365 protein-coding genes, 7 pseudogenes and 2 riboswitches (1 of these 374 only partly in view) are annotated in these 422,351 nt (G+C 45.1%); of the genes and pseudogenes, 248 read left to right on the top strand and 124 right to left on the bottom strand.

What is annotated here, in order from left to right:
- Positions 1-203: 203 nt before the first annotated feature.
- From P5G61_RS14685 to P5G61_RS14675, 3 genes are all read left to right on the top strand, one after another.
- Positions 204-533, top strand: coding sequence for an antibiotic biosynthesis monooxygenase (locus P5G61_RS14685; protein ID WP_024631801.1), 330 nt, complete (start codon positions 204-206; stop codon positions 531-533).
- 139 nt (positions 534-672) lie between these two features.
- Positions 673-1,023: an MmcQ/YjbR family DNA-binding protein gene (locus P5G61_RS14680; RefSeq protein ID WP_301247219.1), complete on the top strand. Its 351-nt coding sequence runs from the start codon at positions 673-675 to the stop codon at positions 1,021-1,023.
- Positions 1,024-1,142: 119 nt separating this feature from the next.
- Positions 1,143-1,613: a GNAT family N-acetyltransferase gene (locus P5G61_RS14675; protein ID WP_301247218.1), complete on the top strand. Its 471-nt coding sequence runs from the start codon at positions 1,143-1,145 to the stop codon at positions 1,611-1,613.
- Between the two features lie 91 nt (positions 1,614-1,704).
- Here P5G61_RS14675 and P5G61_RS14670 read toward each other — a convergent pair whose 3' ends face one another.
- Positions 1,705-2,301 carry a TetR/AcrR family transcriptional regulator gene (locus P5G61_RS14670; RefSeq protein WP_285077154.1) on the bottom strand — a complete coding sequence of 199 codons (597 nt, stop codon included), beginning with the start codon at positions 2,299-2,301 and terminating at the stop codon, positions 1,705-1,707.
- A 360-nt stretch (positions 2,302-2,661) separates the two neighbouring features.
- Here P5G61_RS14670 and P5G61_RS14665 point away from each other — a divergent pair, with 360 nt between their 5' ends.
- The 8 genes from P5G61_RS14665 (at position 2,662) to P5G61_RS14630 (ending at position 13,060) form a co-directional block, all read left to right on the top strand.
- The gene (locus P5G61_RS14665; protein ID WP_301247217.1) at positions 2,662-3,924 is read left to right on the top strand and encodes a cytochrome P450 family protein; all 1,263 of its coding nucleotides are present in this window, start codon (positions 2,662-2,664) and stop codon (positions 3,922-3,924) included.
- A 256-nt stretch (positions 3,925-4,180) separates the two neighbouring features.
- Complete coding sequence (locus P5G61_RS14660; RefSeq protein WP_301247216.1) at positions 4,181-5,110, top strand: ArsR/SmtB family transcription factor; 930 nt, start codon at positions 4,181-4,183, stop codon at positions 5,108-5,110.
- A gap of 198 nt (positions 5,111-5,308) precedes the next feature.
- Positions 5,309-6,601 (top strand): ABC transporter substrate-binding protein, encoded by a 1,293-nt coding sequence (locus P5G61_RS14655; protein WP_301247215.1) that lies wholly within the window; start codon positions 5,309-5,311, stop codon positions 6,599-6,601.
- A gap of 88 nt (positions 6,602-6,689) precedes the next feature.
- Positions 6,690-7,580, top strand: coding sequence for a carbohydrate ABC transporter permease (locus tag P5G61_RS14650; protein WP_301247214.1), 891 nt, complete (start codon positions 6,690-6,692; stop codon positions 7,578-7,580).
- The gene (locus P5G61_RS14645) at positions 7,580-8,386 is read left to right on the top strand and encodes a carbohydrate ABC transporter permease (RefSeq protein WP_301247213.1); all 807 of its coding nucleotides are present in this window, start codon (positions 7,580-7,582) and stop codon (positions 8,384-8,386) included. Before P5G61_RS14650 ends, P5G61_RS14645 begins: the two co-directional genes overlap by 1 nt.
- Positions 8,387-8,436: 50 nt before the next feature.
- On the top strand, positions 8,437-10,203 hold the full coding sequence (locus P5G61_RS14640; protein ID WP_301247212.1) for a glycoside hydrolase family 2 protein: 1,767 nt from the start codon (positions 8,437-8,439) through the stop codon (positions 10,201-10,203).
- 49 nt (positions 10,204-10,252) lie between these two features.
- On the top strand, positions 10,253-12,037 hold the full coding sequence (locus P5G61_RS14635) for a glycoside hydrolase family 2 protein (RefSeq protein WP_301247211.1): 1,785 nt from the start codon (positions 10,253-10,255) through the stop codon (positions 12,035-12,037).
- A gap of 12 nt (positions 12,038-12,049) precedes the next feature.
- A complete protein-coding gene (locus P5G61_RS14630; RefSeq protein WP_301247210.1) occupies positions 12,050-13,060 on the top strand; it encodes an aldose 1-epimerase in 1,011 nt (336 codons plus the stop codon).
- A 145-nt stretch (positions 13,061-13,205) separates the two neighbouring features.
- Here P5G61_RS14630 and P5G61_RS14625 read toward each other — a convergent pair whose 3' ends face one another.
- Genes P5G61_RS14625 through P5G61_RS14615 form a run of 3 tightly spaced genes read right to left on the bottom strand, consistent with a single transcriptional unit; the run spans position 13,206 to position 15,944 of the window.
- Positions 13,206-13,736 (bottom strand): chromate transporter, encoded by a 531-nt coding sequence (locus P5G61_RS14625; RefSeq protein ID WP_301247209.1) that lies wholly within the window; start codon positions 13,734-13,736, stop codon positions 13,206-13,208.
- 24 nt (positions 13,737-13,760) lie between these two features.
- On the bottom strand, positions 13,761-14,363 hold the full coding sequence (locus P5G61_RS14620) for a chromate transporter (RefSeq protein WP_301247208.1): 603 nt from the start codon (positions 14,361-14,363) through the stop codon (positions 13,761-13,763).
- Between the two features lie 42 nt (positions 14,364-14,405).
- Positions 14,406-15,944: a sulfatase family protein gene (locus tag P5G61_RS14615; protein WP_301247207.1), complete on the bottom strand. Its 1,539-nt coding sequence runs from the start codon at positions 15,942-15,944 to the stop codon at positions 14,406-14,408.
- A 122-nt stretch (positions 15,945-16,066) separates the two neighbouring features.
- Here P5G61_RS14615 and P5G61_RS14610 point away from each other — a divergent pair, with 122 nt between their 5' ends.
- The 7 genes from P5G61_RS14610 (at position 16,067) to P5G61_RS14580 (ending at position 26,183) form a co-directional block, all read left to right on the top strand.
- A complete protein-coding gene (locus P5G61_RS14610) occupies positions 16,067-16,921 on the top strand; it encodes an AraC family transcriptional regulator (RefSeq protein WP_301247206.1) in 855 nt (284 codons plus the stop codon).
- A gap of 75 nt (positions 16,922-16,996) precedes the next feature.
- On the top strand, positions 16,997-18,796 hold the full coding sequence (locus tag P5G61_RS14605; RefSeq protein ID WP_301247205.1) for a sensor histidine kinase: 1,800 nt from the start codon (positions 16,997-16,999) through the stop codon (positions 18,794-18,796).
- Positions 18,797-18,799: 3 nt separating this feature from the next.
- Positions 18,800-20,533, top strand: coding sequence for a response regulator (locus P5G61_RS14600; protein ID WP_301247204.1), 1,734 nt, complete (start codon positions 18,800-18,802; stop codon positions 20,531-20,533).
- 126 nt (positions 20,534-20,659) lie between these two features.
- Entirely contained in the window at positions 20,660-22,228 is a 1,569-nt protein-coding gene (locus tag P5G61_RS14595; protein WP_301247203.1) for an extracellular solute-binding protein, read from the top strand.
- Positions 22,229-22,261: 33 nt separating this feature from the next.
- Positions 22,262-23,224: an ABC transporter permease gene (locus P5G61_RS14590; RefSeq protein WP_301247202.1), complete on the top strand. Its 963-nt coding sequence runs from the start codon at positions 22,262-22,264 to the stop codon at positions 23,222-23,224.
- 16 nt (positions 23,225-23,240) lie between these two features.
- Positions 23,241-24,134 carry a carbohydrate ABC transporter permease gene (locus P5G61_RS14585; protein ID WP_301247201.1) on the top strand — a complete coding sequence of 298 codons (894 nt, stop codon included), beginning with the start codon at positions 23,241-23,243 and terminating at the stop codon, positions 24,132-24,134.
- Positions 24,135-24,167: 33 nt separating this feature from the next.
- Positions 24,168-26,183 carry an alpha-L-arabinofuranosidase C-terminal domain-containing protein gene (locus P5G61_RS14580; RefSeq protein ID WP_301247236.1) on the top strand — a complete coding sequence of 672 codons (2,016 nt, stop codon included), beginning with the start codon at positions 24,168-24,170 and terminating at the stop codon, positions 26,181-26,183.
- A 137-nt stretch (positions 26,184-26,320) separates the two neighbouring features.
- On the opposite strand, the gene P5G61_RS14575 is transcribed toward P5G61_RS14580, so the two are convergent.
- A complete protein-coding gene (locus P5G61_RS14575; RefSeq protein ID WP_301247200.1) occupies positions 26,321-27,586 on the bottom strand; it encodes an MFS transporter in 1,266 nt (421 codons plus the stop codon).
- Positions 27,587-27,741: 155 nt separating this feature from the next.
- On the bottom strand, positions 27,742-28,215 hold the full coding sequence (locus tag P5G61_RS14570) for a MarR family winged helix-turn-helix transcriptional regulator (RefSeq protein WP_301247199.1): 474 nt from the start codon (positions 28,213-28,215) through the stop codon (positions 27,742-27,744).
- 151 nt (positions 28,216-28,366) lie between these two features.
- Between P5G61_RS14570 and P5G61_RS14565 the strand changes: the two genes are divergently transcribed.
- The 8 genes from P5G61_RS14565 (at position 28,367) to P5G61_RS14530 (ending at position 36,399) form a co-directional block, all read left to right on the top strand.
- On the top strand, positions 28,367-29,713 hold the full coding sequence (locus P5G61_RS14565) for a spore germination protein (RefSeq protein ID WP_301247198.1): 1,347 nt from the start codon (positions 28,367-28,369) through the stop codon (positions 29,711-29,713).
- Entirely contained in the window at positions 29,706-30,776 is a 1,071-nt protein-coding gene (locus P5G61_RS14560) for a GerAB/ArcD/ProY family transporter (protein ID WP_301247197.1), read from the top strand. Before P5G61_RS14565 ends, P5G61_RS14560 begins: the two co-directional genes overlap by 8 nt.
- Positions 30,773-31,867, top strand: a complete 1,095-nt coding sequence (locus tag P5G61_RS14555; RefSeq protein ID WP_301247196.1) for a Ger(x)C family spore germination protein — start codon at positions 30,773-30,775, stop codon at positions 31,865-31,867. The genes P5G61_RS14560 and P5G61_RS14555 overlap by 4 nt, the downstream gene beginning before the upstream one ends.
- 230 nt (positions 31,868-32,097) lie before the next feature.
- Complete coding sequence (locus tag P5G61_RS14550; protein ID WP_301247195.1) at positions 32,098-32,847, top strand: methyltransferase domain-containing protein; 750 nt, start codon at positions 32,098-32,100, stop codon at positions 32,845-32,847.
- Positions 32,823-33,974 carry an NAD(P)/FAD-dependent oxidoreductase gene (locus tag P5G61_RS14545; protein ID WP_301247194.1) on the top strand — a complete coding sequence of 384 codons (1,152 nt, stop codon included), beginning with the start codon at positions 32,823-32,825 and terminating at the stop codon, positions 33,972-33,974. Before P5G61_RS14550 ends, P5G61_RS14545 begins: the two co-directional genes overlap by 25 nt.
- Positions 33,975-34,163: 189 nt before the next feature.
- Positions 34,164-35,348 carry an aminotransferase-like domain-containing protein gene (locus P5G61_RS14540; RefSeq protein ID WP_301247193.1) on the top strand — a complete coding sequence of 395 codons (1,185 nt, stop codon included), beginning with the start codon at positions 34,164-34,166 and terminating at the stop codon, positions 35,346-35,348.
- Positions 35,349-35,363: 15 nt separating this feature from the next.
- Complete coding sequence (locus P5G61_RS14535; RefSeq protein ID WP_301247192.1) at positions 35,364-35,672, top strand: hypothetical protein; 309 nt, start codon at positions 35,364-35,366, stop codon at positions 35,670-35,672.
- Between the two features lie 226 nt (positions 35,673-35,898).
- Positions 35,899-36,399, top strand: coding sequence for a GNAT family N-acetyltransferase (locus P5G61_RS14530; protein WP_301247191.1), 501 nt, complete (start codon positions 35,899-35,901; stop codon positions 36,397-36,399).
- Positions 36,400-36,509: 110 nt separating this feature from the next.
- Here the strand turns inward: P5G61_RS14530 and P5G61_RS14525 are convergent, their stop codons facing one another.
- On the bottom strand, positions 36,510-37,784 hold the full coding sequence (locus P5G61_RS14525) for a stalk domain-containing protein (RefSeq protein WP_301247190.1): 1,275 nt from the start codon (positions 37,782-37,784) through the stop codon (positions 36,510-36,512).
- A 245-nt stretch (positions 37,785-38,029) separates the two neighbouring features.
- Here P5G61_RS14525 and P5G61_RS14520 point away from each other — a divergent pair, with 245 nt between their 5' ends.
- From P5G61_RS14520 to P5G61_RS14460, 13 genes are all read left to right on the top strand, one after another.
- A complete protein-coding gene (locus tag P5G61_RS14520; RefSeq protein ID WP_301247189.1) occupies positions 38,030-38,686 on the top strand; it encodes a TetR/AcrR family transcriptional regulator in 657 nt (218 codons plus the stop codon).
- A 183-nt stretch (positions 38,687-38,869) separates the two neighbouring features.
- Positions 38,870-39,646, top strand: coding sequence for an ABC transporter ATP-binding protein (locus P5G61_RS14515; protein ID WP_301247188.1), 777 nt, complete (start codon positions 38,870-38,872; stop codon positions 39,644-39,646).
- Positions 39,647-39,699: 53 nt separating this feature from the next.
- Complete coding sequence (locus tag P5G61_RS14510; RefSeq protein ID WP_301247187.1) at positions 39,700-40,710, top strand: aliphatic sulfonate ABC transporter substrate-binding protein; 1,011 nt, start codon at positions 39,700-39,702, stop codon at positions 40,708-40,710.
- Positions 40,711-40,750: 40 nt separating this feature from the next.
- Entirely contained in the window at positions 40,751-41,596 is an 846-nt protein-coding gene (locus tag P5G61_RS14505; RefSeq protein ID WP_301247235.1) for an ABC transporter permease, read from the top strand.
- The gene (locus tag P5G61_RS14500) at positions 41,593-42,405 is read left to right on the top strand and encodes an ABC transporter permease (protein ID WP_301247186.1); all 813 of its coding nucleotides are present in this window, start codon (positions 41,593-41,595) and stop codon (positions 42,403-42,405) included. Before P5G61_RS14505 ends, P5G61_RS14500 begins: the two co-directional genes overlap by 4 nt.
- Positions 42,406-42,439: 34 nt before the next feature.
- Positions 42,440-43,801 carry an LLM class flavin-dependent oxidoreductase gene (locus tag P5G61_RS14495; protein WP_301247185.1) on the top strand — a complete coding sequence of 454 codons (1,362 nt, stop codon included), beginning with the start codon at positions 42,440-42,442 and terminating at the stop codon, positions 43,799-43,801.
- 277 nt (positions 43,802-44,078) lie between these two features.
- Positions 44,079-44,585: a sigma-70 family RNA polymerase sigma factor gene (locus P5G61_RS14490; protein ID WP_328285965.1), complete on the top strand. Its 507-nt coding sequence runs from the start codon at positions 44,079-44,081 to the stop codon at positions 44,583-44,585.
- Positions 44,582-45,433: a hypothetical protein gene (locus tag P5G61_RS14485; RefSeq protein ID WP_301247184.1), complete on the top strand. Its 852-nt coding sequence runs from the start codon at positions 44,582-44,584 to the stop codon at positions 45,431-45,433. The genes P5G61_RS14490 and P5G61_RS14485 overlap by 4 nt, the downstream gene beginning before the upstream one ends.
- A 317-nt stretch (positions 45,434-45,750) precedes the next feature.
- A complete protein-coding gene (gene alr / locus P5G61_RS14480) occupies positions 45,751-46,905 on the top strand; it encodes an alanine racemase (protein WP_301247183.1) in 1,155 nt (384 codons plus the stop codon).
- Positions 46,871-47,677, top strand: a complete 807-nt coding sequence (locus tag P5G61_RS14475) for a D-alanyl-D-alanine carboxypeptidase family protein (RefSeq protein WP_301247182.1) — start codon at positions 46,871-46,873, stop codon at positions 47,675-47,677. Before alr ends, P5G61_RS14475 begins: the two co-directional genes overlap by 35 nt.
- 52 nt (positions 47,678-47,729) lie before the next feature.
- Entirely contained in the window at positions 47,730-48,782 is a 1,053-nt protein-coding gene (gene vanG / locus P5G61_RS14470) for a D-alanine--D-serine ligase VanG (RefSeq protein ID WP_301247181.1), read from the top strand.
- A gap of 138 nt (positions 48,783-48,920) precedes the next feature.
- Positions 48,921-49,535, top strand: a complete 615-nt coding sequence (locus tag P5G61_RS14465; RefSeq protein ID WP_301247234.1) for a TetR/AcrR family transcriptional regulator — start codon at positions 48,921-48,923, stop codon at positions 49,533-49,535.
- Positions 49,536-49,568: 33 nt separating this feature from the next.
- Positions 49,569-50,555 (top strand): alpha/beta hydrolase, encoded by a 987-nt coding sequence (locus tag P5G61_RS14460; protein WP_301247180.1) that lies wholly within the window; start codon positions 49,569-49,571, stop codon positions 50,553-50,555.
- Between the two features lie 78 nt (positions 50,556-50,633).
- Here the strand turns inward: P5G61_RS14460 and metE are convergent, their stop codons facing one another.
- Complete coding sequence (gene metE / locus P5G61_RS14455; protein ID WP_301247179.1) at positions 50,634-52,925, bottom strand: 5-methyltetrahydropteroyltriglutamate--homocysteine S-methyltransferase; 2,292 nt, start codon at positions 52,923-52,925, stop codon at positions 50,634-50,636.
- 232 nt (positions 52,926-53,157) lie between these two features.
- Here metE and P5G61_RS14450 point away from each other — a divergent pair, with 232 nt between their 5' ends.
- The 13 genes from P5G61_RS14450 to P5G61_RS14390 all read left to right on the top strand — a co-directional run bounded on the left by P5G61_RS14450 (position 53,158) and on the right by P5G61_RS14390 (position 66,429).
- Positions 53,158-53,478, top strand: coding sequence for a DMT family transporter (locus P5G61_RS14450; protein ID WP_053782246.1), 321 nt, complete (start codon positions 53,158-53,160; stop codon positions 53,476-53,478).
- Positions 53,479-53,498: 20 nt separating this feature from the next.
- Positions 53,499-53,849 carry a DMT family transporter gene (locus tag P5G61_RS14445; protein ID WP_301247178.1) on the top strand — a complete coding sequence of 117 codons (351 nt, stop codon included), beginning with the start codon at positions 53,499-53,501 and terminating at the stop codon, positions 53,847-53,849.
- A 27-nt stretch (positions 53,850-53,876) separates the two neighbouring features.
- On the top strand, positions 53,877-54,419 hold the full coding sequence (locus P5G61_RS14440) for a TetR/AcrR family transcriptional regulator (RefSeq protein WP_301247177.1): 543 nt from the start codon (positions 53,877-53,879) through the stop codon (positions 54,417-54,419).
- A 179-nt stretch (positions 54,420-54,598) separates the two neighbouring features.
- Positions 54,599-55,477, top strand: coding sequence for an AraC family transcriptional regulator (locus P5G61_RS14435; RefSeq protein ID WP_301247176.1), 879 nt, complete (start codon positions 54,599-54,601; stop codon positions 55,475-55,477).
- An 85-nt stretch (positions 55,478-55,562) separates the two neighbouring features.
- Positions 55,563-56,837: an ABC transporter substrate-binding protein gene (locus P5G61_RS14430; protein ID WP_301247175.1), complete on the top strand. Its 1,275-nt coding sequence runs from the start codon at positions 55,563-55,565 to the stop codon at positions 56,835-56,837.
- Positions 56,838-56,889: 52 nt separating this feature from the next.
- Positions 56,890-57,780 carry a carbohydrate ABC transporter permease gene (locus P5G61_RS14425; protein ID WP_301247174.1) on the top strand — a complete coding sequence of 297 codons (891 nt, stop codon included), beginning with the start codon at positions 56,890-56,892 and terminating at the stop codon, positions 57,778-57,780.
- 16 nt (positions 57,781-57,796) lie between these two features.
- Entirely contained in the window at positions 57,797-58,678 is an 882-nt protein-coding gene (locus tag P5G61_RS14420) for a carbohydrate ABC transporter permease (protein ID WP_301247173.1), read from the top strand.
- 254 nt (positions 58,679-58,932) lie between these two features.
- Positions 58,933-59,685, top strand: coding sequence for a response regulator transcription factor (locus P5G61_RS14415; RefSeq protein WP_301247172.1), 753 nt, complete (start codon positions 58,933-58,935; stop codon positions 59,683-59,685).
- Positions 59,654-61,306 (top strand): sensor histidine kinase, encoded by a 1,653-nt coding sequence (locus P5G61_RS14410; RefSeq protein WP_301247171.1) that lies wholly within the window; start codon positions 59,654-59,656, stop codon positions 61,304-61,306. The genes P5G61_RS14415 and P5G61_RS14410 overlap by 32 nt, the downstream gene beginning before the upstream one ends.
- 217 nt (positions 61,307-61,523) lie before the next feature.
- Positions 61,524-63,161, top strand: a complete 1,638-nt coding sequence (locus tag P5G61_RS14405) for an extracellular solute-binding protein (RefSeq protein WP_301247170.1) — start codon at positions 61,524-61,526, stop codon at positions 63,159-63,161.
- Between the two features lie 108 nt (positions 63,162-63,269).
- Positions 63,270-64,220 carry an ABC transporter permease gene (locus P5G61_RS14400; protein ID WP_435874170.1) on the top strand — a complete coding sequence of 317 codons (951 nt, stop codon included), beginning with the start codon at positions 63,270-63,272 and terminating at the stop codon, positions 64,218-64,220.
- A gap of 10 nt (positions 64,221-64,230) precedes the next feature.
- Positions 64,231-65,118: a carbohydrate ABC transporter permease gene (locus P5G61_RS14395; protein ID WP_301247169.1), complete on the top strand. Its 888-nt coding sequence runs from the start codon at positions 64,231-64,233 to the stop codon at positions 65,116-65,118.
- Between the two features lie 171 nt (positions 65,119-65,289).
- The gene (locus P5G61_RS14390; protein ID WP_301247168.1) at positions 65,290-66,429 is read left to right on the top strand and encodes a glycoside hydrolase family 76 protein; all 1,140 of its coding nucleotides are present in this window, start codon (positions 65,290-65,292) and stop codon (positions 66,427-66,429) included.
- 207 nt (positions 66,430-66,636) lie between these two features.
- Here the strand turns inward: P5G61_RS14390 and P5G61_RS14385 are convergent, their stop codons facing one another.
- A complete protein-coding gene (locus tag P5G61_RS14385) occupies positions 66,637-68,691 on the bottom strand; it encodes a GxGYxYP domain-containing protein (protein WP_301247167.1) in 2,055 nt (684 codons plus the stop codon).
- Between the two features lie 307 nt (positions 68,692-68,998).
- On the opposite strand from P5G61_RS14385, the gene P5G61_RS14380 reads away from it, so the two are divergent.
- The 10 genes from P5G61_RS14380 to P5G61_RS14335 all read left to right on the top strand — a co-directional run bounded on the left by P5G61_RS14380 (position 68,999) and on the right by P5G61_RS14335 (position 87,222).
- On the top strand, positions 68,999-70,147 hold the full coding sequence (locus P5G61_RS14380; protein WP_301247166.1) for a GntR family transcriptional regulator: 1,149 nt from the start codon (positions 68,999-69,001) through the stop codon (positions 70,145-70,147).
- 163 nt (positions 70,148-70,310) lie between these two features.
- The gene (locus P5G61_RS14375) at positions 70,311-72,515 is read left to right on the top strand and encodes a hypothetical protein (RefSeq protein WP_301247165.1); all 2,205 of its coding nucleotides are present in this window, start codon (positions 70,311-70,313) and stop codon (positions 72,513-72,515) included.
- Positions 72,516-72,558: 43 nt separating this feature from the next.
- Positions 72,559-75,642, top strand: coding sequence for an alpha-mannosidase (locus P5G61_RS14370; protein ID WP_301247164.1), 3,084 nt, complete (start codon positions 72,559-72,561; stop codon positions 75,640-75,642).
- 44 nt (positions 75,643-75,686) lie between these two features.
- The gene (locus tag P5G61_RS14365) at positions 75,687-76,613 is read left to right on the top strand and encodes an ABC transporter permease (RefSeq protein ID WP_024631735.1); all 927 of its coding nucleotides are present in this window, start codon (positions 75,687-75,689) and stop codon (positions 76,611-76,613) included.
- A 12-nt stretch (positions 76,614-76,625) separates the two neighbouring features.
- The gene (locus P5G61_RS14360; protein WP_024631734.1) at positions 76,626-77,522 is read left to right on the top strand and encodes a carbohydrate ABC transporter permease; all 897 of its coding nucleotides are present in this window, start codon (positions 76,626-76,628) and stop codon (positions 77,520-77,522) included.
- A 61-nt stretch (positions 77,523-77,583) separates the two neighbouring features.
- The gene (locus P5G61_RS14355) at positions 77,584-79,236 is read left to right on the top strand and encodes an extracellular solute-binding protein (protein ID WP_301247163.1); all 1,653 of its coding nucleotides are present in this window, start codon (positions 77,584-77,586) and stop codon (positions 79,234-79,236) included.
- 142 nt (positions 79,237-79,378) lie between these two features.
- Positions 79,379-81,400 (top strand): glutaminase family protein, encoded by a 2,022-nt coding sequence (locus P5G61_RS14350; protein WP_301247162.1) that lies wholly within the window; start codon positions 79,379-79,381, stop codon positions 81,398-81,400.
- Positions 81,400-84,669, top strand: a complete 3,270-nt coding sequence (locus P5G61_RS14345) for a glycosyl hydrolase (RefSeq protein WP_301247161.1) — start codon at positions 81,400-81,402, stop codon at positions 84,667-84,669. The genes P5G61_RS14350 and P5G61_RS14345 overlap by 1 nt, the downstream gene beginning before the upstream one ends.
- Positions 84,670-84,925: 256 nt before the next feature.
- Positions 84,926-86,500 (top strand): glucose-specific PTS transporter subunit IIBC, encoded by a 1,575-nt coding sequence (gene ptsG, locus P5G61_RS14340; protein WP_094936586.1) that lies wholly within the window; start codon positions 84,926-84,928, stop codon positions 86,498-86,500.
- Between the two features lie 5 nt (positions 86,501-86,505).
- Positions 86,506-87,222 carry an N-acetylmannosamine-6-phosphate 2-epimerase gene (locus P5G61_RS14335; RefSeq protein WP_301247160.1) on the top strand — a complete coding sequence of 239 codons (717 nt, stop codon included), beginning with the start codon at positions 86,506-86,508 and terminating at the stop codon, positions 87,220-87,222.
- Positions 87,223-87,268: 46 nt separating this feature from the next.
- On the opposite strand, the gene P5G61_RS14330 is transcribed toward P5G61_RS14335, so the two are convergent.
- Positions 87,269-88,072, bottom strand: coding sequence for a MurR/RpiR family transcriptional regulator (locus P5G61_RS14330; RefSeq protein WP_301247159.1), 804 nt, complete (start codon positions 88,070-88,072; stop codon positions 87,269-87,271).
- A 295-nt stretch (positions 88,073-88,367) separates the two neighbouring features.
- Between P5G61_RS14330 and P5G61_RS14325 the strand changes: the two genes are divergently transcribed.
- The 3 genes from P5G61_RS14325 to P5G61_RS14315 all read left to right on the top strand — a co-directional run bounded on the left by P5G61_RS14325 (position 88,368) and on the right by P5G61_RS14315 (position 94,645).
- Positions 88,368-92,432, top strand: a complete 4,065-nt coding sequence (locus P5G61_RS14325; protein WP_301247158.1) for an S-layer homology domain-containing protein — start codon at positions 88,368-88,370, stop codon at positions 92,430-92,432.
- Positions 92,433-92,622: 190 nt separating this feature from the next.
- Positions 92,623-93,696 carry an AraC family transcriptional regulator gene (locus P5G61_RS14320; RefSeq protein ID WP_301247157.1) on the top strand — a complete coding sequence of 358 codons (1,074 nt, stop codon included), beginning with the start codon at positions 92,623-92,625 and terminating at the stop codon, positions 93,694-93,696.
- A gap of 154 nt (positions 93,697-93,850) precedes the next feature.
- A complete protein-coding gene (locus tag P5G61_RS14315) occupies positions 93,851-94,645 on the top strand; it encodes an SDR family NAD(P)-dependent oxidoreductase (RefSeq protein ID WP_301247156.1) in 795 nt (264 codons plus the stop codon).
- 96 nt (positions 94,646-94,741) lie between these two features.
- On the opposite strand, the gene P5G61_RS14310 is transcribed toward P5G61_RS14315, so the two are convergent.
- Positions 94,742-95,638 carry a LysR family transcriptional regulator gene (locus tag P5G61_RS14310; protein ID WP_301247155.1) on the bottom strand — a complete coding sequence of 299 codons (897 nt, stop codon included), beginning with the start codon at positions 95,636-95,638 and terminating at the stop codon, positions 94,742-94,744.
- Positions 95,639-95,777: 139 nt separating this feature from the next.
- On the opposite strand from P5G61_RS14310, the gene P5G61_RS14305 reads away from it, so the two are divergent.
- Positions 95,778-96,929: an epoxide hydrolase family protein gene (locus P5G61_RS14305; RefSeq protein ID WP_301247154.1), complete on the top strand. Its 1,152-nt coding sequence runs from the start codon at positions 95,778-95,780 to the stop codon at positions 96,927-96,929.
- 107 nt (positions 96,930-97,036) lie between these two features.
- On the opposite strand, the gene P5G61_RS14300 is transcribed toward P5G61_RS14305, so the two are convergent.
- Positions 97,037-97,693, bottom strand: a complete 657-nt coding sequence (locus P5G61_RS14300; RefSeq protein WP_301247153.1) for a helix-turn-helix transcriptional regulator — start codon at positions 97,691-97,693, stop codon at positions 97,037-97,039.
- A gap of 273 nt (positions 97,694-97,966) precedes the next feature.
- On the opposite strand from P5G61_RS14300, the gene P5G61_RS14295 reads away from it, so the two are divergent.
- The 6 genes from P5G61_RS14295 (at position 97,967) to P5G61_RS14270 (ending at position 101,725) form a co-directional block, all read left to right on the top strand.
- Positions 97,967-98,305 carry a hypothetical protein gene (locus P5G61_RS14295; RefSeq protein ID WP_301247152.1) on the top strand — a complete coding sequence of 113 codons (339 nt, stop codon included), beginning with the start codon at positions 97,967-97,969 and terminating at the stop codon, positions 98,303-98,305.
- 45 nt (positions 98,306-98,350) lie between these two features.
- On the top strand, positions 98,351-98,707 hold the full coding sequence (locus P5G61_RS14290; protein ID WP_301247151.1) for a HesB/IscA family protein: 357 nt from the start codon (positions 98,351-98,353) through the stop codon (positions 98,705-98,707).
- A gap of 114 nt (positions 98,708-98,821) precedes the next feature.
- Positions 98,822-99,712: a UDP-N-acetylmuramate dehydrogenase gene (gene murB, locus P5G61_RS14285; RefSeq protein ID WP_301247150.1), complete on the top strand. Its 891-nt coding sequence runs from the start codon at positions 98,822-98,824 to the stop codon at positions 99,710-99,712.
- A 44-nt stretch (positions 99,713-99,756) separates the two neighbouring features.
- Positions 99,757-100,311, top strand: a complete 555-nt coding sequence (locus tag P5G61_RS14280) for an NADPH-dependent FMN reductase (protein WP_301247149.1) — start codon at positions 99,757-99,759, stop codon at positions 100,309-100,311.
- Positions 100,312-100,501: 190 nt separating this feature from the next.
- A complete protein-coding gene (locus P5G61_RS14275; protein ID WP_301247148.1) occupies positions 100,502-101,446 on the top strand; it encodes an RNA polymerase sigma factor in 945 nt (314 codons plus the stop codon).
- 12 nt (positions 101,447-101,458) lie between these two features.
- Positions 101,459-101,725, top strand: coding sequence for a hypothetical protein (locus P5G61_RS14270; RefSeq protein WP_301247147.1), 267 nt, complete (start codon positions 101,459-101,461; stop codon positions 101,723-101,725).
- A gap of 210 nt (positions 101,726-101,935) precedes the next feature.
- On the opposite strand, the gene P5G61_RS14265 is transcribed toward P5G61_RS14270, so the two are convergent.
- Both P5G61_RS14265 and P5G61_RS14260 read right to left on the bottom strand, forming a co-directional pair.
- Positions 101,936-102,331, bottom strand: a complete 396-nt coding sequence (locus tag P5G61_RS14265) for a cupin domain-containing protein (RefSeq protein ID WP_079344511.1) — start codon at positions 102,329-102,331, stop codon at positions 101,936-101,938.
- 19 nt (positions 102,332-102,350) lie between these two features.
- A complete protein-coding gene (locus tag P5G61_RS14260; protein WP_079344512.1) occupies positions 102,351-102,671 on the bottom strand; it encodes a carboxymuconolactone decarboxylase family protein in 321 nt (106 codons plus the stop codon).
- A gap of 152 nt (positions 102,672-102,823) precedes the next feature.
- Between P5G61_RS14260 and P5G61_RS14255 the strand changes: the two genes are divergently transcribed.
- The 8 genes from P5G61_RS14255 to P5G61_RS14220 all read left to right on the top strand — a co-directional run bounded on the left by P5G61_RS14255 (position 102,824) and on the right by P5G61_RS14220 (position 110,894).
- Positions 102,824-103,243, top strand: a complete 420-nt coding sequence (locus P5G61_RS14255) for a MerR family transcriptional regulator (RefSeq protein ID WP_301247146.1) — start codon at positions 102,824-102,826, stop codon at positions 103,241-103,243.
- A 21-nt stretch (positions 103,244-103,264) separates the two neighbouring features.
- Entirely contained in the window at positions 103,265-104,179 is a 915-nt protein-coding gene (locus P5G61_RS14250) for a poly(ethylene terephthalate) hydrolase family protein (RefSeq protein WP_301247145.1), read from the top strand.
- A 345-nt stretch (positions 104,180-104,524) separates the two neighbouring features.
- Positions 104,525-106,993, top strand: coding sequence for a family 43 glycosylhydrolase (locus P5G61_RS14245; RefSeq protein ID WP_301247144.1), 2,469 nt, complete (start codon positions 104,525-104,527; stop codon positions 106,991-106,993).
- 183 nt (positions 106,994-107,176) lie between these two features.
- A complete protein-coding gene (locus tag P5G61_RS14240) occupies positions 107,177-108,094 on the top strand; it encodes a deoxyribonuclease IV (protein ID WP_301247143.1) in 918 nt (305 codons plus the stop codon).
- 100 nt (positions 108,095-108,194) lie between these two features.
- Positions 108,195-108,539, top strand: a complete 345-nt coding sequence (locus tag P5G61_RS14235) for a YojF family protein (RefSeq protein ID WP_079344516.1) — start codon at positions 108,195-108,197, stop codon at positions 108,537-108,539.
- Between the two features lie 23 nt (positions 108,540-108,562).
- On the top strand, positions 108,563-109,237 hold the full coding sequence (bshB2, locus tag P5G61_RS14230) for a bacillithiol biosynthesis deacetylase BshB2 (RefSeq protein WP_029881110.1): 675 nt from the start codon (positions 108,563-108,565) through the stop codon (positions 109,235-109,237).
- A gap of 286 nt (positions 109,238-109,523) precedes the next feature.
- Complete coding sequence (locus P5G61_RS14225) at positions 109,524-110,156, top strand: hypothetical protein (protein WP_301247142.1); 633 nt, start codon at positions 109,524-109,526, stop codon at positions 110,154-110,156.
- A 33-nt stretch (positions 110,157-110,189) separates the two neighbouring features.
- On the top strand, positions 110,190-110,894 hold the full coding sequence (locus tag P5G61_RS14220) for a hypothetical protein (RefSeq protein WP_301247141.1): 705 nt from the start codon (positions 110,190-110,192) through the stop codon (positions 110,892-110,894).
- An 84-nt stretch (positions 110,895-110,978) separates the two neighbouring features.
- Here the strand turns inward: P5G61_RS14220 and P5G61_RS14215 are convergent, their stop codons facing one another.
- The 4 genes from P5G61_RS14215 to P5G61_RS14200 form a co-directional block, all read right to left on the bottom strand.
- Positions 110,979-111,791, bottom strand: coding sequence for an undecaprenyl-diphosphate phosphatase (locus P5G61_RS14215; RefSeq protein WP_301247140.1), 813 nt, complete (start codon positions 111,789-111,791; stop codon positions 110,979-110,981).
- Positions 111,792-111,807: 16 nt separating this feature from the next.
- Complete coding sequence (locus P5G61_RS14210; protein ID WP_301247139.1) at positions 111,808-112,572, bottom strand: DUF817 domain-containing protein; 765 nt, start codon at positions 112,570-112,572, stop codon at positions 111,808-111,810.
- Positions 112,573-112,741: 169 nt separating this feature from the next.
- A complete protein-coding gene (locus P5G61_RS14205; RefSeq protein WP_301247138.1) occupies positions 112,742-113,593 on the bottom strand; it encodes a bifunctional 5,10-methylenetetrahydrofolate dehydrogenase/5,10-methenyltetrahydrofolate cyclohydrolase in 852 nt (283 codons plus the stop codon).
- 51 nt (positions 113,594-113,644) lie between these two features.
- Positions 113,645-113,725: riboswitch (ZMP/ZTP riboswitch) on the bottom strand.
- 81 nt (positions 113,726-113,806) lie between these two features.
- Positions 113,807-114,619: a stalk domain-containing protein gene (locus tag P5G61_RS14200; protein ID WP_301247137.1), complete on the bottom strand. Its 813-nt coding sequence runs from the start codon at positions 114,617-114,619 to the stop codon at positions 113,807-113,809.
- 280 nt (positions 114,620-114,899) lie between these two features.
- On the opposite strand from P5G61_RS14200, the gene P5G61_RS14195 reads away from it, so the two are divergent.
- From P5G61_RS14195 to P5G61_RS14185, 3 genes are read left to right on the top strand one after another with little or no spacing between them, the layout of a single operon-like run.
- Positions 114,900-115,382, top strand: coding sequence for a MarR family transcriptional regulator (locus P5G61_RS14195; RefSeq protein WP_301247136.1), 483 nt, complete (start codon positions 114,900-114,902; stop codon positions 115,380-115,382).
- A 20-nt stretch (positions 115,383-115,402) separates the two neighbouring features.
- On the top strand, positions 115,403-115,978 hold the full coding sequence (locus tag P5G61_RS14190; protein WP_301247135.1) for a nitroreductase family protein: 576 nt from the start codon (positions 115,403-115,405) through the stop codon (positions 115,976-115,978).
- Between the two features lie 17 nt (positions 115,979-115,995).
- Positions 115,996-116,481, top strand: coding sequence for a nitroreductase family protein (locus tag P5G61_RS14185; protein WP_301247134.1), 486 nt, complete (start codon positions 115,996-115,998; stop codon positions 116,479-116,481).
- A 169-nt stretch (positions 116,482-116,650) separates the two neighbouring features.
- Here P5G61_RS14185 and P5G61_RS14180 read toward each other — a convergent pair whose 3' ends face one another.
- From P5G61_RS14180 to P5G61_RS14170, 3 genes are all read right to left on the bottom strand, one after another.
- A complete protein-coding gene (locus P5G61_RS14180) occupies positions 116,651-117,913 on the bottom strand; it encodes an MFS transporter (RefSeq protein ID WP_301247133.1) in 1,263 nt (420 codons plus the stop codon).
- Positions 117,914-117,952: 39 nt separating this feature from the next.
- Complete coding sequence (locus P5G61_RS14175) at positions 117,953-118,858, bottom strand: ArsR/SmtB family transcription factor (RefSeq protein WP_301247132.1); 906 nt, start codon at positions 118,856-118,858, stop codon at positions 117,953-117,955.
- A 248-nt stretch (positions 118,859-119,106) separates the two neighbouring features.
- Positions 119,107-119,769, bottom strand: coding sequence for an MBL fold metallo-hydrolase (locus P5G61_RS14170; protein ID WP_301247131.1), 663 nt, complete (start codon positions 119,767-119,769; stop codon positions 119,107-119,109).
- A 188-nt stretch (positions 119,770-119,957) separates the two neighbouring features.
- On the opposite strand from P5G61_RS14170, the gene P5G61_RS14165 reads away from it, so the two are divergent.
- From P5G61_RS14165 to P5G61_RS14150, 4 genes are all read left to right on the top strand, one after another.
- Positions 119,958-120,485, top strand: coding sequence for a sigma-70 family RNA polymerase sigma factor (locus P5G61_RS14165; protein ID WP_301247130.1), 528 nt, complete (start codon positions 119,958-119,960; stop codon positions 120,483-120,485).
- The gene (locus tag P5G61_RS14160; RefSeq protein WP_301247129.1) at positions 120,472-121,944 is read left to right on the top strand and encodes a DUF4179 domain-containing protein; all 1,473 of its coding nucleotides are present in this window, start codon (positions 120,472-120,474) and stop codon (positions 121,942-121,944) included. Before P5G61_RS14165 ends, P5G61_RS14160 begins: the two co-directional genes overlap by 14 nt.
- 308 nt (positions 121,945-122,252) lie before the next feature.
- A complete protein-coding gene (locus P5G61_RS14155; protein ID WP_301247128.1) occupies positions 122,253-122,888 on the top strand; it encodes a glycoside hydrolase family 11 protein in 636 nt (211 codons plus the stop codon).
- Between the two features lie 206 nt (positions 122,889-123,094).
- On the top strand, positions 123,095-123,934 hold the full coding sequence (locus tag P5G61_RS14150) for a formylglycine-generating enzyme family protein (protein ID WP_301247127.1): 840 nt from the start codon (positions 123,095-123,097) through the stop codon (positions 123,932-123,934).
- Between the two features lie 196 nt (positions 123,935-124,130).
- Here the strand turns inward: P5G61_RS14150 and P5G61_RS14145 are convergent, their stop codons facing one another.
- Positions 124,131-124,790 carry a TetR/AcrR family transcriptional regulator gene (locus P5G61_RS14145; RefSeq protein ID WP_301247126.1) on the bottom strand — a complete coding sequence of 220 codons (660 nt, stop codon included), beginning with the start codon at positions 124,788-124,790 and terminating at the stop codon, positions 124,131-124,133.
- 121 nt (positions 124,791-124,911) lie between these two features.
- On the opposite strand from P5G61_RS14145, the gene P5G61_RS14140 reads away from it, so the two are divergent.
- Positions 124,912-126,486 carry an FAD-dependent monooxygenase gene (locus tag P5G61_RS14140; RefSeq protein WP_301247125.1) on the top strand — a complete coding sequence of 525 codons (1,575 nt, stop codon included), beginning with the start codon at positions 124,912-124,914 and terminating at the stop codon, positions 126,484-126,486.
- A gap of 220 nt (positions 126,487-126,706) precedes the next feature.
- Here P5G61_RS14140 and P5G61_RS14135 read toward each other — a convergent pair whose 3' ends face one another.
- The gene (locus P5G61_RS14135) at positions 126,707-127,069 is read right to left on the bottom strand and encodes a winged helix-turn-helix transcriptional regulator (protein WP_301247124.1); all 363 of its coding nucleotides are present in this window, start codon (positions 127,067-127,069) and stop codon (positions 126,707-126,709) included.
- 105 nt (positions 127,070-127,174) lie between these two features.
- Here P5G61_RS14135 and P5G61_RS14130 point away from each other — a divergent pair, with 105 nt between their 5' ends.
- The gene (locus tag P5G61_RS14130) at positions 127,175-128,092 is read left to right on the top strand and encodes an arginase family protein (RefSeq protein ID WP_301247123.1); all 918 of its coding nucleotides are present in this window, start codon (positions 127,175-127,177) and stop codon (positions 128,090-128,092) included.
- Positions 128,093-128,255: 163 nt separating this feature from the next.
- Positions 128,256-128,711, top strand: coding sequence for a hypothetical protein (locus P5G61_RS14125; protein ID WP_363325745.1), 456 nt, complete (start codon positions 128,256-128,258; stop codon positions 128,709-128,711).
- 112 nt (positions 128,712-128,823) lie between these two features.
- Here the strand turns inward: P5G61_RS14125 and P5G61_RS14120 are convergent, their stop codons facing one another.
- Together P5G61_RS14120 and P5G61_RS14115 are read right to left on the bottom strand one after the other, a co-directional pair.
- On the bottom strand, positions 128,824-129,675 hold the full coding sequence (locus tag P5G61_RS14120; protein ID WP_301247122.1) for an aldo/keto reductase: 852 nt from the start codon (positions 129,673-129,675) through the stop codon (positions 128,824-128,826).
- 224 nt (positions 129,676-129,899) lie between these two features.
- Positions 129,900-130,943 carry an SIS domain-containing protein gene (locus P5G61_RS14115; protein ID WP_301247121.1) on the bottom strand — a complete coding sequence of 348 codons (1,044 nt, stop codon included), beginning with the start codon at positions 130,941-130,943 and terminating at the stop codon, positions 129,900-129,902.
- A gap of 326 nt (positions 130,944-131,269) precedes the next feature.
- Here P5G61_RS14115 and fba point away from each other — a divergent pair, with 326 nt between their 5' ends.
- From fba to P5G61_RS14060, 11 genes are all read left to right on the top strand, one after another.
- Positions 131,270-132,136, top strand: coding sequence for a class II fructose-1,6-bisphosphate aldolase (gene fba / locus P5G61_RS14110; protein WP_301247120.1), 867 nt, complete (start codon positions 131,270-131,272; stop codon positions 132,134-132,136).
- Positions 132,100-133,062 (top strand): 1-phosphofructokinase, encoded by a 963-nt coding sequence (gene pfkB / locus P5G61_RS14105; protein WP_301247119.1) that lies wholly within the window; start codon positions 132,100-132,102, stop codon positions 133,060-133,062. The genes fba and pfkB overlap by 37 nt, the downstream gene beginning before the upstream one ends.
- Before the next feature lie 184 nt (positions 133,063-133,246).
- The gene (locus P5G61_RS14100) at positions 133,247-134,047 is read left to right on the top strand and encodes a DeoR/GlpR family DNA-binding transcription regulator (RefSeq protein ID WP_301247118.1); all 801 of its coding nucleotides are present in this window, start codon (positions 133,247-133,249) and stop codon (positions 134,045-134,047) included.
- 70 nt (positions 134,048-134,117) lie between these two features.
- Positions 134,118-135,410 (top strand): ABC transporter substrate-binding protein, encoded by a 1,293-nt coding sequence (locus P5G61_RS14095; protein ID WP_301247117.1) that lies wholly within the window; start codon positions 134,118-134,120, stop codon positions 135,408-135,410.
- Positions 135,411-135,425: 15 nt separating this feature from the next.
- Positions 135,426-136,361 (top strand): carbohydrate ABC transporter permease, encoded by a 936-nt coding sequence (locus P5G61_RS14090; RefSeq protein ID WP_301247116.1) that lies wholly within the window; start codon positions 135,426-135,428, stop codon positions 136,359-136,361.
- A 21-nt stretch (positions 136,362-136,382) separates the two neighbouring features.
- On the top strand, positions 136,383-137,207 hold the full coding sequence (locus tag P5G61_RS14085) for a carbohydrate ABC transporter permease (RefSeq protein WP_301247115.1): 825 nt from the start codon (positions 136,383-136,385) through the stop codon (positions 137,205-137,207).
- A gap of 18 nt (positions 137,208-137,225) precedes the next feature.
- Positions 137,226-138,530 (top strand): alpha-galactosidase, encoded by a 1,305-nt coding sequence (melA, locus tag P5G61_RS14080; RefSeq protein ID WP_301247114.1) that lies wholly within the window; start codon positions 137,226-137,228, stop codon positions 138,528-138,530.
- Positions 138,527-139,480, top strand: coding sequence for a carbohydrate kinase family protein (locus P5G61_RS14075; protein ID WP_301247113.1), 954 nt, complete (start codon positions 138,527-138,529; stop codon positions 139,478-139,480). The genes melA and P5G61_RS14075 overlap by 4 nt, the downstream gene beginning before the upstream one ends.
- 51 nt (positions 139,481-139,531) lie before the next feature.
- The gene (locus P5G61_RS14070; RefSeq protein WP_301247112.1) at positions 139,532-141,079 is read left to right on the top strand and encodes a right-handed parallel beta-helix repeat-containing protein; all 1,548 of its coding nucleotides are present in this window, start codon (positions 139,532-139,534) and stop codon (positions 141,077-141,079) included.
- Between the two features lie 501 nt (positions 141,080-141,580).
- Positions 141,581-142,234: a hypothetical protein gene (locus P5G61_RS14065; protein ID WP_301247111.1), complete on the top strand. Its 654-nt coding sequence runs from the start codon at positions 141,581-141,583 to the stop codon at positions 142,232-142,234.
- Between the two features lie 331 nt (positions 142,235-142,565).
- A complete protein-coding gene (locus P5G61_RS14060) occupies positions 142,566-143,693 on the top strand; it encodes a phosphotransferase enzyme family protein (protein WP_301247110.1) in 1,128 nt (375 codons plus the stop codon).
- A gap of 234 nt (positions 143,694-143,927) precedes the next feature.
- Here the strand turns inward: P5G61_RS14060 and P5G61_RS14055 are convergent, their stop codons facing one another.
- Positions 143,928-144,830, bottom strand: coding sequence for a LysR family transcriptional regulator (locus P5G61_RS14055; RefSeq protein WP_301247109.1), 903 nt, complete (start codon positions 144,828-144,830; stop codon positions 143,928-143,930).
- A gap of 189 nt (positions 144,831-145,019) precedes the next feature.
- Here P5G61_RS14055 and P5G61_RS14050 point away from each other — a divergent pair, with 189 nt between their 5' ends.
- Together P5G61_RS14050 and P5G61_RS14045 are read left to right on the top strand one after the other, a co-directional pair.
- The gene (locus P5G61_RS14050; RefSeq protein ID WP_301247108.1) at positions 145,020-145,766 is read left to right on the top strand and encodes an acetoacetate decarboxylase; all 747 of its coding nucleotides are present in this window, start codon (positions 145,020-145,022) and stop codon (positions 145,764-145,766) included.
- 13 nt (positions 145,767-145,779) lie between these two features.
- Complete coding sequence (locus P5G61_RS14045; RefSeq protein WP_301247107.1) at positions 145,780-146,817, top strand: ketopantoate reductase family protein; 1,038 nt, start codon at positions 145,780-145,782, stop codon at positions 146,815-146,817.
- Positions 146,818-147,068: 251 nt separating this feature from the next.
- Here the strand turns inward: P5G61_RS14045 and P5G61_RS14040 are convergent, their stop codons facing one another.
- Complete coding sequence (locus tag P5G61_RS14040) at positions 147,069-147,326, bottom strand: GlsB/YeaQ/YmgE family stress response membrane protein (protein WP_301247106.1); 258 nt, start codon at positions 147,324-147,326, stop codon at positions 147,069-147,071.
- 199 nt (positions 147,327-147,525) lie between these two features.
- Between P5G61_RS14040 and P5G61_RS14035 the strand changes: the two genes are divergently transcribed.
- From P5G61_RS14035 to P5G61_RS14020, 4 genes are all read left to right on the top strand, one after another.
- The gene (locus P5G61_RS14035) at positions 147,526-149,184 is read left to right on the top strand and encodes an extracellular solute-binding protein (RefSeq protein ID WP_301247105.1); all 1,659 of its coding nucleotides are present in this window, start codon (positions 147,526-147,528) and stop codon (positions 149,182-149,184) included.
- A gap of 75 nt (positions 149,185-149,259) precedes the next feature.
- Positions 149,260-151,098 (top strand): sensor histidine kinase, encoded by a 1,839-nt coding sequence (locus P5G61_RS14030; protein ID WP_301247104.1) that lies wholly within the window; start codon positions 149,260-149,262, stop codon positions 151,096-151,098.
- Between the two features lie 3 nt (positions 151,099-151,101).
- Positions 151,102-152,673: a response regulator gene (locus P5G61_RS14025; protein WP_301247103.1), complete on the top strand. Its 1,572-nt coding sequence runs from the start codon at positions 151,102-151,104 to the stop codon at positions 152,671-152,673.
- A 200-nt stretch (positions 152,674-152,873) separates the two neighbouring features.
- Positions 152,874-154,922 carry a glycoside hydrolase family 16 protein gene (locus P5G61_RS14020; protein WP_301247102.1) on the top strand — a complete coding sequence of 683 codons (2,049 nt, stop codon included), beginning with the start codon at positions 152,874-152,876 and terminating at the stop codon, positions 154,920-154,922.
- 197 nt (positions 154,923-155,119) lie between these two features.
- On the opposite strand, the gene P5G61_RS14015 is transcribed toward P5G61_RS14020, so the two are convergent.
- A complete protein-coding gene (locus tag P5G61_RS14015; RefSeq protein WP_301247101.1) occupies positions 155,120-156,472 on the bottom strand; it encodes a M56 family metallopeptidase in 1,353 nt (450 codons plus the stop codon).
- A gap of 9 nt (positions 156,473-156,481) precedes the next feature.
- Positions 156,482-156,856: a BlaI/MecI/CopY family transcriptional regulator gene (locus tag P5G61_RS14010; protein ID WP_079344546.1), complete on the bottom strand. Its 375-nt coding sequence runs from the start codon at positions 156,854-156,856 to the stop codon at positions 156,482-156,484.
- 375 nt (positions 156,857-157,231) lie between these two features.
- On the opposite strand from P5G61_RS14010, the gene P5G61_RS14005 reads away from it, so the two are divergent.
- The 3 genes from P5G61_RS14005 (at position 157,232) to P5G61_RS13995 (ending at position 159,171) form a co-directional block, all read left to right on the top strand.
- The gene (locus P5G61_RS14005) at positions 157,232-157,858 is read left to right on the top strand and encodes a hypothetical protein (RefSeq protein ID WP_301247100.1); all 627 of its coding nucleotides are present in this window, start codon (positions 157,232-157,234) and stop codon (positions 157,856-157,858) included.
- A 240-nt stretch (positions 157,859-158,098) separates the two neighbouring features.
- Positions 158,099-158,692: a YdeI/OmpD-associated family protein gene (locus P5G61_RS14000; protein WP_301247099.1), complete on the top strand. Its 594-nt coding sequence runs from the start codon at positions 158,099-158,101 to the stop codon at positions 158,690-158,692.
- Between the two features lie 107 nt (positions 158,693-158,799).
- Positions 158,800-159,171, top strand: coding sequence for an iron chaperone (locus P5G61_RS13995; protein WP_301247231.1), 372 nt, complete (start codon positions 158,800-158,802; stop codon positions 159,169-159,171).
- Positions 159,172-159,241: 70 nt separating this feature from the next.
- On the opposite strand, the gene P5G61_RS13990 is transcribed toward P5G61_RS13995, so the two are convergent.
- Positions 159,242-160,132, bottom strand: a complete 891-nt coding sequence (locus P5G61_RS13990; protein WP_301247098.1) for a LysR family transcriptional regulator — start codon at positions 160,130-160,132, stop codon at positions 159,242-159,244.
- Between the two features lie 109 nt (positions 160,133-160,241).
- Here P5G61_RS13990 and P5G61_RS13985 point away from each other — a divergent pair, with 109 nt between their 5' ends.
- Entirely contained in the window at positions 160,242-161,627 is a 1,386-nt protein-coding gene (locus tag P5G61_RS13985) for an MFS transporter (protein ID WP_301247097.1), read from the top strand.
- Between the two features lie 30 nt (positions 161,628-161,657).
- On the opposite strand, the gene P5G61_RS13980 is transcribed toward P5G61_RS13985, so the two are convergent.
- On the bottom strand, positions 161,658-162,521 hold the full coding sequence (locus P5G61_RS13980; RefSeq protein ID WP_301247096.1) for a helix-turn-helix domain-containing protein: 864 nt from the start codon (positions 162,519-162,521) through the stop codon (positions 161,658-161,660).
- A gap of 125 nt (positions 162,522-162,646) precedes the next feature.
- Here P5G61_RS13980 and P5G61_RS13975 point away from each other — a divergent pair.
- The 4 genes and pseudogenes from P5G61_RS13975 (at position 162,647) to P5G61_RS13960 (ending at position 169,591) form a co-directional block, all read left to right on the top strand.
- Positions 162,647-164,590: pseudogene (locus P5G61_RS13975) on the top strand (glycoside hydrolase family 127 protein).
- A gap of 243 nt (positions 164,591-164,833) precedes the next feature.
- The gene (locus P5G61_RS13970) at positions 164,834-167,071 is read left to right on the top strand and encodes a M1 family metallopeptidase (RefSeq protein ID WP_301247095.1); all 2,238 of its coding nucleotides are present in this window, start codon (positions 164,834-164,836) and stop codon (positions 167,069-167,071) included.
- A gap of 353 nt (positions 167,072-167,424) precedes the next feature.
- A complete protein-coding gene (locus tag P5G61_RS13965) occupies positions 167,425-168,870 on the top strand; it encodes an amino acid ABC transporter substrate-binding protein/permease (RefSeq protein WP_301247094.1) in 1,446 nt (481 codons plus the stop codon).
- 4 nt (positions 168,871-168,874) lie between these two features.
- Positions 168,875-169,591 carry an amino acid ABC transporter ATP-binding protein gene (locus P5G61_RS13960; protein ID WP_373456367.1) on the top strand — a complete coding sequence of 239 codons (717 nt, stop codon included), beginning with the start codon at positions 168,875-168,877 and terminating at the stop codon, positions 169,589-169,591.
- A gap of 101 nt (positions 169,592-169,692) precedes the next feature.
- On the opposite strand, the gene P5G61_RS13955 is transcribed toward P5G61_RS13960, so the two are convergent.
- The 3 genes from P5G61_RS13955 to P5G61_RS13945 all read right to left on the bottom strand — a co-directional run bounded on the left by P5G61_RS13955 (position 169,693) and on the right by P5G61_RS13945 (position 172,592).
- Positions 169,693-170,973, bottom strand: coding sequence for an MFS transporter (locus P5G61_RS13955; protein WP_301247093.1), 1,281 nt, complete (start codon positions 170,971-170,973; stop codon positions 169,693-169,695).
- Positions 170,974-170,990: 17 nt separating this feature from the next.
- Positions 170,991-171,623 (bottom strand): TetR/AcrR family transcriptional regulator, encoded by a 633-nt coding sequence (locus P5G61_RS13950; protein WP_301247092.1) that lies wholly within the window; start codon positions 171,621-171,623, stop codon positions 170,991-170,993.
- Between the two features lie 117 nt (positions 171,624-171,740).
- Positions 171,741-172,592, bottom strand: coding sequence for a MurR/RpiR family transcriptional regulator (locus P5G61_RS13945; protein WP_301247230.1), 852 nt, complete (start codon positions 172,590-172,592; stop codon positions 171,741-171,743).
- Positions 172,593-172,859: 267 nt separating this feature from the next.
- Between P5G61_RS13945 and P5G61_RS13940 the strand changes: the two genes are divergently transcribed.
- From P5G61_RS13940 to P5G61_RS13900, 9 genes and pseudogenes are all read left to right on the top strand, one after another.
- The gene (locus P5G61_RS13940) at positions 172,860-173,846 is read left to right on the top strand and encodes a Gfo/Idh/MocA family protein (RefSeq protein ID WP_301247091.1); all 987 of its coding nucleotides are present in this window, start codon (positions 172,860-172,862) and stop codon (positions 173,844-173,846) included.
- A gap of 128 nt (positions 173,847-173,974) precedes the next feature.
- Positions 173,975-174,976, top strand: coding sequence for a LacI family DNA-binding transcriptional regulator (locus tag P5G61_RS13935; RefSeq protein ID WP_301247090.1), 1,002 nt, complete (start codon positions 173,975-173,977; stop codon positions 174,974-174,976).
- Positions 174,977-174,992: 16 nt separating this feature from the next.
- A complete protein-coding gene (locus tag P5G61_RS13930) occupies positions 174,993-175,901 on the top strand; it encodes a helix-turn-helix domain-containing protein (RefSeq protein WP_301247089.1) in 909 nt (302 codons plus the stop codon).
- A 238-nt stretch (positions 175,902-176,139) separates the two neighbouring features.
- Complete coding sequence (locus P5G61_RS13925; RefSeq protein ID WP_301247088.1) at positions 176,140-177,132, top strand: aldo/keto reductase; 993 nt, start codon at positions 176,140-176,142, stop codon at positions 177,130-177,132.
- Positions 177,133-177,173: 41 nt separating this feature from the next.
- A pseudogene (locus tag P5G61_RS13920) lies at positions 177,174-177,293 on the top strand (tRNA-binding protein); the annotation flags it as partial.
- Between the two features lie 43 nt (positions 177,294-177,336).
- Entirely contained in the window at positions 177,337-177,549 is a 213-nt protein-coding gene (locus tag P5G61_RS13915) for a hypothetical protein (RefSeq protein ID WP_301247087.1), read from the top strand.
- Positions 177,488-178,678, top strand: a complete 1,191-nt coding sequence (locus P5G61_RS13910; RefSeq protein ID WP_301247086.1) for a glycoside hydrolase family 5 protein — start codon at positions 177,488-177,490, stop codon at positions 178,676-178,678. The genes P5G61_RS13915 and P5G61_RS13910 overlap by 62 nt, the downstream gene beginning before the upstream one ends.
- A 140-nt stretch (positions 178,679-178,818) precedes the next feature.
- A complete protein-coding gene (locus tag P5G61_RS13905; RefSeq protein ID WP_301247085.1) occupies positions 178,819-179,826 on the top strand; it encodes an ABC transporter substrate-binding protein in 1,008 nt (335 codons plus the stop codon).
- A 338-nt stretch (positions 179,827-180,164) separates the two neighbouring features.
- Positions 180,165-181,010 (top strand): AraC family transcriptional regulator, encoded by an 846-nt coding sequence (locus P5G61_RS13900; protein ID WP_301247084.1) that lies wholly within the window; start codon positions 180,165-180,167, stop codon positions 181,008-181,010.
- An 80-nt stretch (positions 181,011-181,090) separates the two neighbouring features.
- Here P5G61_RS13900 and P5G61_RS13895 read toward each other — a convergent pair whose 3' ends face one another.
- The gene (locus P5G61_RS13895) at positions 181,091-181,894 is read right to left on the bottom strand and encodes an AraC family transcriptional regulator (RefSeq protein ID WP_301247083.1); all 804 of its coding nucleotides are present in this window, start codon (positions 181,892-181,894) and stop codon (positions 181,091-181,093) included.
- Between the two features lie 137 nt (positions 181,895-182,031).
- On the opposite strand from P5G61_RS13895, the gene P5G61_RS13890 reads away from it, so the two are divergent.
- The 5 genes from P5G61_RS13890 to P5G61_RS13870 all read left to right on the top strand — a co-directional run bounded on the left by P5G61_RS13890 (position 182,032) and on the right by P5G61_RS13870 (position 190,893).
- On the top strand, positions 182,032-183,471 hold the full coding sequence (locus P5G61_RS13890) for an MFS transporter (RefSeq protein WP_301247082.1): 1,440 nt from the start codon (positions 182,032-182,034) through the stop codon (positions 183,469-183,471).
- A 258-nt stretch (positions 183,472-183,729) separates the two neighbouring features.
- Positions 183,730-186,159, top strand: coding sequence for an RNA polymerase recycling motor HelD (helD, locus tag P5G61_RS13885; RefSeq protein WP_301247081.1), 2,430 nt, complete (start codon positions 183,730-183,732; stop codon positions 186,157-186,159).
- A gap of 281 nt (positions 186,160-186,440) precedes the next feature.
- Positions 186,441-187,058 (top strand): hypothetical protein, encoded by a 618-nt coding sequence (locus P5G61_RS13880; RefSeq protein WP_301247080.1) that lies wholly within the window; start codon positions 186,441-186,443, stop codon positions 187,056-187,058.
- A 38-nt stretch (positions 187,059-187,096) separates the two neighbouring features.
- Complete coding sequence (locus P5G61_RS13875; protein ID WP_301247079.1) at positions 187,097-189,289, top strand: glycoside hydrolase family 2 TIM barrel-domain containing protein; 2,193 nt, start codon at positions 187,097-187,099, stop codon at positions 189,287-189,289.
- Between the two features lie 272 nt (positions 189,290-189,561).
- Positions 189,562-190,893: an amino acid permease gene (locus P5G61_RS13870; RefSeq protein ID WP_301247078.1), complete on the top strand. Its 1,332-nt coding sequence runs from the start codon at positions 189,562-189,564 to the stop codon at positions 190,891-190,893.
- Positions 190,894-190,997: 104 nt separating this feature from the next.
- Here the strand turns inward: P5G61_RS13870 and P5G61_RS13865 are convergent, their stop codons facing one another.
- The 6 genes from P5G61_RS13865 to P5G61_RS13840 form a co-directional block, all read right to left on the bottom strand.
- Positions 190,998-191,759 carry a YqcI/YcgG family protein gene (locus P5G61_RS13865; protein WP_301247077.1) on the bottom strand — a complete coding sequence of 254 codons (762 nt, stop codon included), beginning with the start codon at positions 191,757-191,759 and terminating at the stop codon, positions 190,998-191,000.
- A gap of 83 nt (positions 191,760-191,842) precedes the next feature.
- Positions 191,843-192,469 (bottom strand): LysE family translocator, encoded by a 627-nt coding sequence (locus tag P5G61_RS13860; protein ID WP_079344564.1) that lies wholly within the window; start codon positions 192,467-192,469, stop codon positions 191,843-191,845.
- A 127-nt stretch (positions 192,470-192,596) separates the two neighbouring features.
- Positions 192,597-193,214, bottom strand: coding sequence for a DUF1989 domain-containing protein (locus P5G61_RS13855; RefSeq protein WP_301247076.1), 618 nt, complete (start codon positions 193,212-193,214; stop codon positions 192,597-192,599).
- A gap of 142 nt (positions 193,215-193,356) precedes the next feature.
- Entirely contained in the window at positions 193,357-194,862 is a 1,506-nt protein-coding gene (locus P5G61_RS13850) for an amidase (RefSeq protein ID WP_301247075.1), read from the bottom strand.
- Between the two features lie 138 nt (positions 194,863-195,000).
- Positions 195,001-195,981 (bottom strand): DMT family transporter, encoded by a 981-nt coding sequence (locus tag P5G61_RS13845; protein WP_301247074.1) that lies wholly within the window; start codon positions 195,979-195,981, stop codon positions 195,001-195,003.
- A gap of 144 nt (positions 195,982-196,125) precedes the next feature.
- Positions 196,126-196,278: riboswitch (FMN riboswitch) on the bottom strand.
- 82 nt (positions 196,279-196,360) lie between these two features.
- Entirely contained in the window at positions 196,361-196,858 is a 498-nt protein-coding gene (locus tag P5G61_RS13840; RefSeq protein WP_301247073.1) for a DinB family protein, read from the bottom strand.
- 136 nt (positions 196,859-196,994) lie between these two features.
- Between P5G61_RS13840 and P5G61_RS13835 the strand changes: the two genes are divergently transcribed.
- From P5G61_RS13835 to P5G61_RS13815, 5 genes are all read left to right on the top strand, one after another.
- Positions 196,995-197,555, top strand: coding sequence for a CGNR zinc finger domain-containing protein (locus tag P5G61_RS13835; RefSeq protein ID WP_301247072.1), 561 nt, complete (start codon positions 196,995-196,997; stop codon positions 197,553-197,555).
- Positions 197,556-197,781: 226 nt separating this feature from the next.
- Complete coding sequence (locus P5G61_RS13830; RefSeq protein WP_301247071.1) at positions 197,782-199,149, top strand: amidohydrolase family protein; 1,368 nt, start codon at positions 197,782-197,784, stop codon at positions 199,147-199,149.
- Between the two features lie 543 nt (positions 199,150-199,692).
- Positions 199,693-201,132: a branched-chain amino acid transporter BcaP gene (gene bcaP, locus P5G61_RS13825; RefSeq protein WP_435874163.1), complete on the top strand. Its 1,440-nt coding sequence runs from the start codon at positions 199,693-199,695 to the stop codon at positions 201,130-201,132.
- Between the two features lie 324 nt (positions 201,133-201,456).
- Positions 201,457-202,530 (top strand): hypothetical protein, encoded by a 1,074-nt coding sequence (locus P5G61_RS13820; RefSeq protein ID WP_301247070.1) that lies wholly within the window; start codon positions 201,457-201,459, stop codon positions 202,528-202,530.
- A gap of 27 nt (positions 202,531-202,557) precedes the next feature.
- Positions 202,558-203,490 (top strand): tyrosine-type recombinase/integrase, encoded by a 933-nt coding sequence (locus tag P5G61_RS13815; protein ID WP_301247069.1) that lies wholly within the window; start codon positions 202,558-202,560, stop codon positions 203,488-203,490.
- A gap of 309 nt (positions 203,491-203,799) precedes the next feature.
- Here the strand turns inward: P5G61_RS13815 and P5G61_RS13810 are convergent, their stop codons facing one another.
- A complete protein-coding gene (locus P5G61_RS13810) occupies positions 203,800-204,729 on the bottom strand; it encodes an L-lactate dehydrogenase (protein ID WP_301247228.1) in 930 nt (309 codons plus the stop codon).
- A gap of 312 nt (positions 204,730-205,041) precedes the next feature.
- On the opposite strand from P5G61_RS13810, the gene P5G61_RS13805 reads away from it, so the two are divergent.
- The 9 genes from P5G61_RS13805 to P5G61_RS13765 all read left to right on the top strand — a co-directional run bounded on the left by P5G61_RS13805 (position 205,042) and on the right by P5G61_RS13765 (position 214,527).
- Complete coding sequence (locus tag P5G61_RS13805) at positions 205,042-206,319, top strand: VPS10 domain-containing protein (protein WP_301247068.1); 1,278 nt, start codon at positions 205,042-205,044, stop codon at positions 206,317-206,319.
- Positions 206,320-206,453: 134 nt separating this feature from the next.
- On the top strand, positions 206,454-206,663 hold the full coding sequence (locus P5G61_RS13800) for a hypothetical protein (protein WP_301247067.1): 210 nt from the start codon (positions 206,454-206,456) through the stop codon (positions 206,661-206,663).
- A 276-nt stretch (positions 206,664-206,939) separates the two neighbouring features.
- Positions 206,940-208,079 (top strand): collagen-like protein, encoded by a 1,140-nt coding sequence (locus tag P5G61_RS13795; RefSeq protein ID WP_301247066.1) that lies wholly within the window; start codon positions 206,940-206,942, stop codon positions 208,077-208,079.
- Between the two features lie 323 nt (positions 208,080-208,402).
- A complete protein-coding gene (locus P5G61_RS13790) occupies positions 208,403-208,795 on the top strand; it encodes a DUF2500 domain-containing protein (RefSeq protein WP_024632039.1) in 393 nt (130 codons plus the stop codon).
- Positions 208,796-208,979: 184 nt separating this feature from the next.
- Positions 208,980-209,729: an SDR family NAD(P)-dependent oxidoreductase gene (locus P5G61_RS13785; protein WP_301247065.1), complete on the top strand. Its 750-nt coding sequence runs from the start codon at positions 208,980-208,982 to the stop codon at positions 209,727-209,729.
- A gap of 204 nt (positions 209,730-209,933) precedes the next feature.
- Positions 209,934-211,619 carry a hypothetical protein gene (locus tag P5G61_RS13780; protein ID WP_301247064.1) on the top strand — a complete coding sequence of 562 codons (1,686 nt, stop codon included), beginning with the start codon at positions 209,934-209,936 and terminating at the stop codon, positions 211,617-211,619.
- A gap of 158 nt (positions 211,620-211,777) precedes the next feature.
- Positions 211,778-212,200 (top strand): cell wall hydrolase, encoded by a 423-nt coding sequence (locus tag P5G61_RS13775; RefSeq protein WP_301247063.1) that lies wholly within the window; start codon positions 211,778-211,780, stop codon positions 212,198-212,200.
- A gap of 18 nt (positions 212,201-212,218) precedes the next feature.
- The gene (gene gerQ, locus P5G61_RS13770; RefSeq protein ID WP_435874160.1) at positions 212,219-212,740 is read left to right on the top strand and encodes a spore coat protein GerQ; all 522 of its coding nucleotides are present in this window, start codon (positions 212,219-212,221) and stop codon (positions 212,738-212,740) included.
- Between the two features lie 215 nt (positions 212,741-212,955).
- Positions 212,956-214,527: a sigma-70 family RNA polymerase sigma factor gene (locus P5G61_RS13765; RefSeq protein ID WP_301247062.1), complete on the top strand. Its 1,572-nt coding sequence runs from the start codon at positions 212,956-212,958 to the stop codon at positions 214,525-214,527.
- Positions 214,528-214,695: 168 nt separating this feature from the next.
- Here P5G61_RS13765 and P5G61_RS13760 read toward each other — a convergent pair whose 3' ends face one another.
- Complete coding sequence (locus P5G61_RS13760) at positions 214,696-216,552, bottom strand: alkaline phosphatase (RefSeq protein WP_293017137.1); 1,857 nt, start codon at positions 216,550-216,552, stop codon at positions 214,696-214,698.
- A gap of 379 nt (positions 216,553-216,931) precedes the next feature.
- Between P5G61_RS13760 and P5G61_RS13755 the strand changes: the two genes are divergently transcribed.
- From P5G61_RS13755 to P5G61_RS13720, 8 genes are all read left to right on the top strand, one after another.
- Positions 216,932-218,248 carry a hemolysin family protein gene (locus P5G61_RS13755; RefSeq protein WP_094939715.1) on the top strand — a complete coding sequence of 439 codons (1,317 nt, stop codon included), beginning with the start codon at positions 216,932-216,934 and terminating at the stop codon, positions 218,246-218,248.
- Positions 218,249-218,407: 159 nt separating this feature from the next.
- Entirely contained in the window at positions 218,408-219,316 is a 909-nt protein-coding gene (locus tag P5G61_RS13750) for an ArsR/SmtB family transcription factor (RefSeq protein ID WP_301247061.1), read from the top strand.
- Positions 219,317-219,637: 321 nt separating this feature from the next.
- Positions 219,638-221,362, top strand: a complete 1,725-nt coding sequence (locus P5G61_RS13745) for an ABC transporter substrate-binding protein (protein WP_301247060.1) — start codon at positions 219,638-219,640, stop codon at positions 221,360-221,362.
- 100 nt (positions 221,363-221,462) lie between these two features.
- Positions 221,463-222,419, top strand: a complete 957-nt coding sequence (locus P5G61_RS13740) for an ABC transporter permease (protein WP_024632030.1) — start codon at positions 221,463-221,465, stop codon at positions 222,417-222,419.
- A gap of 12 nt (positions 222,420-222,431) precedes the next feature.
- Complete coding sequence (gene opp4C, locus P5G61_RS13735; RefSeq protein ID WP_024632029.1) at positions 222,432-223,373, top strand: oligopeptide ABC transporter permease; 942 nt, start codon at positions 222,432-222,434, stop codon at positions 223,371-223,373.
- 9 nt (positions 223,374-223,382) lie between these two features.
- Complete coding sequence (locus P5G61_RS13730; RefSeq protein WP_024632028.1) at positions 223,383-224,366, top strand: ABC transporter ATP-binding protein; 984 nt, start codon at positions 223,383-223,385, stop codon at positions 224,364-224,366.
- Positions 224,359-225,324 (top strand): ABC transporter ATP-binding protein, encoded by a 966-nt coding sequence (locus tag P5G61_RS13725; RefSeq protein ID WP_301247059.1) that lies wholly within the window; start codon positions 224,359-224,361, stop codon positions 225,322-225,324. The genes P5G61_RS13730 and P5G61_RS13725 overlap by 8 nt, the downstream gene beginning before the upstream one ends.
- 270 nt (positions 225,325-225,594) lie before the next feature.
- Positions 225,595-226,089 (top strand): hypothetical protein, encoded by a 495-nt coding sequence (locus tag P5G61_RS13720; RefSeq protein ID WP_301247058.1) that lies wholly within the window; start codon positions 225,595-225,597, stop codon positions 226,087-226,089.
- Position 226,090: 1 nt separating this feature from the next.
- Here P5G61_RS13720 and P5G61_RS13715 read toward each other — a convergent pair whose 3' ends face one another.
- The 4 genes from P5G61_RS13715 to P5G61_RS13700 all read right to left on the bottom strand — a co-directional run bounded on the left by P5G61_RS13715 (position 226,091) and on the right by P5G61_RS13700 (position 230,394).
- A complete protein-coding gene (locus tag P5G61_RS13715; protein ID WP_301247057.1) occupies positions 226,091-227,056 on the bottom strand; it encodes a hypothetical protein in 966 nt (321 codons plus the stop codon).
- Entirely contained in the window at positions 227,034-227,624 is a 591-nt protein-coding gene (locus P5G61_RS13710) for an RNA polymerase sigma factor (protein WP_024632024.1), read from the bottom strand. Before P5G61_RS13710 ends, P5G61_RS13715 begins: the two co-directional genes overlap by 23 nt.
- 209 nt (positions 227,625-227,833) lie before the next feature.
- Positions 227,834-229,066 carry an aminopeptidase gene (locus tag P5G61_RS13705; RefSeq protein ID WP_301247056.1) on the bottom strand — a complete coding sequence of 411 codons (1,233 nt, stop codon included), beginning with the start codon at positions 229,064-229,066 and terminating at the stop codon, positions 227,834-227,836.
- Positions 229,067-229,161: 95 nt separating this feature from the next.
- Positions 229,162-230,394 carry an aminopeptidase gene (locus tag P5G61_RS13700; protein ID WP_301247055.1) on the bottom strand — a complete coding sequence of 411 codons (1,233 nt, stop codon included), beginning with the start codon at positions 230,392-230,394 and terminating at the stop codon, positions 229,162-229,164.
- A gap of 215 nt (positions 230,395-230,609) precedes the next feature.
- On the opposite strand from P5G61_RS13700, the gene P5G61_RS13695 reads away from it, so the two are divergent.
- From P5G61_RS13695 to P5G61_RS13605, 19 genes are all read left to right on the top strand, one after another.
- Complete coding sequence (locus tag P5G61_RS13695) at positions 230,610-230,876, top strand: hypothetical protein (protein ID WP_024632021.1); 267 nt, start codon at positions 230,610-230,612, stop codon at positions 230,874-230,876.
- Between the two features lie 184 nt (positions 230,877-231,060).
- Entirely contained in the window at positions 231,061-231,870 is an 810-nt protein-coding gene (locus tag P5G61_RS13690; protein WP_301247054.1) for an MBL fold metallo-hydrolase, read from the top strand.
- Positions 231,860-231,988 (top strand): hypothetical protein, encoded by a 129-nt coding sequence (locus P5G61_RS13685; protein ID WP_301247053.1) that lies wholly within the window; start codon positions 231,860-231,862, stop codon positions 231,986-231,988. Before P5G61_RS13690 ends, P5G61_RS13685 begins: the two co-directional genes overlap by 11 nt.
- A gap of 94 nt (positions 231,989-232,082) precedes the next feature.
- Positions 232,083-233,087: an aldose 1-epimerase gene (locus P5G61_RS13680; protein ID WP_301247052.1), complete on the top strand. Its 1,005-nt coding sequence runs from the start codon at positions 232,083-232,085 to the stop codon at positions 233,085-233,087.
- A 231-nt stretch (positions 233,088-233,318) separates the two neighbouring features.
- Positions 233,319-234,707, top strand: a complete 1,389-nt coding sequence (fumC, locus tag P5G61_RS13675) for a class II fumarate hydratase (RefSeq protein WP_024632018.1) — start codon at positions 233,319-233,321, stop codon at positions 234,705-234,707.
- 176 nt (positions 234,708-234,883) lie between these two features.
- The gene (locus P5G61_RS13670; RefSeq protein ID WP_301247051.1) at positions 234,884-237,631 is read left to right on the top strand and encodes a CHASE3 domain-containing protein; all 2,748 of its coding nucleotides are present in this window, start codon (positions 234,884-234,886) and stop codon (positions 237,629-237,631) included.
- Positions 237,632-237,886: 255 nt separating this feature from the next.
- Positions 237,887-239,509: a PucR family transcriptional regulator gene (locus P5G61_RS13665; protein ID WP_301247050.1), complete on the top strand. Its 1,623-nt coding sequence runs from the start codon at positions 237,887-237,889 to the stop codon at positions 239,507-239,509.
- Between the two features lie 292 nt (positions 239,510-239,801).
- The gene (pucL, locus tag P5G61_RS13660; protein WP_301247049.1) at positions 239,802-241,307 is read left to right on the top strand and encodes a factor-independent urate hydroxylase; all 1,506 of its coding nucleotides are present in this window, start codon (positions 239,802-239,804) and stop codon (positions 241,305-241,307) included.
- A complete protein-coding gene (uraH, locus tag P5G61_RS13655) occupies positions 241,304-241,684 on the top strand; it encodes a hydroxyisourate hydrolase (RefSeq protein WP_301247048.1) in 381 nt (126 codons plus the stop codon). The genes pucL and uraH overlap by 4 nt, the downstream gene beginning before the upstream one ends.
- Positions 241,685-241,724: 40 nt before the next feature.
- Positions 241,725-243,140 carry an allantoinase AllB gene (allB, locus tag P5G61_RS13650; RefSeq protein WP_301247047.1) on the top strand — a complete coding sequence of 472 codons (1,416 nt, stop codon included), beginning with the start codon at positions 241,725-241,727 and terminating at the stop codon, positions 243,138-243,140.
- Positions 243,127-244,428 carry a Zn-dependent hydrolase gene (locus tag P5G61_RS13645; protein WP_301247046.1) on the top strand — a complete coding sequence of 434 codons (1,302 nt, stop codon included), beginning with the start codon at positions 243,127-243,129 and terminating at the stop codon, positions 244,426-244,428. Before allB ends, P5G61_RS13645 begins: the two co-directional genes overlap by 14 nt.
- Positions 244,429-244,434: 6 nt before the next feature.
- On the top strand, positions 244,435-245,676 hold the full coding sequence (locus tag P5G61_RS13640; protein WP_301247045.1) for a pyridoxal-phosphate-dependent aminotransferase family protein: 1,242 nt from the start codon (positions 244,435-244,437) through the stop codon (positions 245,674-245,676).
- Complete coding sequence (gene ggt / locus P5G61_RS13635; RefSeq protein WP_301247044.1) at positions 245,670-247,265, top strand: gamma-glutamyltransferase; 1,596 nt, start codon at positions 245,670-245,672, stop codon at positions 247,263-247,265. Before P5G61_RS13640 ends, ggt begins: the two co-directional genes overlap by 7 nt.
- A 106-nt stretch (positions 247,266-247,371) precedes the next feature.
- Complete coding sequence (locus tag P5G61_RS13630) at positions 247,372-248,694, top strand: 5'-deoxyadenosine deaminase (protein WP_301247043.1); 1,323 nt, start codon at positions 247,372-247,374, stop codon at positions 248,692-248,694.
- Positions 248,695-248,721: 27 nt separating this feature from the next.
- Positions 248,722-249,828, top strand: a complete 1,107-nt coding sequence (locus P5G61_RS13625; protein WP_301247042.1) for an XdhC family protein — start codon at positions 248,722-248,724, stop codon at positions 249,826-249,828.
- Positions 249,794-250,438 carry a nucleotidyltransferase family protein gene (locus tag P5G61_RS13620; RefSeq protein WP_301247041.1) on the top strand — a complete coding sequence of 215 codons (645 nt, stop codon included), beginning with the start codon at positions 249,794-249,796 and terminating at the stop codon, positions 250,436-250,438. The genes P5G61_RS13625 and P5G61_RS13620 overlap by 35 nt, the downstream gene beginning before the upstream one ends.
- A 307-nt stretch (positions 250,439-250,745) precedes the next feature.
- Positions 250,746-251,660 (top strand): FAD binding domain-containing protein, encoded by a 915-nt coding sequence (locus P5G61_RS13615; RefSeq protein ID WP_301247040.1) that lies wholly within the window; start codon positions 250,746-250,748, stop codon positions 251,658-251,660.
- A gap of 35 nt (positions 251,661-251,695) precedes the next feature.
- Complete coding sequence (gene pucD / locus P5G61_RS13610) at positions 251,696-254,029, top strand: xanthine dehydrogenase subunit D (protein WP_301247039.1); 2,334 nt, start codon at positions 251,696-251,698, stop codon at positions 254,027-254,029.
- A complete protein-coding gene (locus P5G61_RS13605) occupies positions 254,026-254,556 on the top strand; it encodes a (2Fe-2S)-binding protein (protein WP_301247038.1) in 531 nt (176 codons plus the stop codon). Before pucD ends, P5G61_RS13605 begins: the two co-directional genes overlap by 4 nt.
- Before the next feature lie 75 nt (positions 254,557-254,631).
- On the opposite strand, the gene P5G61_RS13600 is transcribed toward P5G61_RS13605, so the two are convergent.
- Positions 254,632-255,135 carry a hypothetical protein gene (locus P5G61_RS13600; protein ID WP_301247037.1) on the bottom strand — a complete coding sequence of 168 codons (504 nt, stop codon included), beginning with the start codon at positions 255,133-255,135 and terminating at the stop codon, positions 254,632-254,634.
- Here P5G61_RS13600 and P5G61_RS13595 point away from each other — a divergent pair.
- The 9 genes from P5G61_RS13595 (at position 255,129) to P5G61_RS13555 (ending at position 264,400) form a co-directional block, all read left to right on the top strand.
- Positions 255,129-255,485 (top strand): hypothetical protein, encoded by a 357-nt coding sequence (locus tag P5G61_RS13595; RefSeq protein ID WP_301247036.1) that lies wholly within the window; start codon positions 255,129-255,131, stop codon positions 255,483-255,485. The genes P5G61_RS13600 and P5G61_RS13595 overlap by 7 nt on opposite strands.
- Before the next feature lie 267 nt (positions 255,486-255,752).
- A complete protein-coding gene (locus tag P5G61_RS13590) occupies positions 255,753-256,700 on the top strand; it encodes a helix-turn-helix transcriptional regulator (protein WP_301247035.1) in 948 nt (315 codons plus the stop codon).
- Positions 256,701-256,766: 66 nt separating this feature from the next.
- A complete protein-coding gene (locus tag P5G61_RS13585; RefSeq protein WP_301247034.1) occupies positions 256,767-257,339 on the top strand; it encodes a DinB family protein in 573 nt (190 codons plus the stop codon).
- Positions 257,332-257,874, top strand: coding sequence for an EVE domain-containing protein (locus P5G61_RS13580; protein ID WP_301247033.1), 543 nt, complete (start codon positions 257,332-257,334; stop codon positions 257,872-257,874). Before P5G61_RS13585 ends, P5G61_RS13580 begins: the two co-directional genes overlap by 8 nt.
- 676 nt (positions 257,875-258,550) lie before the next feature.
- Positions 258,551-259,627 carry a class II fructose-bisphosphatase gene (gene glpX / locus P5G61_RS13575; RefSeq protein WP_024631999.1) on the top strand — a complete coding sequence of 359 codons (1,077 nt, stop codon included), beginning with the start codon at positions 258,551-258,553 and terminating at the stop codon, positions 259,625-259,627.
- Positions 259,628-259,847: 220 nt separating this feature from the next.
- Entirely contained in the window at positions 259,848-260,894 is a 1,047-nt protein-coding gene (locus P5G61_RS13570) for a LacI family DNA-binding transcriptional regulator (protein WP_301247032.1), read from the top strand.
- Positions 260,895-261,120: 226 nt separating this feature from the next.
- Positions 261,121-262,293, top strand: coding sequence for a Gfo/Idh/MocA family protein (locus tag P5G61_RS13565; protein WP_301247031.1), 1,173 nt, complete (start codon positions 261,121-261,123; stop codon positions 262,291-262,293).
- Between the two features lie 162 nt (positions 262,294-262,455).
- Complete coding sequence (locus P5G61_RS13560) at positions 262,456-263,184, top strand: ThuA domain-containing protein (protein WP_024631996.1); 729 nt, start codon at positions 262,456-262,458, stop codon at positions 263,182-263,184.
- Positions 263,185-263,293: 109 nt separating this feature from the next.
- Positions 263,294-264,400, top strand: coding sequence for a Gfo/Idh/MocA family protein (locus tag P5G61_RS13555; RefSeq protein ID WP_301247030.1), 1,107 nt, complete (start codon positions 263,294-263,296; stop codon positions 264,398-264,400).
- 78 nt (positions 264,401-264,478) lie between these two features.
- Here P5G61_RS13555 and P5G61_RS13550 read toward each other — a convergent pair whose 3' ends face one another.
- Together P5G61_RS13550 and P5G61_RS13545 are read right to left on the bottom strand one after the other, a co-directional pair.
- A complete protein-coding gene (locus P5G61_RS13550) occupies positions 264,479-265,297 on the bottom strand; it encodes an SPL family radical SAM protein (protein WP_301247029.1) in 819 nt (272 codons plus the stop codon).
- On the bottom strand, positions 265,294-265,881 hold the full coding sequence (locus P5G61_RS13545) for a bifunctional transcriptional activator/DNA repair enzyme AdaA (protein WP_301247028.1): 588 nt from the start codon (positions 265,879-265,881) through the stop codon (positions 265,294-265,296). The genes P5G61_RS13550 and P5G61_RS13545 overlap by 4 nt, the downstream gene beginning before the upstream one ends.
- A 184-nt stretch (positions 265,882-266,065) precedes the next feature.
- On the opposite strand from P5G61_RS13545, the gene P5G61_RS13540 reads away from it, so the two are divergent.
- From P5G61_RS13540 to P5G61_RS13530, 3 genes are all read left to right on the top strand, one after another.
- Positions 266,066-267,046 carry a Gfo/Idh/MocA family protein gene (locus P5G61_RS13540; protein WP_301247027.1) on the top strand — a complete coding sequence of 327 codons (981 nt, stop codon included), beginning with the start codon at positions 266,066-266,068 and terminating at the stop codon, positions 267,044-267,046.
- Positions 267,047-267,070: 24 nt separating this feature from the next.
- Positions 267,071-267,787: a class I SAM-dependent methyltransferase gene (locus P5G61_RS13535; protein ID WP_301247026.1), complete on the top strand. Its 717-nt coding sequence runs from the start codon at positions 267,071-267,073 to the stop codon at positions 267,785-267,787.
- A 93-nt stretch (positions 267,788-267,880) separates the two neighbouring features.
- Entirely contained in the window at positions 267,881-268,774 is an 894-nt protein-coding gene (locus P5G61_RS13530; protein WP_301247025.1) for an NAD-dependent epimerase/dehydratase family protein, read from the top strand.
- A gap of 144 nt (positions 268,775-268,918) precedes the next feature.
- On the opposite strand, the gene P5G61_RS13525 is transcribed toward P5G61_RS13530, so the two are convergent.
- Positions 268,919-269,929 carry a LacI family DNA-binding transcriptional regulator gene (locus tag P5G61_RS13525; RefSeq protein WP_301247024.1) on the bottom strand — a complete coding sequence of 337 codons (1,011 nt, stop codon included), beginning with the start codon at positions 269,927-269,929 and terminating at the stop codon, positions 268,919-268,921.
- A gap of 411 nt (positions 269,930-270,340) precedes the next feature.
- Here P5G61_RS13525 and P5G61_RS13520 point away from each other — a divergent pair, with 411 nt between their 5' ends.
- The 4 genes from P5G61_RS13520 (at position 270,341) to P5G61_RS13505 (ending at position 274,950) form a co-directional block, all read left to right on the top strand.
- Positions 270,341-272,131, top strand: coding sequence for an L-fucose isomerase (locus P5G61_RS13520; protein WP_301247023.1), 1,791 nt, complete (start codon positions 270,341-270,343; stop codon positions 272,129-272,131).
- A 41-nt stretch (positions 272,132-272,172) separates the two neighbouring features.
- Positions 272,173-273,675, top strand: a complete 1,503-nt coding sequence (locus tag P5G61_RS13515) for a rhamnulokinase (RefSeq protein ID WP_301247022.1) — start codon at positions 272,173-272,175, stop codon at positions 273,673-273,675.
- Positions 273,676-273,754: 79 nt separating this feature from the next.
- Positions 273,755-274,417 carry a class II aldolase/adducin family protein gene (locus P5G61_RS13510; RefSeq protein WP_024631986.1) on the top strand — a complete coding sequence of 221 codons (663 nt, stop codon included), beginning with the start codon at positions 273,755-273,757 and terminating at the stop codon, positions 274,415-274,417.
- Positions 274,418-274,599: 182 nt separating this feature from the next.
- Positions 274,600-274,950 (top strand): hypothetical protein, encoded by a 351-nt coding sequence (locus P5G61_RS13505; RefSeq protein WP_301247021.1) that lies wholly within the window; start codon positions 274,600-274,602, stop codon positions 274,948-274,950.
- Between the two features lie 113 nt (positions 274,951-275,063).
- On the opposite strand, the gene P5G61_RS13500 is transcribed toward P5G61_RS13505, so the two are convergent.
- Entirely contained in the window at positions 275,064-275,690 is a 627-nt protein-coding gene (locus P5G61_RS13500; RefSeq protein ID WP_301247020.1) for an FMN-dependent NADH-azoreductase, read from the bottom strand.
- Between the two features lie 183 nt (positions 275,691-275,873).
- Here P5G61_RS13500 and deoR point away from each other — a divergent pair, with 183 nt between their 5' ends.
- From deoR to P5G61_RS13470, 6 genes are all read left to right on the top strand, one after another.
- Entirely contained in the window at positions 275,874-276,812 is a 939-nt protein-coding gene (gene deoR, locus P5G61_RS13495; protein ID WP_024631983.1) for a DNA-binding transcriptional repressor DeoR, read from the top strand.
- A 228-nt stretch (positions 276,813-277,040) separates the two neighbouring features.
- Positions 277,041-277,715: a deoxyribose-phosphate aldolase gene (gene deoC, locus P5G61_RS13490; protein WP_079344641.1), complete on the top strand. Its 675-nt coding sequence runs from the start codon at positions 277,041-277,043 to the stop codon at positions 277,713-277,715.
- A 279-nt stretch (positions 277,716-277,994) separates the two neighbouring features.
- Positions 277,995-279,185, top strand: coding sequence for a NupC/NupG family nucleoside CNT transporter (locus P5G61_RS13485; RefSeq protein WP_024631981.1), 1,191 nt, complete (start codon positions 277,995-277,997; stop codon positions 279,183-279,185).
- A gap of 30 nt (positions 279,186-279,215) precedes the next feature.
- Positions 279,216-280,394: a phosphopentomutase gene (deoB, locus tag P5G61_RS13480; RefSeq protein WP_079344643.1), complete on the top strand. Its 1,179-nt coding sequence runs from the start codon at positions 279,216-279,218 to the stop codon at positions 280,392-280,394.
- A gap of 145 nt (positions 280,395-280,539) precedes the next feature.
- The gene (gene deoD / locus P5G61_RS13475) at positions 280,540-281,247 is read left to right on the top strand and encodes a purine-nucleoside phosphorylase (protein ID WP_024631979.1); all 708 of its coding nucleotides are present in this window, start codon (positions 280,540-280,542) and stop codon (positions 281,245-281,247) included.
- Positions 281,248-281,565: 318 nt separating this feature from the next.
- Entirely contained in the window at positions 281,566-282,867 is a 1,302-nt protein-coding gene (locus P5G61_RS13470) for a pyrimidine-nucleoside phosphorylase (RefSeq protein ID WP_024631978.1), read from the top strand.
- 85 nt (positions 282,868-282,952) lie between these two features.
- On the opposite strand, the gene P5G61_RS13465 is transcribed toward P5G61_RS13470, so the two are convergent.
- Positions 282,953-283,936: a TIGR03943 family putative permease subunit gene (locus P5G61_RS13465; protein ID WP_301247019.1), complete on the bottom strand. Its 984-nt coding sequence runs from the start codon at positions 283,934-283,936 to the stop codon at positions 282,953-282,955.
- Positions 283,937-284,018: 82 nt separating this feature from the next.
- A complete protein-coding gene (locus tag P5G61_RS13460; protein WP_301247018.1) occupies positions 284,019-285,062 on the bottom strand; it encodes a permease in 1,044 nt (347 codons plus the stop codon).
- Positions 285,063-285,333: 271 nt separating this feature from the next.
- Here P5G61_RS13460 and P5G61_RS13455 point away from each other — a divergent pair, with 271 nt between their 5' ends.
- A complete protein-coding gene (locus P5G61_RS13455; RefSeq protein ID WP_301247017.1) occupies positions 285,334-286,533 on the top strand; it encodes a GTP-binding protein in 1,200 nt (399 codons plus the stop codon).
- 67 nt (positions 286,534-286,600) lie between these two features.
- Here P5G61_RS13455 and P5G61_RS13450 read toward each other — a convergent pair whose 3' ends face one another.
- The gene (locus P5G61_RS13450; RefSeq protein WP_301247016.1) at positions 286,601-287,449 is read right to left on the bottom strand and encodes a stalk domain-containing protein; all 849 of its coding nucleotides are present in this window, start codon (positions 287,447-287,449) and stop codon (positions 286,601-286,603) included.
- A gap of 174 nt (positions 287,450-287,623) precedes the next feature.
- Here P5G61_RS13450 and rpmG point away from each other — a divergent pair, with 174 nt between their 5' ends.
- The 6 genes from rpmG (at position 287,624) to P5G61_RS13420 (ending at position 291,855) form a co-directional block, all read left to right on the top strand.
- Positions 287,624-287,773, top strand: a complete 150-nt coding sequence (rpmG, locus tag P5G61_RS13445) for a 50S ribosomal protein L33 (protein WP_024631975.1) — start codon at positions 287,624-287,626, stop codon at positions 287,771-287,773.
- Between the two features lie 49 nt (positions 287,774-287,822).
- Positions 287,823-288,530 (top strand): metal ABC transporter ATP-binding protein, encoded by a 708-nt coding sequence (locus P5G61_RS13440; protein ID WP_024631974.1) that lies wholly within the window; start codon positions 287,823-287,825, stop codon positions 288,528-288,530.
- Positions 288,476-289,366, top strand: a complete 891-nt coding sequence (locus P5G61_RS13435) for a metal ABC transporter permease (protein WP_301247010.1) — start codon at positions 288,476-288,478, stop codon at positions 289,364-289,366. The genes P5G61_RS13440 and P5G61_RS13435 overlap by 55 nt, the downstream gene beginning before the upstream one ends.
- A complete protein-coding gene (locus P5G61_RS13430) occupies positions 289,356-290,423 on the top strand; it encodes a metal ABC transporter substrate-binding protein (RefSeq protein WP_301247008.1) in 1,068 nt (355 codons plus the stop codon). Before P5G61_RS13435 ends, P5G61_RS13430 begins: the two co-directional genes overlap by 11 nt.
- Positions 290,424-290,623: 200 nt before the next feature.
- A complete protein-coding gene (locus P5G61_RS13425) occupies positions 290,624-291,100 on the top strand; it encodes a hypothetical protein (RefSeq protein WP_301247006.1) in 477 nt (158 codons plus the stop codon).
- A gap of 47 nt (positions 291,101-291,147) precedes the next feature.
- On the top strand, positions 291,148-291,855 hold the full coding sequence (locus P5G61_RS13420) for a M50 family metallopeptidase (protein ID WP_301247005.1): 708 nt from the start codon (positions 291,148-291,150) through the stop codon (positions 291,853-291,855).
- A gap of 62 nt (positions 291,856-291,917) precedes the next feature.
- On the opposite strand, the gene P5G61_RS13415 is transcribed toward P5G61_RS13420, so the two are convergent.
- The 5 genes from P5G61_RS13415 to P5G61_RS13395 all read right to left on the bottom strand — a co-directional run bounded on the left by P5G61_RS13415 (position 291,918) and on the right by P5G61_RS13395 (position 295,984).
- The gene (locus P5G61_RS13415) at positions 291,918-292,289 is read right to left on the bottom strand and encodes a DUF4363 family protein (protein WP_301247003.1); all 372 of its coding nucleotides are present in this window, start codon (positions 292,287-292,289) and stop codon (positions 291,918-291,920) included.
- Positions 292,290-292,318: 29 nt separating this feature from the next.
- The gene (locus P5G61_RS13410) at positions 292,319-293,047 is read right to left on the bottom strand and encodes a DUF421 domain-containing protein (RefSeq protein ID WP_301247001.1); all 729 of its coding nucleotides are present in this window, start codon (positions 293,045-293,047) and stop codon (positions 292,319-292,321) included.
- A 230-nt stretch (positions 293,048-293,277) separates the two neighbouring features.
- Positions 293,278-294,141 (bottom strand): SDR family oxidoreductase, encoded by an 864-nt coding sequence (locus tag P5G61_RS13405; RefSeq protein WP_301246999.1) that lies wholly within the window; start codon positions 294,139-294,141, stop codon positions 293,278-293,280.
- Positions 294,138-295,205 (bottom strand): mannonate dehydratase, encoded by a 1,068-nt coding sequence (gene uxuA / locus P5G61_RS13400; RefSeq protein WP_301246997.1) that lies wholly within the window; start codon positions 295,203-295,205, stop codon positions 294,138-294,140. The genes P5G61_RS13405 and uxuA overlap by 4 nt, the downstream gene beginning before the upstream one ends.
- A gap of 47 nt (positions 295,206-295,252) precedes the next feature.
- Positions 295,253-295,984, bottom strand: a complete 732-nt coding sequence (locus P5G61_RS13395; protein WP_301246995.1) for a GntR family transcriptional regulator — start codon at positions 295,982-295,984, stop codon at positions 295,253-295,255.
- Between the two features lie 198 nt (positions 295,985-296,182).
- Here P5G61_RS13395 and P5G61_RS13390 point away from each other — a divergent pair, with 198 nt between their 5' ends.
- Both P5G61_RS13390 and P5G61_RS13385 read left to right on the top strand, forming a co-directional pair.
- Positions 296,183-296,485 carry an ArsR/SmtB family transcription factor gene (locus P5G61_RS13390; protein ID WP_301246993.1) on the top strand — a complete coding sequence of 101 codons (303 nt, stop codon included), beginning with the start codon at positions 296,183-296,185 and terminating at the stop codon, positions 296,483-296,485.
- Positions 296,486-296,582: 97 nt separating this feature from the next.
- Positions 296,583-297,974: an aldehyde dehydrogenase gene (locus P5G61_RS13385; protein ID WP_301247226.1), complete on the top strand. Its 1,392-nt coding sequence runs from the start codon at positions 296,583-296,585 to the stop codon at positions 297,972-297,974.
- Positions 297,975-298,039: 65 nt separating this feature from the next.
- Here the strand turns inward: P5G61_RS13385 and P5G61_RS13380 are convergent, their stop codons facing one another.
- Positions 298,040-298,951, bottom strand: coding sequence for a helix-turn-helix domain-containing protein (locus P5G61_RS13380; RefSeq protein WP_301246992.1), 912 nt, complete (start codon positions 298,949-298,951; stop codon positions 298,040-298,042).
- Between the two features lie 226 nt (positions 298,952-299,177).
- Here P5G61_RS13380 and P5G61_RS13375 point away from each other — a divergent pair, with 226 nt between their 5' ends.
- From P5G61_RS13375 to poxB, 8 genes are all read left to right on the top strand, one after another.
- Entirely contained in the window at positions 299,178-301,409 is a 2,232-nt protein-coding gene (locus tag P5G61_RS13375) for a glycoside hydrolase family 52 protein (RefSeq protein ID WP_301246990.1), read from the top strand.
- The gene (locus P5G61_RS13370) at positions 301,406-303,556 is read left to right on the top strand and encodes an alpha-glucuronidase family glycosyl hydrolase (RefSeq protein WP_301246989.1); all 2,151 of its coding nucleotides are present in this window, start codon (positions 301,406-301,408) and stop codon (positions 303,554-303,556) included. Before P5G61_RS13375 ends, P5G61_RS13370 begins: the two co-directional genes overlap by 4 nt.
- Positions 303,557-303,696: 140 nt before the next feature.
- The gene (locus P5G61_RS13365) at positions 303,697-304,764 is read left to right on the top strand and encodes an NAD(P)-dependent alcohol dehydrogenase (protein WP_301246987.1); all 1,068 of its coding nucleotides are present in this window, start codon (positions 303,697-303,699) and stop codon (positions 304,762-304,764) included.
- A gap of 167 nt (positions 304,765-304,931) precedes the next feature.
- A complete protein-coding gene (locus P5G61_RS13360) occupies positions 304,932-305,198 on the top strand; it encodes an HPr family phosphocarrier protein (RefSeq protein WP_301246985.1) in 267 nt (88 codons plus the stop codon).
- Between the two features lie 144 nt (positions 305,199-305,342).
- The gene (locus tag P5G61_RS13355; protein ID WP_024631957.1) at positions 305,343-305,594 is read left to right on the top strand and encodes a type B 50S ribosomal protein L31; all 252 of its coding nucleotides are present in this window, start codon (positions 305,343-305,345) and stop codon (positions 305,592-305,594) included.
- Between the two features lie 160 nt (positions 305,595-305,754).
- The gene (locus P5G61_RS13350) at positions 305,755-306,060 is read left to right on the top strand and encodes a Dabb family protein (RefSeq protein WP_301246983.1); all 306 of its coding nucleotides are present in this window, start codon (positions 305,755-305,757) and stop codon (positions 306,058-306,060) included.
- Positions 306,061-306,183: 123 nt separating this feature from the next.
- On the top strand, positions 306,184-306,945 hold the full coding sequence (locus P5G61_RS13345; protein ID WP_301246981.1) for an SDR family NAD(P)-dependent oxidoreductase: 762 nt from the start codon (positions 306,184-306,186) through the stop codon (positions 306,943-306,945).
- 227 nt (positions 306,946-307,172) lie between these two features.
- Positions 307,173-308,900, top strand: coding sequence for a ubiquinone-dependent pyruvate dehydrogenase (gene poxB / locus P5G61_RS13340; protein WP_301246980.1), 1,728 nt, complete (start codon positions 307,173-307,175; stop codon positions 308,898-308,900).
- A 151-nt stretch (positions 308,901-309,051) separates the two neighbouring features.
- On the opposite strand, the gene P5G61_RS13335 is transcribed toward poxB, so the two are convergent.
- The 4 genes from P5G61_RS13335 to P5G61_RS13320 form a co-directional block, all read right to left on the bottom strand.
- The gene (locus P5G61_RS13335) at positions 309,052-310,233 is read right to left on the bottom strand and encodes an MFS transporter (protein ID WP_301246978.1); all 1,182 of its coding nucleotides are present in this window, start codon (positions 310,231-310,233) and stop codon (positions 309,052-309,054) included.
- A gap of 253 nt (positions 310,234-310,486) precedes the next feature.
- A complete protein-coding gene (locus tag P5G61_RS13330; RefSeq protein WP_024631952.1) occupies positions 310,487-310,768 on the bottom strand; it encodes an ArsR/SmtB family transcription factor in 282 nt (93 codons plus the stop codon).
- A gap of 173 nt (positions 310,769-310,941) precedes the next feature.
- Positions 310,942-311,286 (bottom strand): hypothetical protein, encoded by a 345-nt coding sequence (locus tag P5G61_RS13325; protein WP_301246975.1) that lies wholly within the window; start codon positions 311,284-311,286, stop codon positions 310,942-310,944.
- A 37-nt stretch (positions 311,287-311,323) separates the two neighbouring features.
- Positions 311,324-312,514, bottom strand: coding sequence for a cytochrome P450 family protein (locus tag P5G61_RS13320; RefSeq protein WP_301246974.1), 1,191 nt, complete (start codon positions 312,512-312,514; stop codon positions 311,324-311,326).
- 300 nt (positions 312,515-312,814) lie between these two features.
- Here P5G61_RS13320 and P5G61_RS13315 point away from each other — a divergent pair, with 300 nt between their 5' ends.
- The 13 genes from P5G61_RS13315 (at position 312,815) to P5G61_RS13255 (ending at position 332,855) form a co-directional block, all read left to right on the top strand.
- Entirely contained in the window at positions 312,815-315,328 is a 2,514-nt protein-coding gene (locus tag P5G61_RS13315) for a WG repeat-containing protein (protein WP_301246972.1), read from the top strand.
- A 241-nt stretch (positions 315,329-315,569) separates the two neighbouring features.
- Positions 315,570-315,875 (top strand): hypothetical protein, encoded by a 306-nt coding sequence (locus P5G61_RS13310; RefSeq protein WP_301246970.1) that lies wholly within the window; start codon positions 315,570-315,572, stop codon positions 315,873-315,875.
- On the top strand, positions 315,772-317,358 hold the full coding sequence (locus P5G61_RS13305; RefSeq protein ID WP_301246968.1) for an ABC transporter ATP-binding protein: 1,587 nt from the start codon (positions 315,772-315,774) through the stop codon (positions 317,356-317,358). Before P5G61_RS13310 ends, P5G61_RS13305 begins: the two co-directional genes overlap by 104 nt.
- On the top strand, positions 317,355-319,097 hold the full coding sequence (locus P5G61_RS13300) for an ABC transporter ATP-binding protein (protein WP_301246967.1): 1,743 nt from the start codon (positions 317,355-317,357) through the stop codon (positions 319,095-319,097). Before P5G61_RS13305 ends, P5G61_RS13300 begins: the two co-directional genes overlap by 4 nt.
- Before the next feature lie 88 nt (positions 319,098-319,185).
- The gene (locus P5G61_RS13295) at positions 319,186-320,148 is read left to right on the top strand and encodes an ABC transporter substrate-binding protein (RefSeq protein ID WP_301246966.1); all 963 of its coding nucleotides are present in this window, start codon (positions 319,186-319,188) and stop codon (positions 320,146-320,148) included.
- A 191-nt stretch (positions 320,149-320,339) separates the two neighbouring features.
- On the top strand, positions 320,340-320,738 hold the full coding sequence (locus P5G61_RS13290; protein WP_435874156.1) for an RDD family protein: 399 nt from the start codon (positions 320,340-320,342) through the stop codon (positions 320,736-320,738).
- 318 nt (positions 320,739-321,056) lie between these two features.
- On the top strand, positions 321,057-322,682 hold the full coding sequence (locus tag P5G61_RS13285) for an extracellular solute-binding protein (RefSeq protein WP_301246965.1): 1,626 nt from the start codon (positions 321,057-321,059) through the stop codon (positions 322,680-322,682).
- A gap of 56 nt (positions 322,683-322,738) precedes the next feature.
- Positions 322,739-323,662, top strand: coding sequence for an ABC transporter permease (locus P5G61_RS13280; protein ID WP_024631937.1), 924 nt, complete (start codon positions 322,739-322,741; stop codon positions 323,660-323,662).
- Between the two features lie 10 nt (positions 323,663-323,672).
- Positions 323,673-324,554: a carbohydrate ABC transporter permease gene (locus P5G61_RS13275; protein WP_024631936.1), complete on the top strand. Its 882-nt coding sequence runs from the start codon at positions 323,673-323,675 to the stop codon at positions 324,552-324,554.
- A 70-nt stretch (positions 324,555-324,624) separates the two neighbouring features.
- Positions 324,625-325,716, top strand: a complete 1,092-nt coding sequence (locus tag P5G61_RS13270; protein ID WP_435874177.1) for a glycoside hydrolase family 88 protein — start codon at positions 324,625-324,627, stop codon at positions 325,714-325,716.
- A gap of 280 nt (positions 325,717-325,996) precedes the next feature.
- On the top strand, positions 325,997-328,324 hold the full coding sequence (locus tag P5G61_RS13265) for a helix-turn-helix domain-containing protein (RefSeq protein ID WP_301246959.1): 2,328 nt from the start codon (positions 325,997-325,999) through the stop codon (positions 328,322-328,324).
- A 19-nt stretch (positions 328,325-328,343) separates the two neighbouring features.
- Positions 328,344-329,993: an extracellular solute-binding protein gene (locus P5G61_RS13260; RefSeq protein WP_301246957.1), complete on the top strand. Its 1,650-nt coding sequence runs from the start codon at positions 328,344-328,346 to the stop codon at positions 329,991-329,993.
- A gap of 195 nt (positions 329,994-330,188) precedes the next feature.
- The gene (locus tag P5G61_RS13255; RefSeq protein ID WP_301246955.1) at positions 330,189-332,855 is read left to right on the top strand and encodes a discoidin domain-containing protein; all 2,667 of its coding nucleotides are present in this window, start codon (positions 330,189-330,191) and stop codon (positions 332,853-332,855) included.
- A gap of 468 nt (positions 332,856-333,323) precedes the next feature.
- Here P5G61_RS13255 and P5G61_RS13250 read toward each other — a convergent pair.
- The 12 genes and pseudogenes from P5G61_RS13250 to P5G61_RS13195 form a co-directional block, all read right to left on the bottom strand.
- Positions 333,324-333,455, bottom strand: a pseudogene (locus tag P5G61_RS13250) (helix-turn-helix domain-containing protein); the annotation flags it as partial.
- A 101-nt stretch (positions 333,456-333,556) separates the two neighbouring features.
- Positions 333,557-333,892, bottom strand: a complete 336-nt coding sequence (locus P5G61_RS13245; RefSeq protein ID WP_301246954.1) for a hypothetical protein — start codon at positions 333,890-333,892, stop codon at positions 333,557-333,559.
- Between the two features lie 165 nt (positions 333,893-334,057).
- The gene (locus P5G61_RS13240; protein WP_053783034.1) at positions 334,058-334,501 is read right to left on the bottom strand and encodes an ASCH domain-containing protein; all 444 of its coding nucleotides are present in this window, start codon (positions 334,499-334,501) and stop codon (positions 334,058-334,060) included.
- 443 nt (positions 334,502-334,944) lie between these two features.
- Positions 334,945-335,241, bottom strand: a complete 297-nt coding sequence (locus tag P5G61_RS13235; RefSeq protein WP_301246951.1) for a hypothetical protein — start codon at positions 335,239-335,241, stop codon at positions 334,945-334,947.
- A 199-nt stretch (positions 335,242-335,440) separates the two neighbouring features.
- Entirely contained in the window at positions 335,441-337,132 is a 1,692-nt protein-coding gene (gene ilvD, locus P5G61_RS13230; protein ID WP_301246950.1) for a dihydroxy-acid dehydratase, read from the bottom strand.
- Between the two features lie 20 nt (positions 337,133-337,152).
- Complete coding sequence (locus P5G61_RS13225) at positions 337,153-337,818, bottom strand: GntR family transcriptional regulator (RefSeq protein ID WP_301246949.1); 666 nt, start codon at positions 337,816-337,818, stop codon at positions 337,153-337,155.
- Positions 337,819-337,999: 181 nt separating this feature from the next.
- On the bottom strand, positions 338,000-338,308 hold the full coding sequence (locus P5G61_RS13220) for a ClbS/DfsB family four-helix bundle protein (RefSeq protein WP_301246947.1): 309 nt from the start codon (positions 338,306-338,308) through the stop codon (positions 338,000-338,002).
- Positions 338,309-338,380: 72 nt separating this feature from the next.
- A complete protein-coding gene (locus P5G61_RS13215; RefSeq protein ID WP_301246945.1) occupies positions 338,381-338,755 on the bottom strand; it encodes a DUF2750 domain-containing protein in 375 nt (124 codons plus the stop codon).
- 191 nt (positions 338,756-338,946) lie between these two features.
- On the bottom strand, positions 338,947-339,678 hold the full coding sequence (locus P5G61_RS13210) for a hypothetical protein (RefSeq protein WP_301246943.1): 732 nt from the start codon (positions 339,676-339,678) through the stop codon (positions 338,947-338,949).
- A gap of 17 nt (positions 339,679-339,695) precedes the next feature.
- Complete coding sequence (locus tag P5G61_RS13205; protein ID WP_301246942.1) at positions 339,696-340,025, bottom strand: hypothetical protein; 330 nt, start codon at positions 340,023-340,025, stop codon at positions 339,696-339,698.
- A gap of 9 nt (positions 340,026-340,034) precedes the next feature.
- Positions 340,035-340,265 (bottom strand): hypothetical protein, encoded by a 231-nt coding sequence (locus tag P5G61_RS13200; protein WP_301246940.1) that lies wholly within the window; start codon positions 340,263-340,265, stop codon positions 340,035-340,037.
- A complete protein-coding gene (locus P5G61_RS13195) occupies positions 340,256-340,513 on the bottom strand; it encodes a Y-family DNA polymerase (RefSeq protein WP_301246938.1) in 258 nt (85 codons plus the stop codon). The genes P5G61_RS13200 and P5G61_RS13195 overlap by 10 nt, the downstream gene beginning before the upstream one ends.
- A gap of 64 nt (positions 340,514-340,577) precedes the next feature.
- Between P5G61_RS13195 and P5G61_RS13190 the strand changes: the two genes are divergently transcribed.
- From P5G61_RS13190 to P5G61_RS13175, 4 genes are all read left to right on the top strand, one after another.
- A complete protein-coding gene (locus P5G61_RS13190) occupies positions 340,578-341,330 on the top strand; it encodes a YheC/YheD family protein (protein WP_301246937.1) in 753 nt (250 codons plus the stop codon).
- A gap of 414 nt (positions 341,331-341,744) precedes the next feature.
- On the top strand, positions 341,745-342,539 hold the full coding sequence (locus P5G61_RS13185) for a DUF6492 family protein (RefSeq protein WP_301246935.1): 795 nt from the start codon (positions 341,745-341,747) through the stop codon (positions 342,537-342,539).
- A complete protein-coding gene (locus P5G61_RS13180; RefSeq protein WP_301246933.1) occupies positions 342,536-343,645 on the top strand; it encodes a glycosyltransferase family 4 protein in 1,110 nt (369 codons plus the stop codon). Before P5G61_RS13185 ends, P5G61_RS13180 begins: the two co-directional genes overlap by 4 nt.
- 37 nt (positions 343,646-343,682) lie before the next feature.
- Positions 343,683-345,023, top strand: a complete 1,341-nt coding sequence (locus P5G61_RS13175; protein WP_301246931.1) for a sugar phosphate nucleotidyltransferase — start codon at positions 343,683-343,685, stop codon at positions 345,021-345,023.
- 761 nt (positions 345,024-345,784) lie between these two features.
- Here P5G61_RS13175 and P5G61_RS13170 read toward each other — a convergent pair.
- From P5G61_RS13170 to P5G61_RS13110, 13 genes and pseudogenes are all read right to left on the bottom strand, one after another.
- A complete protein-coding gene (locus P5G61_RS13170; RefSeq protein ID WP_301246929.1) occupies positions 345,785-346,222 on the bottom strand; it encodes an Imm26 family immunity protein in 438 nt (145 codons plus the stop codon).
- Positions 346,219-351,174 (bottom strand): DNRLRE domain-containing protein, encoded by a 4,956-nt coding sequence (locus P5G61_RS13165; RefSeq protein WP_301246927.1) that lies wholly within the window; start codon positions 351,172-351,174, stop codon positions 346,219-346,221. Before P5G61_RS13165 ends, P5G61_RS13170 begins: the two co-directional genes overlap by 4 nt.
- Before the next feature lie 360 nt (positions 351,175-351,534).
- Complete coding sequence (locus P5G61_RS13160; protein WP_301246925.1) at positions 351,535-352,125, bottom strand: alpha-L-rhamnosidase-related protein; 591 nt, start codon at positions 352,123-352,125, stop codon at positions 351,535-351,537.
- Complete coding sequence (locus P5G61_RS13155; RefSeq protein WP_301246923.1) at positions 352,022-354,184, bottom strand: family 78 glycoside hydrolase catalytic domain; 2,163 nt, start codon at positions 354,182-354,184, stop codon at positions 352,022-352,024. Before P5G61_RS13155 ends, P5G61_RS13160 begins: the two co-directional genes overlap by 104 nt.
- 22 nt (positions 354,185-354,206) lie before the next feature.
- Positions 354,207-357,365 carry a glycosyl hydrolase gene (locus tag P5G61_RS13150; RefSeq protein ID WP_301246921.1) on the bottom strand — a complete coding sequence of 1,053 codons (3,159 nt, stop codon included), beginning with the start codon at positions 357,363-357,365 and terminating at the stop codon, positions 354,207-354,209.
- A gap of 32 nt (positions 357,366-357,397) precedes the next feature.
- Positions 357,398-358,281, bottom strand: a pseudogene (locus P5G61_RS13145) (carbohydrate ABC transporter permease).
- Between the two features lie 56 nt (positions 358,282-358,337).
- Positions 358,338-359,249 (bottom strand): ABC transporter permease, encoded by a 912-nt coding sequence (locus P5G61_RS13140; RefSeq protein ID WP_301246920.1) that lies wholly within the window; start codon positions 359,247-359,249, stop codon positions 358,338-358,340.
- Between the two features lie 63 nt (positions 359,250-359,312).
- Positions 359,313-360,989 carry a type 2 periplasmic-binding domain-containing protein gene (locus P5G61_RS13135; RefSeq protein ID WP_301246918.1) on the bottom strand — a complete coding sequence of 559 codons (1,677 nt, stop codon included), beginning with the start codon at positions 360,987-360,989 and terminating at the stop codon, positions 359,313-359,315.
- A gap of 125 nt (positions 360,990-361,114) precedes the next feature.
- Positions 361,115-362,437: an AraC family transcriptional regulator gene (locus tag P5G61_RS13130; protein WP_301246916.1), complete on the bottom strand. Its 1,323-nt coding sequence runs from the start codon at positions 362,435-362,437 to the stop codon at positions 361,115-361,117.
- 39 nt (positions 362,438-362,476) lie between these two features.
- Positions 362,477-362,746, bottom strand: a complete 270-nt coding sequence (locus tag P5G61_RS13125) for a response regulator (protein WP_301246915.1) — start codon at positions 362,744-362,746, stop codon at positions 362,477-362,479.
- The gene (locus P5G61_RS13120; protein WP_301246914.1) at positions 362,721-363,965 is read right to left on the bottom strand and encodes a sensor histidine kinase; all 1,245 of its coding nucleotides are present in this window, start codon (positions 363,963-363,965) and stop codon (positions 362,721-362,723) included. The genes P5G61_RS13125 and P5G61_RS13120 overlap by 26 nt, the downstream gene beginning before the upstream one ends.
- On the bottom strand, positions 363,943-364,479 hold the full coding sequence (locus tag P5G61_RS13115; RefSeq protein ID WP_301246913.1) for a hypothetical protein: 537 nt from the start codon (positions 364,477-364,479) through the stop codon (positions 363,943-363,945). The genes P5G61_RS13120 and P5G61_RS13115 overlap by 23 nt, the downstream gene beginning before the upstream one ends.
- 792 nt (positions 364,480-365,271) lie before the next feature.
- Positions 365,272-366,723, bottom strand: a complete 1,452-nt coding sequence (locus P5G61_RS13110; protein ID WP_301246912.1) for an amidohydrolase family protein — start codon at positions 366,721-366,723, stop codon at positions 365,272-365,274.
- A 168-nt stretch (positions 366,724-366,891) separates the two neighbouring features.
- Between P5G61_RS13110 and P5G61_RS13105 the strand changes: the two are divergent.
- Positions 366,892-367,388, top strand: a pseudogene (locus tag P5G61_RS13105) (type I methionyl aminopeptidase); the annotation flags it as partial.
- A gap of 602 nt (positions 367,389-367,990) precedes the next feature.
- Here P5G61_RS13105 and P5G61_RS13100 read toward each other — a convergent pair.
- Positions 367,991-368,260: a hypothetical protein gene (locus P5G61_RS13100; RefSeq protein ID WP_301246910.1), complete on the bottom strand. Its 270-nt coding sequence runs from the start codon at positions 368,258-368,260 to the stop codon at positions 367,991-367,993.
- Positions 368,261-368,609: 349 nt separating this feature from the next.
- Between P5G61_RS13100 and P5G61_RS13095 the strand changes: the two genes are divergently transcribed.
- The 3 genes from P5G61_RS13095 (at position 368,610) to P5G61_RS13085 (ending at position 372,180) form a co-directional block, all read left to right on the top strand.
- Positions 368,610-369,575 carry an NAD(P)-dependent oxidoreductase gene (locus P5G61_RS13095; RefSeq protein WP_301246909.1) on the top strand — a complete coding sequence of 322 codons (966 nt, stop codon included), beginning with the start codon at positions 368,610-368,612 and terminating at the stop codon, positions 369,573-369,575.
- 691 nt (positions 369,576-370,266) lie between these two features.
- Positions 370,267-370,926 carry a TetR/AcrR family transcriptional regulator gene (locus P5G61_RS13090; protein WP_301246907.1) on the top strand — a complete coding sequence of 220 codons (660 nt, stop codon included), beginning with the start codon at positions 370,267-370,269 and terminating at the stop codon, positions 370,924-370,926.
- 117 nt (positions 370,927-371,043) lie between these two features.
- Positions 371,044-372,180, top strand: coding sequence for an alpha/beta hydrolase (locus P5G61_RS13085; RefSeq protein WP_301246905.1), 1,137 nt, complete (start codon positions 371,044-371,046; stop codon positions 372,178-372,180).
- A gap of 129 nt (positions 372,181-372,309) precedes the next feature.
- On the opposite strand, the gene P5G61_RS13080 is transcribed toward P5G61_RS13085, so the two are convergent.
- The 6 genes from P5G61_RS13080 to P5G61_RS13055 all read right to left on the bottom strand — a co-directional run bounded on the left by P5G61_RS13080 (position 372,310) and on the right by P5G61_RS13055 (position 378,149).
- Complete coding sequence (locus P5G61_RS13080; protein ID WP_301246903.1) at positions 372,310-372,873, bottom strand: GNAT family N-acetyltransferase; 564 nt, start codon at positions 372,871-372,873, stop codon at positions 372,310-372,312.
- A gap of 71 nt (positions 372,874-372,944) precedes the next feature.
- On the bottom strand, positions 372,945-373,919 hold the full coding sequence (locus tag P5G61_RS13075; RefSeq protein WP_301246901.1) for a phosphotransferase enzyme family protein: 975 nt from the start codon (positions 373,917-373,919) through the stop codon (positions 372,945-372,947).
- A 125-nt stretch (positions 373,920-374,044) separates the two neighbouring features.
- A complete protein-coding gene (locus tag P5G61_RS13070; RefSeq protein ID WP_301246899.1) occupies positions 374,045-374,311 on the bottom strand; it encodes a CD3324 family protein in 267 nt (88 codons plus the stop codon).
- A gap of 650 nt (positions 374,312-374,961) precedes the next feature.
- Positions 374,962-376,002 (bottom strand): NADH:flavin oxidoreductase, encoded by a 1,041-nt coding sequence (locus P5G61_RS13065; RefSeq protein WP_301246898.1) that lies wholly within the window; start codon positions 376,000-376,002, stop codon positions 374,962-374,964.
- Positions 376,003-376,205: 203 nt separating this feature from the next.
- A complete protein-coding gene (locus P5G61_RS13060) occupies positions 376,206-376,781 on the bottom strand; it encodes a TetR/AcrR family transcriptional regulator (protein ID WP_301246896.1) in 576 nt (191 codons plus the stop codon).
- A gap of 768 nt (positions 376,782-377,549) precedes the next feature.
- The gene (locus P5G61_RS13055; RefSeq protein WP_079345354.1) at positions 377,550-378,149 is read right to left on the bottom strand and encodes a TetR/AcrR family transcriptional regulator; all 600 of its coding nucleotides are present in this window, start codon (positions 378,147-378,149) and stop codon (positions 377,550-377,552) included.
- A 222-nt stretch (positions 378,150-378,371) separates the two neighbouring features.
- Here P5G61_RS13055 and gap point away from each other — a divergent pair, with 222 nt between their 5' ends.
- The 3 genes from gap (at position 378,372) to P5G61_RS13040 (ending at position 380,919) form a co-directional block, all read left to right on the top strand.
- Positions 378,372-379,382: a type I glyceraldehyde-3-phosphate dehydrogenase gene (gene gap / locus P5G61_RS13050; protein WP_301246894.1), complete on the top strand. Its 1,011-nt coding sequence runs from the start codon at positions 378,372-378,374 to the stop codon at positions 379,380-379,382.
- 102 nt (positions 379,383-379,484) lie between these two features.
- Entirely contained in the window at positions 379,485-379,796 is a 312-nt protein-coding gene (locus P5G61_RS13045) for a hypothetical protein (RefSeq protein ID WP_218671850.1), read from the top strand.
- A 142-nt stretch (positions 379,797-379,938) separates the two neighbouring features.
- The gene (locus P5G61_RS13040) at positions 379,939-380,919 is read left to right on the top strand and encodes an NAD-dependent epimerase/dehydratase family protein (RefSeq protein WP_301246891.1); all 981 of its coding nucleotides are present in this window, start codon (positions 379,939-379,941) and stop codon (positions 380,917-380,919) included.
- Positions 380,920-381,440: 521 nt separating this feature from the next.
- Here P5G61_RS13040 and P5G61_RS13035 read toward each other — a convergent pair.
- The 4 genes from P5G61_RS13035 to P5G61_RS13020 all read right to left on the bottom strand — a co-directional run bounded on the left by P5G61_RS13035 (position 381,441) and on the right by P5G61_RS13020 (position 383,869).
- Positions 381,441-382,457: a phosphotransferase enzyme family protein gene (locus P5G61_RS13035; protein ID WP_301246889.1), complete on the bottom strand. Its 1,017-nt coding sequence runs from the start codon at positions 382,455-382,457 to the stop codon at positions 381,441-381,443.
- A gap of 145 nt (positions 382,458-382,602) precedes the next feature.
- Positions 382,603-382,734, bottom strand: a complete 132-nt coding sequence (locus tag P5G61_RS13030) for a hypothetical protein (RefSeq protein WP_301246888.1) — start codon at positions 382,732-382,734, stop codon at positions 382,603-382,605.
- A 70-nt stretch (positions 382,735-382,804) separates the two neighbouring features.
- Complete coding sequence (locus P5G61_RS13025; RefSeq protein ID WP_301246887.1) at positions 382,805-382,951, bottom strand: hypothetical protein; 147 nt, start codon at positions 382,949-382,951, stop codon at positions 382,805-382,807.
- 501 nt (positions 382,952-383,452) lie between these two features.
- Complete coding sequence (locus P5G61_RS13020; protein ID WP_301246886.1) at positions 383,453-383,869, bottom strand: winged helix-turn-helix transcriptional regulator; 417 nt, start codon at positions 383,867-383,869, stop codon at positions 383,453-383,455.
- A gap of 224 nt (positions 383,870-384,093) precedes the next feature.
- Between P5G61_RS13020 and ahlS the strand changes: the two genes are divergently transcribed.
- Positions 384,094-384,942, top strand: coding sequence for an AhlS family quorum-quenching N-acyl homoserine lactonase (ahlS, locus tag P5G61_RS13015; RefSeq protein ID WP_301246885.1), 849 nt, complete (start codon positions 384,094-384,096; stop codon positions 384,940-384,942).
- A gap of 159 nt (positions 384,943-385,101) precedes the next feature.
- Here ahlS and P5G61_RS13010 read toward each other — a convergent pair whose 3' ends face one another.
- The 7 genes from P5G61_RS13010 to P5G61_RS12980 all read right to left on the bottom strand — a co-directional run bounded on the left by P5G61_RS13010 (position 385,102) and on the right by P5G61_RS12980 (position 391,696).
- The gene (locus tag P5G61_RS13010; protein WP_301246883.1) at positions 385,102-387,033 is read right to left on the bottom strand and encodes a fructose-1,6-bisphosphatase; all 1,932 of its coding nucleotides are present in this window, start codon (positions 387,031-387,033) and stop codon (positions 385,102-385,104) included.
- Positions 387,034-387,271: 238 nt separating this feature from the next.
- On the bottom strand, positions 387,272-387,457 hold the full coding sequence (locus P5G61_RS13005; protein WP_301246881.1) for a hypothetical protein: 186 nt from the start codon (positions 387,455-387,457) through the stop codon (positions 387,272-387,274).
- Between the two features lie 418 nt (positions 387,458-387,875).
- Entirely contained in the window at positions 387,876-389,105 is a 1,230-nt protein-coding gene (locus P5G61_RS13000; protein ID WP_301246880.1) for an MFS transporter, read from the bottom strand.
- A gap of 571 nt (positions 389,106-389,676) precedes the next feature.
- Positions 389,677-389,913 (bottom strand): hypothetical protein, encoded by a 237-nt coding sequence (locus tag P5G61_RS12995; RefSeq protein WP_285075593.1) that lies wholly within the window; start codon positions 389,911-389,913, stop codon positions 389,677-389,679.
- Between the two features lie 253 nt (positions 389,914-390,166).
- A complete protein-coding gene (locus P5G61_RS12990) occupies positions 390,167-390,799 on the bottom strand; it encodes a LysE family translocator (protein WP_301246878.1) in 633 nt (210 codons plus the stop codon).
- 263 nt (positions 390,800-391,062) lie between these two features.
- Positions 391,063-391,365, bottom strand: coding sequence for a hypothetical protein (locus P5G61_RS12985; RefSeq protein ID WP_301246876.1), 303 nt, complete (start codon positions 391,363-391,365; stop codon positions 391,063-391,065).
- The gene (locus P5G61_RS12980) at positions 391,358-391,696 is read right to left on the bottom strand and encodes a TetR/AcrR family transcriptional regulator (protein WP_301246874.1); all 339 of its coding nucleotides are present in this window, start codon (positions 391,694-391,696) and stop codon (positions 391,358-391,360) included. The genes P5G61_RS12985 and P5G61_RS12980 overlap by 8 nt, the downstream gene beginning before the upstream one ends.
- 159 nt (positions 391,697-391,855) lie before the next feature.
- Between P5G61_RS12980 and P5G61_RS12975 the strand changes: the two genes are divergently transcribed.
- Together P5G61_RS12975 and P5G61_RS12970 are read left to right on the top strand one after the other, a co-directional pair.
- The gene (locus tag P5G61_RS12975; protein WP_301246873.1) at positions 391,856-392,731 is read left to right on the top strand and encodes a 2-dehydropantoate 2-reductase N-terminal domain-containing protein; all 876 of its coding nucleotides are present in this window, start codon (positions 391,856-391,858) and stop codon (positions 392,729-392,731) included.
- A 264-nt stretch (positions 392,732-392,995) separates the two neighbouring features.
- Complete coding sequence (locus P5G61_RS12970) at positions 392,996-394,066, top strand: SDR family oxidoreductase (protein ID WP_301246871.1); 1,071 nt, start codon at positions 392,996-392,998, stop codon at positions 394,064-394,066.
- 60 nt (positions 394,067-394,126) lie between these two features.
- Here P5G61_RS12970 and P5G61_RS12965 read toward each other — a convergent pair whose 3' ends face one another.
- Entirely contained in the window at positions 394,127-394,498 is a 372-nt protein-coding gene (locus tag P5G61_RS12965) for a winged helix-turn-helix transcriptional regulator (RefSeq protein WP_024629997.1), read from the bottom strand.
- 417 nt (positions 394,499-394,915) lie between these two features.
- Here P5G61_RS12965 and P5G61_RS12960 point away from each other — a divergent pair, with 417 nt between their 5' ends.
- Positions 394,916-395,545: a LysE family translocator gene (locus P5G61_RS12960; protein ID WP_301246869.1), complete on the top strand. Its 630-nt coding sequence runs from the start codon at positions 394,916-394,918 to the stop codon at positions 395,543-395,545.
- A 695-nt stretch (positions 395,546-396,240) separates the two neighbouring features.
- On the opposite strand, the gene P5G61_RS12955 is transcribed toward P5G61_RS12960, so the two are convergent.
- Entirely contained in the window at positions 396,241-396,510 is a 270-nt protein-coding gene (locus tag P5G61_RS12955) for a WGxxGxxG family protein (RefSeq protein ID WP_024629995.1), read from the bottom strand.
- Positions 396,511-396,716: 206 nt separating this feature from the next.
- Here P5G61_RS12955 and P5G61_RS12950 point away from each other — a divergent pair.
- Positions 396,717-397,369 (top strand): annotated as a pseudogene (locus tag P5G61_RS12950) (MBL fold metallo-hydrolase); the annotation flags it as partial.
- A gap of 207 nt (positions 397,370-397,576) precedes the next feature.
- Here P5G61_RS12950 and P5G61_RS12945 read toward each other — a convergent pair.
- The 3 genes from P5G61_RS12945 to P5G61_RS12935 all read right to left on the bottom strand — a co-directional run bounded on the left by P5G61_RS12945 (position 397,577) and on the right by P5G61_RS12935 (position 399,830).
- Positions 397,577-398,416: a manganese catalase gene (locus P5G61_RS12945; protein WP_079345330.1), complete on the bottom strand. Its 840-nt coding sequence runs from the start codon at positions 398,414-398,416 to the stop codon at positions 397,577-397,579.
- A 162-nt stretch (positions 398,417-398,578) separates the two neighbouring features.
- Positions 398,579-399,103, bottom strand: a complete 525-nt coding sequence (locus tag P5G61_RS12940) for a DUF3231 family protein (protein WP_301246867.1) — start codon at positions 399,101-399,103, stop codon at positions 398,579-398,581.
- 181 nt (positions 399,104-399,284) lie between these two features.
- Entirely contained in the window at positions 399,285-399,830 is a 546-nt protein-coding gene (locus P5G61_RS12935; RefSeq protein WP_301246866.1) for a helix-turn-helix domain-containing protein, read from the bottom strand.
- A gap of 254 nt (positions 399,831-400,084) precedes the next feature.
- On the opposite strand from P5G61_RS12935, the gene P5G61_RS12930 reads away from it, so the two are divergent.
- Positions 400,085-400,978, top strand: coding sequence for an MBL fold metallo-hydrolase (locus P5G61_RS12930; protein WP_301246864.1), 894 nt, complete (start codon positions 400,085-400,087; stop codon positions 400,976-400,978).
- A gap of 25 nt (positions 400,979-401,003) precedes the next feature.
- A complete protein-coding gene (locus P5G61_RS12925) occupies positions 401,004-402,005 on the top strand; it encodes an alpha/beta hydrolase (protein ID WP_301246862.1) in 1,002 nt (333 codons plus the stop codon).
- Positions 402,006-402,201: 196 nt separating this feature from the next.
- Here P5G61_RS12925 and P5G61_RS12920 read toward each other — a convergent pair whose 3' ends face one another.
- From P5G61_RS12920 to P5G61_RS12900, 5 genes are all read right to left on the bottom strand, one after another.
- Positions 402,202-403,290, bottom strand: coding sequence for a DUF418 domain-containing protein (locus tag P5G61_RS12920; RefSeq protein WP_301246860.1), 1,089 nt, complete (start codon positions 403,288-403,290; stop codon positions 402,202-402,204).
- Positions 403,291-403,325: 35 nt separating this feature from the next.
- Positions 403,326-404,354, bottom strand: coding sequence for an alpha/beta hydrolase family protein (locus tag P5G61_RS12915; RefSeq protein WP_301246858.1), 1,029 nt, complete (start codon positions 404,352-404,354; stop codon positions 403,326-403,328).
- An 83-nt stretch (positions 404,355-404,437) separates the two neighbouring features.
- Positions 404,438-405,238 carry a helix-turn-helix domain-containing protein gene (locus P5G61_RS12910; protein WP_301246856.1) on the bottom strand — a complete coding sequence of 267 codons (801 nt, stop codon included), beginning with the start codon at positions 405,236-405,238 and terminating at the stop codon, positions 404,438-404,440.
- 447 nt (positions 405,239-405,685) lie between these two features.
- Entirely contained in the window at positions 405,686-406,525 is an 840-nt protein-coding gene (locus P5G61_RS12905; protein ID WP_301246854.1) for a methyl-accepting chemotaxis protein, read from the bottom strand.
- A 365-nt stretch (positions 406,526-406,890) separates the two neighbouring features.
- The gene (locus tag P5G61_RS12900; protein ID WP_301247224.1) at positions 406,891-408,630 is read right to left on the bottom strand and encodes an ABC-F family ATP-binding cassette domain-containing protein; all 1,740 of its coding nucleotides are present in this window, start codon (positions 408,628-408,630) and stop codon (positions 406,891-406,893) included.
- 240 nt (positions 408,631-408,870) lie between these two features.
- On the opposite strand from P5G61_RS12900, the gene P5G61_RS12895 reads away from it, so the two are divergent.
- Both P5G61_RS12895 and P5G61_RS12890 read left to right on the top strand, forming a co-directional pair.
- Complete coding sequence (locus tag P5G61_RS12895) at positions 408,871-409,110, top strand: Rossmann-fold NAD(P)-binding domain-containing protein (RefSeq protein ID WP_301246852.1); 240 nt, start codon at positions 408,871-408,873, stop codon at positions 409,108-409,110.
- 239 nt (positions 409,111-409,349) lie between these two features.
- On the top strand, positions 409,350-409,553 hold the full coding sequence (locus tag P5G61_RS12890) for a hypothetical protein (protein WP_301246850.1): 204 nt from the start codon (positions 409,350-409,352) through the stop codon (positions 409,551-409,553).
- A gap of 74 nt (positions 409,554-409,627) precedes the next feature.
- On the opposite strand, the gene P5G61_RS12885 is transcribed toward P5G61_RS12890, so the two are convergent.
- Positions 409,628-410,386, bottom strand: a complete 759-nt coding sequence (locus P5G61_RS12885; protein WP_435874149.1) for a CAP domain-containing protein — start codon at positions 410,384-410,386, stop codon at positions 409,628-409,630.
- A 619-nt stretch (positions 410,387-411,005) separates the two neighbouring features.
- On the opposite strand from P5G61_RS12885, the gene P5G61_RS12880 reads away from it, so the two are divergent.
- The 6 genes from P5G61_RS12880 to P5G61_RS12855 all read left to right on the top strand — a co-directional run bounded on the left by P5G61_RS12880 (position 411,006) and on the right by P5G61_RS12855 (position 417,988).
- Entirely contained in the window at positions 411,006-411,329 is a 324-nt protein-coding gene (locus P5G61_RS12880) for an ArsR/SmtB family transcription factor (protein WP_301247223.1), read from the top strand.
- Positions 411,330-411,349: 20 nt separating this feature from the next.
- A complete protein-coding gene (locus tag P5G61_RS12875; RefSeq protein WP_301246848.1) occupies positions 411,350-412,321 on the top strand; it encodes a TIGR03571 family LLM class oxidoreductase in 972 nt (323 codons plus the stop codon).
- Between the two features lie 32 nt (positions 412,322-412,353).
- A complete protein-coding gene (locus tag P5G61_RS12870) occupies positions 412,354-413,361 on the top strand; it encodes an LLM class flavin-dependent oxidoreductase (RefSeq protein ID WP_301246846.1) in 1,008 nt (335 codons plus the stop codon).
- Positions 413,362-413,458: 97 nt separating this feature from the next.
- Entirely contained in the window at positions 413,459-414,496 is a 1,038-nt protein-coding gene (locus P5G61_RS12865) for an LLM class flavin-dependent oxidoreductase (RefSeq protein WP_301246845.1), read from the top strand.
- Positions 414,497-414,514: 18 nt separating this feature from the next.
- Positions 414,515-415,636: an NADH-dependent flavin oxidoreductase gene (locus tag P5G61_RS12860; RefSeq protein WP_301246844.1), complete on the top strand. Its 1,122-nt coding sequence runs from the start codon at positions 414,515-414,517 to the stop codon at positions 415,634-415,636.
- A 588-nt stretch (positions 415,637-416,224) separates the two neighbouring features.
- Entirely contained in the window at positions 416,225-417,988 is a 1,764-nt protein-coding gene (locus P5G61_RS12855) for a methyl-accepting chemotaxis protein (RefSeq protein WP_301246842.1), read from the top strand.
- A 533-nt stretch (positions 417,989-418,521) separates the two neighbouring features.
- On the opposite strand, the pseudogene P5G61_RS12850 reads toward P5G61_RS12855, so the two are convergent.
- The 5 genes and pseudogenes from P5G61_RS12850 to P5G61_RS12830 all read right to left on the bottom strand — a co-directional run.
- Positions 418,522-419,275 (bottom strand): annotated as a pseudogene (locus P5G61_RS12850) (alpha/beta hydrolase family protein); the annotation flags it as partial.
- Between the two features lie 359 nt (positions 419,276-419,634).
- Positions 419,635-420,207: a hypothetical protein gene (locus P5G61_RS12845; protein WP_301246841.1), complete on the bottom strand. Its 573-nt coding sequence runs from the start codon at positions 420,205-420,207 to the stop codon at positions 419,635-419,637.
- Positions 420,208-420,470: 263 nt separating this feature from the next.
- Positions 420,471-421,031 (bottom strand): class I SAM-dependent methyltransferase, encoded by a 561-nt coding sequence (locus P5G61_RS12840; protein ID WP_301246839.1) that lies wholly within the window; start codon positions 421,029-421,031, stop codon positions 420,471-420,473.
- A gap of 179 nt (positions 421,032-421,210) precedes the next feature.
- Entirely contained in the window at positions 421,211-422,188 is a 978-nt protein-coding gene (locus P5G61_RS12835; RefSeq protein WP_301246838.1) for an aldo/keto reductase, read from the bottom strand.
- Between the two features lie 43 nt (positions 422,189-422,231).
- Positions 422,232-422,351, bottom strand: partial view of an aldo/keto reductase gene (locus tag P5G61_RS12830; RefSeq protein WP_301246837.1) — the 3' portion only. 864 nt of this gene lie beyond the right edge of the window; only the last 120 of its 984 coding nucleotides appear in the window; the start codon falls outside the window, past its right edge — the gene reads right to left on this strand; it ends in the stop codon at positions 422,232-422,234.

Raw genomic sequence — 422,351 nt, 5'->3', positions numbered from 1 at the left:
AGCGTCTTTAGGCGCAGTTTGGCAACAGGGGGTTATACCCCAAGAGCAAACCACCCGTTGGACGGGTGGTCATGATTTGTATACAAAAATGGATGCGATATTGATAATCATTTTCAATAAGAATAGAATAATAGAGTGAAAGTTAAAAAAAGTCACAAGTCTTGTATGCTACAGTGACTTGAGGCAATCAGGAGGCGTAATATATGTTCATTCAAACTCGCGTTATGGTAGTCGAAAAAGGTCATAGTCATAAACTGGTGGAACGTTTTAGTGCCCCTAGCCCTGTAGAGGAAATGCCGGGACTGATTGATTTCAGTGTGATGGTTAACAAAAAGAGTAAAGAACATGAAGAAGTAATGGTGCTGATTCGTTGGGAATCGGAAGATGCATGGAAGAATTGGGAGAAGAGTGATGTGCATATTAAGGGTCACCGCGAGAAAAGAGGACAGGAGAAACCAGAATATTTAATTAGCACTACCGTGAATATGTACGAGGTCCAGAAAGTGAAGACAGCCAGGGTATCTAATACTTAATTTGAATGATGTAAAGCCTATCACATGATTTATCATGAGTTAGGTACATTCAACATGCTGGTTTACATGCAAACGTACATTCGGTATCATTGGATTGGGCAGGGAAAGTTGGTCTTCCGCGCAAAGGAGAGGTACTGAATTGAAGAATAAGATCATTGATTACTGTTTGAAGAAAAAAGGTGCCATCAAGGATTATCCCTTCGGAGCCGATACGGTTGTGATCAAAATTGGAGGGAAAATGTTTGCACTCATTTTTGAGGGCAAGGCGGATAACGTTCGCTTGAACCTAAAATGTGATCCGATCATTGCAGAAAACCTGAGAGAGCAGCATGAATCCGTTCAACCGGGGTATCATATGAACAAAAAGCATTGGAATACCATTATTCTTGATGGTTCCTTGTCGGAGCAGGATATTTATGTCATGATTGACCATTCGTACGATATGGTTGTCAAAACCCTGTCCAAGAGTCTTTTGGAAACCATCTCGTAAGTAGGCCACATGAAAAGAGATGATCATCACCTCAAGTGAATAAGGCATTTCGTTCTTAATCGTAGTATAATTTATATCGTTAAGAGCGTCGGTTATTTCATGATGTGGAGGCTTACTGCATGTTCATTAGAGAAATAGAGGAAAAAGATAATCAAGAAGTAGAGTCTCTGATTCGAAGTTGTCTGATTGAATTTGAGGCCAATAAGACAGGAACGGCGTGGGCTGATCCAAATTTGGGCGATTTTTATCACCTTTATCAACGGGAAGGCTCCAGATATTGGGTGGTTGAGGATAACTCAACCATTGTAGCTGGTTGCGGGATCGGACCCGTGGATGGATTTCCTCATATTTGTGAATTGCAGAAGATGTATGCATTGAAAGAAGCACGAGGAACCGGGATTTCATATGATTTGCTTCAGATTTCCCTTGATTTTGCCAAAGACTACTATGAACAATGTTATCTTGAAACGCTTAGCAACATGGTCGCGGCTAACAAGTTCTATATCAAGAACGGTTTTATTCCGTTAGAGGCACCGTTAAATGCAACGGAACATTTTGCTTGTGATGCATGGTATATGAAAGCATTATAAAATCAGATCTCAAGTTAAAAACAGCCTAGTTCAAGCGGCAGATTGCCGACGATGAATTAGGCTTTTTGGTATTTTCATATACCCATATACGTTAAAGAAACGTTAAACAGAGCTGCTCCACAATGCGGTCGGGAGAGTTGCCGCGCACGTTTTTTTGAAACAGATAGGAATCATTGCTCATGGCGGTCAGGAGCATGTCTGTTTTGAACAAGCTAATGGCCTGTGATTCGTCGGTCTCTGTTGCTATTTCTTCGAATAACTCGAATAGCTGCTGGTGCAATTGGTCATATAGGGGACTTGAGGTTCTGGAGTCTGATCCCTGATATACCGCATTCTCGATGCCCGAGAGCAGCTCCGCATTTTTCTCTCTGAACTGGATAAATAACGTCAGCAGACCACGCAACCGCTCAGATGGGGGATGCAATGCGTTCTCCTGAAGGTATGTCTCTACATCCTCGAAGAACAACGCTGCGTTATCTTTAATCAAATCCATACATAACTCACTCTTATTGCGGTATCTGCGGTATAAGGTGCCCGCTCCAATCTGCGCTTCGGAAGCGATCTGATTCATGCTGACCCGCTCGACGCCGTGCAGCTCAAATAATCTGAAAGCCACGTTCAGAATACGTTGGCGGTTCTCGGCTGCATCCCGTCGTTCCGAACGAGAGGTTGTGTTGGTTTTATCCACTGTCTGTCACTTCCTATCCTTCAACCTCCAAAATTTGACAAGGGGAGAACTCTCCGTTTAATATCAAGAAGAGGATAAGCGGAGAGTTCTCCCCTTAATCTTAATCAAAACGAGAGGGATGTGCAACCCATGGAGAGTCATCATAACAACGCTGCACTTCTGGTCATGGATATGCAGAACATCATTGTATCGTAGTATGCGAGCACGAGGATGCACTGTTCCCGTTTCAGAAAGCGGTAGAAGCAGCTCTCGCAGACATAACGTTCCCGTGATTTTTGTGAAGGTTGGTCATCGCCAGAAGTCCCTCCAATATGCAATAGTTTAACCTAATAAAATTGTCGAAGCGAAAGGGTGGTTATAATGAGTGAGTTAGATCTTAATGCTTCACAACAAGCAGCGCTAAGTCTGTTTAGTGGGGATAGTGGTGAAAACCCGTTTTCACTTATCAAGCAGTTGCGTGAAACAGGTCCTGTTATTCCAGTGTCTTTGCCAATGGGTGGCACAGATCGCGGGCAGTGGTTGATTACACGAATGGAAGAAGCTTCTCAGGTACTGAAAGATCATGCCCACTTCACAGTAGACCCGCAATCCATCGACGGTAATGAGAATGCCCTGAAAGCCTATGTAGGCAATATAGATCCAGATGCCCCTCCGACGTTCTTCACCGGAAAATCGATGCTCTCCGTGGATGAGCCTGATCATCGGCGATTACGTCGACTGGTCTCCAAAGCCTTTACGCCCAAATATATGGAAAGTCTTCGCCCGCGTGTACAGCAGATTGCTGATGAATTACTGGATCAGGTTCAAGCCCAGGGCGAGATGGATTTGGTCAAGGACTATGCCTATCCCTTACCGATCCATGTGATATCCGATATGCTGGGAGTCCCTAAATCAGATCGCCCGCAGATTCAGAACTGGTCCTCCGCGATTGCACACGGTCTGGGCCTCGGAGTGCGTGAACCGGGAGTGGAGGAACATCTCAAAGCTTTCGGTGACTATACCGCACAGCTGGTAGCTGAGAAACGAAAACATCCTGCGGATGATTTGATTAGTCAATTGATTGCTATAGAAGAAGAGGGCGATCGACTCAGTGAACCGGAACTGTTATCCATGATTACGTTATTGATCTTTGCTGGCCATGAGACGACATCCAATCTGATCGCTACAGGTGCAATGATGTTATTGGATCATCCTGAACAATTGGAGAAGCTCAAGGCTGATCTCAGTCTGGTCCCGTCTGCCGTCGAGGAATTGCTGCGTTTTAATGGACCTGCAACCATTGCTGGACCTCGGTTTGCGACTCAGGATATCGAGCTGGCAGGACAACAGATTAAAAAGGGAGATATGGTCATCCCCGTGTTGAAATCTGCCAATCGGGATGAGCTTCAGTTTGAACAGCCTGAGGATCTGGATGTTACACGTCATATTAATCGTCATCTGGCTTTTGGTCATGGCATTCATTCCTGCTTGGGGGCTCCACTTGCTCGTGTGGAGGGAGATATCGCCTTTTCAACATTGTTAAGACGTATGCCTAATCTGCGACTTAATATTCCTCGGGAAAACATTGAGTGGCATTTGGCGCTAAGTTCACAGAGCTTGGCTGCCTTGCCTGTCGCATTTTAGCACAAAGAGTTGGAGCTTTTTTTGGCATGAGGAACATATACACCCAAAAAATCCGCCATATTTGGGGGATTTTTTGGTTTGGAGCTATGGTTTCATTCCGATAGGAAACACTACAGAAATTGTATGAAAACGAAGATTAATGATGAAGAAAAATGCAATTTGATACAAAATAAATGTTTTGTTACAATATTATCGACTGAATTAAACTATTCGATTAAATTTTCTGTTCCATAAATACATAAGAGGTGGTGAATGAATGCTTGAATTGAGTTTTGATAATCCGGATGAGCTGGTCACGGTCACGCATGCTTTATCGACCCGCTCACGAGTGGATATCCTGAGACTATTGATTTCCCAAAACCTGAATATAGTAGAAATCGCGGAAGCTCTCAAACTTCCGGTATCGACAGTAGCCAGTAATATCAAGGTTTTGGAAGCGGCGAGGCTGATTAATACGGAACTGCTGCCCGCCTCTCGAGGGGCAATGAAGGTATGCAGCCGCAATTACGATGATATTCATATTGCTCTTAATCTGGAGAAAGCAATTCCCAAAGGCGATATTCAGGTATACGAAGTGGATATACCTATTGGTCACTATAGTGACTGTGAAGTGTCACCAACCTGCGGCATGGCAAATGGTGAGGGCATGATCATTCGAGAGGATGAACCTGCCAGCTTTTTTCATCCAAAGCATGTTGGCGCGCAGATTATGTGGTTTCGCAAAGGATATGTCGAATATTTGATGCCGCTGGAAATCCCGGGAGAAGCGGTAATCGAATCACTGGAACTGTCCATGGAGATGTGTTCTGAAGCACCAAACTATGATCATAATTGGCCTTCCGATATCTCCGTATGGATTAACGGTGTGGAAATTGGTATGTGGACCTGTCCTGGTGACTTTGGAGATCGGCGCGGAAAGCTCAACCCGGCTTGGTGGTTTGAATGGTCAACACAGTATGGGTTATTAAAGACATGGCGAGTGGACAAAAATAAAACGACACTGGATATGGAGAAAATCTCAGCAGTTGATCTGGCTCAGCTTAACCTGCAGAACAGCCACAAGTTAAGGGTACGGATTGGCATTAAACCGGATGCCGTTCATCAAGGAGGCGTAAATCTCTTTGGGAGACAATTTGGAGATTATGACCAAAATATCAAAATGACTGTACATTATGCTATTCATTAGAATGCGATAAGGGAGAAAGGCCTTGGTTGCAGATATTATGTAACTAAGGCCTTTTTTTAATTAATAATTACATTAAATATGTTTGAAAGCGTTGACACGATCGAAATACCCTTATATAATCCCCTATAGATACAGTAATAATGTAACAAAACAATTATATCGTTTGTATCTACAAATTAGAGTAAAGGGGATACTCGCATGAAAAAGAAGATCGGAAGGTTAGCACTGACATTATTGCTCTCATTCTCTACCGTTTTAAGTGCATGTAGCGGAGGCAGTAACGAGGCTGGGAATAGTGGCTCCGGTGATGGAAAAGTGACATTGTCCTTCTGGACACTGTTCGATGGTGGGGATGGCGCCAATATGCAGACATTGGTCGATGAATTCAACAAAACCCATCCGGACATTGAAGTCAAGAATACCAAATTGGCCTGGGGCGAGTACTATACGAAGCTTGTCACTGCTGTTGGTAATGGTAATGGACCGGATATCGGGATTTCCCATTCTTCCAGACTGCCTGACCTGATCAATCAGGGGGTCGTCACAGAGCTGGATACTCCGGCTACGGATGCAGGTGTGGATTGGAGCACGTATAACCAAAATCTCTTGGATGCGGTCACCGTAGAAGGCCAACATTATGCCGTACCCATTGACACACATCCCTTTATCATGTTCTACAACAAAAAACTTTTAAAAGATGCAGGCTTGCTTGGGGAAGACGGGAAACCGATTCTGGAGCAATCTGCTGACGGATTTGTAAGTTTCCTTCAAACGTTAAAAGAGAAGCTGCCTGCCAAAACTACTCCGTTTGCATTGTCCAATAATAATGATGACCCTTACCGCTTGTGGTGGTCACTGTACTCCCAGTTGGGTGGCAACGACGTCGTATCGGATGATCTGAAATCCGCAGCCATTGATAAGGAGAAAGGCATCAAAGCCGCAGACTATATCCAGAAGCTCTATACCGAAGGTTATATCAAGAAAAATGATCCGGACTTCTATAAAAATTTCCAAAGTGGCACAGCCGCCATTATCATGACAGGGGTCTGGACGACTGGAACCTGGGAATCCACCAAAGGACTTGAGTTTGGAGCCATGCCAATTCCGAAATTCTACGATCAGGAAGCAACGTGGGGAGATTCTCACACGATTGTTCTGCCGCTGACTAAGGATGAAGACTCGGCTAAACGCAAAGCAGCGATGATCTTTGCCGACTGGGTTGCTGACAATGGTCAGGTCTGGGCGAAAGCCGGACATATTCCATCCAAGCCATCCGTCCTGGAAAAACAGGAATTCAAGGATCTGCCATACCGCAGCGATTATTCCGAAGTGGCAAGTGTAGTTAAATTCAGCAAACATTCCACCAAGAATGCACAAATCCGTGATGAAGCTGCCTTTAAATTTTTGAATGAGGTATGGATGAACAAAATGACCCCTGCGGATGCCATGAACAACATGGAGACAGCCATTCAGAAAATTCTAAGCGAATAGAAGTAAGACGGGTCACGCAAGCCGTGCGTAGTCATCATCTGTAGACAAGAAATCGCCGGCTTGTGTGCCAATCAAAGGGGAGACGCATATGAAGATCAAAAAAATGAGAGCGGATTTGCAGGCACTGGTATTTCTGCTTCCATTCTTAATTGTTTATGGTTTATTTACGATCTGGCCCATGATTAAAGGCGTGGAGATGACCTTCTACAAATGGACATTGATTAAGAAAATGGATTTTGTTGGCCTGGATAACTTCCGAAAAGTTCTTCAGGACAGAGAGGTTTGGGAAGCGATCTGGCATTCTACCTTTTTTGTTTTCTTGAGTACACCGACCATGATTATACTTGCGATTTTGCTGGCTATGATTGCCAACCGTAAATCGTCTTTGCAGAAGTTCTACCGCATCATCTTCTTTATACCAAGCGTACTCTCCGTCGCCGTCGCAGCTTATCTGGGTTTATTCGTATTTCAGCCTTATACGGGATTCGTCAATTCCGTCCTGCATCTTGTCCAATTATTGCCTCAAAATTCTGAGATTTTCTGGCTGACGGAAACCGGGCTCGCTTGGGTTGTTATTACCGTAATTACCTTGTGGTGGACAGTCGGATTTAACTTTATTTTGTATCTTTCCGCCATGCAGGAAATACCGGATGAAATTTATGAAGCGGCAAGATTGGATGGTGCGAGTGATGCTCAAATATTCTGGAGAATTACTCTTCCTTATCTGAATCCATTGACCAAGACCATAACGATGCTGCAGATCATTGCTTCCTACAAAGTCTTTATGCAAATTTATGTCATTACGGGCGGGGGACCGCTGGATCAGACACGTCCGATTATTCAGTTAATCTATCAGACCGGATTCAAGAATAACAACCTGGGTTATGCCGCAACGATGTCCTATATTTTATTCGTAATCCTGCTGGTGTTATCGGCGCTGCAATACTGGATGACTAACCGGAAAGGGGCGGAAAACTGATGAAATGGCTGTATCGCATAGGTTCTGCGTTGATGGCGGTAATGTTTGCGGCCCCACTTGTGTGGATGCTGATGGTCTCCATTAAAGAAGAAGGCATGAAGATTATTACCGTCCTGGACTGGTTTAAACCTCCATACTCGCTTGCCGTCTATAACGAGATTCTGACGACGACAAAGCTGTCACAGTGGGTGGTTAACAGTTTGTTTGTCGCGGTGATTGTGACCGTATTGACTGTTATTTTCGCCGCCATGGCCGGATTTGCCCTGTCCAAAGTACCGTTTCGTTTCCGTACATTTATTTTCTTTTTCATTCTTGGCGGGCTGCTGATTCCTGGTGAGGCTACGATTATTCCACTCTATCAGGTGGCCAAGGATCTTCATTTGCTGAATTCATACAGTGGATTAATTATTCCTGCGTTGGCTTCGCCTGTAGCAGTCATAGTACTCAAAAGCTTCTTCGACGGTATTCCCAATGATCTGTTGGAGAGCGTGCAAATTGACGGCGGGGGCTTTTGGAGGATTTTCACCAGCATTGTACTGCCGCTGACCCGGCCAGCGATGGCTTCCATGGCCATCCTGACGTTTATTGGTTCATGGAACAATTTTCTCTGGCCTTTTCTTTCGATCACGGATGACAATCTGTTTACACTGCCAATGGGAATTCCCACGCTGATGGGGCAGTATTCAGAGGATTATGTTAAACCAATGGTTATCAATGCCGTCGCTTCTGTTCCTATCATTATATTATTTATCATCTTTGAGAAGCAGATTGTCAAAGGTATCAGCATGTCTGGTATTAAAGGTTAACACTTTTTCAGGCCAACGCGCCAAATATAGAGGAGATCGGGGAGAACAATATGACTACCAAATCTTATAGCAAACATTATCCAAGACCACAATTTGTCCGCAAGGAGTGGCTAGATCTGAACGGGGAATGGGATTTTTCCTTCGATGATGGCAAAGTAGGCGAAAGCGAGCATTGGTATGATGAAGAACAATTTCCGAAAGGGACCCAAATCATTGTTCCTTTCACCTATGAAACCAAAGCAAGCGGAATCGGGATCGAGACATTTCATCCACGGGTCTGGTATCGAAGAAATGTGCTGATCCCGCAGGAGGCTCAAGGGAAAAGAACGATTCTTCATTTTCAGGGTGTAGACTACAAGGCAAAATGCTGGGTGAACGGGACAGTTGTCGGAGAGCATGAAGGAGGTTATGCGGCCTTTTCCTTCGACATCACGCCATACATTACGTACGGTTCAGAGAATAATATCGTGCTTGAGATAGAGGACAGTCAGAGTGCAGTGCAGCCTCGCGGAAAACAACGCTGGGTGGATCAAAATTTTGAATGCTTTTATGTACAGAGCACCGGGATTTGGAAAAGTGTATGGCTGGAATATGTGAATGAGGCAAGAATTGATGCAGTCAAAATGACACCGGATATTGATCGACATATGATTCGATTGGACTTTCAGCTGCATGGAATTGAAGGCAGAAACAACTTGCGTCTGGAGACGCGCATAGAGCTTAATGGGCAGCATGTACAAACTATCAGCCTGTCTCCAGACAGACCTTGGATGACGATAGAGGCCAGTGTAAAACATGAGGCTGGTGGTCCGTGGAAACAGTCGTTGTGGTCACCGGCATCACCGAACCTGTACGATATTGAGTTTGTTCTGTACGAGGACGAGAAAGAAAGCGACCGGGTTCAGTCCTATTTTGGCATGCGAAAGATATCGATTGAAAACGGGCAGATTCTGCTGAATAACGCTCCACTCTATCAAAGGCTGATTCTGGATCAGGGCTATTGGCCAGAGACTCATCTAACACCTCCTTCCGAGGAAGCACTGATTGAGGATATCGATTACATTGCGGCAATGGGATACAACGGAATCCGTAAACATATGAAGCTGGAGGACCCGCTCTTCTTATATTGGTGTGATGTGAAAGGCATGCTGGTCTGGTCAGAAATGGCGGCGACCTTCGAATTCAATGACGAGGCTGTGACCCGTTTCACCAAAGAGTGGCTGGAAATTGTACCTCAACAATATAATCATCCTTGCGTAATTACCTGGGTTCCTTTCAATGAATCTTGGGGTGTACAGACCATTGCCCATGATGTAAGGCAGCAGCAGTTCACTCAAACCATCTATCATCTGACAAAAGCGATTGATCCGTATCGTCCGGTGGTTACCAACGATGGCTGGGAGCATACGGTATCAGACATTCTGAGTCTCCATGATTATGTGGAGACGGGAGACGCTTTTCTGGAGCGTTATCAGGATAAGGATCTGATTGTAACGAACCAGATCGCATCCAACAGATGGAAATTTGCTTTTGCGGAAGGATATACGTACAAGGGCCAACCTATCATCATTAGTGAATTCGGCGGAATCGCTTTTCAATCGGATAAAGGCTGGGGGTACGGTAACCAAGTGGATTCGGTAGAGGCTTTTCTCGAACGTTTCAGATCCATCACCGGGGCAATTCAATCCATTCCCTATATCTCTGGCTATTGTTACACACAGCTTACGGATGTGCAGCAAGAGATCAACGGACTGCTGACGGAAGACCGCAAACCGAAGGTTCCACTGGAAGAGATTCGAAAAATCAATCTGGGATGAAGCCTGACTGTATGCTAGAGATCAACTTAGAACAGGAGAGCTGAACATCATGCTGCGACAGGATTATCCAAGGCCGCAATTTGTGCGGAAGGATTGGATGAGTTTGAACGGGGAATGGGAATTTGAATTTGATGATCATAACAAGGGACGTTCGGAAAACTGGAATGAAGGCAAACAAGCATTCAGCCGCCGAATCCAGGTGCCGTTTGCTTTTCAAAGTCAGCTCAGCGGGATAGCAGATCCGGATTTTCACGATAATGTCTGGTACAAACGGACTTTTGACATTTCAGAGAACTTCATCGGCAAACGGCTGCTGCTGCACTTCGGAGCCGTGGACTATGAAGCCTCTGTATGGGTGAACGGGAAACTGGTGGTTCGGCATGAGGGCGGGCATACGCCATTTCATGCCGATATTACGGATGCTTTGTTGGAAGGAAGCAATGTGCTGACCGTGCAAGCGATTGATTATAGCAGGGATGTAACGCTGCCGCGCGGGAAGCAGTTCTGGCAGGAGCAATCTGCCCAAATTTTCTATACGCGCACGACTGGAATATGGCAATCGGTGTGGCTTGAAGCTGTTGCCCCCGTTCATCTGAAGAAGGTGCGCCTGACTCCCGATGTCGATCGCAACGAAATTGAAGTTACGGCTCATCTTCAAAGGGAACAAACTGATCCAAGGGATTGGGACGCTCAGGATGTCAGATTGCGTGTACAGATTGCTTATCAGGGAGAGCAGCTGTCTGAGGACGAATATCGAATCAGTGGCAAAACAGAAACCCGTACCATTGGGCTTCATACCTTTAACGAGCATGGTCTTGGCAGGCTGTGGTCCCCAGATCATCCTAATCTGTATGACATTCATTTCACTGTGTTGGTGGATGGTGTGCCAGTCGATGAGGTCGACAGTTACTTCGGCATGCGCAAGATTTCCATTGAACAAGGCAAACTGTTTCTGAATAACCGTCCATATTATATGAAGCTTGTTCTGGATCAAGGGTACTTTCCGGATGGCAATCTGACTCCGCCGAGTGATGAGGCTATCCGGCGTGATGTGGAATTAACGAAGGAAATGGGATTTAACGGCGCCAGAAAACACCAGAAGATTGAAGATCCAAGATACCTGTACTGGTGTGATCAGCTGGGACTGCTGGTATGGGGAGAGATGGCGAATGCTTACGATTTCTCCGAACAGTATGTTGCCCAGATAACACGCGAGTGGCAGGAGGCGCTGGAAAGGGACTATAACCATCCCTGTGTTGTGGTCTGGGTACCTCTTAATGAAAGCTGGGGCGTTCCCAATATCCTGACCAGCAAAGAGCAGCAGTATCACGCCTTGTCGATGTATTATTTGACCAAATCGCTGGATTCCACTCGTCCTGTCATTTCCAATGACGGCTGGGAGATGGTACAGACCGACTTGTATAACATTCATGATTATGAATGGAGAAGGGAAGTTCTGGAGGAAAGGTACCGTACTCGTGAAAACGCGGTAAGCGCCCTTCCGGGCAGTCGGAATCTGAGCGTGGGTGGCTACCGTTATGAAGGACAGCCTATATTAATTACCGAATTCGGTGGAATCGGGTATAAGAAAAGTGAATGGGAAGGCTGGGGTTACTCCGGAGCGGAAAATGACGAGGATTTTGCCCAGCGGCTGCATGCCGTAGTACAGCCGTTATTGGATTCACCAGTTGTCGAAGGATTTTGTTACACACAGCTGACGGATGTAGAACAGGAGATTAACGGTCTGTTGACGTATGATCGACAGCCCAAGATGCCGATGGAACAGATAAGAGCCATTATTGAAGGGCGTTATCCATCGTCTGCTGGCGAATAAGGAGGGGAACGCATGTTGAACACAAGGGAGACAAGTAATTCCTGGGAAGGCGATTTTCAAGGGGAAAAGGCCATTTACCTTCGTTTCGGTTCCAGTGAGGCTGTGATGCTGCCGGAGATAGGTGGTAATCTGGTCGCGTTTCGTGATCTTGAGAGAGGGCTTCGCTTCCTTCATGAGCCGTCACCCGAAGAAATGGAATCGTTCAAGGCAAAACCGATGATTCATGGGATCCCCGTCCTTTTTCCGCCAAATCGCTATGAGGATGGGCGGTTTGCCTGGAACGGGCAGACACTTCAGCTCCCGGTGAATGAGGAAGCAACAGGAAATCATTTGCACGGATTTTTGTATAATACGCCCTGGGTTGTGGATGAGTATGGACATACCGAGAAGGAAAGCTATGTCTCGGTGTCCATTACCATTGATGAAACTCATCCGGTGTATGTGACCTTTCCTTTTCAATTCAGGATCACATTGCGCTACTCGCTGAGCAGTGATGGACTTATGCAGCATGTGAGGATTCGCAATTATGGAGAATCCTGCATGCCATGCCTAATCGCTTTTCATACCTCCATCAACGCACCGTTTAATACGGGAGGATCGGCTTCTGATTACAAGCTCAAGCTGACCATCGGAGACAGATGGGAATTGGATCAACGTATGCTGCCAACGACACGTTTTCAGCCCCTGGTTCAGGAAGAAGAGCTAATGCGTGACTCCGGGGTATATCCGTTCTTTGCAGAAATGGATAACCATTACACTGCTGTACCGCAGAACGGAAGAAACCGGATGGAGCTTCAGGATACGAAGCATGGAATGACGCTGATCTACGATGTGGGAACCTCCTATAAACAATGGATGATCTGGAACAACAATGCGGAAGAAGGCTTTTTCTGTCCTGAACCCCAGATCAATCTTGTGAATGCACCTAATCTGGATATGCAGGCCGAAGAAGCTGGATTATTTAGTCTGGAGCCCGGAGAGATCTGGGAGGAAACGAGCAGATTATACCTGCGTCAATCGTAAAAAAAATGAAGGGGAGCAGCCAGGACAGCTATTGCTGTGATCGCGCTGCTCCTTTTAAAACCATTGAAGGGAATAACCTGTTTGAAAAAAAGGGTAGCAACCTACATTTGTCGGCGGAGAATCTTCCTCGGTCGCCATGCTGGCTTTAGAATAAAATAATGCCAGCGGCTCCGGCAACAATAAGAACCAGCAGGGGATGAAGCTTGTACTTGAACAGGAGAAACAAACATACTCCGCTAATGAGCAGTGTTGCAATCCATTCCCAGCCTATGCCTGTGTCTTCACCTGGATAACCAAAATGAATGGCAGCATAGATGATGAGTCCCGTCGTTACTGGACGCAAGCCGTATAAAGATGACTTGACCCATGAATTGTCATGCACCCGATAAAATAGGGCAGAGAGTAACACAATTACAACTAATGAAGGCAAAATCATACCCGCCGTTGAGACCGCGGCTCCGATATAACCTGCCGTTTTATAGCCAATCAACGTTGCCGCATTGGTTGCAATCGAGCCGGGCGCCATGCCGGCCAGCGCTACGGTTTGCTGGAATTCTGAACTTGTCAGCCAACCTTTTTCCGTGACCTCGTGCTGAATGATCGGGATCACCGCATAACCGCCACCAAATGAAACGAGGCCTACACGTATAAACATCATGAACAGGTCCCAGTACATGTCGATCGCTCCGATTCGTCTTTCTTAAATGTAATATTCCAGTTCCGGGTAGCTTCCTGCTACAGATTCTTTTTCCATTTTCACTTGAAGCCCTAACCGCTTTTTGATCCGAATTACGGCCATACCGCTTATCAATCCCGAAACAATAAGATAGAGGGGATGGATACCTGCAAACAAAAGCACAGCTACGGTCACAATAGCAGCTATCGTTGTTGTTGTATCTAAGATGGAATACCTGGCCGTCCGATAAGCTGCCATACTGATTAGGGCAATAATGCCACCGTTCATTCCTTTTAAAGCGGCGTCAACTTTGGGTTGGTTACGAAATATGATGGCGAACACGCTAATCAGAATCACAATCAAAAACGTGGGACATGTCACGCCGATGACGGCCGAAACAGCTCCCGCGATGCCTGCCTGGCGATGTCCGATCATCGCAGCGGCATTTACACCAACACCTCCAGGAGCCGAGCCGGCAAGCGATATAAGCTCACCGATCTCGTCCTCTTGCATCCATTTTTTCTTGTTCACCACTTCACGTTCAATAATGGGCAGCATTGCATATCCGCCTCCAAAGGTGGAAGGACCGATGCGGAAGAAAATCCAAAAAAGCTGTACCAGTACCATACATTGTTCGTTCAGGTTTTTGATACTACCCTCATCCTTTCATCAGGCATGATGAATTCGAGGCATCGGCATGGACTCTTTGCCAAGCTCAGCCCAGATATATTTGAGCAGCAGCTCTGTCTTGAGATGGGTGTATTCTGGTTCATTCCATAGGTTGAATCGTTCATCGGGGTCCTTTTCAAGATCGAAAAGTTCACCATAGGTTTGATTGTAATAAACGGTGATCTTGTAACGCTCTTCAATATATGTTTTTTGATGAATCGTCGTGGGCTCGTGTCGAAATTCACAGAGAGCGTGATTCCGAACGGCTTCCCCGATGCCAAGCCACACGTTCTTTTGATCCAATCCCGTCATGGCGTGGGGAATTGCAATGTTGCACAGGGACAGAAAGGTGGGAGCCAGATCGACCAGCGATTGTATGGCATTTGATTTTCTCGCAGCAGGCACCTCACCTGGATATCTTACGATAAATGGGATTTTGATGAGATCCTCGTAATGAAATCCACCCTTGGCCTGAAGACCATGCTGCCCGAAGAAATGACCGTGATCGGTTGTGAAAACGACGATAGTCTCATCTGCAATGCCCAACTCATCCAGCTTATCGAGAATTTGGCCAATATATTTATCCATCATGCTGATCATCCCGTAATACACGCCGACCAATTTTTTCTTGTCATACTCTGTTAAGCGGGACTTGTCGCCATATTCATAATAATGATGCGAACGGTAGCCGTGAATGCCGAAGCCGGTTTCAACCCAATCTTCAAAATTCGGATTTTCTTCTTGGGTCAATTGAAAATGGGGCGGATTACGATCATGCTCCCCGGGTGTTATGGAGGGGATCGTAAGATCATCCGGGTCATACATCGAATCCCACGGTTCCGGTACGAGATATTCCGGATGCGGGTCGAAGAAGCTGGCCCACAGAAAGAAGGGATCATCGGCATCGGTATATTGCTGCAGCAGGGAATTGGTTCGCTCGGCGATCCAGGTGTTGTAGTGATATTTCTCAGGAATGGGCCACGTATACGTTACGGAAGGATCCATCGTTCCTGTTGGGGGAAGGAAGTAATCCCTCCAGTTGGTACATCCCCGTTCTTCTAGCCACAGTGCGTAATGCTGACCGATATGCGCTTCATTCGTATGATTACGGGTCAGCTCAACGTGGTCAAAACCGTAAAACGGTCCATGGAAATGTCTCCAGTACTCCAAATCCTGCAGGATGGGATACGCTTCTACCGACGGGTAGACTTCTGTGGATTTTAAAGGCTGAAAATGAGCTTTACCCACCAGTGCGGTGCGGTAGCCTGCTTCACTGAAACTTTCCCCGACGGTATGACGGTCTTCAAGCAATTTTGTGCCCAACGTCCAGGCCCCGTGCTGACTGGGATACATGCCCGTAATGATGGAAGCACGGCTAGGAGTGCAGGTAGGGTTCGGGCAATATGCCCGCTCGAACGTTGTTCCTTCTCGGGCGAGCCGATCCAGATTGGGTGTGGAAATTTCAGACTGAAAAGCTCCAATCGTGTTCCAGTGCTGCTGGTCGCTGGTGATTAGCAAAATGTTAGGTGTTCTCGACAAATGAAATCGCCTCCTAGGATGATGATATTGAAAAAAACGAGTTATAAAAATAGCCCGGTGTTATATTTTTGTTGTCATTTTGTTATTATCAAACAAAAAAGAGAAGGAGGGGACTCGCCAAAATGCAGGAATATGAGTACGAGTATGCAGAATTCATCTACTATAAGCCGGGTTATTTGGATAAAGAGGAGCACATTTGGCCAGTCCGGGCAGGACGAAGTGTAGCCAAATCCAATTACCGGGTTGGCCCCAAGCGTATTGAGTGTTACAGTCTTCATTTTGTGCATGAAGGCATGGTCAGGTTTGAGTTTGATGGCAAGCGAGTGGACCTGCAGAAGAATGATCTGTTTTGTCTGTTTCCCGGCAGAACCTATTACTATCACATGCTTCCCTCGGAATCTCCGCTGCGAATGAACTGGCTGGCATTGGATGGGGCTAAAGTCAAACCATTATTGGAGCTGGCTGGCTTGACTCCGGAAAGCCCGTTCGGCAAACAGATGTTTACTTCTCGGGTCCAAGAAACGTCTGATCGTCTGATTCATGCATTGGCATGTGTGGAACGGTGGAAGCCTGCAGTATCACTGGAGTTGCACGGGTTGGTATACGGATTGTTGGCTAGTATTGTTCCCGACACCAACTATACACAGCCTACAGAACTGGCGAGCTGGATTCATGAATGCATGGATTACATGGAATTGCATGCAACAGAGGGCATTTCCGTGCAGCAGGTCGCCGACTTTGCGGGGGTGCATCGTTCGTACTTCTCCAACATGTTCACCAGTCAGGTCGGTCTGCCTCCGTTAAAATTCATGCAGCGAATACGAATGGATAAGGCCAAACAGCTTCTAAAAGATACCGATGCAACCATTACGGAGATTGCTTTGTCGCTGGGTTACCCGAATTTATATTCATTTACAAGAGCATTCAAAATCTATTATAAAGTTCCTCCAATCATGATGCGGAGAACCTCAAGCTGATCCCGAACATACTGATGTTCAGTTTGGAGAACGCTTACTTTTTTTGAATGGATCTTGAAAAAGGAGACTCCGACAATGAAGCTCTCTACAATGCAGAGATGGATTTCACCGAAACGCAGCATTCAGGGGAAAATTTTTATCGCTTTTATTGCCGTTACGCTTGTATCCATCGTTTCGATTACGGTCATTGTTTATATGAGCATGCGTGAGACGATCATGCAAAATGCAATCACGTCAGTTTCGGACAGCATAAGGCAGGCGGATGAATCATTGAACATGATGCTGGAAGAGATTGATCGTCTGAATACCGTCGTGGTGACTAACAAAAACACGGTCATTGACACTTTGCTTAGTCCGAATGAGGAGATCAGTTATGAGTGGTTTCAGGAGCAGAAGCGGATGGATGAATTTCTATCGTCCCTGATTGATTATAAGGCTTACATTTCACGGATCGCCGTTGTGGGCCTGAACGGGAAGGTGTTCTTCTCGGGTGGGCCTTGGCTGGACAGAACGATTTTGGGTACGCCAGTGATGGACTATATGCTGCAAAATGGATCAAGGCACGCATATTTCAAACAGACAGGGGTATCAGATGCTGTCACTATTGGTCGGGAGATTCGTTATGACCGTGCCCCCATTGGGGTTGTCATGGTTGACGTGAATTATGAATTTATCCAGAAAACATATGACGTGAGGCCGACTACAGATAGCATGATCTATGTACTGGACAAGGAAAATCGCTTCGTCTATGAAACCCGAGCTACCGCATCTCTTGCTCCTTCATACGAGGAAATTAAGGACATTAATCAGCAATTCGGAAGGAATGGTGACGCGGTCAGGAAATATATGGATGGAAAAGAATACATCGTTCTTTGTCGTCAATCCGACTATACTGGGTGGAGCACTATAGCTTTAACTCCAATAGATTCTCTTTTGACCGAATCTGTAAGGCTGCGCAAACTGCTGGCAGAGGTGTCCATGATCGTATTTGTCGTTGTGCTGATCGTTTCACTGCAAGTCTCTTCCCGAATTACCCTGAATATTCGAAAACTAAAATCGCTGATGATGTTTGTGAAGGATGGCAATTTTACGCTACCCCAAAAAGAGATCAAAAGCGAAGACGAGACAGGGCAACTGTATCTTGTCTTTATCAGTATGATGGAAGAATTGAAAAGACTGCTCGAAGGAATCCGCCTCAGCGAGAAAGAAAAGCGGGAAGCTGAACTGACCGCGCTTCAAGCACAAATCCATCCTCATTTTTTGTACAACTCGCTCAATACAATCAAGTATTTGGCCAGATTGAACGGAGTGCCGAACATTGAAGAGGTGTCGGGATCGTTGATTGAGCTCATGCGGAGTGTCCTCGGAAATTCAAGCGAATTTCTTACACTGCGGGAGGAATTAGCATATGTTGAGCACTATGTCTCCATCATGAAGTACAGATATATGAAGCCGATTCGACTGATTACCGAGATTGAGGATGACGCATTACTGGATTGCCGGGTATTGAAGTTGATGCTGCAGCCTCTAGTTGAAAACGCAATTATTCATGGTATTGGACCACTCGAACAGGATGGATTCGTGTTGATACGGGTGTATGAGGATGCAAACCATCTCCATATTGATGTGGTGGACAACGGCAAGGGGATCACGGAGGAGCAACAGAAGAATTTACTGGAAGGTACGGGCACAAAAGGCGAAACATCACGTTTTAGTGGAATGGGTGTACGTAATGTACACGAACGAATTGTTCGCATGTATGGCGACTCTTATGGCGTCCATTTGTGCAGTGAACCGGGGTTTTACACCAAAGCCGAGATTCGGCTGCCCAAACTCGAGAAACGTATGGAAAATACCAAACGAGAGGTGACATAAGCCATGTTTCAGGTACTACTCGTCGATGATGAACCGTTGGTACGCCATAATCTATGGACGTTATTGGACTGGGCAAACTATGGATTCGAATTATGCGGTCAGGCGCATAATGGGTTAATTGCTTTAACGATGATTGAGCAGTCGCCACCGCATATTGTGATTATTGATGTAGATATGCCTGAAATGAATGGTGTAGAGCTCAATCGGACCATTAAGGAACGTTTTCCGTGGATAAAGACCATTATGCTCAGCAGTTATGATGATTATGACTACGTGCGGGATTGCCTGAACAATGGCTCCATTGATTATTTGCTCAAGCATCGGTTGGACGATTCAACGCTGCTCCACATTTTGAATAAAGCCGTATCGGAATTGCAGCAGGCAGATCGGTTGCGTGAGAAACACGTCGCTGAGAAGGCAGAAGCAGAGAAAGGGAATTCCGAAGTTATGCGCGATTATTTGCTGTATTTGCTCAAAAGACAGACGAAAGCAACGTATGGGTTTGAGGATTTTCCCCGGAAATACAATCTGTATCCGCATGCGTCCAGATATGCAGCAGCAGCTTTACAGCTTGTTCCGTTCCTGCTGCTGACAGAGTCATACAGTGACGTGCAGACCAATGGTCTGATTCAGCAGGTCGTCGATATGATGCAGCAGAGCCTGGGTGATATCCATGAACGGACAGCGGTGTACGTAGAGGAAGGGCGATTTGTTATCGTGTTTTTTTTCAAGGAACGAAGCGAGCACATCATACAGCTTGAGGTAGATGGACAACTGCGGAAGATTCAGCATGCATTGGAACTGTTCCTGAATCTGCAATGTGTTACCGCTGTGGGACATGTATGCACCAGTCTGTCCCAGTTGGCATCCAGCTACTGCTCAGCCGAAAGTACACTCGATGGATCTTCGTCGAAAACGTTCAGTAGTCCTATCATCCACGAAGAAAGCCCATGTTCGGACAAACATCCATCGGACAAGCGTTCAGATGAATTCCATCAACGCCAGCGTGTTTCACTGACCATTGAGGAGCACAAACAGCTTCTGTTATCCATAGAAAGGTTTGACAAGCAAGGCGTACACCAATTGATTTCCTCTATTTTTGCTTCGATAGACCACCTGCCTATCCACTCACATACGGTTCAGATGATGGTCAGCGAGCTCATGCAAATGGGTGATAAAGCATGGAAGAGCTACTTGCCTTCCACAGATCCAGCGGTAGCTAAGCTGCCTTCAAGAAGCGAGCTTGGTCGAATGAAAAACATAAGAGAGCTGGAGCAAGGCCTGCAATCCTTCTTCTCCAGCCTGTTTCATTTGCTGAATCAGCATCGTATAGTGGGCTCCTATTCTCGGCATGTCACGCAGGCCATTCATATCATCCTGGAGAAGTATCCAGGTTATGTCACATTAGAGCTTGCTGCAAATGTCATTGGGCTGAATGCCTCCTACTTAAGCAGAATATTCAAGGAGGAGACGCAGCGGACTTTCTCGGAATATCTGAATCAGGTTCGGATTGATGTCGGATGTAAGCTGCTGGACAGTGGCCGATATTCGATCAAAGAAATAAGCATTCAAGTCGGTTTTACGACGCACAACTATTTTTTTAAAGTGTTCAAAGAAATAACGGGTTTGACACCGCAAGCGTATTTGAGCAATCCGGGAAAAAGAAAGAACGATATAAAGCACCCTGACATACTCACGGGGAACGATGCCGATCAGAGCAAAACTCAAAACTTGTAAAATATGTGGAGTAAAGGGTCATATTATTGTAATTGCCTTCCATGCCTGGTGAATTATAATGAGCACACACCAATAGCAAACGCTTACAAATTACATTTGGTGATAAAGAATCGGGGGGCGCAACTTATGCGTAAACGCTGGGGAAGAAATGTGATTATGACAATGATCGCTTCCAGTTTGATGCTGGCAGGATGCAGTTCCGGTGGGACCGCTAACGAATCTGCATCAGAGGTATCGAAAAACGACGTTCATACGACCGGGTTTCCAATTGTGGACCAACCGGTAAATCTCAAGATGTTTACCCGAATTGCACCCGTAAATGGCCCTTTCAAGGAGATGCCGGTTTTCCAGGATTACGAGAAATTGAGCAACGTGAAAGTGGAATTCATTGAAGCGCCGACAGATGGTTTTCAAGAGAAAAAAAATCTGCTGTTTGCATCGAATGAGCTGCCTGATGCCTTGTTCCGTTCAGGTCTTTCCCCGCTCGAAGCCATTCGCTACGGTTCTGCAGGCCAGTTAATTCCGTTGGAAGAACTTATCGATGAGTACGCTCCGAATTTGAAGAAATTAATGGAGGAATACCCCGAGATTCGCGCAGGCATCACTACACCGGAAGGTCACATTTATACGATTCCGGGGATTGTTACGCTGAGTGCGGCCCGGACGGATAAGAAATGGATTAATCAGATGTGGCTTGACAAACTGAATCTGGAAGTGCCGGAGACGACCGAAGAACTGTACAACGTTCTGCTTGCCTTCCGTGATGGTGACCCGAATGGGAACGGTAAACAGGATGAACTACCGATGACTGCCCGTGTGGGATTGGCTGTCGTGAGCGCGATGAGCGGATCCTTCGGTTTGGATTCACAGCTTGGATATAACATTAATATTGAAAATGACAAAGTAAGCATCTGGATGGGCAGTGACCAAAATAAAGAAATGCTGATGTATTTAAACAAGCTGTATAAGGAGAAGCTTCTGGATCAGGAAATATTCACACACACGGAAGCACAGTATCTGGCCAAGCAGGGTTCAGGAAATACAGGCTTTTTCTTTGACCAGACAAACAATAACTTTTTGTCGATCAAAGACCAATATACCGGTATCGCCCCACTGGAAGGTCCGCAGGGTGATCGATTGCAGAGCCAGGCTTTGCCCATTGCCAGGGATTTTGGAGCCTTTGCGATCACATCCGTCAATAAATATCCGGAAGTCACGATGCGTTGGATTGATTATTTCTACAGTGATGAGGGTTCTACGCTGTTGAGATTCGGAAGAGAAGGCGAGCATTATGAAATTAAAGATGGTATTCCCTACTATACAGAGGACTTTTTGAAGGATATCAGCAATCAGGCCAAAATTACGCCTTATGCCGGAGGAGGCGCGCCACATCTCATCAGCGAACAGGTTGCTTCTTTTATCAATCCACCGCAGGTGCAGGAGGCGCAGCAAAAGCTTGATCCGTTCATGCCAAAAGTCCGCTATGCAGCTCCAATGTTTGATGAGCAAACCGCCCAGGAAGTCAACATTCTGAGAAATGATATCGACAAATATTACGAAGAACAAAGTACAAAATTTATCGTAGGTGCGCTTGGCTTCGACAAATGGGAGCAGTTCCAGTCCACGCTCAAAAAGATGAGAATCGAGGAGCTGGAGAAGATATATCAGGATGCTTATGACAAGATGCAGAAGTAATGCTGAAACATCATGGATGAGGAGCAGATGCCCATGAAAAGCGCCAAAACGGATACAACGATTACGATGCCACAAAGTCATTCGAAAAAGAGTTCAGGTCTTTTAAGGCAAATGGGCAAAAGATTGGATCTATACCTTATGCTGCTTCTTCCAGTCACTTGGTATGTGGTATTTCACTATGCTCCGTTGTATGGACTGCAAATAGCATTCAAAAATTTCAATCCGGCCAGAGGGATTTTGGGCAGTAGCTGGGAAGGCTTCGGTCACTTCGAACGATTTTTCAATTCATATTATTTCTGGAGATTACTATGGAATACACTGTCCATTAACCTGTTTTCCTTATTAATTGCCTTTCCGATTCCCATCCTGCTGGCACTGATTATCAATGAAATTCGCAATAAAACCTTCAGCAAGTGGCTGCAAAATATTACGTATATTCCCCACTTTATTTCAGTGGTTGTTATCGTTGGCATATTGAATGTGTTTCTCTCGCCCCATACAGGTCCGGTCAATCTGCTGATTGAGGCATTCGGAGGTACGCCGATCCGTTTTCTAGAGGAAGCTGGTTGGTTCAAGACCATTTTTATCAGCTCGAATATATGGCAGAACATGGGCTGGCAATCCATTATCTATATTGCAGCCTTGAGCGGTGTGAACCCGCATCTGTATGAAGCAGCCAAGATGGATGGAGCGTCAAGACTGCGGCGTATTTGGCATATATCGCTGCCCGGTATTGCTCCAGTTGTTATCATTTTGCTCATTTTGGATATTGGTCATTTCATGAACGTGGGGTTTGAGAAAATTTTGCTGATGCAAAACAATCTTAATCTGGAATCGAGTGATGTCATTTCAACGTTTGTCTATACGACAGGGATCTTAAAGGGAGAATACAGCTATACAGCTGCTATCGGACTCTTTAATTCAATCATCAATCTGGTGTTGCTTTTACTGGTCAATCGGATTGCGCGCAAGACGTCTGAGACGAGTTTATGGTAAAGGAGGGCAAGGCAGCATGTCCAAGCAGGCGACACTACAAGCCAGTTCCAATGAACGAATTTTCGATGTAATTATATACATCATCGCTTCAATTATTATCATCGCTGTACTGTATCCGTTGATTTTTATCGTCAGCGCTTCGTTCAGTGATCCCACGAAAGTATTGAATGGAGAAGTGTGGTTGCTGCCTAAAGGACTGACTTTGGACGCTTACACGAACATTTTGCAAAACGAGAAGATTTGGATGGGGTATCGCAATACGATAATTTATACCGTTGTGGGCACCGTGATTAACATTATCATGACCGTGTTGGCCGCATATCCCCTTTCGAGACCTGATCTTCCCGGGCGTAATATAATCATGGTGTTTATCACGCTAACAATGTTTTTCAGTGGCGGATTAATTCCAACGTATCTATTGATCAAAAATTTGGGCATGGTGGATACGATGTGGGCTCTGATTGTACCCGGCGCGATCGCCACATACAATCTGATCGTGATGAGAACGTATTTCCAGTCGAGTATCCCCTGGGAACTGCAGGAAGCTGCCCACATGGACGGGTGCTCCAATTGGCGGCTGCTTCTGAGCATTATTCTGCCCCTGTCCAAGCCGATTCTTGCTGTGATGGTGCTGTTCTATGCTGTAGGACACTGGAATTCATTTTTTAACGCACTCATCTATATTCGCAACGAAAATCTGCATCCGCTTCAACTGGTACTACGCGAAATTCTGCTGATCAGCCAATCCGATGCCGTAGACGGTAACATTGGACTGGAGGACAAAATCCTGCTCGCGGAGAGCATCAAGTATGCGGTGATTATCGTTTCCAGTTTGCCTGTACTGTTGATGTATCCTTTTGTGCAGCGGCATTTTGTTAAAGGGGTCATGATTGGATCGATTAAAGGTTAAATCCATATCAATCACAATGATGGAGGAGCTATGTTGAAATCTAACGCAAGGATCAGTATCAATTGTAATAGCTTAAGCGAGCACACGGTCAACCCTTATTTGTTTGGACATTTTGTGGAAGACATTCGGGACCATATGGAGGCGATGCTTGCATTTCCATTGAAGGATATGGACTTTGAAAGCGAAGCTGAATCAAGAATTTCTGTATCGGGGAGCTGGCAGGCTTACACCAACGGAAGAAATACTCAATATGCGATGGAACCCCCGGCTCTCAGACATTCGGGTCGCGCTCAGCGTATTCGAATCTTAAGTGATGATGAAGCGTACGCGGGAATTGTACAGAGGTCCGCATTGAAAGGGCCGATGGATTACACCGTCCATATTGTTGCGCGTGCTTCCATCGAACTACAATATTTGATGGTCGAAGCAGTCGATAGACGAACGGAAGAAGTACTGGGTCAGTTAAAAGTCGAATTGGACAGCCATAACTGGCGGGATTATGAAGGACGGATGACGATCATGCGCGCTTGCCCCGATGCAGAAATTCGGGTGTATATTCCGGCCGAGCATCCAAGATGGATTGATCACGTCTCTACTGGAATGCTCTGGCTGGATCATGTGTCTCTATTGCCTATCGATCATATTGCGCTGGTGAAACGTGAAGTGATAGAGATGACGAGAGCACTAAACGCAGGCATGATGAGACTCGCAGGTAACTACATTAGTGCTTATCACTGGGAGCATGGCATCGGCCCGGTTCTGGAGAGACCCGTCATGTTCAATGAGGCATGGGGAGGGTGGACCAGCAAATATTTCGGAACGGATGAATTTATCCGCTTTTGCCACGAGCTGCAGGTAGAACCTCTGATTTGCGTGAACGATGGCTCAGGTACACCTGAAGAAGCGGCCCAATGGATCGAATATTGTAATGGAAGTGTGGATACGCCGATGGGGGCTCTTCGGGCGAAGAATGGATCGCCGGAGCCTTATCACGTCAAGTACTGGGAGATTGGCAACGAGGTTTGGGGGCAATGGCAAGTGGGTGCATGCTCTGCGGAACAATTTGCAGAGCGGACCGTTCAGTTTGCAAAGGCGATGAAGGAAGTGGATGATTCCATTGTGTTACTGGCCTGTGGACATTATGAGCAGGATTGGAATAAAACCGTGCTTGCTCTGGCAGGAGAGCATATCGATTATCTAACGTTACATCTGTATCATGGCTACGGTCCCTTTGGCATGAATCAGGATACGCCGGCTGAGGAGCGGTACAAAGCAATGGCGAGTTATCCCGAGTGGACCCGGCACTATATCCGCCAGACAACGGAGGTCATCCATTCCGATGTCAAACATCAACATGTGAAGCTGGCGATCACCGAGTATAACACGATGTATTATCCTAACACTGTGCGAAAAGGACTGCCAGACGAACACACCCTTGGCGCTGCCGTGGCGAATGCGGCTAATCTGAATGAAATGATTCGTTGTAGTGATAGCGTGCACATCGGAAGTTTCTCCGATCTGGTTAATGGTTGGCTAGGGGGATGCATTCGCGTCGGGGATTTCTATGCGGATCAATATCGGGGCAAGCAGGCTGGATGGAGTGGACGCCAGCTCACGATCTACGGAACTCCGACCTATGAAGTGTTAAAGCTTTACGCGAATCGGGATATTCATCATCTTCTACCCGTGAAGACCGAATGTGGAACATTCTCTGTAGCTTCAAACAAAAAAACGCCTATAGAGCTGGACGCTCTTCCCGATCTGGACATTGTAGCCGGGACGAATGATGATCGCAGCATGGTCACCCTGTTTATTGTGAACCGAAGCTTGGAGGAGATACGGTGTGAGCTGGATTTGCAAGCTTTCGATGGATGCGAAGAGGCGACCTTATATGAGATAACCAGCGAATCACACAATCATATCAACTCCGTGTTTCAACCAGATCATATCAAGTGCACAGAGCGTAGTGTTTTGACCGAGGATTGGCAGCGTGGTTACTTATTACGTCCGTCATCCATCTATGTACTGGAGTTTGGAAAGGCAGACTAACTGATGAAAGGATGTCCAGGATTGTAGACAAATAGGGTTTCAGAACTGGTACCCAAGTTCTGAAACCCTATGTTATGTTCTAGATGGTTTCTCGACCACCAGATCAATAAGTTACTTGCCTAATGAAAATAGGCATTTTAAATATTTACAAGCGTTCTTTTATACAAAACAGGTATTGCTGCTGCTATAAGGATCACACCCATGACAGCGGGTGCGGCATGACCAAGGGATACATAGATTTGACCTCCGATGATAGGACCAATCATTCTTGCTAAAGCCTGTATGGATTGGCTACCTCCCTGAACCCTTCCTTGTTCACTGGAATCAACAGACTTCGAGAGCATCCCGTTGAATGAAGGCCCAAAGATTGAATCGCCAAAACCAAATATAAACATGCCAGCGATAAACAGAGGATAGAAGGAGAACAAAGTTGACAGCGCAATAAAACCGTAGCCTATAATCTCCGCGGTCATGCCAAGAATGGCTATCTGTTTATCACCAAGTTTTTTCAAAAGCTTTGGCATGATGAGACTTTGTGAGATGATGTCCTGAACACCCATAATCGAGAACATAAGTCCAATGAGTGCTGGCTTCCAACTGAAAGTATCTATTGTTAATTGTGAAAAAACGGCCTGTAATGATCCGTTGGGTATCCACAGTAAGAATGCTGAGATAAGTAACCTGTTTAAATTTTTCATGGAAAGCAGGTTTGCAAGCTGTATGAATGGATTAAGTCTTGCAAAAGTAATTTCTTTCAGTCTATTTTTCTTGTCCAGGCTCTCAGGCATAAAAAAGAATCCATATATAACATTCACTAAAGTGATGACTGCTCCAAAATACATGGGTGCAGCATAATCAATCTTCGCCAGTAATCCACCTACAGTCGGACCGATGACGGTACCTACACCTACAACTGCGCTCACCCATCCAAAGTATTTGGTTCTCTGTTCTGGAGGAATGATGTCTGCAAAATAGGCGAAGATCGTGCCTATGCTCCCGCCTGTTATCCCCTCAATGATGCGCCCCGCAAATAGTACCCATAGAGCACCTCCTATGCCAAAAATCAGGTACCCGATTGCAGAACCCAAAAGGCATACTAAGAGCAATGGACGACGGCCATATTTGTCGCTCAGAGCGCCAAGTACGGGGGATGCAAAAAACACGCAGAAGGCATACACAGAGGTCAACAGCGTAACAACAATAGCTTGTTCTCCCGGACTGCTTGTATAAGGCTGCACTAAGAACGGGACGACAGGTGCTATGATACTGAAGCCTATTCCGCAAAGAAACACAGAGATAAGACCGAATAATAAAGCATGTTTATCTATGGTTGGTTCAGTTTTCTGTTCGATGTTCTGTTCGATGCTCTGTTTATGGTGTGATCGTGATCGAAATTTAAACATTAAATTCTCCTCTCAAGAATAGTGGTTTTATTTCCTTGGAAACATTAATAGCGTACAACCTCTTTGTTTCCTTGTCAACAAAATAATAACGATAAAAAAGGCAGCCTGCGCTCCATAGAGCCCGGCTGCGTTTAGTTTACTTTCATGATTCGGATTTATTCCGACTTGATATCTGCACCCAGTTTCTTGATCTCTGCATCCAAATGCCGATTATACTTGTCCACGAAGTGAAGCATGCTGTCGAATTGTTCCTCGGTTACCTGCTCAAATACAGCTTTATCTCGCTCTTGAAACTCGTTATGCAGATCCTCATGAATTTGATAAATGGCCTTTCCTTGCTCCGTCAGCCTAAAGTAGATTTCTTTCTTGTTATCCGACTTCTGGTAGCTTTCGATAAGGCCTTTTTGTATGAGCTTTTTCGTTAATTTACTTATGGCACCGCGAGTCATATAAAAGGACTCCGCAAGTTTGGTCACATTGGAATCTACATTTTTTTCAATGTATTCGATGCAATGCACTTCAGAGGGCTTATAACCCTTAAGACTGGCTTCCATCTTATCCTTATTAAGCCGAACGATCTTGTTATATAAGTCCCTAAAACCCACTAAGACCTGTTCTTCTTTGTTCATGGCTTATCCTCCCACCCGTTGGTGCATTATAACATTATATTAAATTTTGGTTTCCAGTACAAAAGCCTTTCTGACTACTGCATAAATCAAGATGCCTTTCTGAATAAACTTTTTTCTGAACGACATACTACTTCAAAAGAGGTGGTAAAATTTGCAGCGGTTCCATGAAAAAGATCTTCACGATATAGAAAAGCAGCTCTCCGAACATTTCAAAAAGAGCTCGGATTTCTTAAGCAAGAACGTGGTTATCGCCGATCAGGAATTCAGAGCGTATTACATGGAGAGCCTTGTCGATTTTCCAACAACATTGTCAGCAATGAACCAGGCGGCGAGTAGCGATGAGAACGGATCATTTCAAAATATGTTCAGTCCATTTGAAGAAGAGGCCTCCATGTCAATGGAGGAGATATCCGACCATATTTTGCATGGAAAGCTTGTTCTGTTCAGCACAGAAGGGATGGCAGCTGTTATGGAACCGGAGCATACTGACATTTCGCGATCTGTCAGTGCACCGGAGAGTGAGAATCCCCTTCAATCTGCGTACGATGCGTTTACAGAAGATATTAATAAAAACATCGGTTTGCTGCGGAAAAAGATGATCTCCGATGATTTGGTTATTGAACGACGAGAAACAGGAACTCGGTCTACCAAGAAAATTGCCATGGTATACCTAGAGGGTGTTGCTCAAGCCAAGGTCATTGCGTCTATCCGGGATAAGCTGGAACAAAATAAGGACAAGGAATTGACTACGGTAAGGGACCTGATGAGTATATTGGGGCATCCGAGATTCTCATTAACACCAACGTACGTCTCGTCGGAGTTGCCAGGAGAGATGGTACAGAATTTGATGAACGGAAAAGTGGTCATATTGATTGACCAGTTTTCGTTTGCTTTTGCTTTCCCGGTGATCATAACGGATTTGTGGTCAACAACGCTGGACGTTAACTATCCATATCTGTTTCAGGTGTTCTTACGAACCGTACGGGCGATTGGTGCACTTTTGGCTGTCACGCTTCCGGGTCTATATATTGTGCTCAATTCGGTGAATCCGGAATTGCTGCGAATACAACTCGCCATAACTGTAGCCAAGAGCAGAGAAGGGGTTCCGTATCCCTCGTTGATCGAAATGCTCCTGGTTATGCTGCTGCTGGAGATGATTATTGAGGCTACGATTCGACTTCCCAAAAACATTGGTCCGACGATAACGATGATTGGCGGTATTCTGTTAGGACAAGCGATTGTTCAGGCTAAACTCGTCAGTAATCTATTGATTATTATCCTTGTGGCCTCTGCGATTGCTAATTTTGTGCTGGCAGGTTACATGAATACGACGGGTATACGAATGTATAAATACATTGTCATGCTCATCAGTTCCTTTTTTGGGATATGGGGTCTTGAGGCGGCAATGATTTGGATTATACTGTATTTTGCCTCGTTGAGCACTTGCTCTGTTCCTTACTTAAGTTTAAGTGTGAAAGGAAAAGCTTCAGATGAATAAAGCTCAGATTTTGACTCTGTTTGTTCTGCTTCATCTCGCGTCGATCTTTGCTATCTTCCCCGAACGCATCATCTCTGCGACTTCAAAAGGGCACTGGATTCCCATAACAATTCTTTTTCTGGCTGAGCTGCTGGTTCTGTGGCTCTACTTAAAAGCGTTGTCCCAGTTCCCAGGAAAAACAGTGGTCGACATCTGTAATGAGTCAGTGGGCAAATGGGGAACGAGGCTAATCGTCCTACCTTTGCTCATCTTTCTATATATCGAGTTGTTTTTGCTTATGTATTTCCAGTCAGGTGAGATTAAAGCTGTACTTCTACAAAGAACACCGCCAGCAGCGACAGGGGCTCTATTCATCGTGCTTTGTTTCTATGCTGTTTGGAAAGGACTTCATATAATCATCCGAGCGAGCATCGGTTTGTGTATCCTTTTGATGCCATTCATTTTTTTCTCCATGATGATTAGCATCCAGAATTTCAGAATCAGCTACATATTTCCGATTTGGGATAGCGAAATGTCGTTTTTCTCCAATTCGGATTACTATGTATGCACGGTTATTTCAGCCGGGTTTTTATTCCTGGGCATGATTCCCTCCAAGAAACGCATTAGCTTTGGAAAAGTTGCTGCTGCGGTCGGCATTATATTTGTGTTTGCCTTGGGGTCTGTATATGTTCCACTGCTTGTATTCGGGCAGGAAACGGTAGTGCACTTGCAGTATCCGATGCTTATGGCATCAGATACCATTGATTTGGAGTGGGTTGTATTTGATTGGCTCCCGAGCTTTTACGTGGTGGCCTCAAGTGCGCTGGGCGTGTTGAAGGTTTCGGTTTTGCTCTGGATTCTGGTCTCCCTAGTACAACAGCTGTTTATGCCGAAGATCAACAGATTATGGATTATCTCTCTGGCATGTGTCTCCTTGTACCTGATTAGTCTGTGGATACCGGATATGAACGCATTGAATACATATCTGTATCTGAATTCTTACTTTTGTGTTTACAGCGTGATCGGTTTTCCGATCATTGTATTCCTGGCGGCGCAATGGCGGCGAAAGAAGGTGGGTACATGAACATGCGTATTGCAAGCACATTAATTGTAACCCTAGCTATGCTCTTGCTGCTTCCGGGATGTTGGGATACAAAGGATATTAACAAACAATATCTGCCTGTTGTCATGGGTGTGGGTAAAGGCGCTACCGAAAAATACAAGGTCATTCTCCAAATACCGGATGCATCAGGTAAAACCCAAATTCTTGAGAAAGAGGCAAAATCCATAAGTAAAGCCATCGATTTAATGCGAACCGATTCTGAAAAAAGCATTGAATTGGTACATCTGAGGTTGATGTTAATCGACAGACGGGTCGCAGAGCAGGGGATTGAGAACATCATCAATTTTGCGGTGAGAGCGAACGATATATCGATTAAGGGGTTGGTAGGGGTAATTGATGGTGATTTTGAGAAGACGATGTATCATCAGATCTCACCAACACCTGAAATTTCTTCCTACGACTTTTTTAGCCAAGATGCAGGATGGACACCCAATCAATCGATCGTCCGAATATGGGAAGCCTATCAAAACCAAAACTCATATACGGAAGATATGGCCATTCCAATGCTCAAAAACGGCGAGCGAACCTTGTTTACCTTTATGGGCACAGCTGTCATGCGGGAGGACCGTATGGTAGGAACGCTGAGTAAGGAAGAGACGCTTTTGTTTAATTTGTTCAAAGGGAAATATACAGGGGGAACCATTGAAGTGGCACAGAACACAAGTGTTCTTATTCAGGATGCGCATATCAAACATCAGACCCGGTGGTCGGAGAAAGGCCCGTCAATTCAGACCAATGTTGTTCTCGATGTAGACATTACGGAAAGTCCTGAAGGGAAAGGCAATGGCGTAATTGAAAAAGAAATGCAGGAGCAGCTGAGCGAACAGTTCAATAAAACCGTGAGAAAGATTCAATCCTACAAATCGGATGTACTGGGCATAGGAATGATATTCCGTCCCCAACTTTCGGAGAAAAGGTTAAAGGAATGGAAGACCAAATGGTTTCCGATGCTGGAGCAGAAGATTACCGTCCGTGTGAACATTCTAAACGAGATCTATTTTAAAGAAAACGCCAACGATAATGAGGATCAGGGAAAATTAATCAAGAAATAACGCTAACACCACAAGGTCGCCTATATTGGCGACTTTTTTCATGTTTGCATCCGGTGATGCAGCATCCAATGGATTTGTTCTACAGGGTCATGGAATTAAGGAGTCTGAGATCTGGGATATCTTAGTAAAATAACATATCGTCGTTCTTACGAGTATAAGGATTGGTTAGAGGGGATAATTGTTAATTAGAGAAAATCACTCCCAATGTATAGCTGTAAAGGAGCGGGATCATGTCTTTCTTTAGAACACTATCGGTACGGGCAAGAGAAGACGAGTTGATGGACGATTTTTCCATGGGTGGAGAAGAATTGAGCGAAGCGCTCAAACATTTGAGACGGCTGAACAAAATATTTGCTGCTCCCGGTCCAACCCGTGCAGGGGTGGAGAAGTTATGGAGAGCGATTGGCAGTCCAACTACGCTAACCCTTCTTGATGTGGGAGCAGGTTCAGGTGATGTAAACCAGAAGTTATTGCATTGGGCAGACCAAAAGGGAATTAAGCTGGAGATCACTCTGGTCGATCTGACTGAGGAGGCATGTGAGGAAGCGAGAAACCTCTTCCGGAATGAACCCAGAATCAAGGTTCGGCGTGTCGATGTCAGGGAATTGCCAGATGCCTCAGCAGATATCGTGACTGGCTCGCAATTTGTCCATCATTTCGAGGGAAAGCAACTGGTTGATATGGTCTCGCATATGCTGCGCGCCTCCAAATATGGCGTTGTCATTAACGATATCCATCGGCATCCCGTATCCTATGCGGCCGTCTGGATTACCACTCGAATGATCTCTCGCAATCGGTATATTCGTCATGATGGACCACTGTCTGTTGCAAAAGGCTTCACGGGCAGGGATTGGCGGGATTTGAAACATCAGTTGAATCATGACACGATGACCTATGAATGGAAGCCTTTGTTCCGCTATTCCGTTGTGATTCCCCGAAAGGCGGGTGTTGTTACGTGTCTAAACCAATGGATGCCATAGTCATCGGAGCGGGAATTGCCGGCAGTACCTTTGCGCTGCAGCTTGCCAGGCAAGGGCATCAGACACTGCTGCTGGATCGGCAGGAATTTCCACGTCACAAAACCTGCGGTGAATTTATGTCGCCTGAAACAACGGAGATGCTGAATTATCTGGGTATCCACCTTGGCAAACAAGAGTTAAAACCGAGTACCATGGATCATGCCAAGATCATTATGCCTCAAGGCGGGGAAATTGAAGCGCCTTTGCCGGGATTGGCCTATGGCATCAGCCGATATGAGCTGGATCGAATTTTACACGAGCAGGCCGCAGATGCAGGCGTTGAAATTGTTACGAGAGCAACGATAACCAACATTCATCGGTTTGATGATGATAGCTATGAAGTTGAAGTCAAACAAGGAAATGACCAGATTCAATATAGAGCAAGAACCGTTATCGGAGCCCATGGTTCGAAGAAGCCGCCCGGGATGACCTCGCCAGCCGAGCTACGGGATAAAACAGCATATGTTGGCGTCAAATCGCACTTTCAGGGAATCACCATTCCGTCACGGGTAGAGTTGTATTTTTGCAAAGGAGGGTACGTCGGCATTTCACCAATTGAAGATGGGATTGCCAATGTAGCTGCATTGCTGACACTCGATACGGTGCGGGGGAGCGGCAAGTCTGTGAAGGATATTTTGCAGGCGGCATCCTTGACCAACGAAAGATTGGCAGTGAGGCTTGCCGAGGGAATCCCGGTCCAAGGGACGCAGGTCTCGATTGCACCACTCCATCTATCCAATGTTCCTGAACCCTGGTCCCAATATCCTCATATTGGTGATGCCATGCTAATGATACCTCCCCTGTGTGGTGATGGAATGTCCATTGCCCTTCGCTCCGCGCTGCTGTGTGCTGAATGGACTGACCAGTATCTTCAAGGGAAGATCAGCTTCGAGCAGTGGCAGTACGAATATTCGAAGGAAGCCAATCGCGAATTCACACGCCTGCTCCGGAGGGCACGGAGAATCCAGAAGCTGGCCTTTGCCAAGGCGAACAAATTCTATCCCGGTTTAGCCCGGATGGTCCCAGGATTGGCAACTTATTTGGTGAAGGCAACACGGTTATCGGAGATTAATCTGATCCATCGATAATACATGGAAGGAATGTGAGTTCCATAGAAAAAAGGGGCGGCGTATGTCAGGCGTACGTCGGCCTCTTTTTGTTGTTCTCTGTCAATTTTGACGAGACCGTTTAGAAATCTGCCAAATACTCGTATAATAGAATCTAATTGTAGTTATTGAGACAACATTCAGATTTGAATTCGGGAGGATTATTCTAAGATGAACTATTCATTTTCCAACCGGATTGCTGCATTGCAGCCATCCATTATTCGTGAGATCCTGAAGGCTTCTTCGGGTCAAAATGTAATTCCTTTCTCTGCGGGTAATCCCGCTCCGGAAACTTTCCCTATTGAGGCGATTCGGGCATTCACCCAATCGATTTTGGAACAGGACCCGGTAACAGCACTGCAATATGGAGTTACCGAAGGTTATGCCCCGCTGCGGGATACATTGACTACACACCTGAGTTCAGGCTTTGACACGGGCAAAGCGTCGGATGAACTGTTCATCGTATCTGGAGCACAGCAGGGAATTGAACTCGCTTGTAAAGTATTCTGTAATGAAGGGGATACAATTATTTGTGAAAGCCCAAGCTTTATCGGTTCACTGAACTCTTTCCGGGCTTCAGGCGCCAATCTTGTTGGTGTTCCGATGGAGACAGACGGTATGGATATCGGAAAGTTGGAGCATGCTCTGCAAACCGAGCAGAATGTAAAGCTGATCTATGTGATTCCGAGTTTTCAAAACCCCACAGGTATTACCACAAGCCTGGAGAAGCGCAAAGCGATCTATGATCTTGCTAAGAAATATGGTGTCATGATCCTGGAAGATAACCCGTACGGAGAACTTCGGTTTCAAGGAGAAGATGTAGCGACGATCAAATCGATGGATGATGAAGGTCTGGTTATTTACGTAGGCTCTTTCTCCAAGATTCTGTCCGCTGGTCTGCGTGTTGGTTATGTTCTGGCTCCTTCCGAGGTTGTTCAGAAGATGGTTGTTGCCAAACAGGGAGAGGATGTACATACAGCCATGCTGCCGCAAATTCTGGCATACAAGTTCATGACTGAGTATAACTATGCAGAGCATATCAGCAGCATCCGTGCGATTTATCGCAGGAAGTCTGCCTTGATGATTGACACACTGCAGGAGCATGTCGGTGAGTCCATCACCTTTACTCATCCGGATGGAGGGCTGTTCCTCTGGTGTGATCTGCCGGCTCATATCCCGATGCTGGATTATGCCAAAATAGCTGCTGCAGAAGGCGTGGCGGTCGTTCCGGGTACTGCTTTCCTCGTTGATGAGAACGAACCTTGTAATGCGATCAGACTTAATTTCTCAACACCTTCTGATGAGCAGATTGTGAAGGGCATCGAAATTTTGGGGCAGGTTCTGCACAAATTCTAATTGGAGGCATATTTCATGAATCAACGTTTTCGGATCACTCGATCCATGCAAGAAAATAACTTAGAGCAGTCCATCTCCTTGGAAGAATGCAAACAGTATTTTTCATCCAAGCCCGACTTTGCCTACTCACCCGTCCTTACCTTCCAAGGACCTGAGAGCGTCATGTCCATCGATGGGGATTTCTTCATGTGGACGTATGAGAACCTGCAGATTCCATTTCGTTTGTATATGGGAGATCTGTATGTTGCCATTGTCAATGAAGCTGTCGTTCCGCAAATGATTGAGGTTGCAACGGATTTGCGAGCCGATGTGGTTGAAGGGTAAGCTGAGTTGTGGAATGAAATGAACTGCCAAATGCATTCGTCTAATTGTAACCATATAAGTGTCGGGGAAGTCGCCAATCTGGCGGCTTTTTTGCCGTAAACCTATTCGTTAATATGCTTATTGAAATATTCAATCGATAGGGGAATTGACGCTTAGGACCTGTTCGTGATAATTTATATAAATCACAAAAGCCTATAAATCCAATGAGGGAGAGGGGTTTTACGCAATGTCGTCAATCGTGCTTGCTGCCGCTGAAGATATACGAAGCAAGGATTCGGAACGTTTAATCAAGGAGCTAAGCGAAGAACTGGGATTGTTATATGGCGGCGATGGGACGGCGGGATTTCAGCCATCTGACGTGGAGACTCCTCGAGCGGCCTTTATTGTCGCGCGTTTGGATGGATATCCAGTAGGCTGCGGAGCCATCAGACCCCTTGATGATACTTCCGTGGAGGTTAAGCGCATGTACACACGTTCGGATTTCCGTCGCAAAGGTGTGGCTCAGGCCATTCTGACGGAAGCGGAGCGTCTTGCGCTCGAATTCGGGTACACCAATCTGAAGCTGCAGACTGGCCCGAAACAGCCTGAGGCGGCGGCCCTTTATGAAAGAGTTGGGTACTATCGGATACCGATTTTTCACGGGGACTGGGATCAGGTACTCGCCTATCAAAAAGATCTGGTGCTAAGTGCAACCCACGGAAACGAGCATTCCTCATTGAACGCATAGATTATATCCTTGTATAACAAACGAACCGAAATCTCTTGTCAATTATCAGAGATTCCGGTTCGTTTTTTTTGGTGTGTAGAAAGTCTTGTGAGTCCAGAATATTTAAATCTTTACTCTTTTATAACGGAGGCATTTACAGCGTCTTCCATCTGATTGCTGTAGGTACGGAATAATCCAAGGCGCCAGAAGGCAGCTCCTTTGAGATCATAACGCTTGGCAAGACCCAGTTTATCATCTATGGAAGAGGAGGTTTCACTATTTAAGCTTATCCCGAGCAAAAGCTTTTGCTTGGAGACGCCAGCATCTAACGCAAGCTGAATGGCCTTATCCACAAGAGTGTTCGGCTCAGGGACCTGCGATTTGGTACCGACAGGATTATATTGGTATGCCATAATGATAATGTCGTCTGCCAACGAAGCGAGCGTTTTGTAATCATAACCTTTATACGCACTATTTAGTGGGGGGACGGCCAAGGATAGAGCGATGTCTTTAGGCAAGGATTCCTTCAATTGCTTGACGTAATTGTTAAGCAGCTTCTGTTGCTCTACAGCGTCCAGCTTGAAACCCAGTCCTTCAAAATCAAGAACAACGCCGCCAAAACCATTTTCAGCTATCGCAGCCGTTATACCCTCAATGGACTTCTGACGCATGCTGCTATCACTCAGCACCTTGGTCAGTTCTCCATTTCCATCCAAAGCATACACCATGAGATACGGTCTAATGCTCTGATTTGCTGTATTAGCAACGATGGATTGAGGTGTAACGTCGCCGTCAGCAGCAGGGAGCTGATACTCCTTACCCTGAAGCGTAAATTGACCTTCACGATCGATGCGACTCCAACCAAAAGCGATGGAGTTCATGGATGACACCAAATCGATTTCCTTATAGGATTGCAGCGCATAGAAAGCTCTCAAATGCATTTCTCGTTGAGGTGAAACCAGGGAAACGGTACGAGTTGACTGGTTCCAGCTCACATCAACACCGAACTGACTACTGAACGAACTGAGTGGAATGAGCACACGGCCTTCCCGCTGAACCGGTGGAGCTGCAAGCTTGACTTTTTCTCCATTGACGGTTGCTGTGGTGCTTCCCACTTGAAGCAGGACCTCCGTCGCCTGACCATTCACATTTCCATTCGCTTTTACGGTTTGCGTCTTGCTGTTCCATGTAATGCTGATTCCTAGGGCTTCGCCAACTGTTCGGAACGGAACATAGGTAACGCCTTTGTCGATCCGAGGTTCTGCATCGAATTTCAACGGAACGTCATCCAGCATGACTGAAATGGCGGGTGCGGCATAGGCATCATGAAGGTTTGGAGTGGTGCCAAGCAAAGATAGGGCAAGAATAGTGGCAGCAGCTGTCTTTCCTATTCGTGTATGTAACATGTTATGCGTTCCTCCAACTCATTAAATATAGTAGAATTGCAGTTCATCTGAACGGTAATCTATCACGAAATAGTATAGCAAAATTTTCATAGAATTCCAATTATAAGAGTTGTTGTACGTTCGAACAGGAACCTTTGTTTTTCTAGGCTGGAGTTATAGCGAATGATATTATGAAGAGTAATAATTACCTGGTTGTATTAATTTTGGTTAGTAAAAGGAGGATGTTTATGTCACCCAGAAACCTTTTGAAGGATCAACAGATGAGGAAGGAACGCATTGAACACATATTGAATTCGGCATTACAAACGATGGCTAAACGTGGGATTGATTCGACCAATATCAAGGATATTGCCAAGGAAGCAAATCTAAGCGTGGGCAATATCTATACTTACTTTACCTCGAAAGACGAAATTTTCAGTGAAGTTCTACTACGAGGGCAGACGATGTACGGTAGGACCATTGCACAAATTGCTGATCTGGATATCGACCCTCGAGAAAAATTATTCGAGATTGCGAAAGGGTGGTTATCCAACGAGAGTAACTGGGCGTTCACTATCATGCTTCAAAGCATACGAACAAATCAAGCCGTAAGCACCGAAATCAAACAAGCTGCAACCCAGAGATTCACCGACAATCTGGAGCCTTTAGCAGAGATCTTTCGCCAAGGACAGACGTCGGGAGGGATTATCCAAGGAGACACAAGGCAACTCGCATTTTATTTTGTGAGTCTGATTCAAGGCTTGACCTTACAGCTTGCACCGGGTTATGAAATACCAGTCGATATAGATCCCCAAAAAGTGGTTCGACTTTTTATGGAACCAGAAACAGAACATTCAACCGCTGGTCTATTCGAGGGGAGAAATGATTTAAGTCACATCAATAAAAAAATGTTTGACAGGTAAGAAATGGTATTGATAATATATCGTATAACAAAACGAATCGAAATTCACTTTGTTGATTTGGTAAGGTCGAGATTTACACTGCACCGCTATACATACGCTGTGGGAATGGGTAAATCTCTTTTTTTGCCCAAAAACCAAGTAAACATGTAAGTATTATCGATTAAATGCGAAAGGGTGTCTTTAATGTCTGGGGAAATGCTTCTGATCAGCGACTTGAATAAAACGTTTGTCGCCCCTGTAGGTGAGATCATTGCGTTAAACAACATTCAGCTCAAAGTTCGAAAAGGTGAATTGGTAACCATCATTGGTCCGAGCGGATGCGGGAAAAGTACTTTGCTTAAAATTGTTGCTGGTTTAGATACACAGTATACGGGAACCGTCTTGCTCAACGGAAAACCAATTGCAGGCCCCAGTATAGAGAAAGGCTTCATTTTTCAGGAGCCTCGGCTATTCCCATGGTTAACGGTAGAGAAAAACATTGCTGCAAATCTCTCTCTAAGAGATCCGGTGGTTCGCCGAAAGGTAGATGAGTTAATTGAGCTGGTCCGTTTAAAAGGATTTGAACATGCTTATCCTCGTGAACTATCGGGAGGAATGGCACAGCGTGTTTCCATTGCTAGAGCATTGCTGCGTAATCCGGACGTATTGCTGCTGGATGAGCCATTCGGAGCGCTCGATGCATTTACTCGATCTCATCTGCAGGAAGTGCTGCTTGATATTTGGCAACGTAATGGAACAACGATGCTGTTTGTAACCCACGATCTGGATGAAGCCGTTTTTCTTGGGGAACGAGTTGTTATTATGAATCCTCGTCCGGGGCATATTCGAAGCATTCTTTCGGTTGATTTACCTTTTCCCCGAAAAAGATCAGGTAGCTCATTTCAGGAGATGCGCAGATTGGTATTGCATGAGTTCGAAAAGGTGGATGAGCCACTATATGATGTAGGCGGCGGTATATAGATTGTTCATGGGCTAAGAAGGAAGTACAGCATATTAAAGGGGGAGCGGTTTATATGAAAAAATCTCATCTGGTTCTTGTTATGGTACTCGCGTTGTCTCTGTTGACAATGGCTTGTGCATCGAAAAACTCAAGTGATAACGCAGGTGGTTCAGACACGAGCCAAAATGTAACCGTCAAAATCGGAATTCAGGGTAGCGGTGGCTTATTCGGTAAAGCACGCGAAGAAAAATGGTTTGAACAAGAATTTGAAAAAACAGGAGCCAAAGTGGAATGGATCGAGTTTCAGAGCGGACCGCCAATGACAGAGGCTATTGCTTCCAATAAGCTGGATATCGCCAGCCTGGGTAACATGCCAATTATTGCAGCACAAGCTGCGAATATTCCTTTCAAAATCGTATCGCAAGTTCTGGACGGAAAAAATAACGTTGCAATTATTGTGCCTGCTGACAGCACCGCGAAGTCACTTAGTGACCTAAAAGGAAAGAAAATTGCCGTTACGAAAGGAAGCAATGCGTATAACTTTCTATACCGTGGCTTGGAGAAATCCGGTTTAACAGATACAGATTTTGAAATCATACAGCTACAGCCTGACGAGACACAGTCTGCGTTTGAAACTGGCAGTGTGGATGCCTGGGCGACATGGGACCCGTATATTACACTCAATACCTTAACGGGAAAAGGAAAAGTGCTATCAGACGGAGAGCAGCTTGGCGTATTGTCCCCTTCGTTTACGATCGCGGGATCTGATTTTGCAGAGAAGCATCCTGAACTCGTTACTCTATACTTGAAGGTAGTTAATAAAGCATTGAAATGGGAAAGTGAGCATGAAACCGAAGCGATCGACAGATACGCTGCTGAACGTAATGTTCCTGCCAGTGTTATTAGTGGGACGTTTGAACGATCCCGAATGATTAACACGCCAGTTAATGAAGATATCGTAGAAGAAATGCAGCAAACAGCGGATTTTCAATATGAAGTGAAGAACATTCGAAATCAAGTTGTCATCAAAACCATAACGGACAATCAATATATCGACGCTGCTCTCAAGGATCCACTGAAATAAATAATGACCCCAATAGAAGAGAGGCGCTCACTACATGCAAATGCGTGCGGAAAAGGCTGTTATCCCGCCTTTAATTCAAAAAAAGAAATTGGTAAACAAGCGAAGACTTTACTTAAAGGCCAGCAATGTGGTGCTTGGACTTATCTTTCCTGTGAGTCTGTTAATCGTGTGGGAGATAGCAGGGGCAATGGGATTTTTGAACCCGGTTCTGCTTCCGACACCAAGCAGCATATGGAAAGAGCTGGTCAGCATGACAGAATCGGGTGAGCTCGTGAGGCATTTGGGAATATCGACGTGGAGAGCTCTGCTTGGTTTTTTAATTGGAGGTGGTCTTGGACTAACGATGGGGTTATGGGTCGGATTTTCCTACAAAACAGAGCGATTGCTGGACCCTTCCTTTCAAATGTTGCGAACGCTGCCTCACTTGGCTATCGCTCCCTTGTTCATTTTGTGGTTCGGTTTCGGGGAAACTTCGAAATTGCTGCTGATTGCTAAAGGCTCCTTTTTTCCATTGTACGTTAATACATTCCTGGGCATTCGATCCGTTGACAGCAAGTTATTTGATGTAGGAAAGGTACTGCAATTCACCAAATGGCAGATGATCACGAAGTTAATTCTTCCAGCCTCTCTGCCGAATATCTTTCTGGGAATACGTTTATCCGTCAGTGTCGCCTGGCTGGGTCTGGTCGTTGCCGAAATGATGGGTTCAAGTGCAGGCTTGGGATATTTAATCAATGATGCCAGATCGTTCTCGCTCACCACTGTAGTATTTGTGGGAATCATTGTTTTTGCTGTCGTGGGGAAATTGTCAGATTCCATCATTAAGCTTCTGGAAGCGAGAGCGCTACGATGGCAAGACGGTTATAAAGGAGAAGAAGCAAGATGAGTGAGCAGGAGATCAGTAAACAAACCGAACGAACGGGAGACTGGTTGAACAGGATTCCTGGACGTCTTCACGGATGGATTATACCTTTGGCTGTCGTCCTGATCTGGGAATTGGCTTCTGCTCTCCAGCTGGTTTCAGCGACGATGCTTCCTGCTCCTTCCCAGATTGCAGCGCAGTTCTTCCGTCTAATGGTTAACGGTGAGCTGCTGAAGCATCTGGGTATCAGTTTCTATCGTGCCGGCATGGGATTTCTGCTCGGTTCAGCTGCAGGGCTCATGCTCGGTCTATCCACGGGGCTTGGAAAACTGGCGGAGCGCACACTTGACCCCTCATTACAGATGCTGCGGATGATTCCGCTTCTCTCTCTCATTCCTTTATTCATTTTATGGTTTGGTGTAGGGGAGTTTTCAAAAATTTTAATGATCTCGCTAGGCGCGTTTTTCCCTGTATATGTGAATACATTTCTCGGTATACGAAACGTTGACATGAAGCTGATTGAAGTCTCCCGAATTTATCAATATTCAAGATGGCAGCTACTGGGCAAGCTCATCATTCCTGCGGCACTTCCTAATATTTTGCTTGGAGTCAGACTGTCATTGGGTGTGGCTTGGCTTGTACTTGTCGTTGCTGAAATGATGGGAACCAGTGCAGGAGTCGGCTACATGATTCAAGATGCTCGTGCGTACTCGCAAACGGATATTGTATTTGTTGGTATTTTAGTCTTTGCAGCAGTAGGCAAGCTCTCGGACTCGGCTGTCCGTTTGCTTGAGAAACGATGGCTCCGTTGGCAAGACACATTTAAGGGATAACCAGAAAATTGTTGTATGAGGGGAAGAGTTTAATATGAGTACTAGACAAGACCAACTTCATTTAGGAGCATTCATATATTATACAGGTCACCATCACTACGGCTGGCGCCGTTCGGATTCAGGAGCTGAACAGATTTTTGATTATAAGTTTTACCGCTCCATCGCACAGACGGCTGAACGAGGAAAATTTGATATGATGTTTCTGGCTGACCTTCTATACGTGATGGGTGCTGATCAATCTGCCGCAGGTATGCTGGACCCGCTAACGCTCCTGTCTGCTTTGGCAACGGATACGGAAAAGCTTGGTTTGACTGCTACGGTGTCCACTACCTATAACGAGCCGTATAACGTGGCTAGGAAATTTGCTACATTGGACCATATCAGCGAGGGACGTGCAGGATGGAATATCGTTACGTCCCAGCTGGATGTTGAGGCTTATAACTATGGAAGACCAGAACATCCCGAGCATGGGCTTCGGTATAAGATGGCACGTGAGTTTGTCGAAGTTGCCACTCTTCTTTGGGATAGTTGGGAAGATCATTCTTTAATCGTGGATCGGGAGACTGGGCAATTTGCGGATCCATCTAAATTAAAGGAAGTGTCCTATCAAGGGCAGTGGTATTCCACCAAAGGTACGATCAATGTGCCACGTTCACCGCAAGGTTACCCTGTGCTCATTCAAGCTGGATCATCCGGCCCTGGACAGGATTTTGCTGCCAGTTACGGGGAAGTGATTTTCACAGCCCAGCAGTCTCTTCAAGCTGCGAAAGAGTTCTACATTAGTGTCAAATCGAAGCTTGCGCAGTATGGACGTAAACAAGACAGCATGAAAATTATGCCGGGTTTATCACCTATTTTGGGTAAGACGGAAGAGGAAGCCCGGCGAAAATATAAAGAGTTGCAGGAGTTGATCCCTCCAGCAGCCGTAGTAGGCATGTTATCGGGGATGTTGAAGTTTGACCTTTCCGAATATCCTGTAGATGGACAGCTTCCTGACATTCCAGATCCCGTGGAAGCCTCCAATGGAATGAAAAGCCGGGTACAACTGATTATGGACATGGCCCGGAAAGATAAATTATCTATACTTGATCTGGGTCGGCGGCTGATAGGGGCAAGAGGTCACATGCAGTTTGTTGGTACCTATGAGCAATTGGCTGATTTGATGCAACAATGGTTTGAAGAGTATGGCTGCGACGGATTTAACATCATGCCTCCAGTTCTGCCGGCAGATTTAAATGAATTTGTTGAGCATGTGATTCCGATCCTTCAAGCACGGGGACTCTTCCGAACAGAATATACGGGCAGCACGCTTCGTGACCATCTTGGGCTGGAGCGTCCAGGCATAGGCCATTTTCAAAAAGAGTACACGGTAGGTAAGAGCTCCGTAACAATATGAACAAATAAAATTGTTTGCGGGAGAGAGCCACATCGTTGAGGTGCGAGCCTTAGCCATACCGTTTCAAAAGTAAAAGTAAAGAAGTCGCCTATGGGCGGCTTTTTTTGATTTAGGACGATATGTGTTTTTGTTTCCAGATAAAAAAAATTCATTGTTTTAAAACTTTTTTAGACTTTCCGCTGTCTAACATGCGAAACAACATTCAAAGTAAGCTTTACTAAAAATGCGGCAATAATCAAACTATACAGTCGCAACGGGGGTGGACCAACTGAGCAAGGTGAGTACAGCACTAACTGAACAGCAGTTCAGTGAACGTCTGGAGGCATGTAAAGAAAAGCTTTATCGCTTCGCGTTCTCTTATGTAAAAAATGAACAAGAAGCATTGGAAATTATATCCGAGGCATCTTATAAAGGTTTTCTATCTTATGAAAAAGTGAACAGTCCAGATTATTTTGAAACCTGGATGACCCGGATCGTCATCAACTGTTCCCTTGACCACATCAGACGGAAGAAGAAATACACATATATGGAAGACAGTACAATACCTTTTGCGGCACAGGAGAGTTCCATGGGGCTTGAAGAGCAATGGGATCTATACGAAGCACTTGATCACCTGCATCCCGAAGACAAGGCATTTATCGTTCTGAAATTTTTCCAAGATCAGCGATTCAAGGACATGGCGGAGATACTGTCCCTGCCGGAAAGCACGGTGAAGACCAGGTTTTATAAGATCTTGAACAAACTCAAAAAACATCTAACCAAGGAAGAGGTTGATTTCACATGACAGGGAAAGAACGATATGAACAGATAGAGATTCCAGCCGACCTTTCCGGAGTAATTCAGCAAGCTCGTCAGCGAGCACGAAACCAGAAGCGAAGAAAAATGGTAATCTGGCGTAGTTCCTCCTTGGTGGCTGCTTGTGCTGCGGTAATGATAACAGCTAACGTACCCGGTGTAGCCAAGGCATTATCCGATGTGCCTGTTATCGGTTCTGTCGTCAAGATTCTGCAAGTGGGTAGCGGTGGAGAGCGGACAGATGGTGTCTCGGTTACCACAAGCCAAGAATCGGATACGCTGAACATCCATTTTCAAATGGATGGAGAACAGATCAGCTCGGCTCCATCGTACACTGTTGATCATAAAGAAGGACCAAACCGCTTGATTTTCACCTTCAACGGGGTGCGTAATCTGGATTTTGCCAAGTTGGAGAATGATATTAAAGCACTTAAAAATGTAAAAGATGTCTATCAAAATATCATTTTGGATGATTCCGCTATGAGCTTTGTCGTGGAGCTGAAGGATCACGTGGATTATTCAGTATCTGAGTATCAGCAACCAGGGTTTATTCAATTGCAGCTTTCTTCCGCAGGAGAGTCAACACCATCGCATGAACTTTTCTTCGTCCGGAGCGAAGATATGGAGCAGGGCGAAGCACTGGCCATGTTGGCTGAACAATATTCTGCCGACGGCAGTAGTGTTGTGCAAACCAAGAATGGACAATTCACCGTCGTGATGGGTGCCTTTGAGAATCGAGCAGATGCAGAGAAACAGCTGAAAGATTTTACTGACCGGGAGGACTATAGTGGACCCCTGCATGTCGACAGCTGGATGAGTAATGAGAATCCACAATAATGAAAGAAGCCTGCCGTAGCGCAGGCTTCTTCTTGTTGACTTTATTATCTGAAGTCCATTTCCGTTATCTTTTACGAGTCGCCCTATTGGGGGCTTTTTTTGTTGTAACTATGAGATGTGCAACTGTAATCTTACATCGTTGTCAGTTTTGTGTAAGTTTGATCGATAGGAGCTGAAGTGGCCTTAATTTACACTTAAATCAATTCAACGCACTACATTCACACCTTTAGGAGGCCAAACAATGAAAAGTGCATATGCGGATCTACTGAAAATAGGAAGTAAAAACAAGCCATCTATTCGGTTGAGGAGATCATCGGATGTACCGAGATACTTGGACTGAAATAAATTTAACGCAAATTCGCGAGAATGTCATAGAGATCCGCAAATTTCTACCCCGTTCGACCAAATTAATGGCAGTTGTTAAAGCAAATGCATACGGGCATGGAGATATCGAGATAGCCAAAGAAGCAGTAGAGGCAGGCGCGGACTATTTAGCGTGTGCCTTCATTGAAGAAGCCATCCGCATTAGAAATGCCGGCTTAAAACAACCGATTCTCATTTTGACTCCGATTCGTCCCGAACTTGTACCTCTGGCTCTAGAACATGAGTTGATGCTTACCGTTACTCAGGCTTCATGGTTTCATGAGATGAGAAAATACAAGCCTATTCATACCCCGCATAAGTTATTTGTGCATGTGAAAATGGATACTGGACTTGGGCGAATCGGTATACGCAAGCAAGAAGAGTGGCTTGAAATGGTTCCGTGGCTCAGAGCGCCAGATGTAGTAGTCGACGGGTTCTATACCCACTTCGCGACAGCTGGTGAGGCAGACAACCGTTATCTACAGCTTCAGATTCAACGCTTCCTGGAAATGAAAGAATGGAGCAGTATGTCACGGATTCCAATCAATCATTATCACTGTGCGGGAAGTGTAGCAGCACTTCGATTCCCGGAATTGTGTATGGATATGGCTCGAATAGGAGCTGCAATCTATGGCTTTTATCCGGAAAAACTAGTACCTAACATCCAACTAAAGCCGGCATTCAGTATGCACAGTAGATTATTACAAACGAAAAAATTAAAAAAAGGCGAATATGTGGGCTACAACAATGCTTATCAAACAGACTCAGATCAATGGATCGGAACAGTGCCTATCGGCTATGCCGATGGATGGTCGCAGAGAATGCAAAATTCGGAGGTGTTGGTGGAAGGGTATCGTGCAGAAATTATAGGGAAAATCTCTATGGATCAATTGATGGTCAAGCTTCCGATGTATTTTCCGGAAGGATCAAAGGTGACCTTCATTGGCTATTCAGGTGAGCAGGAAATTCCGATTCAGGAACTGGCCAATCATATCGGTGGTGTCTCTCAAGAAATAACGAGTTCCATCACGGACAGAGTATTACGAATTTATAAAGAAGGTGGGGAGTTTCAACATGAAATCACGGGAAGTCGTACAAAAACATATTGAAATCAGCGTAAGTAACGAAGAATTATTTCAAGGGCACTTAGTGTTAATAAATGATCAAAACCCAATTAGAAGGCAAGTACAAGTCCATCAACTAGAGTCATTGGATTCTTTACCTTCAATAAAGAAGTTAAATAACGAGATGCTTCTGGAGAAGCAGTGTTTCAAACAATTTCATGCTCTGCTTAAAGCTTGTGGGGGGACGGATGAAATTGTCGCCGTCAGCGCATATCGAACAAAAGAAGATCAAGTCCAGATCTATCAAGATTGTTTGATAGAACAGGGTTCCGAATATACTTCCAAATACGTAGCCTTGCCTGACCATAGTGAACACCAAACGGGGTTGGCTATCGATGTGGGTAAATTGAAATCGAATATCGATTTTATTGCTCCTTCCTTTCCGGATACGGGCATTTACAAGTCCTTCAGACAACATGCCATACAATTCGGTTTTATTCTTCGATATAAACAAGAAAAAGAATCAATCACTCGTATTGCTTATGAGCCTTGGCATTTTAGATATGTAGGATATCCCCATTCCAAAATCATGGAAGAAAACAATCTATGTTTAGAGGAATACATCGATTTTGTACAGCAATATCGGTACTTTGGAGAGCAGCTTACGATTAAAGAAAAGGACATGAAAATCCAGATATATTATGTTCCCGCGGATAAAGGGACATCCAGCCATATCCCGATCTTGAGTTGTGATTCTTATCGGATATCAGGAACGAATCTTGAAGGATTCATTGTTACGACATTCTCTAAAAATTAAGTTATAGCAATAAGGATTATTTAGACATATCACATTTTAGGAGGCTTTTACGATGCAGAAGAAGTCGATTGCGGTATTGTTTGGCGGATGTTCAGGTGAGTATAACGTATCTTTGAGCTCGGCCGCTTCAGTGATTGAAAATTTGGATACCGAAAAATACAATCTTGTGTTAATTGGAATTACACAGCAAGGTTCTTGGCTCAGATATAGTGGAACGGTTGAGGATATTCGCAATGATCGATGGCATTTGCATCCGAGTTGTATCCCATCCTTTTTCTCGCCGAGTAGAGAAGTCAGAGGACTCATTGAGCTTGTGCATACGGAATATCATGTAACACCGATTGATGTTGTGTTTCCAGTGCTTCACGGCAAATACGGTGAGGATGGAACCTTGCAAGGATTATTGGAACTGTCGGGTATACCGTTTGTTGGATGTGGCATGTTATCCTCTGCGTTATGTATGGACAAGGAACTGGCTCATAAACTGGTGCAGGCAGCGGGCATAGATACGCCGTGTTCCCTTACAATACATAGGAGTGAACGGATGGAAGAAGTGTTATCAGCAATAGAAGCACTGGGCTTCCCACTCTTTGTTAAGCCGGCTAGATCAGGATCGTCATTAGGCATATCGAAGGTGAACAACATGCAAGAGTTGATTACCGGAATAGAACACGCCTTCATACACGACAGCAAAGTAGTCATTGAGCAAAATATTAACGGTTTTGAAGTGGGTTGTGCTGTATTGGGCAATTCTGATCCCATAATCGGCATGATTGATGAGATTGAGCTACAGGGGCACTTTTTTGACTTCTCGGAAAAGTACTCCTTGATCAGTTCGAAGATTCATTTGCCAGCCCGCATTGATGAGGACACTGCCAGGAAGGTTAGAGAGAGCGCTCTGACTATTTATAAAACGCTTGGATGCAGAGGGTTTGCCCGAGTAGATATGTTCCTGACCGCTGACGGAAGAATTGTGTTCAATGAAGTCAACACGATACCTGGTTTCACATCGAATTCCCGCTATCCCAACATGCTCCAAGCTAGCGGCATGACTTATGCAAATATTCTTAACCAGCTCATCGAGCTCGCCATTGATGAGAACTAAGAGCGGTTGAAGGGAACATAAAACTGAAAAAGAAAATTTTGATTACCCATTGTGTAATAATACACAATGGGTAATAATATTATTATGAAGGAATGAAGACATAATCTATTGTTAGAGAAGGGAGGGCGTCATTTAGTGATGAATAAACCAAGCTTGCGTGATATCAAAAGAGAGGCAACTACAAAAGCGCTGGCCGGCGCAGCGTTTGAACTTGCGGTTGAGCGTGGACTGGACGGATTCATTATCGATGATCTCGTGCAAAGGGCTGGCTACTCCAGAAAAACGTTCGCAAACCACTTCTCCTGTAAAGAGGAAGCGATAGCCATGGCGGCTATACTTACAACAGACAATTACGAAGACCAGCCATTTAATGAAATTACGCTAGAAAACATGCTGCCGTTAGATGCTTTATATATATTGATAAAGAGATCACTCACCGCAGAGTATGTTTCTAAAATGCGTCAGCTCGTAGCGCTATCCAAACAGTATCCAACGCTTGACCCATATCTCCTCAGCGTTCTTTCTCGTTTGCAAGCTACGGCTCAGGAAACTTTAACCGATCTATCTCATGGACGGTATCCCCAAGGATACGCTCATCTTCTCTCGGGTGCTGTATATGGAGCTGTTCTGGCTATATTCGACGGAAGTATTAACGTGCTACTTCCAGGCCAATCAACAAACGATTTTCCTGGGGAAATGACGTTGGATCAATATTTGGACGACATGTTCAGCTACTTGCGGACCGGCTTTTAGACGTTTTGAATTAACTCCTGAAAGGATGGGAAAATGTTGAAAGTTACAACGAAAATGATTGATAAGCAATTAAGAATAAAAGGCAAACTTATTGATTTGTTAATGAAATCCTCCCATGAAGAAAAATGGCTTGCATCGATGAGGAAAATTAAAAAAAGATCGGATGCGTCAGCGGGAAAAGACATCGAGGGATTACAGTGCAGTGAAGAGTGGATACCGCGTAAAAGGGGTGGATCCAAAATACGCATTCGGATCTATAAACCTTTACATCCCACAGGAAATGCGCCCGGGGTTCTTTGGATACATGGTGGAGGATATGCCATGGGAAACCCCGAGCAATTCGGGGAAAACTACAAAAAATTAATTGATGCAAGTCATTGTGTAGTCGTTGCCCCTGATTATCAATTATCCATTGACGCTCCTTATCCAGCAGCTTTGGATGATTGTTATGACACACTTTTATGGATGAAAAGCCATGCAAAAGAACTTGGGATCAGAGAGGATCAGCTCATGGTAGGCGGAGAAAGCGCTGGAGGAGGTTTAACCGCTGCAATTACTCTTTACGCCAGAGATCAGGGAGAAGTGAACATTGCATTCCAAATGCCACTGTATCCAATGATCGACGACAGAATGATTACGGAATCCGCAAAGGACAATAATGCTCCTATATGGAACTCTAATTATAATCTTTGGGCTTGGAAATTGTATCTTGGGAAATTGGCAGGGGAGGATGTACCTCCGTATGCAGCTGCTGCCAGAGCTACCGACTATAGTAATCTCCCTCCGACGGTAACTTTTGTTGGTGATTTGGAACCGTTTCGAGATGAAACCATTCAGTATGTCGAAAATTTAAGAAAAGCAGGTGTCCCTGTCGATTTCGAACTCTACAAAGGCTGCTTCCATGGCTTTGATATCATTCAACCCCATGCAGAAGTAAGCAAAAAGGCCATTTCAGCTTTTATTCATTCATTTAAATATGCAGTAGATCATTATTTTGCTGAGCAGACAGCGAAAGGGTGATATTAAAAGGCGGACATTCCTAAGCATAGGAATGTCCGCCTTTTACAAACGAATTATTGAATTCTTAATTTACTCCACTTAAACCGTTGTTGCCACGTGCTTTTCACGGGCAATCTTGGTTGCATCAACCATATTGCGCAAGGAAGCAACAGTTTCTTCGAGGCCACGTGTTTTGAGACCGCAATCCGGATTAATCCAGAACAGTTTAGGGTCCAATACACGCAAGGCGCGTTCGATCATGCTCGTCATTTCATCTACACTTGGAACACGTGGGCTATGGATATCGTACACGCCAAGTCCAATGCCCAGTTTATAAGTGTTCAACTCAAAACTATGAATGAGTTCCCCGTGACTGCGGGATGTTTCGATCGAAATAACATCGGCATCCATCGCTTCGATGGAATCAATCATGTCATGGAATTCGCAATAGCACATATGAGTGTGAATTTGAGTGGTATCCTGAACCGTGCAAGTGGAAATACGGAAAGCTTTAACGGCCCAAGCCAGATAATCGGCTTGCTCGTTTTCCTTCAACGGCAGTCCTTCGCGAACCGCTGGCTCGTCGACTTGGATCATGCCAATACCTGCTTGCTCCAGTGCTTCAACTTCTTGTCTCAGTGCGTACGCCAATTGATAGGCGATGTGCTCGCGCGGGATGTCCTCACGTACAAACGACCAGTTCATGATGGTAATTGGTCCAGTGAGCATTCCTTTTACAGGACTCTGTGTCTGGGACTGTGCATATTTGGTTTCTTCTACGGTCATTTCCCCCGTAAATGCTACGTCTCCAAAGATAATTGGTGGTTTGACACAACGGGAACCGTATGATTGTACCCATCCGTATTGGGTAAAGGCAAATCCTGCAAGTTTTTCGCCAAAGAACTCTACCATGTCGGTACGCTCAAACTCACCATGTACAAGAACATCGATCTCGATCTCTTCCTGAATTTTGATCCAGATATCAATTTGATCCCGGATAAAGGCAGCATACTGCTCATTGTTCAACTCACCCTTACGCCACAATTGACGTGCTTTACGCACTTCAGCGGATTGTGGGAAGCTGCCAATGGTTGTTGTCGGGAAAAGTGGCAATTTCCATTTTTCCTGCTGCGCGATATGACGCTCGGCAAACGGACGGGAACGTTCCGGCTGTTGAACGCTGAGTGATGCCACGGCCTCTTGAACAGCAACACGATTACGCTCTTCGGACTGCTGGAGAGCCTGAATCGTACGATCGGAATTTTCAATTTCAGCGATAATTTCAGTGCTTCTTGAAGACAATGCTTTCGTCAACAGAACAATCTCGTCCAACTTTTCATCTGCAAATGCCAGAGCATTCTTAAGTTCAGATGTGAGTTTAGTTTCACGTGCTGTAGTTACCGGAACATGAAGCAAGCTGCATGAGGATTGAACGATTAAGCGCTCAGGTGTTACGAGTTCAGCCAGTTCATCCAACAGCTCCAGTTTTCCTGGTAATGAGGCTTTCCAGATCCCACGGCCGTCAATAACCCCAGCACCCAAAACTTTATCCGCTGGGAAACCGGACGCCTGAATGGATTGAATGTTGCCCGTCGCCCCGTGTACAAAATCAAGTCCGATACCTTGAACTGGTAGGGCAACAATGTTGTTATAGTTCTCTACGGATTCAAAGTAGGTTTGCAGCATAATGTTCAGACCTGGTACAGCAGCTGCAAACGTCTCATAAATTTTTTTCAGCAACTGCAGGTCAGCATCACTTGTTTTGGTAACAAGGATTGGCTCGTCAATCTGTACCCACTGAACGCCTTCATTTGCAAGCTCCTGAAGCACTTGTACATAGAGCGGAAGCAGGCGGTCCAGCCAAGCGTTCGTTTCGGATTTATCGTATCCTTTGGACAGCTTCAGGAAAGTCAAAGGTCCGACAAGAACCGGTTTGCCTTCAATACCGAGCTTCTCTTTGGCTTCACGATAAGCAATAAGGGGCTTATTCTCCGTAAGTGCAGGGGAGGCTCCGTCCAGTTCAGGCACGATATAGTGATAGTTGGTGTTAAACCATTTTGTCATTTCACTTGCTGCTGCATCTTTCGTTCCCCGGGCAATTCCGTAGTAGACAGACAAAGGTACAGCGCCACCATTATATGCAAACCGTTTTGGTACAATTCCGAACATAACGGCTGTATCTAGAATGTGATCGTAATAACTGAAATCATTGACAGGAATAAGATCGATTCCTTTTTCTTGTTGCTTGCGCAAGTGATCTAAGCGGATTTCCTGTAATCTTGCTTGAAACTCTGTTTCTTTCAGCTTGCCTGACCAGAATGCCTCCAAAGCTTTCTTCCATTCCCGATCGGCACCAATTCGTGGATATCCCAATACACTGCTTCTCACCATTAAGTAAAACTCCTCTACAATATGTTACCAAAAAGTTATCACATATCTGGGGTTATAAAGTAATTCCATTAAGTTATATCTAGCTATAGCCTATAGCTATACCAAAGTTGCATGAGATCATCAATAATGTCAAGTATGAAGATGTTATAAAAAACTTTGCAAAAAAACCGTCCAGACGGTATAGTTAAATAGGGGTTAAATTACGCTACTTTGCGTTAGGAGGAATGAATGCATGGCTGCATATTTTTTATTGGGTTTGGCGATCGTATCCGAAGTTTTTGGGAGTTCCATGATGAAATTATCAAACGGCTTCCAAAAGAAACTTCCGATATTAGGACTGATTTTGGGTATGGGTACAGCGTTTTTTTGTCTTTCTTTAGCTTTAAAGACCATTCCGCTAGGTACCGCATATGCAACGTGGTCGGGTGTGGGGACTGCTCTTACGGCACTCGTTGGAATTGTATTTTATAAAGAGAGTGTGAACATCAGAAAAATCTCAGCTTTAATTTTAATCATTGCTGGGGTCGTGATTATGAAATTAGCTCATAGCTGATCAAGAGAGGGGGATGAACAATGAAAGTTTATTTTGCACTGGGCATTGCCATCATTACTGAGGTTTTCGGTACAACCATGTTAAAATTGTCGGAAGGATTCACGAATCTGCTACCTTCGATTGGACTTGTTGTGGGCATGACGTTGTCGTTTTATTTTTTGACGATGTGTTTGAAGACAATTCCGTTGAGCACGGCATACGCCATATGGGCAGGTGCAGGGACAGCATTAACCGCCTTGCTTGGCGTCATTTTATGGCACGATCCTTTTAACATTCTGTCGGGAATTGGACTCATTTTGGTCATTGGGGGAGTAGTGCTTTTAAACTTATCCAAAAGTCCCGTCAAATCATCAAACGCAAGTCAGTCATAAATAAACGTATATGAAGGAGGTTATCTTTTGAGAAGTAATTCAAGGCGTCATGAGCTTTTGGCATCAGCTTCATATATTGTCGAACATCTGGGTATGGAAAAATTAACGTTGGAAGCTGTAGCTAAACATGCGGGAGTAAGCAAGGGAGGATTGCTTCATCATTTTCCCAATAAAGAAGCAATCGTTACAGCCATGATCGAGGAATTTGGGGATACGTTTTTCTCGGAACTACAGCAAAAATCAAGGGAAAGCATAAACGAAGCCGGGAAATGGAGCAGGGCATATATCGAAACGACCTTCCATGATTCGAAAACGACGGCAGCTTTGAGCACAGCGCTTTTGGCCGTGTTATTCTCGAAGCCGGAATTACTTGCAGCATACAATAAAAAAAATAACATTCTTCAAGAAGATATTTTAAATGATGGCATTGATCCCGTGAATGCTGCTATTATCAAATTAGCCACAGATGGGCTATGGTTTTCAGAGATTTTTGGAGTCGGAATTTTGGATCAGGATATTCGAAATCAAGTAGAAGAAAGACTAATAAAAATGTCTTTCGAAGCGAAATGACAATATCTGCATCAACTCCTTTTTAAGAAGTCGCCATTTCAGGCGACTTTATTTTTTTGGTTTTGATCCATTACAATTTTGACTATTTTTTAAGCTCAATTAGAAGGGACAGCTATACATGATGCATAATAAGGTTACTTAGATGTTTTTTTAGCTGGAAATGAGGAAAGGGTGATTCGATGGGTGTACCTACTTTTCTTGAAACAGGTCATATGACGGAAGGTTTTCCAATCCGTGTAATTCATACGGATGAGCAATTTAACTTTGCCGCACACTGGCATGAAGAGGTTGAATTGGTTGTAGTCAATGGGAAAAGCGCGAGAATTGGCGTCAACAGCCATGTGTTTGACCTCGAACATGGAGACGTGCTGCTTATTAAGCCGGGGGACGTTCACTGCTTCTTGCCGGGTACAGATCATTTAACCATTATACTGTTTCGGCTGGAATTGTTAACGGGAAGCTTCACAACGGAAAGAGAAACCCAGGAACTGGGGGAGCTTTTCAACAAAACCATGGTCATCTCATCCAAGCTCTCCATGGAGAAAAATCTGGGGAAATATATAAGCGCCTTAGCCAATGAAGAGAAGGATCAACAGCTAGGCTATCGCTGGTTAATGGTTGCCAGATTATATGATCTGATCGTTCACATGTTACGTACAAAGGAACCCATTACAGAACCATTAACTTCAGGATGGCCCTGTACTCCTTCCAAAAAGTTTGAATTTCTGGAATCCGTCTGTGAATATCTTGAGGAGCATTATGCAGAGCCGGTCAAGCTGAATCAGGTCGCGGAGCACATTAAATTCAGCAAGTTTCACGTATGTAAACTGTTTAAAGAGGTTAAAGGAATCACGCTGATGGAATACCTGAATCATTTTCGAATCATCAAATCGGAATGGGCGTTATTGTTTCGCGAAGAATCCATTCTGGACATTGCAATCGGACATGGATTCAACAATGTGAACTCATACAATCGTCTTTTCAAAAAATATAATGGTTGCACCCCGTCTGAATTTCGCAAGAAGCATCGCAAGAATATCACAACATATGAAGGATGATTCGCAATATTTGGTGAGAAAGCCCTCTAAAAAATCCATATACTCAAATAAATTGTAAGCGTTTCCTTTTTGAAGGAGGGGGCCTATGAAGAACTTTAAGCTTAAATATATCTCCATGATTGCACTCGTAAGCGCAGTGATGATGGTATCCGGTTGCCAGCCGGGTGGAGCGAATCAACCCAAGCAGGAGGAGATTACGGTATGGAGTTTTACGGATGAAGCGGGTTATGCCATTGAGAAATTCGAGGAGAAGTATCCAGACATCAAGGTGAACTTTGTTAATATTCCGGGCAATTTCTATATCACCAAGCTAAAGTCGGCGCTTCAGACAACGTCCAAGGCTCCAGATGTGTTTATGATCGAGAATGGAAATATAAGAGAACTGATTGATGTACCTTATCTGGAGAATTTGTCGGCAGCACCGTATAACGCCAATGAGCTGATTCCAGAGCAGTATGCTTTTGTGCAGGCCAATGAGAAGGATAGCGAAGGAAATATTAGAGCAATCGGTTATCAGGGAACGCCAGGAGGCATTTATTATCGAAGAGATCTGGCCAAAGAATATTTGGGTACGGACGATCCCGAGAAGGTTGCACCGCAGATTGATTCTTGGGAGAAGATATTTGAGATCGGAGAGAGGGTCGAACAGGAAAGTGGAAGTAAAATTCATGCCCTGGCCAACTGGAATGCAATATCGAATTCGTATGATGGCATTCCTTGGGTTAAGGATGGGAAATTAGTTATCGATCCCACCTATATGAAGGTACTTGACCTTGTTCGCGAAGCTCGTCAGCGGCATGTGCTTGCAGAGCTCGATGATGGTAGTGCCGGCTATGCGGCTTCCATGCAAAAAGGCCAGGTAATGTTCTATCCCGGAGCGACCTGGGCCTTGCAATACACCTTTAAAGCGAACGCTCCGGATACCGAAGGCTTATGGGGTCTCGCACCGGGGCCATCCGCTTTTAGTGCCGGTGGAACTTATATTGCCATGTATAGCAATAGCGACAAAAAGGATTTGGCTTGGAAGTTTATTGAGTTTTATAACTTTGATCATGATTTTCTGTCCGAGCTTGCCAAGGAACAGGATTATTTCACAAGTAATATGGTCGTGAATGATCAGCTTGCGGGATCTGTATCTTCAGCGTATTTGGGAGGGCAGAAGCATTTTGAGTTTTTCTCGGAAGCGGCCAAGCAGGTTCCTGTATATGAGCGAACCAAATATGATTCAATCATTAACAATGACATCTTCAAAAATGTACTCCAGTTGTATCTCAATAACGACATCCAGACCCAGGAAGAAGCAGTTAAACGAATAAAGCGTGATGCCAAATTGAGATTTCCGGAGCTGGAAGTGGATTAGCTTAGAAGTAAGCGAATGCCTTTTAATCATCCGATGACTGGGGGTACAAATGATGTTTGCCAAGTCAATCCGCAAAGACCATTACGGATACTATTTTATTGCTCCGTTTTTCATTCTTTTCGCCATTTTTGGGCTATACCCCATTCTGTATTCACTCTATATCAGCTTCACCAACTTTGACGGGATCACGACGCCGGAATTTGTGGGAATCGGTAACTATATTGCGGTTCTGCAAGATCCTTTGTTCTACAAGACGCTGTTTAATACCCTTTTTATCTGGGGTGTTTCCGTAGTTCCGCAGCTAACCGTTTCGCTTGTCCTCGCCTTTATTCTCAATGATAAGTTACTTAAGGGAAGAGACATTTTCAGAGCGGTTTATTTCTTTCCCAATATCGTTACTGCCGCATCATTGGGTCTGCTCGTGAGTCTGATCTTTGATTGGCAATCCGGCGGTTTGAATCATTTTCTCGTTCAAGTTGGACTCATCGACGATCCAATTAACTGGAAAAATGATCCCTGGTTTATGCGACTGATCGTTTCATCTATTCTGTTTTTTCAATATTTTGGTTACTCGATGGTCATCTATCTGGCCGGGCTTCAGGGTATTGATCCCGCTCTGCAGGAAGCCGCTCAAATGGATGGGGCGAAAAAGAAACATATTTTCATTCATATCATCGTTCCCATGCTACGGCCAATTATTTTGTTTCAGATGATCACGTCAATTATTGGGGGCATTCAGATTTTCGATCAGCCGTTTACATTGACTAATGGAACGGGGGGGCCGGATCGTGCAGCCATGACCAGTATTATGTATCTGTATAATGTGGCATTTCAAAGTACACGTTTTGGTTATGGGGCGGCCATTGCATTCTGTCTGTTCATCATCATCATCCTGCTATCGGTCGTATCCTTCATGATGACGAAGCGCAAGAGCCGTGCATAGGGAGGGGGGAAATGAAATGCAAACCGTCAAACCAGTTGAACAACCAAAAGTCACTCTGCAGCAATACGATACTGTGAGGCGTCTGACACTGGGCAAAGTTATTATTTATCTGTGTTTGATTAGCCTTGCTGTGATCTGTATCATTCCGTTTTATCTCATGCTCATCTATTCCACCCATAACAATGCAACGATTGCATCGACATTTACGTTTCTGCCTGGACCCTTTCTGGTGGATAATTATATGAACATGGCCTCCAAAATCAATATCTGGCGTGGGTTTGCCAACAGCTTTTTCATTGCCGGAACGTCTACGGTGTTATCCTTATATATCGGTTCCCTAACGGCATATGGCTTCGCCAAGTTCAAATTCAAAGGTCGTAACTGGTTATTCCTATTTTTGCTTGCAACCATGATGGTGCCAGGGCAGCTTGCTCTGATCGGGATGTATCGTCTGTTCAGTACGTTAGGCTTGCTGGATAGCTATGCAGCGATCATCTTGCCTGCAGCAGCGAATGCATTTAATGTATTTTTTATCAAACAATTTATGGAGAGCAGTATTCCGGACGAGATTATTGAGTCTGCACGTGTGGATAGTGCAGGGGAGTTTCGCACATTTAATCAGATTGTCTTGCCCATTCTGGGGCCGGCCATTTCGGCTCTTGGCATATTTACCTTTATCGGTTCATGGAATAACTTTCTCACGCCGCTCGTCCTGTTTTTCTCCCTGGATAAATATCCGCTTCCGGTACTCGTTGCGCTGGTGCAAGGATATTACGGAATGGACTATGGACTGTTATATTTGGGTGTTGCGATCTCGATTTTGCCTATTATTATTGTCTTTGCAATATTCTCCAGGCAGATTATAGGCAGTGTTGCGCTGGGTGCGGTGAAAGGGTAAGCGTACAGGTACACGTAACCAAAACACCACGGAAAAAGTCGCCATATGGCGGCTCTTTTTGTTTTTTACACGATCGTGTTTATGTCATTGGCGTTTAAATCACTGATCTCTATATCTTAAAAAGAAGAGGAAAACCATTTTGAAAGCCCTTTCTAAAATCTATGATATACTACCATATGACTGGAAATAGCAATGCATAATATGATATTCCACCCTGAAGTTTCCTGCACTTCACATGCAAAGGAGATGTCATGATGTTTAATGTTCTTGTTGTTGACGATGAGCGCGTTCAAAGAGAAGGCATTAAGGATTGGATCTCTCACTACGGATTTCCCTTTCAAGTTTTGGAAGCCGAGAACGGCAAAGCAGCAGAGCGAATTCTGGTTCAGAACGCGATTGATATCCTCATCACCGACGTTAGAATGCCTCTTATGGACGGACTGGAGCTTAGCAAACAAGCACGGAAGACCCAGCAGAATGTAAAGATTGTCATCTGCAGTGGTTATGATGAATTCGAATATGCCCGCAGTGCGATTCGACTAGGTGTGGTAAATTATTTGCTCAAGCCACTGGTCAGGGACGAGTTTCTCCAGGTGATGGAGGATATCACGCAGATCCATCCTTATGGCGGAGGTTCTGAACCTGAATCGATGGAATCGAAGGTCATCCGACAGGTGAAGGATTATGTGAAGGATAATCATCAGAGAGATATCTCATTGTCGGAGGCGGCCCACGATGTGTATCTATCTCCAGGGTATTTGAGCATTTTGTTTAAAAAAGAGACCGGGGAAAACTTCTCGAAATACTTGACCGATTATCGCTTGCAGCGCGCAAGCCATCTGTTGGCTCACTCAAACATGAAAATCAATGATATTGCGGGGGCGGTTGGCATCGACAATCATTCTTATTTTGCCAAGCTGTTCAGAATCAAGTTCGGCGTCAGTCCGTTACAGTTCAGAGAGTGCGGGGTGCTTCATGATCGGATGGATCAAGAGCAAATTCAATGATATCAGGTTCCGAAACAAGCTGCTGCTGTCCCATCTGGTCATTGCACTCATTCCGATTCTTCTGCTTGGACTGCTTTCCTTCATTCAGTCCTATCGGATTCAGATGAAGGAGTTACGAAGTGAAGCTGAAGCGAGTCTGGAGCAGGTGGCTAACATTATGGATTATAAGATTAATCGGTACAATACGCTGAGTGAGTTCATGGTGCTTAACCGGGATTTATCGAAAATATTTACGAAAGACTATGAAGAAAATTATTATCATATGTACCTCGATTTCCGGGACATTCTGGAACCTTTGATCTCGAACATCCGGTTGATGGACGATGATATTGAAGCCATTACCTTTTATACATCCGGGGAGCTATTGGGAATTCGCAACAATATTTTGCCTATTGGGGATCTCAAGAGCAAGGCTTGGTATGACGGATTTCGAGGCAGGCGCTGGATTGTGGATGGAGAGAAGCTCTATCTCGTTCAGGAACTGATCAGCAATCCGAAAGACAGCAATTTTATGGTGATCTCCATTCAGCATGATAGCATCTTTGCAGACCTGGACAATCTGTCGGAGCATGTAGCCGTTCATATTGAGGATGCGAAGCAACATGTGATTTTCCAGAAAAACCACGATCATGCTGCTGTGACCGCCGGATCGAAAGGTGGTGAGTCTGGTGAACTGAGTCTTAGCCGCTCGCTCGCCAACAATGGCTGGACGATTCACTATAATCTGCTGAGTACCAATGCGTACGCAAATGCATTGGGCATTTTTCAAATTACGCTGTTTGTCATCATCCTCAGCTTGATCATTACCTTCCTGCTCATTTATGTCATTTCCAATAACTTTACGCAACGAATTATTCATATCAAGAACAAGGTGGACAAAGTGGAGCGGAACAATCTGGATGTAATAATCCGAAGTTCATCCAAAGATGAATTCGGTGAGCTGACTAACGGGATCGGTAAAATGCTGAAAAGGATCAACAGCCTGATCTCTCAGGTGTACCACGCCGAAATTGCCAAGAAGGAAAGTGAGTACAACAAGTTGATTAGCCAGATTAACCCTCACTTTCTGTACAATACGCTCTCATTTATAAGGTGGAGGGCCGAGAAAAAGGCGGATATTGAAACGAGTTATATGGTATCTGCATTAGCCCGTTTCTATAGAACAACACTAAACCAGGGGAGGAATATGGCTACGATTGAGGCTGAGATCCAGCATATTAAGGCATATCTTGATTTGCAGCTCATTATGAACGATGGTCGATTTGACGTGGATTACCATATCCATGACGAGGTATTACATACCGAGGTGATTCATTTTATTTTGCAGCCGATTGTCGAGAATGCGATCAAGCATGGTTTTGTGGAGGCAGATGCGACCGATTGTCACATCCATATTGCGGTTAGCCGGGTAGGGGCAGGGATTAAATTAATCGTTCGTGATAATGGTGTAGGCATGACACCTGTGCAGTCGGCAGGGTTGCTAACGGGGGAGAACGGCGGATGTGGTGTTCGCAACGTGAATGATCGAATTAAGCTGTATTATGGGCGGGATTACGGGCTTGAAATTCATAGTGAACCCGGCAGCGGAACGGAAGTGTCGATTGTCCTCCCGGCCTCATGAGTGTGTGGACGTATACGGAAAACATAGTGTTAGTACTGAAGCGGTTGCTGTGGCAACCGCTTGTTTGGTTCTTGTTAGAAACTTTTAATCCAGAAAATAAGTAAATTGCAGGTCATAAAAATAGTGATACATATCCGAAAAATGTGGCATATACGCCATTTTTGAAAACGCATACAATTTGGTTATCAAGAGCAAATCAGATAAAGGGGATGACAGGATGAGCAAGCGCAGAACGATGGCTACGCTGCTGATTGGCAGCATGATGATGGCTGTATTCAGCGGATGTACCGGGGGCAATAACGATAGTGCACAGCCCCAAGTTTCAGATCAGGATTATGAACCATACGGTAAATACGAGACGCCAGTGGAATTTACGATCGGCCGGAATACCAATCATGTGAACAACTTGCCTTCCGGCGATACCATTGAGGACAATCTGGCTACACGCTATGTAGAAGACCGGGTGAACGTCAAGGCCAAGGTGGCCTGGGAAACAGATGATATGGATCAGAAGCTGTCACTCTCGATGACCACAGGTGACCTACCGGATGTCATGCTGGTCAGCCGCGAAATATTTAATCAGCTGGTGGATAACGATCTGATTGCCGACATGACGGAAGTGTACGAGAAGACAGCATCCGAAGGCGTTAAAAATATTTATGGTTCCTACGGAGATTTGCTGCTGAATCAGGTGAAGGTAGACGGCAAAATCATGGGTCTGCCCATGACGAATATCGGAAACCAGCACCAATTGCTGTGGGTCCGGAAGGACTGGGTGGATAAAGTCGGCGCGAAGCTGCCGGAAACCGTCGAGGATGTATGGAATCTGGCCAGAACGTTTGTGGAGAAGGACGTTTCGGGAACGGGCAAGACGGTAGGCATGGTGATGGACTCCAATGCCATGAATTTTACGCCAATCTTCGCTGCGCACGGAGCCTTTCCTATGAACTGGATACAGAAGGACGGTAAGGTTGAATATGGGTCTATTCAGCCTGAAGTAAAGCAAGCGCTGACGGAGCTAAGCGCGATGTATAAAGAGGGCTTGATCGATAAACAGTTTGCTGTCCGTTCCAATGAAGAGAAGGAAGCCCTTGTCATCAACGGACAGGCCGGAATGCTGTTTAATCCTTGGTGGATCGGCTACACCAACTACAAGGATTCCATCAAGCAAGATCCGGAAGCAGTCTGGGTGGCCGTATCTGCACCTGTGGATGAGAATGGCAAGTTCAAGACGATCCGGCAGGATCCGGTGGGCGGTGGTATCGTCGTTGTGAAGAAGGATTTTGCGCATCCTGAAGCGATTATGAAATCAGTCAATCTAACAACGGATTTCCTGTACTCCTTAACGGAGGACGCGATCAATTACAAGAAAGAACATCCCGATGAGCTGCTGACCGATGCAAGCCGCTGGAATAATGATCCTACCCAAATTCCGATGCAAGTGGATTATGACGATGTGCTGAAGCGTTATTACGATGATCTGATCAAGGCGGATGAGGCAGGAGATGCTTCCGCTGTTCAGGAAGATCGAGTGGTTTCGTTCAAGGCCTATCAAGAATTCAAAGAAAAAGGGAATGCGATTGATGCAAACACCTACGGCGAATACCTCTCCCGGATCGAGGGACAGCGTGAAGCGAACAACCCGAATCTGGAAGTGATCCCCGCAGGCTTCTACGGAACAACCGAGACGATGAAGCTGAAGTGGGCGAATCTGCAGAAGCTCGAAGAGGAAACCATGCTCAAGATCATTATGGGGGAAGCGTCTGTAGATGAATTTGATAAGTTTGTTGACACTTGGAAGCGTACGGGTGGCGATGAGATTACAGAAGAAGTCAACGAGATGAGCAGCAGATGACGATTGCGTGAGCTTAGGTGCGGAAGCCAAGTATGATGGTGGACTTCCGCACGGGCTTTCGCCGATAATGCCTGTCCAATTAGGCACATAATGGAGGTGGAACGGACAATGGCACAGATGGAGACAGCCGTTAATCCAGAGCGGAAAGTGCGTTACCCGAGGAAAAAGAAACGTAAAACCTTTGACGAAATGACCTATCATTTTATGCTGTTGCCGGGCATGGTCATGCTGTTCATTTTCTCTATAGTACCGATGTTCGGGGTTGTGATGGCATTCCAAAAGTTCATTCCCGCCAAAGGTATATTAGGGTCCAAATGGGCAGGGCTTTCCAATTTCACGTATATGTTTCAACTGCCGGATGCGAAGCAGATCTTCGTGAATACGTTGGTTATCGCGGTCGGGAAGATTGTTCTGGGGTTAATTGTACCCATCGTATTCGCTCTGCTGCTTAATGAGGTGCGTCAAAAGGCATTCAAAAGCACGATTCAAACCGTTGTCTATTTGCCGCATTTTATGTCATGGGTGGTTCTGGGCACAATGTTGACCATGATCTTTTCCTTTGATGGCATGGTAAACAACATACTTGAATTTCTCGGCCTGGAGCGGATTATGTTTCTGGCGAGCAATGACTGGTTCAGGCCGCTGCTGATTGTAACGGATACCTGGAAGGAATTTGGCTACGGGACGATTGTCTATCTGGCTGCATTAACGGCGATCAATCCTGCATTGTACGAATCCGCCGCAATGGACGGCGCGAGTCGCTGGAAGCAAACGCTGAACATCACGCTGCCGGGTATGTTCCCGACGATTATTTTGCTGGGGACGCTAAGCCTTGGCAATGTGCTGAATGCGGGCTTTGATCAGGTGTTCAACCTGTATAATCCGCTGGTATACGAAACAGGCGATATTATCGATACTTTTGTGTACCGTATGGGTCTGATCAACATGCAATATTCATTTGCAACAGCGATTGGACTGATGAAATCAGTGATCAGCTTTGTTCTGATCGTGATTTCCTACAGGCTGGCTTCGAAGTATGCGGGGTACAGAATTTTCTAGGAGGGTTAGCATGATTCAATCCAAATCGCTCGGCTCCAGGCTATCCCGCCTGTTGATTATGTTTGCGTTGATCCTAATTACGTTCATGTCCCTGGCTCCGATCGTTAATACCATTATGGTGTCGGTCAGCAGCAGCACGGCTGTTAATGCAGGCCGGGTCTACTTTTTTCCAGTAGAGCTGAATTTCTCATCGTATGGTCAGATTCTGAATGATACGAAGTTTTGGAAAGCTTTTCTTATCTCCGTCGAGCGGGTAGTGCTTGGGGGAGCCATCAACATGATTTTGACCATCCTGATGGCGTACCCGTTATCTCGCAGCGTTACACAATTCAGATCGAGAAACACATATATGTGGATTATTGTGTTTACGATGCTTTTCAGCGGTGGAATCGTGCCTTGGTATATGGTGATCAGCAATCTGGGGTTAATCAACAGCATCTGGGCGCTGGTTCTGCCGGGAGCAGTCCCAGTCTTTAATGTAATTCTCCTGATGAACTTCTTCAAGGGAATTCCGAAGGAGCTGGAGGAGGCCGCATTTATTGACGGAGCCAGTCCGCTTAAAATTCTGCTCAAAATCTTCATTCCCATTTCCATGCCGAGTCTGGCAACCATTATGCTGTTTGTCATTGTCGGGCACTGGAACAATTTCTTTGACGGCATCATTCTGATCAACGACAGCTCCAAAATACCACTTCAGACCTATCTGCAGAGGCTCAGCCTCACACGTGATCAGATGCAGAATCTTTCGGTCGAACAGCTGCAGCAGTTTAATAAAATCTCTAACACCACACTGAACTCTGCCAAAATTCTGGTCTCCATGATTCCCATTCTGCTGATTTATCCTTTTCTCCAACGTTATTTAATCCACGGTATCGTTCTGGGTGCTGTGAAGGAATAGTTCAGGCTATCAGCATGATTGGCCGCCTTGGCTTGGTTCGAAAGGAGGTGAAGGAACACCGCGTTCGGGGAGAGGGGAAATCTGAGCTGGAGCATACATGAATGTCCTGAATGTCCCTGTTTTACGAGTGAACCGTTCGTTATAAGTCGATTGGAGAAGGGAAGGGATCTGATGAGCAAAAGGAAAATAGTGAGCCTCACGCTGGTACTCAGTATTATTCTGGTCACTACAATGGGGGCAACAAGCGGCGGTAAGAATCGTTATGCGGATCAGGCGCAGTGGGCGCAAGGGAAGCTGCATGAATACTACTGGAACGATGCATCCAAAATGATGAATAATGCTTATCCATCCACACCAGAAGGTGAGCATGCCTTGAATTACTGGTGGAAGGCTCATGCAGTCGATGCATTGGTGGACGGATACGAACGGACAGGAGACAAGGCATACACCGAGCGTGCAGAAGAACTCGTTCGCAGTATCATTGCACGCAATGGCTCACTTCATAATGAATTCTACGATGATATGGAATGGCTCGCGCTTGCCGGGCTTCGTCTGTATGATGCAACAGGCAGTGAAGAAATGAAGGGATATGTTCTGGAGTTGTGGGATGACATCAAGACCGCCTGGTGGGAGGATGAGCTTGGTGGTATGGCTTGGAAAAAGGATCAGCGTGATAACCGAAATGCGTGCTCCAACGGGCCTGCCGCCATCTTGGCTGCAAGACTGTATGAACGTTTTGGCGATACGGGGGATCTGGAATGGGCCAAGAAGATATACGATTGGGAGAAACAATATCTGGTTCATTCGCAAACAGGCCTGGTAGCGGATGGGTTGGTGCTGCGTGAGGATGGTACACTGGATGTAAATGAAGCATGGATATTCACATACAATCAAGGCACGTTTATCGGAGCGGGTGTCGAACTCTACCGGATCACTGGGGATAAGACGTATCTGAGAGATGCCGAGAAAACAGCAGCCGGTTCGTTGAAGGCCTTAACAGATGAGAAGACGGGCATATTCAAAGAAGACGGTGACGGAGATGGTGCTTTGTTCAAAGGCATATTGATCCGCTATATGGTTGAGTTGTATGAAACCGGGCATAACAAGAGCCTGAAAAAGGCGATCTACCGTAATGCCGATGCCCTTCTGAAGGGCAGCCGGGATAACGGATTATTTGGTCAGGCTTGGGGCAAACCTGCTCAGAACCCGCTCGACCTTACTGCTCAGCTCAGCGGCGTATTCCTGCTGGAGGGAGCTGCAAAGCTGGAAGCAGGCAAAGTGGATAAGCCAGATAAACCCGTGAAAAAGTAGCTGTTTGAAATTGAGGATTGTCACGGTATAACAATCGTTAGAAGTCAGCGTCAACTGCATATAATCTTTCCGAGAGATAGACTATATGCTGCTGACTTAAGATGTCTGTAATGGCAACCGGCTCCGTCATGAAAAAAAGCATCGTACCCGACCATCACGGGGGTACGATGCTTTTACGCGTCTGCATATTCGCTGTAAGTATGGTTATTACTTGCTAGCGGGCAAGTGGTAGCTTTCTCGGATTAAGGAGAAATAGTCATCAGCACGGACAACCTTGAATTCCGATCCGAGCTTTTCCGTGATCGCCAAGGCATCGGATGGGGTCGTGCTCCATGCAAGCAATCCAAGAGAAACGAACAACGGGGACTTGCCGTCCCAATTTGCTTTTGCGTCATTCAGTACCTGTAATCCGTCCTGCGCGGTACTTATCCCACGAATCGTGGATACGGGCAGACTGTCGCCAACAATTTCAACACCATAGTTATCTTCATAGCTAATGAATAAGCCGGGGGCCTTATAATCCTTCTCGTAAGCGCTTGCTTTAAATGGCGTGAGAGGTATATTCTCGCTGTCTGCACGGTTCAAAACATAAGGGATCGTCATGCCTGTCTTTTTCATATACTTTTCGGTCTGCTGCAAAAATTGCCGGAAGCTTGCATCAGGCCATGCCCCTGGGTAGAAGTATCCTGCACCGGATGGTCCTGCGATCAGCAGATCATTCGGGGTTGCGGTGTTCACATAATAATTCAGGATTGCCGGTGCTGCCTCGTAGAGAAGCGGGCTCGAAGTCCAGTTAATCGGAACTTTTCCTCTTGCGGGATCATCCCACATTACACGCATGCGATGCTGGTTATATTGAAAATTATCGCCTTCTGTAAAGGTATACGTTACATAGATTTTGTTCTCCAGCGCAGGTCGCGGAGATTTTTTCACCGGAGTGAGCTGAGGCTGTGTTCCCGAGAAAACGGTCAGGTTACTGAACCAGTCGGCAGCGAGAACATAGACACCATAACGTGAAGCAATCTCAACGGAACTGAACTCACCTTCAACATCATTGCTAAACCAGCCGAGGTAGGGAGTTCCCGGTTTTACGTCAGACATGATCTTCTCGAAAAGCGCTTTTTGCTCAGGCACATTGGAATCCAACCAGAATACCATCGCTTTATTCGCGACTGCATAATCCCTTAAATAGGCATAGGGTTCCCGTTGCTCAGCGGAGAGTGGACGGATATTACCCGCGGATACTTTGTACTGGTTCCACATATCCACCTCAGCCGTCAGATTCTGAGTTCCCGCAGGAGGACTGAATTCATATACAAAATAGTTGCCATTATCGGCGAAACGGTGGCCACCTTGACCTTCATTAACCTTGGAATTCTGTCTGTCGTAAAGAAATGATTCTTCTTCCGGTGTTCCTGCGACGAATGTTGCAATCTCTTTTCCATCAGCCTTAACGGTAATCTCATGCACAGCCGGTCCCCAGCCATCCTGAGTGAAGGCATCATCAAATCGCAAATATACCGAAGTTTTGCCAAGGAGTGAGGAGAGGTCCAAAGAATACGTATCACGGTTGCTTGCATCCCGGATCTGCTGCTTTTCCTCTGCAATCGTCACAAATGATTCTGGCATTCCGGCGGGGATGCGAATCGCTGTATCCGGATCAAGTCCGACTAACATCTGATGGTTCGTTTTCTTCCACAGATTCTCATATTGCCAGGTATAAGCATCCATCCGACTATTGAATTTACCCCGCAGATCATCCATAATCTTCAATCTGTAAGGCGCTTTGGACAATTTGTCTGCCAGCTCGGGACTGGCAACAACAGCATTCTTCAATCCTGCGAGCGTGGTTGCAACATTGATCGTATCAGGTACTTCGGGATCATATACGATCATGCCTTTGACCTCACTGCGATAAGCAGAGAATACCTCCCAATAATCTGGATGAAGCGTGTACGGCACGTTAATATCTTTAAGCCAGGTCAATTTCCCTTCTTCCTGGGATTCGATGAGATAGATTCGGGGTTGTTCCCTGTTAACAATTCCTTGCAAAGTTCCCAGCAACAATTTGATATCACCTGGCGCATCATAGATGTCGGCTGCATCCAGGTGTTTCGGCTTTTTGAAACTTGGCAGTTCACGGTGCTTGGAGCCATCAGGTTTAGCTGTTTGTACATCTGTTTCCGAAGCGGAAGCTGCACCGACTGTTAATGAAAAAGCGCATAGGAAGGCTAAACAGAGAATCGTGAATCTACGAGCCATGGCGAATTCACTCCTTGTTATAGTCAGAAATTAGAGCGTGTGCCTTCGTAATACCCATCCTCCTTTTGCGGCCGAAAGCCGATCAACACATCTCTATCCAACACATATTAAATATATTCATATATAATTTTACAAGAGGTTCGACAAAAGTTCCCATCATTCCTGGAAATCAGACATAATAAATGGGGTGATATCAGGAGAATGATCTTTACAACTGAAGATAAGCCCAGCTTGTTTATTGCACTTGTATGTGAAAGGATATATTATATATCTCAAATATTATGAATGAATTGGTGATGTGATCAAAATGAGTACAAACGATCGAATTCCGTTGTATCAACAAATCCAGGACTATATCAGACATGTCATAACTTCAGAACATATGAAACCCGGTGATCGCATACCGACAGAGAAGGAACTGATGGATCAGTTTCAGGTCAGTAAAATTACGGTTGCCAATGCGCTGACCGGATTAGCAAATGAAAAATTAATTGCGCGTGTGCCGGGGAAAGGTAGTTTCGTAGCAGAAGAAGCCGATAGTGCTTCTGTGACATCAACGCAAGTTGCCACGATGAAGGGCAGAGAGGGGATACTTTCTAGCGGAATGGTTGGCATCATTATGCCCTCAATTCATGATTATTTTGCTATTAGACTCGTTGAGGGAATTGAGCAAGCACTGCGCGAGCAAGGATATCGCAGCATGATCATGTTTACCCATGGCAAGCTGGATAAAGAGAAAGACGTCATCAGGGAGATGAAGGCACTTGGGGCAGAGGGTCTGTTAATCTTTCCTGTAGATGAGGAGAACTACAACGAGGAGATCCTCGGCATGAAGCTCTCGGGTTTTCCATTTGTACTGATGGATCGCTATTTGCCAGGGGTGGAGACACATTATATTGCGGCAGATGGTAGACGAGGCACGAGGCTAGCCGTGGAGCATCTGTGGGAGCTTGGACACCGGGATATCGCCATTTGTTCGGATTCTCCCCTTCAGACAGTCACGGTTCAGGAGCGGATCGAAGGATATATTGAGGCTTTAAAAGGCAAAGGGGCTTTAATCAATCCAGCTCATATGATTACGGATTTCCAACCGCTAAGCGAACTGAAGGATGCGGAGGCCCACCCCTTGTACCGATATATCCAAAACCGAATGGTCACGGCATATGTTTCCCTTAACGGTAGACTGGGTGTACAAATCTATCAAATGGCCAAGCAAGCAGGGCTTAGGGTGCCTGAAGATGTATCGATTGTAAGCTTCGATGACCCGACATCCATCGTGGAGGAATTCAGCATATTTACCCATGTGAAGCAGTTTGAGCGCAATATGGGATATCAGGCAGCTGTTAAATTACTTGAAGTATTGCGCGGTCATGGGGAAGTGAAAAGCTACAGCAAAATTCTGATTGAACCCGAACTGGTCATACGTCAAACCACCGGAACGGTTCCTCAAGCCTGAATTTCACAAAAAAGAAAACCTTTTCCGTCAGAAACGGGAAAGGTTTTTTTATGTTTATATAAAAAACATATTGAATATATTCATATCATATATTATAGTCTAGAAAATGATGGATAGTCATACATTGCAACCCAAATGAAATACGAGCAGGGAGGCTAAGAATGTGGCACGAGATCGAAAGGAAGAGCGTACCGGATTTCAAGAATCCGCTCCTTATCATGCCGACTATGATTTGCAGACTGACTTTGTAATGGTTTACGGGATTGACGAGTCGATGCAGGAACGCATTCAGAAGTGGAAAGAAAAAGGGTATATCGTTCATCTGATGACAGGTATTGCCTGGGGGACCTACAACAACTATCTCGATGGCGAGGTTGATGGCGCAACGCATTGGGATGAAGCTCAAACGGACCGTCAGGGGAATATGATTCTTCACGGGGACAAACCGGTCATTCCATACATGGTGCCTACGATTTCCTTTGGCCATTACATAGCAGAGCGAATACGTCTCGCTGTTGACGCCGGTGTAGAGGCCATCCATCTGGAGGAACCTGAATTTTGGGTAAACGGAGGATATTCGGAAGCTTTTAAACGGGAATGGCAGCTGTATTACAAAGAACCCTGGATTCCACCCCATGCTTCGCCAGATGCACAATTTCGAGCTTCCAAATTAAAAGCGTATTTATATACACGCGTCCTGGACCGATTATGTGCCGAGATGAAGGACTACGCGTTAAAACGTTATGGTCGTGTTCTTCGCTTTTATGTCCCGACTCATAGTCTGATTAATTACACACAATGGCGAATTGTCAGTCCGCAATCTCAGCTTTTAGAGCTGCCTTCCATCGATGGATACATTGCACAGATCTGGACCGGGACATCCCGAACCCGCAATGTGTATGAAGGAAAGCGTAAAGAACGTACATTTGAAACCGCTTACCTTGAATATGGCGTGATGCAAGAACTGGTTCGTGGTACGGACAGACGAATGTGGTTCCTGCATGATCCGATCGAAGATAACCCGAATTATTCCTGGGCCGATTACCGACAGAACTATTTAAAGACTGTGGTTGCCTCACTCTTGCATCCCGGGGTGGCCCATTATGAAGTCTCACCTTGGCCTCGACGAATCTTTCAAGGTACTTACCCATCTGAGGACGGCTCTGGCAAGGAGCAAATTCCGTCAGACTATGCCACAACTTTGCTTCAGGTCATGCACACCCTTGGTAACATGGATCAGGATGTGGTTGAAACAGCCGAGGAACCATTACAAGTTGGCGTTTTCATTGCAGACTCGGCGATGTATCAACGAATGAAGCCAGACCCCAATGCACCCCATGCCGGTAAATACGATGGAACAGACCCTGAAGGATTTCAGGAGGATGGCGATACCGAACTGCTCGATTTCTCTCCTTTTTATGGACTTACACTGCCTTTATTGAAACACGGGATTCCCGTGAGACCCCTTCAACTGGATAATGTAAGGCGGTATCCGGGTTACTTGGCAAGTTATCGTGTGCTCATACTAAGCTATGAATTCATCAAACCGGAATATCCGGACATTCACTATGCCCTTGCACAGTGGGTGCAGGCTGGCGGAGCGTTAATCTATGTTGGCGACGACAGTGATCCGTATCACAATATTCGTGCATGGTGGAACCCTGACCGCAAGGAAGGGCAGTCAGATCCGGCGCATAACTCTCCTCGAGCACATTTGTTTGAGCAGCTAGGTTTGAAAGATAAGAGGGAAGGGATCAATAAGGTTGGAAAAGGGATCGTTTGCTGGCTGAATGAACATCCGGCTGACTTCACTTTATCCAAGGCAGGGGCTGATCGGTTGCGCCAATCCGTCAAAGAAACGATGGAGACCCTCCACGGACCAGAACTTGAGTGGAAATCGAAGCCGTATTTCAAAATTAGACGAGGTCCTTATCTAATCGTATCGATTCTGGATGAGTCGGTCAGCGAAGAGCAGGTGGTTATTTCAGGTCCGATAGTGGATTTGTTTGATTCACAGCTCTCCGTTCTGAGTCAAGTGGCTCTAAAACCGGGAGAGCAAGCCCTGCTTTACGATATTGAAGCAGGCCGACCAACAGATGGAGAAGTATCCGTTATTGCTGCTTCCTCCCGAATAGAAGGTCTGTCACAGTCTGCCGCAGGTTTTCGATTCATTGCGAAAGGTCCTGCCAATATGAAGGCAACGGCAAGGCTGTACTGCAAGACCAGACCCTTATCTGCCCAGTATGTCGTTCAAGAGCGGACGGCACCCGCTGTGTGGGAATGGGACCCGGATTCAAAGACCGTTCTTCTTCAGTACGAACATGGTGATGAGAACAACGCAGAGGTTTCTGTCCGCTGGACTTCCTGATTTTATATAACCTGATTGATGTAACAGAGAGGAGTACACTAGCATGCCATACGAACCGATAAGGCCTGAACGGTTAAAACAGATGTTAAACAAACTTCGGGAAGCCATATATGAGCCGATTGCCGAGTTGGAAGTGACGGCATGGGTTACCCCGGAGCCCGTATCATACGAGGAACGAATGTCCGGTACAAAAGTGACTCTCGCGCAAGGAGAAAAATGGGGGGATTTATGGGACTGTGCCTGGTTCCGCTTTGCGGGCCGTCTACGGGCAGGCGAACGACATCAGAATGCAGTCCTCTTGCTGGATGTCAGCGGTGAGCTGTGTCTGGTTGACCATGAAGGCTCACCGATCCAGGGATTGACTACCATTAACTCTGAGTTTGATTTTTCACTAGGTCTGCCTGGTAAACGAGTCGTGCAGCTCCAGGAGATGTCTGTGAATGGGCAGGAAGTTGAAGTGTGGGCAGATGCAGGCAATAACGATCTGTTTGGCAAGTATCGGGGAGGAACATTGAAAGAGGCCGTCATCGCCTACTGCAGGGAAGATATTCGGGATCTCTATTATGATACCGAGGTGCTTTTGGAAACGGCAGAGCAGCTCCATGAAGGTTCCGCTCGTAAGGAGAAAATTTTTCAAACGCTCTATGACATTTCATTGCAGTTGACAGAATTCTCCGAAGATCAAGTCCAGCAAGCGAAGAAACGACTGAATGAACAGCTGAGCATGCAGGGAGGCGATCCGGTCTTAACCCTAAGCGCTGTCGGTCATGCTCATATTGATTTGGCCTGGTTATGGCCGATCCGTGAGACGATCCGGAAAGGAGCTAGAACGTTCTCCACAGTGCTCCGCATGATGGAGCGTTATCCCGATTATGTGTTCGGAGCAAGCCAACCGCAGCTGTACGATTGGATGAAGCAGCATTATCCCAAGCTGTATGATCAGATCAAGGAACGGGTACGTGAAGGCAGATGGGAACCGCAGGGGGCCATGTGGGTGGAGTCGGATACCAATGTGCCTGGTGGTGAATCACTCGTACGCCAGATTCTGTATGGCAAGCGTTATTTTCAACAGGAATTTGGTCTGGAAATGAAATCACTCTGGATGCCTGATGTATTCGGTTACTCGGCAAGTTTGCCCCAGTTGTTAAAGAAATCAGGTGTGGATTACATGATGACCCAGAAGCTGTCCTGGAGTGAGTACAACCGACATCCCCATCATTCCTTTCTGTGGGAGGGGATTGATGGTTCAGCGGTATTAACACATATGCCGCCTGAGGATACCTACAATAGTCCGGCAGCTCCGCGTTCGATCGTCAAAGCTGAGCGGGAATACCTGGACAAAAATGTATCCAGCCATGCACTGATGCTCTTTGGTATAGGTGATGGGGGCGGCGGGCCAGGGGAGGAACATTTGGAGCGGCTGAAACGGGAGGAAAACCTGCTTGGCTTGTCTCCTGTTATACAGGAACCTTCGTGGAAATTTTTCGAACGACTTAATGAAGAGCGTGAGCGATTCCAGACGTGGCGCGGGGAGCTTTACCTGGAAAAACATCAAGGAACGCTGACCAGTCAAGCCCGAAGCAAACGATATAACCGAAAGATGGAGAAGGCGCTGCGCGAATTGGAGTTCGCCTCTGTACTGGTGACTGCCCAGATAGGTAAGTCTTATCCGTCCGAGACACTGGAAACGATATGGAAGGAAGTCCTTCTGTATCAGTTCCATGATATCCTTCCCGGGTCTTCAATCAAGAGAGTGTACGATGAGTCACTCCTAAGATACGAAGAACTTTTGGAGCAGACTGAAAATATGATCAATGCAACCTACAGTCATTTGGCAGACCAGATCTCTTCAAATGTCGATTCCTTACCCAACTCCTCCGTGGTGATATTCAATTCATTGCCTTGGGAACGTCAGGAGTGGCTTCACACGAATGGAAGCTGGCGCCAAATTCAGGTGCCGTCCATGGGATATACCGTGATATCTAATCATGTGGGCCAGGATGCTATGGATGAAATTGCATCCTCCACTGAGGTGGTCCCGGGAATGCGGGATTCGGGATTTCAGGTTTCTGCTAATGAGCGTGTCGTGGAGAATGACACCTTCATCGTAAGGTTTGATCGGAACGGAGCTATCATCTCCATCCGGGACAAGGCAGAAGCTCGAGAAGTCATTCCGCAAGGCTATCCGGGAAATGCACTTCGTGTGTATCACGACGAGGGAGATGCTTGGGATTTCAGTCATGACTATTCAGCGCATACGGGTATGCCATTAACGCTTCATGACATTCACGAGCTTCGTGATGGTCCCAAAGTTGGGTTGATTTTCGAGTATAACTATGGAGAATCCGCTCTGGTCCAGACTGTCGTTCTGACAGAAGGAAGCAGACGCATTGATTTTGAGACGACTGTCGATTGGAGAGAGCATGGGAAAATGCTCCGTACTTCATTCCCGCTGAATATCCGTACAGACCAGGTTCACTGTGAGATCCAATTTGGCAGTTTGACCAGACCGACCCATCGGAATACCATGTGGGACTTCGCCAAGGATGAGATATGCGCTCATCAGTGGATTGACTTATCGGAGCCGGATTATGGAGTCGCACTGCTGAATGATTGTAAATATGGTCATCGAGCCATCGATAACGTGCTTGATCTGAATTTGCTGCGCAGCAGCTCATACCCAGACCCCGAAGCAGATCGTGCGGAGCATAAGTTCACCTACTCGTTATATCCGCATCAAGGCAATCATGTTCAGGCTGAGGTCTATCGAAGAGGTAATGAACTGAACATCCCGCTTCGTACAGTTTCCTTATCATCTGTATCTGCGAAGCAGAACGGTAAGCTCCCGTATTCCAAAGCATTTCTTCAACCAGATCATCCGCACATCATGGTGGAATCGGTCAAAAAAGCCGAAGAGGGTGACGACATCATCGTCCGTCTATTTGAAACTTCAGGAATCCATGCCTCCACAGCATTACAACTTGGATTTCAGGTAGCAAATGCTTGGACGACGGATCTTATGGAAAATATGATTTCAACCGTTCCAATTGAAGAAGCATCCGAGATCGCTCTGTCCTTCACACCATTTGAAATCATTACGATACGACTGAAGTTAAGCCAGGTATAGCTGGGGCGATTCTCCGTCCCTTATAAGAAAGGAGAGGTGGGAATGTGATCAAGACACGAGAGAGCAACAATCGATTGATGAAGCGAATCTGGCAGCATAAGCTCTTTTATTTGTTCATGCTGCCCGGCATCGTCTGGTTTTTCCTGTTTTCTTACGTGCCGCTATATGGAATCCAGGTTGCTTTCAGGGATTACAACTTCATTGGTGGTTTCACGGGAAGTCCTTGGGCTGGCCTAAAGTACTTCGAACAGTTCTTCAATTATTACCAATCCGGTGACATCATCCGTAATACGATCATTATCAGTCTCATGAAACTGCTGATTGGTTTTCCGATGCCGATTATTCTTGCACTCCTGTTAAATGAAGTCCGAATGATCAAATTCAAAAAGACGGTTCAGACCCTTTCCTACTTGCCTTATTTCGTATCCTGGATCGTTGTGGTCACTCTGATGCAACGGCTTCTAACGCCGTATGGGGGTCCAGTCAACGACTTATTGGGGTCATTTGGAGCGGAGTCGATCCAGTTCCTGAACAATCCAACGTGGTTCTATCAGATGATCGTTGGTTCGGACATCTGGAAGAATATCGGTTGGAATTCCATCATTTTTATGGCTGCTATTGCGGGTATTGATCAGCAGCTTTACGAAGCTGCCAAAATGGATGGTGCAGGACGCTTCAGGCAGATGTGGCACATATCGCTTCCGGGTATCCGCAATGTGGCCATCATATTATTCATACTCGCCGTGGGCAGTCTGATGAGCGCGGGATATGAACAACTGCTTCTCCTGAATGGACCGGCGACCGCAAGTCTGGGCAGTGTACTGGACGTACACGCCATTAACTCCGGTATCCGGGAAGGGCGTCTCAGTTACGCTGCAGCTGTCGGACTATTTCAAAGTGTTATCGCACTCATTCTGGTTGTAACCGTCAATCGCATCGCTCGCAAAGTCAGTGATGTATCCCTGTTCTAAGGAGGTGACCTTATGGAACGAAAATGGTCTTTATTCTCGGTGCTTAACTATACCTTTCTTGCTTTAGTTGGATTCTCCATGATCTACCCGTTTATTTACATTTTGGCTTATTCACTGAATGACGGTAAGGACTCGATGCAAGGGGCAATTTATTTTCTTCCTCGCCAATTCACGTTGGATAACTATGCCCAGGTATTCGATAACGCACGAATCTGGAAGGCCTATCAAATTACGATTATGCGCACCGTGCTCGGTACCTTCCTCCACGTTGTGCTGTGTACACTCATGGCCTACGCACTTTCCAAAAAATCATTGCCTGGTCGCTCCTTTTTTACCTTTTACATCTTTTTGCCCACGATTTTCAGTGCGGGATTCATTCCGTTCTTCATTACACTCCAAAAGCTGCATCTGATCAATAGCTTCTGGGTGTACGTTCTGCCTATGCTGTTCAACTTCATGCACATCATCATTATTCGGACGTTTCTGCAAGGCATACCGGAAGAGCTGGAGGAATCTGCCCGAATTGACGGGTATGGTGATTTTCAAATTTTTATACGAATCATTCTGCCTCTCTCCGGACCGGTACTGGCAACCATCTCGCTCTTTATTGGGGTTGCCCACTGGAATGACTGGTTCTCGGGCGCTTATTACGTATCCAACAAAGATTTGATCCCAGTGCAGACCCTATTGCAAGAAATGCTGACTGAAGCAGAGGCGCTATCCAATTCGATGCAGCGTGCAGCACAGCAGGGTGGGCAGACCGTTGGTGGTGTCGGCGGAGCTGGAGCAACTCCTGAATCCCTTCGTATGGCATTGCTGGTCATAACGGTTTTCCCGATCTTATGTATATATCCGTTTCTGCAACGATATTTCGTGAAGGGGGTTATGATCGGTTCGGTTAAAGGGTAGATCATCTTGGCCTGAAATTGCTAGAGCTTGACCAGATCATATATTCAAGGAGGCGATTGGTTTGAACAGCATTTGGTCAAAAGGTGTATCCATGTTGCTCGTATCCATCATGGTTGGAGGTTTACTGAGCGGCTGCACGAGTTCATCCGGAAACGGGGAAGGAACAGAAGGGGATAACGGTAGTAAACTCAAAATATTGCATAATTGGAATGGCTCGGGCGGATCGGATAATGGAATGACACCTGTGGAGGAAGTGATCAAAGAGAAAACGGGTGTTTCCTTGGAGTGGGAATATACAAAAGGCAGCGAGACGGAGAAAGTAAACCAGATCTTCGCTACACAAGATTTGCCGGATATCTACACCGGGCCTGCATGGGGAGGTGAGCTGGACGGAATCATCAAGGCTGCCAAAGAAGGGCAGCTGGTTGATATATCCGATAAATTGGGAGATTATCCGAACCTGGCCAAATCCATTGCGAAAGAGAATGTACCGCCAGCACTCTATGAAAAAGCAATAGATGCGTATGACGGTAAGAAATATTTACTCTTACAAAATCAGCCTGCGACGAACGAAGATGGCATGGATTGGTTGTATGGCTTCTATGTTCGCAAAGACATTGCCGAGAAAGTCGGCGTTGATCCACAGTCTGTCGTGACCAAGGAAGACTTCTATAACTTCCTCCAAAAAATTAAAGATGCCAATCTGAAGGAGAGCGGTCAACCCGTTTTTCCGCTGGGCGGCTTCAGTAACGGATGGTCCGTGGGTATCGGCAACACGATGTTCTATTCGGGCGCAGGCTATGTAGACAAAGGTGACGGAACGGTAGAGCATAACTTTTTCACCAAAGGTTATGAAGAATACACGCTGTTCTATCGTAAACTGGTTGAAGAAGGGCTGATGGACCCCGAAGCCTTTACTCAGACCGATCCCATCGCCAAGGAAAAAATCAATCAAGGACGCATTGCTATCCTTGCTGCACATTACCCGGCCATTTTGGACGCCTCCAAAGAATATGTTACTTCCCATCCTGGAAGCGATTACATCCCGATCGGACCGTTGGAACGGGCAGATGTTGATCCGAGCCGGCCTGTCGATCTTGGCATTCAAGGAAACAACGTAACGGCTATCACCAGTAGCTGCAAGGGTGCGTGTGTAGATGCAGCACTCAAGTTCCTCGATTACATGGCATCTGACGAAGGCTTCATGCTGGCACGTTACGGAGTTCAAGGGGTTCATTGGGATATGAAGGACGGCAAACCTGTACCGAACCAGGAATGGTTCGACAAGTTTACAGCAGATCAATCCGGTAAAGTTCGCAAGAGTGTGGGCATCAGCATCGGACTGGAATCGATCACGGGTTTAGATCGCATCAACTCGGCAGCAGGCGGAGACATCTGGGCAGATCAGGATCGGCTCGATGCCATGGAAAATGCCCGGAAAATCCTGCGTCCAAATGGTATTCACGTAATAACAGCCTATAACCCGGGCGATGTGATTACCAAGTCACCGGAATGGGAAATGCTGAAGCCTTCCATGGACCGGATGGGAGATGCCTGGAAGGAAGCCATTTTCGCAAAATCAGATGAAGCGGCCCTTAGCATTATCAACGATCTCAGGGATCAGCTTCGGAAGACCGGATACGATCAAGCGATGCAGTTCACCAATGAGAACCTGAAAGGAAAAGATATCGTAACTGTTCAAATGCCGAACTAATGCCGAAGGGGCAGGTTACCGATTAGCACGGGAGTCACATAGGCTTTGCAGCGCCTTGGTCAACAAGTCGAGCAAAGCCTATCCCTTTTGAATCAGGAGCACCGTTTATGTTGGAAAAAATGAATTGAAGGAGATGTAACCAATGACGACGTTTAGACCACCATCGGTTCCGTTGATCACGGTAGACCCTTATTTTAGCGTATGGTCTGCTGCCGATCACCTCTATGATGATACCACTCGGCACTGGACGAACCATCCGCAGGGCATGGTCGGCATGATTGCCATTGACGGCAAAATCAGAAGGTTTATGGGAAAAATAGGTATTCGTGAAGATGCAGCCGTTGACGAGCCGGATGCGCTCATGCAGACGAATCTTACCGTTGAGCCTGTAACTACCCGTTACACCTTTGAAGGAGAGGGCATAGAGCTGGAGGTTCATTTTACCACGCCACTATTGCTCGATGATCTGGAGTTGTTATCCAGACCAGTGACGTATGTTACGTTCCATGTTAGAGCGATAGACGGTCAGGGCCATCACGTGAAAATCTATTTTGATGTGACAGGTGAATGGTGTGTACATTCCCCTGATCAGCAAGTTACCTGGGCATCTCATGTAATCAATGAGCAGTTGCATGCATTGTCCATGGGAACAGTGGAACAGCCTGTATTAAAACGTGCCGGCGATGATACGAGAATAGACTGGGGACATATGTATCTGGTGGTTCAGCAGACTTCTCAAAGTCATTCGGTCATTCATTCGGTATCCAGCCGTGAACAGTATGCCCGAACGGGTCGTTTGAAGACAGAAGATGACTCTCGTAAGCCGCGGTCCATCACTGGAGATATGCCTGTTATGGCAACCGAAATGGATATGGGATCTATCCATAAAGAGTCAGCCTCACGCTATCTGATGCTCGCCTATGATGATATTCATGCGATTGAATATTTTCACAAACCGCTGAATGCGTATTGGAAGAAAGATGGTGTGACATTCCATGCAATGCTGGCAAAAGCAGCGGAGCAATATGAAGAGATTGTACAGCGGTGCAATCGCTTTAATCAGGAGCTTTTAGCGGAAAGTCAGGCCGCAGGCGGGAAGCAATATAGAGACATCCTGGCACTGACCTATCGGCAAGCGATTGCTGCACATAAATTGGTTGCTGATGAAGCGGGAGAAGTATTATTTTTCTCCAAAGAGAATTTCAGTAACGGCTGCATCGCTACGGTGGATGTGAGCTACCCGTCGATTCCGTTGTTCCTGAGGTATAATCCCGAATTGGTCAAAGGCATGATGCGCCCAATCTATAGGTATGCGGAGAGCACGGATTGGACGTTTGATTTTGCTCCGCATGACGTCGGAACTTATCCTCAAGCCAATGGTCAGGTTTACGGAGAGAACAAGCTTGAATATCAAATGCCTATCGAGGAATGTGGCAATATGCTCCTGATGGCAGCAGCGGTATGCAAATATGAGCAGCAGGTGGAATTTGCACGTGAGCATTGGGGGCTTCTGACCGCATGGGCTTCGTATTTGCTGCAGCATGGTCTGGACCCGGATAATCAGCTGTGCACCGACGACTTCGCTGGACATCTTGCGCACAATGCGAACCTGTCGATTAAAGCAATTTTGGGTATTGCCGCTTATGCCTACATGAGCGCTGAACTTGGTTTGACTGATGGTGTCGTTTACCGTGAAGCTGCAGAAAAAATGGCAGATGAGTGGGCATCCATGGCAAATGCAGAAGATCACTACAAGCTGACCTTTGACAGCTCGAATGAGTCATGGAGCATGAAATACAATCTGGTATGGGACCGCCTGCTCGACTTCAATCTTTTTCCGAAAGAAGTGTATGCCAAAGAGTTGGCATATTATCAGCTAAAACAGAATCGATACGGCATACCGCTGGATAGCCGTGAGACGTATACCAAGTCCGATTGGCTCGTATGGTGTGCCTCCATGAGTGAAACGCAAGCCCAGTTTGAGCAGATGATCTCACCACTTTGGGATTTTATGAATGAGACATCGAGCCGTGTGCCGGTAACGGACTGGTATGATACCATCACCGGAAAGCAGTTGAATTTCCAAAATCGTTCGGTCGTCGGTGGATTTTTCATTCCTTTGCTAACCACAGCATCTGCATCAGATCAACATGAGAACAGGTGATGAATGTGGAATCGGAAATCACGGACATTCACAAATTACTGCAACAATTCAAAAATCCTGAGGCGACGTATCGGCCACAACCCTTTTGGTTTCTAAATCATAATTTCACCAAGGCTGAGCTTGAAAGCCAAATTCAATCCATGTATGAAGCGGGTGTTGGTGGCGTAGTTTTGCATGCACGTCATGGAATGCAGACCCCGTACCTGTCCGAAGAGTTCATGGATACGCTGGAATTTTGCACAAAGGAATGCGAGAAGCGCGATATGGTGGTCTGGCTGTATGATGAGGACAATTGGCCGAGCGGAACACTTGGCGGTAAGCTGACAAGGCAGCATCCCGAATATCGGATGAGATACTTGAGGGTCGAGGAACGAAGATACTTACACAAAGCACAACAGGGAACGTTACCTCTCGATTTTGTCGCCTACGATAACAATGAACTCATCGCTATTCTCGTTTATCGTGCCATCCAGCAAGATGGGGAATGGCTGATATATGATCAACCCGAAGACATTACAGCGTTATATGGGCAGGAATGGAAACCGGATACGGACGATGATTATATCATACTCGCCTGTTGGTCCTGTGAAATTGCCGAAGGAATCACGTTTGCAAATGGCTATTACCTGGACACCTTGAATCCGGAAGCGGTTCAGGCTTTCATTCAATGGGCTTATGAGCCGTTTCAGCAATTACAGCCACACTTCGGTGCGACCATTCAAGGCGTATTTACAGATGAACCTGGACTCATGATCCACGATGGTTTTTTTGGCGTAGAAGCTATTCGAACGTCTGTTCAAGATGTGAACGCAACTTTGCCCGGAATGGTGTTTGCTTGGACCCACGGGATGGCGGAACGGTATCAACAGGAGAACGGATATGAGCTAATTCCCTGCTTAGGCGCTTTGTTATATGGGATGGCTGATGGCAACAGATCTGTGAGGCAGGATTATTATGATACGATTACCCGTTGGTATGTCGAAGGGTATCATGCGGCTATTCGTACGTGGTGCGAGTCACGCAGTTTGCTGTATATTGGCCATACACTGGAGGAGCCAGTGTGGGGGCAGGCTCGGTCGCAGGGCAATCAAACCCGTGTATTGCAACAATTCCATTATACAGGTGTGGACTACCTGACACACGGGATCGGTACAAGGGAGAATCCGCATCGTATCGTATCCGTAAAGACCGCAGCGTCTGTCGCTCAGCTGAATGGGAAAAAGAGAGTCATCTGCGAGTCCTTTGGTGCGAGTGGTCATGCCTACGCGATGCGACAAAGGAGGCTTGATGCCAATTTCATGGCATTTCTGGGTGTGAATCTGTTTATTCCGCATGCATTCTATTATTCGTTTGCAGGATATCGAAAAACGGATTTCCCGCCTACTGAATTCAAGCATGCTCCGCACTGGCCTCATTATCGTGCTTTTGCCGATTATCTTGGGCGGCTGAGTGTACTGGGGGCTTCCACGAAGCGCATGCCGGAAGTGCTGCTATTGTCACCGATCCATACGGTGTATGAGCATATGTTCGTATCCGGTGAATCGAATCAGCATCCAACTGCGGATCAATTGTTCTCCTTATTGTCTGATCGTATGCTGCGCAGCTCCATCGATCACGATTATGTAGATGAGTGCCAGTTGAGAGAGGTAAAGAATGCTCAAGCTGACAGATATCCGTATGCCGGTAATCTAAACGCATATTCGATTTTGATTTTGCCTGAAATTACGGTTATGTCCACGGATATCGCAGAACAGCTTGTATCCTTTGTCAACAGAGGTGGAACGCTTATTGCTATTGGGGCAATTCCTTGTGATAGTGGAATCCTGCGGCAAGATCCGGACATATTGAAGCCTATGAATGTACTATTTGGTTCCAACCCTCAGCACGGAAAATTACAAGCAGTTGGCAAAGGGCACAGCCTATTCTATTCCATGAACAATACAGTCCATGAAGATGAGGGAGCGGAAGGAGAACCGGACGAGGATCGACATCATAATGATACGCTTATGAAGTTTTGTGTTCAGTTAAGAGAGTTAATGACAGTACAACCGGCCATTGCTTGGATACAGGTTGAAGGGCACGCCGAGGATCTAATTAGCGTTGAACGAACATTCGAAGGTCATGTGTATACATGGCTGATGAATTGGTCGGAGCAGCCCGTGTCCATTCAACTCGATCCGAATCGAATGAACAGTTACATGGAAGAATGGGATTTGGAAAACGGGAGTGTGAATTCGCTAAGTCATGATGCTGTTCTAACATTGGTACCGGGGGAGCTTCGTGTACTATCGGTTAGATATGATCAAGCAACCGATTCATTTGACCCCGATGATCATAGATTTTCCTTTCCGAAAGAGCACGTGAAGGGTAAAGCTCAGTGTTCCACCGAGGTGATGGTTTTAGGTGATCAATGGCAGTTTCAGACCGTAGAACCCAACGTACTTGTGCTGGATCAATGGCAGGTAACGTTGAATGACCGCAAGTCCAGGATGAATGCAGCGATGCCAGGTCAAGTCAATACGTACCGTACAACATTTGTCGTGACAGAGGAATGGATCGAGCTTATGAACTCGCAGAAAGGTTCAGAACATGCAAACGAATCAGGAGAGGAACTTCGCTTCACCAAGATGGAGCTGATTCTTGACGAGATTGAGCAGAAGATTCCATCCCATATCGGTTTTCTGCAGCGCAGACGTAATGTTGAAATCTTTGTTAATGGAGTACGGATGGAAGCACTCCGACCATCACCGTGGCAAGATATTCATTACAATGGTGTGGACATTAGCAAACACCTCGTGAAAGGCGAAAATGAGCTTGAAGTTCTCACGGTTTCATTGCTGGAGCCTATGCCTGCCATTTCCTTTCCTGCTTATCTGATTGGTTCATTTGCTATAGAAGATCAGACTACTTTAACCGTGGAACGGGAACAACTGGCAGGGGTATGGAATGCCGCCGGTTATCCATTCTATTCGGGAGCAGCATCATACTCGCAGCAAGTGGACTTGTCCAATGTCAGCTTGAATCCGGCAGATAAACTGTGGCTGGAAGCGGAAGATATTAGAGAGACGGCACGGCTTTATGTGAATGGGGAGGATGCTGGCATCCGCTTATGGCCTCCCTATCATTGGAATGTCACGTCTTATATTTTGCCGGGGATTAATGTAATCGCCATTCAAGTGGGCAATACACTGGAAAATGTATACGGAAAGTCATCACTGCCTTCAGGCATGAACGGGTTAGTAAAACTGGTGACTAGAACCTTAAAATAATGCAATATTCCGGTTCTGGGCAAGTAACTGTTGAGCAAGAATACGTACACATAAAAGTCGCCATATTGGCGGCTTTTTTGGCATTGAACAGGAAAGACTGAAGTTTGCTGCGCTGGAAATAATTATATTTATAGCAGGTTATTCATTAAATCCTTAGACCTCACACGTTATGAAAGCGATTTAAATATGTGTTGACGAAAACCATTTTCATAATTATTATGTAAATGAAAATAGTTTTAGAGAGGTGGATATCACAGTGAAGCAATATTTTGAGAAGGCTCAGAAGTTTGGTAAATCGTTCATGCTTCCTATTGCTGTTTTACCTGCGGCGGGTCTATTACTGGGGATTGGAGGCGCCTTATCCAACGCCAATACAGTTAATTCGTATCCGTTTTTGCAGATCACGTGGCTGCAGCAAGTGTTTACAGTGATGAGCAGTGCAGGAAGTATTGTGTTTGATAATCTGGCATTGATCTTTGCCATTGGTGTGGCGGTTGGACTTGCCAGAGCGGACAAAGGTACAGCAGGTTTGGCTGCAGGTCTTGCCTATCTGGTGATGAATGCATCCATTAATGCGATGTTGGTCAATTCGGGGAAACTTGCCGCAGATCATTTGGCTAGTGCCGGTCAAGGTATGGTACTCGGTATCCAGACACTGCAAACCGGTGTGCTCGGAGGGATCGTCGTCGGATTGGTTACCGCATGGCTTCATAATCGGTACAACAAAATAGAACTTCCACAATTCCTTGGATTCTTTGGAGGTTCACGTTTCATTCCTATCGTTTCATCTTTTGCGGCCATTTTTATAGGTATTGCGTTGTTCCTGATCTGGCCAACCATCCAGCTCGGCATAACGCAGCTTGGAGGTTTGGTCGATAGAACTGGGTATATCGGAACACTGTTGTACGGATTTGTTTTACGGATGCTGGGTCCACTTGGGTTGCACCACATCTTTTATCTGCCTTTCTGGCAGACTGGAGTCGGAGGAACAATGGAGGTTGCGGGAAAAGTTTACGAAGGAACACAGAATATTTTCTTTGCTCAACTGGGAGACCCTGCAACCGAGAAATTCTTCTCGGGTACATCCCGATTTATGTCAGGACGTTTTATCACGATGATGTTTGGTCTGCTTGGTGCCGCACTCGCTATTTATCATACAGCCAAGCCTGAACGTAAAAAAGTAGTCGGCGGACTGATGTTGTCTGCGGCACTCACCTCGTTCCTGACAGGAATTACAGAACCACTTGAATTCTCATTCCTGTTTGTTGCTCCAATCCTGTATGTGATTCACGCTGTATTTGATGGTTTGGCATTTATGTTATCGCATATTTTCGAGATTACCATCGGTCAGACTTTTTCAGGCGGATTAATCGACTTTATCTTATTCGGGATACTTCAGGGTAATGCGAAAACCAACTGGATTATCGTTCCTATCATCGGTGTGGTCTGGTTCTTCCTGTATTACTTTACCTTCCGAATTCTGATCGTTAAGCTCAATTTAAAAACTTCAGGACGTGAGGATGAGGGAACAGCGGAGCCAGAAGCCAAAACACAAAGTCAGCAAACGAATACACCGTCATCCGCAAAAGGGGCAGAACGATCGATAGCCATCCTGAATGGATTGGGCGGTGCAGACAATATCAATGAATTGGATTGCTGTGCAACGCGGCTTCGCGTATCCGTGAAGGATATTGAGAAGGTTCAAAAGGATGCACTTACAGCTACGGGAGCCAAAGGGGTCGTCCTGGTCGGTAACGGAGTGCAGGTTATTTACGGCCCTCAGGTAACGGTGATCAAAAATGAAATCGAAGAAATTATGGAAACGGAGTAATTGCAATGAATATAGATAAATTGGGTTTACAAAGCGGTCTCGTCGTATCATGTCAGGCATTGGAGCATGAGCCGCTTCATAGTTCGTTCATCATGGGACGCATGGCAATCGCAGCAAAAGAAGGTGGAGCCATAGGTATTCGTGCCAATACGGCGGCTGATGTGAAAGAGATTAAGGAACAGGTTAATCTTCCGGTCATAGGTATTGTGAAGAGAAATTACGGAACCAATCCGGTCTTCATTACACCAACGATCGTGGAAGTGGATGAGCTTGCCGAGGTGCATGCGGAGATCGTTGCGGTTGATGCGACGATGCGAGCCCGGCCGGATGGTAAAACACTGGATGAATTCGTGCATGAAATTCGTACCAAACATCCTCAACTTCTATTAATGGGGGATATTTCGACCCAAGAGGAAGCTATAAATGCAGAACGGCTCGGCTTTGATCTGATTTCTTCTACATTAGTCGGATATACAGAGGAAACAGCAGGGGTTAAGCTGTACGATAATCAATTTGCGGCCTTGAAGGAAATTCTGGCAAGTGTGCAAACACCTGTTGTTGCGGAAGGGAATATCATGACGCCCGAGATGGCAGCAACGTGTCTCGAAGCTGGTGTCTATTGTGTTGTTGTCGGTGGGGCCATTACGCGTCCCCAACAAATTACGGAACGTTTTGTCGCTGAAATCGCAAAATTGAAGGAGTCTTCTCCTTCTGCTAAATAAAAAGAGAAAACATGAAAACAGCCAACGAATCAAGTTGGCTGTTTGTTTATTCAGCAGAATAAAGAGCTTTTAACGTTTGCTGGCGCGCATGAAGTAAATGTTCATCCTCAAGTAATAGAAGCGAGATCACATCCAGGATGTAAATAATGGCCAATTGGCTGTTGATGAAGTTCACATCTCCGTTTCGCCCGATATCCGGGGTAAAAATACACAAATCCGAAATTTCAGACAGGGGTGTATGATCAAAATTAGTAATTCCCACGACTTTGCTTCCTCTTTTTTTGGCCGCGTTTAATGCGTCGCTGACTTCTAATGTTCGTCCAGAATTAGATAAACCAATAACCAGATCATCTTCGCCCAGAAGAGAAGCACTCATGATCATCATGTGAGAATCGGTTACCGCATCGATTACGATATCCATCCGCATGAGCCTGTATTTGAATTCCAAAGCAGACAAGCCTGAACTTCCCAAACCATAGACATAAATTTTGCGAGCTTCTTTTATGTACTGGACCACTTGTTCAATTTTGTCGGTATCCAGCATTTCCGCGGTCGCATTTATAATATCATTGTGAATCTGTTGTGTTCGTATAAAAAAATCCGTTTCATTGCGGGGTTGGTGTACTTCGCGGCTAAGCCGAATTTTAAAATCGACAAAGGTGGAACAACCTACTTTTTTGCAAAATCGAGTAATGGTGGACATGGAAGCATTGGTGTACGTAGCCAGATCCCTAATATTGATGTTATTAATGGATGATTTATTGAGCATAACATAATCGGCTATTTCCTTTTCTTTTGCTGAGAAGCGCTGGTATTCAAGCTGTAGCATATCAATGACACTGGAGGACATTCGGATTCTCCTTTCCCAGAACGTGTTAACTTCTATATAGTCTATCCTCATTAGTCTACTTCCTAAAAGCCAAATCATCAAACCTTTATAAATAGACGTATCGTTTCATTGGATGATGTTAAATACCATATTAATTATTATGTTAACTAAAAATATCATTCGTGAACAGTATAAATAAATGTCAGAGTTTACATACGTTTTACTTCAAGCTGACTGGATACTGATTTCCACTTGCTATGATTGGCCTGTTTGGATTTTGATAATCCAACTAATCATACATAAAAAGGAGAGAATTATGATCAGTCACCTCTACAAAAAGTGTTTACCCATCCTGTTATCGCTTTCTTTGGTATTCGGATGGTTCGCGGGATTTGGGGGAGCCAATTCAGTCCAAGCCGCATCGTCTTCCGAGCCGGATATTCTGTTACAGCGCAGCGCCGAATGGAATTATTTTGATCAGGGTCAGGATTTACTGACAGAATGGCGTACCTACGATGATTTGTCCTCCTGGAAAACGGGACAGGCTCCATTTGGGTATAAGGACAACGGCAATGGCGTGAGCACTTCCTATTTTGGAGCCCTCAAAACAGAAGTCAGCTACGGTCTGGACAAAAAATTAAAACCCCGCACGACTTATTTCCGCACAAATCTAAACGTTAACAAAGATGAAATCAGCAGCTACGGACAAATTCTCGGCACATTCGGCATTGATGACGGGGCAGTTATCTATGTCAATGGTGTAGAGATCCGTCGCTTTGGCATGCCGGACGGAGAGGTTGAGTACACTACCAAAGCAACCTCAAATAAGGACCTGCCGGTAATGTATGAGGATATCGATTTGACTGAGCCGATGAAAGCCAATTTGCATGATGGCTCGAACGAAATTGCGGTCGAAGTACATCAACAGAGCGACAGCAGTTCTGACCTGTATTTTGATATGGAGCTTAAGGCATTGGCTGATGCGCCATTGCTGGATATCAGCAAAGTTACGGTTACTTTCTATGGTGATGCGACAAGTGCCAAAGGTTTCACTTGGTATACACCACTTGCATCTGCACAGAGCACTGTTCAAGTGGTACCTAAACAGGGAGGCCTTGCAGATTTCAGTCAGGCCCAAAGCTTCAACGGACGCGAAACCGTGGCCTCCAACTCCCCGGGAGAAATGGTGCATAAGGCGGAAGCGACGGGTCTTACGCCAGATACCGCTTATTATTTCCGCGTTGGTGATCAGAGCCTGGACATATGGAGTGAGGTTGGAACGTTCAAAACGGCTCCGGTTGATGGAGACTTTACCTTCATTGACCTGACAGACACACAAGCGAAGGAAGAAGATGAGGCGATTCTGTCCGGCTCTACACTTGCCAAGGCACTTGCGACTGTTCCGAATGCTGAATTTGTCGTCCATAACGGAGACGTTGTCGAGAATGGTACTTCAGAGCAAGAATGGAATTGGCTGCTTGGACATTCGCAAGCCAGTCTCATGAACACAACCATTGCACCATCCGCTGGCAATCATGAGGATGAAAATTATGTGTTCTACGAGCATTTTAACGTAAAGCAGCCAGAGGGTGCTGAAACGGTAACGGGCGCATATTACTCCTATGATTACAGTAAAGCCCACTTTATCGTACTGAACTCCAACGAGGATTCAACCGAGTATGCCAATTTCTCAAACGAGCAAGTCGCATGGATGAAGCAGGATGTAGCGGATGCGAAAGCCGCAGGAGCCGAGTGGATTATCGTTAACATCCATAAAGGTCCGTACACAACATCGAATCACGCCACGGATAGCGACATTATTGGTGCGAACGGTGAACGGAAAAAAATCGCCCCGCTCATGAACGAACTTGGAATTGATCTGGTCCTCCAGGGACATGACCATATATATGCTCGCACCAAGCCAATCAAGAGCGATGGCACCGCTGAAGATGTGTCCAAAATAACAGAGACTTTTAATGGTCAGAGTATCGAGTACTCGGTCAAACCGGATGGAACCATTTATATGATTCCCGCAACCGCCGGGGCCAAAGTATATTTCAAAAACGTAAAGCCAGAACTGGGTGAAGCATATTTCAGCTTGTTCGAGCGTGCGGAAGAAAACCATGCACGGAAATATGGCGACACTACAAGTTTGGCCAGAGGTTATGTGCAGAACTTTGTCTCCTTGACCATTAATGGAGGTAAGCTGTCCGCCATAACATATGAAATTGACCAAAATAAATATAATGCAGAACCATTTATCGTGGATACTTTCGGAATTATCAAGGAATCTGATACGGTACCTGTTCCTGAGAAAGTCAGCAAAGTAACGGTAACGTTCCACGGAGATCCGACCAATAGCAAAGGCTTTACGTGGTATACCTCTGATCAAGTGACAGAGAGCAACCTTCAAGTTGTGGAGAAAACTGCTGCAGCACCTGATTTTACACAAGCCAAATCGGTTCAAGGGCGCTCTGCCCAGCCTGCGAATGCTCCATCGGAGCTGATGCACAAAGCGGAAGTGACCGGACTCAAAGCGAATACGACCTATTATTACCGGGTAGGGGATGCTTCCCGGCAAGTATGGAGCGAGACAGGAACCTTCCGCACGGCACCGGAAAAAGGCAAATTTACCTTCATCGATCTGGCCGATACACAAGCTAAGGAAGAAGATGAAGCCATCCTTTCTTCCGAGACACTGGCTAAAGCGCTCGCCACAGTACCGGATGCACAGTTCGTCGTACACAACGGTGACATCGTGGATAATGGTATCAAAGAGGAACAGTGGAATTGGCTGCTTGGGCATTCGCAGAAAAGCCTGTTGAACACAACCATCGTTCCATCCGCAGGAAATCATGAAGACGAGAACTACGCGTTTATTGATCATTTTAATATCCAGTCACCAGAGAATTCAGCAACGGAGACGGGAGCGTACTACTCATATAATTACAGCAACGCACATTTTGTTGTGCTGAATTCGAATGAGGATTCGGACGAGTATGACAACTTCTCAGTAGAGCAGGTCGAGTGGCTGAAGAAAGATGTCCAGGCTGCCAAGAAAAATGGAGCCCAATGGATTATTGTGAACATTCACAAGGGTCCATACACAACCTCAAATCACGCAACGGATTCCGACATCATGGGAGCAAACGGTGTACGTACCAAGATTGCACCGATCATGGCCGAGCTGGGCATTGATTTTGTTCTTCAGGGACATGATCATATCTATGCCCGCACAAAACCGATCGATCAGAATGGAAAAGCACGTCAGCCAGAGATCATCACGGAGATGCAAAATGGAGAGAAAATCGAGTACTCAGTGAATCCGAATGGCTCAATCTATCTGATTCCGGCAACAGCGGGTCCAAAAGTGTATTACAAAAATAAGAGTGAAAGTCTCGGAGAAGCTTACTACAGTCTTTTTGAACGTGCAGAGGAAAATCATGCAGATAAATATGGCCCAGATCCGAACGACAACCGTCGTCCGATGCGCAGTCAGGTCCAGAATTTTGTGGGCATTACGATTGACGGCGGTAAACTGACAGCTATCACGTATGAAATTGACCAAAATCTGAACGGAGCAACCCCGTTCATTATTGATCAGTTCGGTATCGTGAAGAAAACGGAGACGACAAATCCTGGGACTGATCCTTCCAATCCGGGAACATCGAACCCGGGTTCTGGCTCTGGTTCCGGTAATGGATCAGGCAGCGGTAATAGCTCCTCAGGAACTGGCGGCAACACAGGAACCGATAACGGTTCAAACAACGGTACCGGTAACGGAACTGAGTCTGGCAATGAGCCGGGCACTGGATCAGGCAATAACGGGAACGCAGGGACTACGCCAGCGATAAAAGATACAGCCGGGCACTGGGCAAAATCTGCAATTGATAAAGCCTTGGCGGCTGGATTTGTAAATGGTTACGGCGATCAGACTTTCCGTCCAAATCAAAAAGTCACACGCGCCGAGTTCATAACGATGCTGGGTCGCGCCCTGAATATGAATACCGTAAGCGAGAGCATTCACTATACGGATGATAACAAGATTCCTTCATGGGCGAAGTCATATATTACAGCAGCGGCATCTGCTGGCATTATCAATGGTTACGCTAATGGTTCGTTCGGTCCTGGCAAGACGTTGAGCCGTGCGGAGATGGTGACCATGATTGCACGAGCTGGCGGGATCCCAACGGATTCCAATGCGAAGCTGGATTTCAAAGATGCAAAGGGTGTTCCGGCATGGGCAGTATCCCATGTAGCTTCTGCCGTGGAGGCAGGTCTGGTAGGCGGTGTTGGTGGCAATCGATTTGCCCCAATGCAGACAGCCACCCGGGCTGAGGCCGTTACGCTTATTATCGGTCTTCTTGAACAAACAAAATAACGCCAAAATAATGCCTCCTAGAAACCAATGTGGAACTATCCGCATTGGTTTCTTGCTTATTTAGAAGACTTGGAGATAATAATGAAGACGTTGCAGAAGAACCAGAGTCCCTGTACTGTGGATGGATCGTTAATTGAACTTGTAAATCTGATTTAGAACTAAACAATAGTTAAGATAAGGAAGGACATAAATGAAATCTCAAACCTCTGCGCGCATCAAACTCCCGGCGGGATTTTGGGCAGGATTACATCAATTAGGGATTGTCGCCCACGATGTGGCTCGCAAAGCACAACTGCCGCTCACCATCATAACTGAACCAAGCGTCACCACCGCTCAATATTTTGCAATCTGGCAGGCTTATTCCGATCTGGTGGGTGACACTGCCGAAGGGATCATCAAGCTTGCGACTATCTTTGAAACGTCGAAATATCCGCCGAGCGTTTTAGCGACTTATCATGCTCGTGACTACCGGGACGCATTAAATCGAATGGCTCGCTACAAGCAGCTTTGTCCTCCTGAAAGCCTGTGTATTATAGAAGAAGGAGAGGACTGTTCCATTGAACTGAATTGGTTGTCTGGTGAGCAAACAGGTCCACCATTATTGGTTGGCGTCACACTGGCATTTCTTCTGGAACTTGGACGCCGGGGAACAGGTCAACCCTTAACAGCGCGGCTTGTTGAATTTTCGCTCCCTATGGGTGATGTAAAGGCCTTGGAGGATTATTTCGGTTGCCCGATTCGGATGGGTGCAGCATGTAACCGGCTTACGCTGGATCGTAAAGATTTGGACCGGCCTTTTCTTTCATATAACGAAGAATTACTGGAGATCCTTACTCCCATTCTGGACCGATCGCTGGATGAACAGCAGGGTAGTCGCTCCATTTCCGAGATGGTCAAATGGATTATGAAACGCAGTCTCATAGGTGGTCGCCCCGACATTCAGATTATAGCCAAGGAATTGGGTATGAGCGATCGTACCTTGCAGCGCCGGCTAACAGATGAAAACACAAGTTTCAAACATCTGTTGACGCAAGCCAGACATGAGCAGGCACGAGCTTACTTGGCGGACCCCACACTGGATATTAAAGAAGTAGCTTTCCTGATTGGATATGAAGACCAAAACTCGTTCTACCGAGCCTTTCGTTCATGGGAAGGGGATACGCCTACGAATTGGCGTACGGAATATTTGGGAACGAATTCCCTATCCGAAGGATCATCAAAATCATCAACGCTTCATGAATTGAATGAAATGAATGCTTTTTAACATTTGGCGTGTTATGCAAGAACTTTGGCGGAATACGCTAGTTACTGAACCATGTGGACCCTGTAATATAAACCTATCCGGAGCACAAGACTGTTTGTTAAAGAACTACGAATCAGCTTGCCGCTACAAGTAAAAATAAAAGGAGTAGTGTGATATGGATATGGGCTTACACGGTAAAAAAGCATTGGTTACAGGATCAACGAAGGGGATAGGAAAAGCCATTGCCATTGAACTTGCCAAAGAAGGAGTAGATGTACTCATTAATGGACGAAATGATGAGGACGTAGAGCGCACGGTCAATGAAATCAACTCCGATTACCCGACTACCTCGCCCCAAAAGGCTACAGCTGATCTGGTAGATAAGGGGCAAAGAGAAGCATTATTTGAGAAATACCCCCAGATTGACATTTTAGTGAATAATATGGGGATCTATGAAATCATGTCATATGATGACGTAGATGATGAGGTATGGGAAAAATACTTCCGTACGAATGTGCTCGCTGCAAACGGATTATCCAAATTTTATCTCCCTAAAATGGTGAACAATGATTTTGGTCGCATTATCTTTATCGCGAGCGAAGAAGCGGTCATGCCTTCAGGACAAATGCCGCAGTATTGCATGACCAAATCCATGCTATTATCCTTGTCCAAAAGCTTGTCCAAGTTAACCATAGGAACAGAAGTGACCGTCAATACGATCATGCCAGGACCAACCCTCTCTGAAAATGTGCAACAAATTATTGAGAGCATCTACCCTGATGAATCGATGACTTTTTTAGAAAAAGAGAAGGATTTTATGAAGAAAAACCTTCCGCAATCCGAAATACAGCGATTTATTAAGCCTGTGGAGATAGGGAGATTGGCCGCGTTTGTGTGCAGTCCTTATGCATCCGCATTCAAAGGCTCACCAATTCGCATGGATGGTGGAATGGTGCCAACCATTTTCTAGTATTACTTTCAATTCTTAACGCAAAGAACCTTGAGATTTATCTCAGGGTTCTTTTTTTGGTTTTTTTCATTGTATATATTAATCATCTTAATGAATTCATTCCAAGTCGTTATCCGTTGAGGGGATCGACTTAATTACAAGCTCAGCAAAAGCTTGAACGGCAGGAGATAACCATTTTTTCTTTTTAATCAGCATGTGGGAGTAAATGGGGTCAAACGTTTCGGAATGATTCACAATGTGAAGCTTTCCCCGTTCCACATCTTCTTTGACTGTAATGTAAGGCAAAAATGAAAAGCCAAGCCCGCTCATAACAGTTTGTTTGATGGCCTCAATACTCCATAACTGTGTAGTTTGAAACGGAGGAATATCATGCTTTACAAGATATCTTTCAAACATCGTCCGATAACTGCAGCCTTCTTCGTTGGTGATAAAAATGGATCGGTTGTTCTCCAGTTTATAATCATCAAAATGCTCCGGGCCATCTTTGCTGCAAACCAGGACCATTTTTTCCTCGACCAGCTCGTAATGAATGCATTTTTCCGGATGCAGCTCCGGATACACCATCAAAGCCACATCCACACGTCCGCTTATTAAGTCCACCTGGTTTTGCTCACAAGTACCGTTGGTAAGGATGAATCTGACTTGAGGATACTTCGACGAATATTCCCTTATGATGGGACTTAGTCTGGAAATGGTTATAGACTCTGGTGCAGCTACCCTCAATACACCTTTTACTTCCTGGTTGCATTGTATGCTCTTAATTTGATCATGGGTTGCAAGCAAATCTTCTGCCAGCGGTATTAACTCCCTCCCAAGAGGAGTAAGCTTCAAATGTCTTTTTTCGTATGTGAAAAGCTCCCCGCCAATCTCTTCTTCCAGGGACTGTATATGAGTAGTGATTGTGGATTGCGTATAGCCCAATTGGGATGCAGCCCCGGTATAGCTTCCAATCTCAACAATCGTCTGAAATGTTACAAGATGTCTGATTTCCATCCGAGTTCTCCTTAAGTTTTAGACATGTATCGATAAAATTGATAATGCTTGTAATCATTTCAATTTTATTAATGGATTAAATCATCATACAATAGAGTCCATCACATCGTAAATGACTTCTCGTGGGGGTATACCAGAAATGAAAACATTCAAAATCGCTATTCCAGAGCAGCAGTTGCATGATCTATCTATTAGACTGAAACAGGTTCGATGGCCTACTCGGTTCTATGAAGAACCATGGGTTTTGGGGACAGATGCTTCCTTTTTGAAACGATTAGTGGATTACTGGGGGGCGGAGTATAACTGGCGTGAACAGGAAGCGTGGTTGAATCGTTTCCCGCAATTTATTGAACACGTGGATGGATTTGATATTCACTTTGTGCATGTTCGGGGCGAAGGAGTTTCATCACGGCCGCTGCTGCTGACTCATGGCTGGCCAGGATCATTCGTAGAATTGTTAGAACTGATTCCTTACCTGACAACCCCATCATTATATGGTGGACAGGCTGAAGATGCATTTGATGTCATTATTCCTTCTTTGCCGGGGTTTGCATTTTCGAGTAAACCCACACAGCGTGGGGTAGGGTCGAAATATGTAGCCACACTTTGGGCAGAACTGATGGTTCGTTTGGGTTATGAAAGGTATTTTGTTCAGGGTGGGGATATCGGAGCAGGAGTCTCGACGTGGTTAGCGTTCTTGTACCCTGAACGGGTGAAAGGACTTCATCTCAACTATATTCCTGGAAGCTACAAGCCACCACTCACGCAGAATACACCTGCAATGAGCAAAGAAGAGCGTTCATACCTTGACACTGTAGCGGAGTGGTTAGAACGAGAAGGGGCTTATAGCTCCCTTCATCGAACGAAGCCGGAAACCTTGGCTTTTGCGTTAAGTGATTCCCCGGCTGGTCTTGCCAGCTGGATGGTGGAAAAGTTTCAGAGTTGGAGTGATTGCAAGGGAGATATCGAAAGTTCTTTTTCACTTGATCATATCCTCACCAACATCTCGATATACTGGTTTACCAATACGATTGCTTCTTCCATTCGCATATATACGGAAGGGGCCCATATGCCACTGCATTTCGCGGAAGGTCAGCATATTACGGTGCCAACAGGAGTCTCCCTATTTCCCAAGGAGCTGCCCACGCCTCCCCGAAGCTGGGTAGAACGCGTATATAAGGTTACGTACTGGGAGAAAGCGAATAAAGGTGGTCATTTCGCTGCTATGGAGCATCCAAAATTATTTGCAGAACATCTCTATCATTTTTTTCGTTCCATTGATATTGGATAGATTGCGTTCCTAAGGATAATGGAACAGAACATATACATTTAAAAAGTCGCCTGTTGCGGCTTTTTTTATAATTATGAAATTTTATAGTATGAAACATTCGTCTGTCACTACATATTTTCTCTTACGGTATATATACAGTTTCTTCCGCCTGCCATAATATACTCTCCCCGTTCAATATGAACATGATCTCCAAGCACCGTTTTAAATAAATGTAATTCGTTCTTGCATAACCCGGTACATACGGCGGCGGCTTCACAGATGGGACAATGCTTCTCTATAAATAAGAGGCTACCATCGCCTTGATCCCTGACCTCGGCCATATAACCTTCATTTGTTCGGATTTCAGCCAGTTTCTCCAGTCTTTCCTTCACGCCAGTTACATCACCGATGTACTGAAGATATTGGTCTTGCATGTTCTTATTTCGAACACTCAGCAGCTTGTCCAGCCCTTCATTTCCAAAAGCTTCTTTCATGGAATTAATCAGACTGACGGATAACTCTGAATATCCACTAGGAAAAAAACGATCAGCCGCGGGGGTTAGTCTCCATAGCTTGGTTGGTCGACCCATGGGACGAGCCTCTTCTTCGAAAGTAACCAATCCTTCTTCTTTCAGTGCATTTAAGTGCTGCCTGATAGCCATTCCAGATAACGCAAATTGGGAGGAGAGTGCCACAACATCCATTCCACCTTGCTGCTTGAGCAGGTTAATGATTGCTTTTCGGGTACTGGTTGAGGCAGCCTTTTTCGTTTGGTCCTGGCTCATGGTGAACCTCCTTTTTAAACAACAGAATCTGCATGATTTCATACATTTTAAACAAAAATATTGACAAAGTCAAAGGCGAGCTGTAGCTTATACTTTATAAATAAAAATGTTTACTAAGTATCCGGTATCCAATACAAATCATGTATGAATTTACACTCAACGGAGCCGCTCTAGCCGCTTTCATACCCTGTTTGATGGACTTGTGTACTAAAAACATGAATTTAGGAAGAGAAATATCCTGCGATTGCGATCATTTATCCGGAGGTTATCTGAATGAACCATGTGTTAGTCTTGTCAAACACGCATCACATCGTTAAAAGTTTAAGTTTGTTGATTCGAACAGAGCCCTCCTTGCATGTCCTGGACGCTACGCGTGATGTGGTCTGTGACATTAACCATCTTCCGGATAATACTGTGATCATCGTAGATATGAATTTGGAGAATATTAAGCCGTTTATAGAACAATTTTCCGGGAAATATAGGATCGTTTTATATAGCGGATCTCTTGAAATCATGGATATTCCTAACCATCTGCAAGAAGCAGATTATCGATGTTTTAATGCTTATACGAGTCCTGAAGAAATCATTAGAATTTTAATGGGCAGCGTTTGAACAACACCAGTCTAACCCAAAATACGTTTCAAGGAGGTATAAACGATGATTCAGGTCAGTGAAACAGCATCCGAAAAGATCGTTGCAATTCTGGCAAGTGCGGTTAGCCGGAATTCATTTCTTCGAGTAGGGGTGGATGAGGGGGGCTGCAGTGGTCTGTCCTATACCCTTATCGTAGATGAACAGCAAGCAGAAGGGGATATCTTATTAGATAAAGGTGCATTTCGTATATTGGTTCACTCAAATACGGTTCCATATATTGAAGGACTTGAGATTGATTATGAAGAAAGCGGGATGTTAGGGGGATTCACCATGAATAATCCTAATGCAAAAGTGTCATGTGGCTGCGGGGCCAGTTTCAGAATGGCGAATTACCGTGGCGAGGTTAAAAAATGTGATTAAATGATATGATGTTCGGAATAATTCCAAGTAAAATCTCATATTAAACATACAATGAAGGAGTTTTCTGTTCGCCGATTGTGCAATCATGTCTTTTCAACTCAGGGAGAGAATGTCATGAATATTTTTGAGAATCACATACCTTTGGAAAAATTGAAATTGAATGAGCCATTAAAGGACCATACCTATATAAGACTAGGTGGTAAAGCAGACATACTTATTCATCCTACTACGAAGGAAGAAATTATTAACATAGTTAACATTGCAAAAGTACATCAAATACCTCTGACTGTCATTGGCAAAGGATCAAACGTCATTATTAAAGATCAGGGGCTGCGTGGAATCACGCTCTCTCTGAGCCAATTCGATCAAATTGCGGTCTATGGTGACAAGATTGTCGCGCAAAGCGGTTCCAATATTATCGACGTCTCACGGATCGCTTTGGATAACAGTCTAACGGGTCTGGAGTTTGCATGTGGAATACCAGGGAGCACAGGTGGTGCTTTATATATGAATGCGGGAGCTTATGGCGGTCAGATGGATGAAGTCGTCGAGCAAGCGCTTGTTGTTACTAAACATGGAGAACTGGTTAACATCGCCCGCGATGATATGCAGCTTGGGTATCGAAACAGTATCTTCCGAACAGATCAATACATCATACTTGAAGTCGAATTTAATCTCAAAAAAGGCAATAAGGATGTTATCTCCAGTGTCATGCAGGATTTAACGTTCAAACGGGAATCCAAACAACCGCTTGAGTACCCTTCTTGCGGAAGTGTTTTCAAACGTCCAGAGGGATATTATGTCGGGAAACTTATTCAAGAATGTAATTTACAAGGCACTCGCATTGGGGGAGCTGAAATTTCGAAGAAACATGCGGGTTTTATCATTAATGCAGATCACGCCACTGCTGAGGATTATTTGGAATTAATTAGATTAATTAAAAAAAGAGTGTACGATCAATTTAATATTGAATTGGAGACGGAAGTTATTATTTTGGGAGAGTAGGCAGGAAATTTAACAGATGACTACGACTTATTGGAGGTTATGTTGTGAAATTAATAGGATTGTCCGGGTCGTTGATTGGATCAAAGACACCAGTGGGTGTGGATGCTGTGCTCCAATTCGTGAAAAATAATCATCCAGAAATTGAAGTGGAGCTCATAGACTTAAGAGATTATAAAGGGATCGAATTTTGCGATGGTCGCCAGTTGGAGGATTACAATGAAGACACCCAGTCGGTGGTTCAAAAATTGATGGATGCTGACTTTTACGTAATCGGCACACCAATATATCAATCCTCTCTGACAGGTGTACTAAAGAATGTATTCGACCTATTGCCTGTGCAGAGCATTTACAATAAAGTGATGGGTTTTATAGCAACCGGTGGCACCTATCAGCATTATTTGGTTGTGGAAAATCAGTTAAAGCCCATTGCTGGCTTTTTCCGCTCCTATGTCGCCCCAAGCTATGTATATCTGAATAGCGATCATTTTGATGCTGAGAATAACATTAAAGATACGGAAGCACTGAGTCGGCTGGAAAAATTGGCTGAGGAACTGGTCTTCATGCAGACTCAATTAAAAGCGTCTTCCGTCCTGAAATAAGCTGTACTTCAATAAAAGAACAAAGGTAGCCGTTCAGTGCGAACGGCTGCCTTTGTTTGTTTTTCATCTTCAAAAGTTAGCAGAATTTATACATAAGAGGTGGAGTCCTCAAAATTATTTTTTCTAACGCGTGGCTTTTTCGCTTCCTCCGGTGTCTAATTAAATGTAAATCAAGAGGAGGTTCACCACCATGTCAGGAGCTCATGACACGAAACCTGTTTATCCGGATGAACAGGAAAGCATCACCATCTTTGAGAACACGTATGAACAATATCGTCAAAGAATCAGTAAATACTTCTCACTGAAATTGAACCCGTTGGTTGCAGATGATTTGACCCAGTATGTATTTTTGAAAGCGGTCGAAAACATTCATAGCTTTAAAGGGACCTCAAATTTATTCACCTGGATCTTTAAGATTGCTCAGAATACGGTGAAAAACGAATATCGCAGGTTATCGCGACAAAAAGAATCTCCTTATGATTTTACAGATTATGAATCCCAATCCATCTCCCTTGAATTTACGAAACATGTTGATATCCGAATTGATATTGGCTCCGCGTTACAAAAGCTGGATGAGATTGATCAGGAAATTATTGCATTACGCTTTTTCGTTGACTGCACCTTGCCTGAAATATCCAAGATTGTTGGAAGGCGGGAGAGTGCAGTAAAGAACAGACTATACCGGGCTTTGGAGAAATTAAGAAAAGAACTGAAAGAGTGGGGGGACATTGCCATCATGTCTATTCAAGACCTGATTTCTATTGTAAATAAAGGTGTAAGCCACGAAACGAATGATCGTACGAAGAAAGTGCATCAAGATTTGTTCGATGAACTCAACAGTAGTGTTGAACGAGTGTCTACCAAATACAAACATCGTCCATCACAAAAAGTAGTCATTGAAATTTATCCCGATTTGCCAACGTTCCATCAAGCTGTCGGAGAAACTGATGCCCCCAATTGGTTTATGGGCACATATGAAGGGCGTACTCTGAAAATTGTCTCTCCATTGAACCCTGGACCGGAGCATACGTATCAATCCATTCTGAAAGGCACAGTCCACTTGTTCGCCATGTGGCTAATCAGCGATATTAATCCTGCAGCTCCGAAATGGATCGGACAGGGCATTGGTGGATAGGAAGCTAAACAGATGTCCCAAGATTTTATTAAAGGTTCGACGGAAGATAGCATTCGCAACCAGACCATTCCATCTTTTGATGAATTAAATAACGATACGTGGGATTTTGAAACGATGAAAGGTTTTCAATTCTCTTATATGATGGTGGAATTTGTGGTTGAGCGATACGGAGTAGATGCATTAAACAAACTGATCCGTAATCCTCAAGATTTTGAAGGAATCTTTCAATGTAGCGAGACTGAATTATATAAGCTATGGGTGGAATATATCAAAATATAATTTGAATACCTTTGAAATGTTAAGTCCGGTGATGAACCGGGCTTTTTTCTATATGAGAAATGGTTATTGTAATATTATATAAACATATTTCAGTTCTTGGAGGGAGCTGCAGTTGAACACTACTTCGTCGAGCAAAAATAAATAAAATTACGAGTGTCTTGAAAGAATACAGAACAACGCATCGAATCCATGGACTCGATGCGTTTATTTTTACAACTGATTATACGACTTACCATCGACTGGTTCTAACCAAACCGTTTCTCCAGGTGTAATTGCCAAGTGTACAAACCAACTGTCTTTTGTAGCTCCATGCCAATGTTTTATAGTAGGGGGAATATTAATTACATCCCCGGATTTAAGTAATTGTGCTGGTTTACCTTCTTCTTGATACCAGCCCTCGCCACCAGTTACAATCAAAACTTGCCCAACTTTATGAGAGTGCCAGTTATTGCGAGCTCCTGGAGCAAAGGTTACACTTCCAATGGGTGCATTAAGTGGAGTCGGGTCAGTAAAGATCATTTGTAAGTATGCATCCCCGATAAAGTTTGCATCAACTTTTTGCCCTAACGGAAAGATGGCGGTCTTTTGTAATTCTTCATTTGTCATCATTGAACCCTGCTTTCTCTTAATGTTTGTAGATTTCTTTTGCGATATTAAATGCTGACCAAGCTTTCGGCCATCCAGCATAAAATGAAAGATGAGTGATGATTTCCGCAATTTCCTCTTTGGTTACTCCGTTTGCTTTTGCTTTTTGAAAATGAGGAGTTAACTGTTCGAAATTCCCGCCAGCAATCAATGCGGATACGGTTATCATGCTGCGATCGCGAGGTGATAATTCCTTCTCTCTGGACCAAACTTCACCAAATAAAACATCATCATTAAGTTCAGCAAATTTCGGTGCAAATTCTCCAAGTAATTCTCGGCCGGCGGTTTGTTTTTCGGGCATAAGCTCTTTACCTCCAATTCATTTCAATGTGCACATGACGAAGTATAGGCCTTAAAGTGAACTTTAAGTCAAGACACTATTTTTAGTTTTGTTCAAACTGTAGAAGTGTATACTAGAGGGAGAAACGAATCTAGGAAACTGAGGTTGATGCTATGACGTATTCCATTGGAGAATTTGCTGAAATTATTGGTATTAATAAAAGCACGCTCAGATATTATGAAATGGAAGGTTTACTTACTCCCCAGCGAGATGGAAATAATCTACGGGAATATACAGATCAAGATATCGGATGGGTTCGGTTTTTACTACATTTGAAAAATTCGGGAATGTCGATGGTAGAGCTAAAACAATATACTGAATGGCGTGCCATGGGTGAGGAGACGATGTATGATAGACTTCATTTGCTTGAACAGCGTAAGGGCAAAGTAGAACAGGAAATTCAAGCATTGCAAGAGAATCTGGATATTTTAAATCGAAAGATTATGTTCTATCACGATCAGATCAATGGGGATAAATATGAATTCGTTCTTTATTCAGAACAGAAGGAAGATGCTAAAGAAGAATCCACCTAACGCATCTTTAAAGGAGATTGTATGCCACAAGTGAAAAAGGTAATTCGAAGCAAGTGGTTTCTATGGATAACAGGTGTTGTCGTTATTTTGATTGCTGCTTTTTGCGTACTATCCTTCATCCTCGTAAATTCGGTATCGGCTACTTTCGAAACCGGAAGTGTTGAAGAGAGATATGCTCTACCCGGTACATACGAGGTAGATACAATGGAGATCACGGACGAACAAGGCGAGAAGCTGTACAGGATTTATTCTCCGCAATCAACGGCTGTCTCGCACCCACTCATTGCTTGGGGCAACGGAACGGGAGCTTTGCCTGATAATTATGATGAGTTGTTAAGACACCTGACCAGTTGGGGATTTATTGTCATCGATACATACAGTCAAACTACGGGCACAGGAAAAGAAATTATGGCTGCCATTGAATATATGCTCAGTGAAAATGAAGCAACAGTCAGCCCGTTTTACAAGAGGGTTCAGAAGGATCGAATTGCAGCGGCAGGACATTCGCAGGGGTCAACGGGCGTGATTAATGCTCAGACGAATTTTGAGAACGGTAATCTCATCAAAACGGTTGTATCGATTGCTCTGCCCGACCTGAAATATTGTGATCCAGAGGACGTGTATAATACTTCAGCGCTGAAGGTTCCATTTTTTGTTATGGGAGGGACCCGAGATTTTATCATCTCCCCGTCAGATTCCAACCAATTGGCCTTACGTAATGCCAACCCGGATCTTCCAGTTTTAATGGCTATGGCTAAGGGCGCTGCGCATACAGCGATAGAGCAGGATGGCGGTCAACATCGAGGTTATTTGACAGCTTGGATGAGATATCAATTAATGGATGATTCAGAGGCAAGGGGTGCTTTTGTTGGCAATCATGCTGAAATAGAAACGAATGATCATTGGAAGGATGTTACCACCGCAAATTTGCAATAGTTATCGTTCACATCATTCGAAGGGGCTGTCCCAAGTCATAAAATGGCTAGGGACTGTCCTTTTTTTTGTATGTATGAACGAGCGAGCTCTAAATTAAAGATAAGCACTTTTTTCCAACAAAATGCCAAATAAATGACAACGAAATGTTATTTCTATTTGTAACGGCTTACTTTATGCTAGATTTTAACACCGATTGAAGAGTCTGAATTTTCTCTGCGAATACTGCTATGACGGTTAATCGATGGCAGATGAGAACAAGACCTTCAGACGTAAGAACGCAAACGCAAGTAGAGAGTTTTGATGTATTTGTAAGCGATAACAAAACACGGACTAGGAGGAAATAACGTGAGGAAGAGTCGATTCATGTTCACGCTGATGGTCATTTTATTAATGGTTTCTTCGGTGCCGATCACGGCCACAGCGTATCAAAATCCACAAACGTTACCGGATGAATGGGGACAATACGGATTGGGAGATCCCTATGTATTGAAATTTAATGGATACTATTATCTGTATGTAAGCACAAGAGATACGGACGATGGTGTCAAAGTATGGAGCTCCAAAGACCTGGTGAATTGGTCGTACCGCGGCTTGGCTGCAACAGACCCCATTACGCATGGAGCTTATGCTCCTGAAGTCGTTTACTGGAACGGAATGTTCTACATGTATACATCACCTGCCGGAAAGGGGCATTACGTACTGAGCAGCACGAGTCCTACCGGACCTTTCAATGTAGTGACTGGCAATCTTGGAAAGTCGATTGACGGTAATGTGTTCATTGACGATGATGGCTCGTTCAGCTTCTATCATGCCGCGCAAGGCCGCATCGATGCTGCACCGATGAGCAGCCCCACTCAGATCGGAACGAGTGCGTCAACAGGAGTGGGCATGGGAGGCTGGACGGAGGGTTCGACCGTCTTCAAACGGAATGGAAAATACTATATGACCTATACAGGCAACCACGTATTTAGCAAAGGATATCGGGTGGATGTGGCGGTTAGCACCACAGGTCCGAGATCCGGATATGTAACTGATAGCACCAACCCGGTATTAATACGTACGGAGGGCCCAACCGTGGGATTGGGACACAATACCGTAGTAACGGGACCCAATCTGGACACTCACTATATGATGTATCATAATTTAGAAGGTAACGGAATAATTGGACCGCTGCGGCATCTGAACATGGACCGAATTGTATGGAACAACGATAAGATGATTGTGCTTGGTCCAACTTCAACGGATCAACCCAATCCGGAAATGCCTGCTTTCTACGACTACTTCGATCGTTCTGCCATCGGGAGCAATTGGAACAACGTGAACGGTGGTAATTGGGGCATCTTCAATCAAGAGCTCATGTGGCAAAATTCATTGGGCAGCTCAACTTGGTACAAACAAGTGACTGCTTCGACCAGCGCGTCCGATTATACGGCAGAATTTAACATGAAGGAAATGAATCGGGGAACTTCCACCAATCCGAGATATGGAGCTACATTTTCCTATACGGATGAGAACAATTATGGTGTTGCACTGATCAGTTCAAAGAACAAGAGACTGGAAACATTTTTCCGGGTTAACGGAGTGGATCAGGCTTGGCAAACATTCAATTTGCCCGCTGACTTCAATTATTCGAAATGGCATAACATACGCATAGAGAAGTCGGGATCAACGTTTAAATACTATGTAGATGGCATGTTCAAAGCAACACGTTCCGCCAATGTAGGAGCAGGCAAAATCGGTGTTCTAACAGAGGATACGCATGCGGATTTCGGCTACACTGCCTTTAATAACGATGTGAATGGAAGCAGTGCATGGAATGCTTCCAAGCCGATTCCGGGCACGATCGAGGCTGTTCATTATATGAAAGGTGGCGAAGGTGTCGCTTATCACGATACAACGCCTGCTAATCTTGGTGGGGCTTATCGGACCGATGCCGGTGATATTCGTCTAAATAGTGAAGCACTGTTCAACTTAGGCTGGAACCAGACCGGAGAATGGTATAAATACAAAGTAAACGTAGAGACAAGCGGATATTATGATATTGATTTTCGCATGGCTACCGCGTTGGACGGGGCTCAAATTCGGCTGTGGGATGGTGCGACCGACTTGACAGGTATCGTCAATGTACCTAATACGGGTGACTGGGAGAACTGGAGAAACATATCCAAGAAAAAGGTCTATTTAAATGCAGGGCAGCGGGAAATAAAGGTTGAATTCGTAACAGGTGAGGCCGACTTCTCAAGAATGACGTTTCATAAAAATGTCGATGTGACCAGCGTAAGCGATAATTTTAACGACGGGGACGATAATGGATGGACCCGGTTTGAAGGAACCTGGGCGGTAGAGAACGGTGAATACAGTGCCGCGAGCACTGGGCCTGCCAAATCTACAATCGGGGATTCGCAATGGGCAGATTATACGGTGGAGTCCGATATCAAGATGATCGATACAGGCGGTGACGGGGGCTTGCTCGTCCGAGTGTCCAATGCATCCCACGGCACGGAGCGAGGCCAGAACAATTATGATGCTTTACAAGGATATTACGCCTATCTGACTACAAGCGGAGTCAGTCTGGGCAAGATGAATTATAATTGGGCGCTGCTCAAGAGCAATGCGCAATCGTATTCAACCAATACCTGGTATCATATGAAAGTTGTCGTTAAGGGCACCAACATCAAGGTGTTTGTCGAGGATATGGTCAATCCGAAGATCGACTATACCGACAACAGCTTGAATCCGTTCACACATGGCAAAATCGGTGTCAGAACCGCAAATAAGCACACGCATTTCGATAACGTATCCGTTTCTCCTTGAGAAAGCAGCATGAAAATCAAGAATGAAACGGTTGTTACGAGAATTGAGGTGTATAAAAGAGTCGCAAATCGGCGGCTTTTTTGCCTTCCTCAGATCTCCTTCACCACCGCCATTTCCCAATAGCCAATTCATCAGATTTCACTGATAATGAAATGATGGAATCCAAAGAGGAAGTGGTTGGTAATGAAAAAGTGTGATCTGCTCATTGGATCTCATGTATCCTTTGGCGGGAAAGAGATGCTTCTGCAGGCGAGTAAGGAAGCCGCTTCTTATGGTGCATCTACTTTTCTGATGTACACCGGGGCGCCGCAGAATTCGAAACGAAAACCTATTTCGCAATATAATATAGAAGCAGGCCATATGCACATGAAGCAGCAGGACATTTCCAACATTGTTGTGCATGCTCCGTTCCTGATAAATTTGGCTAATAGCTACAAACGAGAGGTATTTGATTTTAGCGTACAATTCCTGCGGGATGAGATTGAGAGAACGGCTTCGCTTGGATCAAATCAGCTTGTTCTTCATCCCGGTGCCCATGTTAACGCTGGGGTAGACATCGGCATTCGGCAAATTATCCAGGGATTAAACGAAGTATTACAGGACGACAATTACCCTGAGGTCCAGATTTCGTTGGAGACGATGGCCGGAAAAGGGACTGAATGCGGAACAAGCTTTGAAGAACTGGCACAGATTGTCGATGGTGTACAACGGAATGAACGACTCTCCATATGTCTGGATACTTGTCATGTTCATGATGCAGGATACGACATTGTTCATCATTTTGACGGGGTACTGGAGCAGTTTGACAAGATCATTGGCCTTAATCGACTGAAAGTGCTGCACATCAATGATTCCAAAAATGTGCGGGGATCGAGGAAAGATCGCCATGAGAACATCGGGCACGGGCATATCGGGCTTCAAGCTTTGGATTATATCGTGCATCACCCCCAGCTCGTGTCACTTCCAAAACTGCTTGAGACGCCGTCGATTGGCAAAATAAAATATAAGAATGCTCCTTATCGACATGAGATCGCCCTGTTAAGAAGAGAATGCTCCGAACCTGTGCAAAAAGAAGAGGACTCTTTAGAAAGCAGTAAGTAGAGAGTCCTAAAAACAATCGCTTAATCATTCCATGTTTATTCTCATAGGACATATGTTAAAATGGATGGAGCACGTTACTTTTTACTAAAAGGAGGCCGCCATGCAGCCAATAGAGCCTCAAGACATCCAATCCCGGATCAATCAGCTTCTGGATCAGGACCTATATTTACACCTCGAACTCACGTCAGGTGCTTACGCAAGTCACTTCGATAGCACCAGGCACCCGGGGTCGGCATTCATTTCCAATGCGGTCATACGATATACGCAAGGATCGATCTCCGGCACGGGGCCATATCGCGTAGGCTTAAAGACTACTCACGGCTGGATATACGCTGAGGGACTTACACACATTGACGAGCTGGAACAAGAACGACTCATTCTGGCTGGTCACGATAGTCAAGGAAAGCTGGTTGTAGCCTTACAACTTAGTCGGGAATTGTTCTGATGAAAGCGGAGGATCAAATAAGCATGAATAACAAACAGATTGAACATCAACGCATTTTAGTTGTGTTTCCCCATCCTGACGATGAAGCGTTCACTGCTTCGGGAACGTTGGCGAAATACATAAAAGGCGGTGCTCAAGTCACTTATGCTTGCCTGACTCTAGGGGAGATGGGACGTAATATGGGCATCCCTCCATTTGCCAACCGTGTCACCTTGCCAATAATTCGTAAGGATGAACTCATAGAGTCCTCCAACGCAATTGGCATTCAAGATTTAAGGATGCTCGGTTTTCACGATAAAATGATCGAGTTTGAAGACCCTGAACTGCTAGATGGCCATATCTTGGCGCTGATCAAAGAGCTTAATCCGTCACTGGTCATTACTTTCTATCCGGGGTATAGTGTGCATCCCGATCATGATGCAACCGGAGCTGCGGTTACGCGAACGATTGGTCGACTGCCCGCAGAAGAGAGACCTATTGTATACTGCTGTGCATTCTCCAACAATCATGAGGAGAGCATCGGGAAAGCGGATGTGATTGAAGATGTGAGCGGATTCCTTGCCGAAAAAATGGCGTCGATTCGAGCTCACCGTTCGCAGTTCCAGGCGCCGGAACTTGTCGGCAAGCGGGAATTGGATGATGAACAAATCCGGAATCGATTTGGAAGAGAAGCATTCTGGACCTATAAATTCAATTAATTATTTTACTACAGTTTGCCAACATCTAATTTGCCTAAAAGTCGCCATTATGGCGACTTTTTTTGTTATAAGCAGGTCTTGTTCTCCCAATAGAGTCTTTTCCAAGTGGTGAATGGAGAAGGAGGGGAGAGTCATATCATGAGAATAGGGAGATGTTTGCAATATTTTATAAGTAAGTTAAAGGGATTTACAGTATGTGTATCAATCTATAAAGTATAAATACGGGTTTCCAGCCGCTTCCATGGGTAATAACGTATTAACAATTAACTTGGAAGGAGTACTACAAATGAATGAATTTCGTTCTGTTTATATGAAGATCCCGATGTTTGTCATGTTACTTGCACTTACAGCTTGCTCTGGAGAAACAGAGCCGTCGGCAAACCCTGAACCATCCGCTGTAAGCAATGAGTCAGTTTCAACTCCCACGACAGAAAATGAGGTAACCTCTGAAACGCCGCGACCGGAGACAGAAAGTTTTGATTTGATGACAGGGGAGGGCAATACATCACAAATGGCAACGTTACATCAAGGAGAAGGCTTTTCACTGTACGTGTTCGAGAAATTTTCTTTTGACGCTGCCAAAAGCCGCTTGTCGCTGACAAGCAATTCGGACTACTATGTGGATATTGAACCACTTCCCTCTGATTATGATCTGAGTAAACTTGAGACAACAGGGCGAGAGGATTTGGAAAAAGCAGGCGAGGTGTCTGATTATAGTGGCGAACTGATCGAGCATCCGCTTGGTTTCGCTGAGCTTTATCTTCAAGCCTCGGGTGAAAATGGGATAAACGATTATATGGTCTGGAAATCTGAAAAAAGTGATGCTTTTTTATTCCGTCTTCACAATCCAAAAGGCGAAGAAGCCTCCGATTTCGCTGGTCAAGTGCTTGTTTCCTTATCTACTGTTCAGGGAGAATAGTAATTAGCGTTATCTGAAGGAGTGGACGTAGTAATGCAAACAATGCGAAGCAAACGAAGCAAACGACGAATTACAGTGATAGCTATCTTACTTTTCCTCATATTGTGCATCGCATTTATTTATGTTAATGACAAGGCTGGTGGATTGTCCGATTGGCGCATGTCCAAGGCAATGGGAATGAGTGAAACCATGCATATTCCTATAGGAAAAACTCCTGAAGAAGCGATTGAGAGGTTTAGAGGTCCTAATGATTCATTACAGATCATTCATCAAGAACCGGTAGACGGGGGAATGGTTCTGTTTAAACAAAAAACGAGTCAGGCAAATAGCAGCAATCTTCAGATGGAGTATGCGCGTAAAATAGTATTCGGCTGGAAGTGGGTGTGGGGTGGCGGATATTCCATAGGTGAATCATCTCAATTCACGTCAGCGCTGGATTATATGAGCATACCTGAATTAAGTCATATATCGAAACCTTTTCCTATGCTGTTCGGACATATATTAGACCCCGCTATTAAGCGTGTTGCCGTCGAGTTCAAAAAAAATGAGAAACCAGTGGCTACCGAAGCTAAGTTGGTGGAGGTGGGCCCTGACAGCATAATCTGGTTTGTATTCCTGCCCTCGTCTGCAACTATTCCGTATGAAATCAAGGGATTCAACGACAGAGGAGATCTTATAATCCATAAACAAATTGAAGATCCGAATGATATGGGTTCCATGGTTCTTGGAGAGAGTTAAGAAATGAACGTGTGGAGGACAATACAAAGGGAACACCCTCTTGATTAGAGGTTGTTCCCTTTTACGTTAAATGGATCTCCTGTTTTACAAAAAAATAAGTAAAAGAATTCCGACTACGAAGCAATAGTATGAAAAATATATGAGGTTCCCTCTAGCCATAATTCCCATAAACCATCTCATTGAGAAGTAGGTAACGATAAGCGTAGTGATGAACGCTAAAATGTAAGGTATAGCTAGCTGTGTACGCTGCGGATCGGTTACGATGTCAGATGCACCTAATATTACCCCGCCAATGCTAATCGGAATATAGAGCATAAAGGAAAATTTCAAAGCCGTTTCCTGTTTCATCCCGACAGCGATCGATGCAATGACTGTTGCACCAGAGCGGCTTATCCCCGGAATAAGAGCCACGGCCTGAGCCAGACCTACCAGTACTGCGTCTTTCACCGACAAATCGCCATCTCTTTTCCGCCCGCGAAGGTTTCGAATGAGCCACAGAGCAACCCCGGTGATCAGTAAACTAATCGCAACCGTATAAACAGAAGTGAAAATTTCTTCGATTTTATCCTTGAATAACACAGCTCCGATCGCAGCAGGGAGAGTACCCATGATTATGTATAGACAAAACATGAAATCTGCTCTGTACGCTGCATTGCGAGAGATTAAGAATCGCCAGCCTCCGACAATAAGTTTTTTGATATCTTCCCGAAAGATAAACATAATGGCAATCAGTGAGGCTGTGTTTGTCAAAATTTCAAAGGATAATCCATTCTGCTTCATGCCAAGCAATCGTTGAGCAATAATTAAATGTCCACTTGAAGAAACCGGAATAGGCTCAGTAGCCCCTTGTACGATACCTAATAATACATATTTCAACCACAAAATAATGTCTTCCATTGTATCCTCCTACTTATTATTTTCGATTGGCTTTGACATATTTAAGCTGGGCAACAATGATGACACTAATGATAACCAAAAGGAACCACGAACTGATCTTGCTAAAACTAACCAGCTGCCAGGAGTCGTGTTGGTCAGGATATTTCCAGCCATTAAAAAAGGTTGCTATATTTTCAGCCGTCCAGATGAAGAAACCTACGATGATGAAAGCGAGTGTAAGCGGCATTCGATAGGTCGTTAATCGTACCCGATAGATGATCCACGTTTTTCGAAAAACAATAAATACAAGAGCGGTCAACCACCAACGAAAATCGGGAATAAAATGATGTGTGAAAAAGTTGATATAGATGGCTCCTCCTAACAGAACCGAAGATGCAAACCCGGGCCATCCAGTCATGTCCATACGCAATCTGCGCCATATTTGACACATAAAGCTTGCTACACTTGCATACATAAATCCACTATAAAGGGGAACACCAAAGAGCTTGGTATATCCAGGCTCAGGGTATGACCAGGATCCCATCCACACTTTATACATCTCCAGCACCAAACCAATCACGTGAAATATACATATGACTTTGATTTCATCACGTGTTTCCAATCCGCTCCGGTACATAAGGTATTGCACTGCTAATAAAATCAGCAGAATGGCATCATAGCGATAAAGAAAGGGGATCTGAATTACGCTAGAGAGGGCCAGCGTTCCAAAGATCGCCACAGGAAAAATGCAACTCATCGCTTGATGATAACCAAAATGCAGCAGCTGTACTAAAGGTTTCAAGTTATGTTTATCTCCTTCCCCATGCCTTGTTCATAATAATATAGATATGAACCGTTTGTAAAAAGAGAAAAAAAGCTATATATATGTTCTTATTTTCAATTATAGCCGTATTCAAAGACAAACAAGGCCCCTCGTCAATCGGAGGAACCTTGTTTTTTGGGCTATTTCATTATGCATTTTCAGATAGCTTATAGGCAGATTTAATCGTATGTTCGATGAGCGTTGCGATTGTTACAGGTCCAACGCCGCCAGGTACAGGTGTAATAGCCGAAGAAGGAACAAAGCAAGCTTCATAGTCCACATCTCCGACATTCCCTTTGTTATAACCTGCGTCAATAACGACAGCACCCGGTTTAATCCAGTCTCCTTTGACAAACAGGGGTTTACCCACGGCTGCAATGACGATATCACCAAGCTTCACGATCTCCTCCAGATTCACAGTTTTAGAGTGGCAGGTTGTCACCGTTGCATTCCGGTTTAGCAGCATGGCTGAGACCGGCTTGCCCAGAATTGGACTTCTTCCGATGACCACCGCGTGTTTGCCCTCAATTTGAATATTGTAGAAATCCAGAATACGCATGATAGCCTGTGGTGTACAGGAAGGGAATTCGGCTTTTCCAAAAGCATTAAGTGCAAAACCGAGGGTCGTTACACCATCAACGTCTTTTTCGATACGAATGGCGTCAAAAGCTGCTCTTTCATCGATATGATTAGGGACAGGGTGCTGAAGCAAAATACCGTGTACGGAAGGGTTATCATTTAGTTTGTTAATTTCTTGAATCAATTCATCCGTGGTGGTATCCGCAGAAAGAACGACCTTAATGGAATGCACGCCTAAGCGAGCACAAGCATTTCCTTTCATACGCACATAGGTCGCTGAGGAAGGATCATCTCCGACGAGAATTGTAGCGAGACAAGGCTGAATGCCTTTTTCCTTAAGGATGCCAACCTTTGTGGCCATGTCTTCCTTCATAAAATCTGCTACCGTTTGTCCATTTAAGATCAATTTGTCTGTACTCATTTTCACATCGCCCTTTCAACATAAAAAAGAGGCAAGGAAATAAATATTCCTTACCTCTGCCCAGGCGTACGGCTTATTACAAACCATATGCTCCCTCACGGTTCACCGTGTTCGCCAGTCACATATGATCGTTTAAATTGTTTAGATTGATAGTACTTGAAAAAGAAGAATTGTTCAATAGTTAATGGATTTCTGTTATAGAGAGAGATGACCTTAAGGATTAAGTATCTCTTCTATCAATGAAAATTCAACACGATCTACTTTCCAGCCCTTATTTGTAAAGGCGAGTGTGGCACTGCGGTAGAGTGTTTCCTTGTTACCGTAAACGGAACTGGAACCCGAGTATTGACTTAATCTGGCTGTATTACTATCAAGGTAAGTCAGGCCGGATTGGCTAATGATTTTGAATTTAAAGTCATATTCCAGCCCTTTATCCCGAATAATTTGATTGATAAAACGATCTGTAAAATAGGCACTAAAGTATGTCCGAATCTGCTTAATGGACGTCAGATTTGTCGCTTCATTTAATTTGTCAACTAAGATTTGCTGTTGTTTGGCCGTTATTCTCTTTGCATTGGGCACTTGCACTTTGGGTTTTGCCATCGTCACCTGTAGTTGCTTACCATCCAGAGTGATGGTTGCTTGGCTGGTTTGTTGATTCCATTGCACGTTAGCGCCTAAAGCTTGACTGATCAACCGCGCCGGGACATAGGTGGTGTTTTCGTTTAATTCCGCAGGGACATCCAGAGAAACTACCTCTTGGTTAACCAGTATCTTTTTAGAGTTAATGGTCAAACGTATTGTCGTTTCACCTTTGGTAATGGTGATATTTTTTTGTTCTTTGTTCCAGTTAACTTCCGCACCCAAGTTTTCGGACACTGCCCGTAATGGAATTAGAACACGATTATTTTTTAAGATGCCATTATCCAATGTGATGTACTGGTTAGCAGCTTCCCCGGTAGCCGCAAAGCTCGGCAGGATGAGCAAAGTCGTTGTCAGCAATGAAATAGTGATTTTTTTAAACATAGGCTCCTCCTAAGGATTAATTAGTTGAATATGTAGACGTTACCAAAGTAGAAAATGTTTCTGTATGTAAGATGCCATTCTCCAAGTAGGAAGTTAGCCTCAGTTGAGAAAAGGGCTTAATTCTAAATCTTTCTTTTTCTTTTACCAGAGGAAATAGTTGATAACTGTTCTCACTCGTGGTATATTGTTAACAGGTAAACGATTTAAGGATGAATTTGTGTATTAGTTTGATAATTTAAGGTTTTTTATTGTTTACAGGTAAATAAGGAGAGATAGAAGAATGGATTCAAGAGATCGAACAACACAGTTGCTGTATGACCAATTTATCCGTTTTTTACATGTATATGAGAATCACAAGGATACGGAAATCGAACATTTTCTGAGTATCGCCCAGCGGGAAAGCATCGAGAAAATCCCCCAGCATTTGACTGCAGTTCATATGATAGATTGCATTGGCAGGCATGAACCCATTAACAATACGGGCATTGCCGAGGCGATGAATTTGTCCAAAGCAAGTATTACCAAGATCGGCAACAAACTGCTGGAGGAAGGATTCGTCAAACGTACGAAAATGAATGATAACAAGAAAGAGAGCTATTTCAGGTTGTCACCAGAAGGGAAAAAGATTTTTGAACTGCATGAACGTCTGCATGTACTTGAGGCCGAACGTTTCTATCGTTCCATGGACAAATATTCGGAACCAGAGCTGAAAATAATACATCAATTTCTTCAAGACAGCAGCATGGATATGGAATCCAGATAAACCAAAGGAGAGTGAAGCGCTTGAGTCTGGCTGAATTGATCAGGGAACGCAGGAGTATTCGTAAATGTAATGCTACGCCGGTGGAGCAGGAGCTGGTTGTTGAATTGCTGCACAGGGCCACACGGCTTCAACCATTTGTTGATGCTGGCTCATGGCGTGTTGTATATGCCGGAACTCCCGAAGCACGCAAACGGCTGGTGGACTGTATGCTGGAACAGATGTCGCAGAGCAAGCTCGGTAAGCTGATTCCGGGAAAACTGCTGGATGTTTTTAAAAAGAGGTTTACCGATATTCCTGCCCATGTCATTGTTATATCCACTGTAGGGCCGGATCGTCTGACCAATGACCGTAATTATTCGGCTGCCTGCGGAATGATGCAGAGCTTCCAACTGCTGGGCTGGGAACGAGGGTTAGGCATGCTGTGGGATACAGAGTCCATGATTCAGCATGAAGGATTTTTCAAAGGAATTGGACTGCGTGAGAATGAAAGATTTGTTGGCATTCTTCATATCGGATACTATGACAAAGCCCCAAGAAGTCGGAAAAGAACACCCGCTGAGCAGAAATGGACTGTTTTGCAGGGCCAGACTACCTAAAAGGGGAAGGTGTAAAAATGAAATTGTCTGAGCTGGAAGAGGATCTGGGCAGTCCGAGTGATTTTTTAGTTCGACCGGTATCGCAAGAGCTAATCCTTGAATTGCTCAATCACGCCGTATGGGCACCGAACGATGGGCTCCGTGAACCATGGCGGTTTATTTTTGCCGATAACCGTAATGGGAAACTCATGGAGGGACTGCAGGAGCACGCGCCAGCGTATCTTCTGGTCTTGGTGAAGGAAGAGGCGGATCACCATAAGCGGGAAGAAGACTTTGCAGCCGTATACTGCCTAATTCAAAATTTTCGCTTGCTTGCCTATGAACAGGGACTCGGGGTACGTAGCACGTTGCATGACTGGATGTACGACCGGAGCCGTGCTGAAACATTTGGGGTACTGGGTAACGAGCGTATTGCTGCGGTACTGGATTTGGGATATGGTGCTGAACAGCCGGAAGGGAAAGATGAGCTGGCTGAACCTCAGGTTCAGTTCGAACTGCTGTAACGGGGAAGATATAGGAAAGAGAATTCAAATGAATGAGGAACGACAATGCCTTGATAGGGATTGTCGTTCCTTTTTATGTGGTGTGTGTATCAGATTTGTAGGTTACAAGTCAGCTAAACCGGATATGCACGACTAATCCAAAGATCTACCACTGTTGAAAATGGTATTTCTATAATGTATTAATTCCCTTGTTATGAGAATTAAATTGCGTTTTATTCTGTAAAGTAGATAAATCACCATCTAAATTCTTCAGATTGGGAAGGAATGCTGCAGCGGCCGAACAAAGCAAGGGGAGCAAACCCAAAGACAAGAATAAAAAAGGAATACCATAGAGTTCTGCAACCGCTGCACCTGCAAAAGCACCTACAGGCTGCAGTCCGCCACCAATGAGGAACCGTATTGAGTTAACTCGGCCTTGCAGGGGTCCGGGGACAAGTGTGCCATGTAAAGATGAACTGAGAGATCCAAAGAAAGGTCCTGCTGCACCTGCGGCACATAAGGCCACGAGCGCAAACGGATAACTCGGGAATAGGCCCAGTAAGGCGTTAAAAAGCCCGATGGCGGCTAGGCTGCACAGCATGACTGTCCGTCGTCTTTTGATTTCGCCCATCCACGAGATGACCAAGAGTCCTACTAATGTGCCACATGCAGAAGCAGTGGTGAGTGTACCCATTGCAGCGGCATCCCGATCCAACACTTCACGAACAAAAGGAATCATCATCGTCCAGATAGCTACAGAAGACATGTTGCTGATCGAAACCATTCCCATAATCGAGAGCATGGCTGGGAAACTACGATAAAAGGAGAAACCTTCGTGAATATCTCTGAGATAATCTTTAATTGAAAATGAGGTATTTCTTGCTACTGGCTTCTGCATTGTGGGCAGATAGAGCAATGTGACAATGGCGGCGGTGTAACAAACGGCGTTGATGCCAAGCGTTGGCAACGCCCCGGCGGCGGCAGTAAGAGCTCCGGCCAAGGCTGGGCCCAACAAGACAGCTGCATTACGGCAGCCGTCGATTACCGCGAATGCACGCACCAGTTTGCGTTCATCGGATACTCCAGGAACAATTGCCATTGCGGTTGGCATGAATAGGGCAGAACATGCCCCGCTTAGTCCTGCGGCCAGAAAAAGGTGCCATAATTGCAAGTGACCTGCGAGTCCCAGACTCAGCGGTAATAAGAGAGCAAGTAACCTAACAGCAGCAAGCACTGCCATGAACCGCCCTCGGTGTAACCGATCAGTTAACGGCGAGCCGAGCAACCGGAAGGCCACTTCTGGAATGCTAAAGCTTAGTGCCATCGCACCCATGGCCATTTTAGATGCAGTTATTTCATAGACAAGCCATTCCATAGCCAGAAGACCAAATACGTCACCAAATGAACTCAGAGTGACAGTAGCTAGTAAACCATAATAACTGCGCTTAAGCATGAGTGTTCCTCCATGTGCGTAGGTTAAAGGGCATTATCATTATTCTTCAATATAAGCTGAAATCTGTTCGGAAAGCTTGTTGAGAGCCTCTATACGCAAGCTATAAGAGGTAGTTTTCTGGTTATAATGCACGATGACAAGCCCTGCTGCCCTCAATGAAATCAGGTGGTAGTGTACTGTGCTCTTAGAAAGTTTAACCTCGCTAACGATCTCGGTGAATGTTAACTGCCTTCCAGCTAACAGGCGGAGGATGTATAATCTGGTCTCGTCGGACAATGCTCGTGTTAGACGTAACAACCTATGTTCAGGCCGATCTGTAGCTGGTGGGAGAATATCGGCAGAGTAACTGGTGAAAATCACTTCATCAAAGATGGCTGAGGTGACAAAGGGACGAGCATGATATTGAGGGATTAGAATTACTTGTTTGAGCAGAGGGGTGGGATATAGACGCATACCTTCCGTTGCCTCCTCATAGACCTCTAGGTCATTGGTTCCGTTCAGACTGGACCGTCTAGTTTCAGCTTCTAAGGCAAGACCTTCGATAATCGCCGAATCGATTTGGCTGAAATAGTGGGCATCCCATTCACGCAGCGCTTCGGATGTCCGGCTGCGCAGTTCCGGGAGATTGGAGGGGACGGACAACTTTACGTTAGCAGCGATGTCATACAGCTGGCCTGTGGACAGGTCTTCAAGCCAATCCAAAAAGTCACTCACTGAGCGTTCTCCAGGACAACTCCATATATAAGGCGCAAGGCTAAAATCGTCTACAAGTTTCATCGTCTCCCGCATTTGTTGGAGTTTGGCGGGGGCGAACCGATCCTGTACTTCTCTAACCCATAGTTTTCCAGCATCCAGAGCATTATGATTCTGTTTGCTCATGAAAACCGTCAGGCTACTTACACATTCATAAATGGGTGCAAAATCAACTTCCATTTTGTAGTTCATAGCTCGAATTTCCCCCTCGTTTTTCTCGTTCTACATTTATAGAACAACTAATTTGTTTTATTTTATACGAACAATTATGGATTTGCAACAAAAATGTCCAATGATTTACTATTCTCTTCAACGAAAAAAGACGTTCCACAGGTGACGAGCACCTGAAGAATCGTCTTTATGATTTATACTGACAGCAAAATGAGCAGACCGATTTTTAATTAACCGATTATTACTCTCCAAAAGATTTCATAGAAACTTTATTCTCGGATGAGGTCTGATATCTGATCTTTCACATTTACATCACTTAATCCCCCGTGGTAACAAATCACGGATGTGATGTCTAGATCTAAGTACTTTCTTAACGAGAGTTTTGCTGCGTTCATATCCGGTGTAGTCGGGGCGTGAATTCCCCCAAGCATACCGTCTACACTGTACATGGAGTCTCCGGCAATGAGAGTTTTACTTTCCTTCAAATAAAGACTGATATGACCAGGTGTATGCCCAGGCGTGTGAATAACACGAATCCCGCCACAAAACGGCAATTCCTGACCATCTATTAATGTATTGTTCACTGTACCCTTCGGGGGATTTTCCAGGTGACCATCTTTTAAAAGAGGTAGCTCTCCCTGGATGTACGGCTTATCCAGTTCGTGTGCATATACTTTAATTTCGTTTCCACACGTTTGCAAAATCTCCGGAAGATTCCCTATATGATCGACATCCTGATGGGTCAAAATTACCGCATTTAGTTTGTCTAACGAGACGCCAGCCATTTCTATCGCCGCACGTAAATCCTCGAATTGACCTGGAAAACCAGTGTCTATTAGAATAGTCATTTCTTGATCCTCTAAAAGAATGGGATGGATGACATTCCCGTGATAGTCCAGATGAAGCATTTCGACTCCCTTTGAAATTTCCATATTATTAGTCCTCCATAGAAAGAAATATATAAATAAGGTATCTCTTTGTAAACGAACCAAGTACGTAGAAAGATACGGGGGTAGAAATTTTGCGAACGGTTTGTTAAATTTTGTGTTTTCTTGTGAACCAAACCAAGTATAGGATGATCTAATGGATAGAAGGAATGAGAAGAAAGGGGGAACCACTGGTGGATTTATCAGAAAAGGCAGAACTTGCAAGACATGGGGATAAGGAAGCTTTTGTGTATTTAATACATGCTGTCCAGCAAAGCCTATTTGTTATAGGAAGATCAATCGTTAAAACAGATGAAGATTGTGCAGATGCGATACAGGAGACCATTGCCAAAGCTTTTTCTAATGTACATACACTGAAAGAGCCCGCTTATTTTAAAACTTGGATTATTCGGATTTTAATTAATGAGTGTAATCAAATTATTAAGAAAAAGAAGCGAGTATCCCTTGTCCCTTATGATCTGAGAAAGACATCATATAAGGGGGATTTTGAACAAATCGAGCTGTTTGAGGTGATTGGCGAATTGGATGAACAGCTTCAAACTATCGTAACACTTTTTTATATCGAGGATTTATCGGTCAAAGAAATAGCAAGAGTGCTTGAAGTTTCCGAAGGAACAGTAAAATCACGGTTATTCAGGGCCAGACGGCAATTATCCGAGCTGGTTATAGGGAAAGGAGAGGGCAAATATGAATTTTCATGATCCGGTTGACCGTGAGATCAAGCAATTATTTAATGCTAAAAGAAAAGACCTGATCATTCCTGATACAGTACAACTTGCTATGGAGAACGCACTTTCTTCCCTTTCTGAGCAGAATACAAAAAAGAGATTTCCCCATAAACGATGGAGGTGGGTAGCAGCTGTCATAGCCCTCTTTTTCATCCTAGGAACAGTTTCGGTTTATTCAGTGCCCACATTTGGTGAAATGATCCGGTCTTTATTTGCCAAGGACAACCCAGATATTGGACTTATGCGGGCACAAGAATTGGGACTAGTTCATAATCCTCATATCAAAGTAAGGGACAAAGGTTATACGCTGGTAATTGATGAAGCTGTTGCAGACCCTACCCGAGTGACGATGGCTCTTCAACTCTTTGATAAAAAGGGGAAGCACAATCGTGATAAGTTACTTCTTGGAGATCTGAACAACATTACGATTAAAGATGATAAAGGTAACGAATTGGATACCATGTACGATATGGGGTACACAAATGATTTTTATTATATGGTTGCTTTCTTTAATGAGCCATTGCAAACAGACAAGATTACAATAGAAGGAAATATCGGGACGCTTGGTAACAGGAACGAGCCTTTCATTGAAGGAGATTGGAACTTTAGCTTTGATATAGATATGAGAGAGGCTAACCAGCAAACAAAAATAGAGGAACTGTCCGGTAGCTATTCTACGCCACACGGAATGACTGTCACTTTAAAAAGGTTAACGAGAATGGTACAAGGAGTCCGTTTTGAACTGGAGACTGAACTTGATGCTGCTGCAATGGCAAGATCCCCCGGTGATTTATGGAAAAAGCAGATGTTGAGCTTTCACTTTGAAACTATAGAGAATGAAGAGATTCATTCGGTTAACCCGAGGAAAATGGGTTACATGGATAGCTTGATGTCAACTGATCATGCAGTAATTGAAGAAGGAAAGATTCGTTGGAGTTATATTTTCAAGTACCTGCCGGATAATGAACCGTATCGTTTTATCTTGGATGGATATTCGATCGCGGAAACAGACGGCAGCAGAATTTCCTTTAAGCCTTCAGAGCTGATAGAACCCAAATCTTTTCAAATATTAACAGATCGCATAGAGGTGGTTGGGACTACGCTTAAGGACTCACAAAACCGCGATGGCACATATGAAACGGCCGTATCGTTCTATGGGGAAATGGATAATGAAATACGAAATGAAGAATGGAAAGCATACGATTCGGAAGGCAAACAGTATGAAGTTAGTAAGAGAGGAGCATCATCCTTGGAGGGTGCGCTTGCAGATAATTGGAGAGAGGGAGTTATTAGCATGGGGGATCGCAGTATGCGACAGCCTTATGAATACCGGATCACGGGGTTAGACTACATCCCGGACGAACTTATCCTGGTAAGACAAGTAGTCGATAAATGGTACAAAGACCCTGACTGGTCTGTATTGTTAAAATAACTTATTAATACGTAGTCTAATGATCACCAATACCCTCGTTATAATTTCGATGCCGCCCGAATGGGCGGCTTTTTGTATATTTGTTTCTTGTAGATACAAGTCGATTTTTAGAATACAAGCAGAACATATCTAAACATATTAGAGATTATTCTTTAGTTTGTCAGGTTTTTATGTAAACGCTATCATTCTATAATTTAGTCAGAAAGGAGGTAAAAGTAAAAAAAGTCCATTGGGTAAACCGGACACATCCCAGAGAATCAAACTAACGAGTTTTATAGTGAAAATAAAATCATATCGGGAGGTAAAGTATGTTTAAATTTGGTAAAAAAATGATGACGGTCGTTCTGGCAGCTTCCATGAGTTTTGGGGTATTTGCGGCAACCACAAGTGCGGCAACAGATTATTGGCAAAATTGGACCGATGGCGGCGGAACAGTCAATGCTGTTAATGGATCAGGCGGTAATTACAGTGTAACGTGGCAGAATACAGGGAATTTTGTAGTTGGTAAAGGTTGGAATGTCGGATCTCCAAACCGGACAATTAATTATAATGCAGGTGTCTTTGCACCCTCTGGCAATGGGTATTTGACCCTTTACGGATGGACGAGAAATGCACTTATCGAATATTACGTTGTGGACAGCTGGGGTACGTATCGACCAACCGGAACGTTTAAAGGTACCGTAACCAGTGATGGGGGTACCTATGACATCTATACCACCATGCGATACAACGCACCTTCCATTGACGGAACACAAACCTTTGCGCAGTACTGGAGTGTAAGACAGTCGAAGAGAGCGACCGGAGTTAACTCCGCTATTACATTCAGCAACCATGTGAACGCATGGGCAAGCAAAGGCATGAATCTGGGTAGCAGCTGGTCTTATCAGGTGTTAGCGACAGAAGGATATCAGAGCAGCGGAAGTTCCAACGTAACGGTGTGGTAACCAATCCACGGTAAGCATTTCTATGAAAGTAAAACAGATTCTTATACATTAGGGCAGGCCCATGGCCTTCCCCACAGATCCAACCAGTCCGTCCTAATTCGTTGAAGGCTGTTTCTTATTGACAAAACGGCCTTCGACGTTAACGGATGCGAATTGTCAGACATCATAGCCTGTTATTTTCCCATTAGCTTAAAGGAGATCGTTCAATGAGAAAGCTATTAATGTTCTTTTTAATAGCAACAATGGTAGTAATCAGCGCTTGTTCGCAGGATAAACCTGAACCGAAGGATAACCTTGTATTCGTGCAAGGCGGGACGTTTAAGAACAACAAGTCCAATTTTGCTGGAAGAAATGTGACCCTGTCGAACTTTTATATCGGTAAATATGAGGTAACTCAAAAAGAATGGGATGAGGTCATGGGAAATAACCCCTCCGGTTTCAAAGGAGATCAATTGCCAGTGGAGATGGTGAGTTGGTATGACGTGGTGGAGTACTGCAACAAAAGAAGTATTCAAGAAGGCTTGAAACCGCATTACAATATAGATAAAAATACCAAAGACCTGAATAATAAGAATGATAACGATAACATGAAATGGACAGTAACGATTAATGAGGGAACTAACGGTTACCGACTGCCTACAGAAGCGGAATGGGAGTATGCCGCAGCTGGAGGACAGGAGAGCAAGAATTACACATACAGCGGCAGCAATAACGCCGACGAAGTAGCATGGTATTGGAAGAACGCCGGGGACAAGATATTAACTGGAGATTGGAACTGGCCTGCCATAGAGAGCAACAAAAACAAAACCAAATCGATTGGTACACAAAAGCCGAACGAGCTTGGAATCTATGATATGTCTGGTAATGTAAGAGAATGGTGCTGGGACTGGTACAGCGACGCGGAGAGTCAAATTGCTTCCTTCCGGGTTGTGAAGGGTGGAGGCTGGATCGGTGGTATCAACAATAACGAGATCGCTTTTCGAGGAAAATTTGATGCCAATGGGTTTGGTCCCGATCAGGGTTTTCGTGTTGTTCGCGGGGAATAAGCCGAAACATCGTAAAGTGCCCTAACAATTTAAGCAGGTCTCATATGCTGCAAAGTAATTCGTTGAACATAAAGAGATGCTCCACGCTAATGTAGATTAGCCAGAGCATCTCTTTTTGAAATTTTTGTATTTCCTTTTAATGCACAGGATAGGAGTCTTAATGAAATTTAAATTACATTAGCGGCAAAATCGACGATCAGTACGATGTTTGATTTTTGTTTTGAACGGTACGTTTTCTATAAGCGCAAAGAAAGACGCGTACGCCTTCAGTGATGATACGTTTGGTTTGTTCCTCCTCTAATGTACCGGTTTTTCTGGGTTGATCAAATACCAATAAAAACGTTAAGGCAGCGAAGTGCTTTGTAGCCATTATAGGATCTGGCACATCGAGCAGTCCGGTTTGTCCAAACTCGGTAAACCTCCTGATAATCCCCTCTTCCGTTGCGTTATCCAGCTTTTCTAAAAACGAGGCTGGCAGGTTGGCGGCTTCCATTGTAACCAGACGGATCAGAGCGCTGTAATCGGACGAACCGTTCGCAGAAGCTACGAATTGTTCGCAGAATAAGATGAGCGCCTGCTCCAGATCCTCGAATTCCCAGAGGTAGTCTGATATCCCTTGCTTGATCATGTCCAGAACCGCCTGACTGGTTTCTTCCACAACAGCAAGCAGTAAGTTCTGTTTGTCGCCATAATAATCATAAACGGTCCTTTTGGAAACCCCCGCTTTAGCTGCGACCGCATCGACGCTGGAACGATCAAACCCATCTGAAAGAAACAGATCTCGTGCCGCTTCAATAATTTTAGCTCGTTTGTCTGAAGAGCCTTTGCGGATTTTTTTGTTTTCCGTATTATCCATGCTTACGTTTCCCCCCTACAGGTATACTATCAAAAATGAGTTCCACTTTACAAACTACACTGCACGGTGTAGTATAATCAATGCAACATATCACAATCAATGATCAAGGAGGATTTTATCTATGAAAACCGTGCAGTCTTTTGTTGATGTTCTCATTGTCGGGGCCGGACCAACAGGGCTTACACTTGCCTGCGACCTTGCCCGTCGAAACGTCGACCATCGTATTATTGAACGAAGCGCCTTATATAACGTAGCGTCTCGCGCCAAAGCAATCCAGCCCCGCTCGCTTGAAGTCGTTGATGATTTGGAGGCCGTTCACTACATTATGGACACAGGTGTTGTGGATTTGCCTGTTCGTTACTATACCGCAGATGGCAGGAGTGTGGACAAGCCGGCTATTACCGTTGCGGTCAGCGCCGAACTTGAAACACCTTATCGTGATCCGGTCTGGATTGCTCAATTTGATGTGGAAAAAGCATTGCGCGACCGCTATGCGGTGCTTGGCGGTCAAGTCGAGTTGGGCGTGGAAGCTGTAGGGCTTGTTCAGGATTTGGATGGTGTAACGGTAACCGTGAATACACCGCAAGGAGAAGAGCAAATTCGCGCTCGTTATGTCGTCGGTGCTGACGGGGGCAAAAGCAATATCCGCAAGTTTATTCAGTTGCCGCTGGTTGGAAAAACACATGATCAGGAGCGGTGGTATCTTGGGGATGTACGATTGGAAGGGGAAGGGCTGGATCGTGACCGTATCCATATCTGGACATCTTCAGAGGGGATGGTCGGGTTGACACCGCTGCCGAAATCCGATATTTGGCAACTGCAGGCTACCATTCCGGCAGACATCGAAGAACCAGAGCAGCCGTCGCTAGAGACGTATCAAGCCATGTTTGACCGTCGCGCCGGGGCCGGACGTGTTCGGCTCACGGATGCTTCCTGGCTGTCCATCTACCGGGTCAACGTTCGTATGGTTGAATGTTACCGCAACGGCCGAGTCTTCCTTGCCGGCGATGCTGCTCATGTTCATTCGCCGGCCGGCGGTCAAGGTATGAATACGGGGATGCAGGACGCGTACAACCTAGGCTGGAAGCTGGCGACTGTCATACGCGGAGCGGACACTGGCTTACTCGACACGTACGATGAGGAGCGCCGCCCAGTGGCTCAAGCCGTTCTTGAGGACAGCACGAAGAAGATGGGAGGGGTCATAGGAACGGCGACTGAAGGCGGAGAGTTGTCCCAATCTTTAAGCACCATATCCGACGATTTGACGAGTGGGCTTCTCATTTCCTATCGGTCAAGTGCTCTTACCCGCCCGTCTGCTCGAACGAATGTTACCCGTTCATTGCCCGGGGATCGTGCTCCTAATGCCGAGGGTCTGCAAGGTACAGGGGTTGCAGGAAGTGTATTTGACCTGTTGCGCGGCCCACACTGGACTCTTTTGGCTTTTGTAAACCGCACAGATCATCTTTCTTTGGAAAACTTCACCTACGACGAACTCCATGTGCATTGCATCCTGCCATCGCATGTGGAGAGAGTGGAAGGCATAATAGACACAGCAGGGAATGCCTATCGAATTTACGATGTGGCTAGTAATGAATTCGTATTGATTCGTCCCGACGGTTACATCGCACTGCGTACCTCCATTGATGATACCGCATCGATTTCGAATTACTTGAATTCCATTCATCGCGCAAACTGATTTGGACAAGGGCCTTCTTCGGGAAATTACCGGAAGCTTTTCTCTCAGGGAAGGGGTATGGGACGCAATTTTGGTGTTGTAGTACTTTAAACGATTCGTAACAGAATAATGGACGGCAGCATAATCGTTAAGCTGCTGCTGTCCATATGCACAACTTTATTTACGTTAACCATGTCACTGCGGGAGTCATCATTATCGCACGACACTTCGTCGAGAAAAGTTAATCATTCTCAAGCACACCTCCTTCACTTTGATTTTTAACTCCCCACTCACACATTCCTTCCAGAACGGGCAATAAGGTTTCCGCTTTATCGGTCAGACTGTACTCCACTTTAGGAGGGACTTGAGGATACTCTTTCCGTTCGACCATCCCATCTGCTTCCAGTTCTTTCAGTTGTGAACTCAATGTTTTAAAAGTTATCGCTCCAATTTGTCTTTTCAGTTCATTAAAGCGCACCGGTTGATTTTCTGCCAATAGATAAATAATGACCATCTTCCATTTGCCGCCAATGACAGACAGTGTGTAGCCAAAAGGCGTATCTTGAATATGTTTCACCTTACCTTGATATTCAGCCATACTCATATTTATGCTATCCTTTCGGGTAGTACCTGTCATAATAGTGCGTACTACTTTTTGATTTGCGTTCAGTTTATACTAACCTTACTTTGAAGTAAAGGAGAGAAAAACATGAATCAAAAAACAGTACGCCTGTTAATGCCACAATGGCAAGGGGGCAATAATCCTAATTACTCTTTTGGGGCGGAACTGCTTGCCTGGCTTGCTCCTGATAATGATCAACCACTGATTCAAGTGCCTGTACAAGCATATGATGGAACTCCACTGGAAAACGAGAATGGTGTACATGGGAGAAAACAGCTCATTGAACAACTGGAAGCAGCCCAGCATATTATTCATGCTCACAAGCCGGACCGCATCGTCATGTTTGGTGGGGACTGCTTGGTTGAACAAGCCCCGTTTGCCTATTTAAACGAACGATACAATGGAGAATTAGGCTTGATCTGGATTGATGCACACAGCGATTTGGTTGGATATACGGGGTATGATAACGGACATACGTTACCACTGGGGAATCTTTTGGGAGAAGGGGATGAGGAATTCGCAAAACATGTGAAAATCCCTCTCAAACCTGAGAATGTCTTTATCGCTGGGTTAGCAACGCCTACGGAACATGAAAACGAAGTCATCTCCGAAGCTTTTGAAAGATTAGGTATAACTACTGCAGAATCAGATACAGAAATGATTCAAAGACTCGGCATCAAAACAGCCGGAGCTGAAGAATTAATGAGAAGTACACAATCCATAAAAGAGTGGATCAAAGAAAGAAATATTAAGCATTTGGCTATTCACCTTGACTTGGATGTGCTTGATCCTAAGGCATTTCGTTCTTTATTATTTGCGAATCCTGAAGAGCCTTACACCTTTTCTCCTGCGGGAGCCTTGCAAATTCCTCAGCTCCTTCATCTGCTCAAAGAACTATCGGAAGAAACAGATGTGGTTGGATTGGGTATAACCGAGCATATGCCATGGGATTCGATTAACTTGAGGAATTTGCTCGGAGAAATACCTATTTTAAATAATCGATAATGTCATTTAAAGTGATGTTCAACCACAGTTGGATTTTAGAAAGTCATCGTTAACAATAGGGGAAAGCTAGATTCGCGATGCCTTTCAAAGCACCAATAGTCATTCACCTACATACAATATCTCAGGACAAATGACTATTGAAGTCAGCCATGGAGGGAATCTAATGTCAGTTAATAATCATTCCAATACAATACATCCTTATTGGATCGAGAACATGGGGGGAAGAGAAAGGGAAGCCATGATGCCTCACCCTGTTGTAGTGGAGGTTAGGCAAGTTGCATCCAATCAAATTGTGGTGACGTATGATCAGCCAGCGGATGTAGCATCAGCAACAAACATTTCGAATTATTGGATAAGAAGTAATATGTCTAGTCCATCAGACATAGCCAGTTTGGGAATGGGAGAAGCCATTTCTAAAGAAAATACGATTCGTGCTGATCGGGGAATGATAACTCCAATCAATAATTCCAAAACGAGATTTGTTATAACCTTCAATGTAAACGCGACGATGGGTGTTCTTTATATTTTGCTTCCGTGCTTTGTGAACTTGGAAGGGAGATCCGGATACACTGGTGGAAATTGGGGGCCGTTAAGCAGAAATATGTTTATTGGATTGTAGTAAACAGTTTATCTAACGTCTTGAGTATCCCCTGGCGTTATACTGGATAAAAGGGCATAAACATGAAAAAAAAGTCGCCAGAAATGGCGACTTTTTTTATAAATAGCTAAGGTCAAATATCAAGTTTACGTGTACTCAGCCTTTTCACCATTTCCGGGTCGTTATGAGAAAAGAACAGACTTTGTTTCGTATCTAATGCAGTAATTGATTCTATATCCTGTTGGCTTAATTCAAAATCAAAGATATTGAAGTTCTCAACCATTCTCTCTTTACGAACAGACTTTGGAATTACAACGATTTCTCTTTGAATCAACCAGCGTAAGACGACCTGAGCAACGGATTTATTAACCTTTTCCGCGATGGATACCAATACTTCATTTTGGAACATATTATTTCTTCCTTCAGCAAAAGGCGCCCAGGATTGAATCTGAACATTATTCTCTTTCATAAAAGCAGCACTCTCGACTTGTTGATTGAAAGGGTGTGTTTCAACTTGGTTTACGGCTGGAACTACCTCATTATGAATCATTAAATCGATCAGACGATCCATCTGGAAGTTGCTAACCCCGATTGCTCGGATCTTTCCTTCACGATATAACTCCTCCATAGCACGCCAAGAGCCGTACACATCCCCAAAAGGCTGATGAATTAAATACAGATCCAACACATCCAATTGCAATCTTTCCAGAGATTTTTCGAATGCTTTCTTAGTGCGCTCATAACCAGTATCCTGAACCCAAAGCTTCGTAGTAATAAATAACTCTTTTCTCGCCACACCACTTCGTTTAATGGCTCGGCCCACGGCTTCTTCATTCAGATATGCGGCAGCTGTATCAATCAGGCGATATCCTGCCATAATCGCATCGTAAACGCTTTGTTCGCATTCATTTTGATCTGCAATTTGATAAACACCAAAACCCATAATGGGCATCTCCACACCATTGTTAAGTATTACTTTTTCCATGTTAAAGCCCTCCTTATTATAGGTTTATTATGTACCAAATCATAATTCTAGCGTTATATCAATCATATCAAATGCTTGCCTAATTATCTCACAGGACGTAAGAACTTCACGCTTGACCTTCAAGTAAAAGACTTCTATTCTGCCTCGAATAGAAGTCTTTGCAGTTCCCTCTGTAATTTTCCTTTTCCAAGCGTTAAAGCTGTAAAAAGAAATAAGCTTTCTTTTTACAGCTTTACCCAGGCCACCAGCCCATCGGGTTGATCGGGGTTAATACCATGGCGTTCAGCATTGGCAAGAGCAGCGATTTGCGAGATGAAAATGAAAGGGATACCTCGCACCGCTGTATTAAGCGGATGAGTTGTTATAATCTCAAGGTCGATGAATTCCTGCGGAATGCCCTTTGCCCGATCGGCAAACGTAATAATGGTGGCTCCACGCTCCTTAATATCCCTCAACAGATTGCGCTGATGCTCAATACCGCTGTCCGACAAGGCAGCGATCACTAAAGTATCCGAACCAACGGTGACCATCGGCCCGTGCCGAACGTCAAGAAGATGGTATGCGTGGGCTTGCGTCTTGGCAATTTCGGTCAGAGCGATGGCACCCTCGGCTGCCATTCCTTGTAGTTCACCGTCTGCAAGCAGGACCACGTTTGTCCAGTTGAAGTCGGAGACGCGGCGGATGCTTTTCTCAACACGTGCCATGTAGGTTTCGCCTTGATGAATCGCCTCCTGCATGTCGGTAATCAGCTCCTCATCACCAGCAAGAAAAGCGGCGAGAAGCAGATTGGCCGCATACAGATTGGTTACTGTACGGGTCTGACAAACACTATGATCGAAAGCCCAAGGCAGCTCCAATGGGAAATCGGCGCTTTTGGATAACGGGGAGTCCGTTACACAAGAAATCGTTAATAACGGAATGTGTTGATCGGACTGAAGTAAACGGAGCGCTTCAACCACTTCACTGGTGCTGCCAGATCGTGACGGCGCTATGATCAGGCTACCCTCCAGCATGGGACGATAGCGATCTGCATGGAGCATGAGATCACCAGCGGCAAGTGACATTGCAGGCAGGCCAGCACGCAAGCGGAAGGAAAAAGCGGCCGCTTCGCTCAAGCAATAGCTGGACCCGGCGCCTACAAAGGTTACAGAAGTAATCGCTTGAGCTTGCACAAAGGCAGTAAATTCCGTGCGTTTGGCCAGTAAATAATCATAGGTCTGCTGCAAGGCCTTATATTGTTCTTTTACTTCACGATACGTCAAACTCATAATAGTACCTCCCGGGAATAATTTGGATTGAAAACTTCATCTCGTGATCTTTTTGATCAAATGTATAGTTATATGATTGTGTTAATCATAATTATGCCGTTATAACCCACTAAATTGCAATAGTTTTCCAAAATAATGATTGATTTAATCAAATAAAAAGATTATTATGATCACAAGCAAGAAAAGTTCAAATGTTTTCCAATCTCATCTGACCCGTGAAGGGAGGTGCAGGATCGTTCAACTCGTCGCTATATGGCCTGCTGAAAGAGGGTACTCATTGAATCCTTGAAGCAGGGAGCGGCGCAACCTTTTAAGGGGGAATGGATATGCCACTGATCTCGTCCACTGAAATGCTGCAAACAGCTCGCAGAGACCATTACGCCATCGCTGCATTTAACGTACACACCCTGGAGATGCTTCAGGCTGTCGTTGAAGCGGCTGTGGAAACCGAATCACCGCTGATTATTCAAACCACGGTGGGCACAGTCAATCATTTGGGTCCGGATTACATCGCCCATGCGGCCAAAACCGCAGCGGACTTGACGGACATCCCTATCGCACTTCATCTCGATCACTGCACTGATTTTTCGACCATTATCCGATGCATACGAGCAGGTTATACATCCGTTATGATCGATGCATCCATGTATCCTTTTGAGGAAAACGTGAATCTAACCCGTAAAGTAATGGAGGTTGCCCAGGCCTCTGGTGTGAACGTGGAGGCAGAGCTTGGCAAGGTCGGTGGTGTTGAGGATGATATTGTCGTTGAGGAACAGCATGCGTCCCTGGCTGATCCCGAAGATTGCGTGCAGTTTGTTGAACGTACAGGTGTAACTACACTCGCTCCGGCAATCGGAACCGCACACGGGATATACAAAGGGCTGCCGAACATTGATTTTGAACGAATTGAAACCATTGCGAATCGTGTATCGGTTCCTTTGGTACTGCACGGTGGTTCGGGCATTCCAGCCGAACAAATTCATCGGGCAGTCTCGCTGGGGATGTCGAAGGTGAACATAGCCACAGAGCTGCGTATTGCGTTTTCTGAAGCTATCAAGGATGTATTCTTAATTCATCCGGAAGAGAATGATCCACGCAAATACATGGCTCCGGCGAAGGAAGCCGTTAAACGGCTTGCCATGGAGAAAATACGGTTATGCGGAAGCACTGGCAAAGCCGGCGTGGCCCGATGATTACCACTGTCACACTCCATGCGGCTATTGACAGAACATTGTACGTTGACAAGTTTGGCGTAGGCCAGGTGCATCGGGTGACCCGGGAGGTTAACGAACCGGGTGGCAAAGGCAATAATGTAGCCAAAGTGATTCGGCAGCTTGGCGGTCAAGTCATGGCCACAGGCATTATTGCCGGCAATAACGGCGTATTTATTGAGAGCAGCCTGACTGAACGAGGCATACAGACTGATTTTATCCGGTCAGAGGGAGAGTCCCGGGTCTGCCTTAACATTCTGGACGATTCCAACGGTAGCTCTACCGAGCTGCTTGGGCGGGGTCCAACCATGTCAGAGGCCGAAGTTGAAGCAATCAAGGAAAAAGTACACAGGCTTGCCAGCCAGTCCAGTACGGTCATCCTGTCTGGAAGTTTACCCCCAGGTGCACCAGAGACACTGTACGCAGAACTGATACGCATTGTCCGTTCAGCAGACTCGCGAGCCTTTCTGGATACAGGGGGAACAGCTTTTAGCGTTGGGCTAAGCGCAACGCCCCATTTTGTGAAGCCGAATGAGCAGGAACTGGCCGAATGGCTGGGGCAGAAGCCAAGCGAAATAAGCGAATGCACCCGTGCAGCGCACATGCTGGCTAATCAGGGAATTAACGAGGTGTGTATAACACTCGGAAGTACAGGTGCTCTGGCCATTCTAAACGGAACAGCGTATATGGTGAAGCCGCCAGCCATTCAGCCCGTAAACACGGTAGGTTGCGGGGATGCCTTTGTTGCCGGCATGGCGTATGCGTCAGAGCGCGGCGATTCGGCTGAGTCCAGGCTGCGAACGGCTGTCGCGGCGGCAGCTGCAAATGCCATGTCTTCCAAAGCAGGCGACATCGACTATGATCTATTTGAGGAGTACGAGCATCAGGTGCAGGTTATTCCTTTGTGAAGGTTGAAGGTTGTGGAAATCAGCTTCGTATCCCTCATGTGTAACCATCAGAGAGAAGTTTTTCTTATGGGATGCAGTTCACTTCGGCATATTGCAATCCATCCTTTCATCCTACACAATAGAGCTAGCACGGGCTGCAGTTAACGGATATCATGTAAGCCCAGACATAATAAAGGAGAGACATATGCAATATTCAAAGGGTGAACTGCGCAGAGCACAAACATTGGAACTGATTAAATCGCATGGAAAAATATCGCTGCTAGAGATTGTCCAAACGGTCGGCTGCTCGGAAGCAACCGCAAGACGGGATTTGGACGTGCTGGAAAAAGCGGGCGAGATTATTCGAACCAATGGGGGAGCCATATATGAAGGCAGTCTGACTTCGGCGGTATCGGAGCTGCCTTTTGCAGCAAAACGCGATTTCAGACGGATGGATAAGGAACGGATCGCCGCCACGGCCGCCGCCCTCGTTGAAGAGGGGGACATTATCTGCCTGACGGGAGGTACAACAACGTTCTTTATTGCGAAAGCGCTCAAAAAGCACCGTAATATTACGATTGTCACGAACGCGGTGAATATTGCTTATGAATTGGCTGATGCCGAAGATATTCAGGTCGTGGTCATTGGCGGCGTTATGCGGTCCAAAAGCTACGAATTGTGCGGTCCGCTGGCGGAAAGTGTAATCGACAAAATTAACATTACGAAAATGTTTCTCGGGGTGGACGGAGTAACGCAGAATTTCGGCTTTACGATGCATTCCGAGCTTGAAGCCCGTATAGCCCAATTAACAATGGAACGTTCCAGCGAGGTTTATGCTGTATTCGATCAAAGCAAGGTTGAGAAAAGTGCTTTGTTTACCATTGCTCCCTTGAATCAGGTGACAGGAGTAATCACGAATAAGCAGCCGGAGGGATGGTTTGAGCAAGCGTGTAGGGAGCAGCAGATTGCTATACATACAACTACAGATCGCAATGCTTCTATATGAGTACACCTGATCCTCAACCGCCCCTCTCTTCTGATGCTGGCTAATTTGCAGAACAAGGGAGGATATGCGAATGCATTTTTCCAAGTTTATGCTGATCCTTGCGATGATTTGCGTTGTAATCGCTGAAGCGGGCTGTTCCAGTTCTTCCACTTCTGGCGGCGAACCATCCGCAGACTCGCAAGGCAAGGTGAATCTGGTCTTTTGGAGTCATCAGGAAGACGCCATAGTGGGCGCATACAAGAAATTAATAACCAAATACCAGACCATACACCCCGATGTAAAGATCGAGTATCAGACCTTTCCGTATGATGTGTACAGCCAGAAGCTGAAGGCTTCATTCTCCGCGAAGAAACCGCCCGATATTGCCGAATTCTTCGGCACCTGGGTGCCCGAATATTCCAAGAACGGCCTGCTTGTTGAAATTCCTGATAGTGAAAATGTAAAAAAAGCATACTATGATGCCCCCCTGGGGGGATATTTGCGAGACAAGAAGTTATACGGGCTGCCGCTGGAATACAACATTGAGAACGGTGGCATGCTGATTCATCCGCAAATGCTCAAAGAACAAGGCTTGGATCATCCACCATCAACCTGGACAGAACTTGTGGATTACGCCAAGAAACTAACCGTACGTGAAAGCGATATCATCAAAGTCAAAGGCTTCGATTTTGTATCGGCAGACAATATTACGTTCACTTTCCTATCGCTCATTTTGCAGCAGGGCGCAAGTTTTATGGGTGAAGACGGACATATTAATTTTCACACACCGGAGGCTCAGAAAGCCATGTCCACCCTGGTCTCACTCGTGGCTGATGACAAAGTCGCAGATTTAACCACTTTCGGTGGTGAGCTGGATACCTCTGACTATTTTTTTCAGGGGAAGTCAGCCATGACCTATCGCGGCCCTTGGACGATTGCTGCGGGACAGAACAGCTATAAGGTTGATGATTTTGAATACGTATCCGTGCCTTCCTTTACAGAGAATCCACCTGTTTTTGCTGCTGAATCCGGTTGGGGGCTTGCCGTATCCAAGCAAAGTAAACAGCAGGAGGCTGCACTTGATTTTATCCAATTTATCTCGGAGAAAGACAACCTCTCGACATGGAATACGGACACCTTTACCGTTCCAGCCAAAAAAGAAATTGCCGAAAACCCGGAGTTCCTGAAGAACAATCCCCATTTAAAGCCCTCACTGGCTATATTGTCGTTAGGTCAATGGATTGGTCCTATAGCAGACAGGGATTTCTTCTTCAAACAGGTCAACGACAACTTTCAGCTGATGGCTAGTGGACAGCAGAGTGTCGAGGACGGATTGGCGAACATCGAACGGACGATTAACGATAATCAGGATCAACATAAGTGATAGGGGTGCTGGGGCATGAGTACTGCTATATCTACCAACAAGGCGGACAAGGTTAACCCAGCGGCAAAGTCGACAGCCTACAGGGCGAAACGAAGGTTCATCATCATCTCACTCGTACCAATCTTGCTTCTGTTCGGGGTGTTTGCTTTCCTTCCCATCGCATGGAGCCTGGGCTTGTCCGCATTCAAGTATGACCCGCTCAGCTCTAACGCGGTATTTGTTGGGGCGGAGAACTATATCCGGATGTTCCAGGATTCCATATTTCTGAAGTCACTATGGGTAACCTTCAAATTTGTAATTATCGCCGTACTGATCAATATTGTCATTACGCTGTTGATCGCTTCAGCGATTCAGCGAGTCAGCATCCCGTGGCTCAAAAATCTGTTCCGGACCGTATTCTTTCTTCCCACGATTGCTCCACTGGCAGGAACAGCCATCGTATGGAGTACGATGTTCAATTATAATGACGGTTTGTTCAACGTGCTGCTCGCCAAGCTGCATATGGCCCCAATTCAGTGGCTCAGTGATCCGCATTATGCGCTCTATTCCGTCATTATGATGACCTTGTGGGCTGATATTGGCTATAATATCGTTCTTTTCATTGCCGGATTGGATTCCATCCCGGATATGTACTATGAAGCAGCTACACTGGAGGGGGCGGGTCGATGGCATGTCTTTCTTCACATCACACTGCCCTTACTGCGCAGAACGACGCTATTTGTTTCGATCACGACAGTCGTTTCCTATTTTCAGGCCTTCCCGCAATTTCAGATTATGACCAAGGGCGGGCCCTTCAACGAAACACGAGTGCTATCACTGCAAATTTATGAACAGGCATTCTCCAGTTCCAATATGGGGTACGCATCCGCTATGGCAACCGTGTTTCTAATGATCATCCTGCTTGTTACGCTGCTGCAACTGCGATGGGGACGCACACAATGGGAACATTGAGGAGAACAGGAGGAGAAGCCGATGCCGCGTAAGTTAAGTCTATGGGAAGGCGTCACTATCGCAGTTCTTGCAGTCATAGCTTGTATTATGCTTTTGCCTTATGCCTGGATGGTATTGTCATCTCTGAAAAGCAACATGGACATCGTCTCGGGTTCCGGCGGGTTATTTCCAAGTAAGCCGAGTCTGGACGGATACCGAACGGTTTTTAGCGAGGCGCCGTTTGTGACGTGGCTGCTGAACAGTCTGGTGACATCTGTCATCATAACGGTAATCACCTTATTTACCAGTGCTTTAGCCGGATATGTATTTGCCAAACATCAGTTTAAAGGCAAAAAATTGCTATTCATGCTGATCCTGGCAACGATGATGATTCCCTTTCAGGTTATTATGATTCCAACGTATTTGATTACCGCTGAGCTTGGACTGGTTAACCATTTGCTGGCGATCATTTTGCCCAATCTGGTCAGCTCCTACGGTGTATTTCTGGCTAAACAGTTCATTGAAGAGATTCCACAGGAGCTGCTGGAAGCAGCAAGAATGGACGGTTCAGGCGAATTCAGGCTGATGCTTCGCATCGTTATGCCGCTTATTATGCCCATGCTGTCAGCATTGGGGATATTCACGTTCATGAACTCCTGGAATAACTATCTATGGCCGTTGATTGTATTAAATGATGAGAGCAAAATGACCGTTCCGCTGGCATTGGTCTATTTTAACGGAACGCATCAGGTCAACTACAACGTCGTCATGTCAGCTGCGGTACTGATTACGATACCGGTTATTATAGTGTTCCTGATCTTCCAGAAGCAATTTATTAAAGGCCTGGCGATGACAGGTATGAAATAACGGGCGAGGAGAAAAGTGATGACTAAAATCTCAATTATCGGAGCAGGCAGTGCATTTACGCGCGAGATCGCTATGGATATCCTGCTGATTGAAGGCTTGGAGGGTGGCACCATTGCCCTGGTTGATATCGACGAGCGGCGGCTTGAGTTGGCACGCAGACTGGTACTTCAGATCGTGGAACGGACAGGGAAAACGTGGGAGGTAGTCGCCTCCACGGATCGCAGAGAGGTAATCGGCGGTTCACAGTTCGTGATCAACCAAATTGAAGTGGGCGGGCTGGAGACAGTTCGTTATGAATATGAAATTCCGCTGAAATACGGGGTAAAACAATGCATCGGCGATACGTTGGGACCGGGAGGACTGTTCAAGACGCTCCGTACCCTTCCCAGCTGGATGGAAATTGTACGCGACATTGAAGCGCTCTGCCCAGACTGCATCATTCTGAACTATACCAATCCGATGTCTGCGGTTACACTCCTGACTTCCCGCATTACGGACATTCCAGTCGTGGGGCTATGCCACTCGATCCAGAATACGTCGGCTCAACTGGCCGAATATGCCGGAGTTCCTTATGAAGAAATGTCATGGAAAGCTGGAGGGATTAACCATATGTCCTGGTTCGTGGAGCTGTCTCACAGGGGGAAGGATCTGTATCCTGTTCTGTTAGAGAAAATACAAACCACTCCTGAACTGCTGCGGCAGGACCCGGTCCGCTTGGATGCCATGAAGTATTTAGGTGCTTTCGTATCGGAATCCAGCGGCCATTTCTCGGAATATATTCCGTATTACCGAAAACGCCAATCGCTTATTGATCAGCACTGCAGCTCAGGTTATAACGGAGCCACAGGATTCTACGCGGACAATTGGCCAATCTGGCGGAGAGAGAATGATGAGCAGATCGTTTCGCAGCTTGAAGGTACGGTACCGCTTGAGCTTCAATCGAGTAATGAATATGCAGCTATTATCATCGAAGCGGTATTGAAAAATGAGCCGAAGGTCATTTACGGTAACGTTCCAAACCGGGGATTGATTGAAAATTTGCAGCCTGACGGTGTGGTGGAAGTGGCCTGCCTCGTTGACGGGAAAGGCGTTCAGCCTTGCCGCTTCGGAAGACTGCCTGAGCATTTGGCCGCATTGTGCCGCTCGAATATGGCTTTTTTTGACCTGGCTGTGGAAGCTGTACGGAGAAATGACAAGGAAATGGCACGCCATGCACTGATGTTGGACCCGCTAACTGCTGCCGTGTGCTCCCTGGAGGAGATCGGAAGCATGTTCGATGAACTGTACGAGGCGGAACAAGGATTTGTTCCGGCATTGAAATGATGAAGAGACAGGAAACAAGTCCCGTAGTTGTCATCGCTGGCGAGCTAAATGTAGACGTCATTGTATCCGGAACGGATGTGATGCCGGAATGGAATCGGGAGAAAATGGTCGATGGCTTCGAGATTGTACTTGGTTCTTCATCGGCAATCACGGCCTGTGCGCTGGCAAGCTTGGGAGCGGATGTGAGATTCGTCAGCGTCGTAGGGGATGACGATTTCGGAAAGTTCTGTATCGCTGAGTTGCAACGAATGGGCGTGAATACAGAGCATGTAACCCGATTGTCGGGCATCAAGACAGGTGTGACCCTATCCCTTTCCACACCCGTTGACCGCGGACTATTAACGTACGCTGGCAGCATCCCGTTGTTGACTCCGGATTATATTCCAGGGTCACTGTTACAGCAGGCCACGCATCTTCATTTTGGTTCTTATTATTTACAGGATGGAATGAGACCCTATTGGACGGGGCTTTTTACAAAGTTGCGGGCAAACGGGATCAGCACATCTTTTGATACAGGCTGGGATGTATCCAATCAATGGGACCGCGAAGGAATATGTACACTACTGGCGGAGACTGATTTGTTTATTCCCAGCGAGGATGAACTACTGCACATTTTCCCTGCCGACGGGGTAGCCCATGTGCTTGATTCCATGCTTCCTGTCGTGGGGGGAATTGTAGCAGTCAAACAAGGGTCAAAAGGTGCTACATTGCGAGCGCTGGACGGAAGTACAATATCGCGCGGATCTTACACTTTGACTCCTGTCGATACGACGGGAGCAGGCGACTGTTTCAACGCTGGAATCATATACGGATATTTGCTCGGAAAGCGGGGCGACGAACTGCTGCGATTCGCCAATGCATGTGGTGCATTGTCCACGCTTGGCATCGGTGGCACAGGTAGCCTGCCAACGATGGAGGCTGTACTTCATTTGCAAGAAGGGCTTGAATAGTTGAGTCTGGCTTTACTCTGCGCAACCAATTGAAAAAAGGGAGTTGAAGGTATGTTGAAATTCGGTAAAACATTGCTGGTGGGATTAAGTATGGCGGTAGGGATAGGACTTGTTTCAGGGATTGAATGGTCCTCATCCGCTGCCGCAGCAGGCACGGATTACTATGTGGCGACAAGTGGAAATGACTCCAATGCGGGAACGAGCAGCGCACCGTGGAAGACGCTTCAGCACGCAGCGGATGCTGTTCCTGCAGGCAGTACAGTGCATGTTCGCGGCGGTGTATACAACCAGAAGCTGAAGATCACCCGCTCCGGCTCGGCTTCACAGGGACCGATTGTATTCACTAACGATGGCACAGAGGCTCCAATTATTGATGGCACTGGACTTTCCGTTAGCGGAATTGAAGGGTTGATTGACCTGACCGATGTAAATTACGTTACCATTCAGGGTTTTGAGATTCGCAATTATACCACGGCAACCAAGGACGTTATGCCCGTAGGCATCTATGTTCACGGATCAGGCAGCTTTATCAATTTGTCCGGCAACAAAGTTCATGATATCAAAAATACGGCTACACCAACCGGCAGTGACCTGCTGGGCCGGGATGCGCATGGAATTGCCGTATATGGCACAAAAGCCCCTGACTCCATTCACGATATTACAATTAACGGTAACGAACTGTACAATCTCGTCCTCGGCTCCAGCGAATCGCTGGTTTTGAACGGTAACGTAGATACCTTCTCGGTAACTAACAATGTCATTCACGATAACGATAACATTGGCATTGATCTTATCGGTTATGAGGGTAAAGCGCCGAATACGGCTTACGATCAGGTACGGAACGGACTCGTGAAGGGTAACCGGGTATACAATATTTCTTCCAATAATAATCCTTCGTACGGGAAATCACTTCCGAATAACAGCAATGCAGCCGATGGGATTTATGTCGATGGTGGCAAGGACAGTATTATTGAGCAGAACTATAGCTATAACAATGATATCGGTATCGAGATTGCGTCCGAGCATGCCGGTAAATCCACCAGCAATATTACAGTGCGCAGCAATGCAGTCTACAACAACCGACTCACCGGCATTGCTATGGGTGGCTATGATACCAAACGTGGCTCCACAGTAAACTGCAAGATTGTCAACAATACGGTTTACAAAAATGACACGCTTGGCGATGGCAGCGGCCAGCTTTACGTTCAATTCGATACACAAAATAATGTAATTAAGAACAACATTTTTGTAGCCAGTTCCACAGATGTGCTGATCTACAATGAATACACCAAGAATTCTGGAAACGTTGTGGATTATAATCTCTATTTCGCTCCTGCAGGTAGCAGTGAAGCGAGCTGGACATGGAAAAATAAAGACTACACCGGTTTCTCCGCTTACAAAGCGGGAACCGGCAATGATGCACATTCCTTGTTCATCGATCCCAAATTTGTGAATGCTTCAGGATACGATTTCCATCTCCAATCTTCATCTCCAGCGATTGATACCGGGAACACGGACACTGCGATCATCGGAACACTGGATATTGAGGGGAAACCAAGAGTACAGGGAGCTGCTGTAAATATCGGAGCTTACGAGTAAGACCTATAATCGAACGAATGGGAAGATACAAGTATCCGTGATGGACAAAACTTGTTCGATCACTACCGACTCATATGACGAACTGATCCATTTTGTCCGCTGACTCATTAAGTTAACGGGCAGGTCACCTATGTGGCCTGCTCGTTTTTTTTGTGTATCAGTGAATCAAAATGGATTAGAACTAAACCAAATCAAACTCACTCTTGACATCCAAGATAAAGAGCATGATGAGGGCTGAACTTACAATTAGCGAGCTGATCAAGCTCATGCAAGTATCCGTCACCTGTTTGTCCAAAATAAAGAGCATTTGGCTGCACATATTCAGTATTTCTACGCCTACGCCGAAGAGAAAGGGATATCGCTCTCAGGGGCCAATGATCCTGGTAGAACGAACCTATTTGTCCCAGTGTTCACGCTAATATATTGGCATCCTAAATTTATACAATAGTGGAGTTTATTCTGATATAATAGATACTTCATTAATAAGGATGCTGGAAGGAGGTGAAGATAGAAATGGGTAGGCGGGAAGTTGTGTTTTATACTGCTGTCTTTGTCTTTGTGCTTGTGATGCTGTTAAATGACCAATCAATTTTTTGGATTATAGGCCCGGTGCTCATCGCCACTCTTATCGCGTATACCATTCATGAGTTTTATCCTATGGCTTGTGAGAATCGAATGGATCGTGTTGAGAATTTTTTGCGAAGAAATCAGTATAGGCCCTATATCTATATTTGTTATGTGATTGCCAACAGACTGGATGATGAAGTCGAAATCACGATGGAGAAGCTCAGAAACAATTCAACGAAAAAATCTATGCAAGCGATATATCAGGCAGCTTACGGTGTTTACCGCATGGATATATTGTCCGTTCGGCAAGCGGTGCCCAAGATGCGCAGATCGGATTATCGTACATATTACGAAACTTTTTTGCTTATAGAAGAAGGGATGAGCGAGCAAGCCAGGGAGCACCTGAAATCCATTAAAAGACGATGGATGCAATCTGCACTGCTTGCCGAAATTGAACGTAAATTAGGTCATCGTGAAATGGCCATTAAGCATGCTGAAGAAGCAGTGAATGCCACGAACGGTGTCCAGCGTTATATGCTGGTTAAAGAGTATGAAAGATATTATGCAGAAGAAAAACACGTACAATAAATGGATTACCGTAAATGAACTACATTTTGAAGAGTCCATTACAGTTGCTCAACAAATGAATGAAGCATCTGGACAATATCAAGTACATCATTGAATCGCGGTGAACGAAGGAAGAACACATTGCGCCTGAACGCGATGTGTTCTTTTTCTCTACATATGTCGGCATATGTCAGCCCATTCAACGATGTAGAGTTATAAATAAAAAACTAGAATAATATGGAATTATAGGTTATATTGTATACATTCAAGCAAAAGGAGTGAATTTTAAATGTCTAACAAGGTGATTGTGCTTTAGGTCCACGAAAGGATATTTGCGGTTTAGGGATTTCTTTTGTGGACATTGCAATGCGGGAAACCGTCCCATCAATGTTTACTGGAGGAGATCATTATTCATTTTAACGAAGCGGTTCACATTAGCAATACTCACTTAATTGCAAGCGCATCCAAGTTATTTGACCTGGAGGATTACCAAGTTCAGCTTATCCCGCCACATGAGGGCGGGCGGAATATCGTGTACACCTGTGATCGAGAGGATCATGAAACACGAATCCTCCGAATTTCATTTTTACCTGACCGAAACCGTGAAGATTATCTGGCAGAGCTCGAATATGTCCGCTATTTGTATGAACATGGAGCCAGCGTCTCCAATGTCGTACCCTCGAAAATGGGTCATCTGCTCGAAGAGATCGTCTATGATGATCATACGTTCTATGTCTGTATGTTCGTGAAGGCCAAAGGAAAGTTGTTGGTAGAAAACCATTATCAGTACCGGGAAGGGGTTCCTGTTACCGAGTACTACTATAATTGTGGCAAAGTCCTAGGCCAAATGCATCAGCTATCGAAAAGCTATGCCCCCGTTCATCGCAGGCCGCATTTTTCGAACACCTACAATTTGGCGTATATCGAGAGAGTGATCCCTGACTCTTTCCCTTTACTCAGAGACAAGATGATTGAACTTCTTCTAGTGGTAAAAGAATTGGATACGAGCCAGGAGACCTATGGCATGCTCCATTTCGATTATAACGACGGGAATTATTCGATTGATTATGATACAGGCCAAATTACGGTGTATGATTTCGACAATTCCTGTTTCGGTTGGTATATGTGCGACCTCGCAGCGCTGTGGACAAACGGAGTCGGCTGGATTCAATTCGAATCGGATGCAGAGAAACGCAAGCAATTCATGAATGACTATTTCCGAGTCGTACTTGAAGGATATGCCTCCGAAACCGCCATTGCGGATGACATGCTGGAAAAGCTGCCTTTATTTATTCAAGTTACCCTTTTGGAGAATATTCTGGACCGTTTTGAAGTCTTGCAACGTAGCGGAGAGGAAACGGAAGGCGATGACGAGGAACTGTTATATCTGATCAAATGTATGGAAGAAGCCATCCCGTACAAAGGATTTTTCCATGAGATGTATTCCACGGAAGCTCCTTTTGCATATGGGGAACGGTAGGGAAATTCACTTGCAAGCCATGAATAACCAGGTAATTTAATCAAAATGGAGAGGCCGTCGGTATGTACCGATGGCCTCTTTGTTTGGCTTTCGGCAAGCTATTCAATTTGGAAGGCGGCACATGGACGTGTGAACCAGAATATACTCCGTTCATGTTGTGAGCAGACCACTTTTATACAACACAGAGACCACAGCTTCCCTTACCGGGAAACTCGTGGTCTTTTGGCCTTTCTTTCAGCGGATATCATGATGTACCTTATACAGGGCGGCGTTCGACTCATAGTACGAGGTAATAAATGCACGAAACTGCTGAATGGACGGAGATAACATCCGATGTTTTACCCATGACAAGCTGATCGGATATATCGCTGCTTGGTCAGCAATGGATACAAAATGCAACCCCAGATTACGGCAGACGGAAACGGGAAGCAGCGCAACGCCCTGATCCAGCTTGATAATCTCGACCAGTGTAGGGGAATCAACTTCAAAAGCGTGATGGGGAACAAAGCCGGCCTTCTCGCATAACATCGTAGTAAACCGGCTATATTCTTCATTATTGGCAAGGGAAATGAAGGGTGCGCTTGCGACAGCACTTAGAGAAATGTTCTCGTCTCCGCCGTAAGTATGTTTGGATGGCACAACCAAAACGATGTCTTCCTCAACCAGCACACGGCATTCAATCTCTTCATCCTGAATCGGGTGGTGACCGGTGATGCCGAGATCTACGTCTCCTTTTTTCAACTGGGTGATGATGTCACTCCGGCTTGCAATCCCTTGATGAATCTGAGACTCGGAAAAACCTTGAATATATTCACTAATCAGACCAGAGAGAAATCTGGAATTCGAGATCGAGATTCGGATCAACTTGGAAAGCTCATGTTCCTTCTCCTGCATCGCAAGCTTTGCATTCTCAAGTTCAACAAAAATCCGGTTCACATGTTTCAGCAGGATTTCTCCCGACGCATTCAATTCGATATTTCTTCCTTTCCTGTGAAAAAGGGGGGTTCCCAATTCATCCTCCAATCTCTTGATTGTCAGACTAAGTGAAGGTTGGGCAATATTCAACTGTGCGGCCGCTTTGGAGATATGTTCCGTATACGCAACGGTTTGGAAGTATTTAAGCTGGAGCAGTTCCATTTGTTTGCTCTCCTTATTTATTCGAATAAATATATATAGTTCTTATTATGTATTATATTAAATTTGAATATTAATGTAGAATTTTTTTATAAGGTACGGGACACTGACGGCATTACACACTGCCATGCGCGTACTACGAACCGTATTCTTGCAGTTAAACTAACCCTATTTCAAGGCAGGTGTTTTTTGATGAAAATGGATGTGAACAACATAGCCAAAAACCTGAATACTCCTTTAACTGCCCCGGCATATCCGATGCCACCCTATAAATTTGTCAACCGTGAATACCTGAATATCATCTATCGGACAGATGAACAGGCTTTACGCGCGGCAGTTCCCGAACCGCTGGAGATCACCGAGCCTTTGGTGAAATTCGAAGTGATGTGGATGCCGGATGTTTCCGGGCTTGGTGCATACACCGAGGCAGGGCAAGTGATCCCCGTGCAATTTAACGGCGAAGACGGCGATTATGTGCATTCCATGTACGTGGACAATTTTCCGGCGATAGCAAGCGGGAGGGAGCTGACCGCATATCCGAAAAAGCTCGGTGCTCCGAAATTATACACGGATTCCGATACCCTCGTTGGCACGCTGGATTATGGAACACTGCGCGTAGCAACCGCGACGATGGGCTTCAAACATGTAGAGATGGACAAGGAACTTGCGAAAAATGAAATCTGCCGTCCGAATTTTATGATTAAAATCGCTACGGATTATACCGGCAATCTGCGAATCTGTGATCTGATCCGAACTCAAATTACGGATATCGAGGTGAAGGAAGCATGGACAGGACCTGCCCGCTTGCAACTGTTTGAACATGCACTGGCGCCTCTGGCGGATCTGCCGGTACTCGAAGTTGTGTCAGCTTCACATATTCTCACCAACTTAACCTTAAATGCGGCACAGCCTGTATATAACTACCTGGAGAAAAAATAAGGAGGCAACAAAGATGAGAATTGCAATTGTAGGAGCAGGTTCTTTGGGAACCATCGTTGGTGCATATCTGGCGGATGGCGGAATGGATGTTGAGTTAATTGATGCTTATCAGGAGCATGTGAATGCCCTTAATCAGACGGGTGCCAAAGTGACCGGAACAACGGAGTTTCGGGCGAAAGTAAAAGCGATTACCCCTGAGCAAAAGTCAGGGCAATATGATCTCGTGCTGCTGTTGACCAAACAGGTGTATAATGAGTCGGTGCTTCAGGAACTGCTTCCATTCTTGCACGAGGATAGCATGGTATGCTCCCTGCAAAACGGAATTCCGGAGGACAACGTCGCGTCCATTGTTGGGGCAAAACGGGTCATAGCCGGCTCCGTTGAATTCGGTGCTACGTTTATTGAAGCCGGTGTTTCAAGCCTGACCACAGCGTACAATTCATTCAAGCAGTATGCATTCCAGATTGGCGAATTGAACGGAGAGCATACCGATCGGATTCAGCGTGTAAAAGAAGTTCTGGATCTTGTCGGGGGTACACATATCTCCGATAATCTTGTGGGAACCAAATGGTCCAAACTGCTGATCAACAACGCATTCAGCGGTTTGTCGGCAGCACTGAACGGTACGTATGGTGACATTCTGGATCATGAAGCGGGCATTCGAAGTGCTGTTCATATTGCAGACGAAACGATCAAGGTCGGACAAGCGAGCGGGGTTACTTTTGTGAAAATGAACGGATTTGATATCGCCTCACTGGAGCTTCACAATGAATCAGACATTCCTGAACGCATTCAAACCTTGCGTTATGTGATGGAGCCATCGAGATTGCTCAAAGCGAGCATGCTGCAGGATTTGGAGAAAAAACGCAAAACGGAAATTAATTTTATCAACGGAGTGGTTTCAAGCAAGGCGAAAGGAACGGGGATTGCGACACCGTACAATGATTTGGTGGTTCAGTTGGTGCAAGCCGCAGAAGAGGCACAGACCTTACCGCAGTTTGACACTAACATCCAGTCTTTTGAAGAACTGCTTAACGTTCTGAATGCCTAAAGCCTGAATCATCGTTCATTAGCATAAGCAGCAACCGAACGGAACCCGAATGAAGAGGATGTATACCAAAAAGAAGCCTGGCTCGAATCGTTAATCTATCTAAGATTACGGGTTCGGGCCTTTTTTTATCCTATACATAAGAATATAAGAACGTACCTTTACTGCAAAAAAATAACCCCGTGAAAGTCGCTGATGTCGCAGCTTCTCTTATCAGGATTATCCAATATACAACAGGTTTGCGTCTCTGCCTGTTAACGTCTTCGGAACGCTCCACCGCGCGCCAGAGCAAAGAAAATCAGCAGGGCAATGATTGAGCCAACGATCGCGGGTATAATGTGAAATCCACCCACCACTGGGCCCCTCGGCCCCAACAGTTCAGACCCTAACCAGGATCCAATAAAGCCAGCAATGATATTTCCAAGCACGCCTCCCGGTACGTCCCGCCCTATCAGATTGCCGCTTAACCAGCCAATAAGCCCACCGACAATGAGTACCCAGATTAGATACAAGAATTGGTCTCCCTTCCATTGGTTTATTACAAGTTATGTTTCGTTAGGGGGAATGATGCGGATCATCTGAAGATCGATCACTAAACCGTTTCCATTTTAATCCAAGGATAGTAAAATCGGTTGTACCACCAGTAATATGGATGCTGATGCTGATGCAGATGGGGATTGTAGATGACCAGTATAGAAAGGAGACGCTCAGATGTTCATGTTTCGTAGCCCTTTCATCTTAGCCTTGATGATGATGTTTCTGATGTCAGGATTGGCTGCTTGTTCCGATACAGAGCAAGCGGAAGATAAGGCTGCTTCGACAGAGGGGGACTCAACGGAGCAGGTGCAGAGCTTTAGGCTGAATCCGGAAAAACCGGCGTGGAAGCTGGATACCACACCCGTGAACCTAACGTGGTTCGTTGGAGCCGAATGGTACGGGCACACTTGGGGTGAGAGCCTGACTTCCAAATATGTCACCCAAAAAACAGGGGTCAATATCGAATTTGAAGTACCAACCGGTGAACCAAGCGAGATGTTATCACGAATGTTGACGTCCGGTAATCTGCCGGATTTGATGACCATCGGCTCCTGGGAAAGTGCGGTTAACAAGCTTCGGGAGAGCAACCTCATCTATGCCCTGGATGAGCTAGCCAACCAGTATGATCCGTACTTTTACAAGGTAGCAGGTGATGGTGCTCTACAATGGTATCGGCAGGAAGACAGCCATACCTACGTCATTCCCAATGATGCGTACAATCCCGAACAGATGCGTGCAACTGGCTTGACGGGAGCGAATCAAACCTTTCTCGTACGTAAGGATCTGTATGAGTCGATGGGCAAACCGGACCTCAGCACACCGAAAGGTTTTCTAAATGCACTGCAATTGCTGAAGAATCAATATTCTGTCTATAAAGGCCAACTGATTAGTCCTTTTTGGGCACAGGGGAATGCATCCTACGGGATGACCGAATATCTACAAAATCTGCTCGCGATCCCCCATGAACAGAACGGTAAGGTATACGACCGTATTACAGATCCCGATTATATTCAGTGGCTGAAAACATTTCGTACCGCTTACGAGCAAGGCCTGATTAATGTTGATTTTCTGGTCGACTCCAGTGCACAGGTGCAGGAAAAAACCAACCATGCTCAATATTTTATGATGATTCGGGAATGGACAGACATCTCGGATCTCAATTCGAAATTGGCAGTCCGTACGAATCAGAGTTCATACTATATTGCTGTGGATGGACCCCGGAACAGCAGGGGAGAATCCGCCAGACTGTTCCCCGGCAGCATGGATGGCTGGATGGTTACGATGATTAGCAAATCCACTAAAAACCCTGAACGAGCCATCCGCTTCTTGACCTATCTCGCCAGTGAAGAAGGCCAAAGGGATGTATTTCTGGGCAAAGAAGGCGAAACATGGGTGATGAGTAATGGTAAGCCGCAGTTGAAAGCCGATATGGTCCAATTGCTTGATACGGACAGAGAGAGGCTGGAAAAGGAATACGGCATCATGGATACCTACTGGATGCTGCGAAACCCTGCTTTCGTTAACCCGTGGAGACCGGAGAAGGCTCCGTCCATTAAGCAGATGGAGGAGTTCGCCAACAAACAGGCTGATATGGACAGCGGCATCTATAAGGGATTAGATCCTGTAGGGGATTCCGATATAGCGTTAGCCTGGTCCCGTATTTCACAGAATTGGGAGGAAGTACTGCCTGAATTGATAACCGCCAAGGATGAAGCTGCTTTTGATAAGATATTCGAAAATTTCCTAGCCCGCCGTGTGAATTACGGATTTAATCAGGTGATGGAATACCGTCAGGCTGAGCTGGATGCGCGAAAAGCCAAGATGTCGGAATAACCATTCCCTATCAGCCTCGTTACCTATCAGACAACTTGTAATATATGGTATAACAAAGGTGGGGAGGGCATCAGAATGAAATATTTACGGACTAGACTGAGGAAGCTTTACCGTAATTCCCGTATTTCCCAAAAGCTGTTTCTTGCGTTTAGCCTGATGATTGCCATACCTGTTATTTTGGTATCCTTTTTATATATTCGGATGCAGGAAACCCAGTTATACAAGGACGCTATGGCGACGGGCAACAGCCATGTTTCATGGCTAAACGAACAATTACGCAGCAGAATGGACATCATTGAGAACGCTTCCACAACTGCACTTACTCAAAAGGCATTTGTGGATTTTATTCATTCCAACATGATTGTGGATGGACTGCGACTGGTGAAATTCAAACAAAACCAATTTGAGCAGATGCAAAATATCATTCAAAGCAATGCGATGATTAGTGAGCTCAGCTTTTACGTGGATAATCCGAACTTATATGAAATTTGGCCTGAAATCTATCATTACAAGAAATTTTGGCCGCAGGATTACTGGGCAAAACTTCGGGATGAAGGTGGGGCGGCTTATCGTTTATTTTCCTTTAAGGATGGTGAACATACGTTATCCTACTACCGTCTGGTTCGCCTTCAGGGGCAAGAACAAAAACGTCCCAGTATTATGGAAATACGTGTCCCGCACAGTATGTTTTTCAGCGACTTGCTCCAGGAGAGCAAGGGAGACTTTTTCTCTGTTTTGATGAACGAAAGCGACCATCCACAGTATGTATACAATCCCCAGCATGAGTTTTCTCAAAAGGCAGGAGAGGAGCTGGACAAAATCCTTGGCAGTATTCATCTTCAACTGGATGTACTGCCGCAGGAAAGTCCCGTCAAGGTTAAGGTTGGAGATCAGAGCTACTATGCACTGTACCGCTACATTGCTCCGCTGAACACTTATGTGGTTGATATTGCCTCCCATCAGGCGTTGATGAAGGGGCCCCGTAGCTGGTATGCATTTGTGGTAACGATTACATTGTGTGTACTGCTGCTGCTCATGCTGCTCGTATCCCATACAACTCGGCGCATTTTCCGACGGTTGGACAGCGTACTGGCTTCAATGCGCCAGGTACGGAAAGGTGAGCTGGATGCAATGATTGATACAGGCCTTGATGAGAACGAAAGAGGGGATGAAATCGACGAGGTGGCTGTGAGCTACAACAAAATGTTATATGAGGTCAAACATCTGATGACCCAGGTCGTGGATAAACAGTTAATCGCCAAAAACGCTCAGCTGCACTCTCTTCATTCCCAGATCAACTCTCATTTTTTGTATAACGCACTGGAATCTATTCGTATGCTCGCTGAGGTTCAACAGCAACCCGCTATTGCCAACTCTTTGGTATCGTTAGGTTCGCAACTTCGCTACAGTATGCAATGGCGCAGCGATACAGTTGCCCTTCGTGAGGAGCTTGCTAATATCCAAAGCTACATTCAATTCATCAATCTAATGGAAGGCGGCAGCATCCTATTGACGGCAGATCTCCCACAGGAAGTGCTCCGCTATGCGATTCCGAAGATGTGCATGCAGCCCATCGTTGAAAATGCAGTTCATCACGCCGCGCCTTCGGGCGGTAAGGTGTGTATTCAGATTACGGTTTCAGTGGAGAATGACCACGTACTCCTTATTAAGATACAAGATGATGGAGTGGGGCTAGACCCTGAGATGTTAGTCCGACTGCAAGCGGCACTGCGGGGAGATTTGGATACGCCTATTGTTACCAGCAAGAACGGACTTGGTTTGGAAAATGTGAACAAACGACTGCAGCTTCATTACGGCAAACATTGCGGTCTTTGGATTGATAGCATGCAGGGCAATAATACGTGTGTAACAATACGTCTGCCTTGGGAAAATGTAAATCTTGGAGGGTGGTAGGAAATGATGAATATTCTGATTGTGGACGATCAAAAGCATATACGTGATGGTCTGCAGGCGATGCTGCAACAATTTCCTCTGGAACTGAACAACATTTACTGTGCCGCGAGCGGAATTGAGGCGCTAAGCCTTCTGCGTCAGCATAGCATCCGCATCGTTATTACCGACATTAGGATGCCGGATATGGATGGGTTGGCACTCATGGCACAAACCAAAGAGGAGCGCATCGAGGTGGAGTACCTCATTATTAGCGGTTATAGTGATTTTACATATGCCCAAAAAGCTATCGAGCTTGGGGCAAAGGGCTACTTGCTAAAACCACTGAAGCGGGAGGATCTGCAAACTTCGTTAGAGCATATATGGCAAGAAATCCAAACACGGCAAGCACTTACGCACAACATGCAGCATGTATCCCGTCTCGCCCGAGAGACAGATCGTAAAGAATTACGAATGTTTATGCAGGGAGCATTAAACGAGGAGGCTTGGATTCTGCAAATCCAGGAACAAAATCCTTCCTTATGGTGCAATTATCGTCTATGCCTGCTGCGGGAGAAATGTTGGATTAATCAGCCCGGGGCGAGCAACGTCCATAGCATGGAAGCTATTGCCTATGGTGTGTTCGGTAGACAAGGTTGTATTTGTCTGCAACACAGCCCTTATCTGATACTCGCAGTGGATGCAGCCATAGACCCGGATGCTTTGTCAGCGGCGCTTAAGGAAGGAATGATCGATGCCGTAACCGTTATGACTGACCCTCAGCAGGGATTAAAGGTGTTGCCAGGCAGCTATACACAAGTGCTTGAGCTATGCCGCCATAGTTACCTGTTTCCAGATCAGTACAGCATCCTGCCAGCACATATTGAGCATATGGAGCAGCAGTGGCAGCTTCCCTATGAGGAGCTCTATGATCTGTTCCAATCCGTTGGGACCGACAACAGTGGTAAAATCGCTCAGGGCATTTCCATAATATTTCACAAAAATGTGCTGCAACGCTATCATATTCGCTATACGCAGCAGCTCTGCGGCGCTACCGTGCAGATGATGGAAGAATACGAGCGTGTTATTCGCCCCTATATGGGGGAGGAGGCGCTGGATCTTGAGTCTTTGCGTAATCTCTTTGATTATCCGGGGATGCGCGATTATATTCAAGCATTGCAGCAGCAGCTGCTTCGGTTAAATCAGTTCTATTTTGAATATAAATGCAGCTATCGCAATTCGCAGGACTTAAATGAAGCCATACGTTTTATACATGAGAGCTACCATAAGCCGCTGGACCTCGCAATGGTATCCAATCATGTGTCACTTAATTATGCCTATTTCTCAAATCTGTTCAAGAAGAATGTTGGCAAAGGCTTTGCCGAATACTTGCGAGATGTGCGTCTGGATAAAGCGCGGCGGCTCCTAGCCGAAACCGATTATAAAATTGTTGAGGTAGCTTCTATGGTAGGCTACGAAAGCTACAAAAGCTTTACACGGGCTTTTCGCCTCGTGATGCAGATTCAACCCTCAGAGTACCGACAAATGATGAGGCAAAAGGCAGAACGTGAAGTGAAGTACCACAGCTCAACACCCTGAGGCAGCATGCTTACTTGGGAAATACCATGGGGTGAGTATGCATATGCATCAAAACCCAAAAAAATGGGATACAACAAAAATAAATGTACCTTTTCAGCAGATTATCCTATTCGATAGAATAAAGATATTCCCCGATGTAAGCGGTTTCCTTTATACGCATAGATTGGGAGAAACTATGATTCTATCAAAGGAGGGCAATTATGAAACCATCTCACTTTGCGGAGAAACGGTTGATGAAGAAGGTATTTGGTTTGTTCTTAGTGGTTGTGATGCTGGCTAGTGTTGGCATTTTGCCAACTTCGAAAGTTCAAGCAGCTGGAACCACAGTTACTTCAATGGAGTACTTCTCACCAGCAGATGGACCTGTTATTTCAAAATCTGGAGTTGGCAAAGCCAGCTACGGATTTGTTATGCCTAAGTTCAATGGAGGCTCCGCTACGTGGAACGATGTTTACAGTGACGTGGGTGTCAATGTGAAAGTGGGTAACAACTGGGTTGATATTGACCAGGCAGGCGGTTATATCTATAACCAAAACTGGGGGCACTGGAGCGATGGCGGCTTCAATGGCTATTGGTTCACGCTTTCCGCAACTACTGAAATTCAACTGTACTCCAAAGCCAATGGTGTCAAGCTTGAATATCAACTTGTATTCCAAAACATAAACAAAACAACCATTACGGCTATGAGCCCAACACAAGGGCCGCAGATTACAGCAAGTTTCACAGGCGGTGCAGGCTTTACATATCCAACGTTCAACAATGATTCTGCGGTAACCTATGAAGCCGTAGCTGATGATCTGAAGGTGTATGTAAAACCTGTAAACAGCAGCACATGGATTGATATTGACAATAACGCAGCCAGTGGCTGGATCTATGATCACAACTTCGGCCAATTCACCGATGGTGGGGGCGGATACTGGTTTACCGTAACGGAGTCGATCAATGTAAAATTGGAATCGAAGACTTCTTCGGCTAACCTCATTTATACGATTACCTTTAATGAACCGACAAGAAATTCATATGTCATTACGCCATACGAAGGAACAACTTTTACAGCAGATGCAAATGGTTCCATTGGGTTACCGCTTCCCAAAATTGACGGGGGTGCGGCAATCGCCAAGGAACTGGGCAATTTCGTATACCAGATTAACATTAATGGTCAATGGGTGGATTTGAGCAACTCCAGTCAGAGCAAATTTGCATACTCCGGTAATGGCTACAACAATATGTCTGATGCCAATCAGTGGGGATACTGGGCTGATTATATCTATGGCCTTTGGTTCCAGCCAATCCAGGAAAATATGCAAATCCGTATCGGCTATCCGTTGAACGGACAGGTGGGTGGAAATATCGGCAACAACTTCGTGAACTATACCTTCATCGGTAATCCAAATGCTCCTCGCCCGGATGTATCGGATCAAGAGGATATCTCCATCGGAACACCAACCGACCCGGCTATCTCGGGTATGAATCTCATCTGGCAGGATGAATTCACCGGAACTACGCTCGATACAAGTAAATGGAACTATGAAACAGGCTATTATCTCAATAACGATCCTGCTACCTGGGGTTGGGGCAACGCAGAACTGCAGCACTACACGAACAGCACCCAAAATGTATTTGTACAGGACGGAAAGCTGAATATCAAAGCCATGAACGACAGCAAATCTTTCCCGCAGGATCCGAATCGGTATGCACAGTATTCCTCCGGTAAGATTAACACCAAGGATAAGCTCTCCTTGAAGTACGGCAGAGTAGATTTTCGTGCCAAGCTGCCTACGGGCGATGGAGTTTGGCCGGCACTATGGATGCTTCCTAAAGATTCTGTATATGGCACATGGGCAGCATCGGGTGAAATCGATGTCATGGAAGCGAGAGGACGTCTGCCTGGCTCTGTAAGCGGTACCGTACATTTTGGTGGACAATGGCCTGTGAACCAGTCTTCGGGCGGCGATTATCACTTCCCAGAAGGCCAAACTTTTGCCAATGATTATCATGTATACTCGGTAGTCTGGGAAGAGGACAGCATTAAATGGTATGTCGACGGCAAGTTTTTCTATAAAGTCACCAACCAGCAGTGGTATTCCGCAGCTGCACCGAATAATCCGAACGCACCTTTCGATGAGCCGTTCTACCTTATTATGAACTTGGCAATCGGCGGAAACTTCGACGGTGGCCGTACGCCAAACGCGTCCGATATCCCGGCAACGATGCAAGTGGATTATGTACGTGTGTATAAAGCACAGTAATAAGACAGATGTCTCCAAGATGCGGTCGTGTTAAGGCTATTCACCATAACTGTTACTGTTTGAGAAGGGAAGCCATTCAATTCAAATAGTCTCTCTCTTCTTAAAATAATGAAGCAGCCTTCGTTCAATTGTTGAACGAAGGCTGCTTCAATTTTGTATACAGTGCCTAGTTATTTGCAATTCGGTGGAAAATGATTTTAATGTCTATTAGAAGCTTCTGTCGCAGGACTACGGACTACAGAAGGTTCCTCACGGACCGTCGTTTGCTCCGATGGACGTGACACCACAGAAGATTCCGTACGGGCCACCGCCTGTGCAGATGGACGTGTTACTACAGGAGTTTCTTCACGAGCAGTCCTTTCTGCCGATGGACGTGCTACCACAGAAGTTTCTTCGCGCACTGCCGCTGGTGCTGCCGAACGAGTTACCACAGGAGTTTCTTCGCGGACAACCGCCTGTTCCGATGAACGTATTACTACAGGAGCCTCTTCACGGACAGCCGCTTGTTGTGATGGACGTGTTACCTGGGAAGCTTCCTCACTCGCAACCACCCTGGGAGTATTGCTGGAAGCCCAAGCCGTGGACACCGTACTAATTGCAGCTACTAGAAATAGTGCTGATATCGCGATAACAAAGGTTTTCTTATTCACATTCTTTACGTTAAGCATCATAGTTAACCTCCTTTTTAGTTGTTTCCCATCCCCGGATAAAGAGGAGCAGAATTGTAAAGGTAAACTCCTTGATCCGGCCACTACGTTAAGAATCGTTTCTCCATAGCGTTTACGATCCGCATAGGACATTCCCTTTACAACTTCTTCGTCGCAGGACAGTTCACTCCATGTGTGAATATCTTTGGAAAGCATATGAACCAATGGATTGAACCAATGCAATGCACGAGCTATTAATATGAGCGCCTTGATCCATAGGTCTTTCCTTTTCAGGTGGATCAGTTCATGATGGAACACCATACCGATATCCACATTTGCAGAATTCTTCACAGGCAGATAAATAGTTGGTTTTCTCAGCCCAATTAGAAAAGGACTGCGAATCATAGCGCTGTAAGCAAGCCGAACCTCGCTCTTGAGACCCAGATTGCCCTTGATTACCGGGAGCAGCATAGCCACTTCACTGTTATTCGGAACAGTGGTTCGCGTAAGTTTTAATTTCTTGAGAAACCTGCAATAACAATAGGTTTGCCATGCTATAAAAGCTATGGCTCCGATTACCCATAAGCATATAAAAGCGAGAGCAACGTTTGCCGAAATGGTCTGTACCTGAATGGCAGGAGCCGGATTCAATGCTCCAGGCAATACATGTTCAATATTTAAGGGTACCTCGTTTACTGTAGTACTAGATGTGAATAATGAAAAAATCCAGTTGAAAACAAGAAAGACGGGCAATAGATATAGACCTAAAGCCATTTTCCCAATTCCAAAACGCCATTTTGCAGGGAAGACTTGAAAGGGAACAAGGCGTAATAACAAAATGAAAGCGACGATGACACTTCCGGCAACAGTTAGAGTAGACAGTAATACAAGAAGGGTATTCATAGACTACACCTACTTTTCCGAAAACCATTGTCTCAGCTCTGCAATGTCTTGGTCAGAGAGCTTGTCGCCATCATACAAAGCTGAAATCAAATTTTTTACCGAGCCTTGGTATAATCCATCCAGGACTTGTTGTGTCTCCAATAGCTTGTAATCTTCGGGGGATATACGGGGGACATACTTATTGGTACGTCCATGCCTTGTAGCAGTTAGCGCCCCTTTGTCTACCAGCCGAGATAGAAACGTGGAGATCGTTTGTGCTTTCCATGCTTTACCTCTTTGAGAAAACATGTGCAGCAGTTCGGTGGAGGTGACAGGTGGCTCACACTCCCAGATGACTTCCATCAGCTCCATTTCAGTATCTGATAATTTCTGAAGTTGGTTCACGGTGAACACTCCTTACATCGCTATGCGTCCATAACGAATGGTATTACTACACTACGTAGTACGATAAATTTACTACATCACGTAGTAGATAGTCAAGTGTCGAATGGATTTTTCGAAACCAAAGGCAGGTTTTTACTATCTATATAAGTTCAACTAATGAATATTTACACTGATACTCCGATGTAGCTTTCTTTCAGAAAGCTTTTAGGTGAATGTTTCGCTTCTTCAGGTTATTTCTGTCCTCTCTGTTCTTGTGTAAATGTTTAGTTGAACATATATAGTAAACTCAATCTTTGAATGATTTTAATGCAGAGACGAATGTCTGGAGTATATACTTAGTCTTAAATCCTGAAACCAACATAGAGGAGAAATCATATGAATCTGTTTCATATACAATCTACACTGCAAGAGATCGACTGGACCGCGTCGTTCCTGGAGAATAACTTTATCGGCATTGGTTGGCCTGCAACAGGAGATTTGGAGCATAAGCCTGCTGAAGAATGGAAAGAACAACTGGTTCAACACTACAGAATAGAAGAGACGGAACTTAGTGATGTCCTGGGAACGCTCCATACTTTTGTGTATATCATGCAGGATGGAGACAACGTTTTGGTAAACGATGATGAATGGGCATACGTTGGAGATTTGGGCGATTATTTTTACGATGATTCCAATGGTACCGGAGAGGAATACATATGCCACCGGCGAGGAGTTACCTGGCTAGGTCGTCTTCCCTTATCAGAGTTAAATGATAAAGTATTGGCACTAGTTAGTCATGATTCAATCATTGCGAAATTCGAACATGCAATTACTCAGGCGCAACTGGACCCCTGGATTTCCCTCCCCTCCGCAACGACTGAAGGAGATAATCATTCTTCAGTTAGAATAGATGAAGGCACAATTCAAGAAGCACTCGATGTTCTGAAAAAGGCATTGCAGAGCGAAGAAGAAGACCTGCGAATTCGTGCAGCGACGGCAATTTTGCAATATGCAAAAGCCTAGATAGCTTAGGGCTTAGCTCCATGCGGAGGGAAAAGGACACTTTGTATATAAAATGAATCACAGCTAGTCTTGACCAGACAGCGAATGGTGTCATAATATTTAAACGACGCTACATGGTGTTGAATGAAATGAACGGCTTTTTCTTGGCAATCATATGTAGAGAGCAGGTTACGAACGAGAATAACCATTCGCTGGATGTGTTTGTCGCCATATGATTAGAATGATGAAGGATGGTCCCTGATGACAACGAATAAAACAAACCCCAAAGTTGATGGATATTTAAACAAAGCAAAGAAGTGGAAGGAAGAATCGGTAAAGTTAAGAGAGATTATCCTTGACTGCGGTCTGACCGAAGACTTTAAGTGGATGCATCCCTGTTACACATTGGAGAATAAAAACGTCGTGATCATTCATGGATTTAAAGAATATTGTGCGCTGCTGTTTCACAAAGGTGCCTTATTAAAGGACAAGCAGGGCATCCTAGTCCAACAAACAGAGAATGTACAGTCCGCCCGGCAAATTCGGTTCACCAATATTCAACAGATCGTTGATATGGAAAACATCTTGAAAGAGTATATTCAAGAAGCCATTGAGGTTGAAAAGGCCGGCTTGAAAGTAACTCTTAAAGAGCATACAGAATATGATGTTCCAGAAGAGTTTCAACATCAATTGGATGAAAATCCTGCTTTGAAAGAGGCTTTTGAAGCATTGACGCCTGGACGTCAACGAGCATACCTATATTATTTTTCCCAACCCAAGCAATCCAAAACCCGGGTCTCAAGGGTTGAGAAATATACGCAGCAAATTCTGGAAGGAAAAGGTTTAAATGATTAATGCATTTCAACCCTTTGGTGAATGTGGGCCAAAGGGCTTTTCAATATTATTTTCATGATAATATGAGATGAAGTATGAGAAATAAATCTGGGTTAGGAGAAGATATGATGGAAGTTTTTGCAGAATATTTAGCACGAATTGATAACCTTGGACATCGGGATCGAACGGAGGAAATTCTAGAATGGATTACCAAGGAGTACCCAAATTTAGTGCCAAAGATAGCGTGGAATCAGCCTATGTTTACCGATCATGGCACATTTATTATTGGTTTTAGCGTAGCGAAACATCATTTGGCTGTGGCGCCCGAAAAGGCTGGTATTAATCATTTTTCCGACGAAATTGTAAAAGCTGGCTATGATCATACCAAAGAATTGGTACGTATTCGGTGGGATGGCCCGGTTGATTTCTCATTACTGGAGAAAATGATTGAATTCAATATTACGGAAAAGGCAGACTGTTCAACCTTTTGGCGGAAATAGCATGGGAATACTATTCTATAAGATAAGACCTCGCTCTCACATACAGACGGTGAGCGGGGTCTTCTATTGTTCATTTGTCCATTAGTTTGGACATTGATCCGAAATAATCTATAACAACGCTGCGAAATGCGATAGCTGCTTTTGAGATATATCTGTTTTTATGCGACAATAAAGCAATTTCCCGCACAAGGTTCTGATCCTCGATCGGAAGATATACAATGCTTTCCTGTGGATTTCTTGCTGTACCTGGTATAAAGGCAAGCCCAATCTCGGCTTCCACAAGTGCAGTTAATCTTGCAGGCTCATCTCCTTCGTAAACATACTTCGGTACATACCCGGCCGACAGGCATTTGGAGTCCACCAGATCACGAATACCATATCCTTTTTTCACCCCCACAAACCACTCATCCTTAAGCTCTGCTAATGTTATGCTGCTTCGATCCGCATATCGATGACTAAGAGGCACAGCTACGACAATAGGGTCCTGGAACAGCATCTGACATTGGATATCATCACCTTGAATTGGAGGGGAGGACAGGCAAAAATCGATTTCGCCTCGTTGAAGAAGTGTGGACATGTCTTCCAAAGTAACCATTTGTACATGAAACTGAACATTCGGCTTATTTTTTCGGAATTCCCGCAAGATCCCTGGTAATGTGCTTGCTGTAGTGACCGCCAACTGAAGTGTGCCGTGATCCGGGTTGGAGAGATCTGCAATTTCCTGTTTTCCCTGTTCCAATTCGAATAAGGCTTTTTCGGTCCGTCGAAGGAATGTTCTTCCGAATTCGTTTAAACGCAGCTTTCTGCCCAATCGATCAAATAACGGTGCACCCAAGTCCTCTTCCAATCGTTGTATCGTTTTACTCAATGAAGATTGAGTGACATGCAACTTACCCGCTGCCTCCGTAACATGTTCACACCGGGCTAACGTCAAAAAATAGCGTAGCTGAAGAAGCTCCATTTCGCACCACTTTCTTATTCCTTTTAGTTCATCAAATCATAACATAAAATGCGTTGGAATAAATAAAGGGATTCCATTAAGATGACAACAGAAGGAGGGGATATTCATAATGAACGTTCGAAATATATGGTTAATGATCGCTGTCGGTTTGGGAATCATGCTGAATCCGTTAAATTCCTCCATGATATCTATAGCGATTGCAAGACTGCAACAGGTATATCTACTTGATGTTACGGCAGTTTCGTGGATCATTTTTTCCTTTTACATTGCCAGTGCTGTGGCTCAACCCGTCATGGGCAAGTGCAGTGATCTGTTCGGCCGCAGAAAGATATTCCTTACTGGTCTTGTTGTTGTTTTCGTTTCCTCCGTGTTAGCTCCGTTATCTCCAAGTTTTTCGTGGCTCATCGTGTTCCGAATCATTCAATCTGTTGGTACAAGCATGATGGTAGCCGTTGGGATGGCGATTGTGAAAATCCATGTTACTGAGAAACAGGCAGCTGCCTTGTCAGTCCTCGCAATGTTCCTTTCTGGTGCAGCAGCGGTAGGCCCTTTTATTGGTGGTGTATTGATTCATTGGTGGGACTGGCCAAGCATATTCCTTGTAAATATTCCATTTGTAATCGCAAGCTTTATCTTCGCCTGGAAAACGATTCCCAAAGATGGGGCACTCAAACCCAACCATGGTGACATGTCCATCAAGAAATGGTTCCTGCTGATCGATGCGCCAGGCATACTTTTGTTCACAATCGCTTTGGTAACTCTGCTAATGAGCTTGCTTTCAGTTAATTCAACCGGACATCTTTCAACATGGCACCTTATGGCAGGGGGAGTCGGTTTGATTGCATTAGCGACTTTTATACGGCATGAATGGAAAACGCCGTCCCCCTTTATTCCGCTGCGGGTATTTGCCAAACATCCCGAGATGACATGGGTGAATGTACAATTTATGGTGGTTAACACGTTGTTTTACGCTCTGTTTTTTGGTATACCGTCTTATTTGCAGCAGGTTCGCCATCTCAACGAAGTTCATACAGGAATAATCATGCTCACCCTCGGTTTATGTTCACTCATCAGTTCTCCTCTAGCAGGCCGCTGGATTGACAAATCAGGGACACGACCAGCCTTGATCGTTTCTGCCGTGTTAATGACGCTCGGGTCCATCATGATTGTGGTATTGGATAAAGCTTCGCCAGTTGTGAATGTAATCTTGCCCCTAGCTGTATTTGGTATAAGTAACGGGTTGAACAGCGTCGGTATGCAGGCGGCTTTGTTTAAGAGTACACCCAAAGAAATGATTGGTGTCGCATCGGGTATTTTTAATACATCGAGATATCTAGGTACTATTCTGTCGTCATTGTTGATTGGTATTGTCATGGGGGATACTTTCAGTTTTATGGGATTCCAAACGCTCGGAATCATCCTGACGGTATTAGCTGCATCTTTAATCATGATGACCTTAAGACGTCAGAGAATAGACAAGGAAACCCAATGCTGATAAGGACAGTGGTTCGGCTGATACAAAGAATTACTTAGCCATATATTGCTTTCGAAACTGAAGCGGAGACAATCCGATATACCGTTTGAAACAAGATGAGAAGTAGGGAGCATAACGAAAACCCACTTCTTCAGCGATACGGTCGATCTGCCAGTCTGTAGTTACCAGAAGCCGCTTCGCACGTTCTAAACGAAGTTCATTTAAATATTCAATTGGCGTTTTACCATACTTCATTTTCATGCAACGGATAACATAGTTGGGATGAAAATGGAGAGCTGCCGCCAAGGTTTCATTTGTGACCTTTGTCTTGTAATTCTGTTGAATGTAATTGGATGCTTGTTCTGCTAATCGAGTCTGTACGGAGTCCATAACCCGCAAGCTACCTTCTTCCAACATGGAAAGTAATTCACCGAGCAAGCGTTGCTCGTGCCAAAAGGAATGTTCGATTTGCAGTGACAACAATTGCTCCAGGAGGTTGAAAGCCGCTTGAGGGTCAGCTAATTTTGAATGTTTAGGAAGACTTAACGTATATGAGTTACCAAACGGTCGGGAAGAATCTTGCACCTCCGGTTCATGGTTACCAGAGGTTGGGAAGCTTTCATATCTCGCAGCATGTTCAAAGTGCAGCCAGTAAAACACAGTTTTCTCCGTACATGGCCCGTTCGAAAAGTGTTCTCCCTCAGGCAACAAGAGCAGTGTTTCTCCTTTTTTCAAAGTCCATTGCTGATTGTTCTCTCCGATATATAACTCTCCCTTCACCACAATTAGTAAATCATAGATTCCAAGATTTTTTCGGTTCGGATGATGATCCCCAATTTCATATTCAGAACGTCCTGCTCCTAAATAATAGGGGAGTTGGGGAACGTTAAGCTCAATAATTGCCTCTCCATTCAAAGCAAATTCCCCTCACTTTTCGTGTTAAATTTTATAGAAAAAAGTTCAATTCAGTTCTATTTTCCTTCTTAATCACAGCATATAATTGAAAACCAGAAGAGTCAATTTTATAGGAGGAATTCCATATGCCTAAGAACAAAGTCACTATTCAAGACAACTTCTGGGAAGAATATTCAGAATTAGTCCGTCAGACAGTCATTCCTTATCAATGGGAAGCGTTAAATGACCGAATCGAAGGTGCGGAGCCGAGCTATGCCATCCGTAATTTTCGAATTGCTGCGGGCCTGGAAAAAGGTGAATTCGGGGGATGGGTATTTCAGGATAGTGATCTTTACAAATGGTTGGAAGCGGTTGCTTATTCGATTGGCAGTCAACCTGATCCAAAGCTGGAGAACATCGCTGACGAAGTGATTGACCTGATTGGTAAAGCTCAACACGAAAATGGCTATGTAAATACCTACTTCACCATTCAAGCGCCTGGAAGACAATGGACCAATCTGTATGAAGCTCATGAGTTATATTGTGCTGGTCATATGATTGAGGCAGCAGTTGCCTATTACCGAGCGACAGGGAAGCGCAGATTGCTTGACATCTCATGCCGATTTGCTGATCTCATCGATAGTATGTTTGGAACCGAACCAGGTCAAATTCAGGCATATTGTGGACATCAGGAGATTGAGTTAGCGCTTGTTAAACTGTACAACGTTACAGGAGAACAACGTTATCTTGACCTAAGCAGTTATTTTATTAATGAACGCGGCAACAAGCCGAGTTATTTCGTGGAAGAATGGGAACGTGGAGGTAGAAAGAATATTTGGTCGCAAGAAACTCCCAATCTTGAGGTCTATCAGTCTCATCTGCCTGTGAGAGAACAATCAGTGGCCGTGGGTCACTCTGTTCGTGCTGTATATATGTACACCGCAATGGCCGATTTGGCACGCCTCACGAATGATACGAGTTTGCGTGAAGCGTGTGAGCGGCTCTGGATCAATACAACGCGCAAGCAAATGTATATTACCGGTGGCATAGGTGCGACACATCTGGGGGAAGCATTCACGTTCGACTATGATTTGCCCAACGATACGGTATATGCGGAGACGTGTGCCTCCATTGGTCTGATTTTCTGGGCACGTCGGATGCTGCAATTGGAAGCCAAAAGCGACTACGCTGACGTCATGGAAAGGGCCTTGTACAATAATGTGCTTGGCAGCATGTCCAAAGATGGTCAACATTTCTTCTATGTAAATCCACTAGAGGTGCATCCGGATTCGAGTGAAAAAAATCCAGACAAACATCACGTGAAGCCTGTACGTCAGAAATGGTTTGGTTGTTCATGCTGTCCGCCTAATGTGGCTCGTTTATTAAGTTCACTTCATGATTATATTTATGATGTATCCGATAGCGGGAAAGCGGTGTACGTACATTTGTTTATTGGCAGTGAGCTTCAATTTTGGGCAGGAGACGGCCTGCAAGTGACCTTACACCAACGTTCTGAATTGCCGTGGCATGGAAAAGTGGACTTTTCGATTTCTTTTACTGGCAATCAAGCTAAAGATGTTCCGTTTGAACTTGCACTGCGAATTCCTCTTTGGTTTCAAAGTAAAGACCCCATGTTAAAAATCAATGGTGAACCACAACATTATCGTAAGCAAAATGGTTATGCAAAAATGGAACGCGATTGGTCTGATGGTGATATCGTAGAGTGGATACTGCCGCTGGAGACCCAATTGATCGCTGCACATCCTCAGATTCGGTCAGATGCAGGCAAAGCTGCCATCCAACGCGGTCCTCTCGTTTATTGTCTTGAGCAAGTGGATAATGGATCTCCACTGTCTTCATTTTCATTAGCCGAGGAGCCGGAGTTGAGAGAACACGAAACGCCTGAACTACTTGGTGGCTGCATTACTATAGATGTTGATGGGCTACTTGTGGATGAATCTGTGTGGATGGAGAATCAACCTTAACAGCCGTTACACAATAACTTGAAACCCGTAAAACTCAAAGCAATCCCTTATTATTTATGGGGTAATCGACAAGCGGGAGAAATGAATGTTTGGCTTCGTACCTGATTTATGAAACTTGCTTGTTATACCATTGATTGAGGATAAGATCATAGTGGTTAGAAGTCGCCTGCATGGCGGCTTTTTTATTTTCAGAATTTAATAAATATCGGATAATCGATCATTGATTAGGAAGGGAAACGGGGTACTTTTTGATTATTATTCTCATTTAATACAAATAGCCACTTTTTTTAAACGAAATTTAAGATACGCATTAAACCAGTGTAAGGTTGGTCTCCTATACTTGCATTTGTGCTTCAAAAATCATTCGAGGGAGAGATTTATATCAATCATTCACGTTCCTTAACATCCAATCGAGTCAAAATAACAGCAGTCACCGCACTCGCTTTGATTCTGACCGCATGCCCATTAATAAGTACGGGTAGTGCTGCTGCTCAAGCATCTCCTGTATCTGCTATTTCACAAGCCACAGACGACGTTAATGCTCAGGCGCCTATTCAATACCGAATTCAAGCCCGGCTGGATGAGAAGAAGATGACGATTCAGGGGAATGAAACCATTACTTACCGAAATACAAGCAAAGATACATTGAATCAGCTGGTTCTTCATACTTACGCAGATGCCAACCTTTCAAAATCAACCCAGACGAGCATGTTCACACGTTCAAATGAAGAAATCAGCAAAAATAATCCTGATAAGAAGCCGGAAGATTTTCTTGGAGGCATTGATATTGAGAAGGTGGCGACCGGTGGGCAAGCCCTTGATTTCAGTAATAAAAACCAAGCCTTGACGGTGAAACTGGAGCAGCCTCTTCAGCCCGGAAAATCCGTTTCGGTTCAAGTCCATTTCAACCTGAAGATTCCCTATGGCTCACAGCGCTTGTCGTATTACAAAGATATTATTAATGGGGCTCACTGGTTCCCTGTAATGTCAGTTTATAACGAGGCCAAGCATGAATGGGATAGCAAACCATATAGTCAAACCTTTGAAACGGATTATTATACGTCCGCGGATTATGAAGTTCAGTTCAATGTTCCCGATCAATATCAGGTAATGATGCCTGGTGCGTTAACAACACAAGATGACGTGGAGCAAGGACGGAAAGTGGTATCCACCGTGGCAAAAAATACAAGGGAGTTTGTTTTCTTTGCCAGCCCAAACTTCAAAGTGGACAGCGTAACCCGCAATGGCCTCACCGTAGAGTATTATTATTTTGATAACCAGCCAGATAAGAAAAAGATCGTTGATGGATATATTGACCAAGCATTCAAAGCCATTGATTTTTTCAGCGACAAATACGGTAAATACCCTTATCCTGAATTCCGCATTGTTGAGTCGTATGTGGAAGGTGTGGCTATCGAGTATTCTAGGGCCATTCAAATGGGACAAATCGGAATAAACGCGGCTCCTGAACAGGACACGGTATTTGTCCACGAAATTGCACATCAGTGGTTCCATTCGTTAATCGGAAATGATTCAGAGACGGAGTCCTTCCTGGATGAAGGTTTTGCGGATTTTTCCAAAGTATATTTTGCTGAGGAGCAGGGGGATAAGCTGAATGGTTTCAAATCCATCCAATTTGACGATTCCACGGTGGATAAGGCCATTGCTTCAACCAATGATGAAGTGGGAGATTGGGCAAGTCCTGTCTATTACGATAAAGGCCGCCAAGCGATATACCAATTGTACCGCTCTGTCGGGGAAGAGAAATTTGATGCATTTATGAAAGTGTATTTTAAACGCTATGTGTATCAAAACGCTACGATTGACGGATTTCTCCAAACTATAGAAGATGTACTGGGGGAAGAGGTGAGAAAGGAAATGAAGACGGCTTTGTATGAGCCCAATTTTGTGCTGAAGCCTGAATATCAACTGTCCAAGGAGGAAAAAGCTGCATATCTGCATGATCAATTTCAATTGCTGTATGAATCAGCCTTAACTCAGGTTCCGAATTTGCCTTTTGAAACCATGAGCCGCGTGATGGATAAAACCCTTCAAGGTGAGCCATTAGCCATTGTGCTGAGTGATCAGGTGAGCAAGTCAGCGAGCAAACAACAGGAAGCTATGGTTAACCAATTGACAACTCTTCTGGATTTGAGCGGAGTGAAGTATGACGTAATTCGGGACCGTTCGGTATTGAAGCAAAAAATGAAAAAGGAGCTGGCCACCAGCAATATGATTGTAATTGGTAATGCCAAATCCAATGGTTTTGTACAAGCTTTGAAACCCAGCATCATGGACCGTGCCACCCGTATCGGCTTTCAATGGAAGATGACCATGAATCAACCGTCTGCAGCGGGAGCGTATATAATCAAACATCCTTATAATCAGAATCGCTTAATGCTGCACTATTTCTGGAATGAAGATCTTCTGAGCGGTGGCAGTCTTGAATCGTTTATGATGAAAATTCAGGAATCCATTGGATTCACGAATGCTTATTATCAGTACTATGTACTTGATAAGACCGGCAAGGTAACACTGGATAAAAAAGTGGAAAATCCTCTTTCAAAATTTTTTGCTGAAGAATAATTCGAAGTGTTCAATCTAATAAAGAAAGATTAAAATCCTTTGGCAATTGTCATGGGAAGATCATAATATCGTCTGTTATAGAGTCGCCTATATGGCGACTTTTTTATTTTAGTTGAATTTAGGTTTTTAAAAGCTGGTCTAAAGGGTAAATATAACGTGGATCTTTAAATGGATGTAAAATATAACGTTGCGGAGGAAAGTGAAGAGTGTAAGGGAGAGCATTGATTGTTAATTTGTTAATATCCTGCAAATAATAACAATATAATGTGTGAAGACACCTGAAAATGTACGAGAGTAACATGAACGACAAGAAAATGATCAGAATTCGGAGAACACCGAGATGAGGAGGACATATGAAAAAAACCAAGGTCTCATTTTTTGTACTATCACTAATTCTGCTCCTAGTAGCGGGGTTATCCGGATGGTCGGGGTATGCCAATGCAAACTCCAATTCAGGAAAAACGTATGTGATCGGCACGGACATTACATTTGCACCGTTTGAATATCAAGATGAAAATGGGGATTATGTAGGCATTGATATGGATTTGCTGGATGCCATCGCCAAAAACCAGAATTTCAACTATGAAATCAAAGCCCTGGGATTTAATGCAGCAGTGCAAGCGCTTGAGTCCAATCAGGTAGATGGCGTCATCGCGGGAATGAGTATTACGGATGAACGTAAACAAAAGTTTGATTTCTCAGAGCCTTATTATCAATCAGGCGTAATGATGGGGATAAGTGCCAATAATGATACTGTAAAAAGCTACGAAGATCTTCGCGGTAAAAAGGTCGCTGTGAAAACGGGCACAGAAGGGTACAGCTTTGCTGAATCCATTTCCTCTAAATATGGCTTTACCATCGTTCCGTTTGATGATTCTTCGCAGATGTATGATGATGTGAAAACCGGTAATTCGGTTGCATGTTTTGAAGATGAACCTGTTTTAAGATTTGGGGTAAATCAGAATAACGGTTTGAAAATCGTTACTGATAGAGAAGATGGGGCTTCCTACGGATTTGCGGTAAGTAAGGGTAAGAATCAAGAACTACTTAAGATGTTTAACGAGGGTTTAACGAATATTAAGGTAAGCGGCGAGTATGAACGTATTAAAGAGAAGTACCTTGGTGAAAATGCCCTAGTGGCAACCCAAAGTCGTTGGGAATTGATTCGGAAATCGCTCCCTTCGCTGTTCAAAGGTTTGGGAAACACACTTTTATATACGATTGTATCTCTGTTTTTTGCCTTTATCATCGGCTTGATATTTGGCTTTATGAAAGTGGGACAAAATAAATTCCTTCGTGGGGTTGCAACGGTCTTTGTAGACATCTTCCGCGGAATTCCCTTGATTGTCCTCGCGTTCTTTATCTATTTTGGGATTCCGCAGGCTATGGGCTTTACGATGCCGCTGTTTCTGGCCGCCATTCTGACACTAAGTTTGAATGCAGGGGCATACGTAACCGAAATTATTCGTGGCGGGATTCAATCGATTGACCGTGGACAGATGGAAGCCGCCCGCTCACTGGGTCTTCCTTATCGTAAAGCAATGATAAAGATCGTAATTCCTCAGGCGATACGGGTTATGATCCCTTCATTTATTAATCAGATGGTCATTACACTGAAAGATACGTCGATCTTATCCGTCATTGGCCTTGTGGAGTTGACGCAATCCGGTAAAATTGTCATCGCAAGAACGTTCGCCTCTTTTGACATTTGGTTGACTGTTGCGATCATGTACCTGATTGTCATTATCACATTGACTAAAATCGCTGATTATCTGGAGGTGAAGGTTCGTCGTGGGTAAAATTATGGTTGAAGGATTAAAGAAAAGTTTCGGTTCGAATCAGGTTCTAAAGGGAATCGATATGTCCGTCCTCGAGGGTGAGGTTGTCTGTGTCATCGGACCTTCAGGTTCGGGTAAAAGTACGTTTTTGCGTTGCATTAACCAATTAGATGAGATTACAGCTGGACGGGTTATTGTGGATGATCGGGATCTGAATGATCCCAAAACGAACATTAACAAAGCACGGGAGAATATTGGCATGGTATTTCAGCATTTTAACCTGTTTCCCCATTTCAGCGTGCTTAAAAATATCATGTTTGCACCCAGAGAACTGGGGATATTAAATGAAAAAGAAGCCCGCGATACCGCACTTCGTTTGCTTGATCGTGTTGGTTTGTCGGATAAAGCAGACAGCTATCCAAATCAACTATCAGGCGGACAAAAACAACGTGTAGCTATCGCAAGGGCGCTTGCCATGAACCCGGATGTTATGTTATTCGACGAACCAACATCGGCGCTTGACCCCGAAATGGTAGGCGAAGTACTCGGTGTAATGAAAGACCTTGCGAGCGAAGGCATGACGATGATGATCGTTACCCATGAGATGGGATTCGCCCGTGAAGTTGCGGATCGTGTTATCTTCATGGACGGTGGATTTATCGTAGAACAAGGGACTCCCGAAGAGATATTCGGAAATCCGAAGAATGAGCGCACGATCAGCTTCCTAGAAAAAGTACTCTAAAAAAATCAAATTAAAACCCTTTTTAAGATCAGTGAAGTGCACCCCTTAGAATAGACATTGGATAAACCGTCAGGTTACCGGTGAAGTTCTGAGGGGTGTATTTATCCTTCTTTTCCATTTGCGATGGCCTTTTCGGCCGTCGCATAAACCAATCCGTTGCGGACAAGAGAGGGGAGAAATTTCAGATAGAAAAAGCTGACAGCTATCGTGCAGAATGCCAACATGTAATGCAGCCAGGTGACCGATAACCAGACTGGAAAGGCGAGGGCGATGCCTCCTAAAGCGAGTGAGTGGCCAAGCATCATGATCGGCTCGATTAATGAATTGACTCGACCTATATTCTGCGGGGGAACAAGCTCCGGCATCCAGCTGCCAAGTGCGATGTTAATAGGAGCTATGGCAATTCCAGCCAACAGGATGATAAAGAGATAGACTTCAATCCGCACGGTTGTTCCAAGTCCTCCGATGAGCAGGCTCGAAATAAACAGACCGGATATTAAGATCGGAGTTCTTGTGAATCGCCGGATGAAGTGAGGAGCGATGATGCTGCCGATCAGAAAGCCAATTCCCAAAAAGACAGTAATGAGCGAAGAATAGACGACGTAATTTTCGGGGCTTAGCTTGTATTTCATGGTAAAGATGGGGAGCACGGAAAAGACACCGTTTACAATACCGAAAAACAGAAATCCACTAATTAGTACGAGAAGTAATCGATTCCCGGCAATATATCGGAGGCCTTGCCAAAAATCGTTGAACAGAAGTGATAGCCGCAGTTCACGAACAGAGGTTCTTCCGTTGGGGGTACGGGCATGTTCGGGAAAATCGCCCCAGGCCAGCAGAAGACCGGAAATCAGGAAACTGATGCCGTCTATGATAAAGGCACCTTTAATGCCGATAAAATGATAGGTCGCTGCGCCCAAGCTCATGCCAAAGAGCATAAACATTCCCATGATCATCTGATTGAGACCGGAGGCCTGAACATACTGATCCTGATCAATGCTGCCTTGCAGTAATCCCATTTCCGCAGGACCAAAAAATTTGGATATTGAACTTCGTAAAAAAAGCATCAAAAAGCAGAAGAAAAGCATGTCATAATGAACAAATAACAGCAGCAGCAGGGTGAGCCCTGCCCTGATCCAGTCGCTGTAGGCAGCAATATGTTTGCGGTCGAACCGGTCTGCGATGACACCGACGATCCAGAATACAGTCAAGGTGGGCAACGAGTACATCAGCTCCGCCATCGTAGCGAGCGACGGGCGCTCACTGTACCTGTCTACCAAATAAAAGGCGAATGCCATATTTCCAATCACGGTGCCTAGCTGCGACGCAAAAGCGGCAATGAACAGCTTGCAGAATGTCGGATTACGAAAAAGCGTCTTCATTCCTTCTCCCCCTAACACTACATCTCTTTCATCGATACTGGATGGAGCAGACTTTTCAAATAAAGCATAAGGGCATCATATTGCATTCGGGTGTTCGCGTTATCAGGACCGATTGTGATGTAGTGGGTCATAATTCCCTCCTGAAAGGAAGCAGCAATTCTGGAGATGTCCATAACATCCATGACAGGTGAGAATTCTTCACGTTCCACACCGAACCGAAGAAGGTCCGCAAATTGTGCGATTCCCTTTTCATAACGTTCAAGAAGCAGCTCACGGCGTGAATCATCACGCCATCCCACCAGAAAGTACTCATAGAACGCAGGCATTAATCCGCCATGGGGAGAACGATGGAGTTCTTGCAACTGTTGGGAGTATAGCGTAGTCACCATTTCCCATATGGAGGAAGAGGAATCCATAAGCTGCTCTATATACTGTTCATAATCCGCGTCCTGATAATCGAGTAAAGCCTCGAAAATATCTTCTTTGGTCTGATAATACAAGTAAATCCATCCCCGGCTCATTCCGGTTTCCTGAATAATATCCTTTAGCGTTGCTGCTCCATAACCCTTTTCGGCAAACACCCGCTTGGCAGCTTCAAGTATTTGCAGGTTTCTGAGTTCTTTTTGCGTATCTGTTAATCTAGGTGACATTTCACCACTTCCTTTCCGTTTAATCAAAATGAACCTCGTGTCATTATTATAATAATGACACGAGGTTCATTTTGCAATAGGGAATAAAATAATCAACGTACGAGAAATGAATGCGGATCACTCTTCCAAATGGAAATTTTCCAACGAATGTGCAGTCATTTGCATGTTTTTAGCGTAGTCGATTTGGAAAATACAGGAGTAAATCACGTTTAATACGTAATCGAAGGCAATTTGTGATGAAAATGTACCGATCTTTGCGTGTTTTGTTTCATCATTCGGCACCTGAATACAGATCGTACTCATTTTGGCCAACTCACTTTGATGATTAGCGGTAATCGTGATGAATGGAATTTTTTCTCGCGAGAAATGTTGAGCTGCTTTTAGGAAAATGGGCGATTTTTCATGGTAGGTCAAAAAAATGGCGCAATCCTGTGTCGTCAGATTGATGGTGTGGTAGGCCCATTCGGATAACTCTGTTGTGATCACGACGTATTTATTGATTTTAATCAGTTTATTTTGAAAGCTCTTCGCGCGAATTTGAGAATCACCCAATGCATAGATGAAAATTCGTTTTGCCTGATCCAGCAAATGGGCTGCTTCTGATAGAGAGGTTTCATCCATAAAGGCAAAGTTTTTCTCAATCGTTTCTTTCATTAATTCAGCAATATCTTTTGCTACCTGAAGTGAGGATTCACCAAGAGAGAATGGATAATTGGGATCGATATTGGAGATGTTCTGAGCATCCTGCTGAAATTCTCGAGCAAGCTTAATACTGAACTCCTTGAATCCCGTCAGTCCAAGCTTATGAGTCAAGCGGTTAATGGCAGAATGTGATGTGTATGTAGCTTTGGCAAGCTCTTGAATATTGAATTGAAGCATGAGCTCCTTATGCGTCAAAATATAAGAAGCAATGCTTTTTTCATTTGGTGTAAAGTTGTTCATGTCTGTTAATTGAGTCAATATTTTCAACAGGTTCACCCCTGATTCATTAAAATAACGTTGATGTAGAGCGTTCAGTAAACATTTTGTTTGAAAAAAGGGCAATAGGAATACATAAGAGTGGACAAAAGTACCGTAATTTCTTCAAAGCTCCTATGGAGGGTTTTCTTCTTCTATAATAATTGAAAAAGAGGCTCAGGGGGAATTCATATGTTGACCATCGGTTAGTGATTCAATACAAAGAAAACATAGCAGTTATTGAAATATTGGAAAAAGGTATGAAGGAGTGTAATTAACATGAAATTAGGAATTGTCGGAGCCGGAATGATTGTAAGGGATCTATTAAGCTTTATTCATGAAATTCCTGCAATTACGTTGGAGGCCATATGCTCTAGACCTGGTCATTTGAAACAATTGCTGTCTCTGCAAGAGCAGTATGGTATTACGCGTATATATTCGGAATATGGCGATATGATTGCAAATGACGAAGTAGATACGATCTATATCGGACTTCCAAATCATCTTCATTATGCCTATGCCAAAGAAGCGTTACTGGGCGGCAAACATGTCATCTGTGAGAAGCCGTTCACTTCCAATCTGCAAGAATTCCTTGAACTCAAAGAGATTGCACAGCAAAATGAGCTTGTGTTGGTTGAAGCCATCTCAAACCAATACTTGAAGAATTATTTGTCCATGAAGGAGTACTTGCCCAAGCTGGGTGACATCAAAATCGTGGAGTGCAACTATTCCCAATATTCATCCCGTTATGCGGCTTTCCAGTCAGGAGAAGTGCTGCCGGTATTTAATCCAGAAATGTCTGGTGGAGCCATAATGGACATTAATTTATATAATATTCATCTGGTCGTGGGGCTTTTCGGGAGCCCGAAGAAGGTCGATTACTGGGCTAATATGGAACGCGGGATTGATACTTCAGGCATGTTGCTTCTGGACTATGGTGAATTCAAGTGCGTTTGTATAGGCTCTAAAGACAGCTCAGCTCCCAATGCAATGAACATACAAGGGAATAAAGGATATATCCACATGACGAGCTCGGCGAATAAATGCGAGTCCTTTGATGTAGCGCTTCATATGGAAACACCGGGTCGAGTAGATCATAAGGATCACCCTCATCGGATGTATGACGAGTTTGTTGAATTCGAGCGTATAATCCGTGAGCAAGATCTGGAGAAGGTTACCGCTATGCTTAAGCATAGTGAGAAGGTGATGGAGGTTATTGAACAAGCCAAACAGTCCGCGAATCTTGTATTTGGACCTGATCTATAATATATCCTAGAAATTTTTGATCGATTGTATCTTTTTGTGCATTTCCCAAGATGACGTGTTAAAATGCGGTGAATGAGATAAAATGCATTTACCAGTGAACCAATAACAGTCTTCTTGGGGAGTATTTAATGATAACGATTAAAGATGTAGCAAGGTTAGCGGGTGTCGCAAGTTCAACCGTATCCTGTGTACTTAACGGCAAGAAATATGTAAGTGAGCACACAAGACAGAAAGTACTTGCAGCGGCAAATGAGCTTAATTATATCAAGCATGGAGCCGCATCCGAATTAAAGCGAAAAAAGACACAAACCATCGGTATTATTGTTCATGATATGTCCGTCCCCTATTTTTCTGAATTGGTCAGTGCGATTGAATCCGTCGCCATAAGTCAGGGATATGACCTGATCGTATGCAGTTCTTTAGGTGGAGAGCGATCGACAGCCGCACGCTTCATCAGGGAGAGAAGGCTGGACGGCGTGATTGTAATCGCTGAAAATATTGAAGATGAATTGTTGCTGCAGGCTGCTGACACGGAGTTTCCTATTGTTGTGATGGATCGTGAACTGCACAGTGAACATATAGTAAATGTTCTGATGGATGATGAGCAGGGTGGTTATATGGCAACCCGTTTCCTGCTGGATAAAGGCCACCGTGCAATAGCGTATATCAGCGGACCTTTAAGTTCGGAGTGCAATTTAATGCGATATCAGGGTTATTTGAGAGCTATGCATGAAGCAGGAATGGAAGAGAATAAGAATTGGAGATTAGGTGGACAATTTATAAAAACAGGCGGCTACAACGCAGCCAAGATGTTAATGGAAGGAGAACTTCCAACCGCGGTCTTTTTTGCAAATGATGAAATGGCCATTGGAGGCTTGCAGGCATTTAAAGAAAATCAGGTCTCCATACCCGAAGATCTATCCATTATCGGTTTTGACAACATACATTTATCCGAATACCTGAATCCACCGCTTACCACTTTTCGACAACCCAAAACAGATGCCGGATCCCTTGCCGGACACGTATTATTTCAAATGTTAAAAGGTGAGGCTGTAGAATCGACTTATAAGGTCAATATACAGTGTGTCGAACGTGACTCTGTTTCCTGTTATTCTATAATGAAAAGCTAAAAAGGCGGGTCTGCTCATGTCCGTGAGAAGCAAAAAAGTAATCAAGGCACCACAAGAGCTGGAACGTGCACCAGACAAGCAAGGAAGTTTAAAGCAGAACGGGTTATCCGTCATTAAATTTTGTTTGCACACACAAGGGACAACAGGTTCCTATTTTCTGAAAGATCACATGTTGCTGTTCGTCATATCTGGCGTGTATACGGTTCGATTCAAGGATCAGGAATACACCGTGCGCAGTAATGAAATGGTTTTTCTTCACAAATCCATTCGAATTGATTACATAAAGTCGGGAGAACCCGGCTCTGAATTCATGCTGGACTACATGATGTTTTTCCTGAACGAAAATATGCTTGAGGAATTTGTTCAGTTCTCTGGTTTCAAACCGACAGAAATCGTAAATGAGTTCATTCCAGTATCCGTTATTCCGGTCAATGAGCTCACTCGCTCTTATATAACGTCATTGAAACCCTATTTTGAAACACCGGAAGAGGTAAATGACGGGCTGGTACGGATCAAATTCATGGAACTCCTGTTTCATCTGGCGAATGCCAATGAGCATTTCTTACAGCAACTCCTGCAGCCGAATCATGATAAAAACAGTAACTTCGGCAAAATGATAGAGGAGAATATCACCAATCCCATATCCATAAGTGATCTGGCTTATTTGTCCGGCAGAAGCCTATCTACCTTCAAAAGGGACTTTCAGGCTGTATACCATACTTCACCTCTGAAATATATTCGTAATCAGAGACTGGATAAAGCCAAAAAACTGCTGGCAGAGACGTCTCTGTCTGTCACGGATGTCTGTTTCTCAACAGGTTTCGAAAACGTTGCCCATTTTTCCAAAGTATTCAAACTTCAGTTCGGGCTTCCACCGTCGGAGTACAGGCTGCAATGCAAGCACAGTGAGGAAAAGATAAAATAAGCTCATCTGGACCTCTTCAGCCTTTAGAAAAGATAGTTATCGTTATATAACGTTCTTGTGTAAAACGCTTCGCGATAAAATGTCGTGAAGCGCTTTTTTGTTTATCTATAGAGACAAATGGGCTAAATAAACAAATCAGATGAACTTAACAGCAAAGAAACGTATCTCTTTTCTTGTTATTCTTGACTTATGGGTACGACGTTGTAGCAATCAAAAAGACTGAGGAGAGGATTAACTAATGGAATATGTTAAATTAGGAAATACAGGTATGGATGTATCTCGGCTTTGTCTTGGCTGCATGGGTTTTGGTGAACCAGGGCGTGGATTTCATAAATGGGTATTGGATGAGGAGAATAGTCGTCCCGTTATTCAAAAAGCCTTGGAGATTGGCATTAATTTCTTTGATACAGCAAATGTATATGCAGGTGGGACAAGTGAGGAGATCCTCGGTCGGGCTCTCAAGGACTATGCAAATCGGGATGAAATTGTCCTTGCGACAAAAGTGTTTTCCCGCATGCATGATGGTCCGAATGGCGCTGGACTTTCTCGAAAAGCAATTATGAGTGAGATCGACAAGAGCCTCAAGAGACTGGGTACCGATTATGTGGATCTGTATCAAATTCACCGTTGGGACAACCATACCCCGATCGAAGAGACTATGGAAGCATTACATGATGTGGTGAAGGCAGGGAAGGCAAGATATATTGGCGCTTCAGCCATGTCAGCATGGCAATTCCAAAAGGCTTTATATGTCGCCGAGAAAAATGGATGGACCCGATTTGTATCGATGCAAAATCACTATAATCTGATCTACCGTGAAGAGGAAAGGGAAATGATGCCTCTTTGTCAGGAAGAAAAAATCGGTGTGATTCCATATAGTCCGCTTGCTTCTGGTCGACTGACCAGAGATTGGGAGGAAACGACAAAGCGTTCTGAGACAGATCAGGTGCAAAAGGCAAAATACGATGCAACAGCCAGTACCGATCGGTTGGTGGTAGAGCAGGTTGCAGATATCGCAGAAAAACGCGGCGTTCCCCGGGTCCAAATCGCCCTTGCCTGGTTGCTGCACAAGGATCCGGTTACAGCTCCGATTATTGGCGCTACGAAGATATCCCATCTCGAAAATGCAGCTGAGGCTCTGGCGATTACGTTAACTTCTGAAGAAATTGCATGTTTGGAAGAGCATTATGTACCTCATCCGGTATATGGACTTAATGTTGGTTTTAAGTAATAGCAGTTGGCATGGCAGTGTATTTTTGGGCAAAATCCGTGCCTCGTCGAATCGCCGGTTTCAATTCAGAAGTATTGGTTCTGGGAGGAATACCCCAAAAAGGTGATGTTGTTCTATTAAAACCAGATATCGAACTGCCCGATGGGACACCGATTGGTTAACAGAGCGTTTTTTGTCATATTGGCGTAACAGACAACGGGTAAGATGGCTATCGAGGTGATTAATTATGAAGAAAATATCAACGAAATCGAGTTGGCCAATCGGAAAAAATGTTTTACTCTCGGCGGTCATTATGGTTGTATTGGCTGGTTGCAGTTCCAATACAGCCTCTCCAAAACCATTGGAGGTTTCAGGGATGAACAGCCATCAGGAGGAGAAGGCCGCAGTTCCTTCAGAGAAAATGAGCTATTGGAATGAACAGCGGAAAGGGACAAATTTTATGAATTCCACGTCTCTTCCGGAAAACTATGAAGCGGCAAAGGATGAAGGCATAGCGTTCGTGCGGCTCGCGCCGGATAAGTGGAGCAAAGATCGGGATTTTTTGTTTAACGATCAGCCGGATAAACATATGAATGCAGATTTTTTGATCGGGAGCTCAGATAAGTACGAAGGTATCGTGGAAGCGGATTTTGCCCGACTCAAAGCGGATCTGGATGCCGCGGAGGCTAAAGGGATGAAAGTTGTGGTTACAGTGCTTAGTTTGCCTGGAGACCGTTGGCGACAGTTCAACGGAGCCAAAAATGATGATCGGATCTGGAATGATGTTGAATATCACAAGCAAGCTGCTCAGTTCTGGAAGGATCTTGCGACACGATTGAAGAATCATCCTGCCGTCATCGGCTATAACCTGATTAATGAGCCTCATCCGGAAACGGCAACGGGCTTCCACGACTTCTGGACACAGGATTATTCGGAGTGGTATACCAAAGTGGAACATACCGCAGCGGATCTGAATTCACTCTATGACACAATCGTAAAAGAGATCCGGACGGTCGACCAAACGACCCCCATTATTGTAGATTCTGGACTCTATGCAACGCCTTGGGCCTTTACGTATTTGAAGCCGATTGATGATCCGAACGTGCTGTATGCTTTTCATATGTACGAGCCTTACGAAATGACAAGCCAAAACAAGAAAAAAGGATTTACGTACTCTTATCCGGGAAGTGTAAAGGTCGGGAATGACCAGACGGAAAAAGAGTTTAACCGCCAGGCTCTCAAACAATTTGTCGAGCTAGTTGCCAAGTGGGCATCAGATCATGACATACCTGCGAACCGGATTATTGCTTCGGAATTCGGAACGAACCGAATGGTTCAAGGTGCAGATCGCTACATGGCAGACCTGATTTCTATCTTTAATGAGTATGGATGGCATTGGGCTTTCTACGCATTTCGTGAAGATACGTGGGACGGGATGGACTATGAATTAGGCAGTGAGAAGCCAAACTGGAAGTATTGGGATGCGATTGAAAAAGGGGAGCAGCCTGCCCGCAGTAAGGCAGATAATCCAATTTGGAATGAAATAAAGGGAAGCTTGACGAAGTGAACCCGTTATTGTGTTATTTACAGGGAAGCAGAGGAATTATTAAAGGTGGTGCGTTCCTAGTAAAATAATCTTGTCAAATCATCCGTATCGTGATATCGTTGATAACGATTATCAATATCAATGAAGAGGATGGGTTTATTTTGCTGAAACGAACTAATTCGATATTTCTTGTGCTTGCACTGATGGCCCTTCTCATAGTGAGTGCGTGCAGCCAGTCTGCAACGACGGGTAAGACGACTGGGACCAACACAAGTGCAGTTGCGGAGACAGGTACAACGACTGATGCAGCGTCAGCTGATGAAGCAGGAGAAACCATTGCGTATCAATCGGATGCAGGAGAAGTACAAGTACCTAAAAACCCCAAGCGCATTATCGATCTAACTGCATTTTCGACAGGATATTTTGTTGCTCTGGACGCTCCGGTAGTCGGGGCGCTGTCAGGTGCGATGGACAACAAGTACATTAAGGAACAGTTGACTAATGAAGGTGCAACAGATCTGGGTGAGAAGCCAACAGCCGAGCAACTGGTTAGCTTAAAGCCTGACCTGATCATCGTTTATACTGGTACAGAGGGAATCGATCAGTTGTCGCAAATTGCACCTGTAGTACAAATCAAGTATGGCGAGCGCAACTATAAAGACCTCATGCTGGAACTGGGTAAGCTGACGAATAGAGAAGATGCAGCGAAAGGCTGGATAACGAAATGGGAAGCACAGATTAACGAGCTGAAGCCGAAGGTGCAGGAGGTCGTAGGCGACCGCACAGTCTCGATCTTGAATCCATATACCAAGGGACTGTATGTTTTCGGTCATAATTTCGGTCGTGGCGGCGAGATCATCTATGGTGAATTTGGCCTTAAAGCCCCAGCCAAAGCTCAGACAGAGGCGATTGACAGTGGTACAGGTTGGGCCTCCATTTCGATGGAAGTGTTAACGGATTATGCCGGTGACATCATCTTCACCAGCCCGTGGTCGGGAGATACAAGCGATTCGCAGATTGTTTACGATAATGCTCTGTGGAAAAATCTACCTGCAGTCAAGGCAGGCAATGTGTTCCAGCTTGATCCGACATCCGACACATACAACGACCCTGTATCACTGGAAGGCCAGTTGAAGTTTATTTCGGACAGCCTTCTTTCGGTGAAGTAAGGTTTGTACCAAAGAAGCTTCAAAACTATTTAGCAATTCGTAACAGGGGCAACGTTGATAGTTTCCATTGCTCAGAACACGATTGTACAGAACTCACCAGAATATTTAATTTTATCTATCAACTTCAATGGAAAGTCGCTAAAACAGCGGCTTTCTTTGTTTGTTTTTTGTCCTGAATTTTAGATCTCCACCATGGATTCCAAAAGGAATATCCATAAAGTTATAATAAAGTGAAGTTCTTCTCATCCATAGACCCTAACCGGACAAATCAAAGCACATCCTGACAGGCTCTTGCATACCTCTTCGTCTATTATAGAAATTAAGGAGTGATTAACCGTATGAACTGGATCGAATCGTTACAACAGGCTATTCAATACATGGAAGATCACTTACTGGAAAATATGACTATCGAGCAGATATCGGCTCAAGCGCATATCTCTCCTTTTCATTTTCAACGTACGTTTGCGTTGTTAACGGATGTTACTGTCGGCGAATATATAAAGCGGAGACGATTGACTTTGGCAGCAAATGATCTTCTGTTGACCGATCAAAAAATCATTGATCTGGCGTACAAATATGGCTATGACACTCCTGAATCTTTTTCCAAAGCTTTTCGGAGACTACATGGAATTTCACCTAGTGAAGCACGTAAAAATAGTACCTCCGTCAAAGCGTATAATCGTCTGGTTATTCAAGTCAGTCTGAAAGGAGCAGAGCCTATGAATTACAAAATTGTTGAACATCCCGGAATGATGTTAGTTGGAATAAAGCAAACTTTCTCCTATGTAGAGGGTGAACATTTACGAGGAATCGGGCAGATGTGGCAAGAAGCATATACGAGTGGTATGGAAGATCGTTTATTTGAATTGAACAATGATGGGATCAAAGGATTACTTGGTGTCTGTGTGGATCAGAGCGAAATCCAGGAGAAACAAATGGAATACTGGATTGCTACAGCCTATGAAGGTAAAGTACCGGAAGGACTTGCCTCATTCACGATCCCTCCTTGCAAATGGAGTGTATTTGAAGTGCAAGGACCGATGCCGGAGAGCATGCAGAGCCTATGGAAACAAATTATTTCCGAATGGTTCCCTTCGAATCCATATGAGCATGCGGGCATACCCGAACTAGAAGTATATCCAGGTCCGGGTCATCCTCCGCAAATCTGGATTCCGATTAAATAAAGATGCAACATAGTGCCACACTGCGTCCAGCAGTGCTCAGCCTGTTACGAAATGCCCCTGGAAATATTCCAGGGGCAATTTTATTTCTCTTGTTTTGTCGCTAAATAATGAGCCGGAGAATCTCCGAAAGCACGTCGAAACATAGCAATAAAATTACTTGGTGAGGCGTACCCAAGTGCATCAGCAATCATTCCGACGGAATCCCCTTGTGCCAACATCTCCAAAGCATGTGTCAAACGGGCCTGTTGCCGCCATTGGGCAAAGGTTAATCCGGTGTCAGCCAGAATCAAACGCCGCAAGGTGCGAGGGGAAAGGGCTGCCCAAGCAGCCCAATCATCCAGCGTTCGATTGTCCTCAGGATACTTCAGGATTTCATGCGCAATTCGCAAGAGGCGGGATTCGGAAGGCATAGGCAAGTGCAAAGGCTCCAACGGTGCCCGCACAATTTCATCCAATAGTACAGCGACTATTCGTTCCTGCTGAGGCTCTAAGAAGTCCTGGTCATACCAAGACACTGTCCGACGCACCAATGCATACATCAGTTCCGACGTACTGATTACACAAGGATTGGGTGGCAAATCGCGACTAGTCTCAGGGAGTACAAGCACGCACCATCCACTCATCGCGCCGCTGATACTAACCTTATGTCGTACATTTGGTGGTATCCAGCCCGCCCGATGTGGAGGGAGTAGCCATGATCCCTGCGCGGTCCGAACGTGTATAAGGCCGTTCTCCACGCAAAAAATCTGTCCGCGCTTATGACTGTGCCAGTCGTATTCACGAGTGCCCAACTGAAAATCATTCGCTGGATCTTCATCACCCCAGAAGGCAATTAGAGAAGGGCCGTCCAGTCGGTCACTATAATCAATAGCTTCGTGTTTCATGCCACTCGATTCCTCCATGGCCATTTCTCAATATATTTTGTCCTAATAGCGTTATCATGCCATTCCATTGCTATTGTAAGATAATAAATGCCAAATGTCTATTATGTGGCGTAACACATTATGAGAGGAGAATTATTATGAATCCGGCATCTTCTGTAAACACAACTGTAGGCTCAACATCTCTGCTGCGGCCCGGTGTCCCTACCTGGATTGCATCCACTGTCGCTTGCGTTTGCGCATTTATGGTTGTCATGGACAGCTCTATCGTAAACGTCGCATTATCAGCAATGAGCGCTGACCTTGGTCTCTCGGCGACAGATCAACAATGGGTGGTGGATATTTATTTGCTAGTCCTCGGCGGCTTTATGCTGCTGGCTTCCCGAGCCAGCGATATTTATGGGAGAAAAGTTATTCTGCAGACGGCTTTGGTCCTGTTTACCGGTGCCAGTCTGCTGGGCGGTCTTGCCACAAACGGTGCCGTACTGTTGACGGCACGTGCCATTCAAGGCTTCGGAGGTGCGGCACTGGCGACATCCACCCTTGCGGTCATCGTTGCCGCTTATCCCAAAGGGTCGAAGCAAAAACGGGCTATTTCGCTGTGGGCAGCCTCTTCATCGTTGGCCTCCGCTTTTGGTGTCATCATCGGGGGGATGTTAACAAGCTTCGCCAGTTGGAGGTGGGTAATGTTCGTAAATGTGCCAATTGGCATTGCACTTAGCATCATCATTGCGTTCAGCCTCCGGCAGAAGTCAAACGATAGAAAACAGGATAAACTCGACCTTCCCGGTGCAGCCGCCATTACACTCTCCGTGGCTGCATTTATCTATGGCATCGCGCAGACGGTCGATCAAGGCTGGACATCACCGATTGTTCTTGAAGCCCTTGGAGCATCGCTGGTCCTAATGGCTGCATTCGTCTGGATAGAGCTTCGTTCCAAGCAGCCCTTGATTCGTCTGCACATTTTCCGGCATCGCAATGTACCTTTAGGGATGATTATGGTTCTTGGACTTGGCGCAACATTAACGGCTAATATGTACTTTCTCTCACTTACCTTGCAAAAGATTGAAGGCTACACTCCGTTTGAAACAGGTCTTGCTTTGCTGCCGATGGCTAGTATACTAGCTGTTGCCGCCATTCTTTCCCGGCGTTTGGAAGATGCAGGCTTTCATAAGCTTCCATTCTTTGGTGGTCTTCTGGCTGCGGCTGGATTCATCTGGTTAAATGAGCTGCCAATGCATCCGAACTATGTTACTCAATTACTTCTTCCGAGCTTGCTCATTGGTGGTGGCTTGGGGTTGATGTTGATGACAGCTACTCATGCCGTACTTGCAGGCATTCCATCGCAAGACTCCGGCATCGCCGCAGGACTTCAAAACACAGCCCGCCAGCTCGGCGGCGCGCTCGGAATTGCGGTACTTGTCACGGTGACGCATATAGCGGCAGGGGGACAAACGAATCAAGGCGATATAACTGCAGCTTCACAGCTGGCCGGATATCATGCTGCTTTCCTGGCATGCGGCGTAATTAGCGGACTATCAGCTCTAGCTTCATTGTTTCTGCAGCGCAATGAAGACTAGTAATCTTCGGCCCAATTAAAAGACAAAAAGGCAAGTGATCATAAGCGATCGCTTGCCTTTCTTTGTTTCTAACTGGCGGGGGATACAAAAATAAAATTGAACAAGAAATAACGCTATGATATAATCATTAGCGTCATCGGCAATTCAACATAAAAGGTGTATACATTCTAATTCCTAAATTAATTATACATCTGGAACTTTGATTTGTCAATGCTCTTTTTCATCCCAAAAAAAGGAATAAGGAGTGTGTTGGGAGAGATGGAAACGAAGGATTGGCGATTGGAACAGGAACGGTTGGAATGGGTAAGAGAGAAACTTCAGGCGAGAATTACCGAATTGGAGCCTGAGGTTGCGGGAATGCACGATCAGGCTTCGGACATCCGCAAGCGGTTTTGGGAAGAAGTTACGATTAACACAAGCACCCATGAAGATTTCGAAGAGACTTTTTACACGATTAACCAGCAGTCAGCGGTATTGGCCGAGCGGGAAAGAGGTCACAAGCGGTTGACGCAGCAATGGAATAACATGAAACGTCTGCTCCCGTCTCCTTATTTCGGACGAATCGATTTTCAGGAGAAGGGGCTTGGCTTCAGCGAGCAGATCTATATCCGGGTATCCTCTTTCGTCGACGAAGACGGCTTGAGCTTTCTGATCTATGACTGGCGCACGCCGATTGCAAGCATGTATTATGACTCCTCCCCTGGTCTGGCGTCTTATATGACGCCGATCGGACGAATCGACGGAACGATGGAGCTCAAACGGCAATTTCAAATTCAATACGGCCAGATTCGGAACATGTTTGATGCGAGCGAAACGATTGGAGACAACTTGCTTCAGCAGGTGCTTGGCAAAGGAGCCGACTCGCAAATGAAGAGTATCGTCGCAACCATCCAGAAGGAACAAAATACCATCATTCGTGATGATAAAAGCCGGATGCTTATCGTACAGGGGGCGGCTGGCAGCGGTAAAACTTCCGCAGCCCTGCAGCGGGTGGCGTACTTGCTGTACAAACACCGTCAGACGATCAGTGCTGATCAGATTGTTCTTTTCTCACCGAATCCGATGTTTGCGAGTTATATCTCCACCGTCCTTCCGGAGCTCGGTGAAGAGAATATGCAGCAGACCACATTTCAAGAGTATCTCGACTATTGGCTAGGATCTTCGTTACGGCCAGAGGATGCCTTTGATCAGATTGAGTATGTACTGACTGCAAAAGGAACGCCAGGGTATGAAGCTCGTCTTCAGGGAATCGAGTATAAAGCTTCAGATGCTTACCTGCACGCTTTACAGAACTATGGAATATGGCTGGGTCGGGAAGGCATGCAATTCAACAGTATTCGGTTTCGGGACCACGATTTAATTACCGCAGAGCAGCTCAGTGCGAAATTTTACGGTTATGATCTTTGCTTGCCGCTGTCCAATCGTGTCGTTCTCTTGCAGGAATGGTTGCAAAATGAACTGACTATGTTGGAACGCATGGAACGGGAGGCGCCTTGGGTACAGGAAGAAATGAATTATCTCGACACCGAGCAATATGCAGAAGTGTTCGGAATGCTGCATAAGGATAGGGAAGTATTCGACGTTGCGGAGCAATATGCCAAAGTTCGTGAGATAATGAGCAAGACGCGCCGGCAAGATGAAGGGGACTTTGGCTTTGCCGGGAAGGAAGAAGATATGCTCCGCCGGAAGATCGTGAAAGAAAGCTTTAAACCGCTAAGGAAAAGTGTGAGGAAATTCTCATTTGTAGATGTGAAAGGCATATATGAACAATTGTTTGTAGACGAAGCTGCTTATCGGGAGAAAACAAATGGGGCTGTTACCCCCACGCTGTGGCCTGAGATATGCAAGCAAACGAGGGAAAGCATGCACCGGAACGAGTTGTTTCATGAGGATGCGACTCCCTATTTGTATGTAAAAGAAATGATTGAAGGCGTCCGGACAAACACGGAAATTCGGTATGTCTTCGTTGATGAGGGTCAGGATTATTCATCGTTTCAATATGAATATCTCAAAAAGCTGTTTCCACGTGCCCGTATGACGGTGCTTGGCGATTTCGGGCAAGCGATCTTCACACAGGCTACAAATTTGGCCGCAGCCGATTCACCCCTGATCCGCCTCTTTGGCGAAGCCGAAACCAATCTGATCTCCCTTGTACGCAGTTATCGCTCAACCAGAGAAATCGTTGAATTTACAAGAGTGATGCTTCCAGACGGAGATGAAATTGTACCATTTGAAAGAAAAGGCCAGAAGCCACTGTTGACGAAGCTCAACGACAAAGATGAGCTAATTGCACAAATGGTGGCAAATATCGCTGCTCTAAAGGCAGAGGGCTTTGATTCCATTGCCGTCATTACGAAGACTGCCGCCGAAAGCCAGAAGGCCCATGAATCGTTAGGGAGTCAAGGAGGTGAAGATTTGCAGCTCATTACAAAAGAGACGTTCAACTTCGAAAAAGGCGTAATGGTCATTCCTGTGTATCTCGCCAAGGGTGTTGAGTTCGATGCAGTCTTAATCTACGATGCTTCCTCTGAGATGTATGGTCAAGAAAATGAACGCAAGCTTCTTTATACGGCTTGCACGCGGGCTATGCATCGACTTCATCTGTACACGACGGGTGATTGGTCGCCTTTCGTGCAGGCATTGCCAGCGGATTTGTATGAGGAATGGAACTCCCATACATCGAAATAAACATGTCGGCATTGACGGAGGTATCCCAATAAAGAAGCACACGAGTCGCCTTTCAGGCGACTTTTTTTCATTTCTAAGTCATTGTAGAGGTGAAATTTGGTTAGCGTCTTTCTTTGAATTATTTCCGTATTGTTATACTCAGCATAATTATTATTATATGGGTGGACTAAGATTACAGTTATATAATAGGGATACGTACTATTAATTTTGGGACTACTATTTATCGAAACATAGAGCCAGAAGGTAAAGATTACATACATCAATTCATAGGAGTTGAAATCATGTTAACCAGTATTAACTTGCAGGGAAGCTGGGAGCTTCAACTGGATGAACATAAAGAAGGCGTTCAAGGCCCATTTGGCGACACCATAACACTGCCGAATACGACCTCTCATGCACGCAAAGGAAGAAAGAGTGATGCGGCTCACATCGGGTCTTTGACCGATGAATATTCCTATGAAGGCTGGATTTGGCTGAAACGGGAGATTGATATCCCCGCAGCGCTTGCTGGCAAGAAATGCGATTTGTATCTGGAACGCACGCGTATAACCAAGTTGTGGGTTGATGCTGAAGAGTATGGAGCACAGGATAGTCTCAACGCCCCTCATGTGTATAGCTTGCCTGAAGGGCTTTCCGAGGGGAAACACACCCTCACCATCCGGGTCGATAATACGGACTATCCAACGAAAGGCGGTCATCTTACATCCGTCAATATCAAACCAACTGGAACGGAATTACCGGAAAGCTGGAGCTTCATTTTTACCACGAGCTGCACTTTGGTGAGGTACAGATCTATCCTAATGCTAAAGAGCGAACATTCAGAATCACAAGTACATTGTCTCAATCCATACCAGGTACGGTACTGTTCGTTACTGCGCAAACCTTCAATCCCCTTTTAAAAGAGGCTCATGGATATGTGCCTTCCGACAGAAATCATGTGGTGATTGAGCAAACCTATCCATGCAACCAGAACGAGGTTAATGTGCTCTACAAGATGGGTAACGACGCATTGCTCTGGAGTGATTCGGACCCCAATCTCTATGTGCTGACCCTCACTCTGCTAGGGGAACAAGGAGATGTGCTGGATACAACCGAAGTTGTAACAGGACTACGAGATTTTGAAGCCAAGGGAGACGCTTTTACCATTAACGGCCAAAAGACCTTCCTTCGTGGAAAACATGATGGTCTCATATTCCCGCTTACGGGTTACGCGCCAACCGATGTGGAAGAGTGGCTACGAATCCTGAGCATTTCCAAATCATATGGCATAAATCATTATCGTTTCCATACCTGTTGTCCGCCTGAGGCGGCGTTTACTGCTGCAGATATGCTTGGTATCTACATGGAGCCTGAGCTTCCATTCTGGGGTACGATTACGGATGAACTTGATCCACAGCACAATCAGGCTGAACAGGACTATCTCATTCGTGAAGGCTTTGCCATGCTGAGGGCGTATGGGAATCATCCTTCTTTTGTAATGATGTCGCTCGGTAATGAACTTTGGGGCAGTAAAGAAAGACTCAATGCCATTCTAAAAGCGTATAAAGCATTTGATCCACGCCATTTGTACACCCAGGGTTCAAACAATTTTCAGTTCACTCCGCTTATTCTGGAGGAAGAAGACTTTTACTGTGGCGTACGATTCTCCAAAGATAGACTTTTCCGCGGGTCCTATGCCATGTGTGATGCCCCGTTGGGTCATGTGCAAACGGATGTGCCTGGTACCCTAAAGGACTACGACGACATGATCTTGCCGGATGGGATGGTTTCGGAAAAAGAGGGAATTCAAGCAGCTGAATCGGAAATTCAGATTCAATATGGTAAGGAAGCCAAGACCGTGAAAGCCGAGTCGGCTGAACAACAGCTTATTCCACAACTACCCGTCATATCCCATGAAATTGGACAATATGCCATGTACCCTAACTACGAAGAGATTGAGAAGTACACTGGGTCGCTGAAGGCAAAAAACTTCGAGGTGTTTCGTGAGCGATTGCAAGCCAAAGGAATGGCACATCTGGCTGAACCATTTTTCCAAAGCTCTGGCAAGCTTGCCGTAGCCTGTTATAAGGAAGAGCTTGAAGCGGCATTTCGATCCAATCATCTGGCAGGGTTCCAATTGCTAGATCTTCAGGACTTCAGTGGACAGGGGACAGCACTGGTAGGCATTTTGGATGCCTTCATGGATTCCAAAGGATTGGTTACGCCCGAGGAGTGGAGAACATTTTGCTCCGATGCCGTACTTCTGGCTCGATTCGAGAAATACAACTACACTTCGGGAGAAGATTTTAATGCCCACATTCAATTAAGGTACTTCCGATCACAATCATTGAAAGGTCATACCGTGGAGTGGGAGATACGTGATTTGGATCATCTGATTACATCAGGAACAGAAGAGATTCCCTTTATTGCTGGAGAAACTTGGTTTGAGAAAAGCCCAATAAAGCTCAAGCTCCCTGCTGTGAAAAAGATGACGTCTATCGTTCTATCCCTGTATATTCCGGGTACCGATATCCGGAAACAATATGAACTTTGGGTATACCCTGATCATGATGAGACAGCTATGGAACATGACCCTATTTATAAGGAATTGTCCGAAGAAGTTATTAACTTACTGGAAAAAGGCGAGAGCGTACTGCTGCTTCCAACACTGGAAGATAACGATAGTTCAGTCGAAGGTACATATTGTACCGATTTCTGGTGTTATCCGATGTTCCGATCCATCTCGGAAAGCATGAACAAGCCCGTTCCCGTCGGTACGCTAGGCTTGCTTATTGATAATTCGCACCCGGCATTGAAGCACTTTCCAAGTGAGACCCATTCCACTTACCCGTGGTGGCATATCGTCATGAACTCACGTTCTCTAATTCTGGATGAGGTATCCACGAATGTTCAGCCTTTCGTTCAAACCATCGATAATTTTGAACGTAATCATAAGCTGGGTCTGTTGTTTGAATGCCAGGTTGGAAAAGGGAAGCTGCTGGTTGGGGCGCTAAATTATGATGAATTGATTAACAAGGCGGAAGGGCGGCAATTACTTTACAGCCTAGCACAATATGTGAAAAGTGAAGAGTTTAATCCGAAAGCCAAGTTAGGGCTGGAAGAGCTTCAGCGGTTGTTGGGCAAAAAATAGAAATATGCTTAAAGCACGTTAATAACGAAAAGCACATACACCGATCAGATTCACCATAACCAACGAAAGTCTGTTCTAACGAACTAACATTAAAACCCTTCAAGCTGTTTTTTCAGTTTGAAGGGTTTTCCTTAATTTCAGACGCTTAAATAAGTTGACGAAATTATTGTTATGTAAACTAATTGCAATCACTTTCATTTCTTTTTCCCAAAATGACATAAAACCTCCATCATATGTAAATCGTAATGGTGAACGCACGAAGGAGGATACATATGAAAAGTCACGTGCATCGAAAAGAAGGAGAGAAACTGAGCTGGATTAGTCTTTCATTATTTGGAGCGGGATGTACGCTGGGAACGGGTTTTTTCCTTGGGACAAGTCTGGCTATTCATTGGGCCGGTTTATCGGTGCTTATCCTTTTGGTGCTGGCTGCTGCCGGGACTTACTTTGTATTTGGCGCATTGGCTCAAATGACAGCAGAAGATCCGAAGGAAGGGGCTTTTCGAACCTATGCCGGAGAAGCCTTCGGGCCATGGGCCGGTTTCGGTAGCGGCTGGATGTATTGGTCTTCCGAAATGCTGATTATGGGGAGTTCATTAACGGCACTCGGGTTGTTCTCTCAATTTTGGTTTCCCAAGTTTCCATTATGGGCGTTTGTAGCGGTATATGCATGCATTGGATTGTTCATCGCCGCATTGGGAGCCAAAGGGTTAACCCAAACCGAGAATGTGCTCGCAGTGATCAAGCTGGCTGCAACGGTTGCTTTTATTGTGATTGCGGCAGCGGCTTGCCTGGGCTGGTTAGATGTGAAGATTACCCCGCAGAAAATAACTAATGAATGGTTTCCTCACAAAATAAAAGGGGTGTGGACCGGATTTATTTATGCCTTTTTTGCTTTTGCCGGGATTGAGATCATGGGTTTGATGGCAGCCAAGCTGAAGGAACCAAAGGATGCAGTCAAGTCAGGCCGAGTCATGCTGTTAACCGTCAGTGCGCTATATGTTGTAGCGATTGCTTTAATTCTGCTGCTGGTGCCAGCCGCGAAGTTAACACCAGACGAGAGTCCACTCGTTAAAGCGATGTCATCGATTGGATTTACGGTCGTGGTTCATATTCTCAACGGAATTTTGATTATAGCCGGGTTCTCCACGATGGTTGCTTCAATCTATGCGATAACGTCCATGTTGGTTAAACTGGGTGAAGACGGAGATGCACCGAAGATGTTTACGAAGACATGGGGAAAAAAGAACATGCCTCTTCATGCATTGGGATGCACTGCGGCCGGATTAATACTTTCTACCCTATTGGCATTATGGATGCCTAAGAGCCTGTTTGAATATATAACTACCGCAGGCAGCTTGGTATTAATGTATACCTGGCTTCTGATTTGCATCACGTATATCAAGAAAATGAAACCGACGAAATGGAATCGTGTCAAAGTGTGGATTGCCATGATTCTTATTGTTGCAGCAGTAGCTGGGACCGCCATGGAAAAGGCCAGCAGAACAGGTCTGCTGGCAAGTATAGGTCTTGTTATATTGATTGCCTTGATTACCTACTTTGTAAACAAAGTACGGAAACCACGACCATCAACATCCACTTAACCGTCAACGTTTTGATTTCTTGGGTACAGCTTTTCCATGCGTCTTAGCCAATCTGCTAAGTGATAGAGGTTCTTGAATGGCTTTACTGAGGTGCCTTGTTTCAGCTATTTCGTCAACTTGCCAATGGCTTGCTTCATGCGCAAGAACGGGCATTTGGAAGGGGTCTGCTCGTCATCAGGCAGGAAATATTGTTTCCATTCCAGATTATCCTGCTGTCCATACCACATGAGTGATGGGTGAGCCGGAACGGCATCATAAGCTGCCAGGCGTTTACGAATCAAGGTTTTCATTTTACGACCAAGAGGTGTGTTGTCATTAATCGATTCAAACACCCACCGTGGTTGAAATGCAAACATCAGATAAGGGAAGTGCCGGCTGGCTCTGAGCTCGTGCGCGGGAGTCGCACAGAAACAAAAATAAGGTTCCCCGCCAAAGCAAAATTCCCACGTGGCTTCATGCGGATCCGTCGAAATATGATCAGGCCAAGCAGCTTCATCGAGTGTGCTCACCCGGTTAAGCATTTCCCAGAACAACGACTGATACTGCTCCACCGTTGTGTTGTTTTTCAAATCATCCGGTGTCTCGCAAATGACCACCAAGGAAGCATATTGTCCCGTGTTTCGGGAAACCGGTCCATATTGACTAAGTAATTCTGCCATGTCCTTGGCAGCGGCTTGTGTACGCGGATCACATGTGAATCCGTATCTCAGATGGCCGGAGAGAAAACCCATCCGTCCGGGTACACATGGATACGTATTCCCCTCATCTGCTATCATATTGGCGAATTGTGAATAAGCGTCCTGCTGCCATTCGGGCAGATCTTTAAATAATGGTTTTATTTCATCGGCACTGTACAGCTCTGCCATGAATTCCCCAACTCCATTCCACATGATACCGTTAACGTATTAATGCGGATGGCGTTGGGTGACTGTCCAGTGTCTTTTTTATGTCAGAAAAAGATGGAGCGTACAGCTTCATATCCGAAGTACAGGCCAAATCCGATCAGGCAGATGCCTGAGATGATGGAGATCCAGCGCAACACGGCTTCGTTGCTGTGTTTATGAAATCGACTGGCCATGCCAGCCATGATAACGTCCCATACAAGAATTCCTATGAATATACCAGAGCTGTATAGTAGCAGATGAGCCGTATCGGTATGCTTCACGGTTGTAGCAAGAATAGAGCCGTAAATTCCGAGCCAGAATAAAATATTCAGCGGATTGGATAAGGCCATCAGGAAGCCAGAGACAAAGGATTTTCCAACTTTCGCTTCTGCTGTAGAAGAGGTCTGAATGCCGTCTTTTATCTTGGACAGTGTTTCCACACCGGTATACACCAGAATAAAGCTGCCAAAAGACCAAAGAAAAGAGCGCATGAACGGCGTGTCCAGAAAATGGGCAACTCCAAAATAAATCAGGAGCATGTACACCAGATCGGCAAACATGGCTCCGAGACCCAAAATCCAGGCATGCATGAATCCATGGCGGGCCCCTCGATCCAGCTGAGCAGCATTAATCGGACCAATCGGAGCTGATAGCGAAATTCCCAGAATAATATAACTGAACAGTACAGACATATACGCGTTCACTCCTTAACGGGTTAGACGACTTGTACCGTAAGTCACACACATATGGGTACAAGTCATCGTATTCCCGTTTGGAGCCAATTAGAACAAGCTGTCCGTACATTGTAATGTTATTGCATTAAACGCTCGGAGATTCCACATCTAATTGAACAGGAGTGCAATGGTAACCGTTGCACACACTCTCTTCGCATGGACAAGCAGACAAACCGATGATCAGATCCATTAAGGCTTCCATCTCAACATAATCTCCGGCACTGGATTCGGGGGCAATCACATCAATTTTTCCCTCACCGTCTACAACAGAATTCATAAACAGGTTGAAAGGATAATGTTGATCCGGGGGGACGATGCCGAACGGTTCCAGGGCCGTATTCAGATTATGATAACAACTGGGATGATTTTTTTTATCATACAAGACCTCATACATTTCCGGACGACAGGCCGAGTTGAAAAAATCATGAATACCTACAGTTTCTTCGACAATGGAAATGAGAGGTTCATACCGGTTGGAATACAGACATTGCCCCGGTTTAATCCTGTAAGTGCGTAGCACATCGAGTGTTACGCCGGGATCGAGCCGATTATTGATATTTTGCGCATCATAAGCGACAAAATCAACCACCTGCTGTCCCTCCAAATCGGTTATACGAATCCGCGACCCTTTTTTCACTCTAAGCGCATAGCCTGTTTTGGCAGGAATATGAATGGACTGCTTATAAAAACCGGTAGAATTCATCCGTATTTCCTCCGATGTTTTTAAACTCAGTATGCGGAAATGACGTTACTTTCATGCACTTAATGAGTGATGTAGCCGATGCTTCTAAAGGGTGTGAGTATCTTGAATTTATTGCAAAAATGTTAAAAACTAAAATTAAATTTTATAATGGAAACAGTGGATTACCTTTCATTCCGACCCAAAGTTCGGATGATTCCAGCTGGCCAGCCAGATGAAGTAACCAATCTTCACGGCCTTTTGTTGCCATAATTTGTACACCCATGGGCAGCCCTTCAGGAGTCAGATGCACAGGAACACTCATGGCAGGTTGACCCGTCAGATTTGCGAGCTGAGTGAACGGTGTGTACGTGAGACTTGGTTCAAACATCTCGTAAATCAACTGCTGCTGCTGGCTCTTGTCCAAATCGCTAATGCGCATCAGATACTGAATCTGTTCATCATGAGGCGTCAGTTCTCCGATCTTGGGTGCTGGAAAAGCATTGACAGGTGTGACATAAAAATCATAACGTTCAAACAAGGTGGACATTTGGGCTGCGGCAACATCCCACTCCGCCAGACTATGTACGAATTCGGCAGCGGATACTTTTTTGCCGGCTTCGGCCAAAACCCAGGACTCGATCTCCATATCATCCGATGTAAGCACTCTGCCCATAGAACGTTCCATGGAAGAGATCATCGCCGCCATTTCACCGCTGTTCATCATGTAATAGTTCTCCATCAATTTGACACCATTCACCGGACTCAGTTTTTCTTCAACTTCGTGACCTTGTTCTTCCAGCCAGCGAACCGTCTTATATACCGCTTCTTTGGCTTCATCACTCACAGGTGTACCTACAGGTGAAGCTGTCGTGTAAGCGATTTTCAGTTTGCGTTGATGAGGATAGTTTATATCAGCCAAATAGCTTCCCGGAAAGAGGGGAGCATGAAATGCCGCCTCGGGTTGAATGACTTGCAGTGTATCCAGTAAAGCAGCGCTGTCGCGAACAGAGCGGGATAGGGCAAAATCAATCGATGCACCCTGCCACTGACGACCGACCCCCGGCCCTACGGGTGTACGTCCACGTGTAGGCTTGAGTCCGAACAATCCGCTGAATGAAGCAGGGATTCGGATTGAACCGCCGCCATCACTGGCTCCCGCAAGCGGTACAATACCCGAGGCTACTGCGGCAGCAGCACCTCCACTTGAACCACCTGGCGAGTGATTGGTATTCCATGGATTACGACTTGGGCCGTGAAGACGGGGCTCGGTAATATTTTTCAGACCGAATTCCGGCGTGTTGGTATGACCAATGATAATGAATCCTGCATCACGCAGGCGGGAAACGAAATTGGAATTCCGTTGTGCACGATGCTCACGGAGAAGACGTGAACCCGAGGTGAGAATTTCACCCTCCATGGATTGGGATATATCTTTTAAGAGCAAAGGCACGCCTGCAAAAGGCTGTTCTCCCGGGCGAACCATCCCCGCTTCCTGACGTGCACGTGTTTCATATGTACGAATAACCGCGTTAAGCTGCGGATTCACTTCTTCCAAGCGAGCATATGCCGCTTCCAGCAATTCGACCGGAGATATCTCCCTGGCGCGAACCAATTCAGCCAAACCTATGGCATCGTAGGATGTATATGAAAATGATGAAGATGGAGACATAATGATCGTTCCTCTCTAAATTGACTTGATCTACTATTCCATATGTCATCGTACCACCGGAATAGTGAAAAGACAAAAGGCACTGTACATCTCAATGGATGTGCAGTGCCTTGACTAATTATTTTGTAAGAAATTCAATCAATTCGTACGAATCTTGGGTGCTGCGTCAGCCGGACTCGCTGAGCGTTCCTGCTGCTTGGAGATGGCGAACAACGCAATCCAGATGAGGATGAACCCAACCAGCTGCTCCCAAGTAATTAGCGTACGGAATGCAATCCAGTTTACCAGCACACCAGCCATCGGGAAGCTCAGTTCCGCAAGCGTGGCAACAGAAGCTTTGGTGGAAGAGAGGCCTTTGTAATATAACAGAAGACTCAGCAGTCCAGGCAGCAATGCCTGACCTAGAATATTAAGTGCCACAGCTGCCTGTTCACCTGTAGCCGATGGGAATGTCCAGGCAGCCCCTTCGTTCCACGTCATAAAGATCAGCAGTGGCAAAGCGACGACAAAGCGAAGGGAGGTAACCGTCTCATAACGGGTTTGCCCCAGCATCAGCCGCCCCATAACCGTTGAACCGCCCCACAATGCAGCGGCTCCCAGCGATAACAGGCTGCCAGCATGAACCCAGTTGTCCCAGTTCCCAAGAGGAAGGGTAAATCCGAACGTAAGCAGGTACGTTCCTGCAAGTGCTATAATAAATAGTCCACCGAAGCGGCGTGGCAATGTTTCTTTTAAGAGTAACTTAGCCAGAACAATCGCAAATAACGGCTGCATCTTTTGCAATAACAAGACGGTATTGGGATCGTTATGTGTAAGCGCAAGAGTAAATAATACCGTAGCGAGAGCAGATCCTCCCCAGGAGATAAAGATTACGGCAATCCAGTGACGTGCACGCAGGTTTTTCAGATCAGCACGGAACTTCCACAGGACGGGAATCGCCACAAGACTGACAATAATATGTTCCACCAGCACAATCTGAGTGGAGGTCATCGTTTTGAGCAAAATAATACGAAACAGTGGATCTACACCCCACAGGGCGGCTCCGAGTACGACGAGCCAAAATCCGGTATTGCTTCGTTCCTTACGATAAACGGTTGATGCAGTTTGGGTCTTTTCCATATTCAGGACTCCTTCGTCAGAACACGGAATCTTCAGTTGGCAAAATCGACAAAAGCCCCCGTTTTGGTATACACCAAATAAACGGGGGCTCAATCATTGACATGTCATACGGAAAGAAGCCTATCCGTAAAGGCATGCCAATGTGTTGATCTTCTCTCATCCGGACTGTACCGTCGGCCTTGGAGTCACACCAAGTCAGTCGCTGAATGACCTAAGTTGAGTCAAACAGCGAGTCGCGGGCTGGTTCCGAAGAACATCACCGCCGGTTGGGAATTGCACCCTACCCCGAAGATCCTATTCAATTATATGTGTATTGAACAAGCTGTAACATTAATAAGTTCATCTTATTCCTGTAAGCGCTAGCAGTTCAAGTGTTTTTTTAGAATATGATATTCCAGCTTCCTTGTTGTCTGCGTAGTAATACAATCTGACCTGCATGATAGGCATCGTGAAGTATCCAGCGGGCAAGTTCATGTGCCCATTTTTCATTCGTATCCATGTAAGGGGCTTCGAGGTCGGAATCCTCTAATGAAGCGAGCTGATCACGAAGCTGCTCGGCTAATTGTGTTGTATTTTGCATAAGCGTACTCCAGCCAGCGGTGTCGGAAGGGTCCCCGGAGTCTCCGAAGGTAGATTCATTGTTTTCGGCAGGTGTAGCGGAAGGAGGTGTGCCCTGAATGCGACTCAACAAACGAAAATTGTAATAATACATATGGTTAACCAACTGCCAGATGCTTGATCCACCGGTTGATGGAACCCAGGCTGCCTGTTCGGCAGTCAGTCCATCGAGCGCCTTGGATAAGGGCACAATCCAATTACATTGGTCCCAGGTGTCATCTTTCTGAATAAGCAATAGTTCTGTTGCTGAGGTAGTCATTAATTTTTTCCTCCCTAAAATGAATTCATGGTAACTAGCTAAACTTCTTAAAAGTGGTTACAATTAATATAACCTAAACTTGAATGAATGTAACTATCTTTTTGATTTTAAATGGTTACATTTTAGCGGAGGTACTATGGATAGACTATGGACTGATTTTGTGAACAGTGATTATCATGACTGGCGTGGCGGAGATCGTTCGGAGGACAGGCTTGGCAAAACCGAATGGCAGGAAGCATTCATTAAACAATGGCAACTGAACGCGCCTATACCTGCTTCTTCCGAAGAAGAGGGGACTCTGAGAAGCTTCAGAGGCGAATTGCAGGCTCTTGCAACTCGTTTATCTGCTGGAAACCCATTATCGGACAAGGACCGGGAATGGCTTAATGCCGTGATGGGAGAAGGTGAGGTTACCAGAAAGCTGTACTCTGGAGAAGAGGGACTGAAACTTTCGCTGGTTCCTGTAAAATTTCATTGGCAGCAGGTTATGGCTGAGGTCGCAGCTGATTTTGCCGTCACAGTGGTTGAAGGGGATGCAGGAAGGATTCGAATCTGTGATAATTCGGACTGCCGATGGTTTTTTTATGATGATACGCGCAGTCGGACCCAGAGATATTGTGATGACAAGATGTGCGGTAACCTGATGAAAGTTAGAAGATTTCGGGCAAAACGGAAGGTGGATCAGCAGAAAGAGTAAGGTATATGTATAGAATGTGTTATTTGCTGAACTTTGCTGTAGACAGGGAATTATTCGAAGGGATTTCTTTGAATTCAAAATTGCATGTTTCCATTTACTGCTATATAATGTATATGTACTTAAAATAATTTAGTAGATTATTCAGTTAGTCATTCATTCAGTCAGAGATCAACATCCGGGATTCAAGCGTATATCCAACAAAAAACAATGATTGGAGATGTGTCTTGTGGGGACAAGTTATCTACTGAAAAACGGTTGTGTATTGTCTATGGATTCGTCGGTAGGGCAGTATAAGAGGGCGGATGTGCTAATTGAGGATTCTCTTATTACTGCCATCCAGCCCGATCTGAGTTGTATGGAAGCGGAAGTGATAGATGCATCGGAGATGATCATACTTCCCGGACTTGTTGATACGCACCGGCATGTGTGGGAGTCGCTCGTAAAAACAGCGGGAACCAACTGGTCATTGCCGGTCTATCTGCAAAACCTCTACTATGGGGCAATGGGAAGCAAACTCCGCCCACAAGACGGCTATATCGCCAATTTGTTGGGTTCTTTGGAAGCGCTTAATGCAGGCGTAACCACGTTGCTTGACTGGAGTATGCCCTATTCAACAGAGCACACGGATGAGCTGATTCACGGACTTCAGGATGCAGGTATTCGGGCGGTTTTCGCTCATGGCGTACCCGGTGAGACACCCTACTGGAACAGAGAGAGCCACCTAACCTATTCGAATGATGTGAGAAGGGTCAAGGAACAGTATTTCTCTTCACAGGATCAGTTACTGACGTTCGGTCTTGCCATTCGTGGTCCAGAGTTCAGCCATTGGGATACCACGGTGAAGGAAATTCAGCTTGCCCAAGAGCTGGATGCGATATGTTCGATGCATGTTGGCTTTGGAAGCTGGGGATCTGTAGATCGTTCGATAAGTAAAATGTATGAAGCTGGTTTACTGAGTCCGAGTCTGAACGTTGTACACGGAAATACGATGGATACGGATGAGTATAAAATGCTGGCCGATAGCGGTGCCTCACTGTCCGTCACACCGGAAGTGGAAATGATGATGGGGCATGGGTATCCGGCAACGGGTTACTTTCTTGAAAATGGAGGAACGCCAACGCTTGGTGTCGATGTTGTAACATCAACGGGTGGGGATATGTTCTCCCAGATGAAATTTGCTCTTCAAGCAGAGCGTTCCAGGGGGAATGAACAGCTTTTACTGCAGGGTGAAATGCCTGGTGAGCTTAATCTGCAATCCAGTCAGGTTCTGAGATTTGCAACTTCTGCCGGGGCGAAGGCTCTGGGACTGGAGCGGAAGATTGGCACGCTTACTCCAGGTAAAGAAGCCGATCTGATTATGATCCGAACCACAGACCTTAACCTGTTCCCGGTGCATGATCCGGTTGGAGCCGTCGTTCAATTTGCCAATCCATCCAATGTGGATACTGTGTTTGTAGCAGGTCGGTTGGTGAAGCGCGAAGGTAAGCTGCTGTATGTCGATCTGAATGAGGTCCGTCGAAAGGCTTTGGCAAGCAAGGAATATTTGCTATCTCAATATCGGATGTCGGATGCAGAGCGAATTGTATTTTCATAAGTTTGGTGTCCCATGTGAATGAAAGAGAAATTCTCTTACGGAATGAAAAGAGTAGATGTTCTCATCTGTCTAATAGATCTGATAGCGTTTCAATCGAAGGGCCGCATAGGGAATATGCGGCTCTTTAACTTGCGTTTTATTGTAAACCACGCAAAGTTAGCTAGGAAAGGACAGCGGAATAAGGCGAAAAGATCCTTCATTTGCATCAGTACATCTAACAACGAACAAACAATAATAAGACTGAGAAAAGAACCCTAAAAAAACTGCGTATAATATAAATTATACGCAGTTTTCTTTTAAATCGATTTTCCTATTCATCCCTGTCCAACAGATCATGATAAATTTCGTCTGTAACGCACAAAATATACTATGATTTAAAATTAATTTAACAAAGCAACGCGACAAAGTGTAGAAATCAATAGTTTTTTATAGTTGGTCGTTAAGATAGAACAAACGACTTTTTCATAGAACAGATGAACCCAACAAAAATATCTGAAGTAAAGAGACACATTTTATCATTTTCAATACGAGAGGAAACTGTGTATGAATCAAAACCAGAATCGATCTTCCCTATTTAGAAAAAAGCCGATTGCCACCGGTGATAACGAAAGAAACATGTTGAAAAGGGTACTGGGCCCCTTAGATCTGATGACTCTTGGGGTAGGTGCGATTATCGGTACGGGAATTTTTGTATTAACAGGTGTTGCTGCTGCAACATATGCAGGTCCTGGTTTGGTACTGTCTTTTCTGCTGGCAGGTATAATCTGCGCCTTCGCTGCATTGTGTTACTCCGAGTTCGCATCCAGTGTGCCTGCTTCGGGAAGTGCGTATACATATAGCTACACCGCTTTTGGTGAAGTCATTGCCTGGATTCTCGGATGGGATCTTATTCTGGAGTATGGATTTGCGAGTGCGGCTGTGGCCAGCGGTTGGTCAGGATATTTTCAAACGTTATTGTCCGGATTCGGATTGGAATTACCCCATGCGCTCACCAGTGCATTTAATCCGGAAAAGGGAACCTATTTTGACATCACCGCAGCGATGATTACGTTAATCATTACATTCCTGCTCACCCGAGGCGTAAAAGAGGCTGCACGTGCCAATGGAATCATGGTGGCGATTAAAATTATCGTGGTGTTGATCTTTATTGGTGTGGGTGTATTCTATGTGGAGCCGGATAACTGGCAGCCGTTCCTTCCGTTTGGAATGTCAGGGGTAACCGCAGGGGCGGCAACGGTATTTTTTGCTTATATCGGTTTCGATGCTGTCTCTACAGCCGCTGAAGAAGTGAAACGTCCACAACGGGACTTGCCCATTGGTATTATCGCGTCCCTTGCGATCTGTACCGTTCTCTACATTGTTGTATCTTTGATTCTGACAGGGATTGTACCTTATCACATGCTGAATGTGAGTGATCCGGTTGCCTTTGCCTTTGAATTTGTACAATTGAAAGGATTGTCATGGATTGTTTCACTTGGGGCCATTACAGGGATTACCACTGTATTACTTGTTATGATGTATGGTCAGACACGTTTGCTTTATTCCATGTCACGGGACGGTCTGTTGTCTCCGGTATTCTCCAAAGTCAGTGGCAAAAGCCAAACGCCTGCTATGGGAACTTGGGTTGCTGGGATCATCGTCGCTTTATTCTCGGGTTTCATCTCACTTGGCCACCTGGCGGAGTTAACCAACATTGGAACACTGTTTGCGTTCGCGGTTGTGAGTCTGGGCATTATCGTGCTGCGTAAAAACAACCCGGAACTGAAAAGAGGATTCCGTGTGCCTCTCGTTCCACTGATCCCTATTCTGAGCGCTGTTGGCTGTATGTATCTCATGACACGTCTTGCGGCTCTGACCTGGATTACGTTCTTTGGCTGGTTAATGATTGGTTTAATCATTTACTTTGCCTATGGTCGCCATCACAGTCACTTGAATCCGGCACGGCGAATTTCGGACACGTTCAAAATAACAAAAAGAAAGTAGAAGTCATAGCTTAAGCCACATCGTAGAAACATCGTGGGAGGCATCGTGATGAGTTATTAAATTTATTTACAAAACCAGGTTTATATTTAAATGTAGTCAGCTAATTAGTCTCATGCTGCGTCGCCAAAGCGACGTGGTATGGGGCTTTTTTTGTAAGAGCAGTTCATGCATTACGAAAAAAAGCAGGGATGGATAGGGAGAGCTATGGGTGTCTAATACGTGATAGATCTGTCATTGTCAGCGGAAACAGGGTTGCGGTCAGGGCAAATATGACATATATTTGGGGGTGTGACATGCCATCAGACATAGGAGAGGGGATGTATCATGGACACACCATTACATATCAATCAGTATCACCGAAATTCGAATTTCGGCTTTGCTTTGGCTGACTCATCCGTGCTTGCTGAAACAAAGCTAATCATTTCACATCCAGAAGACAAGAACGAATTTCAGTTGGAAATTGATCCGCAGCGCCGTTTGAAGGATGGACGCAAAGTGTCGGTTGTAGCGCAACATATGGATACACCGCTGGATCGAAAAGATGCCATTATCGTATATGGAGAAGAGCTGGGGTTTGTACAATATACGGTTGTCTTGGGACCAAACAGTACATGTTCACTCGCTCCTATTGAAGGAATAGATCATCCGATCATATTGAATTGGGCTGATTTTGCAGAAGGAGAATACGAACTGCGAATTTCCTTGCACATCAAAACACCACGTATTGCAGAGGGAGAACTGGAGCCTGAACAGCATGTCATGGTGAAATATGCTCAGGTCGTAACCGTAGCGATCTGTCTGTTTCCAGCTGAAGCTGTGCAGATGAGTACAGCACCGGAAGCTGTATGGACACGGGAGAATCATATATTTGACTCCTACGGAAGTGGTGGCTTCATTCTCGCAGATCTGCCTCGTATGGAGAAGCGTGTAGAAGAGCTGATCGGATCTGGAAACCATAATCTGATTGAACAATTCGGTGAGGGCGACCTTTCGGACACCTTGCTGGAAGAAGGTCTAATGGCGATTGTCTGGGGAGTTACGCCATGGTGTTATTCAATTTTTTCGGCCCCGGATGAAGATTCCAGAGCCAAACTTTCGATAGACAAGCTGGGTGATGAACCTCAGACCACGGGAATATACCGTGTGCATCCCGAAAGTAAACAATTAAGCATCGTGCCCGTGAACGAATTGGCTGATTGGTCATCCTGTTCAAAGAAAGAATGGCCTGTAATCGAGGTTGCGGGTGAAGGAGAGACGCTGCGTATGGATCTGTATGTTCAGATCTGTGAATCCGTGAATGGACTGCATGAAAATCCATTGCCTTCATTTGTACTCACTCGTAGTAAAGGACAGCCCGAGGCGATTATCCCACTAATCGATGTCGTAATTGTAGACTAATAAATAGAAGTGTGGTGACGAACATAGATGTTGACCGAAGAGATTCAGGAGCAATACGCCGATGAGCTTGAAGCTTTTCACATATGGATGAAAGATGCAGGTTACACGGAACATACGGTAAAATCATACACAGGTGACGTTGCTGAATTTCTCGTCTCTATTAATGGAAAGTCACTGGAACAGGTTAAAAAGCTTCATGTGTTATCCTTTTTGTCCCGAGCACGGGAACGCGGGGTGAGTGATTCGACGCGGAATCGGAAACACGCAGCTGTGAACTGTTTTTATAAATCATTAATTGAACTTGAATTGGTGACCAATAACCCCGCTTTCGGGATCAAGAAGTCCAAAACCGAGCAAAACCGTGCCCCCGTCTTTCTTGACGAAAACGGTTTGGAACGATTTTTGCAATCGGTCGAGGGAAAGTACCGTACACGAAACCTGGCTATTTTTCTGTTAATGGGATATATGGGATTGCGGGTCGGAGAGGTACATGCCTTGAATTGCAAAGACTATAATGTGGAACGGCGTACGCTGGATGTGTTCGGTAAGGGCCGGAAATGGCGTACACTCCCGGTGCCTGAGACGGTTGCTGAACTGTTATCCCAAGCTCTTCAGGAGCGTCTGGATCCGTGGAGGGCGAAGGAAGAGGCATTGTTCGTCTCGCAAAAAGGGAAACGGTTGTCGATTCGCAGTATTCAGCTCATATCAACTGAAACCTTTGAACGTTTTCAGCAGGAATCCGCCTCCAATCAGCGTATAAACTATTCCAGTCACAAACTGCGTCACTCATTCGCGACCATGATGCTTAGACGCGGAGCAGACCTGCGAACGGTGCAGGAGCTGCTGGGACATTCCTCCATTCAGACCACTACGGTATATACTCATGTAACCAGCCGCGAGAAGGAGCAAGCGATGGCCTTGCTGGATGTCAAACTTCCTGCATTTGTGGCTGAAATGTAAAAGGTATGCTTCGTTTATAAGAAGCAAGAGAAGCCTGTCCACGTGACAGGTTTTTTTCATTTTGGTGTAGAGAAGTAATAATACATTTAATGGAAGTGTGAGAAATGAACAATAATTACGAAACGAATTTGTTTTTTTATTAACAGAATAATTATTATGTAAACTAAAATGTGAAATCAAGGTTACTACATGACCAATGAACCACTCGAATCCTCACAAGGAAGCCAAGGAAGATACAAGTGGTTCTTTAGTTATACACCTTATGTTAGGTGCTCATTATACAATAACGCGATCAGTCAGAAGCCTGATTTATTCCAGTCCGGCAATCTGTTCCTTTAATTTGTTCGCGGAGGCCTGGAAAGCGACTTTCTCCGTCTCATTTAATGGAAGTGGCAGAATCTCACGCACGCCATTGCGATCAACTACACATGGAACGCCCAGATATACATCGGATACACCATTATAATCTTCCAGTAATGTGGAAACGTTCAGTACGGAGCCTTCGTTGCTCAGAATAGCAGCCACGATACGGTCCAAAGCGAGCGCAATTGCATAGGAAGTAGCTCCTTTGGCATTAATAATCTCATACGCCGCATTTTTGGTCCGGTCAAAGATATCCTGCTGTGTTTCTTCATCCAGCTCCAGGTCGGTTCCTGCAACGTTAGCGAGGCTCCATACCGGCACTTCGGAATCGCCATGCTCCCCGATAATATGAGCGTGAATGCTGCGTGGATCAATGCCTTTGTTTTTACCAATCAGATAACGGAAGCGTGCACTGTCCAGTAACGTACCAGAACCAATTACGCGAGAAGCAGGCCAACCGCTTTGTTTCCACGAGGTATAGGACAAAATGTCTACAGGATTCGTTGCGATCAACAGAATACCATGGGAATTAACCTCGGTAATACGTTCAATGATCTCTTTGAAAATGCTTGCATTTTTCTTCAACAGGTCAATTCGAGTTTCTCCTGGTTTTTGGGAAGCACCCGCAGTAATAATAATGATGTCTGCGTCTTTGCAGTCCGAGTAATCGCCTGCCCATACTTTTACGCCTCCGGTAAATGGGAGTCCGTGGTTCATATCCAGCATTTCGCCGGTCGCCTTATCATGATTCACATCCACAAATACCAACTCGGACGAACGCTGTCTTAACATCAGCGTGTATCCCGTTGTTGTTCCCACCGCACCCATGCCTACAATAACGACACGACTTGGTTTGAGCGCTGCACTGTTTACCATTTTCATATCCTCTCCTTTTTGGGGTATACTTCCATCCATATTAAGGGATAAGCGTGTGAAAAGCGAGCCGTGTCTATAAACCTTCTCACATTTCATGTCTATTTGCGGAAGATTTCGTCGAAAACCTGGTTAGCGTTCCGCAGAAGAAGCAGGTGCAGCCAAAAGATTGCTTTCACCTTCGAGAGAGTGGAGATGAGCCTTTTCGACATCGTTTGTGGTAGAATAGGAGCAGTGGATTCAGATGAATCGTAAAAACAACATGAATGGACAGGCATGCGCGCCTGCTTATTGTTTGAGAGAGGTGGAAACCACTTGCGTTCGCAATGGATCAAAATCGCGCAGACAGCACTGCTGTCTATCGGTATAGCTGCTCTGCTGGCTGCTTGCACCGATTCGGGACAGCCCCCAGTGGCAGAGCCACCGCAGGAGCAAGAGGATAACGGGAATATGGGCCAGACATTAACTGTTGTTCCCCCCGCAAACAGTACACAATCTGCGGATACAGCCAAATATCAAATTCAGACCCGTTTAACCGATTTCCAGCTGCTTAACGGGAATGGTGGATTAGCATGGGGAGTGACACGGAACGCCCTGCGTCTGTATTATACTCAGGATCAGGGAAGTACCTGGACCAACATCTCACCTTCCGAAAACGTACAGTTTCCGGCTAACCCGCAATATGGACAAAGCATTTATTTTGTAGACAGTACACATGGATGGATTGTTCGTGAAGGCATGGGCGGAACAGATACGATGGTTCTTCGGACCAACAACGGAGGAGCTAGCTGGAGCCTTTCCTCCTTGTCGAAGACAGATAAGGTGACTGCCATCACATTTGTATCTCCTGAAAAAGGCTGGATACTGACCACTGTGGATACTTCCATTGGCAAGCAAGACAAGAAATTGTATGTTACCGAAGATGGCGGTATTACCTGGAATCAGATGTCGTCGAGTGACGAGGACGGCAAACCAGCATCTGCAGAGATTCCTACACGGGGTTATACGACAGGTATGACTTTCTCGGACTCGGATCACGGGTTCTTGACTGCTCTGGAGTTCGGTACACCGAAATTGTATGTTACAGCTGACGGTGGCCAACACTGGAAAGCGGGACCGTCGTTCTTTGACCGAAACAAATTTAACGGGTGTGGTAATTTTAACATTAGCTCGCCGCAATTTTTTGGACGGGAAGCCCAGACAGCCTGGATGTCGATATCCTGTTCTCAGGGGGAAAGCACCAAATTCAACGGATTTTTCACCACCAATGGCGGAGAGAGCTGGCAATTATCAAGTTTCAGTCTGAATAAACAAACCGGAATCAATCGTGGTCTCACTCCTACATTTCTGAATCCCTTGGAAGGCTGGGTCATGCAGAAAGGCAAGACATATCACACCAAAGATTCAGGTAAAAACTGGAAGGCGCTTCCTGTAAGTGAAGTGTTGGAAAAGATTCTCGAAGACTATCCGGAGATCGTCAAGCTTCAGATGGTTTCTTCGAAACTAGGCTGGATTTTGGTCGAAAATACGGATGCCAAAAGATCACTGTTGCTACAAACAATGGACGGTGGAGTACGTTGGAAAGTACTATAATTGCGTTGAAATTAACGCCTATTGAAGAGGAACCTGCGGGTTTCTTTTCATTTTATTTACTTTGTGAATTAAATCACAATAAATCCCTTCAAATGATGTTATATTGAATTCAAGAAGAGATGGGAGTGATGAACATGAGAACGAATGAACAAGCTCAATTCACGCAGGCGGACGAGTTAACCAGATACATGCTCCAATTATGCTACACATGTGATGATGCCAACCGTTGTACAACCGAGGAAGAAGTCAAAGCCTGCATGGCAAAATATGCACAGGCTAACGAAACGGAGCAGGTTGAGGGTGGAGAAGTAACTAGAGGTTTCATGGACCTGATGTACGCTTAGGCTTATAGGAAGAGTGTAAAGTATGCAGTGTTCTAAATATTGAAGTTAGATCATCAAGGAACGGCTCCGAACGGGGACGTTTCTTTTTTTGATATCTTAAATAAACACAGTGATTGAGTTACGCTTTCGAAGTTCGCAATAAGGGTATCTCTACCATGTGAATAGCCTCTTTTTCCTAAATATAGGTTGTAGTTTAGTTGAATATGGTTTTTCGTCCATACACCAAACTAACCACATACGTACGTTAAACTATGTCTATAGGGAGGTGTCCACACAATGAGCAGTTCAGAAGAGAAAAAGCGGTCTAAGAGAAAAAGGGTAACGGCATATCCTTGTAAAACTAAAAGAAAAGAAAGCAAAGTGAAGGTGGGTAAAAAAATAGTTCGGGTAAAATGTCCGCCGCCTAAAGTAAATATTATTACGCCTACGGTTACTGGTCCAACAGGACCACAAGGTATTCAGGGCGCACAGGGAAATCAAGGTCAGCAAGGGGTACAAGGACCAACCGGAGCTCAGGGGCCAGCCGGAGGCCCTCCAGGTCCACAAGGACCTGGAGGTCAACCTGGTCCAGCGGGAGCTATGGGTCCACAGGGGCTGGCGGGTCCAGCTGGACCGATGGGCGTGCAGGGTATTCCTGGGGAACAAGGAGTTGTGGGTCCACAAGGGCCGCAGGGTGTGCCGGGCCCGGTTGGCGCCATTGGACCGCAAGGCTTTCCTGGTGCGACTGGGGCCACGGGCACAGCTGGTGTTGCAGGTCCAGCAGGTGTCACCGGAGCCACGGGTGCTGCAGGAGTGGCAGGTCCAGCGGGTGCCACCGGAGTCACCGGTACTGCAGGAGTGGCGGGTCCAGTGGGTGCCACCGGAGCCACGGGTACTGCAGGAGTGGCAGGTCCAGCGGGTGCCACCGGAGCCACGGGTACTGCAGGAGTGGCAGGTCCAGCGGGTGCCACCGGAGCCACGGGTGCTGCGGGAGCTACAGGTGCAGCTGGAGGCGTTCTGGGATTTGCTGATTTCTTTGCGCTGATGCCTCCAGATAACGCAGCAACCGTTGCTCCAGGTACGGATGTAAGCTTTCCTGAAGATGGCCCTACGAGCGGAACAACAATTACTCGAACAGGACCTAGCTCATTCAATCTAGCAGCAATAGGCACTTATCAGGTGCTGTTTCAAGTGAGCATAACTGAAGCCGGTCAACTTATTCTGACCCTCAATGGAGCTGATCTGGCTCCCACGGTAGTTGGGAGAGCAACAGGAACGTCTCAGATTGTAGGGGTAGCCTTAGTACAAACGACCGTTATTAATTCAATCCTGACCGTACGGAACCCCGCTGGTAATTCAACGGCATTAACGATTACCCCTCTTGCAGGCGGAACACGACCTGTATCAGCACACCTTGTCATCACACAATTAGCTTAAATTGAATCAAAAGCTTATTGCTTGTCTGGGATCTACTTAGATCTGCAATCAGAATGATGACACCAGTAGCCTTTGACTGAGATAGCGGTCATTCATCGGGCTGTTACCTCAGTTGGAGCCAACATTGGATTTTTAAGGAAAGTAGAACGGGATGATCTGTGCTACATACCTGGCTCATTTGGATTAAACAAAGGCTTACAGGTTAATCAGATCTCACGTCAATTTCAATCTCGATAACAATTTCCCTGTTCATACGCATATATATTACAGAAGACGGGTCAAGACTCCGGCTGTCCTAGGTTTGATGAACGGAGGGGAGAGACATGGGCATTGAATCATCCTGGATGTTTGATTTTTTTGGAACCGTCTTTCCGGTAGTATTTGTCCTGATTATAGGTATCGTTCTGCTGTCGGTAGGGAAAGAAGTATGGAGATGGGGCCGCAATAACTCAGAGCCTCTGCTGACCGTACCTTCACGTATTACCAGCAGGAGGATACAGATGAGTCAGTCGCACTCCGAACCAGGAAGTACAGCCCGTACGCTTTATTACATCACTTTTGAAGTGGAGAGCGGGGATCGTCTCGAATTCAAGGTGAATGGTGATGAGTACGGCTTGTGCGCCGAGGGAGATGAAGGTCGACTCTCTTTCAAGGGAACGCGTTATGTAGGCTTTGAACGCTACAATCGTTTGTATTCAGAGCGTGTACGCGGATAAACCGGCTGGCTTGCGCCACAGTGGCGTAAGCTTTTTTTAATTTCTTTTACGGACAAGCGTTTCTTAATGGGGCTAACGTGTATTTATATAAGAGGAGACTTTGTTCAATTTATGGTCCATAATCAGTCAGTTGTATGTAAACTTATATGATGAAAGCACCATCTCAATAGAGGAGGAAATGATGATGTCATTTACAGATCAAGTTGTGGTTGTGACGGGAGCAGCCCAGGGAATTGGGCGAAGCGTGGCTGAGGCCTATGCGGTTGCAGGGGCTAAAGTCGTACTTGCCGACTATCAGGAAGCGGAAGGGGCAGCAGCGGCAGCTTCTATTCGCAATGAAGGCGGAGAAGCCATTTTTGTCCAGTGTGATGTACGTCAAGAGAAGGATATAACGAATCTCATTCAAACTACAATAGACGAATTTAAACAGATTGATGTGCTCGTCAACAATGCAGGTGTTTCCAGATGGAAGTCTCCCTATGAGCTAACGTTGGAAGAGTGGGACGATATACTCAATACGAATGTGCGAAGTTGCTTTCTCGCAAGCCGGGAAGCGGCCAAACATATGAAGCACAACGAAAATGGTGGGGCAATCGTGAATATGGCCTCAACACGTGCGTTTATGTCAGAGCCGGAAACAGAGGCCTATGCTGCGTCCAAGGGTGCGATCGTGGCGTTGACACATGCGATGGCGGTCTCATTGGGCAAGGACCGAATTCGGGTCAATTGTATCAGTCCGGGATGGATTGAGACAGGCAATGTTGAGAAATTGAAGCCAGAGGACCATGAACAACACCCGGCAGGACGAGTGGGCGTTCCTTCGGATATCTCCCGCGCTTGTTTATATTTGTCCGATCCGAGCAATACCTTTGTCACAGGGACCAACCTGATTATTGACGGGGGCATGACCCGAAAAATGATATATGAGGACTAGTACCGGGATTTTTTCGGTCGATTGTAAACTTTTGAAAACATAGCAGAAATAAGCCCAAGTTAAGCACTTGGGCTTATTTGTTTTTGATAACTCGGTTGCTATAATAAATGTGATTTTACCACAGTACAGGAATGGAGGGAGAATATGTTCGGGAACTCATCCCGGAAAGTGTTTTGGCTATTACTGCTGATTGGAGGGATTATAATGACAGGCTTTGAATCTACTGCTGATGCTGACGCAGATATACGAGCAGCCTGGGTATGGCAGGCCAAGTCTGTCAGTGATGGAGGAAATGAGCTGCTGGAGAATGCAGCTAAACATAAGATTAACAGACTGTATGTGAATGTGGATATGAATCTGTCACAGGAGGTCTATCATACGTTTATATCCAAAGCCAGCAAGGCTGGAATTGCAGTTGAAGCTCTTGGAGGAGATCCGTCATGGGCAGTGAGTGGTCGTGAAGGTCCGATGCTCAAGCTGGCGTCCTGGGTGAGCAATTACAATCTGGCTGCAGAGCCGGAAGAGCGATTTGACGCCATACACCTGGATATCAAGCCCTATGTACTGCCACAGTGGAAAGAAGATGCCAAGCCGCTGGTGCAATCCTGGGTTGCCAATATGAAGCTATTACAGGAAAACGTGAACCAGGCCGGGGCGGTTGAAGTGAATGTTGACTTGCCTTTTTGGCTGGATTCTTACACTGTGACGGGCAGCAGAACGACTGATGATGCGGATAACGAGTCATTGTCACACTGGTTTATCGGACAATTTGATCATATTACGCTGCTCGCTTATCGTGATAGTGCGCAAGGAAACAATGGAATTATACGTTTGGTAGAACAGGAAATGATATGGGCCGACGCCAGAAATGGTTCTATTACTGTTGGGGTAAACACCAAGCCGATGCCTGGGGAAGAGTTCACAACGTTTGCCGGCAAAGGTGCGACGCAATTGGAGAGTGTCGTAAAGGAGGTAGCCTCCGCATTCACGGATCATGCTTCCTACGCAGGTTCGGCTGTGCATGACATCGTGTACTGGGGGCAGCTGGAGCCAGAGGAACAGCCTGAACCCGAGAAACCGACCAATCAACCGGAAATTCGGGGAACCTACATCTGGCAAGCTTCTCAGGTTACGAATGACGGGGGAGACCACATTCTGGAGTTCGCCAAAGCGCAAAACATTAATTGGTTATACGTGAGGCTTGATCTGGATCAACCGTATTCCAGTTATCGCAGTTTTGTGAAACGTGCTCAGGCTCAAGGCATTGAGGTCCATGCCATGGGTGGCCATCCGATCTGGGGCAAAAAGGAGAACCGGCCACGGATACAGCGCTTGATCGATTATGTGAAAAATTATAATGCTGAATCTGAACCGGATGAACGTTTTAAGGGCATCCATCTTGATATCGAGCCATACACCCTACCTGAATGGGAATATGATCGGGATACATTGCTGACCGAATGGGCGGCCAATATTGCTTATTTCCATGATGAGACGAAAAAGGACAGTGATCTGGAAACGAGTGCCGATCTGGCCGTTTGGCTCGATACGTTACCGTTACCGGGGAAAGACATGTCTGTCAGTGAATACATGATCACAACACTGGATCACGTATCTCTAATGGCATTCCGTAACATTGCTGAAGGCTCCAATGGAATTGCGGATGTCGTTAGTCAGGAAATGAAAATCGCGGACCTTCTGGGTAAATCACTGTTGATCTCGGTGGAGATGAAAGAGAATTTTGAAGGCAGACATATTTCATTTTATGATAAGGGAGCAGCGGAAATGGAACGTCAGCTCGCTCTGCTTCCAGATCTGTTGAGCGAGTATAAAGCCTATAAAGGCAATATCGTTCATGCTTACGATTACTGGATTCAAGCCAAGCCCTGAATAGGCGGGTTATATAGGAAATGTTTTGTCTCGGGACTTCACATAGGGTGAGGTTCCGGGCTTTTTTTATGGCAAAATGTGAAATTGTGTCACCGAATGGGCGTCTGCACAATACGATATACGGTGATGCAGAGGTTCAACAAGGGAGGAAACTGGATATGGCTGTTATTAAAGCCAACTCGGAAGACGTCAAGCTGCTCGCTAGGCTGATGAGAGCGGAGGCTGAAGGTGACGGCGAACAAGGCATGCTGCTTGTAGGCAATGTAGGTGTAAACCGGGTGCTGGGTGATTGCTTGGATTTCGGTGATATTCGGGACATTAATCGAATGGTATTTCAGAATCCGGGTGGCTTCGAGTCCACGCAAAAAGGGTACTTCTACCAACGGGCAAGACAATCGGAAATACGCCTGGCGCAGCGTGTAATTAATGGCGAACGCTTCTGGCCAGCCAGCAACTCTCTGTGGTTTTTCCGTCCTGTGGGAGAATGTCCACCAACTTGGTATGACCAGCAAAATACAGGCCGCTTCAAGGCGCATTGTTTCTTTAGTCCAACAGGCGAAGACTGTCCGTCCGTATATTAAATTTGGGGAGGAATCACAATGATTAACCAGCCTTATCAACAAACACAGGTTATGGGTCAGCAGGCCAATTCGCAAGTTATGGGCCAACAGGCCAATTCGCAAGTGCAAGGGACGTCTTATAAAATCGGTAACGGTATGCCCATGATGTCGCCAACACCAGGCATGGTCTCACCTAGCTCCACAGGCGGCGTACCTCCGCTCGTATCCAGCGGTGCCCCAATGACTACTACAGGTGGTGTAGTAACAACAACTGCACCGCAGTTTGAACAGTCCTACATCGAAAATATCCTGCGGCTCAACCTGGGCAAATGTGGAACGTTCTACATGACTTACGAAGGTAACAAAGAGTGGAACGCCCGCATTTTCCAAGGCATACTGGAAGCAGCTGGTCGTGACCATATCATTATCAGTGACCCGAACAATGGTAAACGGATTATGCTTTTGATGGTCAACTTCGACTACGCTACATTTGATGAGCCGTTGTTGTACCAATATCCAGGTGTGATCGGGAACTATCCGCAACAACCAAGCAGACGCTAATCTGCAGCGAAAAACAAAACATAATATAACATGACCCTACACAGGCTGTCTCTAATGTGGATGTTATTCCGCAAACGGGACGGCTTTTCCTATATTATGATATAGAACATAAATTTAAATAAAATAAAAACAAGTCGAAAGTAACCTTTTTCTCAGATCAGGGCACTTAAAGATAAATACATCATGCAGCAAGTACACAGGAAGGAGCAAACACATTGAAGAACTGGATCGATGGAGCACTTCAGGGGGAAGCCGAGGCTTACGAACAGCTGATGACGAAATTCCGGGGTATGGCACTGGCTGTCGCCTATCAAAAATTAGAGGACATGTTCCTGGCCGAAGATGCGGTTCAAGAGGCGTTCACAGAGGCCTTTGCCAATCTGTCCAAATTGGACAATCCGGATGCTTTTCCCGGGTGGTTCAAAGTCATTGTGGAGAGACAATGTTATCGTCAAATGAGGCGTAAACAGCATGTCACCGTTCCGGTTATGGAAATTCAGGATCTATTCCAGGAAGAGGATCAGGCTCATAATCCTGAAGAACAGGCTTTGAAAGGAGAGGTGCATCGTCTCCTGCGAGAATCAATTTCGATTTTGCCATCTTCCATGCAGCTTGCGGTTGAACTGTTTTATTTTCAGGGCTATTCACTCAAGGAAATGTCAGAATACCTCGGGGTCAACGTGTCGGCGCTAAAAAAACGGCTGTATGATGCCAGGTCCAGGCTCAGACGTTCACTGCCTGTGGCGGATGTAATTTCAGTATTTACTGATCTATATGAAGGAGGAAAAGGGATGCTTCACATTATGAATGGTGACCATGCGGCAGATCGATTAAGACAAAGCGGGATTCAAGGTGAGATTCTGGTCTGGAGAGAGCTCTATACTTTTGGACCGTTAACGAGAGAAATGAGGAATGAGAAGGCTCGAAGCGAGCGTGCACAATATTTGGAGCAGCACTTGGGTATACCACAGACTGAATATTTGAGAATTAAGGAACTTGAGCAAACGTTACAAGCATTCCATCAATATAAAGAGATCGTTCTGTGGTTTGAGTATGATCTCTATGATCAGGCGATGCTATCGTACTTGCTGCACTATTTCAAGGAACAGGATCTACGGGATACGAAGCTGAATCTGTTATGTATCGATGCCTATCCGGATATTGAACATTTTCGGGGCCTGGGGCAACTTACACCATCACAGATCGGACGTTTATCAGGTACCTGGCACGTGATGGGGGCAGAGGAAATCCAGGCTGGCAGCGAGTTTTGGACAGCGTATGCATCATCTGACATTCAGGATCATAAGGACTACTTGCTGAAAAACACATCGGTGCTCCCTTTTGCACACACGGCATTCAAGGCTCACCTGTCTCGTCTGCCTTCTGTATCGAACGGACTGGGCGTGATTGAGCAATCCACACTGGAGGCCGTGAGAGAGGGCGTAGACAGCCCTTATCCATTGTTCAAGCATGTTGGAAACCACCTGCATATCCTGGGAATGGGTGATCTGGAGTACTGGGCTCATCTGAAGAGAATGACGGAGGAACCTCATGCATTACTTCAATTAAACGGTGTACAAGCCTTTCCTGACTTTCAGCAGCAGCATGACGAATTCCGTCACAGTGTCTTGTCTCTGACCGATCTGGGTGTTCAGGTGCTGAATGGAGAAGCAGATTGGACGCTATTAAGAAAAGATAAATCCTGGATTGGTGGTCTTCAGATTGGTGAAGGCAATGACACGCCTTGGCGCTGGGACACCGTTAATGAGACCGTAGTGATTCTGTAGAGGTGAGATGGCAGTAGAAGCAGAATAAAAGCAATAAGAAGCCGGTGAGCGGCAGATAGGCGTGCTGTCCAGTCGTCATCCATAGTGTCCATATCTTCATGAAAAAAGAGTATCCGCCGCCATGCCTGAACATGAGCGAGGATACTCTTTGTTTACTCAACCTTTTTTTTACTTGGATGCATCCAACTTCAATGCGGTTACCATCTTGCGGAATACATCCGTATTATCGAGATAACCGGTAAACAGACGAGCCCCGGGTCCCGAGGCATTGATTGGCACATCGTCGAATGTGTGTACTTCCTGGCCTTCATCATGAGGCAGGTTACCCGTATAGTGCACACCGTCCGGGTCCTTATCCGGGTTGGCGATATACCAGGATTTGTCCTTCACGTTAGGGTCTTGAATAGTGGGACTAATTGGCACCGGATTGGCAAGATAATCCTCATTGTTGTCCGGCATATTGCCCCAGCCTACAGCAATTTTCCACTCCGAGTCCGGGTTGTCCGGGAAGCCATCACCGTCTTCATCCACATACGTCGGAAATTTGGAATCCGCATATGTGCCGATCAATTCACGGAGTTCGTCACCAGATTTTCCTTTGGCGGCTTCCGTGTTATACGTTCCGTTAAGCGTAAGGGAATGACCGTGGTCTGATGTAACGATAATGAGCGTATCCGGATGTTCCTTTGCGTAGGCCTTAACACGACCGACCGTTTGATCGAATTCAATCGCATCCCATATCGAGCGTTCAAAATCCATGGTGTGAGCCTGTTTATCAATGGATGCTCCTTCGACCATCAGGAAAAACCCGTTTTTATTCTGCTCCAGCACCTGAAGGGCAGTGTCGGTCATTTCCATCAACGTTGGCTGATCCGTATCCTTGCCCACAATTTCTGCGTTGTTAGGCTTAGTATATTCCCGGTCATAATATACGTTCATGTTGCCTTTGCGGAATAAGCCAAGCAATGATTTGGTAGAGCCAGACTTGTCCAAATTCGTTGCATCTGTAACGTAGGTATATCCTTCTTTTTTGAACTCCTCCACAATATTACGTCCATCTTTGCGTTTTCCACCATCATTCGCTGGAAGGAACCATTCCAGTCCACCACCCAGAATAACATCCGGTCGGTTGGCTTCATTCAGATACATGCTGGCGATCGCTTCTTGTTCCCCGCGCTTACGCGTATGTACGGCCATCGCTGCCGGTGTGGCATCCGTAACATCCGCAGTCGTTACAAGGCCGGTAGCCATGCCGCGTGTCCGTTTGACCAACTCAACGATGTTTTCCACCTTTGGGTCGTCAAAAGGATCTGGCGTATTGTCCGGGTAGACACCCTCGGCATTGACAGCCGTTTTGTGACCGGTTGCATAAGCGGAAGCACTATTGGCTGAATCGGTGACGATGGAATCCATACCTGACGTGGTGACCATACCCATGGTATCCATCTGTTCCATCTCCAGCCAGCCATTGAATTTGCCTTCGTGAATGCCCTTGGATACCACGCGAGCAGCGGTGCGAATATTAGCGCTCATGCCATCACCAATCATCAGAACGACATTTTTGGCCTGCTCACCGTTTGTCAGTGTGGCTGTGTCTTTGGAAGGATCGAACACTTGGTATACGACCCGTGAATATGTACGCTTGCCTGTAGCAGTCGTTTCGGCGGTTACCACGATGGAATCGCTCTCTTTAAAGGTAACCTCCCGAATGGTGTACTCTGTGCTCAGATCGTTACTGCTTGTCCATGTACCGGACTTACCGAAGTATTTGTCAGGTGACAAACCATTAATCTGGATTTTGATATCTCCGGATTTCAGCTTGGCCCCATTCAACTCAACCCGGAAATCCAGCTTTTGTCCTGCCAGAATCTGAGCACGGTCAATAGGCAGAATGATAAATGCGGCAGGTGCCGTCTGTTGTTGCGTGGAGAGGGGTTCCGCATGGACTTGCCAAGGCACTGCTGTAATTGCGACAGCTGCACTAAGCAGCAGCGCGTTCCATTTCATTGCATGATTAATTTTCAATGTGCATACCTCCGAAATCAAATTGTTGTTCTAATTGGAAGTATATAGCTGAATGATCATCTGAGCGTAAGAGAAAGGTTAAACCATAAGCAAGAAGATGCATATGTTTGTTAGTAAAACGTAAAAAAAACTGCGCATTCGGTACATTTGTTAACGAAATAGCCCGTAAGTATCATTTCGTTGTCATAGGACACGGTTTGACTGTGTAGTGTAGAATTATATAATAAAAGAAGCATATCCTTGTTATTCGACAGAAGAAGGTGGAGGTGAACGCATTGGGAAGTTGAAACTGCATATGAGCGGCAGAATGGCAAATATCCTACATTTTCGAAGGAGGTGGACCTATTTGCCGAAGAATGACGGCGAATAGGATGATAATTTGAGTGACCCCTTACCGAGTATATTAAATTTATTTTTAATTGCTTTGCTTGTATTGATGAATGGTTTCTTTGTCTCGGCAGAATTCGCGATGGTCAAAGTTCGTGGCAGCCGGATTGAAGCTTTGGTGGAAACAGGCAATAAAAACGCGATGTATGCTTCCAATATTGTACGCAACCTGGATGCTTACCTATCCGCTTGCCAATTGGGCATAACGCTTGCTTCACTTGGACTCGGGTGGCTGGGAGAGCCGGCGATTGCTCACCTGTTAGAGCCCATGTTTACTGCATTTGGAATGGGTCCGGTATACGTACACGGAATTTCCATTGCGATTGCTTTTGTTATTATTACAATTTTGCATATTGTACTCGGGGAACTTGCTCCCAAGACGATGGCAATCCGCAAATCAGAGACGATCACGTTATGGTCTGCGGCGCTGCTTACGTTCTTTTACAAATTAATGTATCCCTTTATATGGGCATTGAATGGTATGGCGAACAGCCTGCTGAGAGTGTTTCGCATGGCACCGGCCTCGGAACATGACTCGGCGCATAGTGAAGATGAAATACGCATTCTCATGAAAGAAAGCAATAAGAGCGGTTTAATTGACAATACTGAATTGGCGCTTGTTGATAATATATTTGATTTTACGGCAACAACCGCCCGTGAAATTATGATTCCGCGGACGGAAATGATCTGTCTGAATGCCAATCAGTCCATGCTTGAAAACTTGGAAATCGCCAGTGAAAGCATGCGTACCCGTTATCCGGTATATAACGGTGACAAAGACCATATTATCGGTTTTATTCACATTAAAGACCTGATGCGGTCGCAGCTTACAGATACCATCTCGGTGATTCGACCGATTCTAGCGGTACCCGATTCTACCCCGATCAGTGACCTGCTCAAGCGGATGCAGCGCAGCAAGACACAGATTGCCATCCTGATTGATGAGTACGGAGGAACCTCCGGCCTTGTGACGCTGGAAGATATCATGGAAGAGATCGTGGGCGAGATTCAGGACGAATTTGACCAAGAGCGTCCTTCCATTGAGAAAGTGGATGAGATGGAGTACTCCATTGACGGCCTTATGCTGATTGAAGAGGTTAGTGAGCGCTTTGGGCTGGATATGGACCGGGCGGATTATGATACAATTGGCGGCTGGTTATACTCCAGAGTAGAGGCCATCCCTCCAGAAGTGGGGCAGTCGGTAGAGTATGGCGGATATGTCTTTGTTATTCAAGAGACCGAGCATAAACGGATTTCACGTGTGAATGTGATTAAGCTGGATCTGATGGTTGAAGGCGAAGGAGCCTAATCAAGGTATCATTTTTGGGTGACAGGAGATTCCGATCTATAGAGAAGCCGTACGGTGGATGATTTCACTGTGCGGCTTTTGTTTCGCCCTTTAATCGTAGCATGCACGGCTGCAAACAGGGTATAATGGAACGACTTTGCAAGATAGGAGAGGTTAAGATTGAGCTATCGCATTGAGGTTGGATTTACGCCTGTATTTGAATTCATGGCCAGCTTGCATACATATATTTGCCGGAAATCACATAAAAAAATGGATTTATCTATAGCCTGGGCGCAAGAAACAGAAGGGCAGCTAAGTTCGGAGCTTGCTGACATTTTGCAAGATATGAAAGTGGATGATGATTGGAAATGGATGTATCTGCTAGTCTGTTTGAGAATGGAAGATGAGGAGCCAGAGGATTTTATTAAATGGTTCAGTAAGCAAACCGTGCCAGAGCTACATGACATTTTTGCCCGTTACAGTTTCCCGTATACGGATGATATCGATGCTTTCCAGACTCGAATGACCTATGTGTTAACAGAGTGGAATGAGCAATATTTTCGCTTTCTTGATCCAGCGGTCTTACAGCATTTGAGACAAGAGGTGCTGAACCGCAAGGAGCAATTGCGACAAGCTCCTCAGGAGAATGTATTGGACGAAGCAACCAATGGTTTGATGTTTCGGGATATGAAGGGGCTAGAAACATTGCTGTTGGTGCCGCAATTTCATTTTCAGCCGCTAAATGTCATTCTGCATTTTGGGGATACCCTGTTGTGTCATTATTCCGCCAGATTGTATACGGGAGACGACGAGTATATCCCGACCCATCATTTGCGTGTGATTCGCAGCCTGGGAGAGAAAAATAGACTGAAAATCATGCGTTTTCTGCATCAGGGACCGCGTTCGTTCATAGAAATTGTTCGTCACTTGAAGCTCTCCAAAGGAATTACTCATGACCATCTTTCCAAGCTTCGTGGAGCTGGACTTGTCTATGCGCATTTTGAAGGAGAGAGCCTGGTTGAGTATTCACTTCGTCTTCATGCACTGGAACAAATTTTACCGAATGTCATGAATTATCTGGAGCAATAACGTTTATCAAAATGTGGTTTTTAGAAAAAAATATCCCTCCGATACAGCCGTATGTTTGTTGTGGCCGAACTGAAATTTATTCAGGAAATCCGCGCAAAACATACGGCTATTTTATCGCTTTAAAGTGGATATTAATGGGTTTAATATAAATATTTTTTTGTGGTTCTCTATTTACAGAACCGAATACGATTCTTATAATAGGGCTTATCGAACTTATACCTTACTAATTTCATAGGAATTATATATATTCTGGATTATTTCGGGAATTAGGAATGGCTGAGCGAGAAAAATATGGATTATTTATGAGTTGGGGAGGATTTTATGAGAATGAAGGGTTTATCCGTGGCATCATTAATCATCAGTAGTGCGATTGTGTTATCTGCATGTGCAGGAGGTGGGGGAGCAGAGACCACTTCTTCTGGAACCGGAACAACGAATTCGGCCACACAAGCGACTCCAGTTGCAGCAGCACTGGATACACCATTTCAGGCGACGGATCTGAATCAATTACCTGAGACGGCAAAAAAGAGAACCGATACGATTATTGTGGGACTTACGGATCCCAGTGGGGCTTTCACACCATACTTCCATCAGAGCGGTTATGATGGCAACGTTGCTTCATTGCTTTTTGCTTCGCTTGTGACCGTAGATGAGAAAGGATTGCCGGTTCCCGATCTCGCTGAAAGCTGGGATGTGTCCGAGGATCAGCGTACATACACGTTTCATCTTAGAAAAGGTTCCAAGTTCAGTGACGGTTCACCGCTCACCGCAGATGATGTCGCTTTTACATGGACCATTCTGCATGATAAGTCTTATGACGGGGGATTTGATATTTTCTCGACCAAGGTTAAAGGTGGCAAAGCGTATACGGAAGGAAAAGCAGATCACATTGAGGGTATTCAAGTCGTTGATCCGTTAACGATCTCGGTCACACTGGAAAAGCCTAACGCTACTGCTTTACTTATATTGGGCTCTGAAGTGTTGTCCAAAGCCTACTACGGCAAAGATTATCAATTCGGGAAGCTCGAGTACATTAAAAATCTTCATGCAACACCTGTAGGCAATGGCCCTTACAAACTTGAAAAGTTCATCCCTGGTCAGGAAGTTCGATTCGTTGCTAACGAGTTCTACTACAAGGGAAAACCAAAGACCGAGCATTTCATATATAAAACATCGGAAGGAGATACCTGGCAGTTTATTGAGACCGGAGAGATCGACTTCACTTCGTTCACGGCTACCCAGGAGAATGTTGATAAGCTGAAAAATATCCCATATCTTAACCTTCTGCCTTACACACCAAGTACATACGGATATTTACAGCTCAATCTGGAACATGAACAGCTTCAGGAAAAAGAGGTGCGGCAAGCCCTCACATATGGCCTGGACCGTCAGTCCATCTATGTGGACGCCAACCAGGGCGCAGGTGCTGTTGCCAACATCCCGACTTCGCCTATTTCCTGGTCTTATACGGAAGAGGGCATTAATCCATACGCCTACGACCCGGACAAAGCGAATCAATTGCTGGATGGTGCAGGCTGGGCACCTGGAGCCGATGGTATCCGTGAGAAGAACGGGAAGAAGCTGTCCCTTCATTTCCTCGGAACCAAAAGTCCGGCCACGGATATCTTCATAGCTGTAGCCAAAGAAAATTTCGAAGCGATTGGCGTGCAGTTCCAGCCTGAAGTGTTTGCCGATTTCAACTCGCTTGTTTCCAAAGTGGAGGGCGGCGATTATGATGTGGCTTCCTTCTCCACAGCGATGCTAACGGATCCTTCGGACGGAGTGATGCAATTTGTGGATGGTGAGCTTAAAGGATACGACAATCCCAAAGTGAAAGAATTGTATAACAAAGGTCTGGCTACGACAGACATAGAGGAACGCAAGGCGGTATACAAAGAGCTGTATCAGCTGCTCAATGATGAGCTGCCTGTCATCTTCACCAGTTACAAAAAGACAGTCTATGCCTATAACGGTCGGATCGATGGGCTCTCTGTCAGTCCATACCGCGGGATTGCAACCAGCTTGCCGGAATGGTCTCTGAAATAAGCGGTGGCATAGATCCAAAAACATAAATACCGAAATAAACAAACGTCCCTTGTGTTTGCGATGTCGCAGATGCAGGGGACGCATTGATAAGGAGCCTGATATGAGCACTTACATTGTGAAACGGATGACATACATGGTTCTTATTTTGCTGGCCGCCTCCGTTCTGATTTTCAGCCTGTATGCACTTACTCCCGGAGACTACATCTCCAGCAACATTAAGCTGAGTCCAGAACGCAAGGCCGAGCTGCGCGAATTGTATGGACTGGACAAGCCAGTGATCGAACGGTATCTCATCTGGATGAAAAATGCTTTACACGGGGACTTTGGATATTCATTGGCACAACAGAAGCCCGTGCTCGCGCTGTTTAACGAGTATATCTGGAATTCATTCCTGCTGGCTGCGGTGACCACGTTTCTGACCTGGTTCATTGCGGTTATTATCGGCGTGATTGCTGCTTACAAGCAGTACTCGTGGTTCGACACTTTCGTGATGATAGGCATATTTGCTGCGATGTCCGTGCCATCTTTCTTTATCGGATTGTTTTTGATTAAGCTGTTGGCGGTTGACTTAAAATGGTTGCCTCCAGGCGGCATGATGACCACAGGAAGTAATGCCACCGGTCTGGCTTATGTCAAAGAGGTGATTCAGCACATGACCCTGCCTGTAATTGTCATGACCCTGCTCGGGGTAGGCTCGCTTACCCGTTACTTCCGCAGTAACATGATTGATGTTATCAAGCAGGATTATATTCGAACAGCACGAGCCAAAGGTTTAAAAGAAAGCAAAGTGTTATACACCCATGCCTTGCGCAACGCTCTTTTGCCTGCGATTACACTGATTGGATTCGAGCTGCCGTCCTTATTCGGCGGATCACTGATTATTGAGAAAATATTCAGTTGGCCCGGGATCGGCCAGTTATATATGCAGTCCTTCTCACTGCGGGATTATCCGCTGCTGATGGGCTTTACCATGTTTATCGCCATCCTGACCGTCATTGGAACGCTGCTGTCTGATGTGCTCTATCACATCGCAGATCCGCGTGTCCGTTTGCAATAGGGGGGTATGAAAATGACAACCTCCTCATCGTCTGTAACGAGAAGTTCCGCAGATGCAGCCTTACCTTTACAGGTTCCTGCCAAGTCTTCTTTATGGAAATTGTCGATGCGAAGACTACTCAAAAACAAGCTTGCTGTTGGCGGACTTATCGTGGTTCTGCTGATGTTTGTGGCTTGTTTCATCGGACCGCTGTTCTCACCTTATACCGATAACAAGATAAATATGGCAGCGATGAAACAAGGTCCAGGCATTCATCACTGGCTTGGTACGGATGCACTCGGCAGGGATGTGCTGACCCGTGTGCTGATGGCTGGTCGTATTTCGCTCACCGTTGGTCTGGCCTCCATGGTTCTATCGGTATTTATCGGTTCCTTGCTTGGAGCCATCGCCGGATATTATCGCGGCATTGTAGATCAGGTCATTATGCGGATTGCCGACTTGCTGCTAACGATTCCGGGACTGCCGCTGCTGTTCATTTTCGGCGCTCTGCTATCGGATTGGAAGGTTCCGCCGGATTCCCGAATGTATATCGTCATGCTGATGCTAAGCTTTGTTAACTGGCCCGGTATGGCCCGAATGGTACGAGGTCAGATGTTAAGCTTGCGGGAACGGGAATTCATGCAGGCTGCTGTTGTTCTGGGCTTGCGTGACCGACGCAAACTGTTTCATCATCTTTTGCCCAATATCGTACCTCTTCTCATCGTCATGGCTACCCTGAATATCGGAGGGTCCATTCTCAGCGAGTCGGTACTCAGCTTTTTTGGACTGGGTGTCATGCCGCCAACGCCTACATGGGGCAATATGATCGATGCCGCCAACAACATGATTGATTTTCAGCAGCATCCGTGGTTATGGATTCCGCCAGGGCTGTCCATTTTCGTGACCGTTATTGCGATTAACATTTTTGGTGATGGTCTTCGAGACGTATTAGATCCCAAACAGAAGAGAAGGTGAGCACTTCCCATGCAAAACATGATTGAAATTGAACAACTTGAAACTCATTTTTATTCGGAAGAGGGCAATGTTAAAGCGGTGGATGGTGTAAGTCTGAATGTACGCGAAGGGGAGACGGTGTGTATTGTTGGTGAATCGGGCTGTGGCAAAAGTGTAACCGCCATGTCGATCATGGGATTGATTGAAGAACCGGCAGGCAAGGTGGTAGGCGGTGCAATCCGTTTTGGTGGACGGGATCTGCTCCGTGAAAGTAAATCCTCACTGCGTGCCATCCGGGGCAACGACATCTCAATGATTTTCCAGGAACCAATGTCCTCGCTGAATCCCGTCCTGAAAATCGGTGAGCAACTGATGGAACCGCTGATTGTACACTTGAAAATGAGCAAAAAGCAGGCTCGCGCCAGAGCAGTTGAGCTGATCGCCGAAGTGGGTATTTCACGCCCGGAACAGATTGCGAACAGTTATCCGCATGAGCTGAGTGGAGGCATGTTACAGCGCATTATGATTGCTATTGCCATCTCATGTAACCCGAAACTTTTAATCGCGGATGAACCAACCACCGCACTGGATGTGACCATTCAAGCACAGATACTGGATATGTTACAGCATATTAAATCCCAGTCAGGAACCTCCATTCTGATGATTACGCATGACCTTGGAGTTGTAGCGGAAATGGCGGATTACGTCGTTGTGATGTATGCGGGCAAAGTGGTGGAAGAAGGGGAAGTTGTGCAATTGTTTGAGTCTCCCAAACATCCATATACCCAGGGATTGCTTCGCTCCAAGCCCATTATTAATCAAAGGCAGGATGAATTGTATTCTATACCCGGCCATGTACCTGATCCATTATCTTTAAAGGAATCATGCCATTTTGCTGATCGTTGTGAACACTGTATGTCAATATGCACTACGCAAATGCCGACGCTGAAACAGCTTGGACCCGGACAGAAAGCTGCATGCTGGCTGTATGAGGAGGCTTTGAGCCATGTCTGAGCCCTTATTGGAAATTGAACATCTCAAAACCTATTTCCCGGTGCGCAAAGGTCTATTAAATCGTACAGTAGCTCATGTGAAAGCGGTCGATGATATCAGCATCACGATCCATGAAGGCGAGACATTTGGATTAGTCGGTGAATCCGGTAGTGGCAAGAGCACCGTTGGAAGAACGATCGTGCGTTTAACAGAGAAAACGGAGGGACAGATTCGATTTCAAGGTGTAGACTTGCACCAGTTGTCCATGCAGGAAGTGCGGAAGATCCGTCCGCAGCTTCAGCTTATTTTCCAGGACCCCTACAGTTCACTGAATCCACGCATACGCATTGGTGATGCGATCGGGGAGGCCGTACTGGATCACGGGTTAGCCACAGCAAGTGAGGTGCGTGATTTGGTCAAAGAGGTACTCGCAGCCTGCGGGTTGTCATCTTATCATATTGATCGCTTTCCTCATGAGTTCTCTGGAGGACAGCGCCAGCGGATTGGGATTGCCCGAGCCTTGATCTTAAATCCGAAACTGATCATCGCAGATGAACCGGTATCTGCACTGGACGTATCTATTCAGGCCCAGATTATCAACCTGTTCAGACGACTTCAGCAAGAGCGCGGCCTTGCTTACTTATTTATTTCGCATGATCTGAGTGTGGTGGAACATCTGTGTGACCGCATCGGAGTGATGTATCTGGGCTCGATGGTCGAGACGGCTTCCAGAGATGAATTGTTCGGCAATCCATTGCATCCGTATACGAAAGCCTTACTATCAGCTGTACCCGTACCAATTCCCAAATTGAAACGGGAACGAATCGTGCTCAAAGGTGATATTCCCAGCCCGGTGAATCCGCCAGCTGGCTGCAAGTTCCATACACGTTGTCCATGGGTAGAAGATGTTTGCAAGCAGCAGGTTCCTCCGTATCGAAACGTAGGTGCCGATCACTTTGTAGCCTGTCATTTGGTCTGATTCATCGTTATCGTTATTTTGATGAGGACCTAACAAATGGAGACGATTCACGTGAAAATCAATTCATATAGACGTTATCAAGTGGATACGGAATGGAATTATTTAGGTTTCATCCATTCTGTAAGTATTCACCTAAAGATGCATTAAAGAACCAAAAGACGCTGCCAACATGAATGTCGGAGCGTCTTTTATTTTTTTGAAACCTTCAAACCCCTTCATCCGTTTAATATTTACACAAAAACAAAATTTGGAAGTGAAAGGTGGATACATATGCGAAAAATGAGAATAACATCCATGCTGAAAGTTATGATTGTTGCAGCACTATCAGCACCTATGGTCCTTGCCATACCAACCACCACCGGGGTAGCTGTCGCCAGTCCAAGTATCAAACCTCACGCACTTACTCCACCACCACCGCCCTTGGAACCAAGTATTAATACACTGTCTTCTCCAAAATATATCTATCAGGCAGTGGGGACTGTTACACCTGGAGGCGGGTTGACTGCGATTGTTAATACAACGACAACGACCTTCTCGGAAATGAAATCACTGCAAGTCGATTATCGACTTGAACGCTGGACGGGATCAGCCTGGATACTTTTTCAATCCGGTTCCAAGAAGAAAACACAAACTCAGTCCCTCAATGCCCAATCGAGCTGGACCGTTATAACCGGATATTACTATCGAGTCGTCAGTCTTCACACGGCCGATGACGGGGTCAAACCTGAGACAACAACACATATTTCAAGCAACGTGTTATTTTAATTTATTTTTGGGTACTGCCCGGAAATTTTTGTTCCTGCAGGTCATTGGCAATAGCAGTCATTTCCTCTTCCGAGACGGTTCCGAATAAGCTCATGTTTACAGAACCCATCATCCATTGAAAGGTATTATAGGGGGGCCCGAGGTACATAAAAGCATCGCTGCCATCTGCCAATTTGACGATACTTGTTTCGCGTAGCATGGGCCCCTCAATGACCTGACCCGGCAAAACATAGGCATAATCAAACTGAATGATTTCTTCTTCACCATTTTTGCCTACACCAGTATAACGAACTCTCATGCGTTCAGATTCATAATAATCTTCCGGATTTACGGGATTGAGGGTGTCCAGCATAAGTTCATATTTAATCTTTGTAAACCGCTCGGGTATGGCTTTTGACAGCAAAAAGTCACCCTTAAAACCTGAGCGTGCGATATCCTTTGTTACTACAATAGGTTCAAGCAAGTGTGACTCCTCATAGAAGGGGAGTACAATCTCATCTTCTGGTATGTCTCCGGAATAGAATCTGGGAGCTTCATTGATTCCCCGTTCAGGAGGCGGGGGGGTCTTGGCTGTAGATGGATCAGCACCCAACTGAGTCGTACGATCTTCGATAACAATGGATTTTACGCCATTACCCCACTCCTTAACTGATTGAACAAAGGGGGAAACAGCTTGTGTCCCGGAAGGCAGACTGAAGATGACGGCGCCGATGGTCACGGACGCAGCCACAATGATAGATAATCGTACGGTGCGCATTCTTTTCTTGCGCGCGCCAATTCGGGCGATTTCCTTTTGAACTTGGAGCCAGGATTGACGCATGGGTTCGGTGTTGGAAACAGTCGGGGTGGCAGATACAGCCTGATGGAAGGCTTCTTCAAAAGCCAAATCAAACGCGGCATCGAAAAAATCGTCTTCCAGCTCTGAATCGAATGAATCAATATGCTTATCGGACTTGCCTTTGCTCAATACTTCCACCCCATTCCTTATGTAATTTCTTCTTGATACTTCCGCGGGCTCTGAACAAACGTTGCTTCACAATTTCTTCGGATGTATCAAGCAGATCGGCCATTTCCCTATAGGAAAGACCTTCTTTCCAGCGCAGCTCTACGAGAACACGATATTCCGGCTTAAGCTGTTCCAGATAGAACTCGATGGATTCCTGCATCATTTGAGTTTCCACCGTGCTCTCCACAGAAGCTGCCGTCTGATTAATTGTCTCCATATCTATAAAAACACTATCCGTATCGAGTTGGTTACGGTTATTTTTATTTTTTCTCAGATAATTAATGGCGGTATTCCGTGTGACAACCTTCAGCCAAGCTTTCAGTTTGACTTCGTTGTCGAAGATCGGTTTGTTTTTAATGATTTTGATAAAAGCTTCCTGGATGATATCTTCTGCTGCTGCACGTTCTTTGATGATGTAAACGATGAGACCATGAACCATATTATAGTATTCGTAGTACACTTCTTCTTGAAGCTGAGGGCCCAAATTATGGAAATCCGAGGCTAAGAGTAATTGGAGCCGATTGGCCATGATGTTCTCCTTTCTGGTGAACAATCCACAAACATTGGTATCATTTCATTTTACAACATTATATGGAAGCGATACAATGGGAGGTTAGTCCGACAGAAGAAGAAAAAATATACCAAAAATAGAGAGAGGCTGCTCTACTAACCAATAAATCCTGGTTAGAAGGGCAGCCTCTATGTGTTATCTAATAATCGTAGTAGAACAGAAATGGCTTAGAAAGCCCAGTCGCCGTTCAGGAAGATGGCTTCACGCTCACCATTTGCCGTTATCCCGTAAATGTTCGTTTCCGGTGAACCCATCATGAAGTCCACGTGTGTAATGCTGGAGTTCATGCCGCGAGCTGCCAGCTCTTCAGTAGACATGGTCTTACCGCCATCGATATTGAAGGCATAGGAGCTGCCGATCGCGAGGTGACATGAAGCATTTTCATCATACAGCGTTGTGTAATAGAGAATACCACTTTCCGAGATTGGAGAATGGAAGGGCACCAAAGCGACCTCGCCGAGATAATGCGAGCCTTCATCCATATGGATGAGTCTTTCTAGTGTATCCTGACCTTCTTCGGCGTGGAAATCAATGATGCGTCCATTCTCAAACGTAAGGGAGAAGCGATCAATTATGCTTCCGCCGTAACTAAGGGGTTTGGTGCTGGAAACTGTGCCGTTCACTCCATATTTGGCTGGCGCAGTGAACACTTCCTCTGTCGGAATATTGGCCACAAAACGGGTACCTTGTTCGTTAATACTTCCCGCCTGCGCCCAAATGTGCCCTTCAGGAAGCTCAACGGTAAGATCCGTTCCCGGTGAGACAAAATGCAGAGCTTTATATTTTTTGCTGTTCAGGGCAACTGCTTTGTGCTCCAAACGTTCAATATGCTGCTCCCAAGCTGCAATAGGATCTTCCAGATCGGCTCTTACAGCGGCAAAAATGGCTTCCCAGAGCTGTTTCATCTGCTCGGCAGGGGGAAGATCAGGAAAGACTTTTGCGGCCCAATCCAGTGAAGGACAGGCCACTCCTGTCCAGCTCATTTTGTCGGCCTGTTGATACTGACGGTATTTGGACATAGCCTGACCATATGTACGCTGGTGGGTGGAAATACGCTCCGGATCGATGCCTTTCAAGAGGTCGGGGCCGGATGACAAAACGGTCAAGAACGCAGCATCGTTCGCGGCCAGCTCCTCAAGTTCAGCGGCATGCCATTTCGGCGGGTCTTGGAACGAATCCTCGGGCGCCATTTCAAACCGCAGCCGATTGACTGTTTCGTCTCCATACTTGACGATGACTTTCTTTGCTCCGGCCTCGTAACCTTTGCGTACCAACAAACGCACGAATTCAGCTGTATCAATCATGGCGCTGATGACAAAGATTTGTCCGGGTTGAACATTAGCGCCTACTTTTACGGCCAGTTCAGCATAACGATCCAGTTTTTGTTCAAAACTCAACATAGGTTCCTCCATATCATGAATGACCCGCATACGCAGGAAAAGAGAGGAGTGATCCTCTCTCTCAATTCACCGTTTATTTAATTGTACTGTTTAAATTAGAAAGCCCAATTTCCATGCAAGAAGATTGGCTCTTCGTTACCCTCGGAAGTGACACCGTGAATATTCATTTCTCCAGATCCAATCATGAAATCCACATGAGTGAGACTAGAGTTCATGCCATGATTGATCAATTCTTCCTTGGACATCGTTTTGCCGCCTTCCAGACAGAAGGCATATGCGTTACCGATTGCCAAGTGGTTGGATGCATTTTCATCAAAAAGGGTGTTGTAGAACAAAATATTAGTATCGGAAATCGGCGATTGATGTGGAACAAGAGCTACTTCGCCCAGATAATGCGCGCCTTCATCCATTTCAATCAAGCTTTTCAGTGAATCAAGTCCCTGTTCAGCAGTATAATCGACAATCCGGCCATTCTCGAACGTGAGGGAGAAGCCATCGATCAGGTTGCCGCCATAGCTCAATGGCTTGGTGCTGCGAACGGTGCCATTCACTCCGGTTTTCAGTGGAGCGGTGAACACTTCCTCTGTAGGCATATTGGCGACGAACACATGTCCTTGCTCATTGATGCTGCCACCGGATACCCACAGATGGCCTTCAGGAAGCTCAATGGTTAGGTCAGTGCCAGGGGCAGTATAGTGAAGCTTTTTGTATTTTTTCTCATTGAGCAGATCGGCGCGGGAGTCCAGATTCAGCAAATGTGTTTTCCATTCGGCGACAGCATCCTGCTCACCAATACGAACGGTTTTGAAGATAACATCCCACAATTTATCGATTTGCTGCTCTGCCGGAAGATCAGGGAATACTTTGGCGGCCCATTCAGGGGAAGGAACTGCCACAATGGACCAGCTGAATTTGTCTGCCATCTGATAGGATCGATATTTCTCCAGCGCTTTACCGCGAACTTTCTGAGTCGTCACGATCCGCTCCTGAGGAACACCCGCAAGCAGGTCCGGATTTTCTGCGATAACGTGCAGAATGGCGGCACCTTCTTCTACGAGTTCAGTCATTTCACCTGCAAACCATTTTGGTTCAATGGAGAAGGATTCCTCTGGTGCAAGATCATAGTGAAGACGTGTGATGACTTCATCGCTCCAGTTCACTTTGACCAGCTTGGCACCTGTGCCATAAGCGGCTTTGACGATCAGGCGCACAAAATGTGCTGCCGAGATTGGTGCGTTCACGACGAGAGTCTGCCCAGGGTGGACATTCACACCGACTTTGACAGCCAGTTCGGCATATTGTTGTAAATTCGTTTCGAAATTGTTCATGCTATTTTTTTTCCTCCCGTTTGGTATAATGTCGTAGCTGTTTGTTATTATAGTCCTCATTACAGGTATGTAAGGAGTCAGATGGTTCCTTCATTGAATAAGGTATACGTTGCTACGATATATATTGTACAATTAACCAATAATAATTACCAAACTAGGTTTACCATAAATTGTGGAGACCTGCAACAGATGAGAGTTTAAAGGAGAGAACGATTGTGAATATTGAGATTATTCGTGCAGAGATGCGTCGTGAGGATGAGAAGAATTTTGTAGGGAATACGGTTTTTCGGGCGGAAGGCGAAAAGTCAGTTTATGAAATTACGTTCATGAGCAAGAACGGCAAGGATTGGGATTATAGTCTGCATTTCACCGAACAATCCGGTGATGAAGAGGAGTTGCTGCGTATGGACGAGTTGTTGGAAAACGATGACGATATGTACAATCAATTGCTTGATGCAGCACTGGAAGCATATCCGGCGTAATTTGTCCGTGATATTCTTGTTCTATTGTGGAATGTAACTGATTATACTAGACGGTGTATGCCTGAAACAGGGTGTCCACCGTCTATTTTATTGAAAAGAAGGAATAGATGCTCCAGAAAAGGGAAGTCTACGACAGATGAATAGAACCAGAGAGACAATCCGCCTGAATGGGAGGTAACCGTGAATGGCATCTGACAATTTGATTACAGCAGGAATGACGGGACTTGAAGAAGTCGGGCACGATATCCTCAGTCTGCGTACACTGTTCGTTAATGTTGTGTTCATCGGTGAGCCGGGAAGCAGGAACTGGGTGCTCGTGGACACTGGAATGGCGAGTTTCACGGATCAGATCCTTCATGTGGCATCAGAGCGTTTTCCAGGTCCGCCGTCAGCCATCATTTTGACGCATGGTCACTTTGATCACGTGGGGACCGTCATTGAACTGGAACAATTCTGGGGTGTTCCGGTGTATGCACACCCGCTGGAACTGCCTTATTTAACAGGTGCAAAGGATTATCCTCCTGCCGATCCTTCTGTAGGTGGCGGTTTAATGGCACGATTGTCATTCGTGTATCCCAATGAAGCGATTAACCTGGATGATCGGATATTCAGTCTGCCGGAAGACCATACAATCCCAGGTGTCTCTGGATGGGAATGGCTGCATACACCCGGTCATACACCGGGACATATCTCACTATTTCGGAAAGAAGACCGTATCCTGATTGCAGGAGACGCAATTGTCACCGTGAAACAGGAATCGCTCTGGAGTGTGCTGCTTCAGGACAAACAGTTGCACGGTCCACCCGCATATTTCACGACGGATTGGCAAGCGGCCCACCGATCGGTTCAGCATATTCGAAGATTGGAGCCAATCGTTGCCGTTACCGGGCATGGGCATTCCTTAACCGGAGAAATGCTGAAGGATTCGCTGGAGAGACTCGATCTGGATTTCGAACAGACCGCCGTTCCGGATCACGGCAAATATGTGGATTAATAAAGCCGATGCCATACATGTCATTCCAATGGAATCCGGAATGATTGCATTATGGCAGCATAAACGGATAGAGACAGCCACGGAGCTCGTAGCTGTCTTTTTTGTCATTCCATTATGAATTTGTTCTCTATCATAGATTGGTATTTTGTCCGCGGGCATGATATAGTCGAGCCGTATAATATAACCTTAGTATGCAGGAGGTACATATAACGATGACACAGCAAAATGCAGCTTTCGAAGAACAATTTGGAGGTATACCTGCCGTCTGGCTTCGCTTTAATCAATTCGAAGCGGCTGTCATTCCGAGCGTGGGTGCTAACCTTGTCGCGTTTCGTGATACAGAGCAAGGATTCCGGTATTTGCGTGAGCCAGACCTGGAACGTATGGACGAGTTTATGGCTGCACCTGCTGTATACGGAATTCCGATTCTTTCCCCACCCAATCGTTATGAGGATGGTCGCTTCCCCTGGAATGGTAAAGTCTATCAACTACCTATAAACGAACCGGCTACAGGCAACCATTTACACGGATTCCTGCATAATGCCGAGTGGAAGGTGGAGGGCTATGGATCTGACGAGTTGGAGAGTTATGTTCTGCTTAGTCAGGAAGTAAAGGATGGACATGAGTTCTACAAATACTTGCCATTCACCTTCACTGTGACGCTCCGTTACTCACTGAGCAGCCTGGGACTTCAGCAGCAATTAAATGTCCGCAATAACGGAAAGGAACGTATGCCGAATTTGTTCGCATTCCATACAGCCATTAGCGTGCCTTTTGCACCGGAAAGCCAAGCATCCGATTACACGGCCAAAGTAACGATTGGTCAGCGTCGTGAATTGAATGAACGTTCTTTGCCTACGGGACAATTTCAACCGCTTACACCGGAGGAAGAGCAATTAAAGGGTGAAGGCGTTAGTCCGTTTTTTGCAGCCATGGACAACCACTACACGGCACAACCGCAGAATGGGCGTAACTATATGGAGCTTACCGATCATCGTACCGGTGACAAGCTGGTGTACGATGTAGGGACGTCCTACAAGCACTGGATGATCTGGAATAACAACATGGCTGGTGACTTCTTCTGCCCTGAGCCACAGATGAACCTGGTTAATGCTCCGAATGTACAAGGCATTCCTGCTGAAGAGATCGGTCTTATCGGTCTTGAGCCGGGTGAATTATTCGAACAAACCAGTCGTCTGTATCCAATCAAGCCGTAAAAATAAACGTTCGCACATTTTGCGGCACGCTTACATTTTTGTCGAAAAGGTGAAAATTGGACAGGCAATCATGTATAATATGACAAGATACACAAGCTTTGCTCATAAAGAGCATTTTGCATAAATCCCAAAGATGACTTTGGAATCAACAGATGCAAGATGCGATGAAGAAAAGAATGTATACGTATTGTTGTAGAGACCAAAACCATCTTTTTGGAGGAGGAAAAGCAAGTGGAATACCGCATTGAGAGAGATACGTTAGGTGAAATGAAAGTACCAGCCGACAGGCTGTGGGGAGCTCAAACGCAGCGCAGCAAGGAGAACTTTCCGATTGGTCGCGAGCATATGCCGATGGAAGTCGTACGTGCTCTGGCCATTTTGAAAAAAAGCGCTGCTGCAAGTAACCATAAATTAGGTAAATTATCCGCTGCCAAATCGGATGCTATCGCTTATGCAGCTGACGAAATTATTGCAGGACGGATTGATGATCATTTCCCGCTCGTGGTGTGGCAGACGGGTAGTGGAACGCAGTCCAACATGAACGTAAACGAAGTCATTGCCAATCTGGGCAATCAGTTGCTTGAACAGAAGGGCAAGGAAGAACGTCTGCATCCGAATGATGATGTGAACATGTCCCAGAGCTCTAATGATACATTCCCAACGGCTCTGCATGTTGCAGGTGTACTTGCTGTTGAAGATCAGCTTTTGCCGGCAATTGCAGTGCTGAAAGCCACTTTTGCAGACAAATCGGAAAAATTCAAAGACATTATCAAAATTGGACGTACCCATCTTCAGGATGCAACGCCAATTACACTCGGTCAGGAGATCAGCGGCTGGGAAGCGATGCTGGACAAGAGTGAACGCATGATTCGTGATAGTGTTAATTATATGAAAGAACTCGCCATTGGTGGTACTGCTGTGGGAACCGGAATTAATGCACATCCTGACTTTGGTGATTATACAGCCAAGGAAATTGGCAAACATACCGGCAAGGATTTTGTATCAGCACCAAACAAATTCCACGCGCTTACAAGTCATGATGAAGTGGTCTACGCTCACGGTGCAGTTAAAGCGCTTGCAGCTGACTTGATGAAAATTGCCAATGATGTTCGCTGGCTGGCTAGTGGCCCACGCAGTGGTTTGGGAGAGATTCGCATTCCGGAGAACGAACCGGGCAGTTCCATTATGCCAGGTAAAGTGAATCCGACCCAGAGCGAAGCGATGACCATGGTGGTTACGCAAGTAATGGGGAATGATGCGGCGATTGGCTTCGCGGCAAGTCAGGGGAACTTTGAGTTGAATGTGTTCAAACCGGTTATTATCTATAACTTTCTGCAATCTGTTCAGCTTCTTGCTGATTCTATTGTGGCGTTCAACGATAAATGTGCGGTGGGCATTGAGCCTAACCTCGGTCAGATTGAACACAATCTGAATAATTCGCTTATGCTGGTTACTGCGCTTAATCCGCATATCGGTTATGAGAATGCAGCCAAAATTGCCAAGCTTGCACACAAGGAAGGACTGTCTCTGAAAGAAGCAACATTGCAGACAGGTCTGCTTACGGAAGAGCAATTCGATCAGTATGTTGATCCGGCGAAGATGATTGCCCCGAAAGCCTAATCAAACCTTATTTAGTGAACTTCATTCGAATAATCAAGCGACCTGCATCCGCAGGTCGTTTTTCTCGCTCGGAGGTTCGTGAACTAATGCTTGTCAGTCTATACGTATACATATAAACTACATATGCAACTATTTTTTTAATCGAGCGGAATTGTTTATTATTGGAGGTTTCTGCGTTGTCGAAAAAGAGAAGATTTACGATACGCTCCAAAATCGTTTTGGGCTATCTCGTGGTGGTGCTGTTGTTTGGGGCTGTTTTGATGATTCTGTCCGCCCAAATTAATGCCTCGCAGAAGGAAATTGATTTTATCACTCACCACGACTTAGAAGTGCATAACCTGACCAACGCAATTGAGAAAAATGTTCTGAATATGGAAACAGGACAACGGGGATTCATGCTTACTGGTGAAGAAAGTTATTTGGAGCCATACACGCAAGCAATGACCCAGTGGAATTCCAATTATATCGAACTTTATGAGCTGGTTAGCGATAACCCATCCCAGCAGAAGAGTCTGGAGAGCATCAAAACACATATTAACCGCTGGATCGATGTTGCCGGAGCAGCCTCGGTAGCCCTGAAAAAACAAGGGAATCAGGAGAAAGTCATTGAATTTTTCCAGTCCGATCCAGGGAAAAGCGAAATTGATTTGTTGAGGTCTCAGTTCCAAACCTTCCGCAACACGGAAATGGGCCTGACAGAAATTCGGGTAAGCGAGCTTGCAGAGCGAAGTTCCACACTGCTGACGATAATGTATACTTTATGGGCTGTCGTCGCCGGACTATCTGTTGCTGCAGCTCTGGTGATTTCGGGCAATATTGTGAAGACCCTGCGTGAAGTCAAACAAACCATCAGCGATATATCTCAAGGTGGCAATCTTACACAGCGTATTGTTGTGCGAACACATGATGAAGTCGGTGATTTGGGTCAAGAAACGAATTTATTGCTGGACACAGTACAGGAACAGAATCGGCTTAAGGATCGCGTTGCGAGCATAGCTACACTCCTTCAGAATCCAACAAGTCTGGAGGGACTGTCACGGTTGTTCCTCAACCAGGTTGCGATTCTGCTGGAAGCTCCTTATGGCGTGTTATATGCGATGAAAGAGAATCGTCTCATTCGTGTGGCTGCGTATGCAGCAGATGGAGAGAAAGAGCGTTCCCTCGGTAAAGTATCCATTGCACAGGGTGAGGGATTAGTGGGGCAGAGTGCGATTGAGAAGCGAGTTTTGCAGATGAACGACTTGCCGCAAAATTATATTCGCATCTCTTCGGGACTTGGTGATGCTTCAGCAGCATCACTCACGGTAGCGCCAGTTGTATTTGAAGGTAAAACGATAGCTGTAATTGAACTTGCTTCCATGAAGCCAATCGAACCAAAGGAAACAAAGCTGCTAACCGAACTGATCGAAATCTTCGGAGTGTCGCTTCATTCCACCGTCACACGGATGGAATTACAGCATTTGTATGATGAGTCGCAGGTACTGAATGAAGAATTGCAGACACAATCGGAGCAGCTTCAGGCACAGACCGAAGAGATGAAGTCTCAGACGGAAGAGTTACATATGCAGACAGAAGAACTGCACATGCTGAACGAGCGTTTGGAATTGCAAAAAGATGCGGCTGAGACCTCTGCCAGCGAACTTGCAGAAGTAGCTGATCAGCTGCGGACAAGTTCTGGTTACAAGTCTGAGTTTCTGGCGAATATGTCACATGAACTGCGTACTCCGCTGAACAGTATGCTGATTTTGTCTGAGATTTTGGCTGAGAACAAGCATCAGCATTTAAATAGTGAAGAACAAAAATATGCTTCAGTGATCCATGCGTCTGGCAAGGATCTGCTCAACCTGATTAACGACATTCTCGACCTTTCCAAGGTGGAAGCCGGGGAGATGGAAGTGGATTTTGATGATGTTTATCTTGAAAGCCTGCCCGAAGTGATAAATCAATATTTCCTGAAAACGGCGGAGCAAAAAGGAATTGATTTCCGGATTCAGCTTCAAGGCCCTTTGCCGGAAACAATTGTTTCCGACGAGATGCGGTTACATCAGATTTTGCGGAATTTGCTCTCCAATGCATTCAAATTCACCAATGAAGGTGAAGTGGCCTTAACGATCTCCAGAGTGAGTCTGCCCAATCCTGAAGAAAACGGGGAAGAGGCGGGAGTCATTGCCTTCTCGGTTAGTGATACCGGAATTGGCATTTCTGAAGACAAATTGTTGCAGATCTTTGATGCGTTCAAGCAGGCAGATGGAGCCACAGCCCGAAAATACGGCGGAACCGGACTAGGACTGTCGATCTCTCAATCCCTTGCCAATCTGCTGGGTGGATCCATCTCGGCAACAAGCCGCGAGGGACAAGGGAGTATCTTTACCTTATTTCTCCCGCTTAGAAGGGAAGATCCTGAGGTTATGCAGTCGTCCAGATTGTTCTTGAACCAGGTTGCTGCTACTTCTACTCCCGAAATAAACATAACTTTAGGAATGAATTCAACAAATGTCGAGATGCTGCTGACTCCGCTGGAAGAATCATTGCTGAATGGCCGCCAAGTTCTTGTTGTCGATGATGATATTCGAAATGTATATGCCTTGGCGAATGCTCTTGAACAGTATAACATGAAGGTGATTACAGCTCAGAATGGCTACGAGTGTCTGGAGATGTTAGAGAGCGGAGAAGCGAAGCCGGATATTATCATGATGGACATCATGATGCCAGAGCTGGATGGTTATGAAACCACTCGCCAGATCCGGGAGAGATTAAATCTCAAGCAGCTCCCTATTATTGCTCTGACTGCCAAAGCCATGAAAGAGGATCGCGATAAATGTATTGCGGCAGGAGCCTCGGATTATCTTAGTAAACCGCTGAATATGAAAGAGGTACTGTCCCGGATGAAACTGTGGTTGAGTCATGAAACATTGGAAATCTGACCTTTCGTTTGGGAATTCAACATGTATCAACTCTAAAATAAAACCTATGCCAGTTGCGCAACGATTGCTGCAATTGTGTCATAGGTTTTATTTTTTTTCATGTAAGCTATTCAATAGAAAATGATGTTATAATACTTAACAACAATCAAGACGATATTCAAAAGTTTGGGGACAAATCAAGAGTTTATCCTTTATTCATGTCCATTTCAAGGATTAAAACGGCTTTATGCGTTATATATATGGGAGGTAATGTCCATGCAGCTTACGGTTAAAGAGGCTTTACAGGTATACCCGTTGTCTGAGGCCAGACTGGTTGCAGGTGGGGAAGGGACTTCACGGATGATGAAATCCGTTAACGTCATGGACGCTCCAGATATAGCGGATTGGATTAAATCCGGAGAACTGCTGTTCACAACCGCGTTCATTATGAAAGACAATGAGACGGATGCACTTCGTTTGATGCGTCGCCTGAATGAACGCGGTTGTGCCGGACTCGGCATTAAATTAGGACGCTTCTGGCAGTCCATTCCCCAAGGGATTATTGAAGAAGCGGACCGGCTGCGCCTACCGCTGCTCGAGCTGCCATTTCAGTTCACCTTTTCCGACCAGATGAATGCGTTATTCAAGGCTGAACATGAACGCAGCAATCGTTTATTGCACGAAGTGGTGCAGAAACAGAAAAAATTGATGCAGTTTGCACTGCAACAACAACAGCATCGGAATGTATTTGCCGAGCTTGCCACCGTACTGAATTACCCGCTTGCAGTTATTGGCTCCCGTGGACATGTGTTATACGGCAGTGAAGGCATTGCCGGAGACTCGGTGGTGCAGGGTTGGCCCTGGAAATCCGTTATGCACCGGGTGAAATGGAGTCAGGGAAGTTGCCATCGGGTACCTATCAAGCAGAATGATGAAGAATACGGATTTTTGCTCGTCTTTACAGACTCGGCGCTGTCACTTAGAGCGGAAGAAGAACTATTCCAGCAGGCTGCGGATGTCCTGGCATTCTATATGGATATGACCTATCGGGAGCACATTAACCCGACCGTTCAGGATGAGATGCGTACCTTGCTGAGCCAGTATCTGGATAACAAAATGACAGTAGATGAACTAACGAGACTTAGCGAGAATAAAGGTATTCACCTGTTCCAGGGAACCTATCAATGCGTGTTGATCACGCTGGAACCGTCTGTTTTTGCAGAAGGGAAGCTGCTGAAGCAGATTCATCGTGAGTTACAGTACAATCCGCTTATGCAGTTCACGGCCTCACAGCATTTTCAGATTGAAGATGGCATATTGTCCATCTACACCTGTCCAACGGGGCGGGATTACGGTGAAGAGTTATCAGCTTTCCTATTGAGTCGATTCGGAGATGTGCTTGCTGCACAGGAAGCCAAGGGAGAGTCCGCACCACGATTTTGGATCAGTAAAATGAAGCATGAGCCGAAGTCGCTGCGTGAAGCCTATCAGGAATGTCTGGATACCCGCCAACTGGCTCGCCGTTTTGGTATGAAGGATCGGGCTCTACAGTTCGAGATGCTGGAATTCGCCTATGTATTCCAACATGTACCAGATAATATCATGGAGAATTACTGCAATAAAGTACTTGAACCATTACTGGCCAGGGATGGCGATCCCAATCAGGTGTTAATGAATACGTTGGAATCTTTTATCGAGAATGATGGACTCATTAACGAAGCTGCCAAGCAACTGTTTGTGCATCGGAACACCGTTACCTATCGGATGGAGAAAGTTGGAAGTTTGCTGCAAATGGACTTTAAAAAGACGAATGATCTGCTGAAATTAAAGCTGGTGTTCACCTTCCGCAAGTTTGTGCGGGACAAAACAACAGCAAAATCCCAGGCACTGCATCATTAATCTGAAGATGGGCCATACGAGTATATCCTTTATATGAAGATATTCATTATCCTGAATAAGTATTGTGCAGCATAACAATGAAGCAGACATGTCAGATAAAACCGTATTTCCCTTGAGGAAGTGCGGTTTTTTCGGTTTTTTTTGCATTGGAATAATCAAATCCCGTGCATTGCAAACAAATCACATATCTGATGTTATGTTATATTACAAAATTGCGTAAATATTGTTGTCGCAATACAGAGAGACACTTAAAATGAAGAACAACAATCTACTGAAGACCGGAGGTTCTAACATGGGCGACTTCATTAAACTCGTTAACAGCTGGTCTATCACCCAGTTCGTGCATACGTTTGGCGGACTATTCGAAGAATCACCCTGGGTAGCGGAGCGTTCCTGGCCTTCACGGCCATTTGACTCTTTCGAACAAATGATGAATGTGATGCAGAGCGTAGTTCAGACATCCGATGAAAAGATGAAGCTGCAGTTGCTGTGCAATCACCCGGATCTCGGGGCGCGCATCAGCATGAGCAGCAATTCCGTACAAGAACAGGCCGGTGCAGGGCTTAATTCACTCTCACCGGAGCAATATAACGAACTTCGTAAGTTAAACAAAGAATACACAAGCCAATTCGGCTTTCCTTTTATATTGGCCGTAAAAGGTCATACAGCTCAGTCCATCCTGGAGTCCATGCGGGGGCGCAATCAGCGTGGCAGGGAGGAAGAATTCCAGACCGCTCTGAACGAAGTATTCAAGATTGCTTCCATTCGATTGGAGCAGTGGCTGGTACAGGTTGGTCATAGACATGAAAACGAGGTTAAACCATCCGAAGTGAAGCAGCGGACCATATATTACGGTAAAGGGGATATATGGGTGTTCCGTTCATACGTCAAACCGTTGACGGGCATCCAGCCTATTCCGGAATCTCCATTTACCGGCCGCAATAATATCCTGTTCGGGCTGAACATTAAAGTAGCCGTCCAAGGTGACGAATTTCTGTCTTCTTTTATAGAAGGAGATAATTCCCGTGTTGTTGCCACGGATTCAATGAAGAATTTCATTCTAAACCATGCTGCGGATTACACCGGAGCTACGGTAGAGGGCTTCCTTGCTTACGTAAGCCAACGTTTTCTGGAGACCTATCCACAGATGACCAAAGTCCAGATGACGGCAGATCAGATACCTTTTGAAGATGTGCCCGTACGGAGAGAGGGAAGCCTTCGCGCAAGCGAGCTGGTATTCCGTTATTCCCAGAATGAACGAGCGATGGCTGCCATTGAAGCGCAGCGAAAAGGAAGTCGGGTTGAGCTGAGCAATCATTTCAGTGGTGTTGCAGATATCAGGCTGATTAAGGTCAAGGGTAGCGAATTTGCCGGTTTTGTCAAGGATGAATACACCACCTTACCAGAGACGTGGGACCGTCCGCTATTCATTTTCCTGAATATCAATTGGCGTTATGAAGATCCGAGAGATGGCATGGATGATCAGCGTGGGCATTATGTAGCCGCTGAGCAGGTAAGAGATGTAGCTGCTGCAGTGTTCCATACGTGTCGTTCCGCATCCATTCAACATCTGATTTATCAGATTGGATTAAGGCTGTTGAAGCGATTTGGACAGCTCAGTGAAGTTTCTTTTGAGTCCAATAATCGGACTTGGGAGACCGTGCTGGAGGAAGTAAAAGAAGGAGAGGGCAAAGTGTTTACCGAGCCCAGACCGCCTTATGGATTCCAAGGCTTCTCGATGACAAGAGACGATCTAGAGAATGACAACGGCGGATCTAGAAAAGAAGGGGAGGCATGATACTGGTGGCTGGAGGACGAATCACTACGCATGTGCTGGATACTTCTAAGGGCGTACCGGCTGGAGGCGTGCGGATTGAACTGTATGTACTGTACAGGGATGGCGAGAAGGAAACCAAAAGGAAAGTTGCTGAATCGGTGACGAATAGCGATGGACGTCTGGATGCCCCATTGCTGGACAGTGGGAGGCTTGAGCAAGCGGTGTATGAGCTTCAATTCAACGTTGAGGGTTATTACGCGGAGCGATCTCTTGAGGAACTAGGGCAGGCGTTATGGACGGTTGTACCGATTCGTTTTGCCGTATCCGATGCTGCAAGCCACTACCACATTCCTTTATTGATTGCTCCAGGAGGTTACAGTACATACCGGGGAAGCTGAAATACATGAATCCGGTGCTGATCAGGGGAGGGTCATCCATATGACAAGATTAGATACGATCATCCGGGGGGCCCGGGTTGTATTGAGAGATAGCGTCGAAGAACTGGATATTGGGATTACTGGTGAAAAAATAACAGCTTTGTCCTCACAGTTGGTGGGTGATGAAGACACTGAAATCATAGAAGCAAAGGGTTTTACCATGATGCCGGGGGCGGTGGACATTCATGTTCACTTTAATGAACCTGGACTCGCGAGTTGGGAGGGATTCAAGTCAGGATCAGCCTCGCTGGCTGCTGGTGGTATTACGACGTATGTCGATATGCCGCTCAATGGTGTGCCCCCAACGGTTAGACCGGAGGCGTGGGAGTTGAAAATGAAAGCAGCCGACGGCCAATCCTATGTGGATTATGCGTTCTGGGGAGGGCTTGTTCCCGGTAATCAGGCTGAGCTTGCGCCACTAACCGATTTGGGCGCATCCGGATTCAAGGCATTTATGTCCGAGCCCGGCGGAGAAGGGGAAGACATCTTCGCCAGAGCCGATGATGACACCCTTTTAAAGGGTATGTACGAGGTTGCAAAGCTAAACCGTGTGTTGGCGCTTCATGCGGAAGACGAAGCAATGGTTGCTGAACTTGGCACCAGATGTATTGCAGCTGGACGAACCGGCCCGAAGGATTACGTGCAATCTCGTCCAGCAGAAGCAGAAGTTCGAGCGGTATCCCGAGCGCTGCAATATGGAGAGCAGACCGGATGTGCACTGCATTTTGTTCATATCAGTACACGGGAAGCGCTTGATCTGATTGCAGAGGCGAAACGGCGCGGGCAAGATGTAACCTCTGAAACTTGTCCGCATTACCTGACCCTGACAGATGAGGATGTTGTTCGGTTGGGTGCTGTAGCCAAATGTGCACCACCATTGCGGAGTCAGACGGAGCAAGATCAGTTATGGGATGCTCTGACATCAGGACTGATTGATGTTATCGCTTCCGACCATTCTCCCTGTCCGCCATCGATGAAACAATCGGATAATTTCTTCGACATCTGGGGTGGCATCTCCGGCGCGCAAAGCACGCTGCTGCTTATGCTGGAGGAAGGACATCTTCGGCGAAATATAGCCCTTCCGCTGCTTGGAAGAGTTCTGGCTCTGCAACCTGCCAGAAGGCTTGGGCTGGAGAGTAAAGGTGAAATCGCCATCGGCAAGGATGCGGATCTGGTACTGATTGATTGGGAGAAGAGTACCATCCTGAATACGGAGGACCTGCTCTACACACACAAACAGAGCCCTTATGTGGGACGCACGTTTTCTTCCAGTATTGCAGATGTGTTCTGCCGAGGTTCCCGAGTATACAGTTCAAAAACAGGCTTATCTGATGAACCTGTTGGACGGTTTGTCTGTGGCAACTCATCTGTACCAGCTGGTGCAGAACGAACGGAGGGTTATCATGACGGACTTTGAACTACACACGTCGTCCGGTACGGAATGTCCTATCCAGCCTTTGCCGCAGTTGGAGCAGGTGAAGCTGCAAAGCATGCTGGACTGGTTGTCCGCATATGGTGCTGATACCCAGGGAGGAGTTACACGTCTGTTGTATGACAAAGCATGGTGTGAGGCACAGCATGCGCTTGCGGCAAAAATGCAGCAGAAAGGGTTGGCTCCCGAATTCGATCAATCTGGCAACCTGTATGGCACATTGAAGGGAACGGGTTCAGGAACAGGAATGGAAGAAGCGCCGATTGTTACAGGATCACATATCGATACGGTCGTACATGGTGGAAAGTATGACGGCGCTTATGGCGTAGCTGCGGGAGTGCTTGCACTGGAGTATCTGCAAAACCATTTCGGGGCACCGAAACGAACACTTCAAGTGGTATCGCTCTGTGAAGAAGAAGGCAGCCGATTCCCCTTCGCTTATTGGGGGTCACGAAGTATAACAGGCGCATCCGTTCTGGAAGAAGTCCAGCATTTGAAGGATCAAGAGGGAATTACCTTTGCACAGGCGATGCGAAATGCAGGCTTTGGACCAGATAGTAGTTATAGGACGGCTTCACACACGTATGGTGCCTTTATCGAACTTCATATTGAGCAAGGTCAGGTCCTTGAACGATTGGGCCATTCGATTGGTATTGTATCGGATATTGTAGGCCAGAAACGCTTTAGCATTACCGTAAGTGGAGAAGCGAATCATGCCGGGACTACACCGATGTCCTGGCGCAAAGATGCACTTGCAGGTGCAGCCGAGATGATTACAGCCGTAAGACGTATTGCGCTGGAAGCGGGAGACCCTCTTGTAGCCACCGTGGGACGAGTAACGGCAGATCCGGGTGTAGGGAACGTCGTTGCTTCACGAGCTGTATTTTCACTGGATATCCGGCACATCAGGCAAGAGAGCATTGACCTATGCTGGCAGAATATGCTTCAGGCATTCAGCCGAATTGCAGCCGAGCAGCAGCTCGGACTGAACTGGGAAGAACACTTGTCCGTCACACCTATTCCGATGAACGAACAGATTACCGCGGACATTCGCGATCTCTGTGAACAAGAGCAGTTATCCTATCTGTGCATGCCAAGCGGGGCAGGACATGATTCGCAGATTTTTCAGCCAACTTGTCCAACAGCCATGATTTTTGTGCCAAGCCAAGATGGCATTAGCCATAATCCTCTTGAATATACAGCTGAGGAGGACCTGATGCGCGGTTTTCGGGTCCTCGTTCAGTTACTCTATAAATACGGTTACGGGAGTTGAGTGAAGATGTCCAACTATAGAGAATTGTCCCCGTCCTTACGGACCATCATGACACCGGGGCCCGTTGAAGTTGACCCCAGAGTTCTAAGGGCATTATCCTTCCCGATCCTGGGGCAATTTGATCCGGAGTTTACTTCCCTGATGAATGACACGATGGCGATGCTGCGTGAACTATACATGACAGATAATGAATGGTGTTATCCGGTCGATGGCACATCCCGCTCAGGGATTGAAGCCGTGCTGGTCAGTCTGATCCAGCCGGGGGACAAGGTGCTGGTCCCGATCTATGGACGCTTCGGGCATTTGCTTGTGGAAATAGCGGAACGCTGCGGTGCCGAGGTTGTGTTTTTTGAAACAGAATGGGGAAAGGTATTTGATCCGGAAGAGGTCATCAAGGCGATCCATGCACATAAGCCGAGTCTGGTCGCGATGGTTCATGGCGAGACATCAACCGGGCAAATGCAGCCTCTCGCCGAGATTGGCAGCGCCTGCCGTGAACTCGATATTTTACTTGTCGTCGATGCTGTTGCCACAATTGGCGGTACACCGGTCGAGACAGATGCCTGGCATCTGGATGCAGTGATGGGCGGAACACAGAAGTGTTTGTCGGTTCCATCCGGGATGGCGCCTTTAACGTATAACAGCCGTGTGGAGAAGAAGCTTAAGAGCCGTAAAACGGTTGAGCGCGGACTGCGGGATGCAACTAGTGCTCGGGCTGAAGGCCGCACGATTGCCAGTAACTATTTTGACCTGAGCCAATTGCAGGATTACTGGAGCCCAGCACGATTGAACCATCATACGGAAGCCACCTCCATGCTTTACGGTCTTCACGAAGGATTGCGTATTCTGCTTCAGGAAGGGCTGGAGACCCGTTTCCAGAGACATCGGATCAATGAACGAGCGTTGGTTGCAGGGATTCAGGGAATGGGGCTCAAACTGTATGGGGATATGTCCAGTAAACTTCCGGTGGTCACTTGTATCCAAATTCCAGACGGTGTGGATGGAGAATCGGTACGCAGCATGCTTCTGAATGATTTTAGTATTGAGATAGCCAGTTCGTTCGGACCGTTGAAGGGAAAAATCTGGCGTATTGGTACGATGGGATTCAGCTGCCAGCGCAAAAATGTACTTCATGTACTAGGTGCACTGGAAGCAGTGCTATTGCGTCATCGTCACGCCTTGCCGGCAGGGGATGCGGTACAGGCAGCGCTGGATGTATATGCCGGGAAGGAGGAGGCCTTATGCTGAATCAAATGCCGATAACCAGAGAGGTGATGGTCACCTCCCCGCATTATTTGGCAAGCGCGGTGGGCAGCTCAATCCTCCAGCAGGGAGGTAACGCTTATGATGCTGCTGTTGCAGTAAGTGCCGCATTGGGCGTAGTCTATCCGCACATGACAGGACTTGGCGGAGATGCGTTCTTTCTGATCCACGACGGAGCAAGTGGTGATATAACTGCCTACAACGGAAGCGGCCGTTCCGCAGCAGGCATTCATGCCGATACGTTCAAAGCAATGGGGATGAGTACTATTCCTCAACGAGGCGTGCTCAGTGCTATTACCGTTCCGGGAATGGTGGATGCATGGTGGGAGGTCTGGTCCCGCTACGGGAAGTTGAAGTGGGAGCAGCTGCTTGAACCAGCTGCGCAGTATGCGGAAAAGGGATGTCCTGTATCCCGGAATCTGCGCCTGTGGCTGGAGCGTGATGAGGATTTCATTATGGGGCATACGCCGCTTCGAGCGGTATTTGCCCCTTTTGGTACACTTTTGCAGGAAGGTGAACTACTCTTGCAGCCTGAGCTGGCCGCCTCCATTCGCCTGATTCAGGCAGGTGGACGCGATGTTTTTTATACCGGGGAATTGGCGGAGCAGCTAACTTCGGCTATTCGTGAAGATGGCGGCATGCTTGCCCCAGCGGATTTCGCTGCTCACAAGGGAGAGTGGGTGAAGCCAATCACTACCGATTACCGTGGCTATCAAGTTCATCAGATGCCACCCAATTCACAGGGCTTCTCGATGCTAATGATGTTGAATATGCTGGAACATATTGATCTATCTTCCGTGGCGCGCACGTCCCCCGAGTTTTATCACCTGATGGCTGAAGTGGTCAAAAAGGCTTTTCGTGACCGTGATCGTTATCTCACAGACCCGGAGTTCAGGGATATTCCGGTGAAGGATCTGTTATCCAAGGTTTATGGAGATGAATTGTGGAACGAGATTCAGTCCGCACCCCCTGTGGCGCAGCCTTTTCTGTCCAAAACGATGGGTCAGGATACGGCATATGCGGCGATTGTGGACAATGAAGGCAATGCTGTTTCGTTTATTCAAAGCCTGTATTTTGATTTTGGGGCTGCCTATGTGCCTGGGGATACTGGGGTGATTATGCAGAACCGGGGGTCCTTTTTCTCGCTTGATCCAATGGATGCCAATGTGCTGGAGCCGAATAAACGCTCTTTTCACACGTTAATGCCTGGTCTTGTCACACGTAATGGAAAGCCTTATATGCTTGTTGGCACACAAGGCGGTGAGGGCCAGCCTCAGACACAGTTATCGGTTCTTACGGGCGTGTTGGACTACGGTCTGAACATTCAGAAAGCGATCGGTCTGCCGCGTTGGGTGTATGGACGCACCTGGGGCGAGGAAGGCGACACGATGCGAGTGGAGAACCGCTATCATGACGACGTATGTGACACGCTTGCCCGATGGGGGCATAACGTCGAAGCCAGAGCGCCGTGGGATGGGATTATGGGGCAATCGCAAGGCATCGTCATCCGAGAAGATGGCATGATCAGCGGCGCAGCAGATCCCAGGGGAGATGGCATGGCTATCGGGTGGTAGCGTAATTTGTGTAGACGTTATGGATAGATCCTAAGAGTGACTTCAATGTGCAGGATCATAGAACTAGTGAAATGTACGCAGATAGATACGGATAGGGGAGATTATCATGGGAACGATCCTGCTAAAAGGCGCACAACTCGTCACGATGAATGCAGAAGAAGATGTATTTACGGGGGATCTCCTGATCGAGGATAACAAAATCAAAGAGATTGCAGAGCATATTGACGTTCAGGCTGATCAGGTCATTGATGCTCGGGGCAAAGTGCTGCTGCCAGGTTTCATCCAGACACATATTCATCTGTGTCAGACTCTTTTCCGCGGACGTGCGGACGATCTGGAGCTAATGGATTGGCTCCGTCAACGCGTCTGGCCGCTTGAGGCAGCGCATGATGAGGAATCTGTCTATTACTCGGCGATGCTCGGCTTGGGTGAATTGATCTCCAGCGGGACAACGACCATTCTCGATATGGAGACGGTGCATCATACCGACTCGGCTTTTCAGGCGATGGCACAGAGCGGTATTCGGGTGATTTCCGGCAAAGTAATGATGGATCACGGGGATGAAGTTCCTGAACCGCTGCGTGAAAATACGGCTACCTCGCTGCAGCAAAGTGTCGATTTGCTGGAGAAATGGAATGGATTCGGCGGGGGTCGCATTCAGTATGCGTTTTGTCCACGCTTCGTCGTCTCTTGCACTGAGGAATTGCTGGTTGAGGTGCGCGACCTGTCAAATAAGTATCATGTGAAAGTACACACCCACGCCTCCGAAAATCGCGGCGAAATCGAACTTGTCGAACACGAGCGCGGCATGCGCAACATTGTCTATCTGGATCATATTGGCCTGGCTACCCCAAGACTGGTGCTTGCCCACTGTGTATGGCTGAGTGAGGAAGAGAAAGAGATCATTCGCAAACGCGGCGTGAAAGTGACGCACTGTCCTGGATCGAATATGAAACTCTCCTCGGGTATAGCGGATATTCCTGATCTGTTGAATCGCCAGATTGCGGTAGGAATTGGTGCTGATGGCGCGGCGTGTAACAACAATCTGGATATGTTCCAGGAAATGCGTCTGACCGCTCTTATGCAAAAGGTGCCGCATGGCCCAACCGTGATGGATGCCCGGACGGTGCTGCGCATGGCGACGATGGGTGGAGCAGAGGTGCTTGGCATGTCCAAGGAAATTGGAAGTCTGGAAGTAGGTAAAAAGGCAGATATGCTGCTGCTGGATCTCGATGATTTCCATACCTACCCTTCCTATGAGACCGATGTGTACTCCCGTGTTGTCTACTCCGCAACGCGCAGCTGTGTGGATACCGTTATTATTGATGGAAGCATTGTGCTCAAAAACCGGAAGATTCAAACGATTGATCGTGGCATCGTGCTGCGTGAATCGGATAAAAGTATTGCAAGATTGATGAAACGCATCTAATGAATCCCTGAAAGGATGGAGACATTTATGGAGATGCATGATCTGTGTGCAATTGCAGCGCGGGAATCGCGCTGTGTACTCGCAACAGCGGTTAAGGTAGAAGGTCATGCTTACCGTAAACAGGGAGTCTCTATGCTTTTGACCGAAGAAGGTACAATGTATGGCAGTATCAGTCCGGGTTGTCTGGAGAGTGATCTGCAGGCCAGGGTGGTTCGTGTGCTGAATTCGCAGCAGCTGGAGTTCGTGGAGTATGATATGCGTCCCGAAGATGATCTGTCCTGGGGGGAAACGATAGGATGCGGCGGGTTAATCATTGTGCTGCTTGAGCCGGTTTGTGGAAAGCTCAGGTCGATTATGTCCGATATGCAAACGTATTTTCAATCTGGATCTATTGTAGAGCTAACCCGTTCATTCTACGATCAATACACCCGGATTCATTATCAGACAAAGGTCGCAGAGGATGCAGAAAGCCAGACTTTTTCACGCCTTTCCTTGGTCAACATTCATCCGTTTGAATCCAAAGTGGTCACATCTGATGTTGAAGAGAATTATCCTCAGAGGGTGGGTTTATCCGAGGTTAATCGTTGGGATATCCCTTTACAGATCACTGCAAAATATGCGCCCAAACCCCGTTTGATTATTGTTGGAGCCGGAAATGATGTGATTCCTGTCGCCCGTCTGGGTAACTCAGCAGGATTTCGTGTGGTGGTGGCTGATTGGCGGGAAACCTTGTGCACCGCTGAACGGTTTCCGGGTGTTGCGCTTGTCCGCGGTTTCCCTCGTGAAATTATGCCTGTACTGGATATCCAAAGCGGGGATTATATCGTATTGATGAGTCATCAATTTCCGAGAGAACGGGAATTTCTTGAATTGCTTGAGGATCGGAATTATGCATATCTTGGCATTATGGGGTCCAGAACACGGACAGCACGTTTGCTGAACGAACTCCCTCCACTGAAGCATTTGCATTCACCCGTCGGGTTGACCATTGGAGCCGATGGACCGGAAGAGATCGCGGTCAGTATCGCAGCAGAACTTATTGCCTGTAAACGTGCGGCTGCTGCCGCAGAGCGTCGCAATGTGCAGAGGGGGATTAGGCATGCGACTGACGGGCATCGTGCTAGCGGCGGGTAAGAGCAGCCGAATGGGGAGAGATAAACTGTCTATTGTCATGCCTGATGGAAGATGTTTGGCGGCATGGACCCTGGAAGCTGCCTTGAATTCCGATTTGGAGCAGGTCATCTGTGTCGTCAAACCTGAGGATTCATTGGCATGGATCCCCTCCATGTGGCTTCATGAGGCATCTTATGGTGGTACTCCAGGTATGGGGAAGAGGCTTCAGATCGCAATCTGTACCGATTATGCATACGGTATGGCTATGTCCCTTCATTGTGGCATTCTGTCTGCAATGGCATACCGACCAGAAGGTGTGATGATGATTTTGGCGGATCAGCCTCTATTGCAGGCACAGGATATAAACAGGGTTGCTGAGGCGTTAACCGCCAATAAGCTGTGTGATTATGCAGCAGCAACAGATGGCGGTGGAGGCAAGCCTCCGGTAGCCTTTCGTGTGCATATGCTGGGGCCTCTTTTGTCACTCAGTGGAGATGAGGGGGCGCGAAAAATCATGCGCAATGCCAAATATGCAGGCACGCATGTATCGTTGTCTGACTTTAGCTTCTGGGATGCGGATACCGAACCGGAGCTGGAGCGCATTTTGGATTATGTAAATGGGATAAAATGAATGAAGATCACGGCAGAAGGAGCGATTCCTTGTGTATTATTTCTCGAAGTAAAGAGGTCAGCCAGATTATCTGGTTGGCTCTTTATTGTTTTTATCTGAGTGGTTATAAATCGGCTTGTGTTAGCTTATTGAAGTAAACAATGCATTAGGCACAAATCAAAGAGTGTATTTATACATTTATCCAAAAGCATGTAAAGATAATTGACCTTATTGTTGCAGTCCCCTATGATTTGAAGAATTATTATTTGGATCATTCGGTCTTATTTAACCCCCCGCAGATTCCAGATTGGAGAAGGGAGATGGAAGGATGGTCATGCCGGCATATGGGTCTGGAGCTCAGCCAACAGTTTGGCAGCCCGTTAGTCTGGACGAACTTCAATTTTTAAAGAGTCAACTGTGCGGGAAGTATTGTTTTGCAGCAGGGGCCACATTATTGCGTACTCAGTGGGAAGGTGGACTCGTTCCTGTACCTGAGCACATGATCAGCCTAACTCGTATTCCAGATGCGAGCGATGTATATGTGGATGGAGATGATCTGATTATCGGAGCATTAACGCGATTGAATCAATGTGCCGCGAACATTCATCTGCAACAACTGCCCTTATTACAGGCTGCAATAAATGCCGTAGCAGCTCCCTCTATTCGCAACATGGCGACGATTGGGGGAAACATTGTATCCGGAGTGGGGGACTCCATCCCTGCACTCCTTGTCTACGAAGCACAGCTTCACTGGATGACGAACAGCGGCATGGAGATTCGCAGTCTTTCTTCCTGGCTGAACGGTGATGGCGAGGGCAGTCGTAATCCGAATGATGTGTTGATCGCCATTCGTATTCCGATGAAAGATACACCTTCTTCTGACACCATTAGCGAACCGACATCTGCAGCGCGTGAGATTTCATTTTATCGTAAGCTGGGTCGGCGGGAGACCTTTACGGCATCGCTGGTGACCATTGCTTTTCACGGTGAAGTGGGCACCGATGGCCGATGGAATAAGATCGCGATAGCAGCGGGCGGAGGATCAGGCATGGCCATGCGGCTACCCGAATCGGAAAAATTGCTTCTTGGTAGCGAGGTTTCTATTATGCAGGCTTCAGCTCTGGCTGCCACAGTCGTGTCGGAATTTGTAACATATGGCGATGCATTCGCTACAGAACAGTACCGTAATCAGACAGCAGGTAATATGCTCGGTGCCGGACTCTGGGAAGCACTTCGCTCATAGAAGATTACAGATGAAGGAAAAAGGGGAGAGAGATCATGCTGTTGAATCGGGATAGTAGTGGGAAACGCTGGCATCTGCGGCCAGATGGGGTGGGCAAAGTGACAGGAAAGCTTCAATATCTGACAGACATGACGCTGCCTGGAATGTTATACGGAAGGGTCCTTCGAAGCGCCTATCCCTATGCCCGGATATTGTCTATCGATATTACCGGAGCTGAGGCCATGGAGGGTGTATACGCCGTACTCACCTCCAAAGATGTACCCGGATTGAACCGCTTCGGCATTGCAACTCCAGATCAGCCTGTCTTTTGCGAGGATGTCGTTCGTTATGTCGGTGATGCCATTGCCGCGGTTGCCGCGGATTCCCCGGAACGTGCAGCGCTCGCTCTGGATGCAATCCGCGTTGAGTATGAGGAATGGACTCCGCTGGACAGCCCGGAGGCTGCACTGGCACCCGGTGCACCGGAGCTCCATGAACATGGTCCCGGCAACGTGCTGCACCGCACCGAAATCAAGCGTGGGAATGTAGCTGATGCCTTTGCTGCATGCGAGCATATCGTGACAGAAACGTATTATACTCCTCGCCAGATGCATGCTTATATGGAGACAGAAGGTGGGTTGTTTGTTCCTGAAGAAGATGGGAGACTTCATGTCTATGCGGCTACACAGCATGGTTACAAGGACAGAATGCAGCTTGCCCGAATAATCGGGTGCTCCGAAGAGGATATCAGGGTGGTCTCATCTCCGATTGGCGGTTCCTTTGGTGGAAAAGATGAGCTGAATGTACAGCCTTATGGTGCGCTTCTTGCTTTAAGATCTGGACGTCCTGTGAAAATGCACAACTCCCGCAAGGAATCTGTACGTGCAGGACTGAAGCGCCATCCGATGAAAATTGAAATGCAGACAGGCATCAGCCGTGAAGGCATGATTCAGGCACATCGAGTTCGCATTACCGCAGACACAGGGGCATATGCGACGCTGGGGGCGCCTGTTCTGAATTTCTGCACAGAGCACTGTCTTGGACCTTATTCCATTCCTCATGTAGATGTGGAGGGCATCTCGGTGTATACGAATAATGGAGTGTCGGGAGAGTTTCGCGGATTTGGCGGCAATCAGGCGATCTTTGCTATGGAAGGTCAGATGGATCGACTCGCCGAGATTATGAAGATGGACCCCTGGGAGTTTCGGAGACGCAACATGCGGGAAAAGACCGATCCTGGACCGTTGAATCAACGGATTCTGGTCACGGATGGACTGTCGCAAGTATGGGAGGCGATGGACCGTTCGGAGTTATGGCAAAAACATCAGCATCCCCCGGCAGATCTTGCTCTGCCGCCCTGGATCAAACGTGGTGTGGGTGCAGCCATCGCCATGCACGGGGCAGGGCTGGGATATGGCATTCCCGATCCGGCGGGGGGCCGCCTGTCCCTGAATGCCGAAGGTAAGATTGAAGTGGCTTTCAGTTACGAAGAATTCGGTCAGGGACTTATTGCCACTCTGGAAATGATGCTCTGCGATCTGTTCCACTGCTCCACATCCGATCTGAGCATCATTATTGGGGATACGGATCGAGTACCGCACAGCGGTTCAAGTACGGCTTCGCGTTCAACGACCATGGCCTGGATGGCTCTTCAGCGATTACAGGCACCATTCCGTTCCAAAATGTTGTCGGTAGCCTCTACCTTGTCAGGAATTCCGGCTGACAAACTAATTACTGGAATAGGGGGAGTATGGCACAAGGGACAGCTTCCTCCAGAACGTACAGCGAATGATACGACGATTGATTCCAGAGTTGTTGTTTCTTACGCAAATCTGGCGAAGCATGGAGAAGCGGAGGAATGGATGTTCGATACTCATTTCGAATATCCGACCACGCCGGACAATGTGGTGGGCGGGCATTATCTATATACGTATGCTGCAGTAGCCGCAGAGGTGGAGGTAAACACGCTAACCGGGGAAGCCAAATTGCTGGATACAAGACATGTAGTGGCGGCTGGCCCTGTCATTAACCCAATGGGATTCATTGGACAGATTGAAGGCGGGAGTGTAATGGCTCTAGGTTTTACGTTGACCGAAGACGCCGTTATGCAAGACAGTCGCTATATGACAACCAATCTGGACACCTACCTGATTCCAACGATTCGGGATATTCACACGAATCTGGAGGTGGAAGCGATTGAAGACCTCCCCGAGGGTGATCCGTTTGGTCCGCGGGGGATTGGCGAGATCGGTTCGGTGGCGCTTGCTCCAGCCATCACCGCTGCAATTCATCAGGCTACAGGGGTGTGGGTTAATCGTTTGCCCGTTCCGCGAGATCAATTGATTAAGGGGCTGGTCGTCCCGCTTCAGGAAGGAGTGATCCCATCATGACTGAACCTTTGGACAATTTCTGGACAGCCGTTGTGAATGGGGAAGAGAAGCAATTGCAAATCGCCCAAACGACCCGTCTTGTGGATGTACTGCGGATGCATTTGAATCTGACCGGAACGAAGGTTTCCTGCGAAGTAGGCCGCTGTGGTGCATGTATGGTACTGATGGATGGAGAGCCGGTCAATTCCTGTCTCGTTATGGCTTATCAATGTGTTGGGAGTGAGATAACAACAATAGAAGGGCTACGCGGTGAAAAGGAAGACGAGTTACATCCGATTCAGCAAGCCTTTGTAGAGGAGGGCGGCTTCCAATGCGGATATTGTACTCCCGGAATGGTGATTTCCACCAAAGCGCTCCTGGACCGCTATCCGCAGCCTAGTCAGGAACAGATTGAAGCGGGATTATGCGGCAATCTGTGCCGCTGTACCGGGTATGGGGGGATTATTCGTGCAGTTCGAACTGCACGAGAAACCTGTTTATCAACATCCTTTTTAACAACGGAAGAGAAGAAAGTGAATGACCTGTAATTGAAAAACGGAATTAAAGAAGACCGGGCGAAGGAGGGCATATCTCCTCCTTCGCTCGGTCTTTATTGTTAACGATTAATATTTGATAATGTACCATCCGCCCCAAGTGGAATAATTAAGGCCATTTCCATAATTACGATCAGCTGTTTGTGGATTACGAATCGAATTGCCGCTGGCATCTCTAAAATCAATAGCAGTTAGTCCACGTTTATGTGACCAACCACCATCAGCATCCTGTCTATACCAATGATAATCATAGTTTGGTGCAATAACAAGTGCTACCTTATACTCTCTGTACCCCGGAACTTCACTATATGTAGAAGTTCGTAAGGATTTATTTAAATATGGCATGTCAAGCTTAGAAGCACTAATGATGCTCGAAGAAATTAAACTTGTAAATACTTTACCGGCCAGTTCACCTGGTTGTAATTTATGTCCAGAATTCGTGGATGTGTTCAACATGATTTCAAAAAAATGTAATATGCGGTATTTATGTTTTGGTACAATGTTGAAGAAAACAAGATATTTATTACAAATAATTCCATCTTTTTTTATTTTGAGGAGGAACAATAATGACAAAACTTATTCCTAGAAAACTCAGCTTAGTATTGTTGCTTTTGGTTGCGTTTTGTTCAGGGTGTCAGGCAAATAATGATCATGAGGACTCGGGTTCATCCATTCCCTTAAAAGAACTGAAAACTCTGGCTGAGAAAGGAGACAGCCTGACATGGAATGATTTTGCAGCCTACCCATATGAAGATGAAGGATCGGGATTATATATTCGAAAATACAACATAGAAGGCGGGCATCAATTGATGATTAGCGGTAAAAGTCTGGACGATAAGCCAGACCATATTTATGTGGTGAATAAAGGTGGGGGGAAAATCGACCTTTTAAAAGAAAATATCAATAAATTGAACTTAAAATAACGTAATGATTATTATGTAAATTTGTTATTTTCGATGATTATAACGACCTTAATATAAATCCTTAGTTGCATTGAACAAAAACATTTAAAGACCAACTTATGCTCTGTGGGTTGGTCTTTGTTGTTCAATGAAATATCTTACGAAAAGAATGGACCGTTCACAGTAGGACTTGTCAGTCCGTATGCTTTTCATTTGTCCATATGTTACTTATAATAAATGTCCAATGAAGATGGTGTAATTGATATTACATACAAGGAGGGGTGGTTCTTGAACAAATCAGATCGTATGCTGGCCATCGTACTTGAGCTGCAGCGTGGGAAGGTGCAACGAGCGGAAGATTTAGCCCTCTTGTTTGAAACCAGTGTTCGAACCATATACAGGGACATTCAGGCGTTATGTGAGGCAGGTGTCCCTATAGTGGGAGAACCCGGAGTAGGATATTCTCTTATGGAAGGATACTTTTTGCCTCCGGTCAGCTTGACCGCTGAAGAAGCGGTAACTCTTCTGATCGGACTTGATTTTGTTGAGCAGCGCTTCGACAGCTATTACAAGAGCACATCCCTCACGTCCCGTTCCAAAATTGAGGCCATCCTGCCTGGCCCTCTTCGAGAAGAGGTTGGACAGATACGACAGGGTATCCGTCTCCTTCGTTCAGCGGACAGTGATGCACGCGAGCGTGAAATCGAACATATGGGTGTCATCCGAACCGCAATGCAGCATAAGTTCAAAATCCGCTTTCATTATCATAAGCCTGGAACGGTTAATGAGAGCGTGCAAAAGACGGCTCGTATGTCTTCCCCTTACGGAATGCTTTGGATGCAAGGCTCATGGATGCTGATTGCCCGATGCGATTTGCGACAAGAGATTCGTCATTTTCGTATATCCCGCATGAGCGAACTGGAGATCAGCACTGATCCGTTCGAACTTCCTTCGGGTTTTGATATTCATAGCTACTCACCACCTGACAATCGTGATGTTCATGTCCGTGTATGGTTTGATGGTCGAATTGCAGACAGGGTGATTGAAGCGAACAATTTCTACATGGAGAAAGCAGATCTGCAATCCGATGGATTATATGCAGATTTTCGTGTAAGGCATCCAGAAGACGTTCTGCATTGGATACTTGGCTGGGGAGCGTCGGCTAAGGTTTTGGAGCCCGAATCGTTGAGGATACGTATTCGCGAGGAAGCCAGCAATCTTCTTAAACACTACTGACATAACGCTGTCAGTAGTGTTTGTGTATGATCGGTTTATAACCGATTGAAGGAGCTGTTTATTTGTATGAATACGCCAAGAACAACGAACAAAGGTGAGATTCGACGTCATTTTGAGATGACGCTGGAACGTTATTTACAAGAACTGGATAAGATGAGTGATTCTCAGTTAAGGTACAAACCCAGTGATATGGAGTGGTCAGTCGGCCAGATGTACCAGCATTTAATTCAGTCTGCGATGAAAATGCATTTAGCCAATGTTCGACTTTGTATAAGTGCAGACGAGGACGCTGATAAGAAGAAAAACCAGGGCAAAACAGAAGCAGGCGAAGCTGTTTTTGCACAAGCGAGTTTTCCGCCGATACGTATTCACGTCCCGGCTTCTCCTGAGTATACTCCGCTTCAACCGGATGGAAGAGAATCAATAATTCAAGGATTGGTTGAAGTAAGGGATGAAATGCGGAAAATGGACCTGCTGCTGGAAGGAAAAACATCGGAATGTACGCTGCCACATCCAAGATTCGGCGGTTTGGATGCAGACGAGTGGTTTATATTGGTCGAGATGCATTATCGTCATCATTTTTTGCAGCTTGAACGTCTGAAGACGGCATGGGAAGAGCGGGAGCAGAGAGATGAATGAACTGGAAAAACATAATTTGATAATCACCAGTAAAGAAATAAAGCAGATTTATACGAGTGAACTGGCTTCTCAGTTAGAGGTCGAGGCGAAATCTGAACAAGGAAACCGCTACTGGATCAGCGTTGTGTCCGCCTCCCATGTGGAGAAAGGCGTAGAAGGTGGCTTTGCTCAGCTCTGTCACGGCAAGGCAGCACCTCTGCGTAGAATGAATGCAGGCGACTGGCTGATCTATTATTCGCCTCGATCCAGCTTGCATGGGGGCAAGGTACTTCAAGCATTTACCGCCATAGGACGTGTAGTGGACAATCAGGTGTATACCTACCGCATGTCGGATTCCTTTGTGCCATATCGGAGGAATGTCCAGTATTATCCTTGTCAGCAGGTGAAGATCGCTGATCTGCTAGACCAACTGATCCTTACTCGGGGACAGGCACGTTGGGGATATCATTTTAGATATGGGCATTTGCAGATTCAAAGAGAGGATTTCCTGAAAATTGCAGTTGCCATGTTGGGGACTGAGATAGAAACCTGCTAACCTGCAAAGTTTGGGCAAAAATTCAGATCATATCTGTGTAATGAATTAAAATGTAGAAAAAATTGACCTATTGAGGGAAAACATTAAAAATTGAAGGATTTATAGTACGTAGTAATTATTATGTAAACTTATTATTTTCGATGGCCTCCATAAGCTGTATCTATATTGCTAGTCATGCCCAAAGGGCGTATAGAGTTGGATTTGGGTGGTTTTTCAGATCGAATCTTTGAAGAACATACCTTGCACATAACCTCATCAATATTGTTCCTTTGGCAGTGCATCAAGGCTGAAATGAGCCTATTAAAATCGTTTTCGATGAATGTGAGAACGAATAGTTTTTTTCTCTGTAGATTTAGTTTTTATATTATAAACACCTTGTTATCTGCATTAATTTGTTCGGATTTTCCTTTTTACACTCTCAAGGCGATGAATATGGAGTTTCAAAAAATATAAGATGAATCGACCGCTTCAAACCAGTGTTATTGGTGGATTAGAACTGTAAAATAGCATGTTCAAAGGTGTTTAACTGTGTGCATTTATCGACGAGAGAACGAATAGGCAGTTTTCCAAATAGCGAGCTATTACTCCCGTTTTAGATCAATTTCATATGGATTTGCGATGGATTTAGTACCGCTTTCAATGTATGCTTTTGGAAACTGGAAAGGAAGTGGGAAAAATGGAACGCGAACTGGCGTTGGAAATTGTCCGAGTAACAGAATTGGCTGCGTTAGCTTCAGCTCCCTGGATGGGGCGGGGCGACAAGAATAGTGCAGATGAGGCGGCTACTTTGGCTATGCGCGCCATGTTCGATTCCGTGTCCATTCGCGGCACGGTGGTAATCGGTGAAGGAGAAATGGATGAAGCACCCATGTTGTATATCGGCGAGGAAGTTGGCAACGCTGAGGGTCCCGAGGTTGATGTGGCTGTAGATCCTTTGGAAGGTACAGAGATTGTAGCCAAGGGCCTGAACAACGCTTTATCGGTTATTGCAGTGGCGGGAAAAGGCAACCTGCTCCACGCACCGGATATGTACATGGAGAAGCTGGCAGTTGGGCCGGCTCTGGTTGGCAAGGTCAGTATTGAAGACCCGGTTGAGGTGACATTGGAGAAAGCCGCAGAAGCATTGAACAAAAATATCTCAGATCTAACTGTCATGATTCTGGACCGTGTCCGGCATGAGAGCACGATCAAAACTTTACGAAAGGTTGGAGTGCGGATCAAGTTCCTTAGTGATGGTGACGTTGCTGGTGCGATGGCACCTGCGTTCCCGGAGGCGGGAATTGATCTGTATGTCGGATCAGGTGGAGCGCCGGAAGGCGTGCTTGCTGCAGCCGCACTGTCTTGCCTGGGTGGAGAAATTCAAGGTCGCCTGATGCCTGCCAATGCAGATGAATTCCAGCGCTGCTTGCAGATGGGGATCGACAATCCCTACAAAGTATTAACGATGCAGGATATGATCGGCACGGAGGATGTTATTTTTGCGGCAACGGGTGTGACCCCGGGTGAGATTTTAGGCGGTGTGCGTTACCTCGCAGATGACCGGGCTGAGACCGATTCCATCGTTATGCGTGCCAAAACTAAAACCATTCGTTTCATCCGTTCTCAGCATTTCCTTCCTAATAAAGAAGTGTTGCACAAAGTGCGGCAGCTTCAATCGACACCTGAACCTTCGGATCGCATTCAGAGTCAGGTCACCATTTTGGAACAGGCGGAGTTCAGTCAATCATCCGTTGGTAACGGTGTGACGACCTAAATTAAAATTGTTCTCGGCTGTGAATATGGGACAAGTTACAGGAGAATAACATAAGAAAAGGATGGGGAATTTGTTTACACAAATCCTCATCTTTTTTTATGTTAAAAGCATTGACAACGGTTACAACACATGAGAAGATGTACGCGCGTACATAAATATCATATTTTATAGATTGCATCGTTTTTGCATGTGTTCAGGAAACATGAAGGAGGTGAGATCCATGGCATCCCGTAAAGAAGTGGCTGATCTTGCCGGTGTTTCGGAAGCTACAGTATCCCGAGTTCTTAATGGCGTTGGTCCTATTAAAGAAGAGACCCGTCGCAAGGTGCTCGAAGCTTCCGAGCAGTTGGGTTACGTGCCCAGTGCACTGGCCCGCAGCTTTGCGAGAAGTAAAAGCGGTAACCTTGGCGTGGTGTTGCCCTACGTTCCGAAGGCGCACTTGTTCTCGGCATATTTCTTCTCGGAAATGCTGAGTGGCATTGGGAGCAAAGCCAGGGACAGCGGCATGGACCTACTGGTCATGTTCAGGACACCGGGTGAAGTGATGAATTATACGGATCTGTTCCGCCGTCAGAAAGTGGATGCCTGCATCATTCTCGGCGCGCGCGATGATCACGGGGAATTGGCAGCCATGCAGCAGCTTCAGCAGGAGGGGCATCCGTTCTGCGTAATGAATCAGCACTTTGCAGGCGAATCATTCATGGAAGTGGATGCTGATCATGTGGAGGGCAGCAGGCTGGCAATACGCCACTTAACCGATCAGGGGTACCGGAATATTGCCTTTCTCAATGGTCCGGATAGTTATTCCAACAGTCAGGAGCGGCTTCAGGGCGTTCAGATCGGACTGAATGAGGCCGGAATGAATATGGATTCCAGCCTGCTGCTGGAGGGGAATTACGGCAGACGAAGCGGGGTGGAGGCTGCTGCCACCATTGCAGCCAGGCTTAGCGAGATTGATGCTGTATTTGCTGCGAATGACCGGATGGCGATCGGTGTTATGCATGGTTTGCGTGAGCGCGGAATCAAGGTTCAGGATTTCCCCGCATTCGTGGGTTACGATGACTCCGATGCTGCGGAGATGGCGGTTCCACCGCTGAGCAGCGTCAGGGTTCCCTTTTATGAAATGGGAGAACTGGCTGCATCCAAGCTGATTCATGGATCATTGGGAGCAAGAGCTTCAACTGCCAGTCCTGAATTCACCCCAGTAACTGCAAGGCAGTTGTTGCCTACGGAGCTGATTATCCGTGCATCTTCAATCCGCAATTAATACATTGCTATATAGAATGAACTAAACATTTACACCAAAACGGAGAGGACAGAAATAGCCTGAAGAAGCGGCGCGTTCGCCTTTATCCCCGGATTTTCCCTTCTGAGAAGGATATCAAAAAAATCTGGGGATAACAGCGATCGACAGGTTGTTCTGTCATCGTAGTGACCAGTGTAAATATTCTTAGTTCAACCTGTATAGCTTTATCTCAAAGGAGGAAATGACCATGTCAAATCGTCTTCGTGTCGGAATGGTTGGATACAAATTTATGGGGAAAGCCCACAGCAATGCTTATCGTAGCCTGCCGATGTTTTTCCCGTCTGCCCCGTTGCAGCCCGAGATGTCGGTAATCTGTGGACGCAACGAGCAGGGAGTTCAGGAGGCTGCCAGCCAGTTTGGCTGGTCTGAAAGTGTAACGGATTGGCGTGAGCTGGTACGACGTGATGATATCGATCTGATCGATATTAATGCTCCAAGCGATGCTCATAAGGAAATCGCGCTGGAAGCTGCTCGTCAGGGTAAACATCTGTTCTGTGAAAAGCCGCTGGCTCTATCACTCGCTGATTCGCGTGAAATGCTCCAGGCTGCAGAAGAAGCAGGAGTTGCGCACATGGTTGGTTTTAATTACCGCTTCTCTCCGGCTGTGCAATTGGCCAAAGAATTGGTGCAAAGCGGACGTCTGGGCAAAATCTATCATTTCCGCGCGTTTTTCCTTCAGGACTGGATTATGGACCCTTCGTTCCCGCTGGTATGGCGTCTGCAAAAGGAAGTGGCAGGTTCCGGCTCCCATGGCGATCTCGGCGCACACCTGATTGATCTGGCACGCTTCCTGGTCGGCGAATTCAAGGAAGTGATCGGGATGAGCGAAACGTTCATTAAGGAGCGGCCGCTTGCTTCGGAAATGACCGGACTTAGCGCCAAAGGCAGCTCGAACGCAGATGCTCCAAAGGGTGAAGTGACGGTCGATGATGCCACTTTGTTCCTCGCGCGGTTTGCAGATGGTGCGCTGGGCAGCTTCGAGGCTACACGCTTTGCAGCAGGTCACCGCAGTACGAACTCCTTTGAAATCAACGGCAGTCTGGGCAGTGTCCGGTTTGATTTTGAACGGATGAATGAACTGGAAGTGTATTTTACAAAGGACGAGGAAGATGTGCAGGGTTTCCGCCGTGTTCTGGCAACCGATCCGGCACACAAATATTCAGAGGCCTGGTGGCCTGCAGGTCATACGATTGGGTTCGAGCATACGTTTACGCATGAAATGCTGGAGCTGGTGACTGCAATCTCCGAAGGACGTCAGCCTGAGCCAAGTTTCCACGATGGCGTTGCCTGTCAAGCGATATTGGAAGCGGTTGAACGTTCCGTTACAGAGCGCCGCTGGGTATCGCTAGAAGAAATGTAAGTGTCCGACCACTGGAACTGTGAAGTGCACGTTATGTTGGCACTCATTTGAAATAAGAACTAGATATAAGGCTGGATGTCTTGGCCTCTGAGAGAGGTCTTGATTTTGTGCAAGTCCGATAGAATGACAATAACTTAACTTCCGGAAAGCGAGTGATCGGTGATGAGCAAAGCACTAATCGTATGGGGCGGCTGGGATGGACATGAACCGGAGCAGGTAGCAGCGATATTTGAACGCATTTTGAAGGAAGAACAATTCGAGGTCGAGGTTTCAGATACACTGAATGCTTATGCGGACGCAGACAAACTGTTGGGTTTGGATCTGATCGTTCCCCTGTGGACGATGGGGCAGATTGAACAGGAACTGGTCAATAACGTATCTGCGGCTGTTCAGAGCGGCGTGGGCCTTGCGGGTCTTCATGGCGGGATGTGTGATGCGTTCCGCAACAACGTCGACTGGCAGTTCATGACGGGTGGACAGTGGGTTGCGCATCCGGGGAACGATGGCGTGGAGTACACGGTAAACATGAAGCGTGGTTCCAGTCCGCTCTTGGATCATATTGAAGATTTCCAGGTGAAAAGTGAACAGTATTATCTGCACGTGGACCCAGCTGTGGAAGTACTGGCAACGACTCGTTTTCCAGTCGTTAACGGTCCTCATGCAGCGAATGGCCCGGTGGATATGCCTGTGGTTTGGACCAAACGCTGGGGCGCTGGCCGTGTATTCTACAACTCGCTCGGACACCATGCAGACATCGTGGAAATGAAGCAAGTTACTGAAATGATGCGCAGTGGTTTCAAATGGACTGCGGCAGGCAAAGCGCTCGCGCAAAGCCGTACAGATGCAGTCGCTGAGGTATACACAGGAATGGCAGATAACCAAAATAACTGATTTAATTCTAAATGGTATCCGTTGAGATAAATATATTTGCCCACATAACAACGATCTGAGAATCATTCTGGAAGCGCTATATCAAGTGGAAAACGAGGGGAGCCCTGGCATGAAAACAATGAAAGTAGGCATTATAGGCTGTGGTAAAATCAGCGGTATTTATATGGAGAACTGTCATCGATTTGAGGTGCTTGATCTTGTTGCGGTTGCAGATCTTGACCGGAACAGAGCAGAGGAGCAGGCAGCAGCTTATAATGTTCCTAACGTGTACACGGTTGATGAAATTTTGGCAGACCCCGAGATCGATCTGATCATTAATTTGACGATTCCTGCCGTTCATGCGGATGTATGCTTGCGAGCGCTCGAAGCAGGCAAACATGTCTACGTGGAAAAACCACTCGCTGTTACACGTGAAGAGGGTCAGGCAGTTCTGGAAACGGCCAAGCGCAAAGGTCTGCTCGTAGGCTGTGCGCCAGAGACGTTCTTCGGTTCGGGCATTCAGACTGCTCTCAAAGTGGTGGAGGATGGTGTCATCGGCAAACCTGTTGCAGCCACTGCATTCATGATGAGCCGTGGGCATGAGCACTGGCATCCCGATCCGGAGTTCTATTATGCAGCCGGTGGCGGGCCGATGTTTGATATGGGGCCTTATTACCTGACTGCGCTCGTACAGTTGCTTGGGCCAATCAAGTCGATTGCTGGCATGACAGGCAAAGCGATGGAACAGCGGACGATTACGAGTGAGAAAAAGAGAGGTCAAACCGTACCTGTCGAAATTCCAACACATGTAGCTGGATTATTGCAATTTGAACAGGGAGCGATTGGTACGCTGATTATGAGTTTTGACGTATTTGGCGGCAGTGTACTGCCACCAATTGAAGTATATGGCACCCATGGAACCCTCCAGGTTCCTGATCCAAACACATTCGGCGGTCCGGTTCGTTACCGTTTGCTGGGTGATGAGGAGTGGACTGAAGTTCCACTTCTGCCTGGATATCAGGAAAATACACGCGGTATCGGTGTCGCTGATATGGCTTATGCAGTGAACAGCGGTCGCAATCACCGCGCGAGTGGAGAATTAGCCTATCATGTGCTCGAAGCCATGTGGGCGTTCCACGACTCTTCGGATGAACAGACTTTCTATAAAATGGACAGCTCGTGTCAGCGCCCGGCTGCACTGCCTGCAAATCTGCCATTGTACACGCTCGATCAATAATCGATCAAGATAAAGCTATAGCCCTGACTCCCGATACGTGGGAAGCAGGGCTATTTTTCATTTTATGTTCAAGCATGATCAGGGTTCGAATCCAGCCTGGCTAATCCAGATTTCATGTTCCGCAAAATGCGCCTTCATTCGTTGAACTACAATTTTGTAAGCTTCAGGGCTGTACCAGTCTTCCTTACCCACTTGCTGGTAAAGCGATTCCATGCCAAGTCTCCGTGTTCGCTTGCCCTCACTGCCATCCCCCATGAAATAATCGTCAATGCATACCCGCTGGACAAGCGGTCTCAGGACGGCTGCAAAGTGTTCGCTGCTGGGCAATACGGGTGCAATAGCAGCCTGTGTGGGGATGCCAGCATCACGCAGTTGTTCCAATGCACGAAATCTGCCTGCAATTGGTGGAGCTGCCGGGCTAAATTGCTTGCGGATATCGTCCAGGTCCGTTTCCACGGTCATGCTTACACGCACACGATCACCCAACTTTTGCAGCAGATCGATATCTCGAGTCACGAGTGGGCTTCGGGTTTGGACCAATATAAAATCGGGCGGATGTTCAACCATAACTTCCAGCAATGATCGCGTGATTTGCTCCTTATACTCAACAGGCTGATACGGATCAGTACTGGATGACATAAAGATCGTGACTTTACCTTTCGTTTTCGCACGTTTCATCTCTTTGACAAGCACACTGGCGGCTTCCTGTTTCACATCAACCCAGCTTCCCCAAGGCTCATTGCGAAATAAAGATACTGGCATTTGCCTTACGTAACAGTAGGAACAGCCAAAAGCGCAGCCTGTGTAGGGATTCAGTGTATGCGTATAGCCATTAAGGAACCCGGTTCCTTTGTTTAGCAACGTCTTGGGTACTTTGTATAATAGGTTGGTCTTCATGATTCATCACGTCTCTGTTCACGGTAATTTGCAGGTGTGCACCCAGTATGTTTTCGAAATACCGTAATAAAATATGCCGGATTGGCTATGCCGACCTGACGGCCAATATCGGTGACCGTAAGCCCGGTGCTTTCGAGCAAATTGCAGGCTTCGGTGACTCGTTTTTCCTGAATATATTCCACAGGCGTTTGGCCGGTAATCCGTTTGAACACACGATGCAGATGATACGGACTGCCGTGACTAACATTTGCAAGAATATCAAGTGTCAGGGACTCGGCAAAATGATGCTCAATATAGTCTGTTACAACGGAAATCCACTCCTGATCGGGGACTCGCTCACCTGTTGGTTTGCATCGTTTGCATGGACGGAAATGTCGTTCCAATGCTTCTTCAGGGTTATTAAATATAGAGACATTCTCATATTTCGGTGCTTTCGACTTGCAGGAAGGCCTGCAAAAGATGCCTGTTGTCTTGACTCCGTAATAGAATTTACCGTCGAAGTTGCTGTCGTTGTGGATAATGGCTTTCCACTGTTTGTCATCTATAGGAACAGGATCTATTTGATAGGGGTTATGACTTTCCATAGAGATCACCTCAACTCTCATTATACCCCTGATTCGTTGAAATCGAGGGATTATCATACATAAAAGCAAGATATCAATATGTTGGAAATCTGCTTCCCTTCAATCTGAATGAAATATAGGCTACAATGTACAGGATGGCAAGCTGTTTTAAGTGTGTAATTTATTTACGAAAGAGGTAGATTGAATGGTTCGTTTCGGAGTGGTAGGTACCAACTGGATTACAGAGAGGCTTCTTGAAGCCGCTGCACAAGTCGAAGGATTCGAATTGACCGCCGTGTATTCAAGAACTGAAGATAAAGCTAATGCATTCGCAGATCAATATGATGCTGCATATCGATTCACCAATCTGGAAGAGATGGCGGCGAGTGATGGGTTCGATGCCGTGTACATTGCTACACCGAATACCTTTCATGCCGAACAGGCAGAGCTGTTTCTGAGAAACGGCAAACATGTCTTGTGCGAGAAGCCCTTGGCAGCCAATGGGGCAGAGGTTCGTCGTATGATTGATACAGCGCGAGAACATGAAGTTCTGCTCATGGAGGCCATGAAATCAACCCTTGTTCCCTCGTTCAAAATGGTACAGTCTCACCTACATAAGATTGGCCCGGTACGTAAATATGTGGCGAGTTACTGCCAGTACTCTTCCAGATACGACAAGTATAAAGAAGGAATCGTCCTGAATGCGTTCAAACCTGATCTCGCTAACGGTGCGTTAATGGATCTTGGTGTGTATTGTCTCTATCCATTGATAACACTGTTTGGTGAGCCTAACCAAGTTCAATCCCAGGCGATGATGCTGGAATCCGGGGTAGACGGACAAGGCAGTGTCATTCTGAATTATGATGAGATGGAAGCGGTAGTGACGTACTCCAAAATCTCCAATTCTCATGTTCCAAGCGAAATTATGGGCGAACGTGGCAGCATCATCATTGACAAAATTGGTTCACCTGAACATGCAGAGATACGCTACAATGATGGTACGATAGAGAAACTTACTGCCGAGCAAATTCACCCATCAATGTATTATGAGGTAGAGGAATTTGTAAATCTGATTCAGCAGGGCAAAAGGGAATCGGACATGAACACCTATGAACGTTCCTATGTTACCATGCAGGTGATGGATCAGATCCGGCAGCAGATTGGTCTTGTTTTTCCTAACGATTAATTCTGGAAAGTGAGCTGAGACGAGATGAGCAGAGATGAGCAGAAAAGCAGAGCAGCCGGCCTGGAGCTGGCACAGATTATTTTTATCGGGCGAACCTTCGAGGAATATATGAAGATGTTCAACCTGACTGTGGATGAGATTAAAGGCAAGTCCATTCTCGATTGTCCGGGCGGGGCTTGTTCTTTCAGTAGCTATGCGCGAGAGTTGGGTGCAGATCCCAGGGCAGCGGATATTGCTTATGAACACGAGAGCGGCCAACTGGAAGTGAAGGGACTTCAGGACATAGAGCATACGATGAAACAAATGGAACAGGTACAAGACAAATATAGATGGGATGATTTCGGTTCCATCCAGGGCTTGAAAGAAGAGCGTAGACGTGCAATCATCGATTGTGTTGCAGATATGAGACGTTTTCCTGAGCGTTATGTAGCTTCTATACTGCCGGAGTTGCCTTTTGCCGATGAACAATTCGATTTGACATTGTCTGCGCATTTTCTGTTTACGTATGCAGATCGCCTGGATGCCGATTTCCATCTACAGACGATTCTTGAGCTGTTGCGTGTGACCAAGCGGGAGCTGCGGATTTTTCCTACGGTAGACTTGTCTGGCAAACGTTATGAGCATATGGATGAACTAAAGGCTATACTGGAAGAATGCGGATATATCACTTGTGAAGAGAAAACTTCATACGAATTCCAGCGAGGAGCACATACGATGCTCCATATTGTGAAATCCGGGTAAAAATACCCGAGTTGCAACAACACAGCCAGCACTTCATTTATGAAGGTTTCAATAAGATACGCATGACCAGAACAGGTTAGGAGGTTTTATCGGATGAAAAAAGTACTTATACTTGGTGGGACACGTTTCTTTGGCAAACGTCTGGTTGATCATTTGCTTTGGGAAGGTAAGTCTCAGATCACCGTCGCAACTCGCGGCAAAACGGATGTAGACTTTGGACCTGAGGTTAACCGGATTAAAATGGATCGTGAAGATCCGAAATCTCTCGCCGAGGTTGCGCAGACCGACATGTGGGATATTGTCTATGACAACATCTGTTACTCGCCAGATGCGGCGAAGTCGGCATGCGAAGCTTTTGCAGGACGTACCCAAAGATACATTTTGACTTCAACTCTTTCGGTATATGGAGATCCCAAGCCTGGATTTACGGAAGCTGATTTTAATCCGTACACATATCCGGTGCAATATGGTAGCCATGAGGATTTCTCTTATGGAGAGGGCAAACGTCTTGCGGAAGCTGTGTTTTTCCAGAAAGCGGATTTCCCGGTGGCGGCGATGCGTATTCCGATTGTACTCGGAATTGATGATTACACGAGAAGACTTCATTTTCATATTGAACATGTGCAAAAAGGAAAACCTATCGGCATGCCAAATCCGGAAGCCGAGATTGGTTTCATCAATTCCACGGAGGCCGCAAGATTTCTCGCTTGGCTTGGACATTCATCCATTACAGGACCCGTGAATGCAGCATCCAAAGGGGCTATAACACTCTCTTCTATGATGAAATTGATTGAAACGGTAACCGGCATGCAATCCCAGGTACTATCCGAAACGATCAAAGAAGATATGTCACCCTTTGGAATTTCGGAATCCTGGACAATGGATACTTCCAAAGCAGAGCAAGCAGGATATACGTTCGAAGCATTGATGGATTGGTTCCCAGGTCTGGTTCGCGAAGTGGCTCTGGCACTTCAATCCGAGGGTTAGAAACCAAATATGTATTAGAAATACATTTAATGCAAAGAAAACAGGACGCAGTCAGAGAGGTCTTCTCCGATGCGTCCTGTTTGTGTTTGCTTCAGTCTAATGTTTTTCTCACGAGTCAGGGGTGATCTTCAATTGCTTTCCTGTTTATTCGGAAGGCACCGATGCGGACGCGCGAATACGCAGCTCAGACGGCATAATGACGCTCTGTGGTTCCCCAGGAGCCTTGCCTTCGATTCGATCGATCAGCATTTGCATGCCGATGGCACCGAAATCATAAGCAGGCTGGGCAGCAACCGTGAGAAATGGATCAAAGGCGGAGGCCAGATCCAGATCATCAAAACAAACGACCGAGATGTCCTCAGGCACACGCAGCCCCCGTTTACGTAAAAGTCGAATGACGCCAATGGCGAGCATGTTGTTTGCTGCAAATATGGCTGTAGGTTTGTGCTGATGTGCAAGCAAACGGTCGATACCCTCTTCATCGCTGAAATCCCGATATCCTGTTCGAAGGATTAAGCCTTCATCAAAAGGAAGCTCGGCTTCCCGGAGTCCCTCCATGTACCCTTCTTCTCGCAGCCGTGCAGTCGAAACCTCGGAAGAACCATTGACCAGGGCAATGCAGCGATGCCCCAGATTCGTCAGATATCGAATCAGTTGAAGCGCACCGTCTCGGCTATCCCCAGCGATAACGTCTGATGTGATTCCCGGGACAGTACGGTCCAATATGACAAACGGAATGTTGCGTTCCTGCAGCTGCTTCAAGTGATTCAGCGAGCGATCTCCTGCGGGTGCAAACAGTACACCATCCACACGGGTAGACAAGATCGTGTCCACATAATTTTTCTCCTTATCATAATCCTCGTCACTATTACTGAACAAAAGGCGATAACCGCGCAGATTGGCAGCATCCTCAGCCCCTCGGGCCAGAGTCGTATAGAAGGGGTTGGTAATATCCGTAATCAGCAGTGACAGCATCTGGGTCCGTTGCAGCACGAGACTTCGTGCATTGGAGTTGGGGATGTAACCAAGTTCTTCAATGACCTGCTGCACACGCTCTCGTGTAGCCGGACTGATGCGACCTGTTTGATTAATGACTTTGGAGACGGTCATGGCGGAGACGTTGGCTTTTTTGGCAATATCATAAATGGTGATCAATGGAATCTAACCTTTCCGCAACATAGTCTTTCCATTCTATAGGATAATGCCAATTGACAGCAACATAAGCTCATGCTATCTTAGGATTACCGATAACCCTAATCATAAAAAAGTTGATTTATTTCAGTCTAACCGCTCTTCATTTTTGCTCACATCGCTTCCTTCATACTCAATAAGAGGACAGCATAACGGAGTCAATAATATAGAGCGGTTTATTTAATCAAGTATTTGTAAACGCATTCATAACAAGAAAGAGAAGTGGCCGTTGTGGCATGCAACGGTAATGTGTTACCTCGGGTATCGGTGAACTGTAGGAAGAGAATCCTTAATTGGCCCCATCCAACTGCACACGGACAAGTCAGAAGTCATTCGTACCTAATCCATGAAACCTTTGAAGGAGGACGTTTTAGTATGACACATCAGGATTACCGTTATAAACAGGCATTTCCGAAGATTGGTATTCGTCCCACGATTGACGGAAGACGCAAGGGTGTTCGCGAATCATTGGAAGAGCAGACGATGCGTATGGCGACGTCCGTTGCCGAACTGCTCGCAGCAGAACTTCGTTATCCCGATGGATCGCCGGTTGAATGCGTCGTGGCCGAGTCTTGTATTGGTGGCGTTAACGAGGCAGCGGCAGCAGCAGAACTATTTAGTCGTTCAAACGTGGGTGTGACGATTACCGTTACACCATGCTGGTGTTATGGGACAGAGACGATGGATATGTCACCTTCCATTCCTACGGCCATTTGGGGCTTTAACGGGACTGAACGTCCGGGTGCAGTATATCTGGCAGCGGTACTCTCTGCCCATGCACAGAAGGGAATTCCGGCTTTTGGCATCTATGGCGAGGATGTTCAGGATGGAGGAGATACGACGATTCCTGATGACGTTCGTGAGAAATTGCTACGGTTCAGCCGTGCGGGGCTTGCCGCTGCAACCCTGAAGGGGCGTGCCTATCTCTCCATCGGATCGGTATCCATGGGCATTGCTGGCTCCATCGTAAACGATACTTTTTTCCAGGAGTATCTGGGCATGCGGAACGAATATGTGGATATGAGTGAACTGACTCGTCGGATAGAAGAGGAGATCTACGATCCCGAGGAGTATAAGCTGGCACTGGCTTGGGTGAAGGAGAACTGCAGTGAAGGACCGGATAACAATCCTGCCCATCTGCAGACAGATCGCAAACGCAAAGAGTATGAATGGGAAACGGTTGTGAAAATGACGCAGATCGTACGGGATCTGATGGCTGGCAATCCGAAGCTTGCGGAGCTCGGATTCACTGAGGAATCCATGGGCCACCACGCGATTGTCTCGGGATTTCAGGGACAACGACAGTGGACTGATCATTCACCCAACGGAGATTTTCTGGAGTCCATCCTGAACTCTTCCTTTGACTGGAATGGCAAACGCTCACCTTATCTGGTGGCAACGGAGAATGACAGCCTGAATGGTGTGTCAATGTTATTCGGTTCCCTGCTTACACATACCGCGCAGATCTTCGCAGATGTACGCACCTATTGGAGCCCGGATTCGGTAAAACGCGTGACCGGACATCAGCTGGAAGGAAACGCAAAGGACGGTATTTTGCATCTGATCAACTCCGGTTCTGCAGCATTGGATGGTACGGGGCAACAGTCAAGAGCGGGTGAACCTGTGCTCAAGCCTTTCTGGGAAATTACAGACGAAGAGGTTCAGGACTGTCTGAAAGCCACATCCTGGCGGCCAGCATCTGTGGAATATTTCCGGGGCGGCGGCTATTCGGCTGATTTTCTGACCAAGGGTGGCATGCCTGTTACGATGACGCGTCTCAATTTGGTTAAAGGTCTTGGTCCGGTACTGCAAGTGGCTCAAGGTTACACCGTCGATCTGCCTGAGGATGTACATGATACGCTGGATCAACGGACAGATCCGACTTGGCCATCCACCTGGTTTGCACCTGTTCTGACGGGCTCAGGGGCTTTTACTTCAGTCTATGAAGTGATGAATCAATGGGGCGCGAACCATGGCTCCATCTCATATGGACATATCGGAGCGGATCTGCTGACATTGGCCTCCATGCTTCGTATCCCGGTAAGTATGCATAATGTGCCACAATCCGAGATTTTCCGTCCTCGTGCCTGGGGGCTATTCGGTACAAGTGAACCGGAAAGTGCCGATTACCGAGCATGCAGCGTCTTTGGGCCTTTGTATCGATAATATCGAAACGGCTTGACGCTGAAGCGAAGGAGGCATGAGAAATGGGGATTCAGACAACACATGTGCTTGCTGCCGATTATGGCGCCGGAAGCGGTCGGGTAGTCCGGGGGACTTTTGACGGGAGCAAGCTCACATTACAGGAAATGCATCGATTCAGCAACGAACCCGTGCAGTTGGGGGATGGATTGTATTGGGATTTCCTGCGACTTTTCCACGAATTAAAACAAGGTATTGTGAAGGGAATGCAAGGAACCTCTCATCCTGTCCGTTCCATTGCTGTGGATACGTGGGGAGTCGACTATGGATTGGTGGACGGGACGGGAAGATTGTGCTTTAACCCGCGTCATTACCGGGAATCACGCAATGCAAAGTGGATGGAAGAAGTCATGCGCATGGTGAATGAAGAAGAGCTATATTCCTTGTCCGGCGTCCTGCCACAACAGATCAATACCGTATTTCAGCTGCTTGGAAGTGTACGCGAGCACGCTGAAGATCTCCGGCAGGGTGTGCGCATGTTGTTAATGCCCGATTTGTTTAACTATTATCTAACAGGTCAGCAGGCCTGTGAATACACAATTGCGAGTACAAGCGGACTATTGCATGCCGGGGAGGCCCGTTGGAATGAACAGCTGATTGGCCGTCTGGGTATCCCAGAGACTCTATTCCCACCTCTCGTACAGCCAGGCACGGTGCTGGGGCAGTTAACGGATGACTTGTGTGCAGAGTTGCGGACTGGACCAATGCAAGTGATATCTGTAGGCTCACATGATACAGCATCTGCGCTGGCAGCTATTCCAGCGACAGATGCGGAATTTGCTTTTATTAGTTGTGGCACCTGGTCACTCATGGGCGTGGAACGTGACACCCCTGTATTGGATAATCGCAGCCGCCAACTGGGATTCACCAATGAAGGCACGGTAAATGGCAAAGTGCGAACCTTGAAGAATCGCTCAGGCCTGTGGCTATTGCAGGAGTGCAAACGACAGTGGGAACGGGAGAATCAATGTTTTACCCATGAGGAACTCGTTCAGCTTGCTGCATCGGCAACCGCTCATCAAAGTTATGTATCGCCTGGAGATGGAGTGTATTTGGCACCGGGTAACATGCCCGAGCGAATCCGGCAACAGTGCAGTGCCAGTGGGCAAACCATACCTGAATCTACCGGAGCCATTGTGCGTTGTATTCTCGAGAGCTTGGCGCTGGAATTCAGACAAACTCTGGATGAGTTGGAGCTAATTACAAGTACGCGACCGCGGGTAATTCATATGGTCGGTGGTGGTGTGCATAATCGCTTATTGTGTCAATTTACGGCGAATGCAGCAGGGATTCCGGTGATAGCGGGTCCTGCCGAGGCAACTTCAGCCGGAAATTGCATGCTGCAATTCCTGGCCCACGGTGAAGTGAGCAGCTTGTCCGAGGTGCGAGAAGTTATGGCTTCTTCCTTTTCTCCCGAAACCTATGAGCCAGAAGATAGCGCAAGGTGGCAGGAAGCTTACGAAATCTATCAGAACTTGAATCAAACCTTGGCGAACAGATTCAATTAGAAGAGCATTTTGCGCTAGAACGATAAAATCGATTCTGCAAACTGCTGAAATAGAAAAAGTCAAAGGAGTGGAGCAGAACATGTCTGAACAACAGGTAAGGGAAGAATTGACCAAATATGCCCGCAGAGCAGTTGCTCAGGGATTGGTGGTTGGTCCTGGGGGTAATCTTAGCGCCCGTTCCGAAGGAACGATGCTGCTTTCTCCGAGTGGTTATGCACTAGAGGATTTGGAGCCCGATGAATGGATTGCAATTGATATTGCGACTGGTGAGACACGTACCGGATCGACACGTCCTTCTTCCGAAGTATTAATGCACCTCTACAGTTATCGTGTAAATCCTGATATTCAGGCCATTGTGCATACACATCCGGCATACACCATCGCGCTAAGTCTCGTTTTCGATGAATTGCCACATTTGTTCCCTGATCAGTCCGCACTTGTAGGCGATATTGGCTTTGTCCCCTATGTTCTGCCAACGACCAAACTTCTTGCCGATGCGGTGGCTGCAAAGGTTGAAGAGCACACAGCGCTTATTCTGGTAAACCACGGGTTAGTGACCACAGGTAAAAACCTGCGCGAAGCCTACTACCGTACCCAGGTAGTGGAGGAAAGCGCCAAGGTGTATATGATCGCCAAGGCCACAGGGGAGCCCAAAGTGCTTACTGCGGAAGAATACAAAGAGATTCAGTCTCTTGAAAGTGAAGCCTACCGCGTGCAGCTATTGCAACAACTAAAGTCCTAAATCATTATAGTGAAGTGAGCGAGATAAAAATGCTTCTTCATCAATGTAAACCACTACTTTCAGCAAAACTTGGAGATTCAGTTTAAGCACAAAGGACCAAAATTTTTTTCGACAAGTATTGCATATCCCGAAATACCGAGTATAATACTGGGTAAATAGATGTAAAGGGGATGCAATAAACGATGAAAACACATGCTGAATTGAACTCACTTCTTGTTGACGATTATCTGGATCTCCTGAACATAGCGAAACAGCTGGGTGATGAGGAGTGGAAAGAGGCCATTCTGCAAGCATTGAAAGAAGAAGTGGATGCTAATCATCATCTGGATTCAACCGAGGTTAGACAGGATCTTTGGAGTCAATTTGAAGGTATTAACGAACAGATGCATGATCTGTTAATGCAACTCAAAAATGCCGAGGGTCCCGAAGAGAAAGAACAGATTATTGAAGCCATTTGGGGACTGAAAGTGGACCGACATGCCATTACTCGCAAACTTGAAACCATGAGCCGTGCTAGAGCTGGACATCAATAAAGCTCTAACGTTTATTATAAAAAAATAAAAACCCGCGTGCCGCCCTATGGAATTAATATTCCATGGGTTGGCGCGCGGGTTTTGTGTTTGTTGCTACTTGTTCTATTTAAGCATTAAAACTGTTTGGCGAGCGTACGTGCCTCATCTATGGCTTGCTGTTTGATTTCTTCAGCGCGTTCCTTGTACTGGTTATGTCCTTCCACAAAAATCCCCTCAAGCTTCGGAACACCCAAGAAAGACATAATGATACTCAAATACCGATGGCCGGATTCCATTTGGGCCGCAGGTCCTTCAGAATAAATGCCGCCACGGGCCTGAATATGCAGTGCCTTTTTGTTGGAAAGCAATCCGACCGGGCCCTGCTCCGTATAGCGGAACGTTTTGCCAGCCACGCAGATGGAGTCAATATACGCCTTCATAATTGGAGGAAAGGAGAAGTTCCACATCGGTGTCACAAAAACATATTTGTCAGCAGAAGCGAATTGGTCGGATAATTCATTCAAACGTTGGACTTTGGCCTGTTCTCCAGAAGTCAATTCGCTACCCGATTGAAGTTTACCCCATCCACTGAACACATCAGCATCAATATGAGGAATATCTGAGCGATACAGATCCAGATGAATGACCTCATCCGAAGGGTTTCTTTCACGATATGCATCAACAAACGCTTTAACTGCTGCCATGCTGAAGAACGTTTCATGATCATGAGGATGGGCAGTAATATACAATAATGTAGACATGGGGTTCTTCCTCTCTATGATGTTTTTGCCCCAAGGGGCTCACATTATCAAGCGACCGATGTAGTATGCATCGTTAGTAACGTTTTATACCTGGATAGTGACCTGGTACTCAATCATGTATAATATAATGGTGTAGGTGAAATCGAACGATAACAGGAATGAGTGAGATGAGCGCATATGGGAATGGATCTGGAGAAGCAACGATTAAGCATTGAAGCAGCGAAATTGTATTATCAGTCGGATTACAGCCAGCAGGATATTGCGGTCAGGCTGGGTGTGTCACGTCCAACCGTATCGCGGTTACTTCAGTATGCGAAAGATCGCGGTTACGTTCGCATTGAAATTATGGACCCGCTGGAGGATATCGACATTATCGCCGGGGAGCTCAAGTCCAAGTATAATCTGGATACTGCGCTTGTTTGTTTTGCCCCGTTGAAGAGTGATGAAGAAATTTTGAAACATATTAGCAAGAGAGCAGCAGATTACTTACAGGATACGGTGCAGGATGCGGATATTATTGGCGTAACCTGGGGGACAACGATGAACGCCGTAGCCCGTCAGCTTCGTCCCAAGCAAGTTAAAGGCGTGGAAGTGGTTCAACTTAAGGGAGGCGTAAGCCATTCCCATGTGAATACGTATGCGGCAGAAATTGTTCATTTATTTGCGGAAGCGTTCCATACAGTTCCCCGATATTTGCCTTTGCCGGTGATTTTCGACAATATTGAAGTTAAAAAAATGGTGGAAGCAGACCGACATATTGGCAGAATTGTTGAGCTTGGCCGACAGGCGAATATTGCCATGTTTACGGTAGGTACTGTGAAGGAAGATGCACTTTTGTTCAGGCTGGGGTATTTTAATGATGAAGAACAGCAATTGCTGATGCATTCCGGTGCAGGTGACATTTGTTCACGTTTTTTTGATGCCGAGGGCCGGTTGATCAGTGAAGAAATTAACAACAGAACCGTCGGAATTGATCTGGCCGAGCTGCGAAATAAGGAGAAATCCATTCTCGTGGCCGGGGGAAAGCGCAAAATAGAAGCCATTCATGCTGCGCTCAAAGGTCATTACGCCAACATTTTGGTAACAGATCAATACACAGCTCAGGCTCTGCTCCGATTATAATTCATTGGATGACAACATCTGCCACGCGACATGGGCGGATGTTTTGCTTTCTTAGACAAAAGCTATATTGTACGATTTCTTCCCGGTAGGGAAGTCTTTTGTTTAATGAAGTTTTCATGGAATGTATTAAGATTTCAACAATGAACAAAAGTTCATATTGATTTTTACATATGTTCATGATAGGGTAAGGATATAGAAAATAACTAGTTCAGATAAGGGGAGATTCAAATGACTACACCACAATTAGCCAAAATGATAGATCATACCTTGCTTCGTGCAGATGCAACACAAAGTGAAATGGCCAAATTGACCGAAGAAGCGAAACAATATCAGTTTGCTTCTGTATGTGTTAACCCGGGCTGGGTAGCTTATGCTGCTGAACAACTTCAAGGAACTGGCGTAGATATTTGTACTGTTATCGGTTTCCCTCTGGGAGCTTCCACTTCCGAAACCAAAGTGTTCGAAACCAAAGACGCTATCTCCAAAGGTGCTACTGAAGTGGATATGGTCATCAACATTAGTGCGATGAAAGACGGCAAAGATGACGTTGTGGAACAGGATATCCGTGCAGTTGTTGAAGCAGCAGCGGGTAAAGCTTTGGTGAAAGTCATTATTGAAACTTGTCTGTTGACGGATGAAGAGAAAGTACGTGCATGTCAGGCAGCAGTAAAAGCTGGAGCTGACTTTGTCAAAACGTCCACAGGCTTCTCTACGGGTGGAGCAACGCCAGAAGATATCGCTTTGATGCGTCGTACAGTTGGTCCAGATGTGGGTGTTAAAGCTTCTGGCGGCGTGCGCAGCCTGGAAGATATGCAAAAAATGATCGATGCAGGAGCAACTCGCATTGGCGCAAGTTCCGGTGTGAAAATCATGCAAGGCGAACAATCTACATCTAATTATTAATTCGTGAGTAACTTAGCACGATAAATTCCAGCAGATGGAATGCTTGGATGATTTAAAAGGTAACTTGTTCTTCATATCTCGCTTTGGACGGATGTGGAGAACAAGTTTTAAATCTGATCCTGATTTTCCTTTTCCATTTTTTGATTATAACTGTATCACAAAAGACCGAATTTATTGTAAGCGCTTCAACCGTTTTCTGAAAGGTTAATTCTTCACATTTATGGGAAACCTTTGAGCTGAATGAACATCCGGCTTAACTACCTTCAAAGGAGAGATAGAATGAAATTCCTAATTGCCCTTCTTGGTATACTTGTTGTATTTGGACTAGCTTATCTAGTCAGCAACGGTAAGAAGAAGATCCGATATCGTCCACTAATTATCATGATTGTTCTGCAAGTTATATTGGGATACGCATTGTTAAACACAGGAGTGGGTACCTTTTTGATTAGCGGTTTCGCGAACGTATTTGAAAGTTTGCTTGGCTATGCGAATGACGGTATTTCGTTTGTATTCGGTGGCTTGACTACCGTTGGTGCAGACAGTGGGGGCGCGCCATTCTTCCTCAGTGTATTGATGCCAATCGTTGTCATCTCAGCGCTCATTGGTATATTGCAGTATATCCGAATCTTGCCTTTTGTTATAAAATATATTGGTCTGGTATTAAGCAAAGTCAACGGAATGGGCAAACTGGAATCATATAACGCGGTTGCTTCGGCTGTTTTGGGGCAATCTGAAGTGTTCATTTCTGTGAAGAAACAAATTGGGTTGCTGCCAAAACATCGGCTATACACCTTGTGTGCTTCGGCGATGTCCACAGTATCGATGTCGATTGTCGGTGCCTATATGTCCATGATTGATCCGAAATATGTGGTTACGGCACTTGTGCTGAACCTGTTTGGCGGTTTTATCATCGCTTCCATCGTGAATCCGTATGAGGTTACCGAGGAAGAAGATATATTGGAAGTACAGGAAGAGGAGAAACAATCCTTCTTCGAAATGCTGGGCGAGTACATTTTGGATGGTTTCAAAGTTGCAATCGTTGTAGCAGCGATGTTGATCGGTTTTGTGGCTTTGATCGCACTTGTTAACGGGATCTTTAGTGCAGTACTCGGTATTTCGTTCCAGGAACTGCTTGGTTATGTGTTTGCACCATTTGCCTTCATTATGGGTGTTCCTTGGAAAGAAGCGATTCAAGCGGGAAGTATTATGGCTACCAAAATGGTATCCAACGAATTCGTTGCCATGCTTGATCTGACCAAACAGACTACATTGTCTGCCAGAACAACAGGGATCGTATCCGTCTTCCTCGTATCGTTCGCCAACTTCTCTTCGATCGGTATTATTGCCGGTGCGGTGAAGGGACTTCATGAGAAACAAGGTAACGTGGTGGCCCGCTTCGGTCTGAAACTGCTTTACGGTGCATCGCTTGTCAGCGTGCTGTCTGCGATCATCGCCGGACTGTTCTTGTAAAGCCGGATTATTGGAAGGAGTGCTTAAGTTATGTCAACATTCAAAAGAGTACATCTAATCGTTATGGATTCAGTGGGAATCGGTGAAGCGCCGGATGCGGCAGAATTCGATGATTTCGATGTCGACACCTTTGGTCACATTGCACGTGAACGCGGAGGGCTGAAAATGCCTCATATGGCCAGTCTTGGACTGTCCAATATCAAGGAAATTGAGGGTGTCCCTGTAGCGGATGCACCAAAAGCCTTTTATACCAAGATGCAGGAAGCATCCAGAGGGAAAGACACCATGACGGGTCACTGGGAACTGATGGGCCTGTACATTGATACTCCTTTCCGTGTTTTCGCAGACGGATTCCCGGATGAATTGATTCAGCGCATTGAGGAAAAAACAGGCCGCAAGGTGATCGGGAACAAACCGGCCAGCGGCACGGAAATCATCGATGAATTGGGCGAAGAGCATGTGAAAACAGGTGCCCTGATTATATATACATCCGCAGATTCGGTTCTGCAAATTGCAGCTCATGAGGATGTTGTTCCACTGAAAGAATTGTATGAAATCTGTGAGTTCTGTCGTGAGATTACTCTCGACGATCCGTACATGCTGGGCCGCATTATTGCCCGTCCGTTTGTAGGAGAAGTGGGTAACTTCAAGCGTACAGCTAACCGTCATGATTACGCACTTAAACCGTTTGGCCGTACCGTGATGAATGAACTCAAAGATGGTGGATTTGATGTAATCGCTTTGGGTAAGATCGCAGATATCTACGATGGAGAAGGCGTAACGAAATCTGTACGTACCGTTTCCAACATGGATGGCATGGACAAACTGTCCGAAACAATGGATGAAGCGTTCACTGGACTCAGCTTCCTGAACTTGGTTGACTTCGATGCCTTGTTCGGACACCGTCGTGATCCACAAGGCTACGCTCAAGCACTGGAAGAGTATGATGCTCGTCTGCCTGAGATTTTTAGCAAAATGACGGACGAGGATCTGCTGCTCATCACAGCTGACCATGGTAATGACCCAACCTATCGTGGCACGGACCATACCCGTGAGTATGTTCCGCTGCTTGTGTACTCTCCGCGCTTCAGCGAGGGTAAAAAGCTTGAACTGCGCAGCACGTTTGCAGACGTTGGTGCAACAGTAGCTGAGAACTTCGGCGTGAAACTGCCGGAATACGGTACAAGCTTCCTGAAGGATTTGAAGTAGTCCGAATTCTTATCTTTAACTGAACTTGGGGAAAGCTTTATTTTCTTAGAACATAAAATTGGACAGGATAACCATTGGAGCAGCTTCTGCTGCTCCGGTCCCTGGCCTTCATTCAAACTGATGGATAACTGGAGGAGATTTAATCATGAGTACACATATTGGAGCTAAACCCGGAGATATCGCAGAAACAATCCTTTTGCCAGGGGACCCGTTGCGTGCAAAATTTATTGCGGATACGTACCTTGAAGATGTCGTTTGTTACAATGAGGTTCGCGGAATGCTCGGGTTCACGGGTACATATCAAGGACACCGCATCTCGGTGCAAGGCTCGGGCATGGGGATTCCATCGTTCAGCATCTATGCCAACGAATTGATCAGCGAATATGGCGTGAAAAACCTGATTCGTGTAGGAACTTGCGGAGGCATGCAAGAGCACGTACGTGTTCGGGATGTTATCCTTGCTCAAGCTTCATGTACCGATTCCAGCATGAACAAACTTGTATTTGGTGGATATGATTTTTCCCCAATCGCGACGTTCTCCCTGCTGAAAGAAGCCTATGACCGTGCAACGGCTAAAGGCATGAAAATCCATGTCGGTAACGTATTCAGCTCTGATTCCTTCTATCGTGACGACCGTTCCGTGACTGAGAAATTGATGCAGCACGGCGTACTGGGCGTTGAGATGGAAACAACAGCACTGTACACACTCGCTGCCAAATTTGGCGTAAATGCACTGACCATCCTTACTGTAAGTGATCACTTGCTGACAGGTGAAGAAACTACAGCCGAAGAACGCCAAAAAACGTTCAACGACATGATGGTGGTAGCACTGGAAACAGCAATCACACTGTAATTGTTGCATTTTATATTCAATAATCAATTGATTTTGATCGAAACTTTTGTTCCACGAGCGTAGTGAAGGAAACGGAATCGATTCTGAAGAAGCAACGCGTTCGCCTTTGTCTCCAAGTTTCCAAATTACAAAAACCATAAAATTTACACGATAACGAAGAGGGCAGAAAAAACCTGAAGAAGCGAAGCGTCCGCCTTTATCACCGGATTTTCCCTTTATAAAAGGGAATCAGAAAAATCTGGGGATAACAGCGGTTGGAAGGTTGTTCTGCCATCGGAGTGACCCGTGTAAAACACCCACAACGAAGGAGAGATCATCATGAGAATGGTAGACATTATTGCTAAGAAGCGCGACGGAAAAGAACTGACAACAGCTGAGATTGATTTTGTTGTTCAAGGATATACACAAGGAGAAATCCCGGATTACCAAGTCAGCGCTTGGGCGATGGCCATATTCTTTAAGGATATGACAGACAAGGAACGCGCAGATTTGACCATGTCCATGGTGAACTCGGGCGAGACGATTGATCTGTCCGCAATTGAAGGCATCAAGGTAGACAAGCACTCCACGGGAGGCGTGGGCGATACCACAACACTGGTACTGGCACCACTCGTTGCAGCTCTCGATGTTCCTGTTGCCAAAATGTCCGGACGTGGATTGGGTCACACTGGTGGTACAACAGACAAACTGGAATCCGTTGCAGGCTTCCATGTAGAGCTGGAGAAAGAAGAGTTCATCCGACTCGTTAACGAACATAAAGTCGCGGTTATCGGTCAAAGTGGCAACCTCACACCGGCAGACAAAAAGCTCTATGCTTTGCGTGATGTTACAGCTACCGTTAACTCCATCCCACTGATCGCCAGTTCCATCATGAGTAAGAAAATTGCAGCAGGTGCCGATGCCATCGTACTGGATGTCAAAACAGGTGCTGGTGCATTCATGAAGACTACGGAAGATGCAAAAGAACTGGCACATGCCATGGTAAGCATCGGTAACAATGTAGGCCGCAAAACGATGGCTGTCATTTCCGATATGTCCCAACCACTGGGTCTGGCTATCGGTAACGCACTTGAAGTGAAAGAAGCCATTCTCACGCTGCAAGGTAAAGGACCGAAAGATCTGGAAGAACTCTGTCTGGCACTTGGACGTCAAATGGTATTCCTTGCTGGCAAAGCAGACTCCCTGGAGCATGCTGAGGAGAAATTGAGAGAAGTGATCCAGAACGGTAAAGCGCTGGAGAAATTCAAGGACTTCCTGGCAAACCAAGGCGGAGACGCTTCAGTTGTAGATCATCCGGATCGCTTGCCACAAGCGAAATATCTGGTTGAAGTACCAGCGGATAAAGACGGATATGTAGCTGGGATCGTCGCTGACGAAATCGGTACTGCTGCAATGCTGCTCGGCGCAGGCCGTGCAACGAAGGAATCCGAGATCGACCTCGCTGTGGGCTTGATGCTGAACAAAAAAGTGGGTGACCAGGTTAAAGCTGGCGAATCCCTCGTAACCATCCATGCCAATCGTGAAGACGTGGCAGACGTGATCGCGAAGATCAAAGAAAACATTACAATTTCGGATCATGCCGATGCACCTGTGCTGGTACATGATATCGTAACGGAATAATTTACAAGTCAGACAAGATCTAATCTCATGTCTGAATGAAATTTCAAAGACCCGAAGCTATGCTTCCTTAGCTTCGGGTCTTTTCTCATTTGTCCTTTAACTTATCATATGCCATAACGGAATCTGCATTGGTATAAATATATGGTGTGGAGGGTTGATCGACAGGTGTTACCTTTGTTGCACGAATCTCAATGGTGTCTTCGCCGTTCACTTGAGCCGATCCTATTGTGCCATCAATTTGTACCCAACTGTCTGTAGGGAAGCTGTCTGCATTCGGGACATGAATCATCACACCAAAGGGTGCCGCGTCTGCAGGGCAGCACATGACCAGAAATCGTCCTAATGCAAAATGCGATTCATGATCCATACTTTTATCCCGGTATACAAATCCGGTAAGGGAGATAGCCTTGCCTGCAAATTGCTGTTGGAACATATCAATGGAACCCAATGTCTCGGAGAAGATTTCGGGATATACCTTGATGACCGATTCCGCATATAACTTCTCTGCCAGTTCAGCAAATTCACGACTGTACTCATCCGGGGGTACGAATTGTACTTTCGCGGCAGACACAGATGATTCAACAGTCGTTGTTTTTTTTGAAAGATCCTTAACGTCCAGTTCTGCTGCATCAGGCAAAGGCTCTTTTCGACGAATCTCTGGAGTTCCATAGGATAGTGACATACCTTTTTGACTGGCCATGGAACTACCTAACGCATGATCGGGCAAAAGAAAACCTAAGATTAATGGAATGGCAATCAAGCCATAAATCAGTGAGCTGCGTATCCATCCCGAAGGAGGCGGGTGCTCACAATCACAATGGAGCTGACTATTGCCAAACAGTCCGTGCCAGGCCATGATAGCAGCAATAAACAAAAAGGGAACAGGGCAGCAGAGAAGCAATCGTTGCATTGTTGGTGCCAGATAATAATGAAGAGAATCGCTTGAATTCAAATGAATGATGTATACAGCCAATCCGCCGATCCACAGCGCACGAATTAGGTTATGCCATTGGATAGGGCGAGATTTTGAAACAGGAGCTTTGGACATCGTATAACCAGGATGGTTCATGTAATTAATCACCTCTTTTGATCAAATCGTGACTTCGTGAATGCTTTCCCGGATAGGCGGGATTAAACATTCTCTTATATGCTCATGCCAAAAGGTTAATCAACCACGACCCGGCGAAAACCAATATAATAATGGCCAGACTCAAACCAATAACGAACCGGGTGCGGAAGGTGGAGAGCAGCATCAGTGTGCTTTTGAAATCAAGCATTGGACCGAGGACGAGAAAGGATAACAGTGGCCCTAACGCAAAAGTGTGAGAGAAGGCAGAGGCTACGAAAGCATCGGATGTCGAGCAGAGAGACAATACATACGCAAAGCCCATCATAAACGCATAAGAGGCGACAGGCCCGTTACCCAAAGAGATGAGATCACTGCGGCTGATAAAAGTCTGAATGCAAGCTGTAATGAGAGCGCCAATCACCAAATATTTGCTCATATCGACGAATTCGTCACCGGCATGGATGAAAAAGCTGCGCCAGTTTTTGTCATGAACATGATCATGATCATGTTCGGCTGAATGTGAATGAGGCTTTGCCATTTTAAATCCCGGATGAGTTTGCACGATGGCTGATTCACGTCGTTTTGACATTTTCAAAGGATTATGATGAACGAACATATACGTTAACATCCCAATACAGGCAGCTACGGCAAAAGAAAGCAACATACGGGCAATCACAATTTCCGGGTGGGACGGAAATGCAAGCAAGGTTGCTGTAAATACAATTGGATTTACGACAGGACCACTTAGAATAAACGTGACCGCTATGTAGGCGGGCATGCCTTTGTTCATTAATCGGCGGACAACCGGAATCATGCCGCATTCACAGATGGGGAAGATAATACCCAGCAGACCCGCTACCAGAACACCACCAATGGGGTTTTTGGGAGTTAGTCTTCTCACCATTTCTTCAGATACAAACCATTGCATAAATGAAGATAATAACACCCCTATGAGCAGAAATGGAGCCGCTTCGAGAAAAATACTTATGAATATGGTTTTCATATTTTGCAAGGCTTCGCTGTTCCATGCCTCATGCAGATCGGGAGCCATCGTAATCAATACGGGAACAAGAAATGCACAGGGTATAAGGAATGACAGGAGCTTTAGATTAGCTGCCATTTTCATGGGATAGACCTCCAGAACCGGGACTTTGGTAAAATATATGCTTGTACCGTCCGCATCATACTCGTTCACTTTAATTAATCAACATTCTTACGATTTAGATGTCTGAGGATGCCAACATGTTGACAAAAGAAACAAGGATCAGGTATAGTTTGAGTTATTAATCGTAATTATTACTATTAAGTAATTGTTACATTCAGCCTATGGGTCGAGTGGAAGCTACATAGCATTCAGTCATTCGTTTTGAGAGGATAACTAGAAGGGAGTCATTGAAATGACAGAACAACAGGTACAACCCCGAGTTCCGGTGACCGTATTAAGTGGATATCTGGGTGCAGGCAAAACGACATTGCTTAATCATGTACTCCATAATCGGGAGGGCATGCGAGTTGCTGTAATTGTAAATGACCTCAGTGAAGTTAATATTGACGCTGGCTTGATCCGGGATGGAGGTGGATTGTCACGCATTGATGAGAAACTAGTGGAGATGTCCAATGGCTGCATCTGCTGCACGCTGCGTGAGGATTTGCTGAAAGAGGTAGAGCGGCTTGCGCTAGACGGTTCTTTTGATTACATACTGATTGAATCTACAGGCATTGGAGAGCCTGTGCCCGTTGCCCAGACATTTACGTACATTGACGAAGAACTTGGGATTGATTTAACGAAATTTACGCGGCTCGATACGATGGTAACGGTAGTGGACGCTGCCCAGTTCTGGCGCGATTTCTATTCCAAAGAAACGTTAAGGGATCGGGGGCAGGAAGCCGGAGAGGACGATGTACGGGGAATCGTTCATCTGCTGACAGATCAGGTTGAATTCTGTGATGTGCTGATTTTGAACAAGTGTGACCTGGTATCGGAAGACGAGCTGATCAAGCTTGAGAAAGCGCTACATGCGATGCAGCCGGAGGCCCGACTCATTCGTACAACCCATGGACAGATTGACCCACGGGAGATACTGAATACCGGACGGTTTGATTTTGAAAAAGCAAGCCAGTCTGCGGGCTGGATCCGCGAATTAATGAAGGAAGAACATACACCCGAGACAGAGGAATATGGCATTCACTCGTTTGTGTACCACCGGAAACGACCGTTTCATCCGGAACGTTTGCTGCGCTGGATTGCGAAGTGGCCTGAAAGTATCGTACGTTCCAAAGGCTTAATGTGGCTGGCTACACGTAATCATATGGCGGTATCTTTCAGTCATGCAGGAACATCCAAGCAGTTGGGGCCTGCCGGATTATGGGTGGGTGCGATGAGTGAAGAAGAGCGACAAATGCATTTTGGTGATACACTTCCACCTATTCCGGATTGGGATGAGCAGTGGGGAGATCGGGTAACGAAACTGGTGTTCATCGGGATAGACATGGACCGCGTGGAGATCGAACGAACGCTGGATGAGACACTTCTTACAGAAGAAGAAATGCTGATGAATTGGCGAGAATTAAAAGATCCATTTCCAGCATGGAGTTAAAGTGAAAAGAAAAAGATCTTTAAGTGCAATCGTGCACCTAAAGATCAATGATTTGGGTTAAAGGATTTTAGTTAAAGTACAAATCTCCGAGATAAAAGTCGCCGTTGCCGCTTTTTTGAGGACTAAACACAAAGGAAAGATACACACCAAAGGAACCCGTCCACCCTTGTGGATAATAGATGGCTTTGTAACTTTGGCTTATTTTGGTTTTGTCATTCATTGAAATCACTTTAAAATCAGCTGATTTGACGTTAATCAATTGATCTGCATATTTGGTCAGTGTTTTTTTATCATTTGCTGCAATGATACCTTTAACTTTAGTCTTGAATTTATCTTTTTGATACTGCTTGCCTCGATCAAAAAAGTCAATCTCGGCATTTTCAATGACTTTGTCATCTATGTATTTATCGAACTCACTAGTACTGCCCGTTTTAAGTGCTTTACCATACATTTTAATCAGTGCTAAAGATTCTTTTTGCAATTTGGCTATCATCTGAGCCTCAGTTCCAGTCATCTTGATTGATCCTGAAGTGCTCGAACTACTTGGTTTACTTGAATCTTCAGAACCTTTAGTACCGGTACTGCTGCTATTATTACTTGAACTACTAGAGTTACCGCTACCTGAATTAGTAATACTTACAACTTTGTTGCTAACATTCAGAGATACGTTGGCTCCCAATGCTTCTGCTGTGGTACTTACAGGCAAGTAAACATCACCGTCATAAACTAGTGCATTCAGTTTGTCTCCAGCTTCATTCTTTGGTGTCCAAGACAAACCGTTTACTTTAAAGCTAATATTGCTGTCGAGTGCTGCTTCAATATCCTGAATTCCGTTTGAAGCTGCCACACCCAGGGCACCGAAAGCCAAACTGCATGCTACTAATGACCCAATAAAAGTTGATTTTTTGATCTTCATCTAGTTCCTCCGTAGGTGAAAGTATAATGATACCCCAGCAGTATATCATATGAAATTATAATGTGCATACAAATTTTTACTATAGCAGAAATGGAGTTGACAAAAGAATAAGCATGGGCTAATATCATTAAACAGTAATCATTACGATTAGAAAAATTGAAGGAGGCCATATCCATGAGAGTCATTGTAACTTTAGCCTGCACCGAGTGCGGAGATCGCAACTATACAACAACCAAGAACAAGCGTAACCATCCAGAACGGATCGAATTGAAGAAGTATTCTCCACGATTGAAGAAGATGACGATTCACCGGGAAACAAGATAAATTTTTTTGTCATTTTTACATCGTAATATTTACGAAAAGAGGAAAAACCATGATTTTATCTTCCATGCGTGATGTGGTATTCGGATACGGCAAAGAGCCTGTCATTGACCAACTGTCGCTGGATATCCATGTTGGGGAGTTCGTGGGCATTACAGGACCCAATGGTTCTGCGAAAACAACTATCCTGAAATTGCTGCTGGGGCTGTTACAGCCCTGGAGCGGCACGGTACATATGGATGCACAGTCCGTACGTGGCAGCAAGCTGAACATCGGGTATGTACCCCAACAGGTCGCATCGTTCAATAGTGGATTTCCCAGTACGGTGATCGAACTGGTGCGATCCGGATGTTACCGTAAGCTCGGCTTGTTCCGCAGATTCACTTCCGAGCAGGAAGCTGTTGTGGAACGCAGCTTGCGGGAAGTTGGCATGTGGGAATACCGCAACGCCCGAGTTGGTGAACTGTCGGGTGGACAAAAGCAGCGAATCTGCATTGCCAGAGCCTTGGCAGGCGAGCCTCAGGTTCTCGTGCTGGATGAGCCGACTACTGGGATGGATCGGCGCAGCCGTGAAGGGTTCTATGATCTGATGCGCCACTATGCTGATGTCCATGGACTGACCATTATTATGGTAACCCACGGACTGGAAGAGATGGGCGATCGATTGGACCGAACCATTACCCTGGAACGGCAAGAAAGTGAGGAATGGCAGTGTTTGAGTACGAATTCATGCAGCGTGCCTTCTGGGCAGGCGGACTGATTGGAGTCATTGCTCCGATTCTGGGAGTATATCTGATGCTTCGACGCCAGGTGCTGATGGCGGATACGTTATCCCATGTTTCACTGGCTGGAGTTGCCCTGGGTTCCGTGATGAACCTGGATCCGGTAATCTGTGGATTTGCGATTGCGATTATCGGTGCATTGCTGGTGGAACAACTCCGGCGAAATTACCTGACGTATAGCGAGGTCCCTGTAGCGATCATTATGACATCTGGGCTTGCCCTTGCTGTGGTACTCATGAGTCTGAAAACGAGTCTGTCCAAGACATTTAGCTCTTACCTGTTCGGTTCCATCGTTGCAGTTAGTGATATGCAGTTGTGGATTATGGCAGCTGTGTGTGTTATCGGTCTGATTTTTTTCATCGTGCTCAGAAGACCATTGTACAATTTCACGTTTGATGAAGAGACAGCTTCCATCGGAGGTATTCAGGTTAAAGGTTTATCATTTGCATTTGCCGTTCTGACAGGAATGACCGTTGCTTCAGCCATGCCGATTGTCGGCGTGTTGCTCGTGTCCGCATTAATTGTGCTTCCAGCTGCCCTCGCACTGAGATTGTCACGCAGTTTTGCAGCAGCGATTGTTATCGCCGTCGTTACCGGATTAATCGGTATTTTTAGTGGATTGACCACCTCTTACCATTTAAACACACCACCGGGAGGAACCATTGCTCTCATCCTGCTGGTCTTTCTATTGATTGGAATATCAGCTCAAAAGCTGATTGCAAGATATAACCGTAAACGCCATCGCAAAGCGAGAAAACAACAACGCGCAACGCTATTCATACATTCAAGGGAGAATACACGACATGAAACTTAATAAAAGATCAGCACTAGCACTGTTATTCAGCCTTACACTCATCGTCTCCGGTTGTGGACAGAACCAGTCTGCTTCCGATTCCAGTACCAACTCGGCTAACACGCCAGCTTCGGCGGAGACCGAAGAGGCCAAACTAAACGTTGAAGTCAGCTTTTATCCAATGTATGAGTTCACCAAAAATGTTGCAGGCGATCTGGCTAATGTTCATACACTCGTTCCTGCAGGTATGGAGCCGCATGACTGGGAGCCGACACCACAGGATATTGCAAGCATCGAGAAAGCGGATGTGCTTGTCTATAATGGGGCGGGTATGGAATCCTGGATCGATCAAGTTACGGACAGTCTCGCCAATGCCAAACTCATTCAAGTGGAAGCGAGCCATGGAATTGATCTGCTGGAAGGCTCAGAAGAAGATGAGCATGAACATGCCGACACAACAGACACCGATGATCATGCGGATGACGCCACAACAGAGGAGCATGATCATGATTCAAAAGCAGAAGAGGCACATACACATGACCACGATCACGGCGGACTTGATCCCCACGTGTGGCTGTCACCTGCACTTGCCGTGAAAGAAGTACGAAATATCGAGGCTGGATTGGCACAGGCTGCACCGGAACATGTGGAGCAATTTAAGCAAAATGCCGACGCCTACGTTGCCAAACTGGAAACACTGGATCAGGATTTCAAAGCGGCTGTAACGGACAGCAAACGTAAAGATTTCATCACACAGCATGCTGCATTCGCCTATCTTGCACAGGAATATGGTCTGCAGCAAGTACCGATTGCCGGGCTGTCTCCAGAACAAGAGCCTTCCGCAGCGCAAATGGCCGCCGTTATTGATTTTGCCAAGGAGCATCAGGTGAAGACGATTTTCTTCGAAACGTTGGTTTCATCCAAAGTGTCAGAGACCATCGCCAATGAAGTAGGGGCCAAAACGGCCGTGTTAAACCCGATCGAAGGGTTGACGGAAGAGGAAATCGCGGCAGGAATGGACTACATCGGTGTAATGCGGCAGAATTTGGAGGCGCTGAAACTGGCCCTGAATGAATAGCACGTTATGCTTCAGTAACAAGCTGAATTGACAAAAAAGATAATCCATTTGATGCCTGTCATCGAAAAAGGTACAATAATACAACATGCTGAGGAATGGCTGTGCCATTCCTTTGCCTTTTGCCACGCAGAGAGCACAGGGATGTGCTCTTTTCGTTGTTCAAGGTGACGGAGATTATGCGGGGAACGGGAGGAAATGTAATGGATTTACCTGAAGAACAGGAAGTGCTGTTAAGCCAGCAGCCTGCCCATCTATGGAGAAGACGCAAACTGGAGTTAATGCAGTGGACGGAACGCGAGAAGCAGACGATGGTAGCGAAGAGAACGGAGATTTGGAATGATGTTGAAGTGGATGCTGAGCTTGTCGATGCCTTGACTTTGCTTCACAGAGCAGGTGTACGTACCGAGTTTTCTTGCGCTGGTGTAAGCCCACTCGATGAACCGGTGGATCATTCTCTTTATGCTTATGTTACACTTGTACAAAATGAGGCAGCCGATCGATTTGTGACTTATGCTCTGACGCAGATGCGCAACAGATTGCTGGTTACACTGGAGACAGGAACGGGGCGTTATGATCTGTCTTCTTTTTTCATCGGACATAATCGGAGTTTCTGCTGGTGGATACAATATTGCGCCGCACATTTCATGGATCGAAACGAACACAGTGTAGCCACGTAATATAGGGATAGACATTTTTACTCGGAGGCAAGGGAGGTAGGACCGTATTGAATAAATGGCTCAAAACCATACTGTTTCTGATGGGTTCAGCGATACTGACCCGCTTTATCCCGTTTTCTTCATTGTTCCGTAACCTGGATACGATGATTCACGAATTCGGCCATGCGCTGATGACATTGGTGTTATCCGGCAAAGTATTGCGCATTGAATTATATGCTGATCACAGCGGCGTTACGTATTCATCCATGCTGACACCAGGCCGATCCATTTTGGTTTCCTTGGCTGGCTATGTTACTGCATCCCTCTTTGCTTGGTTGCTCTTCTATCTATACCGAAAAGGATGGCACATGTGGGGGCTTGGCATCATGACAGGTGTAGCTCTGGTGTCGCTTCTCTTCTATGTGAGGGGAGAGTTCGGCATGCTCTGGCTTACAGGCTTTAGTGCTCTGAGTATTGTGATCATGATTTTTGGCGCCAGAATCGCGAAATTCTATTATTTACTACTGGCTTTTCTTACACTGGAAGAGTCCGTAGTTAGTGCCATGTACGTTGGGCTTATGTCTTGGACACAGCCGTCCCGGGCGGGGGATGCGGCTAATCTGGCTCAGCAAACATTCCTCCCGGCGCTGTTCTGGGGAACGTTATTTGCACTGTTTGCACTGTGGTGTGCGAAGGGAGCACTTACGCTCTTTTTTCGAAAAGAAAGCACGCCAAGGCCGTCAACATCTCGTAGATTACGCGGGCGTAATGTTTAGAAAACAGAGAAGGCACTTCCTTTATTATTAAAGGAAAGTGCCTTTTTCGCATGGTCTCATGTTTAATCCCCAAGATTGTCCCATAGGACATAAAAATAATAAATCTCTGCCATGATCCCCTTATCATCCTTTGCAACAACGCCTCCCTCGATACGTGCAAGAGTACTCAATATTTCGTAAACCGTCTCACGTTCTACACTAAACTGAACCCGATTGACGATTCGATCCCAAGCCTTCATGGCATAATCCACCTGAGTTTTGGCTTCTGTCCAATTTTTGGCCTGTACTTCCTTCTCCAGCTTTTGTACAGACTCAAGCAAGCGGTCATTCGTTCCCATGGGCTTTTTGAGAAATGTACCGGTCGCAAGAATCGCGCAGAACAAAATGATCATGGAAATTGGAAGCACGTACAGCAACCAGAAACGAGTTTTCATTCAAACGCCTCCTGCAATGTAAATATGTATCAGAAAGGTCCCTCATAATCCCCCATATCGGTTTTCTCTGAAAAATGATCTTCAAAGAGATCGACATAAAGTTTGTCATTTGGCAAAATAGCGGCAAAGGCAATGTCCTGAATCGTGATTTTTTTCTTCTTCAATTGTTCACTGAGCCAGTTGATATCTTTGTTTCGTTCCTCAAGATTTTGTTTGATCAGAACACCGTCAATAATAATTTCGGTCATGAGCTTGCTCTTGGCAGGATGCATCTTCATGTCCTTCGCCGTAACCGGTTGATTCTCAGGCTTCAGGACAACGGACAGACTACCGTCCGGTTCAAGAATGGCATAGTCCAGTGTAGTAATGTCAAATACATCCTTTTGCCTCAGCATCATGGTTAGTTCGTCAAATTTCACACGCATTTTATGGAGATTTTGTTCAAGAATTTTACCATTCTGGATAACCAAAGTTGGATCGGAGTCCAACATTTTGGAGATGGTACGATTTTTCAACGTAATAAACTGAAAGACGATCGTCACCAAAGTGAAAATGGTTAAAGCGACAAAATGGATCCATCCTTTGGAAGACAAGTCGGTCGCAAATGTACCTGCGATGGAACCAATCGTAATGCCATTAATGTAATCAAAATACGTCAAGTTACCCATTTGCTGTTTGCCCAGTACCCTGGTATAGATGATCAGGGTCAGAAAGGCGAAAACTGATCGAACAGCTACGACCCACGTTTCTTCCATCATGTATGTATCACCTTCCTTCGATTACCCTACGAATTTGAAAACTTTAATTCTTAATCCATTCTTCAACTCAGCCAAGCTTTTTGGCTCAACTATAACAAGCTTTTCCTAGGCTGGTTGATCTTATTCTTGAACGCAAAAAACCGAAACCTGGATACGTGCTCCAGGCTTCGGTTAATTCAATACATATCTTCAATTCAGTCAATTCATGTAAAAGTAAAATAGAATAGAGGTCATACACCCGAGTAGGCCATAAAGCCGCCATCCACAGGAATAACCGTGCCTGTAACAAAACCGGACTGCCGTTCATCAGCCAGCCACATCAGCGTGCCCAGCAAATCTTCCGGTTTACCGAAGCGTCGCATGGGCGTGTGCGCAATGATTTTGCTTGAACGTTCGGTAGGGGAGCCATCCGGCTTCAGCAGCAGATTACGATTTTGTTCCGTCAGGAAGAACCCTGGTGCAATGGCGTTTACCCGGATTCCCGATTCTGCCAAATGTACGGCAAGCCATTGCGTGAAATTGTTGATCGCGGCTTTGGCTGCACTGTACGCAGGAACTTTGGTCATGGGCGAAGGGGCACTCATCGACGAAATATTAATGACGGTAGCTGGAACATTACGTTCAATCATTTGTCTTGCGAAAATCTGGGTAGGGATGAGCGACCCAACAAAATTCAGATCCATCACCTGACGGAACCCCTCTACACTTACATCAAAAAAAGTAGTGATATCGGGCTGCTCCAAATCTTCCTGTTTGAAAATTTCATTTGTGGTATTGGCGCTAGCATGGTTGCCACCTGCTCCGTTAATAAGGATGTCGCAGGGACCCAGCTTCTCCTGAACCACAGCTGCTGCCGCTATAACGCTATCGGCCTGGGTTACGTCACAAGCTACAGCGATTGCTTTCCCGCCTTGAGCCTCGATTGCTGCAACAACTTCTTCCCCTTTGGATACGGTCCGGTTCAGAATGGCTACACTTGCGCCATGCCGTGCGAGCTCTTCAGCCATAGAACGGCACAGGACACCTGCTCCGCCAGTAATTACGGCTGTTCTGCCTTCCAGACGGGTTGATCTTTCTTTGGCAAAATCATTCATGCTTTTGACCTCCTTTGCAGGGAATCCCAGACGCCCCACAGATACATAATTCCCAGAGCCCGATCATAGAGTCCATATCCCGGTCTGCATTGTTCACCCCAGAGATGACGTCCGTGGTCCGGTCGTGCATAACCTTCAAATCCAGTATCATGATAGGCCTCCACAACTCCTGCAATATCGACATTTCCATCCTGACTGCGGTGAGAGGTCTCGATAAAGTCACCATTATCGTAGATTTTGACATTACGAATATGCGCAAAAGGGATACGGTCCTTGAACTCGTGGATCATGCCGATAATATCATTATTCGGATTGGCCCCAAGTGAGCCGCTGCACAGAGTCACACTGTTGTAAGGGCTATCATACAGGTTCAGGTATCTGCGAACATTGTCTTGGCTCGTAATAATCTTCGGTAGACCAAAGATCGGCCATGGCGGATCATCCGGATGGATGGCCATTCGAATCCCTAATCGTTCAGCAGTGGGAATGATCTCCTGCAGGAAATAACGGGCGTGTTCCCACATATGGTCCTCTGTTACATCCTTATAGGCTTCGAACAGTCCTGTTAAATACTGCAACCGCTCCGGTTCCCAGCCAGGCATGGTTAAAGCTGAATTCTCGGTAATCCGGCGTACCAGTTCAAGAGGCTCAATATCGGCGAGTTTCTTGTGCTCGTAGAAGAGGGCAGTAGAGCCATCCTCCATCTCCTTATGCATATCGGTACGCAGCCAATCGAAGATCGGCATGAAGTTGTAACAGATGACTTTAACGCCTACCTGGGCAAGTTTTTCCATCGTTTTTTTGTAATTGTCTATATATTGGTCACGTGTAGGCAGCCCGAGCTTGATATCTTCATGGATATTCACACTTTCAACGACATCCAGATGCAGCCCGGCTTTGTCAGCAGCAGCTTTCACAGCCAAAATTTTATCCATCGGCCATTCCTCACCAGCCGGAACATCGTGCAGCGCCCATACAATACCTTCGACACCGGGAATCTGCCGGATGTGGTCAAGCGTTACGGTATCATTGCCTTCACCAAACCAGCGAAAAACCATTCTCATCACATTCACCTCATCAAGATTAGTCTAAAGAACAGGTAAATCCATCATCATTGAAAATAGGAAGGGTATGTATCCCGCAGGACAGCCAGATCCGTGACGGTTAAGTGCAGATGCTCCTGCATGATGTGCTCCGCCGTTCGGGCATCGTGCTCCTGTATGGCCTGAACCATGGATCGATGCTGCTCAAGCAGGTGATCCCATTGATGATCCGAAGACAGGCGGAGCATCCGGCTCCGGTTCAGATGCACGTTCATATGCTGGATCACGGACCAGGTATTACTTTTGTTGCAGCCTGCAAAGAGAGTACTATGGAATTCCTCATCCAATCCGAACATCCGTTCATCATCCGGTTTAAGTATGCATTCCTGCTGCTGTGCAAGATTATGCTGCAAAATCTTCATATGTTCATCCGGGAATTGCACACAGGCAAGCCGTATAACCGCACGCTCAAGCTGTTCACGCATGAATCGCGCTTCTTCCACGAGATCCACCTGAATCAGAGATACATAGGTACCCCGCTGCGGATAGACTTCCAGCAGACCTTCCTGCGCTAATCGGACAAAGCTTTCTCGAACAGGGGTCCGACTCACATTGAACTCAAGCGAGATCTCTTTCTCCGAGATGGCGGTACCGGGAGGCAGCTTCAAACTCAAAATCAACTGCTTCAACGTCGTGTAGACCGCCTCACGTGAAGAGAATGCCTGTTTGTTCAGCGAAGATGGGCTTATTAAGGATGATAATAAATCGGCTTTGGATGAAGACCTAGGGGGATATTCCATAACTTCAACTCCTTCAAAGACATACTACCATACTTGTATGGTAGTATGGAAGCGCTTTTATACAACTCATTATATAATTTATCGCGCATGGCTTGCTGTTAGCAGCTTCGAGGAGTAAAATATAGTCATTAGGTTTATATGTTTAAACTAATGGACGCTATAGGCATGATATCTACAGAACTTATTAGAGGTGAAACCATGGGACAAAAAGCATTATCCATTTTCCAAACCTGTATCCCTTTATTCCAGGTACTGAGCGACAACCACCGTCAGGCCATTTTACTTACTCTCAGCGAGAAGGGCAGCATGACGGTGAATGAAATTACAGAACAGTTCAGCCTATCCCGGCCTGCAATATCCCATCATCTCAAGCTGTTGCTTGAAAAGGGACTCATCTCCGTAGAGCAGAAGGGGACACAACGATATTATTCCGCTTCGTTAAAGTCCTCGGTGGAACTTTTGAAAGAACTGGTGGCCGCGATGGAAGAGGAGTGCTTATAGACAGGAGTAGATAGTATGCCTATGCATACAGGCGATTCGTTCGTAAGTTTAAACGGATCATCATTAACTCATAGAGGAGTTGGATTATGTGAGTACGATACAGGAATTAAGCGAAGATGATGTCGAAGAAATTTTACAGCAGCAAAGGCAATTTTTCCGCTCAGGGGCTACTCGTTCAGCCGAGGCTCGCATTGCGCATTTAACCCGCTTGAAACAGGCAATTCAAAAGTATGAGTCCCGTCTTACCGAGGCGCTCTACCAGGATTTGGGCAAGAGTGAGTTCGAATCGTATACAACGGAGATCGGGTTCATGCTGGATAGTATCACGCATACCATTCGGCAAGTGAAGAAATGGGTCAAACCGGTAAAAGTTAAAACCCAATTCGCGCTGATCGGTTCCAAAAGTTATATTATGCCTGAGCCTTATGGTGCGGTATTGATTATTGGGCCCTTTAACTATCCATTCCAGTTGTTAATTGAACCTCTGGTTGGCGCGTTGGCAGCGGGCAATACGGCAGTTCTCAAAGCATCTGAAAACACACCAGCCGTCTCCGCCGTTATTCGTGAGATGATAACCTCCATCTTCGAACCAAATTATGTCCACGTGGTTGAAGGAGCGAAAGACACCACCACGGCGCTTATTAACGCCCCATTTGACTATATTTTTTTTACAGGAAGTGTCCCGGTGGGCAAAATCGTCATGGAGGCTGCTGCCAAAAACCTTGTTCCAGTTACGCTGGAGCTTGGCGGTAAAAGTCCGGTTATTGTGGATAAGCATGCCGATCTAAGCGTCGCTGCACAGCGCATTATATGGGGAAAGCTGCTCAATACCGGTCAGACCTGCATCGCACCAGATTATCTGCTTGTACATGAACAGGTGAAAGATCCATTGATTGCCGAAATGAAAGCAGCGGTAGAGTCGTTCTTTGGTACAGATATCCAGCACAACAGAGACTATGGGCGAATCGTCAACAAGGCCCATTTCAAACGTCTCACGACCCTTATTGAACGCGATCAGGCTCATGTCATTTATGGGGGTCAATCCGATGAGGAAGATCGTTTTATTGAACCGACCTTTATTGATGCCGAATCGTGGGAAGCCGCTTCGATGGAGGACGAGATTTTTGGTCCGATTCTGCCGATTATCAGTTATACCCATATTGATGAGGCGATTGCAGGTATTGTAAAGCGACCCAAACCGCTGGCGCTCTATCTCTTTACATCGGATACACAGTTACAAGATCAAGTGATGCGAGAGGTTTCTTTTGGGGGCGGCTGTATTAACGATACGATTACCCATGTAGCCAATCCAAGGCTGCCGTTTGGAGGCGTGGGACATTCAGGTTTGGGCGCGTATCATGGGCGGTATAGTCTGGAGACCTTCTCTCATATGAAAAGTGTGCTTAAAAAGAGCACTAGATTAAACTTGTCGATTTTATATCCGCCGTATGATAACAAACTGAAGACGATTAAACGTCTGTTAAAATAAAAGAACCGACGTTTAACCATACAGCAATTAAGTTCTGGACTGGACTGATGTTGGATGAATGATACTCATTCGGGAGCAGGCTGCTCCTGTCTGTAGCATGTTGGGGAAACACCCGACCAGCGCTTGAATTGACGGCTGAAATGGGCAATATCTTTATAACCAAGCATGGTAGCAATGTTCTGAATCGACAGCTTGGGGTTACCTAGTAGAACTTTGGCTTCATGCAGAACCATTTCAGATAAATATACGCGCGGAGACTGACCATATACCTGTCGAAATACACGATTACAATGGGAGGAACTGATGCCCAGCTCTGCTGCAATATCATCAATGCCATAATGGCTATCGGACTCACGTCCTTGCTTGAATTGTTGGCTTACCAGCCCTTGCAGCCGATTACGAATCTGGTGAGCCAGCTCGATTTTCTCATATCCGTCCGTGAACAATTGAGCCGCTTCCTGAGAGACCGTTTCCCATAAATGTCCAAACAGTTCAAATACCGCCGATTGCAGCTGCATGCGTTGTACCATCGTACTCGCCGCCCGATTGTCAGCAGAAGACATTAATTTGCGAAGTACAGGCTCGATCTGGCGGGTAACCGGACTATCTGCATCGAACAAAACCTGCTTGATTCGTGCAAGCAAGGAGAGAAATAACTGATCATCAATATCAAAGTGCATGCAAAAATACGTAAAACCCTTGCCATTATGGCTCAGGCTGGAATGAATGCTTCCTGGAGGAATCAGGAGCAATTCGCCAGCCTTTTGAATATACAGCTTGCCATTCACAGTCATGTGTTGTTCGCCTTCCGTTACATAGTTCAGCTCATATTGCGGATGTTCATGCGCCGGATAATCCCAATTCGCCCCGACACTTCGCAAATGAATGGCGAACAGGTTTACCGTGGTTTGTACATCCGGGTAAAACACCTCATGCACACTTTCTCCCAAAGCGGGAGGCAAATAGGTGGAAGACATGGAAGGCCCCCTCGATCATTATAATATAGTGGAATCTATAGTTGCTTCTGAACGGAATGATGGAGATATGAATCGAAACAGATGTAACCGCTTTATTGTATTATAATCTATTAGCTTGATTTGGGTAAATATCCGATTGATTTGACCATGGTCTATGGTGGAATGCCCGTGGTAGGATGGGGCTAATGAAAACGTATGCAAACCATTTTGAGAGGGGTCATCGTTCATGAGCACTTCCAAATCCATCTTTTATAATGCCCATCACTCACCGATCGGGGCTTTTGCCAGCTTTACGCTTGGATACAAAGGAGCCAAAGGCGGACTAGGTCTGGAGCTTGGCAAGCCAGCAGATCAGAATGTATATATCGGTTTACAATCTCGTCATAGTGAGAACTACGAAGCTTTACCGTTTTTCGAGGCTGTTGAGGATGCGAGCGTTCGGTATGATGTAGAGAAAGTAGAGAATTCGGATTCTGATCTGACGTCATCGACTTCGGCGGAAACTGGTGCGAGCACGCCGGCGGCAGTTACAGCACAAACGTCACGTCCGCTGATTTCTGCGTTTCGCGATGAGGATATTACCCGTGAATTCACTTCGGGAACAGATACATGGACGGCCGGTGATCTGACTTTTCGTATTTACTCACCTGTGCGGCCTGTACCTGAACCATTGCGCGGCGAACGCGAAGCGTTAATGGATGCGCTTGTACCTGCAGTGCTGGTCGAGATGACGATTGATAACACGCAAGGACAGCAATCGCGTAAAGCATACTTTGGCTATCAGGGGAATGATCCTTACTCTGCCATGCGTATCATCGGAGGACCAGAGGGTGGAGCATTAACGGGTGTTGGACAAGGACGCCTAACCGCAATTTTGTCTGCGGATGAGGAACTATGGCCTGCTCGCGGGTTCACGCTGGAGAAGATATTGCAGGAGAAACATCGTGAGAACCTGGCTTTCGGATTGGGCGAAACAGCTGCGTTGTTGATGGAAGTTCCAGCCGGTGAGAAGCGTACGTATCAATTCGCCGTATGTTTCTATCGTGGTGGGATCGTTACTTCGGGTATGGACACGACCTACTGGTATACCCGTTATTTTGCGGATATCCTGGAAGCCGGGAAATATGCGCTTGACCGTTTCAGCGCGTTGACTGCTTCCTGTGCTGAAGTGGAACAACGTCTTGGCGTATCTGCTTTGAGTGAGGACCAGTCGTTTATGCTTGCCCATTCCATTCACAGCTACTATGCAAGTACACAGCTGCTGGATGCAGATGGCGAACCGTTCTGGATCGTAAATGAAGGCGAATACCGGATGATGAATACCCTGGATCTCACCGCAGATCAGCTGTATTTTGAGCTTGCTTTAAATCCTTGGACCGTGCGTAATGAGCTGGAGTGGTTTGTGAAACGGTACAGTTATACGGATCAAGTGCGATTCCCGGGCGATGAGAAGGAATATCCGGGCGGCATTACGTTCACGCATGATATTGGCGTAGCCAATGTATTCTCGCGTCCTGGACACTCCGCTTATGAACTGGTAGGCATTGATGACTGCTTCTCCCAAATGAGCCACGAGGAACTCGTGAACTGGCTATGCTGTGCGACTGTATATATTGAACAAACACAGGATCGGGAATTTGTTAAAGAAATGCTTCCCGTCATTCGTGATTGCTTCGAAAGCATGTTGAACCGGGATCATCCGGATGAACAACAACGCAATGGCCTGATGGGACTGGATAGCAGTCGCACCAAGGGTGGAGCTGAAATTACCACCTATGACAGTCTGGATGTATCGCTTGGACAATCGCGGAATAACATCTACCTGGCAGGCAAATGCTGGGCCGTCTATGTTGCACTGGAGAAGTTGTTTGCTGCGGAGAAACTGGCTGAATTGTCTCATCACGCAGGACGTCAGGCAGATCGCTGTGCAGCCAGTATTGCAGCTCAGTTAACCGACAGTGGCTACATTCCGGCAGTTATCGCTGAAAATAATGATTCCCGCATCATTCCGGCCATAGAAGGATTGGTATTCCCATACTTTACAGGCTGTGAAGGTGCGCTGGATGTAAATGGCCGTTTCGGACCTTACCTGCAAGCACTTCGAACCCACCTTAAGACTGTTCTTGTACCTGGTACTTGTCTATTTGAGGATGGAGGCTGGAAGCTGTCCTCTACGAGCAATAACTCATGGCTTAGCAAAATATATCTGTCCCAGTTCATTACAAGAGAACTACTCGACGTGGAATGGGATGAAACAGGGAAGGCTGCGGACGCTGCCCATGTAAACTGGCTGTTGCATCCAGAGGAATCCTACTGGTGCTGGAGTGACCAGATCCTGGCGGGTGTAGCGGTCGGAAGCAAGTATTACCCGCGCGGAGTAACATCGATTCTATGGCTGCTCGAAGGCAAAGGTAATCGTTTGGAACAAATCTATGCCAGTAAGGAGGCTGTACAATGAGCAACACAACCGTTCAAACTAATATCTCTGGCCCGCAGTATGATGCGTGGCTTGGATATCTTCAAGGTCAATCCGGAGTGAAGGGAGCTGCCCGAAAGGCAGCTCCAGTCTGGGGCCATACCGTGTCGGCGGCGGAAGATCAGGAAATGATATCAACAGCCATAACTGAACTGACTCAGGGATTGGATAAGCTTTTTGGCATCAAGCTGAAAGTTAGTCAGGAAGTTACCAGCCAGGTGAGTGATCCGGATTTAGCCAATCAAGAGGCCCAAGGGATATGGCTTGGCACATGGACAGGCTCGGAAGCTGTAGCTCAGGCCTTCAGCGAAACGGAGCGCTCAGCTGTACACGGGGAAGGCTATATGATCCGCGAAGATAAGGAGCGGGGCAGACTGTTTATTGGTTCGGAAACCCCTCAAGGTGTGCTGTACGGGACTTTTCATTTGTTAAGAGAACTTGTCCTGGATCAAGAAAGCACTAACGATGCGCAACCGGCTGCTGGAAGGTTAAGCTACATTGCGGAGCAGCCCGTGAATGCATTACGGATGATCAATCAGTGGGATAACGTGGACGGCAGCATTGAACGTGGCTATGCGGGGAAGTCCATTTTCTATGCAAATGGAGAATTCACTCGTGATCTTGGGCGTATCCGGGATTATGCCAGATTGCTTGCTTCTACAGGCATTAACGCCATTTCGATTAATAACGTTAACGTGCACCAGCGTGAGAGCCTGTTCCTGACGGAACGTTTCCTGGGTGATGTTGCAAAGGTGGCTGCCGAATTCAGAGCGTACGGCATCCGATTGTTCCTGAGCGCCAACTACGCAAGTCCGATAGAGATTGGTGGATTGCTTACGGCAGATCCGCTGGATGAGCAGGTCCGTGAATGGTGGAACATTCAGACAGCCAAGGTATATGCGGCAATCCCGGATTTTGGCGGCTATCTGATCAAAGCAGATTCGGAGAATCGTCCTGGCCCATTTACGTATAACCGGGATCATGCGGATGGAGCGAACATGCTGGCCGAAGCACTTCGCCCGTTTGGTGGACTGGTGATCTGGCGCTGCTTCGTTTATAACTGCAAGCAAGACTGGCGTGACCGTTCCACGGATCGCGCGCGGGCGGCATATGACCACTTTAAGCCACTGGATGGCCGCTTTGCAGAAAATGTCATTTTGCAGATCAAGAATGGACCGATGGACTTTCAGGTTCGGGAGGCCGTATCCCCACTGTTCGGGGCCATGGAGAACACGAATCAGGTACTGGAATTCCAGATTACGCAGGAATATACGGGCCAGCAGCGGCATCTGTGTTATCTGATTCCACAGTGGAAAGAAGTATTAGATTTTGATACGTTTGCCAAGGGGCCGGGTTCTGAAATTAAACGTATTGCTGACGGCTCTCTATACAACAGACCTTATAGTGGCTTTGCCGCAGTCTCCAATATCGGCGCAGACGCTTGCTGGACAGGGCACCCGCTTGCTCAGGCGAATCTGTATGGATATGGAAGACTGGCCTGGAATCCAGAGCTGTCATCGGAAGAGATCGCTGAAGAGTGGGTGAGACTTACCTTCGGACATAATGAAGAGGTCGTTCGTCTAATCTCTGGCATGCTTCTGAATTCGTTGGAAATCTATGAAAATTATACGGCTCCGCTCGGTGTAGGCTGGATGGTTAATCCGGAGCACCATTATGGACCGAATGTGGATGGCTATGAATATTCCAAGTGGGGAACGTATCACTTTGCCGATTGTAATGGCATTGGCGTGGACCGGACGGTGAGCAGTGGAACGGGATATACATCGCAATACCACCGGGAAAATGCCGAAAGATATGAATCCGTAGATTCCTGTCCAGACGAGCTATTGTTATTTTTCCATCATGTCCCGTATACCCATGTCCTGCATTCTGGGAAAACGGTCATTCAGCACATTTATGATACACACTTTGCTGGTGCAGAGCAGGCAGCGACGTTAGCACAAACATGGGGACAGCTGGAAGGCAAGATTGATCCGACTGTTTTTGATAAGGTAGCTACGTTACAGGCTGGGCAGGCGGAGCATGCCAAGGAATGGAGAGATATGATCAATACGTACTTCTATCGCAAAAGTGGTATTGCAGATGAACAAGGAAGAACGATATATTAATCTGGATACGAGAGTGATATAAGCTGAAATAAACATTACACGATAACGGCGAGCCAGAACAAATCTGAGGAAGTGGAGTGTTCACCTGTATCACCTTCGGAGGAAGAACAACGTTGGCATACACGAGAAGGAGGGAACATATGGGACATCATCAATTACCAGAAACCATGAAGGCTGCTGTCATGACAGAGCCTGGGCACATTATCATCGAGGAACAGGCTGTACCCCAGCCGGATGAAGACGAGGTGCTCATTCAGGTGATGGCCGTTGGCGTCTGCGGATCGGATGTGCATTATTTTGAACATGGCAGAATTGGCCGATTTGTGGTTGAGAAACCGATTATACTTGGACATGAATGTGCAGGGATTGTTGCGGCGATTGGCTCGAACGTGTCACGGCTCAAAACGGGAGATCGGGTAGCGATTGAGCCTGGGGTAACCTGCGGACGATGTACGGCATGTAAAGAAGGCCGTTATAACCTGTGTCCCGATGTGCAATTTCTGGCGACACCTCCGGTGGATGGGGCTTTTGTGCAATACATGACCATACGTGAAGATATGGTTTTCCCAATCCCGAATCATCTGTCTTTTGAAGAGGCTGCAATGAACGAACCTTTCTCGGTGGGCATTCATGCGGCAAGACGTAGTAAACTGGCTCCGGGAACCACGCTTGCCATTATGGGCATGGGACCTGTGGGATTGATGGCTGTTGCAGCTGCCAAATCGTTTGGTGTGGAGCGCATCATTGTCACAGATTTGGAGGAAGTGAGGTTGGAAGCCGCTCGTCGTATGGGCGCCACTCATACCATTAATGTGCGGAACGAGGATGCGCTGGCGGTGATACGTGAGTTAACGAACGGTGTCGGTGTAGATACGGCGTGGGAAACTGCGGGTAATCCAAAAGCGCTTCAGTCTGCATTGTATTCTCTCCGGCGTGGAGGCAAGCTTGCTATTGTAGGACTGCCTGCACAGGATGAAATTGCTCTGAATGTTCCTTTTATCGCGGACAATGAGGTGGATATATACGGAATCTTCCGTTATGCCAACACCTATCCTGCAGGAATTGAGTTTCTGAGCTCAGGCCAGCATGATGTGATGTCCCTGATTACTGATCGTTATTCCCTTGAGGAGACACAACAAGCCATGGAACGGGCATTGCACAACAAGAGTGGTAGTCTGAAAGTAATGGTGTATCCGAACGGAAAATGAATTCATTTGAAGGAACCCTGATGTTTAGGGTTTCTTTTTTTGTATTTTTCGCTATAAAAGGATTAAACAAGCTTCCATAACGTGGTATAATGCTTGAAGATTTTAACATATAAAATCATACACACTCATTTTGTTGAATAGCAACTTAGCGAAAGGAACTGAAGGTTGTGAGAACACATGAATTTAGGATTCACTCTGATTTCCACCGGGATGATCTGATGTCTGTATCTTCTCAAGCGTCGCGTTTTTCCTCGGATATTTCATTGTCATTTATGGATGCTGACCATGAACATCGTGTAGATGTCAAAAGCCTGCTCGGAATGGCGCTCCTTCCCATTCGACATGGCAGTGTGGTGAGATTGCAGACACGGGGAAGAGATGAACTTGAAGCGTTGGAATATATGCTGAATGTGCTGGAGAAGGGCTTAACTTGAACTCTAAAACCTGTGCAAATTGCAGTGAATTGTAAAATATTTATCGTTTGTTCAATTCCGACTGGTACTTCGTCCAAAAAAAGAGTATAATAAAATTTAGTTCTATTCTAAGAAGTACCCATATTAAAGGAGTGTAAATAGATTATGCCAAAAGCTGACATCCATCCAAAGACACAAACAGTAATTTTCTTCGATGCAAGTGCTGATTACAAATTCCTGAGTTCTTCGACTAAGTTCTCGAACGAAACTATGGAATGGGAAGATGGTAACTCTTACCCAGTAATCCGTGTGGACACTAGTTCCGCATCCCACCCATTCTTCACAGGTAAACAAAGAAACGTGGACATCGGTGGTCGTGTTGATCGCTTTAACCGTAAATACAACATCAAAAACTAGTCTGTCCATAGATTGCGAAGAAACCTCGGGGATTTGTCCTCGGGGTTTCTTTGTGTCTTGACAATGATAAATAAAAAATTGCATACAATTATTGCGCTTACATATGAAACGGAGGTACACTAGGAAACAGAGTGAGATCATACTTTAGGAGGAAATAGAGATGAGCAGCATCAATCATATGGTAACGTTTACACTTTACGCAGGCAAAGATACACCTGAAGCAGAGGCATTTCTGAACGAAAGTACGGATGCCCTGTCGAATATTCCTGGTGTGGAGCAATTCCAGGTCCTGCGTCAGGTGAGCGAAAAAAATGAGTTTGACTACAGTTTTTCAATGGTATTTGCAGATCAGGCTGCGTATGATGCATATAATGTTCACCCGGTTCATCGCGAATATGTAGAAGAACGGTGGGAAAAGGAAGTTAGTCGCTTCCAGGAAATCGATCTCGTTCAGCACGGGAAATAACATAAACCTCGAAAGCGTTTTCTGTTTTGATGCTATCGAGCGTTAATCTATTTTGTAATCCTTCTTGCTTTATCACTAAATTTCGTTACTACACATGTAGCTCAGAGGAGGGAAACTATCCCTATGAAATTGGATCTTACAGGTAAAACGGCGCTGGTGACTGGAGCAACTGGTCAATTAGGAAGGGTCATCGCTCGTACGTTGGCAGACTGTGGTGCAAATCTGGCGCTGCATTACATAAATAATGAAACAAAGGCCAGGGAGCTTCAAGGTGAGATCGAAGCCATCGGTCAGAAAACGGTCATTATTCAGGGTGATATCACGAAGCAGGATACGGTATTTCGGATGCGTGATGAAATTCAATCCAGCCTCGGAGATGTAGATATTGTGGTTGCCAATGCGGTCATTCAATATGCCTGGACAACAGTGCTGGAACAATCACCGGACGATTATATAAGCCAGTTCGAATCATGCGTGATGCAAAGTGTATATCTTGCCAAAGCTTTCATTCCGGCTATGAAGGAAGCCAGAGCTGGTCGATTCATTGGTATTAATACGGAATGTGCGATGCAGAATTTTGCTACCCAGTCTGCATATACGGCGGGGAAACGCGGAATGGACGGTTTGTACCGTGTGCTGGCAAAAGAGGTAGGCGAGCATCAGATTACGGTCAACCAAGTTGCGCCTGGATGGACAATCAGTGAACGTGACCGCAACAGTGAGCCAGGACATGATGAGGGGTATATTCAAACGGTGCCGTTGAAACGTAGGGGAGAAGATCAGGAAATTGCCAATGCGGTAGCATTTCTGGCATCCGACCTGTCCTCTTTTATCACTGGGGCCTATATCCCGGTCAGTGGCGGCAATGTGATGCCTGCTATTTAATTGTGAATTTGTTGATGTAAATCAATTCAAAAGTATGAATGAACAGCATTATAAACCATCGTGTAACCATGATCCGTTTGTCAGTTCCATGACAAGCGGATTTTTGTATATATCCAAAAATACATATGATTTTGTTTCTAATTTCAAAAAATTGGGGTAAAAGAATAGGTAGTTTAACGCGGTGGAAACATAACTCAAAATAAGCGAATAAAGGAGACCGACCTTTCATGAAAAAAACAATTGCAGACGTTCTGGTCGAAGCATTATTGAACGCAGGCATCAAACGCATCTATGGTATCGTTGGAGACTCCTTGAATGCGGTACTGGATTCCATCCGTCGCTCGGGTAAAATTGAATGGATTCATGTCCGCCATGAAGAAGTCGCTGCTTTTGCGGCCGGGGCAGATGCCCAAGTGAGTGGAAGTATCGCCGTATGTGCGGGCAGTAGCGGACCGGGAAACATGCACTTGATAAACGGTCTGTACGATTGTCATCGGAACCGTGTACCAGTACTTGCCATCGCTGCTCATATTCCTAGTGATGAGATTGGGAGTGAGTATTTTCAAGCGACTCATCCAGAGTATTTATTTCAGGAATGCAGTCATTATTGTGAGGTCATTACAACGGCCAAACAAATGCCGCGTTCCTTTACGATGGCGATGCAGACCGCAGTTGCGCGTTCTGGCGTTTCCGTCATTATATTGCCAGGGGACGTAGCGGCCCTTGAAGCTGCTGATCTGCCAGTGCCGGAGCATGTATACCATCCCACCCATCCAGTTGTACATCCTTCCGAACCTGAATTGCGGAAACTGGCGGAGTTTTTGAATCAAGGTAAAAAAATTACGTTGCTGTGCGGGGCAGGCTGCGCTGGTGCGCGTGAACCTCTCATGCAGCTCTGTGATCGCTTGAAATCCCCAATGGTTATTGCGCTGCGAGGCAAGGAATATCTGGAATACGATAATCCGTATTCGGTAGGCCTTACGGGACTAATCGGTTACTCATCCGGTTATCATGCCATGATGGACTGTGATGTGCTCTTGATGCTGGGAACAGATTTTCCATACAGGCAATTCTTCCCCGAGGATGCAGTTGTACTTCAAGTGGATATTCAGTCTTCACACCTTGGTCGCCGTACGAAGCTGGATTACGGCGTGTGCGGTGATGTGAAGGCTACCATTGAAATGTTATTGCCCTATCTGACGGAAGAGCACAGCGACAAACATTTGCATAAAAGCGTGGAACGTTACGAAAAAGTTCGTAAAGAACTGGATGAGCTTGCTGTTGGGAAACCCGGAAAAATGCCAATTCATCCCCAATACTTAACCAAGGTCATTAGCGATGCTGCCGCCGAGAACGCGATTTTCACCTGCGATGTAGGTACACCTACCGTATGGGCAGCTCGTTATATTGAAATGAGCCGCAATCGCCGATTGCTGGGTTCATTCAGTCATGGCACCATGGCGAATGCTCTACCACAAGCGATTGGAGCACAGGTGTCTGATCCGGGGAGACAAGTCATATCCTTGTCCGGTGATGGCGGCATTGCTATGCTGATGGGTGATCTTTTGACTCTTAAGCAGTATAATCTCCCTATTAAAGTTGTCGTGTTTAACAACGGAGCACTGGGTTTTGTTGAACTGGAGATGAAAGCTGCCGGATTGCTTGAGTCCGGTACCGAGCTTGTGAATCCGAACTTTGCCATGGTAGCCCAAGCGATGGGTCTGGAAGGAATACGGGTTGAAGATCCGGCAGATCTGAAAGGGGCTGTAGAGCGTGCATTAATGCATGATGGTCCTGTTCTGATTGATGTTGTGGTGAATCGACAGGAGCTGTCCCTGCCTCCGAAGATTAATATCAAACAGGCCGAAGGCTTCACCTTATGGATGATGAAGGCAGTATTGAATGGACGTGGCGATGAGCTAATTGAGTTGGCAAAGACCAATTTGCTGAGATAAGGCTTACGTTCGCCTTAGTCTTGACGCAGCACCGTTTCGAACCGTGCACCTAAAGCATCCATCAGACTGAATAAGAAAGAGAGGCTTACTGTAAAGTCACAGTGCCTCTCTTTTTGCGTTTGATGATTTTTATTGTTGGCCTTACAATCCATCATGCCACATGGGAAGATTCGGTCTGAAGTTTAGTGGCAACTCCCGGACGGTAGGCAAGAATGATAATAATCATGGCAATGACGACCCCCAAAGCTCCAATCCAGGTGATGGATGACAATGAAACAGCACTGACGGCAATTCCTCCAATACCGGCACCGGCAGCCATCGCGAGTTGCATAACCGAACTGTTCAGACTCAGCATAATCCCAGACGATTCTGGAGCCATCGTCACCAGATTATATTGCTGTGTTGGACCGGAAGACCAAGCGGAAAAGGACCACAGAATCAATACAATGAAGACGGCCGCACCCGAATGAGCTGTGACATTCAGCATAAGCAGACTTATGACATGCAGGGCCATACCCATGAGGAGTGTTCTTTTTACTCCCATACGATCGGCGCTGTATCCTCCGGATTTGGAACCAATCAGACTTGCGATACCAAAAGCCAGCAAAGCGGAACTTAATAACGCTTCACTCATGCCCGCAATAGATACCAGGTAAGGTGAAATATAAGTATACGCAATGGAATAGCCTCCTAACCAGAAAAAGCTGACAAGCAGCGCTAAGCCGATACGAGGTTGCTTAAGAAGGGCTAATTGTTTTTTCAAAGGAACCGGTGCTTCGCCTTCAGATGGCGGGATCGTAATGGCAATAACAATCATGGCAATGACACCCAGAATCGCGATACCTGCAAAAACAAGTTTCCAGTCCCAAGCTGCAGCAACCATTCTTCCCAGAGGAACTCCCACGATCAAGGATGCGGTAAATCCGGTAATAACCGTTGCGATAGAGCTGGCCTGTTTACCCACAGCCGCTATTTTGGCCGCGATCGTCAAGGATGTAACAACCACCACCCCGGCTCCCAGAGCCATCAAGACTCGTGCGGCGATGAACAGTCCGTATCCAGGAAGAAAGAAGGCCAAGACGTTACCTATGACAAATAGTCCAAGGAAGTAGAGCAGCAGCTTGCGTCGGTCGATACGGGATGTTAAGGCAATTATGATGGGCGTACCGAGCGCGTAAACGAGTGAAAAGATCGTAATCAGCTGTCCCGCAGCAATTAATGATATATTCATGGTGTCAGAAATCCTGTCCAGAATACCCGCAATGACATATTCGGAGGTCCCTACAAGAAAGCTGACCAAGGCGAGAACATAGATTTTCCATGTGTTAGACATGAGCATATAACCTCTTTCTGTTTGTTATTATTATATTTTTAGAAATATAGAAATAAAGACAAGAGAACGGGATAACAATATTATGAATGACCGATGAGACATGGTTGAGCAGTTAAACCATCAAATTGTACTGGGTGTTTTGGCAAAAGGATAGTTATGCAACTACGATGAGTCTCTGCATTCCAATGTGCCAGAACGAGTGTTTAATTGTTGATTTCATATTTCTAGTATTATAGAAATAACAGACAAAAATTTATCTATCCAACAGATAAGGAGCGAATCTCTGGACAGTTTCTGTGTTCAGGCTGTAATAAATATACGTGCCTTTCTTTTGTGAGGTCAACAAACCACAATCGGATAGCTGCTTCAGGTGATGAGATAGGGTGGAGAGCGCTACCGTTACAAGCCTATTTTCCAAATCAGCTGGACACAGGTTGCTTTCACCCGAAAGGATCTGAATAATTTTATATCGCGTTTGTTCGCCCAAAGCTTTATGAATTTTGACGGCCTGTTCATCAATCGTATTGGATTGCATCAAAATCGTTCCTTTCGTCTTTATTTCTTATTTCTATAAATATTGAAATAACTTTATCATGTCTTTTGAAAAAAGTAAACTCCCTACGAAGAAGATCGTTACTTTCAGTCGAAAATGAATCAACTGAAGCAAAAACCTTTGCAGGGAGTTGGAAGGTCGATTCAAACTCACTCTTATTGTCGTTCGAGAGACTCGACGTATTCTTTGGCATCTTTCAGTGATAGGTTTCTGGCTTCACGAGCCTTTTTGATTGCAATGATTTTCTTGCCCTGTTGTGCAAGTGCCTGCAGCTCCCTATCAAGTTCAGTCAGGTCAGCCTGTGACGGTGGAGGTGGAGACACATTCACTGAAGAAGCGTTATGACTAAGAGGGAAGTGTGCAGTACTACCTGCTTCATTCTCCAGGCGCTCTACATCCCTCTTCAGTTCATTCAGCTGGGTCTGCAAGCTGATGACACGAACCAATAAGATGAGAATAAGAATTAAAAAAACGACTAAAACAATGGTGTTTATTTCCATGCAGCCAAGTGCCTCGCTTTCCTTACTCCAAATACATCTATTTAAGCTGTACCGGGATTTCCTTAACACCGCGAACGATCATGCCAGGTCTCCATTCAAGTTCATTCACATCCGCCTGAAGCTGCATATCCGGAAAGCGACGAATTAACGTGTTGATAGCAATCTCACCTTCGAGTCGCGCGAGAGGGGCTCCCAGACAGAGATGGATGCCTTTGCCAAATGCCAGATGGGTGCTCTTCTCGCGAGTGATATCAAACACATCCGCATCCTTAAACTTCGCTTCGTCCCGATTCGCTGAATCCAGCGCAACGATAACAAGCTCACCTTCAGCGATATGATGTCCATGAAATTCGATGTCTTCTGATGCCCAGCGAGACGTACTGAATTCAACCGGACCGTTATAACGCAGCATTTCCTCAACAGCATTATGGATCAACTCAGGCCGCTTAATCAGCAGCTCGCGTTGTTCCGGGTGCTCCAGAAGGGCAAGTATACCATTGCCGATCAGATTAACGGTTGTTTCGTGTCCGGCGATAATGAGCAGCGCGACTACACCAAGCAGTTCCTTTTCAGTAAGCTGCTCTCCTGATTCTTCTGCCACAACAAGCTGGCTGATCAGATCGTCGCCCGGCTGCTCACGTACTTTGGCAAACCAGGCATTCAGGTAATCAATGAACTCTTTGGCATGCTTCTCAAACACTTCGGAATTTTCCTCGCTTGTCGCGTCGATGATGGAATTGGACCACAGACGGAATTTGTCCTGATCTTCAAGAGGAACACCGAGAATTTCGCTGATGACAATAATCGGTAACGGAAAAGCGAACTCATCAATCAGATTCATCTTGTCCTGGGAATTAAGATTATCCAGAAGATCGTCGGCAATATCCTGAATATGGCTTCTCATACCTTCAATCAGCCTTGGAGTGAATGCCTTCTGTACAAGTCCACGCAGCCGACGATGATCGGGCGGATCGGAAAAAAGCATGTTATGCACAAAAATATTATCTTGATCCGGCCCATAACGTTTAATGACGTCCTTGCTGAAGCGATTGTCTTTCAATACCTCGACCGCATCCTCATATCGGGTAATAATCCAACCGAAATCACCATGAGGGAACAGGACTCTGTGAATGGGATCATTCTGTCTCAGTTTTTCATATACCGGATAAGGATTTTGTGTAAATTCTCGGCTAAAGAACTCCGTCTGTGAAGTTTCATTTGTACTCAAATAGTTAATCTCCTCTCATCAAAAGCTCGTACTGTTACGTATCTTCTCTAAGGGATCATATGTTAATTTCGGTGGCTTCATACGAAAAGCCTGCACCATCTATATATTCAATATTTTAGCGATTGAAACCTTGCTTATGACTAACAAATATGGTACGAAAAGCGTATGTACAGCTCAGCACTCAGATTGGATTTCTAACTTTCCAAAGTTAACGGTTATATTGGCTCAGATGTCATATATCCTCGCTTATGATGCATACCCATACCAGTAGGCGAATGCTGTCTTAAGGAGGAAACAGGCATGTCCATGAGCGAACCTCTGTTAACACAAATTGTTAATCAACATATCCCGGCTGACGCGACTGTCGTCACCATTGATAAACCGGTCCAACATCCGGCCATTTATGCTTCAGATTTAACCGGAGACGGAATGCCGGAGATTGCTGCTATATATGAGCAGGGCGGAGAATTAATGCTGCTTGTTCTGAAATTTTACCAGGGTCACTGGATCAAGATGTCTTTGACTAAAGGCTTGGGGTATGGCGTTACCTTGCTGACAGCGGCATCTGTGACATCTACGGCGAGAAATAATCTCATTGTCGGTTGGCAGATCGGTGCGATCTGGTCGAAGCTTTCTGTATACGATTGGACGGAAACGGGACTGACAGATTTGGCGCCAGAAGATTTGTATTACAGCCATGCAGAAATCATTGATATGCCTGGTCCCCACGGCAGAGATGGCAAAGTGGAGATTGCACTCTGGATTCATGATACAGGTGAAGCTTATCGGGTCGAGATCATCCGCTGGCAGAATGGGAGATGGGTTCCCGCAACAGATGTATACCCCTATTACTTTCCTAAGGTCGTGAAGTATTACGAACAATGGGTAGAACAGCATCCAGATTATACTTTCTATTGGTACTATCTTGCGGACGCTCAGTATAAAGCCGGATTATTTACCGCTGCACTCGTCTCTGTCCAACAAGCGCTAAGTTTCAATGACCCATACCCTTCACGGGAAGCTCTGCTTGAGCTGGAAAAGAAGATTAGACAAGCGATGGGCACAGAGGGTCATGCACGTGAAACGACATGGCTATTTCCGATATCGGTCAGAACAACAACAGGAACCCGGTGGGGTTATATGGATGCCGAAGGTCGTATTCGACTTGAACCGATCCTTGACGATGCCCAAGCCTTTCAACAAAATGGCCTGGCTGTCGTAGTAAAAGACGGGAAGACAGGCATCATCAATCTTAGTGGGCAATTCGTTGTTCAACCTGTATACGATTCCATTAATTCTTTTGCAGAAGGTCGGGCCATTGTTATTGACTCTCAAGGGTTCAAGATGATTGATGAACAAGGTAATCTTCTCACCAAACGGGCCTATCCGTTTATTGCCGATGTGAAGGATGGCCGAGCGCTGTTTTACCTTTCAGACAGCAGTCAGCCAGGTGGGGAAGTCAGTCGTTACGGTTATTTGGACACAGCTGGAAATGAGGTCATTCGGGCGCAGTTCGCTTCAGCGAACGATTTTCAGGATGGCAAGGCCGTTGTGCAGATCAAGGATAATGAATATGCGTTAATCAATCGGAATGGTCAGCGACTGGCGACGTACCCGTATGCCTATGTGGGACCTCTGGGTGACGGATTACTTCCTTTTCAGAAAGAAACATCGGGTAAATACGGTTATATTGACGAAAGTGGTCATGTCCGAATTCAGCCTAGCTTCACCTCGGCTTTTCCGTTTAATGGTGGGTACGCAATTGTGAATACAGCGGAGGACTACAACTCCAGCTATGGCGTTATTAATACACAGGGCACATTTACCATCCAACCCGGCTACAATGATATTCGAGATCTGGGAGAACATCGTCTGGCCCTGGGGCACGCGATTGATCCCAAACAGTCTTTTATGGGTTCGGTCTATGCAATTTCGGATGTCAGCGGCAGCAGGCTTTCGGATTTTGTATATACGGATGTATCGAATTACAAAGGAGGGCTGGCTTCAGCAACGAATGGAACACAAACGTTCTTTCTGGATCTCAATGGGCGACCTGCATCAGGATACCCTCGTGTTGAAGGCTCGGGCACACTTGAATGGGTAGCTCCGGATCTAATCAAGGCTTATGTCGACCAGCGTGTATCCTATGTAAACCGGGCAGGGCAGATCATCTGGCGGCAAAATACAATCGTTACACTTCACCCACCTTATCGTGTACGCGAAGAGAAATATAAGCCCAACCCCGATTACCTCGTGTATTATCCGCAATTGGAAGGGTTAACGGATCAAGCAGTTCAGCTTGCAGTCAACGCCAAGTTAAAGGTCCTATCCCAAGTGAAGCCCATTCCTGCGAATCAGAAGCTGGATTACACGTATACAGGGGATTTTGATATTACATTCTATCAGCAGCAATTGCTTCAACTCAAACTCACGGGTTATAACTACCCGGCTGGTGCAGCACATGGCATGCCTACGATGATCTATGCGATTATTAATCTGAGTAGCGGTCAGATGTATGAGCTCAAGGATTTATTTAAGCCAAACAGTGACTATGTGAAGGTACTCAGCAAAATTGTAGGTGATCAGATCAAAAATGACCCGCAATACTCTTATGTTTTTCCGGACAAGTATGAGGGAATTAGCCCGGATCAGCCGTTTTTTGTCTCACGTGATGCATTGCATGTGTATTTCAGTCCTTATGAAATCGCTCCTTACGTGGCGGGATTTCCAACATTTACGATTCCATTTGCCCAAATCAAGGATATCATTAATACAGAGGGCTCATTCTGGAAAGCTTTTCACGAGCAACGATAACCAACAATGCAATGCATTTCATCCCAGTGCAGAGAGGCCATATGTCCAATATATGGTCTCTTTTCTTTCGCTCAAGTGAATTATCAAATGAACTTAATCAGAATGATGTATTTATTATCCGTATAGAGGTATTATTGCTCCGTTTTGAGGGAGTAGCTGATCGATGTACTGTGAGATATTAAATGGGCGTATAGGGCACTACGTTATATTGAGAATGATTATTAATGTCAGGAGGGGCGAGATGAACACTACATCTGAAGTATCCGGTTTAATGGAAGTAACCAAGGAGCGAAAAGGTCTGCTGATTACAGCAAGTATCTTCTCGATATTATCGAGTCTGCTGCAAATGGTTCCTTTTATCGGAGTGTATAAAATCGTCGAAGAACTGTTAATCCATGCGCGGCAGCCATCTGCCCTAGACAATGTATTGGGGGTTGGTCTCTTTGGGATCGTTGATAGCCGGGCTTATTGCACTCTATATTGGGGGAATGTGCTCGCATATCGCTGCGTTCAACATTCTGTACCAGCTGAGGATAAAGCTTGCTGACCATGTGGCGAAAGTGCCGATGGGATTTCACACCCGAACCGCGACAGGTGAGCTGAAAAAAATCATTGAAGTCAGCGTTGAAAAAATAGAGAAGTTCATCGCGCATCAGCTTCCCGATCTGATAAGCGCGATCGTCATTCCGCTGGTGCTGCTTAGCTATTTGTTCTGGCTTGATTATCGCATTGCACTGGTGTTGCTTGTTCCCATGATCATCGGGTTCTGGCTGCAAAGCAGTCTCTTCCGAAGTGAACGGGGCCGTCAGGCGTATCGTGATTTTCAACATGCGATTGAAGAGATGAATGCAACGGGTGTTGAGTACGTAAGAGGTATGCCCGCAGTAAAAGTATTCGGCATTACAGCGGACTCGTTTCTCACTTTTAGACAAGCGGTGACGCGTTATCGGGATATTTCCTTGAGAATAACGGATTTATATAAAACATCGTATGGCATGTTCTTCATCATCATTATTTCGCTCGTTACCTTTATTGTTCCGATTGGCATTTTACTTTCCAACGGAAACGCAGGCAATCAGTCTTTTGCGATCACCTTTATTCTGTTTCTGATCATTACACCAAGTTTATCCGCGCCATTATTGAAGCTGATGTATCTGGGTAGCGGCATGCGTGAGATCGTGGAGGGTCAGAAGCGAATTGAAGCCGTATTTGCCGAGCCGGTTGTACAAGAACCCAAGTTTCCCAGAGTACCTGATACATATGACGTGGCTTTTCGACAGGTATCCTTCGCTTATGAACATAAGGAGAGCGAAGCGTTTAAACCTGTACTTCAAGAGATTGATTTTGTAGCTAAAGCAGGAGAAATGACAGCATTGGTTGGACCTTCGGGTGGCGGGAAATCCACCATTGCCAATCTGCTCCTGCGTTTCTGGGACGTGCAGCAAGGCGAGATTACGATTGGTGGGGTTCCCATTCAGGAGATGGGGACGGAAAAGCTGATGGAGACCGTTTCGTTCGTATTCCAGGATGTGCATCTTTTCTACGATACGATTGAGGAGAATATCCGTATGGGCAATACAACCGCATCCCGCGAAGAAGTTATTGCGGCAGCTCGAACAGCTTGTTGTCATGAGTTTATTGAGAGGCTGGATGAGGGATATGACACCAAAATCGGAGAAGGTGGCACCTACCTGTCCGGGGGTGAAGCACAACGGATCGCCATTGCGAGAGCATTGCTCAAGGATGCTCCCATTCTCGTATTGGATGAGGCGACAGCGTATGCGGATGCAGAGAATGAACATAAGATCCAGCAAGGTTTGGCTCAATTGGTTCAAGGTAAAACGGTTCTGATTATTGCTCATCGACTCACAACGATTCGTGCAGCAGAGCAGATTCTGGTCATCCGGCAGGGTGCTATCGTTGAGCGTGGGACACATGACCAATTACGTGAGGCGAGTGGTTTGTATGAGCAAATGTGGCAGGCCCATATTCATGCGGCTTCCTGGAAGCTTGGAGGTGCGAAGCAATGATGAAATATTTATACAATATATCGGGTGGTAACCCCCGCAGCCTACTTCCCTCAATTATTGCTGCCATACTGGACGGGATTGCCAAGATCGTTCCCGCTGCACTGCTCGTTGATATTTTCAATACGATATACAAATCTTTTGCTGAGCCGGACATAGGGCTTGATATCCAGCGAATGTGGATTGTCTGCTGCATTCTGTTTGCATGGCTGTTAGTGGAATATGCCGCATACTCATCTCTCTATGATAAAACCTATCGGGCAGCATACAGCCTCGCTGCAACAGGACGCTTAAAGCTGGCTGAACATATTCGTCATCTATCACTGGGTTTCTTCGGCAAAAGGGACCCGGGAGACTTGACCAATCTGATCCTGAGTGATTATGGACAGGTAGAGCATACGATCTCTCACAATCTGTCACAGCTCATCAGTGCGATTGTGCTGCCTGTGTTGGCTTTTGCTGGACTCCTGTTTGTAGATTGGCGAATGGCCGTAGCGATGTTTGTTGCTGTTCCACTGGGGGTGGCTTTGTTATGGCTGACAGACTCCATTCAGGCTCGCTTAAGCGAAAATCATGTGAGAGCCAAGAATGAAGCGGCCAGTCGGCTGCAGGAGTATTTAACCGGTATCCGTGAGATCAAGGCCCACAATATGGGCGGTGAACGATTTGAACGGCTGCGTCGTTCTTTTGACGAGTTGAAGTCGGCATCCATTCGGTTGGAAGGCATTATGGGACCGATGATTATGGGCGCTATGCTGCTGGCGCGTTCAGGTATGACATGGATGATTCTGGCCGGGAGTTATTTACTTGCTGGCGGTGATTTGACACTACCAATATTTCTGTTGTTTTTACTGGTCGGCACGAAGGTGTTTGAACCTCTGACCGTTGTGCTGATGAGTTATGGCGAGATGCGGTACTCAGCATACAGTGCACGGCGCATTATGGAGGTGCAACAGGAGGCACCGATGACAGGAACAGGAAATGTACAGCCTAATCAGGCGATTTCGTTTGACCGCGTGACCTTTGGATATGATGACGAGCAGCCCGTGCTGAAAGATTTGTCGTTTACGATCCCTCCGCATACGATTACTGCTCTTGTAGGCCCATCCGGCAGTGGTAAAAGTACGGTTACCCGCCTCATTGCGCGTTTCTGGGATGTGCAGGCAGGTTCCATTACGATTGGCGGGCAACCGATTAGCCGTATGGACCCGGAGAAGCTGTTGGAGGATATCTCTGTCGTCTTCCAGGACGTATATCTGTTCCAGGATACGATCGGCAACAACATTCGTGTAGGGAAAAAAGAAGCAACCCAGGCAGAGATTGAAGAAGCAGCACGTCGGGCTTGCTGTCATGATTTTATCTCCAGTCTGCCTCAAGGATATGACACGCTCGTGGGGGAAGGAGGATCGACATTATCTGGTGGGGAGAAACAGCGTATATCAATTGCGCGTGCGCTGTTGAAAAATGCATCCATCGTATTGCTGGACGAAGCTACGGCTTCACTCGATCCGGAGAATGAAGCCGCTGTACAGCAAGCGATTAATGAGCTAGTCGCGCACAAAACGGTAATTCTGATCGCCCATCGTTTAAAAACGATCCAAAATGCGGATCAGATCCTTGTTCTGGATCAAGGTCGACTAGTGGAGGAAGGAACGCATGAACAGTTGCTGCTCAGTTCCGGCATCTATTCGCGTCTGTGGCAATTACAGCATGATGCCGAGGGATGGCAGGTAAAGGTATAGCGAATGCACGCAGTGGTCCAATGTAAGGTCATTCTTTCAACGTAAATAAACCAGATAGATAAAATGACTCAAAAGGAGAATAGCTCGAATGTTAAAACGAATTCTTATATGGATTGCATTATGCTCCATGCTCATGCTGGCGGCTTGCGGAACAGATCAGACAAGCAGTCAGGAGATTAGCTCAACCGAGGGAACAACGCAAGCGACAACGAAAGTCATCACCAATCCGAATGGAGAAGAAGTTACGATCCCTCTTAATCCGGAGCGTATTGTGGATCTATCTGGATCAACAGAGGAATTGCTGATCATTGATAAAACGCCTGTCGCTACGACCAGCGCCGATTATGGGCAGCAGGATCAGATCACCCCACCCCTTAAAGACAAGCTGGATGCAAATACTGTGGTTCTGGGGTGGTTGGGCAGCAAATTCAGTATCGAAGCGGTGACCGCGTCGAACCCGGATCTAATTATTCTGGGAAAGGATTTTAATACAGATCAGTACGAAACCTTATCCTTGATTGCACCGACAATTGTTTTACCCTACTCGTACTATGATTGGAGGGAGCGTTTAACGTTCCTGGCCGATACTTTCGGTGAAGCAGAGAAGAAAGATGAGTTCTTGGCCAAATATGATGCGAAGTCGGCTGAATGGAAGCAAAAACTGGAATCGGCTGTGAACGGTGAATCCTTTGCAGTCATCGAAACCTATCCTAACAATCTGGTGATCTATTCGAATAAAGGTGCAGCCGAGATGTTGTACGGTGAGTGGGGTCTTAAACGCACAGAAGGTATTCCTGAGCCGGAAGGTTGGGGAGGCAAACAGATCAGCATCGAGGCGCTGGTCTCCGTCAATCCGGATCAGCTGCTGTTAATGGAGAATAGTGAGAACAAGATGGAAGACAGTAAGGTCTGGAATAACATGAATGCCGTCAAGAATGGAAAGATCTATAAAATCTCCAGCGTGGATAACTACAATTACTCCTATACAGCTTACGGGCGGTTGGAACTTATGGATCGATTGGGTAACATGATTTTACAAGGACAGAAATAGCTTTGTAAAGAAATGTACCGTAAGATTTAAAGGTTTAAATGGTTCGCCATAGGCTTCTCAACATATGTTGAGGAGCTTTTCTACATCTCATAAATAGGATGATCATGAACTTTATGGAATAATTTTCTGTTATACTACATGGATATGTGCATACATACATTCAACTAATCCGTGTGAAAGGAGGAATTGGTTTGAGAGAAGCAGGTTTCTGGATCAGACTCGGGGCAAACTTTTTGGATGCGCTCATCGTTTCATTGCCTTTAGCTATTATTGTAGGTGTCTTGACAGGAAATTACGATAATGATGAGCCATTAGCAAAACTGATCAGTGGATTATATTCCATTTTATTGCCCGTTTTCTGGTACGGTAGAACGATAGGAAAGCGGATTTGCGGAATTCGAATTCGAAAATATGATACACATGAGCCTCCTGGAATCGGAACGATGCTGATGCGTGTAGTTGTTGCTGGGCTGGTATACGCAATCACATTTGGCATTGGTTTCATTATAAGTGTCTTCATGGTGGCCATTCGCGAGGACAAACGTGCACTACACGATTTTATTGCAGGTACAGAAGTGGTTTGGGACTGAAAATGAGAAGGCAAGCCTAACGCAATAATTCATTATATTCCAATCAACTCATATACACCCACGTTACAGACTATGAACAATGTTCATGGTCTGTTTTTTTGTGATGTCAGAAGTACAGTCACAAACCCGCGCCAACACAGCAATTTCAAGACATTGCAGTTGCTTGCATAGAGAATTCGTCTATCGTTTTGGCTAAATGATCAGTTGCTTCTGACGAAATCAACATGTCATTTCATCTTTTGCGAATATCACTTCAATGGTCCCTCCCTTAATCTGAGGTAGAGCACAGACATTCCCAAAAGGTGGAGGATAAGGTCGATGAAAAGAAAAGTGTTATCTACGAGTTTGATGATTCTGTTATTAGGTACAACGATCCTGGGGTGTTCGTCTGGGGACAGTACAGCCGGCGATACCGATAAAGGGACACCGAGCGGATCAACGGAAGCAACGACCTATCCAATTCAAACGGATAAGACGCTTACGTATTGGGGTGAAATTAACGGAAACCTGATTGGGGTCAAAAATTCGCACAGCGAAATTCCATTCTTTCAAAAATGGCAAGAAAAAACCGGCGTGCCACTCAAATTCACGGCACCTCCGACGGGACAGGTCAGAGAATCCTTTAACGTGATGCTGGCGTCCGGGGATTTGCCAGACATGCTGGAGTACAACTTCATCGGAGATTTCCCCGGTGGACCGGAGAAAGCCATCAATGACGGTTACATTCTCAAGCTGAACGATCTGATTGACCAGTATGCGCCAAATCTGAAGAAATACCTGCAGGAGAATCCGGACATCGACAAAATGGTCAAAACAGACAGTGGCAGCTACTATGTATTCCCGTTCGTTCGAGGAGATGAGTATCTGCGTGTCTTCCAGGGTCCAATCATTCGTAAGGATTGGCTGGATGAGCTGGGACTGCCCGTTCCGGAAACGATCGATGAGTGGACAACAACTCTGAGAGCTTTTAAAGAGAAAAAAGGCGCTGCCGCTCCATTCTCTGTTGTAAGTAAGCCACGTTTCTTTAATGATTCCGGTAATGGTGCTTTCCTTGGCGCCTTCGGTGTAAACCGCGGATTCTATCAGGAAAATGGACAGGTCAAATTTGGCCCGTCAGAAGAGGGCTTCAAAGAATACTTGACGTTATTCCAGGAATGGTACAAAGAAGGGCTGATCGATAAAAACATCTCGACAGCGGATACCAAATCGGTTGACGGTAACCTCGCTTCGGGTGCGACTGGCGCCAGTGTCGGCAACGCAGGCGGAGGTATCGGTAAATGGCAGCCGCTCGTAGAAGCAAATGATCCGGATGCCGTTCTGGTCGCTGCACCATATCCGGTGCTTAACAAAGGTGATATTCCCAAATTCGGCCAGCTTAATCAGGGTTATGCCTCGGAAGGCACCGTTGCCATTACCACGGCAGCCAAGGACCCGGAACTTGCCGTTCGCATGCTGGATTATGGCTATAGTGAGGAAGGGCACATGTTCTTCAACTTTGGTGAAGAGGGTGTCAGCTACAACATGGAAGACGGTTATCCGAAGTTTACGGATTTGCTGCTGAAGAATCCGGATAAACTGGCTCCAGCACAAGCGATTTCACTGTATGCCCGCAGCAGCTATAACGGTCCATTTGTTCAAGACAAACGTTATGCTGAGCAGTTCTTTGCTTTGCAGACCCAGCGGGATGCCATTGATGTATGGAAGAATACGGATGCAGCGAAATACAGTCTGCCTTCAATCACCCCTACACCTGAAGAGAGCTCCGAATACGCGACCATCATGAACGATATCAACACGCTCGTCGATGAGATGACGATCAAGATCATTCTGGGTAACGAATCGGTGGATCAATTTGAGAGCTATGTTGCGAAGATGAAGTCGTTGCATCTGGATCGAGCCATTGAAATTCAGACAGCAGCACTGGAACGCTACAACAACCGGTAATTGTAAAAGGGTAGGGCCCGAGCCCTCCCGATTGAAAAGAGGTGAAAAGGTACATCATGAGCAATCGTCAATCCTTCAGAAGCCGGTTCGTCCGGGACTTCATGATGAACAAGTATTTGTATATCATGATGATTCCCGTTATTGGATATTATTTAATATTTCATTACGGTCCGATGTACGGTGCAATTATTGCCTTTAAAGACTATTCTCCGATGAAGGGTATTTTGGGGAGTGATTGGGTTGGACTGAAGCACTTTGAAGAGTTTTTTAACAGTTACTATTTCTTGCGGGTTCTTAAGAATACCCTGCTCATCAGTTTGTATACGCTGCTCTTTGAATTCCCTGCGCCGATCATTCTGGCGCTGCTCATCAATGAAGTGCGCAAGCGCACGTTCAAGCGGGTCGTTCAAACGATAACGTATATGCCTTATTTCATCTCTCTTGTTGTCATATGCGGTATTATTACAGACTTCACGAACGCGGATGGTTTAATCAACCGTCTCATCATGATGCTCGGATATGACGGTCAGGCAATGCTGCAAAAGCCGGAGCTGTTCCGACCAATCTATGTCTTGTCTGAAATATGGCAGCGGATCGGTTGGGAATCGATTATCTATATCGCTGCGTTAATGAGCATCGATCTGGAACAGTATGAAGCGGCGAAGATAGACGGTGCGAGCCGCCTTAAGCAAATGTTCCACATTACACTGCCGGGATTACTGCCTATTATTACAATCATGTTCATTCTCCGGATGGGGAATATGCTGAATGTCGGGTTTGAGAAAATCATTCTCCTCTACAATCCGGTAACCTATGAAACGGCAGACGTGATCTCTTCCTTCGTGTATCGAAAGGGATTGCTGGAGTTCGGATGGAGTTACAGCTCGGCAGTCGGTCTATTCAACTCGGTCATCAATCTCGTTCTTCTGATTTCGGCGAACTATATCAGCCGCAGAGTGAGTCAAAACAGCTTATGGTGAGGTGGTAACTTTGATTAAGGAAAGCGGTTGGTTTGACCGAATTTTTACGATCTTGAATTATACATTTCTAATCCTGCTTGTTATCGTCACCTTGTATCCACTGCTCTACGTGTTATTCGCGTCCTTGAGCGACTCGGCGCAGCTGTTAGCGAACAAGGGTCTTCTGTGGAAGCCGGTCGGGTTCAGTCTGGAAGCTTACAAGAGCGTGCTTGCCAACCCAGGCATAGCTACGGGGTTCCGCAATACCTTGTTTATTCTCGTGTTTGGTGTCATCGTCAACCTGTTCATGACAGCGCTTGGTGCGTATGTGTTATCACGTAAAAACGTGATGTGGAACAAGGTGTTCATGTTCTTTATCGTGTTCACGATGTTCTTTGGCGGCGGCTTGATTCCGCTGTATCTGGTTGTCAAAGGCGTTGGCCTGTTGGATACGCTATGGTCGACCATTCTGCCTTTTGCCATCAGCACATTTAACCTGATCATCATGCGAACGTCTTTCATGGGCATTCCGGACAGTCTGGAGGAATCAGCCAAGATTGATGGAGCCAATCACTTTACCATTTTGTTCCGTATTATTATCCCGTTGTCCATGCCGGTCATTGCCGTGATGATTCTGTATTACGCGGTAGATAAGTGGAACGGGTGGTTCTATGCATCGGTGTTTATCAAAAGCAGAGAGCTGTTCCCGCTGCAATTAGTGCTGCGTGAGATTCTGATTGCCAATTCCACGGAGAGCATGTCCGCAGGTGCCTCGGCTGGGGATCGCTTTCAGATCGGGGAAACCATCAAGTATGCAACGATTATGGTAGCAACGATACCGATCCTGTGCATCTATCCGTTTTTGCAGCGCTTTTTCGTGAAAGGTGTCATGGTTGGTTCATTGAAAGGTTAAACCGGAGAATTGAAGAAACGGTAAGGAGGTATGACGTTACATGAACGTATTAAATGAAGTGGACAAGGACATGTGGGATCAGATCAAGAGCAAAGCTGATCAGATGCTTGCAGCTATAGGTGACAAGTCTCCACATGTCGCTGGAACGAATGGCATCTATGACGACATGAGAATCGATTGGTGGACTTCGGGATTCTGGCCGGGCATGCTGTGGATTGTGTACGATATGACCGGTGATGAGAAATACAAAGAGGCTGCATGGAATTGGGATGAACGGCTATCGGAACGGTTTCTCGAAAATAACTACTTCGACCACGATGTGGGCTTTCATTTCCTGCCCACGGCCGTCATCAAATACAAGCTCACCGGAGATGCCGATGCAGCTAGACGTGCCTTATTTGCTGCCAACTTCCTGGCTGGACGCTTCAATACCAAAGGCAGCTTCATCCGGGCCTGGAATGGAGACATGTTGGGCTGGTCGATCATCGACACGATGATGAACCTGTCCTTGCTCTTCTGGGCATCGGAGGAGAGTGGAGACCCCCGTTTCAGCCATATCGCCAAGGCTCATGCGGATATGGTCATGAAGCATTTTGTCAGGGAAGATGGTTCTGTGCATCATATCGTTTCATTTGATCCCGAGACAGGTGAACGGGCAGAAGCGATAGGTGGACAGGGAGCTGGGCCGGATTCGGCTTGGAGTCGTGGAGCTGCGTGGGCTTTATATGGATTAACGAATACGTATCGTTATACTGAAGACCCGGCTTATCTTGATGCTGCACAGCGTGTGGCGAACTTCTTCATTTCCAACTTGCCTGAGGATAGCGTTCCACATTGGGATTTCCGGGCAGAGCCCGAAGAAGGAGAAGAGATTCCACGAGACAGCTCGGCTGGTGCAATTGCTGCTTCCGGATTGCTTGAGCTTGCAGGTGTACTCACTGATCCTGAAGGCAGGCTTTATGCTACCATTGCCAAACGTATCCTGAATTCCCTGCGGGATCATTATGGAACATGGGATCTTCTTGAGCACGAAGGTATGCTTCTGGAGGGAACCGGTCATAAACCGGCAGGTCAGAACGTGAATGTCTCTCTCATTTACGGTGACTATTTCTACGTGGAGGCCAGCGCCAAATTAAACGGATGGAAGCATCGCATTTTCTAAAAATGCTCTAAGAACATTATAAAAACATTCTCATCTATTCAAAAATTAAATGAAATACATTGACGTTTTGATACCGAATGCCCGATAGACGAAAGCTGTCTATTCGGGCTATTTGTGCTTGATTTGACGGGGAAATCGCTGCTTGCTACCCTTTTTGTCAATCGAATTGAACTTTTTATCTATATCCCAATCGGGTTCTTGCCGTTATAATAAATTCCTGATCCAAACATCGATAATCTACGAAGAGTTGGGTGATGAGTTGTTGCTAAATATTCGATATTTGTGGCAAAAACGAGAAAGTATAATCGTGACCTGGCTTGTCTCCTACAGTGCTGTTTTAATAGTGCCCATTCTGATCAGCCTGGTTATTTACATACAAGCCAATGAGACACTCAAGAGTGAAATACATCGGGCGAACGATTCCTTATTGAAGCAGATGCGATATACGATCGATACACAAGTTGATCTCATGAAACGGTTGAACATGGAGATGACGTGGAGCCCAAATCTGCAGACATTAATGTATTCCAATCAGCCTGCCAAGGAGGCGCCTTATACGGCTTACCAGCTGGTGAAGGAACTTCGTCTCTACAAAACATCCTACGCATCCATCGATGAATTCTACGTCGTGTGGAAAAAAGACCAATCCATTCTCCGTTCAGGTAATATTCGGGATATGCGGACGGCATTTCATACCCTACATAACACAGGTGCAATGTCTTATGAAGCGTGGCGGGATCAGATCCTGGGTGCAGAAACGAATCAATTCGTCATTCTGCCGCATCAGAATGCAGGTCCGGCGGAGTCTGCCATTGTGTACATTACACGTCTGCCTGATGATTTGAATGGTCAGGAGACGGGTACTGTTGTGGTCATGGCCGATACGCGAAGGTTCCAGGAAGCAATTGAGAGCATTTCGGGTTTTAGTGATGCAACGCTGCTGATCCTGAACCAGAATAACGAGATTCTAATGAGCAATCGCCCGGGATCGGAGGAATTAAAGCCATTTATGAATGGCAACCAGGTTCAGTTGGACAACGCCAAGTTAGGTAAGTCGGAGATGTTCTACATGGACTCGGCGGTATCCGATCTGAAGTATGCATTAATTATCCCCAGCAGCCTGTATTGGGAAAAGGCAGTGTATGTTCGCAATTTTACGTATATTAGTATCCTGGTAAGTCTCATTAGTGCGGGTGTACTGACCTGGTTCTTCATGCGCCGGAATTACTCTCCAATCCAGCAGCTCGTGGAATCCCTACAAGACAAAACCACGCAGAACGAACCTGCTGATCGGAACGAACTGAGGTTTATTCAAAAGGTCATTATGAACACACGATCAGAAAAGAATGAGATTGCCCAGCAGCTGCAGAAACATCAGCAGGTGCTGCGCTCGAATATGATTAACCGGCTTCTGAAAGGCAAACAGGACACACTCGTTCCCTACGAAGATGCATTCCGTTCTTTCCATATGCCGCTGTATTCAAGTGAATTTGCCGTAATCCTATTTGTCATCGAAAATGAAGAGAATCTCTATGGAAAGCTGCCGGGCATTGATATCAATGAACGAAACAAGTTAATCCATCTCATTATTTCCAACGTTGTTGAAGAACTGACTTCAGAGCGTCAGCACGCTGGATATGTAGCGGAAGTCGATGATATGATGGTCTGCCTTGTAAATATGAAAGCGGATTCTTCGGACTGGAATCAGGATCTTCATCACATCGCGGCAGAAGCACAGCGCTTTCTGGAACGCTATGATATGGAACTGACGATCTCCATCAGCGGACGTCATACGTCGTGGATTGGTATCGCTGAGGCATACCAGGAAGCAGTGGACGCGATGGAATACAAAATGGTGCTTGGCAAGAAAGGCATCATCACCTATGGGGATGTACGCAGTGATGCAATGGCGGATGACCCATTTGGCTACTACTATCCGCTTCAAGTAGAACAGCAGCTTCTTAATTTTATCAAAGCCGGAGATACCGACCAAGCCAGCGTTTATATGAATGAGATTACAGCGCGAAATTTTGATAAACCGATCATGTCGCTCACACTCGCTCGTTGCCTGATTTTCAACCTGGTAGGTACGATGATAAAGGCCATCAATGATCTGGGGGACAAGGATAACATCACATTAACCCATTACCCGCACCGGATTGATGACATTATTGCCGGGGATACCATCCAGGAGATGCAGGAGGCTTTGCAGACCTTGCTAGAGGAGGTATGTGCCTATTCCGCTGATAAGCGCGCAACGAATGTATCACAAGAACGTGAGGATTCCCTGCGTCAACTCAGTACCCAGGTTACACAATATATTGAGAGTAACTATACGGACGTGAATTTGAACGTCAACGCCATTGGTGAGCATTTTGAACTGAAGGGCAGTTACTTGTCCAAACTCTTCAAGAATCAGACCGGTGAGGGTCTGCTGGACTGTATTCATAAATGCCGTATCCGACAGGCTAAAGAAATGATTAAGCATAAACAGGAATCCATCAACGAAATATCCCGATTGGTCGGGTATAATGATGCTGCCACTTTCATCCGGGTATTCAAGAAATACGAAGGCATTACGCCTGGTAAATATAAAGAAATCAGTTGATATGAAAGGAGACCGGAATATGAATGTAAAGTGGAAGTTGGCATTCATAGCAAAGGTGGCAGGACTACTCCTGCTGCTCGGCATGCTGACTGCTTGCGATCAGAACGGGACAGATTCGGATGCCGCGATGGATGACCAACCCGATGCTTCAGCATCTCGGACCATTTCTACTACAGCTTCCAACACCGATGGGAGATTAACCTACTGGGCAGAACTGAATGGCAATGCAGCAAGCATCAAATCCAGCTTCAATGATGTTCCTTTTTTTCAGGAATGGCAGCGAAGAACCGGGGTCAACCTTCAATTCATCCGGCCTCCCGCCAATCAGGCCAAAGAAGCGATTAATGTGCTGCTTACGTCCGGAGAGCTGCCGGATATGATCGAATATGAGTGGAGTAATTATCCCGGTGGACCGGAGAAAGCGATCAAAGACGGATACATTCTGCGATTAAACGATATTATTGATCAACATGCACCTCATCTGAAGCAGTACCTGAGCGAGCATTCGGACATTGATATGCAGATTCGCACAGCCAGTGGAAGTTATTACGCATTTCCTTTTATTCAGGGACAAGACAAGCTGCGAACCTATCAAGGGCCGATTATCCGGAAGGACTGGCTGGATGAGCTCGGTCTTGATGTACCAACCACGATCGACGAATGGCATACGATGCTTAGGGCATTTAAGGATAAAAAGGGAGCTGATGCTCCGCTTACTTTCCTCGGTGTTCCGAATCCGTTGTTCGGTATCGAAGGCGGAGGTTTTATTGGCGCTTTTGGCATTAAAAAAGGATTCTTCGTGGAAGATGGCCACATTAAGTTTGGGGCACAGGAACCTGAATATAAGGCATTTCTAGCCTTGTTTCGTGAATGGTATGCGGAAGGACTCATTGACAAGAATCTGGCTGCCGTCGATTCGGAGACTCAGGATACCAACATGACAACAGGACGCAGTGGCGCGAGTATCTGGAATGCAGGTGCGGGGATCGGTACATGGCTGCCCATTTTGCAGGAGACGGACCCCAATGCACAGCTTGTACCAGCGCCATATCCTGTCATGAACAAAGGAGATCGCCCCAAATTCGGTCAGCTCGCTCCGGCTATCGGTTCCAGTGGAGTCGCCATATCCAGCAACAGCCGTCATGTGGAGGAAGCAGCACGCATGCTGGATTATGGGTATGGGCCTGAGGGGCATTTGCTGTTCAACTTTGGAATAGAAGGTGTTAGCTTTGAGATGAAAGACGGGTATCCGACGTATACGGATACTATTCTGAAAAACCCTGATAAGTGGTCGCCGGCGCAAGCCCTTGCGATGTACACCAGAGCAAGTTATTTTGGTCCATTTGTGCAGGATACGCGATATATGGAACAATATTATATTTTGCCGGAACAGAAAGAGGCGGTGCAGCTATGGTCCAACACGGATGCTGTTCTCCATCAGGTGCCAACCCTGCCCAAGACCGAGAAAGAAAGCACGGAATTGTCAGTAATCATGCAGGAAGTGAACAAGGTGGTGGATGAGATGTCACTTAAAATCATTTTTGGCATGGAGCCAGTGGATTCCTTTGATATGTATGTCGAGCAAATCAAATCGTTGCAGATTGAACGTGCGATTGAGATTCAACAGCAGGCTTTAGAACGATATAATCGTGCAGTGTCCTCAAAATAAATCCTTATATTGTATAAAATGGGCATAGAAGTGTCGTTTTTGTTCATGTAATTTCGTTTCCTCGTACTCTACAATCGGTTATGACATGCTGAGCTGGCATGCACATGATTCTTGTTTGAGCAGGATCGGAGGTGACTACAGGGTTTCTTGAAACCGCTCACATAATCTGAAATCCAGAAGGAGGAGAACGAAAGCATGCGGAAAAAATGGCCTTTGTTAGGGTTGGCATTTACGTTGGCTGTTGGATTGTCTGTACCTGGAACCCATGAGGTTCGAGCATCAGAGGGTGACTCACAGCCATCTATTGAACGTGCGGATGAGAACCTGTCTCTAGGGAAGGATGGCAGAAGCAGACTCTACCCAAATGATTGGTATCCAGGATTTAAAGATGAACAAGGAAGATTTCTGCATGACTTTTCTTATGCCGGTTATCGACGTGGGGAAGAAGAACTACCTAAAACGGCTAAGAACAAACGTATCGACGTTACCAAATCACCTTATTTTGCCGATCCTTCAGGGAGCCGTGATGCAACCCAGGCGATTCAAAAAGCAATTGATGCTGCGGTTGCGTTGGGTGGGGGTGTCGTGTATCTTCCCAAAGGTACATATCAGGTTAACCCTCAGGCCGGCAAGGATTATTCACTAACCATTCCTGCAAGTCGAGTAGTCCTGAAAGGTGACGGGATGAACAAGACTCATATCTATAACGCACAGCAAAATATGAAAAACAAGGACATTATCCGGATCGGGAACGGAGATTGGAAGAAAACCGGGATCTCTACGAAACTTCGCAAGTCCGTTGCCGATCCAACCGTCCTGCTGCCCGTTGAGGATACGAGCGGGTTTGCGGTGAATGATTACGTGGTCATTTCATTCGAAACAACACCAGGTTTCTTGCGTGAACTAGGCATGCAGAACAAGTGGTCTTCACGTCTCGGTAAAGTAGAACCATTATTCTATCGCCAAATTGTGGGGGTAGATCCGGAGAATAAAACGATCACGCTAGACATTCCGACGCGTTATCCAATGAAGCTGCGCGATAATATTACGATTAGTCAGACAACAGATCCGATTGTCGAGGTAGGTTTGGAGGATTTCTCAATAGCAAATATTCAGAATTCGAAACCTGGACTTGGTGAGGATGACTTCAAAGTCGTTGGCACTGCTGGATATGAAGCCGATAATGCTAAAGCGGTCAATGTGATCGCAGTGGCGAACAGCTGGATTCGTAATATTAACACGTATAAGCCAGCTGGCAATGCAGATTATCATCTGTTGTCCAAGGGAATTATTCTGGACCGTACGAAGAACGTCACAGTGGATCATGTGACCATGCAGTACCCGCAGTATCGTGGAGCGAATGGGAACGGTTATTTATATCAATTTATAGGCAATGATAATCTCATCAAGAACAGTAAGGCGATTGGCGCAAGACACAGCTTCACGTATGCCAACTTCTCTGCGAACGGGAATGTGCTGCAAGGATCGTATTCCGAGAATCCTTCATTAATGACCGACTTCCATATGTATCTGAGCATGGCGAATCTGATTGACAATCTGGTAGTCAACGGAGACGGGATCTCTGCCATTACGCGGGATTATGGATCATCCGAAACGAATCGTCATGGAGTCGTTACCACGGAAAGTGTGTTCTGGAATACGACCGGACAGGCGGCACATCGCAGTAAATCCGGCATTATTGTAGAATCAGAACAATTCGGGAATGGATATGTGATTGGAACAAAAGGAAAGGACACCGGCGTGAACGTCAACATTGTTGGTTCCATTCCGGATGCGAATACGCAGCCATTTGATATGGCGGAAGGTATTGGGGAGGGGGATCGTTTATCTCCGCAGAGTTTATATCAGGATCAGAGCAAGAAGCGAATCAAAGATATTCAACTGGGGCTCCAATCCCTGTTGGTGAATGGCGAAGCTATAGCGGGCATGCAGTTCTTAAGAACGGATTACGTTCACACCTTACCTTATGGCACAACGGAAACACCGATCATCTCTGCGAAACCATTTGCGAAGGAAGCGAAAGTAAAAATTAAACAACCGCAAGAGACCAATGGAACTGGAGAGATTACTGTATCGTATCGGGGTCATACCCAGCACGTGCAAGTGAATTTTAAGGTAGCGGATACACCGGTACTTCCAGAGAATATCTCCATAAGTCCGAATAAAACGCTTCCAGGATGGAGAGTTGCAGGCAATGCGATCAGTGTAGGCGCGAGCGGGGAATTATCCTCATTTCTAACTTTAGATAATGGTGAGATCGTGAACATTGAGGAATTGAACGTTCCTGTCACGTATACGTCGAGTGATGAGACGATCGGATATACGGACGGATCTACCCTCCATGCGGTAAAAGCGGGGATGGTCGACGTCATTGTGAGCTGCGTCTTTAATGGAGTAACGGTCGAGGCACGAGAGAAATTTGAAGTAAAAGAGCCTATGGCCGAACCGGAAGGACCGTTTGCTGCTGTAACCAAGGTTACGGCAAGTGCAGATGACGGCAATCTTCCGATCCATACGATCGACCGAGATCCAGACTCCAGATGGTCTGCAGATGGAAAGGGACAATACTTGCAACTGGAGCTTGAGCAACAGACTCAAATAGGGCAGGTAAGCATTCAATTCTATAATGGTCATACGCGATCCAATTATTTCGATTTAGAAGTTTCATTGGATGGTATTAATTACCAAAAGATATTGAGTAACGTCGCCAGTCAAAAACAGGCTGCCTATGAAACATTTGAATTTGAACCGATTCAGGCAAAATTCATTCGTTATGTCGGGCAAGGAAACGAATCAAATACTTGGAACAGTATTATAGAGTTTTGGGTGCATGCGAATTAAGTTGATGTAGCATAAATTAAAAGATTCGGTATCAAATATAATGTGTGCTCATTTTAAAGTTGGAATGGGTGCATATTATATTTGGATAGCAGTTGAGTTGTATGATATGACCAATCAGAATATATGAGATCACATATTTATCCATACGAAATTAAAAATATATCGGGGGTTATAAAAAGAATAAGCCACATTTATCCATGTGAACAGAGTTGTAATTGAACGAATTGAATCAGTCAATAAAATAATTTGAAATTGTCACATTTAATGCTTGTAAGTAAAAATTTGATTACTGTTTCACAAAACTCGTATTTTGTACATATGTATATTTAATCAAACAAACAAACACTTACATCGTGTCTTGTGAACTTGTACCGTTAAAGGACTTTATATAAGGCTGGAGCATTGTATCCGTTATATCTTGCAATATCAAATAGTTCAATAGCTTTTTCGAGACGGCCCTTTTTTAGCACGATCTAGTTCACGGCAAATCGTGGACGAATGCCTCCCCAGTTCTTTTGCAATAGCTCTTGAGCTTTTGCCTTGTCTGTGGAGGATTTCTAGCTTGCTGCGTTCGATTATGCTAAGATGTGAATAACTCATGGACTGATTCTCCTTGTGTGAATGCTGGTGTGGTAACTTTCATTCTACACGAATCAGGCTATGAGCCATTTTTTTATTTCAGTAGGGTGTCGCACTTCATATTACAATCCGTCATAAGACAAAAGTAAAACGGATAATGGGATTCCTTTACCTCCTAATAATCGTCCTGGAAAAGCTACAGCATCATTAATCAGTTGCTCTGGGGAAATAACCTGAAGATCGCCTTGCCCTCCATCACGTAGCACATGTGCTTTCATATGATAACTTGAGGTGATTTTTGTAAGACTCTGCTCAAAACTTGCGGATGCTTGCCCGTTAAAAAGACCATAAGTTGCTTTTCCTGATAAAGCAGCTTTAATTTCCCGATGTTCTTCCTCTGACTTACTTTCAATTTCGAGTATACCGAAATAGTTGCCGCCAGTTATTAACCCATACACAAATTTTATAACGATTTGAGGGCTTCATGTATTATGGTATTTTATTTTGAAAGTGCATATTATTTATACACACACCTAATCGGAAATTGGACTATGTTCTTGTCCCTCGACATTTTTTTCATGTTAATAATGTAAGAACCCCCATTAATTAATTGTTTACATAGGTCATATCATCAACTCTTCGTCTATCGGATATTCCCATAGTCCCAGTTTTCCCTTCACTGGAATATAGGGCTTCAGCAGACGGAAACCCGCTATTTCCCAGGCAAAATAACCTGGACTGTAATCGCCCAACAGGAAGTCCTCACCCGTCACAACCTTCCCGCAATCCAGAATGGCTGACGTATGATTAGCGTCGATGACTTGATAACAATTTGAAAGCTCGCAAGTTGCAAGGATAACCCCCGTAGGGAGGTTTTGTTCCGTATAGCCATTCTTGGCGAGTAAAGAACGTATGGGTTCATATTTGCAGGCCTGCTTATCGACTTTCTGGCTTGCATGAATGGCCAACGGACCACGATACCGGGTCTTCCAGGATCTTGTTTCATAGAGAGTCTCGCCTTGGACAAGCAGAGTCGCCCATGGTTGAATCATAGATAATACTTTCATTCCTCTACGCTCCATTTCCATTCATAATGAATTACTATTCCCCAAACATTCTCGATACTTTCCATACCCGCATGATGCGACTCTAGTGTAATTCTTGCTTTGACCACCGAATTCCATCCTCACAGGCCACCCATTTCTTCAGAGCACAACGGATCAACCAAGGGTTGTACCAGTTGCTCAATCAGCAGATAATAGTCAGATGCCATGAGTTGGATCGCCTCGTACCATCTCCTTGTCTCTACCGCCTTAGACCCATGTCTAAGACTGCCATCCCGAAGCTTATTACCGTACTTACCAAGATTTTATAATTTAGATATACATCTATTCGGTAATAGGAACATGTTCTTGTCCCTCGACACATTTAGTGTCATACAACATATAGCTCGATTTTCGTTCTGTTTTTTTATAAGTTCCCCTTTCTTGCTTTTTCTTTGAATACTGTGCTATTGTTCCGCGTTCTGGAAATATTTATTAATTCCCCCTTTAATCCTTCTAACTCCAGCAGCAGAAGATTGTTCTTTTCTAATACTGAACTTTCCTAAGTTTGTTGTATCTTCTACATGAGGTCCTCCACATACTTCTCGACTCCAAACTTTCCCTTCGTTATCTTTAATTGTATACACCTTAACGATATCCGGATATTTATCCCAAAAATTCCCTTCAACATTACTTTCTTTCGCTTCAATTTTAGGCATCTTTGAAATATAGGTAACTGCTTCTGATGAAATCGCATCATTCACATACTTTTCCACCTCAGCTATTTGCTCTGGCGTAAGTTTTATCTCGTAGTACTTAAATAATACCTTCTGAATTTTCTTGTTTACCTGAATACCGCTATCTAAACAAAGTCAGCCGATCACGTTGGTCGGCTGACTCCTTGGTTGATAAAGCTATCGTTTCCCGTTAGCTTAACCATAATTCTGACAAACGGTTTATATTTTATTCAAACATATCTGTTACTGCACCTCTTGATGCAGAGGAAACTAGTCTTGCATATTTGGCTAATACGCCCGAACTTACTTTGAGCGGAGGTTGTACCCATGCTTGCGCCCGACCAGCCAACTCCTCTTCGGTCACTTGAAACATTATCTCCTGTTTTTCGCTGTCAATGGTGATTATGTCCCCATTCCTCAGCAGTGAGATCGGTCCACCTACCTGTGCTTCGGGTGACACATGGCCGACTACGAATCCATGCGAGCCACCCGAGAACCTACCATCCGTAATAAGGGCAACTTCCCCTCCAAGACCCTTACCCACAATTAATGCGGTAACGGATAGCATCTCCGGCATACCGGGTCCGCCCTTTGGGCCGCAATAGCGTATGACCAATACATCTCCTTGTTGAATTTCATTTTTCATAATAGCTTCTGTCGCGTCCTCTTCGCTGTCATACACCTTTGCCGGACCGGAAAACCGCTGCTTCTTCATACCTGACATTTTGGCAACGGCGCCTTCAGGAGCGAGGTTACCTCTAAGCACAACCAATGGTCCATTCGGCTTCAGTGGCTTATCCAATGGGCGAATAATCTCTTGGCCATTTTGAAGCGGAGTTGCTTTGGCTAGGTTCTCTGCCAAGGTTTTCCCAGTGACTGTAAGACAATCACCATGAAGAAGTCCCTCAGCGAGCAATAACTTCATTACCCCCGGAATGCCGCCAATTTCATTCAAATCCTGCATGACATATTGGCCGCTTGGCTTAAGATCTGCCAAATGGGGAACACGCAAGCGGATTCGCTCAAAATCGTCTAATGTTAAATCAACTTCTACCGAATGCGCAATGGCCAGCAAATGAAGGAACGCATTTGTTGAACCACCCAAAGCCATTACAACCGTAATCGCATTCTCAAAAGCCTTCTTCGTCATAATGTCTCTAGGGTAGATTTCCTGTTCAAGTAGTGAAATGACCTGTTTACCTGCTGCTGCACATTCAGCTGCTTTATCAGTTGAAATGGCTGGCGTAGAAGAGGAACCGGGTAAGCACATTCCCATTGCTTCTGCCGCTGCGGCCATAGTATTAGCGGTATACATACCACCACAAGACCCCGGACCCGGGCAGACGCTGCATTCTACTTTATGAAGTTGCTCATCCGTCATTTTTCCATCATGATATTGGCCGACTGCTTCGAAGGCCGAAACGATATCAACATTTTTGCCGTCGAGATTGCCAGGTTGAATCGTTCCGCCATATACGTAAACGGATGGAATATTCAACCGTCCGATAGCCATCAAACATGCAGGGGTATTCTTATCACACCCACCTATCGCTACAATACCATCAAAACGCTCGGCGCCAGCTACAATTTCAATAGAATCAGCAATGGCTTCCCTGCTTGGCAGCGAGAACAACATGCCTCCATGACCCATCGAAATGCCGTCTGAAACTGTAATCGTATTAAAAATTAGTGGAGCGCCGCCATGGTTACGTACCCCTTTCTTGGCTTGAATAGCTAGTTCATTTATATGCATATTGCATGGGGTTACCTCACTCCAAGTACTTGCTACGCCAATCATTGGCTTTTTGAAATCATCATCAGTAAAACCAACTGCACGTAGCATCGCCCTGTTTGGTACCCGGTTGGCACCTTCACTGATTACCTTGCTTCGAATACGTAGATCTTTTCCATTCGCCATTTTCCCTTGCCCCTCTCAGTTTAAAGTATTCCTTGCAGCTCCTGCATCGGACGGATGAAATTTTGTTTCATTAGTGCCTGAGCACAATCGCTATCCTTCCTCTCGAAAGCTTTAATAATCGAAGCATGCTCATCGACAGAAGCTTGTGTAGCAGTAATAGGCTGCTTTAAGAACACGTATTTAAATCGCCGAATGTGAATCTGAAGCGATGCGCTGAATGAAGTCACATAAGGATTATCTGAAAACTCCACGATAAGGTTATGAAATTGTTCATCCGTCTCCATTGCTTGGTAAGCTTGACCACTCTTAATGTCACTTGCAAATTCTAGATTAATCATTCTCAGTTGCTCAATCTGCTCTGGAACAATAATCTTTGTGGTAACCTCAGCTGCTAATGCCTGAAGAACAGCCATGGTTGAATACATCTTAAAAATATCTTCTTTCTCGATTTCTGTTACTTTTGTTTCTTTTCCAGGATGCGTGGAAACGAGACCCTGTACTTCGAGTAACTGAAATGCTTCCCGAACAGGTGTCCGGCTTACCCCAAGCGAATCCGCCAATTCAGCGTCGATAAGCTTTTCACCTGGCTGCAGCGTACCATCGATAATCCATCTTTGAATCTGGGAGAAGGTTCTTTCTTTTGCGGACATTCGCGCAGGTGAGGCAAAATTTTTAGGTATTGGCATTGTTATCATCCTTACTTTTTTTCATTTTCCTATATGCAATATATCGCATATATATATTGAATGCAACGAATTATATCAAAATTGAACTTTTCTCAAAAAAAAATGAAGCTGCCTGTTTTTTAGGTAGCTTCATTTATTCTAGATAAACTCTTTCATGGCTTAACTTCAATTTTTTTACAGCTTAATTTAATGTTACATCTTGATATTTATCCCATATTTGCATATTAAGTAGTTTGATCGTACTCCATTTATAACCAGGTGCTGGCATAAAAGGAATATCGCCATCCATACCTTCTCTATACCATCTCTCAAGCATTGCATGCCATTCGTACAGATGCATTAATACATCACGAAAATTCTTATCTCTTTCCTGAGTTTCCACAGAAATGCTCCTTTTCCTGCTGGGTACATATTCAATTATTTCAAGCAATGATTTAAAATTTTTATCGCTATTCAATAATAAAATTTCTTTGTCATTTTGTGATTCCAAGAAAAACGCCCCCTTTTTCCTATGAATGGAACAATGTTTTTGTCCCCTCTACAAATGGCTTGTCCATCATTGTTAGTGTTTTTCAAGTTCTGTCTTTAAATCCTCAATTAGTATATCGACTTCTAATACAGCAGAATCAGCATTATTTAAGAATATTGAAGGTTTAAAACCCTCTTTTTTTATATTGGGTAGAAACTCGTCTATAAACTCGTATAAATCCATACTTTTACTTGAATAAATTTCCCAACCATCAGTTGCACAGTATTCCGCGAATTCTTTCTTAGGCCAAAATGGAAGTGATTGATTACCTTTATCATCTTCAGTAACTGACCACCCATTCTCATAAAGGCCCCACACTTCTTCTGAATCGACTACTTTTTTGATGAAGTATTCATAACGAATATTTGCAGGGAGATTGATGACAGATTCAAATTCTTTCTGATTCATACTTCCTCCTAATAATTGTAATATTTTCTAAATGTGAAATTTGCTAAATGTTAAACTTTCCCCAAATACTTATTGTATTTTGGGCTATACTCTATTCTATATTGATTAGATAAATGCCTATTAGACAATCGGACTAGGTTCTTGTCCTCCGACATTTTTTTCACTTCCCTTTCTATCTAATGACAAAATAATTAATGTTCTAGGGTTGCCGAAAACTTTTCCGTGCCTTTTTTATTAATCAAAGCAACTTCAAAATCAGATACCCATTTAAGGTCGCCTAAATGTCTAGCATAAGCGAATTCATCTGGTTGTTCTGATATGACCTTCTCTAAAAGTACTTGCTTACCATCTCGTTGTAATATAGATATAAATATATCCATGCTTTCTACATTATGATGGCATATGACTTTAGCATAATACTTCTTATTAGGGCTCTTGATGTTTTTCTTCCAAGTCCATTCATTAACATAGCCTAACTGCTCTATTTGCAAAGCAATATCTTGAAATGGCTTAATGTCCCAATTGTTACTTAGAGTAAGTTTTTCTATCCCATCCATTAGCAGTCGAAGCGTAGTCTTTTTTTTCTCCAACTCACTTTTTGCACCGAAGTCATTCAAACTAAATTGGATTGGCACCGAACACACACCTGAATCGTTAATGATCCTTTCGTCCGAAATGTTTTCTACACATTCTATTAGGACTTTCCAACAATCTTTCGTTTTGTACTTCCCAAATAAACGTTCATACATCGCTGTAATGCAGCGAGTTTCCAATCTGAATGAACGTCTTTTCCATTTCCAATTCAACTCATAGTCTAATTTTGTTGCTTCGTGGTACTCACATTTTTGTTTTTTTATTATAGATTCAATAATTTCATCATCAACAATATATGGTAAATCCAAATCAAATTCTTTTAGATACATTTGATCCTCTCCTTATATTACTCCCATGGGCGTGGCCTTTGGTGTTTACTCATTGAATTGCCCTTGTCCCATAGTTTCTGTGCATTCTTTTTTTCCCATTTGAGGGCTTGTTGTCTATTACGCATTTTAGATTTTACTACTCTTGCCTCATACTTTTCATATCCATGTTGTGTTTTTTTACTTGCTTTACTATTACCATGAGTTGCTTTTTTTATCGCTTTTCCAGCAGCCTTTTTAGCAGCCTTCTTAACAGCAGCTTTAACTACTTTTTTAGCGACTACCTTTACAACGAAGACAATAACAAATATTATTAACGGATTATTTCCATCGTCATCTACATATTGCAACTGGATTATTTAGTCCGTAGCAATGTTCTTGTCCGTTTCGGTAATCGGTGCAAGTTGTTGTCTCTCGACAAATCTCACTTGCACCTGCCTATAACCTTGTTTTAAACTTACTTCCTCTAAAAAACGCTGGCCTACACGGCGCACAGGTTCCCCATCCCAATGTTGATGGAATATGCGTTTGGCTATGTTTTTCCATTCTTGAGCCAATCCCCCACACATCTCGGATAGGTTTATCTCCAATGTGGAGGTGTAAATCCTCTTTTCTTTAAGTGAAAAATGCCACCCTCAGCTTTTTTAACAATCATATCGCAGCACAATTTACTGATGATTTTGTTTTCACCAATGCCCGCTCTTGCGTAAACCCCCGTTTCATTATAGATTTTGTCTTGAATTTGCTTCGCCAAATCGACTGGATCATTATCGAAAAGGTGCTCTAATTGATGATAACTACGTACTAATAACCCAATCGGGAACAATAATAGATGCATAGAATACAAAAGGTAAACAACGGCACGGTTTATCAATTAATTTTGATTAGGAGGGCTCGCTAGAATGAGCGATAAATCCCGACGTGTGTTAATGAGTAAATGGACAAAAACAAAGGTACTTCTGGGGAGCAATAAAGTTCGATCACTTATTCCAGATACCCGTAAATTTAGCAAATCTTCCTTGAAGGAAATGCTGAAGAAGTACACAATGGTCTATGTTAAGCCTGAGATTGGAACCTTTGGTAACGGAGTTATTCGCGCGGAACAACTAGGACCTGAAGAGTACATGTATCAAACTGGAACAACCGTGCATTCCTTTTGGGATTATAAATCTTTTCACGAATCTTTAAGAGCTATTATCAGAAAGAAAAGGTATCTCATTCAAAAGGGCATTCATCTGATGAAGTATAATAAGCGGCGGTTTGATATACGGGTGATGGTACAATTAAGTCCAACAGGAGAATGGGAAACTACCGGCCTCATTGGAAGAGTGGCACACCCGAAAAAAATCGTGACGAATTACCACAGCGGTGGCAAACCAATGGATGTTAATCCTCTCCTTGCTGCCCACCTCTCAAATAGCGAAATCAAAAAGATTATTCACTCTCTGAACGAACTGGGTGTGACCACGGCAAAATATCTGCACAAGAGTTATCCAGGATTTCGTCAAATTGGTCTAGATATTGGATTCGACAAAACTTGGACACCGTGGATTATTGAAGTCAACACAAACCCAGATCCGTATATATTTAACAAGTTAACAGATAAGTCGATGTACCGAAAGGTAATGAGGTACAGAAAGGCGGCTGCGAAGTAATTTATGGTGTAATGTCTTCTATTATGAAATTCAAGTGAATATTGAAAATACCTCGCCCTTTCCAAATGATATGATCGCTGTTGTTCCCGATAATGGCACGATTCGAGGCTTGTCTTCGATTGCGGCGTCCCGCTTGATCTCGTTCCTTGCCTGGGCGTTGAGACTCATTTGCAGACCTCATTATGTGAGCTCAGGGACCTCGTTAAAGGCAAAAGCGGGGATTATTTATACGAGACATATCAAAATTGTTCAAGGTCTTATTTCATGATGCGTAACTTCTCGGAAAGGGAATCCATTCTTAGTTTTAGGCCCGAACCCTTAATTTTGTGTGTTTTGCAACCTCCATATACCCATTCCCTTTCATTCTTTGGGGCATATGATAATCCCATCTATTTGATATATGGAGATGAGCAAATGACAACACCAATTGATGTGTTAATCCCAGCGATTGAGAAGGATCTAGCGACACTCCCCCATGTTATTGATGCCGTAAGAAAATATGTGAAGCACCCTATTCATGAAATCATCATCGTAGCTCCGCGGAAGCAAAGAATTTTGGATCTGTGTACGAAAAAGGGGTGTCGATTCGTTCATGAAGATGCGGTTCTGCCCATAACGAAGAAAAACATTCACTATCAATCCAAATCGTGGGATCGGTCAGGCTGGCTTTATCAGCAGCTGCTTAAGCTGGGCGGCGATAAGTTATGCTCATCCAAATACTATTTGGTGATGGATGCCGACACCGTACTTATTCGTCCCCATGTCTTTAAGGTCGGCGACAAGACGGTATTTTACTGCCGAAATTGGAGTCAGCCTGAATACTTCCGTACGTATAAGAAACTGATGGGTAGAAGCCGTTCTTCCAAACGATCCTTCGTTACCCATTACATGCTGTTCGAGAAAGCAAAAGTGAAGCAGTTAAAACAAGCGATTGAGTCCAAACATAACACGAGCTGGAACTCGGCCATTATGAGAAGTATGAATAAATCTAAGCAATTTGCTTTCTCCGAATTTGAAACGTATGGCAATTTCCTTTACTCGTCTGAGCCCGGGAATATGATTTTGAAGCAGGCAAAGAATAAGAGCTTACATTTGAGTTTCCCTCAAATCTCACCTTCCAAGATGTCTTCCCTGACCCGAACATACCGGTCGATTTCTTTTCACAAACGTAAAGGGTATCTTAAATCTTCCAAGGCTGTTGCCAAATGAAGCCCTATGAAGTGGTTTGGAAAGGACCGATACACAAAACAAGCGGTCTTGGCCGTGCCAGTAGAGCTTATGCAAGATCACTGAAGCGGCAGGGTGTAACCGTTAGATTAGGTGCGCCAAGCCCTCGTAATAACGGAATCCAGGGCAAAAAGGTTCTCATTTATCACCATATTCCCAGTCACATGCAATGGAAAAAAGAGCATAGCGTGTATGATTCGATGATTTTGAATACCGTGTGGGAAACAAGCAAGACCCCCAAAGGCTGGCTTTCCCATATGAACAAATTCGATGCGGTGTGTGTTCCCTCCCTGCATAACAAGAGTGCTCTAAAGCACAGCGGGGTGAAAGTCCCGATTTTTGTAGTTCCTCATGGGGTAGACACTAAGGAGTTTCATCCGAACAATAAGAAGATGTATTTGCCAGCTGCGGCAGGGAAGTTTACGTTCGTGTCTGTCTTCGGCTTCCAGCATCGCAAAAATCCGGAGGGCCTGCTAAGGGCATACTGGGAGGAATTTTCCTCTAAAGATAACGTGATTCTGGTGATCAAAACGAACGGATATACGGCGAATGAGAACGAGAAATGGATTCAGCAGAAAGTCATGCAATACAAAATGAGATTGGGGATTCAAAAAGATACAGCCCCTGTTGTCATTATCGGACGCCAGCTCAGTGAAAGCCGTCTCAAAGGCTTGTATACGCTCGGCAATGCATTCGTCCTCCCCACCCGTGGCGAGGGCGTCGGACTGCCTTTTTTAGAATCGCTGGCGAGCGGCGTACCAGTCATTGCTACAGGCTGGGGTGGGCAAACGGATTTCCTTACGTACAGCAACTCATTCCTGGTTCCGTATCAGCTGAGGATCCCTTCAAGCAGCATGAACAGAGCCATATCCAAAAAATTCAGCAGCTTGTTTGCACAAAAGGGACAACGCTGGGCCGAACCAGATCTGAACAGCCTCAAAAAGCTCATGCGGAAAGCGTACGAGAATCCCGATCTTTGTAAACGGAAAGGACGCATAGGGCGAAGGGATATGCTTCAGCTATCCTGGGATCGGGCGGGGAAGTTAATGAAAAATGCGATTGAAGAGGTCATTCAATCCAAGCCATAAGGATCTAGTTGATGTTCCCTAGGAAGGAGGAATGAGCTTGCGTATTGTACTATTGTGCGGGGGATCGGGAAAAAGGCTATGGCCTTTATCCAACGAGATTCGCTCCAAGTTATTTCTTAAGCTTTTGACATCCGAAGACGGGATCAAGGAATCGATGATTGAACGGATATGCAGACAACTGGATGAGGTGGGGCTGCTTCATTCCACGTGTATCGTCACGCATCAGAGTCAAGTGGAAATTACGCGCAGCTATGTTGGTGAGCACATCCCTATCCTAGGGGAACCTTATAAAAGAGGGACTTTCACAGCCATCGCTTATGCCGTAAGTTATCTTCATGAGAAACTGCAAGTCGATTCGAATGAAACGATTTGTGTTCTTCCAGCGGACACTTACGTCGATACCGCATTTTTTCGGCTGCTCCATCGTTTTCCCGATATCCTGTTACATTCTAAGGCAAATCTCGCTCTCCTCGGAACAAAGCCTACTCATTCTTCCGATCAGTTCGGTTATATCGTTCCCGTCCTGACCAAGGAGAATGGCGAATATTCTTTCATCCACCAGTTCATAGAAAAGCCTAATGAGCAGACGGCCAGTCGCTTAATCAAGCGTCACGCGATGTGGAACTGCGGTGTATTTGCATTCCCCTTAAGATTCATGCTCAACTATATGAAGGACACGGGGCATCCTGTTCAAGTTGAGCATTGGCTGGCTCACTACGAACAACTTGCCAATGCCAGTTTCGACCGGGAAGTCGTTGAGCTTACCATGCCTGCTGTTGTCATGGGTTATGATGGATATTGGAATGATTTGGGGAGTTGGATGGCGCTAAGCGGTTATTTGGAAGATCAAGTGATCGGACCTGGGCGAATATCGGACGATTCTCCGAATACCCATCTCATTAACGAACTGCCCTACCCCATTGAAATCATTGGCGTCCCGGATATCATCGCTGCGGCAAGTTCCGATGGCATTCTGATCGCGAATAAGGATAAAGCCAATCAAATCAAGGAAATACTCGCTCAAGTGCCTCAGATTTCAATGTATGAAGAGAAAAGATGGGGCTCCTATCAAGTCCTGAAATATTGGAAAGATGAATCGGGAATGGAAGCCATGATCAAGAAAGTGCAGCTCACCCAAGGAAAATATACGAGTTATCACCGGCATCTCGAAAGGCAAGAAATCGTGACAATTGTGACGGGCAATGCGGAGATTCTAATGGAAGATAGACTATATAAGCTGCAGACGGGTGATGTTTTACAATTTCCGGCTGGCATCAAGCACGGAATAAAGGCTGTTACCCATCTTGAGCTGATGGAGGTTCAACTTGGTAAGGATCTCACTCAAGAAGATATCACTCGATTTGAAATAGATTGGTAGAGTGTTTCTTGACTATGGGAGCATTACATTTAAGCATATATGTATGCAGCACGTGAAAAAATGAAATTTAATGGAAAGCCTGTACCCGGTCTGCCATTCCGCCTGATTTTGCAGCTTGTTTTTATTGCAGCCATCCTGCTTGCTTCCACGGGCTTCGGGTGAAATTTGAACAACCGCTCCCGCTATTTCAGCAGGAACGGTTGTAGTTTGGTATTTTTTGAATTGAATTCATAAGGTAAGTGATCATTTCAAAAACGCTTATTTTGCAGTCTATGAATATATGCTCTTGTCTTCCAGCCCGGATGTGTCGGGGATGACAGAACATCTGACAGTCGAGGGATTGATAATTCGGTAATTTCATTCTTACGCAGAATATCTCTTCAATAAAGCTGGTTATGAAACAAAACTAAAAAGCCAAAAGAATGGCCCTCTATGTCATGCCTTCCAATGTAATCATTTTTGCGGCAGTAACATATTTTACTTTCATGAATTTTCTCTAGGTATATATTCTAAGCATCATAAAACTATTTAGATAACTATCTAAACAAAAATGACACAATGTTCTTTTCCTTTTCGGCAATGGAACTAAGTTCTTGTCCTCACCTTGGGACAAGAACTTAGTTCCTTAAAACAAAAAAGCCGCTATAATAGCGACCTTGAATGGAACAATGTTTTTGTCCCGCGACAGCATCTAAAATTTAAACGACCGTTTACCAGATAGAAATACTGGGAAACGGTCGTAAGCTTATTCTAACATTAGCTTATTTAAAGGGATACTTATGCCATGAATTGTTACCCATTATCCTATCAACAATATGTTGTGCTTCCCAGACAGCTGCGATCTCTAATCCTTCGCATTCTTTTGAGTCAGCAGGTTTAATTTCACCCATGTAATAAATAGAATAATCACCAGTAAGCTGATCAATGACACAAGCAGGAGGCGGCCAAGCCTCTTCTTCATTTACGAAAGGTCGGTTTTCTACGACCGGCCAATCACCTGATTTTAAAACATCATCATAAACCCCAACAATAAATTGATAATCCTCCTGCTGAGGTTTATCCTCAACGTTGTTTCCCATATAGTTATAGATGGCTATACTCGCATCTTTAAATCTTCTGCCGAATGCAAATTTACCATTTGGCAGAGGTATGGCATATAGATCTCCCAATTTAATGCGTTTTCGTTTTATATTTTTCATGGTTTTCCAAACTCCTTCGTAGCGGCTTTAATATAGTTTCCATACTTTTTGTTATTTTTAGAAATACCATTTATAGCATTCCCTGAGGTGCCCTTTTGTGACTTTGCACCGCCATTTTTTATAATCATTTGTTGCTCTCTTCCACGTATTGCATTCTTATTACTAGACGACTTGTCAAGAATTGCACGACCATATCCCTGTTTATTCATATGGTGCTTAGCGTCCCTTTTAGCTATGTTTTCTAAGGGTGTGCCCTTTCCACTAGTGCGTCCTGTATAAACTGAACCATTTTTTGAATTGGTCTTGGTATAAGTTTGGTAAGTTTTGGTTGCAGCTTTTTTAATCGCTTTTCCAGCGGCCTTTTTCGCAACTTTTTTGACTCCGGTTTTGACAGCCTCTTTCGCAACGACTTTCACAATAACTATTATTATAAACAGAAGGAATGGATTATTCCCGTCATCATCCACCAGTGCAACAGGATTATTCGATGCATAACTATACCCGTTTCGGTTTAACGGGTTGTCTAAATCAACATCTTGTTCTAAATCTAGAGTTATAAAGGAACCTTGTTGGGGGTTATAATATCTAGTTAATAAATAATACAGCCCTGTGTCCTTATCGTATTTGTAACTAGCATAACGGTATGGGTTTTCATCCGCAAGCGAGCCGCTCTGATTTACAATATTCCCCCATGCGTCATATTCATACTGAGCTACTTCGTTACCAGTCTGATCCGTTAAACTAACGACATCCCCATGACCGTTTAAGTGGTAATAATAGGTATGCCCCTCTTTAGTCATTGCTACCAGACTTCCACTATCATCCCACGTGTACTCTCGAAGTGTTTTGTTATTTCCATCCGTTTCATAGATGACTTCATCGCCTTCATAGAAGTAATTCGTCGTTCCGGACTGACCGATGGACTGGATACGTCGCCCCTGTTCATCATAACTATACTGTTGTATTCTCTGACCAGATTGATCGTGCACTTCAATTAATTGATCCAGTGCATCATATATATACGTTTGTTTCCCATCGTTTAATAGGTTTCCATTATTGTCATACTGATAAGCCTGTCCATTGACAGAAGTTAATTGATTGGCGTTATTATGCTCGTATACAGTGGTTTGCTCCTGCCCATTGGTGACAACTACTTTTTGTGTCCGATTACCTACATCGTCATAACTATATTTAATCTTCTTCCCATCGGGTAGAGTTTCTTGTTCGAGTTGGTTAAGCGCATCGTACTCATACGTTGTATCACCTAATTCCGAATGAATTGTCTTTACATTCTCATTGGAGTCATACGTGTAGTCGTACTCGCGAATTACACTTCCTGTGCTGGAGTAATCACCGTAAGTGCGCAACTGTCCCCCAGTATCGTAGTCAGCCTTGGTTACAATTCCGTTTGCTCGATCGGCTTGTTCCATTGCAGCCATATCATTGTACTGATATGAAATGAGGTTTTGATTATCTTTGCTAATGCTTTTGACTTGATCTAACTCAGTGTAATCATAACTTACAGTAGACGAATGTCCACCAGTTGCAAATGAGAGCTCCTGAAGTCCACTATTCGCATTATAGATATACGACTTTTGATGTCCTCTATCTACCTCTGTTTCAGGTAATCCATCAGGTTTATACGTAAAGGAACGAGCACCATTGTTTACATTGACAAGTAAACCATTTTCATCATATTCATAAGCCCACTTTTGTTGCCCGTCTATACTTATAGTTTTGAGTTGATCCAAAGCCGTGAATGTCGTAGAGATTGTGTTCCTATTAGGAGTCGTGGTCTCAATTAGGTTGCCATTTGAATCATATTTGTTATCGGTCACATTGCCAATGGCATCTGTCTTTTTCGTTAACTGATTTTGCCCATTGTACTCATACTGAACTACAGCCTGTTTTGGATTTATCGTTTTAGTCAAGTTTCCGGCTGTATCATACTCATAAGTTGTCTCTTGTCGCTTCGGATCAATTACAGCTTTCAGACGATTTAACTTATCATAATGGTAATCGGTACTATTGTTATTTCCGTCGGTATTTGCGATCATATTCCCAACAGTATCTGTTGTCACTGTTGTTGTGTTTCCTGCTGCATCTATTACCGATTTGATATCGTTACCTTTATCATCGTAGCTGTACGTTTCTATCGATTGGTCTGGGTACGTCGTCTTTTTTAAGTTTCCATAGGCGTCATATTCATAACGCGTAACCTTTTGCTTGGCATCCACGATGGTTTCCAAATCACCAACTGTGGTATACGAGTAATTAGTCACATTTTGTCTAGGGTCAATTTCTTTGACAACGTGGTTCAGGTCATTGTACTCGTATGTCGTAACATTTCCAACTTCATCGATTTGAGTCAGAACATTACCTTTACTATCATATGTCTGCTCAGCAACAGTTCCATCTGGATTGGTTACTTTCTTGACATTATAGTTTGCATCTAGGACATACTGGGTAATCTCACCTTTGGCATTTTGGATTTTCTCTGCCACGAAGTTAGAGTTCAGCGTATAGTTTGTCGTATGGCCATTTGCATTTGTTACGTCTGCTGTACGAGCAGTGGTGTCATATTTGTACTGGATTGCCGGCCGATCACTTGCATCTGTAACCGAAACCGTTGAAGGTTCCTGCACTTTAACCAAGTACTCTTGATCATAGGTATAAGTGGTTAATCGATTATTCGGGTCAAAGATGGTTTTAATGTAATTGCCGCCATAACTAAACTGAGTTCGACTGTAAGTACCATCCTCACTATACTGATCTACAGTGACTAACTTTCCATTTTGGTACGTATAATCCGTTTTACGCCCTTCTAGCATGGCATAATCAACTAACCCATCTGAAGTATATTCAAATGTAATGGTACGTCCTGATGGGTCCTCTATACCAGTTAGTGCTCCGTACCCATTCCTTTTATACGTAATTCGGTTTCCATGCATATCTTGTTCATAACTGAGTTTGGCTTGAGTGATGCTTACTTGATCATCATTGGACACCGTATCAAAATGCATCAGGTATCCATGTTTGTCCGTTAACTCATAACCAGTCGTGGCCCCTGCGCTACTTTTCACCTTTTTTAGTGTCAGATATTCGCCCGCTGAAGGTGTATACGTATTGTTTGATGCGTTATATTTAAATTCATAAGCAGATCCAGTGTGGTCTGTAAATAATACGTCTCCGGTTTTGTAAGCATCTACGATGGTTTCACCACCCGTATAATACCATCCATAGCCGAAGGGTGAAGATTCGCTAGATTTAGAGTTATATGTCCGCATAAAGTCTACGGAGGTATCTCCTCTACCAGTTAAGGAATAATCATTGAACTGGATGATATTGTTCCCCGTGCCCAAATTGGTGTAACTTGTTCCATTCGCTATCGGATGACTATCGTACGTCCAGTAATCTTTAAGACCGAGTCGGCTAGCAGAGGTGTATGTCACACTTAAAAGCGGCGTGTAATCGGGATTTGACGTATCATCACCGGATATGAACTTTTTATAGCTATTTGTGGTTTCCGAATTGCTTTTTAACATGAATCCTTTATTTGATGTAGGATCATTAATCCATTTCTCTAGCATATTTGCAGGTAAGGACCACTTATAGTTTGCTGAAAGTGATGTTAAAGGACCAACTGCAGTTGTAGCCACTTGCGAAGCATTGAAGTCTCCTCCCTGTTTACTCCACAAGTTCGTAGCATCTGCATACATCCAAGATGCTGAGTATTCCGTCCATGCTTTATTGACACTGTTCAGTGTAATGTCCACATTGGTATTATTCGAAACGGACGCTAACCAGAGGTTCAAGTCAGCCGTTAAAACCTTTGCCCCCTGTGGGATCGTCGATGTATCAAACTGAATGAGAGAACGGATGATATTAGAGCTAGTGGCGTCTTTATATAGTCCTACACCTAATGTCGTGTCGGTTGCTCCGGTTTGTTTGGGAAAAGCACTACGTATATTGGTATCCGCTAAGCGGTATGTCGGTTGAAACTTAACAATGGTCGGATCGATAGTGACTGGGTATACACGTGACGCATCATTAAGCCACGCCAGACTGGGGATCACATCAATGTATAACTGTCCCTTTTTCTCTTTCAATTCATAGTGAATATCGTAGGAAAGAGATTCTTCAGGGTGAGCATTAACTCCCTCTACCTGCTGATAGCCTTCAGGTATAAAGGAATCATACATCAACGGTTTGTCTATGATATATTCAGTATCGCCTGTAGATGGGTTGACCAAGGAAACGGAGCCATCCTGTTCCTGGCGATAATCCAGATTACCTAGGGTTAAGGCAAAGGAGTAAATCACTGACTTTTTGCCTGTCGGTTTTTTGCTGAGTTTAAGCTCTTCTTTGAGTCTGTCGTTTCCGAGGGTATAGATTAAATCAGTATCGGGATAAAGGCCCTTATATTTCATTACATTATCCGTAACAATCCCTGCAGGTTTTGTGTTAGATATGCTTTGCGTGGTTTTTACCGGATTTGTTTCCGAAACGGGGTTGAAGCCAATGCTGAATTTATCCTCTTTGATCTCAACCAAATCGTCAGAAGTAGAGTGTTTCTTGTTCATTTCTACTTTGAATTCATGATCATTATTGTAAGCCGTTTGACTCGTCGTGTTTAAACGGTTATCAATAGGCTTCCACTCTTGATTAGAGGAATCTTGATAGTGAATCGGAGTTTCAGAAATTTGAGTCGTGTACGTCCCGTTCTCATTTGCGAATGTCTTAGATTTTTCACTTCGAAGCGAAGCGATTTCTTTTGAGGTGTTGTTGGACGACAAATTAGAATCGTCGGAAATGTTGCTTTCTTGAAGCGTTGATCTTTCGGCCGAGGGGCTCCCCCAAGCAGTGGTATTATTGAGCGATGATGTAGAGATTAAGGAACCAGCAATAATTAAGCTAATTACCTTATTCCAAAATTTGCGTTTCTTTTTCATGTTGTATCCCCTTGTCTATTTTTTTACAGCAAGAAGAGTTATACCATATACTTGGAATATTTTCTAAATGAAAAATTTGCTAAATGTTATCCGTACCCAAATACTTATTGTATTTTGGGCTATATCCCCACTTTATATTGAATTAGATAAATGCCTAATCGACAATCGGACTATGTTCTTGTCCTTTGGTTGGGACACCAACTTGTACCAATAAAAAAAAAAACCGCTAAAATAGCGACTTTAATGGGAATATGTTCTTGTCCCTCGACATCAGCAGCAGCTTTTCATATTTAAGAAGGGATGTCTCACAAGGATTACGACCTTGAGGGACATCCCTTCTCTTATTTCACTAACGTTATATTACTGTCCATCCACTGTAAACCGATAACTTCCCGATTGAATTCCGATTATTGCATATGGACGACCACGCTCTTGCACATAATCATAACCGATTGGATTTCCCTCCTCCATAATCACTGCTCGATCTGAAATAATAGGTAACTTAACCCTGCCACGAGTATTTGGAGGAATGGTCACTGTTAACTGATAGCCACGACCTTCCAACTTGAATTCGCACTGGATCTTGCCCCTAATAGAGCAGTGACTACCGCTGGCATATTGAATTCGATCGAAGCAGCCAGGTGCAATGAGGATCTCTCTGTAGGCGTCACTTAACGATGATATTCCGAGCAATTCCTTATATAACCATTCCAGAATATGTCCCATCATATCATGGTTGCGAGAACGGGAATCGTCCGTCCAAAATTCGGGCAGCGCAGTTTCTCCACGCTCAACAAATCGAATATAACTTGGATGTTTTGGCTGCATCATCATATCAAAGACGATATCATTTCGTTTCATCCCTGCCAGAGCACCAAATAAAAAGCGTAGTCCAATCTCCCCTGACTTCAGTTGTCTCCCGGATGTGGCCTGTAATAGCGCAGCTTCCACATCGGATTGATACTCCTCTTCCACAAGCTTGAAGGTAGAGCGGAATGGCCTGTACGACTTGATTCAGCGGATCAAACTCACCATTTAACTTGCAATAAGCGTAACGGCCTTCTTCTGTGACCTGACGTAATAACTTGGAATTATAACGTCGCTTCACACGTGCCGACTCTGATTCATAATAGGCAGATTCGTCATCGAGCCCAAGCGTGGAAGCGAATTTGGATACTAACGTATAGCACTCATAATAGAAGGCCGTTTCAACATTTTCGATATAATCTCCGCCACTTTGTGGTACGATGCCCCAATCACCGAGGCCATGCTGTATGAGCCCACCGTCCACTTCTTTTAACCTCAAATAATTCAAATACTTCTTCATAGCCGGATAAGCTTCTTCCAGTGCAGTTCGATTCCCATACGTCTGCAGCAGTAATTCCGGGACCAGAATGATTGCACTACCCCAGGCAATCGAATCCCGGAACCCTTCCGTAAATTTGGAGTATTCAGGTGCTATATCAGGAATTAACCCCTCTTCTGTCTGTGCTTCGATCATATCTCGTGTAATTTTCAGCCAGAGCTCTTCAACCGCTTTGACGTACATTATGGATGGCCCCATCAGACTTGCCGTCTCAATCCAGCCCAGTTTTTCAATGGTAGGGCAATCGGAATGCACGCTTTGGAGATTACTTTCGATCGCCTTGATTATAATCTCACCCAGTTTGGTAATACGGGAATCATCAGTTTCCAGTTGTCCCGCATCGGGTGATGCTGACGTGACGAAATGTCCTTTTACGTCATGAATAAATGGTTTCGATGGATCTGTACGGTCACGCGTACAGCCTTCTATCTGTACCCATCTTGCCCCATAACATGAAAAATCGGGCTTCCAGGTTTCCAGTTCACCTGTTCCAGATAGCGTATATTCTGAATACGTCACAATATCCCAAGGCGTGGCAACAGTTCCATCCTCGTTCCTTAGCTCCCCAGGTTTAATGGTTACTTTACTTCCGGCAGGGCCGCTGACATAGATTTCGAACATGCCTGACATATTCTGTCCTAAATCAAAAACATAAATTTGATCTTTAGGTTCCTCAATGCAAATCGTATCGTAGACGGATTTCACTATAATTGGTGGCTGGTTCTGGCTTACCAACTTCCCCTTGGGAGAGACCACCACCTTTGCTTTAGACCATGTAGAATCGTCAAATACCGATTCGTACCAACCTTCCGGATACAACCGAGCATCGAAATTTTCTGAACCATATACATTAGCTAAAGTAGTCGCACTGGCACAAACCTTCCATTGTTCACTTTCGGTCTGTACATACTGTATGGAACTGTCCTCATATTCAATATGCCACTCCCCAATGACAAGTAACTCGCTTCCATATGATTCGTACCCTTTTCCAATCGTGTAGAAATGACGGTCGCCTGCGTCGCCTGCATAAAATCCGTTGCCGACCGATAGTCCAATGACATTCGTGCCTTCTCGTATATGGTTTGTCACGTCATAGCATACGTATTGTACGGACTTTTCGTAATGGGTCCAGCCTGGGTCCATTTCGTTGGGGCCAACTTTTTCTCCATTCATGAATAACTTGAAATGACCAAGTCCCGAAACGAGTGCGTAAGCTCGCTTTATATTCCCTTTTGCTGAAAATTCAGTTCGGGCGTAGAATGGCTTTGCATCCCCTTTTCCGATCCAATTCGCCCTCCATGTTTCATCGTATAGATAACCGGTAAATAACAACACAGGATCACTCCAACACATTTTCCCATGCTGATTCCAGACTGCCACTCTCCAGTAATACGTCGTTACACTTTTTAGTTGTTGACCTTCATAACGAATGCCAAATTGCTCGAAAGAACTTACTTTCCCGCTATCCCACAGCAAATTTTTGTATTGTTCAATATCAGCTTTTTGTTCTGCGAATATGATTCGGTAATACGCCTGGTGTTGTTCACGCGCTGTGCTTTCCAACTGCCAGCCCAATACGGGAACATTTGTATCAATACCCAAAGGAGAATAATAATTATTGATCCTTAAATTCACCGGTTTCATCCGTAAGGCCTCCCTTCTATCACTAATCTCGAACCTTCTTGTTACTACGTAGAAGTTTGATGGGTTCTAATAAACCGTAGGGAGTGCCTTGGTACTCTAATGTATAATCTTCATCTTCGGGGTGGAATGACCACCAATCAATCCAGCTTGGATGGGTCTCCTGTTGATGAAGTGGACCGAACAGATTCCTTGGACTTCCAACGACTTCAACCACGACTTTATTCTTTTGGTCCGTCAGGAGGCCTTGATCTATGTCAAACCATGCCTCACATTTCCACGGAATGGTCTTACCTGTTGTTCCGTCCAACTTGATATCAAGGAGAACAGCCGCATATTTACCAAACTCCAGTCTGTATCCGTTAACTGATTCGATACCCTTTTCAATCTCAAAATCATAGTTCATACTGCCACAATAGTAGGGATAGCCTTGTTTACGCCAGTCGCCGTAAGTTAGATTGTCAGGCTCAATCACTATTTTACGATTAGGGTCGACAGCAAAATCTCCAATAATATATGCATTCTCCAACTCCATATCGTTACAATACGAGATCAGAACATTTAACGCATTAATGCCCTCATGTAATCCTGACAATTTATTTTTTTGCATACGCCGATCCAAATAATATCCTTCTGGCTCTTTATCCAAGCGGTTGCCATTAAGCTCAAAATCGAAACGATGTGCATCTTCAAATACCACAAATGCATCATTCGCTGGCACATCGGCAACCGCAAAGGTAAACCTGAGTTCCAGCGGGGTTTCATTGCCCGGATGTTCCTCATGAACCCAAAAGTACCTCTGCAGGTTTCCGTTGTGGAATACCTGACGCATACCCAGTCGTTCACGAATCATACGTTGGGCCCTCCACACCTCCATGGGCTCGGACCATGGTTCATTCCCCATGCGAAACTGGCATTGATCAAGAATAAGCGCATTAGGAGCGGTTCTTTCAAACGAGACAGGTTGTAGCTCTGAAATATACTCCTTGCTTATCTCAAACATGGTATGATCTTGATCAGATACATGATTCACGTCAGGCATTTCATCGTTGATAACGGTTGCCATTGCCTCTTGATGGGTTGAAGTGCATGACACAATATACAGCCTGGACTGTGCTGGTCCGAATGTATCGCTGAAGCGTATCTTGCCATCTTTCTTATGAACTGGACGTGGAATCATTTCGCCCGACCAAGCATCCCATTCTTCCAGGTGTTGCCCTTCTGAAATACAGATCTCCACTTGATGAGTGTTATTCCGATCATTATTTACAATAAAAACAGTCGAGCCATGTTGTACCTGGCGGTGCATGTGCAGAAAATGCTTCGCTTCCATGCCATCCTTATCCTGAATGCTTACGGCACGTGATGTTTTCTCGTTCAACAGAGGGGTCAGTTCAGCAGAATCTTTGAATTGAATATAGTGGCTATGCTTATACAGCTCATCCAAACGTTGCAGATTCTCCGACCTACCATCTATTAAGTACGGCACTTCCCCAAATGCAGCAACAATACCTCCACTGTCCATAAATGAAAGCAATATCTCGAGTGTTGAGGACATTACATTGTGAAGTGAAGGTAGAACAACGAGTGAATATTCTGCTTCACCCACGTATAGCTGCCCTTTCTCAACTCTGGCGAACTCTTTCATCATAAGCTCATCACCCAGATCATAATCGACATGCCATTCAACCATATGGTTGACGAATTCGTTGAACGACTTATCGTAGTCTGTCAGCATTGATTCATTACCGGCTGTATTCTTCCATGAGGATATGTTCACATTTTGTCCTAGATGTGACCATACCGACGAGGCTGGATGAATAACGAGCACATTCCGAGTTAACTTTCCCTCACTTAAGACCGAGCCGAGTCTTGCATAATAATCCTCCATGCGCCGATTATGATTCCACCAGTTCGTATGATAATTGAAGGATGGCGGATAATCCCGCTTACGACATCCTCTGAGTGAATACCAGGATAAATGATGGGTCAATAGGTTAATGCCTAAAGCAAATTGCCAATCCCCGATCCATCTTCGACTCTCAAAAGTTAAGTCCCAGCCTGTCACACCGTAAGTTTCGGTGATTATTTGTTTCTTACCAAGCTGATTCGCAACACTGGACACCTGTTTGATCGTTAAATGTTCTTTTGTCTGTTCTCCCAGTGTGTCAATACCCGGTATGTGCAAATATCGATAATGAGACATAACTGAACCGCTATGACGAGTCTGTCCGACGATGCTACCTTCGGAATGAAAATGTCCGGTGAACTGAACACCATGTTCTTGGCACCACTCCCCGATTTGTTTCGTATACGATTCGCTGAACGTTTCGGTCACGGTCAACCAGTAATCGTAACGTATTTGTGGTGAAAGAGTGCCTTGAAAAAAGAAGTATGGAAGCAACGTCCATATGGAATACCCTCTTCTGAGTTCGAACTCGCGCGCAAACACTTCGCTCCATGCAATCCAAGTCAATTCTGGTTCATTCATACGTTCGGCAAAACCTTGGATTGTCGGCTCATCGGTAAATATCCCCTGAACCGTTTTTCCGAATTCTTCTCCAACTGCCTCCCTGTAAGGTTCATAGTTCGTCTCAATAAATAACTTTACCGTGTCAGGATTCATGAGATCCGTGTAGGTGTCGCCATGACACCAGTCGTTTTTATCAGCGATTCTCACACGGAAGATGAGATAGATCTCATCTCCCCCATCAAGATCCACTCCGATCTCATTCTCTGGCAGTTGCCTCAGCCTCGTGATACTTCCCCCTGCTATGATGGCGTGATATATGGCTCCAATGGATGTATCTTCTCGTTCAAAGGTGCGGCTCATATCTAGCGTCAGTGCCTTGGCACGCACCTTATCGCCGCCTTTACTCGCGACCATTCCACCACCCATCCCTGAGGAATATCGATCTTCATCGTACAACCAGGCAGAGATGCCTGACTCCTTCGCCTTAGCGACACAGTCCTTGATCCGGTGCATAAACTCTTGGCTCAGATAGGGTGTTTCCAAGCCCTCACGCACATGCATCATAAAACCGCCCATGCCCTGTTCCTTGAAACCATCAATCTGGCGATTCAGCTCCTCCTGCTCCAACTTGTCGTTCCAAGCCCAGAATGGAACCGAACGAAACGAATGACCCGGATCTAAAAAAGCACGTTTCAATATGTCCCAATTCATGTGTCACCTCACAATGTACAGATTGATTAACCCTAACCTTTTACACTGCCAAGCACGATACCTTTGACGAAATACTTTTGCAGGAAAGGATAGATACATAAGACTGGCAGCATTGACACGAACAATTGGGCTGCCATGACTGTGCGATTCGAAATATTAGCAATAAGTGATAAATCGCTCGCATTCATATTGGTTAAATCTCTTGATACAATAACGGTTCGTAAATAGGTCTGTAACGGATAGTTGGACGGTGAGTTCATATAGATCATGCCATCAAACCAAGAATTCCAGTGAAATATAATTGAAAATAGTGCGATTGTTGCTAAGGATGGTTTAGATATTGGCAAGTAAATGCTCCATAATGTTCGCCAGGAACCTGCGCCATCCATTTGGGCAGATTCTTCTAGCTCTGGCGGCTGAGTACGGAAAAGTTAAGCATGAGCACAATATTAAATACATTAACCGCTGAAGGGATGACAAGAGCCCAGATGGTGTCCATAAGCCCCGTCTCTTTAACTACCATGAAGGTTGGTATTAATCCTCCATTAAAGATCATTGTTACAACGAAAAACCAGGAGTATATCGTTCTGGAACGAAACTTCAAATTGGATTTTGAGAGCGGATAAGCAGCAAGAACAGTTAGGGTTAAACTTAAGGAAACCCCGAGAATCACCCTTTGAAAGGAAACGAGTACTGTACTCATAAAGATGTTGTTACTGAAAATATACGTATAGGAATCCAGAGTGAAACCTACAGGCCAAATCGTCACCCATCCAGCTGAAACGGCTGCATTACTACTGAAGGATAACGCGGCCATATGAATAATAGGGAATAAACAAGTGATGGAAAATAGGGTTAAGAAAATGTAGTTTGCATATAGGAATACTTTACGAGAAAGCGTGCGTCGTTCGATCATGTATACAGCCTCCTTATTTATTGAGAGAAATTATCCTTATGACTCGTGAATTCCAATTAGAAAATGCGATAATTCGCGAGCTTATATGCGAGCAGGTAGGAGGTGCAGATAAAGATAAATGACACGAACGATTTGAAAAGTCCCACAGCTGTTGCTACACCATACTGCATCTGCTCCATGCCGATCCGGAACACATACGTATCCAGAATGTCTGCACTGGAATAGACTTGAGGGCTGTACAGATTGAAAACTTGATCGAAGCCTGCATTTAATATATTTCCAAGGCTTAGGACACTAAGTAATACGATGATTGGTTTCATGCCGGGAAGTGTAATATGCCACATTTGCTTTATATGTCCAGCACCATCCAACGCTGCTGCTTCATATAAAGACTTATCGATGCTTAGAATTGTGGCCAAGTATACGATCGTATCAAAACCAAGTTCTATCCATATATGCGAAGCAACAATTACAAAGCGGAACCATGCACCATCGCTTAAAAAATAAATAGGTTCAACACCAAAAAGTCCTAGAAAATTATTGATAATGCCACCTGAAGGTGACAGTATGTCGATTAGTATGCCAGATAAAATAATCCAGGAAATAAAATACGGCATATAGACAACTGTCTGAACCGTTCGTTTGAATACAACGTTCTTAACTTCATTAAGCAAGATCGCCAAACCAAGAGGAAATATGATGCCAACGATCATTTTCAACAACGAAATTAATAAAGTATTTCCAATAACTTGCATCGTATCTGGCATACCAAATACATACTTAAAGTTATCGAATCCAATCCATTCTGAGTTAAACCATCCATTTGAGGGAACAAAATCTTGAAATGCAATAACGATGCCAACAATCGGCCCATAACTGTAAATGAGAACCAGAATGACCGCCGGCAGCAGCATGATATGGTAAGCACCTGTAGAGAACCGACGTTTACGGGTTCCTTTTAGCTCCATGTGTGTGCACACTCCATCCGTTTTTATAAAAATAGAGGAACTGCGTAGTTCTCCTATTCATCATCACTTAGCTGCGTCCCAATCATTGACCTCTTTCGTAACTTCTTCGAGGCCGAGTTTATTCAATTGATCAACGAATTTATCGAAATTATCCAGTGAGTCGGATCCCATGATCACTTTTGTGTAATATTCAATAACTGCCTGCTCAATCGTTTTCAACCGATTTTTCATGGCATCCGTTGGTGCACCATAGAACTCATTCATTTTGAATAGATCTTGATTTACATATTCGTTCATATATTTAAACGAACCGGTTTCGCCGAACACCTTCTCGTATTGAGCGTTGGCGTTGTCTCCGTCTTTGTATTTTTGAATATTGTCATAGTATCCTTTTTCTTCGGCATTCAATTTAGAGGCATCTCCCGTTTTGAAAGCTTCTGTTATATTGAGATGACCTTGAAGGTTCTTTTTCGCTTTCCACGCTTTTGCAACGGCATAATGATGTCCCGGAGCTGGTTCAGGACCCAAGAATCGGTTGTATTCCTCGGGGGACGTATCTCCATAGTTCAACTCTGTCCAGAAATTAATCAGTTTCATAATGGCTTCCGGGTGCTCGTATCCATTACGCATCACATAGTAATTCTCAACATTTAACTGGATTTGAGGGTTAGCAGGTTGTGCGTCCTTGGATACGATTGGGTAAGCCATCCAGTTGGAGTCCGGGAAATTATCCTTTGTCTGCTGTAACGGAAACATACCATTCCACATTTGGCCAAAGTTAAAACCGACTCTTCCAGCAGCAGCCAACTCGGCCGCCTTGCCTGAATCTTTCGCGCCAAAGTCTTTCTCAATCAAACCTTCACTATACAGTTTGTTAAGATATGCAAGAGCATCCTTGACTTCTGGCTGTGCGCTACCGTACACAAGCTTACCATCTGTTCCACGAACCCACGTTTTCGGATAAGCATCGAAGGCATTGAATAATCCGATTGCTTCAGCCAAACCAGGAGTAAGAAAATCTTTGCTCAGCATGAGCCCAACAGTATCCTTCCTAGCATTACCGTCAGGGTCTTGCTCAGCAACTGCCTTGAGAGCCGTATATAATTCATCTGTCGTCTTTGGATTCGGCAGACCTAACTTTTCCAGCCAATCCTGGCGTCCCCACAAAAAGGAAGCGCTATCAATAGATGAGCTAGTCGATGGAATAGCAATCAACTTCCCTCCAAAGGTTGCTGACTCAAGAGCTGTGTTGCCTTCCTCGGTAATGATCTCCTTTGTCAAAGGCGTTCCATAATTTTTATAAACATCCGTTAAATCGGTGTATAGATTGGTCTTAGACAGCGTTGCAAGATTTTCCAGACTAGCACCTACAAGATCCGGTATATCACCTGATGCGATAGCAACGCTCATTTTCTGCTTTCCTGCATCCGCACCTTTGGTGTACCATAGCGGTTTAACAATAATACCAAGCTCATCCCGATAGGCTTTGATCCATTCGCTATTCTCCCACTTCTCTTCAGAAAAGCCGTCGGCGATCGCGTCCGCAATTGATATAGCAACTGTCAGTTCAATGGGTGGATCATACTTAGCCATCGGATCAGATGGGGGATTTGTTGCTGTACTGACGCCGTCATTATTGGATACATTGTTTGTATTGTTCAAACTGCATCCCGCCAGAAGTGAGAGACTTATCATCATTACTACAGCAAAAGAGAATACTTTTCTGTTTTTGTTCCTCATGTATACTCCTCCAGTCAATCAATATTATGTACAAGATAAGCTTACCTCCCAGAGGAAAAGAAAGCGATTTCAAAAATACGATATTCCTTGTATTCTTCCGACAACGTATACCTTACCTTGCATCTTTAAGATGTTCGAAACTCCTGCGGGGTTTGTCCGGTTTCTTTCTTAAAGAATCGACTGAAATAACCAGCCGAAGTGAATCCAAGCGATTTGGCGATATCCTGCACGAGGTTTCTTGGATCCGTGAGTAGTTCTTTTGCCCTTTGAATCCTCAAAGCTGCGATATACTCCGTAAGGGTTATGCCTTTCGATTGTTTAAACATTCTCGATAGATAATCCGGATTCAGGTACACTTGCTCCGCAAGATTGGATACGGAAAGGTCACCACCTAAATGTGTTTCAATGTACTGATTAATTTTCCAGAGTACGTCCATACGCATATTAGAAGACTGAGAGGAGTGGTAATGTTCAAATTGGTTTAAGATATGCTGTAATGTCTTGATGCCTTCTTTGCGTATGAGAATGGATGAGGGCTGCAAAAGCTTGGACATATGGGAAGCAACTGCAGTATCACGGTCGAGTCCCAATTTGTTGGCAGATGTCAGAATGCGAAGTGCTACCGCGCAATACATCTCCATGTATCGCATATCATCAATTGCCTCCCACTCTGCGTAAGATGACAGTTCCGACAATATAAATTGAACTTCATCTCTTCGTCCAGATTCAATGTACGTCTCTAGAGCATTTGCCTTCTTATGAAAAACCTCAATGAACCCACGTACCTCTTCCTCATCATGATTTTCCGAACCTGTAAAGTTGTTATTCCTCACGATGATTTTTTTGGCATCATAATATCGAGATAAGAATGCTTTGAGAACTGCAAACTGCTTGACTACATCGCTCCAAGCAATAGATCGATCTGTGAGTGCAAATGAAAATGTATATCCCGTCGATTTTTCTAATGTTTGCTGAATCAATTCAATAGATCCGTTTAGAAAGGTTATTAACTGCTCATCAGCTTGCACGGAGTGATCACGGGATTGAATGAAGAAAACATAATATTCCCGGTTATATACAACGTCTGTGAATTCGGAATAGGGTGACATGAACCGAACACAAACGGTATGCAGTGCCGTGAAGAGTAATTGTTTCTCTGATGCTCGTAACGAAGAATTCGCTAGATCCAATCTTGAAACAGCCATAACAAAGGGACGGTCTATGGCAAGTTTGATCCCCTTTGCCTCCAAGTGTTGTAGTGTTAGATCCTCCTGTGACTGTAAGCCTTCCAATAAGTCAGATAGGTAGATGAGGCGGTGATGCTCCGCATGTTCTTTCTGTATATCACGTGCTTGTTTGATTAAAGTGTCCATCTTCTGTTGCTCATCCAAATCACGAATTGTTGTACGAACCGCCGCTACGATCGCATCGTCTCCTTCTGCTTTCATTATATAGTTCTGTGCACCTTGCTTAATGGCATGATGAACTTAATCGAATTGATCGAAACCTGTAAGAAATATGAGTTTGCATTCCGGCCATTGCTGTTTTACCTGATCACCAAGTTCTAATCCTGACATCTTGGGCATTTTGATATCTGACAATAGAATATCAATCCGCTTTTCCGACATCACTCTTAAAGCCTCCAATGCAGTCGAAGCTTTGTAGAGTTCAAGTCTGTGGCCTTCAGCCTCCAGAAACAATTCGTATAATCCATTCAAAAGCAGTTGCTCGTCATCCACGATTAACATCCGGTACATCGATACTCGCCTCTTTCCGTGCAATAGTTAGTTCGATCTTTACTCCACCTAGATCACTGGGGCTAACCTTTATCCCGCTTTCTGGTCCGTATTTGTATTGTAGTCTTCTATGCACATTCAAAATACCCGAAATCTCTTGTTCATCTTGCGTAGACGACAGGAGAGCAGACAGTTTTTTTATAGCATCCTCACTGTCCTCACCGTTATCTTCCACAAGAACCACGATCTGTTCAGGTTCATCCAGGAACGAAACTCTAAGAATGCCTCCTTCTATCACATTTTCCAAGCCGTGAACGAATGCATTTTCAACTATAGGCTGAATAATCAGGCGTGGAACCGATAGAGCCTTGATATTGACCGGCAATTCGCCAAAATCTACAGTCACCCGATCTGAAAATCTGGCTAATTGAAGCATTGCATAATTACGAGCATGTGCCACTTCATTCTCAAGGGGGACTGTATCTCTGGAATTGCGCGTTATGAATTGAAAATACTTGGCCAGCTGATCCGTGAAATGCACGGCTTCTTTGTCTTTTTCCATTTTAATAAGGCGAATGATACTGAACAGGCAATTATAGAGGAAATGAGGATTAATCTGTGATTGCAGTTGTTTAAGCTCCGCATTTTGGCGATGAATCCGCTGATTATAGATCTCGTCTATTGAAATATTCAAATTGATTAACATATCATTGAAACGTTCGTATAAATAACCGAATTCATCTTCCTTATTATGTTGAATATTGAGTTCCAAATTTCCCTCTTCAATTCGCTTGAACGCGCGAACAAGCTTCACCATGGGCTTATTAATGATTTTGTTGATGTAGTACAGGTACAGAGCAACCATTAGAATGGTGAGTCCGAAGAACAGCCAGAACCAGACAATGGATTTGGAGATAGGTTCAAACATCGTTGGCGTATACAAATAATGATCTATATACAAGTCATTTTCCGCCAGAGAAGATTTTACAAAAATATAATCTTTATTCGTTTGAATTGGTGAAGATTCTTGCGTTGATTGTTTCATTTCTCCATAGTACCGTGTGATTGACTGTTCTAATTTGTCATCATTCACAACGATCATATTTTTGGTGTTTCTACCTAGTCCGAGTACAATCGCTCCAGAATATTCTTTTTCCAAAGCAGCTTCGAAGCTTCGATGAAGTTCACTCGTTCTCATTTCGATCTCAACGATGATTTCAGGGGGGGGTTGTATATTCACTTTCAAGAGGATATGCGACGCTAAGTAATCTGTCATTATAGGTAATAAGATGATAAGGATCTTTCAGCTTTTCAGAAGAGATATCTGTATCTTTCAACTGACCGTAACCGTCGTTTGCGGATATTTCAATATCAAGTTTGGTTAGATACAGACGTACATCCACAATGAAGTCGCTGCTATTTCGAATGGATACAAGTTTGGATCTCAAAAAATGGATAAGCTGAATCTTGTGATAGGACTCAAGTGTGTCATAGGCATTAGCAAACTGGATTACATATTCATCGTTAAGCATATCGTACTGGAGTGAATTAAAGCGGTTAAGAGTACTATTAATCTCACTTAGATACTTCTGGGACTGAGTTTCAGTCGAGGTTATAATATCTTTCCGAAGCAATTCAGAAGTCCAGTTGTACAGTATCGCTGCAAGCAGATATATTGGAAATGTCGCTACGATAAACGCTATGATCAAACGTTTATTAATCGATAGCCGCCATTTCGTATTTTTATTTCTCAACCCGTCAACTCCTCGTAATTCTATATAATCGTTTATGACTGGCACCGAGATGGCACTTTACAACGGATTATCTCCGTCTAGTCCAAATGATTAATAATATGCCTCATCAATGAGTAGTAAGCAACTACTGGAAATGGTATATCAGTATTGAAACACTGTCTAGTTACTTCGTAATCAACATTATTTTTTACTGCTAGACTATGAACATTAATATCATACAAGCGCTTTTGAATTGCTCCTATACTTTTTTTCTCATAGACCAAACCGACTACTTCGCTTGACGTTCCATTTCCATTCTCAAACCTTATTAACCATTCACCTATAGGTTCCCTTTTTGTTAAACTAACTTGATCGTTAGCATAATGAATTAACGAGGAGAAGAACCGATTAGTAATATGGTAATGATTCTTTTATCCGAACTATTCTAGCTATTTTCTCCATGGTAATCCGGGGGACAAACGTATTCTTGAAACATGGAGATTGAGCCAGAGCACATTCAGGCAGGCACTTTCTTTACTTGATCAACATTGGGAGATTGTGTCTATTCCATATGAAGATACGGAATTACCGGGTTACTTGTACTTAGCATAAATTCGAGGCCGTTTGTCCTCACGACGATCTTCGTTACCTCAATACAGCTAATCGAGCACTATCCCCTTGCAACTTGCCTTCTCTGCTGAACCCTAATAATCCCCAAAATATAGACAATACCCTTCCACTTCTTATTCAGGAAGGGAAGGGCTTGATAATATTAATGATTATGAAGAATTGCTTTATTGGCAAATGTCCGGATCATTCCAGCTTATCTTTTATATCGGCAACCTGTATCACGGGATATGTTTTAACCGATTGGTCTAAAGTTTGCTTCTCCATTAACTTTCCGTCCAAGACAACCGCGGATATGCTTGTCGTGTTCCGAATGTCCTCCAGCGGGTTCTTGTTAAGCAGCACGAGATCGGCGAGCTTTCCTTCTTCTACAGTTCCTAGCTCCTGCTCTCTATCCAAATATCGTGAAGGGTTCAGCGTTGCTGTCTGCAAGGCCTGCAGCGGTGTGAGGCCGCCGCTTTTCACTAACATTTCGAGTTCATCGTGCAAGGAAACACCGTATATAAAGTTCGTCATTTCGTAGCTGGAATCTGTGCCTGCAAGCATCGGTACTCCGGCATCGTTCAACTTTTGGACCATAACTGGCGTTGTAGAATTAATAGCCGCCATTAATTCCATTTGTTCGGGAGGAGTCGCGCTAATCACTTCAGCCCAGTTTTCCTGTACAGCAGTCGGTACGTATTTGGAACGCGGATCGATTTCAGTTTTTGCCATATTCAAATAGGTAACCATGGTCGGGACAGGCCAGACTTCCTTTTCTTTGAAAGTGCGGAAGAGCTTGTCTGCCTTTTCAGAATCATAGTGTTGGGAAGCCTCTATTTCTGCCAACGAGTAACCGAGCAAATCACTCATGTCGGCCTTTTCAAAAATATCATCCTCAATGCTCGAAGTAGCAATAAACAAACCGTGCAAGTGTTCAATGCTCTTGAATCCCAGTTGAACAGCTTCGCTAGCCCGCACCTCTACTGGTAAATGACCGCCTACCGGTAAACCGAATTTTTTGGCTTCGTCCATGACCGCCAGAAACAGAGAACGCGGAAGCCAGGAGTATACCTTGATAAGACTTGCACCTTTCTCCGCATTAAGGCGTACGGCTTCGCGCGCTTCTTCCTCTGTTTTTAAATAAACCATATGAGGGGCTTCATCAGCCGGACCTCCATTTAAGATCAAACCCGCATAGACAAGATGCGGGGCGGTCATACCGGTTTGAATACTTTTGTTCCACTGATCGACGTTTGTGAGTGATGCCCCCATCTCCCTTACTCCAGTCACTCCGTTAGCCAGTAAGAGTGGGAAAGCATTTTTATAATTTTCTTCCAGATGGACGTGCATATCCCACAGGCCAGGAATAACATACTGTCCCTTAGCATCCCTTACCTGTGCGGAATCGGGGATGTCTACGTCCTCGCTGTTTCCAATGTGACTGATCTTATTTTCCGTAATAGTAATCGTCTGATCACTGACCAACTTACCGGATCTTACATCCACGATCGTCGCATGCTGAATCACCAGCGTCTGTTTAGACTCAGGCTCATTGCTTGCATAATTGGGACCTGTGCATCCTGTTAACATAATTAATAATGCCATGAATCCAAATAGTAACTTCTTTAAATATCGCTTTTCCTCTATTAAACTCATCTTTGTCCTCCTCGTAGTTATGAATCATTGTGGGTATGATTTAATCGTAAAGTAAAAATCCTGCTTATTTATTAATAAATCCTTACAAAAACCTTACAGTTGAATCGGTGAAAGGAATCCATTAATGCGACAGCAACCGAGTTCTGACAAATGTTAAATCCGAGTGTGCACAACGTCCCTAACCCACTTGAGGAAGGCGATATTGTGACGATCGACACGGTCGCGGAGCTAGACGGTTGGCTCGGCGATTCGGCTTGGAGCTATGCGGTTGGGCAAATCTACCGATGGCCGAGAAGTTGATGCGCGTCACGAAGGAATGTCTTGACCTAGGCATCGAGCAGGTGCAGCCCGGCAATCGACTCGGCGATGTAACAAGCTCGATTCAGCGGCATGCGGAATCGCACGGCTTCGGTATCGTGCGCGACCTTCTAGCCCATGGCATCGGCCGTGACCTGTATATGCATGTAGGCAAGCCCGGAAAAGGTCTCCGGATCAAGGAGGGTATGGTGTTAACGATTGAGCTCATGATCACCGAAGGCACCAACTTCATGACACTTGATTCTGACGGCTGGACCGCACGGACGATGGACAACAAGCTCGCCGCTCAATACGAGCATACGATCGCCATCACAGCTGAGGGTACACAAATACTGACCGCGCAATAGAAAAAAGAAGTCGACCAACGAAATGGTCGACTTCAGAATGGATTAATTATGCTACTCAATCTCCGTCTAACAAGTATTATTCTCTACGCTAACTTGCCCGTTAGTTTAATAAATTTACGGGCCAAATAACGATTAGATATACGACATCGCTTTTCATTTAGTTTCCCATCTAATCGGTAACCGGTACAAGTTCTTGTCCCTCGACATCGTATAGTATGAAAATTGTAAGTTCTAGCTAAAAAACGCTTTAACTTCTCTTCTTCTTTTGACATAGTTAATTGAATGACCACGTTTTATTAGTTAACGTTTCCCGTTAGTTCAACGAAATGTTGTGAAGGTTTGGCTGACCTACATCGTCGTACTTACCCAATACCTCCGAAACCAGTTGTCGGGATCATGTCTTTAGTCGACCCATCCGTTTTTTTCAGGGGTTCTAAAACTTTCGTTTATGATATGGAAGACCCTCACCTTCTTCGCAATACTGTTTAAGACTGTACAAAAAAATAGCCAAGTTATAATTACATAAACGATAAAATGCGGTCAATTCCCTCCAATTCATCTGACGAAATACGATTGAAGTTTTCCCATTTTTTTCCTCAATATCAAAAGAAATAGTCGTACCTATCCATTCTTATCCATTCTGGATCTGAATCAACACATTGCCACAAAATCTTTTTATCCGTAGCAAGCTCATCAACGCGCATCTTTGTTAAGCCTTTACCTCCGAATCGGAACTCATTTATACAACCGATCTGATCACTGACTATTAGTTCATTTGTCCATATTTCTGAAAGTCCTTTTTCAGTGGTTAAAGCTTCATATACGGTTGAAGCTGGAACATTCACAGTCTGTAAGTGCTCGATATTTGGCATAGTGCTCATTCCCTTTCTTTTTAAGGATTTATTTATGAAAATATTAGTCTACGACTATTGAGAATTTCAAATCTTCTTTTATTATACCCTAGTATAGTTGATGTGATTTCTTCTCGATTGCTATCTTGCCCGTTAGTTGAGAAAACGGCAGCCGATCGTCTGACCAACTGCTGTCGTGTATTCATTCAACTATTGCTTCCCGTCTGATAAAATGTGAAATACAGCCATAAAATTAAAGAGTGTGAATCTTAATTTTCAAATTGATGGTGAGCTACAGTTTGATGCCGCGTTTTCCAAAGGATAAAATGACGAGCATCAAACGGGTTTTATTCGAAGAATGGTATAGGTTATGAAAGGTGGTTTAGCAATGAAGATTCTCATAGTTGGCTATTTTAGCGAGACCTCAAAATCAAATATTGCAGAGTATTTTCCACAAGACTGGAACGTTGTAATTGTCCCGCCCGGACAAGAAATGCTGCATCATATTGAAGATTGCCAGGTACTCATCCCTGAACATATTAAAGTGGATCACAGCCTGCTTGCTAACGCCAAAAAATTAAAATTGGTACAGACGGGTGCTGGATTTGATAATGTCGATGTCCCTGCCTGTACACAGCTCGGCATTTGGGTAGCCAATGCTGCAGGAGTGAATGCACAGGCAGTGGCCGAGCATGTAATGGCACTGATATTGTCTTATTATAAAAACATACCGTTTCTTGATACTTTCATGAAAAACAAGATGGATGAAAATCAATTGGACTATACAGGGAGTGAATTAAAGGGTAAAACGATTGGGATTATCGGTTTGGGCGCTATCGGAAAAAAAGTAGCTGCGTTTTGCAGGGTTTTTGATATGAATGTGCAGGCTTATGCAAGAAAAACTATTGTACAATCTGACGGCTTTGTGAAAATGACCGATTTCGATACTCTTATAAGCACATCGGACATAGTCAGTGTACATATACCCTTGAATCAGCAAACCAAACAGCTGATCAACAAAGCGGCATTCAAGAAAATGAAGAATACCACTCTTTTTATCAATACAGCCCGCGGCGGGATTGTTAACGAAAGAGACTTGATTGATGCATTAAAAAACGGGGATATTTCAGGCGCATGCTTGGATGTGTTTGAATCCGAACCGCTTCCTATTGACAGTGAGCTCCGGAATTTGGGTAATGTGATACTTACTCCCCATACAGCAGGAATGCCTGATGGTCGGAAATTTCATAAAATAAGATATGATTTCTTTATAAAGAATATAAAACTTGTAGTAAATGGTGAAGAGCCTGAAAGCAAGCTCAATCAGTTATTATAGTTTTGGTGCAATAAAATTGTGTTTCTTTTGCATGTTGTATGTTCTTGTCCCTCGACAGATTTCTCGTCGTTATCCTATATAATTTCTATTGTTTAGGTTTACGCATTGTTACATTCCAGACTACTGAAAAATCGCTCAACAAAAACATCACCACATATTTTCTTCATAAGATGATGCAGATTACAGCTCCAAAATATAGGTGAACCAACATTCGAGTCAATCTCCTGTCCCGGCTTGAAGTGATTGCGCTGCTGAATTATAGCCGTACCTGTTTCTGCATCATAATCCATAACCCGAATATATTCTTGTCCCTGGACATTTTAGGATAAGAATATTATTCCATTGCCCCACCTCTAATGTTTTTATCAAAATAAAAAAAACGTTAATCTAGCACAAAAGCCGCAGCCCTCCAAACCTTGTTTGGTGTTCTGCTTTTTCTATGGGCATATGTACAGAAGAATTGAACGTCAGCTCGCTTTGAAACTAAAAATACAGCGTTACATTGAAGTAACAAATTCGAAACTTTGGTAAATCAAACACACCAGTATGGTATTAACTTACCTTCAGGAAGGATAATGTTCTTTGCAATGGTTTTAATTTTTTATAATGATATATTTCTATACTACTTGACATGTGAATGAATTATCGATATGGTGTGAATGAGTTCACACCATACATTAAGGAGTAATTTATGCCAAAAAATTCTTTCATTCGTTTAGATGAAGCAAGGCGGGAGGAAATATCTAATAACGCTATGCATCTTTTTGTTGATCATCTTTACGAGGATATAACTATGAAGATGGTTTTGGATAGTTTGTCCATGCACCCCGGAACATTTTATCGGTATTTTGAAGACAAAGATGACCTTTATTGTCTCTTAGTACGTAATGTGACCCAGAAAAGAGCTGCGTATTTTAATAACAGTAATGAAGATTCCCTTTACCGGTTTTTCCTTACTGGCTTATTTGGTAACGTTAATGGCACTGTGACTGAGCCATTGAATGAGCTGGAAATCAAACTCACTAAAACATTTTTATACATTCCTGAGAACGTTTTACTTAAAGTATATCTGAATGTGCTAAAGGGCGAGTCTTTCCCCTTGATTAAGGACATTTTGCGCCGAATGAGAGTGGATGGATACCTCCGACCTGATATTGACGACGACCTGATCTCATTTATGTTTGAGTCAATGCAGTTTAATTTAGTCATGTTTTATAGGGAGTTCAATATTAAGGACTCTACGCTGCAAAATAAGATTAGCAAGTACTTTACTGACTTTATGAGCCATGGGCTGCTTGAAGATCATAAATATTCTGAAATTGTTAGAGATTTCAAGAAAGCCAATGAGTAGATATGATTCACTGAAGATAGAATGTAATGGTTTTACTGTTTTGAAAAAGCGCTCATAGCGCGCGCAATGTATGTATTTCACATCCGCCACTTTTATTAATTAAGGGGGAACAAGAAAATGAAAACGTATGATGCATTTCCAGAACCAATTGGCAGCTATACTGTCGGTCGAACCCAGATGGATTTTGAGTACACAGCATCAGATCACTCAAAAAGAGAACTGACGTCGTTTGTGTACTATCCGTCCGACAGCAGCGAAGGTAAGACTACATCAACGTACATGTTTCCTGAAGTCTACGAAATGTTGAATGAGCAGCCACTTGCCACTGCGTTGAAGGATGTTTTCTCTATAGATATCATGACCCAGTGTTACGACGACCTTGCTGTCTCCCGTAAGGAAAAGCGCTATCCGGTGTTATTCTATGTATGCGGCGGGGGCGGTTCTCCGGAATGGGGTACCGTGATCTGTACAGACTTGGCAAGCATAGGGTATGTTGTGGTAAGCATCGGCCATCCGAATAGCACGATGTATAAGCGTAAAGATGGGCGCCTGTTTAATGTATCAAAGGATTTTTCGGATGTCATTACAGCGCTTTCTGAAGATCCGGGGATGCTGGCGTTGGCTGGTAAGATGGAGATGCGGCCTGACGACGAAACTGCCATTGAGATGTGCCGTAACGTGCTTACACTGCCGATAATTGCCAACTTAACAGAGTATAGTGAATTACAGGCAGAAGATGTAAGGTATGTAGCCGATTATCTTTACAAACTGGACTCTGGAGAGCTGAATTCCATCTTTAAGGGCAGATTGTTGCTTGACATCGGCATGGGCATCGTCGGACATTCTTATGGAGGGCTTACGACGGCGATTGTTTGCCGGGACGACGACCGGTTCGCCTGCGGGATAGGCCTCGATAGTGGTGCGTTCGGCCTTCTCGACAGCGACCTTAAGAAACCGTTCTTGCTACTGTTTTGTGAACCTAACTATAATATGAATGCGATAATTGGCGCTAACAATAGCATGGAAACCTATTATTTCTCTGTTGATCGTGTTGCGCATTTAGATTACTGCGACATCGTGTTTACCAGTGTTAATGAGGAAATCAGAGGCGAACGGGATGCTATGGAGATGCGAAATCTTGTTACTGACTATACGAAGAACTTTTTTGATCATTACATCCTGCAGAAGGCAGCAAGTGTGGAAAGTCTGGTATACGATGGCGTGGACTTGATCAAGAAGACCAGCAACAAGTGACATAACCGAGAAATTTGCTGATAAACGCATATTAAAGAGCTAGCCGTACAGACCACAAAGCCGCTAACCCTATTACACAGTTAGCGGCTCTCTCATATTTCAGGCATCGTTGACAGAATAAATGTCGGTCTAACTCTTCCGGTAAGCAACCTTATGAAAAGCATTGATATAACGAAACAGTGCTTCACCATCATCAGGCACATGTGTGCTTCCATCCAGTGGCAGCATCATGGCCTGATACGGCTCTGGCACCATTCTATACTGATGAACATAGGAGGTTATAATGAACCCGTTGCGCTGCCAGAACTGAATGCGTTCCTGATGAGCCTCCGTTGTCCCGGACTCCGCCTCGATAATCATACCTTTGATGCCGTGTTCACTTAACCCCCAGGCTCTGAGCTGCTCCAGCATCCAAGTCCCGATGCCTGACCCGCGCAGCTTCTGTTCAACCGCGAGGTAATCGATGATCACGATGCGGTTCGCTGCCCTCCCCTCCAGTCCAGTAACAGCCATCGCAACCACTTCTCCTTGATGCACGCCCGTGTGTAAATAACCAATCCCTCGGTCCAGCATACTGCGCAGAATTGCTTTTGTCTTCGCGCCGCTTGGAAAAGCCTCATGATAGATTCGCTCCATCCGCGCCCACAATGCTTCATCCCACTCCTCTATAGTAGTAAACTCTAATTCCAGCATCTCATTCGCCTCCAGATTTTTATCATAACATATCCCTTCCCTTTTCTGGCTTTGTTAAAGTATCGTACCCTTTAGCATAAAAAGTCCATATCAATATAAGGAGTGTTATTTAACAAATTTTCATAATAAAATCGTCGGGCTTGCTCATCCCATTCGCTCCAATCAGGAGCGTTAAAATCTCTGCTTCTATAGAGCGCGGCTAAGACTCTAGCTTGCCTTAAATTAATAAATAATGGGATTTTGTTTAACCAACCTTGACTCACAGTATTTTCCTTACAATAGCCGTTTAAGAAGCTGCAATAGTAACGCTTTGTAATCTCCTTCCTTACATCTCCAGATACAACCCACGGAATAGGGATTTCATAAAATAATGGTGTAGCAATATCAGAAACAAACCAGCTATATTCCGCTTCGTCATAGTCAATAATAAAGGCTTTGTCCCCATCATTAAGATAATTGCCAGGGCTGATATCCCCATGAATAAGACCGTACGTATCTTTTTCCTTGGGTAAAGCGCTAACTTCAGTAATTAAACGATCAAAGTTATCGTGTAATTCTAACGGACAATACTTCTTAAATGAGGCTAATAGGGCATTATCATTCCATTCATAGCGTGAATGTTGGGACGGATAATTAAGCGAGAACTTATGTATTTTCCCGACCATTTGACCGATATTCTCATAAAACGTATTGCTCTCTTCGGCTATTACTGCATTTCTGCCGGGTGCTTTCTCAAAAGCTGTCACAACAAAGGACTCGTCAATGATATGAATAAGATCTCCTGATAAAGACTGAATGGGCCTCGCTACTTTCATTCCGCGATCAGCCAGGAACGTGATAAACTCTTGTTCCGCTCTGGTTAATAATTCATTCCGATGTGTGACATGGGCAATTCTTAAAATAACTTCTCGATCTCCAACTACCCCGGAATAAACAAAATTTTGAAACCCATTTAATTCGAAAATTGAGTCTTCACGTATTCCAAAACATTGCGCGGACTGTCTCAATATATCTTGTGTGTATAGTAGTTTAATCTTTTTATCCATCTAACCTCTCCCCTTTGATTTTATGGTAACAAAAGGTGCTGATTGAAAATATACTTAATTTGATTCAGAATCAAATTTTACACAAAAAGCCACATCAGAAAGCTCGATGTGACTTACAAGTGAATCTATTTTTTAGAGTAAATGATTTTCTTAATGCTTTCGTAGGAAAGACCGAATTCATTCGAGAGTTCATCGATCGACTTTCCATTGAAATATGTTTGACGGATCGTTTCGTTTCTTAGACTTAGCTGTTCTCTACTCCCCGATTTTTCTCCCCATTTTTTGTGCAATTTTTCAGGGGTCGGGACATAAACCATTCGGCCGTGAATGTACTTCTGAATTTCTTTTAGCAACTCTTCCGGAAAGATGCTGTCTGCATTTACATATTTCATGATAGCTCTGCTCCTTAAAATTTTATTGAAAATTTAAGGTAGCAAAGTCATTCTATAAACAGTAAACATCATGCCAGAGATGATTCAGCGGTTATATTTCGTTCTGGCTCCATTCAAACAACCGCCGTTGTTTATAGAACAGACTTTGCATGGAGCAGATTGTGGATTTTCCCATCAGTTGAAACCCTCCCTCCCAAAATTATAAATGTAACGCATTCCCAAATACTCATAATTACTAGTTCTCGACTATTTCCTGCACCGCACAAATACCCCGATATCTCAAAACCGGTTCAGGGGAAATTTGGGACATATATTATATTCGTGACCTAGAACTACGACCCCTTTTTGGAGGGGTTATTTTCTTTTTTAGGAGATAATTAGAGATATGCCTAATCGGTAATCGGACTATGTTCTTGTCCCCCGACATTACAATCTCATTTCTATGGCTTTCATCTTTAACTCCACGGTATGACTCACTCCGGTTGCCATTACAAAAACACCTCCAAGATGATCTCCCTATCTTACGACAAGGTTTCATTCTCTTGAAGGTGTTTTTATTTGTCTCACGTTATGGGGTCAGTCCAACCGCTACGTTGGTCTGTCACTGCTTTTCTTTATAATATACATATTCCTAATGAGTATAACTGCAATTAAGTAAGTACGGTTATCGCCTCTCTTGTAAATGGAACCAGATCATCGGTACGTCCTTCTTGAATTTTCTTAGCCCATTCAGGGTCGACCAGAAGAGCACGTCCTACAGCAACCAGATCAAACTCATCATTCTGAAGTCGTTGTACCAATCCATCGATACCGACGTTACTTGCGCCTTTACCTTCTGTGAACAGACTTGTAAAGTCACCATCAAGACCAATCGATCCAACGGTGATTGTCGGTTTGCCAGTCAGTTTTTTGGTCCATCCAGCAAAATTCAGATCAGACCCTTCGAATTCCGGCTCCCAGAAACGGCGAGTGGAACAGTGGAAGATATCGACTCCAGCTTGAACCAACGGTGCGAGAAGCTGCTCCAGTAATTCCGGTGTTTCAGCCAATTTAGCCTGATAATCATCTGACTTCCACTGAGATAAACGCAGTACAATCGGGAATTCCGGTCCCACTACTTCACGGCAAGCCTCAATCACTTCAACTGCAAAACGTGTACGAGCCATCATATCTCCACCGTAACGATCCGTACGAGAGTTGGTTTTCTCATACAGGAATTGGTCGATCAGATAGCCGTGTGCTCCATGGATTTCAACACCATCGAACCCAACACGTTTCGCTTCTGAGGCTGCTTGTGCGAATTCCTGAACGATTGTAGCAATCTCAGCTTCCGAATAATCATTAACATGACCTTTCGCTCCCATATGCCAGATCTGTGGAATAATTCGTCCGCCAGCTTCATGTACTTCAGATACAACATGTGCCCAGCCATTCATTGCAGCTTCCCCATAAAAGTGCGGCACATTGGCTTGATTGGATGCATCCGGGTGATTAATTATCGTCCCTTCCGTCACAATAAGCCCCACTGCGTTCTCTGCTCTGCGGCGGTAATAGCCAGCAACATTCGAACCCGGGATACCGTCCGGAGAAAATTGACGCGTCATCGGCGCCATCACGATCCGATTGGATAACTTCAAGTGACCTAACTCTATAGGTTGGAACAATGCTTCTACGGATTGAGAGTAATTCATAATAACCTCCACATATTTTGTTTTATATAAGTTGACCTAAGCTGTTAAACAGCAACTAGCCTGGTTAACAGCTAGACGTTACTTCCAAATGAATCAATACACGATTTTTATCGAAAAGCCCCACCTCCTTCAAGGTTTCGTGGTGTATTAATCCGCCTTCAATTGTTTTTGACTTCGTAGTCAAGAATTTCACAAAAAAAAGATCAAGACATGATCATGCCAAATGAAGTACGCAGAACCGTCTCGATCTGTTCACGGGATGAACCTGATTTCTCCATAACTCTCACACCAAGAATGGTGTTATTTAGATAAGATGCAAGCTCTATACTCGTATATCGGTTGGAAATTAACTGTTGTTTCTGGCCACTACTTATAATCTTCTCTAATACCAGTTGAACCTCTTCTACCATGAGCTCAGCTTCGCGTGTGACCTGCTCGTCATCTGTTCCGAATTCGAGTGATGCATTCACAATTAGACACCCTTGGCATCCAGTTTCATCGTCTAAAAGGGAATATCGTAAGGCATCCAGTTTATCACCTGGAGACGAATCCAGGGCTTCAATCTCCTTCAGTTTCGCTACAACCTGTTCACGGTAAAGTGCCAGTGCCTTCAGGAACAAGGATCGCTTGTCTTTAAAAACACAGTACAAACTTTGCTTTTTGACTCCTGTAGTACGCGTAAGGTCCTCATAAGAAGTTGCTTTGAAGCCTTGATTCCAGAACACTTCCATAGACTGGTATAATACACGATCGACATCAAATTCTCTTGGTCTACTCATGGGAGTAATATATCAGTTATTGACCATGCAGTCAATAACTGATATTACATCCTATTTTAAAGAGGATGGTTACAATGGATAAACATAAATTTTTATATAAATGAACAAAAGCACCGATCCTCCCCAAAGTGTGAAGACAGGTGCTTCATATGTACGTTTTTAAACGGTCCTTCCATAAACTAAACAAAAAAGAGATTTGAATCATTTGATTTAAATTGTTCCACAAAATTCCTCAAGGGATCAAACGTGAAAATAAGTAACAGATTATTATCAACTTGTTTGAAAATACGCTGTTACTTACCCCTGTCCAATAAATCATTATGGCTCGAATCCCCCGATGGACCATCAGTTGTTCTCTGCTCTCAACGTAACGGTTCAGGTTTGCAATGGTGATTAATGTAAATAGCAGGCATTTTTGCAGACAGCATTTCGGAATTGGTATAAGACGGTTTTCGAATTATTAAATCGTCAGATATCGTGACATGTATTAGACTAGCCACAATTATAAAAACAGCGGTAACCGTGGACGATAAATAAAGTCCTAGACTGTTGCTGTTTTATAGAGCTAACGTTTCCCGTTAGCTCAATGGTTTTTCTCTCCCTTAGGATTTGTTAGAAGCTCAAGTTCTCTTTTTGTTTCCGGATGCACAACTATGCTATCTGTACCGCCCTTCCTTCCAACATTCAATCAGCTCATTCAATTTATGATTAAGGATGTAGTTGTCATCGATGATGCACAGCTCCATTCCGATGTGCCAGTACACCAGATTAACTGGTCTTTAAGCAGCATTGCTGCAAATAGGACGAGAAGATTTTTATATTCATTAGCATGTGCTTGTTATCCCCATCCAACTTGCTGAGTAAAATCCCTCCCTCCAACAAAGAAAATGCAAATGATGCTAGCGCATCTACATCCAGATCCTCCCTAAACTCCTCAGCTTGAATGCCGTCACGAATAATACTTTTCATCATATCCAAGAAGGTATGCATCCCTTGCCTTGCTTGACCACAAAGCTCTAAATGAGTATCGTCACTTTCTACAGCTGTATTCTGCATGGGGCATCCGCCAATAAATGGTGGATCGTTGACGACATTCTCATAGACACGAAAAAAAGCAACCAACTTTCCTGACGCAGACTGCTCTTGATCGACCGCCTCAGAAAATTTTCTGACGACCATACCGGCAGCATAATTGTAGGCTTCAAGCGCTATCTCGTCTTTACTGGCAAAATGTCGATAGATGCCCCCCTTCTTAATTCCTGTGTCGGCAATAATTTCGTTTAGCGATGTACCGGCATATCCTCTCTGGTTAAAAATTTCAGCCGATTTCATAATGATATGTTCCCGTGTTCTGTCCCCTTTTTTCATGAGCTCCTCCGTATGAACCTTATTTTTATTTCATTTATTTTAAACGAATTATTCAATTCGGCCTTGTAATTCATTAATATCATGCTAATATAAAAGAAACCGATCGGTCTCTTTTTAGATTATACAATAAGCCATTCTAGAATGAAATAGCGCTGGGCCATTTTTATTTCATTACAGGCATTCGCTTGTTGGAATAAATAAAACTTATAGGGGGATTTTTCAATGACTGTAAAAGTAGGTATAAACGGTTTTGGACGAATCGGACGACTAGCTTTTCGCCGAATTCAAGATGTGGAAGGCGTCGAGGTTGTAGCGATTAACGACCTTACGAACGCTAAAATGTTAGCTCATCTGCTCAAATATGATACGACCCAAGGCACTTTTCACGGTGACATTGAAGTCCATGACGGAACCTTCAAAGTAAACGGCAAAGAGGTTAAGGTTTTGGCTAAGCGGAATCCTGAAGAGCTTCCTTGGGGAGAGCTTGGCGTTGATATTGTTCTCGAATGTACAGGCTTCTTCACCACGAAAGAACAGGCCGAGCTTCACCTGAAAGGCGGAGCGAGGAAAGTTGTCATTTCCGCCCCTGCTACAGGCGACATGAAAACGATCGTATACAACGTGAACCATGACACACTGGACGGAACGGAAACTGTCATTTCCGGCGCTTCCTGCACAACCAACTGCCTGGCCCCTATGGCTAAAGCTCTGCACGACAAGTTTGGTATCCAATCCGGGCTGATGACGACCGTTCACGCTTACACGGGTAACCAAAACACACTTGACGCTCCGGATCCAAAAGGCAATTTCCGAGCTGCGCGCGCCTCAGCGGAGAACATCGTTCCCTACTCCACCGGTGCCGCAAAAGCCATTGGCCTAGTTCTTCCGGAACTGAAGGGCAAACTGGATGGGGCATCTCAACGTGTACCTGTACCAACAGGTTCCGTGACTGAACTCGTTGCCGTTTTGAATACCAAGGTAACGGTTGAACAAGTTAACGCTGCTATGAAAGAAGCTTCCGATCCAGAAACTTTCGGATACACGGAAGACGAAATCGTTTCTTCCGATATCAAAGGCATCACATTCGGTTCGCTCTTCGACGCCACGCAGACGAAAGTTCTGACAGTCGGTGACCAGCAATTGGTGAAAACCGCAGCTTGGTACGATAACGAAATGTCTTATACAGCCCAATTGGTTCGTACTCTGGAGCACTTCGCTAAGATTGCTAGATAAACAATAAATGATGGATAGAAGGAAAATTCTATGAAGGATGCACCCCACAATATGATGATCGATTGTTCGGCATTATTCTGGTTTTGACGGGAGTCGCGTCGGTTGAAGGTGTACCATCACTTCGGAAGGGCCAACGGGCTTCTGAGCGCCGCCATTGTGGAAGCCTTCGCGCAGTTGCTCGAAAGCAAAAGGACTGCGGCCCAATGCGCCGATCCGGTGATAGCGCTGTGCGAAGGCTGGGACGATTACGTGCGCTTAGCGGCAGCTCGTCCACGGCCCTACGTAGCGATGATGAGCCGCGTTCTCTACGGCGCTGAATTTCCCGCTGCCGAGCTGGCCTTTACGCTCCTGATACAACGCATCGCAGCCGAGGGATGGCTCGCACCGACGGTCGAGGTGGTTGTGCTCATGTAGGCGTCTGCGAATGCTGCATCCCTGCTTCACGTCACAGCTCGGCTACGCAAGGTGGAGAGCCACCCACTTCTGCGGTTCTTGAGCAAATCCGCGGTTGCGCCATGCGGTCTATCCTGAATTCCGAACCGAAAGGATGATCACAATGAAAATTCTCGTGACGGGAGGCACCGGCCTGCTCGGCGGCCGCCTGATCCCGAAGCTCGTGGAGGATGGTCACCAGATTTTCGCCCTCACACGCTCTATATCGTCTCACGCCAAACTCAAGGCCATGGGTGCGATACCGGTCGATGCCGATCTCGAAAGCAGCACGCCAATCGTGTTACCGATGATCGATGCGGTTGTGCATGCGGCCGCCCTTTTCCGCTTTTCAGGGCCTCGCGAACCCTTCTTCCGTACCAACGTCGATGGCACTGCAGCCTTGCTGAAGGCATCCGAGTCCGCCTGTGCGAAGACATTCATCTACATCAGTGCGGCGGGGATCCACATGGATAACGGCGGAACGCTCATCCACGACGCTGATGAAAGCGCGCCGACTTTCCGGAACCACTTCTCCTCCTACCTGGCGAGCAAGGCACAGGCCGATTCATTGGTTCTGGCAGCCAACAAACCCGGCTTTCGCACGATCGCGCTTCGCCCACCCGCAATCTGGGGGCCTGGTGATCCGTTTAGCCGAGCGCTTCCCGAAGCAGTCAGATCTGGACAGTTCGCGTTCATCGACCGCGGTGATTACGCTTTTTCAACTTGCCATGTGGACAATGTGGTTGAATCCATACAATGCGCTCTTGAACGCGGAGAAGGCGGCCATGCCTTCTTCATCAAAGACCAGGAAGGGCAGACTTTCCGTGAGTTCGTCGTCTCGATTGCGAACTTGCAGGGCCTGTCCATCGATAAGCTGCGTTCGATGCCCTACTGGCTCGCCTCTGCCATTGGCCGTCTGTTCGACACTACCTGGGCCGTAACGCGGAAAAACGGCGATCCGCCGATCTCACGTTCGATGATACGCATGATTGGGCGTGAGTTCACCGTCAACGATGCCGCTGCACGTCGAGAGTTGGGCTATGTCGGAAGAACTTTGCGTGACGCCGGCTTGCAAAGCTACGAGGAACCATCTGCTCAACGATAGGGCTTTGGAGGGCAAACCACGACAATCGATGGTAAGTTGTTCTCTGGAATGGCTCTTTAGGCCAATGTGGTAGGCAGCGTTCGACGAAGAAGAGCACTACAGATCAGCAAAAGCTTATTAGCGTAATAAAAAACGGAGCAGTCGCCGCCGGCGAGCTGCTCCTTCCTTTATTTGTTGAACTAAATTGTTCCGTAAGTTTAGTGATTACTTCATTAAGTATCGGATATTGAATCAATCAATGTATAAATAAAGTTTATTTTATCCGGGTCAAGGTTTTTACCAATTACTCGGTGGAACTCTTCTTTATGATCAAACCAAGTTCAAGCATATCACCAATGACTAAATGCTTATCATTATAACACGTCAGTTCTTGAAAAGTCTTAATTGCTGCATTTACCGAATCTCATATCAGGCAATTTAAATGAAGAAATCCTTCATTTATTTCTGCAGAGTTAAGCCCAACTGTGCCCTTTTCCAGTATTACAGCCGGGAGCACGTTTGTAAAATGCGATGCTCCCAGGTTAATGAATACTATTATAAATGCTTTTAAATTCTTGAACAAAATCAATCGGCAGCATAGGTTCATCAGAAGCGGCTACTCGTAGAAGCTCTTTTAACCAGTTCATTGATTTTTCATTCAAATTTGACACATCGTTTGCTTGATGAAAATAAACATACAGCAATGCATGACGAAGTTTAATAGAATCTTGTAAATATACTATTTCTTCTTCTTGGATTGTATTTTCCTTCAGATATCCTTTCATAAAATGGCGGAAAAACAATTTACAATATTCCGTTTTATTTTCAAATTCCTTAAACGGATAAGAGAGTGCATAATACAATGTAATCCCAATATCATTTACGAAATACGTATAACCACAATCATCAAAATCGAACAAATAAATGTCTCCTTTATGCAGAAAAAAATTACTTTGATGAAAATCAGTATGAGTCAAACCGTATGTATCTTTGGACTTGGGCAGAGAAGTAAGTTTTGTTAATCTTTCTTTTAGAATTGAAATCATTACATCATCAGGTTGCAGGTATTTCTCCGCCTTTAATTGAACTTCTTGGTCCCAAGCTTGTCGTTTAAACGCCGGATTACTCCATTCATAACCTTTAGTCGCATGATGGATTTTCCCCAGAAATTCGCCCCATTTTTCGTAAAGCGATTCATTCCAATCTGCATCTGTCACTTCTTTTCCAAGAGACATTTCGTATGAAATGGCTAGGAACGACCCATTTTCTGCAGCAATTTCTTCAACCATATTACCCCTGGTCGATGGAACAGCATTTGAAACTGCCAGTCCCTTATTCGACAAAAAATTTAAAAATTCAATTTCACCCCGTATATTATTTCTTGATCTTCTAATTGTATGTGAGATTTTTAATATGAAAAACGCATTGTTTTTCTGGTATTCATAAACAAAGCTTTCATAACCGCCCAATAAACGAACGGTGTCATTATTAATGTCATATCGCTTTATTGCTTCAGTAAGGATCTCTTCAGTGAATTGCTCTTTAATTTCTCGTATCATCTTCTATACCTTCTTTCATTCATAATTTAAGTAGTTGTGTAGTTTTTTGCTCAAAGTGCGCGACTACCGGAAACATTTCTCTTCCCCCCTACAAAAACGCCGTTAGCTTAATGAAAATACGACAAAATACCGGTTAGTTATACGCCTAATCGGTAATAGGAACATGTTCTTGTCCTTGGCTTGAAACACGAACTTGTACCGATAAAACAAAAAAAGCCGCTAAATTAGCGACTTCAATTGGAATATGTACTTGTCCCGTGACAGTTGCCTTTATCATCTTCAGTGCCTTCCGCATCAGGTGCTTCGAATCCCCCTAATTGGGACTACTAGAGTCGCACCTAGCTTCTTCATTTAATAACTTCAACCTTTTTATCCCCTGCTGTCTTCGCTACCTCTAACGTTGTTTTACCTTGGATAGCGACTATTACGCCAGTAGCAAGCATAGAAACGATTAAAGCTGCGTTGAGGGCTGTGGAAATTTTCTTCTTGACCATAACCATACCTCCGATATCAATTATGTACTAAGCGGCTCAAGACTATGACGAGCCGAGGGTGACTACATGACTGTGAAAAGGAGATAATCCAACCTAAATTTACATGGTGGACTCCACTAATCAATTACAATATTTCACTTCTTTTGTCGGGTAATCCATCTGGTGACTGTATTATAACCTACTGACAATGATTGTAAAAGGATTTTTTCCTTGTGTTCAAATAAAATAAAGTATTAGACTCGGAAAAGCACCCAAGCCGCACCTTGCTTCTGAACAGTTTGCAAAACAACCAACCAATCTCCAGCCTTTTTAACCTCAAAGCGTTAGATACCGATCCAATCCACATCGTTCATTGTGCCGGCTAAGAATGCCTGTGGTTTCCAAATGAACAGCCTGCTCCCAATTATCGTTCGGCTCTCGATCAGTATTCGACTACTCGTTACCGTCATTAACGCTATCTTCACCGAATGACATTCTTTTCACCCTGAATGTACTGAAAGTTCATCCATTTATGCTGTCGGCTTCATGTGTACCCTTAGTATTAGCAGAGTCATACTGAACTCGCGCCTCTACAACTTGAGTGTAATGTTCTCTTCCCCACTGTCTTAGCTCTTTCATCGGCTGAAGCAAGGTTTCCCCTAATATGGTTAGTGAATACTCGACAATTAAAGGTACTGTAGGAGTAATATGTCGTTGAACCAAACCATCACGCTCCAGCTTGCGCACCGTTTGGGTAAGCATTTTTTTAGATATTCCCTCAACCCTCCGCAGCATTTCTCCATATCTGATTTTACCGTTTTCCATGGCATATATAACAAGTGCAGTCCACTTGTCAGAGATAATGTCAAGAACTTTGCTATAGCCGCAATTGGATAACGAAATATTAGATTGTTTAGTTGTTGTTGATGAATGTGCCAAAATGTTCCCCCTCCTATGCACTATGAAGTTCCCAGGACACTTTAAAGTGCCTACTTATATCATTTTATTTTTTGCATTACTGTATGTCTATACCAGCATTGAGCAGCTTGAGCTAGATTTGCCATAGCAAACACACTGCTTAAGGGTGAACTCGGGTGTCTAAGAAGTTTTGCTCCCGAAAGGGGTTGCCTTGTACTGGATTACTTCGAAGGTAGATAAATAACATGACAAATATTAATAAAACGCGTCCCAAGCTATATGTATTGGATAACGGTCGAATGAGCATGGATAAAAATTGGATCATCTCCATGCATAATCCAGCAACCATTAATAATCCGAATGCCCAGACACAATTTGTTGAATTTCCAATTTATACGGTATTGATTGATCATCCTGAGGGGAAAATTTTGTTTGATACCGCCTGCAACCCAAACTCGATGGGCGCTCAAGGGCGCTGGGCACAGTCGACCCAACAGTCGTCTCCATGGGTAGCAAGTGAGGAATGTTACCTGCATAACCGGCTGGAGCAGCTTAAGGTTAGACCCGAGGAAATCAAGTATGTCGTTGCCTCCCACTTGCATCTGGACCATGCAGGATGCCTCGAATTGTTCACGAATGCGACCATTATCGTCCATGAAGATGAGTTTAACGGAGCACTGCAGACCTACGCCCGCAATGAAAAAGAAGGAGCCTATGTGTGGGCTGATATTGATGCATGGATCAAAAACCAGCTGCAGTGGAAAACGATCAAACCGGGAGAAGACAATCTGGATCTGGTGGCTGGTATCAAAATCTTAAATTTCGGAAGCGGTCATGCCTGGGGAATGTTAGGTCTCCAGATCGAAATGCCAGAAACCGGCGGAATCATTCTAGCTTCCGATGCCATTTATACTGCGGAAAGTTTTGGTCCTCCGGTCAAGCCACCTGGTATAATCTATGATTTGATCGGCTACCGAAATACAGTGGAGAAAATTCGCAATTTGGCTGCCCGAACGAATTCCCAAGTGTGGTTCGGGCATGATGCGGATCAATTCAGAAGCATGAGAAAATCTACTGAAGGCTATTATGAATAATCGAACCTTCCCATAGCGGAAAAATTGATCTGAAGGCTGCCGGTTCTAGACCGAAATGGAAGAAGCCCTCCAGAACAATAATCGTATTTGCAGACATTTTTTAAGTAGAACTTAAAAGCCTCCCTGGGGTGGGGGGCTTTTAGTACTTTCAGTATTTTTTTATTTCATGTAGCGATATTCCAGGAGGTCCTTCAAATTTGAAATTTTCTGCAACAGCTTCTCCCCAACATTGGTTTCCCTCACCAGCTTCCGTTCCAGTTCTTTATCCACCAGTCTTTTTACAGACATTACGTCCGTTCCGTTGCATAACACATCTTCTTTTGAATTAAATTTCTGATGGGCGACGAGCTGCATGCCAAAGGAATTAAACAACAAAGTATATCCGGCGATGCCCGTTGTAGATTGATAGGCCTTGGAAAAACCGCCGTCAATGACAACCATTTTCCCGTTGGCTTTAATGGGGTTCTCTCCACGAGTTTCTTTAACTGGCGTGTGACCGTTAATGACATGTCCATGATCCGGATTCAAATCAAACTCCAGCAGGATTTTTCGGCAGATATCCTCATTTTCACGTAAATAGTAGTAAGGGTTCTTTCTCTCCTTATGGGTTTCTTTATCCTGGATAAAGTACCGTTCAAAAGTGGTCATTTCTCGCTTTCCAAAGAGCGAGGAACATTCCCCTGTCCAGATGTACCATACCATATCCGTCGCTAGATCATCTGTCTCTTCCGGATGCGCAAAGGAGTAACGTAAGTAATATTCAAAAACATCAAGCAGCTGACGGCCCGAATACGTCTTGTCTTCAATCTGCATTTCTTCCATGTTTCCTTCTTCATCCAAAGGAATACAGCCGTGGATTAACAAATTCCCGTTATATTTTAAATAAAGGCTGCCCTTTTTCATAAGAAAATTCATATGTTTGGCCAGCTTTTCGGAATGCTGCACGGAAAACAGCAGCTTTTCCATCACTTCCTGTTCTTCCTCTAGCAATTGTTCAGGCTGCTGCGGATTTACGGCTCTGAAACAGGTGTTTTCCAGCGGGTACGTTTTTCCGCCGATTTTGATTTCATTTTTGTCGTAATCAATCTGCTCTAGCAGAAGTCTTTCAGACATATTAAAGTATGGGCGTCTCTTGATAATCGGGATTTCAAGCTTAAACTGGATCATGGCAATAGCTTGATGAATTTTGGTAATCTGCAGGATTTCCTGCTCCGAACCGTTATGGTCGGACTGCAGCTTGGGTCTGAAGGCCGGATTGTCATCATAGTATTTCTCCGCCAAGTTTAGCAGTGGGCGAAGATTGATTCCGTATACGTCTTCGATGATGTCCAGATTGTCGTATCTGGCGCCGATCCGGATAATATTCGCAAGGCAGACCAGGGAACCCGCATAGGCGCCGATCCACAGGACATCATGGTTCCCCCACTGAATGTCTACAGAATGATAGTTGATTAGCGTGTCCATAATTTTATCGGGGTCCGGCCCCCGGTCATAGATATCTCCAACCACATGAAGATGGTCAACCACTAGGCGCTGGGTCGTATAAGCTAGACCGATAATGAGCTTGTCTGCCTGGCCCAAGGAGATAATTTGCCGGTATATTTCCTCATAATAAGGATCCTTATTGTTGGTCAAATCCGTTTTGTATAGAAGCTCTTCTACAACATAGATAAACTGCTCCGGCAGAGCTTTACGCAATTTCGAGCGCGTATATTTGGAAGAGGCATAAGAAACGAGCTTAAGCATTTGTTCAATCGTTTGTCTATGCCACCGGTTCAAGGCTTGTTTATTACACAGGTCTGCTTTAACCAACTGTATTTTTTCTTCCGGATAATAAACTAAAGCCGCAAAATCATTGATTTCATCATCTGTCCAAACCTCACGGAATAAATCCTTGATTTTCTCCTTTACATTACCCGAACCGTTTCTTAGTACATGCTGAAAAGCATGAAACTCCCCATGCAAATCACTGACATAATGCTCAGTTCCCTTGGGAAGATTGGAGATCGCTTCAAGGTTGATGATCTCTGTTATGACTTTTTCTTCCGTATCATATTTCTCGGCCAATAAATCTAGAAACTGCTCATCCAAAACAGATGTCCCCCTTCAAGTAAGTATGGTGATGTATAGCCGGGTCCAAAAGCTTTATTCAACCACATTTAAATCCGCTCTATCAATGATTTTTCACATACGGAATATTGGTCTTTCGGAATGCCAACCTCTTCACCTGTATGGTTAACAATAAAAATAAAATTATTTATGTGGTGATATCAGCATCGCCTTCTCCCATCATAGTATAACCCTCTGTTGCAAACTGCTCCTAAAGACGCTAGTCTGACCACAATCTGTTCAGGCTTACAGTTGCATCACTTGGTGAGAAGTTATTTTCGGCGTAATAAGGTTCTTCCAACCTCTTATCACGTAATGCTGCACCTAATTCTACAATATCTTTGGCTAATGTAACATCATAGATCCAGTACTCAACCTTGTTCTTGGTCAAAATTTGTTTCCACATCCCTGTCTCTTTCACAGTATATATAAAAATACCCCATAGAGAGACTTTTGGAAATGTCTACTCTATAGGGTACCGTTTACTTGGGGAGAATCGCTTCTTTTCTATTCAGCCCCATTGCGCTAACGGGCACGGCTTGTTATTGAACGACCGGGATCGTTATTTCAAGATATTTATGATAGGTTTTGACTGGTTGGCCCTTGCTGTCTGAAATCACGGTCCAATCCTTTTTCACTGTCAATGTATATGGTTTGATCGTAATGGCGGTCGGCGTTTTGGCAAACGGCAGGTATGCCTCTTCTTCATGGTATTTGGTACCTGGACTGCTGTTGAAGTATCCGATCTGGTATACATTGAGTAAAAACCGACCACTTTTTCATGGCCGGCTCTTCTTCGTTAAAAACTTATAGATATCGCCAACTTATGTCTCTTGTGCAATATGTGCGTTATTCGGCGCTTTTTGGTTCATGATCGGAACCATGACCAGTGCGCCAAGAAGAAATAATAATCCTGCACCACCATAGATCGTACTCAGCGAAAAGGCACCCTTTAACGCGCCAGCGAAAGACATGGAAACGACCATCATGCCAACGAACATCGGATTCAGAACCCCATTTACCCGGCCGACAATCGAAGCCTCTGACCATTTCAGAATCATTGTGCTGATCCCAATATGAATGCAAGGGAAAACAAGTCCATTCAGAAATTGAACGGTCAGGGTCAGCGGAACGCTTGTCGAATATCCTACAATGGCTGTGCAGACTCCACCTGCGATCATACCTATCGCAAGAAGAACCTGCGGCGGAACCCGCTTGGCGAAGACGGCTACGATTCCGCCACCAATCAGCATAGCTGCGCCATTCACCATTAGCAGATATTGCAAGAACTCCTCGCTTCTGCCCAGTCGTTCCGTTACGATAAACAGGTTGAGCGCTTGGGCTACGCCAACAGCCAGTCCCGCGAGAATAAACGCAAGTCCGAGCATCCGCAGTACTAGGCTTTGCCAAACATAGCGGAAACCTTCAATGAATTCTTTACGGAACTGCCCTTTTACAGCAACGGTTTGAGCTTGCATACGATCTTCTGGCAGACGAATAAGAACGAGTGCAGAGAGCAGAAAAACTAAGCCCATGACAGCGATCGATATTTCAAGCCCAAACGTGCTGTAAACGAAGGTTCCGAGCATAGGACCAAGCACCATGAAGATGGCCATCAGCGATTGGAATAGAGCCATCCCTTGCTGAAGCTGTTCTTCGGGCACATGATATTTAAACAAACGCATACTTGAAGGTTGAGAGAACTGCGAAAGAATAGCCGAGATGAATGCGACAAGGTAAACGGAGTGCCAAGAACCGTAATGTATGGTCAGAAGTACTACAAATACCGATACTGCAGATAATAAATCGCACCAGATCATCGTTCGCTTCGGCCGCCAGCGGTCGGCAAATGTACCTCCGATGAACGAAAAAACAAAAATTGGTGCGAATTCGGCTACGCTGATTAGCGAAATGGCATATGGATCATTGTTTGTTCTATCCGCAACGTACAGGAGAATAGCGAAATTACGTACCCAAATGCCAACCTGCAGGAGCACGCTTGATAATAAAATCGTCTGCAGGAACCGATTGCGAAACATGCTTGGTACATTCATGTTTTTTTCGTGCCTATCCAATCTTTTCAACCTCCAATTTGTCCGAAAATATTCCCATTTCGAGTAAGATATGACTCTCCTTTCAATTCCTAATTATACGGACTTCCTCATCGTTCACCTCATACTAAAGACTGAATTTTCAGAGTGCATCTCCTTTGTTCTTGTTTTAATTTCTATAGGAACGCGCTAAACTGCCCGTTAGTTGAATAAAAGCAGCCGATTACGTCCGTCAGCTGCCTTCTTATGTTATTTATTTATCTTATCCCGTTAGCTTGATTTAAACTGCTAAGTTAACAGAAAACTGATGTAAAGCACCGGGTATCCCTCTAAAACATTAGAATTCCTTGGTTATCTAAGTGGGCAATCGGACTATGTTCATGTCCATTCCGGGAATCGGTACAAGTTCTTGTCCTTGGTTCGGGACACGAACTTGTACCGATATAATAAAAAAGCCGCCAAAATAGCGACTTTCAATGGGAACATGTTCTTATCCCTCGACATATCAACAGGGGTTAAAAAATTCAAGATTGTTTTATTTGTTTACATGGAATGGCCTTTTGATTAATTTTAGTCAAAACACGTCACTCACAATGATATTTCCCCATAAACTTTTTAATGTTTTACCATTAATCTTAACTTGATTTAATAGTTGTTCAACTGATTCGTACTTAATTCGTGCTTCTTCATTTTTCTTAATACAGTACCAACCACTTTCATTATAACTGATTAAAAAATGAGTATCATTCAAGATAAATTCTATTTCATGTCCGAGATTTAAATCTTCGGTGAATTCGTCGTAACTATACATCTTTTGTCTCCCTTCACAATGAAATCCCTACTTTTAGCACTAATAATACCTTATACTGTTCCCGGCAATCGGTACAAGATGATGTCCTTACTTGGACATCATCTTGTACCGATAAAACAAAAAAGCCGCTCAATTAGCGACTTCAATCGGACTATATTCTTGTCCCTCGACACCCACTTTGTATACATTTCTTGCACAAACATTGATTGCTGGCACTATTTTGTTCAGAATGATCTTTCTTAACACATGAGAATTAGTTTGGGGCCTTTGTACGAAGAAGCTTTAATCCTAGTCCGATAAAAACTACCCCTGTAATTTTAGTCAAATAAAAGCTAACTTTTTGGTTATTTTTTATTTTTCTTATAACGTATGCTGAAAAATGCGCAATGAACAGACACCATAGTAAACCAGTGAACGAAAATGTAAGACCTAAAATAATGAAAGGGATTGGACCGCTCGCTTGAGTACCGATGAATTGTGGAAGAAAGGCAATGAAAAATAATGAAACTTTAGGGTTCGTCAGACTTGTCAATAACCCTTGTATATATATCTTTCTTATATTTTGTTTGTTTAATTCAGTTGCATTGAAACTTGCATTTGTTTTATCAAGTAGCATTCTAATACCCAAATAAACTAAATAAATGACTCCAAGTATTTTGATGAAATTAAACACAAATACGGATTTTGTAAGTATAAGCGATAAACCGAAAGCAACTAAAAAAGTATGGATTAAGGAACCGCTGATAATACCAAAAACAGAATACACACCAGCTTTTCTACCTTGTGAAATACTTCTTCCTACAATGTACATGGTATCAGCACCTGGGATTAGATTTAATAAAATTCCTGCAAATAAAAACATTTCAAAATTTATTATTCCATACATTGAAAACACCACCTTTCAATTATTTTCACACGAAAGTGTAATATTAATTGTAAAAATGCTTTGTTGTCAATCTCTTATTGATCCAGTGTTCCAGCGGATTACTCACTTTGGTCTCTGTATCCGCATTCTAGAAAAGAGAAAGCAACTTGATTATATGTAATACATTTAATGAGATCGATCCTTTCAATCTTGAAGAGCAAAAAAGTGCATTCAAGAATGGTTTCGTTCTTGTAAGTCAACTTTCGCAGTAACGAGTGTGTAACTTATGGTACACCATCGTTCCTATCTGAACAGTCTCGTTTTTCATCTGTATTCATCGCCATTGCGATACAGCCCAGACCGTTCATTACATAAGGGCGAACAATGTCTATAAGCACATCGGTTCTTTCCTTTTCCTCTACATTTAACCAATAATGCGCAGCACCATAGATCGCTGAACCTGTCATGGCCGCCGCGATTTTTATATGATGCCTGTCCGCCCCATGGGGGGTATCCCCTTTCAGAAAAATGCTTTCTATGGTTTGCTGCAGCATTTTCTTTATTTTTTCATCGACAAGCTTAGCCATCGAATTGGAATCTATTCTGCAGATCCGATAAAAAATCTACGATGTATTGGTGCGTCAGCAAGATCAATTGGTCACATATTTCATCCGTAAACTCCTGTGCATTCGCCACATGCTCAGGAATCATCTCATGAAAAGCCTGTTCTGTAACTTCGTCAAGCAAAGCATATTTATCTTCAAAATGAGCATAAAAGGTGGCGCGGTTAATGGTTGCTTCCTGTGCGATATCCTTGATGGTGATTGCATCAAATCCCCTTCTCCGCAGCAAATCTCTGAACGCCGTTCTAATTAACTGTCGTGTACGCAGCACCCTCGGATCTTCCTGATTTACCATTTCTATGTCTCCTTATTAAACATCAATTATCACAATGTGTTGCCTATGCAACTTTCCTCTAACTCTGCCGGTTGAAATCATAAGCATACGATAATATCATCTTATCAAACAGGGTTGCTTAAACAATCTGTGAATAATTCTTTGAAAGGAAGGATCATATTGAACACCAGACCACATAGACTTTTGATATTTGGCGCCGGCGTGGTTGGCAGTGTATATGGACTCCGATTCGCACAGTCAGGACTGGACGTTACTTTACTGGCACGAGGAAAGAGACTGGAGGCGCTGAAAAGGGACGGACTGAAATACAACGATAATGGAACGATAAAGCAAATATCGATCAAGACGATAGAAAAGCTTGATAACGACGACATTTATGATTTCATTTTGGTCCCAGTCCGATATGATCAGGCCGAATCTGCCCTGTCTGCGATCAAGCATAATCGGAGCAAGACCATCGTCACCTTGACCAACACCATTGGATATGACTCTTGGCTTGAAATCGTGGGAGATCGCTTACTTCCGGGATTCCCGGGCGCCGGTGGAGACATCAAAGAAGATGTTCTATACGCCCAATTCGGTTCCGAAAAACATCAAGGAACCATTTTTGGTGAAATAAATGGACTGACGACCGAAAGAGTAAAAGAGCTTGCTAAAATATTTGAATCAGTGGATTTGCATTATGAGATTCAAAAAGACATTCAAGCATTCCATATTTCACATACTGCGTTGGCAATCGTCAACAAGCATTTCTATACAAATGACGGAATGGTGGATATAGATACAGCAAGAAGTGTAAGTACTCTAAGCAAGATTGCCGCAGGTATTAAACAAAACATCAAACTGGTAGAGCAAGCCGGCATTCCGGTAATCCCTCCCGAAACGAAGAAAATGGGAGAATTACCTGACAACGATATTATTTCAAGTTACCGCCAGATGCTGAGCAATGACTTCATAATTGATGTAAAGCTTGGGAACCATGCCATCAGCCAAAAAGCGGAAATAATGTTATTAGACGAGATTTTCATAAAATGATATCCGCCCGGCGATGACATCCCATAGACTCCAAAAAGGATGGCAAACGGCTGATATTATCCATCGCCACAAGAACTTGTCTTAATGAAATTGCAGAGAGAATTTTACATTATGTAGCTCGTGTAGGATGTTCATCGTACGCTACAGCACCTACTACCTGTACATATATTACTTTTAAGTTCCTATATCACTTTGAGGTGCGTACTTCTCATCTCTCTTATTCTCAGCCACAATAATGAGCATAAGAGAAAGGAGAAATGTCCATTGAAAACTGAACAATCTATTCCCCATTACACTGCACTAGTCATAGGTGCTGCAGGTGTGATTGGAGGAAATCTTATTGAATATCTCATGACACTCCCGGAATGGAATATCATTGGTGTATCGCGTCGTGGAGGGAAAGATACTCCTAGATTACGTTATATATCGGCCGATTTATTAAGCGAAGCGGATACCAAAGCGAAACTGTCTGATCTAACGTCGGTTACTCATATTTTTTATGCCGCTTATCAGGATCGTCCAACCTGGGCGGAACTGGTACAGCCTAACCTTGCGATGCTTGTCAATGTGGTAAATACCATCGAACCAATCGCACCAAACCTTCAACATATCAGTCTAATGCAGGGCTATAAGGTTTACGGTTCACATCTGGGTCCATTTAAAACACCCGCAAGAGAAACCGATGCTCATCATATGCCTCCTGAATTCAATGTCGATCAGCAGCAGTTTCTCGAAAATCGGCAGCCTAAAAGCAGCTGGACCTGGTCAGCCATGCGCCCGTCTGTTGTATGTGGATTTGCTCTCGGTAATCCAATGAACTTAGCTATGGTGATTGGAATATATGCTTCTATCTCTAAGGAGCTTGGCTTAGCGCTTCGCTTTCCGGGCAGACCGGGAGCTTTTCATTCCCTTCTTGAAATGACAGATGCATCACTTCTCGCTCGCGCGACAGTCAAGGCGGCAACCGATCCGCGCTGTGCCAACCAGGCATTCAATATTACCAACGGTGGTCTGTTTCGCTGGAATGAACTTTGGCCCAAAATCGCTGCTTTTTTTGAATTGGAAACGGCACCTCCACTCCCCCTCTCACTTGCAACAACGATGGCAGATAAAGAACCACTTTGGAATTCAATGATTGAAAAGTATGGTTTAATGAATACTCCCTATGAAGCGGTCTCTTCTTGGGTATTCGGTGACTTCGTCTTCTCTTGGGACTATGACTTCTTCGCAGATGGTTCCAAAGCTCGCCGTTTCGGATTTTACGAATTTGTTGAAACTGAAAGTATGTTTATGAATATATTTAAAGACCTACGTGAGCGCAAGATCATCCCTTAAAAGAATTATAATGCATAATAAGCCAATTCCTAATAATCAGGAATTGGCTTATTATGTTCTTCAAAGGTTAGAAGTCGGTGGTTTGAACAGGATTTTCCCTCGATCCCCATAAACCTTTTCTACATGTGTATCCCCCCATCTGCACATCAGATGAAGAATCTCTTTAAGACTCCACCCATATTCCGTTAACTCATACTCCACCTTTGGCGGAACTTGGTTATGGGAAATACGTAAGATGATCCCTGCCTCCATCAATTCATTTAATTGCTGTGTCAACATCTTCTGTGTAATGGCAGGTATCAGCTTCATCAATTCCCCATTACGTTTTTTACCAAAGGTAAGATGGAATAAAATAACCGGCTTCCACTTGCCTCCAATCACTTCAAGAAGAGCTTCAACTGCCGTGTTATAAACTCTGATTGGTTCATGCATATCACATCCAGCCTCATTTCCAAAATAAATTAAAGTACAGGTACCCTTTGTTACATCATATAAAAAAGTATTATATTAATGGTAAAAATCGGTGTCCTCCTGTAATTGTAATCTCCTTTATTCTATCACCCATTCGACTAATCTGTCCGTTAGCTTAAGCCACTAAAATAGCGACTTCAATCGGAATAAGATTTTGTCCCTAGACAATTTAATTATCCCTTCAAAAAATAATCATTGCGAATCGTTCAGATAACGTTATATTCACAAGGTGAGTGAAGTTGGAACGTTTTTCCCTTTTATTTAGTCTATATCTCCGCTAATTTTCCTCAGTTGTGTAATACTTCATGGTATACATCCAACTTGTAATTATGATAACCTACCATAGACATTATAGCTTCTATAGGGAGGCACACGACATTGATTAGTCTAGGAACATTATTTGCTTTTGGAGTTGTATCACTGGGGATGGTCTGTTCTCCCGGCCCTAATATGATTTACCTGATCTCACGTTCCATTGCGCAAGGGCGTAAGGCCGGCATTATATCTTTGTTGGGGGTTATGCTGGGATTTGGCGTTTATCTCATTGCGTCTATGCTGGGGTTAATCGCCATATTCAATACCGTTCCGATTATCTATACGGCAATGAAGTGGGCGGGAGCGGCTTATTTGTTTTGGCTCGCGTGGAAGATGATTAAGCCTGGCTCTACGACTATACTGGAACCGACTGCTCTCCCAATGGAGAAGCCCAAAAAACTATTTCTGATGGGCTTCATAACCAATTTGCTTAATCCCAAAATTGCGGTATTGTATATTTCACTTTTACCTCAGTTTCAGAATCCTGAAAAAGGCTCCTTACTTGCACAAGGTGCAATTCTGGGCTTAACGCAAATTCTAATCAGTTTTACAGTGAACCTCCTTATTGTTCTTACAGCAAGCAAGATCGCCAATTGGTTCGGAAAGCGCCCGACATGGCTTAAGGCACAGCGCTGGATCATGTCCGGTGTACTCGCTGGACTTGCCGTTAAGCTGGCTGTTCAGCGACGATAAATGACCTGTTAGGCAACATAGTGGAGTGAAATAAAGGGTACAAAAACCTAGCTCTTCAGCTAGATTTCTGTACCCTTTGTGTGTTTTTTTACTTGCTTTACAATTACTTGAGTTACTTTTTTTTCAGCGACCTTTTTAGCAGCCTTCTTAACAGCAGCTTTGACTACTTTTTAGACTTCCTTTACAACGAAGACGATAGTCCGTAGCTGTATTCGATTCAGTGGGTGACCTTTTCTTGGGACAAGACTTGTATTGATAAAATAAAAAGCCGCTAAAATAGCGACTAAAATGGGAATATGTTCTTGTCCCTCAACAATTTGGCCATAATGCTCCAGAAACCACCATCAGTATCGTTACTGGTATGTGATTCAATAATCAACACTTGCACCATCGTAATCTCCTATGTAACGAGGTCTAAGGCCGTCGAGACTAAACCGGTCTTTCGTGTATCTTAAAGAAACTTGTTACTTTAGAGCCTCACCATTTTTATGCAAGTTAGGCTAAAAGTGAACTATAGATTCATTAAATTTAATGATCAGAAAACAACATCTGAGGTTTTCAAAGGCTCGACTCCTTCACTATCCTCCAAAAAGGCCCCATCCGTTTTCTGATGAGGCTCTTTTTGTTAAACAGATCATTCAACTGTTATTTTACATACGGAATTTAAACTTATTGTACTTGAAGTGAATTACCAATTATCGATCTGAATGGTCAGGTACTCTTTTACGCATTCCAGCTAAACCTAATAATCCAAGCAACCCTAGCCATCCCCAGTCCATACGTTTACCGTCATCTGTTGAATTTGCTCTTACGGTATTTGGATTATAATTGTTGCTGTTGTAATGGTATGTGTTATTGTCTCTTCCATCAACAGCAGCTTCATTCACATCGTGAGCAGATGCAGGAACAGCTAAAGTAGCCATCAATAATACTGAAACTACAGCAGTTGTTAATTGTTTTTTCATAATACCAACCTCCTTTGATTGTGATGAGATTAAGTTCTCCCCAAAACCAAGACATTATTCCATGAATGATTATGGATCTATAGTCATTATTTTGATGCTCATATTTTTTGGAAATCAGTCTTTTTGAGAAAACTACCGCAAGGTTATTCAATCATGTCGAGGAGGAAGCGCCCCATGAAACAAGAAATACATTACGGAACTGATTACAAATTATTTCTGTTATTGAGGCGCGTTTTGGTGTAAATAGCAAACCTCAAGCAGTCATTTTGACCCACGGACACTTTGATCATGTCGGCGGCTTAATAGAACTTGTCAAGATGTGGGGAGTTCCCGTTTATGCACATCCACTGGAGATGCCATCCTCACGGGGAAAAAGAGCTACCCTGAACCAGACCCTACGGTTGAAGGTGGTTTAGTAGCAAAGATGTCCGGTTCATTCCCAAATGATCCGATAAACCTTGGGAGCAGCATACATGCGTTACCTTCTGACGGAACTGTCCCTCACATGCCAGGGTTTACATGGATTCATACCCCAGGACATTCTCCGGGTCATGTTTCGTATTTCCGGAAGCGAGATGGAGCGTTAATTGCAGGTGATGCGTTCACTACTGTGAAGCAAGAATATATGTATAAAGTAATCACCCAGGAGTTGGAGATCAGTGGCCCCCCTCGCTATTTAACAACAGATTGGAGATCTGCAAAGGAATCTGTTATTAAACTCAAGGAATTAAAGCCAGTCAGCGCTGTAACAGGTCACGGGTTGCCGATATCCGGTGAATTACTGACAGCAAGTCTGGAAAAACTGGTTAATGAATTTGATCAAATAGCCATCCCGGATTATGGAAAGTACGTTAATTAAACAACATCCTATTAGGATACAATTAACAATTATCGCAATTCCCAGAGTGCCCCTTAAAGTTCAGAATATTTCTGAACACCATAAGTATACTTATAAAAAAGCAAAAACCTTAGAGAATACTGCATGTGCAATATCTCTCTAAGGTTTTTGCTCTTTTTAGTTATTTGGTACAACGTGAAATTACTCTATTTTAAAGCTGTTACACTATTATTTATCAGAAGTTTTTCCATTCAAATCATGGTGAAGTTCTGTCGCCGGGATGACAGGCTCATAAATTTGTCCTTTTGGTACAGGATTGGAGATATACACGAAGTCTCCGGTTCCATCGGGAGCACTCCCTTTGGCCCATAAACCCTCACCTGATTCAGTTCCCTCAGAGAGATTCCAGAACTCATATGCTTCAGGTTGGGATTCCTGTTCTGCCTCAGGTGGGAATGAAGCCGGTACCACGACTCCGTTCTTCTCCTCCAGTTCTTGGATCGCGGCCATCCATTGATATTGATGGTAACGGTCACGTGCCAACATTTTACGGAAAGTTGCACGGACACCTTCATCGGTAGTCATATGATAGAGTCTAGCCACTTGAAGTCGACCCTGACTTTCGGCATGCAGGTTGGATCGCATATCTGCAAGAAGGTTACCACTTGCCACGATGTATGAACCGTTCCAAGGTACACCGTTAGAGTTAGTAGGTAAACCACCCAGACCGCTTACAAGTAAGTGTTGGGGATTGATACCGCCCATTATGGCTGCTGTAACCGGATCTTCAGCTGCTTTTTGTTGCTCAGCAGGTGTTGCCCCATCCAGCAATTGGCTAATCAATGCGCAGAGCATTTCGACATGGCCGATCTCTTCCGTACCGATATCCATGAGCATATCTTTGTATTTTTCTTCGCCCCTACAATTAAATCCTTGAAAAAGATACTGCATCATAACGGTCATTTCCCCGAACTGTCCACCTAACACCTCTTGGACTTGGCGTGCAAATACGGGATCCGGGCGATCTACTTTTACCTCAAATTGTAACTCTTTCTGGTGTCGAAACATATGAATCCCTCCATTAAGTAGTTGATCAATTTCAAAATGTATTTAACCTTCTCAAATGATTTTAAACAAGGGATTATAACAAAAAGACCAAGAATGGAGAGGCAGTACCTCCATTCTTGGTCTCTAAATACAATCTAATCATTTAGTAAAACATATTTTTGCTTATGTTTCGTCAGATTCGGGTCTTTTGATTTGAAGAGGTGGAGGCACTAGCCATCCTTTCTCTTTGTTCATTTGCAGTATTCTAACGCCTAGAGCCGTCTTGGTTACATGATATTTGGCAAATAATGCACCGATATCTTCTCGGATAGATTGTCCAATGACTTGACTCGCTGCAACTAACCCTAATGAAGTATCGGCTGCCAGTTTGGCTGCAATTTCAGGATCCGTGAATCTAGCGCCAGCCGGAATATCATCTAATTTCACCGGAGGTCGTTCTGGCAACATTGGGGCAGGTGCAATGCCATTTTCGGTCAACAGGGTATCACATTCTTTAATTTCAAGTTTGGCTTGATCCAGAAGATCATCCAGAAGTTTCTTAAGATCCTTGTCACCTGCATGATTCAAGAATGCTTGATAACAGGAAATGGCTCCTTTGGCAACCATGGAGCATTGCCATACACTAAAAATTTCTCCATAATGCAGCGGTTCATTTTTGGGATTGCCACTCAAAATGCCCCTCTTCAATTCTCCTCCTAATACGATGTCGTTTTACCGAATTATGTTTCACCAAATCAAATCATTATATTCTTGTGAGCAACCAAACATTGGTTAAGGATTTCCGCTTCCGTATATGCCGGAGCTTCCTAATGAGCATAGTCCGGGATTCCATGATTGAGACAATTAAATTAAGCGCATTAATTTCAACTTAAAAAGTTGGAGGCGTCGATACGGCAATGACCAGGGTCTCTCCTCGCCATACATTCTTATAGCTATGCGGCGTCTTAGCATCGTAATAAATACTATCTCCCTCTTCTAGCGTATATCTATCATTCCCAAGCATAAACTCCAAGCACCCAGACTGGACATACAGAAATTCCTCTCCTTCGCTGTGTCCTACACCAACATCACCAGAAGTGGCACCCTCTTCAAGAACCCCCCATATGGGTCCCATCTTATTTCTACTTCCCTGGCTAAGGGAATACCACGTAATACGTGATCCTTCAGAATGTACCAATGGTTTACGTTCGTTTTTTCTCACAACGATGCTTTGCTCTTTCTCTCCAAATAGATCAGTAAAATTAACATTCAACGCATTGGCAATCCTTTTTAGAACACTGATCGATGGATTCGCTTTGTCCCGTTCAATTTCGCTGAGAAAAGATAATGAAATGGAGCCTGCCTTTGCCACTTCTTTTAGTGTTAATTTCTGTTTTTTGCGGGTATTTCTAATGACCTCACCTATAGAATTCATCTTTCATTTCTCCTACACATTCATTTTTTTCGCTGCCAGCGAAATTTATATTTGATAATAATCAAAATATTGAGTAATAGCAAGCTTTCTTACGAAGGTTCAATTTCGGTGCAAAAACGTTGATTTACCAGCATTATTGGACTAAGATTTTAACAAGGCAGATGTGAAAATATCATCCCAGGACATTTACACATAATTCTTTTCCATATAACATTTCATTTTCAGCGAAATTTTAAAGGAAGGCGATGAACCATATGACTAAGCTTCCTAAGATTTACACCGTAGGCGATACTACTGTTACCCGAGTCACGGAAATGGTAATCAGTGGTGTTCCACCTGAAATTTATTTTCCAGGTACATGGGATCCCTCTTTTTTGGAAGCGAACAAAGAATCCTTCTCAGAGGGCTTGATTGATGAAAACTCTCAACTTATCGTCAGTATTGGCACCTGGGTCGTGAAAACACCCCAACATACAATTCTTATTGATACAGCGACAGGTAATGATAAAAATCTGCCACTGAATCCGGACCTTGCTAATCTGCATCTACCTTATCTCGAGCGACTTCAAGAGGCAGATGTTACTCCAGAAGAAGTCGATTACGTGTTACTAACTCATTTGCATGTGGATCACGTCGGTTGGAATACAAAGCTGGTTGACGGAAAATGGGTACCGACATTCCCGAATGCAAAGTACGTATTTCCTATTAAAGAACAAGAGTATTACTCCAGCGAAGCGAGCCATACCAAAGAAAATGAAGCGAACTTCAACGTTTACGAAGAGAGTGTACTTCCTATCATTGAGGCAGGCATGACGGAAACAATCGGTCCAGAAGGCGGAGAATTTCTAGATATATTTACATTCATTCCGACTCCAGGTCACAGTATTGGACAAATGTCCATTCGTCTTTCATCAGGTGATGAAGAAGCTTTGTTCGGGGCCGATATCATGCATCATCCGTTCCAAGTCATGAGGCCAGATTGGAATTCTATGTACTGTGAATTTGGTGATCAGGCTCGAATATCGCGCCTCTGGGCTTTGGAATACATCGCCGATCGTCCAATTATTTATTTCAGTACGCATTTCCCAGAGAGCTCAGCCGGTTATGTCACTAGAAGCCAAGATAGCTTCAACTGGCACTTTATCTAATACAAGAAAGAGAGGGGAAAATATGATGTCTAACCATACATTCAACAAATCTATCTCCATCGTATCTGAGAAATTTAACATTGCCAGCGATACGCCGGGGATTGAGCTATCGCTCCTTAATAAACGTCCTGCATCTATGACTGTCTTCTCTAATGAGAAGACAATCGTCATGGTCCATGGTGCTACTTATCCAATTGGTAGTTTATACGATGTGGAGCTAGACGGTTTTACTTTCCTTGATTACCTCGCTAGTCACGGCTATGACGTCTATGGTGTAGATGTTCGTGGCTATGGTGGATCCACAAGACCGCCAGAAATGGATCAACCTGCCGATCAGAATCCTCCGCTTGTCCGTACAGAAACCGGAGTTCGTGACTTTGGCTCGGCTGTAGACTTCGTCCTGAAGCACCGCAATCTATCGAAGGTCAATGTACTTGGGATGTCTTGGGGCGGCACAGTGGCTGGAGCATATACAAGCCTTAATAACAACAAAGTGAACAAGTTAACCCTTATTGCTCCTCAGTGGCTGAGCAATAAACCAATCCCTATTGATACTGGCGGCTCGCTTGGCTCTTACCGCCTTGTACCAGCAGGTACTACTAAAGAACGCTGGTTAAGTGCTGCTCCTGAAGGGAAACGTGACAGCTTGCTCCCTGACGGTTGGTTTGAGAAATGGGTTGAAGCAACACTGGCTTCCGATCCTAATAGCAAGACCGTACATCCTGAGCATATCCGCGCTACCAACGGGCCAATTCTAGACATACGTGAATATTGGACGGTTGGCAAAGCCTTCTACGAACCTAAAGATATCACCGTACCTGTCCTCCTAATTCATGCGGAGTGGGATATTGATGTACCGTTAGATTTGGCTCAAAATTTCTTTACTTCCTTAACCGGAGCCTCATATCGCCGTTGGGTGGAAATCGGAGAAGGAACTCACATGGTACTGCTCGAGAAAAATAGAGTTCAGGCGTTCCAAGCTGTTCAATCTTTTCTAGACGAGAATTACACACCAGCGGGTCAATAAACAACGCAATCAGCGGATTTCATTACATTCATTCTGACAACCGCAGCGTATTGCTGCGGGTGTCAGAATGAATACTTCTTCTTAAAATCTCACTAATATTGCAAGCAGTTTATCCAACAAGCGAATACTCAGCGCAACTGACTCAGCGCGGGAAGCAGAATCATTCGGTTTGAACATTCCGTTGCCCCTATAGCTTTCATTCCCAACTTCGCATTAATAGTTCCAGCGGCCCACGATTATGACGTTTCTTCCAATACACCGATGCGATTATCATAGCAACATAGAAAAGGAAAGCGTAGATCGTAGAAAATACAACACTTCCATTCTCTAACAGTCCTAGCCATTGAAGCGGGACAAGACCAAGCACAATATGAGCAACGTAATGGGTAAGGGACAGCTGGCCCGTGCTGACTAATGCTTGCATCCATCTACTCTCTTTCCATCGCTTACCCACTTGAATGCACAGGACCATTATGGACAGCGCCGATGCGGCTGCCGAACAGAAATAGATCAGATTGGGCGGCATCGGTTTAGTGCCAAAGAGCGATTGCGTGGCCTCAGACCCCAGACCCGGTGTAAGTTCACGAATGATAAGGTGTGAAAAGAGCTCCGCCATTATCGTAATAACGATGGTAATTCCAAGCAATCGGTTTCTGTTATCCTGTTGTTTCAGCCAATCCTTGCGCCCGATCCACAATCCAAGCAGAAAGAAGCCAAACCATGGAAAAAAGGGGTGAAACCCGTTAAACAGCAGATTTCGTACAAATCCGGACCATGTCCAGAGCCTAACATACTCATGATAATTTTCTGACCAACCGTAACTGTAGTCAAGATATATCAATTGAATCGCCGTTGTTATCAGAATTAATATCATCCATGTGAAAATCGTTTTATCCGATAATCGGAGTAACAAGGCCGATAGCGCAATGAACAGTGCATAATAGTGAAGAATGTCCGCGCTCCAGCCCATGACTAGCAACCCGATCCCGGCTAAGAACAGAAATGCAGCCCTGCGTAATAGCGTTCTTCGGATTGCCTTCAACTGTTTCACTTCTCCAGAAGCTCTCGCACGGGCTGTCATGAGGGACACACCCACGCCCGCAAGAATGACGAACAGCGCGGAAGCTCTACCCTCGAAAAGTTCTGTTGCAAACCTCAACCATTGAGGTCCTCCATTTTGAGCCTCCATAGCTAATTTATAATTGACTATCATCATACCTATAATGGCCATCGCTCTAGCCAGGTCCAGGCCGATGATTCTTCCATTCGGTACCTTGACTTTCATATCTTCCCCCCTGGCAGCCTGGATGTTATCCGATTTTATGGCTGCACCGCATTCGTTAGATGATTGGATTGCAGGAAATGAGTAATTTCCTCCATGTATCCCTTGACTGTAATATCCCTCGGCGCAAACAGGCTAATCAACAAAGCACGCGTGGGCGAATCGGCTGTCGCAGTAGTGAGCATGGAATGCTCTGCAGCCTTTAATATTTTGACATGTAACAGATCGGATGGGGATATGTGTTCCTTGTATACTTTTTCTGTTTCCTTTACATCCACATGAATATCATGATCTCCAAGCATGAGAAGGACCGGCGAATTGAAATTGGAAATATCGTTGGTAGCATCGGCAAGATAATTCTTGCTCACGAAGTTCCACCGATCTTTGGACATGACATTGTCAGGGTCCGCAGCACTCACATATTCAGCATAGGAAGCGCCTGCCTTTAGCAAATCCTTAATACGGTTATCTGCATTCACCTGCTCCTCAATCTCAAGCGAGGATCGACCTTCTTTTGTCATTTGACTACGCGTGTTGTATTCCCCCTGTGTCAGCCAATTGATTGCTGGAGAGACGAGAATACTAAAGGCTAACTGTTCTTTGCCCGCCAGTTTGGGAATAACCCATCCTGCCTGGCTCGCACCCCATACGCCGATGCGATTCGCGTCGATTTCCGGCTGCTGCCTCGCCCAGGTCAACACCTGTTGTGCTTCCTCCACTCGATCTTCCATAGTCTGGTCCAGCCAGTTACCATCTGATTCGCCAATTCCGCGTTTGTCCATCGACAATGAAGCATAGCCCAGCGAAGCAAGTCGTTCCCAAGGCGGTTTATATCCATCATCGTGCGTTGCATCAATTGCACCATCTCCATGAATAAACAACACCAAACCAAGCTTGCTGCTATAGTGCTCAGGTAATGTTAGCACTCCCGTCAGCTTGCCTTGTGGCGTGCTAATTTCTACGGCTTGTTCAATCATGTCAAAACTGTTCTGTTTTAAAATATATGCACCCGTTCCTCCAAAGAACAGTAGGATGATTAAGAGTGAAATCCCCCATTTTTTCTTCATTTTTATCGACATTCCTTTCCCATTTTCATTCTATATTTAGCGAATCATATAAATTCGTTCCATATGAATTGTTGGCCGGATGCTCACTGATTCTCCCCCTTTTCCCCAGCGTCATTTTCGACTGAATCAATACGAGCAAGCAGTTCGTAATGTATGCTTTCTTGTGTAAACAGCGACAAGTATGACTTCTCCACAAGAATTTGGGGTACCGTCAAATTCAGTTTATTGCAATCTGCAAAGGCTTGAAATTGAGCGGTATGTGGCTCAAGCCCTTCTTCCCCCTGGATCGAGAAACGGTATGATAAATACTCGCCAGCTCGCAACACAATGTCTCCTGGAGTGTCTTGCGCTTCGGTGCACAACCTCACACGAGATCCACCTTCGTATATGTAATGAATGTCGGTTTCGAACAGTGTTGGCAACTTATCCTGCTGCTCGGTCAACATGCGAGCATTTAGCTCGGTCTCAATGTCCATTTCGAACCATGAAGACAGAGCGAACGAATCACGTTGAATCACCTGAAAGGAAGGTGTCTTCTGTCCATATCGCTCGTTCTCGTCCAGCACCTTCCCGATCAAATCGCTTAATTTTCGAAGCTTGTGCATCTCCTCCTCGATCTTGGAAACAGACTGTTCGAGCAATTCTTTCATGTCATCCGGCGTCCCTTGGTCACTCCAATCCCGAATAGCTTGTACAGACAAGCCCGCCTTTCGAAGCAACAAAATATGTGAAAGCCGATAAATCTCATGAATGCCATACATCCGATATTGATTTTCGTCCATGTAGGACGGATACAATATGCCTTTTTCCTCGAAATAGCGAATTTGATGCACGGATACACCCATGAGTTTGGCGAACTCGCTAATGGTAATTTCCGGTTTCAACTGTTTTCTCCCCCATCTCCTTGAATATGAGTTAAGCATATACCTTAGGTCAGACCTAAGGTCAAGTCATGATAAATAAAAAAAGAATTTGAATCGCTTCTCTCGAAGTATGTGCTTGTCTAACTTCCAACAAAAGGTGTATCTATATATCAAAAAAAGCCACAAAATTAGTGCGGTTGATATCACCATCGTTTGTTTACCAACCACACACAGTAAAAAATAACCCGTTGATTTAGCCCAACGGGTTTTAAAAACTCAATTTGTTTACATATTTATCAACTGATCGTTGAAGCTGTATATTCTCTTTATCTGGGGTGCTCATAATAAAAATTGCAATCTTCTGAGATGTAAAAGGAACCATGGATTGAACTTCTTCTTTGATACGTTCATCCTGATACGGACAATTGCATCTAGATACACATTGGACCAGGAACTGCCCTATTATACTTAAAAATTTCTTGAAGCCTCCAGTAAGCGATTCGACAAATCATTTAGACTGGCTAGCGTCTCTTCAATTTCCTTGAATTCCACGGACTGACGCAACACCGTCGCATCGACCGTGGAGGTTTTGGAAAGAATCGTCTCAACCTTCTCCCTCATGCGGCCGATACGCTCTTCGGCTTGCTGTACCGCGTTCACACTATCGCCGGCCAGCTTGCGCACTTCGTTGGCTACAACCTGGAACGTTCTACCTGCGTTGCCTGCACGTGTCGCTTCAATACCAGCATTAAGTCCAATGATGTTCGTCTGCGTGGCGATCCTTTTTACCACATCGGTAATCTTCGTTGTCTCCAGAACTTCTTTCTTCGTTTGATCCGCTGACTTGCTCATCGATTCCTGTGCTTCCCTAAGCTCTTTGGACGTTTCTAGCAAATTGCTTATACTTGCCGTAATTTGTGTATTGGCTGAGACGAGCATTTCTGCCAAGTCAGACAGTTTGGACTGCCTAGCCAAGCTAACTCCGAACGCAATCGCGCCGACCACCTCATCGTTCTCATTGATTACAGGAATGGCAATTGTGCGCGATGGGATGCCAAACACTTCTTTCGGAATAGACTTGATGGCCATTTGTCTGGTTGTCATCGCAATTTCAATACCTTGACCTTTGGAGATTAGTGAACCGGGTTTTACATCCAATGGATTGCTGCGGTCTGGCGAATAAAATATTAATTTCTCTTTGTCAGAGATAGCTAGCGCAATATCTTCTTTCTGGCAAAGCTGGGCAAAAAACGGCGCAGCTTTGAAAATACTCTCCAATAATTCAGAGTGACTTGCTGTGAGTTCCAATTAAACCTCTCCTCTGTACGCATAATAACTCCACTTTATGTACTCAAATAATATTGTACCTTTAAAATGTTATTTCATTGTTAAGCGCATTTCGTATACTTTACATAGATATGGTTGTTGCTCCGAGGGCCAATACATAAGACACGACGATCAAAAACGTTTACGGATGGATGATCTTGGTACCTGTATTTTCTTCACGTAGTTGGTACTGATATTTCCCTCTTGGCAAGAGCTATCAAGAAATCAATGAAAAAGACACTGATATTTTATTCATCAGTGTCTTTTTCATTGATACATTTCCATCCACATCATGTTTCATCGTTGACTCAAACTAATTCACTTTAGCCCTTTTGGCTGTAACTAATTTAAAGCAACTTAATTATCTCTTCTAGCTCATCCACTAATACTTTTGCAAATTCAAAATTGGTATCTTTCAAAGCCAATTCTATTTTCATTTCAACTGATTTTTTCTGTTGTTCCGTTTCTAAATAGTCTCTATTAAAGTGACTCGCATAAATCATCTCTCTAAATTCTTCCATATTCATTTTTCTAATCGTTTTATCGTCAATGATTAAAACATAATCCATACCATTTACAACAGAATAGAAATCATGAGAAATCATGAGAATCGCACCTTTATAGTCTTCAATGGCTTTCTCCAGTGCTATTTGTGTATAGGTGTCTAAATGGCTTGTCGGTTCATCAAGAAGCAATACGTTTGCTTTGCTAGCAGAAATTTTAGCCAATTGAAGCAGGTTTTTTTCTCCACCAGATAAAGATTCTATCTTTTGATCAAGGATTTCTCCTTCAAAGCCATAGTTTGAAATATACGATCTGATCTCATCATACGTTTTAAACCCGGCATCGATAAATTCATCAAGTATCGTATTGGAATCCTCTAGCGTTTCGCCTTGAAGCTGAGACAAATAAGCCACTTTAACATCAGAATTGATTTCAATGGAATCATGATTGTTTTTAAAGATTTCCCGAAGCAAAGTCGTTTTACCGGTACCGTTTGGGCCGATAATAGCTACTTTATCTGTAGATTTGATCTCAAAGTTAACATTTTCTAAAAGCAGCTCATCAAAGGAAACACTATAATCATGGACATTTACTACAACGGTGTCTTCCATTTCATGATCGATACCAAACGTAATATCCGGCTGCTTAATATCAACAAATGGCGCTTTGATTCTACGGGCTTCCAATCTTTCTTGAAACCTAACTCTGGCTTTTAACGCTCTGCCTCTGGAGGCTTCCGAATTATACGTGGCGATCTCTCTAAGATTGTCGATGATGTGATCGTATCTCTCAATTTCTTCAGCTTCAGCAACCGCGATTTCTTGCAGCTCGATCTTAGTCTGAAGCAGCGAGAAGTTATAATCAATATATCGCCCATCAAACTCTTGGATCTCCGTGTTTTCAAGGTGTATAATTTTGTTGAAGCAATGATTCAATAGATATCGGTTGTGCGTAACAACTAGCAGCATTCCCTTGTGGGAATTAATAAGTTTTTTAAGCGCATTTAGGTTTTCAAAGTCCAAAAATACATCGGGTTCATCCATAATCAATAAGTCTGGACGATTAAGCATTTCCTTCATCACTTGAATAAGTTTGAATTCCCCACCACTCACGTCGGATATACTAAGATCTTTGAGCTTCATGAGGTTGGCCAGGTTTAGTTGCTTATTAATGGTGTTTTCGAAATTATCCCCATCCATCGAATCGAATGCGTCTAAAGCGAATTGAACCTTTTCCAGCAACGTATCCATATCTGATGTGGTTTCCATTTCAGCATAAATCGATGTAATTTCATCTTGTATCTTAATAAATTCTTCTCCGATATATTCAAAGACGGTCATTTCTTTCGTTTTGTCGACTTGCAAGAACTGACTGACATACCCGATTCTGTAATCTGGGTCTATCTCTAACTTGCCATCGAACAAATACCTTTCCGGATCCATGATTATATCGATCAGTGTACTTTTCCCACTGCCGCTTGTTCCTATAAAAGCGCAATGTTGTCCCTCTTCAAGCGTAAAGGAGATGTCTTTATATAGTTCCTTTTGCGGAAATGAGAAGGATATGTTATCAACTTTTATCATAGTGTTACCTTTCTTTATAACTAAAATGGTGACTATTATTGAATATCTTGTCGAACACAGACTTTTAGAGTAACACTGTTTACCCCCAAGTTCAATGCATTTGTAGCCCTTGCCCCACTTCGAAATTCTAATACTTTCTTTGAATGGTGGCTCGTTCGACCACAATATGGTTTCAAAAGGGATGGAATACGCAGCAGCTGGACGTTTATCCAATCCCATGAAAATACATCAAACAAAATCATGACAACGATCCATCCTACGCATATTATGGAACCAAGCATTGTACCTTGGCACAAGGATATGACTAATGCCATGCTTCGCGACGATAGAGCTATGGCAGATTCGCAACTATATGGGGTTGATATGCGCAACGCAGCGGCAATGAACATTGAGCTGATGAAATCGACTGCAGCAAATGCTGCTCGAGAGTTCTTCAACACTCCCTGCATTAGCCAAACAAAAAAATCGCCCTATTTATGATACGGTTCACCTTAACGGGTCTATCGGCGAAAAGATTCTGCTCCTCCCTCCTTCTCCACCGTCTTCAGATACCGAGCGTGGGACATTTGGGAGAGGATTAGTGCAATTTGCAAACTCAAAATTCTTGGTGAACGCGCCTAAGTTTGCACTCCTTCTTTCATCCGCGTTTATCAAAAAAACGACCTCCTTAGAAACATTTACACCTCAGACGGTTTTGTCCCACTTATTTTAGGGTGTTGATGGCAGCTAGAACAGCACTTATCGTTGTGCTTTCTTTAACCATTGCTGTTAAAACTGCTGCATTATGTTATCTATCAGATCAATGGCACTTATTTCATTATTTTTGGGGCGCATTTCCTGGGGAAAGAACAATTCCACTTTCACAACAATTAAAGGCTTTAGGAAGCGGGAAAATAATCAGTGCCCATCTTGCGCAATTTTGATGGGAGCGCAAGTTCTCGTTGAACGAACGGGCGGAATAACCCAATAAACAAGATATACGGTGAGGGAAAGTGAGTCAGCCGGTAAATTCTTGTACCCACTCGCCTTTGAAGTAAGCAATACCGATTTTGTAAAGCTGCTGTTCAAGATGTTCGCTTTGTGCCCTTCGCTGTTCATCCACTCGTTCATAACTTGCGAAGGACGTTTGGCCTTTGGCGATGTTCTCGCCTGCTGCGCTATAAACGATCCCGAACTTGCCCATCATTTCGAACGGGGACCCGTACGTCGGAGACGTATGATCGAAATAATTGTTATCGAACATATCCTGAGCCTTGGCCATAGCCATCTTGAACAATTTACCGTCCATGCCAAGGGGACTAAGACCTGCCGTAGCTCTTTCTTTATTCACCAATTGCAGAACATGCTGCTCAAATTGGGATGCATCTACGGTCTGTTCCGCGGGATTCCCTGCCGGATTTTCCTCGCCTATGAGCCATTTTGGAGCTGCATCAGGCGCTTGTTTGGTCGATATAGATGTTCTCCGTGTCCCAGGAGAAGCTATTGACGACGCCTGTGTCACGGTAGGTGCCGGTGCAGCAGGATCGGCGGGAGTCTCAACGCGCGCTTGTTTGGGAACCGTTTGATGGTGTGCCATGTTATGATTGGCCGCGCAGCCCGTTGCCAGCAATATACCTGCTAATGCGATATATTTTTTCAATGTATCCACACCCTCGATGCCGTGATAAACTGATGACGGACAGGACACGTGATCGTTTGTTCTGCCGATCTCAGTTTCCTGGATTATTATTCCTCGGGTTACATTGTCGCTATTCATTGGCACCGGAACCGAAGTGCAAATTGTTGTCCCCCTACTCGGCAGAATGAGATACAACCGATTCGAGAACTGGAACGCGTTCCTTTTCTGGCCGACGGCGTGCATGAGGCGATTATCGACGAACCTACCGTACAAGTAGTTCATCTATTGGGCATTTATCTCCTTGCCCCACAAGCATTAAGTCCAAAAATTTCGCCATACTTATGAACGGTTCACCGTACCTCAAGTAAATCATTTGCCCTTCAATCCTAGTCCTACGAATTGTTTCTGATCTATCCCTAACTACTTCGTCCCCTATCCTTGCAGCAAACTCAAATCCATTATCCCAATCAAAGGTATCAGCTTAATAAATATCATATTTTTCTTCTCCATAGAAACCCATCTATAACATCCGCATCTCTCCGCCATCTGTTCTCTAAGCTAATTTATGTAGTTCCTTTAAAGCCGTTTCCTAGCCATGTCTAAAGCATACAATTTGATTTTTGGTATAGAATAAAGTAATATAGAGATATTGCAAATTACCAATATACTTTTGTTCGATTAGTTTATATGCATTCCAAGCAAAATAGATTTTATTAAGATTAGAAAGGGGCGGGAACCCTTGAATCGGAAATCAACTATCATAAATGACGAACAGGCGGTTGAAATTTTCAAGGCTCTGTCAAATCAAATAAGAGTAAATATTCTGCAAATGTTGAAAGAACCTGATAAAAATTTTTCCCCGCAGGCCCATGTCATCAAAGAAAAAGACTTTGATGGCGGGGTTTGTGTTAGTGATATTCGCAGCAAAGCAGGACTATCACAGCCCACTACCTCCCAGTATTTATCAATCCTATTGCAAAGCGGGCTGGTGGAAATGAGACGAATCGGACAATGGACTTATTATCGACGCAATGAGGAAACCATTAAACAGTTTGAAAAGTATATAGGCTTAAAAATATAACCCTTTAAGGAGGATCATGAGTGAGTTTTGAAAATCATCGTGCCTATAACAGCATGTACCAGAAGGACAAAATGACACTCGGATTTGTCCTCCCGACTGCCAGGATGTCTAAAAATCCGATTATGGAGAATCAGCTGGAGCTTGCCCGTAAAATTGAGGAGTTTGGCTTTGCTTCATTATGGCTCCGTGATATTACGATGCAGAATTTGAATATTGATGATAACGGTCAAAAATACGATTTATGGATTTATTTGACGTATCTTGCTGCCTATACGAAGCACATTGCATTAGTGACAGGAAGTGTAGTTCTCCCTTTGCGCCACCCCGTCAGGGTAGCCAAGGAAGCTGCATCAATCGATCAATTATTTCCAGGTCGATTGATTATGGGAGTGGCATCAGGGGACAGGGAAAAAGACTTTACAGCTTTAGGGATATCTAAGCAAGAAAGCGGCCCGTTATTTAAAGAAAATTTCGAAATTCTCGACCGGCTGTTAAAAGAGGATCAGCCGACAATCCACAGCCACGCCGGGCTGATCGATGGTATAGATATGAGGTTAATCCCAAAGCCTGTATCTTCGATTCCGACTATGGTAACTGGATTTAGCAATCAGACTATCAATTGGATAGCCATGAATGGAGATGGGTGGCTTCAATACCCAAGAAGCATTATTCAACAGGCGCAGCTTATTCAGGATTATCGTGCTTTAACTGAAGTTCATGCTCATGCTCTAGGAGATTTCAAACCCTTCTCTCAAAGCTTTTTCATCGATTTATCTGAAAATCCAGATGAATTGCCTGTCCCCATACCCTTAGGCTATTCCGTGGGAAGAAACCGTTTAGTTGATCTACTTCATGAATTTCAAGCGATTGGTGTCAACCATTTGGCGTTTGTTCTGTATTTTTCCAAGCGCCCTCCAGTGGAAGTAATCCAGGAACTTGGAGAATTTGTTGTACCTTACTTCCCAACCCATAAAGGTACAGGCCAGCTTTAAATTAATTAAATTGTATAAAAGGAGGAAGAATTTTGACAAAAAAAATAGAACTGTCAGTACTAGATCCCTCCCCAATTGTCGAGGGAGGATCAGCCGAACTTTCCCTTCAAAATACGCTTGATCTAGCAAAGAAAACAGAGCAGTGGGGATATAAACGGTTTTGGCTTGCTGAACATCATAATTGGGTAGGAATGGCGAGTTCAGCATCCCCGATCGTAATTGGACGAGTAGCCTCTGTCACGGAAAAAATGCGGATTGGATCAGGCGCAATGCTGCTTTCCCATTATTCTCCTCTTTCCGTGGCTGAGCAATTTGGAACATTAGAAACCTTCTTCCCTGGCCGGATCGACCTTGGATTGGGGCGGGCACCTGGCACCGACCAATATACAGCAAATGTATTGCGGCAGCGGGTTGCTGGTGAACCTGAATTTGATGCCCGGCTTGAGGAGCTTATCGCATATCTTTATGGTACAGGAACAACCACTAAAAATGGTTCATTTAGCTTTCACGCCATTCCCGGCGAAAAAACAAATGTGCCAATTTGGCTGTTAGGTTCAGCGTTTTATAGTGCACAATTGGCTGGAATACTTGGGTTACCATTCTCTTTCGCTGGACATTTTGCTCCAGGTAACATGATGGAGGCCATACAACTGTACCGGGATTCTTTTCGTCCGTCTCAATTTTTGGTGGAGCCTTATGTACTGTTAGCCGTTCAAGTGGTGGCTGCTGATGAGAAACAGGAGGCACAAAGGCTTGCCACTTCGATGTATCAAAAATTTCTTTTGTTAACCCGCGGACAGTCTTCGCCCATTTTGCCTCCTGTTGATAATATGGACGAGCTTTGGAACGATAATGAACGCAGAGCGGTTGAAGAACAGCTTTTCACTTCCATCATCGGGGACCCCGCAGGTGTGAAGCAGCAGCTCCATGAGTTAATAGAAAAGACTGACGCTGATGAAATTATGGCTCATACAGAGATTTTTGATCATAAGGCACGGCTGCGCTCTTATGAAATTTTGGCGCAGGCTGCAGTAAATTAAACAGTGTCTAGTCTAATAAAGGAGGTATTTTCTGCAGATATTAAATCAGTTAAATTATAGGTTTGAAACGAATTTTTTAAAGAAAGAAGATGAGCATATGCCTGAAAATGATACAAAACAAATTACGGATATTCCATTCTCGGTCCTGGATCTCTCTCCAATTGCAGACGGAAGTACGCCGGCTGATTCTTTCCGCAATACTTTGGAGCTGGCCCGGCTCGCTGAAAAGCTGGGGTATAACCGCTATTGGCTCGCTGAGCATCATAATATGCCATTTATCGCCAGCTCTGCAACATCGGTAGTCATTTCCCATGTTGCAGCTGGAACATCAAAAATCCGGGTAGGTTCAGGTGGCATTATGCTGCCGAATCATGCACCTCTTGTTATTGCTGAGCAATTTGGTACTCTGGAATCATTATATCCAGGACGTATTGATCTTGGCTTGGGCCGTGCACCAGGCACTGATCAGCTTACCGCACGTGCATTAAGACGTGACTTGAGAAGTTCTGGAGAAGATTTCCCTGAGCAGCTGGCTGAGCTCCGGAATTACTTTGACTCTTCCCTGGCACAAGGATTTAGTCATGTTAAAGCAATTCCGGGTGAGGGATTAAACATACCTATTTGGCTGTTAGGTTCAAGCGGATACAGTGCCAAGATGGCAGGAGAGCTTGGACTGCCGTTTGCATTTGCGAGCCATTTCTCGCCTCAAAGCACACTGCCGGCTATCGAGCTGTACCGCCGTTCGTTTAAGCCTTCTAAAGTACTGGACAAGCCGCATGCAATGGTAGGGCTAAACATCATTGCGGCCGACACAGATCAAGAAGCTGAGCGGCTCGCTACAACATTGCAGCAGCAGTTCTTGAATTTGATGCGCGGGAAGGAAGTCCCATTGCAACCGCCAGTGGATAATATTAATGATATAGCGAGAGACTATGAAATAGCTGCTCTTGAGAATCAATTAGGAACTTCGATTGTCGGCAGTCCTCAAACCGTAAAAGAAAAGCTGGAAAAGTTTCTGGATGAAAGTCAAGCCGATGAAATCATGGCAATCGCCCAGGTTTACGATCATAAGGCCCGCCTTCATTCCTATGAAATATTGGCAGAAATTACTCAGCTAAAACAAAACTTGATGTAAACAAAAGGAGAAAAAAAGATGAATCCAAAATATGAAGCTGCTTTTAAACCTTTTACCTTCCGTTCTGGAGTTGAAATAAAGAACCGTATTACCATGGCACCCATGACCAATACGGCGGCACATGAAAATGGTGAAGTATCAGACGAAGAAGTTGCGTATTATCAAGAACGTGCCGGTGGTGTGGGAGCGGTAATCACCGCATGCACATACGTCACCAGAAATGGTAAAGGATTCCCGGGTGAATTTGGTGCAGATTCCGATTCCCTAATCCCTAGTTTAAGACGTGTGGCGACAGCTATACAGGAAAAAGGTTCAAAGGCGATTTTACAAATTTTTCACGGTGGCAGAATGTGCCCGCCTGAAGAATTGCTCGATCGTCAACCCATTGCTCCGAGTGCGGTAGCAGCGGACCGGGACGATGCCGTGGTACCTCGGGAAATGACAGCAGACGAAATCGATGAAATTATTAAAGCATTTGGTGAAGCAACCAGAAGAGCAATCGAAGCTGGGTATGATGGAGTTGAGATCCATGGTGCCAATACGTATTTGCTTCAGCAATTCTTTTCTCCACACTCAAATCGCAGAACTGACAAGTGGGGTGGAACACTGGAAAAACGTATGTCCTTCCCGCTTGCTGTAGTTGACGCTGTTAAAAAAGCAGTTTCAGACCATGCAACAAAACCTTTTATCATCGGCTATCGGTTATCGCCTGAAGAAAGAGAGAATCCTGGCATCACCATGGAAGAAACGCTGCAATTAGTGGACAAGTTAGCGGACCAGGACCTGGATTATCTCCATATTTCTGTCGGCGGCTTTTGGAACGGATCAATCCGTGATGATAACGATCAGACATCCCGTGTTGTTATGATCCATGAGCGTGTCGGCGATCGTCTTCCTGTGATGGGTGTTGGGATGCTGCGGACACCCGATGAAGTGATGAAAGCATTTGAAACAGGTGTACCTTTAATCGCTTTAGGGAGAGAATTGATAATGGAACCTCAGTGGGTACAAAAAGTACAAGCTGGTGAAGAAGACAAAATCCGTACAACATTATCTAAAAAAGATCAAAAAGAACTGGTCATTTCCGATAAAATGTGGGAGTACTATACTAGCTTCCCTGGCTGGCTTCCTATTGTATAAGGAGTTCACTTATCTCATTCCATCTCTGCTTCCATGAATTGTTCAACAAAAAATGGGAATCGTGATGATTCTTGTCCTTGCTCAGCAAGGATAAGAATATACCTACACAAAATAAGAAGGAACATTTTAAAGGGAAACCATCTTAGTGGTTTCCCTTCTTTAATAGAAAGGATTGGATCTATTAGCCTGCTCAAGCCGTATTCCGATGTAGTAATATTTAGACGCATCATTACTCAAATTTTAAGTGGTGCCTCACAATGGCTATACTAGTAAGGAAAGGATATGTTTTATGATGGGAACCATGAAGGCGGTAAGCAATTCATGTACTTGCTTCAAGTGGACATAGACACCACGCTCCGCTTTACCTAAATTCAAGTGATGCATTAAATATCCTTATGCAAAAGTTCCACAAATTCTTTCAATTTCAAATGAATTGTTTGTTTCAAGATAAAAAATATGCCGCCCCTCTGCCTATATGTAAATATAAATCTAGAATTAGTCTTCATTTCTCTCTTCAATTTTACGATAAATAGTATGGGGTTATACGAATAACCCTATTGCTTTACTACTTCCAAGGGGGAACAGAACGTGAGACAGACTCGCAAAAAAAAGATGGATTTAAGGTTCAAACTGTATTTGATCATTCTGGTTCCGCTACTGGCCATGGGCGGGCTAATCATGTGGACCACCATCGACTCCAGTAAAAATGCTTCATTAATGACCATGCAGCATAACAATCAGCAGCTGGCAGAGAATACTGCTTCACAACTAGGCCAGGAATCGGAATTAATCAAGACATTATCCTCTACTGCTTCGGAGGAGAGCAACGAATACAAACATCTTAGAGACGAACTCGTTAAAGTTAGGCATCAATCGGGTGCCTTATATGTTTATATGTATAACAAAACTTCGGACGGGTGGATCTACACCGTGGATGGAGCAGATTGGGACGATCAGGAATATAGCCCTTACGGGACTGCAATGGAATTCAATCCCCAGATTCAGGAACGCTTGTTAAACGGTGAAGTCGTCACGACAGGCATTGTAGACGATCCCACCTGGGGACAGCTATTGTCCTCCTTTACACCAATCAAGGATTCGCAAGGTACTGTTATTGGTTATCTGGGCATCGATATTTCTGCTGTAGCAGTGAATCAAGTCTCTGCGACATCCCTGAATAATGCATATCGGACCATTATCCCGATTTTTGTGGTTGTACTGATTCTATCTTTGGTCATGATGCTATTCGTAGTAAGAGGCATTCTCAGACAAGTACGCGATATTAAGTCAAGCCTCGAACAGGTTGCTGATGGGAATCTCAAAGTCGTATCCACACATATGACAAATGATCAGCTCGGTGATATCAGCGATTTGATTAATGTCATGGTTACCCAATTGACGAACATTCTAATGGGAATACAGCAAGGATCCAATACGTTGCAGCAGTCCTCGAAAAATATTGCAGAAACGGCTCAGACGAATCAGCGTCAGTCCGAAGAACTCTCCAGAGCGATCGAAGAAATTGCCATAGGCTCTACGAAACAGGCCGAAGAGACAGAACAATCCGTCCAGCACTCAGAGAGTCTCGGCAAAATAATGGATGAAGTAGGTTCATATGTGCAACAGTTCACCCATACTTCAGAGCAGTTATCTGCCGTGCAAGTACAAGTTACACATGAACATGAGGTTCTGCTTGAAAAGAGCCAAGAGAATGCGAAGCGTGTTGAGCATCAGCAGGAAATTTCCAGGTCCCTGACGACTCAATCGGAACTCGCTTCCTCTATTAGCGGTCAAATTCACAATATTTTAAAACAAACTCAAATTCTATCGCTGAATGCTTCAATTGAGGCAGCCCGAGCTGGTGAAGCGGGTAAAGGCTTCGCGGTCGTTGCTGGTGAAATGGGACAGCTGGCTCAGCAATCCGAACGTTCGATCCAGGAGATTGATGAGATCCTGAGTTCATTTGTTCAAGAGATACATCGTATGGGCAGTCATTTTGATTCGAATATGGTGGCTGTCAAGGAACAGGAAGAACAGATCGCTGATTGCCTCCAGGCATTCAGACAGGTTAGCCGCTTATCGACCGAAGTGCATGAGCTGGCTCAGCGTTTAGAAAACCGGACGATGGATATGCACTCTATCCGTCAGGAAGTGGAACAGCACTTGAGCTCTATTGCTTCTGCAACCGAGGAAACCTCAGCCATGGCCGAAGAAGTAGCGGCAAGTGCTGTGGAGCAGCAACGCTCGGCGAGCGAACTGTCGAACATTTCCGGGCAGCTCGCCAGTCTTTCAAGGAACCTCAAATCATACTCCGATCAATTTCAGATCGAAGTCCGTAAATCAGATTCTTAATAATGACTCCCCCATACAGACGGAATCGATATACCAGGATACCAAAAGAAACATTCCTGCAAAGTCGAGGACAAAGTGGTTTTTTTTACCTCAACTCAACTCTCCATTGTTGTGTTGTACCATTTTATGCGATACGCATCAGCGTGCTATCTGTAAAGACAAGTTTTTGGGCCATCCTTTTGCCGGATGGCCCTTTCTTTAATTTCGCTTTGTTCGACTAACGTTTCCCGTTAGCTTAACGGAAAAACAGCCAACGATTAGACGCGGGGTTCAATCCCCTCTATACCCGATTCTTCCGGGCATGTTGTTCTGCTTTCAGGCTTGTAAGCCAATTCCTTATGCCTGATAACACTTAGCTCCTCGCATAAGTAAGGTATGCCTAAAAATCTAGTAGTTAAACGCCCCTAATTCATACGGATAAGGTGAGTCAGCCACGCGCGTTATGAGCTAGGAATCGAAAAACTTTTGGCTTAGATGGAAATGGAGCTATTTATGTGTGATAGCATATCAAAATCGGTAGCCTGTTCCGTAATTTATAATAACGAGGTTACGAACTTCACCTCTGGATAGCAGCTATCCGGTCCTTTCATTGAAATTCCGTCCTGATTCTTCAGATACATATCGAAGAAATCCAGCATATAGGCATTGATAACGGCGTTCGCTCTTTCGGGCGCAATCTTTCCTGTAATGCCCAGTATTTTGAAAATCGGAGAAATGAACTGTACGTCGGCAAAATTCAAATGCTCCGTATTTTCGATATAGAGGATTTGTCCCCCTTCGTCGACCGTTTCGCGCATCCGTTCAAGCTCCAGCTTTTTGTCTTCCGTTACTTGATCCTCCCACTCTCTTGTTGAGCCCATATGGTTAAGCTCTGCATCCGTGTAAACCCGAGCAACCCATAGTTCGCGGCCATATAACGTAAAATCCGGGTATCGGGAATAAAGGGAGTATACTTGCCAGTGCCAGCTTGAACCGGATACTATACCTGAACCATCAACTCTCTCTTCCCATCTCTGGCTTCGTCGAACATCTCTTCCCTATCTGTATCCACGAGATGAAAAGTTTGTGTTCCTACCTTCAATTCGCCTGTCGGTTCAGGCAGATTAAATACAGGAAAAGCATACATGAGACCCGCTGTTACCACCAGCATTATCGCTATAGCGGTATAAGTTGAACCCAACATGAATCGTGGGATTCTTGTGTTGCCGTTTTTTTAAAATAGCTATAGCTTGAAATGGCTGCAAAAATGATCGTTATGCAATATGGGGAAAATAGCAACAGTTCAAACAGCCTCATGTCGATTCTCCTTTTAAAGAATTTCTATTTTCGTTTGTTCCAATATTATCCTTGCCAGACTACCCTAAGCTATCGATTCAACTTACATCAACCTTACAATTTTGTAATTCTACCTTGCGGTATGGAGGACACGTAAAAAGGTGGAATTGATGCATACCAGCCTATGCATATTTAGATCACCCTCTAAACGGTAATGACACAGTTCTTGTCCTCAGCTTTGAACAAAAACTTGGTTCCTTAAAACAAAAAAAGCCGCTATTATAGCGACTTTTAATGGGATAATGTTCTTGTCTCTCGACAACTATATAATTAACTTCTCTCCAAACTCGATGCCCTTTATTTAACCAAACTTAGCCCTTTTTCTTTCTTGCTCTCATGACAAAGATGGAAATTGCCACAACTACTATTGCAACTACGATATACAAATCAATATCATGCTCAAACATAAACCACATCTTGTGTTCTAAGTTTACTTGTTGTTTGGGTTGAGATCCTTCTCCGAATAGTTCAGTTGCTTGGTTAAGGTTATTCATTTCGATTGTCGAACTGCACGGACTACTGCTTAATTCGCCATCCCCTTTGCTAATGTATATCAAGTATTTGTTGCCTTTCTTGAAATTAAACCCCCAAGTGTAGTCAGTTGCGACAATGATTTGAGAGTCCACCTCAGTATTCCAACTTCTCTCAACTTCCACTAAAATATATCTGATTTTCTCTTTTGTCCCTGTCAATCCCTCTTGCTTCAAGTCGACCTTTATTTGCTTTACTTCACCGTAAACAGCTCCACTATATCTCTCTAACGATTCTTGAGGGCTACCCGGCTCGGCACAGGACAAAGCTTTAGCATCTTGTCCATTTAATATAAAAAATACGGTAGTGAAAAAAAATATTAACGTGGATAAACGAATTTTCAATTTTTCCACCCACTTCTCATCATGTTATTTCATACATCTTTATTAACATTTTTAACAGATGAAAAGTTGCACTAATTTACCCGTTAGCTTAATGAATTAGCGTGCAAAAATTGATTATATATGTAACCTCTTTCACGGTTACCTGCGCCAATTTCATTTCTATGGCTTTCCTCTTTATTTCAACAAGATATCAAAAGGCTGACATCCTCTTGTTGCTTCAATGCAAAAACACCTCCAAAAGGGTCAACTCTTTGAAAGTGTTTTAAATTTTTTTATTTATTCTTCTGTGCAATAATGATATAAACGGGTTGGTTAGCCACTTGCGTTGGTGAATGAAACGTATCCATAACTGAAAAACCAGCCTGAACGATTTTCTCCTCCATTTCCTTCGATGAAACCCTTGGTCCCTTAGACAGCTCTGACTTCTCTAATTCAATACATAAAAAGAGCCCTTTGTCTTTTAAAACTCTGTGGATTTCACTCAAGGCCATCGAAAGTGGTTGAACCTCGTGTAACGATATTGAAGCAACAGCTTTTTCGAATCTTTCGTCCTCTAATGGCATCTCTTTAATGTTTGCGGCAGTGGTTTCAATATTGGTTAACCCTTTTTCCTTAGCTTTTGCTTCTAGATACTGTAAAATATCATGATCGTAATCAAATGCAACTACCTTTTTCACATATTTAGCAAAAGAAAAGCTGATATAACCCGTACCAGCTCCAATATCTAATAGTTCGTCCTCTTTATTAAGCTGTATAAACTCTAATAACTCCTCTGCTGGGAACCTATCAATATTCTCCAAGTTCTTAATTTTACTTTCTAGTTTTGAATTCATTTTTTATGCCCCTCTTTTACAGATAATATATATCTATAATGACTATAATATAAGTAATAAGCTTTGTAAATAACAATGTTTATTTTAGCCCAACCTCAACGCCCGGGATAATCTAATCGGTAATCAGACAAGTTCTATCCTCATATATTCATTATGAGCGGGGTGTTTCCTTGAATCAATCATAGCAGTTCTTCTATTTCTGATCTTTGACCATGAACTGTAACCTGATTTAATGCCATCTCTAAGTCACAAAACTCTGCCTCTGTTAAAGAAACATTGCAGGCTTCGAGATTTTCCAAAATACGCTCCTTGTTTTTCGAACCGGGAATCGGTACGACGTGAGGATATTTGTGAAGCATCCATGCCAGCGAAATTTGGGCATTCGTTGCTCCCTTTCTAGAAGCTACATCACTGATTATTTCAAGCAGCGGTTTATTTGCAATGATATTCTCCTTCTTCATCTGCGGTACCCACTTGCGGACATCATCTCCCTCGAATTTTGTATCTACGTTAACCTTGCCAGATAGGTATCCACTAGCAATCGGGGAAAATGCTACAAATCCGATCTTATTCTCTTCACAAAGTGGAATGATATCTTTTTCAAAGTTTCGCTCCATCATTGAATAAATACTCTGTACAGCAGTAAGCGGTGTAACCGCATGTGCTCGCATCATTGTTTTAGCAGACAGCTGAGAAACACCCCATCCCCGAATCAATCCTTCTTTAATCAGTCTGCCCATGCATTCAGCTACATCTTCAACAGGAATATCCGGATTCACTCTGTGAAGATAATACAGGTCGATATAATCCGTTCTGAGTTTGTCCATTGATGCTATTAAATGACGTTTTACAGTATGATATAGCGACCCATCTTTTTCAGGTTCTTTAGTGTCAATATGCAGCTTAGTTGCAAGAACCACATCCTTACGAAATGGCTCCAAAGCCTTTCCCACCAATCTCTCATTGTGTCCCATATCAAACATCTGACGTCCATAACCCTCCGCAGTATCAAAGAAAGTACAGCCAACATTATATGCTTGATGAATGGCCGAAATACTGTATGATTCTTCCGGCACAGCACCGTAACCGTGGCTAAATCCCATACATCCCATACCCATTTCTGAAACCTTAAGATCTCCAATTTCTCTCATCTTCATAATAAACTTCCCCCAATTGTTTTTAGCTATACAACGACCTCCGTTATTTGCCTGTTCTCCTCTTCTCAGCTTCTGGATAGCGATGGCCTACAATTTGAATCTTGTCAATCTCTTTATTGATTACCATCATCTCCTGTTCGGTGAAGACGACATTTCTTGCTGC

It is taken from the genome of Paenibacillus vandeheii (genome assembly GCF_030433635.1).
Lineage (GTDB): Bacteria > Bacillota > Bacilli > Paenibacillales > Paenibacillaceae > Paenibacillus > Paenibacillus vandeheii.
This window is presented reverse-complemented; position numbering and strand designations above follow the sequence as displayed.

Excerpts from the sequence above, each read along its gene's own strand:
- P5G61_RS14495 (WP_301247185.1), top strand. The coding sequence starts at position 42,440 with ATGAGTACTAGACAAGACCAACTTCATTTAGGAGCATTCATATATTAT.
- P5G61_RS13280 (WP_024631937.1), top strand. The coding sequence starts at position 322,739 with ATGAGCAATCGTCAATCCTTCAGAAGCCGGTTCGTCCGGGACTTCATG.
- P5G61_RS13850 (WP_301247075.1), bottom strand. The coding sequence starts at position 194,862 with ATGTCTCCATCTTCATCATTTTCATATACATCCTACGATGCCATAGGT.
- P5G61_RS12895 (WP_301246852.1), top strand. The coding sequence starts at position 408,871 with ATGACAACGATCCATCCTACGCATATTATGGAACCAAGCATTGTACCT.
- P5G61_RS12925 (WP_301246862.1), top strand. The coding sequence starts at position 401,004 with ATGTCTAACCATACATTCAACAAATCTATCTCCATCGTATCTGAGAAA.
- ahlS (WP_301246885.1), top strand. The coding sequence starts at position 384,094 with ATGACAAATATTAATAAAACGCGTCCCAAGCTATATGTATTGGATAAC.
- P5G61_RS14240 (WP_301247143.1), top strand. The coding sequence starts at position 107,177 with ATGAAAAAGTGTGATCTGCTCATTGGATCTCATGTATCCTTTGGCGGG.
- P5G61_RS13940 (WP_301247091.1), top strand. The coding sequence starts at position 172,860 with ATGAAATTAGGAATTGTCGGAGCCGGAATGATTGTAAGGGATCTATTA.
- P5G61_RS13730 (WP_024632028.1), top strand. The coding sequence starts at position 223,383 with ATGCAAAACATGATTGAAATTGAACAACTTGAAACTCATTTTTATTCG.
- P5G61_RS14560 (WP_301247197.1), top strand. The coding sequence starts at position 29,706 with ATGAATAAAGCTCAGATTTTGACTCTGTTTGTTCTGCTTCATCTCGCG.
- P5G61_RS13745 (WP_301247060.1), top strand. The coding sequence starts at position 219,638 with ATGAGAATGAAGGGTTTATCCGTGGCATCATTAATCATCAGTAGTGCG.
- P5G61_RS13380 (WP_301246992.1), bottom strand. The coding sequence starts at position 298,951 with ATGTCTTCCACCTATTTGCCTCCCGCTTTGGGAGAAAGTGTGCATGAG.
- P5G61_RS13535 (WP_301247026.1), top strand. The coding sequence starts at position 267,071 with ATGAGCAGAGATGAGCAGAAAAGCAGAGCAGCCGGCCTGGAGCTGGCA.
- P5G61_RS13130 (WP_301246916.1), bottom strand. The coding sequence starts at position 362,437 with ATGAAAGCAGAAGGAGACGATGCGATCGTAGCGGCGGTTCGTACAACA.
- P5G61_RS13630 (WP_301247043.1), top strand. The coding sequence starts at position 247,372 with ATGGGAACGATCCTGCTAAAAGGCGCACAACTCGTCACGATGAATGCA.
- P5G61_RS12955 (WP_024629995.1), bottom strand. The coding sequence starts at position 396,510 with ATGAAAAAACAATTAACAACTGCTGTAGTTTCAGTATTATTGATGGCT.
- poxB (WP_301246980.1), top strand. The coding sequence starts at position 307,173 with ATGAAAAAAACAATTGCAGACGTTCTGGTCGAAGCATTATTGAACGCA.
- P5G61_RS13185 (WP_301246935.1), top strand. The coding sequence starts at position 341,745 with ATGACAACACCAATTGATGTGTTAATCCCAGCGATTGAGAAGGATCTA.
- P5G61_RS14050 (WP_301247108.1), top strand. The coding sequence starts at position 145,020 with ATGAAAATGGATGTGAACAACATAGCCAAAAACCTGAATACTCCTTTA.
- P5G61_RS14310 (WP_301247155.1), bottom strand. The coding sequence starts at position 95,638 with ATGGAAATCAGACATCTTGTAACATTTCAGACGATTGTTGAGATTGGA.
- P5G61_RS13425 (WP_301247006.1), top strand. The coding sequence starts at position 290,624 with ATGGATTTACCTGAAGAACAGGAAGTGCTGTTAAGCCAGCAGCCTGCC.
- P5G61_RS12865 (WP_301246845.1), top strand. The coding sequence starts at position 413,459 with ATGCCTGAAAATGATACAAAACAAATTACGGATATTCCATTCTCGGTC.
- P5G61_RS14515 (WP_301247188.1), top strand. The coding sequence starts at position 38,870 with ATGTCTGGGGAAATGCTTCTGATCAGCGACTTGAATAAAACGTTTGTC.
- pucD (WP_301247039.1), top strand. The coding sequence starts at position 251,696 with ATGCTGTTGAATCGGGATAGTAGTGGGAAACGCTGGCATCTGCGGCCA.
- P5G61_RS14665 (WP_301247217.1), top strand. The coding sequence starts at position 2,662 with ATGAGTGAGTTAGATCTTAATGCTTCACAACAAGCAGCGCTAAGTCTG.
- P5G61_RS13820 (WP_301247070.1), top strand. The coding sequence starts at position 201,457 with ATGGACACACCATTACATATCAATCAGTATCACCGAAATTCGAATTTC.
- P5G61_RS13210 (WP_301246943.1), bottom strand. The coding sequence starts at position 339,678 with ATGTATCTAAAAGAATTTGATTTGGATTTACCATATATTGTTGATGAT.
- P5G61_RS14185 (WP_301247134.1), top strand. The coding sequence starts at position 115,996 with ATGAAATTGTCTGAGCTGGAAGAGGATCTGGGCAGTCCGAGTGATTTT.
- P5G61_RS13570 (WP_301247032.1), top strand. The coding sequence starts at position 259,848 with ATGGCATCCCGTAAAGAAGTGGCTGATCTTGCCGGTGTTTCGGAAGCT.
- P5G61_RS13500 (WP_301247020.1), bottom strand. The coding sequence starts at position 275,690 with ATGTCTACATTATTGTATATTACTGCCCATCCTCATGATCATGAAACG.
- uxuA (WP_301246997.1), bottom strand. The coding sequence starts at position 295,205 with ATGAGAATGGTTTTTCGCTGGTTTGGTGAAGGCAATGATACCGTAACG.
- P5G61_RS14035 (WP_301247105.1), top strand. The coding sequence starts at position 147,526 with ATGTTCATGTTTCGTAGCCCTTTCATCTTAGCCTTGATGATGATGTTT.
- P5G61_RS12990 (WP_301246878.1), bottom strand. The coding sequence starts at position 390,799 with ATGTATGGAATAATAAATTTTGAAATGTTTTTATTTGCAGGAATTTTA.
- P5G61_RS14180 (WP_301247133.1), bottom strand. The coding sequence starts at position 117,913 with ATGCTTAAGCGCAGTTATTATGGTTTACTAGCTACTGTCACTCTGAGT.
- P5G61_RS13785 (WP_301247065.1), top strand. The coding sequence starts at position 208,980 with ATGTCATTTACAGATCAAGTTGTGGTTGTGACGGGAGCAGCCCAGGGA.
- P5G61_RS14150 (WP_301247127.1), top strand. The coding sequence starts at position 123,095 with ATGAGAAAGCTATTAATGTTCTTTTTAATAGCAACAATGGTAGTAATC.
- P5G61_RS14445 (WP_301247178.1), top strand. The coding sequence starts at position 53,499 with ATGAAAGTTTATTTTGCACTGGGCATTGCCATCATTACTGAGGTTTTC.
- P5G61_RS13150 (WP_301246921.1), bottom strand. The coding sequence starts at position 357,365 with ATGAATTGGGACATATTGAAACGTGCTTTTTTAGATCCGGGTCATTCG.
- P5G61_RS14575 (WP_301247200.1), bottom strand. The coding sequence starts at position 27,586 with ATGTTTAAATTTCGATCACGATCACACCATAAACAGAGCATCGAACAG.
- P5G61_RS14610 (WP_301247206.1), top strand. The coding sequence starts at position 16,067 with ATGCAGGAATATGAGTACGAGTATGCAGAATTCATCTACTATAAGCCG.
- P5G61_RS13085 (WP_301246905.1), top strand. The coding sequence starts at position 371,044 with ATGAAAACGTATGATGCATTTCCAGAACCAATTGGCAGCTATACTGTC.
- P5G61_RS14275 (WP_301247148.1), top strand. The coding sequence starts at position 100,502 with ATGTCAGGAGCTCATGACACGAAACCTGTTTATCCGGATGAACAGGAA.
- P5G61_RS14395 (WP_301247169.1), top strand. The coding sequence starts at position 64,231 with ATGATTCAATCCAAATCGCTCGGCTCCAGGCTATCCCGCCTGTTGATT.
- P5G61_RS12965 (WP_024629997.1), bottom strand. The coding sequence starts at position 394,498 with ATGCATGAACCAATCAGAGTTTATAACACGGCAGTTGAAGCTCTTCTT.
- P5G61_RS13705 (WP_301247056.1), bottom strand. The coding sequence starts at position 229,066 with ATGTTGAGTTTTGAACAAAAACTGGATCGTTATGCTGAACTGGCCGTA.
- P5G61_RS13410 (WP_301247001.1), bottom strand. The coding sequence starts at position 293,047 with ATGATGGAAGAAACGTGGGTCGTAGCTGTTCGATCAGTTTTCGCCTTT.
- P5G61_RS12920 (WP_301246860.1), bottom strand. The coding sequence starts at position 403,290 with ATGAAAGTCAAGGTACCGAATGGAAGAATCATCGGCCTGGACCTGGCT.
- P5G61_RS13995 (WP_301247231.1), top strand. The coding sequence starts at position 158,800 with ATGGAAGTTTTTGCAGAATATTTAGCACGAATTGATAACCTTGGACAT.
- P5G61_RS14000 (WP_301247099.1), top strand. The coding sequence starts at position 158,099 with ATGACAACGAATAAAACAAACCCCAAAGTTGATGGATATTTAAACAAA.
- P5G61_RS14640 (WP_301247212.1), top strand. The coding sequence starts at position 8,437 with ATGACTACCAAATCTTATAGCAAACATTATCCAAGACCACAATTTGTC.
- P5G61_RS13870 (WP_301247078.1), top strand. The coding sequence starts at position 189,562 with ATGAAAAGTCACGTGCATCGAAAAGAAGGAGAGAAACTGAGCTGGATT.
- P5G61_RS14360 (WP_024631734.1), top strand. The coding sequence starts at position 76,626 with ATGGAACGAAAATGGTCTTTATTCTCGGTGCTTAACTATACCTTTCTT.
- P5G61_RS13415 (WP_301247003.1), bottom strand. The coding sequence starts at position 292,289 with ATGAAAACTCGTTTCTGGTTGCTGTACGTGCTTCCAATTTCCATGATC.
- P5G61_RS14115 (WP_301247121.1), bottom strand. The coding sequence starts at position 130,943 with ATGAGTTTGACGTATCGTGAAGTAAAAGAACAATATAAGGCCTTGCAG.
- P5G61_RS14535 (WP_301247192.1), top strand. The coding sequence starts at position 35,364 with ATGAATCAACGTTTTCGGATCACTCGATCCATGCAAGAAAATAACTTA.
- P5G61_RS13845 (WP_301247074.1), bottom strand. The coding sequence starts at position 195,981 with ATGGAAAAGACCCAAACTGCATCAACCGTTTATCGTAAGGAACGAAGC.
- P5G61_RS13170 (WP_301246929.1), bottom strand. The coding sequence starts at position 346,222 with ATGAAAAATATAAAACGAAAACGCATTAAATTGGGAGATCTATATGCC.
- P5G61_RS13470 (WP_024631978.1), top strand. The coding sequence starts at position 281,566 with ATGAGAATGGTAGACATTATTGCTAAGAAGCGCGACGGAAAAGAACTG.
- P5G61_RS14645 (WP_301247213.1), top strand. The coding sequence starts at position 7,580 with ATGAAATGGCTGTATCGCATAGGTTCTGCGTTGATGGCGGTAATGTTT.
- P5G61_RS13195 (WP_301246938.1), bottom strand. The coding sequence starts at position 340,513 with ATGCATCTATTATTGTTCCCGATTGGGTTATTAGTACGTAGTTATCAT.
- allB (WP_301247047.1), top strand. The coding sequence starts at position 241,725 with ATGACAAGATTAGATACGATCATCCGGGGGGCCCGGGTTGTATTGAGA.
- P5G61_RS13790 (WP_024632039.1), top strand. The coding sequence starts at position 208,403 with ATGGGCATTGAATCATCCTGGATGTTTGATTTTTTTGGAACCGTCTTT.
- P5G61_RS14370 (WP_301247164.1), top strand. The coding sequence starts at position 72,559 with ATGCCATACGAACCGATAAGGCCTGAACGGTTAAAACAGATGTTAAAC.
- P5G61_RS13775 (WP_301247063.1), top strand. The coding sequence starts at position 211,778 with ATGGCTGTTATTAAAGCCAACTCGGAAGACGTCAAGCTGCTCGCTAGG.
- P5G61_RS14045 (WP_301247107.1), top strand. The coding sequence starts at position 145,780 with ATGAGAATTGCAATTGTAGGAGCAGGTTCTTTGGGAACCATCGTTGGT.
- P5G61_RS13440 (WP_024631974.1), top strand. The coding sequence starts at position 287,823 with ATGATTTTATCTTCCATGCGTGATGTGGTATTCGGATACGGCAAAGAG.
- P5G61_RS14125 (WP_363325745.1), top strand. The coding sequence starts at position 128,256 with ATGTCAGTTAATAATCATTCCAATACAATACATCCTTATTGGATCGAG.
- P5G61_RS14630 (WP_301247210.1), top strand. The coding sequence starts at position 12,050 with ATGTTGAACACAAGGGAGACAAGTAATTCCTGGGAAGGCGATTTTCAA.
- P5G61_RS14650 (WP_301247214.1), top strand. The coding sequence starts at position 6,690 with ATGAAGATCAAAAAAATGAGAGCGGATTTGCAGGCACTGGTATTTCTG.
- P5G61_RS14290 (WP_301247151.1), top strand. The coding sequence starts at position 98,351 with ATGATTCAGGTCAGTGAAACAGCATCCGAAAAGATCGTTGCAATTCTG.
- P5G61_RS13300 (WP_301246967.1), top strand. The coding sequence starts at position 317,355 with ATGATGAAATATTTATACAATATATCGGGTGGTAACCCCCGCAGCCTA.
- P5G61_RS13355 (WP_024631957.1), top strand. The coding sequence starts at position 305,343 with ATGCCAAAAGCTGACATCCATCCAAAGACACAAACAGTAATTTTCTTC.
- P5G61_RS13460 (WP_301247018.1), bottom strand. The coding sequence starts at position 285,062 with ATGAAAATGGCAGCTAATCTAAAGCTCCTGTCATTCCTTATACCCTGT.
- P5G61_RS13070 (WP_301246899.1), bottom strand. The coding sequence starts at position 374,311 with ATGAAATATGTAAATGCAGACAGCATCTTTCCGGAAGAGTTGCTAAAA.
- P5G61_RS12900 (WP_301247224.1), bottom strand. The coding sequence starts at position 408,630 with ATGATAAAAGTTGATAACATATCCTTCTCATTTCCGCAAAAGGAACTA.
- P5G61_RS14570 (WP_301247199.1), bottom strand. The coding sequence starts at position 28,215 with ATGAACAAAGAAGAACAGGTCTTAGTGGGTTTTAGGGACTTATATAAC.
- P5G61_RS14270 (WP_301247147.1), top strand. The coding sequence starts at position 101,459 with ATGTCCCAAGATTTTATTAAAGGTTCGACGGAAGATAGCATTCGCAAC.
- P5G61_RS14260 (WP_079344512.1), bottom strand. The coding sequence starts at position 102,671 with ATGCCCGAAAAACAAACCGCCGGCCGAGAATTACTTGGAGAATTTGCA.
- P5G61_RS13285 (WP_301246965.1), top strand. The coding sequence starts at position 321,057 with ATGAAAAGAAAAGTGTTATCTACGAGTTTGATGATTCTGTTATTAGGT.
- P5G61_RS13680 (WP_301247052.1), top strand. The coding sequence starts at position 232,083 with ATGACACAGCAAAATGCAGCTTTCGAAGAACAATTTGGAGGTATACCT.
- P5G61_RS14675 (WP_301247218.1), top strand. The coding sequence starts at position 1,143 with ATGTTCATTAGAGAAATAGAGGAAAAAGATAATCAAGAAGTAGAGTCT.
- P5G61_RS14225 (WP_301247142.1), top strand. The coding sequence starts at position 109,524 with ATGAATGAATTTCGTTCTGTTTATATGAAGATCCCGATGTTTGTCATG.
- P5G61_RS13900 (WP_301247084.1), top strand. The coding sequence starts at position 180,165 with ATGAACTGGATCGAATCGTTACAACAGGCTATTCAATACATGGAAGAT.
- P5G61_RS14660 (WP_301247216.1), top strand. The coding sequence starts at position 4,181 with ATGCTTGAATTGAGTTTTGATAATCCGGATGAGCTGGTCACGGTCACG.
- P5G61_RS14420 (WP_301247173.1), top strand. The coding sequence starts at position 57,797 with ATGCAAACCGTCAAACCAGTTGAACAACCAAAAGTCACTCTGCAGCAA.
- P5G61_RS14145 (WP_301247126.1), bottom strand. The coding sequence starts at position 124,790 with ATGGATAATACGGAAAACAAAAAAATCCGCAAAGGCTCTTCAGACAAA.
- P5G61_RS14130 (WP_301247123.1), top strand. The coding sequence starts at position 127,175 with ATGAATCAAAAAACAGTACGCCTGTTAATGCCACAATGGCAAGGGGGC.
- P5G61_RS13030 (WP_301246888.1), bottom strand. The coding sequence starts at position 382,734 with ATGATAAAGGCAACTGTCACGGGACAAGTACATATTCCAATTGAAGTC.
- melA (WP_301247114.1), top strand. The coding sequence starts at position 137,226 with ATGACTAAAATCTCAATTATCGGAGCAGGCAGTGCATTTACGCGCGAG.
- deoB (WP_079344643.1), top strand. The coding sequence starts at position 279,216 with ATGTCAACATTCAAAAGAGTACATCTAATCGTTATGGATTCAGTGGGA.
- bcaP (WP_435874163.1), top strand. The coding sequence starts at position 199,693 with ATGAATCAAAACCAGAATCGATCTTCCCTATTTAGAAAAAAGCCGATT.
- P5G61_RS13465 (WP_301247019.1), bottom strand. The coding sequence starts at position 283,936 with ATGAACCATCCTGGTTATACGATGTCCAAAGCTCCTGTTTCAAAATCT.
- P5G61_RS14685 (WP_024631801.1), top strand. The coding sequence starts at position 204 with ATGTTCATTCAAACTCGCGTTATGGTAGTCGAAAAAGGTCATAGTCAT.
- P5G61_RS13090 (WP_301246907.1), top strand. The coding sequence starts at position 370,267 with ATGCCAAAAAATTCTTTCATTCGTTTAGATGAAGCAAGGCGGGAGGAA.
- P5G61_RS13345 (WP_301246981.1), top strand. The coding sequence starts at position 306,184 with ATGAAATTGGATCTTACAGGTAAAACGGCGCTGGTGACTGGAGCAACT.
- P5G61_RS13620 (WP_301247041.1), top strand. The coding sequence starts at position 249,794 with ATGCGACTGACGGGCATCGTGCTAGCGGCGGGTAAGAGCAGCCGAATG.
- P5G61_RS12885 (WP_435874149.1), bottom strand. The coding sequence starts at position 410,386 with ATGAATAGCGACAATGTAACCCGAGGAATAATAATCCAGGAAACTGAG.
- P5G61_RS14330 (WP_301247159.1), bottom strand. The coding sequence starts at position 88,072 with ATGTCCTCCAGTGTCATTGATATGCTACAGCTTGAATACCAGCGCTTC.
- P5G61_RS13135 (WP_301246918.1), bottom strand. The coding sequence starts at position 360,989 with ATGAGGAACAAAAACAGAAAAGTATTCTCTTTTGCTGTAGTAATGATG.
- P5G61_RS13720 (WP_301247058.1), top strand. The coding sequence starts at position 225,595 with ATGCGAAAAATGAGAATAACATCCATGCTGAAAGTTATGATTGTTGCA.
- P5G61_RS13865 (WP_301247077.1), bottom strand. The coding sequence starts at position 191,759 with ATGGCAGAGCTGTACAGTGCCGATGAAATAAAACCATTATTTAAAGAT.
- P5G61_RS13000 (WP_301246880.1), bottom strand. The coding sequence starts at position 389,105 with ATGAATGTACCAAGCATGTTTCGCAATCGGTTCCTGCAGACGATTTTA.
- P5G61_RS14175 (WP_301247132.1), bottom strand. The coding sequence starts at position 118,858 with ATGAACTACAAAATGGAAGTTGATTTTGCACCCATTTATGAATGTGTA.
- alr (WP_301247183.1), top strand. The coding sequence starts at position 45,751 with ATGTACCGAGATACTTGGACTGAAATAAATTTAACGCAAATTCGCGAG.
- P5G61_RS13710 (WP_024632024.1), bottom strand. The coding sequence starts at position 227,624 with ATGGCCAATCGGCTCCAATTACTCTTAGCCTCGGATTTCCATAATTTG.
- P5G61_RS13155 (WP_301246923.1), bottom strand. The coding sequence starts at position 354,184 with ATGAAACCGGTGAATTTAAGGATCAATAATTATTATTCTCCTTTGGGT.
- P5G61_RS14100 (WP_301247118.1), top strand. The coding sequence starts at position 133,247 with ATGCAATATTCAAAGGGTGAACTGCGCAGAGCACAAACATTGGAACTG.
- P5G61_RS13065 (WP_301246898.1), bottom strand. The coding sequence starts at position 376,002 with ATGAATTACTCTCAATCCGTAGAAGCATTGTTCCAACCTATAGAGTTA.
- uraH (WP_301247048.1), top strand. The coding sequence starts at position 241,304 with ATGATACTGGTGGCTGGAGGACGAATCACTACGCATGTGCTGGATACT.
- P5G61_RS13565 (WP_301247031.1), top strand. The coding sequence starts at position 261,121 with ATGTCAAATCGTCTTCGTGTCGGAATGGTTGGATACAAATTTATGGGG.
- P5G61_RS14220 (WP_301247141.1), top strand. The coding sequence starts at position 110,190 with ATGCAAACAATGCGAAGCAAACGAAGCAAACGACGAATTACAGTGATA.
- P5G61_RS14320 (WP_301247157.1), top strand. The coding sequence starts at position 92,623 with ATGAAATCTCAAACCTCTGCGCGCATCAAACTCCCGGCGGGATTTTGG.
- P5G61_RS14005 (WP_301247100.1), top strand. The coding sequence starts at position 157,232 with ATGAATCTGTTTCATATACAATCTACACTGCAAGAGATCGACTGGACC.
- P5G61_RS13405 (WP_301246999.1), bottom strand. The coding sequence starts at position 294,141 with ATGAATGATTTTGCCAAAGAAAGATCAACCCGTCTGGAAGGCAGAACA.
- P5G61_RS14620 (WP_301247208.1), bottom strand. The coding sequence starts at position 14,363 with ATGGTACTGGTACAGCTTTTTTGGATTTTCTTCCGCATCGGTCCTTCC.
- P5G61_RS13910 (WP_301247086.1), top strand. The coding sequence starts at position 177,488 with ATGAACAGCCATCAGGAGGAGAAGGCCGCAGTTCCTTCAGAGAAAATG.
- P5G61_RS14435 (WP_301247176.1), top strand. The coding sequence starts at position 54,599 with ATGGGTGTACCTACTTTTCTTGAAACAGGTCATATGACGGAAGGTTTT.
- P5G61_RS14215 (WP_301247140.1), bottom strand. The coding sequence starts at position 111,791 with ATGGAAGACATTATTTTGTGGTTGAAATATGTATTATTAGGTATCGTA.
- P5G61_RS13075 (WP_301246901.1), bottom strand. The coding sequence starts at position 373,919 with ATGGATAAAAAGATTAAACTACTATACACACAAGATATATTGAGACAG.
- P5G61_RS13510 (WP_024631986.1), top strand. The coding sequence starts at position 273,755 with ATGTCTGAACAACAGGTAAGGGAAGAATTGACCAAATATGCCCGCAGA.
- P5G61_RS14415 (WP_301247172.1), top strand. The coding sequence starts at position 58,933 with ATGTTTAATGTTCTTGTTGTTGACGATGAGCGCGTTCAAAGAGAAGGC.
- P5G61_RS13260 (WP_301246957.1), top strand. The coding sequence starts at position 328,344 with ATGAATGTAAAGTGGAAGTTGGCATTCATAGCAAAGGTGGCAGGACTA.
- P5G61_RS13125 (WP_301246915.1), bottom strand. The coding sequence starts at position 362,746 with ATGTACCGGATGTTAATCGTGGATGACGAGCAACTGCTTTTGAATGGA.
- P5G61_RS13935 (WP_301247090.1), top strand. The coding sequence starts at position 173,975 with ATGATAACGATTAAAGATGTAGCAAGGTTAGCGGGTGTCGCAAGTTCA.
- P5G61_RS14460 (WP_301247180.1), top strand. The coding sequence starts at position 49,569 with ATGTTGAAAGTTACAACGAAAATGATTGATAAGCAATTAAGAATAAAA.
- P5G61_RS12890 (WP_301246850.1), top strand. The coding sequence starts at position 409,350 with ATGGCAGCTAGAACAGCACTTATCGTTGTGCTTTCTTTAACCATTGCT.
- fba (WP_301247120.1), top strand. The coding sequence starts at position 131,270 with ATGCCACTGATCTCGTCCACTGAAATGCTGCAAACAGCTCGCAGAGAC.
- P5G61_RS13310 (WP_301246970.1), top strand. The coding sequence starts at position 315,570 with ATGAACACTACATCTGAAGTATCCGGTTTAATGGAAGTAACCAAGGAG.
- P5G61_RS13035 (WP_301246889.1), bottom strand. The coding sequence starts at position 382,457 with ATGATACGAGAAATTAAAGAGCAATTCACTGAAGAGATCCTTACTGAA.
- P5G61_RS13740 (WP_024632030.1), top strand. The coding sequence starts at position 221,463 with ATGAGCACTTACATTGTGAAACGGATGACATACATGGTTCTTATTTTG.
- P5G61_RS13645 (WP_301247046.1), top strand. The coding sequence starts at position 243,127 with ATGACGGACTTTGAACTACACACGTCGTCCGGTACGGAATGTCCTATC.
- P5G61_RS13835 (WP_301247072.1), top strand. The coding sequence starts at position 196,995 with ATGGATAGACTATGGACTGATTTTGTGAACAGTGATTATCATGACTGG.
- P5G61_RS14550 (WP_301247195.1), top strand. The coding sequence starts at position 32,098 with ATGTCTTTCTTTAGAACACTATCGGTACGGGCAAGAGAAGACGAGTTG.
- P5G61_RS13930 (WP_301247089.1), top strand. The coding sequence starts at position 174,993 with ATGTCCGTGAGAAGCAAAAAAGTAATCAAGGCACCACAAGAGCTGGAA.
- P5G61_RS13110 (WP_301246912.1), bottom strand. The coding sequence starts at position 366,723 with ATGAGTTTAATAGAGGAAAAGCGATATTTAAAGAAGTTACTATTTGGA.
- P5G61_RS12935 (WP_301246866.1), bottom strand. The coding sequence starts at position 399,830 with ATGAATTCTATAGGTGAGGTCATTAGAAATACCCGCAAAAAACAGAAA.
- P5G61_RS13895 (WP_301247083.1), bottom strand. The coding sequence starts at position 181,894 with ATGAAACACGAAGCTATTGATTATAGTGACCGACTGGACGGCCCTTCT.
- pucL (WP_301247049.1), top strand. The coding sequence starts at position 239,802 with ATGGGCGACTTCATTAAACTCGTTAACAGCTGGTCTATCACCCAGTTC.
- P5G61_RS12985 (WP_301246876.1), bottom strand. The coding sequence starts at position 391,365 with ATGGCTAAGCTTGTCGATGAAAAAATAAAGAAAATGCTGCAGCAAACC.
- P5G61_RS12945 (WP_079345330.1), bottom strand. The coding sequence starts at position 398,416 with ATGTTTCGACACCAGAAAGAGTTACAATTTGAGGTAAAAGTAGATCGC.
- P5G61_RS14430 (WP_301247175.1), top strand. The coding sequence starts at position 55,563 with ATGAAGAACTTTAAGCTTAAATATATCTCCATGATTGCACTCGTAAGC.
- P5G61_RS13095 (WP_301246909.1), top strand. The coding sequence starts at position 368,610 with ATGAAAGGTGGTTTAGCAATGAAGATTCTCATAGTTGGCTATTTTAGC.
- P5G61_RS13365 (WP_301246987.1), top strand. The coding sequence starts at position 303,697 with ATGGGACATCATCAATTACCAGAAACCATGAAGGCTGCTGTCATGACA.
- P5G61_RS14170 (WP_301247131.1), bottom strand. The coding sequence starts at position 119,769 with ATGGAAATTTCAAAGGGAGTCGAAATGCTTCATCTGGACTATCACGGG.
- P5G61_RS14200 (WP_301247137.1), bottom strand. The coding sequence starts at position 114,619 with ATGTTTAAAAAAATCACTATTTCATTGCTGACAACGACTTTGCTCATC.
- P5G61_RS14600 (WP_301247204.1), top strand. The coding sequence starts at position 18,800 with ATGTTTCAGGTACTACTCGTCGATGATGAACCGTTGGTACGCCATAAT.
- deoC (WP_079344641.1), top strand. The coding sequence starts at position 277,041 with ATGACTACACCACAATTAGCCAAAATGATAGATCATACCTTGCTTCGT.
- murB (WP_301247150.1), top strand. The coding sequence starts at position 98,822 with ATGAATATTTTTGAGAATCACATACCTTTGGAAAAATTGAAATTGAAT.
- metE (WP_301247179.1), bottom strand. The coding sequence starts at position 52,925 with ATGGTGAGAAGCAGTGTATTGGGATATCCACGAATTGGTGCCGATCGG.
- P5G61_RS13055 (WP_079345354.1), bottom strand. The coding sequence starts at position 378,149 with ATGAAAAAAGGGGACAGAACACGGGAACATATCATTATGAAATCGGCT.
- P5G61_RS13225 (WP_301246949.1), bottom strand. The coding sequence starts at position 337,818 with ATGCCAATACCTAAAAATTTTGCCTCACCTGCGCGAATGTCCGCAAAA.
- P5G61_RS12840 (WP_301246839.1), bottom strand. The coding sequence starts at position 421,031 with ATGAATTCAAAACTAGAAAGTAAAATTAAGAACTTGGAGAATATTGAT.
- P5G61_RS12860 (WP_301246844.1), top strand. The coding sequence starts at position 414,515 with ATGAATCCAAAATATGAAGCTGCTTTTAAACCTTTTACCTTCCGTTCT.
- deoR (WP_024631983.1), top strand. The coding sequence starts at position 275,874 with ATGGATCTGGAGAAGCAACGATTAAGCATTGAAGCAGCGAAATTGTAT.
- P5G61_RS14155 (WP_301247128.1), top strand. The coding sequence starts at position 122,253 with ATGTTTAAATTTGGTAAAAAAATGATGACGGTCGTTCTGGCAGCTTCC.
- P5G61_RS14315 (WP_301247156.1), top strand. The coding sequence starts at position 93,851 with ATGGATATGGGCTTACACGGTAAAAAAGCATTGGTTACAGGATCAACG.
- P5G61_RS13430 (WP_301247008.1), top strand. The coding sequence starts at position 289,356 with ATGAAACTTAATAAAAGATCAGCACTAGCACTGTTATTCAGCCTTACA.
- P5G61_RS13700 (WP_301247055.1), bottom strand. The coding sequence starts at position 230,394 with ATGAACAATTTCGAAACGAATTTACAACAATATGCCGAACTGGCTGTC.
- P5G61_RS13330 (WP_024631952.1), bottom strand. The coding sequence starts at position 310,768 with ATGCAATCCAATACGATTGATGAACAGGCCGTCAAAATTCATAAAGCT.
- P5G61_RS14595 (WP_301247203.1), top strand. The coding sequence starts at position 20,660 with ATGCGTAAACGCTGGGGAAGAAATGTGATTATGACAATGATCGCTTCC.
- P5G61_RS13580 (WP_301247033.1), top strand. The coding sequence starts at position 257,332 with ATGAATGAACTGGAAAAACATAATTTGATAATCACCAGTAAAGAAATA.
- vanG (WP_301247181.1), top strand. The coding sequence starts at position 47,730 with ATGCAGAAGAAGTCGATTGCGGTATTGTTTGGCGGATGTTCAGGTGAG.
- P5G61_RS13615 (WP_301247040.1), top strand. The coding sequence starts at position 250,746 with ATGGTCATGCCGGCATATGGGTCTGGAGCTCAGCCAACAGTTTGGCAG.
- P5G61_RS13295 (WP_301246966.1), top strand. The coding sequence starts at position 319,186 with ATGTTAAAACGAATTCTTATATGGATTGCATTATGCTCCATGCTCATG.
- P5G61_RS14335 (WP_301247160.1), top strand. The coding sequence starts at position 86,506 with ATGAATATAGATAAATTGGGTTTACAAAGCGGTCTCGTCGTATCATGT.
- P5G61_RS13955 (WP_301247093.1), bottom strand. The coding sequence starts at position 170,973 with ATGAAGACGCTTTTTCGTAATCCGACATTCTGCAAGCTGTTCATTGCC.
- P5G61_RS14295 (WP_301247152.1), top strand. The coding sequence starts at position 97,967 with ATGAACCATGTGTTAGTCTTGTCAAACACGCATCACATCGTTAAAAGT.
- P5G61_RS13890 (WP_301247082.1), top strand. The coding sequence starts at position 182,032 with ATGAATCCGGCATCTTCTGTAAACACAACTGTAGGCTCAACATCTCTG.
- P5G61_RS14160 (WP_301247129.1), top strand. The coding sequence starts at position 120,472 with ATGAATTTTCATGATCCGGTTGACCGTGAGATCAAGCAATTATTTAAT.
- P5G61_RS13640 (WP_301247045.1), top strand. The coding sequence starts at position 244,435 with ATGTCCAACTATAGAGAATTGTCCCCGTCCTTACGGACCATCATGACA.
- P5G61_RS13625 (WP_301247042.1), top strand. The coding sequence starts at position 248,722 with ATGGAGATGCATGATCTGTGTGCAATTGCAGCGCGGGAATCGCGCTGT.
- P5G61_RS13950 (WP_301247092.1), bottom strand. The coding sequence starts at position 171,623 with ATGTCACCTAGATTAACAGATACGCAAAAAGAACTCAGAAACCTGCAA.
- P5G61_RS14530 (WP_301247191.1), top strand. The coding sequence starts at position 35,899 with ATGTCGTCAATCGTGCTTGCTGCCGCTGAAGATATACGAAGCAAGGAT.
- P5G61_RS13005 (WP_301246881.1), bottom strand. The coding sequence starts at position 387,457 with ATGTGGAAACAAATTTTGACCAAGAACAAGGTTGAGTACTGGATCTAT.
- P5G61_RS13165 (WP_301246927.1), bottom strand. The coding sequence starts at position 351,174 with ATGAAAAAGAAACGCAAATTTTGGAATAAGGTAATTAGCTTAATTATT.
- P5G61_RS14350 (WP_301247162.1), top strand. The coding sequence starts at position 79,379 with ATGACGACGTTTAGACCACCATCGGTTCCGTTGATCACGGTAGACCCT.
- P5G61_RS13505 (WP_301247021.1), top strand. The coding sequence starts at position 274,600 with ATGAAAACACATGCTGAATTGAACTCACTTCTTGTTGACGATTATCTG.
- P5G61_RS14305 (WP_301247154.1), top strand. The coding sequence starts at position 95,778 with ATGAAAACATTCAAAATCGCTATTCCAGAGCAGCAGTTGCATGATCTA.
- gerQ (WP_435874160.1), top strand. The coding sequence starts at position 212,219 with ATGATTAACCAGCCTTATCAACAAACACAGGTTATGGGTCAGCAGGCC.
- P5G61_RS13545 (WP_301247028.1), bottom strand. The coding sequence starts at position 265,881 with ATGGAAAGTCATAACCCCTATCAAATAGATCCTGTTCCTATAGATGAC.
- P5G61_RS13240 (WP_053783034.1), bottom strand. The coding sequence starts at position 334,501 with ATGAAAGTATTATCTATGATTCAACCATGGGCGACTCTGCTTGTCCAA.
- P5G61_RS14075 (WP_301247113.1), top strand. The coding sequence starts at position 138,527 with ATGATGAAGAGACAGGAAACAAGTCCCGTAGTTGTCATCGCTGGCGAG.
- P5G61_RS14120 (WP_301247122.1), bottom strand. The coding sequence starts at position 129,675 with ATGGAAAAAGTAATACTTAACAATGGTGTGGAGATGCCCATTATGGGT.
- P5G61_RS14425 (WP_301247174.1), top strand. The coding sequence starts at position 56,890 with ATGTTTGCCAAGTCAATCCGCAAAGACCATTACGGATACTATTTTATT.
- P5G61_RS13795 (WP_301247066.1), top strand. The coding sequence starts at position 206,940 with ATGAGCAGTTCAGAAGAGAAAAAGCGGTCTAAGAGAAAAAGGGTAACG.
- P5G61_RS14070 (WP_301247112.1), top strand. The coding sequence starts at position 139,532 with ATGTTGAAATTCGGTAAAACATTGCTGGTGGGATTAAGTATGGCGGTA.
- P5G61_RS13395 (WP_301246995.1), bottom strand. The coding sequence starts at position 295,984 with ATGGAATATCCCCCTAGGTCTTCATCCAAAGCCGATTTATTATCATCC.
- P5G61_RS12980 (WP_301246874.1), bottom strand. The coding sequence starts at position 391,696 with ATGGTAAATCAGGAAGATCCGAGGGTGCTGCGTACACGACAGTTAATT.
- P5G61_RS14025 (WP_301247103.1), top strand. The coding sequence starts at position 151,102 with ATGATGAATATTCTGATTGTGGACGATCAAAAGCATATACGTGATGGT.
- P5G61_RS12835 (WP_301246838.1), bottom strand. The coding sequence starts at position 422,188 with ATGAAGATGAGAGAAATTGGAGATCTTAAGGTTTCAGAAATGGGTATG.
- P5G61_RS14390 (WP_301247168.1), top strand. The coding sequence starts at position 65,290 with ATGAGCAAAAGGAAAATAGTGAGCCTCACGCTGGTACTCAGTATTATT.
- glpX (WP_024631999.1), top strand. The coding sequence starts at position 258,551 with ATGGAACGCGAACTGGCGTTGGAAATTGTCCGAGTAACAGAATTGGCT.
- P5G61_RS14205 (WP_301247138.1), bottom strand. The coding sequence starts at position 113,593 with ATGAGTACAGACAAATTGATCTTAAATGGACAAACGGTAGCAGATTTT.
- rpmG (WP_024631975.1), top strand. The coding sequence starts at position 287,624 with ATGAGAGTCATTGTAACTTTAGCCTGCACCGAGTGCGGAGATCGCAAC.
- P5G61_RS14625 (WP_301247209.1), bottom strand. The coding sequence starts at position 13,736 with ATGTACTGGGACCTGTTCATGATGTTTATACGTGTAGGCCTCGTTTCA.
- P5G61_RS14555 (WP_301247196.1), top strand. The coding sequence starts at position 30,773 with ATGAACATGCGTATTGCAAGCACATTAATTGTAACCCTAGCTATGCTC.
- P5G61_RS14380 (WP_301247166.1), top strand. The coding sequence starts at position 68,999 with ATGAGTACAAACGATCGAATTCCGTTGTATCAACAAATCCAGGACTAT.
- P5G61_RS13540 (WP_301247027.1), top strand. The coding sequence starts at position 266,066 with ATGGTTCGTTTCGGAGTGGTAGGTACCAACTGGATTACAGAGAGGCTT.
- P5G61_RS14095 (WP_301247117.1), top strand. The coding sequence starts at position 134,118 with ATGCATTTTTCCAAGTTTATGCTGATCCTTGCGATGATTTGCGTTGTA.
- P5G61_RS13585 (WP_301247034.1), top strand. The coding sequence starts at position 256,767 with ATGAATACGCCAAGAACAACGAACAAAGGTGAGATTCGACGTCATTTT.
- P5G61_RS14405 (WP_301247170.1), top strand. The coding sequence starts at position 61,524 with ATGAGCAAGCGCAGAACGATGGCTACGCTGCTGATTGGCAGCATGATG.
- P5G61_RS14385 (WP_301247167.1), bottom strand. The coding sequence starts at position 68,691 with ATGGCTCGTAGATTCACGATTCTCTGTTTAGCCTTCCTATGCGCTTTT.
- P5G61_RS12995 (WP_285075593.1), bottom strand. The coding sequence starts at position 389,913 with ATGTATAGTTACGACGAATTCACCGAAGATTTAAATCTCGGACATGAA.
- P5G61_RS14235 (WP_079344516.1), top strand. The coding sequence starts at position 108,195 with ATGCAGCCAATAGAGCCTCAAGACATCCAATCCCGGATCAATCAGCTT.
- helD (WP_301247081.1), top strand. The coding sequence starts at position 183,730 with ATGGAAACGAAGGATTGGCGATTGGAACAGGAACGGTTGGAATGGGTA.
- P5G61_RS14585 (WP_301247201.1), top strand. The coding sequence starts at position 23,241 with ATGTCCAAGCAGGCGACACTACAAGCCAGTTCCAATGAACGAATTTTC.
- P5G61_RS14300 (WP_301247153.1), bottom strand. The coding sequence starts at position 97,693 with ATGAGCCAGGACCAAACGAAAAAGGCTGCCTCAACCAGTACCCGAAAA.
- P5G61_RS14055 (WP_301247109.1), bottom strand. The coding sequence starts at position 144,830 with ATGGAACTGCTCCAGCTTAAATACTTCCAAACCGTTGCGTATACGGAA.
- P5G61_RS13455 (WP_301247017.1), top strand. The coding sequence starts at position 285,334 with ATGACAGAACAACAGGTACAACCCCGAGTTCCGGTGACCGTATTAAGT.
- P5G61_RS14250 (WP_301247145.1), top strand. The coding sequence starts at position 103,265 with ATGCCACAAGTGAAAAAGGTAATTCGAAGCAAGTGGTTTCTATGGATA.
- P5G61_RS13780 (WP_301247064.1), top strand. The coding sequence starts at position 209,934 with ATGACAGGCTTTGAATCTACTGCTGATGCTGACGCAGATATACGAGCA.
- P5G61_RS13325 (WP_301246975.1), bottom strand. The coding sequence starts at position 311,286 with ATGGAAATAAACACCATTGTTTTAGTCGTTTTTTTAATTCTTATTCTC.
- P5G61_RS13555 (WP_301247030.1), top strand. The coding sequence starts at position 263,294 with ATGAAAACAATGAAAGTAGGCATTATAGGCTGTGGTAAAATCAGCGGT.
- P5G61_RS14140 (WP_301247125.1), top strand. The coding sequence starts at position 124,912 with ATGAAAACCGTGCAGTCTTTTGTTGATGTTCTCATTGTCGGGGCCGGA.
- P5G61_RS13515 (WP_301247022.1), top strand. The coding sequence starts at position 272,173 with ATGGGGATTCAGACAACACATGTGCTTGCTGCCGATTATGGCGCCGGA.
- P5G61_RS14345 (WP_301247161.1), top strand. The coding sequence starts at position 81,400 with ATGAATGTGGAATCGGAAATCACGGACATTCACAAATTACTGCAACAA.
- P5G61_RS14265 (WP_079344511.1), bottom strand. The coding sequence starts at position 102,331 with ATGACAAATGAAGAATTACAAAAGACCGCCATCTTTCCGTTAGGGCAA.
- bshB2 (WP_029881110.1), top strand. The coding sequence starts at position 108,563 with ATGAATAACAAACAGATTGAACATCAACGCATTTTAGTTGTGTTTCCC.
- P5G61_RS14485 (WP_301247184.1), top strand. The coding sequence starts at position 44,582 with ATGACAGGGAAAGAACGATATGAACAGATAGAGATTCCAGCCGACCTT.
- P5G61_RS12915 (WP_301246858.1), bottom strand. The coding sequence starts at position 404,354 with ATGAAGAAAAAATGGGGGATTTCACTCTTAATCATCCTACTGTTCTTT.
- P5G61_RS14255 (WP_301247146.1), top strand. The coding sequence starts at position 102,824 with ATGACGTATTCCATTGGAGAATTTGCTGAAATTATTGGTATTAATAAA.
- gap (WP_301246894.1), top strand. The coding sequence starts at position 378,372 with ATGACTGTAAAAGTAGGTATAAACGGTTTTGGACGAATCGGACGACTA.
- P5G61_RS14020 (WP_301247102.1), top strand. The coding sequence starts at position 152,874 with ATGAAACCATCTCACTTTGCGGAGAAACGGTTGATGAAGAAGGTATTT.
- P5G61_RS13810 (WP_301247228.1), bottom strand. The coding sequence starts at position 204,729 with ATGGTAAACAGTGCAGCGCTCAAACCAAGTCGTGTCGTTATTGTAGGC.
- P5G61_RS13370 (WP_301246989.1), top strand. The coding sequence starts at position 301,406 with ATGAGCAACACAACCGTTCAAACTAATATCTCTGGCCCGCAGTATGAT.
- P5G61_RS13915 (WP_301247087.1), top strand. The coding sequence starts at position 177,337 with ATGGCTATCGAGGTGATTAATTATGAAGAAAATATCAACGAAATCGAG.
- P5G61_RS13025 (WP_301246887.1), bottom strand. The coding sequence starts at position 382,951 with ATGGTCAAGAAGAAAATTTCCACAGCCCTCAACGCAGCTTTAATCGTT.
- P5G61_RS13815 (WP_301247069.1), top strand. The coding sequence starts at position 202,558 with ATGTTGACCGAAGAGATTCAGGAGCAATACGCCGATGAGCTTGAAGCT.
- P5G61_RS13450 (WP_301247016.1), bottom strand. The coding sequence starts at position 287,449 with ATGAAGATCAAAAAATCAACTTTTATTGGGTCATTAGTAGCATGCAGT.
- P5G61_RS13990 (WP_301247098.1), bottom strand. The coding sequence starts at position 160,132 with ATGGAGCTTCTTCAGCTACGCTATTTTTTGACGTTAGCCCGGTGTGAA.
- P5G61_RS13190 (WP_301246937.1), top strand. The coding sequence starts at position 340,578 with ATGAGCGATAAATCCCGACGTGTGTTAATGAGTAAATGGACAAAAACA.
- pfkB (WP_301247119.1), top strand. The coding sequence starts at position 132,100 with ATGCGGAAGCACTGGCAAAGCCGGCGTGGCCCGATGATTACCACTGTC.
- opp4C (WP_024632029.1), top strand. The coding sequence starts at position 222,432 with ATGACAACCTCCTCATCGTCTGTAACGAGAAGTTCCGCAGATGCAGCC.
- P5G61_RS14090 (WP_301247116.1), top strand. The coding sequence starts at position 135,426 with ATGAGTACTGCTATATCTACCAACAAGGCGGACAAGGTTAACCCAGCG.
- P5G61_RS13485 (WP_024631981.1), top strand. The coding sequence starts at position 277,995 with ATGAAATTCCTAATTGCCCTTCTTGGTATACTTGTTGTATTTGGACTA.
- P5G61_RS14510 (WP_301247187.1), top strand. The coding sequence starts at position 39,700 with ATGAAAAAATCTCATCTGGTTCTTGTTATGGTACTCGCGTTGTCTCTG.
- P5G61_RS14475 (WP_301247182.1), top strand. The coding sequence starts at position 46,871 with ATGAAATCACGGGAAGTCGTACAAAAACATATTGAAATCAGCGTAAGT.
- P5G61_RS14605 (WP_301247205.1), top strand. The coding sequence starts at position 16,997 with ATGAAGCTCTCTACAATGCAGAGATGGATTTCACCGAAACGCAGCATT.
- P5G61_RS13255 (WP_301246955.1), top strand. The coding sequence starts at position 330,189 with ATGCGGAAAAAATGGCCTTTGTTAGGGTTGGCATTTACGTTGGCTGTT.
- P5G61_RS13550 (WP_301247029.1), bottom strand. The coding sequence starts at position 265,297 with ATGAAGACCAACCTATTATACAAAGTACCCAAGACGTTGCTAAACAAA.
- P5G61_RS13800 (WP_301247067.1), top strand. The coding sequence starts at position 206,454 with ATGAGAACGAATGAACAAGCTCAATTCACGCAGGCGGACGAGTTAACC.
- P5G61_RS14505 (WP_301247235.1), top strand. The coding sequence starts at position 40,751 with ATGCGTGCGGAAAAGGCTGTTATCCCGCCTTTAATTCAAAAAAAGAAA.
- ilvD (WP_301246950.1), bottom strand. The coding sequence starts at position 337,132 with ATGGCGAATGGAAAAGATCTACGTATTCGAAGCAAGGTAATCAGTGAA.
- P5G61_RS14525 (WP_301247190.1), bottom strand. The coding sequence starts at position 37,784 with ATGTTACATACACGAATAGGAAAGACAGCTGCTGCCACTATTCTTGCC.
- P5G61_RS13855 (WP_301247076.1), bottom strand. The coding sequence starts at position 193,214 with ATGAATTCTACCGGTTTTTATAAGCAGTCCATTCATATTCCTGCCAAA.
- P5G61_RS13530 (WP_301247025.1), top strand. The coding sequence starts at position 267,881 with ATGAAAAAAGTACTTATACTTGGTGGGACACGTTTCTTTGGCAAACGT.
- P5G61_RS14635 (WP_301247211.1), top strand. The coding sequence starts at position 10,253 with ATGCTGCGACAGGATTATCCAAGGCCGCAATTTGTGCGGAAGGATTGG.
- ggt (WP_301247044.1), top strand. The coding sequence starts at position 245,670 with ATGCTGAATCAAATGCCGATAACCAGAGAGGTGATGGTCACCTCCCCG.
- P5G61_RS13560 (WP_024631996.1), top strand. The coding sequence starts at position 262,456 with ATGAGCAAAGCACTAATCGTATGGGGCGGCTGGGATGGACATGAACCG.
- P5G61_RS14085 (WP_301247115.1), top strand. The coding sequence starts at position 136,383 with ATGCCGCGTAAGTTAAGTCTATGGGAAGGCGTCACTATCGCAGTTCTT.
- P5G61_RS13215 (WP_301246945.1), bottom strand. The coding sequence starts at position 338,755 with ATGAATCAGAAAGAATTTGAATCTGTCATCAATCTCCCTGCAAATATT.
- P5G61_RS14410 (WP_301247171.1), top strand. The coding sequence starts at position 59,654 with ATGATCGGATGGATCAAGAGCAAATTCAATGATATCAGGTTCCGAAAC.
- P5G61_RS13335 (WP_301246978.1), bottom strand. The coding sequence starts at position 310,233 with ATGTCTAACACATGGAAAATCTATGTTCTCGCCTTGGTCAGCTTTCTT.
- P5G61_RS13685 (WP_301247053.1), top strand. The coding sequence starts at position 231,860 with ATGTGGATTAATAAAGCCGATGCCATACATGTCATTCCAATGGAATCC.
- P5G61_RS12930 (WP_301246864.1), top strand. The coding sequence starts at position 400,085 with ATGACTAAGCTTCCTAAGATTTACACCGTAGGCGATACTACTGTTACC.
- P5G61_RS13690 (WP_301247054.1), top strand. The coding sequence starts at position 231,061 with ATGGCATCTGACAATTTGATTACAGCAGGAATGACGGGACTTGAAGAA.
- deoD (WP_024631979.1), top strand. The coding sequence starts at position 280,540 with ATGAGTACACATATTGGAGCTAAACCCGGAGATATCGCAGAAACAATC.
- P5G61_RS13140 (WP_301246920.1), bottom strand. The coding sequence starts at position 359,249 with ATGGAGCTAAAAGGAACCCGTAAACGTCGGTTCTCTACAGGTGCTTAC.
- P5G61_RS13270 (WP_435874177.1), top strand. The coding sequence starts at position 324,625 with ATGTGGGATCAGATCAAGAGCAAAGCTGATCAGATGCTTGCAGCTATA.
- P5G61_RS14500 (WP_301247186.1), top strand. The coding sequence starts at position 41,593 with ATGAGTGAGCAGGAGATCAGTAAACAAACCGAACGAACGGGAGACTGG.
- P5G61_RS13880 (WP_301247080.1), top strand. The coding sequence starts at position 186,441 with ATGTTAACCAGTATTAACTTGCAGGGAAGCTGGGAGCTTCAACTGGAT.
- P5G61_RS13665 (WP_301247050.1), top strand. The coding sequence starts at position 237,887 with ATGCAGCTTACGGTTAAAGAGGCTTTACAGGTATACCCGTTGTCTGAG.
- P5G61_RS13840 (WP_301247073.1), bottom strand. The coding sequence starts at position 196,858 with ATGACTACCTCAGCAACAGAACTATTGCTTATTCAGAAAGATGACACC.
- P5G61_RS13925 (WP_301247088.1), top strand. The coding sequence starts at position 176,140 with ATGGAATATGTTAAATTAGGAAATACAGGTATGGATGTATCTCGGCTT.
- P5G61_RS14540 (WP_301247193.1), top strand. The coding sequence starts at position 34,164 with ATGAACTATTCATTTTCCAACCGGATTGCTGCATTGCAGCCATCCATT.
- P5G61_RS13390 (WP_301246993.1), top strand. The coding sequence starts at position 296,183 with ATGGGACAAAAAGCATTATCCATTTTCCAAACCTGTATCCCTTTATTC.
- P5G61_RS13605 (WP_301247038.1), top strand. The coding sequence starts at position 254,026 with ATGACTGAACCTTTGGACAATTTCTGGACAGCCGTTGTGAATGGGGAA.
- P5G61_RS14655 (WP_301247215.1), top strand. The coding sequence starts at position 5,309 with ATGAAAAAGAAGATCGGAAGGTTAGCACTGACATTATTGCTCTCATTC.
- P5G61_RS13100 (WP_301246910.1), bottom strand. The coding sequence starts at position 368,260 with ATGCCAAATATCGAGCACTTACAGACTGTGAATGTTCCAGCTTCAACC.
- P5G61_RS14400 (WP_435874170.1), top strand. The coding sequence starts at position 63,270 with ATGGCACAGATGGAGACAGCCGTTAATCCAGAGCGGAAAGTGCGTTAC.
- P5G61_RS14135 (WP_301247124.1), bottom strand. The coding sequence starts at position 127,069 with ATGAGTATGGCTGAATATCAAGGTAAGGTGAAACATATTCAAGATACG.
- P5G61_RS14590 (WP_301247202.1), top strand. The coding sequence starts at position 22,262 with ATGAAAAGCGCCAAAACGGATACAACGATTACGATGCCACAAAGTCAT.
- P5G61_RS13985 (WP_301247097.1), top strand. The coding sequence starts at position 160,242 with ATGAACGTTCGAAATATATGGTTAATGATCGCTGTCGGTTTGGGAATC.
- P5G61_RS14030 (WP_301247104.1), top strand. The coding sequence starts at position 149,260 with ATGAAATATTTACGGACTAGACTGAGGAAGCTTTACCGTAATTCCCGT.
- P5G61_RS13350 (WP_301246983.1), top strand. The coding sequence starts at position 305,755 with ATGAGCAGCATCAATCATATGGTAACGTTTACACTTTACGCAGGCAAA.
- P5G61_RS13315 (WP_301246972.1), top strand. The coding sequence starts at position 312,815 with ATGTCCATGAGCGAACCTCTGTTAACACAAATTGTTAATCAACATATC.
- P5G61_RS13080 (WP_301246903.1), bottom strand. The coding sequence starts at position 372,873 with ATGCTGGAATTAGAGTTTACTACTATAGAGGAGTGGGATGAAGCATTG.
- P5G61_RS13725 (WP_301247059.1), top strand. The coding sequence starts at position 224,359 with ATGTCTGAGCCCTTATTGGAAATTGAACATCTCAAAACCTATTTCCCG.
- P5G61_RS14325 (WP_301247158.1), top strand. The coding sequence starts at position 88,368 with ATGATCAGTCACCTCTACAAAAAGTGTTTACCCATCCTGTTATCGCTT.
- P5G61_RS14015 (WP_301247101.1), bottom strand. The coding sequence starts at position 156,472 with ATGAATACCCTTCTTGTATTACTGTCTACTCTAACTGTTGCCGGAAGT.
- P5G61_RS13040 (WP_301246891.1), top strand. The coding sequence starts at position 379,939 with ATGAAAATTCTCGTGACGGGAGGCACCGGCCTGCTCGGCGGCCGCCTG.
- P5G61_RS13960 (WP_373456367.1), top strand. The coding sequence starts at position 168,875 with ATGGTTGAAGGATTAAAGAAAAGTTTCGGTTCGAATCAGGTTCTAAAG.
- P5G61_RS13595 (WP_301247036.1), top strand. The coding sequence starts at position 255,129 with ATGACAAAACTTATTCCTAGAAAACTCAGCTTAGTATTGTTGCTTTTG.
- P5G61_RS13860 (WP_079344564.1), bottom strand. The coding sequence starts at position 192,469 with ATGTCTGTACTGTTCAGTTATATTATTCTGGGAATTTCGCTATCAGCT.
- P5G61_RS13375 (WP_301246990.1), top strand. The coding sequence starts at position 299,178 with ATGAGCACTTCCAAATCCATCTTTTATAATGCCCATCACTCACCGATC.
- P5G61_RS13060 (WP_301246896.1), bottom strand. The coding sequence starts at position 376,781 with ATGAGTAGACCAAGAGAATTTGATGTCGATCGTGTATTATACCAGTCT.
- P5G61_RS14195 (WP_301247136.1), top strand. The coding sequence starts at position 114,900 with ATGGATTCAAGAGATCGAACAACACAGTTGCTGTATGACCAATTTATC.
- P5G61_RS14450 (WP_053782246.1), top strand. The coding sequence starts at position 53,158 with ATGGCTGCATATTTTTTATTGGGTTTGGCGATCGTATCCGAAGTTTTT.
- P5G61_RS14465 (WP_301247234.1), top strand. The coding sequence starts at position 48,921 with ATGAATAAACCAAGCTTGCGTGATATCAAAAGAGAGGCAACTACAAAA.
- P5G61_RS13180 (WP_301246933.1), top strand. The coding sequence starts at position 342,536 with ATGAAGCCCTATGAAGTGGTTTGGAAAGGACCGATACACAAAACAAGC.
- P5G61_RS13520 (WP_301247023.1), top strand. The coding sequence starts at position 270,341 with ATGACACATCAGGATTACCGTTATAAACAGGCATTTCCGAAGATTGGT.
- P5G61_RS13965 (WP_301247094.1), top strand. The coding sequence starts at position 167,425 with ATGAAAAAAACCAAGGTCTCATTTTTTGTACTATCACTAATTCTGCTC.
- P5G61_RS13435 (WP_301247010.1), top strand. The coding sequence starts at position 288,476 with ATGGCAGTGTTTGAGTACGAATTCATGCAGCGTGCCTTCTGGGCAGGC.